A 448,635-nucleotide genomic window follows, 5' to 3' on the forward strand; every position below is an offset into this window, starting at 1 on the left:
ATGGCCACCACGGCGGCCCGCTCGTCCATGTCGGCCTTCTTCGTCGCCGCGATGATCGCCTTCACATTCGCGGTCTGCTCGTCGTCCAGGTCGATGCGGGACTGCTTGCCCTGCACACCGTGCGGGATCAGCGTGCCCTTGTCCGCCTTGTCGGCCAGCACCGTGGCGGCGACCGGCCTCGACTCCACCACGGGGGCGGCGTGAGCGGTGGCGGGGCCGGCGAACACACCGGTGGCGAACGCCAGACCAGCAACACCCAGAACGCTCTTACGCAGCATCGTGTTCATGACCAAGCTCCATTCGGGGGAAGACGCCACCCACCCGCAAAGGGGGGACAAGGGGTGTGGTGACCGTCCGGCGCTCACAGACATTCAGGGGATGACCACCAGACCCCAAGGGGGGCGGGCAGGTGGTGATCGAAAGACCGGCGAACCGGGGCCGGGGGCCCTCGTGGTGCCGGGACCAGATGTAACGACCAGGCGGCCGCCATCATTCCGGGGCCGCTCACCCTGCCATCAAGGCGGGCGCTGCTCGATCGTCCAGGTGATGTAACGACCCCGCCCCCGCCACCATTCCACCCCCACGACGCCGCCCATCACACCCCCGAAACCCGACATTCAGCGTAGGAAGGCGCCATCGCCACCAGTTCGCCCTTGACGTACTGACGAAATGTGCAAGGATTGTCAGCATGTCGAGCGACCGGCTGGAGACGATCCTCGCGGCGGCGTACGAGTGCTTCACCCGACACGGGGTGCGTCGGACGACGATGGACGACATCGCGGCCGCTGCCGGGATGTCGCGTCCGGCCGTCTACCAGTACGTCCGCAACAAGGACGACGCGTACCGACGGCTTGCCGAGCGGCTGTTCGCCGACTCGCTCGCCGAGGCGCGCCGGGCGGCCGCCGACCCCACGGCGTCCACGGCCGAGCGGTTGGTCACCGTGCTCGGGGCGAAGCTGGACCTCACCCTGACCCTGCACCGGGAGAGCCGGCACGCCGCCGAGTTGCTCGACGAGAGCACCAAGCTGACCGGGGACCTCGTCGAGGCGTACACCCGGGAGCTGACCGACGTGGTGGCCGCAGCGCTCGCCGACCGTGCCGGGCCCCGCGCCCGCGCGGTGGCCGACGTGCTGGTCGCGCTCACCCGCGGCCTGGAGGCCGACCTCACCGACCCCGACCTGCCCCGGCGGCGACTGCGCGACGGGGTCGCGTTGATCGTCGCCGGCCTGGACACCCCTGGAGACCTCGCATGACCACCGTCCTCGTCACCGGCACCTCGTCCGGCATCGGCCGGGCCACCGTCGCGCGGCTGGCCCGGCACCCCGGGCTGACTGTCTACGCCACCGCCCGCAAGGTCGAGGCGATCGCCGACCTGGCGGGGGCCGGCGCCCGGCTGCTTCCCCTCGACGTCACCGACGAGGCGTCGATGACCGCCGCCGTCGCCGCGATCGAGGCCGAGCACGGCCAGGTCGACGTCCTGGTGAACAACGCCGGATACGGAGAGTACGGCCCGGTCGAGGAGACCCCGATGGATCGGGTGCGGGCGCAGTTCGAGACGAACGTGTTCGGGCTGAGCCGGCTCACCCAGCTGGTGCTGCCCGGCATGCGTCGGGCCGGCCGGGGCCGGATCGTCAACGTCAGCTCGATGGGCGGCCGGATCGTGTTCCCCGGCGGGGGCTACTACCACGCGAGCAAGTACGCGGTGGAGGCCATCTCCGACGCGCTGCGCCAGGAGGTGCGACCGTTCGGCGTCGACGTGGCGATCGTCGAGCCGGGCCTGATCCGTACCGGCTTCGGCGCCGTCGCGGCCGGGTCGCTCGGCGCGGGAGCGGACCCGGCCGGGCCGTACCGGAGGATGGTGGCGGCGGTGGACGAGACGATGGCGCGGTCGTACGAGAACCGCCTGCTCGCGGCCGCGCCCGACGCGGTGGCCCGGGTGATCGAGCGGGCGGTGACCGCCCGTCGCCCGCGCACCCGCTACCTGGTCACGGCGGCGGCGTGGGCGATGGTGCACACGCGGCGGCTCTTCGGCGCCCGCGTCTTCGACGCGATCAACCGCCTCCAGTTCCGCTGAGCCGCGCCACCCGGTGACGGCGTCCGCCGCCGGGCCCCGGGCGCGAAGACCGCCGGGGCGCGGCGGCGGGCAGCACAGGCGGTACGCCGATCCCGCCCCGCCGCCGTACCGCCCGGACTAGCCTCGGGACGGGGGCCGGGTGCGACGCCTGCGGAGGTGATGCCGGATGACCGCAGTCACCGAGACGCCGGTGCTGGCCGGTGTCGGCTCGGAGCGGAGCCTGTCGCTGGTCCGGCTGGCCGCGCGCGAGGCCGTCGGGCACGGGCGGTCGCTGCACCTGGTGCACGCCTTCGACTGGGGAGCGGCCCTGGCGGCGCCGTCGGTCGCCGGGCCGCACGACGCGGCGGAGGAGCTTCTCGCCCGCGCCACCGAGGTCGCCAAGGACGTCGACGGGAGCCTCCCGGTCAGCGGTGAGATCTCCGAGGAACCCACCGTGGACACGCTGGTCCGCCGGTCGGAGACGGCGTTCCTGGTCGCCGTGGGCGACAGCGGCATGAGCAGCGCTCCGGGACGGGTATGCGTCGACGCACCGGCGGTGCAGGTCGCCGCCCGGGCCGGGTGTCCGGTGCTGGTCGGACGCCGGGATCCTCCGCCGGAGGGCCCGGTGCTGGTCGGCGTGGACGGCTCACCCGACTCCCGGAAGGCGCTGGCGTGGGCGTTCGACTGCGCCGCGCGTCGCGAGGCCCGGCTGGTGGCCGTCCGGGTGGCGGAGCCGGGGTGCGCCGACGACGACCCGGAGGTGCTCACCGGCACCGTCGCCCGGGTCGGCGAACGGTGGCCCGCCGTACCCGTCGAGTGTCACACCATCCGCGGCGACCCGCGTTCCGTCCTCGTCGAGCAGACGCGGTCGGCCCAGCTCGCGGTGGTGGCTGCGCGGGCGGACCAGCCCGGCCGGGGCATGCTCGGGTCCGTGAGCCAGACGCTGCTCTACCACTCCCCGGTGCCGGTGATCGTGGTACGCGGATTCGCCGCGACGGACGGCCCGGACGCACAGGACCAACGACCCTGATCCACCGCAGCCGATCCGGCGAGGCTGATGACGGAACCCTTCCTTCCGGATGCGCCACTCCCCGACCCGCGAGAGGCTCAGGCAGTATGGACACCGCAACCGACCTGCACGGCCCCCTGACCGAAGACGAGCTGCGCCGGCTGGACGCGTACTGGCGGGCGGCGAACTACCTCACGGTCGGGCAGATCTACCTGCTCGACAATCCGCTGCTCCGGGAGCCGCTCGCAGCCGAGCACGTGAAGCCGCGGCTGCTCGGTCACTGGGGCACGAGCCCCGGCCTGAACCTGATCTACGCCCACCTCAACCGCGTCGTCGTCGCCCGTGACCTCTCCGCCATCTTCATCACCGGCCCGGGCCATGGCGGCCCGGCCCTGGTCGCGAACACCTGGCTGGAGGGCACGTGGAGCGAGCGCTACCACGGCACCGGCCGCGACGAGGCCGGCATGGCCCGGCTGTTCCGCCAGTTCTCCTTCCCGGGCGGCGTCCCGAGCCACGTCGCGTCCGAGGTGCCGGGTTCGATCCACGAGGGCGGCGAGCTGGGGTACGCGCTCAGCCACGCCTACGGCGCCGCGTTCGACAACCCGGACCTGCTGGTCGCCTGCGTCATCGGTGACGGCGAGGCCGAGACCGGCCCGCTCGCCGGCAGTTGGCTGTCCAACGTGTTCCTCAACCCGGCCCGGGACGGCGCGGTGCTGCCCATCCTGCACCTCAACGGGTACAAGATCGCCAACCCGACGGTGCTCGACCGCATCCCGGAGTCCGACCTGCTGGACATGATGCGCGGGAACGGCTACCAGCCGTACGTGGTCGCCGGCGACGACCCGGCGACCGTGCACCAGGCGCTCGCCGCGACCCTGGACCGGGCGCTGGACGAGATCGCCGCGATCCAGCGGAAGGCCCGGTCGGGTGGCGCGGTCGAGCGTCCGCGCTGGCCGATGGTCATCCTCCGGACGCCGAAGGGCTGGACCGGCCCCCGCGAGGTCGACGGCAAGCACGTGGAGGGCACGTACCGGTCGCACCAGGTGCCGCTGTCGGAGGTGCGCACCAACCCGGCGCACCTGGCCGAGCTGGAGCGGTGGCTGCGCAGCTACCGGCCGGAGGATCTGTTCGACGCGACCGGCGCCCCGGTGGCCGACCTGGCGGCGCTGCCTCCGGCTGGGGACCGCCGGATGAGCGCCAACCCGGTCACGAACGGCGGGCTGGTGTTGCGGGACCTGAATCTGCCGGACTTCCGCGACTACGCGGTGGAGGTGGCGAGTCCCGGCGCGACGATCGGCGGTGCCACCGGGGCGTTGGGGCCGTGGGTCCGGGACGTGATCGCGGCGAATCCGCAGACGTTCCGGCTGTTCGGCCCGGACGAGGTCGAGTCCAACCGGCTCGGTGCCGCGCTCGAGGTCACCGGCCGGGCCTGGGTGGCGGCGACGGTGCCCGACGACGACCACCTGTCCCCCGACGGCCGGGTCATGGAGGTGCTGTCGGAGACCCTGTGCCAGGGCTGGCTGGAGGGGTACCTGCTGACCGGCCGGCACGGGATCTTCACCAGCTACGAGGCGTTCATCCACATCGTCGACTCGATGGTCAACCAGCACGCGAAGTGGCTGAAGGTGACCCGGGCCATCCCCTGGCGGCAGCCGCTGGCCTCGCTGAACTACCTGCTCTCCAGTCACGTGTGGCGGCAGGACCACAACGGCTTCTCGCACCAGGACCCGGGCTTCATCGACCATGTCATGAACAAGAAGGCGGAGGTGGTCCGGGTCTACCTGCCGCCGGACGCCAACACCCTGCTCTCCACCATGGACCACTGCCTGCGCAGCCGGCACTACATCAACGTGGTGGTCTCCGGGAAGCAGCCGGCGCCGAACTGGCTGTCGATGGACGACGCGATCATGCACTGCCGCCGTGGCCTTGGCATCTGGGACTGGGCCAGCAGCGACGGCGGTGAGGAGCCGGACGTGGTGCTCGCCTGCGCCGGCGATGTGCCGACCCTGGAGACCCTCGCCGCGGCCGACCTGCTGCGCCGGCACCTGCCCGACCTGAAGGTGCGGGTGGTCAACGTGGTCGACCTGATGCGCCTCCAGCCGCCCACGGAACACCCGCACGGGCTGTCGGACAAGGAGTTCGACACGATCTTCACCGCGGACAAGCCGGTCATCTTCGCGTACCACGGCTACCCGTGGCTGATCCACCGGCTGACGTACCGTCGGACCAACCACGAGAACCTGCACGTACGCGGCTACAAGGAGGAGGGCACCACCACCACGCCGTTCGACATGGTGATGCTCAACGACCTGGACCGCTTCCACCTGGTCATCGACGTGATCGACCGGGTGCCCGGGCTGGCCGCCCGGGCGGCCCACCTGCGGCAGGAGATGGTCGACGCCCGCCAGTCGTGCCGCGACTACACCCGCCGGCACGGCGAGGACGACCCGCGGGTGTCCGAGTGGCGGTGGATCCGGGAGAGCGACCCCAAGGTCAAAGGTGACCAGTGAGCGCGAGGAGTGCGCCGGCGAGCCCCGCAGCCGCGGACGGAAGGCGGGCTCCGTGAGCGGCGACGAGATCCTGGTCGGCTACGACGGCTCGCCGGACGCCGCGCTGGCCCTGGAGTGGGCCTTGGACGAGGCCGGACGGAGCGGGCGGCCGGTGCGGCTCGCGTACGTCTTCGAATGGCTCACCGTCGCCGGGTGGATCGGCCCCGGTGTGGCACCGGGCGTCTGGCCCGACGAGGCGGCCCGGCGGCAGGTGGAGGAGTTGGTCCAGCGGGCTGCGGCCGACGCCGCCCGCCCGGGGCTCACGGTCACCGGCGAGGTGTACGACGGGCCGCCCGCCCTGGTGCTCCAGGAGCGGTCGGCGCGGGCCGGTCTGCTGGTGCTCGGCACCCGGGGGCACGGCGGGTTCGGCGGTCTGCTCGCCGGCTCCACGGCGGTGTCGGTCACCGCGCACGCACACTGCCCGGTCGTCGTGGTCCGCGGCAACACCGGCGGGCGCACCCGGCACGTCTCCGTCGGCGTGGACGGGTCGGAGCACTCGCTGCTGGCGCTGGGCTTCGCGTTCGAGCAGGCCGCCGTCCGGAACGTGGCGCTACGCGTGCTCCGCGCCTGGCACGTGCCACCGGGTCAGCGCCCGCCGTCGGATCCGGAGAACCGGGAGGCGGTCCGCGCCGACCGCGCCGAGCTGGACGAGCCGCTGCGCCGCTGCGAGCGGGCGTTCCCGGACGTCGACGTGACGCTGCACGTGGCGGAGGGCAGCGGCGCCGCCCTGCTGGTGGCGGCGAGCCGGGACGCGCAGCTCGTCGTGGTCGGCACCCGGGGCCGGGGTGGTCTGGCGGGGATGCTCCTCGGCTCGGTCAGCCAGCAGCTCCTGCACCACGCGCACTGCCCGGTCGCGGTCGTCCGGGAACGCTGACCACCCGGCCGGCCCGACGGCCGGTCGGTGCCCCGTCCGGCCCGCAGCCGACGGCGATGGGGCGGGCCGAAGGACCCGGCCGGTGGGGACCTGCGCACCCTGCGCCGGTCCGCGGGGTGTCGCAGGATGGAGCCGCAACCCCGCCCGGGGCGCCGTCGGGGTGGGAGACGATGTGCTCGAGACGGAAAGGTCGTGAGGATGAGCCAGGACACGCCGGCGACGGACGGCCCGCTGACCATCGCGCTCGCGGAGGCCGCCGCGACCGCCGGTCACGCCCCCTCGGTGCACAACACGCAGCCGTGGCGTTGGCGGGTGCTGCCGGACGCGCTGGAGCTGCACACCGTCCGGGACCGCCAGCTCGCGGCCACCGACCCGGAGGGCCGGCTGTCGACGCTGAGCTGCGGCGCGGCGCTGCACCACGCGCGGGTCGCGCTGACCGCCGAGGGCTGGCGGGCCGCCGTGGAGCGGATGCCCGACCCCGCCGACCCGGACCTGCTGGCCCGCCTGACCGGGCTGACCCGGGTCGGGGCCGACCCGGACGCGATGCGCCTCGTGCAGTGCATGCAGGTCCGCCACACCGACCGGCGGCCGGTCAGCGCGGAGCCCGTGCCGACCGCCGCGCTCGGCGACATCACCAAGGCCGTCGTGGCCGAGGGCGTCCAGCTCCAACTGCTCGACCGCGACCAGGTCCTGGAACTGGCGGCCGCGGCCTCGCACGCCGCCACCGTCGAGGCGGAGGACCCGCAGCTGCACGAGGAGCTCGCGTACTGGACGAGCCGCGCCGGCGGCGCCGGTCTGCCGCCCGAGGTGCTGCCGGAGGCGGCCCCGGAGACGACGGTGCCGGCCCGCGACTTCGGCCGCCCGGGCACCCTGCCGGTCGGCCTCGGCCACGACCGTGCGGCCGGGTACGGGCTGCTCTACGGCGACGAGGACGAGCCGATCGACTGGCTGCGCGCCGGCGAGGCGCTCTCGGCCGGTTGGCTGACCGCGACCCGGCTCGGTGTCTCGGTCGTGCCGCTGAGCGGTGTGGTGGAGGTGCCCGGCACCCGTCAGACGCTGCGCGGACTGCTGGCCGGCATGGGTCACCCGTACCTGGTGCTGCGCCTGGGGATCGCGGACCCGGCGCACGCCGGCCCGCCGCACACCCCGCGGCTCGCCGTCGAGCAGGTGGTCGACACCTCCGCCGTCCGGGGCGCCTGACAGGGCTGTCCCGGCACGACCGGCCGGCGATAGCATCGGGCGGTGGCCAGCGCACCGACTCCCCGGAGCGGACCACCCGCGACCCCCTCGCTCGGGCTGACCCCGCTGTCGCGGGTACGCCTCGACGAGCTGCTCCAGGAGATGCTGGACCGGGTCGGCGAGGTGGTCACCAGCCGGGAGCGGCTGCGCGCGCTGCTCGACGCGGTGGTCGGCATCGGCACCGACCTCGACCTGCGCAGCACCCTCCAGCGCATCGTGGAGTCGGCCTGCGGGCTGGCCGGCGCCCGTTACGGCGCGCTCGGCATCGTCGGCCGCGACCGGATGCTGCACGACTTCATCACCCACGGCATCGACGCCGAGCTGCACGCGAAGATCGGGGACCTGCCGCACGGCCGGGGGGTGCTCGGCCTGCTCATCGACGACCCGCGTCCGGTCCGGATGCCCGACATCACCCGGCACCCGAAGTCGTACGGCTTCCCGCCGAACCACCCGCCGATGCACAGCTTCCTCGGCGTGCCGGTACGCATCCGCGACCACGTCTTCGGCAACCTCTACCTGGCCGAGAAGCAGGGTGCCGCCGAGTTCACCGAGGACGACGAGGAGATCGTGGTGGCGTTGGCCGCCGCGGCCGGCGTCGCGATCGAGAACGCCCGCCTCTACGCGCTGGCCCACCGGCGGGAGCGCTGGCTCGCGGCCACCGCCGAGATCACCTCGCTGCTGCTCGGCGAGGTCCGCCGCACCGACGCGCTGAGCCTGGTGGCGCGGCGCGCCCGGGAGGTCGCCGAGGCGGAGCTGGCGCTGGTGCTGCTGTACGACCCCGACGCCGACCGGTTCACCGTCGAGGTGGTCGACGGTGCCGGCGAGCAGGCCGGCGCGCTGGTCGGCACGGTCGTGCCCGCCGCCGAGACCAGCTTCGCCGCCGCCGTCGCCGAGGGCCGGCACGACCAGGTGGGCGACCTGGCGCACGCCGCGCCGTGGCCGGCGCTGCTGCACACCGGGCCGGCCGTGGTGTCCCCGCTGGCCACCGCCGACACCCTGCACGGCGTACTGGTGGTGGCGCACCATCCGGATCACGGCGGCACCAGCGACGACGACCTGGCCCTGCTCGGCAGCTTCGCCGGGCAGGCGGCGCTGGCCATGGAACGGGCGCGGGGGCAGGAGGAGCGCGAGCTGCTGGTCGTCCTGGAGGACCGCGAGCGCATCGCCCGCGACCTGCACGACGTGGTGATCCAGCGGTTGTTCGCGACCGGCCTCCAGTTGCAGAGCGCGGTACCGATGAGCGCGCGCCCGGAGGTCGCCAAGCGGATCAACGCGGCGGTCGACGACCTGGATGCCACCATCAAGGACATCCGCCGCACCATCTTCGAGCTGCGTACGCCGATGAGCGCGGCGCTGCGCACCGAGATCCGGGAGGCGGTCGACGTGGCGGCGGAGTCGCTCGGTTTCCGGCCTGCCCTGGACCTGGCCGGCCCGATCGACAGCGCCGTCCCCGACGACGTCCGCCCCGACCTCACGGCCGTGCTGCGGGAGGCGTTGTCCAACGCGGTACGCCACGCGCAGGCCCACCACGTCACCGTCGCCGTCCGCGTGGACGCCGGCCAGGTCACGGTGACCGTCACCGACGACGGGGTCGGCTGCGACCCGGCCGCCGCGCGGAGCGGCCTCGTCAACCTGCGTGAACGCGCCGAGCGGCACGGCGGCACCTTCGAGGTGCAACCGGTCGCCCCGCACGGCACCCGCCTACACTGGTGCGTGCCGTTGCACGGCTGACGCCCCGCCGGTCAGGGGTGCCGCCGGGTGGTCAGGGGGTCTTGCCGAGGAGGCGGGTGGCCAGCACGGCGGCCTGGGTCCGCCGCTCCAAACCTAGCTTGGCCAGCACGCTGGAGACGTAGTTCTTCACCGTCTTCTCGGCGAGGAACATCCTGCCGGCGATCTCCCGGTTGGTGAGGCCCTCGGCCACGTACTCCAGGATCCGCCGCTCCTGCTCGGTCAGCGACTTCAGCTCGCGGGGCTGCTCGACGCCGCTGCGGATCCGCTCCAGCACGCGGGTGGTGATCGCCGGGTCGAGCAGCGACTGCCCCGCCGCCACCCGCCGGACCGCGTCGACCAGGTCGGTGCCGCGGATCTGCTTGAGCACGTACCCGGCGGCGCCGGCCATGATCGCCGCGAACAAGGCCTCGTCGTCCTCGTACGAGGTGAGGATCAGGCCCTTGATCGACGAGTCCACGGCCCGGATGTCACGGCACACGTCGATGCCGCTGCCGTCCGGGAGCCGTGCGTCGAGGATCGCCACGTCGGGGCGCAGCGCCGGAATCCATCGCGCCGCCTCCTGGGCCAGGCCGGACTCGCCGACCACCTCGATGTCACCACTGCTGGTGAGCAGGTCGGCCAGGCCACGACGGACGACCTCGTGGTCGTCGAGCAGGAACACGCGGATCATCTCTCGTTTCTACCCGCCGCAGCCGTGACCCGCACGGGCCGAAGGTCCCGACCCGTGACCGGCCCGAACGGCACGCTCCGGGGCGTGACCTGCGGTGCGGGGGGCGGTGGGTCCTGGCGGGACGGGACGTCCGACCCTGCTCGGGCGGCCCCGGCGTGACGCACCGTGGGGAGGAACCCACCGAGGGCGGCACCAGCCGCCACGGAAGGAGCGACACCATGGACGCCGGCTACACCGTCGAGCAGCTACGCGCCGCCGCGACCGACGCCGTGCGGGCGCCCTCCCTGCACAACACCCAGCCGTGGCGGTTCCGCCTGCGCGACGGCGGGATCGAGATCCTGGTCGACCCGTCCCGGCGCCTGCCGGCCACCGACCCGAGCGGGTGGGGTGTCCGCGTCGCCTGCGGGGCGGCGCTGTTCAACCTGCGGCTCGCCCTGACGGTGGCCGGTACGCCGGCGGCGGTGCGGCTGCGCCCGTACCCGGCCGAGCCCGACGTGGTCGCCCGACTGGTGCCGGACGTGCCGCGCCGCCCCACCCCCGCCGAGCAGGCCCTGTACGCGGCCCTTGCCCGCCGGTTCAGCAACCGCGCCCCGTTCTGGCCCGACCCGGTCCCGGCGGACGCGCGGTGGCGCCTCACCGAGGCGGCCCGGGCCGAAGGGTGCTGGCTGGAGCTGCTGGTCGGGGTGAGCGCGGTGAACGCGTTCGCCGAGATCGCCCGCGGCGCGCACCGGGTGCTGGAGCGGGATCCGGCCTACCGGGCCGAGCGGGAGGAGTGGGTCCGTGCCGAGCCCGCCCCCGACGGCGTGCCGACGTCGGCCGGCGGCCCGCAGGCCGAGCCGCAGGACCTGCTGCCGTCGCGCGGCTTCGGCGGACGGAACCGCGCCCCCGGGCGCGACTTCGAGCCGGAGCCCCTCGTCGCGGTGCTCGGCTCGACCGGCAACACCGCCGTCGACCAGGTGGTGGCCGGGCAGGCGTTGCAGCGGGTGCTGCTCACCGCCACCGACGCGGGGCTGGCGGCGTCGCTGCTGTCCCAGCCGATCGAGGTGCCGACCGCCCGCGAGCAGCTGCGGCTGTCGCTGGGGCGGTTCGGCACCCCGCAGATGGTGCTGCGCATCGGCTACGGCCAGCCCGGCTGGCCGACTCCCCGCCGGCCGGTCGACGAGGTGCTCGACCTGCCGGTGCCGCGGGCCTGATCCACCACCAGGGCGCGCTACCGGATCCAGCCGACGGCCGCGCAGCACCCGGCCGCCCGGGCGGAGCGCCGCGGCCCGGTCAGTGCGCGGCGGCGAGGACGGCCTCCTCCCGGGCCGGGTCGAGGCCGACCGGGGCGCGCTGCGGGCGGCCGGCCCGGGGCGGCACGGTGCCGACCGACCGCAGCCAGGCCCACGTGTCGGCGACGGTCTCGGCGATCGGGCGGCAGGTCAGCCCGGCCGCGTACGCGCGGCTGACGTCGCGCTCCTGCAACCAGCGGTACGGGTGCCCCGGCGGGATCCAGATCGGCAGGTCGTTCCACGGTTCCACGCCGGCGGCCAGGATCGCCTCCGGATCGGTCCAGCGCAGCCGCGCACCGGCCCCGGTCACCGCGACGGCGGCGTCCAGCAGGGCGCCCATCGTGGTGTGCCCGGTGCGGCTGATCACGTTGTACGTCCCGCCGGGCACGACCGGGTCGAGCAGGAAGGCGGCGAGGTCGCGGGCGTCGACGTACTGCAGGGGCAGGTCGGCCGGGCCGGGCGCCAGCACATCCCCGCCCCGGGCGACGCGACCGAGCCACCATGGCAGCCGCCCGATGTCCTCGCCGGGGCCGAGGATCAGGCCGGCACGGGCGATCAGCGCGTTCTGCCCGTACACCGCCCGCACGGCACGTTCGGCACCGGCCTTGTTGGACGGGTAGTCGGCGTCGTCCGCGTCCGGCGCGGCGTCCACGACGGGGGCGTCCTCGGCCGATCCGGGCGTCACCGGCTCGGCGTAGACGGAGCCGCTGGAGACGTAGACGTAGCGCCCGACGCGCCCGGCCAGGGCGCGGGCCGACGCCCCGGCGGCCCGTGGCGCCCCGTCCCAGGTGTCGACCGCCACGTCCCACTCGCCGGCGGCGAGGGCGGCCAGGCCGCCGGGCGCGGTCCGGTCGCCGGTCAACCGTTCCACGCCGGACGGAACGGTCCCGTGCCGGCCGCGGTTGAACACCGTCACGGACCAGCCACCGCGTACCGCCTCGGTGACCGTCGCTCCGCCCACGAATCCCGTACCACCCAGCACCAGCAGTCTCATGCGTTCCACTCTGCCGGCCGGCGGGCCCCGTCCGGCACCGCGTTCACCGTCAGCGGATCTGCCGACGGCAGAACACCACGCCGCGGCCTCCGTCGCCGGGTCGGGACGGACGGTGACGGCGTCGGCAGGAATAATGACGCGAGCCCGTCCCGGGGGAACGGTCGCTCATGGAGCCTCCCCCGGCCCGACCGACCCGAGCGAGGATCTGCCATGACCGAGGGCCACCCCTCCGTCCCGAGCCCGCCCGCCCCGCCCTGGGCCCAGCCACCCGCCCCGCCGCCGAGGAAGTCGGGGCGCGGCCTGTGGGTCGCGTTGGGCGCGATCGCGGTGGCCCTGCTGGTGCTGCTGGTCGGCTCGGTGGTCGCCGTCTCGGTCTACCTGGACCGTTCCTCCTCCACCACGGCGGAGGGCTCGGACGAGATCGACAGGCTGCTGGCGGAGCACACCCGGGCGCTCAGGGAGCGGGACCTCGCGGCGTACCTGGCCCCGTTCGACGCGGGCGACAAGGACCTGGTCGCCCGGCAGACCGCGCTGTTCCACAACCTCACCAGGCTGCCGCTGGCCGAGGCACGGTACGAGGAGTTCGGCGCGAGCACGGCCACCGAGGGCACCTTCGACGTCCGGGTGTCGTTCGTGCACCGGTTCGACGGCATGGACCCGACCCCGGTCGAGGAACTGTACAAGTGGACGGTCACCCGCACCGACGCGGACGCCCCGCTGAAGGTCACCGCCGTCGGTGGCGCCCTGGTCGACGGCCCGGCCCGGGACATGACCACCTACTACCCGGCACCGTGGGACACCGGCCGCCCCATCCACGTCGAGAGGACCCCGCACACGGTGCTCGTCGTCGACGAGTCACTCAAGGCCGAGGCGCAGCGGTACGCGCCGGTCGCCGAGCGCGCGGCGACCGAGAACGCGGCCGCGTGGAAGGCCGGCGGCGTCCCGGCCACGGTGCCGCAGGGCTTCGTCATCTCCCTGGTCAAGGGCAAGAAGGAGTTGGGTTCGCTCTACCGGACGACGAAGGAGACGCCCACCGAGTCCGGCGTGGCGATCCCGGTGCCGCCGGCCGGGGCGATCGACGGCGCGGACGCGTCCGCGCCCGAGGTGGGCACCAGCCGCGTGGTGATCGACGTGACGGACGAGTACCACTTCACCAAGGGCGACCGGGAGCTGGAGATCTTCCGACACGAGCTGGCCCACGCCATCGTCAACGTGCTGCTGAAGCGTGGCCGGGGGGCGACCGCGCTCGACGGGCCGGAGAACTGGGTCGTCGAGGGGTTCGCCGAGTACCTGGCCCATGGCGGGAAGGCGTTCACCACCAGCGACCGCACCGCCGATTCGACGAGGATCCTCCGCTCGTACGGCTACCGCCAGGACCTGCCCGGCAACGCGGCCTGGGAGATGGAGGGACGGTTGAGCTACCACTACTGGCTGGGTCACTCGGCGATGAGCTACATCGCGGAGCGCCACGGCGAGCAGAAGGTCTTCCAGCTCGTCACCGAGCACTACCGGGGCACCCCGATCGGTGACGTGACGCGGAGCGTGCTCGGCATGTCGTACGCGGACTTCGAGGCCGGCTGGGCGGAGCACCTGCGGTCGGCGGTGCGCTGACCGCACCTCACCGGTCGGGTAGGCTGCCGAGCAGTAGCGCGCGGGAGGTACGGCGGGTCAACTCCTCCGCCACGCTGCCGAGCAGCCGGTCCCGCATGCCATGGCCGTGCCGGCCGACCACCAGCAGATCGACATCATGCGCCTCGGCGGCAGCCAGCAGCGCGTCCACCGGGTGACCGCGAACGATCTCGGTGGTCGGCGGCGGCAACCCGTCGGGAATGGTTCTGGCGCGCTCGTCAAGCATGCGTCGGGCGGCCCGCTGCGCGATCGAGACGTCTTCCCCCACCAGGTCCGGGTTCGTCACCGTGACCAGCACCAGCACGCTCGCGGTACGGCTGAGGATCCGGGCGGTCGACCGCAGGGCCAGGTCGGACTCGGGTGATCCGTCGACACCGATCGCCACTCTGAGGCCCGTCCCCTGCCTGGCCGGCGGCCGGTGCGCCACGTCCGTCACCGTCGGGTCGGCGCGCCCCCGTTCCACAGCGATCGGAATGAACAGCGGACCGAGTAGTGCGCCCACGAGATACCAGGACAGGTGACGGTGGCCGGCCCGGATCACGAACCAGGCCGCGGTGAGCAGACCGATGGTCAGCCAGACCACGGCCACGAGGAGCACCCACCACCCGGATGTCACCATCGGCTCCGGGTGACGGTTCGCGGCGACGGAAACATGCCGGTTATTACCCGAACTGTCGACCGGTAACCCGGCCGCCGGGGTACGTCCCGAGGGCACCGCTCGTCGATCATGACAACCACAGCCTCGCGACGCCGATGGCGAAGACGCGGAGCCGCGCCCTGCATCGTCATGATCCAGATGGGTCGTCAGTCCCGGTGGGGGGCGGTGGTTTCCGGGTGAGCGATTCCTGGACCTCGCTCTCTCCGCTGAGGAGGTGTGCCCGCTCCTCGATGATCACGAGGACCGCCGGGGCGGCGGTGGGCAGCGCACGCACCGAGATGAGGTCGTGGCTGCAGTGGATGCGGAGCCAGTGCCCGCGATAGCGCACGTCGAAGTCGAGGTGGGTGAGGGTGTGCGGGAGTTGCGGATGGAGGCGGAGCGCGTCCCCGCGGACTTCCAGCCCGGTGTAGCACCGTTGCAGGATGTCCGCGGTACTCGCCATCGCGCCGAGATGGATTCCCTGACGGGTGGTACCGGCCTGGGTGTCGGCGAGGTCGGCGGCGAGCGCGTCGCGCAGCAGGTACCAGGACTGGGAGCGGCGGGTGCGGGCGAGCACCCAGGAGTGCACGACGCGGCTCAGGGTCGATCCGTGGGTGGTCCGGATCAGGTAGTGGTGGACCGTGGCCGGGATGGTCGCGGGGTCGAAGTCGTAGCCGAGCCGGTTCAGCAGCGCGGTCACCTCCTCGGCACTGAACAGGTAGAACAGCATCAGGACGTCAGCCTGTTTCGAGGTCTGGTAGCGGCTCGGGTGGTCGCCCTCCGCCTCGAGGATGAGGTCGAGCCGGCCGATGTCGCCGTACCGTTCGCGGTACGGCCGGAGGTCGAGTTCAGCGAGGTCGGCGAAACCCTCGAACTGGCTGAGCAGCCCGTTCGGCAGGAAAGGGACATGCAGTCGGCGGCTGATCCGGTCCCAGCGGGCGAACTCCTGCTCGTCGACCGCGAGACGCCGCCACAGGTCGTCGCTGTGGTACCCGCCGAGGATCCGGAAGGCGTCGATCGTCCGGGCGAGGGCCCACGCGGTCATGACGTTGACGTAGGCGTTGTCGTCGATCCCGGACCCCGGGCGGTCGGGATAGCCGTCGTGGAACTCGTCCGGACCCATCACGCCACGGATGTGGTACCGGTCCGACCGCGGGTCGTGCTCGGCGGTCCCGGCCCAGAACCTCGCGATCTCGACGAGGAGTTCGGCGCCGTACATGGCGAGGAAGTCGATGTCGTCGGTGACCTCGTAGTACTGCCAGACGTTGTAGGCCACGGCGAGGTTGACGTGGTACTGCCGGCGGGAGTTGTCCGGCATCCAGCGCTGCGAGAGCGGATTGTGGAAGAACTCCGGGGTCTCCTCGCGGCCGTCGCTGCCGCTCTGCCACGGGAACAGCGCACCGGGCAGACCCAGCGCACGGGCGAGCCGCCGAGCCTCGGCGAGGCGCCGGTACCGGTAGAGCAGCAGGGCCCGGGTCAGCTCGGGGGTACGCAGGTTGAGCAGAGGGAAGACGAACAGTTCGTCCCAGAAGACGTGTCCCCGGTAACCCTCACCGTGCAGACCGCGAGCGGGGACGCCCGCGTCGGCGTCGGCGGTGTAACCGGACAGGGTCTGCGCGACGTGGAACAGGTGCACGTTGAGTGCCAACTGCTCCCGAACCAGGTCGTGCCCGCCGAGACGGAGGTGGAAACGTCGCCAGAGGTGTTCCCACGCCAGCAGGTGCGCATCCCGGACGGCGGGGTGGTGAGGAGCGTCGCTGATCTCACCGCGGGCGGCGTCCAGCGGTTCGGAGATCGCCCGGTCCCGCGACGTGTAGGTGGCGACGGTCTTGTCGATGGTGACCGGCGTGCCCGGGGCCATGGTGAGGTGGATCTCGTGCCCGACGTAGCCGGGCCCACTGATGTGGTGGTGGGAGGCGGACCCCTCGTGCTGGTGCAGGGTGATCCGAGCGGCCTGGGCGATCCGGATCCACGACTGTGTGGTGCGTACGGTCAGCCAGCAGACGTCCCCCTGCTGTCCGGTGGTGCAGTCGACCAGGTGGTGCCGGGCGAACGCGCCGTACTCGGCGACGTTGTCGTTGGTGACCCGGGCGTCCAGGAGGCTTCGCACGTGCAGCGGTCCCGACCAGTCCACGGGCGTGATCGTCGTACGGAGGCTGGCCAGGTGCGGACGGTCCATCGAGACGATCCGTTCCTGCACGATCCGGGTACGGCGACCGTGCGGGTCACGGACCAGAAACTCCCGCCGCTCCAGGCCGTGTCGCAGGTTGAGCGCGACATGGCGGTGCGCGACGTGGAACGAGACGCGGGAGAACCAGGGCCCACCCGGGTGGCGGAACGTCAACGGCAACCAGTTGGGCAGGTTGACGATGCTCTCGTCGACCCGGCGGCGGCCGTCGACGTCGGAGACCAACCGGTTGTAGAGGCCGGCGACGTAGGTGGCCGGGTAGTGCACGCCGTCGGCGGTGGCGTAGGTCGCCGCGCCCCGCGTCATCTGGTAGCCGTTGCCCAGCGCCAGCAACGCCTCCCGCGTGGTCTCCCGCGCCGGGTCGAAGCCCTCGTAGGCCAGCAGCCACTCGTCGCGGGGCAGGTGGCACAGCCCGCACTGATCACCGTTCATCGGTTCCCGACCGATCCGCTGACGAGTCCTGGTGCTCCCCCACGTCGTGCCGGCGGGCACCGAGGACCGCCGGGCTGCGGCCGGCCGCGAGCGCACCGGCCGGGCCGGCGCTGCCGAGTCCGGTCGGGGGCGGTGCCGTCGGTGGGGTCAGACCACGGAACACGACCACAGCGGCGACGGCCAGGTAGCTCAACGATCCGGGAAACCACATCAACGCCGCGCCCAGTTGCTGGTCCTCCAGCGGCGTCAGCCCCCAGGCGCCGGCGCGGTGGCCGCCGTACCACGACCTCGCACTGAACGTCAGCAGGCCGGCGAGCACCGAGGTTGGCAGCATCGCGGCCAGCACCGACAGCAGCGCGGCCGGAAGACTGATCCGGGAACGGCGGCGGAGGATCACCGACCACAGCACCACGCCGCTGCCGAGGAACAGCACGTGCTCGGCGACGTGGGCCGCGTCCCACCGCAGGGCCAGGTCGTACGGGCCCGGAAGGTGCCACAGCCACCACGTGCCGGCGTGTACTCCGGCCGCCGCGACACCGGCCGCCGCGCCCGATCGCAGCGGACGGGGCGTCCAGCGCCGGGGATGGACGACCCGGCGGACCGACCGCGGCAGCGCCCTGCCGATCACCAGGCCGGCCCGGCCCAGGACCAGCAGCGGCGGCGCGGCCAGCGCGAGCAGCTGATGCTGCACCATGTGCACCCAGAACAGGTCCTCGGCCACCACGTCGACGGGCCCGACCAGGGCTACCGCCATCACCAGGAGCCCGGCGTGGAAGCACCGGACCCGCCAGCGCGGCAGCACGGCCGGCCCGGACCGGTAGGCCGCCAGTTCGCGGCGCCCCTGGAGATACAGCAGCATGGTGGCCACCAGGGCGAGCGCCGTCGCGGGATCACCCTGCCACCAGGAGGCGGTGGCGGTGGCCTGAGTCATCCGGCGCCGTCCAGCAGCCGGCGGACCCCCGGCGCGGCGGGATGGTCGGCGGCCACGTCCAGGAACCGACGCAGGGTCTCGCCGGCCTCGGGCTGGCCCGCCTCGCGTTGCAGCATGCCGAGCAGCAGCAGCGCCTCGGCGTGCTGCCCGTCGCGCGTGAGGACCTCCTGCAGCAGCGGGCGGGCTCGTTCCGCCTGACCGGAACGGGCGTAGGCGAAGGCGAGGCGGAACAGCGCGGCCGTGTCCTCCGGGTCGAGCCGGACCGTCCGTTCGTACGCCGCGGCGGCCTCCGCCAGCCTTCCACGGTGCTCCAACGCCCGGCCCAGGGAGAACCAGGTACTCCCGTCGTCGGGGGTGGACCGGGCGGCCGCGGTCAGGACCTCCAGTTCCCCGTCGCCGGCCGGCGCCGCGCGAGGACCGGCCGGCTGGTCACCGGTGCCCTGCCCGGCCGCGGCGAGCCCGACGGCGAGGGCGACGGCGACGGCCGCGGCCAGCACCAGCGCACTCAGGCCGGACCGGCCCGGGGGGACCACCTCCGCCTCCGCGGTGCAGCCGGTTCGCCGCACCGCCGAACCGGCTTTCCGCCGTCGGGCCCAACGGACCACGGCCAGTCCGGCGAGCGCGGACGGCACGAACGCCACCGGCAGCCACCACAACAGCAGCCCCAGCCCTCGGGCCGGTGGTTCGAGGAGGATGCCCGGCCCGTACCGGTCGACGAACCACCGCTGGATCTCGTCCGGCTCCCGCCCGGCCCGTACCTGCTCGCGGATCGTCTCGCGGATCCCCCGGGCCATCGGCGCCTGCGAGTCGGCCGCCGACTCCCCGACGCACTCGGGGCACCGGACGGTGGCGGCGATCGCCCGCACGCGCGCGTCCTCGCCGGAGGGGGCCGAGGCGGCCCGGGACGCCCGGTACAGTCCGGCGGCGAACAGCAGCAACGCGGCGACCGCCAGCAGTCCCAGGCCGAACCGCCTCAGCCCAGGAGGGGTCCGACGGAGGCTTCCAGCCACGCCCACGTCACCTCTCCCTGATGCCGGGCGGCGAGCCGGCCGCCGCGGTCGACGACGACGGTTTCGGGGATGCCCCGTACGGCCCAGGCGACCGCCTGCCGGCCGTCGGGGTCGGACACCACGGGCAACGCCTCGGCAGCCGCCTCGCGCAGGAACCGACGCGCGCTCTCCGGCCGGTCGGCGGTGTTGAGGCCGACCACGCGCAGCCCCGCCGGGTACCACCGCGACCGGGCGGCCAGCAGCACCGGGAATTCCCGGCGGCAGGGCTCGCACCAGGACGCCCAGACGGTGACGACCACGATGTGGCCGCGCAGCGTGGCGAGGTCGAAGAAGGTCCCGTCCGGCCCGTTGCCGGCCAGGGGGGCGGCCAGTCCGCCGGGGGACGCGGCCGGCACACCGGGAGCTACCCGCAGACCGTGGGCGAGCGGGACGGTGACGGCCAGCCCGGCGCCGGCGGCCGCCGCGACGAGTACGGCTCGACGGGTGATCGGGCGACGGCGTCCGGTCACCGGCCCACCTCCTCGGCCGTGCGGGGTGCCCGTGCAGGGGCGCGTCGTCGGGACGCCAACGCGGCTCGCTGGGGCCAGGCGGCCAGGGCGATGCCGATCAGCAGCAGCCCGGCCGCACCCCACAGCACCCCCATGAAGCTGTTCACGGAGACCCGGAGCAGCGCGGTCTTCGTCTCGGCATCGGCGGACAGGAGGGTGACGTACAGGTCCCGTGTCAGCCCCGGGTCGATGGCCGGGGTGGCGACGACCATGCCGTGGTCGGGAAAGAGCGCCAGTGTGGGCGACATGCGGCGTTCGTCGCCGTTCCCCGGGCGGACCACCAGCCGCGCGGTGGCCCGCTCCTGCCCGTCCGTCACCGTCGAGTCGAGCCCGATCAGCCGGATCGTCACCCCGCGCGACGTGACCGTGCCGTCGAGGGCGACCGCCCGCTGCTCGGCGGGCGGGTCGGCGCCGGACACCACGATCGCCATCGCCGCGATCGCGAGGGCCAGGTGTGCGAGCTGCGCGCCGAGGGCGCGCCGGTGGCGGCGCAAGGCCCGCCGGGCGCCCGCCGCGCCACCGCCGGCCAGCCGTGCGGCCATCGCGCTGACCAGGGTCGAGGCGACGAACGCGGCCAGCCCGCACACCACCACCACGCTCGGCCGCTGGCTCCCGCTCAGTCCGACGAGGCCGGCGACCACGCCGGCGGTGATCGCGGGTGTCGCGGCACGACGGGCCAACCGCGCCGGCGGGTCCCCGCGCCAGGCCAGCAACGGGCCGATCGCCATCAGGGCCAGCACGGCCAGCGCCAGCGGGGCCAGTGCCTGGTTGTAGTACCCGGGACCGACGGTCAGCCGGGTACCGGAGAGCATCTCCTGCACGGTGGGGAACAGCGTGCCGACCAGGACGGTGGCCGCGACCGCGGCGAGGAGCAGGTTGTTGCCGACCAGGGCGCTCCGCAGGGACAGCAGGCGCACGCGCCCGGCGCCCGCATCACGGGTCCGGTTCGGCTCCGACCCGGCCAACCGGTCGCCCCGGAGGGCGAGCAGCGCCAGCCAGGCGACCGTCGTGGCGGCGAGGAAGACCAGCAACGGGGGTCCGATGCCGGACTGCGTGAAGGTGTGCACGCTGCCGACCACGCCGGACCGGGTGAGGAACGTACCGAGGATCACCAGGGTGAACGTCAGGGCGGCCAGGCAGACCACCCACCCGGTGCGGCCCCCGCCGCGCCGTTCGGCCAGCAGTGCGTGCAGCAGGGCCGTGGCGGTCAGCCAGGGCAGCAGCGAGGCGTTCTCCACCGGATCCCACGCCCAGTAGCCGCCCCAGCCGAGGACGGCGTACGACCACCAGGCACCGACCGCGATGCCGGCGGTGAGGGCCGCCCAGCCGAGCAGCGTCCACCCGCGCACGGCGCGCGCCCACCCCGCGCCGGCCCGGCCGGTCACCAGGGCCGCGATCGCGTACGCGAACGGCACCGCCAGGCCGACGTAGCCGGCGTAGAGCAGCGGCGGGTGCACGCCCATCGCGGGGTGGCTGCGCAGCAGCGGGTTCGGCCCGGGCCCGTCCGCTGGTGCCGCCGGCACCGCTTCGAAGGGGTTGCCGGCCAGCAGCGCGAGGCCGAAGAAGAACGCGGCCGTCGCGGTGAGTACCGCCATGGCGGGCGGGTGCAGACGCGGTTCGGCCGCCGGCGGACGGCGCAACGCCAGCACCACCACGGTGCCCAGGGCCAGCAGCCAGAGCAGCAGGGAGCCCTCCAACGCGCTCCACAGGCTCGTGACCGTGTAGTACGGGGGCACGTCCCGGCCGCCGTGTTCGGCGACGTACCGCACGCTGAAGTCCCTGCTCAGCAGGGCCCACTCCAGGAGCAGGAAGGCAGCCAGGGCCGCGCCGGCGAGCGCGTACGTGGCGGAGTGTGGCGGCTTCCGTCGCCCGTCGCGGGTGCGGGCCACCCAACCGGCGGTGGCCACCAGCGCGGCGACCGTCCCGAGGCCGAGACAGGCGGTGCCGAGCAGCGACACGGTCATGCCGGGTCGGTGGCGGGCCGGTACTCGTTGTCGTGGCTGGCGATGACCCGCTGGGCGTGCAGGACGCGGTCGCTGTCCAGGAGCCCCTCGACGACCGCGTCGCGTCCCTCGCCGAACATGTCGGGCAGCGCGCCCTCGTGGACGACCTCGACGTCGGCGGAGCCGTCGGTCAGCCGCAGTCGCGTCGCCGTCCCGGCGCGGTGGACGGACCCGGGCACCACGGTGCCCCCGATCCGCAGATCCTGGTTGACCGCGACCTGGCCGGCGACGACCTCGGACGGCGTCCGGTAGTACACCAGACTCTCGTCGAGGCCCTTGCCGGCGAGCACGGCCAGACCGGCGGCCACGGCGCCGGCCACCAGCAGGGCCGGCACGCTGACCCGGTTCATGTCCGCTCCCGGCCGCGACCCGACCACCAGACGAGACCGGCCCACACCGCGGCCGTCAGGCCGTACCCCAGGCCGATGGCCAGCCCGGCGGTCATGCCGGCACCTGCGTACGCTGGTCGGCGCTCGGAGCGTCGGGCCCGCTCGTGGCCGCCGGCGTCGCGGCGACCGCTGCCGGCCGGGGAGCCGTTGGCGTCGTGCCGGCGGCGGTCGTGGTGAGGCGGGAGACGCGGCGGGTGACGACCCAGGCACCGGCGAGGGTGAAGGCGAGCGTCGCACCGGCCAGGGCGAACGCCATCGACGCGGCGATCGGGGGCGTCGGATCGGGCCCGAGCAGCGTCGGTGGTTGGTGCAGGGTGCGCCACCAGATCACGGAGAAGTGCACCAGCGGCAGCATGACGAAGGCGAGTACGCCGAGCACGGCGGCGCGACGGGCGCGGCGATCCCGGTCGACGCCCAGCTCGCGGACGGCGAGGTAGCCGATGTAGACGAGCAGGAGCGCCGCCGCTGACACGAGCCGGGCGTCCCAGGTCCACCAGACGCCCCAGGTTACCCGGCCCCAGATGCTGCCCAGCGCAACAGCCAGCGCCATCATGCCGACGCCGAGTTCGGCGCAGGACGCGGCCCAGTGGTCCCACCGCCGCCGCCCGGTCCGCAGGTACGCCACGCTCGTCACCAGCAGGCCGGTGAAGGCGAGGTACGCCGTCCAGGCCGCCGGAACGTGGACGTACATCAACCTCTGCGACTCGCCCTGCACCACGTCCGCCGGGGCGACGGCCACCAGGACGGCGGCGGTCACCGCCGCGCCGACCGCGCCAAGGCCGAGAGCGCGGTGCAGGTCAACCATGGCTACCCTCTCCCCCAGTGGACGCATCCGGTCCAGGATGGCTTAACAGAAGCCACAAAGGAGGCATTTCGTCAAACCTCACCCGTGGGCACCACGGGGTGTCGCCGCCGCCGACCGCACCGCACCGGCACGCCGGGCTCAGCCGCAGTTCCAGAAGACCAGCGGGTTGACCGCGAGCAGGACCAGACCCAACAGGAAGATCGCCGCGAGGCCCAGGCCCACGGCCCCGGCGAACCGGGCCAGCTCCGCGCCGGCGACGCCGCGCCGGCCGCGCCGGCCGCCTCGCCAGAGCCGCACCGCCACCCACCCCGCGACCAGGGGCACCACGGCCAGCACGGCGTTGAGAGCGAGGATCGTGACGGGAACGGCGGCGCTCACCCCCCGCCCGCCGTTGCGCAGGTAGCAGCTGACATCCGCCACGGCGTAGCTCGCCGCCAGCGCGACCAGCCAGGCCACGGCCGGCCCGAGCAGGACGAAGGCGATGGCCCACGCGTCGCGCCGGTCCTGCCGCACGGCACCTCCTAACCGACCAGTGCGATGGACAGGGATCCGGCAGCCAGCGCCCACCATGCCGCGGTGAGCGACCAGTAGCCGGCCGCCACCTGCAGGAGCAACCGGAGGCGCCCGGGAGGCCCACCCGCCACCGCCCGCAGGTACGCGAGCCCGGTCGCCACCAGCGCGACCAGCACCAGCGCCGCCTGGAACACCAGCACGAGGAGCACCATCGAGTCGTAGGCGTGCCGGGAGGGCTCGGGTGGCGCGGCGGCGTACACCGCGACAGTCAACGCCCCGGCCACCACACCGACCACCGTCACGCCCGCGAGCCCGGCCAGCGTCGCCCGCCGGTGTATCCGGGCGCGCGTGCTCAGCCAGAGAGCACCACCGGCGGCCAGGACGAGGGCCGCGAGCAGGACGACCGGCAGCACCGCGGCCGGCCGCTGGGTCGGCGCCGGCGGCCAGGTGGCGGCGTTGACCTGGAGGAAGTGGTACGAGGCCAGGATGGTGCCACCGGCGGTGGCCAGCACGGCGATCGTGGCCATCGCCCCCCACCAGCCGATCGCCTGAACGCCGTGCACGTCCACGGCCAGGCCGCCGACGCGTACCCCCGCCCGTTCCGGCCACCGATCGGCCTCGTTGCGGCGCAACCAGCCGGCGACGCCGATGGCGACGACCACCAGAGCTGCCACCGCGAGCGGGTACGCCTGGGCGATCAGGGCGGCGGCGGTCGCCGCCAGTCCCAGCGCCGGGACGAGGGGCCAGCGGGTGGGGCTCGGCAGGTGTACGACGGCCTCCGGCTCGGCCAGCAGAACGCTGGTCGTCGGGCTGGCCCGGAACTCCGCCGGCGCCCGGTCGAAGGCGCGGATCCGGTCGTCCCGGTCGGGTCGGTCGCGCTCCCTCTGCCAGAGCGGGTAGCGGCTGCCGACCACCGGGATCCGGGGGAAGTTCTCCGACGGCGGCGGCGACGGGACGGACCACTCCAGGCCGTCGCCCGCCCAGGTGTCGCTGCCCGCGGGGTCCCCGCGACGCCAGGCGACGGCGAGGTCGACGACGAACACCAGCACGCCGGCCGCCAACAGGAACGCGCCCACGGTGGACAGCAGGTTGAGACCTCCGATGCCCAGGTCCGGCTCGTAGGTGTAGACCCGCCTGACCATGCCCCACATGCCGGACATGTGCATCGGGAAGAACGTCAGATGGAAGCCGACGAACACCAGCGCGAACACGACCACGCCCGGCCGGTGGTGCAGTTGCCGGCCGGTCATCTTCGGCAGCCAGTGGTACAGGGCCGCGAAGAGCGGAAACAGCACGCCACCGATGAGTACGTAGTGGAAGTGGGCCACGACGAAGTAGGTGTCGTGCACCTGCTGGTCGAACGGCACCGACGCGACCATCACACCGGTGATGCCGCCGGCGACGAAGGTCACGATGAACCCGACGACGAACATCATCGCCACCGTGAACCGCGGCCGGCCCAGCCAGATCGTCGCCACCCAGGCCAGGACCTGGATTCCGCTGGCGATCGCGATCGTCATGCTCGCGGCGGTGAAGAAGCTCATGGTCAGCGGTGGCAGCCCGGTGGTGAACATGTGGTGGACCCACAGGCCGAGACTGATGACCGCCGTCAGCACGAAGGCGAGCACCACGAACGGGTAGCCGACCAGCCGCTGGCGGGCGTGCACCTGCACCACCTGTGACACCAGTCCGGCCGCGGGCAGGAACATGATGTAGACCTCCGGATGACCGAAGATCCAGAACAGGTGCTGCCACAGCAGCGGGCTGCCGTCCTTCTCGGCCACGAAGATCGTGGCACCGAGCAGCCGGTCCATCTCCAGCATCCCCGTCGCGACCAGCAGCGGCGTGAACGCGAGGACGATCAGCGCGGACGCCGTCAGCATCGCCCAGGCGAACACCGGCATCCGGGCCAGCGACATGCCGGGTGCCCGCATCCGCAGCGTCAGCACCAGGATCTCCACCGCGGCACCGATGCCGGACACCTCGACGAGCGCCAGCCCCCACAACCAGAAGTCCATCGCCGGACCCGGCGAGTAGGGGTCGCTGCTCAGCGGCACGTAGGCGAACCATCCCGTATCCGGTACGGCCGCGGCGGCGAAGCTGCTGTACAGCAGCACACCGCCGAACAGGTAGCACCAGTAGTTGAACGCGTTGAACCGGGGAAACGGCTGGTCGCGGGCACCGAGCTGGACCGGTAGCAGGTAGTTGGCCAGGCCCTCGATGAACGGCACCACGAACAGGAACATCATCGTGGTGCCGTGCATGGTGAACAGGTCGTTGTAGGTCTCGGCGTCGAGGAAGTCGTTCTCGGGCCGGGCGAGCTGGACGCGCATCAGCAGCGCCTCGACGCCGCCGACGAGGAAGAACACCCCCGCCGTGACCATGAACCGGCTGCCCACCGGTTTGTGGCTGACCACCGCCAGGCCGCCCCAGATGCCGCGTGGGTTACGCCACCGGTCGACGAAGTCGGGCCGGCCGCCGGTGGCGGCGCCCGGGACGCCGTGGGTGAGGGACACGTCGGCTCCTACTCGAGAGACCCGAGGTAGGCGAGCAGCGCCTGGAGGTCGTCGGGCGGCAGGTAGTTGTTCGGCATCCGCGCTCCCGGCTTGACCTGTTGCGGGTCGACGATCCAACCGCCCAGGTGCCCCTTCGTGTTCGGGATGATGCCGGCGGCCAAGGTGTCCCGGCTGGCCAGGTGGGTCAGGTCGGGTCCGATCGCGCTGACCGTGGCGGTCCCCCGGATGGTGTGGCAGTAGACGCAGGACGCGGACAGGAACACCTGCCGGCCCCGAGCGGCCAGCGCGTCGGCCGGCTCGGCGGCCGACTCGCCCTGCGCGGCGAGCCACTCCTGGAATCTCGGCTCGTCGTCCACCACGACCCGGAACCGCATCTTGGCGTGCTGCAGGCCGCAGAACTCGGCGCACTGGCCCTCGTAGACGCCCGGCCGGTCCGTGTTGATCCACACTGTGTTCGACCGGCCCGGGATCAGGTCGATCTTTCCGGCGAGCGCCGGCACCCAGAAGCTGTGGATGACGTCGGCGGTGCGGAGTTCCAGCCGTACCGGCCGGCCGGCCGGCACGTGCACCTCGTTGGCCGTGACCACGTTGCGCTCCGGGTACCGCACCTCCCACCACCACTGGTGTCCGATCACCTGCACGACCGTGGCCTCGGCCGCCGCAGGGGGATCGGCGTGCCGCATCGCGTCGACGGTCGCTCCGGTGAGAACGACGAGCACGATGCTGGGCAGCACGATCCCGCCCCAGATCAGGGGGGTGTTCTCCCAGCGCCGTCCGGCCAGCGGGTCGTGCCGGCCCGGCTGGCGGCGGTAGAGCGCGTACAGCGTCGCGGCGGTCACGACGACCCAGATGCCAGCGCCGAGCCAGAACATCAACCACCACAGCCCGGCGGCGCGACCGGCGTCGGCGCCCACCGGAGACAGCATCGACTGGTCGGGGCCGCACGCCGTGAGCGCGAGGGCCGCCACCGCGAGCACCGCGCCGAGCCGGAACAGCGGTCGGCTGCCCGTCGGGATCTCAGTCAATCCGGACCTCCTCCCGTTCGTCCCGGTGGCGCCGCCGGCGCCCGATCACGAACAGAGCGACCAGCCCGACGGTCCCCACCAGACCGTCCAGCAGGCCTCGGCGCTGCGAAGCCGCCCCGACAGCCGGGGGCGCGGACACCTCTTCGACGCTCACCCCCGGGTACGCGGTGGTGGCGGCGGTGACGGCGGACTGTCGGTCGGGGAAGGAGTCGGTACTGATCAGGCTGACGGCGCCCCGCTGCTCGACGTATCGCCACCGCCACCCTTCCTCGGCCCGCTGCCACAGCTCCACGTGGGCGTCATCGGGCACAACGGGACCCGCACCGGGTGGCATGCGACGGCCGAACCGGGACGCCACGTGCGCCGACGACCGCACCTCGGCCCAGCTCAGCGAGCCGAGTTTCTCGCCCGGCCGGTCCCGCAACCCCCTGGCGATCCAGTACGCCGCCGCGCCGGTCACCCACGGCAGGGTCAGCAGCAGAATCCGCAGGACCGACGTGACTGTCGTGACGGGCGCGTCCAGCATGTACGCGATGACGTCGTTGTTCCCGGCCGCCGTCAACACGCCGACGGCGGTCAGCGCGGCCACACCGACGCCGACGCGCACCGGGTGGTCGCGCGGTCGGTCGAGCAGGTGGTGCGGCGCACGGTCACGGGTCAGCCGTGCGTCCAGCAGCGGCCACGCGTACAGCCCGACAAGCGCCACCGCGAGGGCGAGGCCCGGCGGGAACTGCGACGGCACCAGGTGCCCGAAGATCCGGAACTCCATCGGCGGTGACAGGCGGAGGAACCCGTCGGCCCACGCGAGGTACCAGTCGGCCGCGGCCGGGGTGGTGGCCTGGGCCGGGTCGTACGGGCCGTAGATCCAGATCGGGTTGATCTGCACCAGCCCACCCAGGATGACGGCGGTGCCGGCCACGTAGCCGAACAGGGCGACCGTCCGGGCGGCGTAGCCGGGCCACAGACGGGAGCCGACCGTGTTGCGCTCGGTGTGGCCGGGGCCCGGGAACTGGGTGTGGCGCTGCCGCACCAGGATCGCCATGTGCAGGGAGATGAGACCGACCAGCGCCGCCGGTATCAGCAGCACGTGCGCGATGAAGAAGCGCGGCACCAGGAGATCACTGGGGTACTCGCCGCCGAACAGCAGGAAGGCCAGCCACCCGCCGACCACCGGGATCGACAGGACGACCGAGTAGGCGATCCGCACACCGGTGCCGGAGAGGAGGTCCTCGGACATCGAGTAGCCGATGAAGGCGGTGAGCAGAACCAGCGCGAGCAGGGTCACCCCCACGAGCCAGTTCACGTCCCGGGGACGGCGGAACGCCCCGGTGAAGAAGATGCGCAGCAGGTGCGCGACGACCGCGGCCACGAAGATCAGCGCGGCCCAGTGATGGGTCTGCCGCATGAGCAGCCCAGCCGGTATGTCAAAACTGAGCGCCACGGTGGACGCGAAGGCCGCGGGCACCCGCTCGCCGTCCAGCGGGGCGTAGTTGCCCCGGTACGTCGTCTCGGCGCTGCTGGGGACGAAGAAGAGGGTGAGGAACACACCGGTGAGCACGAGCACCGCGAACGAGTACAGCGCGATCTCGCCGAGCATGAACGACCAGTGGTCCGGGAACACCTTGGTCAGTGCCTTGCGCGCCAGGGGCCGGGCGCCGAGGCGCGAATCCACCGCGCGGACCAGTCGGGGGGCGATCACGGCCGGCTCCAGTACCCGGGGCCGGGCGGCGAGCTGAGTTCGCCGGCGGCGCTCAGGTAGCCGTCGGCGTCGACCCTGAGCGGCAACGACGGCAACGGACGGGCGGCCGGCCCGCTGACCGGACGGGCCCCGGCCCGAAGGTCGAACGCCGACTGATGGCACGGGCAGAACACCCGGCCGACGTCCGGCTCGTACTGCCCCACCGGGCAGCCGGCATGCGTGCACAACAGGGAGTAGGCCACCAGCCCGTCGATGCCGGCCGGGTCGGTGGCGGGAGCCGCCGGGTCGAGCCGGACGACGAACACCGGCGCTCCGGGCGCTTCCCGGTGGTCCTGCGGATAGGTGACGACGATGCTGTCGGGACCCACGTCGTCCGGCCGTACCGGCTCGTTTCGGGTGTCCACCAACCGGCGCCCCGCTCGCCACGGGGTGGCCCGCAGTTCCTCGACGGGGCCGCTGAAGCGTGGACCCACCAGCGAGCGGAGCGGAAACAACGCGGCGAGGCCCAGCGTGCCGACGGCGAGGAGAAGCAGGCGGCGCAGCCCGGGGTGCGACGCGGGGGACTCCTCGTGGATCACCGGAACCGGAAGGATGCGCGACCGGGTCGCCAGCTCGGGATTCGTCTCGACGTACCCGCCGGAGGGCAGGAGCCGGCGAGCCCAGACCGCCAGCCCGTGGGCCAGCGAGACGATCGCCAGGCCCAGTGTGACGCCCAGCCACTGGGTCCCGGCGTCCAGAACGTACGCCGCGGCGAAGCCGGCCGCCGCGACGGCGGCGAGCCCGAACAGGACGGCCACCGGGCCGGTACCCCGACCAGCGCTCATCGACGGCTGCCCTGGGGCGCGCGCCGGGCCAGCCAGCGGGCCAGCAACACGAAGAGCAGCGCCGCGGCGACGAGCCCGACGGCACCCTCGTACAGCGGGCCGATCCGGCCCAGAGCCAGCCCACCGGGATCGACGTCCTGCCGCTTGTTCTGCAGCACCTCCACGTAGGTGACGAGTGCGTTCAGTTCCCGATCGTCGAGCAGGGACTCGGGGTACGCCGGCATCGCACCGGGTCCCACCCGGATCGCCTCCGCGACCTGGACGGCTGTCGCCTCGAACAGAGCCGGCGCCGTGCGGCCGCCGGAGAGCGCCCCGCCCGCCCCGGTAGCCGAGTGGCAGGTGGCGCAGTTGGCCAGGTACAGCGCCTGGCCAACGGAGACGTCGCCGGGCTCGACCGCCGGGATCGGTGGTCCGTCACCGAAACCGGCGACGTAGCGAACGAGCGCGTCGATCTCCTCCGGGCCGTAGACCGGGTCTGCCCGGCGGTCCACGTCCCGTGGGGACGCCGGCGGCATCCGGCCCGTGCTGACCTGGAAGTCCACCGATGCTGCACCGGCCCCGGCGATCGCCGGCCCCTTCGGAGTGCCGCCGCCCCGCTGCCCGTGGCAGCCGGCGCAGTCCCGAAAGTACAGGGACGCGCCCCGGCCGAGGTCCGGCGGCGACGGCGCGGCGTGGGCCGCCGCCATCGATGATCCCGGTGACGGAGCCGTCGGCGCTGCGGTCGGGACCACCGGGAGCAGGTGGAGCAGGCAGGCGGCGACGGCGGCCAGTCGGCCGACCCGCGCTGCGCGCCGGAACGGAGACCTGCCCCACGCGGTGGCCGGCACCGGACCCTCCTTCCGGAGTACAGGACGGACAGAGACGTCATTCGAGCGTGAACAGGAAGGCCGTGAGGTCCAGGGCATCGGCCTCCGTCACGCCCAGGTTCGGCATCGCCGTGCCCGGGTCCACCTCCTGCGGGTTCCGAATCCATCGCTGCATGTTGATGGCGTTGTTGGTCAGCCGCCCACCGACGTAGGCGCGGGCGCCGATCCCCGTTAGCGGCGGGCCCACCCGGCCGTCGGCACCGGGGACGCCCGGCACGGCGTGACAGGTTCCGCAGCCGTAGTACTCGATCAGTCGGGCACCGCGCTCGACGTCACCCTCGACCACCTCGGGCGGCGGCGTGGGTGGCACGGTGGCGCATCCACCCGCTCCGGGGACGAGCGTCGCCGCCAGAGCCAGCGCCAGTCGTCGTTTCACCTCCACACCACCTAAGGCTGTTCCGATCCTGGTGGAACCCGGGGGCACAAGCTCGGTTCGGTCCGGACACGGCACGAGAGGGCCCGCATATGGACAAACATGAGGAAACGGATGATTGACGCCATCGTATAGGCCAGCGAATTGAGCCGGCGGGCGAACGCACCAGACTCCCCCGGGATCCTGGTGACAGCGCCGGATCGACCGGGCACCGCGACTGACGGTCCATATCGGTGCGGGACCGGTGACGCCAGCGGCTGGAGCCGAGCGTCGACCGCTGCGGCGTCCAGGACGCCTGGTGCGGATCGATCGCGATGACAACCGGGCAGATGCCCGGCTCGAGGTGGGGTCACCCCGTGCAATAACCCCGAGGCTACCTATGGTGGGCGATACTGGGTTTGAACCAGTGACCTCTTCCGTGTCAAGGAAGCGCGCTCCCACTGCGCCAATCGCCCGTGGCGCCCATCCCGACCCGGTTCAGCGGGCGGGCGGTTCGCGAGCGGACGACGGGATTCGAACCCGCGACCCTCACCTTGGCAAGGTGATGCGCTACCAGCTGCGCTACGTCCGCGTGTCGCCGGATCACCCCGGCAACGGGGTTCACTCTACCCGATGGCCAAGATCGCCCGACGGCCACCCCGCTCCGGGTGTGGTTGCGCAGGTCGCGCTCCGGGTACAGAGCACGGTCGACAGCGCACCACATCCCGAAGAAGGAGGCTGTCGTGGGTATCGGCACCAGCATCTTCCTGCTCGCGCTCGGCGCGATCCTCACCTTCGCCCTGGACGCCACGCTGGCCGGCATCGACCTCGACGTGGTCGGCTGGATCCTGATGGCCGCCGGCGTGCTCGGCCTGATCATGACGACGCTCGTGTGGGGCCGCCGCCGGCGGACGGTCGTCAGCACCAGCGAGGAGCCGGTCGAGTACCGGCGGGTGGAGGAGCGGCGCGACATCGCCCCGCCGCTCTGAGCCAGACCCCCTGCCACCCGGGCACCCGGCCACCCGCGACGGTGGCCGGGTGCCCGGGTGCCCGGGTGCCCGGGTGCGGTCAGGATGCGGTGGTCACGAGAACATCGCCGCTGGTGCTGGCCGCCTCGATCCGCAGGGCCGAGCTGCCGCTCGCGGTCTGGCTGACCGGCAGGTCGCTGCGGGTCGTACCGCTGCGGCTGGACAGGTCGACGCGGGCGGTGACGCCCGGGCGGACACCCACCCGGATGGAGCCCGGCCCGGTGCGGACCTGGATCCGGCCGGCGACCGCCTCGGCGATGGCGACGCGGTTGGCCCCGGTGGTGAGGGACAGGTCGGCCTCGACGGTTCCGATGCTCACGGTGCCGCTGCCGGTGGTGAGCCGGGCGCCGCCGCCGCTGATGTGGCCGATCTCGACATGCCCCTGCCCGATGCGGGCGTCGAGCTGGCCACCGCTCTCGGCGAGCCGCAGCGACCCGTCCCCGTTCCGGATCTTGCATTTGCCGTCGACCCGGTCGGCGGTGAGGCCGCCGCCGCTGGCCTGGAGTTCGAGCGAACCGGCCCGGCCGCTGACGGTGAACTGGGCGTCGCTGCCGGTCAGCTGGATCTTCGAGCCCGGCCGGGCCCGGACGACGACCCGTACCGGCACCGGCCGCAGGCGCCGGCGGGGCGGCTGCACGACCAGCCGGCCGCGGGTGAAGTGGACCGTCGTGCCACGCAGCACGTCGGCGATCGCGTCGGCCGGCGTGTCACCGGACGCCGGCGACACCGCGACGGTGACGGCGTCGGTGTCCATCAGCTCCACCAGGACCTCGCCGGTGCCGAGGTGGACCTGGATGTCGGCCGGCCCGGGGCAGTTGAACGATTCGATGCGGACGGTGGAGTCGATGTCGGCCATGGCGGACCCTTTCCTTCGTCTGGGCGGCGATGCGGCGCGTGGTCGGTGGGACGGTGGTCGTGCGGGTCAGCCGACGACCCAGCCGCTGATCCGGCTGCGGACGAGGCCGGAGCGGCGGCCACGCCGCTCCAGCGACTCCTGCACGGACCGGACGAGCCAGGTGTTGAGCGAGACGCCCTGCGCGCCGGCGGCCTCCTCCGCCCGGATCTTCAGCTCCTCCGGCAGCCGCAGGGTGACCCGGCTGGTCTCCCCCGACACCTCCAGCGCCGCCGGCTCGGGGGCGGACTCGTCAGGTTCCGGGAGGTCGGTGACGACGACGGCGACGTCGCGGCCGTCGAGCCGGACCTCCACGACCGGCCCCGCCAGCCGGTCGGTGACCTCGGCGGCGAGGTCGGACAGGGCGGTGAGCAGCGCCAGCCGGGCCGCGGGTTCGAGCGCGGCGGCCAGCAGTGCGGCGGTGCGGCGGGTCTCGTCGTCCCCGGCGGCCCCCGTGCGGGCGAGAGCGGCGTCGAGGTCGGCGAGGTACGGTGCGAGGTTCATGACACCATGATGACGTCATTGACGACGTCAGTCAAGGAATTCTGACGTCATAATGACGTCAGGCCGGACATCGGCGGGGCGGCCGGTGCCCACCGACCGCCCCGCCGCCCCGCCGTGCTCAGGCCCGGACGGGCACCTGCACCTCGGACGTCACCGGGGCGTCCCAGTCGATGCGGTAACGCTGCTCGGGGCCGAGGGTCTTCTCCGGGTTGAGGAAGGTCTTCAGCGCGAGCGGCATCATGATCCGCATCATGGTCTTGGCGAACGAGCCCACCGTCTTGCTGTTCGTGGTGCGCTTGCCGCGCAGGATGATCTTCTCGACCCGCTCGCGGCGCAGCTTCTCGTACGCGGCGAAGGCGCTCGGCAGGTCGTCGAAGTCCCGCAGGCAGCGGGCCACCTGGACAGCGCTCTCGGTGGCCATCGAGGCACCCTGACCGGAACTCGGCGACGGCGCGTGCACCGCGTCACCGACCAGCACCATGCGGCCCCGGTACCAGTGCGGGACCGACGGCATGCTCTCGATCGACCCGATCGAGACCAGGGCCTCCGGGCTGGTGTGCTCGACCACCTGCCGGGCCGGCACGTCGTCGGCGAAGGTGGCACGCAACTCGCGCAGCCACTGCGACGCCGCGATCTCGTTGGCCTTTGCGTACGTCATCGGGCGCTTGTCCGGCACGTTGGCGAACCAGGCCGTCCGGCCGTCGGGCTGCACCCAGTACCCGAAGAACGCCTTCTTGCCGAAGACGAAGTACATCGAGTCCGGGTCGGCGTCCGGCACCGCGTAGTCGGCGGCGGCGCCGAAGTTGAGCAGCGGCATCACCTCGGGGCGCGGCGCGTTCGGGTCGATCAGCGTACGCACCCGGGAGCGCACCCCGTCGCAGCCGACCAGCACGTCGCCGGTGGCGGTGGTGCCGTCCTCGAAGTGGGCCACGACCCCGTCCGCGGTCTCCTGGGCGTCGACCAGGCGCTTGCCGTACTCGATGCGCACGCCCTGGGCCTCCGCCCGGTCGTGCAGCACCCGGGAGAGCTCGTCCCGCCACAGACCGAGCGTGGTCGGCTGGACCGAGACGTGCGGGAACTCGCCGATGCGCACCCCGTAGCCGTCGCTGACCACCGTGCGGTTCATCGGGAGGCCGATGGACCGGACGGCGTCGTCGGCGCCGACCAGGCGCATCGCCTCCACTCCGTTGGGGGCGAGCGTCAGCGTGACACCGATGCCGTCGGCCACCGAAGGGTAGGCCTCGTAGACCGTTGCCTCGATGCCGGCCTTGCGCAGCGCCATCGCGGCCACCGGGCCGGCGACGCCGCCCCCGATGACCAGCGCCCTCTTCGCGGCTGTCATGTACGACTCCCCATGGTCTCCGGCCAGGACTTCAGGTAACCCGGCGCTTTGAACGACTGGTTCCGGTGCGTGACTTCACGATGACATCAGCAGTGACGTCAGTCAAGCAAATTTTGACGTCTGCATGACGTCAAAGAGATGTCGGGGCGGGATGCGGCCGGCACCCGCACACCCGGCGCGGCCGTCATGCCCGACCGCCCATGGCCTCCTGCCAGGACTTCACGTAGCCCGGCGCGGTGAGCGACTGGATCAACTCCGTGACGAACGCGCTCTCCGCTTCCATCAGCGCCAGTGCGTACCGCTCCTCGACCAGGAAGTACCACTCGACGCCCCGGGTGAGAGCGTCCTCGGTGGCCGCCCGGCTCTCGTCGATCTTGACGGTCAGCGCCGTTAGCCGCTTCCGCAGCACCTCGACGACGTCGTCGGGCGGGAGCAGACTCAGCAGCGACAGCGCGACGGCGAAGTGCGGGTACTCCTCCCGCGGCTGCGCCAGCAGTGCGCGCAGCCAGTCGTGGAACTCGTGACGACCCTCGTCGGTGATCTCGTAGACCGTGCGCTCCGGCCGCTGGCCGTCGCGCACCGTCTCCCGCTCGACGATGAAGCCCGCCCTGGTGAGCTGCTCGACCACCATGTAGAGCGAGCTCCGGGTGAACTTGATGTGTCGGTCCTTGCCGCTCTGCTGGAGCCGGCGCCCCAGCTCGTAGGGGTGCATCGGCTCCAGGAGCAGCCAGGCGAGAACGGCCAGCGCCAACGGGTTCGGCACGCGACGACGTCGCTCCACTGAGCACTCCTAAAGGTCGATATCGACTATCCAGGATCGACCATTCGATGTCAACCAATCGCGGTCGTCGGGATGCGGACAGTGATCGACAGTCTGGGGCCGGCCGACGGACGGCGGCTCGACCCCCGTCCGCACGACGCACGACCGCTCGACCGGTGCCCGGTCCGCGCGGACGAAACGCGAGCCCGGGTCCAGCGACGCTCGATCCGGGCGCGACACGGCTGCCCGACGCTACGGCCGGACCCGAAGTGACCGGCCCACCGCGCCGGACCTTCGACGCAGGCCCCAGGCCCCATTCGCCCGAGCCGGAGGTGACCTCCCATGGTGGACACGACCAGGTCCCCCGCCGCGGCGGCCGTCGCGCCGCCCCGCACCGACCCGACCGACCGACTGTTCACCAGCGGATGGTTCCGCAGCCTGTTCGTGGCCGAGCTGTGGGAGCGGTTCGGCTTCTACGGCATGCAGGCCGTCCTGGTGCTGTACGCGGTCGCCCCGACCGACCAGGGCGGGCTGGGCCTGAGCGCGGGCAGCGGCGCCGCCCTGTTCGGCGCCTTCATCGGCATCACGTTCATGTTCGCGCTGCCCGGTGGCTGGCTCGCCGACCGGGTGCTGGGCCAGCAGCGCGCGATGGTGGCCGGGCTCGCCCTGATCTCCCTCGGCTGCTTCACCCTCGCGCTGCCGCCGTCCCCGCTGACCCTGTTCGGCCTGCTGTTCATCTCCGCCGGCTTCGGACTGTTCAAGCCCAACCACCAGGCGCTGGTCAACATGCTCGCCGGCACCCCGGGGCGGCGCGAGGCCACGCTGGCCGCGTTCTTCGTCGGCATCCAGGCGATCGGCCTGCTGGCACCGCTGGTCGTCGGCGGGATCGGCGAGCGGGTGAGCTGGCGGCTCGCCTTCGCCACGATCGGCGTCGTCGTCGCGGTCGGCGTGCTCACCACGGCCGCCGGACGACGCGCCCTCGGCGCGGCGGGCGCCCAGCGGTCCCGCCCGCTGTCCCCGGCCGAACGCCGGACCCTGCTGCACCGCGTGCTCCCGGTCGTCGGCGTGCTCGTGCTGCTGCTGGTCGTCGGCCTGAGCGCCGGCGTGGTCCCGCCGCAGGCCGCGCTCGGGATCGTCGGCCTGCTGCTCATCGCCGCGCCGTGGGGCGCGTACCGGCGGCTGCGCCGCAACCCGGAGCTGACCGGGAACGACCGGTGGCGCCTGTCGGTGATGCTGCGGCTGATGCTGGCCGCCACCATCTTCTGGCTGCTGGCCGGGCAGGACGGCTCGGTGCTGACCCTGTTCGCCAAGGACTCCACCGACCGCACCGTCCTCGGCTTCACCTTCCCGGCGAGCTGGTTGCAGGGCGCCACCCCGCTGTTCATGCTGCTGCTCGCGCCGCTGATCGCCTGGCAGCTGACCCGGCTCGGCGCGCGGGTCGCCGTACCCGACAAGTTCGCCTTCGGTCTCCTGCTCGCCGGGGTCAGCTTCCTGGTGATGACCGCGGCGTCGGCGCTCGCGGCCGGCGGGGACCGGGTCTCGCCGCTCTGGCTGCTCTCGGTCTACCTGCTGCACGCCCTGGGCGAGATCGTGGTGGCGGCGGTCAGCATCAGCGCCATCGCCGACCTCGTCCCGCGGGCCTTCCTGGGCCAGGCGATCGGGGTCTACTGGCTCTTCGCCGCGCTGGGTGGCGGCCTGAGCGCCCAGGTGGGCGCGCTGATCGACGTGCTCTCCGGGCCGGTGTACTACCTCTCGCTCGCCGTGGTCGCGCTCGCGATCGGCGCCCTGTTCGTGGCCTTCCGCCGCCGGCTGAACGCGCCGTTCGTGGACGACGCGCCGCGCCCGGCCGCGCCGGTGCCGGCGCCGCGCGCCGCCCGCCCCGCGGGCCAGCAGTGACGGGCGGCCCCAGCGGGCCTCCACGGAGTCTCGACGTCCAGCCGCAAACCTTGGAGCCGGCCCGGACCGGGCCGGCCGGGCACGGAAGGGGTCAGTGGTGACGAAGATCAATCTCGATGACGTACGGCGTCTGCTGCGCGAGAGCGCCGGCGTCGACGAGTCGATCGACCTCGACGGCGACGTCGGGGACCTGGAGTTCCAGGACCTGGGGTACGACTCGCTCGCGGTGCTGGAGCTGACCGCCCGCATCGAGCAGGAGTACGGCGTGAAGGTCCGCGAGGACGACGTGACGGAGCTGACCACCCCGGCCCGCCTCGTCGACTACGTCAACCGGCACGTGGTGGTGCCGTGACGGTGACCGTACGGCCGGTCGGCCCCGGATCCGGTGGGTCGACGTGACACCCCTGCTGGTGGCCGTCGCCCTGGTGGCCAACGGCGTGGCGGTGGGGGTCATGGTCTCCACCGTCATCGGCCTGGCACCGATGACGCTGGCCGTGCCGTACCAGACGTACGTCGGGACCGTGCAGTTCCTCTGGAAGCGGTACGACCCGCTCATGCCGGCGCTGAACGCGGCGGCCTGCGTCCTGGACCTGGTGCTCGTCGCCACCGTCGACGACCCCACCGGCCGGGCGCTGTTCGGCACCGCCGGCGCCCTGCTGGTGGTGGTCATGGCGATCTCGGTCGTGAAGAACGTGCCGATCAACCGGTACGTCATGTCGCTCGACCCGCAACGCCCGCCCGCCGACTGGGCGCGGGCGGACCCGCGGGTCCGCTGGCGGAACTGGAACCTGCTGCGCACGGCGCTGGCCGTGCTGGCGTTCGTCGTGAACGTGAGCGCCGTGGCGGTGCTGCTCGGCGCCACGGCGAGCCCCTGAAACCCTGGGAAGGAGACACCGTGGACGTTGCCGGGAAGAAAGTGCTGGTGACCGGCGGCAGCCGGGGCATCGGGCGGGCGATCGTACTGTCCTTCGCCCGCGCCGGAGCCGACGTCGTGACCTGCTACCGGACGGAGAGCGAGGCGGTCGGCAGCCTCGTCGAGGAACTCAAGGCCACCCCCGGTACCCACCACGTGGTCCGGGCCGACGTCACCAAGGCCGAGGACGTCGCCGCGCTGATCGAGGAGGCCCGGCTGCGGTTCGGGCGCCTCGACGCGGTGGTCAACAACGCGGGCGTGATCAGCCACGTGCCGTTCGCCAAGCTCCCCCTGGACGAGTTCCGGTCGGTCGTCGACAGCAACCTGACCGCCGCCGCCCGGGTGATCCAGGCGGCGCTGCCGCTGCTCGGCGCGGGCGCGTCGGTGGTCAACGTCGGCTCCCGGGTGGCGACCGTCGGCATCCCGCTGCGCGCCCACTACACCGCCGCCAAGTCCGGCCTGATCGGGCTCACCCGCTCGCTCGCCAAGGAGTTGGGTCCCCAGGGCGTCCGGGTCAACGTGGTGGCCCCCGGCCCGGTGCAGACCGAGGCCGAGACGCCGCCGGCGGTGCTGGAGCGCTACCGGAACCTGATCCCGCTCGGCCGCCTCGGCGAGGCCGACGAGATCGCCTCCGTGGTCCGGTTCCTCGCCAGCGACAGCGCGAGCTTCGTCAACGGCGAGACCATCAACGTCGACGGGGGGATCTGATGGCCGCCGACGAGGACCGGTCGGAGGTCTTCCGCGTCATGCTGCGGATGCAGATCCACCCCGGCATGGAGCGGGAGTTCGAGCAGACCTGGCACAAGGTCGGCAGCACCATCGTCCAGCACCCGGCGAACCTCGGGCACTGGCTGTCCCGCAGCGCCGAGGAGGAATCGGTCTACTACGTGGTCAGCGACTGGGTCGACGAGCCGCGCTTCCGCGAGTTCGAGCACAGCGAGGCGCACGTGCAGCACCGCACCAAGCTGCACCCGTACCGGTCCGGAGGGTCGATGACGACCATGCGCGTCGTGTACGGGATGACCGGCGCGGCGGCGGCCCGGTGAGCCGGGCCGTCCCCACCACGGCACGACGAAGGGAGGCACCGACGTGGGTTCGCTCGCCGCGAAACGGATCCTGATCACCGGTGGTACGCGCGGCATCGGCCGCACCACCGCGCTGGCCGCCGCCCGGGCCGGCGCCCGCCTGGTGGTGTGCTACGGCCACGACCGCGAGCACGCCGAGGAGTTCGCCCGGGAGCTGGAGAAGGAGGGCGCCGGCCACCGGGTCGTCCAGGCGGACGTCACCGACGAGCAGGACGTCACCCGCCTGGTGGAGGTCTGCCGGGAGACGCTCGGCGGCCTGGACGCCGTGGTGAACAACGCCGGGGTCGACGGGCGGGCGTCCCTGGAGGAGCTGACGCCCGAGGAGTGGGCACGGGTGGTCGACATCAACCTGACCGCCGCGTTCCTGGTGACGAAGGCGGCGCTGCCGCTGATCGTCGACGGCGGTTCGGTCGTCCTCGTCGGCGCGTCGGCCGCGCTGCGCGGACGGCCGCACAGCGCCCACTACGCGGCGTCGAAGTCGGCGCTGGTCGGGCTGACCCGCTCGGTGGCCCGGGAGGTCGGCGACCGGGGCGTCCGGGTGAACACGGTGGCCCCGGGTGTGATCGTCACCGAACCCGGCGGCGGGCCACCGCCACCGGTCGCCGAGCTGATCAAGGGGATGACCGCGCTGCGCCGGCTGGGCGAACCCGACGAGGTGGCGGGGCCGGTGCTCTTCCTCGTCGGTGACCAGTCCCGCTACGTCAGCGGGAGCATCCTGCACGTGGACGGAGGAATCTGATGCCGTACGCCGCCATCACCTACCGGGTCAGGCCCGGTCACGAGGACGAGATCGCGGAGATCTTCGCGAACTTCCGGCGGGTGGACTCGCCGGTGCTGCGCGACGAGGACGGCACCGAGGTGGGCGAACTGCTCGGCACCGCGGTGTTCATCCGGGACGACCTGATGGTGCGGGTCATCCACTACCGGGGCGACTTCGCCGCCATCGGCCGGCACATGGCGAAGCAGCAGGGTGTGCACTCGCTGGAGAGCAAGCTCGCCCCGTACCTCGCCGAGCAGCGGGACACGAAGACCACCGAGGGCTTCCAGACGTACTTCCGCAACGCCACCATGCGGTGCATCTCGCAGCTCTCCCGCGAGGAGTACGTCCCGCCACAGCCGAACTGACCGCACCGACGGACGCGGCGGACCGGACGGTTCCGGGCCGCCGCGTCCGCGCGTACGACGAAGGTCCGGCCGCGTACGACGAAGGCCCCGTCCACCACGGACGGGGCCTTCGCTCTCGTCGTCAGCCGGCGAGGCGCAGCCGCTCGGCGTCCTCGACGGCCAGCTCGTCGACCAGGCCGGTGGTGTGCTTCGCGGCCCGGAAGACCGGGTTCGCCACCACCCGGCGGAGGAAGTCGCGAGTGGTGTGCACCCCGCGACCGGTCACCCGGAACTCGGCCAGCGCCCGGTCGACCCGCTCGATCGCCTGGCGCCGGTCCGGCGCCCACACGGTCACCTTGGCGAGCAGCGGGTCGTAGTCGGCGGTGACCCGGAAGCCCGGGAAGCCGTGGGTGTCCACCCGGACGAACGGCCCGCTCGGCGGCAGGAACTCGTCGAGCACCCCCGGCGTGGGCAGGAAGCCCCGCTCCGGGTCCTCGGCGTTGACCCGCACCTCGATGGCCACCCCCCGCGGCTGCACGTCCTCCTGGGTGACCGACAGCCCGTACCCGGCGGCCACCCGCAGCTGCTCGCGGACCAGGTCGATGCCGGTCACCTGCTCGGTGACCGGGTGCTCGACCTGGATCCGGCAGTTGACCTCCATGAAGACGAAGTCGCCGTCGTCGCCGACGAGGAACTCGTACGTGCCGGCGCCGGCGTAGCGCACCTCGCGGGCGGCGTGCACCGCCGCGGCGCGGATCCGGTCGGCCAGCTCGCCGGGCAGGCCCGGCGCCGGTGTCTCCTCGATCAGCTTCTGGCGGCGCCGCTGCACCGAACAGTCGCGCTCCCCGAGGTGGATGACGTCGCCGTTGCCGTCGCCCAGCACCTGCACCTCGACGTGCCGGGCGTTCTCCAGGAACTTCTCCAGGTAGAGGCGGGGGTCGTTGAAGGTCGCCTGGGCGACCGCCCGCAGCCGGGCCCAGGATCGACCGAACTCGCGCGGGTCACGGACCACGGTCATCCCCCGGCCGCCGCCGCCCGCCGTCGCCTTGATGATGACCGGGTACCCGATGAGCGCGGCGACCTCCCGCGCCTCCTCCAGCGAGGCGGGCGAACGGGAACTGCCGGGCAGCACCGGCAGGCCGGCCGCCCGGGCGATCTCACGGGCCTGCGCCTTGTCCCCGAGGCGGCGCAGCAGCGCGGCCGGCGGGCCGACGAACGTGAGCCCGTTCGCCTCGCAGATCTCCGCGAAGTCCGGGTCCTCGGAGAGGAACCCGTAGCCGGGGTGTACCGCCTCGGCACCGCTCTGGAGCGCGGCGGTGACGATGGCGGCGGGGTTCAGGTAGCTGAGCCGGGCCGCCGACGGGCCGATCCGGACGCACCTGTCGGCGTACCGGGCGATGGCCGAGTCGCGGTCGCTGTCGGAGCAGACCGCTACGGTGCGGATGCCCATCTCCCGGCAGGTCCGGGCGACCCGAAGGGCGATCTCGCCCCGGTTCGCGATCAGCACGGTGGAGAACACGTGTCCTACCTCCTGGTCCGCGTCACGGCGCATCCGCCTCCGGGGGCGGCGCCAGTACGAAGAGCACCTCGCCGTACTCGACCGGGGTGCCGTCGGCCACGCGGACCTCGACCACTCGGCCGGGCCGGTCGGCCTCCACCGGGTTCATGAGCTTCATGGCCTCGACGATCGCCACCTGCTGACCCGCCGCCACGTCCTGGCCCACCTCGACGAACGGTGGCGCCCCGGGCCCGGGGGCCCGGTAGAAGGTGCCCACCAGCGGCGCCGCGATGGTGAACGTGCCATCCGCCGGGGGCGCCTCCCCCGGGTCGCCGGCGGCGGCCGGCGCCGCCACCACGACCGGCGCGCCGGCCGGCGTGTCCGGCCACTCCAGCGCCACCAGCAGCTCGCCGGCCTGCACCCGGACGCTGCGCAACGGCGCCGGGGCGGCCCGGGCCAGCTGGGTCGCCTGCCGGCACAGCTCGTCGATGCCGTGCGCGGTCGTGTCGGTCACCTCGTTGGTCATTGCCACCTCGACTCCTCGGTGCCGAACCGCCGGAACCGTCGCCGGCGGCGGGCCACCAGATCCGTCGCCGCGACGGCGGCGATCTCCTGAAGGGACTCGATCAGCGCGGCACGCAGCGAGTCCGCCGCGGTGACCGGATCCTCGTGCGCGCCGCCGGGCGGCTCGGGCACCACCGCGTCGACGATGCCGTGACGCAGCAGGTCCCGGGAGCTGATCTGCAACGCCGCCGCGGCCCGGGGCGCGGCGGCCGGATCCTTCCAGAGGATCGCGGCGCACCCCTCCGGGCTGATCACCGAGTACATGGCCCCGGCGCAGGCGAGGACGCGGTCGGCGACCGCGAGGGCCAGCGCGCCGCCGCTGCCGCCCTCGCCGGTCACCACCGCGACGACCGGCACCGGCAGCCCCGACATCAGCCGGATCGTCTCGGCGATGGCCCACGCCTGCCCGCGCTCCTCGGCGTCCACACCGGGATGGGCGCCCGGGGTGTCCACCAGGGTGACGACCGGCAGGCCCAGCTTGGTGGCGAGCCGCATGAGGCGGGCCGCCTTGCGGTAGCCCTCCGGCAGCGCCATGCCGAAGTTGCGCTGGATGCGTTCGGCGGTGTCCCGGCCCTTCTGGCTGCCGATCACGACCACCGGCCGGCCGTCGAGCCGCCCGATCCCGCCGACGATCGCCGGGCAGTCGCCCGCACTCCGGTCGCCGCGCAGTTCCAGGAAGTCGTCGAAGACCTGGGCGATGTAGTCGAGGGTGGTGGGGCGCTGCGGGTGCCGCGCCGCGGCCACCACGTCGGCGGCCTCGCGGACGGGCAGCTCGGCGGGGTCGCGGACGAGGCGTACCCGGGTCGGGGCCGCGGCCGGCGGGGTGCCCGGCGCGGCGGCGGCCAGCAGCCGGGCGAGGGTCGGACGCAGCGCCGAGCGCGCCACCACCGCGTCGAGCAGGCCACGGGCCAGCAGGAACTCGGCGGTCTGGAAGCCCTCCGGGAGCTCGTGGCCGATCGTCTGCTCGATCACCCGCCGGCCGGCGAAGCCGATGCGGGCGCCGGGCTCGGCGATGACGACGTCGCCGAGCGTCGCGAACGACGCCGCCACGCCGCCGTACGTGGGGTCGGTGACCAGGCAGATCGTGAGGATGCCCGCCTCGTCGAGCTCGGCCATCGCCTGGCTGGTCTTGGCCATCTGCATGAGGGCGAGCGCGCCCTCCTGCATGCGCGCCCCGCCGGAGGCGGTGACCAGCAGCAGCGGGCGGCGGGTGTCGCGGGCGGTCTCGGCGGCGGCGGTGATGGCCGCGCCGACCCCGACGCCGAGGCTGCCGCCGAGGAAGCGGAAGTCCATCACGGCGGCGACCAGCGGGTGGCCCAGCAGGGTCCCGGTCACGCAGGTGACCGCCTCCGCGTGGCCGGTGGCGCGGCGCGCGGCGTGCAGCCGGTCCGGGTACGGGTGGGAGTCCACGAAGCCGAGCGGGTCCTCGCGCACCGCCGGTGGTTCCAGCGGCCGGACGGATCCCGGGTCCAGCAGCTGCTCGATGCGTTGACCGGCGGTGAGTCGGCTGTGGTGGCCACAGCCGGGACACACCCGCAGGTCCCGGTCGAAGCGCGGGCCGTAGGTCAGGCCCCGGCAGGTGCCGCAGCTGACCCACTCCGGCGCGGATGAGGGCAGTGTGGAGACGGTCACACCGGAAGCGTGACTCCGGAGCCTCAAGGCGTGTTGGACGCGGGCTGAACCGGGGCCCGGTCACCGGGGCGGACGTCCACCGGCTCTCGAGGACCGGCCGTGATCCTGCTGTGCGGACGCGGCCGCACCGGCGGCACGCGGCCACCGGAGAGGGAGGACGCGGATGCCGAGCGACCGGGCGGTGGGTCGGGAGCCCGCCGACACGTACGACGAGACGATCCCCGTCCTGGTGGTCGGGGGTGGCTACGCCGGCCTCGCGTCGGCGCTGTTCCTCGCCCACCACGGGGTGGCCTCGGTGCTGGTGGACCGGCACCCCGGCATCTCGATCCAGGGCCGCGCGCGGGGGATCAACCAGCGGACGATGGAGCTCTACCGGCCGCTCGGCGTCGAGGACCTGATCCGGCGGGCCGGCCGGCCGTTCGACGACGAGGCGGGCGTGGTCCGCTGCGAGACCCTCAGCGGGGAGTGGACCTGGCTGCTGGCCGACGACACGCGCAAGCCGCTGCCCGAGCTGACCCCGGCCGAGTTCGTGATGGCCGACCAGCGCAGCGTCGAGCCGATCCTGGTCGACGCGGCCCGCGAGCGCGGAGCGGACATCCGCTTCGGCACCCGCTGCGTGTCGGTGGACGCCGACGACGACGGCGTGACAGCGGTGATCGAGGACGTCGCGAGCGGCGACCGCCGTACCGTCCGGTCCCGCTACCTGGTGGCCGCGGACGGCTTCCGTGGGCGGACCCGGGAGGCGGTCGGGATCGACCGCGCCGGGCCGGGTGTCACGCAGCACTGGGTGACGTTCCTGGTCCGGGCCGACCTCACCGGGATCGTCCGCCAGCGGGCGATGTTCTGGATCGTGGTGAACGACGAACTCGGGCTGGGGTCGTTCCTGACCACGTCGGTCCCGGACCAGTGGGCGATGAGCGTGAGCTTCGACCCGGCTCGTACCCCGGTGGAGTCGTTCACCCCGGACCGCTGCCGGGAGCTGGCCCGGTCGTTCCTCGGGACCGACCGGCCGGTGGCGGTGCTCGACGTCGCCGCCTGGGAGGAGGCGGTCGGGGTCGCCGACCGGTTCCGGTCCGGGCGGGTGTTCCTCGTGGGCGACACCGCGCACGTCTGGCCGCCGGCCGGCGCGATGGGCGCCAACGCGGCCGTCCAGGACGCCCACAACCTGGCCTGGAAGCTCGCCGGTGTGCTCGGCGGGTGGGCCGGCGAGGGCCTGCTCGACACGTACGAGGCGGAGCGCCGACCGGTGGCCCTCGCCCTGGCCGACATCACCGTCGCGCGGCAGCGGGCCCGCTTCGGCGAGGACCCGGGGACCGAGGACGTCGACGACGTGCTCTGCACGCTCGGGCAGCGGTACCGGTCCACGGCGACGGTCGGTGCGGCGCACGACACGGTGTACGGGCGGGAGTTGGCCACGCGTGCCGAGCCGGGCCTGCGGGCGCCGCACCTGTGGCTGGACCGCGGCGGGCGGCGCATCTCGGTGCACGACCTGTGCCACGACGCGTTCGTGCTGCTGACCGGGAGCGCGGCGGTCCGCTGGGACGGGGTGGGGTCGCTGGTGGCCCGGGAGCTGTCGGTGCCGCTGCGGGCGTACCGGATCGGGTCGGCCGCGGCCGGCGCGGACCTCGTCGACGTCGAGGGCGTCTTCGCGGCCCGGTACGACGCGGCCGGGGCGACGCTGCTGCGCCCGGACGGCCACGTGGCCTGGTGCTGCGGGGACGCGGTGGTCGATCCCGCCGCCGCGCTGCGGGAGGCCCTGCGGACGGTGCTCGGCCGGGCCGGGTGACGCGGCGCGGCCCGGCGGGCCAGGCGACGATCCGGTGGGCGGTCCCGCCCGCCCACCGGATCAGTACGTGAGGGCCCGCCTCAGTAGGTGGCGGTGACCTCGTAGACGCCGAACGGCCGGGGACCGGGTACGCGCTGGTAGTCGCGCAGCGGCGCGGTGGTGTCCCGGTGGGTCGCCCCGGCCTCCCAGGAGCGGAAGGCGTCCAGGCTGGTCCACTCGCTCATCACGACGAACGCGCGGTCGTCGTCGGCGGCGCGGAGCAGCTCGTTGCGCAGCAGGCCGGGGGTTCCGGCCAGATCGCGGCTGATGCGGTGGTACGCGGCCGCCACCGCGTCCGGCTCACCCGAGGGGGCGGCGGCGTAGACCAGGACCCGAACCCGGTGCGGACCGGCCGGTGCGGCGCCCTCCGGCCCGGCCTCGTCGGACGTCGGCCGTGCCACCTGGTCGGACATGCGGGCCACCCCTCCCTCGTACGCCACGGCGTGGCGGCGCCCCCGCCCGGGGCCGCCTGCACAGGACACCCCGACCCGCTGGGGGGCGGCTGAAGCCGGGCTCGGTACGCCCGCGCCGGCGGGGCCGTCCTCGAGGCGTACTCGACAGCCGCCGGACGCCGGCAGGGGCGGAAAATGGTGGGCTCGGCGCGATTTCCGTCAGGCGGCGCAAAAGGGACAGCATCGATGACGGTTTTTGTCCAGAGTGCCGGTGGAACCACTGTTTATGTGCCACCTCATCCGGTCTCCACCGGCCTCGGTTGACAGTTAGTCGACTCTTGCACACCCGCGCGATTAGCACGGAACCTACCCGCGGGAAACGTCAGACAGTTGACCCGCGAAACCTTGACCGTGCAGGGGTCGCAACTTACAGTCTGTAGCAGTTGCGCCACGGAGCATGTCGATCATGCCGCCGATCGGCCGGACAAGATGTCTGGGGGTTGATTCACCACCACAATTGCCCAAGATGTCCCGCCTTTCGGACGAGCGTTAACGCCGCACCATTTCCTGGGGGAGCTTAATGGTGTTCCGCATTCTTGGCCCACTGTCCGTTACTCACGAGGACCGGGATATCACCCCGACCGCACCGAAGGTTCGCCAGGTCTTGGCTTTTCTTCTGGTGCGCCGTAACCAAGTCGTGCAGGTCAGCGAATTCGTTGACGAATTATGGGGGGACAATCCGCCGGACAGCGCGATGACAACCCTCCAGACGTACATCTACAAGCTGCGCAAGGACGTCCTGGACCCGTCCGGGCTGGCGCGGCTGCACACCCAGTCCTGCGGCTACCTGCTGGACGTCAACGACGACGAAATCGACGTGTGTCACTTCGAACGGCTCGCCCAGCAGGGCCGACTCGAACGGGAACGCGGCGACGCGCAACGCGCCAGCGAACTGCTCACCGAGGCCCTCGCGCTCTGGCGCGCCCCGGCCCTGCTCGGCGTCAACGCCGGCGAGATCCTCTCCGCCCACATGACCCGCCTCGAGGAGAACAAGCTGCGGGTGCTCGGCATGCGCATCGAGGCGGACATGCAGCTCGGCCGCTACGAGGAACTGATCAGCGAACTGAAGGAACTGGTCCGCAGCTATCCGCTGCACGAGCGGTTCCACGCCAACCTGATGACCGCGCTGGACCGGTCGGGCCGGCGGTACGAGGCGTTCGAGGTCTACCGGCGGCTTCGGGAACTGCTCATCGACGAGCTCGGGCTGGAACCGTCCCCGGCCGTCCAGCGGCTGCACCGGTCCCTGCTCAACGCCGAGCCGACGGAGAACCGGCCGGCGCCGCGCCCGGCGGCGTCCGCCGAGCGGGCACCCGCCCGTACGGCGGTGCCCGCGCAGCTGCCACCGGACGTCCCCGACTTCACCGGCCGGGAGGCGGTGGTACGCCAGATCACCGCCGTCCTCGCCGCCGGGCAGGAACACCGCACCGCGCCGGCCGCCGTGTCGATCTGCGGGTTGACCGGAGTCGGCAAGACGACCCTGGCGCTGCACGTCGGGCACCTTGAGAAGGCCCGGTACCCGCACGGGCAGCTCTTCGCCGACCTGCGGGGCTCGTCCCGAAACCCGACCGCGCAGCTGGACGTCCTCGCCGGGTTCCTGCGGGCCCTGGGCGTGCCGGAGCAGCAGATCCCGCCGACCGTGGAGGAGCGGAGCAGCCTCTACCGCACCTGGACCAACGGCCGGCGGCTCCTGGTGGTCCTCGACGACGCGGCCAGCGCCTCCCAGATCGCCCCGCTCGTACCGGCGACGTCGGGAAGCGCGGTCGTGGTGACCAGCCGGTGGGGCCTTCAGGTCCTGCCCGGCGTCCAGGTCACCAAGCTCGACGTGATGACCACCGGCGAGGCCGTGGCCCTGCTGCGGGCCATGGTGGGCCCGTCCCGGGTGGACGCCGAGACGGAGGAGGCCGAGCGGATCGCCGACCGGTGCGGCCACCTGCCGCTGGCGCTGCGCTGCGTCGGCGCCCGACTCGCCGCGGCGCCGACGTGGTCGCTGCGGAAGATGGCCAACCTGATCGAGTCCGGGCCGGCCGCCCTCGACCAGCTGCGGTTCGCCGAGTTCGACGTCCGCACCAACTACGACGAGACCTACTACCGGCTGGAGCCGCACGACCGCAGCGCCCTGCGCCTGCTCAGCCTGCTCCCGCCGCCGCACTTCACCGCGGCCACCGCGGCCAACCTGCTCGGCAGCGCCGCCGACGCCGTGGAGACGCAGCTCGGTCGCCTGGTCGCCTGCAACCTCCTGGAGGCGCGGGCGGACGAGGGCGTGGTCCGCTACCAGCTACACCGGCTGACCCGCCTGTACGCGCGGGAACGCCTCAACCACGAGTTCATCGAGCCACGGCTCGGCTCGAACGTCTGAGATCGCGGACGGGTGCCGGAGGTCAGGCTCCACCACCGACCGGCCGCCCCGCCGGTGTGGCACCGTCACCCGCCCGTTCCGTCGCAGCCGCCGCCCGGCCGTCCCGCCGGGCTCAGGGCCCGGCCGTCCCGCCGGGCCCGTCGCGCGCCGGGCCGTCACCTCTGATCGACTCGATGCCGCCGGCATGGCGGTGTCCGGCGCGGTTGACCGCGCTGTGCCGCCGGCACGGAGCAAATCGTCAACCCCGCCAGCCACGCGCCCTGGGCCGCCGGCACCCGGTCACCGCCCGCCGGCGGTCCGGACGATCTCGCCGTTGACGTTGCCGTTGGCCGCCGAGCCGAGGAAGACCACCAGCCGGGCGACGTCCTCCGCGGTGCTGAGGCGGCCGCTCGGGGTGTCCCGGGCGGCCTGCGCGACCAGCTCCGGGTCGACGTTGTCGAGGCTCTCGGTCAGCGTCCCGCCCGGGGCGACCACGTTCGCCAGCACGCCGTCCCGGGTCCACATCAGACCCCGGACGAAGCCGTGCAGCGCCGCCTTGGCGGCGCCGTAGACCTCCGAGCCCGGGTTGCCGTGCAGGGCGGTGACCGAGGAGAGCAGCACCACCCGGCCCCATCCGCGCCGGCGCATCCCGCCGAGCACCTCCCGCACCGTCCACAGGTGGCCCTCGACGTTCTCCCGGAACCGCCCCAGCCACTCCTCCAGCGGCAGGTCCTCGTACGCCGGCAGGTCCTCCGGGTTGATCCACACCCAGGTCTGGGCGTTGGCCACCAGCACGTCGACCCCGCCCCAGCGCTCCTCCACCCGGCGCACCGCCGCCCGTACCGAGGCGGGGTCGGCGAGGTCGTACGGCACCGCGAGCGCCCGCTCCTCCCCGCCCAACTCCTTGACCACCTGCTCGGCGGCCGCCTCGGAGGTGTGGTACGTGACAGCGACCCGGGCGCCCTCGTCGGCGAAGGCCCGGGCGGTGGCCCGGCCGATCCCCCGGGTCGCCCCGGTCACCAGCACCCGCTTGTCCGTCAGGCCGAGATCCATGGCGTACCCCTCACGACGTCGTCGACCGGCACGGCCGTGCCGGAGGTCACTCTCCGTCGCCGGGCTCGACGGCGGCTCGGGACAGCGCCACCAGGACCGGCGTCTGCTCCAGCGGGGGTCAAGCCGCCCCCGATAGCGTCCGCCGCGACCATCCCGCCTGGACTTGAGGACGGCCGATGCCGCTGCACGACGAACTGCGGGAGATCCGCGATCCGGTGCTGCGCAAGGTGCAGGACCACCCCTTCTGGTCGGGGATCCGGGACGGGTCACTGCCACCGGCGGCGCTGGCCCACTTCCTCGCGCAGGACACCGGGTACCTGCTCCCGACGTACGCCCGGGCGTTGGCCCGCTGCGCGGCGGCGGCCGACGCCGACGCGCACACGCTGCTGCTCGGCCAGTCGGTGGCCGGCACCCTCGACGCGCGCGACCGGCTGCGCGCCAACAGCGCCGCCCTGGCCGCGACCACCGGTCTGCCGGACACCCTCGGCGACCCCCCCGTCGACCCGGTGACCCGGGCGCACACCGCGTTCCTCACCGCCGCGACCGCCCACTCCTTCGCCGGCGGGGTGGGCGCGCTGCTGCCGATGGTGTGGTTCAACGCCGAGGTCTCCGACCGGCTGCTGCGCGACACCGTGGCCGACTCGCGCTACCGGCCGTGGGTGGAGGCCTACCACCCCGGCGAGTCCTACCGGTACGCCGTGCAGGCCTTCCTGGACATGGCCGACGACATCGGCAGGAACGGCACGGTCCGGCAGCGGGCCGAACTCATCGAGCAGTTCTCCATCAGCATCCGTTACGAATGGGCATTCGCCGAGTCCTGCACCGCGTCCCTTTCCGACGGCGGGGACCGGCGGCTGCCGTTCGAGGAGTCAACGAGAGAGGGCACGAGATGACTGCCCAGGCCCCGATTCCCTACCCCTTCCCGTGGACCCCGCCGATGGAGGTCCCGGAGTCGCTGCGCGGCCTGCGGGAGCAGGCCCTCGTCGAGGTCCGCCTGCCCAGCGGCGACACCGCCGTGATGGTGACCCGCTACGCCGACGTCCGCAGCCTCTTCGCCGACCCCCGGCTGAGCAAGAACGTCGCCCGCCCCGACGTGGCCCGCATCGCCGCCGACAACGAGCTGTTCGTCGACCCGAAGATCGACGGCGATCCGCCCCACCACACCCGGATGCGCGGCCTGGTCACCCGGGCGTTCACCGCCCGCCGGATCGAACTGCTCCGCCCGTACGCCCAGCAGGTCACCGACGAGCTGCTGGACGCTATGGCCGCCGGCCCGAAGCCCACCGACCTGAACGAGGCGCTCGCCTTCCCGCTGCCGATCCTGGTGATCTGCAAGCTGCTCGGCATCCCGCCGGAGGACCGCAACCGGTTCCGCTCGCTGGTCGACGGCTTCCTGTCGGTCACCAAGCTGCCGCCGGACGAGGTGGAGCGGTGCCGCAGCGAGCTGTGGCAGTACCTGGTCGAGCTGATCGAGTACAAGCGGGCCAACCCCGGCGAGGACGACCTCATCACCAGCCTGATCAAGGTTCGGGACGAGGACGACAACCGGCTGTCCGAGTACGAGCTGCACCACTGGACCCGGAGCCTGCTCATCGCCGGCTACGTGACCACGGCGAGCCAGATCGGCACCGGCACCGCCGTGCTGCTGCACCGGCAGGACCTGGTCAAGGACATCCGGGCGGACTACTCGCTGGTGCCGTCGGCGGTGGAGGAGCTGCTGCGTACGCAGATCATGGGTTCCTCGATCGGCACGCTGCGGTACGCGCTGGAGGACATCGAGCTGTCCGACGGCACGATCCTCAAGAAGGGCTCCAGCGTGCTGCTCTCCGAGGAGTCGGCCAACATGGACGAGGCGGTCTTCGCCGACCCGTTCACCCTGGACATCCGCCGCCCGGAGAACCACCACATGACCTTCGGCGCGGGCATCCACTACTGCGTCGGTGCGGCGCTGGCCCGGATGGAGCTCCAGGTCGCCACGGAGACCCTGCTGCGCCGGTTCCCCGACATCCGGCTGGCCGTGCCGGCCGCCCGGCTCCCCCGCGCCCTCGGCGGCTTCATGGAGGGCTTCAGCGAGGTCCCGGTGACCTGGTGAACCGCCACGCTCTGGTCACCGGCGCCAACCGGGGCATCGGTCGGGCGGTCGCCGCCGAACTGCACGCCCGCGGGCTGGCGCTCACGGTGACCGCCCGCGACGCCTCGGCCGCCGCCGGCACGGCGGCCGAGCTGGGTTCCGGCGTACGCGGGCAGCAGCTCGACGTGACCGACCCGGACAGCGTCGGGAAGGCCGCCGCCGAGGTCGGACCGGTCGACGTCCTGGTCTGCAACGCCGGCGTGCTGCTCGACGGCGGCACCGGCCCGCTCACCGCCCCGCTCGACCTGGTCGAGGAGACGCTGCGGGTCAACCTGCTGGGCACCTGGCGGGTGCTCCAGGCGTTCGTGCCGGGCATGGTCGAGCGGGGCTGGGGCCGGGTGGTGGTGGTCTCCAGCGGCACCACGGCGGAGTTCGGTGGCGCCCTCTTCCCGGGTGCGCCCGGCTACTCGCTGTCCAAGAGCGGCCTGAACGGCCTCACCACGCTGGTCGCCGGGCAGACCGCCGGCACGGGAGTGCTGGTCAACGCGGTCAACCCCGGGCGGGTCCGGACCCGGATGATGCCGCACACGACGACCCCGCCGGAGGTGCCGGCCCGGTTCATCGCGGACGTGGCCACCCTGCCCGCCGACGGGCCGACCGGACAGTTCCTGACCGAGCGACGCGTCCCGCACTGACGGCGGGCCGCCTGCGACCAAGCGGGACCCACGACCGAGCGGGGCCCACGACCGAGCGGGGCCCACGACCGAGCGGGGCCCACGACCGAGCGGGGCCCTTCGACCAACAGGAGACCGAGCATGCAGATCGACCTGTCCGGCAAGAAGGCGGTGGTCACCGGGGCCGGCGCCGGCATCGGGCTCGCCGTGGTGCGGGCGCTCGCCGCCGCGGGCGCCGACGTGTACGGCGGCGCGCGGACCGTCAGCCCCGAGCTGAAGGAGGCCACCCCGCACACCCTCACCGTGGACCTGGTCACCGAGGAGGGGCCGCAGCTGCTGGTGGAGCGGGCACTCACCGAGTTCGGTGGCATCGACATCCTGGTCAACAACGTCGGCGGCGGCGTCATGCTCGCCCCCGGCTTCCGGGACATCCCCGACGACGTGTGGCGGCAGACGTTCGAGCTGAACGTCATGACGACGATCCGGGCGACCCGGGCGGCGCTGCCGAGCCTCGTCGAGCGCAAGGGCACGGTCGTCAACATCGGCTCGATGAACGGCACGATGGCCGACCCGCGGCTGGCGCACTATTCGGCCGCCAAGGCCGCCGTCGCGAACATCGGCAAGGCGCTGTCGGCGGAGTTCGCCGCCCAGGGCGTACGGGTTAACACCATCTCCCCCGGTCCGGTGAAGACGCGGCTGTGGGCGAACCCGCACATCGCCGAGAAGGCGGGGATGACGCCGGACGAGTTCCTGGCGATGGTGCCGAAGATGGCCGGCCTGGCCACCGGCGAGATGATCGAGCCGGAGGAGATCGCCGCGCTGGTGGTCCTGTTCGCCTCGGGCCGGATCCGCAGCGTCACCGGGGTGGACCTGCCGATCGACGCCGGCATGGCACCCCCGTCCCGCTACCAGCGCCCCAACTGACGCCCCAGCGAACGGCCCCCGGCGCCTTCCGGCGCTCGGGGGCCGTTCGCGCGTTAACAAGGGGCCCTTCCTCTACCGCAGGCGATAAGAAGGGGCCCTTCCTTACCTCAAGGCGGTGAGGCGTTCGGCGTGGTGGATCAGGTCGGTGCCGTCGAGGACCGCCTCGGCGGGGCCGACCAGGTTGACGCGGCGGTTGAACGCGCGGCCCAGTTCGAGGTCGTGCAGCACACCGCCGGAGAGGGCCGCCGAGATGAGGTCCTGGCGGGCCATCTCCGCCCTGTCCTCGTCCGGCACCGGCTGGCCGGTGATCCGGTAGATGCGGGCGCGGTCCATCGCCGCCGACTCCCGGTAGACCGCGTCGGCCTCCCGGGCGGTCGCCGCGTCGTACGCCAGGGCCGTCGCCACCGGGTCGCCGGCGCCCACGGCCACCGCCCCGGCGGCGGCGAACGCGTACGTCAGCGCCATCGCCGAGCCCCAGCCGTACGCGGGATTGCTCGCGCAGAGCGAGTCGCCGGCCGAGAGCAGGCCGAGGACGACGGGCCGGCCGTCGACCACGTACCGCCGGCGCAGGCTGCGGTTGCCCGCCATCACCTGGACGCCCTCGAGCGGGGTGCCGTTGGCCGGGTCCACCCACGGCGCCAGCGCCGGGATCCCCCGGGCCACCGCCTCCCAGATCGAGGTGTGCCGCAGCGCGCGGGCGCTGCGGTTGTCGGGGTGACACTCGAAGGAGAAGGCGTACGTGTCGTGGTCGCCTGGGAAGCCGATGAACCACCCGTCGGCGAACTCGCCGCGCAGCGTGGCCACCGAGGTCCGGGGCAGCTCGCAGGTGTCGGTGAAGCGGAAGTAGCGGCTGTAGTAGACGGTCTCGCAGTCCTGCACCTCGGTCGGCACCCGGATCCCCTCGGCCGCCAGCCAGCGGGACACCGGGGACCGCTGGCCCAGGCAGTCCAGCACGACGTCGGCGGTGAGCACGTCGCCGTCGGCGAGGCGTACCGCGGCGACCCGGGGCCCGGCGCTGGTCCAGTCGAAGCGCAGGCCGTTCGCGACGGCCGGGCAGCGGAACTCGACGCCCGGCTCCTCCTCGGCGGTGAGCCGCAGCGCCAACTCGAAGACGGCCCGCCGCGCCCACACGTTGGTGAACGCGTCGTCGGCGGGCACCCACCGGTCCTCCGGGATGAGCCGCTTGAACAGGTTCATCTCCTCGACGCCGCTCGCCCGCAGCCGGGCCAGGACGTCGGGGGCGTGCCGCAGCAGCAGGTTACGGGCCCGGGCGGAGAAGCCGTGCGGCAGCCGGAACTGCGGCACGCCGCGCCGCGGCCAGTGCAGGAACGGGTCCGCGGTCGGGTCGGCCGGCGGCGGGTCGCGCTCCACCACGGTCACCGGGTGCCCGCGCCGGGCGAGCGCGATCGCGGCGGCCGTGCCGGCGATGCCGCCACCGAGAACGAGGACGCGCTGGCGCATCGGCCCTCCCGCCTTCGGCGTACGCGCGGTCACCGGCGCCACCGCACGACGTCGTCGAGCGGCTTGCGGCGCGCCGCGTTCGGCGGCACCGGCATCCGCTTGCTGCGGTCCTCGTGGCCGATCGTGATGATGCCGGTCAGGGACACGTCGCCCGGCAGGTCGACCACGTCGGCGAGCGCGCTCAGCTCGTCGGTGTAGACGGAGCTGACGAACCCGGTGCCGAGGCCCTCGTTGATGGCGGCGAGCTGGAGCAGCATGAACAACGCCCCGCAGTCGAACCACCAGAACGGCACCGGCCAGGGGATCTCCGACCAGCCGGGCCGGACGTCCTCGCCGCCGTACCGCTCGTGGTAGGACGCCTCGCGGGTGGCGACGTAGATGTGCACCGGGGCCGACGCGATCCAGCGGGGGAAGCCCAGCTCCACGTAGCGGGCCTCGGCGATGTCGGCGGCCTTCTGCCGCAGACCCGGGTCGGTGACGACGACCAGGCGGTACCCCTGGCTGAAGCCGGCGCTCGGCGCCCGCCGCACCGCCCCCACGATCCGGTCGAGGGCGTCGTCGGCGACGGGCCGGTCGGTGTAGCTGCGCACCATCTGGCGGCGGCGCAGCACGTCGGGAAAGTCCATGGAAACTCCCTCGGGTCAGATCGCGAGCTGCACGTCGTACCGCCGCAGCCACGCGTCGAACTGCAGCACCATCTCGATGTTCATCCGGCTCACCCACTGGTGTGCGATCTCCGAGGGCCGGTCCAGGGTGGCCCGGACCGCGGCGAGGTCGAGCAGCGGCAGCGACGGTGCGGACGGGTCGTTCACCAGTGCCGACAGCTCGTCGCGGAGCATCTCGGCGTACGCCGGATCCTGGGTGACCGGCCACGGGCTCTTGGCGCGGTCGAGCACCGAGTGGGGCACCAGGTCGCGGGCGGCCGCGCGGAGCAGGCTCTTCTCGCGGCCGTCGAAGGTCTTGAGCCGCCACGGGGTGTTGTAGAGGTACTCGACGAGGCGGTGGTCGCCGTAGGGAACCCGCAGTTCGAGCGCGTTGGCCATGGCCAGCCGGTCGTCGCGGTCGAGCAGCATCGGCAGCCACCAGGTGAGGGTGACGTGGGTGATGCCCCGCATGAGCCGCTCGGTGTCGTCCTCGTCGCCGGTGTACGGCGCCGCCGCCAGGGCCGTCCGGTACTGGTCCCGGTAGTACGTGCCCAGGTCCAGCTTGGCCATGAAGCCCGGGTCGAACAGGCCGCGGCCCTGGCCGCGTGGCGAGCCGGGCTGGAGGTACTCCTTGGCCACCCAGGGGAACATGTCGGCGGCGAGGAGCTGCTGGTCGTACATCCAGCTGTAGCCGCCGAAGATCTCGTCGGCGACCTCACCGCTCAGCGCGACCGTCGAGTGCTCCTTGATCCGGCGCGCGGTCAGGTAGTTCGACGTGTCCATGTCGCCGAGGGTGGTGGGCATGTCCTGCGCCCACAGGACGGCGTCGCGGGCGGCCCGGTCCATCAGGTCCCGGGTGCTGAGCTGGATGCGGACGTGGTCGGCCTCGAGGTGGCGGGCGACCTCGTCGGCGTACACCTCGTCGGGGGTGAAGCGGACGTCGTCGGGCTGGAACCGGGCCGCGTAGTCGTCGAACGTGGTGACGAAGGTGCGGATCCGCTCGCCGTCGAGCTTCCAGCGCCAGTACGCGGCGATCGCCGACACGGCGCTGGAGTCCATCCCGCCGGACAGGGCGGTGCACAGCGGCACCTCCGACTCCAACTCCCGCAGCACGATGTCGTGCAGCAGCTCCCGGACGTGCCCGACGGTGCCGTCCAGGTCGTCGGTGTGCGGCCGGGCCTCCAGCGCCCAGTACCGCCGCTGCGCCATTCCGGCCCGGCTGATCGTGAGCGTGGTGCCGGGCAGCACCGCGCGCAGGTCGCGGAAGACCGACATGCCGGGCCGCTTGGCGGTGGCGAACAGCTCCTGGAGGTTGTCGAGCCCCACCAGCGGCCGCACCAGCGGGTTGGCGAGCAGCGCCTTCGGCTCCGAGCCGAACAGGAGGCCCTCCGGGCGGCGGGCGTAGAAGAGCGGCTTCACGCCGAGCCGGTCCCGGACCAGCACCAGCTCCTGGCGGCGCAGGTCCCAGATCGCGAACGCGAAGATCCCCTCCAGCCGGGCGGCGCACTCCACGCCCCACTCCAGGTACGCCCGCAGGACCACCTCGGTGTCGCTGCGGGTACGGAACTCGTGCCCCCGGGCCCGCAGCTCGGTCCGCAGCTGCTTGAAGTTGTAGACCTCGCCGTTGTAGACGATCGTGGCGACCTCGCGGCCGTCCTGCTCGACGGTGAGCGGCTGCGCGCCGCCGGCCACGTCGATGATGGCGGTACGGGTGTGCCCGAGAGCGGCGTGCCCCCGGATCCAGACCCCGGAGTCGTCCACCCCACGGTTGGTCAGGGTGTCCGTCATCGCCCGCAGTGTCGCGCGCTCCCCCGTCAGGTCACGCCCGAAGTCCACCCAGCCGACGATGCCGCACATGCGCATCACCCCTCGCCTCGCGTCCGACTACGCGTGAGCCTGCCGGGCGGCGTTCCACGCCACCTCGACGGCGACTCGACGGGGGATCCCCGGCGACCGACGAGTACGCGGCGGTCCCGGCAGAGCGAGCGGCTGTGACAGAACCATGACATGACGCGGACGGTTTCCGGACCCGGCACGGCCATGCTTGCCGGGTGCATCCGCCATCGCCGTATCCGTACGCGACACCGCTCCCGTCTGCGGTGCGGCCGGAGCCCGCCGGAAGGCCGCCGACCGGCCGGCTGCTCCGTGCCACGCTCGGCTACCTGCTCGCGTTCGCGCTGACCGGCGTGGCGTTCGTGTGGACCGCCCCGGGGCAGCGCCTCGACGGCGGGTTGCTGCCCCGGGCCGAACGGGGCGGCGGGTACGAGCAGCCGACCGACCTGGTCGAGCCGGCGAAGGCGGTGCTGGCCTGGTTCGGTGACCCGCTGGTGCTGGGTCTCGGGCTCGGCACGGTGTTGCTGCTGGCTGTGCTGTCCGGTCGGGTACGGGCCGGGCTGGCGGGGGTGGCCCTGGTCGGCGTCACGGTGCTCGGCGCCGGCCTGGCCAAGCAGGTGATCATCCGGCCGGACCTCGGCGTGGTGACCTCCACGACGCACAACAGCTTTCCCAGCGGGCATGTCGCGGCGGCGATGGCCCTGCTGCTCGCGCTCCTGCTCGTGCTCCCCGCGCGGGCCCGCTGGTGGTTCGCGCTGCCGGGCGCGGCCGGGGTCTCCACCGTCGCAGCGGCGACGATGATCGCGGGCTGGCACCGCTTCAGCGACGTCGTCGGCGCTGTCCTGCTGGCGGCGGCGCTGTTCTGCCTGGCCGCCGTCACCTCGGCCCGGCCCGGTACCGGAGCCGCGGCCCGGCCCGGTACCGGAGCCGCCGCCCCGCTGGCCCAGCCCGGGAAGGACGCCGCCGCCGCGGCGGCCCGGCCCGGTACCCGAGCCGCGACCGGAACAGCCGGTCCGGCCGGTGCCGCGCTCGGGCTGCTCGGTCTGCTGGGCGGCCTGCCGCATCTCGCCCCGGCCGTCCCCGGCGGGCTGTTCATCGCGATCACGGCCGCCGGTGGGCTGGTCGTCCTGGTCGTCGCCGCCGTCCTGGTTCTGGTGGTCCCGGTGGACTTCGGCCCTGGTTGCGGGCGCCCCGGCTCGGCCGCACCGGAACCGGACGCGCGGGCCGGGGGGCGGCGACCGGCGCCGCCGAACATGATCGACAAAGCGACTTCGGCTGGAATGCCATAGTTGATGCCATGTCCCGGGTGCTGTTGATCGAGGACCACCAGACCGTGCGCGACGGCCTCCAGCTGGCGCTGACCCGCCACGGTCACACGGTGGACGCCGTGGCGACCGGCGAGCAGGGCCTGGCCCGGCTGCGTACGGGCACCGCCGACGTGGTGATCCTCGACCTCATGCTGCCCGGCATGGACGGGTTCGAGGTCTGCCGGCGGATCCGATCCGCCGGCGACCTGCCGATCATCATGCTCACCGCCCGCAACGACGACATGGACGTGGTGGCGGGTCTGGAGGCCGGCGCCGACGACTACGTGGTCAAGCCGGTCCAGCCCCGGGTGCTGGAGGCGCGGATCCGTGCGGTGCTGCGGCGGACCGGCGGCGAGCCGCGCCCCGCTGGTGCGGAGCCGGCGGTGGAGCGGCACGGCGAGTTGACCATCGACCGGGCGGCCCTGGTGGTCACCCGGAACGGGTTGCGCGTCGGCCTCGCCCCGACCGAACTGCGCCTGCTGCTCGAACTCTCCGGCACACCCGGTCGCGTGCTGAGCCGCCAGCAACTGCTGGAGGCGGTCTGGGAGCACGGCTACCTCGGCGACTCGCGCCTCGTCGACGCGTGCGTGCAGCGGCTGCGGGCGAAGATCGAGGACGATTCGGCGGCTCCGGTGTACGTGCAGACGGTGCGCGGCTTCGGCTACCGGTTCGGCCCGCTGTGACCCTCGGCAGGCGTGGCCGGTATCCGCGGGCCGACCGGCCACCGCGGGGAGACTCCCGGTGAATCGACTGTGGCGACCGGCCGGCCTGCGACTCCGGCTCCTGCTCGCCTTCGCGTCGCTCGGCCTGACCACCACGGCGGTGGTCGCCGGCGCCAGCTACGTCCAGGCCCGCGACGTCATCCTGCAACAGGCCCAGGACGCGGCCGTCGTCACGCTGACGGAACAGATCGCCCGGATCACGCCGATCCGGAGCCTGCCACCGAGCCAGGCCGACCTGGAGGCGATCGCCGCGGACCTGTCCGACCGTGACGACAGCGCGCTGGTCACGTACCAGGACAGCAGCTCCGGTGACGACCAGCTCTCCGCCGCGCTCTCGCCCGAACTGCGGGCGGAGGTGAGCGGCGGCCGGGTCGTCTGGCAGCGGCGCGCGGTCAACGGCTACCCGTACCTGGTGATCGGGACGCAGCTGATGGTGTCGCAGGGGGACGGCACCCCGCTCCCCTCCGGCCTGGAGGTCTACCGCCTGCACAGCCTGGAGGCCGAGCAGCGCAGCATCGACCGGCTCGCCACGCTGGCGTGGCTGACCGGTGGGCTGTCGCTGGTGTTCGCCGTCCTGCTGGCGCTGGTAGCGGCCCGAGGTGTGCTGCGGCCGGTCCAGGAACTCGGCCAGGCGGCCCGCCGGCTCGGCGAGGGTGACCTCACCACCCGGCTGACGGTCCGCGGCTCCGACGAGCTCGCCGGCGTCGCGCGGACCTTCAACCACACCGCGGAACGGCTGCAACGGCAGGTCGGGGAGCTGCGCCGGATGGAGGCGGACGCCCGGCGCTTCGTGGCCGACGTCTCACACGAACTGCGTACGCCCCTCGCGGCGATGACCGCGGTGACCGACGTGCTGGACGAGGAGGCGCCCCGGCTGCCCGGGGACGCCGGACGCGCCGCCCGGCTGGTCAGCCAGGAGACGCAGAACCTGACCCGGCTCGTGAACGACCTCATCGAGGTGACCCGGTTCGACTCCGGCACCGCGGCGCTCGCCCTGGACGACGTCGACGTGGCCGCGGCGGTCCGGGCGACGCTGCGCGCCCGCGGCTGGACCGACCAGGTGGTGAGCGACCTGCCGCCGGGCACGCTGGCGCGGCTCGACCCGCGCCGGCTGGACGTGATCCTGGCCAACCTGGTCGGCAACGCGCTGCGGCACGGCGCCCCGCCGGTGTCGGTCCGGCTGCGGGCCGAGCCGGACTGGGTCGTCCTGTCGGTCGGTGACCGCGGTCCGGGCCTGGATCCGCACGTGCTGCCGCACGTCTTCGACCGGTTCTACAAGGCGGACACCGCGCGGAGCCGGTCCGAGGGCAGTGGGCTCGGCCTCGCCATCGCGTGGGAGAACGCCCGGCTGCACCGGGCGGGCGCCGATCGGGGCAGCCTGGTGGCCGGCAACGATCCGGCCGGGGGTGCGGTGTTCACCCTCCGCCTGCCGCGTTGCTCGGTGGGCTCGGCACCGCCCGCAGCCCGTTCCCAAGCCGCCGGGGGACGACCGTGATCCGTCTCCGGCGGCGCGCACTCCCCGTCGCCCTTGCCGTGCTGGTTGCTCTCGGCGCCGGTTGCGGCGTACGCCCGAGCGGTGTCATCACCGGCGGTCCGGCCCCGGTGGGGCCGGCCCGGGGAACCGGCCTCTTCTTCGTGTCGGAGCAGCGCCTCACGCTGGTGCTGCGTCCGGTTCCGCCACCCGGGTCGGTCGACAAGGCTCTCGCCCTGCTTTTCGCCGGCCCGGATCCCGCCGAGCAGAAGCAGGGCTACACCAGCGAGATCCCGGCGGACGTCGGGTTGGGGTCGCTGTCGACCCCGGGCGGGGCGGGTACCACGGTGACGCTCACCGGCGGCGTGACGGCGTTGTCGGCCACGGCGGTCGACCAGATCGTGTGCACCGTGCGGTACGCCGCGCCGGAGAGCATGCCGACGGCGGTCACACTGGCCGGCCCGGACGGGAGCCGTGGGCCGTTGACCTGCGACCACCCGGTCGTCGTCCCCTTCGAGCGCTGACCGGGGGTTCACGGTACGGCGACGGTGCTGCGGGCACCGGCGATCAGGATGTCGAGCAGGTCCGGGAAGCTGATGCCGGCACGTGCCCAGATCCGCGGGAACTGCGAGGCGCTGGTGAAGCCGGGGAACGTGTTGACCTCGTTGACCACCGGCTCGCCCGGGTCGCCGTCCCAGCCCCCGCCGCCCCGACCCTCGCCGTTTCGACCCTCGCCGTCCGTGTCCTCGGCGGGTGCGGTGTCGAGGCCCGGCCGGGGCTCGGGGAGGAAGAGATCCACCCGGAGCAGCCCCCGACAACCGAGCGCGTGGAACGCCCGGACCGCGCGATCCTGCACCAGCCGGGTGGTGGCGGGATCGAGCGCGGCGGGGATCTGGAAGACGGCGCCACCGTCGTACTTGGCCGCGTAGTCGAAGAACGCGGACGTCGGCGGAACGGTGATCTCCAGGGGCGGACCCGCCTCGACCCGCCCGTCCGGGTACTGGAGGACGGCGACGTCGACCTCGCGTCCGGGTACCGCCCGTTCCACGAGGACCTTCGCGTCGGCGTCGTGGGCCAGCAGGAGCGCGGCCGGCAACTGCCACCACTCGTCGACGCGGGAGACCCCGATGCTGGAGCCGGCCCGGGCCGGTTTGACGAAGACCGGCAGCCCCAGCCTGCGCTGGTCGGCCCGGGACGGGAACTCGCCCGGCCCCAGGGTGATCCCGTCCGCCACCCGCAGGCCCTCGGCGCTGATCAGCTTCTTGGTGACCGCCTTGTCCATGCCGGCCGCGCTGGCGAAGACCCCGTTGCCGACGTACCGGACGTCCAGCCACTCCAGCATCGACTGGACGGTGCCGTCCTCGCCGTAGGGGCCGTGCAGCGCCGGGAACACCACGTCCTGTGCGGCGAGCACGCCCAGGGCCGCCGGCAGGGTGGCCGGCTCGCCGTCGACCTGCCAGCGGCCGTCCCGGCCGATGAGGATCTCGGTGACGAGGTAGGCGTCCCGGTCGAGGTGGGCGAGGATGCTCGCCGCCGACCGTCGGGACACCTCGTGCTCACTGCTGCGACCGCCGTACAGGACCGCCAGCCGGATGCTCATGCCCTTGTTCCGTTTCTCTCCGTGCCGCGTACCCCGATCGGCCCGCTGCGCTCGCTCATGGGGTTGCCATCTCCCGGTGCCGGTACCGGCGGGCCACCCGCGTCCCGACGCCGGTCAAGATCTCGTGCGGGCTGGTCCCGGCCCACGCCGCCCATTCCGGGACCGTCGGCCAGCAGCCGGCGGTCGCGTCCGCTCCCGGACCGGGGCCGAACACCACCACCCGGTCCCCGATCGCCACGGGCAGGTCGCCGACGTCGACCACGCACTGGTCCATGGCGATCCGCCCGACGATGGGCCGCCGCGCCCCGCCCAGCCACACGCGGGCGCGCCCCTGCGCCGTCCGGGGCAGACCGTCGGCGAAGCCGACCGGCAGGAGCGCCAGGGTGGTCGGGCGCCGCGTCACGTGGTCGGGACCGTAGGACACGCCGGTGCCGGCCGGTACCCGCTTCACGTTCACCACCGTCGTGCGCAGGGTCATCGCGGCCCGCAGGCGGTACGCGCCGGGTCCCGCCGCGCCGAACGGGTCCACGCCGTACAGGGCCACACCGACCCGGCAGAGGTCGTACCGGGTCGCGGGGGCCGCCAGCGCCCCCGCCGAGTTCGCCAGGTGCGCCAGATCCGGTCGCAGCCCGCCGCTCCGGGCGATCCCGAGCGCCTCCTCGAAGAGCGCCACCTGGCGGGCGACGCGCGGCCCGTCCGGCGTCTCGGCGTCGGCCAGGTGCGACCAGACCCCCCGGACGCGGACGCTTCCCTCCACCTCGTACTTGCGGGACCAGCCGACCAGATCGGGCCAGTCGTGGCCGGCGGCGCCGTTGCGGGACAGCCCGGTGTCGGCCTTGAGCTGGACGGTCGCCGGCCGGCCGGACCGGACGGCGGCCTCGGCCACCGCGTGCAGGTGCGGCACGGTCGAGACGCCCACGTCCACCGCCGCGGCGACCAGCCCGGCGAAGTCGTCGTCCGGCCGGTGCAGCCAGCTCAGGACGGGCGCGGTGATGCCGGCCGCGCGCAGGGCGAGCGCCTCGGCGGTCGAGGTCACCCCGAGCCAGCGCGCGCCGGCCGCCAGCGCGGCACGGGCCACCGGCACGGCCCCGTGCCCGAACCCGTCGGCCTTGACCACCGCCATCAGATCGGTGCCGGCGATGGCGCCGACCGTACGCACGTTGTCCGCGACGGCGGCCAGGTCGACCTCGGCCTCGGCCAGCGCGTTCACCGCTGCCGCCCCGGCGGGGAGACGCGGCGGGCGGAGACGGCGAGGAGCAGCGGCCCGCGCAGCGGCGGCAACCACCGCGCGCGGGGCGGTGGGCCGACGCTGCCGGGCCGTACCGGCAGCAGTGGCTGGGAGGTCACCCGGGTGAAACTGCCACCGCCATGTCCGTACGTGGTCCGCGGATTGTCACGAGCAGGTAATAGCCCGCGCCGAAGCTGCCCTAGAGTTCCTGAACCGGACGCGACAGCAGGCAGAACTCGTTGCCTTCGGGGTCAGCGAGCACGATCCAGCTCGCGTCGGCGGGCTGGCCGACGTCGACCCGTCGCGCACCGAGGGTGAGCAACCGGTCAAGCTCCGCCGCGGTGGACACGCCGTCGGCCCGCAGGTCGAAATGCAACCGGTTCTTGATCACCTTGCCCTCCGGCACAGCCGCCACGTCGATCATCGGCCAGGAACGGTCGGACGCCGCGATGGTGATCACCTCTGCGTCCTCGTCAACGACCTGCCAGCCGAGCACCGCGCACCAGAAGTCGGCGATCAGTCGTGGTCGGACGGCGTCGATGGCGATGACGGCAAGACGGCTCGGCATGCCGGCATTCTCACCCGCGACGACGCACAAGCCCAGCGCGGCCATCGCCGCGACACAACCACGGTGGCAGCATCCTCCAGCGGCAGGGCCGTCGTCACTTGTGGTTGAGGCGCCCTGCGCACACCTGTTGGCCACGTCCGTCGCGCAGCGGGCATCGATCCAGGGCCAAGGAGCGGTACGGTCGGTTGCGGCGACCCCCGCACAGACATCGGCGGAGGCCGCGGCCCAGACACCTACCTGGGAGCAGTGCGATGGCACCGTCGGTGGATCCCCGCTTCGGCGTAGCGCTACGCGAGCTTCGTGAACGACGCGGGTTGTCTCTGCGTTCCCTGGGCCAGCTTGCCCACCGAAGCAAGAGCCACCTGCACGAGTTGGAGGTGGGACTCAAGGCTCCCACCCTCGACACCGCTCGCCACCTGGATGAGGTGCTCGACGCGGGCGGTGCGCTGGCTCGCCTTGTCGAGGTGCCGGTCGACCACGCCGCCGAGGCCGCCGAGCTGCGTTCGCGAGTCGCCGCAAGTGATGTCAGCAAGGACGTGATAGACCGCATCGAGCAGGGCGTTGACGACCTCGCCAGCGCCTACCCGACTGCGGCACCGGCCGACCTGCTGCCGCTGGTACGACGGCACCTCGCCTACGTGGTGCGTCTGCTCGACGGGCGCGTCACGCTAGCCCAGCAGCGCCGCCTCCTGGTCGCCGGCGGCTGGCTGGCGGTGCTACGGGCCACCGTTCACATCGACCTGCAACAACGAGCAGCGGCGAGGGCACATCTCAGGGCGGCCCTCGACCTTGCCCATCACGCCGAACACGCTGAGATCCGGGGATGGTGCCTGGAGACGCGGGCTTGGGATGTGCTGACCCAGGGCGACTACCGAAAGGCGCTCGACCTCTCCCTTCAAGCCCAACAGGTCGCCCCGAAGGGCAGCTCCGCCCATATCCAGGCCACCGCGCAGGAGGCGCGCGCATGGGCGCGGACGGGTGACGTTCGTGCGACGCGGCACGCCCTGGAGCGGGTGGAGCGGCTGACCGCGAACTTGCCGGTTCCCGAGCGGGCGGAGCACCACTATCGCTACGACCCGGCAAAGGCCGCCGCCTACACGGCGACGACGTTGGCGTGGGCGGGTGATCCCGGTGCCGAGCAGGTCGCTCGGTCCGTACTCGCCGATCTGGACCCGGACGGCGACGGTGGGGCACGACCCCGCCGGTCCGCGTCGGCGCGCCTGGACCTGGGCCTTGCCCTCGTCGCCGCAGGCCAGCTCGACGAGGCGACCGCCCTGGGCGCGGAGGCTGTCGCGTCCGGGCGGGTCGTTCCCTCAAACTGGTGGCGGGCGGCCGAACTGTTGGCGAAGGTGGAACAGGCCGGCGTGCCGGAGGCGGCGGCGCTACGCGAGCTGTGCACCGAGTACGCGCCGCGTCGTCAGCCAACAGCGGACGGAACAGCCCGTTAGCGGACGGTCACGGCCTGGATCGACGCCCGAAGTGGGGTGACGCTGTCCTTCTTGGACGAGGGCGCGGAAAGCAGGATGCCATCCGTCGGCGGATCCGCGCCCTCCGAACGGAGGGAGCAGAAACCGTGAAGGCGATCATCAGGCTGCTGCGTCGGCTCGCCAGGCGGCTCTCTCCGTTCGCGTCGCTTACCTTCAGCACCGGACAGCGCATCCAGGCAGGTGAGCAGGAGGCAGCCCGACAGCGGTTGCTGAGACAGGCACGCGATACGTCGGGCCATTCCGGGGTGGACGGTGCCCCGGCCGATCGCACGCCGCCAGCACGATCCGTGGAGCGGGGCGAGTGACCACGCACGGGCCGGTGCTGCCGGTCTGGAGTTGCGATGGCTGCGGCGCTCCGTGGCCGTGCCCGACCCGGCGGCAGGAGCTGCGGGCGGAGTACGCGGACGCTCCGGTGTCCCTGGCCCTGTACCTGGGGGCACAACTCGTTCGCGCCACCGAGGACCTGACCTGGGCGCCCGCCGGCATACTGCACCGCCGCTTCCTCGGCTGGGTGCGGTGAGCATCCTGCGGCCCGGGGACGAGAAGTTCCACTACAGCGACGGCTCGCACAAGTGGATCCCGCCCGATCTGAACGCCACCCACACCGGACGCCGCGCCCGCACTTTCAGGGAAAGAGTGGCCTCCGGGCGTCCGGAGGCCGCTCTTTCCGTGAATCTGCGCGGATCTTGGGGGAGGCCCAGCGACGTGCGCGCGCTCCCCTGCGCCCCCTGGCGAAGAACCGGGTGGCCGGCTGCTGCCGTACTGTCGCACGATGACCGACGGGAATCGGGTACGGCAGCTGCGGCTGGTCGTGGAGGCCGAGGACTACGCCGAGGCGGTGGCGTTCTACCGGGACGTGTTGGGCCTGCCGGAGCAGGCGGCTTTCGAAGGCGAGGGCGACGCCCGCGTGGTGATCCTCGACGCCGGTCGAGCCACGTTGGAGATCGCCAACCCGGCGCAGAAGCGGATGATCGACGACGTGGAGGTGGGCCGCCAGATCGCGCCCCGCATCCGCGTCGCGTTCGAGGTCGACGACACCGCTGCACGTACGCGGGAGGCGACCGAAGCCGGTGCCACCGAGCTCGCCCCGCCCAGGGTCACGCCGTGGCGCTCGCTCAACGCCCGCCTGCAGGCGCCGGCCGGACTGCAGATCACCCTGTTCCAGGAGTTGGAGCCGCTGGCCGAGCGGGAAACCCGCCCCGGCTTCGGCACCGGCGCCGCACGTCACGCCGACGAGACGACCTGACGTCTCGGTCGAGGCCTCAGTCGTGGTCGGTGTGCGGTGGGGTGCCGGGGGTCTGGCCGGGCTCCATGACGACGAACTGGCCCATCATGCCCTTGTCCTCGTGCAGCAGCAGGTGGCAGTGGTACATGAACGGGACGTTGCGGTCGGCGTACTCGCTGAACCGCACCGCCAGCCGCATCGGCACCTCGGGCGTGGTGTAGACGGTGTCCTTCCAGCCGGCCAGCTCGGGCGGCGGCGCCTGCCCGTTCACCGAGAGCACCTGGAACTGGGTGCCGTGCACGTGGAAGTTGTGCGGCTTCGGGAACGGGCTGATGACCTCCCACACCTCGGTGGTGCCCCTGGTGACTCCGAAGTCGATGCGGTTCATGTCCATCGTCAGGCCGTTGATCTGGCTGGTGCCGGCCAGTTCGAAGCGGCGGGCGGCCGGCGCGGCGGCGTCCACGCCGAGGCGGGGCGGGTCGGCGAGGGTGGCGGCCGGCTCGGGTGACGGGCTGAGCTGGTCGGCCGCGCGGAGTTCGAGGACGTCGAACCGGTCGTCGCCGCCGGTGATGCGGCTGTTGATCGGGTCGAGGCCGAGCGCCGGTGGGTAGCTGCGCAGCACGATCCGCTCCCCCGCCCGTACGGTGACGACGATCTCGGCCCGCTCGCCCGGGGAGAGCTGGACCCGCTCGGTGGTGTGCGGGGCGGGCAGCAGACCGCCGTCGGTGCCGACCAGCGCGAACGGCCGGTCGTCGGAGAGCCCGAAGTTGTAGACACGGGCCGGGGAGGCGTTGACCAGGCGCAGCCGCACCCGCTCGGTCGTCACCGTGAGGTACGGCCCGACGGTGCCGTTCACCAGCAGCGTGTCACCGAGGATGCCGACGTCGGCGATCCGCGAGTAGCCCTCGTCGAGTTGGTTGTCGTCGTCGAGGTTGACGTCCTGCACGACCACCGGGACGTCGTCGACGCCGTACCGGTTGGGCAGCCGGGCAGCCGCCGCGGCCGGCTCGTCCACGATGAACAGGCCGGCCATGCCCCGGTAGACGTGGTGGGCGGTGCGGCCGTGCGGGTGCGGGTGGTACCACAGCGTCGCGGCCGGCTGGTCGATCTTCCAGGTCGGTGACCAGGTGGCGCCCGACCTGATCGGCTGGTGTGGGCCACCGTCCATCGGGGCCGGCAGGTGCATGCCGTGCCAGTGGACGGTGGTGGTCTCGGGCAGGTCGTTGCGGACGTTGACGAGCACCGTCTCCCCGCGGGTCGCCCGCAGGGTCGGGCCGAGGTGCCCGCTGTCGAAGCCCCATGTGCTGGTCGCCCGACCCGCCCGGAACTGGCGTTCACCGGCGCCGGCGGTCAGGTCGAACACCCGTCGCCCGCCCTCCTGACGGCCGGTGAGCAGCGGCGGGATGGCGAGCTCGTTGCGGAAGTCGACCTCGCCGACGGTGTCGACGTCGCTGACCGCGTACCAGATGCCGAAGCCGGCACCACCCACGGCCAGGACGGCCGGCACGCCGATCAGGCCCGCCTTCAGGATGCGGCGCCGGGTGGACCGGCGGCGGCCCGTGGTCTGGGCCGGTGGGGTCGCCTGGGCGGGGGTGTCCTGCGGGGAACTCGCCAGCAACGGTGTCTCCATCGTGAGGCGGCCGAGGGGCCGGGGACAGGGCCGGACGGGCGCGGACCGCGGCGCACCCCACCGGCTTCCCGCCGGCCGAGGCACAATGCGGCCCGTACGCAACGTGCGCCCCAGATTACTCGACGCGAATGGATCGGGTGGGACACCCGCGTACCGCGATCCGTACATCCTCGTGAAGTTCGGCGGGCGGCTCGGGGTCGAGCACCTCGACCTGGCCCTCCTCGTCCTGGTCGAAGACCTCCGGCGCCTGGTAGACGCAGAGGCTGCTCACCGCGCAGGTCTCCTTGGTCGCAAACACACGCATGATGACCACCGATCGCCGTGTCGTCGTCCGTCGCGGCGGGCGTCCGCCGGGGCCGCCGCGCGCGCCCGATCGTGCGACAGCGGACTCGAGAGCCGGTACAGCCGCGCGTCGAGCGGCGTTCCAAGGCGGGCCGGCACCATCGGGGGCGTTCTCCGTCCGCGCCCCGAAGGGAGCCGCCCGATGACGGGTACGGTCACCGCATCCCCCGCTCGCCTGCTCCGCCTCGGCAACGCCTTCTGCGAATCCCAGGCGCTGCTGACGGCGGTCGAGCTGGACCTGTTCCGTACGCTGCGGGACACCCCCGCCACCGGCGCGGAGATCCGCGACCGGCTGGGCCTGCACGGGCGCGGGTTGGACGACTTCCTGAACCTGTTGGTGGCGCTGGACCTGCTGTACGTCGAGGACGGCCGCTACCACAACGCCGACGACGTCGACCGGTTCCTCACCGGGCGCGGGCCGGGGGACGTGACCGGGTTCCTGCGCGGCGCCAAGGCCAACCTGTACCCGGTGTGGAACGGCCTGACCGAGACGCTGCGCACCGGGCGGCCACGCACGCCGGCGGCGGACTTCGCCGGCATGCTCGCCGACCCGACCGGGCTCCGGCGGTACGCGCACATGATGGACGGTGTGCTGCGCCCGCTGATCCCGCGGCTGGTGGCCGCGATCGACTGGACGGCGTACGGCTCGGTGCTCGACGTGGGCGGCTGCCGGGGCAGCCTGGTCGGCCAGCTCGTCCTGGCGCACCCGCACCTGGCCGGGCACGTGTTCGACCTGCCGCAGCTCGGCCCGGTCTGCGCCGAGCACATGGCCGAACTGGGCACCGCCGACCGGGTGCGCTTCCACGCCGGCAACTTCTTCGCCGACCCGCTGCCGCCCGCCGACGTGGTGGTGTTCGGTCACATCCTGCACAACTGGCGGCCCTGGCAGCGCGAGGAACTGGTCTGGGCCGCGTACCGGGCGGTCCGGCCGGGCGGTGTGCTGCTGGTGCACGACCGGATGCTCGACGAGGCGGCGCCCCGCGTCGACAACCTGGTGGCGAGCCTCATCATGGCGCTGGTCACCGAGGAGGGCTCCGAGTACCCCGTCGGTGAGCTGGCCGGGTACGCGAAGGCGGCCGGCTTCACGTCGGTACGTCAGCAGCCCTTGGACGACAACGAGACCCTGGTCATCTGCCACCGCGCCGCCTGACCGTCCACCCCGCACACCGCCCCGCGCCGGCAGGACCGGAGGCCGCAACGTCAGGGAAAGTGTGGCCCCGGCCGCCGTCGGAGGCCCCACTTCCCGGGACGTTGCGCGGATCTCGCAGAAGCGAACGGAGGCCGGGGTACGTCGCGAGCGGCGTACCCCGGCCCCGCGGACCGGTCAGGCGGCCTTGCGGGCCACGACCAGGGTGTCGTCGTCACCCAGCAGACGGTCCTCGATCTTGACGAAGCCGGCGGCCTCGGCGTGCTCGCGCAGCTCGCCCACCGGGTACTCGGAGCCGCCGTCGGTGACCAGCAGCATGTCGAGGCTGATCACCAGGTTCTCCACCCGGCTGGACGGGCGGTCGAGCATCCGGTCGTACACGAGCAGCACGCCACCCGGGTTGACCGCGTGGAACGCCTTCTCCACCAGGAACTTCCGCTGGTCGCGGTCCCAGTCGTGCAGGACGTGCCCCATCACCACGATGTCCGCTTGGGGCAGCGGGTTCTCGAAGAAGCTCCCCCCGTGGAAGGTCAGCCGGTCGGTGAGGCCCTTCTCGGCGGCCTGCTCGGTGAAGAACGGCTCCATCTGCGGCAGGTCGAACACGTGCCCGGCCAGGTTCGGGTGGGCGGTGACGATCTGCGCCGCCAGGCTGCCCCGGCAGCCACCGACGTCGAGCACCGAGGCGTGGTCGGACCACTCGCCGAACGCCTCGATCAGCTGCGGCCCGAGGACCCGGGTCAGCGCGTCCATGGAGTGGATGAACTGCTTGAGGATCTGCGGGTTCTCCACCACCGCCTCGAAGCTGCTGCCGGACTGCGGCTTGCCGGTGCGCAGCGCCTCACCCAGCCGGCCCCACGCCGGGTACAGGTTGCGGTTGGACCGCTCGATGAAGCCGCCGATGTACGACTCCTCGCCGCGCACCAGGAAGCGGTCGGCGCCCGAGCCGTTGCGGTAGCGGCCGTCGACCTCCTGCAGCAGCCGCAGCTCGACCAGCAGGTCGAGCCAGTCGGACAGGCCGCGGCCGTGCAGGCCGAGCTTGCCCCGGATCTCCTCGACGCTGGCCGGGCCCGCCCGCAGCGTGGTGAAGAGGCCGAGTTCCACCGCCGTCAGCAGCGCCTTGGCGTCGCAGAAGGAGTTGGCCAGCCGCAGGATGCCGGCCGGCCGGCTGGTGTCTGTCGCTGTCGTGGTCACTGAAACCGCCCGCCTTTACGCTCGAACGCCGACGTCGATCTTCTTCATGGACCACCGGGCGATCTTGAGGGACATCTCGATCGCCTCGGTGGCGTACCGCACCATCTCGGCCTGGTAACCGGCCACCGCCTCGGCCAGGGGCGCCTCACCCCGGGCGACGGCCGTCAACGCCCGGCACAACCCGCTCGCGTCGCGCAGGGCGGTGTTCGCGCCCACTCCCCCGGTCGGCGGCATCAAGTGCACCGCGTCGCCGAGGGGGATCACCGGGCCCGGCTCCCACGCCCGCACCGGCACCGTCGCCCGCAGCGCGAGCGGGTACGTCTCCGCGGGCTGCGCGTGGGCGAAGACACCGCGCAGGTCCGGGTGCCAGTCGACGGTACGGTCGAGCACCAGCCGGCACAGTTGCTCGCCGGTGAGCGCGAAGAACGCCTCGTCGGCCAGGCCGAGCAGGTCCTTGTGGACGCTGAAGACGGACATGTAGTAGTCCTCGGACCCGCCCAGGTCCAGCCCCGGCCACAGCTCCCCGGCCGCGTGCGCCGGCGGGGTCCGGAACACCATCGGCATCAGGGCGAGCCGCAGCCCGTCCGGTGCGGTCACGTTGACGAACCGGTCGCGCAGGGACTCCGGCAGGCCCGCCTCGATCGCGGCCGTCCGGGGCGTTCGGGACAGGATCGCCCGTACGCCGAGGTCCTGGGTGGTGTCGTCGGGGCGGAGCTGGGCGCGGACGGCGGAGTGCGCCCCGTCGGCCGCCACCAGCACGTCCCCGACCGCGTGGTCGCCGTCGGCGAAGTGGGCCACCACCTCGCCGTCGACGTGCTCGTAGCGGACGAACCGCTTGTCGAAGCGCACCACGTCGTCCAGGCCGGCGAGCAGCACCCGGCGCAGCGTCGCCCGGTCGACCGCGTCGATCTTGTCCGGCGCGTCGCCGCGCGGGTCGTCGAAGGTCGGCGCGGGCAGCGGGTTGAGCCGCTCGTCGAACGCGACCAGGCCGAGCTGGTGGCGGTCGTTGGCGGTGGCGGTGAGCAGGTCCTGCGCCCGCCGGGGCAGGCACTCCCGCAGGGCGGCCTCGCCCTCCGGGCTGATCCGCAGCCGGTACCCCTGCATGCGGCCCTCGGCGGAGGCGTCCCGCTCGAAGACCGTCACGTCGGCGACGTCGGCCTGGCGCAGCCCGTGCGCGAGGCAGAGCCCGCCGACGCCGCCGCCGACGACGAGGACCCGCAGCCGCCGGCCGTTCTGGCTTCCCATCGCGTCGTCAGCCCAGGACCACGGCGGCGATCCGGTCGAGGTGGTCCGGATCGGCCGTGCAGGACAGGATCAGCAGCTCGTCACAGCCGTTGGCCGCGTACCCGTCGACCACGTCGCGGAGCTTGCCCTCGTCGGTGATGGCGCCCTTCGCGAGGTGCTCGACCATCTGGCCCATGTAGGCGTAGTAGCTGTGCATGTGCTCCATGGCCAGCTGCTGGCCGTCCGGCCCGAGCGACACGTAGAGGTTGGCGCCCATCCGCGGCTCGCCCTCGCGCTTCTCCTCCGCCCACAGCTCCTTGACCTTGGTGACCAGCTCCGGGTACTTGTGCGGCGGGCCGCCCGGGGAGATCCAGCCGATGCCGTAGCGGGCCGCCCGGCGCAGACCGGCCGGTGAGTGCCCGCCGACCCAGATCGGGATGTCACCGTTGGTGGGCCGCGGCCCGACCCCGGGGACCGGCCCGGCGCCCTGCCAGACCTGGCGGAGCTCCTCCAGCATCGCGTCGAGCCGCCGGCCGCGGGTGTGGAAGTCGGTGCCGGTGGCGGCGTAGTCGTCCTCCCGCATACCGGCGGAGACGCCGAGGATCAGCCGGCCCTCGGAGAGCCGGTCGAGGCTGGCGAGCTGCTTGGCCAGCTCCACCGGGCTGGGCCGGTACGCGGCCAGCAGGATGCCGGTGACCAGCTTGATCCGCTCGGTCACCGCCGCGGCGGCGGCCAGCGAGACGATGCCGTCGTAGTTGTCGTACACGACGCGGTCGGCGACGGTCAGGCTGTGGAAGCCGAGCCGCTCGGCCCGCCGGGCGAACTCGATCAGTTGTCGTCCCTGCGCGCCGGGGATGGTCGTCGGCAGGCAGACTCCGATATCCATTGCGGACTCCCTGGGATTCACGGTCGGGTTTCCTGCCGAGCGTCCGGGCGCCCGGCGGCACCGCCCTCCTCCGAGCGGCGGTGCGGCCACTGTGGCCGGGAGCGCCGGAGGGCCGGTCGAGCGACGGTCGACCTCAGGTCGGTCACGGCGTCACCGGGGCCGGCCCCTCCCGGCTCGCCGCGGCGGTGCGGCCGCGCTCGACACCCCCTCGAGGCCGGTCGTGTCCGATGGAGGTCGCGCGCCAGCGCCGAATGTCCGTGAGCTGCGCACCGGCCGTGCCAGCCGTACCGGCGGAGGGATGCCCCCTGAAACTCGGAGCGATCATTGAATGGGCGGACGACCTCGCGGAGTTCCGGAGCGTCGTCCGACTGGCCGATGACCTCGGATACGACGTCATCGGGGTCGGCGACACGCCGGCCCGCGCCTACGAGATGTACGTGTCGCTGACCGTCGCGGCGTACGAGACGCGACGGGCGACGCTCACGCCGATGGTGACGACGCCGTTCTTCCGCCACCCGGCGGCGACCGCCACGGCGATCTCGACCCTGTACGAGGTGACCGGCGGCCGGGTGATGCTCGCGGTCGGCAACGGCGGCAGCGTCCGGCGGGTGGTCGGCCGCTCCCCGGTCGCCACCCCGCACGAGCTGCGCGACTACGTGACCGCGGTACGGGCCGTGCTGCGCGGCGACTCGGCCCGGGTCGACGGCTTCGACACCGAACCGCTGGAGCGGGTGCGCGACGTGCCGGTGCTGGTCGCCGCCGACTACCCGAAGAGTCTGCGGCTCGCCGGCGAGCTGGCCGACGGGGTGGTCACCACCGTCGGCATGTCCACCGAGCGGGTGGCCCGCAAGGTCGCCCAGGTCCGGGCGGCCGCCGAGGCGGCCGGCCGGGACCCGGACGCCGTCCAGGTGTGGGGGTTCAGCTTCGTGTCCGTCAAGGGCAGCCGGGCCGAGGCGAACGCCGAGATCGGCGCGGCGCTCGCCTCCGACGTGGCGCTGCGGTTGAAGTCGCCGCACATGCGCTCCACCGTTCCGCCCGAGCTGCTGCCCGCGGTGGAGGAGATGGAGCGGCGCTACGACGTGTGGGACCACACCGTCGGCGGCAAGAACGCGCGGCTGCTGGAGGAGTTGGGCCTGGTCGACCTGGCGCTGGAGATGACCGGGGTGACCGGCACCGTCGCCGAGGTGGGCGAGCACCTGCGCCGGCTGGAGGAGGTCGGGGTGTCGGGCGTCCTGGCGGCCCTGCCGCCGCTGGCCGACCCGAAGGGGCTGCTGCGGCGGCTGAGCCAGGCCGCTGCCACCTGACCCGGAGCGGCTGCGTCCCCCGGCCCGGACCGGCACACCGGATCGCCCCACCTCCCGCGTCGGAGGTGGGGCGATCTCCCGTCGGGCCGCCGGCTACCGGCGCCTCAGCGCGAGCCGCGGTTCGAGCGCCAGGTAGAGGCCCTCGACCGCGTTCTCCGGGTTGAACGGGGACTGCTTCATCTCGTGGACCCGGTTGAGGTTGTTCAGCGGGTTCGGGTCACCGCTGGTGTCGCCCTGCAGGTGCGACTGGACCAGCTTGTACGCGTTCTCGGCGTCGTTGAGGTCGGCGATGCCGGTGATGATCCGGTCGAACGCCGCCTGGAGGTGCAGCCGGTCCCGCTCGTCGCTGGTGAGCCGCTGCGCGTTGTAGAAGTGGTAGTCCTTGCCGCGGTAGCTCTCGTAGAACACCGAGACGAGCACGAGCAGGCGCTCGTACGCGTGCCGGTAGACGGTCTGGTAGAACCGCCCCGCCTCGTCCTCGGCGACCTCACCGCGCAGCACGCTGGAGATGCTGGCCGCCGCGAGCATCCCGCTGTAGGTGGCGAGGTGCACGCCGGTGGACAGCAACGGGTCCAGGAAGCACGCGGCGTCGCCGGACAGCAGGTAGCCGGGCCCGGCGAAGGTCTCCGACACGTACGAGTAGTCCTGCTCGACCTTCATGTCGGCGACCTGCTCGGCGCCGTCGAGCATCTCCAGCACCGTCGGGCACTGCGCCATCGCCTCGTCGTACACGGCCTGGATGCTGCCCAGCCGTCCCCGGCTGTCGTTGAACAGGTCCCGGCCGGTGACCAGGCCGACGCTGAGCGTCCCGTCGTGCAGCGGGATCGCCCAGAACCAGCCGTTGGGCACCGAGCAGACGGCGATGGCCCCGTCCGGCCCCTTGCCGAGTGGCCGCGCGCCCTTCCAGTACGACCAGGCGGCGACGTTGCGGAACACGTCGTGGAAGCGGCGGCTGTGCAGGTAGCGGGTGGCCAGCACGCCGCCGCGCCCGGACGCGTCGACCAGCTGGTCGAAGGTGATCCGGCCGCCCTGGTCGGCGTTCTTCGTCTCCTGCCAGCGGGCGGCGACCGCCCGGTCGCCGTCGAACTCGATGTCGCGGACGGTGATCCCCTCGACCACCTCGACGCCGAGGGTCCGGGCGTGGTCGAGCAGGAGCTGGTCGAACTCGCTGCGGACCACCTGGAAGGCGTTGGTGTTGTCGGCACCCTGGTCGGTGAAGCGCACCTCCCACTCCTCCGGCCCCCAGGCGAAGTACGCGCCGCCCTTCGGCTGGAACCCGTGCGCCTCGATCTTCTCCCAGACGCCCAGCTTCTCGAAGATCGGGCGACAGGACGGCAGGATCGACTCCCCGATGTGGTAGCGGGGGAAGCGGTCCCGCTCCAGCAGAGTGACCTGGAAGCCCTCCTGGGCCAGCAGGCCGGCCGTGGTGGAGCCCGCCGGGCCGCCACCGATGACAAGAATCTGGGTTGATTCACGCATACCGAGAGCATGATGATCGCCGATGGGTGGCCGGTCGATCGCGGGTCGAGGCGGCCGGTTCACGCGGCCACGTCCGGGCCGCGCAGCGGGATGCCGTGCTCCTGGGCACGCAGCCGCTCCTCGGCGGTCTGCTCGACCCGCCGCATGCTGAGCCGCAGCACCGGCGGCGCCATCATCGAGGTGGCCACCGCCACCAGCACCAGGATCGTGTACGTCTCGACGCCGAGCACCCCGAGACGCAGGCCCACCATGGCGATGATGATCTCGATGACTCCTCGCGCGTTCATGCCCGCGCCGACGGCGAGCCCCTCCCAGTGCCCGAGCCGGCTCAACCGGGCGCCGACGTACGCGCCGACGAACTTGCCGACGACCGCGACGGTCAGGACGGCCAGCGCGGAGAGCAGCACGACCGGCCGGGCCAGCACGGTGAGGTCCATCCGCAGGCCGGCGATGGCGAAGAAGATCGGGGCGAGCACGGCCATGACGACGGTCCGCAGTGGCCGCAGCCGCGACCGGTCCAGGCCGCCGGAGCTGCCGATCACGATGCCGCACACCAGCGCGCCGAACACCGCCTCCAGGTGCAGCAGGTGCGTGGTGGCGGCGGCGAGGACCACCAGGACGACCACCGTCGTCACGGTCACCGCCTCCCCCTCGTCGCCGTCGGCGCGCGCGGCCCGGCGCAACGCCCGGCGGACCAACGGGCGGGCCAGCACGGCCAGCAGGAGGATGGCGACCAGGGCCGCCACGGAGAACGCGATGCCACCGGCCCGCACGCCGGTCGTCGCCATCGCGGAGACGACGGACAGCAGCATCCAGCCGATGATGTCGTCGACGGTCACCGCGCAGAGGATCAGCTGCCCGACGTTGCGGTGCACCAGCCGCAGCTCGGTCAGCGTCTTGGCGATGACCGGGATGGCGCTGACCCCCATCGCGACGGCGAGGAAGAGGGCGAAGGTGATCTCGTCCACCCCGTCCGGAATCAGCGACCCGGGCAGGGCGAGCCCGGTGAGCACGCCGAGGGCGACCGGCAGTAGCACGCCGGCGGCGCTGATCCGGGCGGCGGTCATCCCGCGGCGGCGGACCAGGTCCAGGTCCAGGTGGATGCCGGTGAGCCCGACCAGCAGCAGGACGCCCAGCTGGCCGACCGCGTCGAGCAGGTTGATCTGGGCGGCCGACTGCGGCAGGAACCAGTCGCCGAGGCCGGGCAGGTGACCGAGCAGGCTGGGCCCGAGCAGGACGCCGGCGCAGAGCTCACCGGCGACCGCCGAGAGGCCGAGCCGCTGGGCGAGCCGGCCGAGCAGCAGCGCGGCCAGCAGGAGCAGCCCCACCTGGACGAGGAAGCGGTCGAGATCCGCCGCGGAGATCATCCCGAGCGGCGCGGTGGCCAGGGTCATGTCGTCCTCCCGTTGGTGTCACGGTCACCGCGCGCCACCGCCCATGCGGGGACAGCCCTACCGCGGGGAGCGCGGTAAGGCTGTCCACGAAGGGGTCGGTCAGAGGCAGGGCCCCTCGTACGCGCCGATGTTCGGCGTGGTGCCGGTGACCTCGTTGCCCCAGAAGTCCCGGCCACCGTTGTCCGGCACGGCCACGCCGGCGTCGACGGCCGGCGAGCCGCACCGTAGCCGGAGGCCGGCCGGGCGGTCGACGGTCGGGTTACGGAACAGCGGGTCGCCGTTCACGGCGTTGGTGGTGTTGGCCGCCATGGTGGTGACGTTGTGGTACAGGTTGTGGTCGTAGACGCCCACCGGGTCGTCGATCCGGGCACCGGTCGCCTTGCCGGAGAAGATGTTGTTGGTGAAGGCGATCGAGGTGTGCGGGAAGGCGCCGGCGAGGTTCTCGGCGTTCGGCGCGTAGATCGTGTTGTTGTAGAACTTCGAGTTGGTGATCCCGTTGTCGCAGCCCGCCGCGACGACCGGGATGATGAAACCGTCGAGGTTGACGTCCTTGTCGTTGTCGCTGACGTTGTAGCGGATGACCGCACCGTCGCCGAACGACCCCTCGGACGCGCAGAACAGGATGAACGGCCCGTTGTTGTCGTGGCTGTAGTTGTACTGGTAGAGCGGGTCCTGGCTGCCGGCGTCGACGGTGAGCGAGAACGACGGCGGGAATGCGGCGCCGCCGGTGATCTCGTTGTACTCCATCACCGGGCGGTCGGAGTTGTAGGCGAGGATCGCCGCGTGCGACTGGGCGGCCCGCAGGCCGAAGCCGTCGACCTTGTTGCGCGCGGTCCGCGAGTCGATGCCGTTCATCACCAGGATGCCGTCGCCGCCGAGGTCGGACAGGGTGTTACGGAGGAACTTCACGTTCGTCATCGGCACGAAGTGGTTGCGCCCACCGGGGAACAGGTCGCGCTTGGACCAGCTGGAGAGCGTCCCGATGCCGACGTTGTCGACGCCGCTCACGATGCTGTCGGTCACCCGGATCCGGTCGAAGCCGGTGGGCGTCGTGTCGCCGGCGGCCTCGAAGAGGATGCCGCCGCTGTTCTCCAGGTCCGGGTTCAGGCAGTCACAGCCCGGCACGTCGTGGACGTGGACGTTCTCCACCACGTAGTGCTTGCCGGTGCCGAAGTCCTCCAGCAGCACGTAGATGCCGACCCGGGCGGTCCCGTCGGCCGGGCCCGGGTTGGTCACCTCCAGGTCCCGGATCTCGTAGCCCTGCACGTTGCGCAGGAGGACCGCCGCCCGGGTGCCCGGCGCGACGATCTTCGGCCGGGCGCCGGTGCCGTACGCCGCGATGGTGATCGGCGTCGAGGGCGTGCCCGACCCCTTGGGCTCCAGCACCCCCTCGCAGGTGGTGCCGCGGCGGAGGAGGACCTTGTCGCCGGGGCCGAGCGTGGCCTGGTTGACCCGTGCCAGCGAGCGCCAGGCGGTGCTCGGCTTCGTGCCGTCGGCCGAGTCGTCGCCCGCCACGCAGTCGACGTGGTATGTCCGGGCCTGCCAGGTGGTGGCGTTGGCGGGCGAGGCGGGGGTGACCGCCGCCGCCAGGCTCGCGCTCAGGGCGACCATGAGTATCCGACCTCCGATTCGACGTACGCCGCGGAGACGTGTTCGGAAACGGCCAGGGGTATCTGTCATGACGGGACTCCAAGCGCTGTGCCCGGCCCACCGCCCCTGAGCTGCGGGGACGAGGGCCGGTGCGGACGGGCGGTAGCCCGTCCATGGTGGATTTCCCGTCTCGATCTGGGCTCGACGGTTGGGATTCCCCAACCGGCCGCTACACCGCCCAGCCCTGCCGCCGCCACGCTGCGTCCGCGAACTCCCACTCACAGCGAGCACCAGTCAAGAACCACTCGACGAGCCGGGTCCGGTTGGCGTCACCGCCCGCCTCGACGACCTCGTCGACCATCGCCAGCCAGGTGGCCACGTAGTCGGCGAACCCGTCGTACGCCAGGTACTGCTCGATCCACGGCCCGTAGCGCGACGACCGGTCGGCCCGTTGCCGCAGGTCGTCGGAGACGAGCAGGTGGAACCAGCTCATCGGCAGCAGCGCGCCGACGCCCGCCGCGAACGACGTCACCGGCGCCGCGAGCATGACCGACGTGTACGCGTGCACCGCCGGCGCGGGGCCGGCGAACGCCGGGCCGGCGGGCCGGCCGAGCGTCTCCGCCAGCCGGCCCAACTCCCGGTCCAGCCGGGGCAGCGAGCCCACCGTGGCCTGCGCCGCCCCGGCCAGCAGGCCGGCGTGCTCCAACCGGTCGGCACCCGCCGCGCACCGGGCCAGCGCCCGCGCGTACGCCGGGACGACGTACCGGGCGTCCTGCTCGGCGAACCACCACAGCGCCTCCGGCGGGAGCGTCCCGTCGCGCAGCCCGGCCCAGAACGGGTGGGCGGTGGCCCGCTCCACCAGCGGCGCCGCGAGCGCCGCCAGTTCGTCCTGGGGCCGCGCCCGGGTCGCCGGCCCGGCCGTCACGTCGCCGCCGGGGTCAGCCGCTCGGCGCCGGACACCTCGGCGAGCACGTCGGTGAGCACCTTCTCCGGCTCGCCGGAGCCCTCGACGCTGCGCCAGGCCACGAACGCGTCCGGCCGCACCAGCACGGCCCCGCGCGAGGAGACGCCGAACGCGGCCGCCCAGTCGGCGCCCGTCGTGGCGACGTCACCGCCCGGACCGACCCGCACCGACCGCAGCGGCACCGACGTCCGCGCCGCCAGGCGGACCGCCGCCTCGTGCCAGCCGTCGTCCTCCGCGCCACTGACCAGCACGAACGAGTCCCAGAACAGGTCGATCGTGGACAGCTCCCGGTCACCGGAACGCAGCCACAGGTGCGGGGCCCGGGTGCCCGGCTCACCCGCCAGGGTCAGCGGCGCGGTCAGCACCGGCGGGTGGTCGTCGGCGAGCACGGCGGCCGACCGGTACCGGTAGCCGAGCGTGATGATGATGTCGTCGACCATCTCCTTCTCCGGCCGGCCGTCGCTCTGCCCGTGCCGGATGCGGTTACGGACCATGGCCTGCTCCGCCATCGCCGAGCCCACCGCGTGCCGCTCCTGGTGGTACGTGTCCAGCAGCGCGGAGGTGCCCCACCCGTGCAGTTCGGCGGCCAGCTTCCACGCCAGGTTGTGCGCGTCGTGGATGCCGGTGTTGGCGCCGAACCCGCCGGCCGGCGGGTGCACGTGGGCCGCGTCACCGGCCAGGAAGACCCGGCCGACCCGGAACCGGTCCGCGACCAGCTGCGAGCCCTCCCACGGCACCTTGGCCACCACCTCGACCGCCATGTCGGGCCGGCCGGCGGCCTCCCGGACGATCCGCACGCACCGCTCGTCGGTGAAGTCCTCCGGCGACTCGCCCCGGTCCGGGTGGTAGACCGGCGCGGCCAGCCACGGGTCGCAGCCGTGCAGCCGGGACAGCCCGGTCATCGTCCCGCCCACCGTGGCGTAGCAGAGGATGAACGGCCGGTCGGCGAGGATCCGCTCCAGCTCGGGGGCGCGGAAGTAGATGCTCAGCGCGTGGAACACCGAACCGCGACCCGACCGGCCCACGCCCAGCAGACCCCGCACCGAACTGCCGGCCCCGTCGGCGCCGACCAGGTAGCGGGCCCGGATCGTCCGCTCGACGCCGCCCTCGTCGGTCACCGTCGCGGTCACGCCGTCCCCGTCCTGGTCGACGGCGGTCAGTCGGGCGCCGAAGCGGATCTCCGAGCCGAACTCCTTCGCCTTGGCCGCCAGCACCACCTCGTAGCGGTCCTGGCCACAGCCCATCACCCGCTCCGGGCTGATCTCCGGACCGTCCAGCGACGGCGCCTCCAGCACCTGGGCGTTCGCGATGTCGGAGTACGTGCTGACCCGCAGGATCCCGCCCTCGAAGTAACGGTGCGAGTCACCGATCTCCAGAGCCCGGATGTCCGGGCCGATGCCGGCGGCACGGAACAGCTCCATGGTGCGCGCCTGCAGACCCGGGGCGCGGGGCAGCCGGGACGTGTTGGGCCGCTTCTCCACCACCAGGGTGGGCACGCCGTGCCGGCCGAGGAAGACCGCCGTGGACAGGCCCACCGGGCCGGCGCCCACGATCAGTACCGGGACCTCTTCGTCGTACATCCTGCTCCTCCTGGGCTCGTCGGCTCAGCTCGCCCGGGCCACCGGGCCGCGCGCGGCCGCCGCGGCCTCGACCAGCCCCTTGATCCGGTTCATCTGGATCACCGTGTTGCGATTCAGGTGCGCGGTCATCGCGTCGTCGTCGACGGGCGCCTGCGGCTTCATGTGGAAGTCCTGCACCCAGCGCATCCGCACCCCGCCGTCGACCTCGGCGTACGTCCAGTGGATGTTCATGTACTCGAACGGGCCGGTCTCGATCCGGTGGGCCCGGACCTCGCGGCGCTCCCGGTCGACGGTGCGCTTCGACACCCAGCTCCACACCGTGCCGTCCTCGTCGGGGTGCATGGTGAGCCGGAAGGTGACGCTGTCGCCGTCCCGTTCGAGGATCTCCGCGGCGGCGTACTCGCTGAACAGCTGCGGCCACGACGCCACGTCGTTGGTCATGTCCCACACCACGTCCATCGGCGCGTCGATCACGATCGCGTTGTCCGTGTGTCCTGCCATGCTGCTGTCTCTCCTCACTCGACGCCGGCCCGGGTCACCGCCCGGCCGGCCGCTCCGGTCAGCCCGCCGCGGTGACGACCGCGGCGGCGTTGAAGCCGCCGTACCCGCGGGCGACGACCAGCGCCGTGCGCAGGCGCGCCTCCCGGGGCACATCCCGCACCAGGTCCAGGTCACACCCCGGGGCCAGCCGCGCCACCCCGACGGTCGGGGGGATCACCTGGTCCCGGAGGGCGAGCAGGGCGCACGCCAGGTCCAGCGCGGCGCCGCCGGCGTAGAGCCGGCCGGTCATCGTCTTCGGCGCGGTCACCGGCACCCCGGCCGGACCGAACACGGCGCTGATCGCCGCCGCCTCCGCCCGGTCGGCGTCCGGCACCCCGGCCGCGTCGGCGAACACCACGTCCACGTCGGAGGGTGCGACGCCCGCGTCGGCCAACGCCAGCTCGATCGCCCGCCGCAGGCCGGGTTCCCGGCCGGAGCCGGGCCGCGGGTCGAAGGTGGACCCCTGCCCGGCGATCACGCCGTACACCTTCGGCGCGTGGCGGGCCCGCGCGTCGGCGGCGTCCTCGACGATCAGCATGGCCCCGCCCTCACCCGGCACGTAGCCACCGGCGTCGGCGTCGAACGGCCGGTACGCCCGCTCCGGATCGTCGCCGCCGCTGAGGGTGCCCTTGCTGAGCTGTGCCGTCAGCCCGTACGGGCACAGCGACGCGTCGGTGCCGCCGGTGACGACCAGCCGGGTCCCCTGCTGGACGAGCGCCCGGGCCTGCCCGGCGGCGTCCAGCGCCCCGGCCTGCTCGCTGCACACCACACCGCACGGACCGCGCATCCCGTGCCGGATGGAGATCTGCCCGGTGGTGGCCGCGTAGAACCAGGCGATCGACTGGTACGCCCCGACCCACGACGGTCCCTTCGTCCAGAGCCGCTCGATCTCCCGCTGCCCGAACTCCGTACCGCCGGACGAGCTGGCGGTGACGACGGCCATCTCGTACTCGGGGAACCCCGCCGGGTCGGCGCCGGCGTCGTCGAGAGCCCACGCGGCGGCGGTGAGGCCCAGGTGGGTCCAGTTGTCGGTCTGCGGGATGAGCCGGCTCGGGACGTGCGCGGCGGCGTCGAAGTCGTGGACCTCGCCGGCCAGCCGCACCGGGTAGCCGGTCGGGTCGAAGCGGCTGATCCGGCCGATGCCGCTGCGGCCGGCGAGCGTCGCCGCCCAGTACGCCTCGGTGCCCAGCCCGTTCGGGGCGGTGACGCCGATCCCGGTCACCACGGCCGTCCGGTTCATCGCGGATCCTCCCCGCGGTCCTTCGTGATGACCATCGCCGTCTGGAAGCCGCCGAAGCCGCTGCCGACGCTGAGCACGCCCCGCATCCGGTGCTCCCGCGCGGTGATCGGCACGTAGTCCAGGTCGCACTCCGGGTCCGGGTTGTGCAGGTTGGCCGTCGGCGGCACCACCTGCTCCTCCAGCGCCAGCGCGCACGCCGCGACCTCGATCGAGCCGATCGCGCCGAGCGAGTGCCCGACCATCGACTTGATCGAGCTGACCGGCACCTGGTACGCGCGGTCGCCCAGCGCCCGCTTGAACGCGGCGGTCTCGTGCCGGTCGTTCTGCCGGGTGCCGGAGCCGTGCGCGTTGATGTAGTCGATGTCCGACGGGTCGAGCCGGGCCGCCGCCAGGGCCTGCCGGATCGCCTCGGCCATCTCCCGGCCGTCGGGCTTCAGCCCGGTCATGTGGTACGCGTTGCTCCGGCTGGCGTACCCGGCGATCTCGGCGTAGACGTGGGCGCCCCGGCGGCGCGCGGCCTCGCGCTCCTCGAGGATCAGCACGGCGGACCCCTCGCCGAGGACGAAGCCGCGCCGTTTCGCGTCGAACGGGCGGGACGCGTGGGCCGCGTCGTCGTTGTCCGGCGAGGTCGCCTTGATCGCGTCGAAGCAGGCGGCGGTGATCGGCGACAGCGGCGCGTCGGTCGCGCCCGCGACGACGACGTCGGCCCGCCCGGACCAGATGAGGCTCGCCCCGTTGCCGACCGCGTCCAACCCGGCCGTGCAGCCGGTGGAGATCAGCGACACCGGGCCCTCGGCGCCGACCGTCCAGGCCACCTCGGTGGCCATGGTGCTCGGCACCATGTACCCGTACAGCTGCGGCACCGTGTACGCGGGGTCGACCAGCCAGCGCCGGCCGCCGTCGCTGAGGACCAGGTACTCCTCCTCCAGTCCGGTGGTGCAGCCGACCGCGCTGCCGATGCTCACCCCGGTCCGCTCCGGCGGCACGTCGGCGTCCTCCAGCCCGCTGTCCGCCCACGCCTCGCGGGCGGAGACCACGGCGAACTGCGCCGCCCGGTCCATCCGGCGGATCTCCTGGGGGCTCAGCCCGTTCGCGGCCGGGTCGAAGTCGCACTCGGCCGCGATCCGGGACCGGAAGTGCGAGGCGTCGAAGAGGGTGATGGGACGGGTGGCGGTGCGCCCGGCGGTGAGCAGGTCCCAGTACGCCTTGGTCCCGATGCCCCCGGGCGCCACCACACCGATGCCCGTCACGACCACCCGACGGTGTCCGGTCATCGGCGCGGGCCCCCCACGTCCGGGACCGGGGCGCCACCGGAGGCGGCGGGCAGCTCCTCGGTGTCGACGTGCCCCAGCTCGGGCCGGGGGGCGAGCGGGCTGAGGTGGAACACCGCCCGCACCTCCTCGGCGCCGGCGTTCCACACCCGGTGGCGCTTGCCGATCGGCACCAGCAGGCCCTCGCCGGGGACGAGGTCGACCTCGCCGGCGTCCTCCACCCGGGCGGTCAGCCGGCCACTCACGACCAGCAGGAACTCCTCCGAGTACGGGTGGTAGTGCTCGGTCACGTACTCGCCCGGGGCGAGGGTCAGGGTCCCCATGAAGCCGGAGGTGGACCCGACCGTCTTCGGGCTGAGCACCACCCGGATGTCCCCGCCCCGCCGCCGGTTCGCCGGAACGTCGTTGGCGGAGACCCGCAGCGGGCGGGTGGGGGTCTGCGCGAGTTCACTCACCGGGGGCCTCCCAGACGTAGAACGGATCGGCCATGGCGTCCTTCGGCTCGCGCCAGTTCGGGTCGTACGGCCGGATGTGGTGGGACAGCTGCTCGTTGATCTGCCCGTAGAGGGGGTGGCTCCGCGCCTGGTACAGCCGGGGCGAGATGTCCTCGTCGGCCTCCACCAGGTGGAAGTACAGGTCGTGGAAACGGAAGAGCGTACGGCGCGTGACGCCGATCATCCGCGGCAGATCGGTGGAGTCCGAGCTGGCGAATATCTTGGCCACGTCGTCCGCTTTCTCAGGGGCCATCCGGGCAACGATCAGCGTTCGATGCACACCAATCACCTCTCACTCGTTGCGCCGATGATGCGGCATCCCCCGACAGGGACGGTCGAACGCTGCTCGACGCCTCGACGGGGCCGCCGACGCCGGCGCCGTCCGCGTACACCGGACCGCGCCGGCCTCGACAGCCGCTCGACGAGGTGATCCGCGTACCGCATGACCTGCCTGGTGAGAGCCGGTGCGGTCGCCCGCCACTAGGGATTCACACAGTGGTTGCCGGAGTCCCCGCCGCCGACAATGGGGCCGGTGTCCCCACCCATTCCGGAGGCCGCGTTGACGAGTCCCCGAGTTCTCCACGCGAACGGAAAGAATTGGAGCCATGACCCGGCCGGCCGGGTCGTCATCACCGGTTTCGGTGTCATTTCCAGCATCGGATCCGGACGGGCGGAATTCCTCGCCGGCCTGCGGGAGGGACGGTGCGGCGCGAAACCGATCAGCAAATGGGACGCCACCGGTTTCCCGCACGACCACGCCTGCGAGGTCACCGACTTCGACCCGGCGTCGGTGCTGGAACGCCTCGACCCGAAGGCCAGCGGCCAGGTGGCGGCCCTCGCCGCCGCGGCGTCCCGGATGGCCGTGCGCGACGCGGCCCTCGACCCCGCCGCCGTCCGCGACGAGGCCGGCCTGATCGCCGTCGGCACCACGTGCGGGCAGTCGCTCGACCTCGACGCGCTCGCCGAGGTCGAGCTGCGCGAACCGGACGCCGTGCCGCCCGGGGACCTCGCGCGGCTGCTCCAGCCCGGGCGCCTCGCCACCGCCGCCGCGGCCGAGCTCGACCTGCGCGACGTCGAGACCCTGACCATCCCCACCGCGTGCGCGGCCGGCAACTACGCGATCAGCTACGGCGTGGACGCGATCCGCTCCGGCGACGCCGAGTACGCGATCTGCGGCGGCGCCGACTCGGTCAACCGGATGGCGTTCGCCGGCTTCGTCCGGATGGGAGCGATGGCCCACGAGCGGTGCCGGCCCTTCGACCGGGAGCGCGACGGCACGATGTGGGGCGAGGGCGCCGCCATGCTGGTCCTGGAGAGCCTCGACCACGCCCGGCGGCGGGGCGCCCCGATCCTCGCCGAGGTGCTCGGCCTGCACCTCAACTGCGACGCCGACCACCCCACCGCCCCGGTACGGGAACGTGTCGCCGAGTGCATGGCGGGCGCCCTGGCCGACGCCGGGGTCGACGCCGCCGAGCTGGACGTGATCTTCGCCCACGCCACCGGTACCCGGGCCAGCGACCCGATGGAGGTGGGTGCCATCCGGGACGTCTTCGGCGTGCGGCCCCCGCCCCCGGTGGTCGGGGTCAAGTCGATGATCGGCCACACCATGGGCGCCGTCGGCGCCCACACCGCCATCGCCGCGCTGCTCGCGATGCAGCACCAGTTCCTGCCGCCCACGGTGAACTTCCGCGAGCCCGACCCGGACTGCCAGGTCGACTGCGTACCCAACGTGGCCCGGCCGTCCGCCGTCCGCACGGCGCTGGTGAACTCGCTGGGCTTCGGCGGCAACAACGCCACCCTGGTCCTGCGCGGCCCCGGCGAGGCCGGTCCGCGCCCCGAGGCACGTGGAGCCGACGCATGAACGTGGTTATCTCCGGCCTGGCCGTCGTCTCGCCGTACGGGCTCGGAACCGGGCCGTTCACGGCCGGGTGGCGTGCCGGCCGTCCCACCGCCGCCCCCGGCGAGGACCCGCCGGTCGCCCGGCTGCCCGAGCTGGCCGGCGACGACTTCACCCCGAACCGCCGGGTCCGGCTCAAGGAACGCTCGTCCGCTCTGGCGGTCGGCACGGTCGGGGCGCTGCTCGCCGCGTACGACCTGGGTGACGTGCCCGCCGCCCGGCGCGGCGTGGTCCTCGGCAGCGCGCTGGCCAGCCTCGACTCGTACCTGGCGGTGTCCGGTGGCTCGCTGGCCGGCGCCAAGCCGCACTTCATCGACCACAATCTGATGCCGCCGGGCATCATGAACTACACCAGCAGCCAGGCCGCCATCCGTTTCGACCTGCGTGGCCCGAACGTCACCGTGACCTCCGGCCGGGCGACCGGGCTCACCGCCCTGGGCTGTGCCCGCCGGCTGGTCGCGGCCGGCCGCGCGGACGTCGTGCTGGCCGGCGCGTTCGAGGCGCTCAGCCCGCGCCGGCTGCGGCTGGAGACAGCCGCCGACCGGGCGCCCGCCCTGACCGGCGAGGGCTGTTGCGTGTTCCTGGTGGAGACGGCGGAGTCCGCCGAGCGGGCCGGCCGGCGGGTCCTGGCCGCCCCGCTGGCCCTGACCGCCGGCTTCTTCCCCGAGCCGGACGGGGGGCGGGCGGCGCTGCACCGCGCGGTGACCCGGGCGCTGCGGCAGGCCGGCGTCACCGCCGGGGACGTCGCCACGGTCGTCCGGGGCGCCGCCGCCCCCGGCCGGTACGCCGACGACGAGACGGCGGTCCTCACCGACGTCGTGCCCGGCGTACCCGTGCTGGACCCGGCGACCCGCGTCGGCGACACCTACGGCGCGTCCGCGGCGTTCGGCGTGGCCGCGGCGATCGTCGAGGCCGGCGCGGAGCCCCCGGCCGGCGTCACCCTCGTCACCTCCATCGACCCCGACGGCCAGGTGGCCTGCGCCGTCCTGGCCCCCGGTGCCCGGGTGCCGACCCCGGTCGGCTGACCCTGCCGGTGACGGCACCCTCCACGATCGTGCCCGCAGCGCCGCAGGCGGCGTCAGTGGCGGCCGGCGGCGGCCAGGCTTGGGTCGTACCGGAGGGCCCGGACGATGGCCTCGGCCCGGCTGGACACCTCCAGCTTGCGGAAGATGCGGGTGAGGTGGAACTCCACCGTGCTGCGCGAGATGTGCAGCTGCCGGGCGATCTGGTCGTTGCCCAGACCGGCGCAGAGCGCCCGCAGCAGCTCCACCTCGCGGCCGGTCAGCCCGGCCGGGAGTCCCCGCCGCGCCGGCGTCGCCACCCGGCGGATGGTGAACTCGGTGCCGGCCAGCCGCAGCGCGGCCACCAGCTCTCCCGGTTCGACGTCACCGGCGAGGTAGACGTCGCTGTCCGCGCCCTCCGGCCACCGGCCGCCGGGGTCGACGACGGCCACCCGCGGGCGGCGCGGCTGCGCCGGCCGGGGCAGCGCGTTGGGCGGCGGTGGGCCGGCGCCGACGGCGACGAGCAGCCAGTCGACCGGGGAGCAGGGGTCGTCGACGACGGTGAGCAGCGCGCGCAGCGCCGCGGCCCGCGGGGCGGGCCAGTCCCCGGCGAGGACGACCCGGCCGGGTCCCCGGGACGGCGCGGGCGGGCCGGTCCGTACGGCGCCGCCCGCCGGCTGCCCAGGTTCAGGCGACCGCTTCCGTCTCATTGGCGTTCTCCTCGACCAGGGCCACCACCGCCGCCAGGCTCGTCATCTTGGGGATGTCGGCGTCGGGGATGCGTACCCCCAGGTCCACCTCGATCCGGGCCAGGATGTCGATGACGAGCATGGAGTCGGCGCCGTAGTCGTTGATGAAGTCGCCGTCGGGGGTGAGCTGCCCGGGTTCCAGTTCGAGGATCTCGGTCACGACAGCCGCGAGTTGCGCCGTCCGGTCGTCGTCCGCCCCGGCCGGTGCGGTGTCCGCCACCGGCGCGGCGGTGACCACGGGCGCCGGCTCGGCCGCGACCCGCGGCGACGGTACGACGGCCGTTGCGCCCCCGCCGCCCAGCGCCGTCTGGATCAGCTCCGCCGCCTGCCGGTTACCGGCGTCGGTGAGGTGCACGGTGTCGGCGAACGAGTCGCCGACGAACCGGTCCGCCGCCAGGTCCAGGAAGGACACCCCGAGCTCGGCGCAGCCGGCGGCGAGCACGTCCGCGTACGCCTTCCAGTTCTCCTCGATCGCGCTGTGCAGGATGCCGAAGACGGGCGCGTCGAAGTCGTAGCGCGCCCGCTCCTCGGGAGTGATGTCGCGGGTACGGGTGGAGGCCAGCGGCTGGAGGCAGAGCAGCACGCGGGTGCCGGCGGGCACCGCCTTGGCGAGGACCCGCAGGTCCCGCAGCCGGCGTGCCGCCGCCACGGCCATCCGTTCACGCACCTGGGCGAGGTCCCAGGCGGGCGTGGTGGTGCGGGGACGGCGCACCGCGTCCAGGTCGGGCACCGTCTTGCCGGCGGCGAGCACCGCCAGGTCGAACAGCGGCACCTGCGTCAGGTCGTCGAAGGTGCGCTCGTACGACACCGTGCCGTAGAGGTTGTCCGGGGTCAGCGAGCCGACCAGGTTCACGAAGTCCGGCCCGCCGCCGATGATGACCACGGTGGACGCCTTCTCCAGGAACGGCACGGCGGCCACCAGTTCCTGGAGCGACACCGCCGCGCAGAGGCCCAGGTTGAGCTGCCGCACCCCGGTCAGCCCGGCCAGGTACGACGCCACGGTGGTGGCGTCCGACGACGCGGCGAGCGCGAGGGCCACCGAGTTGCCGAGCAGGATCCCGCCGCCGCCGGCGGCCAGCCAGCTCGCCGAGTCCACCGTGCCGTACGGGGAGGCGGAGAGCCGGAACCCCGCGTCGTCGGTGTTCAGCATGTCCGACCGAAGGCCCGGTGCGAGCGTGAACCCGAGGAACGGGTGCGGGTAGAGGTCGATGCCGTGCCGTTCCAGCAGCATGCCACCCCGGTGCCGCCGGGCGAAGGACTCGTGCTCGAACTGGGGTGTGGAATTCATTCGGTCACTCCCGTACGTCTCGTACTCGTCGTCGCGTTCCCGGTCCGGACGCCCGCCGAGGGTCACAGGGCGGGATCCACCACCGCTCGCACCGTGGTCGACCGTCCCCGGTCAGCGGGGCGCGGCCACCACGAGCCGCTCCAGCTCCGCCACCACCTGCGCGGGCGACGGCTGGGCGGCCAACTCCCGGCGCAGCCGGTCGGCCGCCTCCCGGAACCCGGGCTCGGCCAGCACCCGCCGCAGGGCGGTGACCACCGCGGCCGGGTCGGCGTCCTTCGCCGGCACCACCAGGCCGGCCCCGGTCTCGGCGAGCCGGGCGGAGTGCCGCGTGTGGTCGGGCAGCCGGGGAACGAGCACCTGCGGCAGCCCGTACGACACGGCGGTGAGCAGCGACCCGGCGCCGCCGTGGGCGACGACGGCGGCGCAGCCGGGCAGCACCAGGTGCAGCGGCGAGCCGGCCACCACGTGCACCCCGTCGGCTACCGGCCCGAGCAGGGACCGCTGATCGGGGCTCACCGCGACCACGACCTCCACGTCGAGGTCGGCGAGCGCCCGCACCACCGTCCCGGCGAGGAAGTGGTCCGGTCCGAGGCGGCCCATCGTCGTACCCCAGGTGACGCAGACCCGGGGACGCGCGCCGGGCTCCGGCAGCGGCGGGGGGACGACGCCCGCGCCGTTGAACGGCACCTGGCCGAGCGGCAGCCGCCGCGAGCCGACCTGCGGGAGCTGAAGGCCGGCCGGGTACGGGTCGACCGTGGCCACGCCGAACGGGTCCACCCCGGTCAGCCCGTACCGGGCACCGAGCGGGTCGAGCACGGCCGGCAGGAACTGCCCGGCCCGACCGCCGAGCAGGTCGGTGCCGAACAGGTGCCGGACCGCCGGCACGCCCGCCGCGGCGGCGGCGACCGGCCCGGCGAAGGCGCTCGGCTCGAACACCAGCAGGTCCGCCCGCCAGCGCCGGGCCAGGTCGACCAGGTCGTCCAGCATCGCGTCGGCCAGCTCGGCGAAGAGTTTCAGGACACGCGGGCCGCCGCCGTTGGCGCCGGGCGGCGTGGCGACGATCTCACGGAACGCGGCCTCCGCGTCGACGTCGCGGCCGACCGGGGCGAACGGCAGGCCGGTACGCAGGGCCACGTCGGTCAGGGCGGGCTGGCTGGCCACCAGCACCTCGTGCCCGGCGGTACGGCAGGACCAGGCCAGCGGCACCATCGCGTACAGGTGCGAGGGCCATGCCCAGGTGGTGAAGAGGATCCGCATCGGCCCATGGCAGCACCGCCGGCTGGGCGGGCCCTCCACGACCGCTCGACCCCCGCCGCCCGGTGCGGGTCGCCGGTCGAGCCGGGCTCGAGCATCCGCCCCACCCCGCCCGCCGTGCCGCCAGCGAGCGACCAGCGCACTGGTGTTGGGTGCCCCTGACACGCCTGCCGCCGGACGCGAGAGGGTGACATGGAGCTAGGCATCGGGCTGCCGACGATGATCCCGGGGATCGCCGGCGCGGATCTGCTCACCTGGGCGCGCCGTGCCGAGGAGCACGGCTTCGCCTCCCTCGGGGTGCTGGACCGGCTGATGTACGACGGTTACGAACCACTGATGACGCTGGCCGCGGCGGCCGGCGCGACCAGCCGGATCCGGTTGACCACCACGATCCTCATCGCCGCGTACCGGGGTGACCGGGCGCTGCTGGCCAAGCAACTGGCGAGCCTGCACCGGCTCTCCGGCGGGCGGCTGGTGGTCGGTGCGGCGGCCGGCGGCCGGCCGGACGACTTCGAGGCGTGCGGCACCCCGTACGAGCAACGGGGCCGGCGCCTCGACGCGCTGCTGGGCGAGTTGCGGCGGTCGTGGGACGGCGGGCCGGACGCCCTGGTGCCGGGCCCCCGCTGCCCGGACGGCGGCCCGACGCTGCTGGTCGGGGGCCACTCGCCGGCGGCGATGCGGCGGGCCGCCGCGTACGGCGACGGGTGGATCGCCGGTGGCAGCTCCGCCAGCGGGTACGACGAGCTGGCCGGTCGGGCCCGGCAGGCGTGGCGGGCGGCGGGGCGGACGGACCGGCCCCGGCTGGTCGCCATCGCGTACGTGGCCCTCGGGCCCGGTGCCGCCGACCGGTCCGCCGCGTACCTGCGCGACTACTACGGCTTCCTCGGCTGGAAGGCCGACATCGCGGTGAAGAGCGTCCTCACCGACACGCAGCAGTTGCGGACGTTCGTCGCCGACTACCGCGCGGTGGGCTGCGACGAGCTGATCCTCTTCCCGTGCGTCCCGGAACCGGCGCAGGCGGACCTGATCGCCGACGCCGTCCTGGGGTGAGCGGCGTGACCGAGACGCTGCACGTCCTGGTGCTGCTCGGCAGCGGCACGGTGGCCGGGGTGCTCTTCGCCGTGGCGCTGAGCACCGTCCCGGCGCTGGCCGCGATGCCCCCCGACCGGTACGTGCAGGCACACACCCTGCTGGGCCGCAACTGGGACCCGACGATGCCGCTGATCGTCCTCGGCAGCACGCTGCTGGACCTGTGGCTCGCGTTCCGGACGACCGCGCCGGCTCCGCGGGCGCTGATCGTGGTGGCCGCCGTGTGCCTGCTCGGGGTGTCGGTGGTCTCGCACTTCCGGAACGTGCCGATCAACCGGCGCGTGCACCGCACCGACCCGGCGGCCATCCCGGCCGACTGGGCCGACCCGCGCCCGGTGTGGCGGCGCTGGCACCTGCTGCGGACCGCCCTGGCGCTCGTCGCCTTCACGGCGAACAGCCTCGCCGTGACCGCCTTCTGAAAGGACCACAGATGAGTCACGACCGAGAGTTGGCCTTCGTCGGGCTGGGCGGGATGGGCGCCGGCATGGCGCGGTGCCTGCACGCCGCCGGTTACCCCCTCGTGGTGCACAACCGGACGGCGGCGAAGGCCGCGCCCCTGGCCGAGGCCGGGGCACGTGTCGCCGCCGCCAGCGGCGAGGCCGTGGAGAACGCCCGGATCGTCGTGCTGAGCCTCAGCGACCAGAATGCGGTCGAGCAGGTGCTGTTCGGCGAGATGCTCGGCTACCTGCGACCCGGCACGCTGGTGGTGGACACGTCGACCCTGTCGCCCGCGTACTCGGCGGAGGCCAGCGAGCGCCTGGCGCGGGTGGGCGTACGGCGGATCGAGGCGTGCGTCCTCGGCAACCCGCCGATGGCCCAGGCGGGCAAGCTGCGGATCTTCACGGCCGGTGAGCGGTCGGGCGTGGAGGAGGCGCACGACGTGCTCGCCACGCTCGGCCAGGAGATCCGGTACGTCGGCCCGGTCGGCGCGGCGAGCACGCTGAAGCTGGCCTTCAACCTGATCCTCGGCAACCAGGTGGCCGCGCTGGCCGAGGCGGTGGCGTTCGTCGAGAGCAGCGGCCTGGACCGGGAGCGGTTCCTCGCCGCGCTCACCGCGAGCGGGTTCAGCTCCCCGACCCTGGCGTTCCGGGCGGAGATGGTGCGCAACCGCAGCTACGAGCCCCCGCAGTTCCGGGTGAACCTGATGGCGAAGGATCTTCGGCTGGCCGTCGACGAGGCGGACGCCCGAGGTGTCGGCCTGGCGGTGACGGCCTGCGCGGCCGACCGGTTCACCGAGGCGGTGCGGGCCGGGGACGGCGACAGGGACGCGGCCGTCGTCGCGGAGCCCCGCTCCCCCGTGGCGGAGTCTCCGCCACGGGGTTGATCTGATCAACACATGAGCTGGGCATCCCGATGTCGCGGCTGTCGCCCTGCCGCCCTGGAAGCGGGTCGCGCAGCGGGAGTCAGCGGACGACCTTGAGGTTGAACATCGGGGTGTCCAGCGCGCCCATCAGGCGCAGCCAGAGTGGCAGCAGCATCTCGGTGCCGCGAGCGGTGGTGATGTCGCCGAGGTCGACGACGTCGGTGTGACCGAAGGACTCGAGGATTTCCGTCACGGTCTTCTTGGCGTCGGCGTCGTTGCCGCTCACGAAGATCGAGTGGTCGCCGTCGGCGAGCGCCTTCGGGTTGACCATCAGCGTCGCGGTGAGCGTGTTGAGGGCCTTGACGACCCGTAGTTGCGGGAAGGCCGCCTGGATCTGCTCGCCGAGGCTGTCGGTGTCCTTGACGAACAGGGTGGGCGGGAACCCGTTGTCGAAGTCCAGCGGGTTGGCGATGTCCACGAGGATCTTGCCGGTCAGATTGTCGGTGCCGGCGGCCTGCAGCGCCGCGATCGAGACGCCGCCGGAGGTGGCGTTGACCAGCAGCTCGGCGCCGGCGGCGGCGTCGGCGAGGGTCGCCAGGCGCACCTGGGGGTGCTCGGCGGCCCACACGGCGTAGGGCGGGTTGCCCATCCCGTCCGGGGTGGTCCTGGCCAGCGTCGCGGCGACATCGCGGGTGCCTACGGTGACGTCGTGGCCCAGCTCCGCAAGGCGGCCGGCCAGCGCCTGGCCGACCATGCCGGTGCCGAGAACTGCGATCTTCATGGTGGCGCTCCCTCGTCAAGTCCCGGTGCTCACCCGCGGCAGGCGCCCCTCGGGCACACCCAAGCTACCAGACAGGTCTGTCTACTCGCAAGCTTCGAGCACGGAGGCGGGCGGCCGGGCGCCCGGCGGACGCCCCGGACAGACTTGTCTGTAGCATTGTCGTGCCTGGCCAGCGGAGGTGAACCGATGACACAGCCAGCCCAGCCGGCGCGCGCGCGAATCCTCGACACCGCGTTCCGGCTGTTCTACGCCCACGGGCCCCGCGGCGTCGGCGTCGACACCGTCATCGCCGAGTCCGGCGTGGCCAAGGCGACCCTGTACAAGCACTTCCCCCGCAAGGACGACCTCGTCCTGGCGTACCTGGACAAGGTCGACCAGACCTGGTTCGGGCAGCTACGCGCCGCGGCCCGCGCAGCCGGTGACGACCCCCGCGACCAGATGGTCGGCATGTTCGACGCCCTCGCCTCGGCGTGCCGACGCGAGGGCTACCACGGCTGCGCGTTCATCAACACCGCCGCCGAGAGCGCGGCCGGCAGCGACGTGCACGCCCGTACCGTCGAGCACAAGCGGGTGGTGCTGGTCTGGGTGACCGACCTGGCCCGGCGCGCCGGCGCCGCCGACCCGGCGCGGCTGGCCCGCCAACTGACCCTGCTGCTCGACGGCGGCCTGTCCGCCGGTGTGCTCGACGCCGATCCGGCCACCCCGGACACCGCGAAGGAAGCCGCCCGCGTGCTGGTCGCGGCCGCCTGCCCGACCCGGTGACCCAGGAACCACCGCCGGCGCCCGCACCCCGTCACCTTGCTGATCCGGCGAGAGCCGGTCCGCCAGCTCCCGCTGGCCGGAAACGACTCAGGGCCGGCCCCCGAACCGGGCCGGCCCTGAACGATGACGGTGCGGCTCGCGCACTGTCATCCAATGGTGGGCGATACTGGGTTTGAACCAGTGACCTCTTCCGTGTCAAGGAAGCGCGCTCCCACTGCGCCAATCGCCCTCGCTTCTTGCCGAGGTGGGGACGGGATTTGAACCCGCGTACACGGCTTTGCAGGCCGTTGCCTCGCCTCTCGGCCACCCCACCGAGGTTGCCCCCGTCATGCGTGGCGGCATCTCCGAGCGGACGACGGGATTCGAACCCGCGACCCTCACCTTGGCAAGGTGATGCGCTACCAGCTGCGCTACGTCCGCGTGCCCCCGGCTTTCCCGGTGACGGATGAGAACTCTAGCCGAGCCGGCGAGCGGTTGCCAACTCGGGGTGCCCCCGGCGCGTCCTCCCAGCGAGTCGGGACCGGCCGGTGGGTCGATGCCCGTCGCCACGCCGGTTCCGATCCGGACAACACACCGGGCCCGTCCGCAAAACTGTCCGGTTTCCGACCCCTTGAGCTTCGTGTCCGGATCCTTCGGTAACGGCCCGTGTCGGTATGGATGGACTACCGTTACGGCTGTGACAAGACGTGCGGCCGAGATCCGCCTGGATGCCCTGCTGCGCACGGCCTGTGACGTGATCGTGGAGCGGGGCCTGGCCAACACCCGCACCTCCGACGTGGCTCAGGCCGCGGGGGTGAGCCAGGCGCTGGTCTTCTACCACTTCGCCACCAAGGACCGACTGCTCGCCGAGGCGTTCGCGTACGCCGTCGAGCAGGATCTCGCCCGGTTGGACGCGGTGATGCGCGCCACCGCCCCGCCGCTGACGAAGCTGCGGCGGATCGTCAAGCTCTACACCCCGGCCGGCCGGCCGATCTCCTGGTCCATGTGGATCGACGGGTGGGCCGAGTCGCTGCGCACGCCGGAGCTGGAGAAGGTGTCCCGCCGGCTGGACCTGCGCTGGCGGCAGGACCTGGCCGCGGTGATCGCGGCGGGGGTCCACGACGGCACGTTCCGGTGCGCCGACCCCGAAGGGGCCGCCTGGCGGATCAGCGCCGTGATGGACGGCCTCGCCGTGCAGCTCGCGGTGCACGACCGGGTGATCTCCCGCCGGCAGTTCACCGAGTGGGTCCGCCTGGTGACCGCCCGGGAGCTGGGGATCGACCCGGCCCAGCTGGACTGAGGGCGCGCGGAAAGCGGCCTTTGCCGGCGGCCCGGGGCGGGACAATCCGGGCATGGACCTGCTCGAGACGTACCGCCGCAGCCTCGCCGTGTTCACCGACCGGGTGGCCGAGGTCGGCCCGGGGCAGTGGACGGCGCCGACGCCCTGCCCGGAGTGGGACGTCCGGACGCTGGTCAACCACGTCGTCGGCGAGGACCGGTGGAGCGTGGCGCTGATGGCCGGACGCACGATCGCGGAGGTGGGCGACCGGTACGCCGGCGACCAGCTCGACGGCGACCCGGCGGCCGCGGCCCGGGACGCGGCGGCGCAGGCGGAACTGGCCTTCACCCGCCCCTCGGCGCTGGAGCGCACCGTCGACCTCTCCTCCGGTCCGACGCCGGCCGACGAGTACCTGCACCAGCTCATCGCGGAGCACCTCGTGCACGGGTGGGACCTGGCGGCGGCGATCGGCGCCGATCGGCGTCTGGACGCCGACGCGGTGGCCGGGTGCGCCCGCTGGTTCCGCGGACGGATCGACGACTACCGGCGGGGCCGGCTCGTCCGGTCGGGCGTCGACGTGGCAGCCGACGCCGACACCCAGGACCGGCTCATCGCCGCCTTCGGCCGCGACCCGGACTGGGCGCCGTAGGACTGCCGGGATGTTAAGAAGGGGCCCTTCTACTACCGCAGGAGTTAAGAAGGGGCCCTTCCTTGCGCCTGCCGGAGGCGGGGCCGGGCCGGCGGGTGGACGTTGGCGAGGTCCGGGTCACCACCGTAGTGGGCGAGCACCCGGTGGTCCATGACCCGTCGCCACAGCGGCGGGACCAGCGCGGCGACCACCATGGTCGCGTACCCGGCCGGCAGCTGCGGCGAAGCGTCGAAGCTGCGCAGCGTCTGGTAGCGCCGCAGCGGGTTGGCGTGGTGGTCGCTGTGTCGCTGGAGCTGGAAGAGGAAGACGTTGGTGACCGCACGGTCGCTGTTCCAGCTGTGCCGGGGGTCGACCTTCTCGTACCGGCCGGCGGCGGTGCGCTGCCGGGCGAGGCCGTAGTGCTCCAGGTAGTTCACGACCTCCAGCAGGCTGAATCCGACCACGGCCTGGAGGACCAGGAAGACCAGCACACCCGGGCCGAACGTGACCACCAGCAGCGCGTAGAGCGCCACGGTCATCGCCCAGGCGTTGAGGATGTCGTTGCGCCACGTCCACGGGCTGCGGCCGCGGATGCGGAACCGCCCCGTCTCCAGCCGCCAGGCCGACCGCAGGCTGCCCCAGACGGTACGCGGCCAGAAGGCCCAGAAGCTCTCGCCCAGCCGGGAGCTGGCCGGGTCCTCCGGGGTGGCGACCCGGGTGTGGTGGCCCCGGTTGTGCTCGACGTAGAAGTGGCCGTAACCGGTGGGGGCCAGCGCCACCTTGGAGAGCCAGCGTTCCGCCGTCTCCCGCTTGTGGCCCAGCTCGTGGGCGGTGTTGATGGCGATGCCGTTGACGATCCCGACGGTCGCCACGAGACCCGCCGCCGCCAGTGGGGAGAGGCCGCCGGCGGCCCAGACGGCGCAGCAGAGCACCAGGGCCGCGTACTGGGCGGGCAGGTAGAGGTAGGTGAGCCAGCGGTAGTAGCCGTCGGCCTGGAGCCGCGGCACCGCCTCCTCCGGTGGGTTGCGCCGGTCGTCGCCGATCAGCAGGTCGACGGCGGGGATCAGCCCGAACACCACGGCCGGGGTGAGCCACCAGGCCCAGGCGCCCCCGGCGCCCCGCCAGGACAGCCAGGCGAGGAAGGGCAGCGCGGGGACGAGCAGCGCCAGCGGCCAGAGCGGCTTGCGGGTGTCCCACCAGGCGCCGGGGGTGACGGTCGCGTCGACGGCCATGGCCGATCTCCGATCTCTCGCCGGTCTCCCTCCTGACTGTGGCAGCCGTCACGTCGTTTTACAAGACCCCATGTTTTGTAAAGTCGAGTACGTTCGATGCGAGGGGACGTCCGCCGGGGGCGGCACGGCAGGTCACCACCCCCGGCGGCCCCCGATCAGCGTCCCCCCGCCCAGCCCCGCGACCTACTACTCGACGCACGCCCCCAGTCCCGGGCCGACCCGCGATCGTCGCCCACCGTCCGGGTCAGGTGGCGCATGCGCAACAGCAGCCCGAGGCCGAGGGACACCAGCAGCCCACCCAGCAGGAAGGCGGCCTGCACCGCGCCGAAGCCACCGGACTGCGCGACCGGGCGGCCCGCCCCGGCCGCCGGTGGCACCTCTGCGACGCCGTCGTCGGCGGGCACCTCCTCGCCGGTCTCCTCCACCGCCGGCTCGGTGGGCTCGGCCGGCGCCTCGGACACCTCCGCGGACCGGCTCGGCGACGCCTCGGCGTCCGGCCCCACCACCGACCGGGTCGCGGTCTGCCGCGCCAGCAGGCGCAGGTTCGCGTCGTACGCCTCCGCCTCCAGCGTGACCCGCCCGCGGCTCACGTCCTCCGCGAACGCCACCTGGTACTTGGCCGTCACCGTCCGGTCCGGGCAGAGCGTCCCGGGATCGAGCTGACGGTCGGTCAGCCGGGCCACGTCACCGTCGGTGCGCACCTCCAGCGGGAACGACCCGGTCTCCTCGATCCGGTCCATCTTCACCTGGTCGAGCCGCATCCCCGACACCCGCAGCACCATCGACCAGCGGACCTTCACGCAGCCGCCCCGGTCACGCCGCACCACCGCGGAGACCGTCGCCACCGGCTCACCGGCCCGGAACTCGTCGGGCAGGCCGCTCAGCTCCGTGCTGTTGGCCGCCGACGCCGGTGTCGGCGCGGCCAGGCACACCCCGGTCACGCAGGCCAGCACCACCCCGGCCCGCAACGCGTACCGCCACAACGTCACCTTCTCCGCCCTCCCGTCGGTCGCCTCCACGACAGACGCTAGGAGCGGGTGGAGACAGTCGGTAGACGGGCGTGTTCGCACGGACCGCCAAGGACGGAGGGTGGTTTCACCGTGCGTAGTGAACCGGTCACGACCTCCCCGCGACACGCCGGTCGCTCGCCTGCGGGAGAATCTGCCGGTGTCCGAACTCGCCACCGCCTTCGTCCGGCTGCACGCGCGCCTCGCGCCGGTCGCCTTCGTACCCGAGGTGCGGCTGCACCAGGCCGACGACGCGGTCGGGCTGTGGGAGCTGACCGAGGGCGAGTTCCGCAGCGCCCAGCCGCCGCCCTTCTGGGCCTTCGCCTGGGCCGGCGGGCAGGCGCTCGCCCGCTACGCCACCGACCACCCGGACCTGGTCACCGGCCGGCGGGTGCTCGACCTCGCCTCCGGGTCGGGCCTGGTCGCCATCGCCGCGGCCCGCGCCGGCGCGGCGGCGGTCCGCGCCGTCGAGGTCGACCCGCTCGCCGTCGCGGCCGTCGCGCTCAACGCCGAGGCCAACGGGGTACGCCTCGACGCCGAACTGGGCGACATCCTCGACGGCGACGCGGGCGGCGCCGAGGTCGTGCTCGCCGGCGACGTCTTCTACAGCGAGGTGCTGGCGAGGCGGGTGCTCCGCTTCCTGTTGACGGCCGCCCGCGCCGGCGCGACGGTGCTGGTCGGCGACCCCGGCCGGGCGTTCCTGCCCCGCGACCGCTTCGACGAGGTCGCCACGTACGACGTGCCCGTCCCGGAGACGCTGGAGAGCGTACGGGTGAAGCGCACCACGGTGTGGCGGCTGCGGCCCGGACTGCCGGGGGCGGCCCGTTAGCGTGTCCGGCGTGCTGTTCCGGAGCTGGGCGGAACCGGCCGGCGCCGCCTGGCCGGACGTGGCCCGTGTCGCCGACCACGTGGGCGTCGAGCACCTGGTGGTGACCCGGCACGCGCTGGTCCGTCAGGTGCTGACCGACCCGCTCACGTACCGCCCGGACAACGCCCTCGACGCCGTCACCCCGGTCCCGGTGGCCGCCCTGCGGGTCCTCGCCGGGCACCGCTTCCGGCTGCCGCCGACGCTCGCCAACAACGGCGGCGCGAGCCATCCGGCGATCCGGGCGGTCGTCGCCGACGCCCTGCACCCGGCGAAGGTGGCCGGCCAGCGGCCCTGGCTCACCGATCTGGTGGGCCGGCGGGTGGCCGCCATCCGGGCCGCCCTCGACGCCGGCGTGACCGCCGACCTCTACGCCGACCTGGCCGCCGACCTGCCGCTGCTGGTGCTGGCCCGCCTGGTCGAGCTGCCGGACGCCCCGGTGGGCGCGGTGAAGGAGTTCGCGCGGGCCGCCCTCGAACTCTTCTGGGCCCCGCTGGACGCCGACCGCCAGCTCGCCCTGGCCGCGGAGGTCGGGCGGTTCCACCGGGTGCTGCGGGAGTTCGCCGCCACCGGCGGCGGGCTCGCCGGGGCCCTGCGCGCCGCCGGGCACCCGCCCGACGTGGTGGTCGGGGCGCTGTTCTTCCTGCTGGTCGCCGGCCAGGAGACCACCTCGCAGTTCCTCACGCTGCTGCTGCACCGGCTGGCCGGCGAGCCGGCCGTCCGGGCCGGCCTGCGCGCCGGCACGGTGTCGGTCGCCGACGTGGTCGAGGAGGGGCTGCGACTGGAGCCGCCGATCGTGACCTGGCGGCGGGTGGCCGCCGTGGACACCACGCTGGGCGGGACGGCGGTGCCGGCGGGCACCAGCGTCGTCCTGTGGCTGGCCCGCGCCGGCCGCGACCCGGCCACGGTGGACGCGCCCGACGAGTTCCGGCCCGGGCAGAAGGGCTCGCGCCGGCATCTCGCCTTCGGGGCCGGCGCCCACCGCTGCGTCGGCGACCAGTTGGCCCGGATGGAGGCGGCGGTCGTCGTCGACCAGGTGACGCCGCTGCTCGACGGGGTGACCGTGGTCCGCCCACCCTGGTGCCCGGACAACCTGACCTTCCGGATGCCCGACGCGTTCGTCGTCCGACGGAGCTGACCGCACCGCTTCCGGCCGAAGGCGCAGCTGACCAAAGTGAGGGTCGGTCGGTGCCGTTCGGGCACGGTGCCGGCACCCGCCGCGCGCCTACCGTCGCCGCATGATCACATTACGTGGGTTGACCAAGCGTTTCGGCGAGACGACCGCCGTCGACGACCTGACCGTCGACATCGCCCCCGGCCGGGTCACCGGCTTCCTCGGCCCGAACGGTGCCGGCAAGTCCACCACCTTGCGGATGGTGCTCGGCCTCGACCGGCCCACCGCCGGCCGGGCCCTGGTCGGCGGGCGGCCGTACCGGGAGCTGCGACACCCGCTGTACGAGGTCGGCGCGCTGCTCGACGCGCGGGCCGTCCACCCCGCCCGGTCCGGCCGGGCGCACCTGTTGGCGATGGCGCGCAGCAACGGCATCCCCGCCCGCCGGGTGGACGACGTGCTGGCCACCGTGGGGCTGGACGACCGCGCCGCCGCAAAACCGGGCCGCACCCTGTCGCTCGGGATGGGACAGCGGCTCGGCATCGCCGGTGCGCTGCTCGGTGACCCGCCGGTGCTGATGTTCGACGAGCCGGTGAACGGGCTCGACCCGGACGGCGTCCGCTGGATCCGGCAGCTCGTCCGGTCACTCGCCGCTGAGGGCCGCACCGTGCTGGTGTCCAGCCACCTGATGAGCGAGATGCAGCAGACCGCCGACCGGCTGGTGGTCATCGGGCGCGGGCGGCTGCTCGCCGACGCTCCCATCGACGAGGTGATCGCCGGCGCCGGTGGCGCCGTCCGGGTCCGGGTGCCGCGCGAGCCGGACCGGCGGGCGCTGGCCGAACGACTCGTCGTGGCCGGGTACGGCGTCGATCCGGCCGGACCGGACGCGCTGAGCGTCACCGGCGCCGACGCCGGACGCATCGGCGACCTCGCGTACGAGCTGCGGATCCGGCTGCACGAGCTCAGCCCGCAGACGGCGTCGCTGGAGCGGGCGTTCATGGCGCTCACCGCGGACAGCGTCGAGTACGCCGGTGGTGGTGTGCGATGACCACGACCTCCGCGCCCACCCGCCGTCCCGGACAACCCGCCTCAGGCCGCCGGACGGGCACCCTCGCCGGCGCGGTCGCCGCTGAGTGGACCAAGCTGTGGTCGATCCGTTCCACCTGGTGGACGATGCTGGCCGGCGTGCTGCTGATGGCCGCCACCGCCGGCCAGCTCGCCATCTACGTGAGCAACGCCAACACCGACGACGACCCGGCCGACGACCCGGGGATCGTCACGGTCGGCAGCGTCCTGATCGACTCCGTCGAACTCACCCAGTACGCCGTGCTGGCGCTCGGCCTGCTCCTGGTCACCAGCGAGTTCACCAGCGGCACCATCCGGACCACGTTGCAGTGCACACCGTCGCGAGGCCGGGTGCTGCTGGCGAAGGCCGTGGTGACCGGGACGGCGACCTTCGCGCTCGGGCTGCTGCTCGGCGCGGTCGGCGCTCTGGTGGCCCGGCCGGTGCTCGGCCGCTGGGGCACCGCACCGGCCGGTGGCACGGCCGGCGACATCCTGGCGGTCGCGACCTACCTGGCGCTGATCGGCGTGCTGGCCCTCGGGCTCGGCGCGGCGCTGCGCAGCGCGGTACTCACCCTGATCGTGCTGCTCGCCACGCTGATGATCGTCCCGCTGTCACTGCAGGAGCCGGACATCGCCGTGCTCAACCGGATCGCCGACGCCTTTCCCGGCGTGGCCGGCGGGCATTTCATGGCCGGGGACGGCGACCCGTACCCGGCCTTCGTCGGGTTGCTGCTGCTCGCCGGCTGGGCCGCAGCCGCGCTCGCCCTGGGCCGGGCCGCGCTACGCCGCCGGGACGCGTGAGCCGGGGCGGGGCCCGTCTAGCCGGGTGGCTCGACGAGCCCCGCCTCGTACGCGAGGATCGCCGCCTGCACCCGGTTGCGCACGTCGAGCCGGGTGAAGATGCTGGTCAGGTAGCTCTTCACGGTGCCCTCGACGAGGTGCAGCCGGCGGCCGATCTCGGCGTTCGACAGACCGGCCCCCACCAGGCCGAGCACCTCCCGTTCCCGTTCGGTCAGCCCGGCCAGCCGGTCCCGGGCCGCCGGGCGGCGCGCCATCCGCCCGCCGCCCAGCTCGATCACCCGGCGGGCCACCCGCGGCGACAGGTACGCGCCGCCGTCCGCGACGGCGTGCACCCCGGCGACCAGCTCCCGAGGGTCCCCGGCCTTCAGCAGGAACCCGCTGGCGCGGTGCCCGAGCGCCCGGGCGACGTGGTCGTCCTCGCCGAAGGTGGTCAGCATGACCGTGGCGGTCTCCGGCACCAGCCGGCGGATCTCGGCGGCGGCGGAGAGCCCGTCCAGCTTCGGCATGCGGATGTCCAGCAGGGCCACCCGGGGACGGTGCGCCCGCACCAGCTCCACCGCCGCCCGGCCGTCACCGGCCTCGCCCACCACCTCGATGCCCGGGTCGGTGGCCAGGATCGCCCGTACCCCGGCGCGGATCATGGCCTCGTCGTCGGCGAGGACGACCCGCACCGGGGTGGCCTGCTCGGTGTTCATCCGTCGATCCGCTCCTTGCTGACCAGCCGGCCGTCGGTGAAGCACAGCCGCCAGGTCGGCTGGGCCAGGGGGAAGTTTCCGTCGGTGTAGTGCTCGCACCCGACCCGGCCGGTCCCGGCGGGCGGGTCCACCGGGCGGCGGGGTAGGCCGTCCAGGTCGGCCCGCGCGGCGCCGACCGGCAGCCGGGCAAAGGTCGCCTCGTCCAGCACGGTGCCGGCCGTGGCGACCGGGTAGTAGACCAGCGTCAGCACCGCGGCGATCGCCGCCGGAGCGCCGACGGCGGTCATCAGGCTGCGCCGCACCCGGCGGCGCGCGTCCCGTAGCCGCCGCTCGGCCTCGCCGAGGGCCGGTGTCGACGTCCCCGCGCGGCCGGGCGGCGACGCCGACACCGGCCTGCGGCCGGCGAGTGCCGGCCAGGCGGGCTCGACGTCCCCGCCGGACTCCTCGCGGTACGGTCCGTCGTGCCGGGGCAGGCGGGCCTCCACCGCGAACCCGCCGTCGCGCGGTCCGGCGGTGAGGACACCGCCGGTGAGGCGTACCCGCTCGGTGAGGGCGAGCAGGCCGGAGCCGGTCGACGGCGGGCCGGGCAGCGGGCCGGCCGGGGGCCGGGCGTTGACCACGCTCAGCCCGACCCACTCCCCCTCGGCGCGCAGGGAGACGGTCACCGGCGCGCCGGGCGCGTACCGGGCCGCGTTGGTCAGCGCCTCGCGCACCACCCGGTGCACCGCGTACGCGGTCCCCGGGGGCAGGTCCGACCCGCCGTCGGGCAGGTCCAGCCGGACCGCCATGCCCGCCTCCCGCGCACCGTCCACCAGGTCGGCCACGGTCCCCGGACCGGCGGTGTCCGGATCGCCCTTCTCGCGGAGCAGGCCGATGACGCCGTGCAGGCGTTCGGTGGCGTCCGCGACGCTGGCCCGCAGCTCACCGGCGGCGGCCCGGTGCCGGGCCGGCAGGTCGTCGGCGAGTTCCAGGGCGGCGGCGCGCACCGCGATCAGGCTGAGGTCGTGCCCGAGGGAGTCGTGCATCTCCCCGGCGATCCGGGCCCGTTCCCGCAACCGGACGCGCTCGGCCAGGCCACGCCGCTCCCGTTCCCGGGCCTCCTCGTGCCGGCGTTCCGCCTCCGCCAGGGCCTCCTGCTGACGCCGGTGCCGGCCCACCAGCCAGGGCAGGACCCCGGCGAAGAGCAGCACCGAGGCGAGCAGGAACCAGGTGGCGGCGCCGGTGCCGAGCAGCCCCAGGTTGAGCACGGTGCCCCCGGCGGCGATCACCGCGAAGGCGACGCCGGCCGGGACGGCCGTGGCCGCCCGCCGCCCCGCCAGGTAGCTGAAGACCGGGATGATGAAGGAGAAGTTGCCGTCGAGCAGCGAGCCGAGCACGGCCAGGAACAGCGCCACCACCGGGAACCGTCGGGCCACCGCGACCGCGCCGGTGAGGATCGCGAGTCCGCCGGCGAGCGACCGCAGGGACGGCGCGTCGTACGGTGGCGAGAGCCCGGCGGCGAGCAGCGGCCCCGCCGCCACGAGCCAGAGCAGCCCGTCGGCCGACCGCCGCCGCCACTGAGGGCCCGCCGGTCGGCCCCACACCCGCCGACAGCTCATCACGGCGGCCAGGCTACCCACGCTCGACCTGCCGGGTTACTGACGATGGTCAGGTGTTCAGCTGATCTCCTCAGCCCAGGCACGCCAGTCGTCCAGCACCCCGTAGAGCGCCGGGGTGAGCCAGCCGGGAGCCGAGCGGCGGAACACACCGGGATCCATCGCGCCGGCACCGGCCGGCAACGCGCCGAGCAGGTGCGGCACCAGGTCGGTGAGGTTGGCCCAGTGCACCAGCTCCGGATCGGCCGGCCAGGCGCCGATCACCACACCCGCCGGCACGGCCCGGCGCTCCAGCGCCTCCAGGGTGAGCGCGGTGTGGTTCAGCGTGCCGAGGCCGGCGCGCGCCACCACCACCGCCGGGCAGCCGAGGGAGACCGCCAGGTCGGCCACCGTCCACGGCTCACCCGACGGTCGCAGACCCATCGGTACGAGCAGCCCGCCGGCCCCCTCGACCAGGACCAGGTCGTGCTTGTCGGTCTCCTCGCGGACGGCGTCGACCGCGGTGTACAGCTCCAGGGGCGGCAGCTCGGCTATCCGGGCCGCCGCCAGCGGGGCGAGGGGCTCCGGGAAGCTCGCCAGCGTACGGCCGGTGAGTGGCGCGGCGAGGCGGGTGACCGTGTCGACGTCACCGGGGTCGCCGGTGACCGTACCCGTCTGGCCCGGCTTGACCACCGCGACGCGCAACCCGGCGGCCTGCGCCGCGGCGGTGATCGCCGCGGTGACGATCGTCTTGCCGACCTCGGTGTCGGTGCCGGTCACCAGCACGACACCGCGCCACGGCGCTCCCGTCCCGGCCGCACCGCTCACCGTGCCACCTCTGCTCGCGACTGCGGGGCTCGCAACCCCGGCTCACTCCTCGCGCTCACGGGGCACACTCCACGATGACCTCCAGGGCCCGCTCGAAGTCCGCCCGGGGCACGCCGGCGCTGAGGGTGAGGCGGAGCCGGGACCGGCTGTCCGGGGTGGAGGGGGGCCGGAAGCAGCCGACCGCCACGCCCCGGTCCCGGCAGTCGGCCGCCCACGCGGTGGCCGTTTCGGGACCGGGCGCGGTGACCGACACGACCGCGGCGTCGGGGGCCGACACGGTCAGCCCGGCGGCGCGCAGCCGGCGGACCGCGAGACCGGCCCGTTCGGCCAGCTCCGCCCGAAGGTCGTCACCGGCGCGGGCCAGCCCGACGGCCGCCCGCACGCCGGCCGCCACCGCCGGCGGCGGCGCCGTGTCGAAGATGAACGTCCGGCCCGTCTCCACCAGGTGGCGGACGAACTCCGCGGGGCCGGCGACCACCCCGCCGGCGCCGCCGAGGGCCTTGGACAGGGTGGCCGTGACGATCACGTCCGGCTCACCGGCCAGCCCGGCGGCGGCCACTCCCCCGGCGCCCTGCGGGCCGGTCACGCCGAGCGCGTGGGCGTCGTCGACGAGCAGCAGCGCGCCGTGGTCCCGGGCGACCGCGTGCAGCTCGGCGAGGGGGGCGAGGTCGCCGTCGACGGAGAACACCGACTCGGTGACCACCACCGCCGGCCGGCCGGGCGTGGCGGCGAGCGCGGCGTGTACGGCGGCGACGTCGGCGTGCGGCGTCACCACCGTCTCCGCGCCGGAGATCCGGCAGCCGTCGATCAGCGAGGCGTGGTTGTGCGCGTCGGAGACGAGCAGCGTGCGGGGCTGCACGAGCGCCCGGACCGCGCCGAGGTTGGCCAGGTAGCCGGAGGAGAAGACCAGCGCCCGGTCGGTGCCGAGCCAGTCGGCCAGGTCGTCCTCGAGGGCGTGGTGGGCGTCGGTGGAGCCGCGCACCAGCCGCGACCCGGTGGCCCCCAGCCCGTACGCCCGCACCGCCGCGACCGCCGCGGCCGTGACCTCGGGGTGCGTCGACAGGCCGAGGTAGTCGTTGCCGGCGAGATCGACCACGGCGTCGCCGGCGGAGCGCGGGCGGAGCGTGCGCGTGAGCCCCGCCTTGGCCCGCAGCTCGGCGCGGCGGTCCAGCGCCGCCAGCCAGTCCGCCACCGCCACTCCCATCCCGCGGCACCCGCCCGTCGGGCGCCTCGCGCCGGGGCGAAGGTACCACCTGGCCACGGCGGCCCCGGCGTGGCGCGGGCCCGACGCGGCGTGGCTCTCAACGGTCGCTCGTGCGGCACTCGGGGCCACCACGCGGCCGTTTCCCGCCGCCGGAGCGGCCTTGTAGGGTACGGGCCATGCCAGAGATCCTCGACCAGGCCCGTTCCCAGGTGCTGGAGAACGGCGTCGGCCTCGACGAGGCCGGTGTCCTCGCCGTGCTGAACCTGCCCGACGAGCACCTGCCCGCCGCCCTCCAGCTCGCGCACGACGTGCGGATGCGCTGGTGCGGCCCGGAGGTCGAGGTCGAGGGCATCGTCTCGCTCAAGACCGGCGGCTGCCCGGAGGACTGCCACTTCTGCTCGCAGTCGGGCCTGTTCACCTCGCCGGTGCGCTCCGTGTGGCTGGACATCCCCTCGCTGGTGGAGGCGGCGAAGCAGACCGCGAAGACCGGCGCGACGGAGTTCTGCATCGTCGCCGCCGTCCGCGGCCCGGACGCCCGGCTGATGAAGCAGATGCGCGAGGGTGTCGCCGCGATCAAGGCGGAGGTCGACATCCAGGTGGCGGCCTCGCTCGGCATGCTCACCCAGGAGCAGGTCGACGAGCTGGTCGACATGGGCGTGCACCGCTACAACCACAATCTGGAGACCTGCCGGTCCTACTTCCCGAACGTGGTCACCACCCACTCCTGGGAGGAGCGCTGGGAGACGCTGCGGATGGTCCGCGAATCCGGCATGGAGGTCTGCTGCGGCGGCATCCTGGGCCTGGGCGAGACCGTCGAGCAGCGGGCCGAGTTCGCCGCCCAGCTCGCCGAGCTGGACCCGCACGAGGTCCCGCTGAACTTCCTCAACCCCCGCCCCGGCACCCCGCTCGGCGACCGACCGGTGGTCGAGGGCAAGGACGCGCTGCGCGCCATCGCCGCCTTCCGGCTCGCCATGCCGCGCACGATCCTCCGGTACGCGGGCGGCCGCGAGATCACCCTGGGCGACCTGGGCACCCGCGACGGCCTGCTCGGCGGCATCAACGCGGTGATCGTCGGCAACTACCTGACCACGCTGGGTCGCCCGGCCACCGACGACCTGAAGCTCCTCGACGACCTGAAGATGCCGGTCAAGGCCCTCTCCGCGACCCTGTGAGCACCCGGTGACGACCAGCGACGCGACGACGACGAGCGGCGTGGCGGCCGGGGGCGCCGGTGCCGCCTGGTGCGACCGCTGCGGCGAGCCGGCCGGCGTCGGCGAGCACCTGGCCTGCCGGGCGGCCCGCGATCTGGAGCCGCCCCGGTACTGCGCGCACTGCCGCCGCCGGATGAAGGTGCAGGTGCTGCCGGTCGGCTGGTCAGCGGTCTGTGTCGCGCACGGCGAGATCCGGGGCTGACGCGGTGCTGCGGGGGCGGGTGGTGACCCTGCGGCCGGCCACGGTCGCGGACGTGCCCGCCCTCGCGGCGATCCGCGCCCACCCGGAGGTGCGGCGCTGGTGGCGCGGGGGCGACGACCTCGCCGCCGCCGTGCGCGCCGACCTCACCGACGGCGACCTGACCGTGTACGCGGTAGAGCACGACGGCCGGGTCGTCGGCGCCATCCAGTGGTACGCCGAGGACGACCCCGACTACCGCCACGCCAGCATGGACATCTTCCTCGACCCGGCGGCACGCGGCGCCGGGCTGGCCGGAGACGCCATCCGTACCCTGGCCCGGCACCTGATCGACGAGCACGGCCACCACCGCTTCACGATCGACCCGGCGGCGGCCAACTCGGCGGCGATCCGCGCGTACGCCAAGGTGGGCTTCCGCCCGGTGGGCATCCTCCGCCGTTACGAGCGCGGCGAGGACGGCCGCTGGCACGACGGCCTCCTGATGGACCTCCTCGCCAACGACCTGCCCGACTGACGACGCGCGTGGCGCCGTAACCGGCCAACATCCGCGCATCTTCGGGGAAGCTGTCGCCTCGAGCCCCGCCGAGGCAGCATTCTCCCCGAAGTTGTGGGCAAACCCGTGATCCTCGGGGGATTTCCGGCGGCCGGTCGTCGTCGTCGAGGCGCCGTCGAGGTGGAGCGGGGAAGATCACCCCGGAGGTTTGATCCGCCGGAGGAGCACGACCGTACTGACCGGTAACCCGGTCAAGGGCGCCCGGAGATTCATCACATCATCGAGAGCTATGGATGACTTGGGGACGTACGCCCAGGTCAGGCCGGTTGACGGCGGCGCATGACGCGCCAAAAGACCGGCCGGGCACGGACGCCGCGTCCTGACATACGAACGTACTGTTGCCGCCCCCGTTTTCGGCGGGCGACAGTACGCGACACCAGCGGTGCCATCGACGCCGCCGCTCCCCCGGACGACCCTGAGGAGATCGCGATGGCTCTACGACTCGCCGACGGAACCGCCTGGTCCGACGTCCTGGCCCGCGCGGTCGACGCCGCCCCCGAGGCCTTCGGGCCCCCGGTCGACGGCGTCCCGACCCTGCACAACCTGATCGAGGGTGGCTGGCAGGCGGTGGGCTCGCCCGCCGCGGTACGCACCCCGGTCGACAACACCGTCCTGGTCAACCTGCCACGGCTGGACGCGGCGACCGCCCGCGCCGCGGTCGCGCACGCCGCCACCGCCCACCGGGCGTGGGCCGCGACCCCCCTCGCCGACCGGAAGGCCCGGGTCACCGACGCCCTGGACGCCCTCACCGCGCACCGCGACCTGCTCGCCCTCCTGCTGGTCTGGGAGATCGGCAAGCCGTGGCGGCTGGCCTGCGCCGACGTCGACCGGGCGCTGGACGGCGTCCGGTGGTACGTCGGCGAGATCGACCGGATGCTCGCCGACGGCCGGGAGCCGCTGCCCGGACCGGTCAGCAACATCGCGTCGTGGAACTACCCGATGAGCGTCCTCGTCCACGCAGAGCTGGTGCAGCTGCTCGCCGGCAACGCGGTGATCGCCAAGACGCCCTCGCAGGGCGGCGCGGTCTGCCTCACCGTCGCGCACGCGCTGATGCGCCGCGCCGGGCTGCCCGCCACGCTGCTGTCCGGCAGCGGCGAGGAGCTGTCCGAGGTGCTGGTCCGGGCTCCCGAGATCGGTGCGGTCGCGTTCGTCGGCGGGCGCTCCAACGGCGGGAAGGTGGCCGCGGCGCTGCTCGACACCGACAAGCGCCACTTCATCGAGCAGGAGGGCCTCAACGCCTGGGGTATCTGGAACTTCTCCCAGTGGGACCTGCTCGCCGGGCACCTGAAGAAGGGCTTCGAGTACGGCAAGCAGCGCTGCACCGCGTACCCGCGCTTCGTCGTCCAGCGCGAGCTGGTCGACCAGTTCCTCGACATGTACCTGCCGGTGGTGCGGTCGGTCCGCTTCGGCCACCCGCTCGCCGTCGGCGACGACTGGTCGGCCGGCGACCCGCTGCCCGAGCTGGACTTCGGCCCGCTGATCAGCGCCGCCAAGGCCGAGGAGCTGCGCCGCAAGGTCGACGAGGCGGTCCGTGGTGGTGCCGTCCCGCTGTACCGGGGCCGGCTCGACGGGGCGCCGTTCCTCGACGGGCAGGACGCCTCGGCGTACGTGGCGCCGTCGGTGCTGCTCGCCCCGCCCGGGCGGTCGCGGCTGATGCACGCCGAGCCGTTCGGCCCGGTCGACACGATCGTCGTCGTCGACACCACCGACGAGTTGCTCGCCGCGATGAACGCCTCCAACGGCGCGCTGGTCGCGTCGCTCGCCTGCGACGACGAGGACGAGGCGGCCAAGCTCGCGGTCGACCTCCAGGCGTTCAAGGTGGGCATCAACAAGCCGCGTTCGCGGGGCGACCGGGAGGAGCCGTTCGGCGGCCGGGGCGCCTCGTGGAAGGGCGCCTTCGTCGGCGGTGACCTGCTGGTGCAGGCGGTCACGGTCGGCGGCGACGGCCGCCTCTACGGCAACTTCCCGGACTACAGCAGCTACCCCGCCACCTGAGGCGGGCCTCGGGACGGCGGTGGGCGGGGCTCCCGCACCGGGAGCCCCGCCGTTTCACCGTCTCCCGCACCGGGAGCCGGCCGCCCTAGACGCGGGCCCGGCCCACCGCCGTCGCCGTGAGCGGCACCGTGAGCGTGACCAGCGACCCGTCCCGGTCCACCGCCGAGGGACGGCTCAGCCGGCGGGCCGTCCGCAGCATCGGCGTGTTCTCCGCCTGCGTGTGCAGGACCAGGGCGACGTACCCGGCCCGTTCCGCGTGGCGGACGAGCCGGTTCAACAGCGCCGAGCCGAGACCCCGACGCTGCCAGTCGTCCCGCACCAGCAGCGCCACCTCGGCCATGTCCCCCTCGGCGAGGAGGTTGGCCATCGCGACCACCGGCTCCCCCGTTCCGCCGGAGCGGGTGGCCGTGGCGAGGAGGGTGACGCCCCGCGCCGGTTCGAGCAGCCGGCGCATCCGGGCCGGCGCGGGCAGGGCCGCGCCGCCCAGGTAACGGCGGTGCCGGCTGCGCGCCGAGCACCTCTCGTGCAGCTCGACCACGCCCGGCAGGTCGTCGCCGGTCGCCGGGCGGACGCCCAACTCCGAGCCGTCGGGCAGCACCAGGGTGACCTGCTCGGCGGACCGGCGCGCGACGGTCGCCGCCAACTCGACCAGGGCCTGCGCTCGCGCGTACTCGGCCGGGGTGAACCCGGGGGCCGCGCGCCGCAGGTCGTACGACCCGCCGCCCGGGTCGGCCAACAACATCTTGGTCGGGGTGATCCCCGGCTTGGGCCCGGCCGGCGACGGCCGCCAGGTGACCGAGTCGGCACCGAGCAGGGTCCGCAGCGCCTCCCCGGTCGCGTCCGGGTCCCGCACCAGGCGGGTGGCCAGCCCGAGCACCCGGGTCGGCTGGTCGGCCAGCCCGCGCGCCTCGCTGCGCGACACCCAGCAGTCGCGGCCCCGCCCCCGCTCCACGGCGGCGACGAGGTCGGCCTCGTCGATCGAGTCGGGTGCGTCGACGAGGAAGTCGTCGACCGCACCCCGCTCCGTGGTGTGCACCTGCACCGTGAGGATGTTGACCCCACGCAACGCCAGGCTCGCCGTGAGGACCGACAGGTAGCCCGGTCGGTCGTCCACGGTGGCCCGGATTCGCCACAGCGTCATGGTTCGCTCCCTTCCCCGGTACGACCCTCGCCGCTGGCTGTTGCCGGCCGGTTGCTTCGGGGTGACGGCTCGTGATCCACCGGTGCGGTGTGCGCCACAGTCGCCGTCAGCCGGCCGCGGGCGGCGCCCCGACCAGGTCGAGGCGGTCGCCGAGGATCACCGCGCTGGCGCGGACCAGTTGCGCGAGCCGGTCCACCTCGGTGGAGTGGAACGCCGCGGCGGCCAGCGGCTCGCTGTCCTCCCGCGCCACGACCAGCACCAGCCCGGCCCGCCCGAACGGTGCGACGGCGAAGTGGGCGCCGCCGGGCGCGCTCATCGCGCGGGCGCGCAGCGGCGTCACGTCCGGCAGCCGCGGGGGTACGGGAGCCCGCCAGCTGGCGTGCCCCACGGTCGCCTCGCTGCCGGCGCCGGCCCGGGCGGCCCAGTCGACCGGCACCACCGCGGCGACCGCCCAGTCGGCGGCGAGCAGCCCCGGCACGGCGTCGACCAGGGTCGCCAGCCCGTCGGCGGGGTTCCCCGCCACCTGCGCCAGCAGTTCCGCGTCCTGCCCGGTGGTGGTGGGCGCGCCGATCGCCCGCCACACGCCGTCCACGCGGACTCCGGGGATCGCCGCGAGGCCGGCCATCAGCCGCTCCACCCGGGCCGCTCCCGGCCACACCACGGTGAAGTCGTCCACCGCCCGGCCACCGAGCCGCTCCAGGACCACGACCTGCACGATGTCGGCGCCGGAGACGCCCATCGTGCGCGCGACCTGGCCGAGCGTGCCCGGACGGTCGGGAAGGGTGACCCGAACTCGCAGCAACATGTGATCCTCCGCTCGGCGGGCCGGCGCGGTCCGCCGGCAGGCACGCCCTAGCGTGCCCCGCGACCGTTTCGCCCCTGTTGCAGCGGCATGTCCCGAGAGCAAAACCAACCTTGACAACCCGGCTGAGCTGCCATCAACTGATCGGATGACCGAGCCGGCCGTTGACTCCCCCGCCCCGCACTCCTCCCCCCGGGGGCTGGATCTGGACCGGCTCTCCGCGTACCTGGCGACACACCGGCCCGAGCTGGCCGGTGGGGACCTGTCGGCCCGGCTCATCGCCGGCGGCAAGTCCAACCTGACGTACCTGCTGCGCGCCGGCGGGCACGAGGTGGTGCTGCGCCGCCCGCCGCTCGGGCACGTGCTGGCCACCGCCCACGACATGGCCCGGGAGTTCCGGGTGATCTCGGCGCTCGCCCCCACCGGCGTGCCGGTGCCGGCGGCGCTGCTGCTCTGCGCGGACCCGGACGTCATCGGAGCGCCGTTCTACCTGATGGAACGCGTGCACGGCGAGGTGTTCCGGACCCGCGCGCAGACCGACCCGCTCACCGCCGACCAGCGGCGTGAGCTGGCGATGGCGATGATGGACATCCTCGCCGCCCTGCACACCGTCGACCCGGCGGCCGTCGGGCTGGCCGACTTCGGGCGTCCGGAGGGCTACCTGGCCCGGCAGGTCCGTCGCTGGTCCGGGCAGCTCGACCGGTCGCGCAGCCGGCCGCTGTCCGGCGTCGACGAGCTGCGCGACCGGCTCGCCGCGACCGCCCCCGAGGGGGCCAACGCCGGCCGGATCGTGCACGGTGACTACCGGCTCGACAATCTGCTCGCCACCGTGGCCCCGGTCGGCGTCCGCGCCGTGCTCGACTGGGAGATGGCCACCCTCGGCGACCCCCTGGCCGACCTGGGCCTGCTGCTGACGTACTGGGACGTGCTCGGCGACAGTGACGCCGCCGAGGGCAACCCGGTCGCGGACGGGCTGGGCCCCCGTGCCGGCTTCCCCACCGGGGCGGAACTGATCGACCGGTACGCCGGCCGCAGCGACGTCGACGTCGGCCCGCTGCACTGGCACGTGGCGCTCGGGTGCTTCAAGCTCGCGGTGATCTGCGAGGGCATCCACTACCGGCACACGAAGGGCCAGACCCTCGGCGAGGGCTTCGACCGGATCGGCGATCTGGTGACCCCTCTGGTGACCCACGGCCTGACCGCGGTGGAGAAGAGGTAAGGCCGCCCACCCCGGTCAGGCGCTGGCGCGCTCGACCAGTTGGGTGTCCAGGAGGATGTGGGGGGACGAGAGGTCCTCGCCGCGGATGCGGGACACCAGCAGGCGGGCCATCTGGCGGCCCATCTCCTCGACCGGCTGGAAGACCGTGGTCAGCGGCGGGTCGGCCTGCCGGGCGATCGGGGCGTCGTCGAAACCGACCACGGCGACGTCCTCGGGCACCCGCCGGCCGGCCTCCCGGAGCGTACGCAGCGCCCCGAACGCCATCAGGTCGGAGGCGACGAAGACCGCGTCCAGGTCGGGGCACACCTCCAGCAGCCGGCGCATGGCGGCCGCCCCGCTGCCCTCGCTGAAGTCCCCGTACGCGATCAGGTCCGGGTTGACACCGCCCAGCGCGGCCGTGACGGCCTCCCGGTAGCCGGTCAGCCGGGCCAGGCCGGCCCCCATGTCCTGGGGGCCGGCGATGGTGGCGATCCGCCGCCGCCCCCGCGCGGCGAGGTGCTCGACCGCCTGCCGGGCACCGCCGACGTTGTCGACGTCGACGAACCAGGCGGGCTGCGCGCCGGGTTGCAGCATCCGCGCCGGCCGGCCGCCGAGCACGGCCGGCAGGCCCCGCTCCTCCAGCAGCGTGGGCAGCGGGTCGGCGTCGTGCAACGACAGCAGCAGGACGCCGTCGACGTGCTGGTTGGTCAGGTGGTGTTCGACCCGCTCCCGCTCGATCGGGGACTGGACCATGGCGAGCCACAGTTGCAGCGGGGTCTCCAGCAGGCCGGAGCTGACACCCCGGACGATGCCGGCGAAGAACGGCTCGGTGAAGACCCGGTCGCCGGACTCCGACACGACCAGGGCCACCGAGTCGGTGCGCTGGGTGACCAGCGCTCGCGCGGCCCGGTTCGGCACGTACCCCAGCTCGGCGATGGCCTGCTGCACCGCGGCCCGGGCCTCCGGGCTCACCTGCGGTGAGCCGTTGACGACACGGGAGACCGTGCCGCGCCCGACACCGGCGCGCGCGGCCACCGCGTCGAGGGTCGGGCGCCCGAGGGACCGGGTGCGCTGCGTTGTCATCGTCTGCTCCTCCGACGTCGGGAGGTCCCGGTGCCGCCACAGGGGTGGCACCGGGACCGCCCGGATGGCTGGCCCGAGCCTATTGTGCGGCCAGACCGTTGCGTCGGATCACCTCGGCGTACCACCTGGCGCTGGACTTGGGGATGCGGACCTGGCTGTCGTAGTCGACGTAGATCATGCCGAACCGCTTGGTGTAGCCCCAGGCCCACTCGAAATTATCCATGAGTGACCAGGCGAAGTAGCCCCGCAGCGGGACGCCCGCGCTGATCGCCTCGTGGGCGGCGCGCAGGTGGGCGTCGAAGTACGCGAGCCGGTCGACGTCGTCCACCTCCCCGTCGACCACCGCGTCGACGAACGCCGAGCCGTTCTCCGTGACGTACAGCGGCAGGTCGGTGTACTCCTCGTGCACCCGACGCAGGGTCTCCACCAGCCCGGGTGCGTCGATCTCCCAGTCCATGTCGGTGACCGGGACGTCCCGGGTGACGAACCGGACGTCCTCGCTTCCCGGCCAGCAGGACGGTGCCCGCCAGTACGCCTCCGGCGCCGCCCCCTCGACCGGCGCCGCCACGACGTGCCGGCTGTAGTAGTTGACCCCGACCAGGTCCAGCGGGGCGGCGATGGTCGCGAGGTCACCCTCGCGGACGTGCCCGAAGTCGGTGACCGGCGCGAGGTCGGCCATCAGGTCCGCCGGGTACGACCCACGCAGCAGCGGGTCGAGGAAGAACCGGTTGGCCAGCGCGTCGATCCGCCGCGCGGCGTCCGCGTCGGCGGGCGAGTCGGTGGCCGGGGTGACCGGGTACAGGTTGACCGTCACCCCGACCTCGACGTCCGGCCGGGCGGCCCGCAGCGCCCGCACCGCGAGGCCGTGGCCGAGCATCAGGTGGTGCCCGGCCCGGACGGCGTCACCCGGGTCGGAACGGCCCGGCGCGTGCACGCCGGACCCGTAGCCGAGGAACGCCGAGCACCACGGCTCGTTGAGCGTGGTCCAGTAGCGCACCCGGTCGCCGAGCGCGTCCGCGACCAGGGCGGTGTAGTCGGCGAACCGGGCGGCGGTGTCCCGCGCCGGCCAGCCGCCCGCGTCCTCCAGCGGCTGCGGCAGGTCCCAGTGGTAGAGGGTCAGCCAGGGCTCGATGCCGTTCGCCAGCAGCGCGTCCACCAGCCGCCGGTAGAAGTCGAGGCCCTCCGGGTTGGCCGGCCCGCTGCCGCCGGGCTGCACCCGGGACCAGGAGACCGAGAACCGGTACGACTTCAGCCCCAGCTCGGCCATCAGTGCGATGTCGGAGTCGAGCCGGTGGTAGTGGTCGCAGGCCACGTCGCCGGTGTGCCCGCCGACCACGCGGCCGGGGGTGTGGCTGAAGGTGTCCCAGATCGACGGCGTCCGGCCCCCCTCGGCCGCCGCGCCCTCGATCTGGTACGCCGCGGTGGCGGCGCCCCAGAGGAAGCCGGGCGGAAAGGTCAGCGGTGGGCGCTCGGCCAGGACGCCGACGGCGGGTGGGCTCGCGGGGTTGCTCACGACTTGACGGCACCTTCCATGATCCCGCCAATGATCTGGCGGCCGAACAGGACGAAGACGACCACCAGCGGAATCGTCCCGACCGCCGTGGCGGCGAAGACCTGCGAGTAGTCGGTGTAGTAGGCGTACGAGAGGAACGCCAGCGAGACCTGGAGGGTGGGGTTCTCCGGCGGCAGCACCGCGTACGGCCACAGGAACGAGTTCCAGGTCTCCATGAAGGTCAGCAGGCCGAGCACGGCCGCCGCCGGGCGCAGCGCGGGCAGCACGATGTTCCAGTAGATGCGGAACGTGCTCGCCCCGTCGACCCGGCCGGCCTCGATCAGCTCGTCGGAGACCGCCTGGGTGGCGTACTGGCGCATCATGAACACCCCGAACGCGCTGACCAGGAAGGGCACGGTCACCGCGTACAGGGTGCCGTACCAGTTCAGGTCCTGGATCATGCCCCACAGCGGGATGAGCCCGAGCTGGGTGGGGATCATCATGGTCACGATGATCGCCAGCAGCAGGGCGTTGCGTCCACGGAAGCGCAGCTTGGCGAAGGCGAAGCCGGCGAGCGAGCCGGTGATGACCACGCTGAGGGTCACCACCGACGAGACGATCACCGAGTTGAGCAGGCCGGTGAGGAAGTTCGCCGCGTCGTTGTCGAGCACCCGGCCGAAGTTGTCGCCGAACGCGCCGCCGGGCGTGAAGGGCGGGGGCACGTCGTTGATGGAGTCCAGGCTGCGGGTGGCGATGACCACCATGTAGTAGAAGGGGTAGATGGAGAGCAGGGTCGCGAGGACGAGCGCCACGTAGGTGAGCGGGCTGGTGCGCCACAGGCGCCGGGAGGCAGAGTTCATGGCCGGGGTCCTCACTTCACCGTACGCCGGACGAGCAGGAAGTTGACCAGCGACATCAGCGCGATCATCAGGAACATCGCCCAGGCGACGGCGGCGCCGTAGCCGGCGGTGTTCAGGTTCTCGATGCCCAGCTCGTACATGTACATCGCGAGGGTCTGGAACTCGCGCTGGTCGCCGCCGATGATGTTGCCGTTGGCGAAGACGAGGGGCTCGGTGAACAGTTGGAGCCCGCCGATGGTGGACAGGATGACCACGAACACGAAGGTCGGCGTCAGCATGGGCAGGGTGATGCGCCAGAACTGTCGCCACTGGCTGGCGCCGTCGAGCGCCGCCGCCTCGTAGAGCTCCCGCGGGATGGCCTGCATGCCGGCGAGGAGGATCAGGGTGTTGTAGCCGGTCCACCGCCAGTTGACCATCGACGCGATCGCGCTCCACGAGCTCCAGCGCTCGGCGTCCCAGTCGACCGGGTCGACGCCGACGAAGCCGAGCAGCCAGTTGAAGACGCCGAAGTCACGCTGGAAGAGCATGCCGAAGACGATCGCCACCGCGGCCACGGAGACCACGTTCGGCATGAAGATCGCCATGCGGAACAGCGTCCGGGCGCGCAGGAAGGTCCGGTTGAGCAGGTTCGCGAGGAAGAGCGCGAGCAGCAGTTGCGGGACCGTCGAGAGCAGGAAGATGCCGAACGTGTTGAACGTGGCGTTCCAGAAGTACTCGTCGGTGACCAGCTTCGTGTAGTTGTCGAACCCGATGAAGGTGTGGTCGCCGATGAGGTTCCAGTCGTGCAGCGACATCCAGGCCGTCCGCAGCATCGGGTAGAGCCCGAAGATGCCGAAGATCACGAAGAACGGCGCGATGTAGAGGTACGGGGAGAACCTGAGGTCCAGGCGGGTCAACGACGACGAGCGGGACCGGTGCCGCCGGGATGGCGGAGGTGTTGGCGCGGCGGGTGACGGCGGCGCCGTCGTGGCCGACAGACTCATTCTCAGTCCTTTCCCGCCCGGCGCGCGGGCCGGCGCGCCGGCGGTGGTACGGGGAACGGACGCCGCCGGTGGCGCCCGGGCGCGGGTGCCCGGACGCCACCGTCGCGACGTGCTGGGGTCAGAAGGCGCCCTGCGTCTGGGCGTCCTTCACGAACTGCTCCCAGGCCTTGTCCTTGCTGGCCTGCCCGTTCTCGTACGAGCGCAGCGCGGGCTCGAAGGCGTTCTCCTTCACCGCCTGGTGCTTCGGACCGAGGTGCAGCGGCTGGATCTTGGCGACGCTGTCACCGAAGATCTTGCCGGTGGGGGCGTTGTTGAAGTACTCGTTGGTGTAGCTCAGGAAGTCCGGGTTCTTCAGCGCCTCGAGGTTGGTCGGCAGCGGGCCCTTGAGCTTGAACGCGGCGACCTGGCTCTGCGCGTTGGTCAGGTACTCGGCGAGCTTCGCCGCCTCCTTCTGGTACTTGCTCTGCTCCGGGACGGCGAGCCACGAACCACCCCAGTTGCCGGCGCCGCCGGGCACCGGGGCGACGTCCCACTTGCCCTTGTTCTCCGCGCCGGAGTTGTCCGCGACGATGCCGAGCATCCAGGACGGGCAGAAGGTGGCCGCGAAGGTGCCCTGCTTGAAGCCGGCCGACCACTCCGGCGACCAGGTCGCCGTCTCGGCGGTGATGTTCGCGTCCGCCATGGCGATCGCGGTGTCCCAGGCGGCCTTCACGGACGCGCTCTTGTCGGCGACGATGGTGTCCTGCTTGTCGTAGAACAGGTCGCCGCCCTGCTGGAACATCACCGCACTGGCGGCGGTGGTGACCGAGTCGAGCATGCCCTTGTTGGTGGCGGTCCGGTACTTCTTGCCGGTCTCGATGAAGCCGTTCCAGTCGGGCCACAGCGCGGCGACCTGGTCGCGCTCGGTCGGCAGTCCGGCGGCCTGGAAGAGGTCCCGGCGGTAGCAGACCGCGAGGCTGCCGACGTCGGTGGGCAGGCCGATCAGCCGGCCGTCCGGCGCCTTGCCCAGCTCGTACTTCCAGGGCAGGTAGTCCTTGCTGTGGTCGGCGACCAGCGGTGCGAGGTCGACCCAGTTCGCCGGGTTGGACTTGAACTCGTTGAGGATGCCCTCTTCGAGGGCGATCACGTCGGCGGCGCCCTTGCGGGTGGCGAGGGCGCGGACGATCTTCGGCCGGTACTCGTTGAGCTGGGCGGTCTTGCGCAGCTCGACCTTGATGCCGGTGTCCTTCTCGTACTGCTTGATGATCTCGTCGTAGCCGAACTCGCCGAACGTGTCGACGACCAGCTTGTCGGGCTTCTCGCCGGCTGCCGGGGCGTCGTCGTCGGTGCCGCAGGCCGCGAGTCCGCCGACGGCGGTGATCGCGGCAAGGGCGACGGCCGCCAGGCGGGTACGCCGCGTGGTGAGGCTCATCCTGACCCCTCTTTCGGTGGTGAGGCTGTGTCGGGTGGGGCGGGGGTGCCGTGCTGTGCGCTGACCGGCGCCGATGGGGCGGCGACAGTTTCCCGGAGGCGGACGCGGGTGAGCCGGGTCACGCGGTTGGGAACGCTCCCATGAGATTGCCGGCACGTGTCGGGAGTGTCAATAGACCTATGGGAGCGTTCCCAGATCGTTACCGGCAGGATGCTTGACGGCAGTTCGACGGCGGCGACCTGCGCCGAAGCGCTTCAGCCGGCTGTCGGCGCGTGGTCACCGGCGGCCTCCGCGGGACCGACCGGGGCGGAACGGAAACGGTTCAGCAGAACCGGCGCAGGAGCGTGCCCACCCGGGCGGCGTCGAAGGCCCCGGGGTCGAACGTGTCCCCCACCCAGTCGCGCATCAGGTGGTGCTCGGTGTGCCCCGGGTCGGCCAACGCGGCGAGCAGCGCCTGGTAGCCGGCGGGGCCGCCGACGTCCTCCGGCGGGCAGGCCCGCCCGCCGTCCGGGCAGGCGGGGTAACGCTCCTCCGGATCGGCGGTGAAGACGTCCTCGACCAGCAGGTCGTGCTCCCACCAGTCGCCGAAGTCGTACGTGTAGTGGAACCGGCTGCCCTTGCCGACCACGCCGTCGAGGCGCACGTCCAACTCGTCGTGCAGGGACAGCTCCCCGTCCGGGTCGGGCTCCCCGTACTGCCGGCCGTCGATCTCGAACGAGTGCAGGTGGCAGTCCCGCCACCCCATCGCATGCTGCACCACGCGGTGCACCCGGTCGAGGGTGTACCCGCCGGGGACGAGCACCCGGCGCCAGACCGGCGGCCGGACCCCGGTCAGGGAAATCCTCAGCTGGAAGATCTGACGCGGCATGCTGTCCCATCCTCCCTCGGCATAGGCTGCGGGCATGATCTGCCGAGCGTGCCGGGCGAGGCGGCACGACGACTGTCGGGGCCGGAACTGGTGCGACTGCCAGCACCGTACCCCCCGGCCCACCCCTCCGGTCACGGGTCCGGCCAGCGAATGAGCATCGGAACGCCGATTTCCGCGCTCTGGCCGGAGCCGTCCGCGGGCCCGCTGGACGACGCCGCCATCGCCGCCCGCTACGGCCGCGCCGACCACCCCCACCTACGGGTGAACTTCGTGTCCAGCGTCGACGGCGCGGTCGCCGTCGACGGCTACTCGGCCGGCCTCTCCGGCGAGCCGGACAAGCGGGTCTTCGGCCTGCTGCGAATGCTCTGCGACGGGCTCCTGGTCGCCGCCGGCACGCTGCGCCACGAGGGGTACCGGGCGGTCCGCCTCGACGAGCGGCGGCGCGCCTGGCGCCGCGAGCACGGCCTCGCCGAGTACCCCACGCTCGTCGTCGTCTCCGGCTCACTCGACCTCGATCCGGGCCAGAAGGCCTTCGCCGACGCGCCGGTCCGCCCGATCGTGCTCACCCGCGCCGGCGCGACCGCCCCGCCCGGCCTGGCCGACGTGGCCGACCTCGTCCCGTGCGGCGACGAACGGGTGGACCTCGTCGCGGGCCTGACCGAGCTGCGGCGGCGCGGGCTCGACCAACTGCTCTGCGAGGGCGGGCCGCACCTGTTCGGCGCGCTCACCGCGGCCGACCTGGTCGACGAGGTCTGCCTGACGGTCGCGCCGCTGCTCGCCGGCCCGGGACCGGGGCGGATCACCGCGGGCGAGGCGAGCCCGGTCCGGCACCTGCCGCTGCGGCACGTGCTCGCCGCCGCCGACGGCACGCTCATGCTCCGCTACTGCCGCGCGTGACCCATCCCGCTCGCTGATGCGCCCGGTTAGGATGAGCGGGTGAGGTTTGAGCGCATCACCGTCGATTCGACCGTCATGGGCGGCGTGCCGTGCATCCGGGGCCTTCGGATCCCGGTCGCCACCGTCGTCGCAATGGTGGCCGACGGGATGACGCCGGCGGAGATCGTCTCAGATCTGCCCGACCTGACGCCCGACGACGTCGTGGAGGCGCTGCGCTTTGCGGCGGAGGCCGTCCGGGAACGAGAGCTGCCGTTGCGGCACGCCGCATGAAGTTCCTGATCGACAACAACCTCTCCCCCCGCGTGGCGTCGGGACTGGCTGCCGCAGGCCACGACGTCGTCCACGTGCGGGACCATGGAATGAGCGCAGCGCCTGACGAGAAGGTGATGGCGAAGGCTCTCGCCGAAGGCCGAGTTCTCGTATCGGCGGACACCGATTTCGGTGCCCTCCTGGCGGCATCCCACGCCACCGGGCCCTCGGTCCTGCTCGTACGCCGCATCAGCGGCCGCCGCGCGGAGCAGATCGTGGCGATCATCCTGGCCAACCTGCCGCCGGTTACCGAGGATCTCGACCGCGGCGCGGTCGTGGTTCTCGGTGAGGACTCGGTGCGGGTCCCGTCGTTGCCCATCCTCGGCGCCTGAACGCGACGCCAGGTCGTCGACATTTGACTCTCCGGCGTCGGTCACGTTCCGGGCGTGGTGTCCGCCGCGTCGCGTGGCGGCCTGTCGTACGTCTCGGGCAGGATGCAGGGCGTGCGTGCCGACCTCCAACCTCAGCCCCGCGGAGTTGCCCGATGACCGACGACGGTTCCGACGGCCCGGGCGAGGCGGTCGGCCGGGTGCTCGGCACCGCCGACGCGACGCCGCTACAGTTCTGGACGGCGGTCTCACCCACCAGCTATCTCCAGCTCGACGACGTCGTGGTGACCCGGCGCGAGCTGCCGGACCGGGAGCCGGTGACGATCGCCGGGGTGGTCACCCAGGTGCGGGCCCGGCACGAGGGCGCCCAGTTCGACTCCGACGTCTTCGCGATCGCCGACGGCACCCTGCCCGCGCAGGTGCAGGAGGCCGCCGAGATCACGACCACCCGGGTCGACCCGGAGCTGTACGTGCCGCCGTCGCCCGGCGCGGTCGTGCACCGCGCCGAGGGTGACGCCCGGGCGCGGGCACTGCACTTCGACCGGATGGAGCGCCGCATCCCGATGGGGATGGGCCGCGACGGGGTGCCGGTCTACCTCAACGCCGACTTCCTCGACGGCACGCGCGGCGCGCACGTCTCGATCTCCGGCATCTCCGGCGTCGCCACCAAGACCAGCTTCGCCACCTTCCTGCTCTACTCGGTGTTCCGCTCCGGGGTGCTCGGCGGCGACGCGGTCAACGCCAAGGCGCTCATCTTCAACGTCAAGGGCGAGGACCTGCTGTTCCTCGACCACCCCAACACCCGGCTGGACGACCCGACCCGGGCGGCGTACGCACAGCTCGGGCTGACCGCCGGCGCCTTCCCCGACGTGCGCGTGTACGCGCCGCCCCGGGTCGGCGACTCCTCCGGCACGCCGGACGTGAGCAGCCGGCTCAGCGGGGTGGACAGCTTCTACTGGACACTCACCGAGTTCTGCGCCGACCGCCTCCTGCCGTACGTGTTCGCCGACGCCGACGACGAACGCCAGCAGTACACGATGGTGGTGCACTCGGTCGCCGCCCACCTGGCCCGGTACGCGCAGCCCGCCGACGGCGGCGTGAGCATCGACGGGGTGCGCCTCGGCACGTACGCCGACCTGGTGGACCACGTCGTCGAGCAGCTCAACGACGACGAGACCCGGGGCGACTGGGCGGGCAGCGCGGTCGGCCTCGGCACCGTCAACGCGTTCGCGCGGCGGCTCATCGGCAGCAAGAAGGACCTGTCCCGGCTGATCAGGGGCGACCTCGCCACCCGGCGCCCGCACAGCATCAACACGGCGGAGTCGGCGCAGGTGACCGTCGTCGACCTGCACAACCTGCCGGACCGGGCGCAGCGGTTCGTGGTCGGCGTGACGCTCAAGAGCGAGTTCGAGCGCAAGGAGAAGGCCGGCACCGCCAAGCCGTTGCTCTTCGTCGTGCTCGACGAGCTGAACAAGTACGCCCCCCGCGAGGGATCCTCCCCGATCAAGGAGGTCCTGCTCGACATCGCCGAGCGGGGGCGGTCGCTCGGCGTGATCCTGGTCGGGGCCCAGCAGACGGCGAGCGAGGTGGAGCGCCGCATCGTCACCAACTCGGCGATCCGCGTGGTCGGCCGGCTCGACCCGGCCGAGGCGTCCCGCCCGGAGTACGGTTTCCTCCCGCCGGCCCAACGGCAGCGGGCCCTGCTCGCGAAGCCGGGCACGATGTTCGTCAACCAGCCCGACATCCCGGTGCCGCTCTGCCTGGAGTTCCCGTTCCCCGCGTGGGCGACGCGGGTCTCCGAGGCGGGCCGGGCACCCTCGCAGACACTCCGGTCGATCACCCAGTCGGCCGATCCGTTCGCGGTGGTCGGCTCGGGCGGCGGCTCCGGCGACGACGACATCCCGTTCTGAGGTGGTCCACCGGTGAAGATCCTGCACACCTCCGACTGGCACGTCGGCAAGGTCCTCAAGGGAAGGTCCCGCGCCGAGGAGCACAAGGCTGTCCTCGCCGGGGTGATCGACGTCGCCCGGCGGGAACAGCCCGACCTGGTGATCGTCGCCGGGGACCTGTACGACACCGCCGCGCCCACTCCGGAGGCGACGCGGCTGGTCACCCGCGCGCTGACCGCGCTGCGCCGCACCGGCGCCGACGTCGTCGCGATCGGCGGCAACCACGACAACGGCCCGGCGCTGGACGCGCTGCGCCCGTGGGCGGAAGCCGCCGGGATCAGCCTGCGCGGCGGCGTCCGGGAGAATCCGGACGAGCACGTCGTCGACGGGACGACCGCGGGCGGCGAGCGCTGGCGGCTGGCCGCGTTGCCGTTCCTCTCCCAGCGGTACGCGATCCGCGCCGTCGAGATGTACGAGCTGACCGCCGCGGAGGCCACCCAGACGTACGCCGACCACCTCGGCCGGATCATCGCCCGGTTGACCGAGGGCTTCACCGAGCCGGACCGGGTGCACCTGGTCACCGCCCACCTGACTGTGGTCGGGGCGGCGACCGGCGGCGGCGAGCGGGACGCGCACACCGTCATGGGGTACGCCGTTCCGGCGACGGTCTTTCCCGGCACGGCGCACTACGTGGCGCTCGGCCACCTGCACCGGTCGCAGCGGGTGCAGGGCCCGTGCCCGATCCGCTACAGCGGCAGCCCCCTCGCCGTCGACTTCGGCGAGCAGGAGAACGTCCCGTCGGTGACGGTGGTCGAGGTGACCGCGACGACGGCGGCGCAGATCCGCGAGGTGCCGATCCCGGCCGCCGCCGCCCTGCGGACGGTCCGCGGCACTCTCGCCCAGCTCGCCGAGATCGAGGCGCCGGACGCCTGGCTGCGGGTCTACGTCCGGGAGCAGCCCCGCGCCGGCCTGCGGGAGGAGGTACAGGAACTGCTTCCCCGCGCCCTGGAGATCCGGATCGACCCGGAGCTGGTGCCCGCACCGGGCAGCGGCACCCGGGTCGCCCAGCGGGCCGGCCGGTCCCCGCGGGACCTGTTCGCCGACTACCTGGACAGCCGCGGCCACGACGACGAGGGCGTCCGGGACCTCTTCGACGAACTGTTCGAGGAGGTCGAGAGCTGATGCGGCCGATGCGACTGGACCTGGCCGGGTTCACCGTCTTCCGCGACGAGACGACGATCGACTTCACCGATGCCGACTTCTTCGCCCTGGTCGGGCCGACCGGCTCGGGCAAGTCGACGGTGCTCGACGCGATCTGCTTCGCGCTGTACGGCACCGTGCCCCGGTGGGGCGGCACCCGGGGCCTGGCGAACGCGCTCGCCCCGTCGGCGACGGAGGCGCGGGTCCGGCTGGTCTTCGAGTCCGGGGGCGACCGGTACGTGGCGACCCGCGTGGTGCGCCGCGACAGCCGGGGCAACGTGAAGACCGCGGGCGCGGGGCTCCAGCTCATGCCGCCGGGCTTCGACCCGGTGAAGCTGGACATTGGCCTCAGCCCGGACGACCTCGGCGAGGTGCTGGCCGGCACCGCCGCCGAGATGGACGACGCGGTGCTGACGGCGGTCGGGCTGCCGTACGAGCAGTTCACCAGCTGCGTGGTGCTGCCGCAGGGGCAGTTCGCCGACTTCCTGCACGCGAAGCCGGCGACCCGGCAGCAGATCCTGGTCAACCTGCTGGGCCTCGGCGTCTACGAGGAGGTACGGGACAAGGCGACCGCCCGGGCCGCCCAGGCGGAGGCGAAGTTCGAGGCGGTCGACCAGGCCCTCGCGGGGCTGGCGGACGCCGACGACGCCACGCTCGCCGAGGCGTCCGCCCGGGTGGACCGGATGCGGGAGCTGACCGGTGCGGTGACGGAGGCCGTACCCGAGCGGGAGGCCGCCCGCGCCGGGGCGCGGGAGGCGGGAACGGCGCTGGCCGCCCTCGACGCCGACCTGGCCGTGCTCGACGCCGTGGCCGCACCGGACGGGATGGCCGAGCTCGCCCGGGCCGTCGCCGCCGCACGGTCGGGCGCCGACGAGGCGGCCCGGGTGGTGGCCCTCGCCGAGGAGCGGGAGGAGAAGCTCCGCGGCGAGCTGGCCGCCGCCGGTGACGAGAGCGCGCTGCGCCTGCTGCTGAAGGCGTACGCGGACCGGGACAAGCTGGCCGGCGAGGCGGACGCGGTCCGGGCGGCGGTGGCCGCCGCGCACGGCGAGCACGAGGCCGCCGCGGCCACGCTGGCGGCGGCACGGGTGGCGGCCGAGCGGGCGGAGGCCGACCTGGAGGCGGCGTTCCGGGCGCACGAGGAGGCGAAGGCGACCGACCAGGCGGTGGCCCTGCGCGCGCACCTGCGTGACGGTGCCGCCTGCCCGGTCTGCGAGCAGACGGTGGCCCGGGTGCCGGCGGTGCCGCCGGGTTCGGCGGTGGCGGCTGCGGTCGCGGCGGGCAAGGCGGCCCGCGCCGCCAGCGAGGCGGCCAGGGCCGCCGTGAAGGAGCGGGACGGCGCCGCCCGCGAGCTGGAGCGGGTGCTGGTGGCGGCGCGGACCCGGCAGGAGCAGCTCGACGCGCGACTGGCCGAGCTGGACGCCCAGCTCACCGGCGCGGCCGAGCCGGCGGCCCTCCGCCGTGAGCTGGACGAGCAGGCGCGGCTGCGCCGGGCGCTGGAGGAGTCGGCGGCGGCCGTACGCGCCGGCCGGGACGCCGCGCGCCGGGCACGGGCCGCCGTGGACGCGGCCGAGGAGCGCCTGCGGACGGCGTGGCGGGCGTTCGACGCGACGCGCGACGGGCTCGCCCGCTTCGGCCCGCCCGCCGCCGACCGGGACGACCTGGCGGCCGCCTGGGCCACCCTCACCGGCTGGGCCGGCGACGAGGCGGAGCGCCGCCGGAGCGAGCGGCCCGGCCGGGTCGCGGCGGTGGCCGAGGCCGAGTCCCGGGTGACCGCCGTCGAGGAGCGGGTCGCCGGGCTGCTCGCCGACGCCGGGGTGCCGGCGGCCGACGACCCGGTCCGGGCCGCCGCGGTCGCCCTGGAACGCGCCGAGGCGGAGCTGCGGGAGCTGACCCGCCGGCGGGAGCAGGCGGGCGAGCTGCGCGAGCAGCGGGCCGGGTACGAGCGGGAGGCTCAGGTGGCCCGCGCGCTCGCCGGGCACCTGCGGGCCAACAACTTCGAGCGGTGGCTGCTCGCCGAGGCGCTCGACCTGCTGGTCGACGGTGCTTCGCGGATCCTGCGGGAACTCTCCGGCGACCAGTACGACCTGGTGCACGACAAGGGCGAGTTCTTCGTGGTCGACCACCACGACGCCGGGCTGCGGCGGGGGGTGCGCACGCTCTCCGGCGGGGAGACGTTCCAGGCCTCGCTGGCGCTGGCGCTGGCCCTGTCCGAGCAGCTCGCCGGCATGTCCACCACGGCGGCGAGCCTCGAGTCGATCGTGTTGGACGAGGGGTTCGGCACGCTCGACGCGGCCACCCTCGACACGGTCGCCGCCACGCTGGAGAATCTCGCCGCCCGGGGCGACCGGATGGTGGGCGTGGTCACCCACGTGCCGGCGCTCGCCGAACGCATCCCGGTCCGCTTCGAGGTCCGCAAGGACGCCCGGTCGGCCCGCGTCGAGCGGACCGGCCGGTGAACGCGGTCGGCGCCGTGCGAAGGCGTCCCGCGTGAGCCGGTTCTTCGTCGACGCCTGGGATCCGGCGTACGGGGCGTCGTTCGAGGCCGCCGCTGCGGGCCCGGCCGCGCCGAGCAGCGCCCAGGTCGAGGCGGACCACGAGCTGCCCGCCGTGGACTGGCGGGCGATCGGGCCGCGGCCCGGCGTCCGCCCGCCGGACGTGGTGCTCCTGGTCGACGGGGTACGCCGGATCGACGCCAGCCTGTGGACGGCCGAGGACGACGGCGGGTCGTACCCGGGCCTGGCCGCCTCGTACGCGGCCGGGGTGGTCCGTTGCGACCTGGAGCGCGGCGCGGCGCAGCTCGCCGGCGCGAAGGTCGGGCGGGGCCTGTTCACCGCCAGCCCGTCCGCCGGGGACGTGCGGGCCGGCAGCGTCCACTACCCGGTGCACCGGGTCAGCGGCACCGGCGAGCTGGCCAAGCTGCCGGCCGCGGTGCAGGGGCCGTTGACCGCGCTGGAGGTGGAGGTCTCCGGCGCGGCCCGCGCCGACGGGGACCTGCTGGTGGTGGACGGCCCGCTGCGCAACCGGCGGCAGTTGCCCCGCACGCTCGGCTACGTGAAGACCCAGCACAGCCAGTACCTGGACGCGCGCCTGACGGCCGTGGTCACGGGGTTGGCGGCCGGCGAGCGGTCCCCGGTGTTCCGGTTGGGCACCGCCTGGGGCGGTTGGTCGTGGTATCTGCGGCTGCCGGTCGCCCACGGCGCGCCGTGGGCGGGCATCGTGCGGGTGGAGTGCTCCGCCGACCTCGACGTCGCCGAGGCGGTCGCGCTGGCCGACCTGTCCGTGGTCACCCTCCCCCGCTTCGCGTCCACCCCCTACAAGGACCCGCGCGCCCCGCAGAACCTGGTGCCGATCGCCGGGTTGGAGAAGCAGCTGCGCCGGCTGCTCGGCGACGCCCGGCTGCTGCACCGGGCGCTCACCGCCGCCGCCCGCGCCTCGACGCCCCGACCGCCCGCCGCGCCGCCTCCGGGCGGCCCGCCCGCCCCGTCCCGGCTGCCGGGACCCCGGCCGGCCGTCGCTCACGAGCCCCCGGCGGCCGGCGGACCCGACTGATGGGCCGCAAGCGGGCCACCGACCGGATCGTCGCGGACGTCGACACCGGTCGGGCCGAGCTGGTGCCCGACCCGGCCCGGGCGGGTTCGTGGACGCTGCTGCTCGACGGCGCGCCGCAGTCGCACGTGGACCTCGCGGACCCCACCCACCTGGAGTTCGAGTACGTGCGGCGGCTCGCCGCCGCGATCGACCTGCTCGCCCCGGCCGGCGCGCCGCTGCGCGTGCTGCACCTGGGCGGCGGCGCGCTCACCCTGGCCCGGTACGTGTCGACCACCCGCCCCGGCTCGACCCAGCGGGTGGTCGAGGTGGACGGCGCCCTGGTGGACCTGGTCCGCCGGGAGCTGCCCTGGCCGTCCGATCCCCGGCTCCGGGTCCGGGTCGGCGACGCCCGGGCGGTGCTCGCCGGCACCCGCGAGGCCAGCGTCGACGTGGTGGTCGCCGACGTGTTCACCGGTGCCCGCACTCCGGCCCACCTGACCTCGGTGGAGTACGCGGCCGAGGTGGCCCGGGTGCTCCGGCCGACCGGCTGGTACCTGGCCAACGTCGCCGACGGGCCGCCGCTGCGGCACGCCCGCCGTCAGGTCGCCACGGTCCGGTCGGTGCTGCCGAGCCTGGCGCTGGTCGGGGACGCGGCCGTGCTGCGGGGCCGCCGCTACGGCAACCTCGTGCTGCTCGCCGGGCGTGCCGACCCGCCGCTGCCGGAGCTGACCAGGCGGGTCGCCGGGGACTGGTTCCCCGGCCGGGTGGTGACCGGCGAGGAGCTGGACCGCTTCGCCGGCGGCGCTGCCGTCGTGCACGACGCCGACGCCACCGACTCGACGCCACCGCCGCCGGGAATTTTCTCGGTCCGCCGTTGATCCGTCCGGCCGCCGGATGCGTACCAACGGACGGCCAGCCCGTGGGGGGACGGCCGCAGTCATCTCCCGGAGGTCTGCATGCATGCGGTGGCGGCCGGCTGGCACGGTGACAGGGTGCGTCCGGGCTGGATGTCCGCGCGTTCCCAGTCCCGGCCGAGCGCGTCTGCACGCGGGGTCGACGCACGACAGGTCCCTCGCCAGAATGGGCCGGTGACGCCCCGACCCGCTCCCGGACGCCACCAGGCGGCGCCGTCCGCCGAGGCGAGCCACTCGGATCATCTGGTCCGGCTCCTCTACGCCGAGCACGCCGGCCCGTTGCTGGCCTTCGTCATGCGGCTGACCGGTGGGGACCGGCAGCGGGCGGAGGACATCGTCCAGGAGACCCTGCTGCGGGCGTGGCGCAACGCGCACCGGCTCGGCGCGCAGGGTCAGGGCTCGCTGCGCCCCTGGCTGGTGACCGTGGCCCGCCGCATCGCCATCGACGAGCACCGCAGCGAGCAGGCCCGGCCGGCCGAGACGTACGACCGGGACCTGACCGCGTTCGCCGAGGCGGACAGCACCGACCGGGTGCTGCGCACGATGACGGTGGCGGACGCGCTGCGTACGCTGAGTCAGTCGCACCGGGAGATCCTGGTCGCGACCTACTTCCGGGGCCGGACGGTCCCGGAGGCCGCCGAGGAGCTGGGCCTTCCGCTCGGCACGGCGAAATCACGGGTCTACTACGCGCTGCGCGCCCTGCGCACGGCTCTGCAGGAACGGGGGGTGACGGAATGAGCCGGGCGGACCACATGGACGTCGCCGCGTACGCGCTCGGCGTGCTGGACGAGCACGACACCGAGCGGTTCGAGGAGCACCTCGCCACCTGCTGGGCCTGCGCGGCCGAGCTGGAGACGATGGTGCCGGTGGTCGGGCTGCTCTCCGGCATCGACGGCGAGACGATGAGCGCCCTGGAGCAGACGCAGACCGATCCGGCGTTGCTGGACCGGACGCTGGTGGCGGTGCGGGCGCACCGGCGGCGGACCCGGTTCCGGCAGGTGCTCGCCACAGCCGCCGCCGTGGTGGTCTTCGGCGGGCTGACCGGGGTCGGCTTCGCCAACATCGTGGCGGACAGCGCTCCGCCGCGGGTGGACGCCCAGCCCACCACCGGCCCGACCGGCCCGGTCGTACCCCGGTCCAGCGGCCCGGACGACATCGGTATCGGTGGCGACAAGGGTCTGCCCGAGGGCAAGCGGCACGACGAGGTGGACGGCACCACCGGCGTGGAGGCGTCGTTCTTCGTCGCGAAGAAGGAGTTCGGCACCAACGTGAACTTCATCCTGGCGAAACTGCCCGGCCCCCGCACCTGCCGACTGGTGGTGGTCCGCGACAACAACACCAGTGAGGTTCTCTCCACCTGGTCCGTCCCGGGTGGCGGGTACGGCACCAACACCAACTCCAACAAGTTGACGCTGAGTGCCGCGACCGCGACCCCGGTCGCTCAGATCAAGCACTTCCAGGTGCAGTCGGTGGACGCGAACGGGGTGGCCAGCCCGCTGGTCACGATCCCGATCGACTGACCGAAGCCACACGTATCGGCGCCGGCCGCATTGGCCGGCGCCGATCAGGCGTTCCCTTGACAAAATTGCCTCTCGCGTCCACACACGAATCGTCGACCGGATCGGTTCAACCATTCTTCAGTGAAGTTGGCCACTGTTCCACATTCAACCTTGACAGCGCGCCGCCCGTATCTCCCGGTGAACTGCCAAGAATGAGGAGGGCACGTGGCACAGATGAAGCGGACCGTCATCGTCGCGAGTGCGATGGTCGCACTTACGGCCTGCGCTCCCGCGGGCTACGACGGGGCGAACTCCAGCGCCGCCGAGCCGGTCGCCGTCGCCGCGGCCGAGCCCACCGCGGCTGTCGAACCTGAGGCGACCGCGACCGCCTCCGCGGCACCGCCGGCGGACGACGTCGCCCCCCAGCAACCGCCCGCCAACGTCGATCTCACCGAGACACTCATCGCCAAGAAGGTCGCGCGGATGGGCAGCGTCGTCACCGACCAGGACGGGTGGATCCTCTACCGCTTCGACAAGGACACCAACGACCCGGCGGCCTCGAACTGCGTCGACAAGTGCGCGGAGGTGTGGCCCCCGGCGCTGACCGACGGCGAGCCGCAGCTCAACAACGTCGCCGACGACCTGGTCGGCACCATCACCCGGCAGGACGGCACCCGCCAGATCACGCTGGACGGCTGGCCGCTGTACCGCTACATCGGCGACAAGAAGCCCGGCCAGTGGAAGGGCCAGGGCGTCGGTGGCACCTGGTTCGTGGTCGCCCCGGACGGCAAGAAGAACCTGACCTGCCTGCCGACCGGCACGCCGAAGCCCGTCGCGCCGCCGTCGGACGCGGAGAAGGACGGGGGCTCCGACTACTGACCCCGGTCCACCCCGGACCCGGTGGCCGGTCGGAGGAGGGAGGGCCGGCCGGCCACCGTCGCCAGATCCGGACGCCGGGCGTACCGGCAACGCCCACGCGTCCGACCGCGGCGCCGGCCCGTTCCAGCGGGCCGGCGCCGCGCCACGACGGCCACCGGCCGTCACGCAGCCCCGGCGCGGACGTGGGCGGCGGTCGCCCCGCCGGCAGGCGGCCCGCCGCGGTCCCCCAACCCGCACCCACGGCCGGATCCCGGCCGGTCCGCCCCGGTGAGGACGACACCGTCGGCGCCCCAGGCGCCGGCGGTGTCGTCCGTCACCGGCACCACGCGTGGCAGCATGTCCGGGTGACCGGGACCGAACCCTCCGCCCGCCGGGTGCTGCGCCCACCCGCCGGGTACCGGCTGGCCGCGTCGGTCCGGTCGCTCACCTTCAGCCCGTACGATCCCTGCGCGCGCGTCGCCGCCGGGACCTTCTGGTGGGCCACCCGCACCCCGGCCGGACCGGCGACCCTCGCCCTGCGGCCGGTCGCGGGCGACCTCCTGGCCGAGGGGTACGGCCCCGGCGCCGACTGGGTCGTGGAGCGGGCCGACGCGGTCGCCGGGCTCCGGGACGATCTGAGCGGTTTCGCCGAGCTGGCCGCCTCCCACCCGGTCGTGGCCGAGCTGGCGGCTCGGCACCGCGGGCTCCGGATGCCCGCCACCGGCCAGGTGTTTCCCCGGCTGCTGCGGGCCGTCTTCGAACAGAAGGTCACCGGCAAGGAGGCCTATCGGGCGTACGCCGCGACCGTTCGCCACTTCCGGGCGGCGGCCCCCGGCCCGGTGGCGTTGCTGCTCCCGCCGGAGCCGGCGGCGGTGGCCGCCACCCCGTACTGGGTCTTCCACCCCTTCGGGGTCGAGCAGCGACGCGCGGACACGCTGCGCCGCGCCGCCGCGGTGGCCGACCGGCTGGAACGCTGCGCGGACTCCGCCGAGGCGACACGCCGACTCACCGCCGTCGCGGGGATCGGGCCGTGGACCGCCGCCGAGGTGGTACGCGTCGCGTACGGCGACCCGGACGCGGTCAGCGTCGGCGACTACCACGTGCCGAACACCGTGGCCTGGGCACTGGCCGGTGAGGCACGCGGGGACGACGCCCGGATGCTCGCCCTGCTGGAGCCGTTCCGGGGGCACCGGGGCCGCGTCTGCGTCCTGCTGGAGGCCGCCGGCATCCAGGCGCCGAAGTTCGGCCCCCGCGCACCGATCCGCTCCTTCGCGCGGTTCTAGGGCCCGCAGAGGCGGCGCAGCGTCCGGCCCAGCCACCAGGCGTACCCGTGCTGCACGCCCCGGGCCGCCGGACCGGCGGCGCGCACGAACCAGCGGTCCGGGACGCTGAACGCCACCACCTCGAACCGGACGTGGCCGGCGGCGTCCCGGCTGACCAGGAACGCCTCCTCCCCGCGCTCCGGGTGGCCCGGCCGGGTGCCGTACCCGAATCCGGCCCGCTTCGGGCCGTCCTCGGTCCACACCACCTCGCAGGGGCCCCAGATCCGCAGCGGGCCGACGCCCAGCCCGGGGGCGACCGCGACTCCCGGTGCGGCGCGCGGGGCGTCGGTGCGCATCCGCACCCCGGCCGCGCGGTGCAGCCGCCAGGTGAGGACCGCCTCGGCCGCGGTGGCGAAGGCGCCGTCCGGGAGGCGGAAGCGGTGTCGCAGGTGGTGGTAACCGTCGGGCAGCCGCCCGTCACGGGTCGCACCCACCTCGGCGTAGGTCAGGTCGGGCACGGGATCACAGTGCCACGGCACCCTCACCCCCGGTACGCGGGGCACCGCGGACCGGGCGGGCTGTGGTTGGCTGGGCCGGTGACCGCACCTCCGCTGATCGCCCCCGCGACCCCCGCCGACGCCGGGGAGATCCTGACCGTGCAGCGCGCCGCCTACCTGACCGAGGCGCAGCGTTACGCCGATCCGTTCCTGCCACCGCTCACCGAGACGCTCGACGAGGTGCGCGCGGCGGTGGCCGGGCCGCAGACCATCCTCACCGCCCGGCTCGGCAGCCGGCTGGTCGGGTCCGTCCGCATCCGCGTCGAGGGCGACATCGCGCACGTGGGCCGGCTGTCGGTCGCACCGGACCAGCAGGGCCGGGGCATCGGCGGGCGGCTGCTGCGGGCGGTCGAGGCGGTGGTGGCCGCGCGCGTCTGCCGCTTCGCCCTGTTCACCGGCGCGGACAGCGCGGACAACCTCCGGCTGTACCAGCGGCACGGCTACCGGGTCGTGGGACACGATTCGGACCCGAACGGCGTCCGGCTGGCCCTGCTGGAGAAGCCGGTCCCGCTCCGCTGCTGATCGACCGGCCCCGCCGGCCGGGCGGCTTCGCGTGCTGGCTCGCCGGTCCGGCGTCCCGGCTGGTCAGGCGGCCTCGCGCAGGTCGGCCAGTTCCAGCGGCGTGTGCCGACGCAGCAGCTCGGCCAGCTCGTCGACGGTGCCGACCTCGCCGAGCACGTTCTTGCCGCCGCCGTACCGCACCGGGTAGCGGTGCACCAGCCGGTACCGGTATCGGCCGCGGATCAGCTCGACACTCACCCGCCACCGCCCACAGCACCCGCAGACCCACTCCCGCACCCGGCGAAAGTAGCTCTGACCTGCGGATTTCCGATTGCCTCGGCAGCGCCGAAGGGGGACGGCGAGGGACAGGCCGCCCGTCGGCCGGCGGTGATCCTCCTCACGGTTGTCGGTGCCGTCTGGTTGACTGGTCGCCGTGAAGCTGCCGATCACCCCGCCGGTCGAGCCGATGCTCGCCAAGAGCGTCCCGCGGGTCCCCACCGCACCCGGGATGACGTATGAGCCGAAGTGGGACGGCTTCCGGTGCATCGTGTTCCGCGACGGCGACGAGGTCGAGCTGGCCAGCCGGGGCGGCAAGTCGATGACGCGCTACTTCCCGGAGGTGGTCGAGCAGGCCCGCCGGCAGCTCCCCGAGCGCTGCGCGGTCGACGGCGAGCTGATCGTGATCCGGCGCGACGGGCCCGGTGGTCAGCCCCGGCTCGACTTCGAGCTGCTGGCCCAGCGCATCCACCCGGCCGCGTCCCGGGTGAAGCTGCTGGCCGAGACCACCCCCGCCGACTTCGTCGCGTTCGACCTGCTCGCTCTCGACGACGAGACGTTCCTCGACCTGCCCTACCCGGAGCGCCGGGCCCGGCTCGAGGCGGCGCTGGCCGGGGTCCGGCCGCCGGTGCACGTCACCCAGATCACCACCGATCCGCAGACGGCCCACCGCTGGTTCGACCTGTTCGAGGGTGCCGGGCTCGACGGGTTGATCGCGAAGCCGGCCGACCTGCCCTACGAGCCGGGCAAGCGGCTGATGTTCAAGGTCAAGCACGCGCGCACCGCCGACGTCGTGGTGGCGGGTTTCCGCTGGCACAAGTCCGGCCCGGTGGTCGGCTCGCTCCTGCTCGGCCTCTACGACGACGAGGGCGTGCTGCACCACATCGGGGTGAGCGCGTCGTTCACCATGGCCCGGCGCGAGGAGCTGCTGACGGAGCTGGAGCCGTACCGGGACGGTGGCGCGGACCATCCGTGGGTGCACGGCGACCACGAGCGCGGGCAGCGCATCCCGGGTGGGGTCAGCCGCTGGACCGGCGGGAAGAACCTGGAGTGGGAGCCGCTGCGTCCCGAGCTCGTCGTCGAGGTGGGCTACGACGCGATGGAGGGTGACCGGTTCCGCCACACCGCCCGCTTCGTCCGGTGGCGGCCGGACCGGGACCCCCGCTCCTGCCGCTACGACCAGCTCGACCGTCCGGTCCGTTTCGACGTCGACCAGGTGCTGCGCGGTGACCCGGCGAGCGTCGGCCCCGCGTCCGGGCCGGCCTAGCCGGCCGCCCCGATCACGAAAGGCACCCTCGTGGTTCGCTCCTCCGCCCGCCGGTCCGCCCTCGCCGCCCTGGCCGCCGTCACGCTGCTGGTGTCCGGCTGCACCCTGCCGGCGTTCGCGCCACGGGTCGACACCCAAGGCGAGACGGCCGCGGCCGGCACCGCCCCGACCTGGCGGGCCTGCCCGGAGGTCGCCGAGGACCTGGTCGGGCGCACCGCGCCGACCATGCGGTACGAGTGCGCCACCATCGAGGTCCCGAGCAACTGGGGCACCGGCACCGGTGCCACCTCCGGGCCCGGCGCGAGCATGACGTTCGAGATCGCGCTTCTGCGGGCGCGATCCACGAAACAGCACGACCGGATCGGCTCACTGGTGATCAACCCGGGCGGCCCCGGCGGTTCCGGCGTGGACACCGCCGTCTACCTCTCCTTCGGCCCAGCCCTGGGCGGGCTCCCGACTGCCATCACCGACCGTTTCGACATCGTCGGCTTCGACCCGCGCGGCGTGGCCCGCTCCAGTCCGGTGAAGTGCATCCTCGACGTACACCTGGACGAGACCTTCGGTTACGACCCCGACCCAAGGAGTCAGCAGGCCTTCGACCGGTTCGTCGCGCTCAACCAGCGGATCGGCCAGGGCTGCGGCGACAAGTACCGCGACCGGCTCGTGCTGTACGGCACCGAGCAGGCCGCCCGCGACATGGACGCGGTCCGGGCCGCCGTCGGCGACGACAAGCTGACCTACCTGGGCTACTCGTACGGCACCCTGCTGGGTGCCACGTACGCCCAGCTCTACCCGCAGCGGGTCCGCGCGCTGGTGCTCGACGGCGCGGTGGACCCGCGGCTGGGTCTGGTCGCCAGCTCGGAGAACCAGGCCAAGGGCTTCGAGCGCGCCTTCGACAACTTCTCCCGCTGGTGCGCCGCCAACGCGGGCCGCTGCCCGATCGCGCCCGACGCCCGCGCGGCGGTCACCGGCGCCATCGACAAGGCGCGGGTCTCGCCCATCCGGGGCGACGGCGGCCGCGACGCGACCCCGGGATGGATCTTCTACGCCGTGGTCTCCTCCCTCTACACGGAGGAGGGCTGGCAGGAACTGGCCGAGGCGATCGACCAGTTCGAGGGAGGCGACGCGACCAAGGTGTTCGACCTCGCGGACGCGTACACGGGCCGTGACGAGAACGGCCGCTACTCCAACCTGTTCGACGCCAACCTCGCCGTGAACTGCGCCGACGAGGAGGAGAAGCCGAGCCGGGAGCAGATCCGGCAGCTCCAGACGCGGTGGCGCCAGGCGTACCCGCTGTTCGGCCCGGCGCTGGCCGTCGGCATGCTCACCTGCGCCGAGTGGCCCGGCGGGCGCGACCCGTACCCGACCGGGCGGGCGGAGGGCGCGCCGCCGATCCTGGTGGTCGGCACCACCGGTGACCCGGCGACCCCGTACGAGCAGACGCCGGCGCTCGCCGGGATGCTGGGCGTGGGCCGGGTGCTGACCTGGGAGGGCGAGGGGCACACCGCCTACCCGCAGACGTCCTGCGTCACCGCGGCGGTCGACGCTTACCTGATCTCGTTGACCGTTCCCAGGGAGGGGCTTCGCTGCCCGGCCCGCTGACCGGCTGCTCCGGCGGCAGGTCGGGCAGTTCGATGCCGTGCCGCGCGGCGATCTCCTCCAGCAGCGCCCGCATCCGGCGTACGTCCGCCTTGAGCTGCTCCTGCTCGTCGTGCTCGAACGCGTCGTCGTCCACGATGAGTCGGCTGGCGAAGTGGGCGGTGATCAGTGGGATGACCAACAGCACCATGGTGGAGATGAGCAGCGCGGCGAGGGTCCGTCCCGCCCAGGTGGTCGGTGAGATGTCGCCGTAGCCGACGGTGGAGGCGGTCACCACCGCCCACCACACCGCGTCGGCGGGGCTTCGGTTCTCCACCTCGCCGTAGATGATGCCGGCGATCACGATCATCAGCAGGTACGACGCGATCAACGTCCGGGGTGAGTTCGCGAACCAGACCAGCCCCCGGTAGATCCACCGGAACGGCAGCAGGAGGACGTCCATGGGGCACCATGCTGCCCGCTGCCCGCAACCACCGCTCACACATCCGCCGGTGTCCCTGTGCCAGGCTCGGCGGCATGATCTTCCGTGAAGCCGTCCGGGCCGACCTGCCCGCCGTCATCGCCCTGCTCGCCGACGACGTGCTCGGCCGGACACGGGACCGCACCGAAGTCGACGAGCAGTACGAGCGCGCCTTCGGCGACATCACCGCCGACCCGCGCAACCAGCTCATCGTCGCCGAGGCCGACGGCGAACTGCTCGGCTGCATGCAGCTCACCTACATCCCGGGGCTGGGCCGGCACGGCACCGAGCGGCAGCTCATCGAGGCGGTCCGCGTCCGCTCCGACCAGCGCGGGCGCGGGCTCGGCCGGCAGATGATGACCTGGGCGATCGGCCAGGCGCGGGCCCGCGGCTGCGGGCTGGTCCAGCTCACCACCGACAAGTCCCGCCACGACGCGCACCGCTTCTACCTGGGACTCGGCTTCGTGGCCAGCCACGAGGGCATGAAGCTACCGCTCTGACCCCACCCGGGGCGGTCAGCCGTCAGGCCGTCGACGCCGGCCGGTCATCCCGCGACCCGGGCCAGCGCAGGCCCGCTTCCTCGGCGGCGTCCCGGGCCCGCTCGACGAACCGCGACACGCTGCCGTCCAACTCGGCCAGCTCGGCAGGACCGAGCAGCAGCACCGGCCGGCCGTCGGTCACGGCGAGCACGCAGGGCGTACGGCCCTCGCTCGCGGCGTGGATGTCGGCGTTGCGCTCGTTGAGGTGCACAAGCTGAACCGGAACGCCCAGGGTGGGGACGACGTCCCGCCATTCCCGCTTCGGCCCGAAGCCGCGGTGGGTGATGTCGCAGAGGGCGCACTCCGTGGTGCCCCGGAGCTTGCCGACGAGGTACGCCAGCTCACCACGGAGGCCACCGTCGGCGTGGTAGACGCCGACCAGCCGTCGGATCACACCGGTCGAGGGGGTCATGCCACCCATTCTGCCGGTCAGCGCGGTGAATCGACGTCTCGCCCGGGACCGACGCCGAGCACCAGGTAGCGGCGACCTACCAGGTGTCCCGGGAAGCCCCATGGTGCGGTTCAGTCGCCGGAGAAGCCGGTGAAGTGGATCTGCGCTGGGCGGCACGCCAGTCCGCGAGGAGGTACTCGTTGATCCCGCTGCCGTCGTGGGCGGGGTCCAGTCTGGCGCGAAACTCGTCCTCAGCCAGGGCATACAGCGGGTTGGGCTCCTCGCGGTAGTACGCGCCCTCGGCATATACGTCCTGACGTAGCTGTTCAAGCGCGGTGGCCACGTCCGACTGGTAGGTAACGCTGTACGACCATCCCGAAGCGCCCACGTTCTCCCCGCTCGATGTCGATTGGCCGAGGGCCGACGCTAGTCCACCGGCACCCGGTACACCACCTCGTAGTGCGGGCCCAGGACGATATCGGCAGTCTCCACCGCCAGTGGCCCGGCGTAGTACGTCCGCTCGATGACGAGAACGTGCGACCCGCGCGCCGTCAGCTCCAGCCCCTCGATCTCCGCTGGGCTGGCCGGTCTGGTGGTGACTCTCTCCTCGAACGCGTCGATTCGAACGCCGATCGTGTCCATACGGGCCACCACGCCCACCGCCGCGCCCTCCTCGGGCCATTCAACCGGTGTCCCTCCGGTGATGGCGAGCGGTTCGTGGGACTCCGACAGCTGGATGGGATGACCGTCGGAGCGAAACCGGTAGCGGGTGCGCATCACCGGGTCTCCGGGGTCGATCCCGAGTCTGGCCGCAACGGCAGGAGTAGCGGTGGTGTGTTCGCTGCTGTGCTCCCAGTCAGGCCGCTGGCCGGCGGCGGTGGCGTCGCGGGCGAATGGTGAGGTCGGACCGGTGGCGGTGCGCAGGTCCCGGCCGTGGGCCCGCCGGGTGAGTCGACGGACCTGGCGTACGTAGTTGCCTGACCCGCGTCGACCCTCGATCAGTCCTTCGCCTTGCAGGATCGACAGGGCCGCTTTGACGACGGTCGTGGACACGCCGAACTGTTGCCGTAGCTGAGCTTCGGTGGGCAGCTTGTCGCCGGGACGAAGCGTCCCGTCACTGATCATGCCGCGCAGGGCTGTGGCGATGCGCAGATAAGCGGGGGCTGTGGGCATGACGGAAGTGCCCTCCTTTCCGGTCTGCGCGCTCAGTCGACCACATCCGATTTAGTGCGCCAAATCTTGGCCGATGCATTGCCTGACGCAATTTAGTGCACTAACTTGCGAGGTGGCTCCGTCACCGGCTGCTTCCGGTCTGCAACCAGATAGCCGGTGACCCTCACCCCGTGCATGGGAGGCTCCCGTGGGCATACACACCGCGCCTGCCGAGCGGCTGGCCCAACAGCGACGATCTCGGCAGGTCAAGCCGTGACGGTGCCTGAGGTCCTGACGAAAATTCCCTACTACGTAGAGCAGGCCGGTTACTGCATTGCCCTACACGAGAAGGCCAGCTGTCCGGCCTGTACCAACACCGGATGCCCGAGGCTGGACGAGGCTGCTGATGTCCTGGCCGTCTTCCGCGAGCAACGTCGCACGCGGTACGGGATCAAGCGGAATCCTTGAGCCACGGACATCACGATCTAAGCCGCTCCGGGAAACCTGTCCAAGAGTCGGCGTCGTGCCAGCCGGGAAGTCTGCTCAGGTAGCGGTTCCCCGAGGGCGGTCGCGGTCCTTGGAGGGCTGGACCCGCTTCGGCTCACCGGGCATCTTCGGGTGGTCCGGCGGATAGGGCATGTCGCCCTGCCCGGCGGCGGCGTCCCGCTCGGCCCACTCCAGCAGGGGCGTGATGTCCCACGGGGCGTCGTCGATGCCGGCGTGCGGGTCGCCCCGCTCAGCCAGCCGGGCCGGGACGGTGCGCAGGTCGAAGTCGTCCGGGTCGACGTCGGGCAGCTCGTCCCACGTCAGCGGGGTGGAGACGGTGGCCCGCGCGTTGGCCCGCAGCGAGTACGCGCACGCGATCGTCCGGTCCCGCGCCATCTGGTTGTAGTCGACGAAGACGCGGGTGCCGCGCTCCTCCTTCCACCAGGCGGTGGTGACCAGCTCCGGCCACCGCCGCTCCAGCTCCCGGGCCAGCGCGATCGTCGCCCGGCGCACCTCGACGAACGTCCAGCGGGGTTGGATGCGCAGGTAGACGTGGACGCCCCGGCCGCCGGACGTCTTCGGCCAGCCGGCGACCCCCAGCTCGTCGAGGATTCCCCGCAGCTCGGCCGCGGCGGTGGCGGCGTCGGCGAAATCGGTGCCGGGCTGCGGGTCGAGGTCGACGCGCAGCTCGTCGGGGCGGTCCGGGTCGGCGGCGCGGACCGGCCACGGGTGGAAGACCACCGTGCCCATCTGCGCCGCCCACGCCACGTGGGCCAGGTCGGCCGGGCAGAGCTCAGCCGCCGTCCGGCCGCTGGGGAAGCTGATCTCCGCGGTCTCGACCCACGGGGGTACGCCCCGGGTCGGCACCCGCTTCTGGAAGAACATCTCCCCCTCGATGCCCTCGGGGAAGCGTTGCAGGGTCGTGGGCCGCTCGCGGAGGGCGCGCATGATGCCGTCGCCGACCGCCAGGTAGTAGTGGAAGACGTCGGCCTTGGTGAACCCGCGCTGCGGGAACATCACCCGTTCCGGACTGCTCAGCCGGACGCGGTGCCCGGAGACCTCGATCTCCTCGGCTGCGGCCTTCGTGCCACCCATTCCGCGACCCTATGCGATGGCTCCGACATCCGACGTACCGTTGGCGGGTGAGTCTCGACGACACCGAACTGCCCCGCACCGAGGACGAGTGGCGGGTCCGGCTCAGCCCCGAGGAGTTCCGGGTGCTGCGGGAGCACGGCACCGAAGCCCCGTGGACCGGCGAGTACGTGGACACCAAGACGCCCGGCGTCTACCACTGCCGGGCCTGCGGGCTGGAACTGTTCTCCAGCGACACCAAGTTCGACTCGCACTGCGGCTGGCCGAGCTTCGACGACGCCATCCCGGGCCGGGTCAAGGAGATCGAGGACCGCAGCCTGGGCATGGTCCGCACGGAGATCCGCTGCGCCCGGTGCGACAGCCACCTCGGGCACGTGTTCCACGGTGAGGGGTTCACCCCGAAGGACACCCGGCACTGCGTGAACTCGGTCTCCATCCGGCTCGAACCGCGCGAGAGCTGACCGTCCGCCTCCGGGCTCCCGCCCCGGTCAGCCGTCTGTCAGCAGCGCCGTCTGCGCCGTACGCGACCGGGCGACCCGCTCGGCCAACTCGCGCACCGGCGCGCTGCCGCCGACGGTGAGGTGCGCGTGGGCGAGGTCCGCCGCCGCGCGCTGGTGGGCGCCGAGCACCGCGCGGAGTTCACGGTCCACGTCGGCCGGGGCCGCGGCGCGCAGGCGGGCGAGGTCGTCGGCGCCGGCGTGCCCGGCGTGGTCGTGCGCGCCCCCGCTCGTGGGCCGGCCGGCGTCCCGCAGCCAGGTACGCACCGTCCGCAGCTCGTCGGACTCGGTCGCCTCGATCGCGTCGAGCAGGGTCCGCAGCTGGGCGTCGGTCACCCGCCCCTCGACCAGGCGGACGATCTCCAGCGTCCGCTCGGTGTGCGCCACCATCGCGGTGAGGAACGGGGCGTCGACCCCGGCAAGGCTCACCGGTGTGCTCGCGGGCGTGTTCGCCGGGGGCGGGGCGGGCGCGGCGGTGCCCGGGTCGCCGGTGCAGCCGCCGGCCAGCAGCAGCACGGCGAGCAGGGCGCCGAGGTGCGGTCGGCGGGTGCGGCACGCTCTGGGTACGGGCCGCACCCGTTGGGCCCGGGTCGACACCGGCTCTAGACCTGGGTCCACAGGGCCGGGGTGTAAGGCGGCTCCCAGCCGGGCAGCGCGGTGTGCGGCTGGCGGCACCGGTACGTGGCTCCGCCGTACGTGACCTGGTCACCGACCTGGTAGGCGCGCCCCGCCGTCCACGTGCCGCCCGGGGCGGGGGTAGTGGGCGCGGCGGTCGGGGTCGGTGGCGGGGTGGTCGGCGGTGGCGTGGTCGGCGTGGGTCCGCCCCCGCCTCCGATCTGGAGGTCGACGCAGGAGTAGAAGGCGTTGGCGGTGTCGGCGATGTTCCACACCGCGAGGACCTTCTGCCGCCCGGAGTATCCACCGAGGTTGACGGTGTGCGACACCGTGGCGGGAGGCTGCTGGCCACCGCCGCTGAACACCGCGACGCGGGTGTTCCCGATGAAGTACTCCCAGTTGCTGGTGGCGTGCCGGGCGGTGTTGGTCCAGGTGAACGTGACCGTGCTGCCGACGCTGGTGGCCGGCCAGCCCCGGCTGTCGTCGTTGAGGACGGCGAAGTGGGCGATCCCGGCGTGGCAGTTGCGCAGCCCCTTGGGGCCCTCGACGCTCTGCGGCTCCCATTTGATCTGGCCGCAGTCGGGCACCCGGTTCTGCGCACAGAGCGCCTGCCGGCTGGGCGGGCCGGACACGTACCCGTGCGCCTGGGCCGGCGCGGCGACGGCCAGGGAGGACAGAACGGCGCCCGTCGCGACCAACGGGAGGGCGACTCTTCGACGCATGGCGGCATCTCCTTTGCGGACGAAGCTGCTGAGATGCCACCCAAGGTAAGTTAAACTTTGTTAACAGTAAAGACCCCTGTCGATAAAAACATCGATGGAGGTAAGTTGGATCTGCCGCGACGGGCGGGGTCAGAGCAGCAGCAGGCTGCCCTGCTCGTCGATCCGGTCGGCGGAGTCATCGTCGAGCCAGACCCCACCCGTGGCGAGGTACCGGAAGCGGTACTCGCCCGGCCCGAGCTTGACCGTGATCGTGCGCGTGCCGTCCCGGCGGGTGACCAACTCGTGCCGACCGGGCTCCCAGCCGTTGAAGCACCCGACCACGCTGACGGTCCCGGGCGGGGCGTCCCGGGGGAGGCAGAAGGTGACGCGGGTCTGGTTGCCGAAGAGCTTGTTGCGCTTGATCACGTCTTTCCTCCGGGGGTCGGGTGTTCCACCGGTTCCAACGGCCGACACGCCGAGGACGACTCGCCGTGGAACCGGATCAGGTTCGCCGGTTCCGGTTGCCGAAGCGTGTCACATGTTCGACGCTTGCGTTACGTGTCCACAATCGGGGGGTTTGTCATGGCGACCTGCGAGGTCTGCGGTAACGACTACTGGATGGCGTTCGAGGTGCATACGAGCAGCGGCGCCACGCACACCTTCGACTGCTTCGAGTGCGCGATCCACAAGATGGCGCCGATCTGCGAACACTGCCAGGTCAAGATCGTCGGCCACGGGGTGGAGGTGTCCGGTCGGTTCTTCTGCTCCGCGCACTGCGCCCGCGCCGAGGAAGGCGAGCAGGGCGCCAAGATCCGCGACGCCGTCGGCGCCCGCCCTTCCTGACGACGTAACCCTTCGGTAAGGGGTGCCGGGCGCGCAGCGGACTAAGATCCGATCATGCACTTCGGACGCTCGGCACGTCGCCCGCGCCGCCTCGCCGGCCGGGCCGTCATCACCATGACCGCCGCGGTCCTCGCCGGCTGCGGCGGGGCGGACGACCCGGCCGGGGCGCCCGGCACCCCCGCGCCGACCACCGCGACCGGCGGCGCTGCCACCACCGGCGCCCCGGCCAGCCCGACCGGTGCCGCGCCGGCCGGCGTGCCGGAGACGCTCCGGTTCACCGCACGTACGGTCGACGGGCAGACCTTCGAGGGGGCCAGCCTGGCCGGCAAGCCGGCCGCGCTCTGGTTCTGGGCCGCCTGGTGCACCCGGTGCCGCGCCGCCGCCGACGACGTCGCGGCCATCCAGCGGGACACCGCGGCCGAGGCGAACCTGGTCGGCGTGGCCGGCCTGGGCAGCGGTGAAGGGGCCATGAAGCGCTTCATCGCCGACACCGGCATCGGCGACTTCCCGAACCTCGCCGATGACAAGGGCGAGGTCTGGCGGAAGTTCGACGTGACCACCCAGGAGTACTGGGTGCTGTTGGACTCCACCGGCAAGGTCGTGCACTCCGGCCCGCTCAGCACGACCGAGGCCCGCCAGCGCATCAACGGCCTGAGCTGACGTCAATGCCAGACGCCCCGTACGGCCTGGCGCTCGGTGCCGGGCTGCTCGCCGCGATCAACCCGTGCGGCTTCGCGCTGCTGCCGGCGTACCTGTCGGTGCTGGTGCTGGGGGACGGCCCGGCGGCCGACCGCGGGCCGCTCGCCCCGGTGGCCCGGGCGCTGGCGCTCACCGGGGCGATGACCCTCGGGTTCGTCGCCGTCTTCGGGACCTTCGGCCTGCTCGCCGCACCCGCCGCCGACGCGATCGCCCGCCGGCTGCCCTGGGTGTCGGTGCTGATCGGCCTCGCGCTCGTGGTGGCGGGCGGCTGGCTGCTCGCCGGCCGGCAACTGCCCGCCTTCACCCCGAAGGTGGCCACCGGGCCGGCGGTCCGGCTGCGCTTCGTGTCCATGGTGCTCTTCGGCGCCGCGTACGCGATCGCCTCGCTCGGCTGCACCATCGGGCCGTTCCTGGCGGTGGTGGTCGCCGCGTTCCGGGCCGGCTCGACCGGCGCCGGGATCGGCCTGTTCGTCGCGTACGCCGTGGGGATGGGTCTGGTGGTCGGCGCGGCGGCCCTCGCCGTGGCGCTGGCGCGGGAATCGCTGGTGCGGCGCGCCCGCCGGGCCGGCCCGCTGCTCGGCCGGGTCGCCGGCGTGCTGCTCGTGCTGACCGGAGGCTACGTCGCGTGGTACGGCTGGTACGAGATCCGGCTGTTCGCCAACGGGGGCGGCGACGACCCGGTGATCGAGGGCGCGGGCCGGGTGCAGAGCGCGATCAGCTCGTGGGTCGGCGAACTGGGCCCGTGGGTGGTCGCGGCCGCGGTCGTCGCGCTGCTCGCGCTCGCCGCCGGCATCCAGGTGGTACGCCGTCGCGGCGCGCCGCGACGGCCACCAACCTGATCCCGCTGCCCGCCCGGAGACGCCCTACCATCTCGGGGTGCCGCACACCGAACTCCGCTCCGCCGCCTTCGCCGACCTGTCCGCCCGCACCTTCCACGACCTGCTCCGGCTGCGGATCGACGTGTTCGTGGTGGAGCAGGCGTGCCCGTACCCGGAACTGGACGGCCGCGACGTCGAGCCGGGCACCCGGCACGTCTGGCTGGAGGAGGACGGGGTGCCGCTGGCGTACCTGCGGATCCTGGCCGATCCGGGCGGTGTGGCGCGGATCGGCCGGGTCGTGGTGGCCGAGCGGGCGCGCCGCGGCGGGTACGCGGGCCGGCTGATGACGGCGGCCCTGACCGAGGTCGGCGACCGCCCCTGCGTGCTGGAGGCGCAGTCGCACCTGGTCGCCTTCTACGCGCGGCACGGCTTCACGGTCAGTGGCCCGGAGTACGTCGAGGACGGCATCCCGCACACCCCCATGCGCCGGAACGCATTGACGTAATCCGATCGATATGGGAGTCTGCCGGCGGAGCCAACCGCGCGGGTGACGCGGGTGCGGGAGGGGCAACTCCCGAGCCGTCCGGGCATCGTCGTCGATCCGACCACTCCCCCCGGGGCCCCATGTCCTTCCTTGCCCGATCGTTGAGATCACCCCGCATCCGGTGGCTGCTCGCCGTCGCGGCGACCGCCACCCTCCTGCTGACCACCGCACTGGCCAACCCGGTCTCGGCCCACGGTTCCGTGGTGGACCCGGCCTCACGCAACTACGGCTGCTGGCAACGCTGGGGCAGCGACTTCCAGAATCCCCGGATGGCCACCGAGGACCCGATGTGCTGGCAGGCCTGGCAGGCCAACCCGAACGCCATGTGGAACTGGAACGGCCTGTTCCGCGAGGGCGTCGCCGGCAACCACCAGGGCGCCATCCCGGACGGCCAGCTGTGCAGCGGCGGCCGGACCGAGGGCGGCCGGTACAACGCCCTCGACGCGGTCGGCGCCTGGAAGACCTCACCGGTCTCCAGCACCTTCCGCGTCCGCCTGTACGACCAGGCGAGCCACGGCGCCGACTACATCCGGGTGTACGTGACGAAGCAGGGCTTCAACGCGCTCACCCAGCCGCTGCGGTGGAGTGACCTGGAACTGGTCGGCCAGATCGGCAACACCCCGGCCGCGCAGTGGACGCCGGAGAGCGGTGGCGGCGTGTCGATCCAGATCCCGGCGAACGCACCGGGACGCAGCGGCCGGCACGTCGTCTACACGATCTGGCAGGCGAGCCACCTCGACCAGTCGTACTACCTGTGCAGTGACGTCGACTTCGGTGGCGGTCCGAGCAGCCCGCCCCCGACGACACCCCCGCCGACGACTCCCCCGCCGACCACGCCGCCCCCGACCACGCCGCCCCCGACCACGCCGCCGCCGACCACGCCGCCGCCGGCCGGCGCGTGCACCGCGACGTACCGGGTGACCAGCCAGTGGTCCGGGGGGTTCCAGGCAGACGTGACGGTGACCGCCGGCGGCTCGGCCGTCCGGGGTTGGAGCGTGAGCTGGACCTTCGCCAACGGCCAGCAGGTCAGCCAGGCCTGGAACGCCACGGTCACCAGGACCGGCGACACGGTCGTCGCCCGCAACGTCGACTACAACGGAAGCCTCGGCGCCGGTGCCAGCACCACGTTCGGCTTCATCGGCTCGGGCAACACGAGCCCGATACCCGTCGTGGCCTGCACGACCGCCTGAGTCCCCGGCCGGGGCCGCGCCCATCTCCCTCCGGGCGCGCCCCGGCCGGCTGCGGCTTGCGCCAGCCGACCCCGAGCGACGTAACCACCGCGAGCCGGTGCTCCCCCGCGAGCGGTTGACAGGGGGCCCTTCTTCTACCGGAGGCGTTGAGAAGGGGCCCTTCCTTTCACGGCAGGCAGGTGATGATGTCGGCGATGGAGCGGCGGCGGCCGGTGTAGAAGGGGATCTCCTCGCGGACGTGCAGGCGGGCGCGGGAGCCCCGCAGGTCACGCATCAGGTCCACGATGCGGTGCAGCTCGTCGGCCTCGAAGGCGAGCATCCACTCGTAGTCGCCCAGCGCGAAGGACGCCACCGTGTTGGCCCGCACGTCCGGGTAGCCACGCGCCATCCGGCCGTGCTCGGCCAGCAGCTCACGCCGCTCGGCGTCGGGCAGCAGGTACCACTCGTACGAGCGGACGAACGGGTACACGCACACGTACCCGCGGGCCTGCTCGTCGGCCAGGAACGCCGGGATGTGGCTCTTGTTGAACTCGGCCGGCCGGTGCAGCGCCATCTGCGACCACACCGGGGTCATCGCGCGGCCCAGCGCGGTGCGCCGGAACCGCTGGTACGCGTCCTGGAGCGCGTCGCTCGACGACGAGTGCCACCAGATCATCAGGTCGGCGTCGGCGCGCAGGCCGGAAACGTCGTACGTGCCCCGGATCGTCACGTCCTTGCCGGCCAACTCCTCGAAGAGCGCCTCGACCTCGCCGGTGACGTTCTCGCGCAGCGACGGCAGGGGGCTGGTGGCCCGGTACACCGACCACATGGTGTAGCGGATCGTGGCGTTCAGCTCCTTCAGCCGCGCCGCGTTGGTCTGCTCGGTCATGTCCGGGAACCTCCCAGTGCTGTGATGATCTCGTCGGCCGCCGTCGCGCCGGAGCGTACGCAGACCGGGATGCCGACGCCGTCGTACGCGGCGCCGGCCAGGGCCAGGGTCGGGTGGCCGGCGCGCAGCCTGGCCCGCGCGGACGCCACCCGGTCGAGGTGGCCGGGCGGGTACTGCGGCAGCGCCCCGCCCCACCGCTGCACGTGACCGGCGACCGGCGCGGGCAGCGGGGCGCCGAGCACCGCCGACAGTTCCCGGTGCACCGTGGCGGCCAGATCCTCGTCCGGGCGCTGGAGCTGCGCCTCGTCCCCGTACCGGCCGACCGACGCGCGGACCAGGGCGAGCCCGTCCGGCCGGCGCAGGTGCCCCCACTTCGTGGTGAAGAACGTCGAGGCCTTGATGAGCAGCCCCTCGGTCGCCGGCACCAGGAACCCGGACAGCGCCGGCAGCGCCGGCTGCGGCAGGGCGAGGGTGACCAGCGCGACGCTGGCGTAGTCCAGCCCGCCGACCGCCGCCGCGGCCTCCGGGGCGACAGCGTCGAGCAGCCGCGCGGCCGGGCGGGCCGGCACGGCCAGCACCACCGCGTCGACGTCCACGTGCTGCGCGTCGCGGGTCGGGCCGACGGTCAGCCGCCACCCGGCCCCGGCCGGGGTCACCTCGCGGACCGCCGCGTCCCGGCGGATCGTCGCCCCGCTGGCCGTCGCGGCGGCCTCGACCAGGGCGCCCAGGCCACCGGCCAGGGTTCCGAAGACCGGCGCGCCCGGCGCGCGGGGGGCGGCGGCCTGCGCGGCGCGTACCGCGCCGACCAGCGTGTGCTCCACCCGGGCCGCCCGGGCGAGGGCGGGCATCGTGGTGGCCAGCGACAGGTCGTCGGCCCGGCCCGCGTAGACGCCGCCGAGCATCGGGTCGACCAGCCGGTCGACCACCTCGTCGCCGAGCCGGGCGCGGACCAGCGCCCCCACCGCGACGTCGTCGTCGGGCCCGAGGAGCGGGCGGCCGGCGTCCCGGTCGGCGTCCACGGCCGGCCGCGCGACCGCCGCCACCGCGGCCAGGTCCCCGGGTACGCCGACCAGCGTCCCGCCCGGGATCGGGCGCAGCCCACCGTCGACGGCGAGCGCGGCCTGCCCCACGGTGGGGTGGACGACACGGCCGGCCAGCCCGAGCCGGCGGACCAGGGCCACGGCGGCGGACTCCCCGCCCGCCGGGTCCCGCATGAGGAACGACTCGGCGCCGAACTCCACCGCCTGGCCGGCCAGCTCGCCGGTGCGCAGCTTCCCGCCGAGCGCGCCGCTCTGCTCGTACACCGTGATCTCGGTGCCGGCGGGGGCGCGGTCGCGCAACCGGACGGCGGCGGCCAGGCCGGCGATCCCGCCGCCGACCACCGCGACCCGCCACGGCGCCGCCATGCCGGTCAGCCCTGGTCGGCCGGGCGGGCGGACAGCTCGTGGACCAGAGCCACCACCCGGGTCAGCACGTCGGGGTCGGTCTCCGGCAGCACGCCGTGGCCGAGGTTGAACACGTGACCGGGGGTGGCCCGGCCCTGCTCCAGCACGCGCCGGACCTCCGCCTCCACGACCGGCCAGGGGGCGAGCAGCACGCACGGGTCGAGGTTGCCCTGCACGGCCCGCTCGGGACCGATCCGGCGGGTGGCCTCGTCCAGGGGCGTACGCCAGTCGACGCCGACCACGTCGGCGCCGGCCTCGCCCATGGCGGTCAGCAGCTCGCCGGTGCCCACCCCGAAGTGGATACGCGGCACGCCCGCGTCGGCCAGGCCGGCGAGGACCGCCTGCGAGTGCGGCAGGACGAAGCGCCGGTAGTCGGCCTCGGACAGCGCGCCCGCCCAGGAGTCGAAGAGCTGCACCGCGGAGACGCCGGCGTCGACCTGGATCCGCAGGAAGGCCAGCGTCACCTCGGCGAGCCGGCCGGCCAGGGCGTGCCACAGCTCCGGGTCGCCGTACATGAGGGCCTTGGTCTTCGCGTGGGTACGCGAGGGACCGCCCTCGACCAGGTAGCTGGCGAGGGTGAACGGGGCGCCGGCGAAGCCGATCAGCGGTGTGCCGCCCAGCTCCTTCACCAGCATCCGCACCGCCTCGTCGACGTAGGAGACGTCGTCGCGGGTGATCGGGCGGATCCGCGCCACGTCGTCGGCGGAGCTGACCGGCTGGGCCACCACCGGCCCGGTTCCGGGGACGATGTCCAGGTCCACCCCGGCGGCGGCGACCGGCACCACGATGTCACTGAACAGGATCGCCGCGTCGACGCCGTGCCGGCGGACCGGCTGAAGGGTGATCTCGGTGACCAGGTCGGGACGCCGGCAGGACTCCAGCATCGCCACGTTGGCCCGGATCTCGCGGTACTCCGGCAGCGACCGGCCCGCCTGCCGCATGAACCAGACCGGGGTGTGCGGGCCGGGTCGGCGCCGGCACGCCCGGACGAAGGCTGAGTCGGCCGGACCGCCGGAGCGGGGGTCCTCGTCTCGGGCGGCGGTGCCCGCGGTGTCGGTGCTCATCGCGGCCATCGTGCCACGCCGCCCGCTGCCCCCCACCCCCACCGCCACCAATTGTGAGCCGCCTCCGCCCAGGTGCAAGGAAGGGCCCCTTGTTAACGGCTGCGGTAGAGGAAGGGTCCCCTTCTAACACCGGTCCGGCGGGGTGAGGGATCGTCGGGGCGCGGCCGGGGCGCACGGCGCGCCGCCGGGGCGGCGGGTCGGCGGCGGCATACGCTTTCGGGCATGGCCCCCCCGATCGCGCTCCCGGAGACCTTCGCCCGCGCGGTCGCCGGGCTCCGGTCCGCGGCGCCCCGGGCGGAGATCCTGCTCGAGGAGGTGGGGGCACCGCAGCGGCTCGCGCCGTACGCGTTCGCGCTCTCCGCCACCGTGCTGCGCGACGGTGACGAGGTGGCCACCGGCCGGCTGATCCTGCTGCACGACCCGGCGGGGCACGAGGCGTGGCAGGGCACACTGCGCCTGGTCACGTACGTGACCGCCGAGATGGAGGTCGACCTGGCCGCCGACCCGCTGCTGCCCGGGGTCGGTTGGACGTGGCTGACCGACGCCCTCGATGTGCAGGGCGCCCAACACCGGGCGATCGGCGGCACGGTCACCCAGACCATGTCGACCCGGTTCGGCGAGCTGGCAGGGCCGCCCGCGGCGGGCGACATCGAGATCCGCGCCTCCTGGACGCCGCTCGACGACGACCTGGCCCCCCACCTGTACGCCTGGTGCACCCTCCTCGCCTCGACGGCCGGCCTGCCGCCACCCGGCGTCACCGCCCTGCCGACCCCACACCGCACCTCCCCGTCCTGACCCGGGCGGCCGACGCGATCCTGCACACCCTCCCCGGGACGAACTGCCGGAGAAGGGGCGAAACGGGGGCCGAACGTGCATGATCGGCGGGGTGCAAGACGGGACGGGACACGCTACGGGGGCGGGTGCGCGCGGTAGGAGGCCGGCGGGCAATAGGGTTGTCAGGTGACCGACGAACCACCCCTGCGCCGTCGGGCCGCCGAAAGTCGTCCGGGAGACACACCGCACCACCCGCCGTCGGCCCTGCCAGTGCCGGAGGGAGCGGGGGCCCACCCGACCGCCGGCGGGCCCGTGCCGCCGACCGACTCCGCCGCCCGCCCCGAGGACGCCCCCGCCGACGGACCGGTGCCGCTGACCGCCCCACGCGACGGCACGCCCGAGCCGGTGACCACGCCGGAAGAACTCGAGGAGGTCCTGGCCCGCTTCGCCGCGGGGACCGGCCCGGTGGCCCTGGACGCCGAACGCGCCTCCGGATACCGCTACAGCCAGCGCGCCTACCTGGTGCAGCTCCGCCGCGCGGGCGCCGGCACGGCGCTCATCGACCCGCTCCCGCTGGCCGACCTGACCGCGCTCGACGAGGTCATCGGCGAGGCCGAGTGGGTGCTGCACGCGGCCAGCCAGGATTTGCCCTGCCTGGCGGAGCTGGGGCTGCGTCCCCGGCGCCTCTTCGACACCGAACTCGCCGCCCGGCTGGCCGGCTTCGAGCGGGTCGGCCTCGCCGCGCTCACCGAGCAGCTACTCGGTTTCAGCCTGGAGAAGCACCACTCGGCGGCGGACTGGTCGAGCCGGCCGCTGCCGGAGTCCTGGCTGACGTACGCCGCGCTGGACGTGGAGTTGCTGGTCGAGCTGCGGGACGCGCTCGACGCCGAGCTGTCCCGGCAGGGCAAGTCCGAGTGGGCGGCCGAGGAGTTCGCCGCGGTGATCCGCAACGGCACCCGCCCACCCCGGGTCCGCGCCGAGCCGTGGCGCCGCACGTCCGGCATCCATCGCGTACGCGGCGCCCGGGCGCAGGCCCGGGTCCGGTCCCTGTGGTACGCGCGGGACCAGATCGCCGCCCGCCGCGACGCCGCCCCGGGGCGGGTGCTGCCGGACTCGGCGATCGTCGCCGCCGCGGAGTTGGACCCGAAGGACGAGAAGACCCTGCTCACGCTCCCCGGTTTCGGCGGCCGGTCGGTGCGTCGGCTGGCCCGCACCTGGTTGGCCGCGCTCGACGACGCCCGGAAGCTGCCCGACGACGCGCTGCCGGTCGCGCCGGCGGTCGAGGGCCCGCCGCCACCGCACCGGTGGGCCGAGCGGGACCCGGTGGCCGCCGCCCGGTTGGCCCGCTGCCGGGAGGTGGTCGTCCAGGTCGCCGGCGCGCACACGCTCCCGCCGGAGAACCTGATCGCCCCCGACTCGGTGCGCCGCCTCGCCTGGGTCCCCCCGGAGGACGTCACCGACGGGACGGTGGCGGAGACCCTTCGCGGCCTCGGCGCCCGGGAGTGGCAGATCCACCTCCTCCTCCCGGCCCTGACCAAGGCGCTGATCGACCCACCGCCCGCTCCCTGACCCGGTTGATCAAGAGGTTCGCGGCCGCGACCCGCCGGCACGCGGTCGCGAACCTCTTGATCAACTCGTCGGGGACTCCGGTCGGGCGAGGTCGGCCGAGGTGTGGGGTGGGCCACACGAGGGGTGGTGTCCCCACTGGTTACTGGCGAGTAGCATCCGACTAAACGCCAGTGCCGGCTAGGAGGCTCCAAGTGCCCCGTGAAGTTCGGGATGTCGTCTTCGTCGACGGCGTCCGTACCCCGTTCGGCAAGGCGGGTGGCATGTACGCCAACACCCGCGCCGACGACCTGGTGATCCGCTGCATCCGCGAGCTGCTGCGCCGCAACCCGCAGCTGCCGCCGGAGCGGGTCGAGGAGGTCGCCATCGCCGCCACCACGCAGATCGGCGACCAGGGACTGACCATCGGCCGGACCGCCGCCCTGCTGGCCGGCCTCCCCAAGACGGTCCCCGGTTTCGCCATCGACCGCATGTGCGCTGGCGCGATGACCGCGGTCACCACGGTCGCCAGCGGCATCGCCATGGGCGCGTACGACATCGCCATCGCCGGCGGTGTCGAGCACATGGGCCGCCACCCCATGGGTGAGGGCGTCGACCCGAACCCGCGGATCATCGCCGAGAAGCTCGTCGACCCGTCCGCGCTCGTGATGGGCTCCACGGCGGAGAACCTGCACGACCGGGTCCCGCACATCACCAAGGAGCGCACCGACGCGTTCGCGCTCGCCTCGCAGCAGAAGACCGCCAAGGCGTACGCCAACGGCAAGCTCCAGGACGACCTGGTGCCGGTGGCGATCCGCGACGAGGAGAACGGCTGGGGCCTGGCCACCGTGGACGAGGCTCCCCGGGACACCTCGATGGAGAAGCTCGCCTCTCTGAAGACGCCGTTCCGCCCGCACGGCAAGGTCACCGCGGGCAACGCGGCCGGCCTCAACGACGGCGCCACCGCGAGCCTGCTCGCCGCCGAGGAGACCGCGCGCGAGCTGGGCCTGCCCGTCGCCATGCGGCTGGTGTCGTACGGCTTCGTCGGCGTCGAGCCCGAGGTCATGGGCGTCGGTCCGATCCCGTCGACCGAGAAGGCGCTGCGCATCGCCGGCCTGACCATCGACGACATCGGCCTGTTCGAGCTGAACGAGGCGTTCGCCATCCAGGTGCTCGCCTTCCTCGACCACTTCGGCATCGCCGACGACGACCCCCGGGTCAACCCGTGGGGCGGCGCGATCGCCATCGGTCACCCGCTCGCCTCCTCGGGTGTGCGGCTGATGACCCAGCTCGCCCGGCAGTTCGCCGAGCACCCCGAGGTCCGCTACGGCCTCACCGCCATGTGCATCGGCATCGGCATGGGCGGCACCGTGATCTGGGAGAACCCGCACTGGGAGGGCAACAAGTGAGCGCGCTCGCGGCACCGAACGAGGTGGTCACCAAGGCGCTGCTGCGCGCGGTGAACGTACCGGGGCTGGACCGCCCGGCCGCCCTGATCACCCTGGACAACGGCTTCGACCACACCAAGCCGAACACCTTCGGCCCGGGTGGCCTGACCAGCCTGGACGAGGCGATCACCGCCGCCCTCGCGGCGAACCCGGCGTTCATCGCGGTCACCGGCAAGCCGTACATCTTCTGCGTGGGCGCGGACATCACCGGCCTGCCGCTGCTCGCGGACCGCGAGCAGGCCCTGGAGATCGGCCGGCTCGGCCACCGGGTCTTCGCCCGGCTGAAGGGCAGCGAGATCCCGACCTTCGCGTTCGTCAACGGCGCGGCGATGGGCGGCGGTCTGGAGCTGGCCCTGCACTGCCACTACCGGACGCTGTCGGCCGGCGCGGCGGCCCTCGCGCTGCCCGAGGTCTCGCTCGGCCTCATCCCCGGCTGGGGCGGTACGCAGCTGCTGCCGAACCTCATCGGCATCCCGGCGGCGACCCAGGTGATCATCCAGAACCCCCTGATGCAGAACAAGATGCTCAAGCCGAAGCAGGCCACCGAGATGGGCATCGCCGACGTGCTGCTGGAGCCGGCGGACTTCCTGGAGCGGTCCCTGGAGTGGGCCGCCGGCGTGGTCCGCGGCGACGTCACCGTGACGCGGCCCGAGGTCGACAGGGACATGTGGGGCGGCGTGCTCTACTTCGCCCGGCAGACCCTGGACCAGCGGCTGCACGGCGCGGTCCCGGCCGCGTACAAGGCGCTGGACCTGCTGGAGACGGCGAAGGACGCGGACTTCGCCGCGGGCACCGCCGCCGAGGACGAGGCCCTCGCGGACCTGGTCTTCTCCGAGGAGCTGCGCAGCGGCCTGTACGCGTTCGACCTGGTGCAGCGGCGGGCCAAGCGGCCGGCCGGCGCGCCGGACAAGGGCCTCGCCCGTCCGGTCACCAAGGTCGGCATCGTCGGTGCCGGCCTGATGGCCAGCCAGCTCGCGCTGCTCTTCGCCCGCCGCCTCCAGGTGCCGGTCGTCCTGACCGACCTGGACCAGGCCCGGGTCGACAAGGGCGTGGCGTACGTGCACCAGCAGATCGAGAAGTCGGTCAGCAAGGGCCGGATGGACAAGGGCACCGCCGCCAAGCTGTACGGCCTGGTGAGCGGCTCGGTCGACAAGTCGGTCTTCGCCGACGCCGACTTCGTGATCGAGGCGGTCTTCGAGGACCTGAACGTCAAGAAGCAGGTCTGGGCCGAGCTGGAGAAGATCGTCAAGCCCGAGGCGGTGCTGGCCACCAACACCAGCTCGCTGTCGGTGACGGCGATGGCGGAGGACCTGGAGCACCCGGAGCGGGTGGTGGGCTTCCACTTCTTCAACCCGGTCGCGATGATGCCGCTGCTGGAGATCGTCCGCGGTGAGCAGACCGACGATGTCACCCTGGCGACCGCGTTCGCGGTCGGCAAGCAGCTGAAGAAGTCGTCGGTGCTGGTCAAGGACGCCCCGGCGTTCGTGGTCAACCGGCTGCTCACCCGGTTCCTCGGCACCGTCTTCGCCGCCGTCGACCAGGGCACCCCGCTGGACGTGGCGAACAGCGCGCTGGACCCGCTCGGCCTGCCGATGCGCCCCCTGGCGCTGCTCCAGCTCGTCGGGCCCGCCGTGGCGTACCACGTCGGCGGCACCCTGCACGCGGCGTTCCCGGACCGGTTCGGCGTCAGCGAGAACCTGAAGCGGATCGCCGACTCCGGCCAGCCGATCGTCGTGGACGACGAGATCAACGCCGACGTGGCGAAGCTGCTCGTCGTCGGCGACCAGCCGCTCACCGCGGAACAGGTCCGGCAGAACGCGCTCGACGCGCTGGCCCAGGAGATCCGGCTGATGCTCGACGAGGGCGTGGTCGCCGAGGCGCAGGACATCGACCTGTGCATGATCCTCGGGGCCGGCTGGCCGTTCCACCTGGGCGGCGTCACGCCGTACCTGGACCGGACCGGCACCTCCGAGCGGGTCACCGGCAAGCGGTTCCTGCCGCTCGGCGCGGCCAGCCTGGCCAAGTAGGACGCCCTCCGCTCCACCGCGATCGTCGTTCCACGGCGTGGTCCCGGGGCAGCGGAACCGCCCGCGGGCCCGCTACGATCACCCGTTCGCATCTTCGCGCCTGGAGCTGATGTCATGTCCTCACCGCCGGTCGACCCCTGGTCCGGGCAACCGGAGCGCGGCTCGCACCCCGGTTCCCCGCCCCCTGTTCCTCCGCCCCCGAGCCAGTGGGGGCCGCACGCCGGTGCCCACGAGCCACCGGGCCAATGGGGGTCGCGCGCCGGTGCCCACGAGCCGCAGCCGGGTGGCTGGCCGGCTCCCGGCTCGACTCCCGCGGGTGGCGCCGGGCCGGCGGGTGGCTGGCAGCCACCGCCGCCGCAGGAGGGCTGGGCCGACCCGACCCGGCCCGCAGCTCCGCCGACGACCGCCTGGCCGACGCCGCCGCAGACCCCGCCGACGCGCTCCTGGCCGGAGGCCACACCGCCGCCCACCCCGCCCGGCGGCTGGCAGCCAACGGCGGAGACGTGGCGGGCCACGGGCAGCGGGAACCCGCCGGCCCCCGCCGCGGGCGGTTGGCCCGGCCCGCAGTCGGAGTCGCGGCCGTCCGCACCCGCCGACCAGCCCACCCAGGTGTTCGCCGCGGTCCCCCCGGCCGACCAGCCGACCAGCGGCCCGGGCTACGGCCAGCCGACCTCCGGCGCGCCCGGCTACGGCCAGCCCACCCCCGGCGCGCCCGGCTACGGCCAGCCCACGCCCGGTGGCCCCTCCTACGGCCAGCCGGCGGGGAGCAGCCCGTACCCCCAACCGGGTGCGTTTCCGCCGCCGCCCGGCGGAGAGGTGCCCAGCGGTGCGCCGGGCCGGCGGTCCAAGCTTCCGCTGGTGCTGTCGCTGGGCCTGGTGGGCCTGCTGGTGCTGTGTTTCGGTGGTGGCGGCCTCGCCTACGTCGCCCTGTCCGGGAGCGACGAGGATCCCGCACCGGTTTCGTCCTCGGCACCGAGCGGGGACGCCACGCCGCGGCCCGCCGCCGAGGACGGGACCCCGGCGGCCGAGGAGGGGACCTCGTCGGCCGAGCCCAGCTCGGAGCCGCGCGTCCGGCTCGTCGCGCCGAAGACCCTCGGTGGGCGGGCGAAGAGCACCGACCCGGAGCTGCGGGCCCTGGCCGACGAGATGGTCCGGGACATGAAGGCGACGGTACGCAGCGAGAGCGGCGCGGTCGGCGCCTTCTACGGCAGCCCCGAGAAGCAGGACATGGTGATGATCGCCGGCGCCTCGGGTTTCGTCCTCGACCCCAAGCGGGAGCTGGACGACGCCGTCAAGGCGCTCTCCGCCGAGCTGAACGTCCGGCGGATGTCCACCGTGTCCCCCGGCCCGCTCGGCGGCGTGGCGAAGTGCGGCGACGGCAGCGCCTCCGACATCGACCTCGGTGTCTGCGTCTGGGCCGACCAGGGCAGCGTGGGCATGATCGTGATGTTCTTCTCGTCCGCCAGCAAGGCGAAGTCCGAGTTCACCTCGATCCGGGGGCAGGTCGAGAAGCGCTCCTGACCAGTACAGGCCGCGGCGGGGTCGGCATCTCGACGGGAACGTTGACCCGCCCGGCCCACCGGCGAATTGATCACCTTGGCGGGCGGCGGACGGTGGCGCCGGGACCACGCTCGCTAAGCTCACGCGTCGCGTTGTCGAAGACCTGGAGCTGACCATGTCCCAGCCGCCAGTCAATCCGTACCCTTCCCAGCCGGGCAGCGGCGCCCCGTACGGCTCACAGCCGGGCGCCTACCCGCCCCCGCAGCAGCCGGGCGCGTACCCGGCACCCCAGCAGCCCGGCGGATACCCGCCGCCGCAGCAGCAGCCCGGCGGCTTCCCGCCGCCCGTACCAGGCGCGCCCGGTCAGCCGTTCGGCGCGGTGCCGCCGCCGAAGAAGCGGTCGGCCGGCAAGGTCCTGCTGATCGTGCTCGCAGCCGTGCTCGTGCTCTGTCTGGGCGGGGCCGCGGTCGCCTTCTTCGCCGTCAAGGACGAGGTCAAGGAGACCGTCGACGCCACGAAGATCCGGGTCGTCGAGCCGGACACGCTCGCCGGCCGGCCGAAGGTCACCGACGCCAACCTCCAGGACATCAGCCGGCAGTTGGAGGCCGAGCTGAACAAGTCCCTTCCGGACGCCACGAGCACCGTCGGGGCCTTCTACGGTGACCCCGCGAAGCAGGACCTGGTGATGGTGGCTGCCGCCTCGGGCCTCAACACCGACCCGACGAAGACCCTCGACGAGACGATCACCGGAGCCCGGCAGAGCGATATCCAGGTCGGTGAGATGTCCTCGGTGGACCCGGGACCGCTCGGCGGGGAGGCCAAGTGCGGCGATGCCCAGGCCAAGGGCGTCCCGATCGGCGTCTGTGTCTGGAGCGACAAGGGCAGCCTCGGCATGATCATGGTCTACTTCAAGACGGGCGCGGACGTGCAGAAGGAGCTGGCCACCATGCGCGGCCAGATCGAGCAGAAGTCCTGACGTCGAACCGGACCGACCGGGCCCCGTCCACCACCTGGGCGGGGCCCGGCCCGTCAGTGCCTCAGCCCTGAGCGGCGGCGCGTTCGGCGGCGCTGCGCAGGACGCAGAACTCGTTGCCCTCCGGGTCGGCGAGCACGACCCAGCCCGAGCCGTCCGGGCGGGTGTGGTCGGCGACGTGCGTCGCGCCGATCCCGAGCAGGCGGGCGACCTCCTCGTCGCGGGTCCGGTCGGTCGGCTCCAGGTCGAGGTGCAGGCGGTTCTTGACCGTCTTGCCCTCCGGAACGGCCAGGAACAGCACCTCCGGCCCGCCCTCGGGCAGCAGCATCGCCTCCGGGTCACCGGGGAGGTCGTCCGGCTGCCGGGGGCAGTCGAAGACCTGGGCCCAGAAGCCGGCCAGGGCGTACGTGTCGCGGCAGTCGATGCCGATGTCGTGGATCCGTGCGGTCACGGGTGACTCCTCGTCGTGTCGGAGGCCCCGCGCGAGACGTCAGCGGTGCGGGCGGCGGGGCGCGGAACAGGTCCTGGTGAACATCGACGCACCCCCTTCCGTCATCGGGCTGACCGCATGATCTTCACATCGGGGCCGGACGACCGACAACCCGGTGCCGGCACGGTCACCGGTCGGCGTCACAGCGTCGCGTCGGGGTCCGGCCCGACGTCCGCCGCCGGCAGCGTCACCGTCACCTCCAGGCCGCCGCCCGGTTGCGCGATCGCGTTGACCGTGCCGCCGTGCGCGTCGCAGACGGCCCGCACGATGGAGAGCCCGAGTCCGGAGCCCCGGGCGCCGGTCCGCTCCCGACCGCCCCGCCGGAACGGCTCGAACAGCCCCGGCACGTCGGCCTGGTCCACCTCGAAACCGGTGTTGCCCACCACCAGCCAGGACCGCCGGCCGTCCGACCCGGTCCGCAGCCAGAGGCGGCCGTGCAGGTGGTTGTAGCGGACCGCGTTCTCGATGATGTTGCCGGCGAGCCGGTCGAGGAGCCCGGGGTCACCGACCACCGGCGCCGATTCCAGCGACGTCTGCACCCGCAGGCCGATGCGCTCCACCTCCCGGCGTACCGCCGACAGGGCGTTGGCGGTGGCGGCGGCCAGGTCGCACTCCGTCCGCCGGGCAAGGCGGCGGCCGGCCTGCGCTTCGCTGCGGGCCAGCACCAGCAGCGCGTCGACCAGCCCGTTGGCGCGTTCGGAGGCGTCCCGGACCACGGTGGCCATCCGGCGGTACTCGGCCGGGTCCGCCTCGTCGTCGCTGAGCGTCACGTCGATTTCGGTACGCATCACGGCGAGCGGGGTTCGCAGCTCGTGCGAGGCGTTGGCGACGAACCGCTTCTGCGCCTCGAAGGCGGCGGTGATCCGGTCGAGCATCGCGTCGAAGGTCTGCGCCAGCTCGGCGACCTCGTCGTCCGCCCCCGAGTATCCGATGCGCTGGTCGAGGGTGGTCTCGCCGAGCCGCCGGGCGGTGGCGGTCACCTGGTGCAGCGGCCGCAGCGCCCGCCCGGCGACCGCGTACGCGCCGGCCACGCCGACGACGCCGATCGCCAGCAGCGCGGCGAGGCCCTTCGCCAGCAGCTCCCGGCTCGCCGCGTCGACCAGTTGCCGCTGCCACTGCGCGGCGTCCAGGGACCGGCCGTCGGCCAGCACCACCGTGGTGCCGGGGAGCAGCTCGTCGGTGGGGCGCAGCGCGTCGCGGACCAGCAGCCACGCGAGCAGCACCAGGATGGCGCCGGCGCCCACCAGCAGGACGCCGTTGAGCAGCGTGAGCCGCAGTCGCAGGGTGGGCCGCAGCCGGCGACCGCGCGTCATGACGCCGCCTCGGCGACGCGGTAGCCCGCCCCGACCACGGTCTCGATCAGCGGCGGATCACCGAGCTTCTTCCGCAGCGTCATCACGGTGACGCGGACGATGGTGGTGAACGGGTCGGTGTTCGCGTCCCAGACCCGTTCCAGCAGCTCCTCGCTGGAGACGACGGCGCCGCGCGCCTTGAGCAGTTCGCAGAGCACGCCGAACTCCTTGTTGGTCAGGTCGACCGGCACGCCGCCCCGGGTGGCCACCCGGCGGGCCGGGTCGAGCACCAGGTCGGCCACCTCCAGCACCGGCGGGGCGGCCGGGGTGGCGCGCCGGCCGAGCGCCTGCACCCGGGCGACCAGTTCGTCGAACGCGAACGGCTTGGGCAGGTAGTCGTCGGCGCCCAACTGCAACCCCTCGACGCGGTCCGCGACCGTCCCGCTCGCGGTCAGCATCAGCACCCGGGTCAGCGCACCCGAGGCGGCCAGCTCGGCGCAGATCTGGTCACCGTGCACGCCGGGCAGGTCCCGGTCGAGCACCACCACGTCGTACCGGGTGACGAAGGCCATCTCGTGGCCGCTGTCGCCGTCGTACGCGACGTCCACCGCCATGCCGCGCTTGCGTAACCCCCGCGCGATCGCGTCGGCGAGGTTGCGTTCGTCCTCGACCACCAGTACCCGCATCCCGGCCTCCTCGCGCCCGACCACCCGACAACCTAGTGCCGCCCGCCAAGCCCGGGTCCGCGCCGGTACCGGTTGCAGAAAACCTTCGGCGTACGCGATGCTGCCGGCAACGAGTAACGGAACGGTGGTGCCATGACCGACACGGCGGGACGGGACGTCGCCTACCGGAGCTTCCGGTTCCCGGCCGACCTGCACCTCGGCACCGCCACCGGGCTGCGCGGCACGGACCGGGGCCTGGTGCTCGACGGCGGGGCCGACCGCGGGTCGCACCGCCGCCCGGACGGCCGGGTCCGGCGGTACGCCGCCGGGAGCTGGACCTCACCGCCGGTGCCGACCGGCTTCGGGGTCCGCGAGGTGGTGCCCTCGTGGACGGCGGACACCCCGGGCGACGGCTGGCTCCGGGTCGAGCTGCGCGGCTGGCACGACGGCGCGCCGGCCACGAGGTGGTACGTGCTGGCCGAGTGGGCCGCCGACGACCACGCCGTCCGCCGCACCTCGATCCCCGGGCAGCGGGACGCGCCTGCCACGGTGGACACCGACACCCTGGTGCTGTCCACCACGGCGACGGGCTGGCAGCTCCGGGTGACCCTGCTCCGACCCGACGACGCGGTGGCCGGGCCGGTCCTGCGTACCGTCGGCGCGGTCGCGACCGGCCCGGCGTCCCGGCCGGACGACGGTGGCCCGGCGCCGGGCGGGGCGGACACCCCGGGCCCGGCCTGGGGCACCGTGCTCGACGTCCCCCGCTACTCCCAGCGCGTCCACGCCGACACCCACCCCCAGTGGGCCGGCGGCGGCGACTCCTGGTGCAGCCCGACCTGCACGTCGATGGTCCTCGCGTACTGGGGCGCGGAACCGGCGCCGGAGCGCTACGCGTGGGTGACGCCGCCCGGCCCCCGGCCGGTGGTGGTGCACGCCGCCCGGCACTGCTTCGACCACGCGTACGCGGGCACCGGGAACTGGCCGTTCAACACCGCGTACGCCGGAGTGCACGGAATGGACGCGTTCGTCACGCGGCTCCGGTCACTGACCGAGGCGGAGGCGTTCGTCGCCGCCGGTGTCCCGCTGATCGTCTCGGCCTCGTTCCGCGCCGGGGAGGTCCCCGGGCTGGACTACGACACCGCCGGGCACCTGGTGGTGCTCGTCGGGTTCACCGCCGGCGGCGACCCGGTGCTCAACGACCCGTACGCCCCGGACGACGAGGGCGTACGCCGCATCGTGGGCCGCGACGCGTTCGCCTGGGCCTGGCAGTCGGGCAGCGGTGGAGTCGCGTACGTCGTCCGCCCGCCCGAGGTGCCGCTGCCGGTGCCGCCGGCCCAGGCCAACTGGTGAGTCAGCGGCGCAGCCGCCACAGCCCGATGGAGCTGTCGGGCCGCCGGCACAACACACCGCCGACAATCGCGTGGCAGTCGCCGGACGCCTCGGGTAGCACGTCGAGCACCCGGACGGTGGCCGCCGCCGCGTCGATCTCGGCGACGAGCAGCCCGCCGGCCGGGTGCGGACGGACCGCGAGCAGCCGACCGTGACCGGGCTCCTGCTGGGCGAACTCCCACCTGCCCAGCTCTGCCCGGACCCGGCCGGTGACCGGGTCGAGCACCGCCAGGTCCGCCGGCCCGGTGCCCGTACCGGGGGCCCGGACGACGACCAGCCGCCCGGGAGCCGCCCACATCGTGTCCCAGCCCGGCCGGGTCCACAGCGGACGGCCGGTCGCCGGGTCCACCGCCCACAGCGTCCCGGACCGCGTCTGGCCGCAGATCACGCCACCGCAGTCCAGCACGAGCGACGCGTCCGGCACCGTCGCCCGCCACCGGCGGTCCAACCGGTCGACCCCGTACGCGGTCATCAGCGGAGGCGTACCCCCGATGGTCACCAGCAGGTCCCCCACCATCTGCGTGGAACGGTACGGCCGCTCGGCGGTGGACCACAGGTCGGCCGCGACGAGGACCGCGCCGGTGACGGCGTCCCGCACCTCGACCCGTCCCCGGGGATCGCTGAAAACCACCCGGTCCAGTCCGGCGGGGGTGAACCGGTACCCGACCTCTCCCGCCGGCACGTCGACCGTCCACCGCGGCGTACCGCAGCAGGGGTCGACGGCCCGGAGGGTGCCCCGGCCCTCCCGGCTGAAGTCCTCCAGCAGCAGGCCGCCGCCGCTCACCCCCAGCGCCGCGCCGGGCTGCTGCCAGCGGTACGCCCCGGTCGCCGCGTCCAGCGCGACGGTGACCGTGCCCCGGCCCTCGGGCGGCACCTCGTACCCGCTGATCAGCAGCAGGTCCTCCGCCCGGGCGGACACACCCCAGAACCGGCCGTCCACCGGCAGCGGCGCCCGCCACGCCGGTTCACCGCCGGGCAGCCGGTACGCCGCCATCGACCGCGGCGTCCGCTCCCGGCTGGGCGGGTCCACCACGAGCAGCAGGTTCCCGGCGACGAGCCGGTCGACCCCGAGCCGGGCCGGCACGACGACGGCGACCCGGCCGGGCGGTGGGGTGGCGGCGGCAAGCGTGAGCAGGGCGAGCAGCAGCACCGCGAGGAAACCCGGCAGCCGGTTGGCGGCCGGCCGGGGCCGGCGGGCGGGCGGTTCGGGTCGCTCGGCGTCGCGCAGATCACCCAGGTCGATCAGGGTCATCCGACACCCCCTCCCGGCGGCCGTCCGCGCCGGATCCCGGCTCCGGCTCAGCCGGCGATGGAAGCGTATGCGCAACCGGTCCGTCCAGTCCGTCCGGTCCCGGCCCGTCGCACCGGCCCGCCCACGTCACGCGGCGGCGCGGCACGAATCACCGTCCGGCAATCCGGCCAGGCGCGTACGGGGACGGCAATTCCGGCGGATCCCACCTGTACGATGGCGCGTCGTGGCTGTGCCGGTGGTTCACCCCTCGTTGAAGACCGTTACCGAGCCCGCCGCGGCGCCGTCGTCGCGCGGGGCCCGGTGGCGGCCCGCCCGCGCCGACGTGCTGGCCGTCGGCGTCTACGTCGCGCTCGGCGTGCTGGTCTGCCTCAACTACTGGGTGGACGTGCAAAACCGCGTCTCCTCCCACCTGCCGACCGACCACAGTTGGTTCGAGTGGCTGTTCTCGCACGGGGCGTACTCGGTGCGGCACCTGGAGAACCCGCTCTTCACCAGCCGCCAGAACGCCCCGGACGGGGTCAACATGATGGCGAACACCTCGCTGCTCGGGGTGACCCTGCCGCTGGCGCCGCTGACCATGCTGGTCGGCCCGCAGGTGATGTACGCGCTCTACCTCGGCGCCGCGCTCTCGGCCACCGCCGCCACGGCGTACTGGGTGCTGTCGCGCCACCTGGTGCGGTCGCGGGCGGCGGCGTTCGTCGGCGGAGCGTTCCTCGGCTTCGCGCCCGGGATCGTGCACCACGCCAACGGCCAACCCAACTTCGTCTCCAACTTCCTGCTCCCGCTGATCGTGCTGCGGGTGATGCGGTTGGGCGAGCCGGGCCGGTGGCGGCGCAACGGCGTCGTGCTCGGCCTGCTGGTCGCGTACCAGATCTTCGTCAACGAGGAGATGCTGCTGCTGACCGCGCTGGCCTGCCTGGTCGTCGTCGTGGCGTACGCGGCGATGCGGCCCCGGGCCGCGTGGCGGCAGGCGGGCACCTTCGCCGCCGCGCTCGGCACCGGCGGCGGTCTGGCGTTGCTGCTCACCGCGTACCCGATCTGGTTCCAGTTCAACGGTCCACAGTCCTACCGTGGTCTGCAGGGCGGGGTCTTCCACAACTGGGGCGAGGACCTGAAGGCGTTCGTCACCTTCCCCCGCGACACGATCGCCGGCGACGAGGCCGTGGAACGGACGATCGGGCTGACCGAGCAGAACACCTGGTTCGGCTGGCCGCTGGTCGTGCTGGCGGCGGTGGCCCTGGTGCTGCTGGCCGCCCGGTCCGTGACCGTCCGCATCCTGGCCGTGCTGACGGTGCTGTTCACGGTGGCGTCGCTCGGCCCGAAGATCCGCTTCGACGGCGTGGAGACCGGGACCGACGGCCCGTGGGCGTACATCCCCGACGACGTGCCGCTGGTCGAGATGATGATGCCGACCCGGCTGAGCCTGGTGGTGGTGGCCGCCGTCGGCGTCCTGCTCGCCGTGGCCTGGGAAGCGGTGTCCGGCGCCGGCCGTCCGCCGGTGCCCGCCCCCCGCACCGGCGAGGGCGGCCGGGCGACGCGACGGCGCTGGCTGCGCCCGATCGGGTACGCGGCCATCGCGCTCGCCGTCCTGCCGCTGTTCCCGCGTCCGCTGCCCGCCCAGCCGGTCGAGCCGCCGCCGCACTTCATCACCGCGGGCGGCTGGCGCCCGTACGTTCCGGAGGGCCGGACGCTGGTGCCGGTGCCGATCCCGAGCAACGTGCACGGCCTGCCCACGCTGCGCTGGAGCGCGCTGACCCGGCAGGCCTTCCCGATCCCGGGCGGTTACTTCATCGGCCCCAACGAGAAGGGCGAGGGCGTCTTCGGCGCGCCGAACCGCCCGACGAGCACGCTCGTCTACACGACGATGGACCGCAACGCCACGCCGAACGTCACCGACGAGCACCGCCGGCAGGCGGTCGAGGACCTGCGGTTCTGGCGGGCCTCGGTGGTGGTCCTCGGCGCCCACCCCCGGGAGGCGGTGCTGCGCGACCTGATGACCGCCCTGCTCGGCCCGCCGCAGCGCGTCGACGACGTCTGGCTCTGGGACGTCCGCCCCCTGGTGCGGTGAAAGGAAGGGCCCCCTGTTAACGCCTGCGGTAGTGAAAGGGTCCCTTCCTAACGGCGCCGCGCCGCGTCAGCCGATTAGCGGCCGAACGTCCCACACCCACGCGCCGCCGACCTCGCGGCCCGGCCCGAGCAGCGCGTCGAGCGTGTGCTTGACCGGGTAACCCAGGTGCAGTCCACCCTGGACGACCACGGCGGCGCGCCAGTGCCGCAGGTCCTCGACCGCCTGCCGGCGCTCGAGGTCGGTCACGGCCGGCATTTCGCCCGTCTCCGCGACCCGGCGCAGCAGCACCGACGTGGGACGGTCCGGGGCGCCCCAGCGGGCGGTCGGGTCCTCCGCCGCGGTCGGGCCGATGAAGAACCCGCCGGGCGCGTCGAAGGCCAGCTTGGTGCGCGCCGACCAGAGCATTCCCGGGCTCGCCCCGGCGCCGGTCACCGGCGGCACGGGCACGACGGTCCGGCCGGGCGGGACGTACGCCCGCCAGCCGCCGTCGGCGACGAAGGCCGGCACCGGCCAGACCGGCACGGTCCGGATCGGCGTGGGCGCCAGCGGAAGCAACGCGGCCGCGACCGCGCCGCCCCAGAGCAGCCGCACCGGCACGGCGGGCCGGGCGTGGGCCACCAACCCGGAGTTGGAGCCCCGACCGCCGGCCGGCTCCGGACCGCCGCCGGCCGCTCCCGCAGGGGCGTCGGACGGATCCGCGCCGCCGCCGGCCGGCCCCGGGGCGCCGGCGGTGGCGGCGCGGACCCGATCCGTCGCGAGGGCGAGCAGGATGCCGAGCACCGGCACGCAGACCAGGGCCAGGCGGGCGGGCACCGCGAGGTCGAGCAGGGGTACGCCGACGAGCAGCCGGTACGGCCCGGGAAGCCCGGTCGACTCGCCGTCGAGGCGTACCTCGGTACCGAGTGACAGCAGCGCGAACAGCACGCCGCAGGCGGCGAGTGCCCGGACCAGCGGCCGACGCCGGAGCCAGACGACGGCGACCACGGCGAGGACCAGCAGGCCCGGCCCGAAGAAGGAGTTCTCCTCGGTGGGGTTGGGGGCGAGCAGCCCGGGCAGGTACTCGTCGCCGAGGACGGTCTGCCGCGCCGAGGCGGTGTAGGAGGCCAGGTCCAACTGGAACGTGTCGGCGTGGAACGGCATCCCCTGGTAGCTGCCCGGGCCGGCGAACTGGAACCACAGCGGGTACGCCAGCAGCGGCGCCGCCACCGCCGTGCCCACACCGAGCCGGCCGAGCAGTGCGGGCGCCGCCGCCCGGGCCGCGCGCCGGTCCGCGGCGGCGTACGCCAGCACGAACACCCCGGCGGCGAGCGCGAGGAAGAGCAGCACCTCCTCGCCGAGGAACGCCTGGTACGCCACGAGGAGACCGAGCCACACCCCGGGCCGGACGACGCGGCGGCCGTCGGCGGGGAACACCGCCGCCAGGATCGCGGGCACCAGGAACTGGGCCGCCATGTGCAGGTGCGCGCCCGCGTGGGCGACCATGCCGGGGGCGAAACCGCAGACGAGACCGCCCAGCGCCGCGGCCACCCGGGAGTCGACGAACCGGCGCCGCAGCAGCACGTACCAGGCGGTCGCGGTGCCGGCGAGGCAGGCCGCCACGGCCACCAGGAACGCCACCTGCGACCCGAGGAACAGGGTCACCGGGGTGAGTGGCACCCCCAGCCCCAGCACCGAGGTGTTGGCCATCAGGTTGACGCCGTCCGGGGCGTTGAGCGCCGTGCCGTACAACGGGTTCTCCCCGTCGACCACGGCCCGCGCCGCACGAGCGAGCATCCACTCGAACAGGATCTGGTCGCCGGCCTGGTGGAACAGCCGGTCCGGCCGGCCCCACTGCCGCGCGGTGAGCAGCGCCGCGAGGGCGACGTAACCGGCGACCACCAGGGCGTCCGGCATCCACGAGGGCAGCCGCGAGCGCCCGTCCGGTCCGGTGCGGGCGGGGGTCCACACCGGCAGCCGGGGACGTCCGCCCGGTCGGGTGTCGGCCGTGGTGCGGACCGACATCAGGCCGTCGCGTCGGTCAACGTGCGGACGTCCCAGATCCAGACGTCCAGCTCCCGGCGGCCCGGGCCGACCAACTGCTCGACGGTCTGGCGCAGTGGCTCGGCATGGTGCTGGTCCAGCGGGAGCACCAGGATCGCCGCCCGCCAGTACCGCAGGTCGTCTAGCGAGCGCCGGCGCTGCCGGTCGTCCAGCTTCGGCGTACGCCCGGTGGTGGCGACCTCCTCCAGCAGCTGCCCGATGCCGCTCGGCCGGCCGCCGAAGCGACCCGGGTCGCCGGTGTTGCCGTTGCGCGGGGCCAGGAAGTAGCCACCGGGGATCTTGAAGTCGAGGTTCGTCGCGGCGGCCCAGCGCATGCCGTGGGTGTTGCCCATGTTCGGCACCGGGATCGGCACCAGCGTCTGGTCCGGGCCGACGTAGCCGCGCCACCGGTCGGCGGTGATGAAGTCGGGCACCGCCGGTCGCGACGTCACCTGCAGGGGCATCGGCGCGATCGGCAGCAGTGCGAGGACCAGCCCGGCGGCGGTGAGTGTCCGCAGGGTACGTCGTTCCACCGGCAGCGTGCGGGAGCGCTCGACGGCGAGCGCGAGCAGCAGGCCGACGACCACGGAGGTGATGAGCCCGAACCGGGTCGGCACGACCGCGTCGAGCAGTGGCAGCCGGACCAGCCACTCCCAGGGCCCGACGGCGATCTCCCGGTCCCACCACGAGACCCGCTCCCCGAGCGACAGCACCGCGAAGAACACCCCGGTCACCGCGAGCGCCCGGACCACGACCTCGTTCCGCAGCCAGAGCACGATGCCGACGGCGATGAGGGCGAGGCTCCACCCGAAGAAGGCGTTCTCCTCGGAGTAGTTCGGGGCGAGGTTGACGTTGGCCCGCTGGTGGCCGCCGAGGGTCGGCGACCCCTGGGCGACGAAGGCGGCGATGTCGTTGCCGTAGTCGCGTACCGCGTCACTCAGGCCGTGGTACGCCATCGGCCCGGCGAACTGGACGTACAGCGGGTACGCCAGCAGCGACCCCGCCACGGCGGTGCAGGTCGCGAGCGCCTTCAGCAGGGGACGCCAGGCCGCCGACCACAGCGCCGGACGCTGGGCCACCACCGCGAGCAGGAACACCCCGCAGGCCAGGGCGGTGAAGAGCAGGATCTCCTCGTTGATGAACGCCTGGACGGTCACCAGCAGGGCCAGCAGCGCCCCGTCGCGGTACGGGCGGCGCGAGCGGGTGATGACCAGCACCCGCCACACGATGAACGGCAGCAGGAACTGGCTGATGATGTTGGGGTGCCAGTTGGCGTGCGACAGCATCGCCGGCGAGAACCCGCAGAACCAGCCGCCGACGGCCGCGCCCAGCCGACTGTGGACGACGTGCCGGGAGAGCACGACGTACCAGGCGGTGGCGGTGCCGGCGAGGGCGAGCGTCACCAGCAGCACGAACGTCACCGCCGGGCCGAAGAGGAGGGTCACCGGCACCATCGGGATGCCGAGCGCGAGGATGGCCGTGTTGGCCATCAGGTTGACCCCGTCCGGGTAGTTGAACTGCTCGGTGAAGAACGGGAACTCGCCGTGCAGCACCACGCGTACCGAGTGGGCCAGGAAGAACTGCACCTGGGCCGGGTCGCTGCTGTAGAGCGCGGCCACCCGGCCGGCCGGGTCGGCCCAGATCCGGCTGGTCACCCACAGCGCGGCGAGCAGGAACGCACCGACCACCGCGAGGTGCTGCCGGCGGGGCGTCCACCGCGGCAGCCGGCGGAGCAGGGGGAGAACGGGGGCGGGCGTCGGCGCCGGTGCGGTCACCGAGGGCGTACGTCCGTTCACCGTGGCGCCGTCGGCGCCGGCCGCGCCGTCCACGTCGGGGGCGAGTGGATCGGGGCCGGCCGGAGCGGCGGTTTCCCGGTCGGGCTCGGCGCGGGTGTCGGCAGGCGTCACAGTCGGCGGAGTCTACCCGAGCGGGTAAATTCACACCAAAGTCACCGGAGGGTCCCATGTGGGCGGTGAACGGGCCGGGCGTGGCATCTCGTACTATGGCGCTTCGCAGACGATGGTCGAGGCGGACGAGGGGGCGGACAGGTGGCTCCAGCTCGCCGGCCCGGCAGGACGGTCGCCGCCCTGCTGGCCCTGCTGACGACCGTGACCGCCTGCGGGCCGGTCGCCGACCGGCAGCCGGGCGACCTGCGGGCGGGCTACGACAGCCGGGACGGCTCGCTCACCGTCTGGCCGGCGCGGGGCGCCCTCGCCGGGAACGCGGAGATGACGGCGGCCGTGACCGCCGCGGTCCGCGACTGGCGGTCACCCGTCGACGACCGGGTGCACCTGCCCTCCTCCGGTGTCCTCTGGGCCGGTGAGGTCGACGGCGCGCCGCTGGCCCTGGTCGCCGCGAGCGTGCCGGGCGAGAGCGCCTCGTGGCTGCTCCAGGTCACGGCGCGGGACGGGCGGTACGCGGTCACCCACGCCACCGAGTACACCGATCCCGGCTACCTGGTCTACTCGGACGTGCTGCCGGTGCGCACCGCCGAGGGGCGGCGCTACCTGGTGTCCGCCCGGGTCCAGCGGGTGCTCGGCCCGGACGGCCGTGCTCTCGCGGTCACCGACGGCCTGAGCGGGCCGGTCGGCGTGCCGGCCTGCGCCGCGGTGCCGGTGACGGCCACCCTGCGCGCCACCGAGTCCCTGCCCCGGGGCCGGGCCACCGACCGGTTGCTCGACCTCGGCACCGGCACGGAGGCACCGCGGTACCCCCTGGTACGCGACGAGGCCGGCTCCGGCCGGCGCGCCCTGGCCGGTCTGGACACCTGTTCGCTGGCCGGCGAGGACGGCCCGTTCGGCAGTGTCCGGCGGCGGGTCGGCGACCGGGAATCCCGGGACTCGGTGCCGGCGTCCTGGCCGATGGCGAAGCTGGCCGTCCGCACCGTGGGCGAACTCGCGGTCGGCGGCGGCCAGCCCGGCGAGGTGCAGCAGCTCACCTGGGAGACGGCCGACGGCACGATGACGGCCGTGGTGTACCGGCCGGCCGGCGGCACGCCGGTGGCGTCACCCGCCGACCGGGCGGCGCCGTTGCAGGCGTACGTGCTGCCGCTGCCCGGACGGCCGCTGGCCGTGCTGACCTGGCGGTCGAACCGCGAGACCTCGCTGTCGATCCCGCCCGGCACGCCACGCCTGGTCGACCGCCCCGGCCTGGCGGTCCTTCCCCTCGGCGCGGACCGCCTGACGGTCAGCCTGGCCACCGCCGACAAGACCCACTACCGCTCCCTGACCGCCCCCGGTTAGCGGCGACGGCGGGCGGCCCCGGGTGGGGCGCCCGCCGTCGGGAGAGCCAGGATCAGTTCGGTGCCGCGGCGTCGTCCGTGGCGACGACCGGCTCGACGGGCTCGACGTCGAGGCGGGAGATCCAGCCGGTGACGTCACGGGCCACGTCCTGGGCGGTCAGGCCGAGGTCGGCGAGGATCTGCGCGCGGGTGCCGTGCGGGTGCCACGCGGCCGGCACACCCAGGTCCTTCAACGGCACCTGGACGTCGGCGTCCCGCAGCGCCTGGGCGAGCGCGTCCCCGACGCCGCCGACCCGGACGCCGTCCTCGACGGTGACCACGAGGCGGTGCGCGGCGGCCAGCTCGACCAGTTCGGCCGGGACCGGCCGGACCCAACGCGGGTCGACCACGGTGACGCCGTAGCCCTGCTCGGCGACCCGGGTGGCCACCTCCATGCCGAGCTGGCCAAAGGAGCCGACCGCGACGAGCAGCACGTCGGTGCGCGGCGACTCGGCGAGCACGTCGACCGGCCCGACCCGGCGCAGCGCCGGCAGGTCGGCGGCGACGGCGCCGGTCGGGAAGCGGACGATGGTCGGCCCGTCGTCGACGGCGACCGCCTCGCGCAGCTCCTCGCGGAGCGTGGCGGCGTCCCGGGGGGCGGCGATGCGCAGGCCCGGCACGACGCCGAAGACGGACATGTCCCAGATGCCGTAGTGGCTCGGCCCGTCGGGGCCGGTGATCCCGGCGCGGTCGAGCACGAAGGTCACCGGCAGCCGGTGCATCGCCACGTCCAGCAGGACCTGGTCGAACGCCCGGTTCAGGAAGGTCGCGTAGACGGCCACCACGGGGTGCAGGCCGCCCATCGCGAGGCCGGCGGCCGAGGTGGCGGCGTGCTGCTCCGCGATGCCCACGTCGTACACCCGCTCCGGGTGCTTGCGGGCGAGCTTGGCGATGCCGGTCGGTTCGGCCATGGCGGCGGTGATGCCCACCACGTCGGGCCGCTCGTCGGCGATCGCGACCAGCTCCTCGCCGAAGACGTGCGTCCACTTCACCGACGGCGCGGCGACCAGTTGACCCGTCTCGACGTCGAAGGCGCCACCGGGGCCGTGCAGGCAGTCCGCCTCGTCCTCCTCGGCCGGGCGGTAGCCGTACCCCTTGCGGGTGACCGCGTGCACGATCACCGGGCCGCCGAAGTTCTTCGCGGCGCGCAGCGCGCCCTCGACGGCGGCGACGTCGTGCCCGTCGACCGGGCCCACGTACTTGATGCCGAGGTCCTCGAACATGGCCTGCGGGGCGACCGCGTCCTTGATGCCCTTCTTGACCGCGTGCAGCACCTCGTACATCGGCTTGCCGACCAGCGGGGTCGAGCCGAGGGCCTCCTTGACGGTGTCGAGCACCTTCTCGTAGCCGGGGTTGAGCCGCAGCGAGGAGAGGTGGTCGGCGAGGCCGCCGATGGTCGGCGAGTACGACCGGCCGTTGTCGTTGACCACGATCACGAGGGGGTTGCCGGCGGTGGCGATGTTGTTCAACGCCTCCCAGCACATGCCACCGGTGAGCGCGCCGTCGCCGACCACGGCGACCACCGCGCGCGACTCGCCGCGCAGGGCGTACGCCTTGGCGAGGCCGTCGGCGTACGACAGGGCGGTGGAGGCGTGCGAGTTCTCGATCAGGTCGTGCTCGCTCTCGGCCTGGTTCGGGTAGCCGGAGAGCCCGCCGCGCTGGCGCAGCTTGTCGAAGCCGACCTGCCGGCCGGTGAGGATCTTGTGCACGTACGCCTGGTGGCCGGTGTCGAACAGGAGCCGGTCCCGGGGGGAGTCGAAGACCCGGTGCAGGGCGAGGGTCAGCTCCACGACGCCCAGGTTGGGGCCGATGTGACCGCCGGTGCGGGAAACCTTGGCGACCAGGAAGTCACGGATCTCGGCGGCGAGGATGCCCAGCTGCTCGGCGGACATCCGCTTGACGTCCTGCGGACCGCGCACGGCGGCCAGCAGCCCGGCGTGGTGGGCCGTGTCCTGTTCAACACTCATGACCGGAGAGTCTATCGGCCTCGCGACACTTCGCAGCTCCGCCGGGATCCTCGCAGGTCGGCGCGGGGCGCGGCGACGCCCGCGCGGTCGTCGCCCTGAGCGCCGGGTCAGGTGCGCACCCGCAACGCGCGCGGTGGCCGGGCGGGTTCTGCGCCGTACGCGGGGCCGGCGGGCGTCCAGGAGCCCAGCACGGCGGCCCGGGTGGCGCCGGTCACCGACGGCAGGGCGCCGGGCAGCCCGTGCCAGGAGAGCCAGCCCAGGAGGGCGAACGCGTACGCCTCCTTCGCCTGCGCCGGGACGCCCAGCTCGTCGGCGGTCCGCAGCCGCCACCGGCCCGCCCCGAGCGCGGCCAGGCGGGCGGTCAGTGTGGGATTGCGCACTCCCCCGCCGGCCGCGACCACCTCGACGACACCGTGCCGGTCGCACTCGGCGGCGACCACCCGTGCGGTCAGCTCGGTGAGCGTCGCGAGCAGGTCGTCGACCGGCACCGGTTCGCCGAGGGCGGCGAGCCGGTCGTCCAGGTAGCCGGCGTGGAACAGCTCCTTGCCGGTCGACTTCGGCGGCGGTGCCGCGTAGTACGGCTCGGCGAGCAGCAGGTCCAGCAGGCCGGTGTGCACGCGACCGGCCGCCGCCACGGCGCCGTCGAGGTCGCACGGCCGGCCGAGGAAGCGGCGAGCGGCCGCGTCGAGCAGCGCGTTGGCGGGCCCCACGTCGTACCCGAGGACGGGCGCGCCCGGCGCGACCACCGTGAGGTTCGCTATGCCACCCAGGTTGAGGGCCGCGCGCGCGGTCTGCGCCGGGTCCGGTGTCCCGGCGTCGCCGGGCCGTGCCGCCGGCGCCGGCGCGAGCAGCAGGGCGTCGAAGGCCGGCACCAGCGGCGCGCCCTGACCACCGGCCGCGACGTCCGCCGAGCGCAGGTCGCTGAGCACGGGTACGCCCACCCGGGCCGCCACCCGCGCCGGCGCGCCCAGCTGGAGGGTGCCCCGGACCACGCCACGCTCGACCCAGTGGAAGACCGTCTGCCCCGGCGACACGACCGCGTCGACGGCGCCGCCGGCCAGCTCCACGCCGACCGCCGCCGCCTCGGCGAAGACCTCGCCGAGCCGGTTGTCCAGCCGGCAGGCCGCCTCGACGGTGGTGGCCGCGGGCGGCAGCAACGCCCCGATCTCGGCCCGCAGCCCGTCGTCGTAGTCGATGCCCCGGTGCCCGAGCGGTGTCAACCAGAGCGTGTCCCCGTCGAGCGTGAACTCGGCCGCAACCACATCCACCCCGTCATACGACGTCCCCGACATCAACCCGACGATGCGCAAGGAAGGGTCCCTTCTTAACGTCTGCGGTAGAGGAAGGGTCCCTTCCTAACATTCAGCCGGACGGCAGCAGCAGCCCGACCAGCTCCACGTGCTGCGTCATCGGGAACAGGTCGAAGCCACGCAGGTCGGCCAGCCGCCAGCCCAGCCCGGCGAAGGTGCGCACGTCCCGCGCGAAGGCGGCCGGATCGCAGGCCACGTACGCCACGGCTCGCGGGCCGGCGGCGGCCACCGCCCGCACCACCCGGGCCCCGGCCCCGGAGCGGGGTGGGTCGAGCACCACCACGTCCACCGGGCCGGTGACCCGCCGGCGGGCCAGCACAGCCTCGACCCGGCCCGGCACGATCCCGACCTGGGGCAGGTCCCGCAGGTTCTCCCGGGCCGCGGTGACGCCCGCCCCGGCCGCCTCGACCAGCGTGACCCGCCCGTCCTCGCCGACCCGGCCGGCCAGCGCCGCGGCGAACAGGCCGGCGCCGCCGTACAGGTCCCAGGCCGTCTCGCCCGGCAGCGGCGCGAGCTGGGCCAGCACCGCCTCCACCAGGGTGTCGGCCGCCGCCGGGTGGACCTGCCAGAACGACGACGCGGGCAACGTCCACCGGCGGCCGGCAGCCTGCTCGCGGACCCGCTCCGGCCCGCTCACCGGCCGGGGCACCCCGTTGCTGAGGGCGGTCACCGCCAGGTCCCCGCCGGTCGAGGCGACCGTCTCGACGGCGTCCGCGTCCGGCCACCGGGCGCCGCTGGGCGTGAGCACCGGCAGGGTCTGGATCGCCGGGTGGGCGATCAGGCACCGGTCGATCGGCACCACCTCGTGCGAGCGGTGCTTGAGCAGGCCGGCGCGGCCGGCGGCGTCGACCGCGTACCGGACCCGGGAGCGCCAGCCCAGCGGACCGCCCGGGAGCGGTGTGACCCGGACGGCGAGCGTGTCCAGCTCCGCGTCGGTCAACCCGCCGAGGCGGCTGAGCTGCTCGCGAACCACCGCCGCCTTCCAGTCGAGCTGGGCCTCCGGCGCCACGTGCTGGAGATCGCAGCCGCCGCAGCGGCCGGGTTTCGCGTACCGGCAGGGCGGCTCGACCCGCTCCGGGGCCGGCGCCAGCACCGTCACCGCGTCGGCCCGGACGAACCCCCGGTGCACCTCGGTGACCTCGGCCACCACGCGTTCCCCGGGCAGCGCGTGCCGGACGAACACCACCTGGCCGTCGACGCGGGCGACGCAGTGCCCGCCGGGTGCGACCGCCCCGACGGTCAGCTCGACCCGCTCGGCCTCCTCCAGCCCGCGGCCGCCGCCCGTCACCGGCTGCCCCCGCCGGCCGGCGCGTCGCCGCCGCCCGAGCGGCCGGAGCTCTCCCCGGGCGGGGCGGAGACCACCGGCGGGACGGTCGGCGGCAGGGTGCCGCGGGGCGCCACCCGGGGCCCGCGGGCCGGGGTACGGCTGAGCGTGGCGTCGAGGCGGTCCAGGTTCTTGTTCGCGGTCGAGGCGAGCTGCCACGGCACGCTGGTCACCATCACCCCGGGCTCGAAGAGCAGGCGCCCCTTGAGCCGCAGCGCGCTCTGGTTGTGCAGCAGGTTCTCCCACCACCGACCGACGACGTACTCCGGGATGAAGACGGTGACGACGTCGCGGGGCGACTGCCGGCGGACGTCGGCCACATAGTTGATGATCGGCCGGGTGATCTCCCGGTACGGCGAGTCGATCACCGTCAGCGGCACCGGCACGTTCCGCCGTTCCCACTCGGCCTGCAACTGCCGGGTGTCCTTGTCGTCGACGTTGACCGTGACGGCGGTCAGGCTGTCCGGCCGGGTGGCCTGCGCGTAGGCGATCGCCCGCAGCGTGGGCTGGTGCACCTTGCTGACCAGCACGACCGCGTGGTTGCGGGCGGGCAGCACCGGCCGCCCCTCGTCCGGGACCAGCTCGACCGCGACGCGGTCGTAGTGCCGCCGGATGGCCAGCATCAGCCCGTAGATGACCGCCATCGCCGCGATGGCGATCCACGCGCCCAGCAGGAACTTGGTGACCAGCACGATCACCAGGACGGTGCCGGTCATCGCCATGCCGAAGCTGTTGATCGCCCGGGACCGGACCATCCGCCGGCGTGCCTCGGGGTCCCGTTCGGTCTTCAGGTGCCGGTTCCAGTGCCGGATCATGCCGGCCTGGGACAACGTGAACGACACGAAGACGCCGACGATGTAGAGCTGGATCAGCCTGGTCACCTCGGCCTGGAAGCCGACGATCAGCACGATCGCGAAGACGGCCAGGAAGAGGATGCCGTTGGAGAAGGCGAGCCGGTCACCGCGGGTGTGCAACTGCCGGGGCAGGTAGCGGTCCTGGGCGAGGATCGACCCGAGCACCGGGAAGCCGTTGAACGCGGTGTTCGCGGCCAGGAAGAGGATCAGTGCGGTGGCCCCGGCCACCACGAACAGCAGCACCGACCCGGAGCCGAAGACCGTCTCGCCGAGCTGCGTGGTCACCGTCTTCTGCACGTACCCCTCGGGGCCGGACACGATCTGCAGCACCGGGTCCTCGACGAACTGGAGGCCGGTCAGCCGGGACAGCCAGATGATCCCGACCAGCATGCTGACCGCGGTGGCGCCGAGCAGCAGCAGCGTGGTCGCCGCGTTGCGGCTCTTCGGCGCCTTGAACGCGGGCACCCCGTTGGAGATGGCCTCCACGCCGGTGAGCGCGGCGCAGCCGGACGAGAACGTGCGCAGCAGGAGGAACACCAGCGCGAAGCCGGTCACGCTGTGCTCGGCCTGGATGACCAGGTCGGCGCTCGGCGCGCGCAGGTCGTGGCCCAGCACGAAGATCCGGATCAGGCCGGTCAGGAGCATCGCGCCGATCACGATCACGAAGCCGTACGTCGGGATCGCGAAGGCCTTGCCCGACTCCCGGAGACCGCGCAGGTTCATCGCGCTCAGCAGTACCACCGCCGTGACCGCGACGCCCACCTTGTGGGTCGCCACGAACGGCACCACCGAGCCGAGGTTGGCCACGCCGGAGGAGACCGACACCGCGACGGTCAGGACGTAGTCGACCAGCAGCGCGCTGGCCACCCCGACGCCGGCGCGCGGCCCGAGGTTCACGGTGGCCACCTCGTAGTCGCCCCCGCCGGACGGGTAGGCGTGCACGTTCTGGCGGTAGCTCGCCACCACGGTCAACATGACCACGACGACCGCGAGGGCGACCCACGGCGAGAAGAGGTACGCCGACGCGCCCGCGATGGAGAGCGTCAGCAGGATCTCGTCGGGCGCGTACGCGACGCTGGAGAGGGCGTCGGAGGCGAAGACGGGCAGGGCGATGCGCTTGGGCAGGAGGGTGTGCTGGAGGCGGTCGGACCGGAACGGTCGACCGAGGAGCAGCCGCTTCAGCAGCGAGGTGGGTCTGGCCACAACCGCCAAGCGTACGACCACCCGGATCGGACCCGCAGGGGTAGCCGATCACGGAAGTGTGTACCAGCGGAGTACCGTCGGTCCGCGCCCGCCCCGGGAACGTGGCAGGCTCGCAGACGACCGCTCACCGGTCGGAGCGGGTGCGGACCCTGAGGAGGAACGCGGTGCATGTGGTGATCATGGGCTGTGGGCGGGTCGGCTCGACCCTCGCGCACAGCCTGGAGGTCCGCGGGCACTCGGTGGCGGTGATCGACCAGGACGCCGACGCCTTCCGTCGGCTCGGCCCGGACTTCGCCGGGATCACCGTGACCGGCGCCGGCTTCGACGGCGACGTGCTCCGGCAGGCCGGCATCGAGCGGGCGGACGCGTTCGCGGCCGTCTCGAGCGGCGACAACTCCAACATCATCTCGGCGCGGCTGGCCCGGGAGACGTTCGGTGTCACCCGGGTGGCCGCCCGCATCTACGACCAGCGCCGGGCGCAGGTCTACGAACGCCTCGGCATCCCGACCGTGGCCACGGTGCGCTGGACGGCCGACCGGATGCTGCGGCACCTGGTGCCCGAGGGCACCGTGGAGATCTTCCGCGACGCGACGAGCACCGTGTCGATCGTCGAGGTGCCGCTCCACAAGGACTGGATCGGCCGGCCCGTGCGCGGGCTGGAGGAGGCGACGGGCGCCCGGGTGGCGTACCTCATCCGGTTCGGCATCGGCACGCTGCCCACGCCGTCCACCGTCGTGCAGGAGGGTGACCAGGTCTTCATGCTGGTCACCGACGACATCGTGAACACCGTCACCGCGGTGGCGGCGCGTCCGCCGGAAGGGGGGCAGTGACCATGCGGGTCGCCATCGCGGGCGCCGGCAACGTGGGTCGTTCCATCGCCCAGGAGCTGATCGACAACGGCCACCAGGTCATGCTGATCGAACGCCAGCCCAAGATGCTCCGCCCGGACCGGGTTCCGGACGCGGAGTGGGTGCTGGCCGACGCGTGCGAGCTCGCCAGCCTGGAGGAGGCCGACGTCGCCGGCTGCGACGTCGTCGTCGCCGCCACCGGCGACGACAAGGTCAACCTGGTGGTCTCGCTGCTGGCCAAGACCGAGTTCGCGGTCCCCCGGGTGGTCGCCCGGATCAACCGGGCCGAGAACGAGTGGCTCTTCACCGAGCAGTGGGGCGTGGACGTCGCGGTCAGCAAGCCGCGCGTGATGGCCGCCCTGGTCGAGGAGGCGGTCACGGTGGGCGACCTGGTCCGCCTGATGACCTTCCGGCAGGGCGAGGCGAACCTCGTCGAGATCACCTTGCCGCCGACCGCCCCGTACGTCGGCCAGCCGCTGCGGGACGTGCCGCTGCCGCGCGACTCCGCGCTGGTGGCGATCCTGCGGGGTAAGCGCGTGCTGGTGCCCAGCCCGGACGACCCCATCGAGGCGGGCGACGAGCTGATCTTCGTGTGCACCGCCGAGGTGGAGGACGCCGTCCGCGCGGTGGTGCTGGGTCCGGACAGCGTCGAGCGGACCCGCGAGTCCCGCTGACCGCCGGGGCCGCCCGGCCGTTCCGTCAGGGCACGGTCGGGCCGACCGTCAGGGCACGCCGGGCCGACCGTCAGGCCGTCGGCGCCGGCGACGACTCGTGGGTCACCCGCCGCACCGTCCAGACGGTGATCAGCAACAGCAGCACGTACGGCGGGTAGCCCAGCACCAGCCGGGCCACGCCCAGCGCGGTGTCCTGCTGGGCGAGGTAGAGGCCGGCCTGGACGCCGACCTTCGCCAGCCAGACCACGCCCCACAGCACGGTGAGCCCGGTGAACGTGCGCACCAGGCGGGGGTCCTGCCGCCAGTCGGAGCGGCCCTTGGCCACCAGCACCGACCAGATCCAGCCCACCAGGGGCTGCCGGATCGCCGCCGAGATCAGCAGCGCCACGCCGTAGCCGATGCCGTAGAGGATGCCGGGAAGGTAGAAGTCCCGTTCGTCGCCGGTCCGCCAGGCGATCGCGGCGCCGATGGCGATGCCGAACAGCCCGTTGACCGCGTGCCGGATCGGCCGCCGCTGCGCCAGCCGTAGGGCGGCGATCGCGACCGCCACCGCCACCGCGGCGATCACCGCCGGACGCAGGTCGCCGACGATGTTGGCCGCCACGAAGACCACCACCGGGATGCTGGACTCCAGCAGGCCCCGCCAGCCGCCCAACTGGTCGGCCATCTGCTCGGCGATGGTCGGCAGCGGCTCCTCTTCGTCCGGCCCGGTGCCCGGCTGGGTCGCCCGGTGCTGTCCCGTCGTCATCGCGTGCCTTCCGTCCGGGTCACTTCGGCGGTTCCAACTCGTAGTACGGGTTGTAGATGACCTTGCGGTCGTCCCGCACGGCCACCCGGCCGCGCGCGGTCAGGTGCCGTCCGGGCTCGATGCCGGAGATGTGCCGCCGTCCCAGCCACACCAGGGTCACCACGTCGCTGCCGTCGTAGAGGTCCGCCTCCAACGTGGGCAGGTTCGTCCGGGGGGTGTAGACCACCGTGCGGAGCCGGCCGGACACCGAGACCACCTCGCCCCGGCTGCACTGCCGGGCCGGCACACCGCCGTGCTCGGCGCTCTCCCGGCGCAGCTCCTGCGCCTCGATTTCCGCCTCGCTCGCGGTGAGCCGTCGCAGCATGCGCCGCAATGAACCCCGCCGCTCGTCGGTCGACATGACCTCCGCGTCACCCTTCCCACGCTGGCCCGGCCCGGGGCCGGTAGTGGACCGGCCCCGACGACGCCGGGACCGCTCCGCCAGCGTACGCCGACACGGCCGGCACCGGCGCGGGCGGTGGACGTCCGGCCGGGCCCGCGTCGCCGTCCCGGCGCGGCCGGCTGGGACCCGGGCCCGGGCGGCTGTCGCCTGGCCGGACCGTCGCCTGGACCTCGCCTCGGTTCGACGAGATCGGCCGGGCGGACCCTAGGCTTCCCGGGCCTCGCCGGCGGCGGCCGTGGCGGCGTCGCCCGGGCCGGCCTGCTCGGCGACCTCCCGGGGCAGCCGCAGCGGCAGTGGCTCGCGGACCGGCTTCGCCTCGTGGCCCCGGTCGACCACCAGGCCCTCCAGGCAGGTGGCCAGCGGGCCGGCCGCGGCCGGGTTGGTCGCCGCGTCGCCCTGGAAGACGCCGCGCACCATCCAGCGCGGCCCGTCGACGCCGACGAAGCGCAGGTCGGTGATGCCGTCCTGGGTGCGGACCCGGGCCTGCAACTCGGTGCCGTACTCGCCCTCGATCTCCTGGGCGGCGGCGCCGTCGTTGAAGAGGGACTGGCGGATCTCCTCACGCACCTCGTCCCAGATGCCCTCGCTGCGCGGGGCGGCGAAGACGCCGAGCTGGAGAGCGTTCTGCCCGTGGACGAGCACGACCTGCTGGATCACCCCCTGCTGGTCGGCCTGCACCCGCACCTCGACGTCGGGCACCGCGGGGATCTGCAGGCTGCCCAGGTCGAGTCGCTGCACTCCGGACGGGGCCTCGCTGGCGTCGTACGGGCCACGCGCCGGAGCCTCCGGGATCACCGGTGCCTCCAGCTCGTTGGCGTCGCGGACCTCGGTCCGCTCGTCATGCGTGTGCCGCCCGGCACCGGCCCGCTTTCGGGAGAAGATCACTGCGCACACCCTCCGCTGTTCGCACTCACCCTGCCACCTCTTCCGTCCGTCCGCCCGCCCGTTGGTGGACCGGCCGCCGGTCGTACCGCGTCACGGCGCCCCGGCCGCCGGCCGCCGGCCGTCCGTTCCCGGTGCGGCGGGCGCCGGCACCAGGTTGGCGTGGCCACCGGTGGAGCCGTGCCCGCCGCTCCCCCGCCGGGACGCGGGCAGCTCCGCCACCGGCTGGAACTCCGCCCGCGCCACGCGCTGCACGACGAGCTGCGCGATGCGGTCGCCGCGGACGATCCGGGCCGGCGTCTCCCGATCATGGTTGATCAGGTTGACGAGGATCTCACCCCGGTAGCCGGCGTCGACCGTACCGGGCGCGTTGAGCACGGTTACGCCGAGCCTGGCCGCCAGCCCCGAGCGGGGGTGGACCAGGCCCACGTACCCCTCCGGCAGCGCGATGGCCACGCCGGTCGGCACCAGGGCGCGGCCGCCCGGTGGCAGCTCGACGTCCGCGGCGGCCACCAGGTCCGCACCGGCGTCGCCGGGATGGGCGTACGCCGGGAGCGGCAGCCCGGGGTCGAGCTGGCGTACGGGCACGGGTACGACGTCGGTCACGGTTCCCCTCTTCCGTCCGGTTCCTGGGGTGACCCTGCCATCCTGCCCGGTCGCCACCCCGTCGTGCGCCGTACCCTTCACCACGTGAGCGTGTCCCCGTCCCCGTCGTACGCCGAACGGCTGAGCCTGCCCTGGTGGCTCTGGGTGGGTGGGCTGGCCGTGGCCGCCCTGTTCGCCGCCGAGATCTGGATGGGTGCGCCCGGCGTCCGGGCGTGGCTGCCGTTCGTGGTGCTGCTGCCCGCCGCCGTGGCCGGCATGGCGTGGCTGGGCCGGATCCGGCTGGCCGTCCAGGAGGGCGAGCTGCGGGTGGACGACGCCCGCCTGCCGGCGCGCTTCGTCGCCGACGTCGTGCCGCTGGACGCCGCCGGCCGACGCGAGGTGCTCGGCGTGGGCGCCGACCCGCTGGCGTTCGTGGTGCAGCGGCCGTGGATCGCCGGTGCGGTGCAGGTCGTGCTGGACGACCCGGCCGATCCCACCCCGTTCTGGGTGGTGAGCACGCGCCGGCCGGTCGAGCTGGCGGAGGCGCTCCTCGCGGCCCGGGACGCCGCGGGGACCAGCCCCGCGGGGCGCTGAGCCGGCTCAGGGCGCCTCGGGCAGCGCCGGCGGCGGGCCGGGCAGGCTGCCGGCGCGGCGCCGGAGGTCGGTGCGGAGTTCGTCGGCCATCGTCCGGGTCGCCCGCCGGTTGAGGTAGCTCGCCACCGCGGCGCCGGTGAGGAACGGGCCGAGCGTGGTGAGGTTGCGGCCGAAGCGCCGGAGCAGGGTGTCGCGCAGCTCACGACGGGCCGCGGTGCCCAGTACGGCGCTCACGCCGACGCCCGGCATCATCGGGTTGATCCCCCGCTTCGTGGCCCACGCCTGCACGAGCGCCACCGACCGCTGGGCCCGGCCCGGCGGCAGCGGCACGCCGTAGACCTCGTGCAGCTCGCCGGTCAACTTGAGCTCGATCGCCACCACGGCGACCGTCTCGGCGGCCAGCAGGACCGGCGCCGACAGCAGGGTCGGGGTGATGGCCCACTCGACGGTCGCGACACCGCCCCCGGCCGCGCCGACGCCCGCGGTCGCCCGGGCGGCGTTGCGGATGAGGCGTTCGGCCAGTGCCTCGTCGTCCAGGTCCGGGAAGTGCCGGCGCAGGGTGGCCCGGTCCCGGACCGGCACGTGCGGGGCGATCTCGGCGACCGTGTCGACCATCCAACGCACGGCCGCCTTCGGCTTGAACAGGTCACCGAGGTTGCGCGCGCGGGCCTGCCCGACCAGCCGGCCGAGCAGTTGGCGGCGACGCGCCGGCCCGATGTCGTCGGCCGTCAGCGCGGCGACGGTGGCCCCCAACTCGTCGCCGCCACCCGCCGATTCGCCTCCGGCCGCTGATCCGTCGGCGGCGCGCTCCGGGGCCGCGCCGGACGCGACGTCCCGCTCCTTCCGCTCGGTCATGGCACCGAACCTCCCCGGTGGACGCGCCGCCGACCTGGCGGCCGTTCCTCACGAGTCAAGCAGCTCCACCGGACCGCTGCACGGCAACCGGAACGAGCGGCGGCCCCGGATGGGAGCCGCCGCCGGTGATGCCGCGTGCGGTCAGACGCACTCGCGGCAGATCAGTTCGCCGTTGCGCTCGACCGCCAGTTGGCTGCGGTGGTGCACGAGGAAGCAGCGAGCGCAGCGGAACTCGTCCTGCTGCATCGGCAGCACCTTGACCGTGAGCTCCTCGTCGGCCAGGTCGGCGCCGGGCAGCTCGAAGCTCTCCGCCACCTCGGCCTCGTCGACGTCCACGGCGCCCGACTGTGAGTCGACGCGCCGGGCCTTCAGCTCTTCCAGGCTGTCCTCGCCGAGGTCGACCTCGTCGCGACGCGGGGCGTCGTAGTCGGTGGCCATCGGTTTCACTCTCCCATGTCGATGTTGTCGCTTCCGGTTGTAACGCCGGACGACGTTGTTTCGGTTCCGCTGGCCGGCCACCACTTGTGTCGGTCACCCGACCCGACGTACCGGGCCGGTGCCGCCAGAGAAACTTCCCCGGCGAGCGCGGTACCTTACCCCCCCTTTGGGCGTGGCATGTATACCGCCCTCGTGGCAGAGATGTACGCCCCCGCACGGCAAGTTGTTCCCAATGTGACTCAGGCGACACGAAGATAGGGGTAGTACTACCCGGTTCCCGGTCGGCGCGCCGGCATGTCCGCCTGTTTCCACGCGACGGCCGGACAACCGTTAACCTCAGCGGCGTACTCGACGGCCGGCCCGGTGGCCCGACCCGCCGCCGGCCGCCACCACCCACTGCCCGGGAGCGCCCTGATGAGCTTTGCGCGAGTGCGAGCACTCGTAGTGGTCGGCCTGCTGGGGGTGCTGGCGCTGGTCTTCGTGGTCGTCGCACTGGTACGTGACACGCAGAGTGGGGCGGGCATCGGCGGCGGCTGCCCGGAGGGCTGGCCGCGCGCGGACGTGACCCTGCGAGAGCGCAAGGACGTGAAGATCAACGTCCTCAACGGCACGGATCAGCCCGGCCTCGCCAACAAGGTCGCCGACGAGTTCCGCAACCGGCAGTTCCAGGTCAAGAAGACCGGCACCGGGAAGCAGATCGAGGACATCGCGGTCCTGCGGTACGGCCCGAAGGGCGTCGGTTCGGCGCACCTGCTGCGCGCGTACTTCCTGGACAACGCCGAGTCCGAGTACGACCCGAAGCGTACGGACGACACCGTCGACGTGGTGCTCGGCAGCGCCTTCCAGCAGCTGGCCACCACCACCGAGGTCAACCAGTCCCTGGGCGACCTCGGCTCGCCGGTGGCGCCGCCGGGTTCCTGCCCGATGCAGCAGAAGTGAGCTCCGGCACCGGCCGGCCGAGGCCGGCCGGTCGGCGTCAGGGGCCGCCGGCGGCGTCGAGGTCGGCCAGCCGGTCGTGCAGGGGCCCGAAGAGGGCCGGTGGCGCGGCGACGACCATGTCCGGCCCGGCCGCCGCGCCGCCCAGCCCGGCGACCCGCAGCCCCGCCTCGGTGGCCACCAGACCGCCGGCCGCGAGGTCCCAGGCGGCAAGCCCCTTCTCGTAGTACGCGTCGACCCGCCCCTCGGCGGCGAAGCAGAGGTCGATGGCGGCCGCACCGAGGCGGCGGATGTCGCGGACGTGCGGGATCAGCTCCGCCACCACCCGGGCCTGGTGGGCGCGGCGCTTCGGGTCGTAGCCGAAGCCGGTGGCGACCAGGGTCTGGCCGAGTTCGGTCTCGGCGGAGCAGCGCAGCCGCCGGCCGTCGCGCCAGGCGCCGCCGCCGACCGTCGCCGTCCACTCCTCGCCGGTGCTGATGTTGCGCACCACCCCGGCGACCACCGTGCCGTTCACCTCGGCGGCCAGCGACACGGCGCTGTGCCGGAGCCCGTACAGGTAGTTGACGGTGCCGTCGATCGGGTCGATGATCCACCGCACCCCACTGCCTCCCTCGGCGGCCGCGCCTTCCCCGTACTCCTCGCCGAGCACCTGGTCCTGCGGACGGAGCGTGGCCAGCGCATCGAGGACCTGTCGCTCGACCGCCCGGTCGGCAGCGGTGACGACGTCGGTGGCGGTGGTCTTGGTCGCGGCGACCGACACCCCCTCGGCGCGCATTCGGGACGCGGTGTCCGCCGCATTCCGCGCCACGTCGACGGCGATCGTGAGCAGTTCCTTCGGTGTCGGCACTGAACTAGTCAAACTTCCCCCTGCCCGCACACACGGGTGCGCGCGAATTGATGAGGACCAGCACGGAATCGTCTCCGCCGTCTCAGCGTCGCTCATCCTACGGTGCGGCCGAAGACTGGTCCGGCGAGAGCCGGACGACGCCAACGGGACCGGGGGCGCGCGTGCCTGTCAGCGGCGGCGCCAACGCGGACCGGCCACGGCCGATCCTCCACGGCCCCTGAAATGAACGGGTACGGCAACCAGACGAAAGCCCTGCGGCGAGGTGTGGTTCAACAGCGGCACCTGCTGCATCCCGCAGCGCAACGACTTCACCGTCAAGGACCGGTACAGCGACGACACTCGGATCAAGGTTTACTGGAGCGGCGCGAGGTATGGCAGTTACACCTTGCCGGACGGCGCGGGACGCGAGACGACCTTCAGCATCGAGCCCAACAACGTCACGCGCGCCGTTATTCACTGGAAGGCCCGCACTCTGGTCAGCGGTGGCGTTGAATGGTGCAACCCCCTCATGAACGATTACATCGACTGAGGCTCGGTAATCTGTCTGCTCGACCGCAATTTCAAACAAACTGACGCATTGACTCGGCGCGGCCGCTCCCCGAACGGCGGTAGTGGCCGCGCCGACGGGTCGTACCAATAAGGGCGTGGTCGACGCGGCGCGATCGCCTCGTCTACGGGCCGGCCGTGACGGCCGGGCTGTGCCGTTGGTCGCGCCTACCGTCCCGGCGAATGGGCCGATCCGGGACCGGGCAGCAAGGCACGACCGCACACACCGGGCGGAGCCCGCGTCGCCTCGCTGATCCACCTCAGCGGCGGCGTGGGCCGCGCGGTCGACAGGTCGTCGCCGGGTGCGGGGTCCCTGGCACGGCGCCTCGCCTCGGGGTGGATTTCCGCTTTATGTGCGGATCGCATCCTTACCCGGGCGCTGTCTGCACCGAATCGGCCACTTTCGCGGCCGGTACACCGTGCGCCGCCGGATGATCGCCGTGGACGGCGTTACAATTCACCCTGCCCACGCGCCACGGACCGCCAGCGACCGGCCGGCCCGGGACACGGGGGTCCCTCAACGACATCGCCCGGCACAAGCGCTCCGCCTCGCGCCGGACGACCCGGCCGTGCTCGCTCTTCGCCTCCGGAAGGTCATTCGTGACAGAACCCCGCCAGACCGGCGCCGACGTTCGCTCGCTCACCGACACCCTGATCGCGCACGCGCAGAGCGCCGGCGGTCAGCTCACGTCGGCCCAGCTCGCGCGCACCGTCGAGTCCGCCGAGGTGACTCCGGCCCAGGCCAAGAAGATCCTGCGGGCGCTCTCCGAGGCGGGAGTGACCGTCGTGGTCGACGGCTCGGCCACCACCGCACCCCGCCGCCGGGTGGCGGCCGCACGTTCGGCCACCCCGGCGTCCCGGGCGACGACCGCCAAGACCACGAAGAAGGCCGCCGCTCCCGCGCCGAAGCAGGCGCCCGCCGCCGACGAGGCCCCGGCCCCGGCACCGCGGAAGGCCACCGCCCGCAAGGCCACCGGCACCACCGCCGAGGTGGCCGCCAAGGCGGCGGCGCCGGCCAGGAAGGCCACCCGGGCCACCAAGGCGACGGTGGCCGAGGCCGGCCCGGCGAAGGCCGCCAAGGCCGCCACCAAGGCCAAGGGCGAGGCCGAGGGCGAGATCGATCCGGAGGAACTGGCCGCCGAGATCGAGGACGTCGTCGTCGACGAGCCGGCCGAGCTGACCCAGGCCGCCGAGACCGACGCGGCCAACTCCGCCAACGACAACGACTTCGAATGGGACGACGAGGAGTCCGAGGCGCTCAAGCAGGCGCGCCGCGACGCCGAGCTGACGGCGTCCGCCGACTCCGTCCGGGCGTACCTGAAGCAGATCGGCAAGGTCCCGCTGCTCAACGCGGAGCAGGAGGTCGAGCTCGCCAAGCGGATCGAGGCCGGCCTCTACGCGGCCGAGCGGCTGCGCGCCGCCGACGAGGGCGAGGAGAAGCTCAACCGCGAGATGCAGCGCGACCTGCTGTGGATCTCGCGGGACGGTGAGCGCGCGAAGAACCACCTCCTCGAGGCCAACCTGCGCCTGGTGGTGTCGCTCGCGAAGCGGTACACGGGCCGCGGCATGGCCTTCCTCGACCTGATCCAGGAGGGCAACCTCGGCCTGATCCGCGCGGTCGAGAAGTTCGACTACACCAAGGGCTACAAGTTCTCCACCTACGCCACCTGGTGGATCCGCCAGGCCATCACCCGCGCCATGGCCGACCAGGCCCGCACCATCCGCATCCCGGTGCACATGGTCGAGGTGATCAACAAGCTGGGCCGGATCCAGCGCGAGCTTCTCCAGGACCTGGGCCGCGAGCCCACTCCGGAGGAGCTGGCGAAGGAGATGGACATCACACCGGAGAAGGTGCTGGAGATCCAGCAGTACGCCCGGGAGCCCATCTCGCTGGACCAGACGATCGGCGACGAGGGCGACAGCCAGCTCGGCGACTTCATCGAGGACTCGGAGGCCGTGGTCGCGGTCGACGCCGTCTCGTTCTCGCTCCTGCAGGATCAGCTCCAGCAGGTGCTGCAGACGTTGTCCGAGCGTGAGGCGGGCGTGGTGCGCCTGCGCTTCGGCCTGACCGACGGCCAGCCGCGGACGCTGGACGAGATCGGTCAGGTCTACGGGGTGACCCGGGAGCGCATCCGGCAGATCGAGTCCAAGACGATGTCCAAGCTGCGCCACCCGTCGCGTTCGCAGGTCCTCCGGGATTACCTGGACTGACCGGAGCCGTCAACTGAACGTGTCGTTTTGAACACTTGGCGTGCAACGCCGCATGGTGATCGTTTGGTTGCACGAATGTGATCGTTGACGTGGCACCCTTGGTGCATGGCACGCTGTCGGAGCCATGTGTGACCTCGGTCCCCCGCGGGCACACAGGGAAGGCGAGGCCCGACAAGGGTGTTGCACGATAGGTGAGCAACGACCGAAGAGAGTGTTCATCGGTGACGACCAGAGGAGGAAGGCGATGACCCCGACCCTCACGCCGCCGCCCGAGACGGTGAGCCCCCCGGCCGCCGATGAACGGTGCGACCGCTGCAATGCTGCCGGCAAGCTCCGCGTCACTCTGGCTGGTGGGAGCGAGTTGGTGTTCTGTGGGCACCACGCGAACAAGTACGCCGAGGATCTCGTGAAGATCACCGTGCGGTACGCGACGGACCCGGAGTTCAGCTGGCGTGGCGCCGATCTGATGGCGAACTGAGTCCGTAGTTCCGACATAAGACCGGCCGGGCCCCTGGAGGGGCCCGGCCGGTCTTTCGTGTCCTGCGGCCCGCGTCAACCGGACAGCCGGCGCATGGCGGGCGGGGGGACGCGGCTGCGCCCGAACCGGGTCAGAGGGTCTGCACCGCCGCGATGCGTTCCTCGAGCTGCTCGATCGTCGCCTGGGCGCTGGGCGGGCCGCCGCAGATGCGGCGCAGCTCGGCATGGATCTTGCCGTGCGGCTGTCCGGTGCGGTGGTGTCGGGCCGCCACGAGGGCGTTCAGCTGCCGCCGCAGGGCCACGCGCCGCTGCGCCGCGCTCATCGGTGCCGGCGGGGCGGCGGTGGCCGCAGCGGACGTTTCAGCGGGCCGTTCGGCGGCTCGGCGTCGCTGCGCGGCGAGTTGCTCGGCCTGCCGCTTGGTCAGCAGCATGGCCACCTGGTCGGCGGTGAGCAGGCCCGGCAGGCCCAGGTACTCCTCCTCCTCCGGGGTACCGGCCTGGGCCGCGGTGCCGAACGACGCCCCGTCGAAGATCACCTGGTCGAGTTCGGCGGTCGCGGACAGCGCCGCGAACCGCTTTTCGAGCTCGCCGCTGGCCTGGTCGTCGCGCTGGGCACGCTCCAGCAGGTCGTCGTCGAAACCCTCCCGGTCCTTCGGCTTGCCGAGCACGTGGTCCCGTTCGGCCTCCATCTCGCTGGCGAGCCCGAGCAGGTGCGGCACGCTGGGCAGGAACACCGACGCGGTCTCCCCGGACCGGCGGGCCCGGACGAACCGGCCGACGGCCTGGGCGAAGTAGAGCGGCGTGCTGGCGCTGGTCGCGTACACGCCGACCGCGAGGCGGGGGATGTCGACGCCCTCGGAGACCATCCGGACCGCCACCAGCCACCGCTGGTCGGACGCCGCGAACGTCGCGATCCGGGCCGAGGCGCCCACGTCGTCGGAGAGCACCACGGCGGCCTTCTCACCGGTCACCTGATCGAGGAGCTTGGCGTACGACCGGGCGGCCTGCTGGTCGCTGGCGATGACCAGGCCGCCCGCGTCCGGCATGCCGGCGTTGCGCAGCACGGTCAGCCGGGCGTCGGCGGCCCGCAGCACCTGGGGCATCCAGTCACCGGCCGGGTCGAGCGCGGTCCGCCAGGCCTGCGCGATCAGGTCCTGCGTCATCGGCTCGCCGAGCCGGGCGGCCAGTTCCTCGCCGGCGTTCGTGCGCCAGCGGGTCTCACCGGAGTAGGCCAGGAAGAGCACCGGCCGCACGACGCCGTCGCGCAGCGCGTCGGCGTAGCCGTACACCGCGTCGGCGCGGGAGCGCAGCAGGCCGTCCCCGCCCCGCTCGTAGCTGACGAACGGGATCGGGTTGTCGTCGGAGCGGAACGGGGTGCCGGTCAGCATCAGCCGGCGCTCGGCCCCTTCGAAGGCGGCCTTCACGCCGTCGCCCCAGGTGCGCGAGTCCCCGGCGTGGTGGATCTCGTCGAGGACGACCAGGGTGCGGCGCGTCATCGTGCGCCGCCGGTGCACCTGCGGAGCCATGCCGACCTGGGCGTACGTGACCACGGCACCGTGGAAGTCGGCGGACGAGTGCAGGTCGGCGTTGCGGAAGGCGGCGTCGAGTTGGACGCCGACCCGGGCCGCCGCCTGCGCCCACTGGGTCTTGAGGTGCTCGGTGGGGGCGACCACGGTGACCGCCTCGACGGTGCCGTCGGCGAGCAGCTCGGCGGCGATCCGCAGGGCGAAGGTGGTCTTCCCGGCGCCCGGGGTGGCGACCGCCGTGAAGTCGGGGTCACGGCGGCGCAGGTACTCCACGAGAGCCTTGCGCTGCCACGCGCGCAGGGCCGGGAACGTCTCGAGCGCCGGCGTCCGGGCTGCCACGCGAGCTCCTCTCCGACCGCCTGAGGCGGGCACCGGCCGAGGGCCACGGGTGCCGCCGCCCATGAAAACGCCTCCGCGCAGAAGGTGCCGCGAAGGCCGACTCAGCATAACCGCGGGAGCCCCGGGACCCCACTCGACACAGCACGGGTCACACCGGCCCCGCCGGCCCCCACGGCGGGGCGGGTCAGCCTGGGGCTCCCGTCCGGGGTGGGCGGAGCGTGGCGATCGGGGCGGACCAGCGACGGCGCAGGGAGACCAGGCGGATCAGGAAGACCAGGACCGCGGCCACGGTGAGCCCGATCGTGTCGGCGTGGCCGAGCCAGTGCAGCAGGACGACGAGGACGGCGCCGACGAGCGCGGCGACCGCGTAGATCTCGCGGCGCAGCACCACGGGGATCTCGGCGGTCAGCAGGTCCCGGCCGAGGCCGCCGCCGATCGCGGTGACCATGCCGATGACGCAGGCGCCCACCGCGGGCACCTGCGCGTCGAGCGCCTTCAGGGTGCCGGTGACGGTGAACAGCCCCAGGCCGGCCGCGTCCAGCACCAGGACGGTGGTGCGCAGCTTGGCGAGCTGGGGGTGCAGCCAGAAGACACCGACGGCGGTGACCGCGGCGGTGGCCGCGTACCGCCAGTCGGCGAAGGCCAGGGGCGGAACCTCGTCGATCACCAGGTCCCGGAAGATCCCGCCGCCGAGCGCGGCCACGAAGCCGACGAAGACGACACCGAAGAGGTCCAGCCGCTTGGCGACCGCCGCCGAGGCACCGGAGGCCGCGAACACCGCGACCCCGGTGAGGTCGGCCAGCAGGAGGGCCGTGGAGGTGGTCACGGCCGCAGGTTACGCGGGCGGCACCGCCGCCCGCCCCGGTTCACTGGGCGAACGAGTCGTAGATCTCCTTGCACTTCGGGCACACCGGCGAGCCGGGTTTGGCCGCCTTGGTGACCGGGAACGTCTCGCCGCAGAGCGCCACGACGAAGGTGCCCATCACGGCACTCTCGGCGATCTTCTCCTTGCGCACGTAGTGGAACATCTCGGGACCGGTGTCGGCGTCCTTCACCTCGGGACGCTCGAGAACCTGTGTGCTCACTTCCACACCTCCAACCGCCAAGTCTGGCAGGTCACCCCGGGCCCGGTCCACTTCATGCCGTACCGGCCGAGGTCGTACGGTGGAACGTCGTGACCGACTTTCACATCCGACACGGTGCCGAGGTCGCCGACGCCCTGCGCGCCGGCCGCCCGGTGGTGGCCCTGGAGAGCACGATCGTCTCGCACGGCCTGCCCCGGCCCGACAACCTGCGGGTGGCCCGCGAGATCGAGCAGGCCGTCCGGGACGCCGGGGCGGTGCCGGCCACCATCGGCATGGTCGGCGGCCAACTCGTCGTGGGCCTCGACGACGGGGAGCTGACCCGGCTCGCCACCGTCGACGGCGTGGCGAAGCTCTCCGTACGCGATCTCGCCGTGGCGGCCGCGACCGGCGCGGACGGCGCCACGACCGTGGCCGCCACCAGCGCGGTGGCCGCGGCGGCCGGCATCCGGGTCTTCGCCACCGGCGGCCTCGGCGGGGTGCACCGGGAGGCCGCGCAGACGTTCGACGAGTCCGCCGACCTGACCACCCTCGCCCGGACGCCGATCGCCGTCGTCTGCGCGGGGGTGAAGTCGATCCTCGACGTGGGCGCCACCCTGGAGCGCCTGGAGACCCTGGGCGTGGGTGTGGTCGGCTACCGCACCCGCCGATTCCCCGGCTTCTACCTGACCGACGGCGGGTTCGACCTCGACTGGTCGGTGGACTCCCCCGAGCAGGTGGCGGCCGTGCTCGCCGCGCGTGACCAGCACGGCCTGCGCACCGGCGGGTTGATCGTGGCCAACCCGCTGCCCGCCGACGAGCAGTTGGACCCGGCGCTGCACGACCGGACCCTCGCCGACGGGCTGACGTTGCTGGAGCGTGCGGGCGTGACCGGGAAGGCGGTGACGCCCTTCCTGCTGGCGCACTTCCACTCGGCCACCGAGGGCGCGAGCCTCGCGGTCAACGTCCGCATCATCCTGCGCAACGCCGACCTCGCCGCCCGGATCGCGGTCGCGGCGTCCCGCCCGGCATGACGACACCCCGCATCATCGTCGTCGGCGACCTGATCACCGACGTGGTGGCGGTGCTGTCCGGGCCACCGGTGGCCGGGTCGGACACCTCGGCGGCGATCCGGTTCACCGGCGGCGGCCAGGCGGCGAACACGGCCGCCTGGCTGGGGGCACTGGGCGTACCGGTGACGCTGGTGGGCGCGGTCGGCGACGACGGGCCGGGCCGGGACCGGGTGGCCGAACTGGAACGCGGCGGCGTCGACTGCGCGGTCTCGCGCGTGCCGGACGCCCCCACCGGGACGGTCATCGTGCTCGCCACGGCGGACGACCGCACCATGGTCACCGAGCGGGGGGCGAACCTGCGGCTGACCCCGGAAGCGGTGGAGGCGGCGCTGGACGCGGCGCCGGACGCCGCCCACCTGCACCTGTCCGGCTACACCCTCCTCGACGCGGGGTCGCGGCCGGCCGGGCTGCGCGCGTTCGCCGCGGCCCGCGAGCGGGGCCTCACGGTCAGCGTCGACGCGGCCTCCGCGGCCCCGCTGCGGCGGGTGGGCGCGGCGGCCTTCCTGACCTGGGTACGCGGGGTCGACCTGCTGCTGGTCAACGCCGAGGAGGCGACCGTGCTGGCCGGTGGCCTGGACCCGGCGGCGCAGGGGCGGGTGCTGTCCGCGTCGGCGCGTCGGGTGGTGGTGAAGCGTGGCGCGGCTGGTGCGGTGTGGGTGGATCGGGACGCCGCGATCGCGGTGGCGCCGGCCCGCCGGATGGCGGTGGTCGACCCGACGGGGGCGGGTGACGCCTTCGCCGCCGGCCTGCTGTCGGCCTGGCTGGCCGGAGCATCGCCGGAGGCGGCGCTGCACCGGGCCGGGGACCTGGGCGCGTCGGCGGTCGGCCAGGTGGGCGCCCGACCGCCGCGCTGACCGCCGCCGGCCGCTCCGGCGGACCCCGGGCGTTGCCGGACTGTCCGACCGGTGCGGCCGTCGTCCCGACGACCGATCAGTGGCTGGCGGAGCGGGGTTCGAGCCGGGCGGATCAGGGCTCGGCGTCGATGACCTTGTGGGGCTGCTCCTCGGTGGTCAGGCTCATCGGCGGGGTCTCGTCCCGCTGCCGCGGCTGGAAGCGGCCGGCCAGGCGGTGCTGTTCCTTGGGCGGCCGGTCGTTGGCGAGCAGCACGGCGAGCCAGGGGATGAGGATCATGCCCAGGGCGACCAGCGGCAGCCAGAGCCAGAGCAGTGGGGCCTGCGCGCCGACCAGGATCGCGCCGACGATCACGCACGCGACCCGGACGCCCATCATCAGCACGTACCGCTTCTGCCGGCTGTTGAGCTGGTCGTCCTGACTGCGCGAGGCGTCGGTGATCAGGATCGGCTGGTACGCCTGATGCTTCACCGCGGACCTCCTCGAGGGGTTACGCCCCATCCTGTCACTCCGCAGGCGTGATCAGCGAGATTCGACGCAGACCAGGTCGTGTTACGACCGTGGTACGCTCGCGCCGTGGGCAGCAGGTTCAGCTTCACCGACGAGGCGCTGGCAAACCTGAGGGTCTACGACGTCACGCCGGGGGAAGTCTGGGAGGCGCTGCACAGCGGTCGGCGGGTCATCCGCCACCTGGGCGACGACGTGATGGTCGTCTACGCCTCCGCCCGTCGGGGGCGCCGGCTGGCCGTGCTGCTCGCCGAGGCCGACGGCACCGACAACGACTGGGACATCCTCTCCGCCCGCGAGCTGACCGACGTGGAGGCCAAGCGTTACGACGAGGCCGTGCGGAGAGAGCGCCGATGAGGAGGCGGTCAGCATGAACCGTGACGAGGCGGTCAAGCGGTTCCACGGCGGCGACGCTCTTGCCGACCTGATCGACGAGAGCCAGCCCGCGGAGCTGCCCACCCCGGACACCGACGGCCCGATGGTGAGCCGGTCGGTCCGGCTGCCCCTGGAGACGTACGAGCGGGTTCGCGCCGCCGCGGACGCGCGGGGCATCGGGGTGACCACGCTCATGCGGCAGTGGATCGAGGCCGGCCTGGCCGACCTGGACGACTCGGCGACGGTCTCCCTCGCCGACGTCCGGCGCGCGCTCGCCGCCCTCTCCCGCCCGACGGCCGCCTGATCCCGTCCCGCCCCTCGTCAGGCGGGGAAGGTGCCACCGCGGGAGGTCCGGCGCCCCAGTGGGGAGGCGGGCCGCTCGGGCGGCCGCCGCCGGCCGCGCAGCACGTCGGCGACCGCGACCCCGGAGAGCACCACCACGACCAGCGCCAGCGCCGCCATCGGGGGCGCCTGGGTGAGCGGCGGGACGGCCAGCGCCAGGACCACCACCGCCACGACCCGGGGCCGGGAGACGCGGCCGAAGATCTCGTACTCGAAGCGGGCCCGGGCGATCAGGAAGAGCACCGGGCCGCCGACCACGAAGAGCAGCCACACCGGCTCCAGCGGATCGAACGGGTGGTCGATCACCAGCTCGTAGCCGACGCCCGTGGCCAGCACCGCCGCGACGATGAACAGGTGGGTCTGGGTGGCGGAGGTGCCCAGCGGACCCGGCTCGCGGGCCGCGCGCAGGGCTTCGGCGAACAGGTGGCCGGCCCGGTGGAAGTAGATCCGCCAGAGCAGCGCCGTGGTGATGAACGCGAGCGCGAAGGCGAGGGCCCGATCGTCGTCGAAGTCGGGCCCGCTGTACGTCATGCCGATCACCAGGATCGTCTCGCCGAGGGCGATGAGAAACATCTGCTGGTAGCGCTCCGCGAGGTGCTCGCCCTCGATCCGCCAGCCGGACGGGCGGGCGGCGCCCAGCCGCGGGAGCGGCCAGCCCAGCGTCAGGCCCAGATAGTCGATCGTCAGGGCGAGTAGCCACAGCGGCATCCGCAGCTCGTCCGGGCCGAGCGCGCCGGCGAGCCAGGGCACCCCGCCCACCGCCGCCCAGCCGGCGAGCCGCAGCGGCACCTGCCGGCGCGGATGCCCGCGCAGCGCGGCGGCGATGACCAGCGGCCGGCCGATCATGACCGCCAGGTACGCGGCCACGAACGGCACCGCCCGCTCCTCGAAGGCCCGGGGCAGCGCCACGGCCATGACCAGGCTGCCGAACATGGTGCCGACCACGACCGCCTGGATGGCCGTCCGCTCCGGCTCGTAGCGGCTGGTCACCCAGGTGGTGAGGTTCCAGACCAGCCAGACCGCCAGGAAGAGCAGCAGCGTCTCCAGGAGGCCGTCACCCGGCTGCCGACCGGTGACGTCGTCGACGAGCCGCTGCGACACCCGGGTCAGCGCGAAGACGAGAGCCAGGTCGAAGAAGAGCTCCAGGAAGGTGGCCCGGGGTGAGCTGACCGCCGGCCGGAGCAACGCCGCGCCGCGTTCCGCCCTCGCCCCGTCCACCTGGGCTTCAACGAGCCGGGCCGGAGCCCCGTTGCGTCGTCCCGACCGCGTCACACCGACGGAGCCAGCTGCCCCCGCGCGGTGCAGGTCGGTGGCGTCAGGCCTTCGCCGCCTTCGCGGCCGCCTTCATCTGCTGCTTGTACTCCCGGACCCGGCGCAGCGACTCCGCGTCGGTGACGTCGGCGACGGACCGGTACGCGTCGGTGTCCCCGTAGCCGCCGGCCGCCTCGCGCCAGCCCTCCGGCGTGACCCCGAACCGCTTGCCGAGCAGGGCGACGAAGATCTGCGCCTTCTGCTTGCCGAACCCCGGCAGGTCGGCGACGCGGCGCAGCAGCTCACGGCCGTCGGCGACCCCGTTCCACAGCCGGGCGGCGTCGCCGTCGTACCGGTCGACGAGGACCTGGCACACCTCCTGCACCCGGGCCGCCATCGCCTTGGGGAAGCGGTGCAGCGCCGGTGGGGTCGCGAAGAGGGCGACCAGGGCCTCGGGGTCGTACCCGGCCAGCTCGGCGGCGTCCGGCTCGTGCCCGAGGCGCTGGGCGAGCACGTACGGCGAGGAGAACGCCTTCTCCATCGAGACTTGTTGGTCGAGCACCATGCCGACGAGCAGCGCCAGCGGGCTGCGCCGCAGCAGCGCGTTGGCCTCCGGTTCGATGGGCAGCGCGAGCGTCATGCTCTCCATCCTGCCCCTCGACCGGGCCCTCGGGCATCCCGACCACCGGCCGGTACGGCGATGCGTGATCCAACCGGCACTCCGATTCACGATGAGGTTAGCCTGTGCTAACTTCACCCCGGTCGCGCCTGCCGTCGTCCGTCGACTCCCTGGAGGGTCCGCATCGTGTCCCCAACGTTCCGCCGGTCCACCACGACGCTCGTCGCGGCCGGGCTGCTCGCCGTCGGCCTGGTCGCCTGCGGGTCCGGTGAGGACGACGCCGCCGACCCCGGCAAGCCGAACGACAAGGTCATCACGGTCTACAGCGGCCGCAACGAGCAGCTGATCAAGCCGCTGCTGGACAAGTTCAGCCAGCAGACCGGCATCAAGGTCCAGACCCGGTACGCCACCACCGCCCAGCTCGCGGCGCAGCTCGTCGAGGAGGGCGACAAGTCCCCCGCCGACGTGTTCCTGGCGCAGGACGCCGGCGCGCTCGGCACGGTGGCCAAGAAGGGCATGTTCGCCACGCTGCCGGAGGCGGCCACCGGCAAGGTCGCCGAGGCGTACCGGGCGCGCAGCGGCCAGTGGGTCGGCGTGAGCGCCCGCTCCCGCGTGCTCGTCTACAACGCCGACCAGGTCACGACCGACCAGCTCCCGACGTCCGTCTTCGACCTGACCGGCCCGACGTGGAAGGGCAAGGTCGCGATCGCTCCGACCAACGCCTCGTTCCAGGCCTTCGTCACCGCGATCCGGGTGCAGCACGGCGACCAGAAGGCGAAGGACTTCCTGGCCGGCCTCAAGGCCAACGAACCGCAGATCCGGGACAACAACATCAAGATCGTCGAAGAGGTCAACGACGGCAAGGTGGCGGTCGGCCTGGTCAACCACTACTACCTGGGCGAGATCGCCAAGGAGCAGGGCACCACCCCGGAGGCGATGAAGGCCAAGCTGCACTTCTTCCCCGGCGGCGACACCGGCGCGCTGGTAAACGTGGCCGGCGTCGGGGTGCTCAAGCGCTCCACCGAGGACGCCGACGCCAAAGCGTTCGTCGACTACCTGCTCGGCGCGGAGGCCCAGCAGCACTTCGCCGAGGAGACCTTCGAGTACCCGGTGGTGACCGGCGTCCCGGGCCCGGCGTACGTGCCGCCGCTGGCCGAGCTGAAGGTACCGGCCATCGACCTGAACGACCTCGACACGCTCGAGGCCACCGTCGCCATGATCACCGAATCGGGGCTGGTGCCCTGACCAGTCCGACGACCACCGCAGGGCCGGTCCTCGACGGGCCGGCCCTGTCCCGCGTACGCGGGAAGGCACGCCGGCTGGCCCCGCGCCCGGCGCTGCTCGCGGCCTCGACCGCGGCGGTGGCCGTGGCCCTGCTTCCCCTGGTATACCTCGCGGTCCGCACCGCCGAGGCGGGGCTCGACCGGCTCGCCGCCGAGCTGTGGACCGAACGGGTCGCGCTGCTCGCCCTCCGCAGCCTCGGCCTGGCGGCCGTGGTCACCGCCGCCTGCGTGGTACTCGGCGTCGGCGCCGCCTTCCTGGTCACCCGCACCGACCTGCCCGGCCGGCGGACCTTCGCCGTGCTGGCCGCGCTGCCGCTGGCCGTCCCCACCTACATCGCGGCGTTCGCCTGGGTCTCCACGGTCGACGGGCTGGAGGGCTTCTGGCCGGCGGCGCTGGTGCTGACGCTCTGCTCGTACCCGTACGTCTTCCTGCCGGTCGCGGCCGCGCTGCGCGGCGCGGACCCGGCGCAGGAGGAGGTGTCGCGGTCGCTGGGCCGATCCGGCTGGCAGACGTTCACCGCCGTGACCCTGCGGCAGATCCGCCCGGCCACCGCCGCCGGCGGGCTGCTGGTGGCCCTGTACGTGCTCTCCGACTTCGGCGCCGTGTCGATCCTGCGGGCGGACACCTTCACCCGAGCCATCTTCATCGCGTTCGACCTGGGCTTCGACCGCACCGGCGCCCTGGTGCTCTCCAGCGTGCTCGTGGCCCTGACCGTGCTCCTGCTCGCCGCCGAGACGGCGACCCGCCGCCGGGGCGCCCGGTACGCGCGCCTCGGCGGCGCCCGCCGCCCACCGGCCCGCCTGCGGCTCGGCGCGGTCCGCTGGCCGGCCCTGGCGGCGTTGCTCGGCGTGGCCGCACTCGCCCTCGGCGTGCCCGCGGTCAGTCTGGCGCAGCGCCTGGTCACCGGGGTGTCCCGCCCGGGCGCCCTCACCGAGGTCGCGGTCGCCGCCGGCAACTCGCTCACCGTCTCCCTCGCGGGCGCGGCGCTCATCATGCTGCTGGCCCTGCCGCTGGGGCTGCTCGTCGCCCGGGCGCCCGGCGTGCTGACCACCGTCCTCGACCGGCTCGCGTACCTCGCCCACGCCCTGCCCGGCGTGGTGATCGGGCTGTCGCTGATCTTCCTCGGCATCGCCGTCGCGTACCCGCTGTACCAGACCCGGTGGCTGCTGGCGCTGGCGTACGCGACGCTCTTCCTGCCCCTCGCGGTCGGCGCGGTCGCCGCAGCCGCCGCCCAGTCCCCGCCCGGGCTGGAGGAGGTCGCCCGCTCCCTCGGCCGGGGCCCGCTGACCGTGCTGCGGACGGTCACCCTGCCGCTGACCCTGCCCGGCATCGGGGCGGGCGCGGCGCTGGTCTTCCTGACCGGCATGAAGGAGCTTCCCGCCACCCTGCTGCTGCGCCCGACCGGGACGGACACGCTCGCCACCGAACTGTGGACCGCGACGTCCGTCGGGGCGTACGCGGCCGCGGCCCCGTACGCGGCGCTGCTGGTGGCGATCTCGGCGCTACCCACGTGGCTGCTGGTCGCCCGCAGCGGCCTGCTGGACAAGGAGGACCACGGATGAGCGAGGTCGTGCTGGCCGGTGTGGTCAAGCGGTACGGCGCGGTCACCGCGCTGGCCGGAGTGGACCTCACCGTGCCGTCCGGGCTGCTCACCGCCGTGCTGGGGCCGTCCGGCTGCGGCAAGACGACGCTGCTGCGCTGCCTCGCCGGGTTCGAGCGGCTGGACGGCGGCGAGATCCGCATCGACGGCACCCCGGTCGCCGGGGCCGGCCGGCACGTCCCCGCGCACCGCCGCCGCATCGCCGTCGTACCGCAGGAGGGCGCTCTCTTCCCGCACCTCAGCGTCGCCGACAACGTGGCGTACGGGCTGGACCGCGCGGCCCGCCGGGGCGACCGGGTCGAGGAGGTGCTGGCTCTGGTGGGTCTCGCCGGCTACGGCGACCGGATGCCGCACCAACTCTCCGGCGGGCAGCAGCAGCGGGTCGCGGTGGCCCGGGCGCTCGCGCCCCGCCCCTCCGTGGTGCTGCTGGACGAGCCGTTCAGCGCCCTCGACGCCGGGCTACGGGCCGGGCTGCGCCACGACGTGCGGGAGGCGCTGCGCGCCGACGGCGCGACCGGGGTGCTGGTCACCCACGACCAGGGCGAGGCCCTGTCGGTGGCCGACCGGGTGGTGGTGCTGCGCACCGGTCGGGTGGTGCAGGCCGGGACGCCGACAACCGTGTACCGGGAACCCGCCGACGAGTGGGTGGCGGGCTTCGTCGGCGACGCCGTCCTGCTGCCGGCGGTCGTCGAGGACGGCAGCGCCCGTACGCCCCTGGGTGTGGTGCCCGTCGCCGGCGCCGCACCGGCCGGCCCGGTGACCGTTCTGGTCCGCCCCGAGCAGGTGCGCGTCACCAGCCGCCCCGGCCCGGTCACCGCGACCGTGCTGCGGCACGACTTCCACGGGCACGACGCGCTGGTCGGCCTGCGGCTCGCCGACGGCACCCGGGTCACCGCCCGGATCCTGGACGGCGGCCCGGCGGTCCCGATCGGCGCCGAGGTCGGGGTGACCGTGGAGGGCACCGCCCGCGCCTTCCCGTCCCGAACCCCGTCGCCCCGCACCCTGACCGCGGCCTGACCGCGGCGCGGCGACGACGCGGCGTGGCGTGGCGCACACCGGGCGGGCCGCAGGCGGCCCACCCGGTGTGCCGGCGGGTCAGTTCACCACGAAGCGGGTCAGTTCACCACGAAGAGGAGGCGGTTCGGCGAGCCCGAACCCGGGCTGGTGACCTTGCCGGTGGTGGCGTTGCTGGTCAGGTAGCTGCCGACCTGCGACGGGCTCCACGACGGGTTGGCCGAGAGCACGAGGGCGGCGGCGCCGGCCACGTGCGGTGCGGCCATCGAGGTGCCGCTCAGCGTGGCGGTCGCGGTGTCGCTGGTCCGGTACGCGGACAGGATGCTCGACCCGGGCGCGAAGATGTCCAGGCAGGATCCGTAGTTGGAGAACGACGAACGGGCGTCGCTGCTGGTGGTGGACCCGACGGTGAGCGCCGACCGGGTACGGGCCGGCGAGTAGTTGCAGGCGTTCGCGCTGGAGTTGCCGGCGGCCACCGCGTACGTGATGCCGGAGGCGACGGAGTTGGCCACCGCGTTGTCGAGGGCGCTGCTGGCACCGCCGCCGAGGCTCATGTTGGCCACCGCGGGCTTCACGGCGTTGGCGGTCACCCAGTTGACCCCGTTGACGACGCCGGTGATGGTGCCGCTGCCGGAGCAGTTCAGCACCTTCACCGCGACGAGCCGGACCTGCTTGGCGACGCCGTACGTCGAGCCGCCGACCGTACCGGCGACGTGGGTGCCGTGCCCGTTGCAGTCGGTGTTGTTGCTGTCGACCGTGTTGGTGCCCCAGGTGGCCCGGCCGCCGAACTGCGTGTGCGTGGTGCGGATGCCGGTGTCGATGATGTACGCCCGGACGTTGGAGGCGGTGTTCGGGTAGGTGAAGCTGCGGCTCAGCGGCAGGTTGCGCTGGTCGATGCGGTCCAGGCCCCAGGGCGGGTTGGACTGCGTCGCGGTGGCGGTGAGCACCTTGTCCTGCTCGACGTACGCGACGGCCGGGTCGGCGGCCAGCCGGCGCGCCTGGCCGGCGGTCATCGTCGCGCTGAAGCCGGTCAGCGCCGCGCTGTACACGTCGCGGACGCTGCCTCCGTACCGTTTCACCAGCGTCGCGGCCCGGTCCGGCACGGCCGTGCGGGCGGTGGCGGACCCGGCGGTGCCCACCGTGTCCCCCTCGAGGACGACCAGGTAGCTCCCGCTGATGGCGGTCGGGGCGCCCGCGCCCCGGATCTCGCCGGTCGGCGCCGCCTGCGCCGGGGTGGTGACGGCCGCCGCGACGGCCACGGCGGTGGCGGTGACGGCGAACGCCCGGGTGAGGCGCCGTGGAACGAACCCTGCTGGCATCGTCTGCCTCCCTGCTCGGCACGCCGGGCTCGTGGCCGGGGCGGCGTGCCATCGACGGTCAGTGCTGGTCATGCTAGCCATTACATAGATGTACGTCACTCGCATGTTCATCAATTGAAGGCGGGTCCGGCGGGTGGCGCGGTCCCGGCCCGACGCGCGAGGCAGGATGACGACGTGGACGAACACGACATGCTGCTCTCCCCCAGCGGAGTGGCGGCGCTGCGGACCGCGCTCACCCGGGCCACCTTCACGTCGAACGGCATCGCCGCCCGACTCGGCGCGCAGGCCACCGGCGGGGTGGCCCGCAACGACTTCCGCGCCGCGCTGCGCGCCACCGAGGACGGCGACCCGCTCGCCACCCTGATCCGGGTCTTCATCTGCGAGCAGACCGAGCCGGAGGCCGCCGTCGCCGCCGCGCTCGCGCCCCTGCCGATCGAGGAGGCGCTCGCCGGCGGCCTGGTCGAACGGTACGGTGACGGGCTACGGATGGGCCTGGACCTGGAACCGTACGGGGACGACTGGTGGGTGCTCGCCGACGTCCCGGCGAGCGCCCGGCCCGGCCGCCCCCTGCACGCCGAGCACGTGCTCGGCATCGGCGGCGCCACCCAGACGCTGATCGGCGCGACCGTCCGGCGGCCGGTGGAGACCGCGCTGGATCTGGGGACCGGCTCCGGCGTCCAGGCCCTGCACCTGTCGACCCACGCCGGGAGGGTCACCGCCACCGACGTCTCCGAGCGAGCCCTGCGTTTCGCCGCCACCACCGCCGCCCTCAACGGCCAGGACTGGGAGCTGCTGCGCGGCGACATGGTGGCCCCGGTCGCCGGCCGCCGCTTCGACCTGGTGGTCAGCAACCCGCCGTTCGTCGTCGGCCCCGGCACCACCACGCACGTCTACCGCGACTCCGGCCGGGTCGGGGACGCGATCGGCGCCGAACTGGCCGCCGCCGCGCCGGGCCTGCTCACCGAGGGCGGCACCATGCAGTACCTGGCCAACTGGGTGCACGTGGCCGGCGAGGACTGGGCCGAGCGGGTCACCGGATGGTTCGCCGGCACCGGGCTGGACGCCTGGGTGATCCAGCGTGAGGTCGCCGACCCGATGGCGTACGTCAACCTCTGGCTCACCGACGTCGGCGAGGCGGCCGACCCGCGGCGGATGGCCGAGTGGCTGGACTGGTTCGACGCGCACAAGGTCGAGGCGATCGGCTTCGGCATCGTGTCACTGCGCCACGCCGGCCACGACGCCCCGGTCGTCCGTGTCGAGAACCTGCGCCAGCGGGTGGAGGCACCGCTCGGCGACCGCGTGGCGACGTGGTTCGACCGCCAGGACTGGCTCCGCGTACGCGGGACCGACGAGCTGCTCGCGTCGCGCTACCGGGCCGCCGACGGCCTCCAGCTGCGGCAGGAGGCGACCATGGGCGACGAGGGCTGGGCCGTCGACCGGCAGGTGCTCGCGATGCCGCACGGCCTGCGCTGGACCGAGGAGATCGACCCCCTCGTCCTGGCCCTGGTCGGCGGGGCGGACGGGCGGCTGCCGCTGCGCGACCAGCTGGCCCTGCTCGCCGCCGCGCACGACGTGGCTCCCGAGGAGCTGGCCGAGGCGGCCGGCCCGATCGTGGCCCACCTGGTCGAGCGGGGCTTCATCGAGCCGGTGGACGCCTGATGCCGGCCGCGGCAGGGCCGACCGGGCGCCGCCGGGTCGCGGGAGGGCCGGCCGGGGCCGGGAGGGCCGGCTGATGCGGGCGGTGGTGCAGACGGTCGGCCGGGCCAGCGTGACGGTCGACGGCGAGGTGGTCGGCGCGATCGACGAGGGGCTGCTGGTGCTGCTGGGCGTCACCCACGCCGACACTCCGCAGATCGCGCAGACCATGGCCCGGAAGGTGCACGAGCTGCGCATCCTGGACGACGAGCGGTCCGCCGCCGACACCGGCGCGCCGATCCTGGTGGTCAGCCAGTTCACCCTCTACGGCGACGCCCGCAAGGGCCGGCGACCGAGCTGGACGGCGGCCGCCCCGGCGGAGGTCGCGGAACCCCTGGTCACGGAGGTCGTCGAGGCGCTGCGGGCCCGCGGCGCCAAGGTGGAGACCGGCCGCTTCCGCACCCACATGCTGGTCGAGAGCGTCAACGTCGGCCCCCGCACCGTCCTCCTGGATCTCTGACCACCCCGCCCAACATCCGTTGATCATGAAGTTAGCGGGGATCTTGCCCCTTGTGGAACCCGCTAACTTCATGATCGACGAGGACTGGGCTCAGAAGAACAGGCCGCGGCGCTGAAGGGACTGACGGAGCCAGGCGTCGAGCTGGGCGGTCCAGTCGGTGCGGTCGGCCGTCGCGTGGTCGATCGTGAAGCGGCCGAAGGTGTCCCGCCCCTCGGTGAACAGGCCACCCCGCTTGTCGAGTTCCAGGACCACCTGGATCTGCTGCGGGTCGGTCACGAAGGTGACCTCCAACTGCTTGATGGCGTTCGAGTACTGGGGCGCCGGGTAGAACTCAATCTCCTGGTAGAACGGCAGCGTCTGCCGTACGCCGTAGATGTGGCCGCGCTCGACGTCGGCGCGGGCGAAGCGGAAGCCCAGCCGGAGGAAGGCGTCCAGGATCCGCTCCTGCGACGGGAGCGGGTGCACGGCCACCGCGTCCAGGTCGCCCTTGTCGACCGCGCGGGCCACCTCCAGCTCCGTACGCAGGCCCATCGTCATGCCGTGCAGGTGCTGGCCGTACAGCTCGGTCAGCGGGGTCTCCCAGGGCACGTCGAAGCGGAACGGAATGTCGTACCGCTGCCCGGCCTCCAGCCGGAACGCGCCGGTGGCGTGCTGGCGGTGGAACTCCTGCGTGGTCTCGTAGTCGTTGTCACCGCTCTCCACCTCGACGCGGGTGACCAGGCCCAACGCCACGTACGTGACGTCGACCGGGTGGTCGCCGCCCGCGACGTGGACGGTGCCCTCCAGTTGGCCGCCGGGGCGGCAGTTCGGGTTCGCCAGGACGGTTTCCACCGAGGGACCACCGACACCCATCGCCTGCATGAGCCGCTTGAAGACCACGACGCCCTCCATCACCTGTGCCGAGGTTCGCCGGCGGTCGCCCCTACTGGCCCGGTGCCGGCAGCCGGCCGCTCCGGCCGGTCGCTGGCACGGTAACCGGGCCCGGCAAGGGTCACCCGTCGACGACACGCCCGGTGGGATTCCTGTCGGGTCCCCGATCGCCTCACTCCCGTTTTACGCCCCGCCCGCCAAGCTGTTTGTCAACCGGCACCACCGGGCCGGATCACACGGCACAGACGTGGACACGGGGAGAGACGAAAGATGGCCCTGCAGATGATGGAGCACCGGATGCGCCCGGCCGGCACGATCGAGACCGACCATGGCACCGAGACCCTGACCGACCTGGACGCCACCGACGAGCGTGGCGTCTCCACGGACCTGGTCCGGGCATACCTCAACGGCATCGGCAAGACCAAGCTGCTGACCGCCGCCCAGGAGGTCGAGCTGGCCCGTCGCATCGAGGCCGGGCTCTTCGCCGAGGAGAAGCTCGCCACGTGCACGCCCGTCTCGGCCGGGCTGCGGGCCGACCTGGAGCTCGTCGCCGCCGAGGGGCGGGCCGCCAAGGACCACCTCCTGGAGGCGAACCTGCGCCTCGTCGTGAGCATCGCCAAGCGGTACACGGGCCGCGGCATGGCCTTCCTCGACCTGATCCAGGAGGGCAACCTCGGCCTGATCCGCGCGGTCGAGAAGTTCGACTACACCAAGGGCTACAAGTTCTCCACCTACGCCACCTGGTGGATCCGCCAGGCCATCACCCGCGCCATGGCCGACCAGGCCCGCACCATCCGCATCCCGGTGCACATGGTCGAGCAGGTCAACCGGATGGTGCGGGCCCGCCGAGAGCTGGCCGTCGCGCTGGGCCGGGAGCCCACCGTGGCCGAGGTGGCGCGGGCGCTGGACGTGCCCGAGTTCCAGGTGATCGAGCTGATCTCGTACGACCGCGAGCCGGTGAGCCTCGACCAGGCGGTCGGCGAGGACGGCGAGAGCGCACTCGGTGACTTCGTCGCGGCGGTGGACCCGGCGGCCGGCCCGGACGAGGCGGCCGCACACGGCGAGCTGCGCCAGGAGGTGAGCATCGTGCTCGCCACCCTCTCGCAGCGTGAGCAGGCGGTGATCCGGCTCCGGTTCGGGCTGGACGACGGCCGGCAGCGCACCCTGGACGAGGTCGGGAAGGAGTTCGGCCTGTCCCGCGAGCGGATCCGGCAGATCGAGAAGGTGACGCTGCTCAAGCTGCGCGCCCCGGAGCGGGCGCAGCGGCTGGAGGCGTACGCCTGCTGACGTGCGTCCCGACGACGGCCCCGGCGGTTCGCCGGGGCCGTTCGTCGTACCCGGTGCTTGACCCGTCCGCCCGGGCCAGATATAAACCACCTGGTTATAGAACCAGGAGGTTATGCATGCCGGGGACGGACCTGGATTCGACGTTCGCCGCGTTGGCGGACCCGACGAGACGTGCCATCCTCGCCCGGCTGGCCGCCGGCGAGGCCACCGTCACCGAACTCGCCGCGCCCTTCGCGATGAGCCAGCCGGCGGTCTCCAAGCACCTCCGCGTTCTCGAACGGGCCGGGCTGGTCAGCCGCGGGCGGGACGGGCAGCGGCGGCCGTGCCGGCTGGAGGCCCGGCCGCTGCGGGACGCCACCGCCTGGCTCGCCGACTACCGGGACTACTGGGCCGAGAGCTACCAGCGCCTCGACGCCCTGCTCGACGAGTTGCGCGCCGCCGGGGACGCGGGTGGTTCCCGATGAGTACGGCCGACGATCCGCTGGTGGTGTCCGCTCCCGGCGACCGGGAGATCGTGCTCAGCCGGCTGTTCGAGGCACCGGTGCACCTGGTCTTCGCCGCGTTCACCCGCCCCGAGCTGCTCCGCCAGTGGTACGGCGCTCAGGGCTGGCGGCTGGTCGAATGCGAGGTGGACCTGCGGGTCGGTGGCCGCTGGCGGTTCGTGTCGCAGGGGCCGGACGGCGAGCGGATGGGCCAGGGTGGGGTGTACCGCGCCGTCGACCCGCCGCGCCTGCTGGTCGGCACCGAGCTCTTCGACGACCAGTCCTACCCCGGCGAGACGCTGGTGCGGCACGAGTTCACCGAGCTGGCCGGCCGTACGACCGTCACCACCACCCTCCGCTACGCGACCCCGGAGGGTCGCGATCGGGTGCTGCGGTACCCGATGGCCGGCGGCGTCACCGAGAGCTTCACGCGGCTCGCCGAGCTGCTCGCAACGACGACATCAGGAGAGAGCATGAACTGGACCCTGGAAGTGGTGGTCGTCCCGGTCTCCGACATCGACCGGGCCAAGGCGTTCTACGCCGACCAGCTCGGCTTCAACGTCGACCACGACACCGTGGTCGACGAGGACGTCCGCATCGTGCAGCTGACCCCGCCCGGCTCCGGCTGCTCCATCGTGATCGGCAAGGGCGCGGTGCCGGACATGCTGCCCGGTTCGCTCAAGGGGCTCCAGCTGGTGGTGCCGGACCTGCACAAGGCCCGCGCGCAACTGGTGGAGCGCGGCGTCGACGTCAGCGAGATCCAGGTGCTGGGCAGGAACCCGCGCCCGGTGCCGGACCCGCTGGACAACGTCGGCTTCGTCTTCTTCAGCGACCCGGACGGCAACTCCTGGGGCGTCCAGCAGATCAGCAGCCGCGCCTGAGGCGGGTTAGGAAGGGACCCTTGTACAACACCAGGCGTTAATAGGGGGCCCTTCCTTTCACAGGCGGCGGGGGCCGGTGTCGGGGCGGGCGGCCGCCGAGCCGATCCGGACGGTCGCGTGCAGCACCGACAGGCCGTCCGGGCGGGCCAGCACCGGGTTCAGCGTCAGCGCGCGGACCCGGGGCTGCTCGTCGGCGAGCTGCCCGACCCGAAGCAGCAGCTCCGCCAGCGCGGCCCGGTCCACCGGCGCCGCGCCCCGGTGGCCGTGCAGCAGCGGGGCCGCGCGCGGCTCGTCGACCAGCTCGGCCGCGTCGAGGTCGGTCAGCGGCGCCGCCCGCCACGCCCGGTCGCCGAGCAGCTCGGTGGCGACGCCCCCCAGGCCGAAGCCGACGACCGGCCCGAACGCCGGATCCTCCACCAGCTCGACCACGCAGGCCACGCCGGGCGGGACCATCGGCTGGACCAGGACGTCCGCGCCGAACAGCGCCGACATCTCCGCGTACGCGCGCCGCACGGCCGCCTCGTCGGCCAGGTCGAGGCGGACCGCGCCGAGGTCCAGCCGGTGCCGCAGCCCGGGGGCGGAGGCCTTCAACGCCACCGGGAACCCCAGCTCGACCGCGGCCTCGGCGGCCTCGTCCTCGGCCGCGGCCGGCACCGACTCGACCACGTCGATGCCGTACGCGGCGAGCAGCCCGCCCGGATCGAGGGACTCGGGCCGCAGCGTCGCCTGCGCCCGGTCCCGGTCGACGTCGGGCAGCTCGGGCAGCGTCCCCGGTGGGCGGCGCAGCCAGTCGGCGTACGCGGTGACCCGGCCCAGGGCGCGGACCGCCTCCTCCACGCTCGGGTACGCGGGCACCCCGGCCGGCGCGCGCCCCACCAGGAACGTCGCCACGGTCGGCTTGCCGGCGGCGAGTGCCGCGGGCAGGGCGGCGATGAAGTTCGCCTCGGTGTCCGGCAGTTGGCCGGGCAGCGGGGGCGCGAACACCGCCACCAGGGCGTCCACCGCGTCGTCGGCCGTCGCGGCGGCGAGGGCGGCGGCGAACTCGGCCGCCCCGGCGCGCGGGCCCACGTCGCGGGGGTACCCGTCGGCGAGGGTGAGCCCCTGCGCCGCGCAGGCGGTGGCGGCGAGCCCGGTCAGCGCCGAGGAGTTGCCCACCACACCCACCCGGTCGCCGGCGGGCAGCGGCTGGTTGGCCAGCAGCACCCCCACGTCGAGCAGCTCGCTGACGGTGTCCACCCGGATCACGCCGGACTGGGTGAACAACGCGCCGACCGCCACCTCGTCCGGCCCGGCGCGCTCGCCGACGCCGGCCGGGCGGGCCGGTGACGCCAGCGCGACGATCGGCTTGTCCCGGCCGATCCGCCGGGCCAGCCGGGCGAACTTGCGCGGGTTGCCGAAGGTCTCCAGGTACAACATGATCACATCGGTGCCCGGGTCGTCCTGCCAGTACTGGAGCAGGTCGTTGCCGGAGACGTCGGCCCGGTTGCCGGCCGAGACGAAGCTCGACAGGCCCAGCCCCCGCCGGTCCGCCTCGGCCAGCAGCGCCACACCGAACGCGCCGGACTGGCTGAACAGCCCGACCCGGCCGGGCACCGGCAGCCGCGGGGCGAGCGTGGCGTTCAGGCGTACGTCGGGGGCGGTGTTCGCCACCCCCAGACAGTTCGGGCCGACGACGCGCATGCCCGCGGCGTGGGCCGCGCGGACCAACCGGCGTTGCGCCGCGGCACCCTCGCGGCCGGCCTCGGCGAAGCCCGCGCTGATGACGACCAGGCCGTGCGCCCCGGCGGCGGCCGCGTCGGCGACCACCGCCTCCGCCGCCTCCGGCGGCACCGCCACCACGGCCAGGTCGACCGGCAGCCCGGAGTCGGCCGCCGAGGGGTACGCGGGCAGCCCGGCCACCGTCGCCGCGGTCGGATGCACGGGCACGACCGCGCCGGTGAAACCGTAGTCCCGCAGGTGCCCGAGGACCGCCGCACCGACGCCCTGCCCGGTGGCACTGGCACCGTAGACGGCGACGCCGCGCGGGGCGAGCAGCCGGGCCACGGACCGCGCCTCGGTGCGGTGCTCCCGGCCCCGCTGCACCTCGAGGGTGGCCTCGGTCGGGGCGATCGGAAAGGTCAGGTGGACCACGCCGTCCGCGAACTGGCGCTGCACCTGGTACCCGAAGTCGGCGAAGACCCGCAGCATCGCGCCGTTGGCGGGCAGCACCTCGGCGACGAAGCTCATGATGCCGGTCCGGCGTGCCGCGTCGGCCAGGTGCTCCAGCAGCACCGAGCCGATGCCCCGACCCTGGTAGGCGTCCTCCACCACGAACGCCACCTCGGCCTCCGGGGACTCCGGCCCGAGCCGCTCGTACCGGCCCACCGCGACGATCTGGTCGCCGGCGAGGACGACGAACGCCTCCCGGTCCCGGTGGTCGACGTTGACGAAGCGCCGGAGGTCGCGCTCCGGGATCCGGGGGTACGGCGAGAAGTAGCGCAGGTAGCGGGTGCGCTCGGAGAAACGCGAGTGCATGGCGACGATGCCCGGTGCGTCCGACGGCTGGATCGGCCGCAACTGGACGGTCGTGCCGTCGCTGAGCAGCACGTCCACCGGCTGGTCCACTGTGGTCACGGCAGGCGGCCCTCCACCGGCGTCAGTCGCGCGGGTCGTGCGGGTCGAGCCCCAGCAGCGGGAACACCGTCCGACGGGTGGCGGCGATGGCGCGGTCCACCGAGTTCGGCTCGCCCGAGGGCTGCCACGGCCCGTACGACGGGTCGGCGTCGTCGGTCATCCGCAGTGGGACCTCGCGACCAGGACAGCGGGCGGCGGCAAGCTCCCGCCACGCGGGCGGCGTCAGCGTGGCCGGGTCGAGCGGGTCACCGGTGGCCACCGCGAGCAGGTGTGTCCACGCCCGGGGCACGGCCTCGACCAGCGCGTACCCGCCGCCGCCGGTGGCCACCCACCGGCCCTCGCAGAGCTCGTCGGCCAGCGCCCGCAGGGCGATGTACGTGGCGCGCTGCCCGTCGACGGACAGGTGCAGGTCGGCGAGCGGGTCGAGCCGGTGCGCGTCGGCGCCGCACTGGGTGACCAGGATCTCCGGCTGGAACGCGCGCAGCACCGACGGCACGATCGCGTGGAAGGCCCGCTGCCAGCCCGCGTCGTCGACGCCCGGCGGCAGTGGCATGTTGACGGCGGTGCCCTGCGCCTCCGGGCCGCCGGTCTCGTCGGGGAACCCGGTGCCCGGGAAGAGCGCCAGCGGGGTCTCGTGCAGGCTCACGGTGAGCACGCGCGGGTCATCCCAGAAGGTCTTCTGCACCCCGTCGCCGTGGTGGACGTCCACATCGACATACGCGACCCGGCGCGCGCCCAGGTCGAGCAGGCGGGCGATCGCCACCGCCGGGTCGTTGTAGACGCAGAAGCCGGCCGCCCGCGCGGGCATCGCGTGGTGCAGCCCGCCGGCCACGTTGACCGCCCGGCGTGCCTCGCCGCGCCACACCGCCTCGGCCGCGGTCACCGACGCGCCCGCGATCAGCGCGCTGGCCTCGTGCATGCCGTCGAAGACCGGGTTGTCCGAGGTGCCCAGCCCGAACCCGGCGAAGAGCGGGTCACGCGGGGCGCTACGGACGGCCTCCACGTAGCGGGGATCGTGCACCCGGGTGAGCACGTCGTCGTCGGCCGGCTCCGGCTTGACCAGGCGCACGCCCGGCCGCTCCAGCACGCCCAACTCCCGGGCCAGCGCGACGGTCAGCTCCACCCGGACCGGGTCGAGGGGATGGTCACCCATGTCGTAGGCGAGCATCGACTCGTCCCACACCACCACTGTGTCGTCCGACATGCGCTCATCGTCGCACGAGGACCGGCGGTGGCCGGCGCACGCGCTGGTCGCCTGGCTGGTGTCGGTCCGGGCCACGTACGGCTCCGGCGTCACCCCGCGGCTCACGCCGACGGGGCGGACCCCGCCGGCTGCTCCCCCGTCGCCACCGGCCGCGCCGGGTCGGCGACCCAGTTGCTCCACGACCCGACGTACAGCGCCGCGTCCGGCCGGCCGGCCAGGTGCAGGGCGAGCACGGCCTGCGCGGCGGTGACGCCCGACCCGCAGTACGCGCCGACCGGCCGGCCGTCGACCACCCCGGCGGCGGCGAACCGCTGCCGCAGCACGTCGGCCGCCGGGAACCGTCCCTCGGCGACGTAGTCCGGCGCGGGCAGGTTCACCGCGCCCGGCACGTGCCCGGCGACCGGGTCGATCGGCTCGGTCTCGCCCCGGTAGCGCGCCGCCGCCCGCACGTCCACCAGGGCGCCGTCGTCGGCCGCGGCGAGCCGGGCGGCCTCGGCCGCGTCGAGCACCGGCAGGGCGCCGGGGCGCACCTCGACGTCGCCGGTCGGCGGGGTGGGCGCCTCGGTGGAGGTGGGCAGACCCGCGGTCACCCAGGCGGGCCAGCCGCCGTGCAGCAGGCGTACGGCGGTGTGCCCCGCCCAGCGCAGCGTCCACCAGGCACGGGCGGCGGACATGCCGTCGCCGCCGTCGTACACGACGACGGGGTGCCCGGCGCGGACGCCGGCGGCCCGCAGTGCCGCCTGGAGCGCGGCGGGGTCGGGCAGCGGGTGGCGCCCGGCGGCCCCCGGCGGGCCGCACAGGTCGGTGTCCAGGTCGACGAAGACCGCGCCGGGCAGGTGGCCGGTCGTGTAGTCGTCGCGACCGGGCGGGCCGGTCAGCCGCCAGCGGACGTCGAGCAGGGTGGGCGGGTCGGCGCTGTCGAGCTCGGCGGCGAGCCGGTCGGCCTCGACCAGCAGATCCTCGGTACCGGACATGGCGTCCAGTCAACACCATCCCGGCACCGCCGGCGGTTCGGCGGCGGCCGTTCGGGGGTTACGCAAGGTAGCATCGATCACCGGAGGGCCTGACGTGAAGCATGATTTGGTCGACACGACCGAGATGTACCTGCGCACCATCCTCGAACTCGAGGAGGAGGGGGTGCCGCCGCTGCGCGCCCGCATCGCCGAGCGGCTGCGGCAGAGCGGCCCCACCGTCAGCCAGACCGTCGCCCGGATGGAGCGCGACGGGCTGCTCACCGTCGAGGGCGACCGGCACCTGGCGCTCACCCCGGCGGGCCGCAGCACGGCGGTCTCCGTGATGCGCAAGCACCGGCTGGCCGAACTGCTGCTGGTCAACGTGATCGGGATGCCCTACGAGGAGGCCCACGAGGAGGCCTGCCGGTGGGAGCACGTGATGAGCGACGCGGTGGAGAAGCGGGTGTACGACCTGCTCAACCGCCCGACCCGTTCCCCGTACGGCAACCCGATCCCGGGCCTGGAGGAGCTGGGCTCGCCGGAGCCGGCCGAGTCGGAGCCGGCGGAGGGTGAGCGCAACCTGGCGTTCCCCGGCCTGTCCGGCCCGGTCGTGGTCCGGCGGATCTGCGAGAGCGTGCAGACCAACGCGGACGTGCTCCGGCAGCTGCACGCCGCCGGTGTCGACCCGGGCGCGACGGTGACCGTGGCCCAGGAGCGGGACGGCGTGTCGATCGACCGCTCCGGCGACCGGGTCCGTCTCCCCCGCGAGGTCGCCAGCCGCGTCTTCGTAGCGGCAAGCTGACCCGGGCCGCCGCCCCCGGCTCTCGCCCTTCTGTCTGGGCACACCCGGAGTAAGCGGGCATAACGGGGCCGAACGTGCAGGATGGGCGCTTGCCGTGCGGTGCGGTCAGTCGTCGACGTACGGGCAGTGGCGGCAGCCGCGGCCACAGCAGGTGCCGCGGCGCGCCAGGAAGCCGGCCGTCAGGACGAAGAGGCCGGTGGCCGGGTCGAGGTAGCCCGCCTCCCCGTCGCGCAGAGCCGCCGCGTGGGCGGCGAGGATGCGCGCCCGGTCGGGGTGGTCGGGTGCGAACCGGGACGGGTGCGGCTCGGTCAGGGCCCGTGGGGCCAAGGGCCGGCGCTCTCCGCTCACCCCGGCAGTCTAGGAACGCGGGTCAGGGGCAGGCTCGACGGCACCACGCCGGGTGACCGACCGCCGATGGCGGCGACATGGAGTGGATCTTCACCGCCGCGGGCGCGGCGGCCGGCGAATGTCGGTGGAGTCGAGCATGCTGGGGGCCATGCGGAAGATCGTCGTGCAGATGAGCGTGTCGCTGGACGGGTTCTTCGAGGGGCCGGACGGTGACCTGAGTTGGCACCTGGTCGACGACGAGTTGCACCGGCACTTCAACGCCGAGTTGCGCGAGATGAGCGCCTTCCTCAACGGCCGGCGCAACTACGACCTGATGGCCGCCTTCTGGCCGACCGCCGACCGGGACCCGGCGAGCCCGGAACCGGTGCGGGAGTTCGCCGGCATCTGGCGGGACATGCCGAAGATCGTCTACTCGCGGACGCTGGAGAAGGCCGACTGGGGCACGGAGATCGTGCGGGAGGTCGACCCCGACGAGGTACGCCGGCTCAAGGCGCAGCCCGGCGGCGACATGGCCCTCGGCGGGGCGGACATCGCCGCCACCTTCGCCCGGCACGACCTGATCGACGAGTACCGGCTCTACGTCCACCCGGTGATCGTCGGCGCCGGCCGACCGCTCTTTCCCGACGACGGCGTACGGCGTCAGCTGCGGCTGGCGGGTACCCGCACCTTCGGCAACGGGGTCGTCCTCCTCTGCCACGAACGCCTCGCCGGCTGACCCACGAGCGCCTCGCCAAGCTGATCGGCGAAAGGCCATTGGCTTCCCCGTCGCCCCGGCCTATGGTGTCCGGATGCGTCCGTCGGGCCGGCAGCCAGGCGCCGCCGTCGTGGTGACGGCGGCGTCCACCGCTGCCTGCCGGCCGACGCCGGCCTCGACCCCCAACGGCCGACAGGCGGCGCGCACCGCGATCGGGGTGGTGCTTACCGCCGCGCCGTCCCCCATCGGCTCGGCCGCCTCGCTGCTGCCGAGCCCCACCGGGCGTGGCCCTCCGTGGACCGGTAGCACCCAAGCACCGGCCACCCAGGGCGAAGCGATACCCGCTTCGGCCCTTTCTTTTTTGGAGGAGTCATGACCACCCAGGTCCAACCCGACGAGCGGAACTGGCTCGACGAACTGCGTACGGCACTGACCCACGACTTCGAGGTGCAGAGCGCCAGGTTGACCCAACTCACCGCGGACACCGGCGACCCGGGCGAGGCCCACACGCAGGACGCGCTGATCGCCGCCACCCGGCAGAGCCTCAACCAGATCAGCGACGCGCTACGCCGCATCGCCGAGGGCCGGTACGGCACCTGCGAGCGGTGCGCCGCGCCGATTCCACGCGAGCGCCTGGAGGTGCTGCCGCACGCCCGCTTCTGCGTGCCCTGCCAGCAGAAGCACGCCGGCTGACGCGACCGCCAACGGCTGCCGCGCCGACGCCGGAACGGCAGCCGCCCCGGCGTCCGCAGTGATCGGATACGGCTCAGCGGCACGACACGCCGGGTGTTGTGCCGCTGGGGCGTATCCGATCATGCGGCGCTCAGCCGGCCGCCCCGCGGTGGCGCGGCTACGGCTTCCGTCGTCGGGAAATCTCGTCGAGGTGCTGCTGCTTGTGCTGCCGGACCATCTCGTCCCAGACCTCCTGGTCATAGTCCGGGTCCGGCGGGATCCACTTGTGCGAACCGTCGCTGTAGTGGAACCGCTCGTCACCGGGCCGGATCAGGCTCACCGGATCCAGCCGAGGAACCGCCGGTGCAGCAGCCCCGCCGGCACCCAGGTCAGGTCCTCGGCTGCGGACACCAGGTAGGACCCCATGTACAGAGCCAGCGAGACCGGCGCGCCGTCGAACTCCGCTCGCAGTTCCTTGCGCCGGGTCGCGCAGGGCCACGGCCCGTTGCAACCGCCGCAGGTCCACACCGGAAGGACCGGCCCATGGGTGGTCACGAGCGGCCTCCCAGAAAGCGCCAGGTGGTGGCGCGGGCATGCCAGCGGCACGCCCATTCCGCCTGATAGCAGGGGTACGGGGACAGCCGCGCCCACCACCGCCGGCACCCGACACACAGCCCGTCGGCACCGGACAGGTGAACCGCGAGGATCTGGCTGACCTGATGCTCGGTCACGTCTGCTCCTCCCCTGGCCAGTGGCCACGACAGATCGGGATGCGGTGCCGGGCGTGGCAGGGCAACTCAGCACCGCACCGGCAGACCCGCCGCCACAGGGACCAGGACCAGACCGGACGGTGCCGTCGGGCCAGGGTCAGCGCGACCGCCAGCAGGTAGCCGTTGTACGAGACCGAACGCCTCATTCGTCACCGCCACTTGGACTCCTGTTTTGGAAGTCCACACAGACTAGTTTTTGGACTCCTATTTTGGGAACCTCGCTCCGGCGTGTCGTGGGATCACAGTGCGGAGCGGGCCATAATCGGCCGATGGTCAACCCGACGATCCAGCGGCGACGCCTCGGACTGGCGCTGAAGCGCGCACGCGAAGAGGCTGGCAAGACTCAGGACGACGCTGCCGCCGTCATCGATGCCGCCGCCAGCAAGGTCAGTCGGCTCGAACTGGGCCAGTCAGGGATCAAGCTGACCGACCTCAACGTGTTGCTCGACCTTTACGGCGTAGTCGGCGAGGAAGCGGAGACACTCCGCGAACTCGCGCGAGCCGGCAGACAACGCGGGCGCTGGAGCACGTACCGCAACGCGGTCCCGGACTGGTTCCGGCAGTACCTGGACCTTGAGGGAGACGCTTCCGAAATCCGTTGGTACCAGCCGGAGGTGGTCCCCGGCATCCTCCAGATCGAGCCATACATCCGCGCCATGAACGCGACCGCCCATCCACGCCCAACGGCCGAGGACGCCGACCGGCAGGTCGCTGTTCGCCTGGAGCGGCAGGCGATCCTTCGGGAGCAGGACGGGCCCGATCTGAGCTTCATCCTCAGCGAGTCGGCACTCCGCCGAAGCATCGGCGACGGGGCAACCATGCAAAGCCAGCTGCTGCACCTGGCCGACGTCGGCGAGCAGCCAAACGTCTCGCTCCAGGTCTTCCCGTTCGACGCTCAGACCTACGAGACGGCGTCATTCAACTTCATCATCCTGAGGTTCGGCGACGACGCCGCGTCCGACGTGATCTACGTGGAGACCTTCACCGACGCCGACTACCTTGACCGACCCGACGCGGTGCGCGCCTACACTCGGCTATGGGACCGACTCCGGGCCGCCGCTCTCGGGCCGGTAGAGTCGCGCAAGCTCATCCTCCGGATGGTGGACGACATAGAGCGGCAGCAGATCTGAGAGAGCTGACCATGGACACCCCCGATCGCACGGTCTGGCGCAAGTCGAGCTACAGCGACAACAACGGCGGCGCCTGCGTCGAGGTCGCAGCAACGGATCGCAGCATCCTGGTCCGCGACAGCAAGGACCCTTCTGGCCCGGCGCTTTGCTTCGACCGTCGGTCGTGGTCCGCGTTCATGGCCCGCTTGAACCGATAGAGCATGACGCGACCGCTGACAACCACCGTCAACGAAATGAGTTGAGGCCCTGCCCGTACCTGCCGGGACAGAGCCTCAACTACTACACCGAGATCCACTCGCATGACTTCGAGGGGCAGCCGGACGCAAGGCGCTGGCGGCCTCCTAGGTCACTTGCTCTTGGTCTCCTTGACGGTCGTCTTCGGGTGCGACTTGGGAAAAGCGGCGATCCGTTCCTGCAACAGATTGGTCGGAACTTCTCCCGGCTCACGAGCCCCGGGCGCGTCAACGCCCAGGGCTCGTTGCTACGTCAGCTGCAGCCGCTGGTGCTGCCGCAGCCCTCGCAGACGTAGCAGCTACCGGCCGGGCGCATCTTCGTACCGCAGGTGAAGCAGAGCGGCGCGTCGGCGGCCTTGCCGATGACGGCCTCCAGCAGTTCGGTGCTGGAACCCACCGACGGCGCCGGCTTGGCGGCGGCGACGTCCGCGACCTCCTGCGCCGGCTGGGCGACCGGGCCGGTCTTCGGCTCCTCCGGCCTGATCTCGACCGGGGCGGAGGCGGCCATCGCGGTGAGGTCCGCACCGCTCGCCTCCGCCTCCGCCTCGGCCGCGAGCTGGGCGGCCCGCTCCTTCGCGGTGAAGATGCCCAGCTCCGCGCGGCGCTCGTACGGCAGGAAGTCCAGCGCCAGGCGACGGAAGATGTAGTCCATCACCGAGGCCGCCATGCGCACGTCCGGGTCGTCGGTCATGCCGGCCGGCTCGAAGCGCATGTTGGTGAACTTGCTGACGTACGTCTCCAGCGGGACGCCGTACTGGAGACCGATGGAGATGGCCACCGAGAAGGCGTCCATCACGCCGGCCAGGGTCGAGCCCTGCTTCGACATCTTGAGGAAGACCTCGCCGAGGCCGTCGTCCGGGTACGACGACGCGGTGAGGTAGCCCTCGGCGCCGCCGACCGAGAAGGAGATCGTCTCGGACGGGCGCTTCTTCGGCAGCCGCTTGCGCACCGGCCGGTACTCGACGACCTTCTCGACGACCGGCTGCACGGCCGCCGGGGTCTCCGGCTCGGCCGCCTTCTTCTTCGCCGCCGACAGCGGCTGGCCGACCTTGCAGTTGTCCCGGTAGATGGCCAGGGCCTTGAGGCCGAGCTTCCAGCCCTCGAAGTAGATCTTCTCGACGTCCTCGACGGTGGCCTGCTCCGGCATGTTGACCGTCTTGGAGATGGCGCCGGAGATGAACGGCTGGACGGCCGCCATCATCCGCACGTGGCCCATCGGGGCGATGGACCGCTCGCCCATCGCGCAGTCGAAGACCGGGTAGTGCTCCGGCTTGAGGCCGGGGGCGTCCACCACGTGGCCGTGGTCGGCGATGTGCTCGACGATCGCCTCGACCTGCTCCTCGGGGTAGCCGAGGCTGCGCAGGGCGCGCGGGACGGTCTGGTTGACGATCTGCATCGAGCCGCCGCCGACCAGCTTCTTGAACTTGACCAGCGCCAGGTCCGGCTCGACGCCGGTGGTGTCGCAGTCCATCATCAGGCCGATGGTGCCGGTGGGCGCCAGCACGCTGGCCTGCGAGTTCCGCCAGCCGTTCTTGTCGCCGACCTTGTTGCCGAGGGTCCACTGCCGGGTGGCCTCGCGCTGGATGGCGGTGGCCACGGTGCCAGACGGCTTGATCTCGTCGTTGGCGGCGGCGTGCTTGCGCATGACCCGCTTGTGCGGCTCGGCGTTGCGGGCGTAGCCGTCGTACGCGCCGACGACACCGGCCAGCTCGGCGGAGCGGCGGTACGCGGTGCCGGTCATCAGCGAGGTGATCGCCGCGGCGACCGAGCGGCCCTGCTCCGAGTCGTACGGCAGGCCGGAGGCCATGAGCAGCGCGCCGAGGTTCGCGTACCCGATGCCGAGCTGCCGGTACGCGCGGGTGGTCTCGCCGATCTTCTCGGTCGGGAAGTCGGCGAAGCAGATCGAGATGTCCATCGCGGTGATGACCAGCTCGACCGACTTGACGAACTTCTCCACCTGGAAGCCGCCGTCGGCGCGGAGGAACTTCATCAGGTTGAGCGAGGCCAGGTTGCACGAGGAGTTGTCCAGGTGCAGGTACTCCGAGCACGGGTTCGACGCGGTGATCCGCCCGGTCTCCGGGCAGGTGTGCCAGTCGTTGATGGTGTCGTCGTACTGGAGGCCCGGGTCGGCGCACTCCCACGCGGCCTGGGAGATCGTGCGGAACAGGTTCCGGGCGTCGATGGTGTCGATCACCGCGCCGTCGAGGCGGCCGCGCAGGTCGAAGGTGCCGCCGTTCTCGACCGCCGCCATGAACTCGTCGGACACCCGGACCGAGTTGTTGGCGTTCTGGTACTGCACGCTGACGATGTCGGCGCCGCCCAGGTCCATGTCGAAGCCGGCGTCGCGCAGCGCGCGGATCTTGTCCTCCTCGCGCGCCTTGGTGACCACGAACTCCTCGATGTCCGGGTGGTCCACGTCGAGGATGACCATCTTGGCCGCGCGCCGGGTGGCACCACCGGACTTGATGGTGCCGGCGGAGGCGTCGGCGCCGCGCATGAAGCTGACCGGGCCGGAGGCGGTACCGCCGGAGGAGAGCAGCTCCCTCGACGAGCGGATCCGGGACAGGTTGACGCCGGAGCCGGAGCCGCCCTTGAAGATCAGCCCCTCCTCCTTGTACCAGTCCAGGATGGAGTCCATCGAGTCGTCGACGGCGAGGATGAAGCAGTTGTGGACCCGGAGGTTACCGGCCAGGAATTCGCCGCTCTCCGTCTGGATGTCGTAGACCTCCATCGTCCCAAGGGACTCGACGCGGTCGATCTCCAGCCGCTTCACGTCGTTGGCGGGACGGCCCGGCTTTGCGAAGCTCTGGTCGAGCTTGGCCATCTTCTCGGCGCCGACGAACCCGATGTGGGTGGCGAAGAGGTCCCGGTCGCCGTCGTTCTGGATCCGGACCGACCAGCAACCCTTACGGTCCGGGCGCGGGTCCGCCTTGTAGGCGACGCGGGAGAAGATCCCGAACCGCAGCAGGAGGCTCTGCACGCCGCGGATCAGCTTCTCCGAGATCATGTCCACCGCGACGAGCGTGGACTGCTCACGCGCCGAGACGTAACCCTCGGCCTGGAAGATGCTGCGCAGGTACGCCGCAACGACCGGCAGCGGTGCGGTGAAGAGGCGCTCCGGCACCTCCATCTCGACGCCGCGGGTCAGCAGGTCCCACTTCTCCACGAACGGACGCAGATGCTCGCCGTAGAGGCGGGTACGCCGGCAGTCCAGCTCCTCGCTCTGCGTCGTCACCGTGCGCTCCTTGCGGTGCGCGCCGGGGAAGACCTCGTCGAGGGTGCCCGTCACCCACTCCAACTCGTCGTCGTTGACGGTCATCGCCTCGATCGTCAACGACCGGTTGCTGCCCTGGTCGTACTGGCCGACGAACCCGTCGGACTGAAGCCATCCGGCGAGCGCGGCCTCACGGATCTCCCGCAGGTCGAGCTCGCTCTCGCCGTAGGCGTACGTGCGGTGCCATTCGAGCTTGTCACCGGGCTTCAGGGTGCCGGCCTCGACCCACTGACCCGTGCCGTCGCCCGTGCTCTTCCACACCACGTGGTCCGGCGTGACGTCGAGCAGGTAGCCCGCCTTGGTGTGCAGCCGGATGACCTCACGGACACCGTTGGCCTTGACGGCCACGATCCGGGTCAGCCCGTTCCCGTCGTACACCTTGGCCCCGACGGCGCCGTCCTCGACCAGCTTGCCGATCGGCACCAGCCCGTCTGGGGTGCTGACCAGCGAGTCGTACGGTAGGCACGCGCTGACCTGCTGCGGCGAGGGCGTGCCCACGTTGAACCACACCGGCGAGTTGAAGCTGAACACCTGGTGCAGCAGCATCCAGGTCAGCTCGTGGGCGAAGACCTCGGCGTCGGCGGGGCTGGCGAAGTAGCCGTACTCCTCACCGGCGGTGCGGTAGGTGGTGACGACCCGGTCGATCAGCTGCTTGAGCGACCACTCCCGCTCCGGAGTGCCCACCGCGCCCCGGAAGTACTTGGTGGTCACGATGTTGGCCGCGTTGACGCTCCACGCCTCCGGGAACTCCACGCCGCGCTGCTCGAAGTTGATCGAGCCGTCCCGCCAGTTCGTCATCACGACGTCCCGGCGCTCCCAGGTGACCTCGTCGTACGGGTGGACCCCCTCCGTCGTCCAGACCCGCTCGACCTTCAGTCCGGTGCCCGCCTTGCTTCGTGAACGGCTCGTTGTCACGCCGTCGCCCCCCTCGTCTGCGCGGTCACCCACCGCGCGTCCCAATCTCTCGAAAACTGTGAAGAATCAGCTGGTGCGGCCGGCGGCCTCGACCGCGTCGGCCCCGCCGCTCTCCCGGGCGCGGGCCGCGGCCCGCAACGTCTCGATCTCGCGTTCGAAGTCGGCGAGCGAGTCGAAGGACCGGTAGACGCTGGCGAACCGGAGGTAGGCGATTTCGTCCAGGTCCCGCAGCGGGCCCAGGATGGCCAGCCCCACCTCGTGGCTGGGGATCTCGGCGGCCCCCTTGGCCCGGACGGTCTCCTCGACCCGCTGCGCCAGCAGCGCGAGCGAGTCGTCGTCGACCGGGCGGCCCTGGCACGCCTTGCGCACCCCGCCGATGATCTTCGTACGACTGAACGGCTCGGTCACCCCGCTGCGCTTGACCACCGCGAGGACGGCCTCCTCGACCGTGGTGAACCGTTTGCCGCACTCCGGGCAGGATCGCCGCCGGCGGATCAACTGGCCGTCGTCGGCCTCCCGCGAGTCGACCACCCGGGAGTCGGGGTGCCGGCAGTACGGACACCGCATCGCCCGACCTCCTTCGTCGACCACGGGCCGCACCGCTCGACCTCCGGACACGCGTCGCCACGGCGGAGCCGTCCTCCGACGGTCTTCGCCGTGCTGGCGCTGGGAAGTGCGTTCGGTAGTCGAACCCAACCTGTAGGCGACTTACGCCCTTGTGACTACTACATCTAGGGGTCGACCGTATGCCGCCGACGATCCGAGGTCAAGTTGCCGGCGTGTCCGGCGCGTCACCCACGTCCGGGACCGCTCCCCGCTTCCCCGTCGCCCGGAAACCCAACCGCGCGAAGGGCGCTCCGGTTATCGGCCGCCCGGTGGACCGACGCCGACGATCCGCCGAATTAGAACAGCCGTTCGACGCGACGTACCATTTATCAGAACACGAGTACGACCCGCGCGGATTTCCACCCCGACACGCCGAGCAACGTCGTACAGATGTTTGAAAATGACTGATCTCACCTATACGGTCATGAACGACGGACGCACGGCGGTTCTCCGCCATCGTCACCGCACCACCGCACGCACCACGAGCCGACGAGGCACCACAGCGCCGACCAGGGAGGACGGACGTGACCGAGGACCGGGCCAGCCGGCCGAAGAGCCCGCAGCAGATCACCGACGCGGGTGCGGCGGCCACGCGTCGCCGGGGCGCCGCGCGGAGCCGCACCGGCGCGCCCGCCGTACGCCCGGTCACCCCGGTGGTGAGCGCCTTCCCCGACCCCGCGACGGTCGACCTGACCGCCCGCCAGCGGCGGATCCTGGAGTTCATCCGCACCTGGGTCGAGCGGCACGGCTACCCGCCGAGCGTGCGGGAGATCGGCGAGGCGGTCGGCCTGGTGTCGCCGTCCAGCGTCGCCTACCAGCTCAAGGAGCTGGAGAAGAAGGGCTTCCTGCGCCGCGACCCCAACCGGCCGCGCGCGGTCGACGTCCGGGCCCCCAGCGACGTGATCGACGACGAGCTGGCCCGCTCGCAGCGCCCGACGCCGGCGTACGTGCCGATGCTCGGCCGGATCGCCGCCGGTGGCCCGATCCTCGCCGAGCAGGCCGTCGAGGACATCTTCCCGCTCCCCCGCGAGCTGGTGGGTGAGGGCGAGGTCTTCATGCTCCAGGTCAAGGGCGACTCGATGCTCGACGCCGCCATCTGCGACGGCGACTGGGTGGTGGTCCGGCAGCAGCCCACGGCCGACTCCGGTGACATCGTCGCGGCCATGCTCGACGGCGAGGCGACCGTGAAGACCTACCGGCGCCGCGACGGGCACGTCTGGCTGATGCCGCAGAACCCGGCCTTCGACCCGATCCCGGGCGACGACGCCACCATCATGGGCCGGGTCGTCGCCGTCCTGCGCCGCATCTGACGTCGGTCCCCCACGGTTCGCCCGACGGTCGGGGCCGTCGGGCGACCGGCGGGGGACGCCGGGCCGGCGGCGGAGGACGCCGTCGCGGTGGTAGCTGTGGCCTAGTAGCGGTCGCCGTGGTAGCCGCGCCCGCCGCCGGGCACCTGCCCGTACGGGCCGTCCCAGCCCTCGTCGGGGCCGTCCTCGCGACGCCGTCCGGCGCGCGGGTCAGGCCCGCCGCCACGCCGCGGAGGCTCGGCCGGGCCGCCGCCATAGACTTCTCCGCCAGGCCGGCGATCCGGCCCGCCGCCGTAGACACCGCCGCGGCCACCGCCGGCCGGGCGACCACCGCTGGGGGGCGGGCTGGCGGGCGGGCGACCGCCGCTGGCCCCGGGGCGCGGGTTGCCACCGCCGCCGTAGACACCCCCACCGGACGGTCGACCGCCGTAGACGGCCCCGGCGGAGCGACCCCCGCCGTACACGCCGCTGGCGGCCGGGGCGACACCCGGTCGACCCGGCTCCCGGCCGCGCCCCGCCCCGTCGGCCGCGCCGTACACACTCCCGCCGGCGGCGCCGCCGTAGACCCCGCCCCGCGACCGGTCGTCCGCGGCCGGGAAACCGTCGGCCGGGCCGCCGTCGTCGGTGCGCTCGTCGTCGTCCGGGCCCGCGACGGGGTTGCGGCGGGCGCGCAGGATGCCGAACACTCCGGCGCCGACCATCGCCACACCGATCAGGCCCACCGCGCCGACCAGGTACATGATGTCCTGCAACGACAGGCTGTCGAACCACGACGCCTCGGCCGCCTTCTTCGGCTCGGCCGCGGCCGCGACCGGCTTGGCGCCCTGGGTCGACGGCTTGTACGCGAGGATGTCGACGGTCTCGCCCTCCTCCAGCTGCCCGCCCTCGGAGACGGTGAGAAAGGACTTGCCGTCGGGGCTGTACGAGATGGCCTCGCCGAACGGGTCGGCGAGCGGTGTCACCCGGGGCTCGGTGGTGGTGAGCGCCTTGACCACGTCACCGCCGGCGACGTCGTACTCGAAGGCGTCCGCGTACGTGCGCAGCACCACCCGGGAGCCGTCCGGGGAGCGGGCCGCGCCGGTGATCGCCGTCCGGCCGAGCACCCCGAGCCGGTTGTCGGTCTCCGTCTTGGGCAGCTCGACGTCGCCGACCTTCTTCATCGGCACCGGCGCGGTGTCGCCGCTGCGCAGCTCCCCGTCCGGGGTGAAGATCTCGGCCTTACCGGAGGTGACCTTGGTGATGATCAGCGGGTTGCCGTCGTCGCCGATGACCAGCGCCTCGGCGTCACGCGGCTTGCCGTCCGGGTACGCCAGGCGGTGCAGCGTCGCCGGCTTGCCGCCGCCGACGGGCAGGGTCCACACCGCCACGCGCTCGCGGCGCTGCCGGCTGGTCACGTTGTCGCCGGTGTCGGCGACCCAGAGCGTCCGGCCGTCCGGCGAGAGCGCCAGGTCCTCCGGGTCCGCCGGGCCGCCGCCCGAGTAGCGGACCGGATCCTTGGCGATCCTGCACTTGGTGTCCAGGAAGAAGATCCGCTTGCGGCTGTCCACCTCGGTGCCATCGTTGATCACGACGTAGCCGGTCTTGATGGCGACCAGACCGGAGAGCTCGACGAGCCGTTGGTCGGTCACGGTGCAGCGCTTCTGGCCCGCCGCCTCGGCCGGTGCCGGGGCGGCGGCCAGGACGGCACCGGTGACTGCCACGGTCGCCCCCAACAGGCTGAGGGCACCCGTGACCGAGGTGAGAACGCGGCGCATCCTCACAGTGTCGCACGCCGACGACACGACTCCGTGCGCCTGGACGGGCCAGGGCCCGTCCAGCCGATCATCCGTCGGCCGGCGGCAGGTCCGGCCGACGCCCGGCGGCGTCCGGACCTCGCCTCGGCTCGACAAGATCGGCAGGCCGGACCCTAGGAGCGCGGGCCGACGGGCTCCGCCGCCTCGAAGGGAGCCAGCTCGGCGGCGAGTGCCTCGCCGACCCGGACGTGCAGCAGGGTGCCCTCGGGCAGGTGCGCGGTGCTCAGCACCTCGCCCTGCCGGTGTACCCGGGCCACCAGGTCCCCCCGGTCGTACGGCAGGACCGCGCGGACCTCGACGGCCGGGCGGGGCAGCCGACCCTCGACCGCGGTACGCAGATCTTCGACACCGCGACCGGTGTGCGCGGAAACGAAGATCGCCTCCGGCCACAGCCGCTTGAGCCGCAGCAGGGTCTCCTCGTCGGCCGCGTCCGCCTTGTTGACCACGAGCAGCTCGGGCAGCCGGTCGGCGCCCACCTCGGCGAGCACCTCGCGGACCGCGCGGACCTGCTCCTCCGGGTCCGGGTGGGTGCCGTCCACCACGTGCACGACCAGGTCGGACTCGGCGACCTCCTCCAGCGTCGAGCGGAACGCCTCGACGATCTGGTGCGGCAGGTGCCGGACGAAACCGACCGTGTCGGACAGGGTGTAGACGCGCCCGTCGGACGTGGTGGCCTTGCGGGTGGTCGGGTCCAGCGTGGCGAAGAGCGCGTTCTCCACCAGCACGCCGGCCCCGGTCAGCCGGTTGAGCAGGCTGGACTTGCCGGCGTTCGTGTAGCCGGCGATGGCCACGGCCGGCACGGCGTTGCGGGCCCGACGGGCGCGCTTGGTCTGGCGTACCGTCTTCATGCCCTTGATCTCCCGGCGCAACCGGGAGATCCGGGTACGAATCCGGCGCCGATCGGTCTCCAGCTTCGTCTCACCGGGACCGCGCAGACCCACGCCGCCGGCACCGCCGGCACGAGCGCTACCACCGCTCTGGCGGGACAGCGTCTCACCCCAACCGCGCAGCCGCGGGAGCAGGTACTCCAACTGGGCCAGCTCGACCTGCGCCTTACCTTCCTTGCTCTTCGCGTGCTGGGCGAAGATGTCCAGGATCAGCGCCGTCCGGTCGACCACCTTGACCTTGGTGCGCTGCTCCAGGTTGCGCAGCTGGGACGGGGAGAGCTCACCGTCGCAGATCACCGTGTCGGCGCCGGTCGACAGCACGACCGCGCCCAGGTCGTTGACCTTGCCCCGGCCGACGTAGGTGGCCGGGTCGGGGCGGTTGCGCCGCTGGATCAGCCCCTCGAGCACCTGCGAGCCGGCCGTCTCGGCCAGCGCCGCCAGCTCGGTCAGCGAGTTCTCCGCGTCGTCCTGCGTGCCCTCCGTCCAGACCCCCACCAGGACGACCCGCTCCAGCCGCAGCTGGCGGTACTCGACCTCGGTGACGTCGGTGAGCTCGGTGGAGAGGCCGGGGACCCGCCGCAGCGCCTGCCGCTCCGACAGCTCGAACTCGCCGGTGGTGGCGTCGAGCTCGTCATCCTCGAACGGCTCGAAGGTCTCCTGGTCTCGCAAGCTCACTACTCCTGTCCGTTTGGTCACGTAGGAAGCAATCCTGACATGTGCCAACGCCGGACGCACCCGCTATATGCCCGAGGCCGTACCCGCCGGTAGCGGGGCCGCGTGCCGGCCGACCTGCCCCGGAGAGTAGAAATGCGGGCAGCCGTACAGCGTCGACGGAGGGATCTGCGTGGCCATCACCCGACTGCCGAGTGCCGGATTCTCGATCACGATCCGGATCGCGGTCCCGGCGGACGCCTCGTCCATCGGACGACTGACCACGTCCGTCGGGGAGGCCGGGGCGATCGTCACCGCGCTCGACGTGGTCGACTCCGACCCCACCCACGTGATCGTCGACCTGACCTGCGACACCGCCGACGCCAGCCACGCCGACCAGGTGGTCGACGCGCTCACCGCGATGGACGACGTCGACGTCCGCAAGGTCTCCGACCGGACGTTCCTGCTGCACCTCGGCGGCAAGATCGAGGTCAGCTCGAAGGTCGCGCTGCGCACCCGCGACGAGCTGTCCCGCGCGTACACCCCCGGGGTGGCCCGGGTCTGCCAGGCGATCGCGGAGAACCCGGCGGACGCCCGGCGGCTCACGATCAAGCGCAACACGGTCGCCGTGGTCAGCGACGGCTCCGCCGTGCTCGGCCTGGGCAACCTGGGGCCGGCCGCGTCGCTGCCCGTGATGGAGGGCAAGGCGGCGCTGTTCAAGCGCTTCGGCGGGGTGGACGCCTGGCCGGTGGTGCTCGACACGCAGGACACCGACGAGATCGTGTCGATCGTCAAGGCGATCGCGCCCGCGTACGGCGGCATCAACCTGGAGGACATCGCGGCGCCGCGCTGCTTCGAGATCGAGGCGCGGCTGCGGGAGGCGCTGGACATCCCGGTCTTCCACGACGACCAGCACGGCACCGCGATCTGCGTCCTGGCGGCGCTGACCAACGCGCTGCGCGTCGTGGGCAAGCAGCTCGCGGACGTCCGGGTCGTGGTCTCCGGCGCCGGCGCGGCCGGCACCGCGATCATGAAGCTGCTGCTGCGGCAGGGCGTGGGCGACATCATCGCGTACGACCGGCAGGGCGCCCTGCACCGCGGGATGCCGAACCTCAACCCGGCCTGGGAGTGGCTGGCCGACCACACCAACAAGGAGAACTACTCCGGTGACCTGCCGGGGGCGATCCGCGGGGCGGACGTGTTCATCGGTGTGAGCGCGCCGAACCTGCTGACCGGCGATGACATCGCCGCCATGGCGAAGGACGCGATCGTGTTCGCGCTCGCCAACCCGGACCCGGAGGTGGACCCGCGGGAGGCCCGCAAGCACGCCGCCGTGGTCGCCACCGGCCGCTCGGACCAGCCGAACCAGATCAACAACGTGCTGGCCTTCCCCGGCGTCTTCCGGGGCATGCTGGACGCGCACGCGGAGGAGTTCACCGAGGAGATGGCGATCGCCGCCGCCCGGGCGATCGCCGACGTCGTCGGCGAGGACAAGATCAACCCGACGGTCATCGTGCCCAGCGTCTTCGACAGCCGGGTCGCTCCCGCGGTCGCGGCGGCGGTCCGCGCCGCCGCCCAGAACCCGTCGGCAACCCCACCCCCGGCAGCCGACCCGGGCCCGGCCGACCTCCCGGAGATCGCCGCCAACGCCAGCGCCACCCCGTAACCCGAAACCCTGGCCCCCGATCTGCGCCTTCCGGACCATCGAGGCACAAAGTGCACGATCGCGGGGACGAGGGTCGGGACCGGTGGGATCAGGTCAGGGCCGCAGGGGTCACCTCGCCCGTCGCGACCAGGACCGCCGGGCCCGCGAGCCAGCAGGTGTCGTCGGTGATCGTGACCGCCAGGCGGCCGCCCGGGACGTCCACCGCCACCACGCCGGTGTTGCGGCCCGCGTCGCGCAGGGCGACCGCGGCCACGGCGCAGGCGCCGGTGCCGCACGAGAGGGTCTCGGCGCTGCCACGTTCGTACACCCGCATGAGGACGTGGCCGTCCGTGCCGTCGACCGGGTCGCCCGGCGCGGTGAACTCGACGTTCACCCCGGCCGGGAAGACCGCCGGGTCGACCTGCGGCGCCTGGGTGAGGTCGAGCGCGGTCAGGTCCAGGCCGGCCGGCAGCGCGCAGACCAGGTGCGGGTTGCCGACGTCGACGGCCGTGCCCGGCAGCGTCAGCCCGCCGAGGGCGGCGGTCGCCGTGTCGTACAGCCGGGGACGGCCCATCTCGACCGCCACCCCCGCCCCCTCGACGCGCGCCCGCACGAGACCGGCCCGGGTGGCCACCGGCAGCACCGCGCCGTCGGGTGCGGCCAGCCCGGTCTCCAACAGGTAGCGGACGAACACCCGGGCGCCGTTGCCGCACATCTCGGCGAACGAGCCGTCGGAGTTCCAGTAGTCCATGAACCACTCGGCCTCGTCGGCCAACGCGGCACCCTCGGGGTGCTTCGCCGCCCGGACCACGCGCAGCACGCCGTCACCGCCGATGCCACGCCGCCGGTCGCAGAGCCCGGCCACCAGGCCGGGCGTGAGATCCAGCGCGCCGTCCGGGTCGGGCAGGATCACGAAGTCGTTGCCGGTGCCGTGCCCCTTGGTGAACTCCACATCCCCATCATCGCGCAGCGCCGGCGACCACCCGCAGGGCATCCGCCACCAGCCCGGGCGACGCCGAGTCGAGCCACCGGACCCGCGGGTCACGCCGGAACCACGACCGCTGCCGGCGGACGAACCGCCGGGTGGCCCGGATCGTCTCCTCGTACGCCTCGGTCTCGGTCAGCTCGCCGGCCAGGAACCGCAGGACCTGCTGGTAGCCGAGCGCCCGGCTGGCCGTACGCCCCTCGGGCAGGCCGCGACCGACCAGCTCGCGGGTCTCGGCGACCAGGCCGTCGGCCCACATCCGGTCGACCCGCAGCGCGATCCGCTCGTCGAGCGGCGCGGTGTCCAGGTCGACGCCGACCTGCACCGACGGGTAGTACGGCGTGGGCTCGGGCAGCGACGCGGTGAACGGCGCGCCGGTCAGCTCGATCACCTCCAGCGCGCGGACGATCCGCCGTCCGTTGCCGGGCAGGATGCTCGCCGCCGCCTCCGCGTCGGCCTCGCGCAGCCGCGCGTACAGCGGAGCCGGCCCGACCTGCGCCAGCTCCGCCTCCAGCCGCTCCCGGACCGCCGGGTCGGTGCCCGGGAACTCGAACTGCTCCAGCACCGCCCGCACGTACAGGCCGGAGCCACCGACCAGCAGCGGCACCCGTCCCCGGGCGAGGATGTCGTCGACGGCCGCCCGCGCCAGCCGCTGGTACTCCGCGACACTCGCCGGCTCCGTCACGTCCCAGATGTCCAGCAGGTGGTGCGGCACCCCCTCCCGTTCGGCGACGGTGAGCTTGGCGGTGCCGATGTCCATGCCCCGGTAGAGCTGCATCGAGTCGGCGTTGACCACCTCCCCGTCGAGCGCGTGGGCGAGAGCGATGCTCAGCGCCGACTTGCCGGCCGCGGTGGGCCCGACCACCGCGACCACCGCGCCGACCGGCGGACGGCTGCCACCGGCCCCGACCGGCCCGGTCACGCCGGCTCCCAGGAGGCGACGAGGTAGGCCACGCCGTAGGGCGCCGCGTCGTAGGTCACCTCGCCCCGCCAGTCGCCGCCGGCCGCGCGGACCGCGCCGGCCAGCACCTGCCAGGGCGCGCGGCCGGCGACCCTCAGCTCGGCCGACAGCACCGGGTCGAGGTCGAGCAGGGCGTCGGCGTCCGCGGCGGCCAGGGCCCGGGCGACCCCCTCGTCGTACGGCTCGGCGCGCGGGTCGTCGTAACCCGGGGACTTCTCGCCCCGGCAGGCCGAACCGTCCCCCATGACCAGCAGCGCGGTGCGGTGGTCGCCCCGGCGGAGCAGCTCCGAACCGAGGTCCACGCAGCCGGACACGGACTCGTCGACCGCGACCGCCTCGGCGGACCGGGGCAACGCGGTGCCGGAGCGGCCGACCAGCCACGCCCCCAGGGTCAGGCTCAGCGGGAGGCGCTCGGCGCCGGCACCGTCGGTCCGCCCCAGCGGGACGCTCCGGTCCACCCCGTAGCCCCGCAGCGACCCGCGGTCGGAGGCGCCGAACGGCGTCGTCGCGGGCCCGCCGCCCACGAGGACGATCTCGTCGGGCCCGGCGGCGAGGAGCCGGGCCACGGCGGCGTCGCAGGCCGTACGGAGGTCGTCCAGCTCGGGCGCGGCGGCCCCGGCCACCTCGGGAACGAGCAGGGGCGGGTGCGGGCAGACGGCGGCGGCGACCAGAGGCACCTGGTCACCGTAGCGGGGCCACGGCGGGCGCGACCGGGTGCCCGCCGATCGGTCGGACGGGCCTCGCCCCGGGCGACGATCCCCCTCTGCGCACCCCGAGCGGCCACCTCCGGGCGTCCCGCAACCGTCGTCGGGGCCGATCGACGGGTCTGGACCGTACGGATGATTCCGACACTCACCCTCCGACGGGAGCGCGCGGGCGGTAGGACACCGTATGGTCACGGTCGGCGATAGGCGCTCGACGGGAACGGGGGCGCACCTGTGACAATGCCGGGGAGAAACTTGGCTGCGCCGTGGCGGTGCTCGCGGGACTGACCCGCGACGCCGGGAGAACGAGGATGGGCACATGAGCGACTGGACTGCCTTCGGACGGGTGGACGCGGACGGCACCGTGTACGTCAAGACCGCCGAGGGCGAGCGGGTGGTCGGTTCCTGGCAAGCAGGAGCACCGGAGGAAGGGCTGGCCCACTTCGCCCGTCGCTTCGCCGACCTGGTGACCGAGGTGGATCTGACCGAGGCTCGGCTCAACTCGGGCGCCGCGGACGCGGCTCACTCGCTCAGCACGATCCGCCGGCTGCGCACCTCGCTGGCCGAGGCGCACGTCGTCGGCGACATCGACGGGCTGGCCGCCCGGCTGGACCGGCTCGCCGGCGTCGCCGAGGAGAAGGCCGGCGAGGCCCGGGCGGCCCGGGACGCCGCCCGCGCCGAGGCGCTCGCCCGCAAGACGGCCCTGGTCGAGGAGGCCGAGAAGCTGGCCGCCGAGTCGACCGGCTGGAAGACCGCCGGGGATCGGCTCAAGGAGATCCTCGACGAGTGGAAGACCATCCGCGGGGTCGACAAGAAGACCGACGGCGAGCTGTGGAAGCGGTTCGCGGCGGCCCGGGACGGCTTCACCCGCCGGCGTGGCGCTCACTTCGCCTCCCTCGACGCGCAGCGCAAGCAGGCCCAGGCGGTCAAGGAGGAACTGGTCGCCGAGGCCGAGAAGCTCCAGGACTCCACCGACTGGGCGGCCACCGCGGGCCAGCTCAAGGACCTGATGAACCAGTGGCGGGCGGCACCGCGCGCCTCGAAGGAGGCCGAGCAGCGGCTCTGGGAGAGGTTCCGGGCCGCGCAGGACGCGTTCTTCTCCCGGCGCAGCGAGGTCTTCTCCGCCCGGGACAACGAGCAGCGCGCCAACCTGGAGCGCAAGCAGGCGCTGCTGGCCGAGGCCGAGGCGCTGGACGTCAACGGCGACCCGAAGGGTGCCCAGGCCAAGCTGCGGGAGATCCAGGCGCAGTGGCACGAGGCCGGGCGGGTGCCCCGGGAGGCGGCGGCGGGCCTGGAGCGGCGGCTGCGTGCCGTCGACGAGAAGGTCCGCGAGGTGATGGACTCGGCGTGGCGGCGCACCAGCCCGCAGGACAACCCGCTGCTGGCCCAGATGCGGGCGCAGGTCGCGGAGGCCGAGGAGCGGCTGGGCCGGGCCCAGGCCGCCGGTGACGCCCGCCGGATCCGGGAGGCCGAGCAGGCGCTGGCCTCGAAGCGGCAGTTCCTCCAACTGGCCGAGCAGGCCGGCTGACGTGATCGAGCCGGAAGCCCCGGTCCCGTGACGGGACCGGGGCTTCCGCCGCTCCGGCTCTTGGGGTCAGCCAGGTCGCGCGCCGCGGCGCGGCGCCGGCCCGCTCGGTCAGTGGGCGGCGCAGCCGCCGGTCGCGGCGGGTGCCGGCGCCGGCGCGCCGATCGTGGGCAGGCCGAGCAGGACCCCGGGGGTACGCGGCGCACGCCCCGCCTCGGCGGCGTCCCCGGCCCGGGTGCGCCGGTGCGCGAGCGGCTCGCCGTCGGCGTTCAGGTGGTGCGGGGCGGCGTACGTCACGACGGTGTGCACGATGTCGCCGGGGCGGATCCGCCCGGCGAGCGACCCGACGTCGAAGTGCACCAGGCGGCCGTCCCGGGCGCGCCCGGACATCCGGCCGGTGCGCTCGTCCTTGCGCCCCTCGCCGACCGCGACCAGCACCTCGACGGTCTCCCCGACCAGCTTCCTGTTCTCCGCCCAGGTGATCTCCTCCACCGTGGCGATCAGCCGCTCGTACCGCTCCTGCACGACCTGCTTGGGCAGCTGCCCGTCCATGGTCGCGGCGGGGGTGCCGGGACGCTTCGAGTACTGGAAGGTGAACGCCGAGGCGAACCGGGCCTCGCGCACCACGTCGAGGGTGCGCTCGAAGTCGGCCTCGGTCTCGCCGGGGAATCCGACGATGATGTCGGTAGTGATCGCCGCGTCCGGCATCGCCGCCCGGACCTTCTCGATGATGCCCAGGTACTTCTCCGAGCGGTACGAGCGGCGCATCGCCCGCAGCACGTCGTCGGAGCCGGACTGCAGCGGCATGTGCAGCGAGTGGCACACGTTCGGCGTCTCGGCCATCGCGGCGATCACGTCGTCCGTGAAGTCCTTCGGGTGCGGGCTGGTGAACCGGACCCGCTCCAGCCCGTCGATGTCACCGCAGGCGCGCAGCAGCTTGCCGAACGCGTACCGGTCGCCGAACTCGACGCCGTACGAGTTGACGTTCTGCCCGAGCAGGGTCACCTCCAGCACGCCCTCGTCGACCAGGGCGCGGACCTCGGCGAGGATGTCGCCGGGGCGGCGGTCCTTCTCCTTGCCGCGCAGCGAGGGCACGATGCAGAACGTGCAGGTGTTGTTGCAGCCGACCGAGATCGACACCCAGCCGGCGTACGTCGACTCGCGGCGGGTGGGCAGGGTGCTCGGGAAGACGTCGAGCGATTCGAGGATCTCCACCTCGGCGGCGGTGTTGTGCCGGGCCCGCTCCAGCAGCACCGGCAGCGACCCGATGTTGTGCGTGCCGAAGACGACGTCGACCCAGGGCGCCTTGCGGACGATCTCGCCGCGGTCCTTCTGGGCGAGGCAGCCGCCGACCGCGATCTGCATCCCGGGGTGCCGGTCCTTGACGGGGCGCAGATGACCGAGGTTGCCGTAGAGCCGGTTGTCGGCGTTCTCCCGCACGGCGCAGGTGTTGAAGACGACCACGTCGGGGGTGTCGTCGGCGTCGGCCGCGCGCACGTAACCGGCCTGCTCCAGCAGGCCGGAAATGCGCTCGGAGTCGTGCACGTTCATCTGGCAGCCGTACGTGCGCACCTGGTAGGTGCGCGGGCTGCTCGCCGCTGCGGTAGTCATGACGTGGACAGCGTATCCGGACAGCCCGGATGGGCCGGAATCGAGGAGGAGCCGTGTGCCGGAGCATCAAGACCCTGCGTGAGCCGTTCACCCCGGCGGTGACCGACGCGGACATCCAGGCCGCAGCGTTGCAGTACGTCCGGAAGATCTCCGGGTTCCGCGCGCCGGCCGCCCACAACGCCGCGGCGTTCGACGCCGCGGTAGCCGCGGTCGCGACGGCCACCGCGACCCTGCTGGACCAGTTGGAGGTACGGAACCGACGCACCCCCACACCCAACTGAGCTTGCTTGCGCCTCAGGCGGCGGCGAGCGCGGGGAGCACCGAGTCGGGGGCCCAGCGCGAGCGGTGGCAGCGGGACCAGCCGCGACAGCCCGGGTTGGCCTCGGTGCAGAGCCGCTGGTTGCTGAGGACCTCGCCGTCGTCCGTCTCGCGGACGTCGAAGTGCACCGGGCGGATCGTGCCGTCGGGGGCGACGAGCAGGTGCCGGGTCTCGTCGAGTGTGTCGTCGCGCAGCACGCAGTTGCGGTTGAGCAGGCGGGCCAGGGCCGCGACGCTGGGCAGCTCGGCCAGGGTGTCGGGCACCCCGTAGCAGTCGACGATCGTGGCGAACTCCCCCGGCGCCTGCCAGATGTCGCAGACCACCGCGTACCGGGGCAGCCGCATCGGGTCGGCCACCGCCAGGGGCATCACCACCCGGCCGAGCGCCTCGGCCAGCGCCGGCCAGACCTCCGCCGGCCGCACCTGGTCGATTCTCCAGTTCCACAGCTCGGTCATGCCGCCTCCTCGCTGTGCTCGTCCCACCGGCCTCCGGATCGGGCCTTACTGACGATGGTGGGGTGCATTTGACCTCAGCCGGGGGCAAGTTACCGGTCTGTGACCATTCCGGGCAAAATTTCCTCGGGCCCCATTGCTCCGAGTAGCGGGAAGGTGACAGTTTATCGGGTATGGTGCCGCGCCAGGCACTCGACACGGGGTCAGCGGAGGACGAGCAGGTGCTCGCTCCGGGGAAGCAGTTCGCCGATCACCGTGGCACCGGGCAGCTCGCCCGCGACGAGCAGGCCGCCCGAGGTCTGCGCGTCGGCCAGCAGCAGACGGTCCGCCTCTCCGGTCGCGCCGAAGTCGGTCCACGGCGTGACCCAGTCGAGGTTGCGGCGGCTGCCCCCGCTGACGTGGCCGTCCCGGACCGCCTCCCGGGCACCCGCCAGGTACGGCACCCGGGTGGTGTCGATCGCCACCGTCAGCCCGCTGGCCCGGGCGAGCTTCGACGCGTGGCCGAGCAGCCCGAAGCCGGTGACGTCGGTGCCGCACCGGACACCGGCCGCCACCGCCGCCCGCGCGGCGTCCCGGTTCAGCGTGGTCATCGTCGCGACCGCCTCCGGGAAGCTCTCCCCGGTGGCCTTGTGCCGGGTGTTGAGCACACCGACGCCGAGCGGCTTGGTCAACGACAGCGGCAGCCCGGCCCGACCGGCGTCCAGCGTGATCAGATCGTCCGGCCGGACGGTCCCGGTCACCGCGAGGCCGTACTTGGGGCCCTCGTCGTCGACGCTGTGGCCGCCCGCGAGGTGGCAGCCGGCGTCGCGGGCGACGTCCCGCCCACCGCGCAGCACCTCCCGGGCCAGCTCCAGCGGGAGCACCTCCCGTGGCCAGCAGAGCAGGTTCAGCGCGACGAGCGGGGTGCCGCCCATCGCGTACACGTCGGAGAGGGCGTTGGTGGCGGCGATGCGCCCCCAGTCGTACGCGTCGTCGACGACCGGGGTGAAGAAGTCGGCGGTGCTGACCACGCCCGTACGCTCGTCGAGTCGGACCACGGCGGCGTCGTCACCGTGGTCGAGACCGACCAGCAGATCGGCCGTGCCCGGGGCCGGGCCGAGGCCCGCCACCATCGCCTCCAGCTCGCCCGGCGGGATCTTGCAGGCGCAGCCGCCGCCGCGGGCGTACCGGGTCAGCCGGACCGGTTCGGTCATCCCCACATGATCTCCGTCGCGGCCGGTGGACGCCAGCCGAGCGGTCAGAAACGGACTCCCGGCACGTCCCGCCAACGGTGTTACCGCTCCGTGACCAACTGAGTTGCATTCCGCCACATCACCCCGCCTACAGTGGCCCAACCGGGGCCATCCGACCTCGGCCGCGCGACGACAGGGACGGTGGACGACGTGACGACGGGCGAACCGCTCATCGTGCTGGACTCGGTCAACAAGTGGTTCGGGCCGCTGCACGTGCTGGACGACGTCTCACTGTCGGTCGGGCGCGGCGAGGTGGTCGTGGTGATCGGCCCGTCCGGCTCGGGCAAGTCCACGCTCTGCCGGACGATCAACCGGCTGGAACCGATCAACTCCGGGACCATCACCTTCGACGGGCAGGCGCTGCCTGCCGAGGGCAAGGCGCTGGCCAAGCTGCGCAGCGAGGTCGGGATGGTCTTCCAGTCGTTCAACCTCTTCGCGCACAAGACCATCCTGGAGAACGTCACCCTGGGGCCGCTGAAGGTCCGCAAGGAGAAGCCGTCGGTCGCCCGGGAGCGCGGCCTGGCCCTGCTGGACCGGGTCGGCATCGCCAACCAGGCCGACAAGTTCCCGGCTCAGCTCTCCGGCGGCCAGCAGCAGCGGGCGGCGATCGCCCGCGCGCTGGCCATGCAGCCCAAGGCGATGCTCTTCGACGAGCCGACCAGCGCGCTCGACCCGGAGATGGTCGGCGAGGTGCTGGACGTGATGACGTCCCTGGCCCGCGACGGCATGACGATGGTCGTCGTCACCCACGAGATGGGCTTCGCCCGCCACGCGGCGAACCGGGTCATCTTCATGGCCGACGGCAAGCTGGTCGAGGACGCTCCGCCCACGGAGTTCTTCGCCAACCCCCGCAGCGAGCGGGCCAAGGACTTCCTCTCCAAGATCCTCACGCACTAGGCGTCCGTATGTGGAGCAACGCCGTCCCCCGGTGGGCTCCGTTCAAGAAGGAGAAGAGTATGCGTATCAAGCGCGTGGCGGCGGTCGCCGCGGTCGCCGCCCTCTCGTTCGCGATGACCGCCTGCGGCGGCGACAGCGAGACGGGCTCCGGCGGTTCGGGCGCCAGTGGCATCGTGGGCAAGGCCGAGGGCCAGAAGAAGCTCGTGATCGGCGTCAAGGCGGACCAGCCCGGCCTGGGCCTGCAGACCGGCAGCCAGTACGAGGGCTTCGACGTCGAGATCGCGAAGATCATCGCCAAGGGCCTGGGCGTCGAAGAGGGCAACATCGAGTGGAAGACCACGGTGTCGGCCAACCGCGAGCCGTTCATCCAGCAGGGCACGGTGGACCTGGTCGTGGCCACGTACACGATCAACGATGAGCGGAAGAAGAAGGTCAACTTCGCCGGGCCGTACTTCATCGCCGGCCAGGACCTGCTGGTGAAGGCCGACTCGACCATCACCGGCCCGGAGCAGCTCGACGGCAAGACCGTCTGCTCGGTGTCCGGCTCCACCCCGGCCAAGCGGATTCAGACCGACTACCCGAAGGCCAAGCTGCAGCAGTTCGACTCGTACTCGAAGTGCCTGCCGGGGCTGGAGAACGGCCAGGTCGACGCGGTGACCACCGACGACATCATCCTCGCCGGCTACGCCGCCCAGGATCAGTACGCCGGCAAGTTCAAGGTGGTCGGCAAGACCTTCTCCGATGAGCCGTACGGCATTGGCCTCAAGAAGGAGGACAAGACCGGCTGCGAGAAGGTCAACGAGATCCTGAAGGCCGCGGCGGCCGACGGCAGCTACAAGGCCGCGTGGGACAAGACCCTGGGTAAGAGCGGCAAGGCCGCGCCCGAGCTGGACACCACCAAGCTGACCAACTGCGGCAGCGTCTGACCGGTTCCGGGGCCGGCATCCCACGGGGATGCCGGCCCCGGCCTGTCACCCCCGCCTCGACGCCACAGGAGCCGAAGCATGCACGTATTCGCTGATCCGACGAACTTCGACGCTTACCTGTCGGGCTTTCTCTGGATTTTGAAGCTGACCGGCGCGTCGGCGGTCTTCGCCCTGGTGATCGGCGTGCTGCTGGCCGCGATGCGGGTGTCCCCCGTGCCGGTGCTGCGGGGCTTCGGGGCGGCCTGGGTCAACATCTTCCGCAACACCCCGCTCACGCTCGTCGTGTTCTTCTGCTACTTCGGTCTCTTCTCGACGCTGGGCCTGAGCCTCGCCGAAGACCTCAACCTGAACAATTACTGGCTCGGCGTGATCGGTCTCTCCGTCTACACCGCCGCGTTCGTCTGCGAGGCCGTGCGCTCCGGCGTCAACACCGTACCGACGGGCCAGGCCGAGGCGGCCCGCGCGATCGGGCTGACCTTCGCCCAGACGCTGCGGATCGTGGTGTTGCCCCAGGCGACCCGCTCGGTTATCGCGCCGTTCGGCAGCATCCTCATCGCCCTGTGCAAGAACGCCACGATCGTCGGCACCATCGGCCTGATGGAGTCCTCCAACGTGATGAAGGACCTCATCAACAGCAACGGCGACGCGGTCATCCCGATCTTCCTGGTCTTCGCGGGGACCTTCGCCGCGATCCTCATCCCCACCGGCTACTTCTTCGGCTGGCTGGCCAACCGTCTGGCGGTGAAGCGCTGATGAGCACCAGCTCCGTCCTCTACGACCACCCGGGGCCCCGCGCCCGCGTCCGCAACCGGGTGCTCAGCGTCGTCTTCGGCATCGGCGTGGCCGTGCTGCTCTGGTGGATCTACTCGAAGTTCGACGAGGCCGGCCAGTGGGAGGCCGCGCTCTGGAAGCCGTTCACCGAGCCGGCGACCTGGACCCAGTTCATCCTGCCGGGCCTGTGGGCCACGCTGAAGGCGGCGGCGGTCGGCATGGTGCTCTCCCTCGCCTTCGGCATCATCTTCGCCGTCGGCCGCCTCTCCGACCACTGGTGGATCAGCGTCCCCGCCGGTGCGGTCGTGGAGTTCTTCCGGGCCGTCCCGCTGCTGCTGATGATCTTCTTCGTCTTCTACGGCGTGCCGTTCCTGATCCAGGGGCCGGTGAGCGCCTTCTGGGCGGTGGTCATCGGGCTGACCCTCTACAACGGGTCGGTGCTCGCCGAGGCGTTCCGCGCCGGCATCCGGTCCGTGCCCGGCGGTCAGTCCGAGGCCGCGTACGCGATCGGCATGCGCAAGAGCCAGGTCATGCAGCTCATCCTGATCCCGCAGGCCGCCCGGGCCATGCTCCCGATCATCGTCAGCCAGCTCGTGGTGCTGCTCAAGGACACCGCCCTCGGCTACATCGTGGCCTACCCGGAGCTGCTCCAGCGCGGCGTCAACGACCTCGCGGCCAACAAGGGCAACATCGTGGCGGCGGCGATGGTGGCGGCTGTCATCTACATCGTGATCAACTCGCTGCTCACCGCCCTCGCCGGCTGGCTCGACCGGCGAAGCCGCGCCCGCGGCTTCCGGATGCCGAGACAGACCCGCCGTGACCTGGCTCCGGACTCGGCACCCGGGGGCGGGTCCACCGTCACCGAGCCGCAGGGCTGAGGACGCCCGCCCGGGCTGCCCCTACCGGTGGGGCAGCCCGGAGACGTCGTCCGGACCGCGTGCCGATGGCCGCTGCGATCGCCCCGCCGCGATAAGCCGGCCGCCGGTAGCAGCGACGAGCGGGTGAACCGGCTCAGCGGGCGATCTCGGTGACGCGGGACTCGCGGACCACGGTGACCCGGATCTGACCGGGGTAGGTCAGCTCCTCCTCGATCTGCTTGGCCACGTCCCGGGCCAGCACGGCGGCGCCGATGTCGTCGACGTCCTCCGGCTTCACCATCACCCGGATCTCCCGGCCGGCCTGCATGGCGAAGACCTTCTCCACGCCGAGCTTGCCGGCCGCGATCTCCTCGATCCGCTCCAGGCGCTTGACGTACGCCTCGAGGCTCTCCCGCCGGGCACCCGGGCGGCCGCCGGAGCACGCGTCGGACGCCTGCGTGAGCACCGCCTCGATGGTCTGCGGCGGCACCTCGTTGTGGTGCGCCTCGATGGCGTGGACCACGTCCTCGCTCTCGCCGTACTTGCGGGCGACGTCGGCGCCGATGATCGCGTGACTGCCCTCCACCTCGTGGGTGAGCGCCTTGCCGATGTCGTGCAGGAACGCGCAGCGCTTGATCGTCGGCACGTCCAGCCGCAGCTCCGCCGCCATGGTGCCGGCGATGTGGGCGGTCTCGACGAGGTGCTTGAGGACGTTCTGCCCGTACGACGTGCGGTAGCGCAGCCGACCGAGCAGGGTGACCAGCTCCGGGTGGATCTCGGTGATGCCGACCTCGACCAGGGCGTCCTCGGCCGCCCGCTGGCAGAGCTGCTCCACCTCGTGCCGGGCCAGGTCGTAGACCTCCTCGATGCGGTGCGGGTGGATCCGGCCGTCCAGCACCAGCTTCTCCAGCGTGAGCCGGCCGACCTCGCGACGCACCGGGTCGAAGCAGGAGAGCAGCACCGCCTCCGGGGTGTCGTCGATGATCAGGTTGACGCCGGTGACCGATTCGAAGGCCCGGATGTTGCGCCCCTCGCGGCCGATGATCCGGCCTTTCATCTCGTCGCCGGGCAGGTGCAGCACGCTGACCACGCTCTCCGCGGTCTGTTCGCTGGCGACCCGCTGGATGGCGTCCACGACGATGTGGCGGGCACGGTCCTCGGCGGTGCTGCGGGCGTCGGACTCGATGTCCCGGACCAGCAGCGCGGCCTCCCGCTTGGCCTGCACCTCGATCGCCTCGATCAGCTCCGCGCGGGCGGCGTCCGCGGTCAGCCCGGCTACCCGCTCCAACTCCCGGCGACGGTGCTCCTCCGCCAGCGTCAGCTCCGCCTCCCGCTGGGTGAGGGCGGACTCGCGGGCCGCGAGAGCGGCGCTGGCGGCGCTGAGCTGCCGCTCCCGTTCGGCGAGCCGCTCCACCTCCTCGGTGTGCAGCCGCTCCCGCTCGTCCATCCGGGCGGCCCGGCGCTCCACCTCGGCGGCCTGTTCCCGGGTCGTCGCGGCGAGGACCGCGACCTCCCGCTCACCGCTGCGCCGCGCGGTGGTTCGCAGCTGCTCGGCGTCGGCCTCGGCCTGCTTGTGGGCCCGCTCCAGGATGGTGTCCGCCTCGGCCCGAGCGTCGTCGAGCACCCGGCGCGCTTCCGCCCGCGCGGCTTTCGCCTCCGCCTTGGCGGCCGCCGCCTCGGCCCGTGCCGCCGCGGCGGCCGACTTCGCCACGTCGATCGTGCTGTTCGCCTCGTCCGCCGCCGAGCGGAGCGCGGCGAGGGACTGCTCCTGGCGGTCCTTCTCGGCGATGAAGGCCGGGTCCTCCGGGGCCGGCGCCGTCCCGAGCCGCCGTACCACGCGGACACCGAGCAGCACCGCCCCGAGCACGACCAGCGTCAGCACCAGGACGGCCACGAGGAGGACGACGTCGAAAGGGCTCATGCCACACCCCCGCCGGCCCGCGCGCTCATGCCGGTCTCCCTGGTGACACCTGCCGCCTAGCCATGGCGCGCCTCCCCTGAACGTCGCGCCGCAGGCACGTGCCGGTGGGCACGCTCCTGCGGCTCTGGACGCCCGACCGGAGCGGCTGGCCATGGGTAGCGCTCCCCGCCGGCGGTGCCCGGGCGGCATCGTCGGCGGTCACGTGCAGTTGTCACGTCGGCTCCGGACCGGCTTGTCCGGAGCTGACAGCAGGACCGACTGGGTCGGCCAAAGTGATGCTGTTCTGTTACGCGATCTATGTTGTGCGCTTAGCCTGCGCTGGTCGGGCAATGTGAGCCTGTATGGCGAGGCTAGGTCTCCGGGGGCGGTCTGGTCAAGAACTCATGATCAAACCCCCCGAACGGAGAGAATCTGCGAGGCGACTCTCCGCTGATCAGAGGCAGGACAGCGGCGGACAAACGCGGACACGCCGCCGGGCCATTCCGGCCGGTCGAGGCGGGTTGGTGACAGCCGGCGCCGCCAGCCGTCGGTTGCGGGCGGGGCCGCTGGCGTACGCCGGTCAGTCGAGTGAGCGGCTCTCCCGGTCAAGATCGCCCTCGGCGTCGGCGAGGGCGTCCTCGTCGATATGGTCGGCGAACTCGGCCGCCTCGGCGCTCTGCGCCGCGAGGGCGTCCTTCACCGCGCGGATCGCCACCCCCGGCGAGTAGCCCTTGCGGGCCAGCATGCCGACCAACCGGCGGAACACCACGTCCGGCTCACCCCGTGCGGTGCGAAGCTTCCGCTCCGCCAGGGCGCGGGCGGTCTCGGCCTCGGTCTCGTCGTCCAACTCGCCGAGCGCCGCCTTGGCGGCGTCCCCGTCGACGCCACGCTGGCGCAGCTCGGTGGCGAGCGCCCGGCGGGCGAGACCCCGGCCGGCGTGGCGGCTGGAGACCCAGGCACGGGCGAAGGCGGCGTCGTCGATGATGCCGACCTCGTCGTACCGGTCGAGGACCGCCGAGGCGACCTCCTCGGAGATGCCCCGCTTCGCCAGCGCGCCGGCGAGCTCGGCACGGGTGCGCGGGCGTACGGCGAGCTGACGCAGGCAGATCTCCCGGGCCACCTCGGCCTCGTCACGGGGCGGAGTGACCTCGGCATCGGTCTCGGTGGCCCGGCCACGGCGACCCCGGCGCGGTGCGGGGGTCGTGGCGTCCCCCGTGCGGGGCGGGCCGGCGTCCCAGCCTCGCCCCGTACGGGCGCGTCGTGATGCCACAGGTCAGGATCAGAAGTCGACCGGCGGCAGCTCCGGGCCACCGGCGGCGTCGCCCGCACCGATCCCGACGCCGAGCTTCTCCAGGATCTTCTTCTCGATCTCGGCGGCCACGTCCGGGTTCTCCCGGAGGAACTCGCGGGCCTTCTCCTTGCCCTGGCCGAGCTGGTCCCCGTCGTACGTGTACCACGCGCCGGACTTGCGGATGATCGCCTGCTCGACGCCGACGTCGATCAGCGAGCCCTCGCGGGAGATGCCCTTGCCGTACATGATGTCGAACTCGGCCTGCTTGAACGGCGCGGCGACCTTGTTCTTCACGACCTTGACCCGGGTGCGGTTGCCGACCACGTCGGTGCCGTCCTTGAGGCTCTCGATGCGACGCACGTCGAGCCGGACCGAGGCGTAGAACTTGAGCGCCCGACCACCGGTGGTGGTCTCGGGACTTCCAAACATGACGCCGATCTTCTCGCGGAGCTGGTTGATGAAGATCGCCGTCGTGCCGGTGTTGTTGAGCACACCGGTCATCTTGCGCAGCGCCTGGCTCATCAGCCGGGCCTGGAGACCCACGTGGCTGTCGCCCATCTCGCCCTCGATCTCGGCGCGCGGCACCAGCGCGGCGACCGAGTCGATGACGATGATGTCGAGCGCGCCGGAGCGGACCAGCATGTCCGCGATCTCCAGCGCCTGCTCGCCGGTGTCCGGCTGGGAGACCAGCAGGGCGTCGGTGTCGACGCCGAGGGCCTTCGCGTACTCCGGGTCGAGCGCGTGCTCGGCGTCGACGAAGGCCGCGATGCCGCCGGCCCGCTGGGCGTTCGCCACCGCGTGGAGGGCGACGGTGGTGTTGTGTGAGAGCACCCCATTGGCGAGGAAGCTGTGGGTTCCCGGCAACATGACGTCGAAGGTCGGCTGAGCGCCAGCGTCGACGACCTCGACCACCTCCTCGTAGGTGTACCTGGAGGTCGCGAGATGCCGAAGGTGCGCCACGATGGCTCTCCCTGACGCCGACAGGCGCGCCTGCCGCCGTTCCCCCCACTCGACGATTTTCATCAGCCGGGTGCGGGAGCAGGCCAGACCGAAGTCCGTACGGAAGAGGTCGCCTGCGATTCGGTCGAACTCCCGATCACCCCCACAGTCGTCACGAAGATCCTGGATGAGTCCCTTGAGATGCGGGGCGTTCTCGAACTGGGCATCGCGCTTACTGACTTGGAAGCAGCGCTCAACCTGCGCGCGGCGCCGCGCGGAGCGGAACCCGACCTCCGCGAGGAACCGGTGCGCAACGGACGGGTTGACCGTGACGGTCCAGTAGTCGCGCTGGTACTTCTCGTTCCACTTGGCGGAGACGGTGTTCGGGATGTTGAGCCCGTAGAGCAGCAACTGAACCTCGCGGGCCAGTTGCTCGGAAGCGGTGCCGAGCCCGATCGTGGAACTCTCGTCGATCCACCCGTCGCCCTCGAACAGCGCCGACAAGAACGCGCGCTGCATCTTGTGGCCAGCGGTGCGCACCCGGTAAGGGACGCTCTTGCCGTGTGCCGTCACGTAGTCGAGGCCGTACTCCTCCGCAAGGCGCTTGCGGAACTCCCCGCCCGAGACGACGAACTCCTTGTTGTCGTAGTTGCGGACCTCGACACCGAACGTCTGCTCCATGAGGCGGCAGTACTCACCGCTCACCTCGGGATCCCAATTGGTGAACCGGACGCTGTGCTCGTAGCCGAGTGAGCCCTCGGCGACGAGATAGCCCAGGATCACGGCCTCGTCCTCGGAGAGGCCATCGCCGAGGGCCGCCTCCGAGGCACCGAAGGTGGCCGACACCAGGAAGTCGCCAGGACGGATGCTGCCGACGGTGCGCCAGGCGATGAATCCCCGCTCGGTGATCACCCGCAGCGGGTGGTTCTTTGTCGCGGTCACGGTGCGCCCGGAACGCAGCCCGAGCTTGATCACCCGCTTGCGGTTGTTGTGGGTCAGTGCCGCTACCGGTTCGAGCTCACCCCGCTCGTTGACCATCCGCACACCGAGGTCGCGGATGTCGGTGACCCGACTCGTGCAACTCACCGGCTGGCCACAGCGCGCGAAGAGTTCCTCGACGGTCTCGAGTCCGCGGTCCGTCCAGAGGTGCGTATCAGCGGTGAGGCACTTACCGCTGGACTCCGGGCCGTAGATCTCGACGACCCGGCCGCGGGGCAGGCCGCCCACGCCGAGCGCCACGTCGAGCGCGATGGAGCCGGTCGGGACCACCGCGGTCTGGATGACCGGGCGCTCGCCCAGCCGCATCACCGAGCCCTTGCCGAACTGCTTGTCGATCTGAGCGAGAGCAAGGTCGAGTGCCTTCTCCCGGTCTGGCGCTGCCGCCATCGTTGCCACCCCTGCCTTCGCCGGCGTCTTTGCTGAGCTTCGCGTCACGCGGACACGCTAGGCGCTGGGTCCGACAGAAAACCAGCGACGAGGCCGCGAGCTGTGGACGAGCACCCCGCTGTGGACAATAGCCGAACAGGTGTACGACCGGGCAAGCGACACGCGGACGCGGAGAAACGGCTGCTCAGCGTAGTCGGGCCGGCACCCGGTCGGGGTACGCGGCGACGACGGCCCGCCACACGACGTGCGTCTCCTCGCCCGCGGCGAGGGCCTGCTCGATCGTCCGCCCACCGAGTTGGGACAGCACCTGGTCGCTGGCGATGCTGGCCGCGTACCCCGGGCCGAACGCCTCCTCCAGTCGCGCCCAGAAGTCGGTCAGCCGCACGTGTCAATCCTCCTTGTCGGGTGCCCCCACGGACACCGGACGCAACGCTAGCGCCACCAGAGGCACCACCGCGATCGCCGCCAGCAGGGTGAGCACCGGATAACCCGCCGCCCGCATGACAAACCCGCTGACCGCGGCGGCCCCGGCGCCGGACAGCCCCATGACCAGGTCGGAGAACCCCTGCACGCTCGGGCGGACCGCCGCCGGCACCGACTCCGACAGCAGCGTGGAGCCGGCCACCATGGTGCCGGACCAGCCCAGCCCCAGCAGGACGAGGCCGACCGAGAGCCGGGGCGTGTGGTGCCCGGCGGTGCCGGCGACCGCGCACGCGGCGAGCAGCAGCCCGACGCCACCGAGGATGACCGCCCGTCGCCCGAGCCGATCGGTGAGCCAGCCCACCAGCGGGGACAGTGCGTACATGCCGGCGATGTGCAGGCTCAGCACGATGCCGACCACCCGGAGGACGTCGGCGTCCCCGTGCGACTCGCCGAGCCGTACCGGGGTCATCGACATCACCGCCACCATCACCACGTGACCGACCGCCACCGCGGCGATGCCGAGCCGGGCCGCCGGGAGCCCGCGTACCACCTGCCAGGCCGCCCGCATCCCGGCGCCGCGCCGGGCGGCCGGGGCCCCGACGGTGGCCGTGGCCGGCGGAGCGACCGGCGCGTCGGTGGCCGCGGGCGGCAGGGCGGCGGGGGCCTCGAGCGTGGCCGCGGGCGGCGAGGCGGCGGGGGCCTCGACGGCGCCGGGCGGCGGAGCGACCGGCGCGTCGGCCGCCGCCAGCCGGCGCGCGGTGAGCAGCGGGTCGGGCCGCAGCAGTGCGAGGAGTACGCCGGCGGCGAGCACGAACGCGGCGGCGCTGAAGGCGAACGGACCGGCCAGCGGCGGCAGCCCCCACCCGCTGGTGACCTCGTCGGCGAGCGCGGCGAAGTTCGGTGCGGACACGGCGCCGATCGTGGTGGCCCAGACGACGATCGAGAGCTGGCGACCCCGGCGGGCCGGGTCGGCCAGGTCCACGGCGGTGTACCGGGCCTGGAGGTTCGCGGCGGTGCCCCCGCCGAAGAACAGCATGCCGAGGAAGAGCAGCGGCACGGAGCGGGTGACCGTGGCGGCCACGACGAGCACCGCGCCGACCGCGCCGACCAGGTAGGCGACGACCAGCCCCGGCCGGCGGCCGTACCCGTTCATGATCCGCGTGACCGGGACCGCCAGCAGCGCACCGCCCACCACGGCGGCGCTCTGTGCCAGGCCGGCGACCGCGGTGCCGGCTACCCGGGCGGCGAGCAGCGCCCCGACCGCGATGCCGATGGTCACGCCGATGCCGCCGATGACCTGGGTGCCGAAGAGCAGGCGCAGGGTCCGCCGCTGGATCGGCGCGACGTCGGGCCGGACCGGCGCCGGCGCGGTCAGGTCGGTGGCCATCGGCGACTCCCGGAGACGTAAGGGGTAGACGGCGTGCCTATCCTTGCGCATCCGCCCCGGCCGACGGCATCAGGTCTGCGACTTCGACACCCGCCCTAAAGGCCGAGGCCGCGACCGATGATCTCCTTCATGATCTCGGTGGTGCCGCCGTAGATGGTCTGCACCCGGCCGTCCAGCCAGGCCTTCGCCACCGGGTACTCCAGCATGAAGCCGTACCCGCCGTGCAACTGGACGCAACGGTCGGCGACCTTGTTCTGCAGCTCGGTGGTCCACCACTTGGCCTTGGCCGCGTCGGTCACCGAGAGGCGCCCGGCGTTGAACTCGGTGACGCAGTGGTTGACGAACGTCCGCGCGATCGCCACCTCGGTGTCGAGCTCGGCCAGCAGGAAGCGGTTGTGCTGGAACTTCCCGATCGGCCGGCCGAACGCCTCCCGGCTGCGGGCGTAGTCCAGGGTGACGGCGAGCAGCTTCTCCGCGGCGGCCACGGCGACGACCGCGATGCTGAGGCGCTCCCGGGGCAGGTTCGCCATCAGGTGGTAGAAGCCGTGGTTCTCGGTGCCGATCAGGTTCTCCGCCGGCACCCGGCAGTCGTCGAAGAACAGCTCCGCCGTGTCGTTGGCCTTGAGGCCGACCTTGGCCAGCCGCCGCCCCCGGCTGAAGCCGGGCGTGCCGGTCTCCACGGCGATCAGGCTCACCCCGTGCGCGCCCTGGTCGGCGGTCCGGGCGACGACCAGCACCAGGTCGGCCATCTCACCGTTCGTGATGAACGTCTTCTGTCCGTTGAGGACCCAGCTGTCACCGTCGCGGACCGCGCTGGTGCGGACGCCGGCCAGGTCGGAACCGGCGCCGGGCTCGCTCATCGCGATCGCGGTGACGAGGTCGCCGGAGCAGAAGCCGGGCAGCCACCGCTTGCGCTGGTCGTCGGTGGTCAGCTCGGTGAGGTACGGCGCCACGACGTCGTTGTGCAGGCCGAACCCGAGCCCGGAACAGCCCGCGGCGACGATCTCCTCGACCAGCACCGCGTTGAACCGGAAGTCCTGCTGACCGCCACCGCCGTACTCCGGGTCGACGTCCATGCCGAGCAGCCCGGCCGACCCGGCCTTGCGCCACACCTCCCGGTCGACGATCCCCGCCGCCTCCCAGCGCTCGTGGTGCGGCACGGCCTCGCGGGTCAGGAACTCCCGGCACAGGTCGCGGAACTCGTCGTGGTCCCGCTCGTACAGATGCTGCTCCATGGCGGCAAGTGTGGCACCGCTCACCCGTCCTGCCCAGCGGGCCCCGGCACCGCCCGGGGATCAGGCGGCGAGGGCGCGGGCGGCGACGGTCAGGTCGGCGACCAGGCCCTCGTAGGCGACGTCCCGGTTGTCCGCGCGAAGCACCGCGGACGGGTGGATGGTGGCCAGGAGGCTGGCCCGCGGGGCGTCGGCCACCGTGCCGGCGCTGTCCACCGGCACCCGTCTGAAGTGCTCCGGGTACTGCGCGGCGTCCGGCCAGGGCAGCAGCTCCCCGCGCTGCTTCGTGACCCGGAACGCCGGACCGAGCAGCGCCTTGGCGGCGGTCGCCCCGAGGACCACCACGACGTCCGGGCTCAGCTTGGCGAACTCGGCGACCAGCCAGGGGCGGCAGGCGACGATGTGCACGCGGTCCGGGGTCTGGTGGATGCGCCGCTTGCCCCGTAGCTCGAACCGGAAGTGCTTGACGGCGTTCGTCAGGTAGATGTGCCCCGGGTCGAGCCCGGCGTCGTCGACCGCCTGTCGGAGCAGCCGACCGGCCGGGCCGACGAACGGCAGCCCCTTCTGGTCCTCCATGTCACCGGGCTGCTCGCCGACGAGGACGACCCGGGCACTCTCGTCGCCGCGACCGAAGACGGTCTGCGAGGCGTCCTGGTGGAGCTCGCAGCCCCGGCAGCCGGCGGCGGCGACCCGCAGGGCGTCGAGCGTGTCGGCCCTCGGCGGGATGAACAGCTGGGCACCGGGCGCGGTCTCGGTCTCGGTCTCGGCCATGACGACCGTTCTACCCCGTGTGGCCCCACTCACGCGGGCCCCGTCGGCCCGGCGCGTCGGGCGGGGTTTCCGACTCCATGCCGGCGGCATCGGGTCGATCACGCGGTGTAGACGCTCGGGGTGCCGGGGCGCAGGGCGCGGGCGACCGCGTCGGCGAGCGGCGCGAGGTCCGCCTCGTCGAGCGTGCTGACGGTCAGCCGGACGGCGGGGTCGGCACCGATCCGGTAGAGCGCACCGGGGGCCACCGCCCAGCCCGCGTCCCGCAGGGCGGTCACGGTGCTCGTCTCGTCGGCCACCGGCAGCCACACGTTGATCCCGGTGCGTCCCCGGGCCGCCACCCCGCGCGCCGCCAGCTCGGCGATCAGGCCGGCGCGGCGCCGCTCGTAGCTCTCGCCGGCGCGGGCCACCAGCGCGTCCACCGACGCGTCGGACCACAGGTCGAGGACCAGCCGTTGCAGGACGGTGGACACCCAGCCGGCGCCGGCGCGCATCCGCCCGGCGACCCGGGCCACCGTCGCCTCGTCGCCGGCCAGCACCGCGAGCCGCAGGTCCGGCCCGTACGGCTTGCTGACCGAACGGACGAAGGCCCAGCTCGGGGTCGCGCCGGCGAGCGGGTGCAGCGGGACGGGGGCCAGCTCGGCGGCGTGGTCGTCCTCGATCAGCAACAGGTCGGACCGGCCGGCGAGCAGCGCCCGCAGCCGCCCGGCCCGTTCGGCGGAGACCGCGGCGCCGGTCGGGTTCTGCGCGCGGCTCGTGACGACCAGCGCCCGGGCGCCGAGGGTCAGTGCGGCGGCGACGCCCGCCTCGGTGGGCCCGTCGTCGTCGACCGGCACGCCGATCGGCCGCAGCCCCAGCGCGGCGACCAAATCGAGCAGGTTGGCCCAGCCAGGGTCCTCCACCGCCACCGCGTCGCCGGGGCGGAGGTGGGCACCGAGCAGGCGCTCGATCCCGTCCAGCGCACCGCCGGTGACGGTGATCTCGGTGACCGGCACGCCGTCCGCTGCGAGCCGCTCCCGGGCCGCGTCGGCGAGCGCGGGCAGCACCGCGCTGCTCGCGTACCCGGAGGGTGGGCCCAGGTGCGTGGCGAGCGCGGCCAGGTGCGGGCCGAGCGGCGGCAGCAGCCGGGGGTCGGGCTGGCCGAGCGCGAGGTCGCGGACCCCGGGCGCGGGCGGCGGCAGCAGGGTCGAGCGGCCACCGGCCACCGGCGGGCGGGGCCGGACGCGCGTGCCGTGCCGGCCGGCGGTGACGATCAGGCCCCGCTGGCGGAGCTCCTGGTAGGCCCGCGCGACGGTGGCCGGGCTGACCGCCAGCTCGGCGGCGAGCGCCCGGACGGCGGGCAGGGCGGCCCCGGCGGCGAGGACTCCGGAACGGATGCCGGATTCGACGCTGGCCGAAATCGCGGCCGACGTCTTCCCGGCGATCTGGTAACGTGCTGACACAGTCCAGGAATTGTACTAGCACGAAGGCTGGATGTCACATGTACGCTGCCACCCCCCGCAGCACCGCGACCCGCTCCCGGGACCTGATGAGCTACGACCCGGAGGCCGCCCACGCCGTGCTGGACGAGGCGTACGACTGCGCGCTCGCGTTCACCGTCGACGGGGAGCCGCGGGTGCTGCCGACTCTCCACGTCCGCGTCGGAGACACGCTCTACCTGCACGGTTCGACCGGCAGCCGGCCGCTGCTCGCGGCGCGGGGCGAGGGCCTCCCGGTGTGTGTGGCGGTGACGCTGCTCGACGGGCTGGTCTACGGCCGCTCCCAGTTCCACCACAGCGCCAACTACCGGTCGGTGGTCGCGCACGGCACCGCCCACCTGGTCACCGACGCCGACGAGAAGGCCCGCGTGCTGACCGCGCTGGTCGAGAAGGTGGGGCGGGGCCGCAGCACCGAGAGCCGTCCACCGACCCGGCGCGAGCTTGCCGAAACCGCCGTCCTGGCGCTGCCGCTGCGCGAGGTGTCGGTCCGGTCCCGCACCGGCGGGGTCCGTGACGAGCCGGCCGACCTCGACCTGCCGCACTGGGCCGGGGTGGTGCCGCTGCGGCTGACCGCCGGGGTTCCCGAGCCGGACGCCGGGGTGACCGCACCCGTGCCGGCGTACCTGCGGGCCGCCCGCTCGCCCTGGCACGAGCCGGTGTCGATGCGGGGGCAGCACGTGGTGCTGGAGCCCCTCGACCTCATCCACGCCGGGGAGTTGTTCGCCGCGACCGCCGACCCGGAGGTCTGGCGGCATCTCGGCGGGTACCAACCGGCCGACGCCGGTGAGATGGCGGCCGTCGTCCGGGCCTACCTCGCCGCACGGCAGCACGGCGAGCGGGTGCCGTGGGTGCAGCGCTGCGCGGCCACGGGTGCGGTGATCGGCACCACGTCCTACTACGAGGTCGACCCGGAGCGGCGATCGGTCGCCATCGGGTACACCTGGCTCGGCCGACCGTGGTGGCGCACCGGCGTCAACACCGAGGCGAAGCTGCTGCTGCTGACCCGCGCCTTCGAGGACCTGGGCGCCGTCCGGGTGGTGTGGCACACCGACATCCGCAACGAGCGTTCGCAGCGGGCCATCGAGCGTCTCGGCGCGACGCGGGAGGCCGTGCTGCGGATGCACAAGCAGCGTGCCGACGGCTCCTGGCGGGACACGGTGCAGTACGCGATGACCGTCGATCAGTGGCCAACCGCACAGGTCAGGCTGCGGGAAAGGCTTCGCCCGGCGGTGCCCGCGGCGTCATGATGTCCGGCGTGCTGGGGATCACCGACATCTGGACGTACGTGCTGGGCACCGTGGCGATCGTTCTGCTGCCCGGCCCCAACTCGCTCTTCGTGCTCTCCACCGCGGCGCGGCGGGGCGTGGGGGCGGGTTACCGGGCGGCGACCGGTGTCTTCGTGGGTGACGGGGTGCTGATGTTCCTCTCCGCCGCCGGCGTGGCGTCGCTGCTGAAGGCGTACCCGCCGCTCTTTTTGGTGATCAAGTACGCGGGCGCGGCCTACCTGGGCTACGTCGGGTTGACGATGCTGCGCGGGGCCTGGCGGCGCTGGCGTACGCGCAACGACCCGCACGCCCCACGGCTCATCGACGCGGCCGACCCGGCGGCGATGCGCAGCCCGTTCCGCAAGGCTCTCGTGATCAGCCTGCTCAACCCGAAGGCGATCCTGTTCTTCGTCTCGTTCTTCATCCAGTTCGTCGACCCGGCGTACGCGTGGCCGGCGTTGTCGTTCCTGCTGCTCGGGTTGATCGCGCAGGTCACCAGCGCGCTCTACCTCACCGCGCTGATCTTCGCGGGCACGTTCCTGGCCGTCCAGTTCCGTCGCCGGCGCCGCCTCGCCGCGGGTGCGACCACCGGCGTCGGCGCCCTCTTCCTGGGTTTCAGCGTCAAGCTCGCCACCGCCAGCGGCTGACCCACCCGGGCGGTCACGTGCCGTCGCCGCCCCCGCCGCCGATGCCGCCGCCGCCGGCCGTGCCGCCGAGACCGAAACCGGGATGGATGGGCTCGTCGGGCGGGCGGCTGACGTGGGCGGATTCGGTGATGTTCGCGGACCAGTCGGCGTGCGCCGCCACGGCGGCATGCCGGTTGATCGCCACGCGCAGCCACCCGTCAACGGTCGACACCCAGTCGCGCTGGTCGGCGCCGGCGTGCCAGATCCGGAAGCGGCTGATGCTCTGGTGGGTGATCCCGGCCAGGGCCAGCCTCCGGTCGCACCAGAGCAGCACCTCCAGGCCGGCCGAGTTCGTCACGAAGATCACCTCCAGTTCGGTGATCGGTCCGGCGTACAGCGGTGCGACCCAGTAGCCCAGCCGCTGGTGCAGCGGGAGGGCCTGCTCGACGCCGGGGAGCCGGCTGTCGACCAGCCCGGCCTGGCGCATCCGGAACCCGAGCGTGTCCAGGGCCCCCAGGATGTGCGCCTGCGCGGGCAGCGGGTGCACGAAGACCGGCACCATCGCGCCCTGGTCGAGTTGCGGCTCGATCGCCACCTCGGTCCGCAGACCCATCCGCATGCTGAGGATCGGCACCCCGCCGAAGATCGTCACCGGGGTTTCCCACGGCATCGGGAACGCGAAGGGGATGCTCCGGGCCCGCCCGGCGCGCAGCGCGAAGGCGTCGGCCACCTGCGCCTGGTGGAACTGCACGAGGCGGCGGGGGCCCTCCGGGTCCTCCGGCTCGGCGGTGGCGACCAGGCCGAGCCGGACGTGCAGCACCGGCACGTCGGTGGAGCCGGCGCTGACGAGCACCCGCCCCGGCAGTGGCAGCCCGGGTCGGGTGCTCGGGTTGGCCAGCGCGGTCCGGACGGTCAGCCCCGTCCAGCCCGACTCCGGCGACACCCCCGTCAGCCGCAACGCCACTCCCCCGATCCCGGCGTCGACGTGCCGGGCGGACACCCGGCACCCGCGGCCGGGTCCGGAAGCGGCCGCGGGGCCGGCGGCGCGGACGCCGGCCGACCCCGCTTACCCCTCCGGGCCGGTTTCACAAGTGTCGGCCAGCGCCTGCGGAACCGGCCCCGGGTCTCACCGCAACCGTCGTCCGCGCGGCACCGGGTCGGTCTCGTCGTCGAACTCGCCGATGACCTCCTCGAGCAGGTCCTCCAGCGCGACGAAGCCGATCGGGCGGGCCGGCCCGCCGCCGTTGCGGACGAGCGCCAGCTGCGACTGCCGTGCCCGCATCGCCGCCACCGCCTCGGTCACCGAAGCGGACGCGGGCAGGGTGAAGGCGGCGGTCATCAACTGACCGGCGGTGGCCTCCGGGCGGGCCGCCGTGGCGCGTACCGCCTCGCGGACGTGCACCAGGCCGCAGACGTCCCCGGCCTCGTCCAGCACGGCCAGGCGCGAGCGGCCGCTGTCCCGGCTGACCTGCTCGATCCGGTTGGCGTCGTCGCCGCGGCGGACGGTGACCATCCGGTCGAACGGCTCCATGATCTGGGCCACCGTGGTGCCCTGCAGCTCCAGCATGCTGGTCAGCAGCTCGTGTTGCTCGGCGCCGAGGAGGCCGTGCTCACGGGACTGCTCGAGCAGGATGCGCAGCTCGTCCGGGCCGTGCACCTGGGCGAGCTGATCCTGCGGGTTGACCTTGACCAGCCGGAGGATGCCGTTGGCGACGGCGTTCAGGGCCGACAGCACCGGCCGGGCGACCCAGGCGAAGGCCCGGAACGGCAGCGCCAGGAGCGTCGCCGACCGCTCGGCGTCGGTGATGGCCCATGACTTCGGCGCCATCTCGCCGACCACCAGGTGCAGGAACGTCACCAGGCTGAGCGCGAAGATCAACGCGATGGCGTGGCTGGCCGCGTCGGGCAGGCCCACGGCGTGCAGCAGCGGGCTGAGCAGGTGTTCGATCGCCGGTTCGGCGAGCGCACCGAGGCCCAGGGTGCACAGGGTGATGCCCAGCTGCGCGCCGGCGAGCATGAGCGACAGCTCCCGTACACCGTCGAGGGCGGCCCTCGCGGCGCGGCTGCCGCCGACGGCGGCCTGCTCCAGGCGGTACCGCTTGCTCGCCACCAGGGCGAACTCGGCGGCCACGAAGAACCCGTTCAGCGCGAGCAGGACCACCGAGGTGAAGAGGGCGACGCCGGGGCTCATGCGGTCACCTCCTGGCGGCCGCCCGGCTCCAGCAGGCGGAGCCGGACCGAGTCGGCGACGTGCCGGTCGACGGCGAGCACCTCGACCAGGGCCCGCGTGCCGACGGCGGTTTCGTCGCCGTCCATGGGCAGGGTGACCTCCAGTCGGTCGCCGACCTCGGGCACCCGGCCCAACTCGCGCATGACCAGGCCGGAGAGGGTGTCGTACTCGGGGGCCTCGGGCAGCGAGATGCCGGTGCTGTCGGCGACCTCGTCGATGCGCCAGCGGGCGGGGACCACCCACGAGCCGTCGTCCTGCCGGGTCGGCGTCCGCTCCGGCGGGTCGTCCTCGTCGCGGATCGGGCCGACCAGTTCCTCGGCGATGTCCTCCAGCGTGATCACGCCGGCGAAGCCGCCGTACTCGTCGACCACGCAGGCGAGCTGCCGGTGCCCGGACCGGAGCCGGTCCAGCACCGTCGGCAGCGGCAGGGTCTCCGGCACCAGCAGCGGGGGTACGGCCACCGCGCTCACCGGGGTGGTGGCGCGGCGCTCCAGCGGTACGCCGAGCACGTCGGCGATGCCGATGACGCCGACCACGTCGTCGACGCCCTCGGCGCCCCGGACGGGGAACCGGGAGCGGCCGGTGTCCAGCAGCTCCACGACCCGGCTGACCGGCTCGTGGGCGCGGACGGTGTGCACGTCGACCCGGGGCACCATGGCCTCGCCCGCGGTGAGCTGCCGGAAGTCCAGCCCGCGGTCGAGCAGGGTGGACATCTCGGCGGTCAGGCGCCCCTCCTCGCGGGACTCGGCGATGATCTGTTCCAGGTCCTCCGGGGTTGCGCCGCTGGGCAGCTCCTCGATGGGCTCGATGCCGACCCGGCGGAGCAGCCGCACGGCGGAGCGGTCGAAGAGCTTGATCAACGGCCCGGCGATCTTCATGTACATGAGGGTGGAGCCGGCGAGCGCCCGCGCGAGCGGCTCGGCACGGGCGATGGCGAGGTTCTTCGGGGCCAGCTCGCCGAGCACCATCTGCACGACGGTGGCGATGAGCAGGGCCAGCGCCACGGACAGCGGCAGGCTCACCGCCTCCGAGACCCCGGCCACGCCGAGCAGGTCGGCCAGGCCCGCGCCCAGGTACGGCTCGGCGACGTAACCGACCAGCAGCGCGGTGACGGTGATGCCCAGCTGGGCGCCGGAGAGCATGAAGGAGAGCCGGCCGGTCACCTCGAGGGCCCGGGCGGCGGCCTTGTCGCCGCTGTCGGCACGCTGCTTGAGCCTGCCGCGGTCCACGGCGACGTAACCGAACTCCTGCGCCACGAAATAGCCCGTGGCCGCGGTGAGGACGATGATGAGGAGAAGACCGACGACGATCAGCACGGGTGGCTCAGGGCTCCCGTACGGGTCGGGGTCAGGGAATGCCGGGCGCGACCCGGCTGGCTACTGCTGCCCTCCTGGGCAGAAGAGTCGATCATGCCATCCATTTTATCGGCAATCCGCTGTGCGTTCGCTGACAGTGCGGTGGAAGGCTCCCCACCCCGCGCGCGGACCCTTCCACCGACGCGGTCAGCTCTAGGTGATCTTCACGTCGTCGACGGCCGCTTCGACGAGGCTGGCGCCGCTGGCGTCCGCCGCGTCGATGACGATGCGCACCGTCTGTCCCTGGAGGGCCGAGATGTCCGCGCTGCCGGTATGCCCCGGCGGCCGCCGGGGACCGTACGGCCGGCAAGACGCAAGCCGTCGGATTCGCCACCCAGCCGCAATTGCGACGCGCCGGACGACGGCGTCAGTGCGGGGCCCGTCCGTCCTGGTCGTCGCTCTCGACCCGACCCCGGTCCAGGCGGCGGGTGCGGTAGGCCGCCCGGCCGATCATCTGGGCCGCCACCGGGGCGGTGGCGAGCTGGAAGAGCCCGACCAGCGCGATCATCCCCAGGTCGGACGGGGACCGCAGGCGCAACGCCACCCCGGTGAGGAGAAGCAGCACCCCGAGCGTCTGCGGCTTGGTGGCGGCGTGCATCCGGTCCAGCACGTCGGGGAAGCGCAGCACCCCGATCCCGGCGGCCAGGCTGAGCAGGGCGCCGGCCACCAGCAGAACGGCGGCGAGCCAGTCGGCGACGGTCCCCACCATCAGCGATCCTCCCGGACGGCGAAGCGGACCAGCGACACCGAGCCGACGAAGCCCAGCAGCGACAGCACCACCAGCACCGGCAGCGTCATGGCGTGCCGGTTCACCGCCGCCTCGGCGCCGACCGCGCCGACCATCGTCGCCAGCAGCATGTCCACCGCCACCACCCGGTCCAGCAGGGACGGTCCCCGGTAGAGCCGGACCAGCGCCAGCAGCGCGGTGACCGAGAACAGGACGGTCAGGACGACGGCGAGGACGACGATCATCGGGTACCCCTCTCGACGGGACGGTCCAGCCGGCGCACCTCGGCGGCGGAGCCGAGGGCCCGCACGATCCGCCGCTCGACGACGCGCACGCGCTCCTTGTTCTCGGCGAGTTCCCGCCGACCGTGGGTGTCCAGCACGTGGACGTGGAGCACACCGGCCTCCCGGTCCACGTCGAGGACCAGGGTGCCGGGCACCAGCGACACCACCTCCGCGGTCAGGGCCAGGTTCAGGTCGCTCGGCACACGCAGCCGTACCGTGACGATGGCGCTGTGCGGGCGGTGGCCGGGCAGCACCGCCAGCGCGCCCACCCGGAGACTGGCGGTCACCAGGTCACCCAACGTCCGGAGCACCAGCGCCAGCAGCGGGCCGGGGCGGACCCGCCCGCCGAACGTGACCGGCGGCAACGGGAAGAACACCAGCACCACGCCGGCCACCAGCAGCCCACCGAGCAGGTTGCCCCAGGAGAAGTCGCCCCACAGCAGGTTCCAGACCAGCACCAGCCAGCCGTACGCGATCAACTGGTCCCGCCACCGCTTCGCGCGACCGCGCGGCGGGTCCGGCGTACCGTGCCGGGCGGTCACGGCGGGCCCTCCGGGAACACGGCCCGCACGTACGGCGTGCGCGCGAGCAGGTCGGTGGCGGCGTCCACGGTGACCGCGAAGAGCGGGCCGGCGCCCACGGTCAGCGTCAGACCGAGCGCGACGAGGGCGACGGTCGCCCCGAGCATCAGCGCCGGCAGGCGCCCCGGCGGCTCGGCGGTAGCCAGCCGCGGCGCCCGCCAGAAGGCGATGTTCCACACCCGCGACGCCACGTAGAGGGTCAGCAGGCTGGTCACCGCCCCGGCGGCGACCAGCGCGCCGGGTAGGACACGGCCGGTCGCCACTCCCGCCTGGAAGAGTCCGAGCTTGCCCAGGAACCCGGAGAACGGCGGAATGCCGGCCAGGTTCATCGCGGAGACGAAGAAGAGCACCGCGACCAGCGGCGCGACCCGCGACAGCCCACCGATCCGGCGCAGGTCGGTGCTGCCGGCCCGCACCTCGACGAGCCCTGCGACGAGGAACAGGGTGGTCTGGATGGTGATGTGGTGCACCACGTAGAAGATCGCGCCGGAGAGCCCGGCGACGGTACTCAGCGCCACTCCGAAGATCATGAAGCCGATGTGGCTGACCAGGGTGAACGAGAAGAGCCGCTTCATGTCGGACTGGGCGACCGCGCCGAGGATGCCGACCAGCATCGTCGCCCCGGCCACCAGCATCAGCAGGACGGCCACCCGACCGCCGGGGAAGAGCAGCGTCTCGGTCCGGATGATCGCGTACACGCCGACCTTGGTGAGCAGGCCGGCGAAGACGGCGGTGACCGGGGCCGGGGCGGTCGGGTAGCTGTCCGGCAGCCAGGCCGACAGCGGGAAGACCGCCGCCTTGACGCCGAACGCCAGCAGCAACAGCAGCTGGAGGCTCAGCCGTACGCCGTCGGGCAGCGCGTCCAGGCGCGACGCGAGCTGGGCCATGTTGACCGTGCCGGTGGCCGCGTACACGAGGCCGAGGGCGGTCAGGAAGATCAACGACGTCAAGATGTTGACCACCACGTACGTGGAGCCGGTGCGGATCCGCGTCTCCGTGCCGCCGAGCGTGATCAGCACGAAGCTCGCGGCGAGGAGGATCTCGAAGCCGACGAAGAGGTTGAACAGGTCACCGGCGAGGAACGCGTTGGTCACGCCGGCCGTCAGCACCAGGTAGGTCGGGTGGAAGATGGCGACCGGCGCCTTCTCGCCGGCCTCCCCCTGGCCCTGCCCGATCGAGTAGAGCAGCACGCACAGCGTCACCGCGGCGGAGACCACCAGCATCAGCGCGGCCAACTGGTCGGCGATCAGCACGATCCCCACCGGGGCCGGCCACCCGCCGACCTGCACCACCGACGGCCCCTCCCGGTACGCGTGCACGAGCAGCACCAGCGCCACCGCCAGCGTGGCGGCGAGGCAGGTGACGCTGACCGCCCGCTGCACGCGGGGCCAACCGGCCACCAGCAGGGCCAGCGCGGCGCCGAGCAGCGGCACCACCACCGGCAGCGCCACCAGGCGGCTCACCGCACCCTCCCGGCGTACCCGGTCATCGGTGGCCGTCCGCGTCGCCGGCCCGCCGGCGGTGTGCCGGCCCCGGGTCCACCTGCTCCGGGTCCGAGTCCGGGCCCTCGCCGCCCAGGTCGGCGGTGGCCGCCTCGTTGCGCTCGGCCTGCCGCACGATCTGCCGGTCCTCGATGTCGTCGGGAACCTCGTCGTCCCCGGTGAGGTACCAGCTGCGGTAGCTGACGGCCAGCAGGAACGCGGTCAGGCCGAAGGTGATGACGATGGCGGTCAGCACCATGGCCTGCGGCAGCGCGTCGCTCATCGCGCCGGTCGGTGCGGTGCCGACCAGGGGCGCGGCCCCGGGCCGGCCGCCGAGCAGGATGAGCAGGTTGACGCCGTTGCCGAGCAGGATGACCCCGAGCAGGATCCGGGTCAGGCTGCGTTCCAGCAGCAGCGTCACCCCGCAGGCGACGAGCACGCCGACGGCGAGGACGAGCGCCAGCGGGGGCCCCGCGTCGGCCGGTGTCACGTCCTCTCCCCGGTGCGGTCCACGGCCAGGCCACCGTCGGCGCGTCCGGCCGCCTCGATGTGCCGGTCCACCTCCGCACCGAAACTGCGCAGGATGTCCAGCGCCAGCCCCACCACCACGAGGTAGACGCCGACGTCGAAGAAGATCGAGGTGACCACGTAAAGATCGCCGACTAGTGGCAGCGACAGGTCGATCTTCGTGCTGGTCAGCACCGGCGCGCCGGTGAGCAGGGCGACCACGCCGGTGCCCACCGAGACGGCGAGCCCGACGCCGAGCACCGTGCCGGCACCGACCGGCGCGGCCTCGGCCAGCTCGTACCGCCCGCCCGCGAGATAACGCACCACGAGGGCCAGGCCCGCCACCAGACCGCCGGCGAAGCCGCCGCCCGGCGCGTTGTGCCCGGAGACGAGCAGGAACAGCGAGAAGAGCACCACGGTGTGGAAGAGCAGCCGGGTGACCACCTCCAGCACGATCACGCGACGCCGCTCGGTGAGGGTGGGTCCACCGCGCAGCCACACCGGCCGTTCCGGCCGTCCGGGGCGCCTCGCCGCCTCCGGGCGCCGGGGCCGGGGGCCGGTGCGGGATCGCTGGAAGACCAGGCTGGCCACTCCGGTCGCGGCCACGACCAGCACCGCGAGTTCGCCCATCGTGTCCCAGGCGCGGATGTCCACCAGGGTCACGTTGACCACGTTCCGCCCGTAGCCCTCGGCCACCGCCAGGCCGGGGAAGGCGTCGGAGATGGTGGGGGCGGTCCGGGCACCTCCGGCGGCCAGGGCGAGACCGGCCGCCACCAGGCCGACGGCCAGGCCGATCGCGCGGCGTACCCAGCGGCTCCGCCGCAGCGGCCGGGCCGAGAACCGTTGCGGCAGCCGGCGCAGCACCAGCACGAAGATCGCGATGGTGGCGGTCTCGACGAGGAACTGGGTCAGCGCCAGGTCCGGTGCCCCGTACAGCACGAAGAGCAGTGCGCTGCCGTAGCCGGTCACGCCCACCAGCAGCATCGCGGTGAGCCGCCGCCGCGCGCCCACCGCGAGCACCGCCGCGACGGCGATCACCGTCACCACGACCACCTGCAGCGGGTTGTCCCACCAGGTGATCGGTTCCTGCCACGGGCGGGCCGTCAGCAGCGCCCCGCCCGGTACGAGGACGAGCGCGACCAGGATGGTGCCGAGGTACTGCGGCAGCGACCCGCGCTGGGTGACGGCCGTGACCTCGACCGCGAGCCGGTCGAACCGGCGGGTGATCCACTCGTACCCCTGGTTGCCGCTGACCGGCACGTGCAGCCGCGCCAGCACCGGGGCGAGGGGACCGCGCAACGCGAACAGCGCCGCGCCGCCGGCCACGGCGACCGCGGAGAGACCCAGTGCCGGGCTGAGGCCGTGCCACAGCGCCAGGTCCTTGGCCACCGGGCCGAACATCCCCGCGTACGGGCGCAGCACGTGGTCGAGCACGCCGGCGGCGGGACCGGCGACCAACCCCGCCCCGGCGAGCAGGGCGGGCGGGGCGAGCAGTGGCACGCCGATCCGGCCGATGTCGGTGGGCGCGACCCCGGGCCGGCCGCCGAAGGCGCCCCACACGAACCGGGCGCTGTACGCGACGGTCAGCGCGGTGCCGGCGACCAGCGCGGCGAGCACCACCGGGCGGTCGAGGAACGCGGCGAGCACCGCCTCCTTCGCCACGAACCCGACCAGCGGCGGCAGGCCGGCCATCGACGCCGCGGCGAGCACCGCGACGGCGGTCAGCAACGGTTCCCGGCGTCCGAGGCCGGACAGTTCACGCAGGTCCCGGGTGCCGGCGCCGTGGTCGACGATGCCCACCACGAGGAAGAGCGCCGCCTTGAACAGGGCGTGCGCGAGCAGCATCGCCGTGCCGGCCAGCGCGGCGTCCGGCGTGCCCGCGCCGACCACCACGACGAGCAGGCCGAGCTGGCTCACCGTCCCGTACGCCAGCAGCAGCTTCAGGTCGGTCTGCCGCAGCGCCGCCCAGCCGCCGACGACCATGGTGGCCAGGCCGGCGAGCGTGACCACCGGGCGCCACGGCCCGGCCGTGGCCAGCACCGGCGCGAGCAGCCCGATCAGGTAGACGCCCGCCTTCACCATCGCGGCGGCGTGCAGGTACGCGCTGACCGGCGTCGGCGCGGCCATCGCCACCGGCAGCCAGGACGTGAAGGGCAGCACGGCCGACTTGGCCAGCGCCCCGACCAGGACCAGCGACACCGCCGTCGCCAGGTACGCCCCGCCCGGCAGCGCCGCGGTGGCCAGCTCCGACCAGCGGTAGGTCCCGGTGCGGGTGCCGAGCATGACGAACCCCACCAGCATGGCCAGGCCGCCGAGCGTGGTGACGGTCAGCGCCTGGGCTGCCGCCCAGCGGCTGGAGCGGCGCTCGGTGCTGTGCCCGATCAGCAGGTACGAGAAGATCGTCGTCAGTTCCCAGCAGACGTAGAGCAGCAGCAGGTCGTCGGCGAGGACCAGGCCGAGCATCGCGCCGGCGAAGGCCACCAGGACGGCCACGAAGCGGGCCAGCCCGAGTGCGCCCGGTGCGAAGTACCGGCCGCTGTAGACCAGCACCAACGCCCCGACGCCGCCGACGAGCAGGGTCATCAGCCAGGACAGGGTGGTCACCCGCAGCGCCACCTCGATCCCGAGCTGGCGGATCCACGGGTACGTCTCGACGACCGCTGCCCCGTCGGCGACCGCCGGCGTACGGGCCAGCGCCCAGCCGAAGGCGGCTGCCGGAGCGAGGGCGAGGAGGTAGCACGCGCGCGGCCCCCACCACCGGACGAGCGGCGCCGCGGCGAGCGCCGCCACGAGGTGGAGGATCAGCAGTACGAGCACCCGCACTCCCCGTCGAGGTGGCGGCGGCACGCCGGGCCGCACCGCGCGGGCCGCCCGGGTCGGGCGGCGTCAGACCCGGGGGCGTGGAGCGTGCCCGCCGGCCGCCGCCATCGACCGCCACGATCCGTGCCCCAGGTGCGATCAGACGCCAGATCACGGGTGGCCGGGGTTGTTTTGCGGGAATTCGCAGGATCTCGGTGCCGGCGCTCGTCAGCGGGCGGCGACCTCGGCGGCGGCGAGGTCGGCGGCGAGGTCGGCGGGGACCGGTGCGGGCTCGCGGGCCGGGCGGTCGCGGCGGGCCTCGACGAGCAGGTCGGGGCGGCCGAGCTGGACCACGACCCGGTTGACCACCCGCTGGGCGGCGGCGAGCGAGCGCACCGACAGCAGCCGCCCCCTGCTCTCCCGGCGGAGGACGAAGAAGTGCACGGCGGCGCGGACCCGGCCCCGGTCGGCGGCGCTGGCGCGGGCGGTGGACACGACCAGCTCGCGCAGTGCGTGCGCGAGCCGCTCGGCGAGCTCCAGCTCGGCGCCGGTCAGGCCGGCGCGGACGACCGCGAGATGACTGTCGACCTTGCGGATGAGCACGTCGGTGCCGGGCTCGCCATTCCGCTCCTCGACAGCCATCCGGCCCCTCCCACCCCGCGCCCGCGTCGCGAGTGAAGTTACTTTATGTTGTGGGTCACAAGCAAGCAGTTAAGTAAGACTTAACGCATTCATCGTCATATCCATCGCTTTTGCCGATGAGCCGGACAGAAGGCTCGACCGCCGGGCGGGGTTGTCACACCGCCGAGGCAGGATGGAAGGCGTGGCGGAGGTGACGGGAGACGCGGCCGGGTCGGCGACGGGCGACGCGCTCGCCGCGTTCGGCACGGCCACCCGGGAATGGTTCACGGCCGCGTTCGCCGCGCCGACCGGGGCGCAGACGGGCGCCTGGCGGTCCATCGGCGCCGGGCGCAACACCCTGGTCGTGGCTCCCACCGGCTCCGGCAAGACACTCGCCGCGTTCCTCTGGTCGCTGGACCGGCTGGCCCGCGAGCCCGCCCCGGCCGATCCCCGGCGGCGCTGCCGGGTGCTCTACGTCAGCCCGCTCAAGGCGCTCGCGGTCGACGTCGAGCGCAACCTGCGCACCCCGCTCGCCGGCATCCGCCAGGCCGCCACCCGGCTCGGCCTCACCCCACCCGAGATCACCGTCGGGATGCGCACCGGGGACACTCCCGCCGACGAGCGCCGCGCCTTCGCCCGCACCCCGCCCGACATCCTCATCACCACACCGGAGTCGCTGTTCCTGCTGCTCACGTCAGCGGCGCGGGACTCGTTGCGGGGCGTCGAGACGGTGATCGTCGACGAGGTGCACGCGGTCGCCGGCACCAAGCGAGGGGCCCACCTCGCGCTGTCGTTGGAGCGCCTCGACGAGCTGCTGCCCGCCCCGGCCCAGCGGATCGGCCTGTCCGCGACCGTCCGGCCGGTCGACACCTGCGCCCGTTTCCTCGGCGGGGCCCGGCCGGTCGACGTCGTCGCCCCGCCCACCGCCAAGACGATCGAGGTCGGTGTGCAGGTCCCGGTGGAGGACATGACGCGCCTCGACGAGCAGGAGCCGCCCGAGGACGACCTCGGCGGCTTCGGCCCGCGCCGGGCGTCGATCTGGCCGGCGGTGGAGGAGCGGGTGTTCGCCCTGATCCGGGCCCACCGCTCGACCATCGTCTTCACCAACTCGCGCCGCTCGGCCGAGCGGCTCTGCGCCCGGCTCAACGAGCTGGCGGCCGACGAGATCGCCGGCACCGGCCCGGCGGGCGGAGCCGACGCCGGGGCGGGCGACGGCGCCTGGGGCGGTCCGGTGGGCCCGGTGCGGGCCAACCGGCCGCCGGCCGAGCTGATGGCGCAGGCCGGCGCGGTGGCCGGCGCGCCCCCGGTCATCGCGCGGGCACACCACGGCAGCGTCTCCCGGGAGGAGCGCAAGCACATCGAGGAGGCGCTCAAGTCCGGGCAGCTTCCCGCGGTCGTGGCCACCTCCAGCCTGGAGCTGGGCATCGACATGGGCGCGGTCGACCTGGTGGTGCAGATCGAGGCCCCGCCGAGCGTGGCCGCCGGCCTGCAACGGGTCGGCCGCGCCGGGCACCAGGTCGGGGCGGTGTCCCGGGGCGTGGTGTTCCCCAAGCACCGCGGGGACCTGCTCTCCTGCGCCGTGGTGGCCGAGCGGATGACCGAGGGTGCGATCGAGGAGCTGCACTACCCGCGCAACCCCCTCGACGTGCTGGCCCAACAGGTCGTCGCGATGGTGTCCCTCGACCCGTGGCGGGTCGGGGACCTGGCCGTGGTGGTGCGCCGGGCCGCGCCCTTCGCCGAGCTGCCCGACTCGGCCCTGCACGCCGTGCTGGACATGCTCTCCGGGCGGTACCCGTCGACCGCGTTCGCCGAGCTGCGTCCCCGCCTGGTCTGGGATCGGGCGACCGACGTGCTGACCGGCCGGCCCGGCGCCCAGCGGCTGGCGGTGACCAGCGGCGGCACGATTCCCGACCGGGGCCTGTTCGGGGTCTTCCTGGCCGGGGCGGAGCGGGCCGCGCGGGTCGGCGAGCTGGACGAGGAGATGGTCTACGAGTCCCGCGTCGGCGACGTCTTCCTGCTCGGCTCGTCGTCCTGGCGCATCGAGGACATCACCCCCGACCGGGTGCTCGTCTCCCCCGCGCCCGGCCAGGCGGCCAAGATGCCCTTCTGGAAGGGCGACCAGCCGGGCCGCCCGGTGGAGCTGGGCCGGGCCATCGGCGCCCGGGTCCGCACCCTGCTGCGCCAGGGCGACGACGACGCCGCCACCGCGCTGCGCGCCGGCGGGCTGGACGACTGGGCCGCCGGCAACCTGATGGCGTACCTGCGCGAGCAGCAGGCGGCGACCCGGGCGCTGCCGGACGACCGCACGGTGGTGGTGGAGCGGTTCCGTGACGAGCTGGGCGACTGGCGGCTCGCCGTCCACAGCGTGCTCGGCGCCCGCGTCAACGCGCCGTGGGCGCTCGCGATCGGCCGCCGGCTCACCGAGCGGTACGGGGTGGACGCCCAGGTGATGCCCTCCGACGACGGCATCGTCGTCCGCCTGCCCGACACCGCGGAGGAGCCGCCCGGCGCCGACGTGGTCGTCTTCGAGCCCGACGAGATCGCCCAGCTGGTCGAGGAGTCGGTCGGCACGTCGGCGCTGTTCGCCGCCCGCTTCCGGGAGTGCGCCGCCCGGTCGCTGCTGCTGCCCCGCCGGGATCCGCGCCGCCGTCAGCCGCTGTGGCAGCAGCGGCAGCGCGCGGCGCAACTGCTCGACGTCGCCCGGGAGTACGCGGACTTCCCGGTCACCCTGGAGGCCGCACGCGAATGCCTCCAGGATGTCTTCGACCAGCCGTCCCTCGCCGCGCTGATGCGGGAGCTGGCCGCCCGGAAGGTGCGCCTGGTCGAGGTGGAGACCCCGCAGCCGTCGCCGTTCGCGCGGTCCCTGCTCTTCGGCTACGTCGGAGCCTTCCTCTACGAGGGCGACGCCCCCCTCGCCGAGCGGCGCGCCGCCGCCCTCGCGCTGGACTCGGCGCTGCTCGGGGAACTGCTCGGCCGGGTCGACCTGCGGGAGCTGCTCGACCCGGCGGTGCTCGCCGAGACCGCACGCCAGCTGCGCTGGCTGACCGAGCAGCGCCGCCCGCGCGACGCGGAGGACGTGGTCGAGCTGCTGCGGGTCCTCGGTGACCTCACCGCCGAGGAGCTGGCGACGCGTGGGGTGCCGGCGGAGTGGCTGACCGGGCTGGCGGCCGCGCGGCGGGTGCTGTCGGTCCGCATCGCCGGGGAGGAACGCTGGGTCGTCGTGGAGGACGCGGCCCGCCTGCGCGACGCGCTCGGTGTGGCGCTGCCGGTCGGCGTGGCCGAGGCGTACCTGGTGCCGGTGGCCGACCCGCTCGGCGACCTCGTCGCCCGGTACGCACGCACCCACGGCCCGTTCGCCGCCGCCACCTGCGCGGCCCGGTTCGGGCTCGGCGTGTTCGTGGTCGAGCAGGCGCTGCGCCGGCTCGCGGCGGCGGGCCGGGTGGTGTCCGGGGAGTTCGCGCCCGACACGGCCGGCTCCCAGTGGTGCGACGCCGAGGTGCTGCGGATACTGCGCCGTCGGTCCCTCGCGGCGCTGCGCCGGGAGATCGAGCCGGTGCCGCCGCGGGCGCTGGCCACGTTCCTGCCTCGCTGGCAGCAGGTCGGCTCCTCGGCGCGCGGGGTGGAGGCGGTCGCCGCGGCCGTCGAGCAGTTGCAGGGCGTGGCGGTGCCCGCGTCCGCACTGGAACGGCTGGTGCTGCCGGCGCGGGTCGCCGACTACTCCCCCGCCCAGCTCGACGAGCTGTGCGCCAGCGGTGAGGTGGTGTGGGCCGGTTCCGGCGCGATCTCCGGCGGCGACGGCTGGGTCACCCTCGCGTACGCGGACACCGCCCCGCTGCTGCTAGCCCCGCCGGACGACTCGCTCAGCCGCACCCCGCTGCACGACGCGGTGCTCGACGCCCTCGGCGACGGGCAGGCGCTGTTCTTCCGGTCCCTGTCCGACCGCGTCGGCTCCACCGACGACGCCGCCCTGACCGCCGCCGTGTGGGACCTGGTGTGGGCCGGCCACCTCACCAACGACACGCTCGCCCCGCTGCGGGCGGTGCTCGGTGGCGGTGGGGCGCACCGGTCCCGCCCGGCCACGCCACGCACCCGGTACCGGCGCCCGGGGCGGGTCGCGCTGCCCACCCGCGGCGGCCCGCCCACGGTCGCCGGGCGGTGGTCGCGGCTCCCGGAACGGGACACCGATCCGACCCGCCGCGCGGCGGCCCTCGCCGACGTGCTGCTCGAACGGCACGGGGTGGTGACCCGGGGCGCGGTCGTCGCCGAGCAGGTCAGTGGTGGCTTCGCCGCCGTCTACCCGGTGCTGTCCGCGCTGGAGGAGCGGGGGGCGGCCCGCCGCGGCTACTTCGTCGAAGGGCTCGGTGCCGCCCAGTTCGCGGTGCCCGGCGCGGTCGACCGGCTGCGCGCTCTCGCCGACCCCGCCGACGGGGGGCGGGGCCGCGGCGGGCCGGCCCTGGTCCTCGCCGCGACCGACCCGGCCAACCCGTACGGCGCGGCACTGCCCTGGCCGGAGCGGGTGGTCGACTCGGGCGACGGCGCGGCGCCGGCAACCGGGCACCGGGCCGGCCGCAAGGCCGGCGCCCTGGTGGTGCTGGTCGCCGGTGACCTCGTGCTCTACGTCGAGCGGGGTGGCCGGACGCTGCTCTCCTTCACCGACGACGCCGACACGCTGGCCGCCGCCGGCAAGGCGCTCGCCGACGTGGTCCACTCCGGAGCGCTCGGGGCGATCTCGGTGGAGCGGGCCGACGGCGAGGCGGTGCACTCGTCGCCCCTGCGCGACGCGCTGACCGCCGCCGGCTTCCGGGCCACCCCCCGCGGGCTCCGGCTACGCGGCTGACGGCTGCCGGGCCACGCCTCGCCGGATGCGGGCGACGGCCTGCGGCCACCCGGCTGACGGCTCAGGGCGTCGCACCGGTCAGCGCAGGTCGGTGAGCACCTTCTCGTACTTCGGACGGTCGGCGGCCGGCGTCTTCGCCTCCAGGTAGTTGAGCACCACGGCACCCCGCTGGAACGACTGTCCGCTCCAGGTCTCGGCGATCTCCTTGGCGCTGACCTCGTCGGGGAACACGTACACCGTCACGCCGTCGGTGGCGATCAGCTCCGAGCAGCCCAGACCGAGCCCGTCCGGTCCGCAGTCGACGGACCGGTCCTTCGCGTCGGTGACCTTGAGCCCGGCCGCCTTGAACGCGGCGACGACCTCCCGCGCCCCGGGTGCGGCGCGCATGCGGGACGGCAGCACGGCCTTCGGCGCGCTCGACGGCCGGCGCTCGGTGGTGCCGGTCGCACCCGGCGCCGCCGGGTCGCCCGGCGCCGACGCGTCACCGGAGGGCGCGGAGGCGGCGGCGGCGGCCGACGGGCGCGAGCCGTCCCCCCAGGCTCCTCCCGCGGCCTTGTCGTTGTCGTCGCCGCAGGCGGCGGTCAGAGCGGTGGCGATGGCGAGCACCGCGACGGCGGGCAGGGTCCGGTTGGTCACCCTGGCAGTCTGCCAATCCCGGCCGCCGGTGGCATGGGCCGGTCGGCCAGTGGACTGTCCGACATCCGCCGAGCCGGGCCCGCCGCACGCCACTCGACCTGCGGGTACGATCCGCCGCGGCACAGCGTCGACCCGGGAGGCGGGACATGGACGCGATCATCATCCGGCCGGCGGGGGCCGGTGACCGGTCGGCGGTGGACGCACTGCACGAGCGCGAGTGGGGCGGCCCGTACGTCGTCGCCCACGACACCCGCTACGACCTGCGTACCCTGCCGACCCTGGTCGCGGTGGACGGCGCCGGCACGGTCGTCGGAGCGCTCGCCCACCACGGCGACGGCGACGGGCTGGAGGTGGTGAGCGTGGTCGCCGCGATGCCGGGTGGCGGCGTGGGCACCGCCCTGGTCGCCGCCGCGACGGAGGTCGCGCGGGCCGAGGGGCGAGCCCGGCTGTGGCTCGTCACCACCAACGACAACCTGCGGGCGCTGCGCTTCTACCAGCGGCGCGGGCTGCGCCTGGTGCGCGTCGACGCGGGTGCGGTCGACCGCGCCCGCCGACTCAAGCCCACCATCCCCAAGGTCGGGGAGGACGGCATCCCGCTGCACGACGAGCTGGTTCTCGAACTGCGGCTCACCGAGCGGGACTAGCCTTTCGTCCCATGGCGCCGACGCCCTGGATCTCCTTCACCACCGACTACGGCCTCACCGACGGTTTCGTGGCGGCCTGCCATGGGGTGATCGCCCGGCTGGCGCCGGCGGCCCGGGTCATCGACGTGACCCATCTGGTGCCCCCGGGCGACGTGCGGCGGGGCGCGGCGGTGCTCGCGCAGACCGTGCCGCACCTGCCGGCGGGCGTCCACGTCGCGGTCGTCGACCCGGGTGTGGGCACCGCGCGGCGCGGGATCGCCGTGGCCGCCGGCGACGGCCTGCTGGTCGGGCCGGACAACGGGCTGCTGCTGGACGCCGCGGTGGCGCTCGGCGGCGTCCGGGTGGCGGTGGAGCTGACGAACCCGGAGTGGCTCGGGCCGCGGGTGTCGGCCACGTTCCACGGCCGGGACGTGTTCGCGCCGGTGGCGGCCCGGCTGGCGCTCGGCGCGCCGCTGGCGGACGCCGGCCCGGCGGTCGAGCCGGGCACCCTGGTGACGCTGCCGGCACCGCTGGTGCGCCCGGAGGCGGACGGTTTCACCGCCGAGGTACTGACCGTGGACCACTTCGGCAACGTGCAGCTCGCCGCACCGGCCGCGCTGCTGGAGCCGCTGCCCGCCGCCGTCCAGGTCGGGCACCAGCCCGCGGTGCACGGCCGGACCTTCGGTGACGCGCCGCCCGGTGAACTGGTCGTCCATGGCGACTCGGCCGGCCTGGTCGCGGTGTCGGTGAACGGCGGCCGGGCCGCCGACCTGCTGGCGGTCGGGCCGGGCGACCGGCTGCACGTGACCGCCGCCTGACGACGCGCGCTCGCGGGAGGGAGGATGGAGAGGTGCCCGAAGGCGACACCGTCTGGAACACCGCCCGCGTCCTCCAGCGGGCGCTCGCCGATACCCGGCTGACCGGGAGCGACTTCCGGGTCCCCCAGCTCGCCGGCACCGACCTCACCGGCTGGACGGTGCGCGAGTCGGCCAGCCGCGGCAAGCACCTGCTGCTGCGCCTCGAATCCCCGCCGGGCGCGTCGGCTCCCGGGCACCCGTCCGCCGCCGACGGTTCGCCGGCCGAGCCGGACACCGGCACCCGGTGGACGCTGCACTCGCACCTGCGGATGGACGGCGCCTGGCGGGCGTACGCGCCGGGCGAGCGCTGGGCCGCGCGCCCGGCGCACCTGATCCGGGTGGTGCTGCGCAGCCCGCACGCGGTGGCCGTCGGCTACCACCTGCACGACCTGGCGCTGGTCCCGACCGCGGCGGAGGGCCACCTCGTCGGTCACCTCGGCCCCGACCTGCTCGGCCCGGACTGGGACCCGGCGGAGGCGGTTCGGCGACTCGCCGCCCACCCGGACACCACCATCGGCGAGGCCCTGCTCGACCAGCGCAACCTCGCCGGCATCGGCAACCTCTACAAGTGCGAGGTGCTGTTCCTGCGCGGGGTGTCGCCGTGGACGCCGGTCGGCGCCGTCCCCGACCTCGCCGGCACGGTCACCCTGGCGCAGAGGCTGCTCGCCGCGAACCGGGGACGGTGGACGCAGAGCACCACCGGGGCACTGCACCGGGGGCAGACCAGTTACGTGTACGGCCGGCGGGCCCAGCCCTGCCGCCGCTGCGGCACCGCGATCCGCAAGGACGAGCTGGGCGAGCGTGTCACCTACTGGTGCCCGGTCTGCCAACCACCCAGCCAGTAGCGGTGCTGCGCGCAGTCACAACCGACGACCGATCCTGGCGAGATTGAGCAAGCGCCGAACCTGGTGGCACAAGACGCGGGCCTGCCCAAGAGACAGCACGATCTCCTGTCCCCGGTCGTGAACGGCGGTTACCGACAGCGTTGGCTGCGTCGCGCCACCGAGCGAGTGCGTAAGGGCCACATCCACGATCACCGGGTCGGGATGGCCGCTGTTGACGGGTAGCCGTATCGAACGATGGCGGCCGCTCTGGTCGCAGCCGTGACGGTCGCACCAGTGCGGGTGCGCGATGCCGGCGGGGGCGGCGAGCGCGCCGGTTTGATAGACGTACACGTAACCGCAGGGCCGCCAGACATCGGGTGCCAGCGGTACTCGGCGGGCGGTGAGACCGGCCAGCTCGAAGGCCGACATCATGGGGATGCCGTGCTGGCCGCAGGTGTACGCCGACGCGTCGAGCGAGCCGCACCGCTCGCCACCGCTGGCTGAGTAGATCTCCAGACGGAGGGTGGCACTCTCCCCGCATCGAGGGAGCGCAACCGGTAGGGCGCACATAGGTCGACCTCCTTGATCCATGGTCAGCGTCTGCATCGCTTCGCCGGACGGCCGAATTCTTGAGCCGGCCTTCCCCACCGTGCCATACCCTTACATGGTAGTCCATGGCCTGCCTTGCAAAGACGCGGCGAGGCATGGTCACATACGGTCTTCTCATGATCGACCACGAGGGCCCCGTGCCGGTCTATCGGCAGCTCGCGGAGATCCTGCGCGAGCAGATCCTGCGTGGCGATCTACCGCCAAACCGGCCAATCCCGTCGATCGTGCGGCTACAGCAGGAGTACGGGTTGGCGCGCGGGACCGTCATCAAGGCCGTCCAGGTGCTGGTCGACGAAGGCCGGGTGTACGGCGTTCCTGGTCGCGGCATGTACGTCAGGGCCGGCGCAGCCGAGCCTGAGTAGGTGTCGCTACCAGACGGCGGCCCAGGAGTCGCGGCTCACCTCGAAGAGAAAATTCTCCCGGCCGCTGCCGTCGCGACGGGTGCCGGCCGGAACCGCGCCGATCTTTGTCAACGCGCGCTGCGATCGGAGGTTGCCCGGCCCGACCAGGAAGACCACGCGTGGCACAAAGCGGAACGCGTGGGCCAGCATGAGCGCTTTCAGCTCGCCGTTGACCACCCCGCCCCAGTACGCGCGGGACAGGAACGTCCAGCCGATCTCGACCTCACCGCGCTGCTCGTCCAAGCCGTGGTAGCGCGACGAGCCGATGACGTCGCCCGACGGAGTGGTGACGGCGAGCGCCCCGCCGGAGGCGAGCGACTCGGTGAAGAAGGCCGCGAAGACGTCCCGGTGGTGCCGGTCGGAGACCGGATGCTGTGCCCAGATGAGCGGATCTCTCGCCACCGCATAGAGCAGGTCGGCGTCGTCGGCCCGTAGCGGCCGGACGGCGACCAGCGCACCGGTCAGGACCGGCTGAAGATCGAAGGGCACGCCGAAGCCTAGCGCCGGGACGGCGTGTCGGGCGGGACACTCCGGGGACGGCGGCAGGAATCGGCGCGCCGACCCAGATAGGGACGATTGGGTACTTCCTAACCACCGTCCCGGGTCGCATGCTGCGGTTGAGTGCTCACACACCGTCAGCTCAGCGCGCCGCGCCGCCACGCCGAGGTAGCGGCCCCGCGCCCGACGCCGGGAGAGCCATGGACCTGTTCCGCAGACTCCGGATCCCGTGGGCGGACCGACCGGCCGCCGACCGTCCCGACGGAACCGGTGATCCCGGCCGCGCCGACGCCGGCCCGACGGTCCCGGCGGCCCGGAGCGCGGACGACGCCACGCCGGCACCCGCGAGCCTCGACCCGGCCGCGCTCCCCCGCTGCTTCGGGCCGGTGCCCAACCACGCGCACAGCCCGCTGCCGGTCCTCGACGCCGACGGCCAGGTGGTGCCCGGCACCGGGATCCGGAAGTTCGTCGACCCGCTGCCCACCCTGCGCGCCGCCGGCTCGACCGTGACCGCCGATGCCACCGGGGCGTCGCCGACCGGCGGCGGGCCCGTCGACGGCCTGCCGATCGCGGCCCCCGACACCATCACCTATCCCGGTTGCGACTACTACGAGATCGGGCTCCGCGAGTACGCGCAACGACTGCACCGCGACCTCCCGGCGACCCGGCTGCGCGGCTACCGGCAGCTCAACCTCGGCACCGACCCGACCGGGCACAACACGCTCGCTCCGCCGGAGCGCCCCGTCCACCTCGGCCCGGTGATCGTCGCCCGGCGGGGCCGGCCGGTACGGGTGAAGTTCATCAACCAGCTCCCCACCGGGCGGGCCGGCGAGCTGTTCCTCCCCGTCGACCCGACGATCGAGGGAGCGGGCACCGGGCCGCTCGACGGGCCGGCGCCGTACCCGCAGAACCGGGCCGTGCTGCACCTGGCGGGGGCGCAGACCGGCTGGATCAGCGCGGGCAACCCGTGGCAGTGGATCACCCCGGCCGGGGAGATCACCCCCTACCCGACCGGGGTGGGGCTGACCCACGTGCCCGACATGCCCCACCCCGGCGCCGGGGCCACCACGCTCTACTACCCGAACGACCAGAGCGGACGGCTACTCACGTTCCAGGACAACACCGTCGGCCTGGCCCGGCTGACCGTCTACTCCGGGCAGCTCGCGCTCTACCTGCTCACCGACCCGGCCGAGGAGCGGCTGGTCGCCGACGGGGTGCTCCCCGCCGACCAGATCCCGCTGGTGTTCGAGGACAGGACCTTCGTGCCCGACGACACCCAGCTGGCCGGTGAGGACCCGACCTGGGACCGGGACCGGTGGGGCGCCCGCGGCAGCCTCTGGCATCCGCACGTCTACCAGCCCCGGCAGAACCCGTACCGCAGCGGCGGCGGAAACCCGACCGGGCGCTGGGACTACGGGCCGTGGTCGCGTACCGCCGAGGAGACCGGCCCGGACGGCGAGTCGTGGCCGAACGGCGCGGCACCGGCCACCGGCCCCGGCCCGGTGCCGAACCCCCACCACGACCCGGTCACCGCGCCGGACGAGCCGCCGGTGACGCCGGGCGTTCCGCACCCGTCGGCGGTGCCGGCCGCGTACGGCGACACGGTGCTGGTCAACGGCGTGGCGTACCCGTGGCTCGCGGTCGAGCCGCGCGCCTACCGCTTCCGCATCGTCAACGCGTGCCCGGACCGCAGCCTGAACCTCCAGCTCTACCGTGCCCGCGCCGCCGGTCCGTTGTGGGATCCGGACGGCGCGCTCGCCGACCCGGGGGCCGGCGAGGTGCCGATGGTCGAGGCGGTCCGGACGCCGGACCGCCCGGCCGGCTGGCCGGCGGACGGGCGTGAGGGCGGGGTGCCGGACCCCCGCGCCGCCGGTCCGGAGCTGGTGCAGATCGGCAACGAGGGTGGCCTGCTGCCGGCCCCGGTGGTCATCCCGAACCAGCCGGTGACCTACCGGTACGACCGGCGCGACCCCACGGTGCTCAACGTCGACGGGCACGCCCTGCTGCTCGCCCCCGGGGAGCAGGCCGACGTGCTGGTCGACTTCTCCACGGTCGCCCCGGGCGGCACGCTGATCCTCTACAACGACGCCCCGGCGCCGCTGCCCGGCTTCGACCCCCGGTACGACCACCACACCGACGCGCCGGACCTCCGTGCGGAGGGCGGGACGCCACCGAGCCGCCCCGGGTACGGCCCGAACACGCGGACGCTGCTCCAGTTCCGGGTGAGCGGCACGCCGGCACCGCAATACGACCTGGCCCGGCTGCGCGAGCGGCTGCCTCGCGCGTACGCGGCCAGCCAGCGCCCGCCGATCGTGCCGCAGCCCGCGTACGACGCGGCGCTCGGCACCCGCACCGCCCGCGAGACCGTGGTGCCCGTCCACGCCAGCACGGTGAGCTTCACCCCGATCGGTGGCGGCTCGCCGGTGCTGCTGCCGCTCGCCGTGAAGGCGGTCCAGCAGGTCTTCGAGCCCGGTCACGGCCGGCTCGCCGGGCGGCTCGGCGTCGGGCACCCGCACGGCGGCCCGCTGGGGCCCGCCGTGCTGCCGCTCGGCCCGACCGATCCGGCCACCGAGGTGGTGCAGGTCAGCGACCCGGCGGCGCCGGTCGGCGCACCAGGCGACGGCACGCAGCTCTGGCGGATCCGCGGGTCCAGCCGGCAGACCCAGCCGGTCCGGCTGGACGGTGTCGACCTGCAACTGGTCAACCGGGCGGGGTGGGACGGCACGCTGCGACCGCCCGACGAAAACGAGCTGGGCTGGAAGCAGGTGGTCCGGGTGAACCCCCGGGAGGACATCATCGTCGCGCTGCGCCCGGTCGCGCCATCCCTACCGTTCAAGATCGGCGACAGCGTACGGCTGCTGGACCCCGGCCGGCCCGCCGGCGCGCGTACCGGCTCCACACCGGTGAGCCCGGTGGACGGCCGGCCGGCGCTGGTGGTCAACCAGTTGGTGAACCTGGGCTGGGAGTACCGCTGGCACAGCCAGCTCGCCGGCCATCGGGACCAGGGCATGAGCCGGCCCCTCGTGCTGCGGGTCGCCCCGAAGGCGCCCACCGGCCTGACCGCGACTCCGGCACCGGGGTCGGCCACCGCGTTACCGGCGATCACGCTCGCCTGGACCGGCAACGGCAGCCGGCCGGCGGCCGCGAGCCACCTGCTCCAGCGGGCCACCGATCCGACCTTCACCGAGGGGCTCACCGGGATCACGGTGGCCGCCACCGCCACCCGGTACACCGACGCCACGGTCACCCCCGGCGTCACCTACCACTACCGGATCCGGGCGGAGAACTCGGTGAGCTGCTCGGCCTGGTCGAACAGCGTGCCCGCGTCGGTCCAGCTCGCGGCGCCGGCCGGGCTCGCCGCGGCGGTGCCGCCGGCGGCTCCGCTGCGGGTGGCGCTGCGATGGCGCAACCGGTCCTTCGCCACCGGCATCGACGTGCAGCGGGCCACCAACCCGACGTTCACCAGCGGACCGGGCACCACCGCGATCGGCGTCGGCGACACCCACCTGGACACCGCCGTGGCACCGGACACCATCTACTACTACCGGGTGCGCACCACGTACCTCGGCGCGGCCTCACCGTGGTCCACGGTCGCGCAGGTGACCACCCCGCCGCGGCCGGGTGTGCCGACCTCGGTCAGCGTCACCGCCACGGCGCCGGCCCCGGACACGGCGTCGGTGATCCTGGGCTGGACGGCCAGCACCCCGGCGGGGCAGGGCGCCGGGTTCACCGTGCAGCGGGCCCTGGATGCCGCGTTCACCCGGGAGGTGGCCACCTTCACGGTGAGCGGGCGGGGCTTCACCAACACGGGCCTGGTCCGCGGCGTCACGTACCACTACCGCATCCGCTCGTTCAACGTCGTGGGCACGTCCGCGTTCAGCACGCCCGTGGCGGTGACGACCCCCGGCTGATCAGGGGGTACGCAGCGGGGTGCCGACGCCGCGCAGCTCGGCGAGGGCCGAGGCGACCCCGTGCAGCAGGTCGGTCGCCTCGGTCAGCCGGGCCGCCGCCGGGTGTTCGGTGCCCGGTCGCGCGTTCTCCGCCACGTAGCCGGCGGCGGCCACGACCAGCCGCTCGTACGCCGCGACGCCGCTCTCCAGTTGCGCGCTGAGCGCCGCGTGGGCCTCGGCCAGCGGCGCCCGGGCGTCGGGCGGCGCGAGCCGCAGCGCGCGTTCGACGCTGGCGACCCGGGCGGCGAGGTCCCGCAGCGACCGGTCGGCCGCGGCGGCCTCGGAAACGGCCGGCTCCGCCAGCCCGGTCAGGCGCGTCGTCATGCCGGCGAAGGTGAGGGCGGCCCGGTCCAGCCGGGCGAACGGCTCGGCGGCGCTGGTGCCGCGCAGCGCCACCCGCGACCGCATCCGGCGGACCTCGGCGAGCACGCCCGGCCCGACGGGGAGCCGCTCTACGGCGGCGACCAGCCGGGCCCGGGAGCGGGCCGCCGCCTCGGCCGGGTCGAGTGGGGGCGGGGCCGGCCGGGCGGCCAGCGCCCGCAGGTCGATCCACCGCCACGCCGCCAACGCCACCGCACCGCCCGCGCCGGCGGCCCACGCCGCGTCCGGCAGGCCCAGACCGGCGTACGGCGTGAGCACGGCGGCGGCGCCGCCGAGGCCACCGGCCAGCACGCTCCACCGGCGGGCGGACCGCCGCAACCGGCCGAGCCGCCGGAAGTACCGCGTACGCTCGTCTGCCACGTCGCCTCCTCGACCCGCCCGCTCAGCCGGCGGCTGTCGTGTCCCCGCTGCCGCGTTCGCGGCTCATGCTGGCCCGGATCTCGTCGAGCCGGGCGGCGGCCGCCGGGTCGGCGGCCGGTGCCGCCGGGGCGGCCTGCTCGGGCCGGGCCACGGCCGGCCGCTCGGCGGCACCGCCGAGCTTCTCCCCCGCCATGCTGGCGCGGATCTGTTCCAGTCGGGCGGAACCGGCCGAATCGAGGGTCGCCTTCTGGATCTCCAGCATGCGTCCCTCGACCGAGTTGCCGGCCAGCTCGGCGCGGCCCATCGCGGTGGCGTACCGCCGCTCGATCCGGTCGCGGACCTCGTCCAGGGTGGGGGTGGTGCCGGGCGCGGTGATCGCGGACATCGACTCCAGCGAGGCGGCGACGCTCTCCTGCATCTTCGCCTGCTCCAGCTGGCTGAGGAGCTTCGCCCGCTCGGCGAGCTTCTGCTGGAGGATCATCGAGTTGTTCTCGACGGCCTTGCGGGCCTGCGCCGCCGCACCGAGCGCCTGGTCGTGCAGGGTCTTCAGGTCCTCGGTGGCCTGCTCGGCCGAGACCAGCTGGGTGGCGAGCGTCTGGGCGGACTGCTCGTAGCGCGACGCCTCGGCCTCGTCGCCCTTCGCGCGGGCCTGGTCGGTCAGCACCAGGGCCTGGCGGGCGTTCGCCTGCAACCGCTCGACCTCGGACATCTGACGGGACAGCTTCATCTCCAGCTGCCGCTGGTTGCCGATCACCGCGGCGGCCTGCTGGACGAGCGCCTGGTGCTGGCGCTGGGCCTCCTCGATCGCCTGCTGGATCTGCACCTTCGGATCGGCGTGTTCGTCGATCTTGGCGCCGAAGAGCGCCATCAGATACTTCCAACCCTTGACGAACGGGTTCGCCATCTCCGCGGTATCCCCTCAGTAGCGTCGCGCCGCCCGTGGCCGTCCGACCGCGGTGCGGCAGTGGCTCCATCGTCCCAGGCGGACGCCAGTGCGGCATCCCTACGTGACGAGCGGGGTCGCCACCGTCGCGATCAACCCTACGCGGCATACGGGTGACCGGCCATGACGAGAGCCGGGAAACCAGGGTCGAGCCAGGGTCGCCCGCAGGTGGTCAGGCGGCGCAGACCACGTCGCGGTCGGCGGGGCGCACCCGGGTGCTGCGCAGGGTGGCCTTGAGCGGCGAATCCTGCCGGACCTGGACGGAGACCGTGCCGTCGGAGGAGACCTGACGGACACCGCGCCCGGCGGCCTTGCGCACGGCCGGCGGCGGCACCGGGGTGGACTGCTCGACCGGCTCGTCCTGGACGGGAACCAGCACGCCCGGCATCTGCTCGGCGAGGGCGACCGTGTCGCTCACCTCGCGCAGCAGCTCGGACAGGCGCGCGCCCAGCGCGTCGCAGATGGCGGCCAACAGCTCGCTCGACGGCTCCTTCTGGCCGCGCTCGATCTCGGAGAGGTAGCCGAGGCTGACGTTGGCGGCGGAGGAGACCTCGCGCAGGGTGCGGTGCTGCCCCTGCCGGCGTGCCCGCAGCGCGTCACCGATCACCCGGCGTAGCAGGACCATCGCACCTCCCCTGGGGAACACCACTCCCGCCCCGACGGCCCGGACCCTCCGGCCCCGGGCCACCAGAGCCTTCCCGCAACCGTACCCGTTGCGCGCCCGGCCGACATCCCGCCCCGCCCGTCGGAATCGGACGATCCCTCACCGCGGGGCGGCACCGGCCGGGTCCCGCCCGGCGGAAGCGGAGTCGACCGGGCTGCCACCGTCGGCGTCGTGGAGCCGGTCGGCCAGCAGCCGCAGCGCCGCCACGACGGCGGCCGATCGGATGTGGTCGCGGCCACCGTCCAGGTCCAGCTCGCGCACCGCGCTGCCGGACGGGCCCGCCACGGCCACGTACACCAGCCCGACGGGCTTGCCGTCCTGCGGTTCCGGCCCGGCCACCCCGGTCGTGGCGAGGGCCCAGTCGGCCCCGCACCGCCGCCGCCCGCCCTCCGCGAGCGCCACCGCGACGTCCGGGTCGACCGGCCCGCGCTCGGCCAGCAGGTCCTCCGGTACGCCGGCCAGCCCCGACTTCAACTCGGTGGCGTAGACCACGAGACCGCCGCGGTAGACGCTGCTGACACCGGCGATCTCCACGATCGCCCCGGCGAGCAGGCCGCCGGTCAGCGACTCGACGGTGGCGAGGGTCTGCTGCCGCTCGGCGAGGCTGTGCACCGCGCCGGCCGCGGGGCTGCCGACCGGCCGATCGCCGTGGGCGTCCGTCTCGATCTCCATGCCGACCTTCCTTCCCCCGGCCCGGCCGCGGTACTCGTCGGGCCGGGCGGCGACCGCTCAGCCGGTGCGACGGCGCAGGCGCACGGCCTGGGCGACGTAGTCGAAGCCGGTGACGACCGTCACCGCCACGGCGGCGCCCATGATCCAGGGGCCGACCGCGGCCAGGGCGGCGGGCATCGGCCACAGGTACCAGGCGATCGCCAGGATCTGGAGGGCGGTCTTGATCTTGCCGCCCCGGCTGGCGGCGATCACGCCGCGGCGGATCACCCAGAACCGCAGCGCCGTGATGCCCAGCTCCCGCGCGAGGATCACGACCGTCACCCACCAGGGCAGCCGGTCGTACCAGGAGAGCAGCAGCAGAGCGGCGCCGGTGAGCGCCTTGTCCGCGATCGGGTCGGCCACCTTGCCGACCGACGTGACCATGCCGAACCGGCGGGCGATCCACCCGTCCACCAGGTCGGTGACCGAGGCCACCGCGAAGATCGTGCAGGCGGCGATCCGCCAGCCCGGGTGGCTCATCGCGGAGACGACCACGGACGCCGCGAACACCGGCACCAGCACCAGCCGCAGCAGCGTCAGCCCGTTGGCCGCGTTCAGCACGGACACCCGGGCGACCACCGGGGCCGAGGCCGGCTCCGCCGCCCCGGTCACCGCGGCACCCCGCTCCGACCGCCGTGGCCGACCTGGCACCTCACCACGTGGCTCCCTCGCTCCGTCCGGGCCCGCCGTCACCGTTCCGCGCCGGGCGCCGCCGAGATCATCTCATCCGGTACGGCGACCAGGTCGACTCCCTCGGTCGCGGTGACCGTCGCGCGGACCAGGTCACCGGGGCGCAACGCGGTCAGATCAACCCCGCCGCCGGGCGGCGCGACCAGGGTGGTCGAGCCGTCGACCTCGGGCGCCTGGTGCGCGGCGCGCCCCTCGACCACGCCCTCGTCGACCGAGTCGACCAGGACCTCGACCGTCGAACCGAGCCGCTCCTCGGCCCGCTGGGCGCACAGCTCGTCGGCCAGGGCGCTGAGCTTGTCGTACCGCCGCTTGACGGTGGCGGCCGACACCTTGCCCGGGAGGCCGGCGGCCTCGGTGCCGTCCTCGTCGCTGTAGTCGAACACGCCGATCGCGTCCAGGCGCGCCTCGCTCAGGAAGCGGACCAGCTCGGCCACGTCGGCCCGGGTCTCCCCGGGGAAGCCGACGATGAAGTTGCTACGGGCGCCGGCCTCCGCAGCCAGGGCGCGGGCGCTGCCCAGCAGCTCCAGGAAGCGGTCGGTGGAACCGAAACGGCGCATCCGGCGCAGGACCGGCTCGCTCGAATGCTGGAAGGACAGGTCGAAGTACGCGGCGACGCCCGGCGTCGTGGCGATCACCTCGACCAGGCCGGGCCGGGTCTCGGCGGGCTGGAGGTAGCTCGCCCGCACCCGGACGATGCCGTCGATGGCGGCGAGCTGCGGCAGCAGCTTCTCCAGCGCCCGCGGGTCGCCGAGGTCCTTGCCGTACGAGGTGGAGTTCTCGCTGACCAGCACCAGCTCGCGCACCCCGGTCTTGGCCAGCCACTCGGCCTCGGCGAGCAGTTCATCCGGCGTACGGGAGACGAACGCGCCGCGGAAGGCGGGGATGGCGCAGAACGCGCAGCGCCGGTCGCAACCGCTGGCCAGCTTGAGGGAGGCGACCGGGCCGGTGTCGAGCCGGCGCCGCAGCACCGGCCGCAGGTGCGCCGGGGTGTGCTCGTCGGTCTCGACGGCGGCGCGGGTGCCGTGCCCGGGCAGCGACACCGCCGCCTCCCGGCGCTTGACCGGGGTGAGCGGCAGCAGCTCGCGGCGGTCGCGCGGAGTGTGCGCGTCGACCGCGTCACCGGCGAGCACCGAACCCAGCCGCGCGGAGATGTCGGGGTAGTCGTCGAAGCTCAGCACCGCCTGCGCCTCGGGCAGGCTGTCGGCCAGTTCCCGCCCGTACCGCTCGGCCATGCACCCGGCCGCCACCACCTTGGCGCCGGTGTCGGCGGCGGCGAGGAGGGTCTGGATCGAGTCCTGCTTGGCCTTCTCGACGAACCCGCAGGTGTTCACGACGACCACGTCGGCGCCCTCACCGTCGGTCGTGACCTGCCACCCGTCGGCGTGCAGGCGGGCAGCCAACTCCTCCGAGTCGACCTCGTTGCGGGCGCAGCCCAGGGTCAGCAGGGCGACGCGACGGCCGTCGGCGGGCGAAGGGGAGGTGGCAGACACCATCCGAGGGTACCGGGCCGGCGGGCGGTCGCCGTGACGGCGGGCCGCCGGCATCGGCCAGCTCACCCGCCCGTCCGTACCCGGTCGGCGCGCGACGTGCGGCAGGTCGCGGGATCCGACCGTCCGGAGGGCGCGAGATGCCGCATCGCGCGGCGGGGCGACCGCCGGCGGCGCCGGTCAGGCCGGGATCGCCACCCGGACCAGGCGGTCGAGCAGGAAGACCTCGGTGCCGGCCAGCCCGGTCGAGCAGAAGACCGACACCTGGTCCGCGGCGGTCCGGCCGGGGACGGCCCCCGCCAGCACCGCGCCCAGATCCCGCAACCGACCGGCGTACGAGGGCAGCGCGGCGAGCATCGGCGGGGCGTACGCGGTCGCCTGCGCGGGCGAGTCGGTGACCAGCACGTCCGCCCGGTCGAGCAGGTCGGCGCCGAACTCGTGGCGGTCGACCTGCTTGAAACCCACGGCGTTGACGTGCGCGCCCGGGGCGAGGTCGGCGGCGTCGAGCACCGGCGTGGTACTCGTCGTGGCGAGCACCACGACGTCGCGGCCGGCCACGGCGGCCCCGGCCGATCCGACCGCGCGGGCGGGAACGCCCAACTCGGCGCGGACGCGGGCGGCGAACGCCTCCCGCCGGGCGGCGGAGCGGCTGTGCACGGTCACCTCCCGCAGCGGCCGCACGGCGGCGGCGGCCCACACCTGGGTCCACGCCTGCCGGCCGGAGCCGACCACGCCGAGGGTCGCCGCATCGGGGCGGGCCAGCGCGTCGACGGCGACCCCACCGAGTCCCCCGGTACGCCGGGACCCCAGCTCCTCCCCGACCGCGACCGCCCGGACGGCGCCGGTCCGCCCGTCGTGCAGCACCACGACCTGCTCGCTCTCCGGATGCCCGAAGGTGTCGTAGGAGCGGTACCCGTACCACTCGCCCACGAGATGCCCGGCGGTGAGCACCATCCGCCCCCCGTCGAGCGCGGCGGCGGTCCGGGGCGGGGCGACCAGCCGACCCTCGTGCGCGGCCCGGAGCGCGTCCCGCATCGCCGCGACGGTCGTCGGTGCGTCGAGCGCGGCGCTGACCTCGGGGTCGGCGAAGAGCAGTGGCATACCGGTCATACTGCAAGTTGAAGTCAGGTTGAGGTCCACTCGTGGTGGTCGGGATCACCGCACTGCGGTTCGCGGCTCGCTGCTCGGCCCGGGCTCCCGTGCCCACCGCCGGTGCTACCGTCGTCGACGGCGGCTCCGGCCGCCCCGGACGAGTGGTGGGCGTACCCGGTCAGGCCAAGACGCCCCGCGTGACCCGCAGAATCGACTCGTCCCGGCCCCCGGCGGTTCGGGCGGCCCGCACAGAGGTGACCCGATGGCCTGGATCGTTCTGGTGATCTCCGGACTCCTGGAGACGGCGTGGGCGATCGCCCTCGACCGCAGCGCGGGCTTCAGCCGGCCCGTCCCGTCGGCGGTCTTCGCCGTCACCCTCGTGCTCAGCATGGCCGGCCTCGCGTACGCGTTGCGCGACATTCCCGTCGGGACCGGGTACGCGGTCTGGGTCGGCATCGGCGCGGTCGGCACCGCCGTCGTCGGCATGGTCGCGCTCAACGAGTCGGCCAGCCTCCCCCGGATCATCTGCCTGCTGCTGGTGGTCGCCGGTGTGGTCGGGTTGAAGATCTACCACTGACGCCGCCAGGCGTAGCGGATGACCACAGTGGGTAGAGATCGGCCAGCACCGAGGACATCTCACCCACCACGGAGGACACCATGGCCGACATCCACAGCACCGCGCGCCCCCGCAGCGGCGCGGCCCGCGTCTGCACCATCCTGAGCTTCGTCTTCGCTGTCATCGCGATCCTGTTCCTGCCGCCGCTGTTCGGCCTGGCGGGCATCGCCCTGGGCGTCGTGGGCGCGGTCCTCGGCGACAAGCCACTCGGCTGGTACGCGGCCGGCGCCAGCCTGGCCGGCATGATCATCGGCATGCTGATCGGCGCGGCGCTCTACAACTGACCCACTCCGCTCCCCCGACGCCACGGGCCCGCCGTACCGGCAGGCCCGTGGGCGTCGTCCGGTAGGCGACCCGGAGCCGTCGTCACTCGTCGCCGCCCCGCAGGCCGGCCAGGACCTCCTCCAGCTCGTCCGGCTTGACGAGCACGTCGCGGGCCTTGGAGCCCTCGGAGGGACCCACGACGCCGCGCGTCTCCATCAGGTCCATCAGCCGGCCCGCCTTGGCGAAGCCCACCCGCAGCTTGCGCTGGAGCATCGACGTCGAGCCGAACTGGGAGGTCACCACCAGCTCGACCGCCTGCACCAGCAGGTCCAGGTCCTCGCCGATGTCCTCGTCGATCTTCTTCTTGCTCTCCTGCGCGACGGTCAGCACGTCCGGCCGGAACTCCGGCTCGCGCTGGTCCTTGCAGAACTTCACCACGTCGGTGATCTCGCGCTCGGTCACCCAGGCGCCCTGGATGCGGATCGGCTTCGACGCGCCCATCGGCAGGAAGAGGCCGTCACCGCGGCCGAGCAGCTTCTCCGCGCCGGGCTGGTCGAGGATGACCCGGGAGTCCGCGAGGGAGGAGGTCGCGAAGGCCAGCCGGGACGGGACGTTGGCCTTGATCAGGCCGGTGACGACGTCGACCGACGGCCGCTGGGTGGCGAGCACCAGGTGGATGCCGGCGGCCCGGGCGAGCTGGGTGATCCGGACGATCGAGTCCTCCACGTCGCGGGGGGCGACCATCATCAGGTCGGCCAACTCGTCGACGATCACCAGCAGGTATGGGTACGGCCGCAGCTCCCGCTCACTGCCCGGCGGCGCCTTGATCTCGCCGTTGCGGACCTTACGGTTGAAGTCGTCGATGTGCCGGACCCCGTTGGCGGCGAGGTCGTCGTACCGCATGTCCATCTCGCGGACCACCCACTCCAGCGAGTCGGCGGCCTTCTTGGCGTTGGTCACGATCGGCGTGACCAGGTGCGGGATCCCCTCGTAGCCGGTCATCTCGACCCGTTTCGGGTCGATGAGCAGCAGCCGAACCTCGTCAGGAGTTGCGCGGGTCAAAATGGACACAAGCAATGAATTCAGGCAACTCGACTTGCCGGCACCGGTGGCCCCCGCGATGAGGATGTGCGGCATCTTCGCGAGGTTGGCCACCACGTAACCGCCCTCGATGTCCTTGCCGAGCGCGACGACCATCGGATGGTGGTCGCTGGTGGCCGTCCGGGAGCGCAGCACGTCGCCGAGCGCCACGTTCTCCGGATCGGTGTTCGGGATCTCCACGCCGACCGCGCTCTTGCCCGGGATCGGGCTGAGGATCCGGACGTCCGGCGACTTCACCGCGTACGCGATGTTGCGGGAGAGCTGGGTGATCCGCTCGACCTTCACACCCGGGCCGAGCTCCACCTCGTACCGGGTGACCGTCGGGCCCCGGGTGAAGCCGGTGACCGCGGCGTCCACGTCGAACTGGTCGAAGACGCCGGTCAGCGCGGCGATCACCTCGTCGTTGGCCTTGCTCCGGGTCTTCGGGGCGGCACCGCTGCCCAACAGGTTCGCCGGCGGCAGCGTGTAGTCGCCGGCCAGGCCGGTCAGGGCGAGCTGCTCGGCCCGCGTGGGCAGCGGCGAGTGCTCGGGCGGCTCGGCCGGCTTGCGGCTGGCCGGCACCTTGGCCGGCGGCTTGCGGGGCAGCACGAGGGTCTCCTGGAGGTCGGCGCCCTCCAGGTCGTCGTCGAAGTCCTCCGGATCCAGCGGGGGCGGCATCCGCTTCGCCGGGCGACGGCGGGCCGGCTTGTCGGCCGCCTCGTCCGTCTCCTCGGCCGGCGGCGTGCCGACCACCGCGCCGGCCAGCAGGCCCAGCCGCTCGGGGATCTTGTTGATCGGCGTGGCGGTGACCACCAGCAGCCCGAAGACCAGCAGCAGGACGAGCAGCGGAACCGCCACCCAGGCGGTCACGGCCCGCTCCAGCAGGCTGCCGACACCCGCGCCGACCAGGCCGCCGGCGAAGTCCCGCTGGACCGGGCCCACCGGGGCCTGCCCGATGTGCAGCATCGCGGCGGTGGCGACCAGCATGGACCCCCAGCCCACCAGGCCACGACCGCGGTGCTCGGGGTCGGCGGGCTGCCGCATCAGCCGCCAGGCGCCGATCATCAGCAGCACCGGCACCACGATGGCGATGGCGCCCAGGAAGAGCCGGACGCTGTCGGCCAGCCGCTGCCCCACCGGCCCCGCCCCGGAGAACCAGATGCCGACGGCGCTGAGCAGGGCGAGGCCGAGCACCAGCAGCCCGGCCCCGTCGCGCCGGTGCTCCGGGTCGAGATCACGGGCCGAGGCGGCCTGCCGGCCCACCGCGCGGACCCCCCAGCCCACGCCGTGCGCCAGGCCCATCCACAGCGCACCGAGAGCGCGGCCGAGATAGACGGCGGGGCCCGGACGGGTGGCCGTGGTGCGGCGCCGGGCCGGCGTACGGGTCTTCTTCGCCGGCTGACGGGCACGACTGTTCGTGGTGCCACGCGGCGACGCGCCGCGCCGCCGGCTCGCCTGAGAGGTACGGCCCGCCATAGCATCAACTTAACGGCGGCACCCGGCAGATCGCCGCTTTTCCGGGTCGTGTCCGCGCGTCGTCGCGCGAATCCGCCGCCGGTCGTGATATCCGCCTCAGAAGGGATGCCCCATGGCGTCGCCGATCGCGGACGGTGCGGACCGCCCCCAGGCCGGGTACCCGGGTGCGCTGCGCCCGCTGACCGGCGAGCTGATCGCCACCGTGCTCGCCGGTCGCGGGTACGCGGTCGAGACCGACCCGGCCGGCGACCTGGTCGGCCGGTGGGCCGACAGCCTGATCTGGTTCCTCCGCCCGGGCACCGCCGGGGAGCTGCTCCAGGTACGCACGGTGTCGGCGCCGACGTTCGCCATCGAGTACGTCCCGGCTCTGCACGCCTTCTGCAACGCGTGGAACCACGACCGGCTCTGGCCGAAGGCGTTCGTGCACGTCGAGGACGACGGGCGCGCCCGCGTCTGCGGCGAGGTCATCACCGACCTGGAGCACGGCGTGACCCCGCACCAGCTCGACCGGCTCCTCCACTGCGGCATCTCCGCCGGCTGCCAGCTCGCCGCCGAGGTCGCCCGCCTGCCCGGCGGGATGCTGCCGTGACCGGGCAGCCCGGCGGCCGGGGGCTGGAGGAGTTCGGCTGGCCGGGCTGGCTGCCCGGACGCCGCCGGCCGGAACGGGACCACCGCGCCCTCGCCGAAGAGCTGGCCGACGTCCGGGACTCCCCCGACGGTGAGACGCGCGGCGCCGAGCTGGAACGGATCGCGGCGCGCGCCGACGCAACCGGTGACGACCGGTCGGCGCTGGACGCCCGGCTCGCCCTGATCGAGTCGTACCTGCTGCACGGTCAGCGGTGGCGGCTGGTCGAGCCGGTCCGCCGCTGCCTCGCCGCCGCCGATCGCCGACCGGACCTGCTGCCAGCCGGGGGCCGGGAGCTGCTGTCGCGCTACCAGCGGTACGCCGTGGAGGCCCTGCTGGGCAGCCCCCGCGTCGGGCTGGACCAGGCCCGTGCCCTCCTCGACGACCTCGCCGCCGCCGACGCCCCGGTGGTCGCCGAACTCCGCTGCCGGATCGCCGACCACCTCGGCGACGAGCCGGCCGCCCGGTCCTGGTACGACCGCTGGGTGGCCGCCGCCCCCGACCCGACGGACGGCTGCGCCGAGTGCGCCCGGGTACGACGGGCGGACCTGCTCGCCGGGTGGAGCGACTGGCGGGCGGCGCTGGACGAGCTCGCCGGCGCCGGCCGGTCGGACTGCACCGAGGCGCCCGAGCGGGCGCTCGCCGCCGGCATGCTGCCGTGGCTGCGGGCCGGCGAGCCGGAGCGGGCCGCGGCGGCGCACGTCCAGGCGTACCGGCGGCACCGGCGCGAGCGGGCCGCCTTCCCGTACCTCGCGGCCCACCTGCGCCTCTGCGCCCTCGCCGGGCATCCCGGCCGCGGGCTGGACATCCTCGCCGAGCAGCTGACGAGGCTCGACCACGCCGACGACGAGCTGTCCGCGATGGAGTTCGCGGCGGCCGGTGCTCTGGTGTGTGCCGTCGCGACGGACGCGGGACTGGGCGGGCGGACGGTGCACCGGCCGGCGTCCGGGTCGCGGCCCGCCGCCGACCTGGACGTCGAGGCGCTCGGCGCCGCCCTGCTGGACCTGGCCACCGGCCTGGCCGGCAGCTTCGACGCCCGCAACGGCACCGGTCACCAGTCCGGTCGGATCGCGTCCTGGTTGGCCGAGCGGGCGCGGGCCGGGCAGGCGCTGGTCGCTCCCGTGGCGTGGCCTCCCGACTGGGTCGGGGACGACGATCCGCCGGACGACGGCCCGGCCGACGACCCGCCGGACGACGCGCCGGTCCCGCTCAGCCTGGCGCTCGTCACCGCCGCCCTGGAGCGGCGCGGCGACAGGTACGTCGTGGACGCCGCCGACACCGTCGTGGGGCGCTGGGGCGAGGCGCTCATCCAGGTGCGACGGGCCGGCGAACGTGGCGAGATCCTGCACGTCCGCACCGTGGCCAGCCGCCGGCTCCCGGCGTCGCGGCGGGCCGAGGCGTACGCGTTCTGCAACTCCTGGAACCAGGACCGGCTGCTGCCGACCGCGTACGTGCACGACTCCGGGGACGAGCTGGTGCTGGCCGGGGACGTCAGCACGGACCTGTCGCACGGGGTGGCCCCGGTCCAACTGGACGTGCTGCTGGAGGCGGCGGTACGCACCGGCTCGGCGTACGCCGACGCGGTGGCCGCCCTGCCCTGACCCCGCCCTGCCCTGACCCCGCCCTGCCCTGACCCCGCCCTGCCCTGACCCCGCCCTGCCCTGACCCCGCCGGGCCCGGTGGTCCCGGACCCGGCGGGGTCGGCGACCACTACCGGGTGTTGCCCGTGGTCACCAGGGTCAGCCCGTTGACGTCGAGGATCTCGCGCAGCGGTTGGAAGAACGTGGTGCCGCCCACGGTGCAGTCGCCGGAGCCGCCGGAGGTGACGCCCTGCGCCTGGTCGCCGGAGATCCAGGAGCCACCCGAGTCGCCCGGCTCGGCGCACACGTTCGTCCGGACCAGCCCGGTCACCGTCCCCTCCGGGTAGCGGACGGTGGCGTTGCGGGCCTGGACGACGCCGCAGCGGGCGCCGGTGGTGGAGCCGGATCGGCAGATCGACGCCCCGACCGGCACCTCCTGCGCGCCGGCCACCGGAACCGTCCCGCCGTTGAAGTCGTTGACCACCGGCTGCGGCGTCCACGCGTTGTTGACCTCGACGACCGCCCAGTCGTCACCGGGGAACGACGAGGCCCGGAACACGCCCTGACCGACGCCGTTCGCCCCGTCGGTCCGGGAGCCCACCCGGCCGCAGTGCCCGGCGGTCACGAATCCGCCCACCACGGAGAAGCCCACCGAGCAGCGGCCCGCGCCGTCGATCGTGAAGGGGTCGCCGCCGCGGACGTCGAAGAGCAGCCGGGGCTCCTCGGCGGACGCGTCCACCCGAACCGCCTGCCGGGGTACGCGGGTGCGGTCGACCAGCCGCCAGGCCGCCTCCTCCGAACCGGGGCGGGCGAGCACGACCAGCGAGTTGTCGGCGACGTCGACGTACCAGCCGGACACCGCGTCGGACGCCGATCCGCCGGCCCGGTCCAGCCGGGTCTTGAACGTGTCGAGCTGCCCGACGCCCCGGGCCACCACCTTCGGCACCGCCCCGGCGGCGCGGACCCGCTCGGCCTGCGCCCGGTCGGCGACCGCGACGTTGAGGGTCCGACCGTCCGCGCCGAGCCAACTGCCGCCGTAGTCGGCGCCGAGATCGTTCCGCAGTTCGCTGACCACCCCGGTCGCCCAGCGCTCGGTGGCGAGCCGCTCCGTGACCTGGCCCGGGCTGAGCGACAGGTCCCGCCGCATCGCGTCGACCACCTCCGGCGCGACGTCACCGGCCGCCGGGGCGGCCGTACCGCCGCGGGGGGTGGGCTCCTCCCCCGCGAAGGACGGCAGTGTCACCGCCGCCGCCGCACCCACCGTCGCCACCATCACGCCGATGGCTGTCAATCGTCTGCGGTCCATCCGTCACGCTCCTCCCGGCCGGCGCGGTCACGCCCGCCACGACGGAGTACGGGAGCGGCGCCGGGACGGTTGAAGGATCGACGGAAAACGATGCTGCGAATACGGCGACGCCCGCCGGGAGTGACCGGCGGGCGTCGGAGCGTAGGAGAATCAGACCTCGACGACGGTCGGCACGATCATGGGCCGGCGCCGGTACGCGTCGTTCACCCACCGCCCCACGGTGCGCCGGACGATCTGCTGGAGCTGGTGCGGGTCGGTGATGCCGTCCGAGGCCGCCCGGTTGAGGGCCTCGGTGACCAGCGGCACCACCGGGTTGAACGCCTCCGGGTCCTCCGAGAAGCCCTTGGCGGAGACGGTGGGCCCGCCGACGACCTTCCCGGTCACCGAGTCGACCACCACCGTCGCGGCGATGAAGCCGCCGTCCCCCAGGATCCGGCGCTCGGTCAGCAGCGACTCGCTCACGTCGCCGACGGCCAGGCCGTCCACGTAGACGTACCGGCTCTTGACGTGCCCGACCAGGCTGGCGCGGCCCTCGACCAGGTCGACCACGTCGCCGTCCTCGCAGAGCACCACCCGGTCCGGCGCGACGCCGGACTCGATGCCGAGCCGGGCGTGGGCACGCAGGTGCCGCCACTCGCCGTGCACCGGCATCAGGTTGCTCGGCCGGACCACGTTGAGCAGGTAGAGCAGCTCGCCGGCCGGGGCGTGACCGGAGACGTGCACCTTCGCCACGTCCTTGTGCACGACCACGGCACCGGCCCGGGCCAGCCGGTTGATCACCCGGTAGACCGAGGTCTCGTTGCCGGGCACCAGCGAGGACGCGAGCACCACGGTGTCGCCGGGGGCGATCGTGATGTGCCGGTGGTCGCCGCTGGCCATCCGGCCGAGGGCACTCATCGGCTCGCCCTGGCTGCCCGTCGACATCAGCACGATCCGCTCGGGCGGCATGGTGGTGGCCTCTTCGATGCCGACGACCAGGCCCGGCGGGATGTTCAGCAGGCCCAGGTCCCGGGCGATGCCCATGTTGCGGACCATCGAACGGCCGATCAGGGCGACCTTGCGGCCGTGCTCGACGGCGGAGTCGAAGACCTGCTGCACCCGGTGCACGTGCGAGGCGAACGAGGCCACGATGATCCGGCCCCGGGCCTTCTGGAAGATGGAATCGAGCACCGGCCCGATCTCCCGCTCCGGCGTGACGAAGCCGGGGATCTCGGCGTTGGTGGAGTCGGACAGCAGCAGGTCCACGCCCTCGGCGCCGAGCCGCGCGAAGCCGGCCAGGTCGGTGATCCGCCCGTCCAGCGGGAGCTGGTCCATCTTGAAGTCGCCGGTGTGCAGCACCAGACCGGCCGGGGTGCGGATGGCGACCGCGAGCGCGTCCGGGATCGAGTGGTTGACCGCGAAGAACTCGCACTCGAACGGGCCGAGCCGCTCCCGGCCGCCCTCCCGCACGGTCAGCGTGTACGGCTGGATCCGCCGCTCCGCGAGCTTCGCCTCGACCAGGGCGAGGGTGAACTGCGAGCCGACCAGCGGGATGTCCGGCTTGTGGGCCAGCAGGTACGGCACCGCCCCGATGTGGTCCTCGTGACCGTGGGTGAGCACGATCGCCTGCACGTCGCCGAGCCGGTCCAGGATCGGGCCGAAGTCGGGCAGGATCAGGTCGACGCCGGGCTGCTCCACGTCGGGGAAGAGCACCCCGCAGTCGACGATCAGCAGCTTGCCGTCGTACTCGAAGACGGTCATGTTCCGACCGATGGCGCCGAGCCCGCCGAGCGGGATGATCCGCAGTCCACCCTCCGGCAGCGGCGGCGGAAATTCAGCCTCGAAGTGCGCCTCGGTCACGCGTTCACCTCATTCTGCGGCGCCGTCACCCGGCGCCCGTCGATTCGTTCGATCATCAGGGAAGGTCCAGCCCGGCCGCCGCGCAGTCGGCGCGGAGCTGGGCGAGTTGCTCGGCCGTCGCGTCGACCAGCGGTGGGCGCACCGGACCGGCCGGCAGCCCCTTGGCCGCGAGCCCCGCCTTGACCAGGATCGTGCCCTGGGTGCGGAAGATGCCCGTGTACAGCGGCAGCAGCCGCCGGTGCAGGGCGAGCGCCGCGGCGGTGTCGCCCGCGTCGTACGCCTGGATCATCTGCTGGGTCTGCACCCCGGTGAAGTGGGTCGAGGTGCCGACCACGCCGACCGCGCCCACGGCCAGCGCGGGCAGGGTGAGGGAGTCCTCGCCGCTGTAGAAGGCGAGACCGGTCCGGCTGGTGACCCAACTGGTGGCGGTCAGGTCGCCCTTGGCGTCCTTCACCGCGACGATCCGCCCGTGGTCGGCGAGTCGCACCAGCGTCTCGGTCTCGATCGGCACACCGGCGCGGTGCGGGATGTCGTACAGCATCACCGGCAGCCCGCTCGCGTCCGCCACGGCGGTGAAGTGCCGCAGCAGGCCCGCCTGCGGCGGCTTGTTGTAGTACGGGGTCACCACCAGCAGGCCGTGGGCGCCGGCCTTCTCGGCGGCGGCGGCCAACTCGATGGTGTGCCGGGTGTCGTTGGTGCCGACCCCGGCCACCACCTTCGCGCGGTCGCCGACGGCCTCCACGACGACCCGGATCAGGCGCTCCTTCTCCGCGTCGGTGGTGGTCGGCGACTCACCGGTGGTGCCGTTGACCACCAGCGCGTCGTTGCCCTGCTCGTCCACCAGGTGGTTGGCCAGCCGGGCCGCCCCGTCGAGGTCGAGCGACCCGTCGGCGTGCAGCGGCGTCACCATGGCCGTGAGCACACGCCCGAACGGCCGAGATACGGCCGGGGCGACGGTGTCAGGGTGGTCGTGCGTCATGGGTCCAACCTAGCGGACGACCGCCGAGCCGCTGCCGGGGAAGGGCTCAGGACACCTCGGCGTGCGGGCTGGCCGCCACCTCGGTGCCGTCGGGCAGCGTCGAGATCACGAAGTCGTTGAACACGTTCGGCGCGACCCCCTGGAGCTGGCGCAGGCACTCCACGGCCAGCTCCCGGATCTCCACGTCGGCGTGCTCGGTCGCGCGCATCGCGACGAAGTGCCGCCACGCCCGGTAGTTGCCGGTGACCACGATCCGGGTCTCGGTGGCGTTGGGCAGCACCGCACGGGCCGCCTGCCGGGCCCGCTTGCGCCGCAGCGTGGGGTTGGGCTCGTCGGTGAAGCGCTGCTCCAGCCCCTCCAGCAGCTCGGTGTACGCACGGACGCTCGCCTCGGCCGCCGCCACGAACTTCTTGTGCAGCTCCGGGTCCTCGGCGATCACCGTCGGCTCGACCATCGCCGCGTCCCGCTCCGGGACGTACCGCTGGGACAGCTGGGAGTACGAGAAGTGCCGGTGCCGGATCAGCTCGTGCGTGAACGACCGGGACACACCGGTGAAGTAGAAACTCACCGAGCCGTGCTCCAGCACGCTCAGGTGGCCCACCTCGAGGATGTGCGCCAGGTAGCCGGCGTTGGTCGCGGTGGCCGGGTTCGGCTTCTTCCAGCTCTGGTAGCAGGCCCGACCGGCGAACTCGGCGAGCGCCTGGCCGCCGTCGGCGTCGGTCGACCACGGCACGTCGTCCGGGGCCGCGAAGTGGGTCCACGCGATGAGCTTGACCTGGGGCTGCACCATGTCCGGCATCCCTGGGACTGTAGTGGCCGCTCAGGCCTGCGGGAAAGTTGGGCTCGCGGGCAGTTGGCCGGCTCACGCTCCGCGCGGCACCCCGGCGGGCACGTCGCGCCGAAGCCGGACCGGATCAGACGTACAGGGAGGTGAACGGCGCCCAGGGCAGGTTGCGCAGCACCGAGAAGGCGAACCACGCGGCCAGGAAGACGCCGATCACCCGGGTGTCGATCCGCAGCTCGGGGAGCCGCCAGCCGAACGCCTGCTTCCCCGCCCACGCCACGAAGAAGTACGCCAGGAAGGGCAGGGCGAACACGAAGAGGAAATGGTGGCGGGCGGCGGCCGGCAGGTCGCCGTGCAGCACGTACCAGAGTGCGCGGGTGCCGCCGCAGCCCGGGCAGTCCAGCCCGGTGGTGAGCTTGAGCAGGCAGGTCGGCGCCGCGTCGGGCGCGGACCGGGTCGGGTCGCTGATCAGCGTGTAGCCGATGCCGGCGGCGACGCAGCCGAGCGCGGCCAGTGGCACCGCCCAGCGCGGCGAGCGCTCGTAGAGCCGGACCACGAAGCGGGTCAGCCGGTCCGGCTCGGACACCGGGTAGGGCGGGACCTGCCCGGCGGGCCACCCCCCGTGGGGATCGACCCGGGTGCCCGGCACGGCCGGGTCCGGCGGGGCCGGAGACGTCGCCACCGGGTGCGGCGGGACCGGGTGCGGCGCGGCGTCGCCCCGGGGCCCCTCAACGCTCGTCACGCCGATCACGGTACACCGGCCAGGCTCGTCAGCGCGGCGGCCAGCGGACCCGCCAGGTCGCCCGCCGCCGGGGGCGCCACGGCGTCCAGGCCCAGCCAGCCGGCGAGCCGCTGCAGCTCGGCGGCGAGCGCGAGCGCGGTCTCGCCCGGGTCGGCGCCGGGCTCGAGCCAGGCCGCGGGCACCAGGAGCACGCCCGCCCTGCGGTCGGCCTTCAGGTCGACCCGGGCGGTGAACCGTTCCCCCTGGAGGAACGGCAGCACGTAGTAGCCGTGCACCCGCTGCGGCGCCGGCACGTAGATCTCGATGCGGTAGCTGAAGTCGAACAGCCGCTCGGTGCGGCCTCGCTCCCACACCAGCGGGTCGAACGGGCTGACCAGCGTGTTGCCGCGCACCCAGCGGGGCAGCCGTGCCTGCGCGTGCAGCCAGGCCCGCTGCCGCCAGCCCTGCACCGTCACCGGCAGCAGCTCCCCCGCCTCCGCCAGCTCGGCGATCGCCGTCCGGGCCCCGGCCAGCGGCAGCCGGAAGTAGTCCCGCAGCTCCGGCTCGGCGGCCACCCCGAGCGACCGGGCCGCCACGGCGACCAGGGTCCGGTACGCCTCGGCGTCGGTCGGGGTCGGCGCGGCCAGCACGACGGCCGGCAGGACCCGCTCGGGGAGGTCGTAGCGGCGGGCGAACGAGGTGGTGCGGTCGGCCGCGGTCACCTCACCGGCCCAGAACAGGAACTCCAGCGCCCGTTTCACCGCCGACCAGTTCCACCCCCAGTTGCCGGTCTCCCGAGGGGCGTCGTGCTCGATCTCGGCAGCGGTCAGCGGGCCGCCGGCGGCCACCTCGTCGCGGACCCACGCCACCAGGCCGGGCTGCTCCTCGGCGATGCGGCGCATGCCACCCCAGGCCTCGGCCCGCGCGCGGGCCATCCGCCAGCGCAGCGCAGCGTGCAGATCGACCGGCACCAGCGACGCCTCGTGCCCCCAGTACTCGAAGAGGTCGCGGGGACGGCGGTAGGCCGCCGTGTCGAGCAGCGCGATCGGGTAGGGCCCGAGCCGGCTGTAGAGCGGCAGGTAGTGCGCCCGCTGGAGCACGTTGACCGAATCCATCTGGATCAGCCCGACCCGGTCGAGCACGCGACGCAGGTGCCGCCGCGTCGGCACGCCGGTGGGCGCCGGGTCGGCGAAGCCCTGGGCGGCGAGCGCGATCCGCCGGGCCTGGGCGAGCGAGAGCGATTCCGGTGCGACCATCGCGGGCACCCTAGTTCAGCGGTACGACACCGCTGTGCGCCCGCCCGTCGACGTCACCCGGGCGCGACGCGGCGCCCCTACCGGCCGGTGCCCGCACCGACGGCGGCCGGACCGGCAGGAAGGCGAGCAGCGCCAGGCTGATCCAGACGTAGGTGTTGCTGCCGAGGAAACCGCCGATGCCGGTGAAGTCCCGCTCCCACACCCAGACGATCCGGCTGATCAGGAAGGCGTACGCGACGGCCGCGGCGACCAGCAGCGCGCGGCGCCGGCGGCTGCCCGCGGGGGCGGCCATCCCGCTGTCCACCAGGAGGATCAGCGCCGGCAGCAGCCAGACCAGGTGGTGCACCCAGGTGACCGGGCTGACCAGGCACATCACCGCGCCGGTCAGCGCCAGCCCGGTCGCCTCGTCACCGGCGGCGGCGGCCCTCCGGGACCGCCACACCCACAGCGCCAGCGTCGCCACCACCAGCGCCAGCCAGGCCACGGTGCTCGGCTCCTGCGGGTCCAGCCGGGCCACCACCCCCCGCAGCGACTGGTTGGAGACGAACGCCAGCTCGCCCACCCGGTTGGTGTTCCAGAGCGCCTCGGTCCAGAACTCGCGGGACGCGTCCGGGAACAGCGCGCCGGCGAACACGGTGGCGGCGGCCGCGGTGCCCATCGCGGTCACCGCCGCCCGCCAGCGGCCGGTCACCAGCAGGTACACGAGGAAGATGCCGGGGGTCAGCTTGATCGCGGTCGCGAGGCCGATGCCCACCCCCGCCCAACGGCTGCCGCCCGGCAGCAACCGGAGCAGGTCGACCGCCACCAGGAACAGCAGCAGCATGTTGACCTGGCCGAAGTTGACCGTCTCGCGCATCGGCTCGTACGCGGCGGCCAGGCAGAGCGCCACCGCTAGAGCGAACCAGCGGGTCCACCCGGCCCGCCGGGAGATCGGGTCGACCAACCAGTGGAACAGGACCACGGTGACCACCACGCTGGCGGCCACGCTCACCACGATCGCCGCCGTCCAGGGCAGGTACGCCATCGGCAGCATGACCAGCGCGGCGAAGGGCGGGTACGTGAAGCCGTACTGGGTGAACGGGCGCAGGTAGTCGTAGATCTCCCCGCCGTCGTGCACCCAGTGGCGCAGCGCGCCGTAGTACACCTGGAGGTCGAAGAAGCCGTGCCGCACGGCGGCCACCGACAGGAAGAGAGCCACCGCGACGGCGAGGCCGGCCACGCCGACGACCTGCCCGACCGTCCGCCCGGCACCCTGCGCCACCGTCGCCTCCCTCGCCCTGCGTAGGCTTCCGTGCCATGGCCCTCGGATACGTCCGCCCGGCGCGTCCGGAAGACGCCGGCGAGATCGCCCGCGTCCAGCTCGCGACCTGGCGGGTCGCGTACCGCCGCATCCTGCCCCGGCACGTGCTCGACAACCTGGACGAGGCGTGGCTGGCCCGGCGGTGGAGCGCGGCGGTGCAGGAGCCGCCCTCCGGCTCGCACCGGGTGCTGGTCGCCGTCGAACAGGCCGAGCAATCGTATCTGGTGGGGTTCGCCGCCTCCGGTCCGGCCGACGCCGAGGCCCTGGCCCCCGGCGAGCCGGCCGAGGCGCTCGGGCCGGACGTCGTCGCGGTGACCGACCTGCTGGTGGAGCCACGGTGGGGCCGGCGGGGGCACGGCAGCCGGCTGCTCGCGGCGAGCGTGGACCACTGGCGCGAGGACGGGTTCGGCCGGGCGGTGGCCTGGGCGTTCGACGGCGACGCGGCGACCCGGGGGTTCCTCACCGGCACCGGCTGGGAGCCGGACGGGGCGGCCCGCGCGCTGGACGTGGAGGACATGCTGGTCCCGCAGGTACGCCTGCACGTAGCCGTCCCGCCTCCGCCGCACGGCGCGGAGGGGTAGCCGGCGGGTCGTTCGGGACTGTCGGAGGCCCCGCCTACGGTGACGCCATGACGGTGGCGCACGCGCAGGTCCCGGCCGGCGAGGATCGCGGCCACCCGTTTACCGGCGAGCCCTGGCCGACGGTCTCCGCGGCCCACCGCGCCGAGCTGACCGGCTACTGCTACCGAATGCTCGGGTCGATCTTCGACGCCGAGGACGCGGTGCAGGAGACGCTGCTGCGGACGTGGCGGGCGCGGGACGACTTCGCCGGCCGGGCCTCCGTGCGCACCTGGCTCTTCCGGATCGCCACCAACGTCTGCCTGGATCTGCTGCGCGGTCGTGCGCGGCGGGCTCTCCCGGTGGATCTCGGTGAGCCCTCCCCGCCGGTCCTCGCGCTGCTCGGCGCACCCGAGCCGGGCTGGGTCGAGCCGGCGCCCGACGCGGCGGTGCTGCCGGCGACGGACGACCCGGCGGAGGTCGCCGTCGCGCGCGAGTCGGTGCGGCTGGCGTTCGTGGCCGCGCTGCAACACCTGCCGCCCCGGCAGCGCGCCGTGCTGATCCTGCGCGACGTGCTGCGCTGGCGGGCCGACGAGGTGGCCGGCCTGCTCGACGCCACGGTCGCCTCGGTCAACAGCGCCCTGCAACGGGCCCGGGCCACGATGGCCGGCCGCGCCGGCACGGCGCCCGCCGCGGAGCTGGACGCGGCCCACCGCGAGCTCCTCGACCGCTACGTCGACCTGTTCGAACGGTACGACGTCGACGCGCTGGTCGCCCTGCTGCAGGCGGACGCGGTGCACAGCATGCCGCCGTACGCGCTGTGGCTACGGGGGCCGCGGGACATCGGGCGGTGGATGCTCGGCCCGGGCGCCGAGTGCCGGGGGTCGCGGCTGCTGCCCGTCGCGGCCAACGGCGGGTCCGGCTTCGGGCAGTACCGGCCCGACCCGGCCGGCGGGCACCGGCCGTTCTCGGTTCAGCTCGTGTCGACCGACGGGGCCGGGATCACCGCGATCACCCACTTCCTGGAGCCCCGGCTCTTCCCGCTGTTCGGGCTGCCCGACCGGCTGCCCTGACTGCCGGCGACCGACGAACGGGGTGGTTCCCGCGATCCCGCGGCCCGGGAACCATTCCGCGTCAGCCCTTCTCCGCGCCCTCGGCGGCGTCCCGGACGAAGTAGCGCTGGAAGATCACGAAGATGACCGCCACCGGGATGGTGGCGAGCAGCGCGGCGCCGAGCTTGAGCGGATACTGCGTGCCCTTGCCGAGCGAGCCGCTGACCAGGTCGGCCAGGCCGCGCGGCAGGGTGAACAGGTCCGGGTCCTGCACCGACACCAGGCTGTGCGGGAACTCGTTCCACGAGCCCTGGAAGGACAGGATGGTCAGCGTGATGAGCGCGGGCTTCGCCATCGGCAGGACCACCGACCAGAAGGTGCGGAAGACGCCGGCCCCGTCGATCCGGGCGGCCTCCTCCACGCTGACCGGGACGGACTCGAAGAACTGTTTCATGATGAAGATGCCGGCCGCGTCGGCGAGCAGCGGCACGACCAGCCCCGGGTAGCTGTTGTAGATGCCCAACTGGTTGAGTACCAGGAACTTCGGGATCAGCAGCACGACGGGGGGTACCGCCATCACGGCGACGACCGCGGCGAAGAGCCACCGCCGCCCGTGGAAGCGGAGCCGGGCCAGGGCGTACCCGGCGAGGGAGTCGAAGAACACCCGCCCGAGCGTGACCAGCACGGTCACCAGCAGCGAGTTGCCGAGCCAGAGCGGGAAGTTGGTGCCGGCGAAGATCCGCTCGAAGCCGTCCAGCACCAGCGGGTCGGGGATCGGCGAGAGCGGGTTGGCCGCCGCGTCCGGCTCGGTCTTGAGCGAGTTGCCGATCTGGATGACGAACGGGTAGAGGAACACCAGCCCGAAGAAGATCAGGACGGCGTACCCCAGGATGCGGCTGGCCAGCGCGCGGCCGTCGCGGGCGCGACGGCGGCTGACGGGCGCGGGCGCCGCCGGCGCGGATCGCTCGGTCAGGGTGGTCACGACCGGCCTCCCCGGCGTACGGTCCGGCGCCACGAGCGGCGCCCGGCGGAGTCCCGGTCAGCCATGATCCGGCGCTGGAGCAGGGTCAGCACGATGATGATCAGGAACAGCACGAACGAGATCGCCGCGCCGGAGCCGTAGTCGAAGTCCCGGAAGGCGGTGCGGTACGACAGGTACGCCGGCGTGAGCGTGGTCTTGGCTGGGTCGCCCTGGCTCATGACGTACACCTGGTCGAAGACCTGCCAGGACCCGATCAGGCCGAGGGTGAGCACCAGGAACGTGGTCGGTTTGATCAGCGGCAGGGTGACGTGCCGGAACCGCTGCCAGCGCGAGGCGCCGTCGATCGTGCTCGCTTCGTCCAGGACGACCGGGACCTGCTGCAGCGCGGCCAGGAACATCAGCATGAAGGTGCCGGAGGTGGTCCACACGACCAGCGTGATGATCGACATCATCGCGACGCTCGGCCCGGAGAGCCAGTCCCACCAGCTGAGCCCGAACGGACCGCCCTCGGCCAGGGCGGCGGGCGGGCTGTCCACACCGACCGCACCCAACAGCAGGTGCAGGACACCCCGTGGGTCGGCGAACCACTGTGGCCCGTCGATCCCGAAGAGCCGGAGCAGGCCGTTGACGGCTCCGGAGTTGGCGAAGAGGAAGAGGAAGACGACGCTGATCGCGACCGAGCTGGTGACCGACGGGAAGTAGAAGGCGCTGCGGAAGAAGCTCTTCCCCCTGAGCAGCCGGTTGTTGACGATCAGCGCGAGGCCGAGCGCCAGTACGGTCTGCGCCGGCACGACGAGCGCCACGTAGTAGATGTTGTTCCGGATGCTGGTCATGAAGTCGCGACGGTCCAGCCCGTCCTCGGTGAAGAGCCGGGTGTAGTTCTCGGCGCCGACGACCGGCACCTCCGAGGTGAACGGGCTGCCCTGCCCGTTCCAGTCGGTGAGGCTCACCCAGAACGCCATCAGGATCGGCAGCAGCATGAACAGCCCGAGGATGACGATGATCGGCGCGACGAAGAGCCAGCCGGCGACGTTCTCGTTTCCCCGCACGCCCCCGCCCCCGCCGCCGCGCCGCGGCGGTCGGGCGGTCGCGGTGGCCGGGGCGGCCACGGCGTCGATCGCCATGTCCTCTCCTTCCTCCGGTCGGAGGTGGAAGGAAGGGCCCCGGTCGACGAACCAGGGGCCCTTCCTCGCACCTCAGCCGCCCAGGGCCGCCTTGGCGTTCTTGTCGAAGTTCGCCAGGATGGTCTTCGGGTCGCCGCCCGCCAGGCCCTGCAGGCTCGCTTCCAGGTCCTGCAGGACGCTGTCCATCTTCGGCGCGTTCACCGGGCCCTGCGCGTACGCGGCGCCGTCGATGAACGGCTTGTCCGCCGGGAAGGCGCCGGTGTACTGGTCGCGGACCGACTGACGGGACGGCATCACGCCGAACGCCGTCGCGAAGGCCATCTGCTGCTCACCCGAGGTCATCGCCTCGACGAACTTGATCGCCTGGTCCTTGTACGTCGACTTCGCCGCGATCCCCCAGCACTGGGTGAAGGAGAGGGTGCCCTTGCCCTTCGGGCCGGCGGGCAGCTCGACGACCTTGTACTTCACGGTCGGGAAGTCGTTCTTGAGGGCACCCTTGATCCAGTTGCCCTCGATGGTCATCACGGCCGCGCCCTTGCCGAACGCCTCGCCGGACCAGCCCGCGTCGAGTTGCTTGGGGAAGCGGGCCAGGCCCTCGGTGACCAGCGACTTGACGTACGTCAGGGCGGCGACGTTCTCCGCGGTGTCGGCCGTGGGCTGCTTGCCGTCCTCGCTGAGCAGCCAGCCGCCGTTCTGCACCAGGAACGCGCCGATGCGGTCGCGGGTGTCACCGAGCGCGAGCGGCACCATCCCCTTGGCCTTGATCTTGCGGGAGGTGGCGGTGAGCTGGTCCCAGGTGGTCGGGACGTCGGCGTCGGTCAGCCCGGCCTTCGCCCACAGGTCGGTGTTGATCTGGAGGGCCAGGGTGGAGAAGTCCTTCGGGGCGCAGTAGAGCTTGCCGTCGTAGGTGAACGTGGTGCGCAGGCTCTCGTAGAAGTCCCCGGTGTTGCTGATCTTGTCACCGTACGGTTCGAGGGCGCCGACGCTGGCGTAGTCGGCGAACCGCGCCGCGTCGACGTAGAACACGTCGGGCGGGGTGCCGCCGGCGAGGGCCTGCCCGAGTTGCTGGGTGAGGTCCTGGGCCGGGGTGACCGTCGCCTGGTTGCCGGAGGACGACGCCCACTTGGCGGCGGCGTCCTGGACGGCCTTGGTCTCGGCGTCGCCGGAGGAGCCGATCAGGATCTGGAGGTTGGCGGGTCCGCTGGACTGGGCGGCGTCGCCGGAGCTGTCGTCGAAACCGCTGCCGCAGCCGGCGGAACCGAGAAGGGCGGCGGCGGTGAGGCCGGCCAGCGCCGCCCGGGCGAGGGAGCGAGGTGCCATCGGATTCTCCTGTGGGGGACGGGGGATCATGCGGTGTGGCGCCGCACCAGCGAGGGCTGGAGCAGCACCTGGTCGGTGGTGCGGTGAGGACCGTCGAGAACGGCGGTGAGCAGGTCGACGCAGCGGGCGGCCGCCTCGCCGAGGGGTTGGCTGACGCTGGTGAGGCCCACCGCGGCGGCGACCGGGGTGTCGTCGAAGCCGATCACCGCCACGTCCGGGGCGTCGGCGCGGACGGCCTGGAGGGCCCCCAGGGCGAGCGAGTCGCTGGCGCACAGCAGCGCGGTCGGCGCCGCCTCGGCGAGCAGGCCGCGCGCGTGGCGTTCGCCCTCGGCGATGCCGTCCACCGTCTCGCGGTCCAGCCCCGCCGGGTCCACGCCGGCGGCGGCGAGGGTGCGCCGCCAGCCGGCGCGCCGGTCGTCGCCGACGCCGGAGCCGGCCGGCCAGCCGAGGAAGCCGATCCGGCGGTGGCCGGCCGCGAGCAGGTGGGTGGTGGCCTCGGCCGTGCCGGACGCACCGTCGACGTCGACCCAGGGGTGCGCGTCGGGCGCGTCCCACGGCCGGCCGAAGGTCACGAACGGCACCCCGCGCCGCGCCAGCCACTCCGTCCGCGGGTCACCGTGGTCGGTGCCGGTGAGCACGAAGGCGTCGAGGTCGTACGCCCCGAGCAGGTCGTCGTACGTCGCGATCTCGCGGTCGGTGTCGATGGCGGTGTAGAGCATGACGCGGTATCCGGCCGCTTCGGCGGCCTCGGTGAGGCCGTGCAGGAACCGGTCGAGCACCGAGCCGTTGATTCCGTCCCGGGTGGGCTCGATGCGGGCCGCGATGAGCCGGGACCGGCCGGTCCGCATCTGGCGGGCGGCCTGGTTGGCCCGGTAGCCCAGCGCGTCGATGGCCTCCTGCACGCGGAGCCGGGTCTCCTCGCGCACGATGTGCGGCGCGTTGAGCACGTTGGACACCGTCTGCCGGCTGACCCGGGCGTGCCGCGCCACCGTCGCGATGGTCACCTTTTCGGCCACTTGATTCCTCTCGCGGTCTTGAACGATCCAATTTGGATACGGCAGGATTGGATCGTTCAAGTTGCTGGAATGTTTCGCACTCTGCACCGCCCGGGGACGGTCTGTCAAGACATCCGCGCCCCGCCGAGAAGGATCTGGAGCCGCATCGTGACCGAACGCCACCTGCAACCCCTGCTGCATGATCTGGTGGGGGTCGCGCTCGCCCCGACCAGCGCGCTGGGGGACGCGGCCGGGCAGATCCGCCCGACCGGGGTCCAGGGCGTGTTCCACGCCGACGCCCGCGTGCTCAGCCGCGCCGAACTGCGCGTCGACGGCCGCGAGCCGGAGGCGCTGGCGCGCGGGGCGGCGGGCCCGCACGGCGCGCGGTTCGTCGGCCTCGCCCGCTGGCTGGGCGATCCGGGTCCCGACCCGACGGTACGCGTGGAGCGCACCCGCCACCTGCACCCCGGCGGCCTGACCGAGGAGGTGCGGCTCGTCTCCAGCGCGTCGGTGCCGGTGCGGGCCACGGTCGACGTCGACCTGGCGTGCGACCTGGCACCGATCGAACTGGTCAAGTCCGGCGGCGCCACCACGCCGGTCGCGGCGGAGGTCGGCGCCACCGGCGGCCTCACCTGGTCCGGCGAGGGCGTCACGGTCCACCTCACCGCCGAGGGCGCCGAGGTGCGCGCCGACCGGGCCGACGCGCCGGCCCTGCGCTGGCCGGTGGAGCTGCCGTCCCGCGGCGCCGTCACCCTGCGCTGGCGGCTCACCGTCACCGACCCACGCGCGGTCGTGGCCACCCCGGCGGTCGAGACGTCCTGGGCCGAGCCGCGCGTCCACGCCGACGACCGCCGGCTGACCCGGCTGCTCGACCGGTCCCTCGCCGACCTGCGTGGGCTGCGCCTCGCCGACCCGGACGCGCCACAGGACGTCTTCCTCGGCGCCGGGGTGCCCTGGTTCCTCACCCTTTTCGGCCGCGACAGCCTCTGGGCCGCGCGGATGATGCTGCCGCTCGGCACCGACCTCGCCGCCGGGACGCTGCGGGTGCTGGCCCGCCGCCAGGGCACCCGCCTCGACCCCGCCACCGGTGAGGCTCCCGGCAAGATCCTGCACGAGCTGCGGCGACTCGAGTTCACGCTGGCCGACGGGGGGCTGCGGCTGCCGCCGGCGTACTACGGCACGGTCGACGCGACCATGCTCTGGGTGTGCCTGCTGCACGACGCGTGGCGTTGGGGACTGCCCGCCGACCAGGTCGCGCCCCTGCTGCCGCACCTGGAGGCGGCGCTGGGCTGGCTCGCCGACCACGCCGACGCCGACGGCGACGGCCTCATCGAGTACGTCGACACCACCGGGCACGGCCTGTCGAACCAGGGCTGGAAGGACTCCGGGGACGCGGTCCGCTTCCGCGACGGCCGGCTCGCGACCGCGCCGATCGTGCTCGCCGAGGTGCAGGGGTACGCGTACGAGGCGGCCGTCGCGGGAGCGGCCCTGCTCGACGCGTTCGGCCGTCCCGGCGCCGACCGCTGGCGCGCGTACGCCGACCGGCTCGCCGAGCGGTTCCGTGCCACGTTCTGGGTGGACGGCCCGTACGGGCCGCAGCCGGCCCTCGCGCTGGACCGGGACAAGCGCCCGGTGGACTCGCTGACCAGCAACATCGGTCACCTGCTCGGCACCGGCCTGCTCACCGCCGGCGAGGAGGCTCAGGTGGCCCGGCTCCTCACCACCGACGCGATGACCGGCGGGTTCGGGCTGCGGACCATGTCCACCGGCGATGCCGGGTTCAGCCCGCTGTCGTACCACTGTGGCTCGATCTGGACCCACGACACGGCGATCGTGCTCGCCGGGCTGGCCCGGGCCGGCTTCCGGCAGGCCGCGCTCGGCCTCGCCGACGGCCTGCTCGCGGCCGCCGAGGCCTTCGACTACCGGCTCCCCGAGCTGTACGGCGGCGACGACCGCGACCTGCTCGGGCGTGCCGTGCCCTACCCGGCGGCCTGCCACCCGCAGGCCTGGTCGGCGGCGGCGGCCGTGCTGCTGCTCCAGGCGGCCACCGGCGTCTACCCCGACGTGCCGGCCGGAAGCGTGCACCTCGCCCCGCTGGCCGGCGCCGACCTGGGCGCGGTGTCCGCCGCCGGCCTACGCGTCGGCGGCAGCCCGGTCACCGTCGCGGTCGACCGGACGGGCGCGGCCTCGGTCACCGGCCTGCCGGCGGACTTCCAGCTGACCGGACCGGCCGCCTCCGCGCCGGTCCCCGCTCCCCGCCCGGCGGCCGAGGAGGCCACCTCGGACGTCGGCTGAACCCGACGACCGGCAGCCGAACCCGACGGCGCGGCCGGGCCCGACGGGGTCGGAGCCCACCGCGGCCCGGCCCGCGCGGCCCACCGGCCGGACCGTGCGCGGCCGGCCGGTGCCCGGCGCAGCGGGTTGTCAGGCGGGGTCGACCAGTTCGACGACGATCTCGTCGTCCTCCGTCGCACCGGTCGGGGCGAAACCAAGGCTGCTGTAGAGGCGGGCGGCGACGGTGTTGTCCGGGTGGTACGACAGCCGCACCGGGTTTCCGCCGTCCTCCCGGGCCAGCCACTCCGCCAGGGTCACCACCGCGGCACGGCCGACGCCGTGGTCCTGTTCGGCCGCGTCGACCAGCATGCCGCCGATCCACCGCGACCCGTCGTCGTCCACACCCCACATCACGTGGCCGACGACGGTCTCGTCGGCGTACACCGCGAGTGAGGTCCACACGTCGGACCGGTCGGTCAGCAGCAGGTAGCGGGCGGCGAGAGCGGGCACCCAGAGGCGTTGGTCATCGCGCGGGGCGACGTCCGCCACCGCACGCCAGTTGTCGTCGCCCACCGGGCGCAGGGTGACCCGGCGGCCGAGCCGGTCGTGGACGTGGGAGTCGATCACCCGGGCAGCCTAGAGCGGCCGGGGTGGGCTGACGACCGCTTTCAGTCGAGCAGGGCGTCCAGGCCGACCGTGAGGCCCGGTCGGTTGCGCACCTCGCGGACGGCCAGCAGCACGCCCGGCATGAAGGACGCCCGGTCGTACGAGTCGTGCCGGATGGTCAGCGTCTCGCCCGTGGTGCCGAAGAGCACCTCCTGGTGGGCGACCAGGCCGGTGGCGCGGACCGCGTGCACGCGTACGCCGTCGATGTCGGCGCCACGCGCGCCGGCCACCTCGTCCTTGGTGGCGTCCGGCACGGGGCCCAGCCCGGCCGCGGCGCGGGCCTCGGCGATCAGGCGGGCGGTGTGCGTGGCGGTGCCGCTCGGGGCGTCGAGCTTGCGCGGGTGGTGCTGCTCGATGATCTCCACCGACTCGAAGTGCCGGGCCGCCCGGGCGGCGAACTGCATCATCAGGACCGCGCCGACGCCGAAGTTGGGGGCGACCACCACGCCCACGCCGGGCTTGCGGGCGAGCCAGCCGCGTACCCGCTCCAGCCGCGCCTCGGTGAAGCCCGTCGTGCCGACCACGGCGCTGATGCCCTGGTCGATGCACCAGTGCAGGTTGTCCATGACGACGTCGGGGGTGGTGAAGTCGACGACCACCTCGGCCCCGGCGTCGGAGGCGTTGAACAGCCAGTCGCCCTGGTCGATCATGGCCACCAGCTCCATGTCGGGCGCCGCGTCCACCGCGCGGCAGACCTCGAGACCCATCCGGCCCCGAGCGCCCAGCACGCCGACCCGGATCGGCTCGTCCGCGCTCTTGTCCTGCTCGTCAGTCACGGGGCACAACCTATCCCAATCGGGACGCGGGCACCGCCGGGGTGGGGTGGTCGCTCACGCGGTGAAGTCGGACTCGCCGAACGGGCCGACCACGGCCAGGGACATCGGCCGCCCGAGCAGCTCGGCGGCGAGGTCGTTGACGTCGTCGACGGTGACCGCGTCGACCCGGGCGAGCAGCTCGTCGACGGGCATCAGGTCGCCGTAGAGCAGCTCGCCCTTGGCGAGGCGGCTCATCCGGGAGCCGGTGTCCTCCAGGCCCAGCACGAACGAGCCCTTGCTCATGCCCTTACCACGGGCCACCTCGGCCTCGGTCAGCCCGTCGGCGGCCACCCGCGCCAGCTCGGTGCGGGTCAGGTCCAGCACCTCGTCCACCTTGCCCGGAGCGCAGCCGGCGTAGACGGCGAACAGGCCACTGTCGGCGTACTGGCTGGCGTACGAGTAGACCGAGTACGCGAGGCCGCGCTGCTCGCGGATCTCCTGGAACAGCCGGCTCGACATGCCGCCGCCGAGGACGTTGTTGAGGACGCCGAGGGCGAAGCGGCGGTCGTCCAGCCGGTCGATGCCGGGGCAGCCGAGCACGACGTGCGCCTGCTCGGTCTCCTTCGGCTCCACGAGGGTCGTGACGGGCTTCGTGCGTACCGCCGGGGTGGCGGCCCGGAACGGCGCCGGCGTCGCCGGGTCGGTGTCCAGCGGAGTGCCGCGCAGCGCCTGGCGGACCAGCTTGACCACCGCGGCGTGGTCGAGGTTGCCGGCGGCGGCGATGACGATCCGGGGGGCGGTGTAGTGCCGCCGGTAGAAGCTCTGGATCTGCCGGCGGGTCATCGGGGTGACCGTCTCCTCGGTGCCGGAGATCAGCCGGCCGAGCGGGTGGTCACCGTAGACGGCCCGGGTGAAGAGGTCGTGGACCTCGTCGCCGGGCTCGTCGTCGTGCATGGCGATCTCCTCGAGGATCACGCCCCGCTCGGTCTCCACGTCGGCCGGGGTGAGCACCGAGTCGGCGACGAGGTCGCACATCACGTCGATGGCGAGCGGCAGGTCCTCGTCGAGCACCCGCGCGTAGTAGCAGGTGTACTCCTTCGTCGTGAAGGCGTTGGTCTCGCCGCCGACCGCCTCGATCGCCGAGGAGATGTCCAGGGCGTTCCGCTTGTGGGTGCCCTTGAACAGCAGGTGCTCCAGGAAGTGGGCGGCACCGGCCTGCGGGCCGTTCTCGTCCCGCGACCCCACGGACACCCAGATGCCGAACGAGACGCTGCGCATCGTGGGGATCGCCTCGGTGAGCACGCGCAGGCCGCTGGGCAGAACCGTCCGACGGACGGTCCCGCCCAGCGGGTCGTCGCTGAGCGTCCGGGTCACCGCACGGGCGCCGCCGGCGCGGCCCCCGGTCGTGCCCCGGAACGCCGCCACCCCCCGTCGATCCGGCGGAAACGGCGCGCTGGCGGCCCGACTCACGTGGTGCTCCCGGTTCGACGAGGGGTGGGTGGTGCGGTGGTTACCGGTCAGGTGTGCCGGGTGCGACGGCGCGGACGCGAATCGCCGCCGCCCTCGCCGCCCTCGCCACGGTCACCGCGGTCCGGGCCACGGCTGCCGCGCTCACCGCCGCGGTCGCGGTCACCGCGGTCGCGCGGCCCCCGGTCGCCCCGGTCACGGCCGGCCGGCCGCTCGGCGCCCGCCTCGGCCTCGGCCGGGGCCTCGGCGCCCTCCGGGCGGACCTTGTCCAGGTAGATCTTGCCGCGCTGGTCGATGTCGGCGATCTCCACCTCGACCTTGTCGCCGACGTTGAGGAAGTCCTCGACCTTCTCGACCCGCTTGCCGTCGCCCACCTTCGAGATGTGCAGCAGGCCGTCGCGGCCCGGGAGCAGCGAGATGAAGGCGCCGAACGCGGCCGTCTTCACCACGGTCCCGAGGAACCGGTCGCCGACCTTGGGCAGCGTCGGGTTGGCGATGGCGTTGATCCGCTCCACCGCCGCCTGGGCCGACGGGCCGTTGGTGGCGCCGACGTAGATCGTGCCGTCGTCCTCGATGGAGATCTCGGCGCCGGTCTCGTCCTGGATGGCGTTGATCGTCTGACCCTTGGGGCCGATCACCATGCCGATCTTGTCGACCGGGATCTTGACGGTGGTGACCCGCGGCGCGTAGTCCGACATCGGGGCCGGGGCCTCGATCGCCCGCTGCATCACGTCGAGGATCGTCTGCCGGGCCTCGTGCGCCTGCTGGAGCGCGGCGGCCAGCACGTCCGACGGGATGCCGTCGAGCTTGGTGTCGAGCTGGAGCGCGGTCACGAAGTCCCGGGTGCCGGCGACCTTGAAGTCCATGTCACCGAACGCGTCCTCGGCGCCGAGGATGTCGGTCAGCGTCACGTACTGCGTCTTGCCGTCGACCTCGTCGGAGATGAGGCCCATGGCGATGCCGGCGACCGGCGCCTTGAGCGGCACACCGGCGCTGAGCAGGCCGAGCGTCGACGCGCAGACCGAGCCCATCGACGTGGAGCCGTTCGAGCCGAGGGCCTCGGAGACCTGCCGGATGGCGTACGGGAACTCCTCGCGCGACGGCAGCACCGGGATCAGCGCCCGCTCGGCGAGCGCGCCGTGGCCGATCTCGCGCCGCTTCGGCGAGCCGACCCGGCCGGTCTCACCGGTGGAATACGGCGGGAAGTTGTAGTTGTGCATGTAGCGCTTGGACTTCTCCGGGGAGAGCGTGTCCAGCGCCTGCTCCATGCGCAGCATGTTCAGCGTGGTGACGCCCAGGATCTGGGTCTCGCCACGCTCGAACAGCGCCGAGCCGTGCACCCGGGGCAGCACGCCGACCTCGGCGTTCAGCGGGCGGATGTCCCGCGGGCCGCGGCCGTCGATGCGGACCTGCTCGCGCAGCACCCGGCTGCGGACCTCGGACTTGGTCAGCGACCGCAGGGCGGCGGAGAGCTCCTTCTCGCGACCCTCGAAGCGGGGGGCGAGCTCGTCCAGCATCCGGGCCTTGATCGCGTCCAGGGCCTCCTCACGCACCGCCTTGCCGGCGATCTGGAGGGCCTCGGCGACGTCGGCGCGGGCGAACTCCGCGACCGCCTCGTACGCGTCGTCCTGGTAGTCGAGGAACACCGGGTACTCGAGGACCGGCTTGGCGGCGACCTCGGCCAGCTCGCTCTGCGCGCGGCACAGCTCGCGGATGGTCGGCTTGGCGGCCTCCAGACCGCTCGCCACGACCTCCTCGGTCGGGGCCGGGGCGCCGTCGGCGACCAGCTTCACGGTGTGCTCGGTGGCCTCCGCCTCGACCATCATGATCGCGACGTCGCCGTCCGGCAGGGCACGGCCGGCGACCACCATGTCGAAGGTGGCCCGGGCCAGCTCCTCGTGGGTCGGGAAGGCGACCCACTGACCGTCGACGTGCGCCATCCGGGTGGCGCCGATCGGCCCGGAGAACGGCAGGCCGGAGAGCTTGGTCGACATCGAGGCGGCGTTGATCGCCACGACGTCGTACGGGTGCTGCGGGTCGAGCGCGAGGACGGTCTCGACGACCTGGACCTCGTTGCGCAGGCCCTTGACGAACGACGGGCGCAGCGGCCGGTCGATCAGGCGGCAGGTGAGGATCGCGTCCTCGCTGGGCCGCCCCTCACGACGGAAGAACGAGCCGGGGATCCGCCCGGCGGCGTACATCCGCTCCTCGACGTCGACGGTCAGCGGGAAGAAGTCGAACTGCTCCTTCGGCTGCTTGCCGGCGGTGGTGGCGGAGAGGACGACCGTCTCGCCCAGCTGGGCGACGACGGAGCCGGCGGCCTGACGGGCCAGCCGACCGGTGGAGAAGGTGACCTCACGGGTGCCGAAGGCCCCGTTGTCGATCACGGCGGTGCGGGACTCGGTGCCGAGGTTACTGCTCTCGGTCATCTGCGGTTGTGCTCCTTCGCGTGAACGGACCCGCGACGCAGAGCTGTTCAGACGGCCGGTCTTCGATCGAAGCGCCCGGGCGGTCGGCGTCGTGCCGTTTGCCCGGGGGCCACTACCGGAGACCGGTACGCTGACCGGCTCCCTGGGTGTCGGGTGGTCGCGCGGTCCTGGTTGTTCGGTGTTCCCGGTGGTGAACCGAAGCGGGGGAGCGGCCTGGTCGGCCACTCCCCCGTCACGTCACCGGCGCAGACCGAGCCGCTCGATGAGCGACCGGTAGCGGTTGATGTCCTTCTTCTGGACGTAGTTGAGCAGCCGACGGCGACGGCCGACCAGCAGCAGCAGCCCGCGGCGGCTGTGGTGGTCGTGCTTGTGCACCTTCAGGTGCTCGGTCAGGTCCGCGATCCGCTTGGTGAGGACCGCGACCTGCACCTCGGGCGAACCGGTGTCGCCCTCGACGGTCGCGTACTCCGCGCGGATCTGGGCCTTGGCTTCCTGGTCGAGCGCCATGTTCTCCCTGTTTCGATGGGTTGTTCGGCGATGTCCGTCGTGTCGGGTCGCGCCGAACGGAAACGGACGGTCCTCGCACCCGCGGCGTCGTGCAGGCACGCGAGGCCCCACGTCGGTCAGCCGACGTCCCCGTCAGCCTACCAGCAACCGGTCGGGCGAGCCGGTCAAGGGCCGCGGGGCGGCTCGGCGGCGTCGACCGGCCGCCGGAGCCCACCGCCGGTGGACGGCCCGCACCTCCCGTCGCCCGGGGCCCGCGCGGGCGGCCTCAGGCCAGCGCCCGCCGGGTCCGCTCGACGTCCTCGGTGATCTGGGCCACCAGCGGCTCGACCGAGTCGTACCGGACCTGCCCCCGCAGGTGAGCCACGAAGTCCAGGGCCAGCCGCTCGCCGTACAGGTCGCCGTCGAAGTCGAGCACGTACGCCTCGACCCGCCGCTCCCGCCCGGAGAAGGTCGGATTGGTGCCGACCGACACGGCGGCCATCAGCGGCTCCCGGTGCCCCCGCCGCACCAGGCGGGCGGCGTACACGCCGTCGGCGGGGACCGCGGCGTACCGGTGACAGAGCAGGTTGGCCGTGGGGAAGCCGAGCTCACGGCCGCGCTGGTCGCCGCGCACCACCACCCCTTCGAGGCGGTGCGGCCGGCCCAGCGCGGCAGCGGCGGTGACCACGTCCCCGGCGTCGACGCACGAGCGGATGTACGTGGAGGAGAAGACGGTGCCCGCCTCCGACACCAGCGGCGCCCCCTCGACGGCGAAGCCGAAGGTCCGCCCGAGCCGTTCCAGCAGCGCCACGTCACCGGCGGCCCGGTGCCCGAACCGGAAGTTGGCACCCACCACGACCCGGGTGGCGTGCAGGTGCTCGACGAGCACGTCGTGGACGAACGCCTCGGCCGGCAGCCGGGAGAACTCCGGTGTGAACGGCACCACGCAGAGGACGTCCACGCCGAGCGCCTCGATCAGCTCGGCCTTGCGGGCCGGCTCGGTGAGCACCGCCGGGTGCGAGCCCGGCCGCACCACCTCCGCCGGGTGCGGGTCGAAGGTGACCACCACCGACTTGACGCCCAGCTCCCGGGCCCGCGCCACGGCGTGACCGATGGTCGCCTGGTGCCCCTTGTGCACGCCGTCGAAGACGCCGATCGTGACGACCGACCGCCCCCAGCCACCGGGCGCCGCGTCGTACCCCCGCCACCGCTGCATACCGCTCCTCCCCTGCCGCTGGCCGACCGCCGCCTGTCAGGCCGGGGCCAGCACGATCTCCGCGCGGGCCCGACCGTCCCGCTCGCTGACGATAGCGATCAACCCCCCGGCCGGGCCGAAGACCGCGTACGGGCCGGTGATCCCGACCGGCTGCAGCGGGCCGCCGTGCGACAGCACCCGCTGCTCGTCGGCGGTGGCGTCCCGACGCGGGAAGAACCGGTCGGCCGCGGCGGCGAGCGGCAGGTTGACCACGTCGGGGGCGCGCTGCTCCAGCTCGTCGAGGGTGGCCGCCTCGGCCAGGGTGAAACCACCGACGGCGGTACGCCGCAGCGCGGTCAGGTGCCCGCCGACCCCGAGCGCCAGCCCCACGTCCCGGGCGATCGCCCGGATGTACGTGCCGGACGAACAGGTGACGTCGACGTCCACGTCCACCACGTCGGGCTGGTCCCGGCGGACCGCGAGGACGTCCAGCCGGGAGATGGTGACCCGGCGGGCCGGAAGCTCGACGCTCTCCCCCTCTCGTACCCGCTTGTACGCCCGCTGTCCGTCGATCTTGATGGCGCTGACCGCGCTGGGCACCTGGTCGATCTCACCGGTGAGCGCCGCGAGGGCGGCCCGGACCGCGTCGTCGGTCACCCGCCCGGCCGGGGTGGTCGCGATCACGTCGCCCTCGGCGTCGTCGGTGACCGTCGCCTGGCCGAGGCGGATCGTGGCGGTGTAGCTCTTGCCGGCCCCGATCACGTACGTCAGCAGCCGGGTGGCCCGACCGACGCCGATCACCAGCACGCCGGTGGCCATCGGGTCGAGGGTGCCGCCGTGCCCGACGCGTCGCGTCCGGGCCAGTCGCCGCACGCGCGCCACCACGTCGTGCGACGTCATGCCACCGGGCTTGTCGACCACGATCAGTCCGTCTGCGCTCACGACCGCCAAGCCTGCCAGATGGGCCGGTGCGCCCCGGCGACGGGACGCCGGGCCGAAAACAGGAATGTGTTGTTCGCCTCTTCCTGCCACGATGTCCGGTGGTGACGCCGGCCGGCAGTCCGGCGTCCGGACCACGGGGAGATTCGATGGGCACTCCGAACGACAGCCGGACCGGTCCCGCCGCCGACGACCGGCGCCTGCTCCGCACCCCGCAGCAGCCCTCCTCCTTGCCGGAGTGGATGCTCAACCCGCCGCCTCCGCGCCGCACCGTCGGTGACCGGTTGGCCGGCGCCGCCCTCGCACTGCCGGGCGCCGCCGTGCTCCGCCGGCAGTGGTGGGCGTGGCAGGGCCGGCGCCGGCTACACGAGCGCTACCCGAACGCGGTCAAGGTGGCCGCGTTCTTCCTCTGCTTCGCGGCGGCGCTGGCTCTGGTGCTGGCCGCCAACGCCCTCTTCGGGATGGTGTGACGCACAGCCGATCGGGATGCGCGGCGCGGGCCGGCGGGTGTGCCCCGGTCAGGCCCGGACCGCGCCGACCACCGCCCAGCCGCCGGAGCGCAGCCGGAGCAGCAGGGCGACCAGCCGGAGCACCACGAAGAGGGTGAGCCCGGCCCAGATGCCACCGAGCCCGAGGTCGAGCCCGTACGCCAGCCAGATCGCCGGCAGGAAGCCGCCGAGCGCCGCCACGATCGTCAGGTTGCGCAGGTAACGGACGTCCCCGGCGCCGATCAGCACCCCGTCGAGGGCGAAGACGACGCCGGCGAGCGGCTGCATCGCCACGAACCACGGCCAGGCCACCATCGCCTGGTCGCGTACCTGCGGATCGGAGCTGAACCACCCGGGAACCACGCCGGCGCCGGCGGCGATGAGCACGGCGAACGCCACGCCGCAGACCCCGCCGAGCAGAGCGATCCGGCGGGCCAGGCCGCGCGCCCCGGCGGCGTCGCCGGCGCCCAGCGCCGCGCCGACCAGCGCCTGGGCGGCGATGGCGAGCGCGTCGAGCACCAGCGCCGTGAGGAACCACAGTTGCAGGGCGATCTGGTGGGCCCCGACGGCGGCCGCGCCGAAGCGGGCAGCCACCGCGGTCGCGGACAGGAAGCTCGCCTGGAAGGCGAGACCGCGGATCAGCAGGTCACGGCTGAGCACGAGTTGCTGGGCGATCATCCGTGGGCGCGGGCTCAGAGACACCCGTTCGGCGACCAGCGCGCCGACGAAGAGCGCACCGGAGATCGTCTGCGCGATCACGTTGGCCACCGCCGAGCCGACCAGGCCGAGCCCGGCCGGGTAGACCAGCAGCGGGCAGAGCACCGCGGAGAGCAGGTTCGGTCCGAGCACGAACCACAGCGGACGGCGGGTGTCCTGGATGCCGCGCAGCCAGCCGTTGCCGGCGGCGGCGAGCAGCAGGCCTGGAGCGCCGAGCGCCGCGACGCGCAGCCACTGGGCCGCGGCGTCGGCCACGTCGCCGTCGGCCCCGGCGAGGGTACGCGTGAGCGCTCCGCCGCCCAACTGCATGCCGACCGCGACCGCGACGCCCACCCCGAGGGCGAGCCAGGACGCCTGGACGCCCTCCGCCACGGCGGCGCCCCGGTCACCGGCACCGAACCGGCGGGCGGACCGGCCGGTGGTGCCGTACGCGACGACCGTGCCGAGCCAGGCGATGAGGGTGAGGACGGTGCCGCCGACGGCCAGCGCGGCGAGCGGGACCCGGCCCAGGTGCCCCACGACGGCGGTGTCGACCAGGACGTAGAGGGGCTCGGCGGCCAGCACGACGAGTGCGGGCAGGGCGAGCGCCGCGATCCGTCGGGGCGACGCCGTCTCGGGGGCGGTGGCGACCGGCTGGCTCATCGCCGCCGATCCTGACACGTGCGAGGTAAGGGCCGCAACCTCGCTCGTCACTTACCGGGCGGTCCTCCCGTCCCGGCTGGTCGATGCCCGGCACACCGGCGTGGGACGCCGCCGGGCATCAACCGATCCGCGCCGGCGTCACTGACGGGTGTCCATCGAGGTCTGCAGGGCGCGGCGCATCTGCTCGCGGGCCTCGTCCGTGGTCTCGGGCTTGGGCTTGTTCGGCATGAGTGGTGATCCCTTCCAGGGCGCGAGCCACCGGCACGACGGTGGAACTCACGGGCGGTCTGTGCGCCCTCAGCACATCCGGGGTCACCGGAGCGGCTGCTGGGGCAGCGAGCCCGGGTCGATCGGACCCTGGAGGGAGGCGGCGCCGGGTGCGGCACCACCGCCCACGACCAGCGCCGTCGCACGGCCCCGGTCATTTCCCAAGCTATCGTTCAGGTCCACATGCTGCGCGGTGTTCCCGGAATCTGGACAACGGTGACGGTACGCCGACCGCCCCCTCAGCGGGCCAGGAAGTGCCAGCCGAGCCACCACCAGAAGCCGAAGACGCCGATCCGGCCGACCGGCACCGACCCCACCTCGTAGCGCATCACGTACGCGCAGAGCTCGCCGAGGGTGGGGATCCGGGACCCCTCGCGCCGGGCCGCCCACTCGACGACGGCGAAGAGGGCCAACGAGACCAGGAAACCGCCGATGGCCAGCGCCCGCATCATCGCCGCACCAGCCCCCAGAACGCCGACAGCCAGGCCAGCCAGGTCGCGGAGCGGACCAGCCGGTCCTCCAGCAGCGGATCGGCCAGGCGGGAGAAGGTGGGGAAGTCGTCGCCGGCGGCGGCCACGAAGGTCGCCCCCTCGAACACCACGAACACCACGACCGGCAGCGTCCACCACACCGCACCCGAATCCAGCCGGTGCGGCGCGGGCCGCCGGGGCACCCGGTTGCTCAGGCCGAGCCAGATCAGCACCCCACCGGTGCCGAGCGTCCAGAGGTTGGCCTCGACCGAGAAGGACGGGAACCGGCCACCGACGAGCGACAGGCAGACGAGCACCGGCACGGCGACGGCGGGACGGTCCCAGGCGCGGGGCGCCTCGACGGTGAGGTCGTGGGGCTGCTCCATCCCGCAATTCTGCCCACCGTCACCGACGGCGGAAAGACGGACACTCCCCGGAGCCGACCCTGATCTTTCGGGTCGAGCCCCGCACCGGCGTCGGGCCGGCGGTCCCGGCGACCCAAATTCAGCGGCGGACGTCGATCAGCGCCGCGTCCAGTTGGTCGCGGATGGCGTCGACCACCTGCTCGGCGTCGCCCCGCCCGGTGAAGCCGGCCGCGAAGCGGTGCCCGCCACCACCCAGCGCCACCGCCACCCGGCTGACGTCCACCGCACCTTTGCTACGCAGCGACACCGCCCACTCCCCGGGCGCGATCTGCTTCACCACGCAGCTCACGTCGGCCTCCGCGGTGCACCGTACGGAGTCGATGAGCGCCTCCAGCACGTACGGCCGCTGTCCGTGCCGCGCCAGGTCGTCCAGGGTCGCGTACGTCCAGACCAGACCCCGGCCGCCCGCCGCCGCGGGCTCCAGTCGCGCCCGGCCCAGCACCTCGCCGAAGAGCCGGACCGCGCCGAACGGCCGGGTGTCGAAGATCCGGCGGGAGATGTCGCCCGGCCGGATGCCGGTGGCGAGCAGCCGGGCCGCGAGTCGGTGCACCGCCGGGGTGGTGGCCTCGAACCGGAACGAGCCGGTGTCGGTGGTCAGCGCCACGTACAGGCACTCCGCGATCCCCGCGTCGAGCGGCACCCCGAGACGGGTCAGCAGCTCGTCGACGACCACCGAGGTCGCCGCCGCGCCCGGCTCCACCAGGTTGACCCCGCCGAACCGGGTGTTGGACGCGTGGTGGTCGAGCACCAGGGCGGTGCCGGCGGTGGCCAGCCGGTCGACGAGGTCGCCCAGGCGGGATTCGCTCGCCGCGTCGAAGCAGACCACCAGGTCCGGATCCGGGTACGCCTCCGCCGCCGGCACCAGCAGCTCCTCGCCCGGCAACCCGCGAAGCGTCTCGGGCACCTCGAACGGGCCGGGAAAGGTGGCCTGCATCCGCCCGACGCCGAGCCGCCGCAGGGCGAGGCCGAAGCCGAGCATGCTGCCGAGCGCGTCGCCGTCGGGGTTGACGTGGCAGATCAGCAGCACCCGCCCGTCCGCCGGCACGGCACGTACGGCGGCGACGGCGGCCGCCCACTCGGCCTCGACCGGCCCGGCCGCCGCCGGGGCGGCCTCGGTGGACGTCTCGACGGCGCCGTCGGGCACCACGTCGGTCAGCGCGCCGCCGGACGGATCGGTCACCGCCGGTCCCCGCTCCGCGGCTCGTCAGCTTCCTCGGTCTCCTCGGTGTCCTCGTCCGCCTCGTCCTCCAGCCGGTACGGCTGGGCCTCGCCCGCGTACTCGGCCCTGGCGGCGAGGCGCTGCACCTCGGCGTCCGCGTGGCGCGCCTGGGCGAGCAGGTCGTCGATGTGCTTGACCTGGTCCTGCACGTCGTCGAGGACGAAGGTCAGCGTCGGCGAGTGGCGGAGCCCGAGGGCCTTGCCCACCGTGCTGCGAAGCATGCCCTTGGCGCTCTCCAGCGCCGCCGCCGTGCCCGACTGGGCCGCCGCGTCGCCGAGCACCGTGTAGAAGACCGTGGCGTCCCGCAGGTCGGCGGTGATCCGGGCGTCGGTGATGGTGATCATGCCGAGCCGCGGGTCCTTGATCTGGCTGCGTACCACCGACGCGACCAGTTCACGCACCCGCTCCGCGTGCCGGCGTACCTTGGCCGGATCCGACATCTCGCCACCTCCACGGCGTCCCGCTCCCGGCCGCCGCCGGGGGACGCGGAACGTCACCCGGGCCGGCCGGCCAACACCTCGAACACTACCCGCGCCACCACCGCGGCCGTGCGCCGCCGCCGGTGGTACCGGACACCCGGTGACGGACGGTCTCAGTCGTCCTCACCGTGCAGCCGTCGGCGCACGGACAGCAGCTCGGCCTCCGGCCGGGCGGCCACCAGGCGCTCGCACGAATCCAGCACCTCGCGCACGTGGGCCGGCTCGGCCGCCACCACGGCCACCCCGATCAGCGCCCGACCGTGCAGGTCGAGCGCTCCCACCTCGGCGGCCGACACCTCGAAGCGGCGCAGCGCCGCCACGATCGGCCGTACGTAGGACCTCTTGGCCTTGAGCGACCGGGAGTCGCCCGGCAGCAGCAGGTCGAAGACCGCGGTTCCGGTGAACATCGCCTCGGACGATACCCGGACACACCCACACATGATCAAGGGGTTTACGCCTTTCGGCGTAAACCCCTTGATCAGTGTCTCAGCGGATCAGGCGCGTACCTTCTCCCGCATCTCGAAGGTCTCGATCACGTCGCCGACCTGGACGTTGTTGTACCCGGCCAGGGTCAGACCGCACTCGAAGCCCTCGCGCACCTCGGTCGCGTCGTCCTTGAACCGCTTGAGCGAGCTGATGGTGAGGTTGTCCGCCACCACCGTGCCGTCGCGCAGGAGACGGGCCTTGGCGTTGCGCCGGATGAGGCCCGACCGGACGATACAACCGGAGATGTTGCCGATCTTGGACGAGCGGAAGACCTCGCGGACCTCCGCGGTGCCGAGCTCGACCTCCTCGTACTCCGGCTTGAGCAGGCCCTTGAGCGCCGCCTCGATCTCCTCGATGGCCTGGTAGATGACGGTGTAGTACCGGATCTCCACGCCCTCGCGGTCAACCATCTCACGGACCTTGTTGGCAGCCCGCACGTTGAAGCCGATGATCGTGACCGCCTCGGACGAGGCGCTCGCCAGCATGACGTCGCTCTCGGTGATCGCACCGACGCCCCGGTGGATGATCCTGAGCTGGACCTCCTCGGGGATGTCGAGGGCGAACAGGGCGTCCTCGAGGGCCTCCACCGAACCGGAGACGTCGCCCTTGAGCACCAGGTTGAGCGAGGTCTTCTCGCCCTCCTTGAGCTGCTCCATGAGCGTCTCGAGGGTGGCCCGGCCACGGGAGTTGGCGAAGGCCGCCGCCCGCCGCCGCGCCTGGCGCTGCTCGGCGATCTGCCGCACGGTGCGGTCGTCCTCGGCGGCCAGGAACGTGTCGCCCGCCCCCGGCACCGCAGTCAGACCCAGCACCAGCACCGGACGGGACGGACCCGCCTCGGAGACCTGGTTGCCGTTCTCGTCGAGCATCGCACGGACCCGGCCGTGCGCCCCGCCGGCGACGATCGAGTCGCCCGCCCGCAGGGTGCCCTTCTGCACCAGCACCGTCGCCACCGCACCGCGGCCCTTGTCCAGGTGCGCCTCGATCGCCACACCCTGCGCCGGCCCGTCGATCGGAGCGGTCAGCTCCAGCGACGCGTCGGCGGTCAGCAGGACGGCCTCGAGCAGGTCCTCGATGCCGATGCCCGGCTTGGCGGCCACGTTGACGAACATGGTGTCGCCGCCGTACTCCTCGGCGACCAGGCCGTACTCGGTCAGCTGCTGGCGGACCTTGTCCGGGTTGGCCTCCGGCTTGTCGACCTTGTTGACCGCGACCACGATCGGCACGTCCGCCGCCTTGGCGTGGTTCAACGCCTCGATGGTCTGCGGCATGACGCCGTCGTCGGCCGCCACCACCAGCACCACGATGTCCGTGACCTGGGCACCACGGGCACGCATGGCGGTGAACGCCTCGTGACCCGGGGTGTCGATGAAGGTCACCGCCCGGTCCTCGCCCTCGTGCGGGACGTGGACCTGGTACGCGCCGATGTGCTGGGTGATGCCACCCGCCTCGCCGGCCACCACGTTCGCCTTGCGGATCGCGTCGAGCAGCTTGGTCTTACCGTGGTCGACGTGACCCATGACGGTCACCACCGGCGCACGGCTGACTAGGCGGTCCTCCGCCACCTCGGCGTCGAGGTCGATGTTGAACTGCGCGAGCAGCTCGCGATCCTCGTCCTCCGGGCTGACGATCTGCACGTTGAAGCCGAGGTGCTCACCCAGCAGCAGCAGGGTGTCGTCGGAGCAGGACTGGGTCGCCGTGACCATTTCGCCCAGGTTGAACATCTCCTGGACCAGCGAACCCGGGTTGGCGTTGATCTTGTCGGCGAAGTCCGACAGCGAGGCGCCACGGGACAGCCGGACGACCTGACCCTGGCCCCGGGGAGCACCCGAGCTCATGGTCGGGGCCGACAGGTTGTCGAACTCCTGTCTGCGCTGCTTCTTGGACTTGCGACCACGGGTCGGCTTGCCACCCGGACGCCCGAAGGCACCCGCGGCGCCGCCGCCGCGACCGCGACCGCCACCACCGGGACGACCGGCGCCACCAGCCGGGGCACCCGGGCGGAAACCGCCGCCGGCACCGCCACCGCCACCACCACCGGGACCGCCACGGTAGCCACCGCCACCGCCGCCGCCACCGGGACCGCCACGGTAGCCACCGCCACCGCCGCCGCCACCGGGACCGCCGCGGAAGCCACCGCCACCGCCGCCGGGACGACCTGCGCCGCCACCGGGGCCGCCACGACCGCCACCGGGACCGCCGGGGCGACCGGTCGCGGGACGCTGGCTCGGCATCGACGCCGGGCTGGGCCGCGGCGGCATCGACGCCGGGCTCGGCCGCGGCGGCATCGACGCCGGGCTCGGGCGGGGACCGCCCGCACCGGCGGCCGGCGGGCGCTGCTGCTGACCGCCCTGGATGCCGAACGGGTTGTTACCGGCGCCACGCGCCGGCGGGCGGCCACCCGGCCGACCACCGGGGCCCGGGGTGGGCCCACCGGGACGACCGGCGGCCGGGGTGCCCGGCCGGGCCGGCATGCCGCCCGGACCCGGACGCGGGCCGGGACGCGGGCCACCCTCCGTCGGCGGTTCCCGACGGACGTTCTCCCGCTGCTGCTGCCGGGCAGCCTGCGCGGCCTTGACCGCGGCCTCCTGCTCGGCCTTCAGTGCGGCGGCACGCGCCTCGGCGGCCGCCACCTCGATGTCGTGGGCGCTCGCCGGCTTCGCAACCGGCGCCGCCGGCTGCGGCGGGCCCGGAACCGGCCCCTTGGGCTTCGGCCCGGGGGTCGGCGCACCCGGCCGCCGGGGCGGCATCGGCTTGGCCGAGACGCGGGGCGCGCCCGGGGCCGGCGACGGGGTCGGGGTCGACGCCGGAGCCGTCGGAGCGGCCGCCTGCGGGGCGGCCGGCGCCGGGGCACCGCCGTTGTTGACGAATGCGCCACGCAGCCGTCGGGCGACGGGCGCCTCGACGGTGCTGGACGCGGACTTCACGAACTCGCCCATCTCCTTGAGCTTGGCGAGAACGGTCTTGCTTTCGACCCCGAGCTCCTTGGCAAGCTCGTGTACGCGGGCCTTTCCTGCCACTGCACTCCTCACTCCGAGGTCGTGCGGGCAGCACCCGCAGCGACCTCACTCGTGCACTTGAAGCCTGGTCATTTCTGCGACTTCATCGTGTGCTCATGTCGGTCGTCCTACCTTGCTAGCGACCCGCGCCCGGTCGGGTTGACCGGACGTCGTGGTTGGCGCATCGAGGTGCGCCGCGAGCTCACCGTGGTCGAGGACCCCGGTGACGCGCAGCGCCCGCCCGAAGGCGCGACGCCGCACCGCCTGCGCGAAGCAGGCCGGATCCGGGTGCAAGTGCGCCCCCCGACCCGGCAATCTGCGGGCCGGATCGGGCCGAAGGCTGTGTCCAGCCCCGTCACCGATCGCGACGATCCGCAGCAGTTCACCGGCCGGCGCACGTCGCCGGCAACCCACACAGGTGCGCTCCGGCTGCGCGCGTCGTGCCACCGGGGAAAGTCTACCCCTAGCTTCCGGAGATCGCGCCGCCCGGCTCCGGGACGTGATCGGCACCCCCGCCCCCGGCCGGGCCGGTCGGCTCGGCGTCGGACCGGATGTCGATCCGCCAACCGGTCAACCGGGCCGCAAGCCGGGCATTCTGCCCCTCCCGGCCGATGGCGAGCGACAACTGGAAGTCCGGCACGGTCACCCGGGCCGTGCGGGTGGCCAGGTCCACCACGTCCACCCGCAGCGCCTTGGCCGGCGACAACGCGTTGCCGACGAAGGTCGCCGGGTCGTCCGACCAGTCGATGATGTCGATCTTCTCACCGTGCAGTTCGCTCATGACGGCCCGCACCCGCTGCCCCATCGGCCCGATGCACGCCCCCTTGGCGTTCACACCGGGCGCGGTGGAGCGGACGGCGATCTTCGTACGGTGACCTGCCTCACGGGCGATCGCGCTGATCTCGACCGTCCCGTCGGCGATCTCCGGCACCTCCAGGGCGAAGAGCTTCTTCACCAGCGCCGGGTGCGACCGGGACAACGTGATCTGCGGGCCGCGCATTCCCTTGGCCACGTGCACCACCACGCAGCGGATCCGCTCGCCGTGCGCGTACCGCTCGCCGGGCACCTGCTCCGACTGGGGCAGGACGCCCTCCAGCTTGCCCAGGTCGACGGTGACGATGCCCTTCTCGGCGCGCGCCTCGTGCGCCTGGACGACACCGGTGACCAGGTCGCCGTCGCGGCCCACGTACTCGCCGAAGTGGGCCTCGTCGGTGGCCTCCCGCAGCCGCTGGAGAATCACCTGCTTGGCCGTCATGGCCGCGATCCGGCCGAAGTCGTGCGGGGTGTCGTCCCACTCCCGCACCACGCTGCCCTCGGAGTCCATTTCCTGGGCGTACACCAGGGCCGCGCCGGTCTTGCGGTCGATCTCCACCCGCGCGTGCGGCTCCGCACCCTCGGTGTGCCGGTACGCCGTCAGCAGCGCGGTCTCGATCGCCGCGAGGATCGTGTCGAACGGGATCTCCCGCTCGCGCTCCAGTGCGCGCAGCGCCGCGAGGTCGATGTTCACCTCTCCTCGTCCTCCACATCGTCGTCGTCGAAGTCGTCGGTGTCGCCGGCTCCGCCGGCCTGGTCCGTGCCGTCGAACTCGTCCGCTTCGTCGATCTCGTCGAGGCGGGTGAACTCGACCTGCACCCGCCCGGGGCCCAGGTCGGCGTACGTCCATTCGGCGCGACCGGCGTCGGTCTCCAGGACCACCCGCTCGTCGTCAACCTCGACCACCCGCCCGGTGACCTGGCGGTCGCCGGCGGTCTCGCCGCCGCGCACGGTCACCTTGACGAGCCGGCCGGTGTTGCGCCGCCAGTGCCGGGGAAGGGTGAGCGGCCGGTCCACGCCGGGCGAGCTGACCTCCAGCTGGTACTCCCCGGCCACGATGTCCCCGCCCGCCTCCTCGGCGGCGTCCAGCGCGGCGGAGACGGCCCGCGAGACGTCCGCGACGGCGTCCAGGTTGATCCCACCGTCGGCGTCCACGATCACCCGCACCACGTGCCGCCGGCCGGCCCGGGACACCGACAGGTCCTCCAGGTCGTACCCGGCGTCGGTGACGACCGGCTCGATGACCTCGCGCAGGCGTGCGCGCCGCGCGGCGAGGTCGCCGCCGCGGGCCACGCGGTCGGTGCCCCGCGTGCCGGCCGGGTGCCGCGGTCGCCCCGTCGGCCCGGTCGGCCGGGTGGCACGGCCACGCTGCGTCATCTGCGCCCCTTCTGCTGGTCGCGGTGCCCGGTCCGGTCGCCACGACGGTACGCCACCGGGGCGGACGCGCCGGTGGTTGCGCAGAGCGTAACGCGCCGTCCGCGTACCGGCCCGGCCGGCGCACCGAGGCCGATGGCCACCGGGCCGGTAAGGATGGTGTTGACTTGTCCGGTGGCGACGGGCAGAACGACAGAGCGCGACGGGACAACCCGGCATTCCCGGCGAAACGTGATACGGGCGGGCGCCCTCCTGGCGCTCGGTGCTGCCGTGGCACCGCTCACCGGCTGTGATCCATTCGACCGCGACGCGGAACCGGCCCCGGGGCCCGACCCGCTCGCACCGCTCGTCAACGAGGCACTCGCACTCGCCGCGGCGTACCGGGAGGCGGCCGCCGCACACCCCACGCTGGCCGGGCGGCTGACGCCGATCGCCGAGGCGCACGCCGCCCACGCGGCGGAGCTGGCCCGGGTCGCCCGGATAGCCCTGCCGTCGGCCACCGCCACCGCGCCTCCCGGCGCCCCGGCGGCCGACCCCGACACCGCGCTCGCCGCGCTGCGCGAACGCGAGACGACAGCCCGGCAGACGGCGACCCGCGCGTGTGCGGAGGCACCGGCCGAACGGGCCGCGCTGCTCGCGTCCGTCACCGCCGCCCGCGCCACGCATCTGGAGGTACTCCGGTGACCGCACCGACCCCCACCGCCGGGCCCTCCGCCGCGCTCGGTGCCGCGCTCACCGCCGAGTACGCCGCCATCTGGGCCTACGGCCCGATCGGGGTACGCCTCACCGGCGCCGCCCGGAAGGCGGCACGGGACGCGGAGGCGGCGCACCGGCGGCGCCGCGACGACCTCGTGCTCAAGCTCAGCACCGGCGGCGGCACCGTCCCGCCCGACCGGGCCGGCTACGCCCTGCCGTTCCCGGTGACCGACGCGGCGAGTGCGCTCCGGCTCGCCGTGGAGGTGGAGGAACGGACCGGGGCGTTCTGGCGGGCGGCGGTGGCCGCCACCACCGGCGCCGACCGGGACCACGCCCTCGCCGCGCTGGTCGACTGCGCCGTACGGGCCACCCGCTGGCGCCGGACCGCCGGGATCACACCGCTGACCGTGCCGTTTCCGGGCCGTCCCGCCTGACAGGTCCGCCACAGGTGGTGGCCACGGCCGGCGCTCCGGTTGCCGCTGACATACCAGGTATGCATACTCCGGAACCATGTCCATCCGTCACGGGCTGCTCGCCCTGCTCGAACGCGGTCAGATGTACGGCTACCAGCTGCGCTCGGCGTTCGAGGAGTCGACCGGGTCCACCTGGCCGCTGAACATCGGACAGGTCTACACCACGCTCTCCCGGTTGGAACGGGACGGGCTGGTGCGGTCGCTGCCGGAGAGCGAGGCCGGGCAGCGCCCGTACGAGATCACCGACGCGGGACGGGCGGACCTGGCGCTCTGGTTCGCCACCCCGATCAGCCGGGCCGACCGGCCCCGCGACGAGCTCGCCATCAAGCTCGCCCTCGCGCTCACCACGCCCGGCGTCGACGTGCGGTCGGTGGTGCAGACCCAGCGCGCCGCCACCATACGGACCCTCCAGGAACTGACCCGGCTCAAGTACGCGAGCGACCGGCCGGAGGACCTGCCCTGGCGTCTGGTGCTGGACGCGATGGTCTTCCAGGCCGAGGCCGAGGTCCGCTGGCTGGACCACTGCGAGAGCAGTCTGGTGCGGCACCGGCCGGCGGCACCGGCGGCCGGGCACGACCCCGCCGCCGAGGCGGTGGAGCGGACCGACGAGAGGGCCCGGCGGTGAGCCCGGCGGGGGACGAGGCGCGCGTCCCCGTGCTCGACGTCCGCGACGTGCACCGCACCCACGGCAGCGGCCCGGCCGCCGTCCACGCTCTGCGGGGGGTGAGCCTCACCGTCCACGCCGGGGAACTCGTCGCGGTGATGGGGCCGTCCGGGTCGGGCAAGTCCACGCTGCTCGCCCTCGCCGGTGGGCTGGACGGCCCGACCGCCGGGGACGTCCACGTCGAGGGTCAGCGGCTCGGCGGGCTTGATCGGCGGCGCCTGGCCCAGCTGCGGCGGCGCCGCATCGGCTACATCTTCCAGGACCTCAACCTGCTCGGCAGCCTGACCGCCGTCGAGAACGTCGCGCTCCCCCTGGAACTCGACGGCGCCGGCGTGCGACGGGCCCGCCGGCTCGCGCTGGACGCGCTCGCCGAGGTGGGCCTGCCGGAGCTGGGCGACCGCTTCCCGGACCAGCTCTCCGGCGGGCAGCAGCAGCGGGTGGCCATCGCCCGGGCGCTCGTCGGCGAACGACGGCTCGTCCTGGCCGACGAGCCGACCGGCGCGCTGGACTCGCAGACCGGCGAGGCGGTGCTGCACCTGCTGCGCCGCCGGGTCGACGCGGGAGCGGCGGGGGTGCTGGTCACCCACGAGGCGCGGCACGCCGCCTGGGCGGACCGGGTGGTGTTCCTGCGCGACGGGGTGATGGTCGACTCGACGGCGCCGCTGGGTGACGTCGAGCAGCTGCTGACCGGCAGCGGCCGGTGAGCCGCGGTCGGCGCGGCGCGCGGCTCGTCGCGGCGGCCGGCTCGTGGTGGGTCGCGCTACGGATCGCCCGGCGGGAGGCGCGCCGCGCCCGGGGCCGGACCGCGCTGGTGCTCGCGATGATCGCGCTGCCCGTGCTGGTCCTCTCCTTCGCGGCGACGACCTGGGACATGTCCAATTTGACCCGGCCCGAACGCGCCGCGCGCCAGCTCGGCGCCGCGGACGCCGAGCTGCTACCGGTGGCCCGTAACCCGGTCACGCAGGCTCCGTGGGGCGACGGGTGGGGGCAGCGTGGCGACGACCTCGTCCCACCCGGTCGGGTCACCGCGGAGCAGGTCACCGGCCTGCTCCCACCCGGTGCGCGCGTCCTGCCCATCCTGCGGTGGGCGTTCTTCGAGGCCCGGGTGGGGGACCGCGTCGAGGACGGCGTCTCCGGCCGGGTCGTCGACCTCACCGATCCGCTCGGGCGCGGCCTGGCCCGCGTCCACGCCGGCCGCGCGCCGGCCGTCCCCGGCGAGATCGCGGCCAACCCGGCCGCCCTCCGGCGGCTCGACACCCGCCTCGGCGGGACGGTCACCTCCGCGGACGGCCGTCGCACCTGGACGGTGGTCGGCGTGGTCGAGTTCCCCGACCAGCTGAGCCCCCTGGTCGTACTGCCCCCCGGTCCGCAGGTCGACGAGGAGGCCACCTGGCTGGTGGACCTGCCGGGCGCCGTCGGCGAGGACCTGATCCGCCGGCTGAACGAGCACGGGTACGTGGTACAGGCCCGCGTTCCCGGGCCACCGACGGAGGACGGCCGCACCCCGGGCGGGATCTCCCGGATCGCGTCGGTGGACGTGGCGGACGCGAGCGGGATCGTGCTGGTCGGCGGGCTCGCCCTGCTCGAGGTCGTACTCCTGGTCGGGCCCGCCTTCGCGGTCGGCGTCCGGCGGCGTCGGCGGGACCTTGCGCTGGTCGCGGTGGCCGGCGGTGACGACGCACACCTGCGCCGCATCGTCCTCGCGGACGGGATCGTGCTCGGAGCCGTCGGGGCCGGCGGCGGCCTGGCCCTCGGCGTCGCCGCGGCCGTCGCCGCCCGACCGCTGGTGGAGGAGTACGTCTTCGGGGAACGCTTCGGCGGTTACCGCACCCCACCCGCGCTGCTGCTGGCCATCGCCGCGGTCGCCGTGCTGGCCGGGGTGCTCGCCGCGCTGGTGCCGGCCTGGACGGCCGCCCGGCAGGACGTGGTGGCCGGGCTCGCCGGCCGGCGTACGCCACCGGCGTACCGGCGCCGGTGGCTGATCGCGGGGGTGACGCTCACCGCCGCCGGGGCGGTGCTCGCCGCCACCGGAGCGGTCGTGTGGACTCACCCGACCGTGATCCTCGCCGGTCTGGTCCTCGGCGAGCTGGGGCTGGTCCTCGCCACGCCGACGCTGGTCGGGCTGCTCGCCCGCGTCGGCCGCGTCCTGCCGCTGGCACCGCGGATCGCCCTGCGGGACGCCAGCCGCAACCGGTCGTCGGCCGCCCCGGCGATCTCGGCGGTGATGGCGGCGGTCGCCGGCAGCGTCGCCCTCGGCGTGTACCTGGCGAGCGACGAGGCCCGCAGCAACCAGTCCTGGCGCCCGGCCCTGCCGGCCGGGACCCTGCTGGTCACCAGAGTCGAATCGCCGGAGCAGGCCGCCACCCGGGTCACCGGCCCGGACGGGGCGGTCGGCCCGCTCGAGAGCGCGGTCGCCGCCGCGGCCCGGACCCACCTCAATGGCCGGCAACTGGCGCCGTTGGTGGAGGTCGGGTGCGCGGCAGCGGCCGACCCGTGCCAGGTCGCCCCGGTGCTGCCACCCGACCGGGCCTGCCCGTGGCCGGCGGGCGGCGGTCTCACCGAGGCGGACCAGCGGCGGGCCCGGGCCGACGAGCGCTGCCGGCGCGGACCGGAGGACCCCTGGGGCCCGCACGTCGTCGTCACCGTCGACGACGGCCGCACGCTGCCGCTGCTCACCGACGCCACCGCGGCCGAAGCCGCGGAGGCCGCGGCGGTGCTGCGCGCCGGCGGCGCGGTGGTGACCGACCCGCGCTACCTGGTGGACGGACGGCTGGAGATCGTCGTGCGCGACGGCGCCGACGCCGCCGTCTCCACCCGCGCGACCGTGCCCGGTTACGCACTACGCACCCACCGACTGGCGATGGACCGGCTGCTGCTCTCTCCCGGCGCGACCACCCACCTCGGCGTGACCGCCCAGCCGGTCGGCTGGGCGTTCGCCACGGAACACGCGGCCGACCGGGACCGTCGGGACCGGTTCGTCGCCGCGCTGCGACCGCACGGGACGGTGTCGGTCGGCTACGAGGAGGGTCCGCCCGCGAGCGACACCCGTCCCCTCCTGCTGCTGCTCGCCGCGGCCTCGGGCGTGATCACCCTCGGTGCCGCCGGGGTGGCGACCGGGCTCGCCGCCGCCGAGGGGCGCGCCGACCTGTCCACGCTGGCCGCCGTGGGCGCGCCACCGGCGGTACGCCGGATTCTCTCCCTGTGCCAGGCCGGGGTGATCGCCGTCCTCGGTTCGGCCCTCGGCATCGTCGCCGGCCTCGGATCCGCCCTCATGATCCTGATCGCCACCAACCGGCGGTACACCGACAGTTGGCCGGTCGGCGAGCCGTACCCCCTGGTCGTGCCCGGCACCACCCTCGCCGTGCTGGTGGTGGTGCCGCTGGTGGCGATGCTCGGGGCGGGCCTGTTCACCCGCTCCCGGCTACCGGTCGAACGCCGTCTCGACTGAGCGGTGACCGCGCCACCTCACGGCGGCCCCCGCCACCCACCGGGCAGCGGGGGCCGGCGGTCCCGGGGGTGCCCTCCCGGCCGCCGAACCGGCACACTGTTCCCGTGTCCGTACTGGGAACCCTCACCCGCCGCGTCGGTCACCACCGCTGGTTCGGCGCCGCCGCCCGCCTGCTCGTCCCCGCCGACCGCGTCGTCGGACGCCTCACCCGGGGGCGCGTCGTCGCCCTGGGGCTCATCCCCTCGCTGGTCATCACCACCACCGGCCGCCGCTCGGGCAAACCCCGCAGCAACCCCCTGCTGTACGTGCCGGACGGCGACGGGTACGTGGTGATCGGGTCGAACTGGGGGCAGACCCATCAGCCCGGCTGGGCGTTGAACCTGCTCGCCGACCCGATTGCCGAGGTGGACGTCAAGGGCCGCCGAATCCCGGTACGCGCCGACGTCGCGGAGGGCGCCGAACGGGAACGGCTCTGGCAGCTCCTGGTGACCGAGTGGCCGGCGTACCGCACGTACGTGCGGCGGGCCGGCGGCCGCGAGATCCGCATCTTCCGGCTCGTGCCCACCGGGCCGGGCGGACCGTCCGGCGCGAACGGGAGCGCGTAGGGCCGGTGCCGACGTCCCTGGCCGAGCCTGCGGCGGGCCCCGGCGACGACGGTCGGCGCGTCCCGCGCCGGCAGGTCGGGACACGGCCTAGGGTGGTGCCCGTCCGGCGGTGGCCGAGGTCCGGCGGGACGTGAGGTGAGCGGCGTGCACTCCGAGGACGGCGAGGCGTACCGGGACGATCCACGGTGGGCCGTCGCCGAGCGGGTGGCGGAGGCGGTGCGCCGGCGGTTCCCGGCGGACGTCCTCGCGGTGGCGGTGCACGGCCCCCTGGCCCACGGCGACGACGACGGTGGCGGGGACAGCGAGGTCGGCCTGCTGGTCGTCACGTACCGTCCCGGCGGCCCGCCCGCGGCGACCCGGCGGGTGGACGGCGTGCTCGTCGACCTGACCGTCGCCGCCGCCGACGACTACCTCCACCGGGCTCGGGCGATCAGCCCGCTCTGGCCGCTCACCGCCGACCGGTACGTGACCACGCGCGCCCTGCACGATCCGACCGGCTGGTTGCGCAGGCTGCGCGACGAGCACCTCGGGTGCCTGGCCCGGGCCCGGCCGGCCGAGTTCAGTACCGCGGCCCGGCAGGCCTGGTACCGGGGCAGCGCGGCACACGCGCGGGCCCTCCGGCTGGCCGAGTGGTACGAGACCGACCAGGCTCTGCTCATGCTCGGCGAGGCGCGGCTCGCGGCGGCGACGGTGAGCGGCCTGCTCAGCCGCACCTACTTCCGTGACCCTGGCGACGCGGTGCGCCGGACCGGGCTCGCCGGTGCCGACATGACCGAGGTGGGCGCCGTGCTCGCCAAGCAGGCCGAGGAGCTGGCCGCGCGCGGTCGCCCCGTGGACGGCACGGTGGACGACCTCCTCGACGGCTGACACCACGGTGTGCCGGCGCGACGGCTGACACCGGGGTGCCGGCCGGCCCGGCCGGCGCGCGCCGGCCTACAGCCCGCCCTGGACGCCGATCAGCGTGCCGATGGCGTACGTCGCGGCGGCGGCCAGCCCGCCGAGCAGCAACTGACGCAGTCCGCTGGACCACCAGGGCCGGTTGGTGAACGTGGCGACGACCGCCCCGGCCAGGAAGAGCCCGAGGCCACCGACGCCCAGCGCCAGCCACAGACTGGTGAGCCCGAGCAGGTACGGCAGCAGCGGCACCAACGCACCGGCCGAGAAGAACAGGAACGACGAGACCGCCGCCGCCCACGGGCTGGGCTGGTCGTCCGGGTCGACGCCCAACTCCTCCCGGACGTGCACCCGCAGGGCCTCCTCCGGGTTGCGGCGTACGGCCTCGGCGACCTGCACCGCGAGATCCCGGGGCAGACCCCGGGCGACCCACGCGTCGGCCAGTTCCCGCGCCTCGGCCTCGGGGTGCCGTTCCAGCTCCCGGCGCTCCTTGGCGACCTCGGCGGCCACCTGCTCGTTGGCGGAGCGGACGCTCGTGTACTCGCCCAGCCCCATGGAGATGGCGCCGGCCACCAGGCCGGCGGTGCCGGTGAGCACGACGGTCCGCGGCGACACGCCGCCGCCGCCCACGCCCGCGATCAGGGCGATGTTCGTCACCAGGCCGTCCATCGCGCCGAACACCGCCGGCCGCAGCCAGCCGCCGGACACGTCCGCGTGGTGCGCCTCGCGCAGCGCCGCAGGGGTGTCGGTCACGGCAACGTCAGGATCTCGTGACCGTCCTCGGTCACCACGATGGTGTGCTCGAACTGGGCGGTCCACTTCCGGTCCTTCGTCACGACCGTCCAGCCGTCGTCCCACATGTCGTACTGGTAGGTGCCGAGGGTGATCATCGGCTCGATGGTGAACGTCATGCCCGGCTCCATCACGTCGGTGGGGCGGGGGCTGTCGTAGTGCGGCACGTAGAGCCCGCTGTGGAAGGACTCCCCGATGCCGTGGCCGGTGAAGTCACGGACGACGCCGTAGCCGAAGCGCTTCGCGTACGACTCGATCACCCGGCCGATCACGTTGATCTGGCGGCCCGGGGCGACCGCGCGGATGCCCCGCATCATCGCCTCGTGGGTGCGCTCGACCAGAAGCCGGGCCTCCTCGCTCACCTCGCCGACGCAGAAGGTGGCGTCCGTGTCGCCGTGCACCCCGTTGAGGTACGCCGTCACGTCGACGTTGACGATGTCGCCGTCCTGCAGCACGGTGGAGTCGGGGATGCCGTGGCAGATCACCTCGTTGAGGCTGGTGCAGCAGGACTTCGGGAAGCCCTTGTAGCCCAGTGTCGACGGGTAGGCGCCGTGGTCGCAGAGGAACTCGTGCACCACCTTGTCGATCTCGTCGGTGGTCACGCCCGGCTTGCAGTGCTCGCCCGCGAGCTGGGTGGCCTGCGCCGCGAGGCGCCCGGCGATCCGCATCTTCTCGATGGTCTCCGGGGTCTGCACGTGCGAGCCACGCCACTCCTGGGGACGCTTCTTCCCCACGTACTCGGGCCGGGGGATGTGGGCGGGCACCTGCCGCCACGGAGAGAGCGTGCCTGGGGTCAGCGGCGCACGGGCGGTCATTCCGCAAGCCTATCGCCGCGCTGTCGGGCAGCCCCCGCCCCCGCCGGTCACGGCCGGTTGTTGCCCCGCCTGGTCGGCTGTGCCATGGTGTCTGCGTGGATCAAGGGGGCGCGCCGCCCGTCTTCTCCGCGAGCGCGGAGCTCGACGGTGATCACCTCCACGTGGTCGTGACCGGCGAGGTCGACATGGCCACGGCCGACACGATGCTCCAGACCGCCCTGCGGGAGCCGGCCCGGCGGGTGACGCTCGACCTGCGGGCCGTCACGTTCTTCGACTCGGCGGCGATCCACGCGGTGGTCCGCCTCGCCCAGAAGTTCCCGGAGGCGCTCACCGTGCTGCCGTCCCGGCAGGTCGCCCGGGTGCTGGAGATCTCCGGCCTGGGCGGGCAGGCCTGGTACCGCTCCCCCTGACCCGGCGCCCCGGCCAGGGACCGTGACGCGGGTCCCACACCGTGTCCCGACGTGGCCGGGGCTGAAACGGGGCCCTAGCTCTGCAGCCGCCGGCGCAGCGTCACTTCCGTCCCCTCGTCGGTACGGCGGACCGACAGCTCCCCCAGTGCCCGGATCAGCGACAGCCCACGACCCCGGAAGCCCGAGCCGCTCGACTCCCGCCACCGGCCGCTGTCGCGGACCGTGGCGACGACCGTACGGTCCTCGATGGTGACCTCGACGCCGATCGTCCGCTCCGCCGGCTCGACGGGGTGCTCGATGGCGTTGGCCGCGGCCTCGGAGACGGCCACCGTCAGGTCGAACAGGTCGGTCTCACCGACGGAGTGGGCGACGAGGAAGTCCTCCAGCCGCTTGCGGAGCACGCTCAGCCGGGTCGGGTCGGCCGGGAGCCGCAGGGCGAACCGGTTGAGTTCGGCGGCCTCCAGCGCGAGGACCGCGACGTCGTCGCGGCGGGGCCGCTCCGCGACCCGCTCGACGACCGCGTCGACGAGGTCGGCGACGTGCTCGCGGGGCGTCGCCACGTCCCGCCGCAGCAGCGCCAGCGCCGCGTCGATGCCGTGGTGCCGGTCCTCGATGAGGCCGTCGGTGTACAGCAGCAGCCGGCTGCCCGGGGCCAGCTCACCGTCGACGGTCCGGTACGCCGTGTCCGGGATCGCTCCGACCGGCGGCCCCAGGGCCCGGTCGTGCAGGAACGCCACGTCGTCTCCCCGGATCAGCAGGGGGGACGGGTGGCCGGCGCTGGCGTACCGGAGCCGGCCGGTGCGGGGGCTGAACGACAGGCACACCACGGTCGCGAAGGAGCGGCTCTCGGCGGAGCCCACCAGCCGGTTCAGCCGGGTCAGGGAGGCGCCGGGGTCGAACCCCTCCAGCACGTACGCCCGCAGCGCGTTGCGGAGCTGGCCCATGACGGCGGCCGCCCGGACGCCCTTGCCGACGACGTCGCCGATGACGAGCACGAGCGTGTCGTCGCCGAGCGGGACCACGTCGTACCAGTCGCCGCCGACCTCGACGTCGGCGGTGCCCGGCAGGTAGCGGCTGGCGACGACGGCGCCCGGCAGCTGCGGCAGCGAGTGGGGCAGCAGGCTGTGCTGGAGGGTGGTGGCGATGCGGTGTTCGGCCTCGTAGAGCTGGGCGTTCTCCAACCGGACGCCGACCAGGCGGGCGAGCTGGGTGAGCGCCGCCTCGTCGGTCTCCCCGCCGTCGCCGTCCGACCGCCAGACCCGCAGGTCGCCGAGCTGGTCACCGGCGGTGTCGGTCAGCGGCAGGACGAACGACGGGTCGAGGGCGGTCACGCCGCCGGCGTCGGCCTCGTACCGGGCGTCGGGCGTGCTGACCACGACCCGGGCGGCCTCGGCGAGGCTGAGCGCGTGCCGGGCGGCGACCTGGAGCACGTCCCTGGTGGAGCGGGCGGTGTTGACCGCCACCGCGGCGTCGGCCAGCGCTCGGAGCCGGCGGATGAGCTGGCCGCGCAGCTGGCCCAGGTCGACGTTCGCCCGGACGCGGGCGATCAGCTCCTGCCCGGAGAAGGGCTTGGTCAGGTAGTCGTCGGCGCCGACGGACAGGCCGGCTACCGCCTCGGCGGAGCCGGCCCGGGCGGACAGCAGCACGATCGGCACGTGCCGGGTACGCGGGTCCGCGCGGAGTGCCGCGACCAGCCCGAAGCCGTCCAGGCGGGGCATCATCACATCGGTGAGCACCAGGTCGAACGGGCTCTCGACGGCCGTCCGCAGCGCCTCCACGCCGTCGGCGGCCGTGACCACCTCCCACGAGGGGGCGAGCAGCCGGGTGACGTGTTCCCGCAGGTCGGGGTTGTCGTCGGCCACCAGGATCCGCCCGGCGGCGGCCCCGCCGGCACGCGCCCCGGGAGCGGCGGCGCCGATTCCCTCGGCGGGCGCGCCGGCCCAGAGCGCGGTCTCGGCCACGTGCAGCTCGGCCTGCGCCAGCTCACTCGGGAAGGCGTCCTCGGCCTCGGCGATCCGCTCGGCGGGCAGGTGCGCCGAGCCGAACGGCACCGTCACGGTGAACGTGCTCCCCTCGTCCACCGCGCTGCGCACCTCGACCCGCCCGCCGTGCATCTCGACCAGCTCCCGGACCAGGGCCAGGCCGATTCCGGTGCCCTCGTGCGTCCGGGAGCGGACCCCGGGCACCCGGTGGAACCGTTCGAAGACGTGCGGCAGCTCCTCCGGCACGATCCCCACGCCGGTGTCGGCGACCTCCAGTTGGGCCGCGCCGTCGACCGGCCGGACCCGGACCCGGATCTCGCCGTCGAAGGTGAACTTGACGGCGTTGGACACGAGGTTGAGGACGATCTTCTCCCACATGTCCCGGTCGACGTGCACCGGCGCGGGCAGCGGCGGGCAGTCCACCGTCAGCCGCAGGCCGGCCCGCTCGGTGGCGGAGCGGAAGGTGCTGGCCAACCGGGACGTGTACCCGGCCAGGTCGGTCGGCTGGTAGCGGGCGGCCATCCGGCCGGACTCCAGCCGGGAGAAGTCGAGGACCGTGTTGACGAGCTTGAGCAACCGGAGCGCGTTGCGGTGCATCATCGTCAGCCGGTCGGTGTACGCCTCCGGCAGCGCCCGGTCGGCGAGCAGATCCTCCAACGGGCCGAGCACCAGCGTCAGCGGCGTACGGAACTCGTGGCTGATGTTGGCGAAGAAGTTGGTCTTCGCGCGGTCCAGGGCGGCCAGTTCGGCGGCGCGGGCGCGTTCCTGCTCGTACGCCCGCTGCTTGTCGACCGCCCGCGAGATCTGCCCGGCCAGCAGGTCGAAGAAGTTGCGGTACTCGTCGGTGAACTGGAGTCGGGGCGAGATGCCGACGACCAGCGTGCCGACGATCTCGTTGGTGGCGGTGATCGGCAGCACCAGCGCCCGGTCGGCGACGGTGACGCCGTCGAGCAGGTCCGCCACCGGGACGCCGTCGCGGGGGTTCGCGGCGGCGAGCTCGGTGAGCAGGACCGGGGACGGTGGGGTGACCGACGCCGGGTCGACGCCGCTGCACCCGGACAGCTCGAGTCGGCCGGCGTCGTCCCGGAGGTGGATCAGGGCGAATGGGATGTCCGCCCGGTGCCGGTCGAGCACCCGCGCGGCGCTGCGGCCCAGCTCGGCCGTGCTGGTGACCTCGGTCAGCTCACCGCCGAGTTCGGCGAGGGCCCGCAGGCGCCGCTCGCCCAGCACCCGACCGGTCGTCTCGGACACGATGCAGAAGACCCCGGCCACGCGCCCGCCGGCGTCGCGGACCGGGTCGTAGGAGACGTCGAAGTAGACCGTCTCCAGGAATCCGTGCCGGTCGATGACGAAGGGGTGGTCCTGGCCGTAGTACGGCTCCCCGGTCGTGCGGACGTCCGCCAGCACGGGGCCCAGGACGTCCCACGTCTCCGCCCAGTGCTCGCGGGCCGGCTGCCCGATCGCGTCCGGGTGCTTGGCGCCGATGGTCGGCCGGTAGGCGTCGTTGTAGAAGGCGCGGTTCTCCTCCCCCCAGAAGATGACCAGCTGCGACCGGGACGCGAGCGTGGTGCTGATGGCATGGCTGAACGCGGACGGCCAGGTGTCGGGTGTGCCGAGCGGGCTGGTGGACCAGTCGAAGCGGCGCAGCCGCTCACCCATCTCGCCACCCGCCGCGAAGGCCGCCTCGAGCAGCGGGGACAGAGTCCCGTCCATGGGACCCTCGGAGGAGTGTCCCCGCTTCCCGCCCTCCTGGGCCGAGCTCATGCAGCCTCCCGATCCGGCCGTTGCCCGCCTCGGCCCGATGATCCATCGGGCGTGCCCGCCTTGGTACCCCGACGGACCAGCAACGTAACGCACCGGGCGCGTCGGACGCTGATGGGCCGGCCGCCCGGGGACGGCGTGCAGGACTAACCGGGGCCGGCCGTGACGCGGGACCCCGCCGCCGCCCGCACCAGCGCGGTGATCGGCCGGGGGTCGGGCTCCTCCTCCGGATGCCACTGCACCCCGAGCAGGAAGGAGCGGCGGCGGTCCTCCACCGCCTCCACGACGCCGTCGTCCGACCACCCGGTCACCGTCAGGCCGCCCGGGTCGGCGACCCCCTGGTGGTGGTAGGAGTTCACCCGGTCGACCCCGGCCATCACGGTCGCCGCCAGGCTGCCGGGCGCGAACCGCACGGGATGCGCCCCGTACACCCCGGGCGCGGGGCGGTGGCGCTCGTGGCCCACGACGTCGGGTAGGTGCTGGTGCAGCGCGCCACCGGCGGCGACCACCAGCAGCTGCATCCCCCGGCAGACGCCCAGCACCGGCAGGTCGACGGCGAGCGCACCGGTGAGCAGGGTCAGCTCCCCGGCGTCCCGTGCCGGCCGGGGATCGGTGCGCGGTGCGGGAACCTGGCCGTACCGGGTGGGGTCGACGTCCGGCCCGCCGGCCAGGACCAGCCCGTCCAGCACGCCCAGCACGTCCGCGTCGAGGTCGTCCGGGGGCAGCAGCACCGCCCGGCCGCCGGCCGCGGTCACCGCCCGCACGTACGCCTCCGGCACCAGCACCGCCGGCACGTCCCGCCACGTCGCCCAGCTCGCCGGCTCGACGTACGCGGTGACGCCGATCAGCGGCCGGGTCACAGCGGCGTCACGTACGCGCCGGTGATACCGCCGTCCACGACGAACTGCGCCGCGGTCATGAACGAGGCGTCGTCGCTGGCCAGGAAGGCGACCGCGGCGGCGATCTCCTCCGGTTTCCCGAACCGCCCCATCGGCACGTGCACCAGCCTCCGCGCCGCCCGCTCCGGATCCTTGGCGAAGAGCTCCAGCAGCAGCGGGGTGGCGATCGGCCCCGGGCAGAGCGCGTTGACCCGGATCCCCTCCCGGGCGAACTGCACGCCCAGCTCCCGGGTCATCGCCAGCACGCCGCCCTTGCTCGCCGTGTACGCGATCTGCGAGGTGGCCGCCCCCATCAGCGCGACGAACGAGGCGGTGTTGATGATCGACCCCTTGCCCTGCCGCCGCATGTGCGGGATCACGTACCTGCAGCACAGGTAGACGCTCGTCGTGTTGACCCGCAGCACCCGCTCCCAGGCGTCCAGGCCGGTCTCCAGGATGGAGTCGTCGTCCGGTGGGGAGATGCCGGCGTTGTTGAACGCCACGTCCACCCGCCCGTGCCGGGCGACCACGCCGTCGAAGAGCTCCCGGACGGCCGTCTCGTCGGCGACGTCGGCCGCGACGAACTCACCGCCGACCTCGTCCGCGGCCCGCTTGCCCGCCTCGGGGTCGATGTCCACGCAGACGACCCGGGCGCCCTCGGCGGCGAACCGCCGCACGGTGGCCAGCCCGATCCCGCTGCCCGCCCCGGTGACCACGGCCACCCGGTCCGTCAACCGTCCCTGCACGGCGTCACTCTCCCGTCGCGATGAACACGTTCTTGACGTCGGTGAAGGAGTGCAGCGCGTCCGGGCCCAGCTCGCGGCCCAGGCCGGAGCGCTTCATCCCGCCGAACGGGGTCCAGTACCGCACCGAGGAGTGCGAGTTGACGCTGAGGTTGCCCGACTCCACCGCCCGCGCCACCCGGATCGCCCGGCCCACGTCCCGGGTCCAGATCGAGCCCGACAGGCCGTACTCGGTGTCGTTGGCCAGCCGGACCGCCTCGGCCTCGTCGTCGAACGGCAGCACCGACACCACCGGGCCGAAGATCTCCTCCCGCCAGTGCCGGTCCGTTGGTGAGTCGGCGAGCAGCACCGTCGGGGCGTACCAGAAGCCCGGGCCGTCCGGTCGGGAGCCGGTGAAGGCCACCTTCGCGCCGTCGACGTACCCGGCGACCCGGTCGCGCTGGCCGGCGGAGATGAGCGGGCCCATCTCGGCGGTGTCGGCGGCCGGGTCCGCCACCCGCAGTGCCCGCACGGCTGGTTCGAGCAGTTCCAGGAACCGGTCGTACACCGGGCGCTGGACCAGGATCCGCGACCGGGCGCAGCAGTCCTGGCCCGCGTTGTCGAAGACGGCGTACGGTGCCGTCGCCGCCGCCTTCTTTAGGTCGGCGTCGGCGAAGACCAGGTTGGCGGACTTCCCGCCCAGCTCGAGCGTCAGCCGCTTCACCTGGGCGGCGCAGCCGGCCATGATCCGGGTGCCGACCTCGGTGGAGCCGGTGAAGCAGATCTTGCGGACGGCGGGATGGGTGACGAACCGCTCCCCGACCACCGAGCCGGCGCCCGGCAGGACGGTGAACACGCCCTCCGGCAGGCCCGCCTCGCGGCCCAGCTCGGCGAGGCGCAGCGCGGTGAGCGGGGTCAGCTCGGCCGGCTTGAGCACGACGGTGTTACCGGCGGCGAGGGCGGGTGCGAAGCCCCAGGCGGCGATCGGCATGGGGAAGTTCCATGGCACGATCACCCCGACCACGCCCAGCGGCTCGTGGAAGGTCACGTCGAGCCCACCGGGGACCGGGATCTGGCGCCCGGTCAACCGCTCCGGTGCGCCCGCGTAGTAGTCGAGCACGTCACGGACGTTGCCCGCCTCCCAGCGCGCGTTGCCGATCGTGTGCCCGGCGTTGCGCACCTCCAGCCGCGCCAACTCCTCCACGTGCTCGTCGACGAGCGCCGCGAACCGCCGCAGCACCCGCGCCCGATCCCCGGGCGCGACGTTCCGCCACGCCTCGTACGCGGCCGCGGCCCGCCCGATCGCCGCGTCGACCTCGTCCAGGGTCGCCCCGGGAACAGTGGCGATCCGCTCCCCGGTTGCCGGGTTCACCACGTCCGTCACGCGCCCCGCCCCTCCGCACCTCGTCGATCTTGCGGTTCCCGCCCCGACGGGGGCCGCGCATCGTCACGAACCGGGGGCCGACAGTGCGAGATCACGGAGGGCCGTGGGCGGCTACAGACGTTCGAAGCCACGGAACAGCTCCCAGTCCGTCACGGCGGCGTCGTACGCCGCCAGTTCCACCCGGGCCTGGTTGGCGTAGTGGGCGACGACCTCGTCGCCGAAGGCGTCCCTCGCCAGGCTGGAGGTGCGCCACAGGTCGTGGGCCTCCCGGAGGGTGCCGGGAACCCGCTCGGCCCGGATGTCGTCGTACGCGTTGCCGGTGCACTCCGGACCCAGCTCCAGCTTCTGGTCCAGGCCGTGCACCGCGCCTGCGACCAGCGCGGCGATCGCCAGGTACGGGTTGACGTCGGCGCCGGGCACCCGGTTCTCCACCCGCATCCCCGCGCCGTGGCCGACCAGGCGCAGCGCGCAGGTGCGGTTGTCGGTGCCCCAGCGCAGCGCGGTCGGGGCGAACGACCCCGGCTGGTAGCGCTTGTACGAGTTGACGTTCGGGGCGAAGAGGAGACTGAACTCCCGCATCGTGGCCAGCAGCCCGGCGAGCACCCGCTGCCCGGTCGGTGACAGGTGGGCCGGCCCGTCGCCGAGCATCGCGGACCGTCCGTCGGGGTCCCGCAGCGAGAAGTGGATGTGGCAGGAGTTGCCCTCGCGGGCGTTCGGCTTGGCCATGAAGGTGATCGACATGCCCTCCTGGGCGGCGATCTCCTTGGCGCCGTTCTTGTAGATGACGTGGTGGTCGGCGCAGGCCACCGCCTCGTCGTACCGGAAGGCGATCTCGTGCTGGCCGAGGTTGCACTCGCCCTTGGCGCTCTCCGGCGTCAGCCCGGCCCCGGCCATCTGGGTGCGGATGCGCCGCAGCAGCGGCTCCACCCGGGCGGTGCCGAGCAGCGAGTAGTCCACGTTGTACTGGTTGGCCGGGGTGAGGTCCCGGTACCCGCGCCGCCAGGCCTCCTCGTACGAGTCCCGGTACAGCACGAACTCCAGCTCCGTGCCCGCGTACGCGGTCAGCCCGTACGCGGCCAGCCGGTCGAGCTGCCGGCGGAGGATCTGTCGGGGTGAGGCGACGACCGGGCCGGAGCCGTCCAGCCACTCCAGGTCGGCCAGGACCATCGCCGTGCCCGGCTGCCACGGCACCCGGCGCAGGGTCGCCAGGTCGGGCACCATCGCGAAGTCGCCGTAACCCCGTTCCCAGCTGGACATGGCGTACCCGTCGACGGTGTTCATGTCGACGTCGACGGCGAGCAGGTAGTTGCAGCCCTCGCTGCCGTGCGCGACCACCTGGTCCAGGAAGTACGGCGCGTGGAACCGCTTGCCCTGCAGCCGCCCCTGCATGTCGACCAGGGCCAGCACGACGGTGTCGATCTCCCGGTCGGCGACGGCGACCCGCAGCTGTTCGAGAGTGAGCGGAGCCTTCCTCATCTGCGAGCCTCCATAGGAAAGGTCTACTACCGAACCTTTGCATTCGTCAATGGCCGGGCCGTCTCAGGTGAGCAGCGCGCGCAGCAGCTCGGCGGTGCCGTCGCAGTGCTCCTCCATCACCTCCCGGGCGCCGCCCGCGTCACCGGCCAGGATGGCGTCGACGATCCGGGCGTGCTGGGCGTCGGAATGGTCGAGGTTCCTGGTGATCACCGGGATCGCGGCGAGGAGCCGGTCGAGGGTCAACTGCACGTCGGCGACGGCCGCAGCCAACGACGGCGAGCCGCTGGCCGCGGCGATGACCAGGTGCAGCCGGGAGTCCGACACCCGGCGGGTGGCCGGATCGCGGTCCCGGGAGGCGGCCAGGGCACCGACGAGGTGCTGCCGCTCGGTGGCCGCCAGGCTGCGGTTGGCGGCCAGGGCCGCCGCGCCCGACTCCACCACCCGCCGGAAGTCCAGCGCGTCGTGCAGCCGGTCGCCCATCTCGCGGGCCAGCTCGCCCGCGTCCGGCCGGCCGCCGGCCTCGGGTGCGGGCTGCGTCGAGCGGACGAACGTTCCGCCGGTCCGCCCCCGGCGGGACTCCAGGTATCCGGCGTCCCGCAGGGCCGCTATCGCCTCCCGCAGGGTCACCCGGCTGACCTGGAGCCGCTCCGCCAGTTCGCGTTCGGCGGGCAGCCGCTCGCCGACCCGTACCATGCCCAGCTTGATCGCCTGGACCAGCCGGGCGACCGTGATCTCGAAGGCGTTGCCGCCGCGTACCGGCCGCCACACCGGCAGCGCCGGCTCGGGCTCCGCCCTCGCCTCCCGCGCCCACGCCGCACCGACGCCCGGCTCGGCGGCGCCGGCACGGATCGCCCTCAACCGTCCCTCCACGTGTCCAGGGTGGCGGGTCCCCCGGAGCACCCGCCACCCGGGCGGCACCGGCCCTACTCGGTCGGCTCGGTGACGGGCTCCGCGCCGGCCGCCGGCCTGGGGATCGCCGGGTCCGGCACGTTGTGGCGGGGACCGGTGAACCAGTGCCGCGCGCTGAGCACCCACCACAGCCCGGCGCCGCCGAGTACGACGCCGACCGCGACGATCGTGTAGTTGAAGGTGGTGGCGGTGACGGGGCTGCTGGTCGGAAGCACGAACAGCACGCAGATGATCGCGACCCAGACGATCGCGATCCACCCGACCGCCGCGCTCCACCGGCCCAGGTTCCACGGGCCGACCGCGAAGTCCGGCGTGCGCCGGCGCAGGAAGACCGGTGCCACGTACGCGATGTACAGGCCGATCACCGCGATGGACGTGGCCGCGAGATACGCCGTGGTGTTCCAGAGCGACGGCAGGACCAGCAGTGACGAGCAGGCGACACAGAGCCAGATCGAGTTCGTCGGCGTGCCGGTGCGCCGGTTGACGCGCTTCCAGATCCGGGAACCGGGCAGCGCGCCGTCGCGGCTGAACGCGTACGCCATCCGCGAGTTCGCCGTGACCGACGCCATGCCGCAGAAGAACTGGGCGACCACGCAGATGAAGAGCAGGAACGTGCCGAGGTCGTCCCCGGCGGCGTCGATGAAGATCTGCGCCGGGGGCAGACCCAGGTCGGTGGTCCGCTGCGCCTCGTAGTCCTGGATCGACCAGGTGATGGCGAACAGGAGCACGAAACCGGCGATGACCGAGACCACCACCGACATCACGATGCCGCGGGGCGCGGACCGTGCCGCGTCGTGCGTCTCCTCCGCCACGTGGGCGCTGGCGTCGTAGCCGGTGTACGTGTACTGGGCCATCAGCAGACCGATGAGCACCGCGTAACCGGCCGCGCCGGCGAAGGTGAAGCCGGTCTCGTTGCGCACCTCGAGGAAGACCTCGGAGATCGGCTTGTGCTGGTCGGGCACGATCGCGAGCACGGCGACGATGACCGCCACGCCGACCAGGTGCCACCAGGCGCTGATGTCCGACAGGACCCGGACGAGGTTGACGCCGAAGGTGTTGAGCAGGCCGTGGGCGACGATGATGACCAGGAAGATCAGGAAGGTCCGTTCGGCCGTCACCTCCATGTCGAACGTGAGGCTCAGAAACGCCGACGTGGTGATCGCCGCCCCGAAGTCGATCGCGGCGGTCACCGCCACCTCGCCCAGGAAGTTGAACCACCCGACGAACCAGGCCCACGCGGCCTTGTTCCGTTTGGCCAGCGCGGCGGCCCACCAGTACAGCGCTCCGGCCGTCGGGTAGACCGAGCAGATCTCGGCCATGGCCAGCGCCACGAAAATCACCATGACGCCGACGAAGAGCCAGCCCAGCGTGATCGCCAGCGGGCCGCCGGCCGTCATGGCGATGCCGTACGAGGTGATCGCGCCGGCCAGGATGGAGATGATCGAGAACGAGACCGCGAAGTTGGAGAAGCCGGACAGCTTCCGGCGCAGTTCCTGCTGGTAGCCCAGTTGGGCGAGCCGTTCCTCGTCGGTGAGCGGGGCTGGTCGGGGCACGCCGTCCTGGATCGTTGAGCTCATCGATGCCTCCTTGGACCGCCGGAATGAAGGCTGTGACGTACGCCACTTCTGACCGGATGATGGGCCCACGCCCTGAAGCAGGTCAATGGAGATCGACCAAAAATCGTTCAGGACCAGACCATTAACCGATGCCGGCCACCCTGCCCCGCCGCCAAATTACGTTGCCGATCCGGCTGCCGCGACCGCATGCTTGACCACGTGACCAGGCCCGATCACAACGGGCCACCACCGGGCGCTCGGCAACGCCCGGTCCGCGGCGGCGCGGGGCACCCACCATCTCTCTCTCACGCACGGCGCTACGCCGTGCCCGACGGGTCCCCGCGCCGCCGCCCTCCCGGCCGCGGCCCGCCGCTCAGGCGAACAGCAGGCCGGCCACCCAGAGACCGGCCACGGTCAACCCGGCGAGGAACTCCACCAGCATCGAGAGCCCGGCCGCCTTGAGCGCCTGCACCGTGGCCGGCCAAGCGAGCGCGTTGCTGCCCAGCCGCAGCCGCTCGGCGCCCCACACCCCGGCGACGAAACCGAGCAGCAGCCCCACCACCGGGATCACGAAGAAGCCCACCACCCCCAACAGGCCGCCCGCCAGCAGCGACGACGTGGGCACGCCGCTCTGCTTGAGGTTGCGCCCCGGCCAGGCGTACTTGACCACCGCCCCGCCGGCCGTCACGACCGAGGCGAGGGCGAGCACCACCCACCGCCCCGGCCCGGCACCGCCGAAGACGGCCCAGACCAGCACCCCGCCCCAGCACAGCGGCAGCGCCGGAAGGCCGGGCACCACCACCCCCGCCAGGCCGGCCAGGATCGCCAGCCCGGCGACCAGCGTGACCACCGCCTGCGTGTCCGTCAGCCCCACGCCGCCACTCTCCCGCACGCCGGGCGGGCCGCCGCGCCCGGCACCCGGCCACCGCGCCCCGCCAGGCCCCGCGCCGAGGCGCCGGCCACCCGGCCACCACGCCCACCCGGGCGTACGCCCGTCACGTCCCCTCCCCGCGGAGCCGGGCGGTGATCTCGGCCGCGGGCGCCGGCGGACCGAACCAGCGCCCCTGCCCGGTGTCGCAGCGCAGCGCCCGCAGCCGTTCGGCCTGCACCTCGGTCTCCACCGCCTCGGCCGTCACCCACAGCTCCAAGGCGTGCGCCAACCGGACCAGGGCGTCCACGATCCGCTCGTCCCGGTGGCCGGCCACCGCCTCCGGACCGTCGCCACGGATGCCCTCCACGAACGGACCGGCGAGCTTCAGGCAGTGGATCGGCAGCCGGCGCAGGTACGCCAGGTTCGAGTACCCGGTCCCGAAGTCGTCGATCGCCAGCCGTACGCCCAACCCGGCCAGGCGGTGCAGCGACCGCAGCGGCTCCCCGGCGGTCCCCATCACGGCGCTCTCGGTCAGCTCCAGCTGCAACAGCCCGGCGGGGAGACCGCTGCACGCTAGCGCGTCGGCGACCGTGTCCACGATGGCCGGGTCCTCCGCCTGCCGGGCCGCGAGGTTGACACTCACCACCAGATGGGCCTCGGGGAACGCGCTCCGCCACGCCTCCGCGTCCCGGCACGCCCGCCGCAGCACCCACTCGCCGAGCTGGACGATCAGGCCGGTCTCCTCGGCCAGGCCGATGAACCGGTCCGGGCCGACCAGGCCCAGCTCGGGATGCTGCCAGCGGACGAGCGCCTCGACGGCCACCATCGAGCCCTCCAGCAGGGACACGATCGGCTGGTAGTGCAGCACGAACTCGCCCCGGTCCAGGGCCGCCGGCAGCCCGGCGACGAGCGCGGAACGGGCGATGTCCCGAGCGCTGCGCTCCGGATCCCACACCGCCCACCGGCTCCGCCCCTCGGCCTTGGCCCAGTACAGCGTGGTGTCGGCGGCCTTCATCAGCTCCGAAGCGCTGGTCGCACCGACCGGGCACTCGACGATGCCGACACTCGCCGAGACCGCGAGCTGGTGGTCACCGATGCGGACCGGGGCGGCGACAGCGGCCAGGGCGGCCTCGGCCACCGCCACCACGTCGTCGATCTCCTCCGCGTCGTCGACCAGGATGACGAACTCGTCACCGCCCATCCGGGCGACCAGATGGCCGCGACCGGCGACGCAGTCGGCCAGCCGGCGGGCGATCGCCATCAGCAACTGGTCGCCGAGGTCGTGGCCCAGGCTGTCGTTGACCGCCTTGAAGCCGTCCAGGTCGAGGAAGCAGAGGCCGACGCGGCGCTCGGCGTCGGTGGTGTCGAGGACCAGGCCGAGGGTCTCGAAGAAGAGGGTGCGGTTGGGCAGGCCGGTGAGCGGGTCGTGCAACGCCTGGAAGCGGAGCCGCTGCTGGAGCTCGTACCGCTCGGTGATGTCCTCGACCATCGCCACCGTGAACCGGGGGCGGCCGTCGTCGTACCGGATCAGCGAGACGGCCAGGTCCGTCCAGACGACGCTGCCGTCCTTGCGGTAGTAGCGCTTCTCGACCCGGGCGGAGTCGTGCTTGCCCTCGATCAGCTCCTGGTACAGCTCCCACATGCCGGCCGCGTCGTCGGGATGGAACAGCGACGCCACGTTGATCTGCCGCAGCTCGTCGATGGAGTAGCCGAGCATGTCGGCGAAGGCCTGGTTGACGTCGATGATCCGACCGTCGACGCCGGCGATGCCGATGCCCATGGCCGCGCCGGTGAACACCGCACGGAAGCGGGCCTCGCTGTCCCGCAGCGCCTGCTCCACCTCGTCCCGGGCCTGCCAGGCGGAGCGGGCGATCCGCTCCTGCTGGGCGAAGGTGCGGTCGCGCAGCGCGCGGGCGAACCCGGCCGCCAGCGCGCCCTGCATCGCGGCGACGCGGTCGGCCGTCCCGGCCGTGGGCGCCCGGTCGGGCAGCACCTGGGCGACGAAGCGGTCGCCGAGGGCCCGCACGGACCAGTCGAGCACACCCGGCTCGGTCAGGTGCGCCTCGACCAGCGCCCGACCGACGTCGGCGGCCGGGCGGGTCGAGAACGGCTCGGCGAGCAGCGCCCGCGCCAGCCGGACGGTGTGCAGGTGCAGCAGCCGCTCCGTCTCACCGGCGCTCAGCGGCACGAAGCCGAGCCGGCGCACGGCACGGGCCCACTCGGCCGCGTACCCCCGGGCGCCGGCCCGGCTGACGTCGTGCCCGCCCGGCTCCGGGACGGCGGCCACCTCGATCAGCCGGCGGGCCGGTCGTACCGGGCCACACCGCCGAACGCGCCGAACTGCTCCGGCTTGTCGTCCACGTCGGACGGCGAGTCGGGCCGCCACAGCGGCATGTGGACGACGCCCGGCTCGAGGATCGTCCAGTCCCCGAAGAAGCCGGTGATCTCGGCGCGGGAGCGCAGCGTGATCTCGGTGTCGGTCCGCGCCGACAGCCGCTGGGCGTCGAGCATCTCCTGCGGCTGGTCCTCGTACGTGGAGTGGGAGATCACGAGGTGGCTGCCCGGTGCGGCGGCGGCCCGCAGCGTGGCCAGGATGTCGCCCGGCCGGTCGGTGTCCGGGATGAAGTGCACCACCCCGGCGAGCAGGATGCCGAGCGGCCGGTTGAAGTCGAGCAGGCCGGACTCGCGGGACTCGGCGAGGATGCGCTCCGGCTCCCGCAGGTCGGCGTGGACCACCCCGGTCAGGTCGTTCCCGACCAGCAGCTCCCGGCTGTGCGCCACGGCCACCGGGTCGATGTCCACGTACACCACCCGGGCCTTCGGGTTCGTGGACTGGGCCACCTCGTGCACGTTGCCGACGGTCGGGATGCCGGAGCCGATGTCGAGGAACTGGTCGATACCGGCGTCCAGCAGCACCCGTACGGCGCGGCGGAGGAACTCCCGGCCCGCGCGCATCGTGCCCGCCAGGTTCGGCGTCATACTGGCGATCTGCTCGGCGAGCTGCCGGTCGATCTCAAAGTTGTGGGCACCGCCCAGGAAGTAGTCGTACACCCGGGCCGCGCTGGGCCGGGAGAGGTCGATCTCGGCGGGAAGTCCGTCCGGCATCTGCACTGTGCTGCACCCCAAGTCGTCGCCGCGGTGCGGGAGGGAACCGGTGTCGGGGCGCGTGCGGACACACGGAGGCCCACCGGCCGACCCGCGGGTCGTGTGGTGCCCACCACTCTAGGCCCGCCCCACCCGGTACGGGAGATCCAAGCCGGACGACGTCGCCCGCCGGCCCCCGCCGTCACCCAGCGGAACCGACCGACCACAGTGGCCGGTGGGGTCACCGTACCGCGTCCCCCGGTGCCCGGCGGACGCGGTACGGCCGGCTCAGCCGGCGGCCTCCAGCAACAGCGAGATGCCCTGGCCCACGCCGACGCACATCGTGGCCAGCGCGCGCCGGCCGCCGCGGCGACGCAGCTCCAACGCGGCGGTCAGGGCCAGCCGGGCGCCACTCGCGCCGAGCGGGTGCCCGAGCGCGATCGCGCCGCCGTTCGGGTTGACGTGCTCGGCGTCCTCGGGCAGGCCCAGCTCGCGCAGCACGGCCACCGCCTGCGCGGCGAACGCCTCGTTCAGCTCGACCACGTCCACGTCGCCCAGCGCCAGGCCGCGCCGGTCGAGCAGCTTACGGGTGGCCGGCACCGGACCCACCCCCATGATCCGCGGGGGTACGCCGGCCGCGGCGGCGCCCGCCACCCGGGCCAGCGGGGTGAGCCCGTACCGGGCGACCGCGGCCTCCGACGCGACCAGCAGCGCCACCGCGCCGTCGTTGACGCCCGAGGAGTTGCCGGCGGTCACCGTGCCGCCCTCGCGGAACGGCGTGGGCAGCGCCGCGAGCTTCTCCAGCGACGTCTCCCGAGGGTGCTCGTCGACCTCGACCAGCTTCATCTCCCGCCGGCCGGCGGGGGCGGTGACCGGCACGATCTCCTCGGCGAACCGGCCGTCGGCCTGCGCCTTCGCGGCCCGCTGCTGGGACCGGTACGCGAACCCGTCCTGGGCGGCACGGTCGACGCCGTACTCGGCGGCCACGTTCTCCGCCGTCTCCGGCATCGAGTCGATGCCCCAGCCCCGCTTCATCAGCGGGTTGACCAGCCGCCAGCCGATGGTGGTGTCGTACACCTCGGCGGTGCGGGCGAACGCGGTCTCCGCCTTGGGCAGCACGAACGGCGCCCGGCTCATGCTCTCCACGCCACCCGCCACCACGAGGTCGGCCTCGCCGGCGACGATCGAGCGGGCGGCGGACGCGAGGGCGTCCAGGCCGGAGCCGCAGAGCCGGTTGACGGTGCTGCCGGGCACCTCCTCGGGCAGGCCGCCGAGCAGCGCCGCCATCCGCGCGACGTTGCGGTTGTCCTCGCCGGCCTGGTTCGCGCAACCGAGGACGACGTCGTCGGTGCGGGCCCAGTCCACCGACGGGTGGCGGGCGACCAGCTCGCGGATCACGTGTGCGGCCAGGTCGTCGGGGCGGACGCCGGCGAGCGCGCCGGCGTACCGGCCGATCGGGGTGCGGACACCGGCCACCAGGTATGCCACGGTCATCGCGAGTCCTCTGGGGGTGGGAAGGGTGGGGTCGGAGCGCCCGCCGGGTCGCGGCCGGCGTTCCGGGGGCCAGGATATCCGCGCGCGGACGGGATAGGTTGACGGCATGGCCCGGGCCCAGTTCAGCGCAGAGACCAGTCGCGGTGGCGAGTTCGTACGCCAGCCCAACCGGTTCACCGGTCGGGTCACCCCGCATTCCACCTCGGTACCGGGTGGTGGGCCGGACGACCAGGACCGCTGGCCGGTGGAGCCGGGCCGCTACCGGCTGATCTGGTGCCGCGCCTGTCCCTGGGCGCACCGGGCCCGGATCGTCCGCAGCCTGCTCGGGCTGGACGACGTGATCTCCCTCGGCACCGTGGACCCGATCCGGGACGAGCGGGGTTGGCGGTTCACCCTCGACCCGGACGCGTTCGACCCGGTGCTCGGGATCGGCTACCTCTCCGAGGCGTACCTGGCGAGCGACCCCGACTACACCGGCCGGGTCACCGTTCCGGCGCTGGTCGACACGCTCACCGCTCGGGTGGTCACCAACGACTACCCGCAGCTCACGCTCGACTTCTCCACCGAGTGGCGACGTTTCCACAAGCCGGGGGCGCCGGACCTGTACCCGGTGGAGCTGCGACCGGAGATGGACGCGCTGATGGCGGAGATCCACCGGGACGTCAACAACGGCGTCTACCGGTGCGGGTTCGCCACCTCCCAGTCGGCGTACGACGAGGCGTTCCGGGCGCTCTTCGCCCGGCTGGACGCGCTGTCGGAGCGGCTGGCCGGCCGGCGCTACCTGATGGGCGACTCGATCACCGAGGCCGACGTCCGCCTGTTCACCACGCTGGTGCGCTTCGACGTGGCGTACCACGGGCACTTCAAGTGCAACCGGCAGAAGCTGACCGAGATGCCGGTGCTGTGGGCGTACGCCCGGGACCTGTTCCAGACGCCGGGCTTCGGCGAGACGGTGGACTTCGACCACATCAAGCGGCACTACTACGCCACCCACAAGATGATCAACCCCACCGGGATCGTGCCGCTGGGTCCGGACCTCGCCGGCTGGACGACGCCCCACGGACGTGGCTGACCGGCGCCGGGGCACCGCGACCGCCCGCCGGCCCCCGGCCGGGTCCGCCGCCGTGGGCACTCGCCGGGCGGCTGCCGCGGCGGTCGCGGCCGGCAGCACCGTCGCCGGGGTCGCCGCGGTGACCGTCGCCGTGGTCGCCGGTCCCGGCCCCGGTCTGACCGGGTACGTCAGCGAGGCCGGCGTGGCCGGCAGCGCGTACGCCCCGGCGTACCGGATCGGGGTCTTCGCCCTCGCCACGGCGTTGCTGCTGCTCGCGGCGGCGCTTCCGGCGGCGCTGCGGCCGGCGGCGGCGCTGCTCGCCGCCGGTGGTCTCTGCACCCTGCTCTCCGGCGCGGTCACGTGCAGCGCCGGCTGCCCGTTGCCGCCGTTCGAGCGGGCCACGGTGGCCGACCTGGTGCACGGCGGGGCCAGCATCGCCGCGACGGCGGCGGTGGTGTTCGCGATGCTGGCGGTGCTGCTCTCCCCCGCCGCGCACCGGCCGCTGCGCCGGATCGCCGGCGTGGGCGTCGCCCTGGCGCTGCCGCTGTCCGGGGCGATCGGCCTGGCGATGCTGACGGTCGGCCGGAGCGGCCTGGTCGGGGTGCTGGAGCGGCTGCTGCTGGCGGTGGCCGCCGGCTGGGGTCTGGCCACCGCCGCCGCGCTCGGCGCGGCCCGGCGGTGAGGAGACCCGGGCTGTAAGGAGCGTCACCCAAGTCGGTCCTTCCAGCCGTGCGTGCGCCGCGAGTAGCGTCGGCCAACGATGACCAACGTCTGGAACCTCACCGTGCGCCTGTACGTCGACCTCCGACTGCAGGCCAGCGGCGTCTGTCCGGCGCGGCTTCTCCCCTGACGCCGCCCTGACCGACCCCCTCCAGACTTGGACCTTCCGTGCGCAGAGTTCCCTTTTCCATGCAGATCCTGCTCGGGCTCGTTCTCGGCGTGGCGCTCGGCTTCCTGGCCCGCGCCAACGACCTGACCTGGCTCGCCAGCACCCTCGACACCGTCGGCGGCCTGTTCGTCCAGCTGCTCAAGCTGGCCGTGCCGCCGCTGGTCTTCACCGCGATCGTGGTCAGCGTGGTCAGCCTGCGGGGCGTGACGAACGCCGCCCGGCTGGCGCTGAAGACCCTGCTCTGGTTCGGCGTGACCGCGCTGGTCGCGGTGGGCGTCGGCATCGGCCTCGGCGTCCTCACCGACCCCGGCCGCGGCGTCACCCTGGACACCGCCGCCGCCACCGCCCCGAAGAAGACCGGCTCGTGGACCGACTTCCTCACCGGCATCGTGCCGACCAACCCGGTCGGCGCGTTCGTCGAGGGCAACGTGCTCCAGATCGTCTTCCTCGCCCTCGTCGTCGGCGCCGCCGCACTGCTCGTCGGCCCGGCCGCCGAGCCGTTCGTCGCGCTCAACCGCGCGCTGCTGGAGATCGTCCAGAAGGCGCTGTGGTGGGTGATCCGGCTCGCCCCGATCGGCACCCTGGGCCTGATCGGCAACGCCGTCGCCTCGTACGGCTGGGACCTGCTGGCCCCGCTCGCGCGCTTCACCACCGCCGTGTACGTGGGCTGCGCGATCGTGCTGTTCGTCGTCTACCCGCTGCTGCTTCTCGGCGCCGGCCGGCTCAACCCGCTGCGCTTCTTCGCCGGCGCCTGGCCGGCGATCGAGCTGGCGTTCGTCTCCCGCTCCTCGGTGGGCACCATGCCGGTGACCCAGCGCTCGGTCGAGCGCCTCGGCGTCCCCCGCGAGTACGCCTCCTTCGCGGTGCCCTTCGGGGCCACCACGAAGATGGACGGCTGCGCGGCGATCTACCCGGCCCTGGCCGCGATCTTCGTGGCACAGGTCTTCGGGGTGGACCTGGGCGTCACCGACTACCTGCTGATCGCATTCGTCTCCGTGGTCGGCTCGGCGGCGACCGCCGGCCTGACCGGTGCGATCGTCATGCTGACCCTGACCCTGAGCACGCTCGGCCTGCCGCTGGCCGGCGCGGGCCTGCTACTGGCCATCGACCCGATCCTCGACATGATCCGGACCGCCACCAACGTGGCCGGTCAGGCGCTCGTGCCGACGATCGTCGCCGCCCGGGAGGGCACCCTCGACCGGACCGCGTACGACTCGGCCGGCCGGCGCGCCGCCGTCGAGCGCGAACCCCGCCCGGCCCGGGACGAGGACCTGGCGCCGGTCCCGGCCTGACCATCCCGTCCGCGACGGAGGGCACCGCACCGGTGTCCTCCGTCGCGCAGTCGAGAGGATGACGAGATGAGCACCCTGTTCACCCCCCTCGCCCTGCGCGCGGTGACGCTGCCCAACCGGGTGGCCCTCGCGCCGATGTGCCAGTACACCGCCGGCCCGGACGGCCTGCCGACCGGCTGGCACCTCGTGCACCTCGGCACCCGGGCCGTCGGCGGCGCCGGCCTGGTCCTGACCGAGGCCACCGCGGTGCTGCCCGACGGGCGGATCAGCCCCCAGGACACCGGCCTCTGGTCCGGCGCGCACGTCGACGCGTGGCGGCCGGTCACCGCGTTCGTCGCCGCGCAGGGCGCGGTGCCGGCGGTGCAGTTGGCGCACGCCGGATTCAAGGCCTCCACGTACCGGCCGTGGGAGCCGCGACGGGGTGGCGTTCCGGACACCGAGGGTGGCTGGACCCCCGTCGGCCCGGGCAACGAACCCTTCGTTCCCGACTACCGGCGTCCGACCGCGCTGGACGAGTCCGGCATCGCCGCAGTGGTCGAGGCGTTCGCGGCGGCGGCCGGTCGCGCCGTCGACGCCGGCTTCCAGGCGGTCGAGATCCACGCCGCGCACGGCTACCTGTTGCACGAGTTCCTGTCGCCGCTGACGAACCACCGCACCGACGGGTGGGGCGGCGACCGCGCGGGCCGGATGCGCCTCACCCTGGCCGTGGCGCGGGCGGTCCGCGCCGCCGTCGGCGAGGACCTGCCGGTGCTGGCCCGGATCTCCGCCACCGACTGGGTTGACGGCGGCTGGTCGGTCGACGACAGCGTCGTCCTCGCCGGCGAACTGGCCGCCGCCGGCGTCGACCTCGTCGACTGCTCCTCCGGCGGGGCGTCCCCCGACGCGACGGTGCCCGTCGGCCCGGGCTACCAGGTGCCCCTGGCCGCCCGCATCCGGCGGGAGGCCGGCGTGGCCACCGGCGCGGTGGGGCTCATCGTCGAGCCGGAGCAGGCCGAGCAGATCGTGGCGACCGGAGAGGCCGACCTGGTGCTGCTCGGCCGGGAACTGCTCCGCGACCCGTACTGGCCGCACCGCGCCGCCGCCAAGCTCGGCACCACCCCCACCTGGCCCGCCCAGTACCTCCGCGCCACCTGACCCGCCCACCCCGCTGACCCACCCACTCGGGTTGATCATGAAGTTAGCGGGTGGTTCTGCCCGATTTGACCCCGCTAACTTCATGATCGACGCACGGTCGGGCGCGGGGGTGGGGCGCGCGGGCCGAAGGGGCGCGCGGGGTGGGGGGTGGTAACGGGCGGCGTCAGCCGGCCAGGTGGGACCAGGTTGGTTCCAGGTCGCGCCAGGGGCCCTGGGCGGCGACCCGGCCGTTCTCCAGCACCACGACGTGGTCGGCGCGGACCAGCGCCGCCCGCTTCGACGTCGAGCCGACCACCGTCACGCCGTGCCGGCGCAGCGCCTCCCAGAGCGCCAGCTCGGTGGTGACGTCCAGCGCGGACGACACGTCGTCGGCCACTAGCAGCTCGGTACGCGGTGCGAGCGCCCGGGCCAGCGCGAGGCGCTGGAGCTGCCCGCCGGAGAGCCGGGTGCCCTTGTGCCCGATCATCAGCCCCAGCCCGGCCCCGGACGCCGCGAGGTCGTGGTCGAGCTGGGCGGTCGACACGGCCGCGGCGGCGTCGACCGGATGGCCGAGGGTGATGTTGTCGGCGACCGTCCCGGACAGCACCCGGGGCAGCTGGCCGACGTAACCCACCTGGTGCGGGCGCAGGAACAGCTCCGGTTCGGTGACCGGCTCACCGTTCCAGGTCAGGCGACCCGTGTGCGGCGCGATCCCGGCCAGGGCCCGCAGCAGTGACGACTTGCCCGAGCCGACCGGCCCGACCACCAGCACGAGTTGGCCGCGCTCCACGGTCAGGTCGACCTCCCGCACGGCCGTCGTGCCGTCGGTGTGCCGGACGCCGAAGCCGGACAGCTCCAGCCGGCGCAGCGGGTGCCGCGGCGGCACGGCCGGCGCCGGTGCCTCCCCGGTGGCCAGGTCCACGTCGGGCAGGGAAGCCGAGTACGCGGCCACGCCGGCCATCGCCATCGTCCGGCGGGTCCACACCCGCGCGGACGGCACCTGCGAGATCAGCGACGCCGTGGTCCACGCGAACCAGCGCGCCGCGGCGAGCGTGGCCACGGCGACCAGGGTCGCCCCCGCCGACAGCGTGCCGGTCAGGAACAGCGCCCAGGCGCCGATCGGCAGCAGCCCGCTGACCAGCGACGGCGTCGACCGGGACCACACCTGCACGGAGATCTCCCGCCGCTGCCGCTCGCTGCGCGTCACGTCCAGGTCGGCGAGGTGGGTGAGCACCGGCCGGGTCGCGCCGGCCAGCTTCACCGTACGGGCGGCGGACAGCGAGGAGACCAGCGCGGTCGCGAACGCCGCCCGCGCCGCCACCGTCTCCCGCGCGGTGCGCTCCAGGCGAGGGCCGAACAGCGTCGCCGCCAGCCCGGACACCAGCATCGTCCCGGCGAAGAACAGCCCGGGTACGACGCTGCCGGAGATCGCCGTCATCGCCACCAGCAGCACGAGTGCGGCCGCCTGATCCAGCAGGTTGTCGGCCAGTTGCACGACCCGTTCGGTGTCACCGCCCTGGGCCACCACCTCGGCCGGGGTGTGCGTGCTGACCCGCCGGGGCCCGGTCTGCCCGTGCACGAGGCGCAGGCTGATCCGCAGCATCTGCCGGACCCACCAGCCCGGGAACCAGATGCTCGTGTACCAGGGGACGGGCAGCGTCACCAGCAGCCCGGCGGCGATGCCGAGCGCCGGCAGCCACGGGTCGCCGACGCCGTCGACCACGTCCGCCCAGAGCCACGGCAGCAACGGGCCGTCCAGGCCGATCAGCACCAGCACCATGAACAGCGCCAGCGCCGCCAGCCCGTACCGCGGGTCGTTGAAGACCAGCCGCACGATCTCCCGCAGCGTGCCCGCGAACGTCGCGGTCGGCGGTGGCGTGCGGTCCTCGGGCGCGGCCCCCGCCGGTGGTGTGCGGTCGGCGGGCTCGGCGGACGGAGCTTGGTCCCCCGGCGCGTCCGGCTCCGGGCCCTCCAGCAGGTCGAGCCCGCCGCCGCGGCTGCGCGTGCCACCCCGGGCGTACGCGGCGGTGTGGCTGGTGGCGAGCAGTTCGGCGAAGCGCTCCGACTCCCGCAGCGGTCCCGCCTCGACCACCGCGCCGTCGGCCAGCACGACCACCTCGTCGCAGTGCCGCACCGAGGAGAGCCGGTGGGCGATGACGATGCCGATCCGGTCGCGCAGCAGCCGCTCGGTGGCGCGTTGCACGCGCGCCTCGGTGACCGGGTCGAGCCGGGCGGTGGCCTCGTCCAGGATCACCACGTGCGGGTCCCGCACCAGGATCCGGGCGAACGCGACCAGTTGCTCCTGCCCGGCGGAAAGCACGTGCCCGCCCTCGCCGAGCCGGGTGTGCAGCCCGTCGGGCAGCTCGGCGATCCAGGTGGCGAGACCCAGCTCGTGCAGCGCGCGGGCCGCGTCGTCGAGCAGGCCGGGATCGAAGAGCGCGACGTTCTCGGCGAGCGTCCCGGCCAGGATCTCGGTGCGCTGCGGCACCACGGCGATCCACCGGCGGAGCTGCTCGACGTCGAGGTCGCGCAGGTCGCGGCCGCCGAGGAAGACCGTCCCCGCCGGCACGTCGACGGCCCGGGTGAGCACCTTGGCCAGGGTCGACTTGCCGGAGCCGGTGCGGCCGACCAGCGCGTACGAGCGGCCGCGGGTGAAGGTCAGGTGGACGTCGCGCAGGGCGGGCCCCCGGGTGCCGTCGGCCACCGGGTAGCGGAAGGTGAGCCCCCGGACCGAGAGGTCACCGTCGAGCGGGGCCTGCCCGCCGGTGGGTTCCTGCGGCGAGTCCTCCAGCAGCTGCACGCGGCCCCAGGCGCCGAGCGCGTACTGCAGCTCGGGCACCATCCGGCTGACGTGCTCGACGGTGGCGCCGAACGCGATGGCGAGCAGCCACACCGCGGTGAGTCGGGCGCCGTCCATCCGGCCGGTGGCCAGTGCCCACGCCCCGGCGAGCACCACCGCCGCGATCCCCGCACGGGTGACCCCGGCCGCCACGGTCGTCACCTTCGCCGACATCCGCCAGACCCGCAGGCCGCGGGAGAGCACGGCCGCCGCCCGCGTGGCGTAGAGCCGGAGCACGTACGGCTGGGCGAGGCTGGTGCGGACGTCGTCCTGGCCGTGGATGGCCTCCTCCATCACCGCCGCCAGGTCGGACCAGGCCTCCTCCTCCGCCATCCGGGCCGGCACGATCCGGGCGGTGGGCCGGCGCAGGCCGACGACGAGCGCACCGGCCAGCACCAGCATGGTGACGCCGGCCGGCCACCACACGCCGATCGCGACGGCGGTGGAGAGCACACCGACCGCCAGCATCTGCGCGATGCGTACGCCCTGGGCCCGCACGGCGGCGGCGACCTGGTAGACGTCGCCGTCGATGCGGTCGAGCAGCTCACCGACCGGCGTCGTCTCCAGAGTGGGCAGGTCCTGCCCGAACGCGACCCGGCACAGCCGGCGCCGGACGGCGGCGGACCAGTCCGCGGTCACGCCCGCCATCAGCAGGCTGACGACGAGGTCGCTGACGACGGCGGCGACCAGCGCGGCGGCGAGGACGGTGAAGTATCCGGTGGACCGGTGCAGCAGGACCGGCCCGGCCAGGGCCGCGGCGGCCGCCTGGCCGCCGGCGCCGAGCACGACCAGGACGGTCACGATCGCCATGCGGCGGGGCGACGTGGCCCACATGTCGCGGAGCAGACGCACGGCGAGACCCCTTACGGCAGACGGTGGCGGTAGGACCAGCGTCGCCCGAGTCGACCCGGGCGATCAACGCATTTACCCGTCGATGCGTCGCCGCCTGGTGACGCGCGGTGGCGCGTCACCAGGGGGCCCCTCCTCTACCGCAGGCGTTAACAAGGGGCCCTTCCTTACGCCTCGGCGACCCGTCGCACGATGATGAGGAGGGCGTCCTGCACGTCCTCGAGGGGGCGGTCGGGCTGGAAGACGAGCCAGTCCACGGCGACCACCAGGCCGACGCCGAACAGCGCCGACGAGGCGGTCCGCACGTCCAGGTCCGCCGGCAGGTCCCCGCTGGCCACGCCGGCCCGTACGGTCTCGGCGATCACCTCGATCGCCTCGCCGCGCAGCAGCCGCAGGGTCTGCTGCCACTCCCGGTTGGTGCGCCACATCTCCGACAGCAGCAACTGGGCGAAGGCCCGGTAGCGGCGGATGTACTCCAGTTCGGCGCGCACCAGGGCGGCCAGCGCCTCGCGGGGCGGCAACCCGGCCACGGCGGCGCGGAACTCGGCGGTCAGCAGACCGATGCCGTGCCGCAGCAACTCCTCGAAGAGGACCGTCTTGGACTGGAAGTTGTAGTAGACGGTGCCCTTGGCGACGCCGGCGCGGGCGGCGATGTCGTCCACGGTGGTGGCGGAGTAGCCCTGCTCGGCGATGAGTTCCACGGCCGCCTCGAAGAGGCGCTGACGGGTGTCCTCCCGCCGCCGGCTCCGTCCGTCCGCCACTCGCTCTCCCCCGTGCACTCCGCGCCGCCCCCAGCATCCTCACATGGCCAGCTCCGGGTGGAGGGTGGCCGGGGTCAGCCGGCGCGCCCGCCGCGCGGCGAGGCCGGTGAGCACGAGCGCGCCCGCCCCGAACGCGACCAGCACGAGCGCGCCGGTCACCACCGGCCCGACCGCCCCGCCGTTGATGGTGTGGCGCAGCGCCGTGACCAGGTAGCTCATCGGCAGCCACGGGTGGATCACCTGGAAGAAGCCGGGCGATGTCTCCACCGGGTAGGTGCCGCCGGACGAGGTGAGCTGCAGCATGAGCAGCGCCAGGGCGGCCAACCGCCCGGCCGGGCCGAGCTGCGCGCCGAGCCACTGCACGATCGCGGTGAAGACGAGCGAGGCCAGCGCCAGCACCCCGAGGGTCGCGGCGGGCCGCGCCGGGTCCAGCCCGAGCGCCAGCGTCACCACCGCGAAGAGCACCCCGGCCTGGGCCAGGCCGATCGCCGCGGCGGGCAGCCAGCCCGCGAGCGCGACCCGCCAGGCCGCCGCACCGGACATCACGTGCCGCCGGTTGAGCGGGCGCAGCAGCAGGTACGTGATCATCGCGCCGACCCAGAGAGCCAGGCCGAGGAAGTACGGGGCGAAGCCCACGCCGTACGAGCCGGCGGCGTTGTGCGCGGTGCGGTCCAGCGCCACCGGATCCCCGAGGATGTCGGCGCGGGCGTCCGCGTCGTCGTACCCGGGGATCTTCCCGGCCCCGGCGGTGAGCCCGTCGGCGAGGTCGCCGGCGCCCGTGCCGAGCCGCGTCAGCCCGTCGGCGAGGTCCCCGGCGCCGCCCTCCAGCCGGACGAGTCCGTCGGCGAGCCGTTCACTGCCGGCGCCCAGCCGCTGGAGGCCGCCGTCCAGTTCCCGGGCGCCGCTGGCAAGGCGGAACAGCCCGCCGTGCAGCTCGTCCGCGCCGGTGGCGGCCGTGTCCAGGCCGTCCCGCAGCCGGGCACTGCCCTCGGCGAGGGTGGTCAGGCCGCTCGCCAGTTCGTCCACCTTCGCGCGGGCGGCGGCGACGTCGTCGGCGAGGTGCGGGGCGGCCGCCGCGATCTCGCGCGCGGTCGCCGCCACCGCCGTCATCCGCTCCCGCAGGGCGGCGAGGTCGGTCCGTTCCAGCCCGGCCACCACCGCCTCGGCCGCGGCGACCGCCTGGTCGGCGGCCCGGCGGGCGGCCACCACGGCCGGGTCGTCGGCCAGCTCGGGGTGGGCCGCGACCAGCGCGTCGAGCCGGTCGCGGACCGCCCGGGCGGCGTTCACCGCCTCCTCGGCCCGGGTGGGCAGCACGTCCAGCCCGGCAGCGAGGGCCTCGGCGCCCTCGGCCACGGCGGTCGCGGACGTCTCGATCAGCTCGGCGTTCTCCCGCAGCACCGGCTCGACCCGGCCGGCCGCGTGGTCGACCCGGTCGGCGACGGCGCGGGTGGCGGAGGCCGCCCGTGCCGTCCCGTCGGCGAGCTGCACCGCGCCGGTCCGCAACTGCCCGAGCCCGTCGGCCAGGTCACCGGCGCCGTCGGCACTCCGGTCCAGGCCGCCGGAGAGCTGGCCCGCGCCGGCCGTGGACGCGTCCAGGCCGTCGGCGAGCCGGCCGGCACCGCCCACGCTCCGGTCCAGTCCGCCGGCCAGCGTCCCGGCGCCGTCCGTGGCGCCGCCGAGGCCGTCGGCGACCTTCCCCGCGCCGTCGGCGGCGCGGGCCGTCTCCGACTTGAGGTCCGTGAAGCCGACCAGCATCTTCGCGAAGTAGCCCGCGGCGGTGCTCTCCCCGGCGGCCGCCCGGATCTCGGCGAAGGCCGACCGGGCGAGCAGCCCGGAGAGGTAGTTGGTGGAGTCGTCGCTGACCAGCTTCAGCCGCCCCTGCCGGGCCGGCCGCGCGGGGTCCGGGCCCGCGGCGAGGGTGGCGGAGAAGTCAGCCGGGATGGTGAACGCGAGGTGGTACCGGCCGCTGCGCAGTCCGGCGGCGGCGTCCTCGGCGTCGGTGACGTGCCAGCCGAACACCCGCCGGTCGAGCAGTTCGTCGGTGAGGTCCTGCCCGGCGTGCACGGCGCTTCCGTCGCTCGCGGTGGCCGGGCGGTCGGCGTTGACCAGCGCCACCGGGATGCGGTCGAGCTTGGTGTACGGGTCCCAGAAGGCGTACAGGTAGAGGGCGCCGTAGAGCAGCGGGATGACGGTGAGCACGGCCAGCGCGGCCCGGGGCAGCCGGCCCCGCGTCATCCGGCGCAGCTCGGAACGGGCCAGTCGGAACACGCTCACGGGGTCACCTCGACGGTCTCGACGTCGGTCACGGAGGGGTCGCCGTCGCGGGGCGCGGGTTCGGCGGCCGGCGCGGCTGTGGTCGGCGGCTCGGGCCGGAGCGGGGAGCGGGTGTCGCGGGTGAGGGCGGTGGCGAGCGAGGGCACCGGCGGTGGGTCGCCGAGGCGGTGCACGATCGCCGGGCTGTCCGGTTCGACGGCGCGGGCGGTGGCGATGACGGCGTACCCCCGGTCGGCCAGGTGGCTGAGCGCCGTCCAGAGCCAGCCGCGCTCGGCGGCGTCCGACCCGGCGTCCACGTCGTCGGCGACGATCAGCGCCGGGCCGCTCAACGTGGCCAGGACGAGCCCCAGCACCTGGCGCTGCAGCGGCGTCAGGTTCCGGCCCCGGGTGGCCGGGTCGAACGGCACGTCGTCGGTCAGCCCCGCGCCGGCGATCGCGGTGGCGAAGGCGTCCCGCCGGTACGCGCGCCGGGCCCGCAGGGCCGCCACCGGCACCAGTTGGCGACGCCGGTGCGGGACCGGCCCGAGGAGCAGCAGCCGCTCCCGGACGTGCTCGGCGACGGTCAGCGCGGGATCCGGCTCGTGCACGTCGGGAACGTGGCCGAGGGCGGAGGTGCCGTGTCGCAGCAACCGCCCGTGCGTGGTGGGGAAGCGCCCGGCGAGGGCGAGCAGCAGCGATGTCCGGCCGCTGCCCGGCGGCCCGACGACGGCGTGCAGGTCGCCGCGAGCGGCGGTCAGGTCGACGTCCCGGAACACCCAACCGCGCCGGGTACGCAGGCCGAGTTGGTGCGCCTCGATGACCGCATCCCCCACGCGCACTCCTTGGACTGACCAGTCAGTACAAAAACATGCCCAGCATAGTCCCGGCCGTCCGATCCGGAACTCATCGGCCGACGTGATCCGGGCCATGCGGGCCGGCGCGGCGGGCGGCGGGCGGCGGGCGGCGGGCGTCAGAACAGCACGGTGGCCAGGGTGCCCACCGGGCGGAAGCCGCAGCGCTCGTACACCCGCCGGGCGGGCACGTTGAAATCGTTGACGTACAGGCTCACGGTCGGCGCGACGCGACGCAGCGCGTCCCGGACGACGGCCGCCATGGCGGCCGTGGCGATCCCCCGGCCCCGCCACTCCGGGGCGACCCAGACCCCCTGGACCTGCGCGGTCCGCCGGGTGACCACCGCCAGCTCGGCCTTGAACACGACGGCGCCGTCGACGAACCGCGCGTACGCCCGGCCGGCCCGGACCAGGTCCTCCACCCGGCGGCGGTAACTACGTCCGCCGTCCTCGGCCAACGGCGAGACACCCACCTCCTCGGTGTACATCGCCACCGCCGCCGGGAAGAGCCGGTCCACCTCGCCCCGGCGTACCCGGCGCACGTGCGGGTCGACCGGCACGCCGGGCACCTCGTCGGTGGCGAGCAGCGGCTGGTTGGGGCGGACGTCCCGGGCCGGACCCCAGGTCGAGGAGAGACGGTCCCACAGCCCGAGCACCGCATCGGCCCGCCCGACGATCGAGGAGCAGAGCCGCTCCTCACCGGCGAGCAGGTCGGCGAACGCGGCGACGGCCGGCTCCGAGGCGAGCACCGGCGTGAGGTTGCCGCCCAGCCAGCAGAGCGACTCCAGCTGGCGGCGGTTGCCGTACCCGAGGACCCGCCCCTCCGCGCGCCACCAGGCGAGGCCCCGCGCGGCGACCCGCTCGGCGACCTGCGCACCCGCGTACGGGTCGAGGTCGAGCAGGCGCTCGACCGCGCGGCGCTCCGATTCCCCGAGTTGCCGTACCGGCGCCGTCAGCACGGCTACCAGCCTGCCAGATCGGCGGGGACCGCGTAGGGCGACCGGCTCAGCGGGCCGAACCGGGGACCGGCACCGACGATCAGCGGGAGCGGGCCGCCCAGGTGCTCGACGAGACCCGCCGCAAGCTCCACGCCATCCTCGCCGAAACCGAGTGACCGGCGTACGGCGGAGGGGGCGTCCCGCGTGGGACGCCCCCTCCGTAGAACGGGTACGGCTGGCTCAGTGCACCGTCACGGTGGCGCCGCCGGTCAGGCCGCGCAGCTCCTCGGGCAGCTCGGCACCCATCTCCTCGGCCAGCCGGAGCGCCTCCTCGATGAGCGTCTCCACGATCTGCCCCTCGGGGACGGTCTTGATGACCTGGCCCTTGACGAAGATCTGGCCCTTGCCGTTGCCGGAGGCGACCCCCAGGTCGGCCTCGCGGGCCTCGCCGGGGCCGTTCACCACGCAGCCCATGACGGCCACCCGAAGCGGCACCGGCAGCCCCTCCAGGCCGGCGGTGACCTCCTCGGCGAGCTTGTAGACGTCGACCTGGGCGCGCCCGCAGGACGGGCAGGACACGATCTCCAGGCCACGCTCGCGCAGGCCGAGCGACTCGAGGATCGCCGCACCCACCTTGATCTCCTCGACCGGCGGGGCGGACAGCGACACCCGGATGGTGTCGCCGATGCCCTCCGCGAGCAGCGCCCCGAAGGCCACCGCGGACTTGATGGTGCCCTGGAAGGCCGGCCCGGCCTCGGTGACACCGAGGTGCAGCGGGTAGTCGCACTTCTCGGCCAGCTGCCGGTACGCCCGGATCATCACCACCGGATCGTTGTGCTTCACGGAGATCTTGATGTCCCGGAAGCCGTGCTCCTCGAACAGCGAGCACTCCCACAACGCCGACTCGACCAGCGCCTCCGCGGTGGCCTTGCCGTACTTCGCCAGCAGCCGCTTGTCCAGCGAACCGGCGTTGACGCCGATCCGGATCGGGACGCCGGCGTCACCCGCGGCCTTGGCGATCTCCTTGACCTTGTCGTCGAACTGCCGGATGTTGCCCGGGTTCACCCGGACGGCCGCGCAGCCCGCGTCGATCGCGGCGAAGACGTACCTCGGCTGGAAGTGGATGTCGGCGATGACGGGGATCTGCGACTTGCGCGCGATCGCCGGCAGCGCCTCCACGTCGTCCTGGCTGGGCACCGCCACCCGGACGATCTGGCAGCCGGACGCGGTCAGCTCGGCGATCTGCTGCAGCGTCGCGTTGACGTCGGCGGTGAGGGTGGTGGTCATCGACTGCACGGACACCGGCGCACCGCCGCCGACCGGCACCGAGCCGACCATGATCTGGCGGCTCGCCCGGCGCGGCGCGAGCGGCGGGGGCGGTACGGCGGGGATACCGAGGCTGACAGCGGTCACTTCAGGCACTCACCTTGAGAAGAGCGTGATCGGGTTGACGACGTCCGCGGTGATGGTCAGCAGCGTGAACGCACCACCGATCAGGATCACCGCGTACGTGAAGGGCATGAGCTTGAGGTAGTCGACCCGGCCCGGGTCGGGGCGGCGCAGCCGCGCGTACACCCAGGAGCGGGCCCGCTCGAACCAGGCGATGGCGATGTGACCGCCGTCCAGCGGGAGCAGCGGCAGCAGGTTGAACACGCCGATGAAGAAGTTCAGCGAGACGAAGAGCATGAAGAACAGCAGCCACGCGTTGTTCTCCACCGCCTCGCCGCCCAGCCGGCTGGCGCCGACCACGCTGATCGGGGTGTCCACGTCCCGCTCCCCGCCGGTGATCGCGGTCCACAGCGCCGGAACCTTCTGCGGGATCCGCTTCATCGCCTCGAAGGTGTTCACCGCCATGGTCCCGGTGAAGTCGGCGGTCGCGCCGAACGCGGCCACCGGGCCGTACTCGATGCGGGTGGGCGTGCTGGGGACGAGGCCGACGCCGAGCGCGGCGACCGGCCCGGCGGCGCCCTTCGGGTCGTCCAGCGGCGGGCGCTGGGTCTGTGCGAGCGTCGCCGTCGCGGTGCCGGGCTGGCCGTCGCGGACGTACGCGATCTGCGCCGTCCCGCCCGGCTTGAGCCCCCGCAGGGTGGTGAGCAGGTCACCGTAGCTGGCGACCGGCGTGCCGTTGACCGCGGTGATCCGGTCGCCGTCGCGCAGCTGGGCCTGCGCGGCGGGGCTGGCCGGGTCGGCGGCGGTGCAGGCGCGGTTGGCGTTCTCCGGCACGACGCAGTCGGTGAGCTGGATGACGGCCGGCTCCTGCCGGACCTGCGCCTCGGTGGTCGGGAACTTCGGGTTGGGCAGACCGGCCGTGACCGCGATGATCCAGAGGGCGACCAGGGCGAGGGCGAAGTGGGTGACCGACCCCGCGGACATCACGATCGTCCGCTTCCACACCGGGAACCGCCACATGGCCCGCGGCTCGTCGACCGGGTCCACGTCGTCGTCCTGCGGCGTCATCCCGACGATCTTGCAGAAGCCGCCGAGCGGGATGCCCTTGATCCCGTACTCCGTCTCGCCGCGCCGGAACGACCAGAGGGTCGGGCCGAAGCCGACGAAGTACTTGGTCACCTTCATCCCGAAGGCCTTGGCGGTGAGCAGGTGCCCCGCCTCGTGCAGGCTCACCGAGATCAGGATGGCGAGGGCGAAGAGCGTCACCCCGAGCAGGTAGGCCATCAAGCTCCTTCCACCGATCCACCGATGATCGCCTGCGTGTGTTCACGGGCCCACGACTCGGCCGCGAGCACGTCCTCGACGGTACCTGGTTCGGCGAAGTCCGGAGCGTCCGCCAGCACCCGCTCCAGGGTGTCGACGATGCCGAGGAACGGCAGCCGCCCGGCGACGAACGCGGCGACGCACTCCTCGTTGGCCGCGTTGTAGATCGCCGGCCGGCAGCGGCCCGCCGCACCGGCCGCCTTGGCGAGCGCGACCGCCGGGAACGCCTCGTCGTCCAGCGGCTGGAACTCCCAGGTGTGGCTCTTTGTCCAGTCGACCGGAGCGGCGGCGTCCGGCACCCGGTCGGGCCAGCCGAGGCCGAGGGCGATCGGCAGCCGCATGTCGGGCGGGCTGGCCTGGGCGAGCGTCGAGCCGTCGGTGAACTCCACCATCGAGTGGATCACCGACTGCGGGTGGACCATGACGGTGATGTCGGCGTACGGCACGTCGAACAGTTCGTGCGCCTCGATCACCTCCAGCGCCTTGTTGACCATCGTCGCGGAGTTGATCGTGACGACCGGCCCCATGTTCCAGGTCGGGTGGGCGAGCGCCTGCTCGGGGGTGACCTGCGTCAACTCGTCACGTCGCCGGCCCCGGAACGGGCCGCCGCTGGCGGTGACGACCAGCCGCCGCACCTCGCCCCGGGTGCCGCCGCGCAGGCACTGGGCCAACGCCGAGTGCTCCGAGTCCACCGGGACGATCTGCCCCGGCCGCGTCACCGCGGCCTTCACCAGGGGGCCGCCGGCGACGAGGGACTCCTTGTTGGCCAGGGCGAGCGTACGGCCCGCGCGCAGCGCGGCGAGGGTCGGCGCGAGCCCGAGCGAACCGACGACCCCGTTGAGGACGACGTCGCAGGGCCACTGCGCCAGCTCGGTCATCGCGTCCGGCCCGGCGACGATCTTCGGCAGCTTGAAGTCCCCGCTGGCCCAGCCGCGCCGGCTCGCCTCGGCGTAGAAGGCGAGCTGGAGGTCCTGCGCGGCGGACGCCTTCGCCACGCCGACCGCCTCCACACCGAGTTCGAGGGCCTGGGCGGCGAGCAGCTCGACGTTGCCGCCACCGGCACCGAGCGCGACCACCCGGAACAGGGCCGGGTTGCGCCGCACGATGTCGATGGCCTGCGTCCCGATCGAGCCGGTGGAGCCGAGCAGGACGAGGTCCCGGGGAGAAGTCACGCCGCCATTCTTCCCCAGGCCCCCTGGACACCCGCTGGGAGCCTCAGCCCTCGCCGCCGGCCGGCTCCTCCGGCGGTGCCTCCTCGCCCAACAGGTCCGCAGGGTCGATGGTGAACTCGAAGGGTTCCCGCATGACGAATGTCGTGCCCGCGGCCGCCGCCGACACCGGCCGGTAGTCGCCCTCGAACAGTTCGTACAGCGCGATCGTCGGGACCCGGTTCCGCAGATCGACACGGAGGAAGTAGGGCACACCCACCCTGGCGTACTCGCGCGGCCGGTCGATGATGTCTTTCCGCCGATTCCGCGGAGACACGATCTCCCCGAGTAGCACGGCATGCGAGATGTCCATCGTCGTCCGGCCGCCACCGGGGACCTTCAGCACGACGATGTCGGGGATGAAGAGGTCGTCACCAGAGATGACATTCGTCTCGATGTAGAGCCAGAGCTTGGCACGGCGGGCCGCCTGCTTCAGCAGGTAGGCCAGGTCCAACTCGGCATCCTGATGGTCGTATCCGGCGTGTGGGGTCACGATCACGCTTCCGCTCAGGACCTCGACCTTGGGGCCGTTGGTCTCCGGCAAGAGGTCGAGGGCGAGCTGGGCCGTCCACGGCTCGTCGTGCCACCGCAGCACGTCGAACGACGGCTCGGTGGGCTCCGGCGCCGGCTCGGCCTGGGCCATCGCAGGCTCACCCCCTCAGCGGACCATCCTGCTCGGCTCAGCCTAACCGCGCCGCCCCGGAAACCGGCACGTCGCACGCGGCGTCCGTCGATGCGGTACCGGCCGGGCACCGGACCGCCCGGTGGGCTGACGTGGCGGCCGGATCAGGCGGGCGGGGCGTCCAGGACGAAGGTCTCCACCTCGGTGCCGCCGTACCAGTCGGTGCGCCGGCCGACGTGGGTCATGCCGAGGCGCCGGCACACCGCCACCGACCGGTCGTTGCCCGGCGTCACCACCGCGTAGATCTCCCGGGTGCCGGTGGCGAACTCACGGGCGACCATCGCCCGGGCCGCTTCGGTGGCGTAGCCGTGACCCCACGAGTCCGGGTGCAGGTGCCAGCCGACCTCGATGTCGTCGGTGGGCGTGGTGCCGTCGGCGCCCGGCAGGGGCTTGACCAGTACGCTGCCGGCCACCTGGCCGCTGTCGCGTACGTCGATCGCCCAGATTCCGTACCGGCCCCCGGACGACGCGGACCGCTCCCGCCAGGCCCGTACCCGCTCGGCGGCCTGGTTCGGGTCGGTGAGGGTCCCCGCCCCGCCGCCGAGCCAGCGCATCACCTCGTCCCGGGAGTAGATGTCGTAGACCCTGGCCAGGTCGGTCGGCGAATCGGTCCACTCGCGGATCACGAGGCGGTCCGTGGTGACAACGGTCATGGCGGCCGAGTCTAGGACTGACGGGGTGGCCGGCGGGGAACAGGAACCCGATGGACGGCGGATGGCAGCGGACGAAGCGGATCGTCGCTGCCGCCTTCCGGCCGGTACGCGGGCGGGACCTGTCGCTGCACGCCGCCGCGATCACCTTCTACGGGGCGATCGCCGTGGTGCCGGTGGCGCTGCTGGCGATCTGGCTGACCGCGCTGGTGGCGGGGGCCGACCGGGTGCGCCGGCTCACGTCGTACGCGGTGGAGACCCTGCCGGACGAGATCGGCGCGCCCCGGGCGGTGGCCGCGCTGGTCGAGGCCGGGGTGAACCTCACGCCGTGGCTGGCGCTGGCCTCGCTGCTGCCGGCGTCGCTGTACGGCGAGGGCCTGCGCCGGGCGTTCGTCTCGGTCGCCCAGCTGCGCAACGGCGAGTCGCTGGTCGGCTGGCGGGGGCGGCTGCTGCTGCTCCCGCTGCTGGCGCCCGCCCCGGCTCTGCTGTTGTCGATCCTGCTCGCGCTGCCGACCACCACCGGGCTGGTCCGCGAGGGCGGCTGGGTGGGCGCGCTGGGGGTGGTGCTGTCGTTCCTGGCGACCTGGCTGGTGCTGACCCCGGTGCTGATGTGGGTGTTCCGGGTGGTCGGCCAGGCGTCGCCGGACTGGCTCTCCACCCTCGCCGTCGGGTCGTTCACGGCGGCGAACCTGTCCGGCTTCCTGCACGGCTTCGTGCTGTTCGCGTCGCTGCCGATCGACCTGGGCGTGCCGTTCGGCGGCTTCGACCCGGTCGGCGCCGGCGTGGCCGTCCTGCTGTGGCTCTACCTGTTCCACGTGATCGTGCTGGCCGGCTACTCGGCCACCCTGGCCCTCTCCCGCTGGCGCATCCGCCGCGGCGACCGCGGCGACCGCGGCGACCGCGCCGACCGCGCCGACCGCGCCGACCGCGTTGATCATGAAGTTAGCGGGCCGGAAAGCGCTCCCCCAACCCGCTAACCTCATGATCAACCAGGACTCGGGCGCGCGGGCGGGAGTCAGTGGCGGAAGGGGCCGCGGACCTCGTAGGTCACCCCGCCGCTGCCCGTCCGGTCGCCGCTGGTGCCGCGCTGTGAGGAGAAGTAGAGGCGGGTGCCGTCCGGGGCGAACGCCGGGCCGGTGATCTCGGAACCGCCCTGGTTCAGGATGCGCAGGAAGGGGGCGACCACGCCGGTCGGGGTGATCACGCAGATCTCCATGTTGCCGCCGTCCTCGGCCACGTACAGGTCCCCGCCCGGGGTGCCGGTGATGTTGTCCACCCCGGTCAGCGGCGCCGCGCCGGCGGGGACCAGCGAGTCGTCGTACGCGAGGTCGATGCGCTGGTTGACCGCGTCGTACGCCCAGACCCGGTTGTCGCCCTTGGTGGTGAACCAGCAGGTGCCCCGGTCGTACCAGCAGCCCTCGCCGCCGTCGAAGTGCTTGGCCGCGCCGACCTGCCAGCGGGTGAAGATCGGGAAGCCGTCCCGGTCCGGAATGTCCCGCCAGGTCACCGGCCCGGCGGTCTGGTCCGCCGGCGCGCAGAGCACCTGGAGCCGGCCGGTGCGCAGGTCGCCCCACGTGTCCGGGACGAACCGGTAGAAGCAGCCGTCACCCTCGTCCTCGGTCAGGTAGACCACCCGCCGGTCCGGGTCGCACGCGGCGGCCTCGTGGGTGAACCGCCCCATCCGGGTACGCTCCTCGGCCGACCGGCTGCCGTCCGGCCACGTCTCGAAGACCCGCCCGAGTGGCACCTCCTCGCAGGAGAGCCAGGTGCCCCACGGGGTGGCGCCGCCGGCGCAGTTGACGTTCGTCCCGCCGAGGATCCGGTACGCCGCGGCGATCGAGCCGTCCGCCCGGAACCGCACCGCCGACGCGCCCCCGACCAGCGGGATCTCCGAGTTGGACACGTAGATCCAGCCGTCGCCGGCCGGGAAGCAGGCCCCACCGTCGGGCGCGAAGTGCCACAGGTACGCGGTGCCGGGGACGAACTGGCCGGAGCGGGCGATCACCCGGCTGGTGAAGCCGGCGGGGAGCTGGATGCCGTTGGCGTCGGGGGCGAGCAAATCCCCGTACGGGCCGGGGCCGGGCTGGGCGGGGGCGGCCAGGGCAGCACCGGCCCAGAGACTGCCGGCGAAGGCGGCGCCGCCGGCGACGGTGGCGCGCAGGACGGTACGACGGTCCATCGGAGAACCTCCCGGGCTTCACAATCGATGCCCCGTCGACGTTAGAGCCGACGGGGCATCGACGGAAGGCTATCCGGTGAACGCGAAATGACGCCTGCTCGGCGCCCGACCGCGCCCCGCCCCCCGCCCTTCCTTTCGTTGATCATGAGGTGAGCGGGTGGGTTGATCTCCCCGGCACCCGCCAACTCCATGATCGACGGGGTGTCGGCGCGGCTGAGCGCCGGTTAAGGTGCCGGGTATGGGTGGTGAGCAGGGGAACGGGGTTCCGCAGCGGGCCGACGTCGTCGTCGTCGGAGCGGGGCACAACGGGTTGGTGTCGGCGATCCTGCTGGCGCGAGCGGGGCTGGACGTGCTGGTGCTGGAGGCGGCCGACGTCATCGGTGGGGCGACCCGCACCGAGACGCCGTTCCCCAAGGTCCCGGGGCTGCGGCACTCCACCGGGTCGTACCTGCTCGGGCTGATGCCACCGGAGCTGCTCGCCACGCTCGACGTGCGCATCCCCGTGCTGCGCCGCGACCCGCACTACTTCCTGCCCACTCCGGGCGGGTCCGGCTCGCCGTACCTGCTCTTCGGCAGCGACACCGCCGCGACGCGCAAACAGCTCGCCGAGTTCTTCTCCCCCGCCGACGTCGCCGCCGACGACGCTCTCCAGGCCGAACTCGCCGCGCTGCGCGCGGACCTGGCACCGGCCTGGCTGGCCGAGCCGCTACCGGTCGAGGAGACCGCCGAGCGGTACGTGCGGCCGGCGCTGCGGCAGGTCTTCGTCGACCTGGTCCGCGGGTCGGTCGCCGACCACCTGGCCCGCTTCGAGTTCCGCTCCGAGCTGCTGGTCAGCATGTACGCGGTGACCGACGGCCTGTCCGGCCTCAACGCCGGCCCCGACGACCCCGGCACCGGGCACAACTTCCTGGTGCACAACATGTGCCGACTGCCCGGCTCGGACGGCACGTGGATGATCGCCGAGGGCGGCATGGGCACCGTCTCCCGGACCTTCGCCGAGGCCGCCCGGGCGGCCGGCGCGACGATCCTCGCCGGAACGCCGGTCAGCGGGATCACCCTCGACGGGGGTGCCGCGTCCGGCGTGGTGCTCGCCGACGGGCGGGAGGTCCGCGCGTCGGTGGTGCTGGGGGCGTGCGACCCGTACCGGCTGATGGACCTGCTGCCCGACGGCGCGCTCCCGGCGCCGCTCACCGACCGGATGGCGGCGGTCCGCCGCCCCGGCACCACGCTGAAGCTCAACCTGGCGCTGACCGGGCTGCCGCGCTTCTCCTGCCTGCCGGCCGACGCGCCGAGCCCGTTCGGGTCGACCATCCACCTGCTCCCCGGCTCGGCCTCGCTGTGCGGCAAGGGCGGCGAGGCGCCGATGGCGGCGCTGCGGGCGATGTGGGCCGACGTCCAGGCCGGGCGCCTGCCGGAGGAGCCGACGATCGAGTGGTACCTGCACACCACCGTCGACCCGTCGCTGTCCGACGCGGCCGGGCACCACTCGTCGGCGCTGTTCGTGCAGTCGGTGCCGTACGAGCTGGCCGGCACCAGCTGGGACGAGGCCCTCCCCGGGTACGTGGAGAAGCTGGTCGCGATCTGCGAGCGGTACGCCCCGGGCACCGGTGACCTGATCGCCGACGCGGTGCCCCTGCCCCCGCCCGGCATCGAGGCGCACTTCGGCATCACCGGCGGGCACATCCACCACGTCGACAACACCGTCTCGTTCACCGACCGGATGCCGTACGCGACCGGGGTCGACGGCGTGTACGCGGGCAGCGCCGGCTGCCACCCGGCCGGCAGCGTCATCGGCGCCGCCGGCCACAACGCCGCCCGGCGCGTCCTCGCGGATCTAGGCCGCTGACCCCTTCTCCGGCTGGGTGGCGGCCCGCGGGTCGTCACCCGGGTCCTTCGCGAGGAAGAAGCCGGCGATCACGAGGTAGAGGAGAAGGCTGAGGATCGGGTCGACGAAGACGACCGCGAAGGCGAACACGAAGAGCAGCGGACGCAGCCGCATCCGCCGCGCGAGCGTCCGGGCCAGCCGGGGATCCAGGTCCTCGTGGAGCAGCCGCCGGCTGCTGGCCCACCACCAGCTCAGGTTGAAGAAGAGCGCCTCACCGAGCAGGGTGCCCAGGTAGAGGGCGGCGGTCAGCCGCTGCTCGGCCACGTCGCCGCGCAGGTGATCCGAGAGCAGGTCGGCGGTGAACGGGATCGCGGCCACGAAGAGCAGCAGGAGCAGGTTGAACACCAGCAGCGTGTGGTCGACCCGCACCACGTACCGCCACATGTTGTGGTGGGCGAGCCAGATCTGGCCGGAGACCACGAAGGTGATCACGTACGCCAGGTAGGTCGGCCAGGCCTGGAAGAGCGCCTCGGACAGCCTGCCCCCGTCCGCCCGGGCCGGGCCGTTCTGGAGCAACTCCACGGCCATCACCGTCAGGACGACCGCGAAGACCCCGTCGCTGAACGACTCCACCCGGGAGCGGTCCCGCGCCATCTCGCCAGGCCGCAGGGTCCCTTCGATTCCGGACCGCTTCCAAGGCACCACACCTGCATGGTCGCCCACCGGGGCGGACCAGGTGGGTCAGCTGAGGGATTCGCCGGCCGGGGCGGGCGACTGCTCGTCGACGCGGTGGGCGCGGATCTTGTGGCCCACGCTGGTCAGGCAACGGCCGCTGGACAGGTCGAAGCGCCACCCGTGCAGCTGGCAGGTGAGCTGATCACCCTCGACGACGCCGAAGCGGCTCAGGTCGGCCTTCAGGTGCGGGCAGCGGCGCTGCACCACCCAGTCACCGATGGTGATGTCCTCCGCGTCGACGGCCCGCTCGTGCTCGTCGTACCAGCCCTCGGAGTACTGCAGCCGCTCCTCGGACAGGCACTTGAAGAACGAGTAGACGAACTCGTTGTACTGGCCGATTCGCGCCGCCGAGAACCGGCACGACAGGAAGAGCGAGTTGACCCAGTCCACCTCGCCGATGTGCAGCAGGTGCTCGATCAGCGCCCGCTCGGTGCGGAACCGGTAGCGCACCTTCTCGTCCGCGTACGGCCGCACCTGCTTGCCCGGGAAGTCCACCACGATCGACTCGACGCTCTCGCCGTCGTAGCCGACCAGGTCGAAGCGGACCGGCCCGCCGACCCCCTTGGCGATGTAGATCGACTCGTCCAGCAGCGGCTCGATGCGGCGCTGCATCTCCTTGAGGACGTCGATCTCCGGGTGCCGCCAGGACGCCTTCTCCGCCTCGATGATCGGGCGCTTGCGCTCCCGCATCTCCTCCAGGTGGGCGACCTTGTCCGCGAAGAACTCCGCCACCGGCACCGGGTGGGTGGTCTCGCACGTCCCGGTGGTGATCTCGGCGACGCTGCCGGGCAGCAGGACGACGCCGTTGGTCCCGCCGACCTTCGCGTACTCGGCGAGGAAGACCGACTGGTCGGGGAAGATGTTGCCCTCGTCGCCGTGGATGTCGTTGAACTGCCACAGCGCGTCGTCGAGGAAGCACGGCGGGCCGGCGATCGGGAAGACGTGGTCGGCCTTCAGGTCGTCGATGTACCGCCAGGTGCGGTCGAACTGGCGGTCCCGCTTCTGCTTGCCGAACGCGGTCTTGGCGGCCTGCGGCAGCTCGTAGACCATCGGGTACCAGATCGCCCCCGAGAACTGGAGCATGTGCGCGTGCACGTGGCCCAGCTCGGCGAAGAGACTGAGGTCGGTCGGGCGGGCGTCGTTCTGGTTGAGCAGCCGGACCCCGTCGTACTCCACCCACAGCGACGAGTCGCCGATCGGGCCGTCGGTCGGGCTGGTCAGCGCCTGGATCATCACCTTGAGGCCGCCGTCCAGCTCGACGACCTCCTCGTTCGGCGCCTTCAGGAACTTCGTGAAGCCCAGCTCCCGCAGCTCGTCCTCCATTTCCGAGGTGGGGAAGGCGGGCAGCAGGACGGTGGCCTTCTTCGACACGTACCGCCTGAGGTGGGCGGCGTCGAAGTGGTCCCGGTGCAGGTGCGAGACGTACAGGTAGTCGACGTCACCCAGGGTGTCCCAGTCGAGTCGGGAGTTGTCGGGGAACGGGAACCACGAGGCGAAGTACGCCGGGTTGACCCACGGGTCGCACAGGATGCTGCCCGCGGGGGTGTCGATCCGCATGCTCGCGTGCCCGGTACCGGTCACTCGCACCGCAGGTCCCCCTAAGAACGACGAAAAGGTGTACGCGGAAACGCTACCGGAGCCGCTCCGACCGCCGCCCGCCGACGCCGGGAGTACGGCGACGAGGCACCTCGCGGCAGCTCAGGCGCCGGTCGGCTGCGCCCAGGAGCGCCGGTCGGGCGCGGCCGCACGCCAGCCGTCGAGCAGCCCGGGGATCTCGTCCGGCGGCGCGGCGAGGCTCACCCACTGCTCCCCGTGCTCCGCGTGGTTCGGGTCGGCGGCGACGCTGCCCTCGCTGCAGCACGCGCAGATCGCCCGTACGCCGCTCGCCGGCTCGGCTCCGTAGTCACGCTCGGCGAAGACCGCCACCAGGGCGTGCACGTCGTCGACCGTGGCAGCCACGATGCGGACGGTGCTGGTGGGCAGCGGCGACTCCCGCCACAGCAGCAGCTCGCCGAAGACGGGAAAGGTTCAGGTGGCGGTCCTCGGCGTCCGGCATGGCCTGGTCCTCAGGTGGTCGGGCCCAGCGCCGGGCGTGGCACGGGGCGTGCCAGACTAACCGGAGATCCGATCGCGAGGGAAGGACCGACAGTGGCAGGAAGCGAGCCGGTAACGTCGCCGGACCAGCACAAGCCGGGGCACCGCAAGTCCGGGCGGATCGGCGCGGTGGTCGTCGCGCTGGCGCTGCTGGCGATGCTCTGCGGCAACCACGAGGGCAGGGTCGAGGACATCTGGCTGATCGGCCTCGCCGTCCTGCTGCTGGCCATCGTCATCGGCGACACCGTGCTGCGGCGCAACGGGCTGCGGTCGTAGACCCGGCGCCCGCGCCGGCGGGACACGCGCGAAGGGCCCGCTCCCGACCGGGAGCGGGCCCTTTCGTCGTACGCGGTCAGCGACCGAGCAGGATGTCCTGCACGTCCTTGAGGGCGGCGTCGACCTCCGCCTCGAAGTATCCGCCCTGCACCAGACCGAAGCGCAGGGTGTCCAGGTCGCGGGGGTTCACCGGCATCGCGTTCCGCCCCTGCATCCCGCCGAGCAGGCTCTCGAAGAACCGGTCCACCTGGTCCGGGTCGTACCCGCTGCCGAAGCGGCGCACCTGGAAGCTGCGGCGGATCTGGTCGACCCGGTACAGGTCACTGCCGGGCGGGCCGGCCATCGGTGGGCCGGCCATCGCGGGCGGGCCGGGAACCGCCGGCGGACCACCGAAGCCCGGCTGCGGCTGCGCGGGCGGGCCGCCCATGCCGCGGCCCCGGTCCGGCATGCGGATCTCGGCGGTCATGTCGGTGCGTCCGTGCCGGCCGGCCTCGAAGCCGTCGAAACGCTCGTCCGGGCCGTAGCCACCCGGACCGGAGTCCGGGCCGTAGCCGCCCGGACCGGAGTCCGGGCCGTAGCCACCCGACCCCGGGGGCAGACCGCGGGGCGGCGCGCCGTGACCCATCTGGGCGCCCGGGCCACCACGGGGCGGCTCGTAGCCGCCGCGGGGCGCGTCGTAGCCGCCGGCGAAGGCACCGGTGGGCTCGTCGTACCGGCCGTAGCGGTCGGGCGGGCCGGGCTGCGCCGGCATGACGCGGGGGGGCATCGGCTGCGCCACCGGGGACATGCCGCGCTCGTCGCGCATCGGCGGGCCCATCCGCTCCGGCGGGCCGAGCCGGTCCGGCAGGCGGGAGTCACCGCCACGGCCGCCCAGGCCGCCGCGCTCCTCCAGGTCGGCGAGCTGCCGCTCGACCCGGTCGAGGTGCAGGTCGACCTGCCACTCGTCGTAGCCGTTGAACCGGACCCGGAAGACGACGTCGTGGACCTCCTGCGAGGACACGGGCGCGCCGACCGGCTGCCCGGCCAGCGTGGCCTCGACGCGGTCGAGGAAGGCGTCCACCTCGTCGACCTTGTATCCCCGGCGCAGCGCCTTGCGCCGGAAACGCTGACCCTGACTCGCCACTATGTCTCCTGGTCTCGTTCGCTACGCCCGGTCACGGTGTCTCCCCGGTCCCAACGGTCTCACTGCCCTCCGCGGCGGCGAGCTGACCACACGCCCCGTCGATCTCGCGACCTCGGGTGTCCCGCACCGTCGTGGACACTCCGGCGTCGCGCAACCGCCGGACGAACTCCCGCTCCACCGGCTTCGGGCTCGCATCCCAGCGGCTGCCCGGAGTGGGGTTGAGCGGGATCAGGTTCACGTGGGCCAACTTGCCGGCCAGCAGCCGCCCGAGCAGATCGGCTCTCCACGGCTGGTCGTTCACGTCCTTGATCATCGCGTATTCGATCGACACACGACGTCCCGTGCGGGCCGCGTACTCCCAGGCCGCCTCCAGCACCTCGGACACCTTCCAGCGCTGGTTCACGGGCACGAGTTCGTCGCGCAGCTCATCATCGGGGGCGTGCAGCGACAAAGCAAGGGTCACTGAGAGGTCTTCGCTGGCCAGTCGGCGGATGGCCGGCACCAGCCCGACCGTGGAAACGGTGATGTGCCGCTGGGAGAGCCCCAGCCCCTCGGGGGCCGGTGCGACCAGGCGCCGGATCGCGGCCACGACCCGGTTGTAGTTGGCCAGCGGCTCACCCATTCCCATGAACACGACGTGCGACAGCCTCGGCGGGGACCCGGCCACCGCACCGGAGGCGGCCATGCCCGCCAGGTAGACCGCCTGGTCCACGATCTCGGCGGTGGAGAGGTTGCGGGTCAACCCGGCCTGGCCGGTCGCGCAGAACGGGCACGCCATCCCGCAGCCGGCCTGGCTGGAGATGCAGACCGTGACCCGGTCCGGGTAGCCCATGAGCACGCTCTCGACGAGCGAGCCGTCGTGCAGCCGCCAGAGTGCCTTGCGGGTCGCCCCGTCGTCGCACGCCAGCTCCCGCACCGGCGTCAGCAGCGTGGGCAGCAGCCGTTCGGCCAGCTTGTCACGGGTCGCGGCCGGCAGGTCGGTCATCTGCCGGGGGTCGCGCACCAGGCGCCCAAAGTAGTGGGTGGAGACCTGCCGGGCCCGGAACCGGGGCTCCCCCAGCTCGGCGACCAGTGCCTGGCGGCCGGCGAGGTCGAGGTCGGCGAGGTGCTGCGGGGGCATCGCCGCCCGGCGTGCGGGGGCGTCGAGGTTGACCGGGGTCAGGGGCAGGCTCGTCATGTCGCGTCCAGTCTGTCACGGCCGGCGCGGGACGCACCCGTCCGGAGGTGCCGAATCGAGCCGGACCGCACGGACGGAAGCACCTGCGGAGGGTGATTCACGACTCAACCAGCCATCGGAACGAGGACCGCCAGCAGCAGGTACGCCGTCGGGACGGCGAACAGGATCGAGTCGAGCCGGTCCATCAGGCCGCCGTGCCCCGGCAACAGGTTGCTCATGTCCTTCACGCCGAGGTCACGTTTGACCATGGACTCGGCCAGGTCGCCGAGCACGGCCGCGGCGGAGACCGCCACCCCGAACAGGGCGCCCCACCAGGGGCGGACGTCGAAGAGCAGCCAGAGCAGCACCGCGCTGCCGAGCGCCGCCGCGCCGACCGACCCGGCCAGGCCCTCCCAGGACTTCTTCGGGCTGATCGTGGGGGCCATCGGGTGCTTGCCGAAGTTGGCGCCGGCCGCGTACCCGCCCGTGTCGGAGAGCACCACGGCGACCAGGGTCGCCAGCACCCGCAGCGAGCCGTCGTCCGGCACCGCGGCCAGCAGCGCCGCGAAACCGCCGAGGAACGGCACGTAGACCGCGATGAGCGTGGCGGCGGTGACGTCCCGCCGGAACCCGGCCGGCCCGTCCCCGAGGCGCCACACGACCGAGCCCAGTACGGTGACGGCCAGACCGAGGGTCAGCGCGTCGGGGCCGGCGAACCAGGCCAGCCCCACGGTGAGCACGGCGCCGGCGATCAGCGGGACCAGCGGCGGGCGGGCGTCGGCCCGCCCGGCCGCCCGGGCCATCTCCCAGCTGCCGATCGCCACCGCGCCGGCGACGACCAGCAGGAACGCCGGCGGGTAGAGGAACAGTGGCACGAGGATGAGCGCGCCGAGGGCGACGCCCACCCCGATGGCCGCGGGCAGGTTGCGGCCGGCCTTGCCCGACGACGCCGCCGGGGCCCCGGACCCGCCCGCCCGGCGCCGACCCGGCTGGCGCCGACCCGGCGGCTCCGAACCGGCCGGGGCCGGCTCGTCCCGGACCGGGGCGAGCTGCGTGGTGGGGTACTCCGACACCGGGGGCGCCTCGTCCCGGACGGGTTCCAGCTGCGCGGTCGGGTACTCCGGATCGTCACCGGCGGGGCCGTGGCGCCCGTTTCGGCCGTTCACCGGGCCGGGCCGGCCCCCGTACGCCGGGTCACCCGCGCCGGAAGGCCCGTGGAAGGGCCGGGCAGGGTCGCGGTCGTCGTACCCGGGATACGTCCCGGCGGGATCGGTCGAGGGCCGGGTGCGCGGGTCGGCGTGGAGGTCGGGAGCGACAGCGGGCCGCCGCGCCCAGGGGCCGGGCTCGACGTCGTGGTCGGGCCAGGGCAGGTTGGGCCGGTCCGGCCGGTCCCAGCCGCGAGGGTCGGCGCTGCCGTAGGGGTCGACGTGGGACATCACGCACCGCGCGGACGTGGTGCGAGACCGACGACCAGACGCACAACCACAACCATCCCCTACCCGAGTGACTTTCCCGTCGGTTGACCAGCACGTCGGCCGGCCGATCCCCGCAGTTCACCGCGCGGTGGCCCGGGAATCGTGCCGAGCCTACTGCACCCGTCGCCGGGCCACTCGGGACCGCTGCCGGCGGACGGCACGGGCAGATGGCGCGGGCGGACGGTGCTCCACTGCCGCCGGACGGGCAGCGCGCGGTGCCCAAACGGTCGTGGCACCGGCATACCGCCGCCCACGAGGGCGTGCGCCGGTGCCACGTCGCCGTTCGGGCGGCCGGGGTCAGACCTCCAGCAGCTCGGCTTCCTTGTGCTTGACCAGCTCGTCAACGGTGGCGACGAAGCGATGGGTCAGGTCGTCCAGCTCCTTCTCGGCGCGACGTCCCTCGTCCTCGCCGACCTCGCCGTCCTTGACCAGCCGGTCCAGCTCCTCCTTGGCCTTGCGGCGGATGTTGCGGACGGCGACCTTGGCCTCCTCACCCTTGTGCCGGGCCACCTTGATCATCTCGCGGCGGCGCTCCTCGGTCATCTGCGGGAGCAGGATGCGCAGCTGGTTGCCCTCGTTGTTCGGGTTGACGCCGAGGTCGGAGTCGCGGATCGCCTTCTCCATGGCGTTGATCTGCGTGTTGTCGTACGGCTTGATGATGACCATCCGCGGCTCGGGCACGCCGATGGACGCCATCTGCGGCAGCGGGGTCGGGCTGCCGTAGTAGTCGATAATGATCTTGGAGAACATGGCGGCGTTGGCGCGGCCGGTACGGATGGCGCCGAACTCCTCCTTGGCGTGCTCGATGGCACGCTCCATCTTCTCCTCGGCCTCGAGGAGGGTGTCGTCGATCACCGGTCTCCTCGCCTCCTTCTGTGCTCGTCGTGGCTGGTCGTGTCGGAGGACCGTTGAGGTCGGCTGCTCAGGTGGTGATCAGGGTGCCGATCTTGTCGCCACCCACGGCCCGGATGATGGTGTCGTCGCCCTGGGCGCCGAAGACCAGCATCGGCAGGCCGTTCTCCATGCAGAGGCTGAAGGCGGCGGCGTCGGCCACCCGCAGGTTGCGGCGGAGCACCTCGGAGAAGGTGATCGAGTCGAACTTGCTGGCGGTCGGGTCGATGCGCGGGTCGGCCGTGTAGACGCCGTCCACGCCGTTCTTGCTCATCAGCACCACGTCGGCCCGGATCTCCAGGGCACGCTGGGCGGCGACGGTGTCGGTGGAGAAGTACGGCATGCCGGCGCCGGCACCGAAGATCACCACGCGGCCCTTCTCGAGGTGCCGGATGGCGCGCAGCGGAATGTACGGCTCGGCGACCTGGGCCATCGTGATGGCGCTCTGCACCCGCGTCTCGATGCCCTCCTTCTCCAGGAAGTCCTGGAGGGCGAGGCAGTTCATCACCGTGCCGAGCATGCCCATGTAGTCGGCCCGCGCCCGGTCCATGCCGCGCTTCTGCAACTCCGCGCCGCGGAAGAAGTTGCCACCACCGACCACGACGGAGACCTGCACCCCGCGCCGGACCACTGTGGCGATCTGCCGGGCGATGGCCTGGACGACGTCCGGGTCGACACCGATCGCCCCTCCGCCGAACACCTCACCGGAGAGCTTCAGCACCACCCGGCGGGCCCGACCGGGAGGTGGCGCCGTCGGATCCTCCGCCGCCAGGCTCCGGTCACTAACAACCTGCGTCATCCGCCCCGCCCTTCCCCATGCGGCGCCCCGCGCCGCGTACCGCGAAACTGCCGTGACCGACCCTAGGGCCCACGTCGAGGTCGCAGCCCGGCCGCGCCGGGACCTCGCCACAGACCCTATGTGACGAGGAGGCCGCGGTGCCTGACACGTACACCGGCGACCTCCTCGTCCACGTTCCCTTCCGCGGGCGTCTTCACGCGCCCACGGAGCGGCTCAGGCCTGGCCGACCTCGAACCGGACGAACCGGGTGATCTCGATGCCGGCCTCGGCCAGCACCTGCCGCACCGTCTTCTTGTTGTCCGTGACCGACGCCTGCTCCAGCAGGACGAAGTCCTTGAAGAAGGAGTTGACCCGGCCCTCGACGATCTTCGGCAGCGCCGCCTCGGGCTTGTTCTCCTCACGGGCGGTCTGCTCGGCGATGCGCCGCTCGGACTCGACGACCTCGGCCGGCACCTCGTCACGCGTGAGGTACTGCGGCCGCATGGCGGCGATCTGCATGGCCGCGCCGCGCGCGTCGGCGTCGCCCGCCTCGTCGGTCTTGCCGGCGTACTGCACCAGCACGCCGACCGCCGGCGGCAGGTCCTGCGCCTTGCGGTGCAGGTAGACCGCAACGGTGCCGTCCAGCTTGGCGAACCGGTTGAGCACCAGCTTCTCGCCGATCTTGGCGGACCGCTCCTGGACCAGGTCGGCGACGGTCTTCCCGTCGATCTCGGAGGCCAGCAGCTCCGCGGCGTTGCTCACGCCGCTGCGCTCGCCGTGCTCGACCAGCTGCTGGGCCAGCGCGATGAAGCTGTCGTTCTTGGCGACGAAGTCGGTCTCGCAGTTGAGCTCCAGCAGGGCCTTGCCGGAGTGCGCGACGAGGCCGTTCGCGGCGGTCCGGCCGGCCCGCTTGCCGACGTCCTTCGCGCCCTTGACGCGCAGGATCTCGACGGCCTTGTCGAAGTCGCCCTCGGCCTCGGTCAGCGCCTTCTTGCTGTCCATCATGCCGGCGCCGGTCAGGTCGCGGAGCTTCTTGACGTCCGCGGCGGTGAAGTTGGACATGGCTCTCTCTTCGGTGTTGAGACTGCGGGTGGGATGGTCTGAGGTGGCGGTTTACCCGGATCCGGGCGGATTCTGCCCGGACTGCCCGCCGCTCCCCGCCGTCCGGAAGGACCGGACGACGGGACAGCGGCGTACGGTCACTCCGCGGCGGCGGCCGCCGGCTGCTCGTCGGCCTTCTTCGGCTCCTCGAGCAGCTCGCGCTCCCACTCGGCCAGCGGCTCGTCCGAGGCGACACCCGCCTCCGGCTTCTCATCGGTGCCCCGACGACGGCCGGAACGGGCGATCAGGCCGTCGGCGACGGCGGCGGCCACGACCTTGGTCAGCAGCTCGGCCGACCGGATCGCGTCGTCGTTGCCCGGGATCGGGTAGTCGACCTCGTCCGGGTCGCAGTTGGTGTCGAGCACCGCGATGACCGGAATGCCCAGCTTGCGGGCCTCGTCGACGGCGATGTGCTCCTTCTTGGTGTCGACCACCCAGATCGCGGCCGGGAGCTTCTGCATGTCCCGCAGACCGCCGAGGGTGCGGGACAGCTTCTCCTTCTCGCGGGAGAGCTGCAGGGTCTCCTTCTTGGTGTAACCGGCGGCGGTGCCGCTCAGGTCACCCAGGGCCTCCAGCTCCTTCATCCGCTGGAGCCGCTTGTACACCGTCTGGAAGTTGGTCAGCATGCCACCGAGCCAGCGGTGGTTGACGTACGGCTGGCCGACCCGCGTCGCCTGCTCGGCGATCGCCTCCTGGGCCTGCTTCTTGGTGCCGACGAAGAGGATCGAGCCGCCCTCGGCGACCGTCCCGCGCACGAAGTCGTACGCCTTCTCGATGTAGTCGAGGGTCTGGCGCAGGTCGATGATGTAGATACCGTTGCGCTCGGTGAAGATGAAGCGCTTCATCTTCGGGTTCCAGCGCCGGGTCTGGTGCCCGAAGTGGACACCGCTCTCCAGCAGCTGACGCATGGTCACGACGGCCATGGTTGGGTACTCCTTGCGTCCCTGGTTGTCACGCCCGGCCGGCGGCCGGGCGTCCTGGCGCCCGGTCGCCGGCCAGGGTGGGCCCGACCAAGATCGGGACCAGGGAGGCCGCCGCCCCACGACGAACCGTGGAGAGGGCGCGCGAGGTCGACCGCGCAAGGCGGTCGCCAGTCGACCAGTGTACGCCCCTCCCCCACCACCCCGTCCCCGGGAGTAAGGAAGGGCCCCTTCTTAACGCCTGACGTTGTGGAAGGGTCCCCTGTCAACAGCCGGGGTCAGCCGACCGCGAGCGCCGCCGCGACGAAGAGCACCAGGCCGACGGTCAGGTAGGCGGTCGGCGGGCGCAGCCAGCCCCGGCTCCCGTCAGCCAGCGAGAGCCCACCGGTCCGCAGCCCGTACAGGCCCATCGCGAAGATCGGCAGGCCGCAGACCAGGAACGTCCCGGCCACCACGTTCGCCCCCGAGACCGGGTCGCCGGTCACCCCGGTGAGCAGCACCCGCAGCGCCGGCACCTCGAAGACCAGTACCAGCACCGCGAAGAGGGCCGCCAGCGCCGGGCGGCGGGTCCGGTAGACCCCGTCGCCGGCCGCGGGGGCGATCACCGTACCGGGCGCGAGGTCGTTCCGCGGTCCGACCGGCGGCATCGGCCCCGTCGGCATCTCCAGCGGGTGCGGCGCCTCGGCCGCGGGGCGGCCGGGCTCCGTGACCGGGCGGCCGGGCTCGACGACCGGGTACCCGCTCAGTCCCGCCGGCCGGGCGGTGTCGGCGACCGGGCCGGCACCGGCCAGCGCATCGGCGCTGGAGGACGTCAACGGATCACGCCCCTCCCGCGACCGCCGGCCGGTGGGCAGCTCACCGGAGACCTCCGGGTCGCTGTCGGCCCGCCGCGACCGACTCGACCGGTATCCCTCGGTCTCCGCCGGCCTGTCCCCGTACGCGCTTACGGCACCGAAACGCCCCGAGTCGTCCTCGCCGATCCGGAACGCCCCGGAGTCCTCCGGGTTGGGGAAGCCTCCCCGGCCGGCCCCTGCCCCCTCCCCGTAGCGGGCATCCGCGCCGCCCTGCTCGGGGACGCGGAGGTCCTCCTCGCGGTAGCGGCTCTCGCCCGCGCCACGCCAGGTCGGCTCCCCGTACCCCCGCTCCCGGTCACCGGGGTACCAACGCGACTCCTGATCTTCGGAATAGCTCCGTCGTCCATCCACGTCGGCACCGTATGCGACCGGCTGCTCGGGCGCCATTTCGCCGGCCCCCACCTCACCAGGGCACGGTGGCGAAGCGTGCGGCTACACCCGTCGTGGCCGAGTGGTAGCCGGTCCAACTCCGCCGCGCGGTCCGCCCGTAGATCGTCGTGCCGGGCCTACCGTGGCGCGGTCGACGGCCCTTCGCCCGCTGACGTCTGACCTGCGGCGACCGGCGTCGCCATAGCACGCCGAGGGCATGATCGTCCGGTCGTCCACAGGGGATCTCGTTGTCCACAGATCGGCGGGCCGGGGCGGCGGCGGGTACCGGGTCCCGGGCACCGTGCCGGGCATGAGCAGACGGAACCAGGCGGTCGGCGCGTACGGGGAGCGCTGTGCCGTACGGCATCTGATCGGGGCGGGCCTGCGGCCCGTGGCCCGCAACTGGCGCTGCCCCCGCGGCGAGATCGACATCATCGCCTGGGACGGGCCGGTGCTGGCGTTCTGCGAGGTGAAGACGCGGCGTACCGACGACTTCGGTACGCCGGCCGAAGCCGTCGTCCCGGCCAAGGCGCGCCGGCTGCGCGGCCTCGCGGCCCGCTGGCTCGCCGAGACCGGCACGACCGCCCAGGAGGTGCGGTTCGACGTGGTCGCGGTCCGCCTCTCCGGCGGCCCGCCCCACGTCGAGCACGTGAAGGGGGCGTTCTGAGATGGGGGTACGCCGGTGAGCTACGCCCGGGTGCTGTGCGTGGGTCTGGTCGGTGTCACCGGGCACGTGGTGCAGGTCGAGGCGGATCTCGCGCCCGGCCTGCCCACGGTGGCGATCACCGGCCTGCCGGACACCGCCCTGCACGAGGCACGGGACCGCGTGCGCGCCGCCGTGGTCAACTCGGGCCGTACGTGGCCGAACCGTCGGATCACCATCAACCTGCTTCCGGCGACCCTGCCCAAGTACGGGTCCTCCTTCGACCTGGCCATCGCGGCGGCGGTCCTCGGCAGTGCCGGGGAGTTGCCGCTGCTGCCCCTGGAGCGGGTGGTGGTCCTCGGCGAGCTGGGTCTGGACGGCACCGTCCGCCCGGTCCGCGGAGTCCTGCCGATGGTCGCCGCCGCGGCCCGCGCCGGCCACGACCGGGTGATCGTGCCGGTCGACAACGCGGCCGAGGCGGCGGTGATCCCCGGGGTCCGGGTCCGTGCCGTCGACACGCTGCACCGGTTGGTCACCTTCGTCACCGAGGGGAGCCCGTTGCTGGAGCCGCCGCAGGGCGGCCCGGCCGAGGCGCCGTCCGTACCCGATCTGGCCGATGTGGCCGGTCAGGCCCTGGGGCGTCGCGCCCTGGAGGTGGCCGCCGCCGGTGGGCACCACCTGGCACTGCTGGGGCCGCCGGGTGCGGGCAAGACGATGCTCGCCGAACGGCTCCCGTCGGTGCTCCCCGATTGGACGACGAGGCGGCGATGGAGGTGACCGCACTGCATTCGATCGCGGGCCTGATGCCACCCGGTGGGCAGCTGATCCGTCGGCCTCCCTTCCAGGCTCCGCACCACACCGCGACCGTCCCGGCTCTGGTCGGTGGTGGCTCCGGTCTCGCCCGTCCGGGCGCGGTCTCGCTGGCCCACCGCGGCGTTCTCTTTCTGGACGAAGCTCCCGAGTTCGCCAAGGGCGCGCTGGACGCGCTGCGGCAGCCGCTCGAACACGGCCGGGTCAGGTTGGCGCGATCCCGGGGCTCCGCCGAGTACCCGGCCCACGTCCAGCTCGTCCTGGCCGCCAACCCGTGCCCCTGCGCGAAACCCTCCGGGGACGTCACCTGCGAGTGCTCGCCCCTGACCCGTCGGCGCTACCTGGGCCGGCTCTCCGGCCCGTTGCTCGACCGGATCGACGTGCAGGTCACCGTGCAACCCATCCGCGCTGCCGAACTGACGGAGGTCGCCGGCCCCGGTGAGTCCTCGGCGGCCGTGGCCGCCCGGGTGGCTGCGGCCCGGGCGGCGGCGGCCGCACGCTGGTCGGGCCTCGGCCGTCGAATCAACGCGGAACTGCCCGGCCCGGTGCTGCGTCGCCCGCCGTGGTGCCTACCGGCCCGGGACACGCGGGAGCTGCGTGCCCGGCTCGACGCCGGCTCGCTCTCGGCCCGGGGTTTCGACCGGGTGCTCCGGCTCGCCTGGACCGTCGCCGACCTGGACGGCCGGGACCGCCCGGACGCCGACGACGTCCGCGAGGCGATCGGGCTACGCACCGGGGAGGCGCTGTGAGCACCGGTGCACGCCGTGAGATCCCACCGCGGTTGCGGTCGTCCGGACTCTGCGTCGCCCCCCAGCCGGTCCCCGCCGAGGGACCTGCAGGCAGCAGCTCCGCCAGCCGGCCGTGCCCGACGGCGACCGGACCGGGCCGTTACACGAGGACGGGAGAGGTGACATGACCATCCACCCCGCACCACCCGGCGTACCCCCGTCGGCTGCCGGCCGGGAGGCGGACCAGCTCGCCCGGGTGGCGCTGACCTGGCTCACCGAGCCGGGCACCCGGTCGGTGTTCCACCTGGTCGAGCAGCAGGGCGCGGTCGCCGCGCTCGCCCTGCTGCTGGACGGGGGCGCGCCGGAGCAGGCGCTGCGGGAGGCGGTGACAGCCCGCCTCGCGGCCGGCGACCCTCTGGCGGTGGCCAACGAGGCGCTCGGTCGGGCGGAACGGCTCGGCGCCCGCCTGGTGACGCCGGCCGACCCGGAGTGGCCGGCACCGGTCGGCGACCTGCGCCACCTCGTGCTGGCGGGAGCGACCCGCAAGGTCGACCGGGAGACCGCACCGCCGCTCTGCTTCTGGGTCCGGGGCGCCTGGCCGCTGGGTGAGGCGCTGGACCGGTCGGTCGCGGTGGTGGGGGCGCGCGCCGCCACCGGGTACGGCGTCCACGTGGGCACCGAGCTGGCGTACGGGCTGGCCGAGCGGGGCTGGACGGTGGTCTCCGGCGGGGCGTTCGGCATCGACGCCGCGGCACACCGGGGTGCCCTGAACGCCGGTGGGCTGACCGTCGCAGTGCTGGCATGCGGCCTGGACCGGCCATACCCGGTGGGCAACACCGCCCTCTTCGACCGCATCGCTGAAACCGGGCTGCTGATCAGCGAATGGCCCCCGGGGGCGGAGCCGCTGCGGCCCCGGTTCCTGATCCGTAACCGGGTCATCGCCGCCGCGACGCGCGGCAGTGTCCTCGTGGAGGCGTCGGCGCGCAGCGGCGCCCGGCAGACCGCGCGCCGGGCGTTGGCGCTCGGCCGGCGGACCATGGTCGTACCGGGCCCGGTGACCTCCGTCATGTCGGTCGGGGCGCACGAGCTGCTGCGGGAGGAACCGTACGCGCGGTTGGTCGCAGGCGTGGCGCACGTGCTCGAGGAGGTGGGCCGCATCGGCGGCGACCTCGCACCGCCGGCCCGGGGGCCCGAGCGGCCGACGGACCAGCTCGACGACGACGCGACGGCCGTGCTGGAGTCGATGCCCCGGCGGGGCGTGACCGGTGTCGACGCGGTGGTCGCGAGGTCGGGCGTGGCGGTGCGCACGGCGTTGCGCAAACTGGCCCTGCTGGAGGAACTGGGCCTGGTCGTCGGGCGGGACGGCGGGTACGTGGTCGTCGCGCCACCGCCGCGGCGTTCCGCGTCCGCGCAGGAGGCCGGCGGCGATGCCGGCGGGCCGTGACTGCCGGCGGGCCGTGACTGGCGGCGGGCCCTGACCGTCGGCGTGGTTGCACGTCCCGAAGACGACCGGCGGTGCCGGCGGCCCGTTACTGTCGGCGCGGTCAGTCGCCCTCGAAGCGGATCTCGGTGCCGGGCTCACGCAGGCAGCGCCGGGCCAGCGCGACGACACTGCGGACACGGGCCGCCTCGGCCTCGGATCCCGCCACGTCCGCCAGGCACCGCAGCTCTTCGAGGAGGGTCGGCACCGACCGCGCGTCGAAGGCCCGGTCGCCGACCGGGTCCAGCCCGTCCAGCAGCGGTGTCCGGCCGGCGCCGCGAATCCGTCGAGCAGTCCCAGCAGCGTGTCGTCGTTGTCCGGCACGACACGCACCGGGACGTACGACACACGTCGGCCCGCGGGCAGGGCCCGGTAGAGAACGACATCCAGCCCCACCCCGGTGCCTCCGTCCGTCGCGTCCGAAGCCCTGGCGGACCGCGGGCACGCCGTGCCCGCGGTCCCCGGTGGACACACACCTGTCACTTGACGTGCGTCCATCGGCGACCGCCGGCACCGTCGGCGGCGGATGCACCGACCGTAAGCTGAACGGGTGCGCGCCGACAAGCAGCCCGGAGCCCGACCGGCCGCGGCGGCGACCGACGCGGTCAACCGGGGTGAGGCCGGCCCGGCCACGGTGGGTCCCATCGGGGCTGGCACGTGAGCCGGCGGGACGGCCGGGCGACGCGTGCCCTGCACGCGGCGCTGCCGCCGGCGATGCGCGAGGCGGTGGACGAGTTCGCCAGCCACCTGGCGCAGGTTCGCAACCGCTCGGCCCACACCGTCCGGGCGTACGTCACGGACCTGGTCTCGCTGCTCGACCACGCCGTACGAAGCGGTGGCAGCAGTCCGGCCGATCTCGACCTCGCCGTCGTCCGCAGCTGGCTGGCGAGACAGCGGACGATGGGGGCCGCCCGGTCGACGCTCGCCCGGCGCGCGGCGGCGGCCCGGACCTTCAGTACCTGGGCGCACCGCCGCGGGCTACTGCCGATCGATGTGGCCGCACCCCTGGCCAGCCCTCGGGCGCACCGGGAGCTGCCCACCGTGCTCCGCGCCGACCAGGCCGCCGCCCTCGTCGAGGCCGCCGCGACGGACGCAGGACCGACGGACGCAGGACCGACGAACGCCCACCCGGTGGAGGTGGAGCCGACGGGCGGCGCGGGGCTTGCGACGGCTCACCCGTCCGGCCCTTCCCAGGCCGCCGGTCCCGCGGCCGCCGAGGCCGATCCGGTCCGGCTGCGCGATCTGCTGCTGCTGGAACTGCTCTACGCCACCGGCGTCCGGGTGAGCGAGGTGTGCGGGTTGGACGTAGCGGACGTCGATTCCGGCCGGCGCGTCATCCGCGTGCTGGGCAAGGGCAGCCGGGAGCGCACCGTGCCGTACGGGGTCCCGGCGCAGCGAGCACTCGACGGGTGGCTGCGCCACGGCCGTCCGAGGCTGGTGGGGCCGCACTCGCGGAACGCTCTGCTGCTCGGCGCCCGGGGTGGCCGGCTCAACGCGACGACCGCGCGCCGGATCGTGAGCGGGTACGCGGAGGCCGCCGGGCTGCCCCGGATCAGTCCGCACGGGCTGCGGCACTCCGCCGCCACCCACCTGCTCGAGGGCGGCGCGGACCTGCGGGCGGTGCAGGAACTGCTCGGTCACTCCTCGCTGGCCAGTACACAGATCTACACCCATGTGTCGGTCGAGCGGCTACGCGCCGCCTACCGCCAGGCCCATCCCCGCGCCTGAACAAGCCGCCGCCCACCCGTCGACCCGGCCACCACAGCACTGCTGAGAGCGCCCGCCGGAGAGCGGGCCGCGGACACCACCAGCGGAGAGCGGACCGGCGGACACCACCAGCGGAGAGCGGGCCGTCAGAAACCAACCGGCGGACACCGGCCGGCGGGAAGCCCTCGGCGGAGACCGGCAGCCGGAGATCCACCGACGGTTACGATCATCGGGTGAGCGTTGTGCAGCCGCCCGAGCCGATCCCGGGAGCGCGCATGCTCTTCTCCCTGGACCCGGCGGTGAGCCATCTCAACCACGGCTCGTTCGGTGCCGTGCCGATCGGTGTGCAGCGGGCGCAGCAGCGGCTGCGCGACGAGATGGAGGCGAATCCCCTGCGGTTCTTCACCGCCGGGCTCGTCGACCGCATCACCCACACCCGCCGTCACCTGGCTGCCTTCCTCGGCGCCGACCCGGACGGCACCGCGCTGGTGCCGAACGCCACGACCGGCGTGGCGGTGGTGTTCCAGTCGCTCGGACTGCAACCCGGCGACGAGGTGCTCACCACGGACCACGGGTACGGCGCGGTCGCGCTGTCGATCGCCCGGGAGTGCCGCCGGAACGGGGCGGTCACGCGGGCGTTGCGGGTGCCGCTGGCGGCCACCGACGAGGAGATCCTCCAGATCGTCCGCAGCGGACTGCGTCCCGGACGGACCCGGCTGCTCGTGGTGGACCAGCTCACCTCCCCCACCGCACGGCTGCTCCCGGTCGCCGCCATCGCGGGGGTCGCCCGCGAGCAGGGCGTGCCGATCGTGGTCGACGCCGCCCACGCGCCCGGAATGCTGCCCGCCACCGTGCAGGGCATCGGGGCGGACTTCTGGGTGGGCAACCTGCACAAGTGGGCGTACGCGCCGCGCGGCACAGCCGTACTGGTGGTGGCCCCGCCGTGGCGGGAGCGCATCGAGCCGCTGGTCGTCTCCTGGGAGCAGGAGTCCGGCTTTCCGAGCCGCGTGGAGTGGCAGGCGACGATGGACTACACCCCGTGGCTGGCCGCGCCCGTGGGCGTGTTCACGCTGCGCAGTCTGGGCCTCGACCGGGTTCGCGGGCACAACGCCGCGCTGGCCGCGTACGGGCAGCGGGTGCTGGGGGACGCGCTCGGGGTGCGCCCCGCCGACCTGCCGGACCCCGGCGGGCCGGGGGTCGCCATGCGGATCGTCCCGCTGCCGCCGGGCGTCGCCACCACCCTGGACGCCGCGCGGGCCCTGCGCGCCCGGATCGCCGACCGGTTGGCCGTCGAGGTGGCCGTCAACGCCTGGGACGGGCGGGGCTGGCTGCGGGTGTGCGGGCAGGTGTACAACGCGGCGGTGGAGTACGAGCGGCTCGCCGTGTCGCTTCCACCGCTGCTCGCTCAGCGCTGAGCCCTCCGGCGGCACGTGAAAGCTCAGCCATCCGGCGGCACGTGAAAGCTCAGCCATCCGCGGCACGTGAGGTCCGGGCACGGCAGGTGCGGACGATCACGGCGGCCCGGGGTCCAGCGGCAGGAGCCGGACCGGTCCGCGGCCGACCAGGGCCAGCGGATCGAGGTACACGTCGCCCCGGCGCAGGCCCCAGTGCAGGCACGACGCGGCCGGGCAACCCGGGTGCCCGGCCAGCAGGTGACCGACCGGTCCGCCGGCCGGCACCGGAGCGCCGACCTCGACGGCCGGCCGCACCGGCTCGTACGTGGTCCGCAGGCCGTCGGTGTGCGTCACGGTGACGACCGGTCGGCCGGCGACCATCCCGGCGAAGGTGACCGTGCCGGCACCGGCGGCCCGCACGAGGGTGCCGGGGGCGGCGGCCAGGTCCACGCCCCGGTGGCCGGACAGCCACGGCTGCGGCGGCGGGTCGAAGTGCCGCATCACGCGGGGAGTCCCGGGCAGCGGCCAGCGGAAGGACCCGACCGCCGGCGCCGCGACGTCCTCCACCGGCGTCGAGCCGCGTGCCGACGTGGCGGACGGTACGACCACCAGCAGGACGACCCAGAGCAGGTTGAGGTGCAGCAGGGCGACGAGCCGCCACGGAGGTCTCATGGGAGCAACCCTCCCCGAGCGGCCCGCCGGGTCGCCACCCCACCGCCGGGTCACCTGTGGACGGTGCTACCACTGTGGACAGACCCCGTGCCGGGAGTCGATCTGCTATGCGCCACCGAGCCACCGAGCCACCGAGCCACCCTAGGCTGGGCCGATGACCAAGAACTGGTACGCGTGGCATGACGACTACGGCGATCCCGACTCGCCCCTGTCCCGCCGGCTCGCCGAGGTGCGCCGGCGGGTCGCGGACGCGCTCGACCAGGCCCCGCCCGGCCCGCTGCGTGCGATCAGCCTCTGCGCCGGCCAGGGCCGGGACCTCATCCCCGTGCTGGCGGAACATCCCCGTGGGTCGGACGTGACCGCCCGGCTGGTGGAGCTGGACGCGCGTAACACCGAGGTCGCCCGGTCGGCCGTCGCGTCGGCCGGGCTACCGACGGTCGAGGTGGTCCTCGGCGACGCGGCGCGCACCGACGCGTACGCCGATCTGGCGCCGGCCGATCTGGTCCTGGTCTGCGGCGTCTTCGGCAACATCCCGGAGGCCGACATCCGGGCGACGGTCGGTCACTGCGCCGCACTCTGCGTGACCGGCGGCACCGTCGTGTGGACCCGGCACCGCCGCGACCCGGACCTGGTGCCGACGATCTGCGACTGGTTCGCGGCGGCCGGCTTCGAGCAGGTGGCGGTGAGCGAACCGGCGGACGGCACCGGCGTGGGCGTGCACCGGCTGCGCACGGCACCGCGCCCGCTGCCGGCCGGGGTGACGATGTTCGCGTTCGACCGGTGACACCTGTGCGGCCCGACCGGCGCCGCCGGTCACGGCCGAGGGCCGGTCCGGCCGACAGATGATCGGCCGGGGCCGGCCCCGCTTCCTGTGCCAGAGTCGCTGGCCGGCCTGCGGCCCGGGCGACGACGCGACCGGAAACTTCGGCACAGGACATAGGCTTGTCCCGCGTCACGGCGGTACCGCCGCCGTCCGGGCCGAGGAGAGCAGATGACCACTGTGGACGATGTCAGCCGGCCCTCGCGGCTGGCCGGGCCGGACGAGGCGATCAGCGTCGAGGAGCTCCAGCTCGCCGCCCGTAACCACGGCATCCCGCTCGAGGCGCTGCGTTACGACGTCACCCCGGCCGGGCTGCACTACCTGCTGATCCACTACGACATCCCGGACGTCGACCCGGCCACCCACGTCCTGACCGTCGACGGCGCGGTCGACCGGCCCTTCGCGGTGGGCCTGGCCGAGCTGCGGGAGCGGCCCCGGGTCACCCACCGGGTGACGCTGGAGTGCGCGGGTAACGGGCGTGCGCTGCTGCACCCGCGTCCGGTGAGCCAGCCCTGGCTGGTCGAGGCCGTCGGCAACGCGGAGTGGACGGGCACACCGCTCGCGCCGCTGCTGCGGGAGGCCGGGGTCGCCGCCGACGCGGTCGACGTGGTCTTCACCGGCGCCGATCACGGGGTGGAGCGCGGCGTCGAGCAGGACTACCAGCGGGCTCTGCCGGTCGCGGAGGCGCTGCGCGAGGAGGTGTTGCTGGCGTACGAGATGAACGGTGCTCCCCTGCTGCCGCAGCATGGTGCGCCGCTCCGCCTGATCGTGCCCGGCTGGTACGGGATGGCGCACGTGAAGTGGCTGCGCCGGATCGACGTGCGGACCACCCCGTTCGACGGCTACCAGAACGCGGTCGCCTACCGGCTGCGGCAGGACGCCGCCGATCCGGGGGTGCCGGTGACCCGGATCGAACCGCGCGCCCTGGTCCGCCCTCCGGGCTTTCCGGACTTCATGTCCCGCACCCGCGTGCTCCGCCCGGGGCCGTGCACGCTGGACGGTCGGGCCTGGTCGGGTCACGCCCCGGTGATGTCCGTCGAGGTGACCACCGACGGGGGTGCCACCTGGACGCCCGCGAAGCTGGACGAGCACACGGGCGGGCCGTACGCCTGGCGGCGCTGGCACCACGAGTGGGCGGCGACTCCGGGACGGTACGTGCTGAGCGCCCGCGCCACGGACGCCTCGGGCCGGACCCAGCCGGTGGAGCAGCCGTGGAACCGGGGCGGCTTCGCGAACAACCTCGTTCAGCGGGTCGAGGTCGTGGTGCTGGCGGGATGACGGGCACGGCGGTGGGGGGCCGTGGTGTGTCGGCCGGCGGGAGGGCCGCCGGGACCGGGGAGGGTCAGCCGCCGAAGCCGGAGTCGGCGGGCAGGGAGATGTCGGGCTTCTCCAGCTCCTCCACGTTGACGTCCTTGAACGTCATCACCCGGACATTCTTGACGAACCGGGCAGGACGGTACATGTCCCACACCCAGGCGTCGTGCATCTCGACCTCGAAGTACACCTCGCCGTCCGAGTTGCGCACGTGGAGGTCGACCTGGTTCGCCAGGTAGAAGCGGCGTTCGGTCTCCACCACGTAGGAGAACTGGCGGACAATGTCGCGGTACTCCCGGTAGAGCTGCAGCTCCATCTCTGTCTCGTACTTTTCGAGATCTTCCGCGCTCATCCCTCTCCGCCTTCCATGACCACATCTTCCCCCACCGGCGCCGAGGGCCGAGGCCGCTCGCCCAACGCCACGCCGACGGTACCCCCTGGCGCGCCCAAGCGCTCCATCGGCTCGTCCGGCCTTGCGCCCAATGGTCGACGTGCCCGGGGCGGGGCGTCGTGCCGGCCCGACACCGCCGCGACATTCACGTACGAGAACCGGTGCTCCGCGCAGGGGCCGCGCTCGCGCAGCGCCGCCGAGTGCTCGGGGGTGATGTAACCCTTGTGCTCGGCGAAGCCGTAACCGGGAAACGTCCCGTCCAGCTCGACCATCATCCGGTCCCGGGTGACCTTGGCCAGCACGCTCGCCGCCGCCACGCAGGCCGCCACCCGGTCACCCTTCCACACCGCCAGGCCCGGCACGTCCAGGCCGTCCACGCCGAAGCCGTCGGTGAGCACGTACTCCGGCGGGGTGGTGAGCGAGGCGAGCGCCCGGCGCATCGCGGCGAGGTTGCACACGTGCAGCCCGCGGGCGTCCACCTCCGCCGCCGGGATCACCACCACGGAGTACGCCAGGGCGCGGGCGACCACCTCCTCGTACACCCGCTCCCGGCTGGCCGGGGTGAGCAGCTTGGAGTCGGCGAGGCCCTCGATCTCGCCGCGCCGCCCCTCGGGCAGGATCGCGGCGGCCGCCACCAGTGGGCCGGCGCAGGCGCCGCGGCCGGCCTCGTCGGCGCCGGCGACGTGCCGGAAGCCGCGCCGCTGGAGAGCGCGCTCCAGCGCGTACAGGCCGCCCTCCCGGCGGACGACGGTGCGCGGCGGCGTCAGCACGGCCCACCGCCCGGGACGCCAGCGGCACCGGACGCGGTGGACAGCGCCCGCGTCAGCACGGCCGGCAGGTCCGGCGGGTAGTAGCGCTCACCACTGGCCGCCAGATCCCGCGGGAACCACCAGCGGTGCCCGACGACGCTGGCCCGCTCGACGGCGTCGAAACCTCCCGTGTCGACCTCCCAGGCGGCCACCCGGACCAGGAAGAACTCCTGCTCCTGCCGGTACCAGACGCCGTCGAACGGGAACTCGACCGTCTCCGACCAGACCGGCTCGCCCAACTCGCCGGGCGTGAGCCGCAGGCCCGTCTCCTCGGCCAGCTCGCGGGCGGCGCCGGCCGCGGGGCTCTCCCCGGGGTCGAGCCCTCCCCCGGGCGTGAACCAGTACCGGTGCCCGGGCCGGGCCGGGTCGCTGCCATGGAACAGCAGGAGACGCCCGGCCCCGTCCACGAGCAGCACCCGGGCCGCGCGACGAGGGGTGTAGACGGTCACCGCCCCAGCCTGCCAGACGCCGCCGACAACGCCCACGCCCCCACGGTCGCCGGCCAGGTCAGGAACTGGGGATGACGTCGAACTGCTCCGGCACGCTCAGCCAGCCGGCCCGGTCGAGCGGCCAGAACACCGTGAAGGCACGGCCCACGACCTCGTCCTCGGGAATGGTCGCCTCGTTGATGTCCTGCCCGGACTGCTGCCAGTGCTGCAACGAGTCCCCCGACGCGGACCGGTGGTCACCCATGACCCAGAGCCGCCCCTCCGGGACGGTGACGTCGAACTCCTGGTCGGCGGGCTTGTCCCGCTCGCCGTCCGAGGCGAACAGGTACGGCTCGTCCAGCGGAATGCCGTTGATCGTGATCCGACCCTGCTCGTCACAGCAGACCACCCGGTCCCCGCCGACGCCGATGACGCGCTTGATGAAGTCCTCGCCGTCCGGGTTGCCGCTCCACGCCGTGGGCGCCTTGAAGACGATCACCTCGCCCCGGTGCGGCGACCGGAAGTCGTACACCAGCTTGTTGACCAGCACCCGATCGTCGATCTGCAGGGTGTTCTCCATCGACGGCGAGGGGATGAAGAAGGTCTGCAGCACGAAGGCTCGCACCAGCACCGCGACCAGGATCGCCACGCCGAGGAGAATCGGCAGCTCCTTCCAGAAGGAGCTGCGGGGCTTGTCGGTCTGCTCGTCAATCACGCAAGGAGCCTACGTTGCCCGGCTGAACGGCACCGTCCGGAACGCGCGAGAACGGAGCAGAGCCGCCGAGAGCGGGAGCAGCAGCACCACACCGCCGTCCGGGGTGGGTCGTACGGGCGCCCGGCCGGTCGACACGCTGGCCGGACCCGGGACGTTCGCGAAGGTCCCGGGAACGGAGAGCGAACTCCACCGCGACGACGGCCACACCACGCCGAAGGCCCGGCCGACCACGTTGTCGATCGGCACCGGCCCCTGGCATCGGGCGTCCTGGGACACCAACCGGTGGTCGCCCATGACGAAGATCTGCCCGGGCGGGACCACGATCTCCTCGAAGCGGCGGGAGCGGCACTCGCGCGGGTTCGGCGGGACGTCCAGCGGCGAGTCACGGACGACGTACGGCTCGTCCAGCGGCGTGCCGTTGACCAGCACCCGGCCCTGCGCGTCACAGCAGCTCACCCGGTCACCGGGCAGGCCGATGACGCGCTTGATGAAGTCCTTCTCGCCGGGCCGGGTCACCCCCACCAGGTCGCCGACGGTGGCGCCGAGCTTGCCCACGAAGCCGGGCTCGGGCTGCCCGTCGACCTGCGGAGCCCAGCGGTCGGTGCCCCGGAAGACGACGACCTCGCCGCGCACCGGGTCCCGTACGTCGTAGACGACCTTGTTGACCAGCACCCGGTCACCGACGAGGAGCGTGTCCTCCATCGAGCCGGACGGGATGAAGAAGGCCTGGAGCAGGAACGTGCGGATCAGCACCGCGAGGCAGAAGGCGACGATCAGCAGCAGCGGCAACTCCTGCCAGAGCGGCATCTGCCGGCGCGTGCGGCGGGTCCGTCGACGCCACGGATCGACCGCGCCGTCCTCGTTGACCGTCTGCACCACGCCACTCTCCGGTCCGCAGAAATGACACTACCGCCCGGGAACCTCGTCGAGGTTCCCCGGGCGGCAGTGGACGTCCACCCCACCGCGGGGTGGGGGCCGCCCTGCTGCGCCCGTACGACCAGGGTAGTGCCGTCTGGTCGGTACGACATACGCGCAGCTCGGGCGGCGTGGCGCAGCGCGACGTCAGCTGCTGGGCTGCTTCTCGCGCAGCTCCTTGATCTTGGCCTTCTTACCGCGCAGCTCGCGCAGGTAGTAGAGCTTGGCGCGCCGGACGTCGCCGCGGGTCACGACCTCGATGCGGTCGATGGCCGGGCTGTTGACCGGGTAGGTGCGCTCGACGCCCACGCCGAAGCTGACCTTGCGGACCGAGAAGGTCTCCCGCAGGCCGTCACCCTGGCGGCGGATGACGACGCCCTGGAAGATCTGGACCCGGGACCGGTTGCCCTCGACGACCCGCGCGTGCACCTTGACGGTGTCACCGGCGCGGAAGTCGGGGAGGTCGACCCGCTTGGACTGGGCGTCAAGGGCGTCCAGGATGTTCATCGCTGCGTCCTCGTGAGGCTCACGGCGCACCGTCAGTCGGTGCGCGAATGGGTGATTCTGATCCCCGGGTGGTGGCCGGTGGCGCCGACCCCGGTCGAGGATCCTCGCAGCCGCCCGCGGCGCGGCCGGCTGCGGCAACCCCTCTACTTTGCCACATCCCCCGGCGGGGGCTGAAATCCGGCCCGGTCCAACGCGGCGAGGTCCCGCTTGTCGAGGGTCGCCGGGTCGAGGGCGGCCAGCATGTCGGGGCGCCGGTCGGCGGTACGGGTCAACGCCGTGTCGCGCCGCCAGCGGGCGATCCGCCCGTGGTCACCGGAGCGGAGCACCTCCGGCACGTCCAGGCCCCGCCAGGTCGCCGGCTTGGTGTACATCGGGGCCTCCAGCAGCCCGTGGGCGTGCGACTCCTCGTCCAGCGAGCTCACGTTGCCGAGCACACCGGGCAGCAGCCGGGTGACCGCCTCCATGATCACCAGCACCGCGACCTCGCCGCCGAAGAGCACGTAGTCGCCGAGGGAGACCTCGGTCACCGGCATCCGGGTGGCGGCGTGGTCGAGCACCCGCTGGTCGATGCCCTCGTACCGGCCGCAGGCGAAGAGCAGGTGCGGCTCGGCGGCCAACTCGTGGGCCATCGCCTGGGTGAACGGCGCGCCGGTCGGCGCGGGCACCACCAGCCGGGGCGGCTGGACCTCCGGCGGCGCGAGGGCGTCCAGCGCCTCACCCCACGGCTCCGGGCGCATGACCATGCCGGGCCCGCCGCCGTAGGGCGTGTCGTCGACCGTGCGGTGCACGTCGTGGGTCCAGGTCCGCAGATCGTGTACGGCCAACCGCAGCGCCCCGTTGGCACGGGCCTTGCCGATCAGCGACAGGTCCAGCGGAGCGAAGTAATCCGGGAAGATCGACACGATGTCGACGCGCATTCGGGATGCTCCAACAGCTTCCGGGCCGGACGGGCCACGCGGCGGGGCCGGCGGCCCCTCCTCAGAGGTCGAGCAGGCCGCCGGGCGGGTCGACGACGACGCGACCGCCGGCGAGGTCCACCTCGGGGACGATCGCCTTGACGAACGGGATCAGCGCGTCCCGCCCCTCCGGGCGGCGCAACACCAGCAGGTCGGACGCGGGCGCGTGGTCGATCCGCGCGACCTCGCCCAGCCGCTCACCGGCCGGGGTGACCACGGCCAGGCCGACCAGTTGGTGGTCGTGGAACTCCTCCGGGTCCTCCGGAGGGGCGACGTCGGAGCTGTCCACCCCGACCAGGGTCCCGCGGAGCACCTCGGCGACGTTACGGTCCAGCACGCCCTCGAACGCGACCAGCAGCCGCCCCTGGTGCCAGCGGGCGGCCTCGACGGTCAGTTCCTCGGGCACCCGGTAGGCACCGGGCTCGGTGGGCGCGTTCGCGCCCGGGTCGGTACGTAACACCGACCCGGGCGCGAACCGTGCCTCGGGCTCGTCGGTCCGCACCTCCACGGTGACCTCACCGCGGATCCCGTGCGGTTTGCCGATCCTGCCGACGATGAGCAGCATCAGTACGAGTCGACGATGTCGACACGTACGCCGCGGCCGCCGATGGAGCCGATCACCTGGCGCAGCGCCTTGGCGGTCCGGCCGGACCGCCCGATCACCGTGCCGAGGTCCTCCGGGTGCACGCGGACCTCGAGCCGCTTGCCCCGGCGGGAGTCGACGAGCCGGACCCGGACGTCGTCGGGGTGATCGACGATGCCCTTGACCAGGTGCTCCAGCGCCGGACGCAGGGCCACGTCAGGCCTGCTCGCCGGAGTCCGCACCGGCCTGCTCCTCGGTCTTCGGCGCCTCCTCGGCAGCCGCCTCGGGCTTGGCGGCCTTCTTGGCCGGCTTGGCCGGCGTCTCCGCCACACCGGCGGCGGCCTTCGCCTCGGCCTCGTACGCCGCCTTGCGGTCGGCCCGCTCGGGGGCGACCTTCAGCGGCTCGGGGGCCGGCAGGCCCTTGAACTTCTGCCAGTCACCGGTCTTCTCCAGCAGGCGCTGCACCGCCTCGCTCGGCTGCGCGCCCACGGAGAGCCAGTACTGCACCCGGTCCGACTTGACCTCGATCACCGAAGGGTCCTCCTTCGGCTGGTAGATCCCGACGAACTCGATCGCCCGGCCGTCGCGCTTGGTGCGCGAGTCGGCGACGACGATGCGGTACTGCGGGTTGCGGATCTTGCCCATCCGCAGGAGCCGGATCTTTACGGCCACAGTTCTTTCGCTCCTGTTGCGATCTCACCGGCCCGAACGGGCGGTGCACGGGTGAGCGCCGACCGGCACAGTGGGGTTTGGGCCGGAGACTGCTCGGTGGACTGGCGCGGTGCCCGGGGTAGAGGGCGCCGGACACACGCCGGATACCAGCGAGCCATTCTGCCAGATCGGGTCGGGAACTCTCGCACCGGACCGGCCCGGGTCACCCACCGCCACCCGAAAGTGACGGGAAACACAGGTCGCCTCAGCGTGCCGGGGGGCGGTCCCAGCCGGCCGGCAGCTCCGGCGGGGGCGCCCAGTCCGCCGGGGGCACGAAGTCGCACCAGGTGCCGTCGAACGGAAACTTTCCCGCCTCGGCCTGCGCGATCACCCGTTCGCCCTCGGCGCGCACCGCGTCCGGGTCGGGCACCCAGTAGTGCTCCGGGAAGTCCAGCCGCTCGGTGAACTCGTCCTCGTCCTTCCACTCCCAGCGGCGGTCCGGACGGACGACCACGTCCAGGTCCTGGTCGACCACATCGACCCCGGCCAGGTCACCGTCGTCCCAGCGCACGCCGGGCTCCTCCAGGTTGACGTACCAGTTGGCGAAGCGGCCCTGCGCGTCCCGGAACCACCAGACGGAGTGCGCCGCCCCGGTGGGCAGGAACTTCAGCAGGGGCGGCCCCTGCCACCGGCCGGTCGCCAGCCGGTACGACGAGACGATCCACTCCGCGAACGGAATCGCCCGCATGCCGAGCCCGGCCTCGGTGACCTCACTCGCCACCGCCGAGCCCCGGGCGATCCACAGCAGCAGTCCGCGGTCGTCGTCGCTGACCACCCGCGCGGGGCGGACCCAGCCGATCCGGCCCCGGCGGACGTTGCGGTGCACGATCAACCGTCCCGGCGCGAACCTCACGTCACCCACCAGCGCTGTTAACAGGGGACCCTTCCTCTACCGCAGGCGTTAAGAGGGGGCCCTTCCTTACACCTCAGTAGGCGCGGGCCAGGATGGCGACCAGGTCCGGCTCGTCCTCCGAGTCCGGCACCGAGCCGTCCGCGCGGACCAGGCAGCGCACGGTGACGCCCTGGGCGTTCGCCTCGGCCTCGCCCTGCGCGCCGACCGCCGACCACGGCACCCGGGCCCACCCGGTGGCGGCCGCCTCGATCGCCTCGGCGAGGGTCGACACCTCGCGGGTGCGGGTCTCCCGGTTGGCGAGCGCCTGGTCGTGGAGCACCTTCTGGTCGGCGTCGAGGGCCGCGAGCACCGCGCCGACCACGTCCGCCACCGGCACCGGGGACTTCGAGCCGTCCGTACGCCGCACCAGGACCGCGTTGCCGGCGGCCAGGTCGCGGGGGCCGACCTCGACGCGTACCGGATAGCCGCGCAGCTCGGCGTCGACGGCCCGGCGGCCGAACGGGGTGTCGGTGCGGTCGTCGAGCGCGACCCGGACACCGGCGTCGCGGAGGGCGTCGCGCAGCTTGGCCGCCGCCTCGCCGACCCCCTCACCGTCCTTGACGATCATGACGTACGCCTGCACCGGCGCGAGCTTCGGCGGCACCCGCAGGCCGTTGTCGTCGCCGTGGCACATGATCAGGCCACCGAGCATCCGGGTCGACGTGCCCCACGAGGTGGTCCAGGCGTGCTCCCGGCCGCCCTCGGCCGACGAGTAGCTGATGTCGAACGCCCTGGCGAAGTTCTGGCCCAGCTCGTGGCTGGTGCCCAGCTGGAGCGCCTTGCCGTCGCCCATCATGCCTTCGAGGGTGTACGTGGCGGTGGCGCCGGCGAACCGCTCCCGCGCGGTCTTCAGGCCCACCTGCACCGGGATGGCGAGGACGTTGACCATCAGGTCCTCGTACGCCTCGTGCAGGATCCGCCGGGCGTACGCCCGGGCGTCCTCGCGGGTCTCGTGCGCCGTGTGGCCCTCCTGCCAGAGGAACTCGCTGGTCCGCAGGAAGACCCGCGGGCGCAGCTCCCAGCGGACCACGTTCGCCCACTGGTTGAGCAGCAGCGGCAGGTCCCGGTACGAGTCGATCCACTTGGCCATGAACTCGCCGATGACCGTCTCGCTGGTGGGACGCACCACGACCGGCTCGGCGAGCTGCTTGCCGCCACCGTGGGTGACCACCGCCAGCTCGGGCGAGAAGCCCTCGACGTGCTCGGCCTCCCGCTTGAGGTAGCTCTCCGGGATGAAGAGCGGGAAGTACGCGTTCTCCGCGCCGGCCACCTTGATGCGGGCGTCCATCTCGGCCTGCATCCGCTCCCAGATGGCGTAGCCGGCCGGTCGGATCACCATGGTGCCCCGGACCGGGCCGTTGTCGGCCAGCTTCGCCTTGGCGATCAGGTCCTGGTACCAGCGGGGGAAGTCCTCCGCACGGGGAGTGAGCACGCGTGCCATGACCGCACATCCTATGCGCCGTCGGGCCGGTGGACGCCATCGGGCGGCCCGCGCCCCTCGCGGGTCGCCGCCGACCCGGCGGAAAGCCCTAGACTTCGACCATCATGGTTGACGTGCGGGAGGCCCGGTTGCGCGACGGCATCGTCGACGCGGCGCGGGCGCTGACGATCGCGACCGGCTGGGACGGCGTGCGGATGGGCGCCGTCGCCGCCACCGCGGGCGTGAGCCGGCAGACGGTCTACAACGAGTTCGGCACCAAGGCGGGGCTCGCCGAGGCGCTGGCCCGGCGCGAGGTGGACCGGTTCGTCTCCGAGGTCCGCGCGGCGCTGACCGCGCACGGCGACGACCTGCGTGCCGCCACGTACGCGGCCATCCGGCACACCCTCGCCTCGGCGGCGGACAACCCGCTGGTCAAGGCGATCCTCACCAGCTCGCGGGGCGGCTCCGAGGAGCTGCTGCCGTACCTCACCACCCGGAGTGACCTGGTGCTGGCCGAGGCGTCCGCGGCACTGATCGAGTGGGCCGAGCGGCACCTGACCGGCGCCGACCCGGCGGCCCTGGCCTTCGCCGCCGATTCCGTCGTGCGGCTGGTGATCAGTCACATCGTGCTGCCCCAGGCGCCGGTGGACGACACCGCCGAGGCGCTCACCCGCCTCGCCGTCCGACTGTTCGGCGCCGCCGTCGCACCGTCGTCCTGACGGGAGCGGTCAGCGCACCACGTGGCCGCGGAGGACGATCCGGGCGGGGGTACGGACGACGCGCAGGTCGCGGCGCGGGTCCTCGGAGTAGACGACCAGGTCCGCCAGGCCCCCCTCGACCAGACCGGGGAACCCGAGCCACTCGCGGGCGCCCCACGAGGCGGCGGCGAGGACGTCCACCGCGGACATGCCGGCCCGTTCGTGCAGCAGCAGCATCTCCTCGGCGGCGAGGCCGTGGTCGATGCCGCCGCCGGCGTCCGTGCCCACGTAGATCGGCACGCCCGCCTCGTACGCTGCGCGCACCACCTCGGGGAAGCGGTCCCGCAGGGCGAGCATGTGGTCGGCGTACCCGGGGAACTTGGCGCGGGCCTGGTCGGCGATCCCGCCGAAGGTCTGAATGTTGATCATCGTCGGCACGAGCGCGGTGCCCTGCCGGGCCATCAGGTCGATCAGGTCCAGGCTGAGGCCCGTGCCGTGCTCCACCGAGTCCACCCCGGCGCGCACCATGATCTCGACGGCCGACTCGGAGAAGGTGTGCACCGCGGCGCGTACCCCGGCGGCGTGCGCGGCCTCGACCGCCGCGGTCATGGTGTCCGCGTCCCAGGCCGGCGCCAGGTCACCCACCCCGCGGTCGATCCAGTCGCCGACCAGCTTGACCCAGCCGTTCCCGGCCCGCGCCTGCTCGGCGACCGTCGCGGCCACCTCCGCCGCGCCGACCTCCACGCCGATGTCGCGCAGGTACCGCTTCGGCGGCGCGATGTGCCGGCCCGCCCGCGCCAGTCGCGGCAGGTCCGGCTCGTCCTCCAGCTCGGGGTACGGGTACGGGGACCCGGCGTCGCGGATGGCGAGCACCCCGGCGTCCCGGTCGGTGCGGGCCAGCTCGCGGGCGTGGTCGAGCGAGGTGATCGGGGCGCCGCCGCGGGCGATGCCGATGTGGCAGTGCGCGTCGGTCAGGCCGGGCAGCACGTAGCCGCCGTCGACGACCGTCTCCGCCCCGGGCACGGGGTCGAAGGTGACCCGGTCACCGACCAGCCAGAGATCCCGAACCTCGTCGTCGGGGAGGAGCACACCGCGTACGTGCAGAGCCATACGCTAGTCCTACCCGATCACTCCCCGTCGGGGGCGAGCAGGGCGTCGCGGCGGGCGGTGAGGGCCGGCAGGTCGACCGATACCTTCCACGGCCGCTCGGTGACGAACAAATCCTCGGTGTGGGCGACCTGCTCGTACTCCCGGGTCACGCCGAGCGCGTACTCGGTCAGCGTGACGCGCTCCTGGAGCGGGTCGACCACCCAGTACGACCGGATGCCGGCGTGGGCGTAGACCTTCGCCTTGTCGTACATGTCCCGGAAGGTGCTGGTCGGGAAGACCACCTCGACGGCGAGCAGCGCGTCCTCGACCGGGACGGGCGACCGGTTGGCGTGTTCCCGGCGGATGGCCACGACGTCGGGCCGGGGCTCGTTGCGCCGGTCGACCCGCATCGACAGGTCGATGCTGACCAGGTATTCCGGCGGGCAGTTGGTTCGGAGGGCGAGCAGCAGCTCAACACACACAGCTCCTGGTGCACGGCGGTGGGCGACGGCACGATCAACCTTCCGTTGATCAGTTCGTACGGAAGGTCCTTCGGCAGGTCACCGAGGTCGTCGACCGTCCACTCGTGCCGCTCGGGCAGGATCGGGGCCGCGGTCATGACTCCTCCTCCCAAGGGGCGACGGTCACCCTAAGCGCTGATCACGTCGCCCGCCGTCACCGACACGCTCAGCCGGGGCGCTTGTCCCCCTTGCCGAGCTTGTTGAAGTCGATCTTCGGAAGCTTGAAGCCCGGCGGCAGGCCCTGTCCGGCCAGGTCGTCCGGGCCCATGCCCGGGGGAAGCTGCGGCATGCCACCCGGGAAGCCGCCCGGCATCCCCGCGCCGGTACGCGGCCGGCCGCCACCGCCCTTCGTGCCCTTGCGCTTGTTCTTCGGCGACTTGGTCGCCTTCCGGCGACCACCCGGCAGGCCCATCATGCCGCCCATCTGCTTCATCATCTTCTGCGCGTCGGCGAAGCGGTTGAGCAGCTGGTTGACGTCCATCACGGTGACGCCGGAGCCGTTGGCGATCCGGGCCCGCCGCGAGCCGTTGATGATCTTCGGGTTGGTGCGCTCGGCCGGGGTCATCGACCGGATGATCGCGGTCACCCGGTCGAAGTGCTTGTCGTCCAGCTCGGCGAGCTGGTCCTTCATCTGCCCCATGCCGGGCATCATCGCCAGCACGTTGGCGATCGGCCCCATCCGCCGGACGGCGATGAGCTGGTCGAGGAAGTCCTCCAGGGTGAACTGTTCGCCGCCCATCAGCTTGGCGGTCATCTTCTCCTTCTGATCGGTGTCGAAGGCCTGTTCGGCCTGCTCGATCAGAGTGAGGACGTCGCCCATGCCGAGGATCCGGCTGGCCATCCGGTCGGGGTGGAAGACGTCGAAGTCCTCCAGCTTCTCGCCGGTGGAGGCGAAGAGGATCGGCTGCCCGGTGACCTCCCGGACCGACAGCGCGGCACCACCACGGGCGTCGCCGTCGAGCTTGGAGAGGACCACACCGGTGATGCCCACGCCGTCGCGGAACGCCTCGGCGGTGCGCACGGCGTCCTGACCGACCATCGCGTCGATGACGAAGATGACCTCGTCCGGGTCGACCGCGTCGCGGATGTCGGCGGCCTGCTGCATCATCTCGGCGTCGATACCGAGCCGGCCGGCCGTGTCGACGACGACGATGTCGCGGGCGGCCCGCTTCGCGTGCTCGATCGAGGCCCGCGCCACCTGCACCGGGTCGCCGACGCCGTTGCCGGGCTCGGGGGCGTACACCTCGACGCCGGCGCGGCCACCGAGCACCTGGAGCTGCCCGACGGCGTTGGGGCGCTGCAGGTCGGCGGCGACCAGCAGCGGCTGGTGACCCTGGGCCTTGAGCCAGCGGGCGAGCTTGCCGGCGAGGGTGGTCTTACCGGAACCCTGGAGGCCGGCGAGCATGATCACGGTCGGCGGCTGCTTGGCGAACTGGAGCCGCCGCCCCTCGCCACCGAGGACGGTGATCAGCTCCTCGTTGACGATCTTGATGATCTGCTGGGCCGGGTTGAGCGCCTGGGAGACCTCCGCGCCGCGGGCCCGCTCCTTGACGTTCGCGATGAAGCCCTTGACCACCGGCAGCGCGACGTCGGCCTCCAGCAGCGCGAGGCGGATCTCGCGCGCGGTGGCGTCGATGTCGGCGTCGGTGAGCCGACCCTTGCCGCGGAGCTTGGTGAAGATCCCGGACAGGCGGTCACTCAAGGTGTCAAACACGCGAACATCCCGTTTGTCAGTGTTCCGGCGGGCACAAACCTGGCCGGGCGAGCCGTCCGGCCACCGCTAGGGTATCCGCCCCGCCGGCCCCCTGCTCCGCCCGCGCCCCGCCCCGGCCGCCACCGCGCCCCTCGCGCCCCTCGCGCGCCGCGCCGACGCCGAGCTCCGGGCAACGTCCCGGAAGATGCTGCCTCGACCCGGCGGGAGGCGGCACCTTCCCCGACGTTGCGCGGATCATGACGGCCCTCCGGCTCACACCGCCGCCAGGACGGCCGCTTCCACCTCGGCTCGGGTGGCGGCGTCGGGCCAGCCGCCGACCAGGTAGAAGGCGTCCACGACGTCCGCGCCCAGGGTGGAGATCCGGGCCGCCCGCACCTGGGCGCCGGTCTCGTCCAGCGCGCCGGTGACCCGGTAGAGCAGGCCGGCGGCGTCGGCCGCCCGCAGCTCCAGCACCACCGCGTCGGTGGCCGCCTCGCGGTGCCACACGACCCGCGGTGCGGCCCCCTCGCTCCGGGCGGCGAGCGCCCGCCCCCGCAGCCGCTGGGTGACCGACACGTCCCCGGCGACCGCCCGCCGCAGGTCGGCGGCGAGCGCGATCGGGTCCGGCGCGAGGCCGTAGCGGGGCTGGACCCGGAACTCGACCAGCGCGCGCCCGTCGACCGTCGAGGCGTCCGCGGAGATCACGTCGAGGCGGTGCAGGGCCAGGCAGCCGGCCACCGTCGCGAGCAGGCCCCGCCGGTCCGCCGCGGCCACCGCCACCCGGTCCCCGGTCAGGTGTACGACCGGCAGCGGGCCCGCCACCAGCGCCGGGTCCGGGGCGGGCGGCTCCGGCAGCACGCCGGTGTCCAGCGTGGTGCGGACCCGGGCGACCAGTTCGGCGATGAGCCGCCCCTTCCAGTCCGACCAGGCGGCCGGCCCGGTGGCCACCGCGTCGGCCCGCACCAGCGCGTGCAGCAGGTCGAGGGTGGTCGTGTCGCCGACCTTCGCCGCGACACCGGCGATGGTCTTCGGGTCCGCGAGGTCCCGCCGGGTGGCCACGTCGGGCAGGAGCAGGTGCAGCCGGACCAGCGAGCCGATCAGCGCCACCTCGTGCTCGGGCAGGCCGATCCGGGCGGCGACCGCCTCGGCGACCGGCGCGCCGACCACACTGTGATCCCCCGACAGGCCCTTGCCGACGTCGTGCAGCAGCGCGCCGAGCAGCAGCAGGTCCGGCCGGTCGACCTCGCGGGTGTGCCGGCTCGCCTCGTACGCGGTCTGCACCAGGTGCCGGTCGAGGGTGAACCGGTGCACGGGGTTGTGCTGCGGCCGGCTCCGCAACCGGGTCCACTCCGGGAGCCAGCCGTCGACCAGTCCGTACCGGTCGCAGGTCTCCCACGCCGTCACCAGGCCGGGGCCGGCCCCGAGCAGCGTGATCAGGGCGGCGCGCGCCTCGGCGGGCCACGGGGTCGGCAGCGGCGGGCAGTACGCGGCGAGCCACTCACAGGTGGCCCGGGCGATCGGCAGCCGGGTGGCGGCCGCGGCGGCGGCGACCCGCAGCGACAGGCTCGGGTCCGGGCGTGCCCCGATCGCGGCGCGAGCCAGCACCAGCTCGCCGTCGTGCTCCACCACGTCCCGGGCGACCGGCCGGCGGACCGGGCGGCCGTCGGCGCCGCGGCGGCGACCGGCGTGCAGCCGGTCGGCGGCCCGGAAGGCGTCGTCGAGGGCGTGGCGGACCGTGCGGGCGTCGCCGGCGACCCGGCGCAACAGGGCGTCACCGTCGCCGATCACGGCTTCCCCGCCCGGCTCGGCGTCGGACCCGCCGCCCTCGCCCGGTCGCCCGACGACTCGCGGTCGCTGCGCGGCGTCCGACGCATCGGGCTGCGGCTGGCGCAGCCCCAGCAGGGCGGCGACCCCGTCGCGTTCCTGGGCGACGAGCCGGTCGACGCGGCGGCCGACCTGCGTGTGAAGGGCGTCGCGGGTGTCGAGCAGGCGCAGGTGGGCGGCGCGGACCGCGGGGCGCAGCGCGTCGGTGATGCCGGCGATCGCGACCGCCCGGAGGATGCCCACGTCCCGCAGCCCGCCGGCGGCCTCCTTCAGATCTCCCTCGAGGAGGAACGCGAGCTCCCCGTGGGTCTCCCAGCGGGCGCCGGTGATCTCCCGCAGCCCGGGCAGCTGCCGGACGGCGGTGCGCCGCCAGTGGTCGGTGGCGGTGCGGGTGAGCTGCGCGGCGAGTGCCTCGTCGCCCGCGACGAAGCGGGCGTCGAGCAGCCCGAGGGCCACCTTGACGTCGTCCTGGGCCACCGAGAGCGCCTCGGCGACCGTCCGCACCGAGTGGTCGAGCCGCAGCCCGGCGTCCCAGACCGGGTACCAGATGCCGGCGGCCAGGTCGTCCACGCCGGGCACCCCGGCGTGGAGCAGCAGCAGGTCGAGGTCCCCGTACGGGGCGCACTGCCGCCGCCCGAGCCCGCCGACGGCGACGAGGGCGACGCCGTCCCGGGCCGGCAGCAGTCCCCGCAGCCAGGCGTCGTACGCGTCGGCGCGGGCGGCCCGGGCGGTGGCTCCGATCCCGGCGGGAACGCCGACGACCTCGTCGACCACACCGCGCGCGTCGCCGTTGCCGGGGTGTCCCGACGCGGTGGTGGTGGTCGACGAGGTCATCGAGCGGTGTCTCCTACAGGGCGTCGAGGCCGCGCTCGCCGGTGCGGACCCGGACGACCTCCTCGACCGCGGTGACCCACACCTTGCCGTCGCCGATCTTGCCGGTCCGGGCGGCGGCCACGATCGCGTCGACGATCTTCTCGACGTCGATCTCGTCGGTGAGCACCTCGACCTTGATCTTCGGCAGGAACTCGACCGTGTACTCGGCACCCCGGTAGACCTCGGTGTGCCCCTTCTGCCGGCCGTAGCCCTGGACCTCGCTGACGGTCAGGCCGGCCACGCCCAGGGCGTGCAGGGCCTCCTTCACCGCGTCCAGCTGGTACGGCTTGATGACCGCGGTCACCAGCTTCATGTCCAACCCCTCCATCCCAGGAACGTTAACCGGCGACCTTCTCGTTGACCGGCTCGGTGGCCGGCTCGGTGCTGGGCGCGGCGGTCTCCGCCGCCGGCTTCCCGCCGGACAGGCCGGCCATCGCGAACGCGCCTCCGCTGCCGCCACCGGCGGGCGACAGGTCGTAGCCGCTCTCCGCGTGCTCGGTGATGTCCACGCCCTGGACCTCGGCCTCGGCGCCGACCCGGAAGCCCATGGTCTTCTCGATCGCGAAGGCGAGCACCCAGGCCACGGCGAACGACCAGGCGGTGACGATCAGGCCCGCCAGGGCCTGCCGGCCGAGCTGGGTCACCCCGCCGCCGTAGAAGAGGCCGTCGGAGGCGCCCACCACGTCGGTGATCGCGGCGTTGACCGAGTTGGTGGCGAAGAGGCCGAGCCAGAGCGAGCCGATCCAGCCACCGACGAAGTGCACACCCACCACGTCGAGCGAGTCGTCGTAGCCGAGCTTGTACTTGAGGCTGACCGCCAGGGCGCAGACCGCGCCGGCCACGAGGCCGAGCAGGACCGCCGCCCAGGGGGCGATGAAGCCACAGGCCGGGGTGATCGCGACCAGACCGGCGATCGCGCCGGAGGAGGCGCCGACCATGGTCGGCTTCCTGTCCTTGATCCACTCGACCACGATCCAGCCGAGGACCGCGGCCGCGGTGGCGAGCTGGGTGTTGATGAAGGCGAGGCCGGCCACCGAGTCGACGGTCAACTCGGAGCCCGCGTTGAACCCGAACCAGCCGAACCAGAGCAGGCCGGCGCCGAGCGCGACCAGCGGGATGTTGTGCGGCTTCATGCCCTCGCGCGGCCAGCCCAGCCGCTTGCCGAGGACCAGCGCGACGGCCAGCGCGGCGGCGCCGGCGTTGATGTGCACGGCGGTGCCGCCGGCGAAGTCCAGCGCGTGGATGTCACCGCCGATGATGCCGCCGCCCCACACCCAGTGGGCCACCGGGAAGTAGACCAGCGTCGCCCAGCCGAACGCGAACAGCAGCCAGCCGCCGAACTTGGCCCGGTCGGAGATGGCGCCGCTGATGAGCGCCACGGTGATCACCGCGAAGACCATCTGGAACGCCATGAAGACGTACAGCGGCACGCCGATGCCGCTGGGGTTCTCCGCCGTCGCGCCCCAGAGGTCGGTCTCGGCGAGGAACGTCTTGGTGCCGAGGTACGCGGTCGGGTCGCCCCAGAACCCGTTGACATCGCTACCGAAGGCGATGCTGAAACCGTAGAACCACCACAGAACGGAGATGAGCCCGATCGCGGAGAAGCTCATCATCATCATGTTCAAAACGCCCTTGGCCCGGTTGAGGCCGCCGTAGAACAGCGCCAGGCCGGGAGTCATGAGCAGCACGAGCGCCGTCGAAACCAGCAGCCACGTGGTGTTGGCGCCATCGATCGTCGGTGCTTCAGGCACGCTGGCCTCCTAAAGGTGAAGTTCCCTCCTTCACGGCGTGCGGGGCAGCGTCGCCCGTCCACCGGTTGCGCGGAAGCCTTGCCGCTCCCTGTTTCCTTCAGCGTCACCCGCCGATTTCCGGACGGTGACGGCTTGTTTCGGACGTGTGAAGAAACGCGCACAACCCCCGGCCCGGGTCGGGGGGCGAGATGCTTGCGGGTCCGGACCCGGGTGACCGCACGCCCGGACCGGAACGGTGCCCACGAGCGCCGGGCCCGCGAGCGGGTCCGGCTACCGCCCGGAATGCCCGGTTTCCTAGTGCAGGGCCGCCTCCAGGGCCTGCCGCTCGTAGTCGAGCAGCCGCAGGTCCCGCATCGGCCGGCGCAGGTGCCCCTTGTGCACGATCCGCACGAACGCCGGCTCCCCGGCGGCCGCCATCCGCCGGATCCCCTCCACGTGGTCGACGATCCGCTTCCGGATGGTGCGGATCAGCCGGTGCCGGTCACGCGGGATGAGCCCGTACGCGTCGGCGAAGAGCCGCAGGCGGCGCGGCCGGTCGGGGCGCCGCCACCCGAGGGTGATCGAGTCGCGGTCGGAGAAGATCGGCACCCAGGTCCACGCCGCGTACGCCACGTCGTAGATGCGCGCGCCGGGCGAGGCGAGGTCGAAGTCGATCAGCCCGAGGGTGCCGTCCGGACGCCAGATGACGTTGTGCGGGGCGGCGTCGTGGTGGCAGATCACCTCGGTGTCCGGCGGCGGGGGCCCGAACGAACGCCACACCGCCCCCTGCGGGGGCACGAAGCCGTACTGCGCGTCGTGGAACATGCGCAGCATCGTCGCCACCGTCACCAGCGCCTCGTCGGTGACCCAGTGCGGGGCCAGCGGGTACTCCCCGCACTCCCCCTCCAGGTACGACAGCACCTCCCGGTTGCGCTCGTCCATGCCGAGCGCGCGGGGGGCACCGGTGAAGCCCACGTACTCCAGGTGCCGCAGCAGAGCGTGCACCGAGGGGGTCCACGGGCCGGCGTTGCGCCGCACCGTGTCCCCGACCCGGACCACGGTGCTGACGTTCCCGCCGTGCAGCGGGATCTCCTGCGAAGTCACGTACGGTCTCCCGAGGCGGGGCGCCGGGTGGTCGGGGTCGCGCCACCCGACGTAGGCGCGATCGTCGGTCGTCACTGCGAGATTACGCGTCCCGTCCGGGGGCCTCGGTGCCCAGCAACGCGTCGACGAACTGCACGGCGTCGAACGGCGCCAGGTCGTCCTTGCCCTCGCCCAGCCCGACCAGCTTCACCGGGATGCCCAGCTTGCGCTGCACGGCGATCACGATGCCGCCCTTGGCGGTGCCGTCGAGCTTGGTCAGCGCGACACCCGTCACGTTGACCGCCTCGGTGAAGACCCGCGCCTGCTCCAGCCCGTTCTGCCCGGTGGTGGCGTCGAGGATCAGCAACGTCTCGTCGATCGGGCCGTGCTTCTCCACCACCCGCTTGACCTTGCCCAGCTCGTCCATCAGGCCGACCTTGTTCTGCAGGCGGCCGGCGGTGTCGATCAGCACGGTGTCCACGCCGGTCTCGATGCCGCGCTTGACCGCGTCGAAGGCCACGCTGGCCGGGTCGGCCCCCTCCGGGCCGCGGACCGTCTCGGCGCCCACCCGCCCGGCCCAGGTCTCCAGCTGGTCGGCGGCGGCGGCGCGGAACGTGTCCGCCGCGCCGAGGATCACGCTGCGACCGTCCGCCACCAGGACCCGGGCGATCTTGCCGCAGGTGGTGGTCTTGCCGGCGCCGTTGACGCCGACGACCAGCAACACGGCGGGCACCCCGTCCTTCGGCGCGGTGTTCAGGGACCGGTCCAGGCCCGGGTCCAGGGCGTTCACCAGCTCGGCGGCGAGCAACGCCCGCAGCTCGCCGGCGGACCGGGTGCCGAGGACCCGGGTGCGCTCCCGCAGCCGGTCGACGATGTCCCGGGTGGCGTCGATGCCGACGTCCGCGGTGATCAGGCTGTCCTCGATCTCCTCCCAGGTGTCCTCGTCGAGGCGGTCGCGGCTGAGCAGGCCGAGCAGCCCCTTGCCGAAGACGTTCTGCGAGCGGGACAGCCGGGACCGCAGCCGGACCAGCCGGCCGGCGGTCGGCTCGGGCACCTCCAGCGGGGGCGCCTCGATCACCGGCGGCTCGACCAGGATGCCGGTGGACACCTCCGCCTCCGGCGCCATGACGGGCGGCCCGGCGAGATCCTCCTCGGCGCGGGTCTCGACCTCTCTCGGCAGCGGCGGCTCGGGGCGCCGGCGCAGCTTCGGCACCACCAGCCCGAGGGCACCGAGGATCAGCACGCCGAGCAGAGCGAGTGCGATGAGGACGTATTCCGTCATGCCGAAATCCTGTCAGACGACGGCCACGGCGTCTTCACCACCGCACCCTCCGGCGCGCTCGGATCCGGCGGTACGCTCGGTGGCAGCCAGCAGTGGTGCGACCGCCGGCCGGGTAGTAAAGGATGAAGCTCGCTCACCTCGGAGGTCCGCCATGCCCGCCGCACATCTGCTCGTCGGTCCGCTGCTGCGGCGGGTCGTCGACACGCGGGCCACGATCTGGGTGGAGACCAGCGGGCCCGCGGTGGTCACCGTCCGCACGGCCGACGGCGCCACCGGCACGGCACCCACCTTCTCGGCGTACGACCACCACTACGCGCTCGTCGTGGTGTCCGGTCTCACGCCGGCCGCCGCGACCACCTACGAGGTGCTGATCGACGGCGAGGTCGCCTGGCCGGAGCCGCGCGGCCAGTTCCCGCCCAGCGTGATCCGCACCCGCCCCGCCGACGACCACGACCAGCCGGTCCGCCTGCTCTTCGGCTCCTGCCGGGAGACCACGCAGCACGCCACCGCGCGGCGGCTGCCACCGGACGCGCTCGACGCGTACGCCCGCCGGCTGGCGGCCGACTTCGACCCGGCGGCCCTGCCGGACCTGCTGGTGCTTCTCGGCGACCAGGTGTACGCGGACGAGACCTCGCCGACGGTGAAGCGGCTGCTCAAGCGGCGCCGCCGGCGGCCGAAGGGCGCGCCGGCCGACCAGGTGGTGAGCTTCGACGAGTACACGAAGCTCTACCTGGAGTCGTGGCGCGACCCGGAGATCCGCTGGCTCCTCTCGACCGTGCCCAGCGTGATGGTCTTCGACGACCACGAGATCATCGACGACTGGAACACGTCGGCCGCCTGGCGGGCCGACGCCCGCGCCCAGCCGTGGTGGGCGGAGCGGATCGGCAGCGGGCTGGCGTCGTACTGGGTCTATCAGCACCTCGGCAACCTGTCCCCGGACGAGATCGCCGCCGACCCGGTGTACGCGAAGGTGACCGCCGCCGAGGACGCCACCGGCGTGCTGCGCGAGTTCGGTCACCGGGTCGACCAGGAGTCCGATCTCGCACACGACACCGAGCGGTGGCGGGCCGCGCAGTACCAGTGGAGCTACGCGCTGGACCTGGGGCGGACGCGGCTGGTCATGCTCGACAACCGGTGCAGCCGGGTGCTGGACCGGGGCCAGCGGGCGATGCTGCCGCCGGGCGAGTGGTCGTGGTTCGTCGACCAGGCCCACGGCACGTACGACCACCTGGTGGTGGGGGCCTCGCTGCCCTGGCTGCTCCCCCCGGGCATCCACCACGTGGAGGCGTGGAACGAGAAGCTCGCCGACTCCCGCCGAGGCTGGGTCGCGGCCTTCGCCGAGAAGCTGCGCCGCGGCCTCGACCTGGAGCACTGGGCGGCGTTCCGCCGGTCGTTCGAGGCGCTCGGCGCGCTGTTCGCCCGGATCGGCAGCGGCACGCCGGCCGAGCCCGGTGCCCGGGTGGGCGCCGGGCCCGCGTACGCGCCGCCGGCCTCGATCAGCGTGCTCGGCGGGGACGTGCACCACTCGTACGTGGCCCGGGCCCGCTTCGACGACCCGGACGTGGTCACCCCGGTCCACCAGCTCACCTGCTCCCCCATCCACAACCAGGTGCCGGCGGGGTTGCGCCCGCTGATGCGGCTCGGCTGGTCGCCGGGCCCGTCCGGGGCCACCCGGGCCCTGGCCCGGACCGCCGGGGTGCGCCGCCCGTCGGTGCGCTGGAAGAAGCTGGCCGGCCCGTACTTCGGCAACGCGGTGGCCACCCTCGAGCACGACGGCCGCACGGCCCAGGTGACCATCGAGGGCACCACCAGCGACGGCCACCTGCGCCCGGTGATGCACCACCGCCTGACCGGTGACCGGTGAGGCGACCGCCGTACGCTCTATCTCCGTGGACGAGCACCCCCCGGAGACCGTACGGGCGGTCGAGCACGAGCTGACCGCGTTCCTGCGCCGCAGCCGCGGGGTGTCCTGGGACATCGCCCGGGAGGTGCACCCCAACCTGGAGCCGAACGCGTACGGGCTGCTGCTGTGGCTGCGCCGGTCCGGCTCGATCCGGCTCACCGACCTGGCGGGGCGGCTCGGGATCGGCAAGGGCACCCTCAGCCGGCAGATCAACGGGCTGGAGACCATCGGGCTGGTCCGGCGCGACCCGGACCCGACCGACCGGCGCGCTTCCCAGCTCAGCCTCACCGAGGAGGGGCAGCGGCGCTTCGACACGGCCTCGGCGGCCCGGCTGGAACGGTTCCGCGAGACGCTGAGCACCTGGTCCGGGCAGGACGTGGAGACCTTCGCCCGCCTGCTCCACCGCTTCAACGAGACGTACTTCTGATCCGCCCGTGACCGGAACGTCGGGCCGCCGACCCCGGTGTCGCCGCACCCGCCTGGTACGGCCGGCCGCGGGCCGGTCGTCGTGGGGACCGCGCGGCGGTAATCGGGTCGCCGCGTGTCGCACCCGGACGCGAGGATGGCCGGCATGACCTGGAGAGCACCCGAGATCGACCGCCGGCACGAGCCCTACCTCGGTGACGAACGCACCATGCTGGAGGGCTGGCTCAACTACCACCGCGACACGCTGCTGCACAAGTGCGCCGGGCTGACCGCCGAGCAGCTCCGGACGGCGAGCGTCGAGCCGTCCACCCTGACCCTGATCGGCCTGGTCCGCCACATGACCGTCGTGGAGCGGGCGTGGTTCCGGCAACGCTTCGCCGGGGAGGACCTGCCCGAGTTGTACGACTGGGCGGCCGACCCGGACGCCGAGTTCACCACGGTCGGCACCGCCGACCCGGAGGCCGACCTCGCCGCGTTCCGGGCCGAGACCGAGGCCGCCGACGCGGCAGCCGCCGGGCACGACCTCGACGAGACGTTCACGCTGCGTCGCCGCGACGGCAGCTCGCCCGAGGTCAGCCTGCGCTGGGTCTACGTCCACATGATCGAGGAGTACGCCCGGCACAACGGCCACGCCGACCTGATCCGGGAACGCGTCGACGGCGCCACCGGCGACTGACCTGCGCCACCTCCCCCGGCCGTCGGCGCTGCCCGGCGAACGGATCGATCACGTGCGCCGAGTCGCCGCTTTCGCGACCGGGAGCAACCCCTTGATCATCCTCTCCGTCATATGACTGGACGGGGCGTGGCCGATCCCGTTCACGCCGACCGACGCCTGCGGGCGCGGCGGGGGACACGGGGGCCGCCACGGCGGGAGCTGACGATGGTCGACGGTGGACGCGCGACGCCTACCCGGAGAAGGACGCTGGGACTGATCGGTGCGGTGGGCGCGTCGGGCGCCGCCGCCCTGTGGGGAATCGGATGGCGGCCGGGCGGTCGCCGGGCGTCGGCGGGTCTCGCCGACCCGCACTATTCGGGTGATCCGGTCGCGGCCGGGAGCGGTCCGGACGTGTCGCCCCGGCCGCTCGGCCGGTCCCCGGTGGCCATCGAGAACACCCGGCCGGGCGCCGCCGGGTTCAGCCTGTCCGGTCACCGGTTCGCCACCGACCGGTCCGGCGAGATCGCCGGGTACGCCTCTGCGACGAGCGTCGCCCCGGGCGAGGAGTTGGTCCTCCGGGTCTCCGTGGCCCCGGCCCAGCGGTACCGCGCGACGGTCTTCCGCATCGGGCACTACGGCGGTGCGGGGGCCCGGATGGTCGTCCAGGGGCCCTGGCTGGACGGGACGACCCAGCCCGCCCCCGCGGTGTCACCGGAGACCGGAGCGGTTTCCTGTGCCTGGTCACCGAGATGGCGGCTGCGGATCGGGGCGGACTGGACGAGCGGGCTGTACCTCGCCCTGCTGAGCACCGCCGACGGTCACCACCACTGGGTTCCGTTCGTGGTGCGTGATCCGTCCCGCACCGCCGCCGGCCTGGTGGTCATCCCGACCAGCACCTACCAGGCGTACAACCAGTGGCCCATGGACGGGCGTACCGGCGCGAGTCTCTACTACGGCTTCGACGACGCGGGCAAACGCGCGGTGGCAGGTCGGTCCCGGGCGGTCAGCCACGACCGGCCGTACGCCGGGAGCGGCCTGCCCAACCTGGTCGCCGACGACATCGGCTTCGTCCAGTGGGCCGAGGCGCAGGGACTCGACCTGGCGTACGCCACCAGCGAGGACCTGCACACCGGCCGGATCGAGCCGGGACGCCACCGGGCGGTGATCTTCCCCGGGCACGACGAGTACTGGTCGACCCGGATGCGGTCGGCGGTCGTCACCGCCCGCAACGGCGGCACCAGCCTGGTCTTCCTCGGCGCCAACAACTGCTACTGGCGGATCCGCTTCGGCGGCGGCGACCGTGACGAGCGACAGGTCTGGTGCGACAAGGTGGACACGCCGCGCAAGGGCGTCGTCCCGGTGACCCCCAAGTGGCGGGCCACCACCAGCCCCGAGCAGCAGCTGATCGGCAGCCAGTACGTCAGCGTCGTGGACGGCCGCGCGCCGCTGGTCGTGGGCGCCAGCGGGCACTGGTTCTGGGCCGGCACCGGCGTACGCGACGGCGACCGCATCCCCGGCGTGGTCTGGGGGGAGGCCGACCAGTGGATGTCCGACACGGCCGGCCCGCAGCTGGTCGAGGAGGTCCAGCTCGCGGATTCTCCGTTCACCCGTAAGGGGAAGACCGTGCGGCAGCACACCCGGCTGTACCGGGCGCCCTCGGGCGCCTGGGTGTTCGCGGCCGGCTCCCTCGGCTGGACCCGGACGCTGCACGACCCGGCGCTCGCCGACCCCCGGATGGACCGGGCGACCCGCAACCTGCTCCGCCAGGTGCTCGGTGGGGACCCCGCCGGAGCGGATCAGCCGGTCGTGGCCAGGGCCGCGCGCAGGTAGCGCAGGTCGCCGGGGCCGCTCCAGCGGTGCGCCGACAGCCCGGCGACCCGGGCACCGGCGACCGCCCGGACCTCGTCGTCGACGAACAGCACCCGGGACGGCGGGGTCTCCAGGGCGTCGCAGGCCACCTGGAAGAACTCCTTCGCCGGCTTGTGCACCCCGGCGACCGACGAGTTGACCACCACGTCCAGCTCGTCGGTGAGCCCGAGGGCGGCGAGGTCGGCGTCGAGCACGTCGGTGGCGTTGGTGCCGAGCCCGACCCGTACGCCGGCCGCCCGGACCTCCCGGACGAACGCCAGCACGTCCGGGTCGACCTCGCCCCGGTAGCGCTGCCAGTCGTCGACGGCCGCGCGCGCCCGCTCCGCGCCCACCGAGGGGGTCAGCGCGTCGGCCACGCTGGCCATCCAGTCGGCGTGGCCGACCTTGCCGGTCAGCACCGGCTGGAGCAGACCCCACGACATGGCGATCTCGCCGAGCACACCTTCGGTGAGCCCGTACTCGCGCTCGACGCCGGCGGCCACCGCCGGGTCCCAGCGGCGCAGCACGCCGTCGAAGTCCACCAGGAGCGCCGTGGCGCGTTCCCGACTCACTCGTTGTTCTCCTGCCCGTCGTCGGCCCGGTTGAGCCGTTGGCTGATCACCTGGGTGACCCCGTTGCGCATGGTCACGCCGTAGAGGGCGTCGGCGACCTCCATCGTCCGCTTCTGGTGCGTGATGACGATCAGCTGGCTCTTCTCCCGCAGCTGCGCCAGCAGCGTGATCAGCCGCCCCAGGTTCACATCGTCGAGCGCCGCCTCCACCTCGTCCATGATGTAGAACGGGCTGGGCCGGGCGCGGAAGATCGCCACCAGCATCGCCACGGCCGTCAGCGACCGCTCGCCACCGGAGAGCAGGGACAACCGCTTGATCTTCTTGCCCGGCGGCCGGGCCTCCACCTCGACGCCGGTGGTGAGCAGGTCGTCCGGGTCGGTGAGCACGAGCCGCCCCTCGCCGCCGGGGAACAGCACGCCGAAGACCTGCTCGAACTCCCGGGCGGTGTCGGCGAACGCGCTCGCGAAGACCTCCAGGATCCGGTCGTCCACGTCCTTGACCACGGTGAGCAGATCACGCCGGGTGGCCTTCAGGTCCTCCAGCTGCTCGGAGAGGAACTTGTACCGCTCCTCCAGGGCCGCGAACTCCTCCAGCGCGAGCGGGTTGACCTTGCCGAGCAGGGCCAGCTCCCGTTCCGCCTTGGCGGCCCGCTTCTCCTGCACCGCCCGCTCGTACGGGACCGGCTCGGGAACCGGCACGCCGTCGCGTTCGGCCGCCGCCACGTCGGCGTCGGTCGGCGGGACCGGCTGGTTCGGGCCGTACTCGGCGACCAGCGTCGCCACGTCCAGCCCGAAGTCCTCGGCGGCCTTCGCCTCCAACTGCTCGATGCGCAGCCGCTGCTCGGCACGGGCGACCTCGTCCCGGTGCACCTGGCTGGTGAGCCGCTCCAGCTCCGCGGCGAGGCGCTTGGCGGCCCCGCGTACCTCGGACAGCTCGGCCTCCCGCGCGGCGCGTTCGCGCGCCACGGCGTCGCGGTGCTCCTCGGCCTGCGCGATCGAGGTGGTGAGCCGGGTCAGCGCCTCCCGGGCGCCGCCGGCCACGGCCCGGGCGATCGCGGCGCCGCGGGTCCGCGCCGCCCGCCGTGCCGCCGCGCGCTCCCGCGCGGCACGCTCGGCCGTCGCCTGCCGGCGCAGCGAGTCGGCCCGGCCGGCGATCGAGGAGACCCGCTCCTCGGCGGTACGCACGGCGAGGCGCACCTCCATCTCGTTCTGCCGGGCCCGGGGCACCATGGCGGCGAGCTGGTCACGCTCCTCGGTCGAGGGTTCGGCGTCGATCGGCGTGGCCTCGGCCAGCTGTAGCCGTTCCTCCAGCTCGGCGAGGGCGGCGAGGTCCCGTTCGCGGGCCGCCTCGGCCCGGGCCCGGGACTCGCCGAGGCGCTCGGTCTCGGCCTTGGCCGACCGCGCGGCGGCGCCCAGCTCGGCGAGCCTGCGGGCGGCGGCGTTGCGGTGGCTCTCCGCCTCCCGCTTCGCGGCGGCGGCGTGCTGCACGGCCTCCTTGGCGGCCGCCACCTCGGCGCGCGCCTCGACCAGCTGCTCCCGCAGGTCGGCGGCGGTGCGCTCGGCGGCGGCGCGGTTGGTCCGGGCCTCCTCGACGGCGGCCTGCACCTCGATGAAGCTGGGCGCCTTGGCCGACCCGCCGGCGGCCGCGTACGCCCCGAGCACGTCGCCCTCCGGCGTGACCGCCCGCAGCTCCGGGTTGCCGACGACGACCTCCGCGGCGGCGGCGAGGTCGTCGACGAGGACGACGTCGCGCAGGGCCCGGTGCACGGCCGGCCGGATCTCGGCCGCGCACTCCACCAGGTCGGGCGCCCACCGGGCCCCGTCCGGCAGCTTCGGGCGCAGCGAGTCGGCGGAACCGGCCATGCCCGGCCCGGCGGCGCTGCCGACCAGCAGGCCGGCCCGGCCGGCGTCGGCGATCTTGAGCATCCGCATCGCCTCGACGGCCTCGTCGACGCCGCTGACCGCGACCGCGTCGGCGAGGCCGCCCAGGGCCGCGGCGAGCGCGGCCTCGTGGCCGGGCGCGACGGTGAGCAGCCCGGAGAGGCTGCCGAGCAGTCCCGGCACCTCGTCCGCGCGGGCCAGCAGCGCGCCGGCACCGTCCTTGCGGCGCAGGCCGAGGGCCAGCGCCTCCTCGCGCGCCTTCCAGGTGGCGGCGTCCTTCTCGGCGGCCCGCTCGGCGTCGCTCAGCGACCGGACCGTCGCCTGCGCCTTCTCCTGGACGGCGACCGCCTCCGCGTGCCGGGCGTCCAGGTCGGCGTTGTCCCGGTCCGCCTCGGTGGACTGTTCGGCGACGGCGTCCAGCTCGGCCTGCGCCCGCTCGGCCCGCCCGAGCGCGTCGGTGTGCGCGGCGGCGAGCCGTTCGATCTCCTCCCCGGCGGTGGCGGTCCGCGCCCGGGCGGAGTTCACCTGCCCGGTCAACCGGGCCAGCCCTTCCCGGCGGTCGGCGATGGCCTTGGCCGCGGCGACCAACTCCCGCTCGGCGGCGGCCAACTGGCGTTCCAGCTCCTGGCGGTGCTCCACCGCCTCGGCCAGCCGGATCTGGTCGTCGGTGAGCGCGGCGCGCAGCTCCTCCTCCTGCTCGCGGACGCGCTCCGCCTCGGCCTCCAGCTGGTCCGGGTCGCGGCCGGGTCGCTCGTCGTCCGGCGTGGCGCTGAGGTGGCGTAGCCGCTCACGGGCGAGCTGCTCGATCGAGCGGAACCGCTCCTGGAGGGCGGACAGCTTGTACCAGGTGTCCTGGGCGGCGGCGAGCAGCGGCGCGTCCTCGGCGAGGGCGGCCTCCAGCTCACCGAGGCGGGCCTGCACCTCGGTGTGCTCGGCCTCGACCTGCTCGCGCCGCTCGCGCAGCGCGGTCTCGTCGGCGATCTCCTTGTCGAGGGTCGCGCGCAGCGTGGCGAGGTCGTCGGCGAGCAGCCGGAGGCGCGCGTCCCGCAGGTTGGCCTGGATCACCGCGGCGCGGCGGGCCACCTCGGCCTGGCGGCCGAGCGGCTTGAGCTGGCGGCGCAGCTCGGCGGTGAGGTCGGTGAGCCGGTTCAGGTTGGTCTGCATCGCGTCGAGCTTCCGCAGCGCCTTCTCCTTGCGCTTGCGGTGCTTGAGGACGCCCGCGGCCTCCTCGATGAACGCGCGCCGGTCCTCCGGCTTGGCGTGCAGCATGCCGTCGAGGCGGCCCTGCCCGACGATGATGTGCATCTCCCGGCCGATGCCGGAGTCGCTCAGTAGTTCCTGGATGTCGAGCAGGCGGCAGGAGTCGCCGTTGATCTCGTACTCGCTCTCGCCGGAGCGGAACATCCGGCGGGTGATCGACACCTCGGTGTACTCGATCGGGAGCGCGCCGTCGGTGTTGTCGATGGTCAGGGTCACCTCGGCGCGGCCGAGCGGCGCCCGGCCGGCCGTGCCGGCGAAGATGACGTCCTCCATCTTGCCGCCGCGCAGCGCCTTCGCGCCCTGCTCACCGAGGACCCAGGCGATGGCGTCGACGACGTTGGACTTGCCGGACCCGTTCGGGCCCACCACACAGGTGATGCCCGGTTCCAGCTTCAGCGTCGTCGCGGAGGCGAAGGACTTGAAGCCCTTGACCGTCAGGCTCTTGAGATGCACCTTCTCGATCCTCGTCCGGTGGCCGCCGTACCGTCGCCGGCTGCGCGGACCTGGTGAACCCGCAGACTAACCCGCCACCGGTGACCATCCCGCACTCGACCCGCCTGGAGCCGCACCGGCCGGCCGCGCCCGGTTCACGTTCCGGATGCGCAACCGACGATTTTCCGCCGTACGAGGTGCGGTGCCGGCCGGAACGGTCGGGGTACGGCGTCCGCGGTCACCGGTTCGACCGGCGGGACGAGAATGGTGCGCACAGAGCTGCGCGCCGGCACATTCGTGTCGGCGCGCCTTTTCGCGTGGTGCTATTCAGTTCTTGCGTACCCGGTGGTCAGGTCAGCGCGGGCTCGGCGATACGGAGCAGGTCGTCCGCCTCGGCCGCGGCCGCCGCGAGACGATCGTTCTCGGCACGCAGCCGCGTGATCTCGAACTCCAGTGCCTGAACCGTGGCACGCAGTCGGGTGACCTCGTCGAGCAGGCGCCGGTCGGGCGCCGCACCTACGTGGCCGTACAGGGCCTTCGCCATGTTGACTCCTTGATATGCGCTGCCGGAATGGCCGGCCAACGCGCGCCCATTCGTACGCGGCTGTCAACCCAGGCGATTCTGGGCATGAGCGGGCGCGACTGGCGACACCTATATATTGAGCCGAAACCCCCTCCTTCGTCAAGTTCCCGCAGGCCGTAGATCATCTCTACGTCGACCTGTCCACTTGTCGGGGGGCTGCCACACGGCGCGGACACTCTCTGTCCGGACACCTTTACTGTACGCCTCGGATCTCCGGAAGTCCCTACCCCGGCGTCCCCGTTCCCCTTAACTCTTTCTTAGCCACGTTGCCGCAGGTCGTGGCCAACACGTAGCGTCACCCCGGCCCGCAACCGACCCGTGGAGGCTACCGGCGTGTACGGCTGGAACGACCCGATCGACCCGGACGGCGCCCGGCGACCCGAGCCGGCGCCCGACGAACCGGCCTGGCTGACCGAGCGGCCCGAGCCACGCTCGGCCTACCTGTTCGGCGACGACCCGGACCGACCGGCGGACGAGTGGCAGCGCGAGCAGCCGACGGCCCACTGGCAGCCCGAGCCGGCCCGCCACGACGCGCAGCCCTGGCAGCCGGCCGACCCCGCGTACCGGGACGAGCCCGCGCAGCGCTGGGAACCGACCCCGACGTGGCAGCGCGAGGAGCCCACGGGTGGCTGGCGGCAGGACGACCCCGCGACGTGGCGGAGCGAGCCCACCGCGACCTGGCGGCGCGACGAGCCGTCGGGCGGCTGGCAGGGCGAGGAGCCCGCCGCGGGCTGGCACCGCGAGGAAACCACCGCGGGCTGGCAGCCGCACGGGGCCACGGCCGGCTGGCACGGCGCCGGGACCGACGGTGGCTGGCAGCACGAGGAGCCGACCGGCGGTCGGCCGGCCACCCCGTCCGGGGCGTACGCCGGTGAACAGGCGACCGGCCCGCTGCCGGCGGTCGCAGCCGACGGGTCCCCGGCCGACGGCGGGCACCGTCGCCTGCGGCGTCCACTGCTGATCGGCGGCGCCGCCGCCGCGGCCACGCTGGTGGTCAGCCTGGGCGCCGGTGCGGTCGCGCTCTCCGGCGGAGACGACGCCACCCCCACCTCGGTGGCGGACGACACCGTCGCGGCGGCCCCGGCCCTGCCCGAGACCGCCGAGACGCCCGCCGACGCACTGGCCCCCACCGGCAGCCCGAGCGCGTCGCCGACCACCGCGAAGCCCTCCCCCTCGGTCACGCCGAGCCGCAAGCCGAAGCCCGTGCCGTCGCGGACCACCGCGCCGTCGCGCCGGAGCCCCGAGCGCAGCACGGCCCCGAGCAGCAGCGGCGGGACGTCCACCGGCACCGGCGTCAGCGCCCAGGCCCGTGAGGTCGTGGACCTGGCCAACGCCGAGCGCGCGAAGGCGGGCTGCGGCGCGTTGAGCATCGACGACAAGCTCATGACGGCCGCCCAGCGGCACAGCCAGGACCAGGCCGACCACCAGAACATGTCGCACACCGGCAGCGACGGCAGCGACCCGGGTGACCGGATCGACCGGGTCGGCTACGAGTGGCGCACGTACGGCGAGAACGTCGCCTGGAACCAGAAGACGCCGGCCGCCGTGATGGACGCCTGGATGAACAGCCCCGGCCACCGGGCCAACATCCTGAACTGCGCCTTCACCGAGATCGGCGTCGGCATCGCGAGCAGCAACGGTCCCTACTGGACCCAGGTCTTCGCCGCTCCGCGCTGAGTCGTACGGTCGACGTCCCGGTGCGAACCGCCGGGGCGTCGACGCGCGCCGGATCGCGAGTCGTCGTCGGGCTGTCCTCGTTTGACCGGGTGAGGTGCGCCGCGGTGGTGCACCCGCCCGGGCGGCGACCGGCCGCCCGCGACCTGCGGAGCTGCCGATGCGGATCCGGCCGCCGACGCGCGCCGTCCGGCGCGGCCTGCGCCGGGCGCTGCCGGCAACGGTCGCGTTGCTGCTCCTGACCCCGGTGTACGCGTGCCACGTGGAGCTGGCCCGGCCGGACGCGGCGACCACCTGGCCGTCGGACGCGGCTCGCCGGTGGCAGTGGCAGTGGCAGCTCAGCGGGGCGCTGGACCCGGACGTGCCCGCGGACGTCTTCCTGCTCGACCCGGTCGCCACGACCACGGCGCAGACCGCGGAGCTGCGCACCCGCGACCGGCGGCTGATCTGCCAGGTGCACGTCGGCTCGGTCCGGCCCACCGACCCGGACGCGACCCGGTTCCCGGCGAGCGTGCAGGGCGCGCCCGGACGCCGTGCCCGGAGCCGCTGGCTGGACGTCCGGCAGTGGGACATCCTGCGGCCGGTGCTGGCCGACCGGTTTCGGCTCTGCCGGGGCAAGGGCTTCGGGGCGGTCGCGATCGTCGACGCGGACGCGTACGCGCAGCGCTCCGGCTTTCCGCTCGGCTTCGACGACCAGCTGCACTTCAACCGCCGGCTGGCCGAGCTGGCCCGCTCGCTCGACCTGTCCCCCGGCCTGGTCAACGCCGTGCCGCAGGTGGCGGCCCTGGCGCCGGACTTCGACTTCGCGGTCAACGAGGAGTGTGTCCGGCTCGGGGTGTGCGGCAAGCTGCTGCCGTTCGTGGAGGCCGGCAAGCCGGTCTTCCACGTCGAGTACACCGGCTCGGCCGAGGACTTCTGCGTCACGACGGTGGGCTACGGGTTCACCTCCATCCGCAAGGACCGGACGCTCGACGCCTGGCGTGAGCCCTGCCCGGCCCGCTGACGCCCCGGGGCCGGGCCGCCTGCGGCGGCCCGGCCCCGACGATCGGTCAGCGTGCGCCGACCAGCTCCGGCGCGGGCGCCGGCGGGTCGATCGGAGCCGGAACCGACCGGGCCCGCATGAAGCGCGGGGCCCACCAGTTCCGGTCGCCGAGCATGGTCATCAACGCCGGCAGCACGACCGCGCGGATGATCGTGGCGTCCAGCAGGATCGCCGCGGCCAGACCGATGCCGAGCTGCTTGAAGTCGATCGTGCTGAGCGTGGCGAAGATCGAGAACACCCCGACCATCACGATCGCCGCGCTGCTCACCACGCCCGCCGAGGAGGTGATGCCGTGCGCCACCGCCTCCCGGTTCGACATGCCCGCCCGGATGCCCTCACGGATCCGGCTGACCACGAAGACGTGGTAGTCCATCGAGAGCCCGAAGAGGACCACGAAGAGGAACAGCGGCAGCCAGGTGACGATCGCGCCCATCGAGGTGAAGCCGAGCAGGTCCTCGGCCCACGTGCCCTGGAAGACCACCACCAGCAACCCGTACGCGGCACCGGCCGACAGCAGGTTGAGCAGGATCGAGCTCAGCGCGACCACCACCGAGCGGAACGTCCAGGCCATCACGAGGAAGGTGAGCGCCAGCACGAAGCCGATGACCAGCGGCAGCTTCTCCCAGACGTGCTGCTCGTAGTCCTCGCTGGCGGCGACGTCGCCGCCGACCGCGTACTCGACGCCGGTGAGCCCGCCGAGGGCGGCCGGCGCCAGGTCCGCACGAAGCTTCTCCAGCGACTGCGCCGACCGCTCGTCACGGTTGGCGTACGGGGTCGCGATCTGCAGCACGGACACCCGCCCGTCGGCCGACACCCGGATCTTCGGGCCGTCCGCCTCGGTCGGCGCGAAGAGCGGGTCGGCGGACGCGCGCCCGGCCAGGTCGGTCAGCGCCGCGCGCACCCGGTCGGCCTCGGCCGCCGTCGCCCGGACCGCGACGGTGTGGCTGGTGCCGTTGCTCGGGAAGGCCGCGGTGAGCCGGTCGTACGCCTGCATCGCCGGCGTGCTGCGGGGCAGGTCCTCCATGCCGGGGAACTGCAGCTTCATGCCGAGCGCGGGGGCGGCGAGGGCGAGCAGCAGCCCGACGGAGACGGCCAGCGTCGCCACCGGCGCCCGCAGCGCCGGCTTCAGCACGGCCGGCCAGAACCGCGGCGCCGAGGGCGCGCCGTGCCGTCCGGTACGCGGCGCGGTCAGCCGCCACAGCAGCGGCACCCGGGGGCGGTCCACCCAGCGGCCCAGCTTGGCCAGCAGCGCCGGCAGCACGGTCAGCGAACCGATCACCGCGACCGCGACCACCAGGATCGAGCCGACCGCGAGCGACGAGAAGACGGCGTCGTTCACCAGCAGCAGGCCGGCCATCGAGATGATCACGGCGAAGCCGGACACCACCATCGCGTGCCCGGAGGTCTCCGCGGCGATCTCGACGCCGTCCAGCCCGGAACTGCCCTTCGCGCGTTCCTCACGCTCCCGCCGCACGTAGAACAGCGAGTAGTCCACGCCGACCGCCATGCCGACCAGCAGGATGACGCTCGCCGTCGTGTCGGTGGCCGGCACGAGGTGGGACGCCAGGGTCGAGAGTCCCAGCGCGGCGGCCACCGAGGACAGGGCCAGCAGCACCGGCACGCCGGCGGCGATCAGCGCCCCGAACGCGACGATCAGGATGGCCAGCGTGACCGGCAGGCTGAGCAGTTCCGCCCGCTTGAAGTCCGCGCCGAGGGTGTCGTCCAGCGCCTTGTTGATCGACGGTCCCCCGACCTGCTCGATCCGCAGCCCCGGATGCGCCTCCTGCACGCCGGCGGTGGCGTCGCGCAGCGGCTGCACCCGGTCGGACGCCGTCTCCGGGTCGCCGGACATGGTGATCGGCAGCAGCAGCGCCGAGCCGTCGCGGGCCGGGACGGGCTCACCGATCGAGGCGACCCCCTGCACCGCCCGCAGCCGGGCCGCCGCGTCGTCGGCCGCCGCCTCGGCCGCCGTCATGTCCAGCGTGCCGCCGCGCGCCGTGATCAGGACGTTCTCGGTCGCCGGCTCGTCGAAGTCCCCGGCGGAGACGATGACGACCGCCCGGCCCGACTCGCCGACCGCCTGGTCGGACTCCTTGGCCTCGTTGAGGCCCGCTGCGTTTCCCCCGACGAAGCACACCGCCACGAACACCACCCACAGCGCGATCGCGCGCCACGGATGTTCGGCACTCCACCGTGCCAACCGCACCGTCACCGGTCTCGCCCCCATGCCGGATTCCCCCTGTCACTCAAACCCCTGTCAACCGTGTCGACGCTAGGGATGGGACGGGGTGCAGGCATCGGGGAACGGCCCCGGTCCGCCCCGGAACCGACACAGCGGCACCGGCGGCGCGCCGGGACGTCCCGGCCGGCGGTTCCCCGGGTCCATCCCGGACGGGCCGGCTCGGCACGCCGGGGCGGGCCCCGAGACACTCAGGGTCAGACCCGGACCGCTCCCCGGGGGCGGGGCTGGCAGCGCGGGCAACTGAACGACGACCGGTTCATGAACGACTCGCGGCGGATGGGCGCGCCGCACCGCCGGCACGGCAACCCCTCCCGCCCGTAGACGTTCAGCGAACGGTCGAAGTAGCCGCTCTCGCCGTTGACGTTGACGTACAGGGCGTCGAAGCTCGTCCCGCCCTCCTTGATCGCCTCGGCGAGCACGTCACGGACATGCCCGAGCAGACGCAGCGCGGCCGGGCCGGTCAGGGCGTCGGTGGGCCGGGCACCGTGCAGCTTCGCCCGCCACAGCGCCTCGTCGGCGTAGATGTTGCCCACGCCGGAGAGCAGCGTCTGGTCCAGCAGTGCACGCTTGACCTCGGTGCGACGGCGGCGCAGCGCGGCGACGAACGCCGCGTCGGAGAACTCGGCGTCCATCGGGTCGCGGCCGATGTGGGCGATCTCCGCCGGCAGCTCCGCGCCACCCTCGCTGACCGACAGCCCGCCGAACGTCCGCTGGTCGACGAAGCGCAGCTCGGGGCCGCTGTCGGCGAAGCGGAACCGGACCCGCAGGTGCGTCTCGTCGGGCGCGTCGGCCGGTTGCAGGAGCAGCTGACCCGACATGCCCAGGTGCCCGATCACCGCGTCGCCGCTGTCCAGCGGGAGCCACAGGTACTTGCCCCGTCGCCGCACGTCCAGGATCGTCGTGCCGGCCAGCACGTCGGCGAAGTGGGCGCCGCCGGCCGTGTGCCGGCGTACCGCCCGGGGGTGGAGCACCTCGACGGCGGCGATCCGCCGCCCGACGACCCACTGGGCCAGCCCCTGCCGGACGGTCTCGACCTCGGGCAGCTCAGGCACGACCCGGGTCTCCGGCCAGGCCCGCCTCGACCGTCCCGCGACCGCCGCCCCCGACCGGTTCCGCGCCGTCCCCGCCGCCCCCGACCGGTTCCGCGCCGTCCCCGCCGGCGCCGGCCTGCTCGCGCTCCGCCTGCGCGGACAGCGTCCGCCAGGCCGACTCGGCGGCCCGCTGCTCCGCCTCCTTCTTGCTCCGCCCCTCGGCGCCCCCGTAGCGGGTGCCGGCGACCACCACCCAGGCGGTGAAGGTCTTCAGGTGGTCCGGCCCGGTGCCCTCGATGCGGTACTCCGGGACACCCAGGCCCTGCGCGGCGGTCAACTCCTGGAGGCTGGTCTTCCAGTCCAGCGCCGCGCCACGCCCGGCCGACTCGGCCATCAGCGGGTCGAAGAGGCGGTGGATGACGATGGCCGCGGTGTCCAGGCCGTACTGGAGGTAGATCGCGCCGAGCAGCGCCTCCAGGGTGTCGGCGAGGATGCTCGCCTTGTCCCGGCCGCCGGTCGTCTCCTCCCCCTTGCCGAGCAGCAGGTACTGGCCGAGGCCGTCCGGGCCCAGCCCGCGCGCCACGTCGGCGAGGGCACGCATGTTGACCACGCTGGCCCGCAGCTTGGCCAGCTGGCCCTCGGGCAGGTCGGGGTGGTTGTGGAACAGCGCGGTGGTGATCACCACGCCGAGCACGGAGTCGCCCAGGAACTCCAGGCGCTCGTTGGTGGGCAGGCCACCGTTCTCGTACGCGTACGAGCGGTGGGTCAGGGCACGCTCCAGCAGCTCCGGCTCCATCGCCACGCCGAACGCCGCCTCCAGGTGGCCGACGGGCGGCCGTCGGCGCTTGTCGTTGCTCATGATGTGCGTACCTCGGTGTCGGTCGTACGGTCAGTGCGGTCCGCGCGGTCACCCGCGTCGGTGCTGTCCAGCAGCGCGCGGACCTGGTCGGCGGCGCGACGCCGCCACAGGTGGGCGGCCAGCGCGATGCCGGAGGCGAGATCATCGCCCCGGGCGGCGCCGTGGCACACCACCACCGTGCCGGCGACGCCGAGCAGGGCGGCCGCCCGGGGGGCGCCACCGCCGGCCGGGGGGCCGCCGGCCATCGCGTACGCGCCCTCGATCGCCTTGAGCAGCACGTTACCGGTGAACCCGTCGGTGACCACCACATCCGCGCGCGTGCCGAGCGAGACGTCGTACCCCTCGACGAGGCCCACGTAGCGGCCGCCGGACGGCAGCGCCGTGGCGGCGAGCGCGGGATCGGCGAGGCGGCGGGCGCGGTCGCCCTTTCCGGCCTCGGTGCCCACGGAGAGCAGGCCGACGCGGGGAGCCCCGACGCCGTGCGCCACGGCGGCGTAGGCGGCGCCGAGAGCGGCGTGGCGGGCGAGGGTGGCCGGGCGGGGCTCCAGCGAGCCGCCGACGTCCAGCAGGACCACCGGGCCGTCGACGGCGGGGAGCGAGGCGATCAGAGCCGGGCGGCGGACGTCCGGCCAGCGGCCGAGCCCCAGCGCGACGGCGGTGACGGTGGCGCCGGTCGAGCCGGCGGAGACCAGCGCGTCCGCTGAACCCTCGCGGATGGCGTGCACGGCGGCGCGGACGGTGCTGTCGGCGCGGGCCGCGGCGGGGTGGTCGCCCATGCCGACGGCGGCGTCGACCGGACGGACGGCGACCCGGGCGCGCTGCTCCGGGTCGAGGGCAGCGATCAGCTCGCCGGCCGCCTCGGTCGGGCCGACGAGCAGCAGATGCAGGTCGGGATCGGCGCGCATGGCCCGCAGAGCGCCGTCAACCACGACGGCGGGAGCGTCGTCCCCGCCGAGGAGGTCAACGGCGATCCGCGCGGTGCCCGGCTCCATCGGAACGCCGGCCGGGGCGGGCCGGCCGGCGTCGGAGGGAGCCGGGGCACCGGGCGTTCGCCAGGGTGCGCGCGCCGCCCGACCGGAGGTCGGGGGCGTCACTCGGCGTCCAGGTCAGACCTCGAGGACCTGGCGGCCGTTGTAGGTGCCGCAGACGGAGCAGGCGGCGTGCGGCAGCTTCGGGGACTTGCACTGCGGGCAGGCCACGGTCGCGACGGCCGCGGTCTTCCACTGCGCCCGACGGGCCCGGGTGTTGCTGCGCGACATCTTGCGCTTGGGGACGGCCACGGTTCTTACTCCTCTTTACGGGTCAGTTGCGACAGGGCCGCCCAACGCGGGTCGACCTGCTGGTGGCTGTGATCGGCCGGCAGCTCGTCCCAGGCCACCCCGCAGTCGGGGCACAGGCCCGGGCAGTCCTCCCGGCAGAGCGGGTTGGTCGGCAGCGTGAGCACCACCGCGTCCCGCAGTGCCGGCTCCAGGTCGATCAGATCGCCCTGCATCCGGCCCACCTCGTCCTCGTCGGCCGTCATGTCCGTGGTGCTGTTCTCGTACGCGTACAGCTCCTGGATCGGGACGGCCACGGTGTCGTCGATCTCGCGCAGGCAGCGGCTGCACTCGCCCTTGATGGGACCGCTGACGGTCCCGGAGACGAGCACCCCCTCGGACACCGACTCCAACCTCAGGTCGAGGTCGAGGTCCGCGCCCTCCGGCACGCCGATCAACTCCACGCCGAGGTCCGCCGGTGCCGGTACCACCCGCTTGACCGTACGCAACGCACCAGGCCGGCGCGGCAGCTCCCTCGTGTCGAGGACCAGCGGCGACCTGGGGTCGAGTGGTGAAGGCGTGTGTTTGGGCATAGTCAGACTCCGGCCGTGAGGGCCGACAAACGAGGTTACCTGGGCGATCGCCGCAGCGTCGAATCGGGGGCGGCGTCCTGCCCGGGGTGAGGTGTCGGCCTGGTGCCCGTGTCGACGTCCTCGGCCCGGCCCAGGACTTCGACACCGGCCCTAGAAGGGTAGCGGGCGTTCGGCCTCGTCCCCGGCGAACGTGCCGATCTCCCGCAGGGCGTGCATCTTGTCCCGGCCACGCTCGATCGAGGCGAGTGCCCGGGTGAGGAACTGCTCGAAGTTCGCGAGCGCGGTGTCGACGTAGTCGTCGACCTCCTCGCGCAGCCGCTGGGCCTCGGCCCGGGCCTCCGCGACGATCCGGGCACCCTCGTGCTCGGCGGACACCGTGATCTCGTTCACCGACACGAGCCGGGCGTGTTCCGCCTCACCCTCGCTGATGATCCGGTCGGCCTCGCGCTTGCCGGCCTCCATGATCTTGTCGCGCTCATCGAGCAGCGCGGCGGCCCGGCGCAGGTCGGCGGGGAGCTCAGCGCGCAGCTCGTCGAGGGCGGCGATCATCTCGCCCCGGTCGACCATGCAGTTGTTGCGCGACATCGGGACGGAGCGGGCCTGCTCCACCATGGCGATCAGTTCGTCGATGCGATCGAGCGGGTCCACCGGCACCTCACTCCTGTCGTTCGTCGGCCGACCTCAATGATGCGGGCTGAACCCGGATTCGGCGCTCCACACATGATGAGGTGTGCCGACCACGTCCACACCATCCACCCCACCCCGGCGCGTCGCCCCGCCCGCGACTCCACTCCGCCGAACGGGCACATTCTGCCTCGACGAGAGGCGCGAACCCGGGCGAAAGGGGACAGGAACCGCACGGTCGCGGGGGTACGGGTTCGGGTCAGGTGCGCGCGGTCGGGGGATGCAGGCGGGTCACCAGGGCTTCCCGGACGACGTCGGGGACGTGGGCGGAGATGTCGCCACCCCACTTCGCCACATCCTTGACCAGGCTGGAGGAGAGGAAGGAGTAGAGCGGGTTGGTCGGCATGAAGAGCGTCTCGACGCCGGCCAGACCGATGTTCATCTGGGCCATCTGCAACTCGTAGTCGAAGTCGCTGACCGCCCGCAGGCCCTTGATCAGCACGCTCGCCTGCTGCGCCCGGCAGAAGTCCACCAGCAGACCCCGGAAGGACTCCACCCGCACGTTGTCGTACGACTTGGTCACCTCGCGGAGCATGTCGATGCGCTCCTCGACGGTGAACAGGCCGGTCTTCGACTGGTTGACCAGCACGCCGACGATCACCTCGTCGAACAGCCGGCTCGCCCGGCCGATGATGTCGAGGTGACCGTTGGTGACCGGATCGAACGAGCCGGGACACACCGCACGTCTCATGATCGGCGACCGTACCAAAGGGTGGTCTCGCCGTAGCGGCGACTGCGCTCGCCGGTGACGCCCTGCACCCAGTCGACCGCCCCGGTGCGGCTCGACCGCTCCACCACCACGAGCGCGTCCGGGGCGAGCCAGCCCTGATCCACGAGTGCGCGGAGCATCGCGGAGACCTCCTCGTCGGGCACCGAGTACGGCGGATCGGCGAAGACCACGTGGTACGGGTCGCCGTCCGGGCCCGCGCCGAGCACGGTCCCGACCTTGCCGGTGACCAGCCGTACGGCCGACCCGGCCCGCAAGGCGGCCACGTTCTCCCGGATCACCCGGACGGCGCGCGGGTCGGACTCGACCAGCAGCACGTGCTCCGCCCCCCGGGAGAGCGCCTCCAACCCGACCGCCCCGGACCCGGCGTACAGGTCGGCGAACCGGGCGCCGTCGAGGTCCACCTCCGCCTGCACCGCGCTGAACAACGCCTCGCGGACGCGGTCGGACGTCGGCCGGGTGCCGGCGCCGGGCGGGGCGGCGATCCGCCGCCCGCCCAGGGTGCCGGCCACGATCCGGGTCACCGCCTGCTCCTCATGGGGATGACGCTACGTCACCCGCCCCCGGGCGACGCCGACCCCACCGGTAATCCGATCACCCACCCTCCGGACGGACGGCGGCAGCCTCAGGCGATCGTGCAGCGGAAGCCGATTCACACCGGATGGTCATCGAGCGATGACCACCGGTGCATCAATGATCACAAATTTACAACATCGCATGGACGTTCTCATCCGGACCCCCGCGATTCATGACCGATCAGTACAGTCACCCATCGCGTCCGCCCGCAACGGGCGCACCGCGTGCCGGGCGAGCGTCGATGAGCCGGCGGGCCATCACTGGCCGCTGCTGTCTCCCGCCCGCCCAGCCACACGTCCACACCCCCCTCATCAGGAGCAGACGTGAACCGTCTCCAGCCCTTGTTCCGGCGCGTCATGGCTGTCGCCGCCGGAACGCTGCTCGGCCTCAGCGGCGTCGCGATCCTCGCCGCCCCCGCCAGCGCCCACCACAGCGAGGTCAAGGTCCAGGCCAAGTGCGACACCGCCACCGGCGAGTGGGTGGTCGACTGGACGATCAGGAATTATGCGCCCAGGAACGTGAAGAAGTACAAGTTCGACGAGGTCTCGGCCAAGACGTTCGTCGGGGAGACGGCCACCGACGTGACCATCCCCGGGATCGCCGTCACCGAGGGCGACAACTACCCGCACGCCACCGACCAGCCGCTGACCGCGACTCAGCGACTGGACGGAAAGATCAGCAAGGCGTCGCTGTCCGTCCAGGCGGCTTGGGACAACGGCTTCAAGGAGCACAAACCGGTCTCGGCTGCGATCGAGCTCGGCGGCACCTGCGTCAAGGACCAGCCGCCGGCGCCGAAGACCCCCAAGCCGACGGCCAGCGTCACCGCCGACTGCGAGGGCGTTGTCGTGGTCAAGCTCGAGAACGCCGAGGACGCCACCGCCCCGGCGGGATTCATCGTCACCGGTACGGACGGTTTCACCGAGACGGCCACCGTCGAGCCCGGCAAGAACGCGTCCGTCACGGTGCCGGCCAAGAACGCCGGCAGCATCAAGGTGGTCGTGGAGGGCGTCGAGGAACCGCTCTTCGAGGGCAAGCCCGCTCCGGCCGAGAACTGTGTCGAGCCGGGCGAGCCGGCCGGCGCCTACCAGTCCACCTGCGACGAGCTGATCTTCGAGATCAGCAACCCTGAGGACGGCGAGACCGTCACGGTGACCTTCACGCCGAACAAGGGCGAGCCGAAGACGCTGACCGTGAAGCCGGGCGAGAGCGGCACCGTGTCGTTCCCGGCCGAGGAGGGCCTGACCGTCACGCCGAGCGCCGAGGGCCTGGAGGACACCGAGCCGATCGCCTGGGAGAAGCCGGCCGACTGCGCTCCCGGTGGCGGCGGCGGGGACGAGGACGAGCCGACCCTGCCCCTGACGGGCGCCGCCACGGGCGGCATCATCGCCGGCGCGGCCGTGCTGCTCGCGGGCGGCGCGGTGCTGTTCGTGCTCGCGCGCCGCCGGAAGCTCCGCTTCACCGCCTGAGCGGAATCCACCTGAGCGGGGAGGGCGCGCCGACCACCGGGTCGGCGCGCCCTCCGTCGTTCGGCGCCGCTCCGACCAGCCGCCGTCCGTCAGCCCTTCTCCAGGTACTCCGCGCGGTCGGCGTCGACCAGGGCGGCCACCGAGGCGGCCAGCGCCGGATGACGGGTGAGCTCGGGATCCTCCTCGACCAGGGCGATCGCCTCGGCGCGGGCGTCGCGGATCAGGTCCGCGTCGCGCAGCAACGACAGCAGCCGCAGGTGCGAGCGGCGGCCGGACTGGGTCGCGCCGAGCACATCGCCCTCCCGGCGCTGCTCCAGGTCGAGCTCGGCGAGCTTGAAACCGTCCGTCGTGGACGCCACGGCGTCCAGCCGCTCGCGGGCGGGACCGCCCTCGGTCGCCTCGCTGACCAGCAGGCAGAGGCCCGGCGCGGCACCCCGGCCGACCCGGCCCCGCAGCTGGTGCAGCTGGGACACGCCGAACCGGTCGGCGTCCAGCACGATCATCACGGTGGCGTTGGGCACGTCCACCCCGACCTCGACGACCGTGGTGGCCACGAGCACGTCGAGGTCACCGCCGGCGAAGGAACGCATCACCGCGTCCTTCTCGTCGGCGGGCAGCCGGCCGTGCAGCACGCCGATGCGCAGCCCGTGCAGGGGCCCCTCGGCGAGCAGCGGCGCCACCTCGGTCACGGCGAGGGGTGGTCGGCGCCCGGTGTCGTCCTCGCGCGGCGCCTCCTCCTCGGCCTGCGCGCCGTCGCCGATCCGCGGGCACACCACGTACGCCTGGTGGCCGGCCGCCACCTCCTCGCGTAGCCGGCGCCAGGCCCGGTCCAGGAAGGCCGGCTTCTCCGCCGCCGGTACGACGTGCGACGCGATCGGGGATCGGCCCCGGGGCAACTGGGAGAGTGTGGACACCTCCAGGTCGCCGTAGACGGTCATGGCGACCGTGCGCGGGATCGGCGTGGCCGTCATCACCAGCACGTGCGGCGGCTGGTCGGCCTTGGCCCGCAACGCGTCCCGCTGCTCGACGCCGAAGCGGTGCTGCTCGTCGACCACCACCAGGCCGAGGTCGGCGAAGTCGACACCCTCGTACAGCAGCGCGTGCGTGCCCAGGACGATGCCGGCGGCCCCGCTGCGCACCTCCCCGAGCGCGCGGCGGCGGGCCGCCGCGCCGAGCGAACCGGTGACCAGCTCCACCCGCGTGGCGTGCTCGGCCGCGTCCAGCTCACCGGCCCGGCCGAGCGGCCCGAGCAGGTCGAGGATGCCCCGGTGGTGCTGGGCGGCGAGCACCTCGGTCGGGGCGAGCAGGGCGGCCTGGCCGCCCGCGTCGACCACCTGGAGCATCGCGCGCAGCGCGACCACCGTCTTGCCGGAGCCGACCTCACCCTGGAGCAGCCGGTGCATCGGGTGGGCGGTGGCCAGGTCCGCGGCGATCTCCGCGCCGACGTCGCGCTGGCCGCCGGTCAGCTCGTACGGCAGGCGGGCGTCGAACGCGTCGAGCAGGCCACCCGGCGCCGCGGGGCGGGGCCGGGCCGGACGGGCGGCGGACCGGTGCTTGCGCTGCACCAGCGTGAGCTGCACGGCGAACGCCTCGTCCCACTTGAGCCGGCGCCGGGCCCGGTAGAGCGCCTCCTTGCTGGACGGGCGGTGGATCTCCCGCAGCGCGGTGTCGAGCCCCACCAGGTTGCGGGTGGCCCGCACGGTGGCCGGCAGCGGATCGTCCGGCGGGGTGACCGTGTCCAGCACGACCCGGACGCAGCGGGCGATCACCCACGTCGGCACGGCGGCCGCGGCCGGGTAGACCGGGATCAGCGCGCCCGCGAACTCCTCGACCTCCTCGCTCGCCGCCGCCTCGCCCTCACCGCCGGAGCCGAGCAGCACGTACTCCGGGCCGTTGAGCTGCCGCTTGCCCCGGAACTCGGTGACCTTGCCGGCGAACAGCCCCCACCGGCCGGGGCGCAGGTCCCGCTCGCGCCAGGCCTGGTTGCCGAAGAACGTCAGGGTGAGGGTGCCCCCGGAGCCATCGCCGACCGTCACCTCCAGCAGGTTGCCCCTTCGCTGCCGCATCGGCCGCACGGCGGTGCGCTGCACCTGGGCCAGCACCGTGACCTGCTCGCCGACGTCGAGCGAGCGGATGTCGGTGTGCTCGCCGCGCTCGTCGTACCGCCGGGGGACGTGGTAGAGCAGGTCGCCCGCGGTGTGCAGGTCGAGGTGGCCGGCGAGAGCCTTCGCCGTCTTCTCGCCGACCAGCTTCTTGAGCGGGGTGTCGACCGTGGCCTGCTCGGACGTCATTCGACCCCCACCAGGAGCGGGTAGTACGGCTGGCCACCCGGGTACGCGTGCACCTCGACGAACGGCCAGGCCCGGGTGACGTGGTCGCGCACGGCGTCGGTGAGGCCGGCCGGGGCGTCCGCCCCGGACAGCAGCGTGACCAGCTCGCCGCCGCCACCGAGCATCCGGTCGACCACGGCGGTGCAGGTGTCCAGCAGGTCCGACCCGATCAGGTGCACCTCCCCGTCGACGAGGGCGAGCACGTCACCCGGACGGCAGGGGCCGGCGACGGTCAGCGCCTCCCGGCTGGCGTGACAGACCTCCGCGTACCGGCAGGCGCCGGCGGCCTCGGCCATCGCGATCACGTCGTCCTCGAAGCGCCGGCCGGGGTCGCGGACGGCGAGGGCGGCCAGGGCCTGCACCGGCGACCGGGTCGGCACCACGCTGACCTTGACGCCGAGCCGGTGCGCCTCCTTGGCCGCGTTGCTCGCCACCGCCTGCGTGTTCGGTTCGTTGGGCAGCACTACCACCCACGCGGCGCCGGTCGCGCGGATCGCGTCGAGCAGCTCGCCGGTGGACGGGTTGCCGGGCACCACGGTCGCCCCCTCGCCAGCGAACAGCTCGGCGATGCCGGCCCCGGCGGCCACCACCACGGCGGCCCGGCCGGCCGGGACCGTCGGCGCCTCGTCCGGTGGGCCGGCCGGACCCGGCCCGACCTGGTCGGCGAAGCGGGTCACGGTGATCCGGTGCGGGCGGCCGGCGACGACCCCCGCCTCGATCGCCGCGCCGACGTCGTTGACGTGCACGTGCACGTTCCACGTGCCGGCGGAGGCGACGCCGTCGCCCACCACCACCAGCGAGTCGCCCAGGCCGGCCAGTTCCTCCCGCAGCCGCTGCACCGCCGCCGGCTCGGCGTCGAGCAGGTACTGCACCTCGTACGCGTACGCCTCGGAGCCGGTCTCCCGGACGGCGGTGGCCGGCGGGCCCACCGGGCGCGGCGGCGCCGCCGCCGGATGCTCCGGGCGCTCGCCGGTGATGACCTCGACCAGGGCGTCGAGCAGCAGGCAGAGGCCTCGGCCACCGGCGTCGACCACGCCGGCCCGGGCCAGCGCGGGAAGTTGCTCGGGGGTGCGGTTCAGCGCATGGCCCGCCTCGTGCGCCGCGGCGCGGGCCACGGCGCGCAGGTCGTCGCTGTCGGCCCGCTCGGCCGCCCCGGCGGCGGCGGCCACGACCGTGAGCAGCGTCCCCTCCACCGGGGTGGCGACGGCCGCGTACGCGGCGGTGGTCGCGTGGCGCAGCGCGGCGGCCAGCTCGCGCCCTCGCACGGCGGGAGCGGCGGCCACCGCGTCGGCGAAGCCGCGCAGGATCTGCGACAGGATCACCCCGGAGTTGCCCCGGGCGCCGAGCAGGGCGCCCCGGGCCATCAGCCGCAGCGCGTGCCCGTGCGGGGTCGGCGCGTCACCGGGGAGCGTCTCCAGGTCCATCGCCAGCGCCTGCTGCGCGGAGGTGAGGGTGAGCACCAGGTTGGTGCCGGTGTCGCCGTCGGGCACCGGGTAGACGTTGAGATCGTCGATCTCGCTCTGGTGCCGCTTCAGCGCGGCCAGCCCGCCCGCGCACCAGCGGCGGACCGCGGCGGCGTCGAGGGTGTCCAGCACGGCGAGTAGCCTACTGGCGCGCACCGACACGTGCCGGGGGTCGGCGGGCGGCGCCCGGCGTGTCCGGCCGCGCCGGGGGCGATTGGTCGCCGGGCCGGGGTATCGGGTAACCTGGCCAGGTTGCCCGGGCAGCGCCTGGCGGCGACCTCATGAACGTTTCAAACCCAGGAGTATCCCGTGGCTAGCGTGTGCGACGTCTGTGGCAAGGGGCCGGGCTTCGGCCACAACGTGTCCCACTCGCACCGGCGGACCAACCGCCGCTGGAACCCGAACATCCAGTCGGTGCGGACCCCGGCCGGTGGTGGCAACACCAAGAAGATGCAGGTCTGCACCTCCTGCATCAAGGCCGGCAAGGTCACCCGCGCCTGACGCGGTAACAGCTCGGCAAAGCCGGCGGACCCCTTCGGGGCTCGCCGGCTTTGGCGTGTCCGGGTACTGGTGAGTGGTGTTAGGAAGGGACCCTTTTAGTGCACCAGGCGTTAGGAAGGGGCCCTTCCTTTCAAAGGGTGCGGGAAAAGGAGATGCAGCCTGGGGCGTCCTTGTAGAAGCCGAAGTTGGGGATGCGCTCGTAGCCGGCCGAGGAGTAGAGGGCGATCGCCTCGGGCTGCTTGTCGCCGCACTCCAGGACGATCCGCTTGCGGCCCTGCTCGCGCGCCGACCGCTCCACCGCCGCCAGCACCGCCCGGGCCACGCCCCGGCCCCGCGCCTCGGGGGCCACGTACATGCGCTTCAGCTCGGCGACGTCCCCCTCCGCTCCGTGGCTGCGCCAGCCGCCGCAGCCGACCGGCCGGCCGTCGAGCAGGGCGATCAGGAACGTGCCGGCCGGCGGCTCGAACTCGGCCGCGTCCACCGGGGTCTCGTCGCCGCTGCCGCCGTACCGCTGGCCGAGGTCGGCGAGGGCCGCCCGGATCAGCGCCTGCGACTCGGGCGCGTCGAAGCGGGCGGCGTGGATCTCCAGGTTCTGCACACGCAAAGGGTACGACCGACCTGGGCCCTTACCGGAAGTGGTCCCAGCCGGCGGGGCCCTCCCACGGCCGCCCGTCCACCGTCACGCCGGAGCCGGCCGTGACCGCGCCGACCGGCCGCCACCCCTCGGGCAGCGGCGCCGTCGGGGGGAAGGTCGCCGCGAGGGCGTGGTCCTCGCCACCGGCCAGCAGCCAGGTGTACGGGTCGACGCCGAGCGCCTGGGCGGCGTCGCGCATCTGCCGGGGCACCTCGAACGCGTCCCGGCGCACGTCCACGGCCACCCCGCTCGCCCGGGCGATGTGCCCGACGTCGGCCAGCAGCCCGTCCGACACATCGATCATGGCGGTCGCGCCGGCCTCGGCCGCCTGCGGACCGGCCGCGTACGGCACCTCGGGCCGCCGGTACGCCTCGACCAGCAGCCGGGGGGTCCGGAAGCCCCGGGACAGCACGGTGAGCCCGGCCGCCGCGTACCCGGTCCGGCCGGCGAGGGCCACCACGTCCCCGGGCCGGGCCCCCGCCCGGGTCACCGGCGCCCGGCCATTGAGATCACCGAGCGCGGTCACCGCGATGGTCAGTGTCGGACTCGACGACATGTCCCCGCCCACCACGCTGGCGCCCACCGTGGCCGCCTCGGCGGCCAGCCCGTCCGCCAGTTCCTCGGCCCAGGCGGTCGCCAGGTCCGCCGGCATGCAGAGGGCGACCAGCAGGGCGGTCGGCCGCGCGCCCATGGCCGCCACGTCGGCCAGGTTCGCCGCGGCCGCCCGGTGGCCGATGTCACGCGCGCCGGACCAGTCCCGCCGGAAGTGCCGCCCCTCCACCAGTACGTCGGTCGAGGCGACGACGCGGGCGTCGGGTGCCGCCACCACCGCCGCGTCGTCCCCGGGACCGAGCAGAACGGTCGATCCGTACGACAACCGGGCGGTCACCCGGTCGATGAGACCGAACTCCCCCACCCCCACGACGCTCGTGCCGTGCTCGCTCACCGCTTCTCCTTGACCACCGATCGGATTCAGACCTGGTCCGTAAGGTACTTTCTCCCTTCGGGCCGCTCACGCAGCGGCGACGGACGGAGGTCTAGTCGTGGTTCAGGCGTACATCCTCATCCAGACTGAGGTCGGCCGGGCGCGTGACGTGGCCGGTGAGATCGCGGACATCCCCGGCGTGGTACGCGTCGACGCCGTCACCGGGCCCTACGACGTGGTCGTGCTCACCGAGGCGAACACCGTCGACGAGCTCGGCAAACTCATCGTCAGCAAGGTGCAGATGGTGCCCGGCATCACCCGCACCCTCACGTGTTCGGTGGTGCGCCTGTAAGTGGACAAGATGACCGACTCCTCCGTGACCGACGACACCCGCGACGAGACGAGCGAGCCCGCCGCGGCACCGGGCCGCGACCGGCCCACCCGCGGCGCCGCCCTGATCGCGACGGCGGTCGCGCTGCCGGTGACCGTGCTGGTGGGCGCGCTGGCGTTCGCCCAGCTCAAGCCGGACGAGCCGGCGGCGGGGCCGACCCCGTCGGCGTCGGCTCCCCGGGCGCAGTCCACCGCCCCGGTCGAGATGGCCGCCCCGCCCCTGGCCGAGCGGCCCGCCACGGTCTGCCGCGCCCTGCTCTCCCAGCTGCCACCGACCATCCGAGAGCTGTCGCAGCGTCCGGTCACCGCGGGCGCCGAGCAGAACGCCGCGTACGGCGACCCGGCGCTCACCGTCGCCTGCGGCGGCGCGGAGCCGACCGTGGGCGCCACCGACGACGTCTGGCTGGTCAACAAGGTCTGCTGGCACGGACGGCAGGAGAGCGACGCCACTGTGCTGACCACGCTGGACCGCGAGACCGCGGTGGTGGTCCGGGTGCCGCGGGCGTACGAGCAGCCGTTGCAGTGGGTCTCCCCCATCTCCGACACGATCGTCGCGTCGGTCCCGTCGGCCGGCCCCGCGCCCTCGGGCTGCCGGGGCTGACCCGTACGCACCGCACGCCGCCGCGCCCGCTGCGAAGCGCGTCTCCGTGCAGGAGTGGCCTCCCGCGCCTCGCGGAGGCCACTCCTTCCGTGGCGGGCGCGGATCCACCGCGGGGTGGTGGGCGGCCTCAGTGCAGGCCGACGCCCCGGTGGAGGGCGGTGCGGATGAGGCGGTTGACGAGTTTCGGGTACTCCAGCCCGGAGGCCGCCCACATGCGCGGGAACATCGACGACGGCGTGAAGCCCGGCATCGTGTTGATCTCGTTGAGGTAGACGTCGAGCTCCGGGGTGACGAAGAAGTCCACCCGGGCCAGGCCGGCACAGTCGATCGCGGTGAACGCGCGGACCGCGTACTCCTGGATCTGGCGGGTCACCCGCTCCGGCAGGCCGGCCGGGATGTCGTACTCGCAGGCGACGTCGGCGTCGATGTACTTCGCCTCGAAGTCGTAGAAGTCGTAGTCGCCGACCACCCGGACCTCGGCGAGCACGGACGCCTCGGGCGCGCCGCCGGCCTCGCCCTCCAGCACCCCGCACTCGATCTCCCGGCCGGCGATCGCCCCCTCGACGAGCACCTTCGGGTCGATCTGGCGGGCTACGGCGACCGCGTCGTCCAGCTCCGCCCAGTCGCTGACCTTCGTGATGCCGAAGGACGAACCGGCCCGGGAGGGCTTGACGAAGACCGGCAGGCCGAGGCGGCGCTTGTCCTCCTCGCTCAGCGTCATGCCGTTGCGGAGCACCACGTACGGGCCGACGGGGATGCCCTCGGCCGCGCAGAGCTTCTTGGTGAACTCCTTGTCCATCGCCGCGGCGGAGGCGAACACGTTCGCCCCGACGTACGGGATGCCGGCCATCTCCAGCATCCCCTGAATGGTGCCGTCCTCGCCGTACGCGCCGTGCAGCACCGGGAAGACCACGTCCACGTCGGCGAGCGCCCGGGGACCCTCGGTCGGGTCGAGCACCATCAGTCCGTTGCCGGTCGGGTCGGCGCGCAGCACGATGTCGGTGCCGGACTCCGCGGTGATCTCCGGCAGCCGCCGGGCGCTGATCGCGAGGTGCCCGGGGTCGCCGCTGGTCAGGACCCACTGGCCGGCACGGGTGATGCCGACCGGCACGACCTCGTACTCGTCGGGGTCGAGTGCCGCGAGCACACTGCCGGCGCTGACGCAGGAGATGCCGTGCTCCGGGCTGCGGCCGCCGAAGACGATCGCCACGCGGGTCCTGCCTGGGGTGGTCATCGGCCCTCACCTCTTCGTACCCGACTCGCGCTCACCCGGTTGACCTTACTGTGCGTGGCGAGGGTCGGCGGGCCATACCCGGGCAGACGTCGGCGTGGTCAGCAACCGGTCGATCGGTGCTACACGGTGCGTAACCGGACCGTCAGGTCCACCGGGGCCTGCTCCCGCCCGTTACGCTGCTCGTCCTATGAGCTCCGACGCCCTCATCGACTCGCTCTCGGCGGCCCTGGACGGCCGACCGGACGACCTGCCGCTCCGCCTGCACCTCGCCGCGCTGCTGCTGGACGCCGGCCGGAGTGGTGAGGCGATCGCCCAGATCGGCCAGGCGCTCGCCCGCGATCCGGGCAGCGACGAGGCGCAGGCGCTCATGCAGCGGGCGCTGACGGGTCGCGTACCCCCGCCGCCGGCACCGACCCCGGCGGTCCCGCAGCCGCCGGCGCAGCCGGCCGGAGACGCGGCCGGCGCGACGGCGGATCCGCTCGCCGCCTACGAGCAGGAGCTGGCGGACGTGGTGCCGCCGCGCTTCGCCCGGGCGGGCGACGAGCCGGAGCCGGTGGCCGGGGACGCGGACCGGTTCTTCGACGTGGAGGTCTCCGCGATCCGGCTGGCCGACGTCGGCGGCATGGCGGCGGTCAAGGAACGGCTGGAGCTGGCCTTCCTCGGCCCGTTGCGCAATCCGCAGCTGCGGAAGATGTACGGCAAGAGCCTGCGCGGCGGCCTGATGCTCTACGGGCCGCCCGGCTGCGGGAAGACGTTCCTCGCCCGGGCGGTCGCCGGGGAGATGGGCGCCAGGTTCATCTCGCTGTCCATCGTGGACGTGCTCGACATGTGGATGGGCAACTCGGAGCGCAACCTGCACGAGCTGTTCGAGGCGGCCCGCCGCAACGCCCCCTGTGTGCTCTTCCTCGACGAGGTGGACGCGCTCGGCCACAAGCGCTCCCAGGTCAGCTCCAGCTCGATGCGGACGCTGGGCAACCAACTCCTGGCGGAGCTGGACGGCATGGAGGGCAGCAACGAGGGCGTCTTCGTGCTGGCGGCCACCAACACTCCCTGGGATGTGGACCCGGCGCTGCGCCGTCCGGGGCGGCTGGACCGGGTGGTGCTGGTGCTGCCGCCGGACGCCGAGGCCCGACGGTCCATCCTGGAGTACCACCTGCGGGAGCGCCCGATCGCCGGCATCGATCTGCCCAGGGTGGTCGCCGCCACGGAGGACTTCTCCGGCGCCGACCTCGCCCACCTGTGCGAGACGGCCGCCGAGTTCGCGATGGCCGACTCGGTGCGGACCGGCGAGGTGCGGATGATCGAGCAGCGCGACCTGGACCGGGCGCTCAAGGAGGTCCGGCCGTCGACGCGGCCGTGGATGGCGACCGCCCGCAACGTGGCGATGTTCGCCAACGAGGGCGGCGTCTACGACGACCTGGTCGGGTACCTGAAGAAGCGCCGGATGCTCTGAGCGACGCGGTGGGGACGGCCCGGCGGGTTCCGGCAACCCGCCGGGCCGTCGTCTATCCGCGGCCGTGCCGCCGGCCGATGGCGATCACCTTGACCCGCTGCCGGCCCGCCCGCACCATGCCCAGCGCCATGAACGCCCCCGCGATCCGGTCGGCGGCCTCGCGACTGCTCGCGCTCACCACCTGACGCCGCCGCTCCGGGCTGCTGCGCTCGTCGCGGTCGCCGTCGTCGGAACGCACGTCGGTGAGCACCACCAGGAACCGGGTCAGCGCCGAGCCGTTGGCGCGCTCGGGTCGGGGCTGCTGGGCGTTACGCACGTCGAGTCCCTTCGGCTGGCCGGCCACCGGGCGTGGCACGCGGCGATCGGGTACGGGGGAGAAACCCGATCGCCGCGCGCCCCATCCCCTCCGGTCACTCACCGCCGCCGTCGCCACGACAACCGCCGGTGAGGACTTGATGACAGATTGGCATCACGACGGCCATGAATGCAACTCTCACCCGCGTTCTCTCATGTACAGGTTCCCGGAGATGTGCGACGATCGATACATGGCTCCGAAGACCGCCCGCGCCCGCCGGTTGGGCATCGCCCTGCGCACGCACCGCGAGGCCGCCGGGCTCACCCTGGAGGCCGCGGCGGACGAGATCAACAGCACCCGCAGCACCCTGTCCCGCTACGAGAACGCGCAGACGCTGGTCAGCCCGGCCACCGTCCGCGCCCTGCTCACGCTCTACGGAGTGGCGCCGGACGAGGTGTCCGCGGCCGTGCAGCTCGCCAAGGACGCGCGCAAGCCCGGTTGGTGGGTGTCCTACTCGTACCTGCTCGACCGGCGCACCATCGACTTCATCGCCCTGGAGGCCGAGGCCACCGGCATCGCCAACTTCGAACCCTCGGTGGTGCCCGGCCTGCTCCAGACCGCCGACTACATCCGGGGGGTCATGCGGGGCGGGCCGCACACCCTCGGGGACGAGCAGGTCGAGCAGCGGGTGCAGCTCCGGCTCGACCGGCAGCAGCGGCTCGTCGCCGACGCCCCGCCGATCTTCGACGCGATCATCGACGAGGGCGCGCTGCTACGGCCGGTGGGCGACCGCACCGTCATGGAGGCCCAGCTCCAGCACCTGCTGAAGATGGGCGAGCTGCCCAACGTCACCATCCAGGTCATCCCGCTGGCCGCCGGCTACCACCGGGGCACCCGCGGCTCGCTGCACATCCTCGAGTTCGCCGACCCGGAGGACCCGATCATCGCCTCGGTGGAGACCGTCGCCGGACAGATGGTCCTGGACCGGCCGGGCGACCTGCGTACCTGCACCAAGATCATGGAACACCTGCGGAGTGTGGCCCTGAGCCCGGCAGCCAGCCGCGACCAGCTCCGGCAACTCATGAAGGGACGGTAGGACGATGACCCCGACGACAAACGCGGAGCTGGCCCGGGCCGGGTGGCGCAAGAGCAGCCACAGCGGCGACGAGGGGGCGTGCGTCGAGATCGCGACGCTGCCCCGCGTGGTGGGCGTCCGCGACTCCAAGGACCCGGCCGGCCCGGTGCTCCTCTTCCCGCCGCACGCCTGGGCGAGCTTCGCCGGGGCACCGCCCCACCGCTGACCCCCGCCGGCGCGGGCGGTGACGGTCCCTCCACCGCCCGCGTCGCCGGGCCCCGGCCACAGCTGCGTCGACGTCGGGCCCCGGGCGGGGCCGAACCCGTCGCCAGGCCCGGCCGGGTGCCGGCTACCCGCCGACCAGCGGCTGCGGGGCCGGTTCGGCCCGCAGCGCCTCCAGCGCCGCGATGGCCACTCCGCGCGCACCGGCCATGTCCCGGTCCGGCACCAGGGCGAAGGTGGCCACGGCGGCCTGTTCCGCCCGCAGCACGGTGTGCTCCCGCACCGTCGCCAGGAACCAGTCCCGGAACTCCGGCGCCGCCTCCACCACCCCACCCCCCACGAAGTACGCGTCGGGATCGGTGAAGTTGGCGGCGAGGGTGAAGAGCCGGCCGATCGCCATGGCCTGCTGGGTGAAGATCTCCCGGGCCAGCGGGTCACCCCGCTCGCCGAGCCCGCGAACCAGCTTCGCGGCCCGCTGCGGCGGCTCGGCGGCCAGCGGATGCCCGGGAAAGCGGGTCAGCCAGTACGGCAGCAGGTTGCGCGCGATCCCGGTCAGGGAAGCGACGCTCTCCGCGTCCCCGGTGAAGCCGCAGGCGCAGGTGGGCTGCGCCTGGCCGGGCCCGAGCAGCCCGTCCATCGGCAGGTGCACGTGCCCCAGCTCGCCCGCCATGCCGGCCGCCCCGGCGATCACCCGGCCGCCCTCGACCACACCACCGCCCAGCCCGGTGCCGACGATGGCCGACACCGACGAGCGGCGCATCGCGTCGGCGCCGAAGTACGTGTGGTGCGCGTAGAGGGCGGCGGCGTTGCCGTCGTTGAGGTACGCCACCGGCAGGCCCAACCGCCGTTCCAGCGCGCCCCGCACGTCGTAGCCCCGCCACGCGGGCTGGGAGAAGTTCGTCGAGCCACGGGAGGAGATGACCCCGGTCGCGCTCGCCGGCCCCGGCGTGTCCAGGCCCACCGCGCGGACGAGCCCCCGGGGCACGCCGGTCGCGGCCAGCGCCCCGTCGAATGCCCGGGCGAGGGCCTCGATCGCCGACTCCGGGCCGGCCTGCACCTGGCTCGGCGTCTCCATCAGCCCGTCGACGAGGAACCGCCCGTCCACGGTGAGAACCGTGGCGTTGTTGCTGGTGCCGCCGTTGTCCAGGCCGACGACCACCGGCACCCCTGCGCTGCCCACGAAACTCCGCCCTCCCGCCCTCGTGACCTGACGTGAGGCTAGTTCCCGTCCCGACGCCCCGCCACGCCCCGCCCCGCCCCTTCCCACCCCGCCAGGACATGCCGCCGCCGCGGGTGGAACGTTAAGAAGGGGCCCTTCCTCTACCGCAGGCGTTAATAGGGGGCCCTTCCTTACCGAGGGCGCTGGGCGGTGAGGGCTGTGCCGTTGAGGTCGTCGTTCGAGATTGCCGTCGGCGTCAGGCCGAGGTCCGCCAGGAACGCCGCCAGGGTGGCCACCTGGTTCGCACCGGCCTCCACGACCAGGTGCCCGCCGGGCGCCAGCCACCGCGCCGCGCCGGCCGCGACGCGGCGCAGCACCGCCAGGCCGTCCGGGCCGCCGTCGAGCGCCACCCGCGCCTCGTGCAGCCGGGCCTCGGGCGGCATCAGCGCCATCGCCTCCGTCGGCACGTACGGGGCGTTCGCGACCACGAGGTCCAACCGGCCACGCCACTGCGGCGGCAGCGGGTCGAACAGGTCGCCGGTGTACACCGGTACGCCGTACCCGGCCAGGTTGCGCCGGGCGCACGCCACCGCCGCCGGGTCGACGTCCACCGCGGCGTGGAAGCGGGGCGCGAGCCGCCCCGCGAGCAGCACGCTCAACGCACCGGAGCCGCAGCACAGCTCCACCACGGCCGGCGCCGGGCCGGTCAGCGCAACCGCGGCGGACACCAGCAGCAGGCTGCGGGCACGCGGCACGAAAACGCCGGGGTCGACGGCGACCCGGATCCCGCCGAGGTCGGCCCAGCCGAGGAGGTGCTCCAGCGGCTGCCCGGCCACCCGGCGCGCCACCAGGTCGGCCAGCGCGTCGGGAGTGGCCGCGGCGGCGACCAGCAGCTCCGCCTCGTCCTCGGCGTAGACGCAGCCGGCGGCGCGCAGCCGCGCCACCAGGTCCGGTGCGGCGGCGCCGGCGGCGGGTGACGTCGGAACGGGCCCCGGGGCGCTCCGGTCGCCCGCCCCGGTCACCGGCCCGCCGTGTCCAGCGCGGCGGTCACGTCGGCGACCAGGTCGACGATGTCCTCCACGCCGCAGGAGAGGCGGACGAATCCGGGCGCGGTGTCGTCGCCCCACTGCGCCCGGCGGTCGGCGGTGGTGTGCAGGCCGCCGAACGACGTGGCCGCCGTGACCAGCCGGGACGCGTCCAGGAACCGCGCGACCCGGTCGGCGTCGCCCAGGTCGAACGAGAGCACCCCCGGCATCCGTCGCATCTGGACCGAGGCCACCGGGTACGCCGGATCGTCCGGCAGGCCCGGCCAGCGCAGCCCGGTCACGTCGGGGCGGGCCGCCAGCAGGCGGGCGAGGGCCCCGGCGTTCGCGGTCTGCCGCGCCAGGCGCAGGTCGAGGGTGGCCAGCGAGCGGTGCGCCAGCCAGGCGTCGAACGGCCCGGGGACCGCCCCGGTGATCGTCCGCCATCCCGTCACGGCCTCCAGCAGGTCGGCCGACCGGGTGGCGACGTACCCCAGCAGCAGGTCGGAGTGCCCGGTCAGGGCCTTGGTGCCGGAGGCCACCACCAGGTCCGCGCCGAGGTCCAGCGGCCGCTGCCCGAGCGGGGTCGCTGTGGTGTTGTCCACCGCGACCAGGGCGCCGGCGGCGTGCGCCCGGGTCACCAGCGCGGGCACGTCGACGACGTCCAGGCCCGGGTTGGCCGGGGTCTCCACGAGCACCAGGCGTACGCCGGCGAGGTCCGGGTACGGCCCGGCGGTCGGGGCGAAGACCACCCGTACGCCGATGCCGGTCAGGGTGTCCGTGGCGAACGCCCGCACCGGAAAGTAGCCGTCGGACGGGAGCACCACGGTGTCCCCCGGCCGCAGCACGGTCAGCAGCAGCCCGGTGATCGCCGCCTGGCCGGTGGCGAAGACCCGGCAGTCGCCGCCCTCCAGCTCACCGATCGCCGCCTCCAGCAGCCGTCGGGTGGGGTTGTCCGGGCGGCCGTAGCCGTTGGGTGCCGCCGCCGGCCCCGCCCACGGGTCCAGGTGGTACGGCGCGGCGAACACCGGGCCGGGCAGGAACGGCTCCCCCGGCGCGGGCTCGGGCAGCCCGGCGCGGACGCAGCGGGTGCCGTCGTGGTCGTCCGCCATGCCCCTCACTCCGGTTTGGTCGTGCGGCTCATCAACGCCTCGACCGCCCGCCGGGGGTCGACCCCCTCGTGGCAGACCAGTTCGACCTGCTCGGTGATCGGCATCTCCACCCCGTGCGCCCGGGCCAGGTCGCGGATCGCCAGGGCGCTCTTGACCCCCTCGGCGGTCTGCCGGGTGGCGATCCGCGCCTCCTCCAGGGTCGCCCCCCGGCCCAGGTGCTCGCCGAAGGTGCGGTTACGGGCCGACGGGGAGGAGCAGGAGGCGACCAGGTCGCCCATCCCGGCCAGGCCGGCGAAGGTGAGCGGGTCGGCGCCGAGCGCGACGCCCAGCCGGGCGGTCTCGGCCAGCCCCCGGGTCACCAGCATGGCCCGGGTGTTGTGGCCGAAGCCCATCGCGGTGGCGATCCCGTACGCGAGGGCGATCACGTTCTTGACCGCGCCGCCCAGCTCGCAGCCGATCACGTCGTCGTTGGTGTACGGGCGGAAGTACGGCGTGGTGATGGCCCGCTGCACCAGCGTGGCCCGGTCGACGTCGGTGCAGGCGACGACGGTGGCGGCCGGCTGTTCGGCGGCGATCTCGGGGGCGAGGTTGGGACCGGAGACCACCACCACCCGCTCCGCCGCCACCCCGGCGGTCTCCACGATGACCTCGCTCATCCGCTTGGTGGTGCCCAGTTCGATGCCCTTCATCAGGGACACCAGCGTGGCGTCGGGGTGCAGGTGCGGCGCCCACTCGGCGAGGTTCCCGCGCAGCGTCTGCGACGGCACCGCGAGCACGACCAGTTCCGCACCCTTGATCGCCTCCAGGGCGTCGCCGGTGGCCGTGACCCGGTCGGGCAGCACGAGACCCGGGAGGTACTCCGGGTTGCGCCGTTCGGCGCGGATCACGTCGGCGACCTGCGGCCGCCGGGCCCAGATGGTGACGTCCCGGCCGGCGTCGGCGAGGATCTTGGCGAAGGCCGTCCCCCACGAGCCGGCCCCCAGCACCGCCACGTGCCCGCTGGTTCGTTCGACAAGCTCGCTCATTGGTGCACCCTTGTCTCACTCGAGCTGATGTTGGTTCGAGTGCACCGGTGACCGTCGGGCCATCGCCCAGCTCGCTCGATCTTTGAGGT

General features: G+C 73.6%; 420 protein-coding genes, 5 tRNA genes, 8 pseudogenes and 1 riboswitch. Of the genes and pseudogenes, 168 read left to right on the forward strand and 265 right to left on the reverse strand.

The genetic code is table 11. The features are described from left to right. Positions 1–287: pseudogene (locus tag AB0873_RS00005) on the reverse strand (hypothetical protein); the annotation flags it as partial. 401 nt (positions 288–688) lie between these two features. Here AB0873_RS00005 and AB0873_RS00010 point away from each other — a divergent pair. From AB0873_RS00010 to AB0873_RS00040, 7 genes are all read left to right on the forward strand, one after another. Further along, complete coding sequence (locus AB0873_RS00010; protein WP_366597676.1) at positions 689–1,252, forward strand: helix-turn-helix domain-containing protein; 564 nt, start codon at positions 689–691, stop codon at positions 1,250–1,252. Next, positions 1,249–2,073 carry an oxidoreductase gene (locus tag AB0873_RS00015; protein ID WP_366597677.1) on the forward strand — a complete coding sequence of 275 codons (825 nt, stop codon included), beginning with the start codon at positions 1,249–1,251 and terminating at the stop codon, positions 2,071–2,073. The genes AB0873_RS00010 and AB0873_RS00015 overlap by 4 nt, the downstream gene beginning before the upstream one ends. Before the next feature lie 166 nt (positions 2,074–2,239). Continuing rightward, on the forward strand, positions 2,240–3,082 hold the full coding sequence (locus AB0873_RS00020; RefSeq protein ID WP_366597679.1) for a universal stress protein: 843 nt from the start codon (positions 2,240–2,242) through the stop codon (positions 3,080–3,082). Between the two features lie 86 nt (positions 3,083–3,168). Further along, positions 3,169–5,571 (forward strand): phosphoketolase family protein, encoded by a 2,403-nt coding sequence (locus tag AB0873_RS00025; RefSeq protein WP_366597680.1) that lies wholly within the window; start codon positions 3,169–3,171, stop codon positions 5,569–5,571. A gap of 52 nt (positions 5,572–5,623) precedes the next feature. Further along, positions 5,624–6,484 (forward strand): universal stress protein, encoded by an 861-nt coding sequence (locus AB0873_RS00030; RefSeq protein ID WP_366598038.1) that lies wholly within the window; start codon positions 5,624–5,626, stop codon positions 6,482–6,484. A 126-nt stretch (positions 6,485–6,610) separates the two neighbouring features. Continuing rightward, positions 6,611–7,684, forward strand: a complete 1,074-nt coding sequence (locus AB0873_RS00035) for a nitroreductase (protein ID WP_366597681.1) — start codon at positions 6,611–6,613, stop codon at positions 7,682–7,684. Positions 7,685–7,780: 96 nt separating this feature from the next. Next, positions 7,781–9,454 (forward strand): GAF domain-containing protein, encoded by a 1,674-nt coding sequence (locus AB0873_RS00040; protein ID WP_366598039.1) that lies wholly within the window; start codon positions 7,781–7,783, stop codon positions 9,452–9,454. Between the two features lie 31 nt (positions 9,455–9,485). Here AB0873_RS00040 and AB0873_RS00045 read toward each other — a convergent pair whose 3' ends face one another. Then, on the reverse strand, positions 9,486–10,124 hold the full coding sequence (locus AB0873_RS00045; protein WP_366597682.1) for a response regulator transcription factor: 639 nt from the start codon (positions 10,122–10,124) through the stop codon (positions 9,486–9,488). Positions 10,125–10,342: 218 nt separating this feature from the next. Between AB0873_RS00045 and AB0873_RS00050 the strand changes: the two genes are divergently transcribed. Next, positions 10,343–11,317, forward strand: a complete 975-nt coding sequence (locus tag AB0873_RS00050) for a nitroreductase (RefSeq protein WP_366597683.1) — start codon at positions 10,343–10,345, stop codon at positions 11,315–11,317. A 79-nt stretch (positions 11,318–11,396) separates the two neighbouring features. Here AB0873_RS00050 and AB0873_RS00055 read toward each other — a convergent pair whose 3' ends face one another. After that, on the reverse strand, positions 11,397–12,389 hold the full coding sequence (locus AB0873_RS00055) for an NAD-dependent epimerase/dehydratase family protein (protein ID WP_366597684.1): 993 nt from the start codon (positions 12,387–12,389) through the stop codon (positions 11,397–11,399). 210 nt (positions 12,390–12,599) lie between these two features. Here AB0873_RS00055 and AB0873_RS00060 point away from each other — a divergent pair, with 210 nt between their 5' ends. Continuing rightward, on the forward strand, positions 12,600–14,000 hold the full coding sequence (locus AB0873_RS00060) for a hypothetical protein (protein WP_366597686.1): 1,401 nt from the start codon (positions 12,600–12,602) through the stop codon (positions 13,998–14,000). Positions 14,001–14,007: 7 nt separating this feature from the next. Here the strand turns inward: AB0873_RS00060 and AB0873_RS00065 are convergent, their stop codons facing one another. From AB0873_RS00065 to AB0873_RS00145, 17 genes are all read right to left on the reverse strand, one after another. After that, positions 14,008–14,637 carry a universal stress protein gene (locus AB0873_RS00065; RefSeq protein ID WP_366597688.1) on the reverse strand — a complete coding sequence of 210 codons (630 nt, stop codon included), beginning with the start codon at positions 14,635–14,637 and terminating at the stop codon, positions 14,008–14,010. A 166-nt stretch (positions 14,638–14,803) separates the two neighbouring features. Then, the gene (locus tag AB0873_RS00070) at positions 14,804–17,275 is read right to left on the reverse strand and encodes a glycosyl hydrolase family 65 protein (protein WP_366597690.1); all 2,472 of its coding nucleotides are present in this window, start codon (positions 17,273–17,275) and stop codon (positions 14,804–14,806) included. Further along, on the reverse strand, positions 17,265–18,206 hold the full coding sequence (locus AB0873_RS00075; protein WP_366597691.1) for a cytochrome c oxidase assembly protein: 942 nt from the start codon (positions 18,204–18,206) through the stop codon (positions 17,265–17,267). The genes AB0873_RS00070 and AB0873_RS00075 overlap by 11 nt, the downstream gene beginning before the upstream one ends. Further along, the gene (locus AB0873_RS00080; RefSeq protein ID WP_366597693.1) at positions 18,203–19,216 is read right to left on the reverse strand and encodes a cytochrome c-type biogenesis protein CcmH; all 1,014 of its coding nucleotides are present in this window, start codon (positions 19,214–19,216) and stop codon (positions 18,203–18,205) included. The genes AB0873_RS00075 and AB0873_RS00080 overlap by 4 nt, the downstream gene beginning before the upstream one ends. Further along, entirely contained in the window at positions 19,180–19,725 is a 546-nt protein-coding gene (locus AB0873_RS00085) for a TlpA disulfide reductase family protein (RefSeq protein WP_366597695.1), read from the reverse strand. The genes AB0873_RS00080 and AB0873_RS00085 overlap by 37 nt, the downstream gene beginning before the upstream one ends. Next, positions 19,722–21,728 carry a cytochrome c-type biogenesis CcmF C-terminal domain-containing protein gene (locus AB0873_RS00090; protein ID WP_366597697.1) on the reverse strand — a complete coding sequence of 669 codons (2,007 nt, stop codon included), beginning with the start codon at positions 21,726–21,728 and terminating at the stop codon, positions 19,722–19,724. Before AB0873_RS00090 ends, AB0873_RS00085 begins: the two co-directional genes overlap by 4 nt. Beyond that, the gene (locus AB0873_RS00095; RefSeq protein ID WP_366597699.1) at positions 21,725–22,117 is read right to left on the reverse strand and encodes a cytochrome c maturation protein CcmE; all 393 of its coding nucleotides are present in this window, start codon (positions 22,115–22,117) and stop codon (positions 21,725–21,727) included. The genes AB0873_RS00090 and AB0873_RS00095 overlap by 4 nt, the downstream gene beginning before the upstream one ends. Positions 22,118–22,208: 91 nt before the next feature. After that, positions 22,209–22,961 carry a cytochrome c biogenesis protein CcsA gene (gene ccsA / locus AB0873_RS00100; protein ID WP_366597700.1) on the reverse strand — a complete coding sequence of 251 codons (753 nt, stop codon included), beginning with the start codon at positions 22,959–22,961 and terminating at the stop codon, positions 22,209–22,211. Positions 22,962–23,099: 138 nt separating this feature from the next. Then, the gene (locus AB0873_RS00105) at positions 23,100–23,474 is read right to left on the reverse strand and encodes a hypothetical protein (protein ID WP_366597702.1); all 375 of its coding nucleotides are present in this window, start codon (positions 23,472–23,474) and stop codon (positions 23,100–23,102) included. 8 nt (positions 23,475–23,482) lie between these two features. Beyond that, the gene (locus AB0873_RS00110) at positions 23,483–25,990 is read right to left on the reverse strand and encodes a cbb3-type cytochrome c oxidase subunit I (protein WP_366597704.1); all 2,508 of its coding nucleotides are present in this window, start codon (positions 25,988–25,990) and stop codon (positions 23,483–23,485) included. A gap of 8 nt (positions 25,991–25,998) precedes the next feature. Then, complete coding sequence (gene coxB / locus AB0873_RS00115; RefSeq protein WP_366597706.1) at positions 25,999–27,015, reverse strand: cytochrome c oxidase subunit II; 1,017 nt, start codon at positions 27,013–27,015, stop codon at positions 25,999–26,001. Continuing rightward, entirely contained in the window at positions 27,008–28,714 is a 1,707-nt protein-coding gene (locus tag AB0873_RS00120) for a ubiquinol-cytochrome c reductase cytochrome b subunit (RefSeq protein ID WP_366597708.1), read from the reverse strand. The genes coxB and AB0873_RS00120 overlap by 8 nt, the downstream gene beginning before the upstream one ends. After that, positions 28,711–29,538: a Rieske (2Fe-2S) protein gene (locus tag AB0873_RS00125; RefSeq protein ID WP_366597710.1), complete on the reverse strand. Its 828-nt coding sequence runs from the start codon at positions 29,536–29,538 to the stop codon at positions 28,711–28,713. The genes AB0873_RS00120 and AB0873_RS00125 overlap by 4 nt, the downstream gene beginning before the upstream one ends. Continuing rightward, positions 29,535–30,365, reverse strand: coding sequence for a c-type cytochrome (locus AB0873_RS00130; protein WP_366597712.1), 831 nt, complete (start codon positions 30,363–30,365; stop codon positions 29,535–29,537). The genes AB0873_RS00125 and AB0873_RS00130 overlap by 4 nt, the downstream gene beginning before the upstream one ends. A 37-nt stretch (positions 30,366–30,402) precedes the next feature. Next, positions 30,403–30,780, reverse strand: coding sequence for a c-type cytochrome (locus AB0873_RS00135; RefSeq protein WP_196255737.1), 378 nt, complete (start codon positions 30,778–30,780; stop codon positions 30,403–30,405). Positions 30,781–31,157: 377 nt separating this feature from the next. Beyond that, positions 31,158–31,232: transfer RNA gene (locus tag AB0873_RS00140), tRNA-Val, on the reverse strand. 43 nt (positions 31,233–31,275) lie between these two features. Beyond that, positions 31,276–31,348: transfer RNA gene (locus AB0873_RS00145), tRNA-Gly, on the reverse strand. 151 nt (positions 31,349–31,499) lie between these two features. On the opposite strand from AB0873_RS00145, the gene AB0873_RS00150 reads away from it, so the two are divergent. Beyond that, complete coding sequence (locus AB0873_RS00150; protein WP_155333292.1) at positions 31,500–31,745, forward strand: DUF6458 family protein; 246 nt, start codon at positions 31,500–31,502, stop codon at positions 31,743–31,745. A 79-nt stretch (positions 31,746–31,824) separates the two neighbouring features. Here the strand turns inward: AB0873_RS00150 and AB0873_RS00155 are convergent, their stop codons facing one another. The 4 genes from AB0873_RS00155 to AB0873_RS00170 form a co-directional block, all read right to left on the reverse strand. Beyond that, positions 31,825–32,640: a DUF4097 family beta strand repeat-containing protein gene (locus tag AB0873_RS00155; protein ID WP_366597714.1), complete on the reverse strand. Its 816-nt coding sequence runs from the start codon at positions 32,638–32,640 to the stop codon at positions 31,825–31,827. Between the two features lie 66 nt (positions 32,641–32,706). Beyond that, positions 32,707–33,180 (reverse strand): toxin-antitoxin system HicB family antitoxin, encoded by a 474-nt coding sequence (locus AB0873_RS00160; protein ID WP_366597716.1) that lies wholly within the window; start codon positions 33,178–33,180, stop codon positions 32,707–32,709. Between the two features lie 118 nt (positions 33,181–33,298). Beyond that, positions 33,299–34,522: an FAD-dependent monooxygenase gene (locus AB0873_RS00165; RefSeq protein ID WP_155333295.1), complete on the reverse strand. Its 1,224-nt coding sequence runs from the start codon at positions 34,520–34,522 to the stop codon at positions 33,299–33,301. Between the two features lie 184 nt (positions 34,523–34,706). After that, the gene (locus AB0873_RS00170; protein WP_366597718.1) at positions 34,707–35,303 is read right to left on the reverse strand and encodes a PadR family transcriptional regulator; all 597 of its coding nucleotides are present in this window, start codon (positions 35,301–35,303) and stop codon (positions 34,707–34,709) included. 321 nt (positions 35,304–35,624) lie between these two features. On the opposite strand from AB0873_RS00170, the gene AB0873_RS00175 reads away from it, so the two are divergent. The 7 genes from AB0873_RS00175 to AB0873_RS00205 all read left to right on the forward strand — a co-directional run bounded on the left by AB0873_RS00175 (position 35,625) and on the right by AB0873_RS00205 (position 40,301). After that, positions 35,625–37,178: a peptide MFS transporter gene (locus AB0873_RS00175; RefSeq protein ID WP_366597720.1), complete on the forward strand. Its 1,554-nt coding sequence runs from the start codon at positions 35,625–35,627 to the stop codon at positions 37,176–37,178. Positions 37,179–37,275: 97 nt separating this feature from the next. Beyond that, complete coding sequence (locus tag AB0873_RS00180) at positions 37,276–37,530, forward strand: acyl carrier protein (protein ID WP_155333298.1); 255 nt, start codon at positions 37,276–37,278, stop codon at positions 37,528–37,530. Positions 37,531–37,573: 43 nt separating this feature from the next. Next, entirely contained in the window at positions 37,574–38,053 is a 480-nt protein-coding gene (locus AB0873_RS00185) for a DUF1772 domain-containing protein (protein WP_366597722.1), read from the forward strand. Positions 38,054–38,073: 20 nt separating this feature from the next. After that, a complete protein-coding gene (locus AB0873_RS00190; RefSeq protein ID WP_366597724.1) occupies positions 38,074–38,799 on the forward strand; it encodes a 3-oxoacyl-ACP reductase family protein in 726 nt (241 codons plus the stop codon). After that, a complete protein-coding gene (locus tag AB0873_RS00195) occupies positions 38,799–39,137 on the forward strand; it encodes an antibiotic biosynthesis monooxygenase family protein (protein WP_366597726.1) in 339 nt (112 codons plus the stop codon). The genes AB0873_RS00190 and AB0873_RS00195 overlap by 1 nt, the downstream gene beginning before the upstream one ends. Positions 39,138–39,180: 43 nt before the next feature. Continuing rightward, positions 39,181–39,915, forward strand: coding sequence for a 3-oxoacyl-ACP reductase FabG (fabG, locus tag AB0873_RS00200; RefSeq protein WP_366597727.1), 735 nt, complete (start codon positions 39,181–39,183; stop codon positions 39,913–39,915). Next, positions 39,915–40,301 carry a SchA/CurD-like domain-containing protein gene (locus tag AB0873_RS00205; protein WP_366597729.1) on the forward strand — a complete coding sequence of 129 codons (387 nt, stop codon included), beginning with the start codon at positions 39,915–39,917 and terminating at the stop codon, positions 40,299–40,301. Before fabG ends, AB0873_RS00205 begins: the two co-directional genes overlap by 1 nt. Before the next feature lie 121 nt (positions 40,302–40,422). Here AB0873_RS00205 and AB0873_RS00210 read toward each other — a convergent pair whose 3' ends face one another. From AB0873_RS00210 to AB0873_RS00220, 3 genes are read right to left on the reverse strand one after another with little or no spacing between them, the layout of a single operon-like run. After that, entirely contained in the window at positions 40,423–41,799 is a 1,377-nt protein-coding gene (locus AB0873_RS00210; protein ID WP_155333302.1) for a biotin carboxylase N-terminal domain-containing protein, read from the reverse strand. 22 nt (positions 41,800–41,821) lie between these two features. Then, positions 41,822–42,304, reverse strand: coding sequence for an acetyl-CoA carboxylase biotin carboxyl carrier protein (gene accB, locus AB0873_RS00215; RefSeq protein ID WP_366598040.1), 483 nt, complete (start codon positions 42,302–42,304; stop codon positions 41,822–41,824). Beyond that, positions 42,301–43,974: an acetyl-CoA carboxylase carboxyltransferase subunit alpha gene (locus tag AB0873_RS00220; RefSeq protein ID WP_366597731.1), complete on the reverse strand. Its 1,674-nt coding sequence runs from the start codon at positions 43,972–43,974 to the stop codon at positions 42,301–42,303. Before AB0873_RS00220 ends, accB begins: the two co-directional genes overlap by 4 nt. Before the next feature lie 163 nt (positions 43,975–44,137). On the opposite strand from AB0873_RS00220, the gene AB0873_RS00225 reads away from it, so the two are divergent. Then, the gene (locus tag AB0873_RS00225; protein ID WP_366597733.1) at positions 44,138–45,760 is read left to right on the forward strand and encodes an FAD-dependent monooxygenase; all 1,623 of its coding nucleotides are present in this window, start codon (positions 44,138–44,140) and stop codon (positions 45,758–45,760) included. 80 nt (positions 45,761–45,840) lie between these two features. Here AB0873_RS00225 and AB0873_RS00230 read toward each other — a convergent pair whose 3' ends face one another. Beyond that, positions 45,841–46,212 carry an antibiotic biosynthesis monooxygenase family protein gene (locus AB0873_RS00230; RefSeq protein ID WP_155333304.1) on the reverse strand — a complete coding sequence of 124 codons (372 nt, stop codon included), beginning with the start codon at positions 46,210–46,212 and terminating at the stop codon, positions 45,841–45,843. Positions 46,213–46,771: 559 nt separating this feature from the next. On the opposite strand from AB0873_RS00230, the gene AB0873_RS00235 reads away from it, so the two are divergent. Next, on the forward strand, positions 46,772–48,607 hold the full coding sequence (locus AB0873_RS00235; protein ID WP_366597735.1) for a BTAD domain-containing putative transcriptional regulator: 1,836 nt from the start codon (positions 46,772–46,774) through the stop codon (positions 48,605–48,607). A gap of 279 nt (positions 48,608–48,886) precedes the next feature. Here AB0873_RS00235 and AB0873_RS00240 read toward each other — a convergent pair whose 3' ends face one another. Continuing rightward, positions 48,887–49,639: an SDR family oxidoreductase gene (locus AB0873_RS00240; RefSeq protein ID WP_366597737.1), complete on the reverse strand. Its 753-nt coding sequence runs from the start codon at positions 49,637–49,639 to the stop codon at positions 48,887–48,889. Positions 49,640–49,815: 176 nt separating this feature from the next. On the opposite strand from AB0873_RS00240, the gene AB0873_RS00245 reads away from it, so the two are divergent. The 4 genes from AB0873_RS00245 to AB0873_RS00260 all read left to right on the forward strand — a co-directional run bounded on the left by AB0873_RS00245 (position 49,816) and on the right by AB0873_RS00260 (position 53,308). Next, entirely contained in the window at positions 49,816–50,532 is a 717-nt protein-coding gene (locus AB0873_RS00245; RefSeq protein ID WP_366597738.1) for a hypothetical protein, read from the forward strand. Beyond that, positions 50,529–51,731, forward strand: coding sequence for a cytochrome P450 (locus tag AB0873_RS00250; RefSeq protein ID WP_366597739.1), 1,203 nt, complete (start codon positions 50,529–50,531; stop codon positions 51,729–51,731). Before AB0873_RS00245 ends, AB0873_RS00250 begins: the two co-directional genes overlap by 4 nt. Continuing rightward, the gene (locus AB0873_RS00255; protein ID WP_366597740.1) at positions 51,728–52,405 is read left to right on the forward strand and encodes an SDR family NAD(P)-dependent oxidoreductase; all 678 of its coding nucleotides are present in this window, start codon (positions 51,728–51,730) and stop codon (positions 52,403–52,405) included. Before AB0873_RS00250 ends, AB0873_RS00255 begins: the two co-directional genes overlap by 4 nt. Positions 52,406–52,525: 120 nt before the next feature. Beyond that, positions 52,526–53,308 carry an SDR family NAD(P)-dependent oxidoreductase gene (locus AB0873_RS00260; protein ID WP_366597742.1) on the forward strand — a complete coding sequence of 261 codons (783 nt, stop codon included), beginning with the start codon at positions 52,526–52,528 and terminating at the stop codon, positions 53,306–53,308. A gap of 102 nt (positions 53,309–53,410) precedes the next feature. On the opposite strand, the gene AB0873_RS00265 is transcribed toward AB0873_RS00260, so the two are convergent. From AB0873_RS00265 to asnB, 3 genes are read right to left on the reverse strand one after another with little or no spacing between them, the layout of a single operon-like run. Next, complete coding sequence (locus tag AB0873_RS00265; protein ID WP_366597743.1) at positions 53,411–54,769, reverse strand: FAD-dependent oxidoreductase; 1,359 nt, start codon at positions 54,767–54,769, stop codon at positions 53,411–53,413. Between the two features lie 29 nt (positions 54,770–54,798). Continuing rightward, entirely contained in the window at positions 54,799–55,395 is a 597-nt protein-coding gene (locus AB0873_RS00270) for a nitroreductase family protein (RefSeq protein WP_366597744.1), read from the reverse strand. 15 nt (positions 55,396–55,410) lie between these two features. After that, positions 55,411–57,270 (reverse strand): asparagine synthase (glutamine-hydrolyzing), encoded by a 1,860-nt coding sequence (gene asnB / locus AB0873_RS00275; protein ID WP_366597746.1) that lies wholly within the window; start codon positions 57,268–57,270, stop codon positions 55,411–55,413. A gap of 242 nt (positions 57,271–57,512) precedes the next feature. Here asnB and AB0873_RS00280 point away from each other — a divergent pair, with 242 nt between their 5' ends. From AB0873_RS00280 to AB0873_RS00295, 4 genes are read left to right on the forward strand one after another with little or no spacing between them, the layout of a single operon-like run. Then, on the forward strand, positions 57,513–58,535 hold the full coding sequence (locus AB0873_RS00280) for a phosphatase PAP2 family protein (RefSeq protein WP_366597747.1): 1,023 nt from the start codon (positions 57,513–57,515) through the stop codon (positions 58,533–58,535). Positions 58,536–58,543: 8 nt separating this feature from the next. Beyond that, positions 58,544–59,236, forward strand: a complete 693-nt coding sequence (locus tag AB0873_RS00285) for a response regulator transcription factor (RefSeq protein WP_366597749.1) — start codon at positions 58,544–58,546, stop codon at positions 59,234–59,236. A gap of 58 nt (positions 59,237–59,294) precedes the next feature. Beyond that, positions 59,295–60,770: a HAMP domain-containing sensor histidine kinase gene (locus AB0873_RS00290; RefSeq protein WP_366597750.1), complete on the forward strand. Its 1,476-nt coding sequence runs from the start codon at positions 59,295–59,297 to the stop codon at positions 60,768–60,770. After that, complete coding sequence (locus tag AB0873_RS00295) at positions 60,767–61,270, forward strand: hypothetical protein (RefSeq protein ID WP_366597751.1); 504 nt, start codon at positions 60,767–60,769, stop codon at positions 61,268–61,270. The genes AB0873_RS00290 and AB0873_RS00295 overlap by 4 nt, the downstream gene beginning before the upstream one ends. An 8-nt stretch (positions 61,271–61,278) precedes the next feature. On the opposite strand, the gene AB0873_RS00300 is transcribed toward AB0873_RS00295, so the two are convergent. From AB0873_RS00300 to AB0873_RS00315, 4 genes are all read right to left on the reverse strand, one after another. Continuing rightward, positions 61,279–62,346 (reverse strand): D-alanine--D-alanine ligase family protein, encoded by a 1,068-nt coding sequence (locus AB0873_RS00300; RefSeq protein WP_366597752.1) that lies wholly within the window; start codon positions 62,344–62,346, stop codon positions 61,279–61,281. A gap of 55 nt (positions 62,347–62,401) precedes the next feature. Beyond that, positions 62,402–63,556, reverse strand: coding sequence for an alanine racemase (gene alr, locus AB0873_RS00305; protein ID WP_366597754.1), 1,155 nt, complete (start codon positions 63,554–63,556; stop codon positions 62,402–62,404). Continuing rightward, positions 63,553–63,693: a hypothetical protein gene (locus AB0873_RS00310; protein ID WP_366597756.1), complete on the reverse strand. Its 141-nt coding sequence runs from the start codon at positions 63,691–63,693 to the stop codon at positions 63,553–63,555. Before AB0873_RS00310 ends, alr begins: the two co-directional genes overlap by 4 nt. 80 nt (positions 63,694–63,773) lie before the next feature. After that, entirely contained in the window at positions 63,774–64,187 is a 414-nt protein-coding gene (locus tag AB0873_RS00315; RefSeq protein ID WP_366597758.1) for a VOC family protein, read from the reverse strand. Between the two features lie 206 nt (positions 64,188–64,393). Between AB0873_RS00315 and AB0873_RS00320 the strand changes: the two genes are divergently transcribed. From AB0873_RS00320 to AB0873_RS00335, 4 genes are all read left to right on the forward strand, one after another. After that, on the forward strand, positions 64,394–65,590 hold the full coding sequence (locus tag AB0873_RS00320; protein WP_366597759.1) for a helix-turn-helix transcriptional regulator: 1,197 nt from the start codon (positions 64,394–64,396) through the stop codon (positions 65,588–65,590). Positions 65,591–65,715: 125 nt separating this feature from the next. Continuing rightward, the gene (locus tag AB0873_RS00325) at positions 65,716–65,934 is read left to right on the forward strand and encodes a hypothetical protein (RefSeq protein ID WP_366597761.1); all 219 of its coding nucleotides are present in this window, start codon (positions 65,716–65,718) and stop codon (positions 65,932–65,934) included. After that, positions 65,931–66,149 (forward strand): hypothetical protein, encoded by a 219-nt coding sequence (locus tag AB0873_RS00330; protein ID WP_366597762.1) that lies wholly within the window; start codon positions 65,931–65,933, stop codon positions 66,147–66,149. The genes AB0873_RS00325 and AB0873_RS00330 overlap by 4 nt, the downstream gene beginning before the upstream one ends. A gap of 252 nt (positions 66,150–66,401) precedes the next feature. Further along, positions 66,402–66,875 (forward strand): VOC family protein, encoded by a 474-nt coding sequence (locus AB0873_RS00335; RefSeq protein WP_155333322.1) that lies wholly within the window; start codon positions 66,402–66,404, stop codon positions 66,873–66,875. 16 nt (positions 66,876–66,891) lie between these two features. On the opposite strand, the gene AB0873_RS00340 is transcribed toward AB0873_RS00335, so the two are convergent. Then, positions 66,892–68,472, reverse strand: a complete 1,581-nt coding sequence (locus tag AB0873_RS00340; protein ID WP_366597764.1) for a multicopper oxidase domain-containing protein — start codon at positions 68,470–68,472, stop codon at positions 66,892–66,894. Positions 68,473–68,599: 127 nt separating this feature from the next. After that, positions 68,600–68,788 carry a ferredoxin gene (locus tag AB0873_RS00345; protein ID WP_155333323.1) on the reverse strand — a complete coding sequence of 63 codons (189 nt, stop codon included), beginning with the start codon at positions 68,786–68,788 and terminating at the stop codon, positions 68,600–68,602. Positions 68,789–68,968: 180 nt separating this feature from the next. Here AB0873_RS00345 and AB0873_RS00350 point away from each other — a divergent pair, with 180 nt between their 5' ends. Beyond that, on the forward strand, positions 68,969–69,976 hold the full coding sequence (locus AB0873_RS00350) for a methyltransferase (RefSeq protein WP_366597765.1): 1,008 nt from the start codon (positions 68,969–68,971) through the stop codon (positions 69,974–69,976). Positions 69,977–70,150: 174 nt separating this feature from the next. Here AB0873_RS00350 and AB0873_RS00355 read toward each other — a convergent pair whose 3' ends face one another. Genes AB0873_RS00355 through AB0873_RS00365 form a run of 3 tightly spaced genes read right to left on the reverse strand, consistent with a single transcriptional unit; the run spans position 70,151 to position 73,274 of the window. Beyond that, on the reverse strand, positions 70,151–71,164 hold the full coding sequence (locus tag AB0873_RS00355) for a methyltransferase (protein WP_366597767.1): 1,014 nt from the start codon (positions 71,162–71,164) through the stop codon (positions 70,151–70,153). Between the two features lie 15 nt (positions 71,165–71,179). Then, complete coding sequence (locus AB0873_RS00360) at positions 71,180–72,409, reverse strand: FAD-dependent monooxygenase (protein WP_366597769.1); 1,230 nt, start codon at positions 72,407–72,409, stop codon at positions 71,180–71,182. Between the two features lie 7 nt (positions 72,410–72,416). Then, positions 72,417–73,274 carry an LLM class flavin-dependent oxidoreductase gene (locus AB0873_RS00365; protein ID WP_366597771.1) on the reverse strand — a complete coding sequence of 286 codons (858 nt, stop codon included), beginning with the start codon at positions 73,272–73,274 and terminating at the stop codon, positions 72,417–72,419. 275 nt (positions 73,275–73,549) lie between these two features. On the opposite strand from AB0873_RS00365, the gene AB0873_RS00370 reads away from it, so the two are divergent. Next, a complete protein-coding gene (locus tag AB0873_RS00370) occupies positions 73,550–74,578 on the forward strand; it encodes an LLM class flavin-dependent oxidoreductase (protein WP_366597773.1) in 1,029 nt (342 codons plus the stop codon). 93 nt (positions 74,579–74,671) lie between these two features. On the opposite strand, the gene AB0873_RS00375 is transcribed toward AB0873_RS00370, so the two are convergent. The 10 genes and pseudogenes from AB0873_RS00375 to AB0873_RS00420 form a co-directional block, all read right to left on the reverse strand. Continuing rightward, entirely contained in the window at positions 74,672–76,057 is a 1,386-nt protein-coding gene (locus AB0873_RS00375; RefSeq protein WP_366597775.1) for an NAD(P)/FAD-dependent oxidoreductase, read from the reverse strand. A gap of 59 nt (positions 76,058–76,116) precedes the next feature. Then, positions 76,117–77,451 (reverse strand): cation:proton antiporter, encoded by a 1,335-nt coding sequence (locus AB0873_RS00380; RefSeq protein ID WP_366597777.1) that lies wholly within the window; start codon positions 77,449–77,451, stop codon positions 76,117–76,119. A gap of 99 nt (positions 77,452–77,550) precedes the next feature. Further along, positions 77,551–79,062: a hypothetical protein gene (locus AB0873_RS00385; protein ID WP_366597779.1), complete on the reverse strand. Its 1,512-nt coding sequence runs from the start codon at positions 79,060–79,062 to the stop codon at positions 77,551–77,553. 208 nt (positions 79,063–79,270) lie between these two features. After that, entirely contained in the window at positions 79,271–79,966 is a 696-nt protein-coding gene (locus AB0873_RS00390) for a hypothetical protein (protein WP_366597780.1), read from the reverse strand. Then, a complete protein-coding gene (locus tag AB0873_RS00395; protein WP_366597781.1) occupies positions 79,963–81,585 on the reverse strand; it encodes an FAD-dependent monooxygenase in 1,623 nt (540 codons plus the stop codon). The genes AB0873_RS00390 and AB0873_RS00395 overlap by 4 nt, the downstream gene beginning before the upstream one ends. 24 nt (positions 81,586–81,609) lie before the next feature. Then, positions 81,610–82,083: pseudogene (locus tag AB0873_RS00400) on the reverse strand (SRPBCC family protein); the annotation flags it as partial. A gap of 61 nt (positions 82,084–82,144) precedes the next feature. Further along, positions 82,145–83,365, reverse strand: coding sequence for a ketosynthase chain-length factor (locus AB0873_RS00405; protein WP_366597783.1), 1,221 nt, complete (start codon positions 83,363–83,365; stop codon positions 82,145–82,147). Continuing rightward, positions 83,362–84,639: a beta-ketoacyl-[acyl-carrier-protein] synthase family protein gene (locus AB0873_RS00410; protein WP_366597784.1), complete on the reverse strand. Its 1,278-nt coding sequence runs from the start codon at positions 84,637–84,639 to the stop codon at positions 83,362–83,364. The genes AB0873_RS00405 and AB0873_RS00410 overlap by 4 nt, the downstream gene beginning before the upstream one ends. Then, the gene (locus tag AB0873_RS00415) at positions 84,636–85,091 is read right to left on the reverse strand and encodes a cupin domain-containing protein (protein ID WP_155333337.1); all 456 of its coding nucleotides are present in this window, start codon (positions 85,089–85,091) and stop codon (positions 84,636–84,638) included. The genes AB0873_RS00410 and AB0873_RS00415 overlap by 4 nt, the downstream gene beginning before the upstream one ends. Next, positions 85,084–85,419: a TcmI family type II polyketide cyclase gene (locus tag AB0873_RS00420; protein ID WP_366597785.1), complete on the reverse strand. Its 336-nt coding sequence runs from the start codon at positions 85,417–85,419 to the stop codon at positions 85,084–85,086. The genes AB0873_RS00415 and AB0873_RS00420 overlap by 8 nt, the downstream gene beginning before the upstream one ends. Before the next feature lie 243 nt (positions 85,420–85,662). Between AB0873_RS00420 and AB0873_RS00425 the strand changes: the two genes are divergently transcribed. Beyond that, a complete protein-coding gene (locus AB0873_RS00425) occupies positions 85,663–86,991 on the forward strand; it encodes a beta-ketoacyl-[acyl-carrier-protein] synthase family protein (RefSeq protein WP_366597787.1) in 1,329 nt (442 codons plus the stop codon). Beyond that, complete coding sequence (locus AB0873_RS00430; protein WP_366597788.1) at positions 86,988–88,052, forward strand: beta-ketoacyl synthase N-terminal-like domain-containing protein; 1,065 nt, start codon at positions 86,988–86,990, stop codon at positions 88,050–88,052. Before AB0873_RS00425 ends, AB0873_RS00430 begins: the two co-directional genes overlap by 4 nt. A gap of 53 nt (positions 88,053–88,105) precedes the next feature. On the opposite strand, the gene AB0873_RS00435 is transcribed toward AB0873_RS00430, so the two are convergent. From AB0873_RS00435 to AB0873_RS00445, 3 genes are all read right to left on the reverse strand, one after another. Next, the gene (locus AB0873_RS00435) at positions 88,106–88,738 is read right to left on the reverse strand and encodes a response regulator transcription factor (RefSeq protein ID WP_155333340.1); all 633 of its coding nucleotides are present in this window, start codon (positions 88,736–88,738) and stop codon (positions 88,106–88,108) included. Continuing rightward, entirely contained in the window at positions 88,716–90,065 is a 1,350-nt protein-coding gene (locus tag AB0873_RS00440) for an acyl carrier protein (protein WP_366597790.1), read from the reverse strand. The genes AB0873_RS00435 and AB0873_RS00440 overlap by 23 nt, the downstream gene beginning before the upstream one ends. Before the next feature lie 111 nt (positions 90,066–90,176). Continuing rightward, entirely contained in the window at positions 90,177–91,322 is a 1,146-nt protein-coding gene (locus AB0873_RS00445; protein WP_366597792.1) for a nucleotide disphospho-sugar-binding domain-containing protein, read from the reverse strand. A gap of 189 nt (positions 91,323–91,511) precedes the next feature. Between AB0873_RS00445 and AB0873_RS00450 the strand changes: the two genes are divergently transcribed. From AB0873_RS00450 to AB0873_RS00460, 3 genes are read left to right on the forward strand one after another with little or no spacing between them, the layout of a single operon-like run. Further along, the gene (locus AB0873_RS00450) at positions 91,512–92,369 is read left to right on the forward strand and encodes an LLM class flavin-dependent oxidoreductase (RefSeq protein WP_366597794.1); all 858 of its coding nucleotides are present in this window, start codon (positions 91,512–91,514) and stop codon (positions 92,367–92,369) included. 5 nt (positions 92,370–92,374) lie between these two features. Next, positions 92,375–92,827: a DUF1772 domain-containing protein gene (locus tag AB0873_RS00455; protein WP_155333343.1), complete on the forward strand. Its 453-nt coding sequence runs from the start codon at positions 92,375–92,377 to the stop codon at positions 92,825–92,827. Positions 92,828–92,838: 11 nt separating this feature from the next. After that, complete coding sequence (locus AB0873_RS00460) at positions 92,839–93,732, forward strand: NAD(P)-dependent oxidoreductase (protein ID WP_366597795.1); 894 nt, start codon at positions 92,839–92,841, stop codon at positions 93,730–93,732. Positions 93,733–93,811: 79 nt separating this feature from the next. On the opposite strand, the gene AB0873_RS00465 is transcribed toward AB0873_RS00460, so the two are convergent. Next, positions 93,812–94,492 (reverse strand): NAD(P)-binding domain-containing protein, encoded by a 681-nt coding sequence (locus tag AB0873_RS00465; RefSeq protein WP_366597797.1) that lies wholly within the window; start codon positions 94,490–94,492, stop codon positions 93,812–93,814. Between the two features lie 186 nt (positions 94,493–94,678). On the opposite strand from AB0873_RS00465, the gene AB0873_RS00470 reads away from it, so the two are divergent. Next, positions 94,679–95,254 carry a TetR/AcrR family transcriptional regulator gene (locus AB0873_RS00470; protein ID WP_366597799.1) on the forward strand — a complete coding sequence of 192 codons (576 nt, stop codon included), beginning with the start codon at positions 94,679–94,681 and terminating at the stop codon, positions 95,252–95,254. Positions 95,255–95,408: 154 nt separating this feature from the next. Here the strand turns inward: AB0873_RS00470 and AB0873_RS00475 are convergent. The 3 genes from AB0873_RS00475 to AB0873_RS00485 form a co-directional block, all read right to left on the reverse strand. Next, positions 95,409–95,483, reverse strand: a tRNA-Val gene (locus AB0873_RS00475). Positions 95,484–95,496: 13 nt separating this feature from the next. Beyond that, positions 95,497–95,567 (reverse strand) — tRNA-Cys (locus AB0873_RS00480). Positions 95,568–95,601: 34 nt separating this feature from the next. Then, a tRNA-Gly gene (locus AB0873_RS00485) sits at positions 95,602–95,674 on the reverse strand. A 256-nt stretch (positions 95,675–95,930) separates the two neighbouring features. Between AB0873_RS00485 and AB0873_RS00490 the strand changes: the two genes are divergently transcribed. Continuing rightward, complete coding sequence (locus tag AB0873_RS00490) at positions 95,931–96,533, forward strand: TetR/AcrR family transcriptional regulator (RefSeq protein ID WP_366597801.1); 603 nt, start codon at positions 95,931–95,933, stop codon at positions 96,531–96,533. 52 nt (positions 96,534–96,585) lie between these two features. After that, positions 96,586–97,161 carry a TIGR03086 family metal-binding protein gene (locus AB0873_RS00495; RefSeq protein ID WP_366597803.1) on the forward strand — a complete coding sequence of 192 codons (576 nt, stop codon included), beginning with the start codon at positions 96,586–96,588 and terminating at the stop codon, positions 97,159–97,161. Between the two features lie 44 nt (positions 97,162–97,205). Here the strand turns inward: AB0873_RS00495 and AB0873_RS00500 are convergent, their stop codons facing one another. Further along, complete coding sequence (locus AB0873_RS00500; protein ID WP_366597804.1) at positions 97,206–98,372, reverse strand: alkane 1-monooxygenase; 1,167 nt, start codon at positions 98,370–98,372, stop codon at positions 97,206–97,208. 155 nt (positions 98,373–98,527) lie between these two features. Continuing rightward, complete coding sequence (locus tag AB0873_RS00505) at positions 98,528–99,391, reverse strand: hypothetical protein (protein WP_366597806.1); 864 nt, start codon at positions 99,389–99,391, stop codon at positions 98,528–98,530. Positions 99,392–99,539: 148 nt separating this feature from the next. Here AB0873_RS00505 and AB0873_RS00510 point away from each other — a divergent pair, with 148 nt between their 5' ends. The 4 genes from AB0873_RS00510 to AB0873_RS00525 all read left to right on the forward strand — a co-directional run bounded on the left by AB0873_RS00510 (position 99,540) and on the right by AB0873_RS00525 (position 103,221). Further along, complete coding sequence (locus AB0873_RS00510; RefSeq protein ID WP_366597808.1) at positions 99,540–100,208, forward strand: 50S ribosomal protein L11 methyltransferase; 669 nt, start codon at positions 99,540–99,542, stop codon at positions 100,206–100,208. A gap of 1 nt (position 100,209) precedes the next feature. After that, entirely contained in the window at positions 100,210–101,382 is a 1,173-nt protein-coding gene (locus tag AB0873_RS00515; RefSeq protein ID WP_366597810.1) for a cytochrome P450, read from the forward strand. Positions 101,383–101,482: 100 nt separating this feature from the next. Continuing rightward, on the forward strand, positions 101,483–102,403 hold the full coding sequence (locus AB0873_RS00520) for an ATP-binding cassette domain-containing protein (protein ID WP_366597812.1): 921 nt from the start codon (positions 101,483–101,485) through the stop codon (positions 102,401–102,403). Next, positions 102,400–103,221 (forward strand): ABC transporter permease, encoded by an 822-nt coding sequence (locus AB0873_RS00525; protein WP_366597813.1) that lies wholly within the window; start codon positions 102,400–102,402, stop codon positions 103,219–103,221. Before AB0873_RS00520 ends, AB0873_RS00525 begins: the two co-directional genes overlap by 4 nt. A 17-nt stretch (positions 103,222–103,238) precedes the next feature. On the opposite strand, the gene AB0873_RS00530 is transcribed toward AB0873_RS00525, so the two are convergent. From AB0873_RS00530 to AB0873_RS00545, 4 genes are all read right to left on the reverse strand, one after another. After that, a complete protein-coding gene (locus AB0873_RS00530) occupies positions 103,239–103,916 on the reverse strand; it encodes a response regulator transcription factor (protein ID WP_366597814.1) in 678 nt (225 codons plus the stop codon). Beyond that, positions 103,913–105,514 (reverse strand): histidine kinase, encoded by a 1,602-nt coding sequence (locus AB0873_RS00535; RefSeq protein WP_366597816.1) that lies wholly within the window; start codon positions 105,512–105,514, stop codon positions 103,913–103,915. The genes AB0873_RS00530 and AB0873_RS00535 overlap by 4 nt, the downstream gene beginning before the upstream one ends. Before the next feature lie 57 nt (positions 105,515–105,571). Further along, on the reverse strand, positions 105,572–106,276 hold the full coding sequence (gene bioD, locus AB0873_RS00540) for a dethiobiotin synthase (RefSeq protein WP_366598041.1): 705 nt from the start codon (positions 106,274–106,276) through the stop codon (positions 105,572–105,574). A 97-nt stretch (positions 106,277–106,373) separates the two neighbouring features. Continuing rightward, positions 106,374–107,510 carry an 8-amino-7-oxononanoate synthase gene (locus AB0873_RS00545; RefSeq protein WP_366597818.1) on the reverse strand — a complete coding sequence of 379 codons (1,137 nt, stop codon included), beginning with the start codon at positions 107,508–107,510 and terminating at the stop codon, positions 106,374–106,376. 188 nt (positions 107,511–107,698) lie between these two features. Between AB0873_RS00545 and bioB the strand changes: the two genes are divergently transcribed. The 4 genes from bioB to AB0873_RS00565 all read left to right on the forward strand — a co-directional run bounded on the left by bioB (position 107,699) and on the right by AB0873_RS00565 (position 111,480). Continuing rightward, entirely contained in the window at positions 107,699–108,694 is a 996-nt protein-coding gene (gene bioB / locus AB0873_RS00550; RefSeq protein ID WP_155333357.1) for a biotin synthase BioB, read from the forward strand. A 7-nt stretch (positions 108,695–108,701) separates the two neighbouring features. Beyond that, entirely contained in the window at positions 108,702–108,935 is a 234-nt protein-coding gene (locus AB0873_RS00555) for a hypothetical protein (protein WP_366597820.1), read from the forward strand. Positions 108,936–108,939: 4 nt separating this feature from the next. Beyond that, on the forward strand, positions 108,940–109,446 hold the full coding sequence (locus AB0873_RS00560) for a GNAT family protein (RefSeq protein WP_366597822.1): 507 nt from the start codon (positions 108,940–108,942) through the stop codon (positions 109,444–109,446). A 468-nt stretch (positions 109,447–109,914) separates the two neighbouring features. Beyond that, positions 109,915–111,480, forward strand: a complete 1,566-nt coding sequence (locus AB0873_RS00565; protein WP_366597824.1) for an aldehyde dehydrogenase family protein — start codon at positions 109,915–109,917, stop codon at positions 111,478–111,480. A gap of 85 nt (positions 111,481–111,565) precedes the next feature. On the opposite strand, the gene AB0873_RS00570 is transcribed toward AB0873_RS00565, so the two are convergent. Together AB0873_RS00570 and AB0873_RS00575 are read right to left on the reverse strand one after the other, a co-directional pair. Next, positions 111,566–112,621 carry a GNAT family N-acetyltransferase gene (locus AB0873_RS00570; protein WP_366597826.1) on the reverse strand — a complete coding sequence of 352 codons (1,056 nt, stop codon included), beginning with the start codon at positions 112,619–112,621 and terminating at the stop codon, positions 111,566–111,568. Positions 112,622–112,727: 106 nt separating this feature from the next. Further along, positions 112,728–113,426, reverse strand: coding sequence for an amino acid-binding protein (locus AB0873_RS00575; protein ID WP_155333363.1), 699 nt, complete (start codon positions 113,424–113,426; stop codon positions 112,728–112,730). Positions 113,427–113,571: 145 nt separating this feature from the next. Here AB0873_RS00575 and AB0873_RS00580 point away from each other — a divergent pair, with 145 nt between their 5' ends. Next, positions 113,572–114,642 (forward strand): phosphotransferase family protein, encoded by a 1,071-nt coding sequence (locus AB0873_RS00580; RefSeq protein WP_366597827.1) that lies wholly within the window; start codon positions 113,572–113,574, stop codon positions 114,640–114,642. A 15-nt stretch (positions 114,643–114,657) separates the two neighbouring features. On the opposite strand, the gene AB0873_RS00585 is transcribed toward AB0873_RS00580, so the two are convergent. From AB0873_RS00585 to AB0873_RS00610, 6 genes are all read right to left on the reverse strand, one after another. Further along, a complete protein-coding gene (locus tag AB0873_RS00585) occupies positions 114,658–115,704 on the reverse strand; it encodes a LacI family DNA-binding transcriptional regulator (RefSeq protein WP_155333365.1) in 1,047 nt (348 codons plus the stop codon). Positions 115,705–115,783: 79 nt separating this feature from the next. Further along, on the reverse strand, positions 115,784–117,217 hold the full coding sequence (locus AB0873_RS00590) for a GH1 family beta-glucosidase (protein WP_366597830.1): 1,434 nt from the start codon (positions 117,215–117,217) through the stop codon (positions 115,784–115,786). After that, entirely contained in the window at positions 117,214–118,056 is an 843-nt protein-coding gene (locus tag AB0873_RS00595; protein ID WP_155333367.1) for a carbohydrate ABC transporter permease, read from the reverse strand. The genes AB0873_RS00590 and AB0873_RS00595 overlap by 4 nt, the downstream gene beginning before the upstream one ends. Positions 118,057–118,067: 11 nt before the next feature. After that, positions 118,068–119,039: a sugar ABC transporter permease gene (locus AB0873_RS00600; protein WP_155333368.1), complete on the reverse strand. Its 972-nt coding sequence runs from the start codon at positions 119,037–119,039 to the stop codon at positions 118,068–118,070. Positions 119,040–119,157: 118 nt separating this feature from the next. Then, positions 119,158–120,450 (reverse strand): extracellular solute-binding protein, encoded by a 1,293-nt coding sequence (locus AB0873_RS00605; RefSeq protein WP_155333369.1) that lies wholly within the window; start codon positions 120,448–120,450, stop codon positions 119,158–119,160. Positions 120,451–120,772: 322 nt separating this feature from the next. Continuing rightward, positions 120,773–121,318, reverse strand: a complete 546-nt coding sequence (locus AB0873_RS00610; RefSeq protein WP_366597833.1) for a plasmid pRiA4b ORF-3 family protein — start codon at positions 121,316–121,318, stop codon at positions 120,773–120,775. A 150-nt stretch (positions 121,319–121,468) separates the two neighbouring features. On the opposite strand from AB0873_RS00610, the gene AB0873_RS00615 reads away from it, so the two are divergent. The 12 genes and pseudogenes from AB0873_RS00615 to AB0873_RS00670 all read left to right on the forward strand — a co-directional run bounded on the left by AB0873_RS00615 (position 121,469) and on the right by AB0873_RS00670 (position 134,024). Next, positions 121,469–122,215, forward strand: a complete 747-nt coding sequence (locus tag AB0873_RS00615; RefSeq protein WP_366597834.1) for a pyrimidine reductase family protein — start codon at positions 121,469–121,471, stop codon at positions 122,213–122,215. Positions 122,216–122,254: 39 nt separating this feature from the next. After that, the gene (locus tag AB0873_RS00620) at positions 122,255–122,485 is read left to right on the forward strand and encodes a DUF433 domain-containing protein (protein ID WP_366597835.1); all 231 of its coding nucleotides are present in this window, start codon (positions 122,255–122,257) and stop codon (positions 122,483–122,485) included. Beyond that, complete coding sequence (locus tag AB0873_RS00625; protein ID WP_366597836.1) at positions 122,482–122,856, forward strand: DUF5615 family PIN-like protein; 375 nt, start codon at positions 122,482–122,484, stop codon at positions 122,854–122,856. The genes AB0873_RS00620 and AB0873_RS00625 overlap by 4 nt, the downstream gene beginning before the upstream one ends. Before the next feature lie 152 nt (positions 122,857–123,008). Beyond that, on the forward strand, positions 123,009–124,763 hold the full coding sequence (locus AB0873_RS00630) for an ATP-binding protein (protein ID WP_155333375.1): 1,755 nt from the start codon (positions 123,009–123,011) through the stop codon (positions 124,761–124,763). Between the two features lie 12 nt (positions 124,764–124,775). Beyond that, positions 124,776–125,924, forward strand: coding sequence for an exonuclease SbcCD subunit D (locus AB0873_RS00635; protein WP_155333376.1), 1,149 nt, complete (start codon positions 124,776–124,778; stop codon positions 125,922–125,924). Then, on the forward strand, positions 125,924–128,398 hold the full coding sequence (locus AB0873_RS00640; RefSeq protein WP_366597839.1) for an SMC family ATPase: 2,475 nt from the start codon (positions 125,924–125,926) through the stop codon (positions 128,396–128,398). Before AB0873_RS00635 ends, AB0873_RS00640 begins: the two co-directional genes overlap by 1 nt. Before the next feature lie 31 nt (positions 128,399–128,429). Beyond that, positions 128,430–129,413, forward strand: a pseudogene (locus tag AB0873_RS00645) (hypothetical protein); the annotation flags it as partial. A 77-nt stretch (positions 129,414–129,490) separates the two neighbouring features. Then, the gene (locus AB0873_RS00650) at positions 129,491–130,348 is read left to right on the forward strand and encodes a fused MFS/spermidine synthase (protein WP_366597841.1); all 858 of its coding nucleotides are present in this window, start codon (positions 129,491–129,493) and stop codon (positions 130,346–130,348) included. 78 nt (positions 130,349–130,426) lie between these two features. After that, positions 130,427–131,122, forward strand: coding sequence for a sigma-70 family RNA polymerase sigma factor (locus AB0873_RS00655; protein WP_155333379.1), 696 nt, complete (start codon positions 130,427–130,429; stop codon positions 131,120–131,122). Beyond that, positions 131,119–131,904 (forward strand): anti-sigma factor, encoded by a 786-nt coding sequence (locus tag AB0873_RS00660; RefSeq protein WP_155333380.1) that lies wholly within the window; start codon positions 131,119–131,121, stop codon positions 131,902–131,904. The genes AB0873_RS00655 and AB0873_RS00660 overlap by 4 nt, the downstream gene beginning before the upstream one ends. A gap of 204 nt (positions 131,905–132,108) precedes the next feature. Next, positions 132,109–132,762, forward strand: coding sequence for a hypothetical protein (locus AB0873_RS00665; RefSeq protein ID WP_155333381.1), 654 nt, complete (start codon positions 132,109–132,111; stop codon positions 132,760–132,762). Positions 132,763–133,106: 344 nt separating this feature from the next. Then, positions 133,107–134,024: a DNA-3-methyladenine glycosylase 2 family protein gene (locus AB0873_RS00670; RefSeq protein WP_366597843.1), complete on the forward strand. Its 918-nt coding sequence runs from the start codon at positions 133,107–133,109 to the stop codon at positions 134,022–134,024. Here AB0873_RS00670 and AB0873_RS00675 read toward each other — a convergent pair. Beyond that, positions 134,021–134,521 (reverse strand): DUF1990 domain-containing protein, encoded by a 501-nt coding sequence (locus tag AB0873_RS00675; RefSeq protein WP_366597844.1) that lies wholly within the window; start codon positions 134,519–134,521, stop codon positions 134,021–134,023. The two genes, AB0873_RS00670 and AB0873_RS00675, sit on opposite strands and share 4 nt — an antisense overlap. A 78-nt stretch (positions 134,522–134,599) precedes the next feature. Here AB0873_RS00675 and AB0873_RS00680 point away from each other — a divergent pair, with 78 nt between their 5' ends. Next, positions 134,600–135,082 (forward strand): GNAT family N-acetyltransferase, encoded by a 483-nt coding sequence (locus AB0873_RS00680; RefSeq protein ID WP_366597846.1) that lies wholly within the window; start codon positions 134,600–134,602, stop codon positions 135,080–135,082. 63 nt (positions 135,083–135,145) lie between these two features. Here AB0873_RS00680 and AB0873_RS00685 read toward each other — a convergent pair whose 3' ends face one another. Beyond that, on the reverse strand, positions 135,146–135,358 hold the full coding sequence (locus AB0873_RS00685) for a hypothetical protein (protein WP_155333385.1): 213 nt from the start codon (positions 135,356–135,358) through the stop codon (positions 135,146–135,148). A gap of 136 nt (positions 135,359–135,494) precedes the next feature. Here AB0873_RS00685 and AB0873_RS00690 point away from each other — a divergent pair, with 136 nt between their 5' ends. Together AB0873_RS00690 and AB0873_RS00695 are read left to right on the forward strand one after the other, a co-directional pair. Beyond that, the gene (locus tag AB0873_RS00690; protein ID WP_366597847.1) at positions 135,495–136,604 is read left to right on the forward strand and encodes an ATP-dependent DNA ligase; all 1,110 of its coding nucleotides are present in this window, start codon (positions 135,495–135,497) and stop codon (positions 136,602–136,604) included. Between the two features lie 30 nt (positions 136,605–136,634). Next, on the forward strand, positions 136,635–138,206 hold the full coding sequence (locus AB0873_RS00695; protein WP_366597848.1) for an alpha/beta hydrolase: 1,572 nt from the start codon (positions 136,635–136,637) through the stop codon (positions 138,204–138,206). Here the strand turns inward: AB0873_RS00695 and AB0873_RS00700 are convergent. Further along, positions 138,133–138,645 carry a potassium channel family protein gene (locus AB0873_RS00700; RefSeq protein WP_155333388.1) on the reverse strand — a complete coding sequence of 171 codons (513 nt, stop codon included), beginning with the start codon at positions 138,643–138,645 and terminating at the stop codon, positions 138,133–138,135. The genes AB0873_RS00695 and AB0873_RS00700 overlap by 74 nt on opposite strands. Positions 138,646–138,719: 74 nt before the next feature. Between AB0873_RS00700 and AB0873_RS00705 the strand changes: the two genes are divergently transcribed. After that, complete coding sequence (locus AB0873_RS00705; protein WP_366597850.1) at positions 138,720–139,163, forward strand: GNAT family N-acetyltransferase; 444 nt, start codon at positions 138,720–138,722, stop codon at positions 139,161–139,163. A gap of 22 nt (positions 139,164–139,185) precedes the next feature. Here the strand turns inward: AB0873_RS00705 and AB0873_RS00710 are convergent, their stop codons facing one another. The 4 genes from AB0873_RS00710 to ligD form a co-directional block, all read right to left on the reverse strand. Then, positions 139,186–139,614 (reverse strand): hypothetical protein, encoded by a 429-nt coding sequence (locus AB0873_RS00710; RefSeq protein WP_366597851.1) that lies wholly within the window; start codon positions 139,612–139,614, stop codon positions 139,186–139,188. Between the two features lie 76 nt (positions 139,615–139,690). Continuing rightward, positions 139,691–139,936: a hypothetical protein gene (locus AB0873_RS00715; RefSeq protein WP_366597853.1), complete on the reverse strand. Its 246-nt coding sequence runs from the start codon at positions 139,934–139,936 to the stop codon at positions 139,691–139,693. Between the two features lie 83 nt (positions 139,937–140,019). Further along, entirely contained in the window at positions 140,020–140,766 is a 747-nt protein-coding gene (locus AB0873_RS00720) for a GntR family transcriptional regulator (RefSeq protein ID WP_366597854.1), read from the reverse strand. A gap of 522 nt (positions 140,767–141,288) precedes the next feature. Then, on the reverse strand, positions 141,289–142,326 hold the full coding sequence (gene ligD, locus AB0873_RS00725) for a non-homologous end-joining DNA ligase (protein ID WP_366597855.1): 1,038 nt from the start codon (positions 142,324–142,326) through the stop codon (positions 141,289–141,291). A 47-nt stretch (positions 142,327–142,373) separates the two neighbouring features. Between ligD and msrB the strand changes: the two genes are divergently transcribed. Next, entirely contained in the window at positions 142,374–142,784 is a 411-nt protein-coding gene (gene msrB / locus AB0873_RS00730) for a peptide-methionine (R)-S-oxide reductase MsrB (RefSeq protein ID WP_366597856.1), read from the forward strand. A gap of 27 nt (positions 142,785–142,811) precedes the next feature. On the opposite strand, the gene AB0873_RS00735 is transcribed toward msrB, so the two are convergent. The 3 genes from AB0873_RS00735 to AB0873_RS00745 form a co-directional block, all read right to left on the reverse strand. Continuing rightward, positions 142,812–143,396: a DUF305 domain-containing protein gene (locus AB0873_RS00735; protein WP_366598042.1), complete on the reverse strand. Its 585-nt coding sequence runs from the start codon at positions 143,394–143,396 to the stop codon at positions 142,812–142,814. A gap of 26 nt (positions 143,397–143,422) precedes the next feature. Continuing rightward, positions 143,423–144,157 carry a lytic polysaccharide monooxygenase gene (locus tag AB0873_RS00740; protein ID WP_366597857.1) on the reverse strand — a complete coding sequence of 245 codons (735 nt, stop codon included), beginning with the start codon at positions 144,155–144,157 and terminating at the stop codon, positions 143,423–143,425. Between the two features lie 129 nt (positions 144,158–144,286). Further along, entirely contained in the window at positions 144,287–144,562 is a 276-nt protein-coding gene (locus tag AB0873_RS00745; protein ID WP_155333396.1) for an isoamylase early set domain-containing protein, read from the reverse strand. A gap of 156 nt (positions 144,563–144,718) precedes the next feature. On the opposite strand from AB0873_RS00745, the gene AB0873_RS00750 reads away from it, so the two are divergent. The 5 genes from AB0873_RS00750 to AB0873_RS00770 all read left to right on the forward strand — a co-directional run bounded on the left by AB0873_RS00750 (position 144,719) and on the right by AB0873_RS00770 (position 148,230). Further along, a complete protein-coding gene (locus AB0873_RS00750) occupies positions 144,719–144,979 on the forward strand; it encodes a Prokaryotic metallothionein (RefSeq protein WP_155333397.1) in 261 nt (86 codons plus the stop codon). Positions 144,980–145,093: 114 nt separating this feature from the next. Beyond that, positions 145,094–145,639: a redoxin domain-containing protein gene (locus AB0873_RS00755; RefSeq protein ID WP_366598043.1), complete on the forward strand. Its 546-nt coding sequence runs from the start codon at positions 145,094–145,096 to the stop codon at positions 145,637–145,639. 5 nt (positions 145,640–145,644) lie between these two features. Continuing rightward, positions 145,645–146,517, forward strand: coding sequence for a cytochrome c biogenesis protein CcdA (locus AB0873_RS00760; protein WP_366597859.1), 873 nt, complete (start codon positions 145,645–145,647; stop codon positions 146,515–146,517). Between the two features lie 37 nt (positions 146,518–146,554). Then, entirely contained in the window at positions 146,555–147,001 is a 447-nt protein-coding gene (locus AB0873_RS00765) for a GNAT family N-acetyltransferase (RefSeq protein ID WP_366597860.1), read from the forward strand. 119 nt (positions 147,002–147,120) lie between these two features. Beyond that, a complete protein-coding gene (locus tag AB0873_RS00770; protein WP_366597861.1) occupies positions 147,121–148,230 on the forward strand; it encodes a lytic polysaccharide monooxygenase in 1,110 nt (369 codons plus the stop codon). A 166-nt stretch (positions 148,231–148,396) separates the two neighbouring features. Here AB0873_RS00770 and hemQ read toward each other — a convergent pair whose 3' ends face one another. Genes hemQ through hemE form a run of 3 tightly spaced genes read right to left on the reverse strand, consistent with a single transcriptional unit; the run spans position 148,397 to position 151,607 of the window. Further along, positions 148,397–149,098 carry a hydrogen peroxide-dependent heme synthase gene (hemQ, locus tag AB0873_RS00775; RefSeq protein ID WP_366597862.1) on the reverse strand — a complete coding sequence of 234 codons (702 nt, stop codon included), beginning with the start codon at positions 149,096–149,098 and terminating at the stop codon, positions 148,397–148,399. After that, positions 149,095–150,504, reverse strand: a complete 1,410-nt coding sequence (hemG, locus tag AB0873_RS00780) for a protoporphyrinogen oxidase (protein WP_366597863.1) — start codon at positions 150,502–150,504, stop codon at positions 149,095–149,097. Before hemG ends, hemQ begins: the two co-directional genes overlap by 4 nt. A gap of 5 nt (positions 150,505–150,509) precedes the next feature. After that, entirely contained in the window at positions 150,510–151,607 is a 1,098-nt protein-coding gene (gene hemE / locus AB0873_RS00785) for a uroporphyrinogen decarboxylase (RefSeq protein ID WP_366597864.1), read from the reverse strand. Between the two features lie 222 nt (positions 151,608–151,829). Here hemE and AB0873_RS00790 point away from each other — a divergent pair, with 222 nt between their 5' ends. From AB0873_RS00790 to AB0873_RS00815, 6 genes and pseudogenes are all read left to right on the forward strand, one after another. Then, the gene (locus AB0873_RS00790) at positions 151,830–152,402 is read left to right on the forward strand and encodes a DUF3000 domain-containing protein (protein ID WP_155333404.1); all 573 of its coding nucleotides are present in this window, start codon (positions 151,830–151,832) and stop codon (positions 152,400–152,402) included. Positions 152,403–152,567: 165 nt separating this feature from the next. Continuing rightward, positions 152,568–153,950, forward strand: a complete 1,383-nt coding sequence (locus AB0873_RS00795; protein WP_366597865.1) for a ribonuclease D — start codon at positions 152,568–152,570, stop codon at positions 153,948–153,950. Between the two features lie 191 nt (positions 153,951–154,141). Continuing rightward, entirely contained in the window at positions 154,142–155,335 is a 1,194-nt protein-coding gene (locus AB0873_RS00800; protein ID WP_366597866.1) for a thiolase family protein, read from the forward strand. Beyond that, positions 155,332–157,401, forward strand: a complete 2,070-nt coding sequence (locus AB0873_RS00805) for a 3-hydroxyacyl-CoA dehydrogenase NAD-binding domain-containing protein (RefSeq protein WP_366597867.1) — start codon at positions 155,332–155,334, stop codon at positions 157,399–157,401. Before AB0873_RS00800 ends, AB0873_RS00805 begins: the two co-directional genes overlap by 4 nt. 831 nt (positions 157,402–158,232) lie before the next feature. Continuing rightward, positions 158,233–158,922 (forward strand): annotated as a pseudogene (locus tag AB0873_RS00810) (hypothetical protein); the annotation flags it as partial. A gap of 154 nt (positions 158,923–159,076) precedes the next feature. Beyond that, positions 159,077–159,877 (forward strand): hypothetical protein, encoded by an 801-nt coding sequence (locus tag AB0873_RS00815; protein ID WP_366597868.1) that lies wholly within the window; start codon positions 159,077–159,079, stop codon positions 159,875–159,877. 61 nt (positions 159,878–159,938) lie between these two features. Here the strand turns inward: AB0873_RS00815 and AB0873_RS00820 are convergent, their stop codons facing one another. From AB0873_RS00820 to AB0873_RS00830, 3 genes are all read right to left on the reverse strand, one after another. Beyond that, positions 159,939–160,325 carry a VOC family protein gene (locus AB0873_RS00820; RefSeq protein WP_366597869.1) on the reverse strand — a complete coding sequence of 129 codons (387 nt, stop codon included), beginning with the start codon at positions 160,323–160,325 and terminating at the stop codon, positions 159,939–159,941. A 179-nt stretch (positions 160,326–160,504) separates the two neighbouring features. Beyond that, positions 160,505–161,677 carry a HAMP domain-containing sensor histidine kinase gene (locus AB0873_RS00825; protein ID WP_366597870.1) on the reverse strand — a complete coding sequence of 391 codons (1,173 nt, stop codon included), beginning with the start codon at positions 161,675–161,677 and terminating at the stop codon, positions 160,505–160,507. Beyond that, a complete protein-coding gene (locus AB0873_RS00830) occupies positions 161,674–162,342 on the reverse strand; it encodes a response regulator transcription factor (RefSeq protein WP_155333417.1) in 669 nt (222 codons plus the stop codon). Before AB0873_RS00830 ends, AB0873_RS00825 begins: the two co-directional genes overlap by 4 nt. 132 nt (positions 162,343–162,474) lie before the next feature. On the opposite strand from AB0873_RS00830, the gene AB0873_RS00835 reads away from it, so the two are divergent. Further along, complete coding sequence (locus AB0873_RS00835; protein WP_366597871.1) at positions 162,475–163,671, forward strand: peptidase C39 family protein; 1,197 nt, start codon at positions 162,475–162,477, stop codon at positions 163,669–163,671. Between the two features lies 1 nt (position 163,672). Here the strand turns inward: AB0873_RS00835 and AB0873_RS00840 are convergent, their stop codons facing one another. Beyond that, positions 163,673–164,962, reverse strand: coding sequence for a PQQ-binding-like beta-propeller repeat protein (locus AB0873_RS00840; RefSeq protein ID WP_366597872.1), 1,290 nt, complete (start codon positions 164,960–164,962; stop codon positions 163,673–163,675). 235 nt (positions 164,963–165,197) lie between these two features. Here AB0873_RS00840 and AB0873_RS00845 point away from each other — a divergent pair, with 235 nt between their 5' ends. Continuing rightward, positions 165,198–167,030: a hypothetical protein gene (locus AB0873_RS00845; protein ID WP_366598044.1), complete on the forward strand. Its 1,833-nt coding sequence runs from the start codon at positions 165,198–165,200 to the stop codon at positions 167,028–167,030. Between the two features lie 66 nt (positions 167,031–167,096). Here AB0873_RS00845 and AB0873_RS00850 read toward each other — a convergent pair whose 3' ends face one another. Both AB0873_RS00850 and AB0873_RS00855 read right to left on the reverse strand, forming a co-directional pair. Then, a complete protein-coding gene (locus AB0873_RS00850) occupies positions 167,097–168,923 on the reverse strand; it encodes a hypothetical protein (RefSeq protein WP_366598045.1) in 1,827 nt (608 codons plus the stop codon). 107 nt (positions 168,924–169,030) lie between these two features. Next, positions 169,031–170,956, reverse strand: coding sequence for a hypothetical protein (locus AB0873_RS00855; protein WP_366597873.1), 1,926 nt, complete (start codon positions 170,954–170,956; stop codon positions 169,031–169,033). 141 nt (positions 170,957–171,097) lie between these two features. On the opposite strand from AB0873_RS00855, the gene AB0873_RS00860 reads away from it, so the two are divergent. Further along, a complete protein-coding gene (locus AB0873_RS00860; protein ID WP_366597874.1) occupies positions 171,098–172,291 on the forward strand; it encodes a hypothetical protein in 1,194 nt (397 codons plus the stop codon). A gap of 52 nt (positions 172,292–172,343) precedes the next feature. On the opposite strand, the gene dxs is transcribed toward AB0873_RS00860, so the two are convergent. The 4 genes from dxs to AB0873_RS00880 all read right to left on the reverse strand — a co-directional run bounded on the left by dxs (position 172,344) and on the right by AB0873_RS00880 (position 178,987). After that, on the reverse strand, positions 172,344–174,296 hold the full coding sequence (gene dxs / locus AB0873_RS00865) for a 1-deoxy-D-xylulose-5-phosphate synthase (protein WP_155333422.1): 1,953 nt from the start codon (positions 174,294–174,296) through the stop codon (positions 172,344–172,346). Between the two features lie 107 nt (positions 174,297–174,403). Continuing rightward, positions 174,404–175,606 (reverse strand): anhydro-N-acetylmuramic acid kinase, encoded by a 1,203-nt coding sequence (locus tag AB0873_RS00870; protein WP_366597875.1) that lies wholly within the window; start codon positions 175,604–175,606, stop codon positions 174,404–174,406. Positions 175,607–175,658: 52 nt separating this feature from the next. Beyond that, positions 175,659–176,894, reverse strand: a complete 1,236-nt coding sequence (locus AB0873_RS00875) for a TRAM domain-containing protein (RefSeq protein WP_366597876.1) — start codon at positions 176,892–176,894, stop codon at positions 175,659–175,661. Beyond that, the gene (locus AB0873_RS00880; RefSeq protein WP_155333425.1) at positions 176,891–178,987 is read right to left on the reverse strand and encodes an APC family permease; all 2,097 of its coding nucleotides are present in this window, start codon (positions 178,985–178,987) and stop codon (positions 176,891–176,893) included. The genes AB0873_RS00875 and AB0873_RS00880 overlap by 4 nt, the downstream gene beginning before the upstream one ends. 164 nt (positions 178,988–179,151) lie before the next feature. On the opposite strand from AB0873_RS00880, the gene AB0873_RS00885 reads away from it, so the two are divergent. Both AB0873_RS00885 and AB0873_RS00890 read left to right on the forward strand, forming a co-directional pair. After that, the gene (locus AB0873_RS00885; RefSeq protein WP_155333426.1) at positions 179,152–179,817 is read left to right on the forward strand and encodes a TrkA family potassium uptake protein; all 666 of its coding nucleotides are present in this window, start codon (positions 179,152–179,154) and stop codon (positions 179,815–179,817) included. Between the two features lie 2 nt (positions 179,818–179,819). Next, complete coding sequence (locus AB0873_RS00890; protein ID WP_196255954.1) at positions 179,820–180,509, forward strand: TrkA family potassium uptake protein; 690 nt, start codon at positions 179,820–179,822, stop codon at positions 180,507–180,509. A gap of 70 nt (positions 180,510–180,579) precedes the next feature. Here the strand turns inward: AB0873_RS00890 and AB0873_RS00895 are convergent, their stop codons facing one another. From AB0873_RS00895 to dut, 4 genes are all read right to left on the reverse strand, one after another. Then, positions 180,580–181,257, reverse strand: a complete 678-nt coding sequence (locus tag AB0873_RS00895) for a DUF3159 domain-containing protein (protein ID WP_366597877.1) — start codon at positions 181,255–181,257, stop codon at positions 180,580–180,582. Positions 181,258–181,276: 19 nt separating this feature from the next. Next, entirely contained in the window at positions 181,277–181,657 is a 381-nt protein-coding gene (locus tag AB0873_RS00900) for an OB-fold nucleic acid binding domain-containing protein (RefSeq protein WP_155333429.1), read from the reverse strand. A gap of 246 nt (positions 181,658–181,903) precedes the next feature. Continuing rightward, on the reverse strand, positions 181,904–182,584 hold the full coding sequence (locus AB0873_RS00905; RefSeq protein WP_366597878.1) for a DUF3710 domain-containing protein: 681 nt from the start codon (positions 182,582–182,584) through the stop codon (positions 181,904–181,906). A 90-nt stretch (positions 182,585–182,674) separates the two neighbouring features. Further along, on the reverse strand, positions 182,675–183,187 hold the full coding sequence (gene dut, locus AB0873_RS00910; protein ID WP_366597879.1) for a dUTP diphosphatase: 513 nt from the start codon (positions 183,185–183,187) through the stop codon (positions 182,675–182,677). Between the two features lie 84 nt (positions 183,188–183,271). On the opposite strand from dut, the gene AB0873_RS00915 reads away from it, so the two are divergent. Next, positions 183,272–183,760, forward strand: coding sequence for a DUF3093 domain-containing protein (locus AB0873_RS00915; protein WP_155333432.1), 489 nt, complete (start codon positions 183,272–183,274; stop codon positions 183,758–183,760). A 6-nt stretch (positions 183,761–183,766) separates the two neighbouring features. Here AB0873_RS00915 and AB0873_RS00920 read toward each other — a convergent pair whose 3' ends face one another. Further along, positions 183,767–184,615, reverse strand: a complete 849-nt coding sequence (locus tag AB0873_RS00920) for a hypothetical protein (protein ID WP_366597880.1) — start codon at positions 184,613–184,615, stop codon at positions 183,767–183,769. A 141-nt stretch (positions 184,616–184,756) separates the two neighbouring features. Continuing rightward, positions 184,757–185,053 (reverse strand): DUF4193 domain-containing protein, encoded by a 297-nt coding sequence (locus tag AB0873_RS00925; protein ID WP_007075406.1) that lies wholly within the window; start codon positions 185,051–185,053, stop codon positions 184,757–184,759. Between the two features lie 429 nt (positions 185,054–185,482). On the opposite strand from AB0873_RS00925, the gene AB0873_RS00930 reads away from it, so the two are divergent. Then, on the forward strand, positions 185,483–185,992 hold the full coding sequence (locus AB0873_RS00930; RefSeq protein WP_366598046.1) for a LytR C-terminal domain-containing protein: 510 nt from the start codon (positions 185,483–185,485) through the stop codon (positions 185,990–185,992). A 37-nt stretch (positions 185,993–186,029) separates the two neighbouring features. On the opposite strand, the gene AB0873_RS00935 is transcribed toward AB0873_RS00930, so the two are convergent. Continuing rightward, complete coding sequence (locus tag AB0873_RS00935; protein WP_155333434.1) at positions 186,030–186,848, reverse strand: inositol monophosphatase family protein; 819 nt, start codon at positions 186,846–186,848, stop codon at positions 186,030–186,032. Between the two features lie 250 nt (positions 186,849–187,098). Here AB0873_RS00935 and AB0873_RS00940 point away from each other — a divergent pair, with 250 nt between their 5' ends. The 3 genes from AB0873_RS00940 (at position 187,099) to AB0873_RS00950 (ending at position 190,071) form a co-directional block, all read left to right on the forward strand. Next, positions 187,099–187,365, forward strand: coding sequence for a hypothetical protein (locus AB0873_RS00940; protein WP_366597881.1), 267 nt, complete (start codon positions 187,099–187,101; stop codon positions 187,363–187,365). 617 nt (positions 187,366–187,982) lie between these two features. Next, a complete protein-coding gene (locus AB0873_RS00945) occupies positions 187,983–189,593 on the forward strand; it encodes an RNA polymerase sigma factor (RefSeq protein ID WP_366597882.1) in 1,611 nt (536 codons plus the stop codon). Positions 189,594–189,837: 244 nt separating this feature from the next. Further along, positions 189,838–190,071, forward strand: coding sequence for a hypothetical protein (locus AB0873_RS00950; RefSeq protein ID WP_155333437.1), 234 nt, complete (start codon positions 189,838–189,840; stop codon positions 190,069–190,071). A gap of 130 nt (positions 190,072–190,201) precedes the next feature. Here the strand turns inward: AB0873_RS00950 and AB0873_RS00955 are convergent, their stop codons facing one another. The 3 genes from AB0873_RS00955 to AB0873_RS00965 all read right to left on the reverse strand — a co-directional run bounded on the left by AB0873_RS00955 (position 190,202) and on the right by AB0873_RS00965 (position 193,026). Next, positions 190,202–191,935 (reverse strand): DEAD/DEAH box helicase, encoded by a 1,734-nt coding sequence (locus AB0873_RS00955; RefSeq protein ID WP_366597883.1) that lies wholly within the window; start codon positions 191,933–191,935, stop codon positions 190,202–190,204. Positions 191,936–192,119: 184 nt separating this feature from the next. Next, a complete protein-coding gene (locus AB0873_RS00960) occupies positions 192,120–192,761 on the reverse strand; it encodes a TRIC cation channel family protein (RefSeq protein ID WP_366597884.1) in 642 nt (213 codons plus the stop codon). 40 nt (positions 192,762–192,801) lie between these two features. After that, a complete protein-coding gene (locus AB0873_RS00965) occupies positions 192,802–193,026 on the reverse strand; it encodes a DUF3039 domain-containing protein (protein WP_196255745.1) in 225 nt (74 codons plus the stop codon). A gap of 83 nt (positions 193,027–193,109) precedes the next feature. Here AB0873_RS00965 and AB0873_RS00970 point away from each other — a divergent pair, with 83 nt between their 5' ends. Continuing rightward, on the forward strand, positions 193,110–194,030 hold the full coding sequence (locus tag AB0873_RS00970) for a pseudouridine-5'-phosphate glycosidase (RefSeq protein ID WP_366597885.1): 921 nt from the start codon (positions 193,110–193,112) through the stop codon (positions 194,028–194,030). Then, a complete protein-coding gene (locus AB0873_RS00975) occupies positions 194,027–194,923 on the forward strand; it encodes a sugar kinase (protein WP_366597886.1) in 897 nt (298 codons plus the stop codon). Before AB0873_RS00970 ends, AB0873_RS00975 begins: the two co-directional genes overlap by 4 nt. Positions 194,924–195,035: 112 nt before the next feature. Here AB0873_RS00975 and AB0873_RS00980 read toward each other — a convergent pair whose 3' ends face one another. After that, positions 195,036–195,392: a DUF3099 domain-containing protein gene (locus tag AB0873_RS00980; protein ID WP_155333442.1), complete on the reverse strand. Its 357-nt coding sequence runs from the start codon at positions 195,390–195,392 to the stop codon at positions 195,036–195,038. 105 nt (positions 195,393–195,497) lie between these two features. Here AB0873_RS00980 and AB0873_RS00985 point away from each other — a divergent pair, with 105 nt between their 5' ends. Both AB0873_RS00985 and AB0873_RS00990 read left to right on the forward strand, forming a co-directional pair. After that, complete coding sequence (locus tag AB0873_RS00985; protein ID WP_230688834.1) at positions 195,498–195,785, forward strand: hypothetical protein; 288 nt, start codon at positions 195,498–195,500, stop codon at positions 195,783–195,785. A gap of 13 nt (positions 195,786–195,798) precedes the next feature. Continuing rightward, positions 195,799–196,107, forward strand: coding sequence for a hypothetical protein (locus AB0873_RS00990; RefSeq protein ID WP_155333444.1), 309 nt, complete (start codon positions 195,799–195,801; stop codon positions 196,105–196,107). Between the two features lie 17 nt (positions 196,108–196,124). On the opposite strand, the gene AB0873_RS00995 is transcribed toward AB0873_RS00990, so the two are convergent. Together AB0873_RS00995 and AB0873_RS01000 are read right to left on the reverse strand one after the other, a co-directional pair. Continuing rightward, positions 196,125–197,363 carry a low temperature requirement protein A gene (locus AB0873_RS00995; RefSeq protein WP_366597887.1) on the reverse strand — a complete coding sequence of 413 codons (1,239 nt, stop codon included), beginning with the start codon at positions 197,361–197,363 and terminating at the stop codon, positions 196,125–196,127. Between the two features lie 97 nt (positions 197,364–197,460). Then, on the reverse strand, positions 197,461–198,036 hold the full coding sequence (locus AB0873_RS01000; RefSeq protein WP_366597888.1) for an HhH-GPD-type base excision DNA repair protein: 576 nt from the start codon (positions 198,034–198,036) through the stop codon (positions 197,461–197,463). A gap of 162 nt (positions 198,037–198,198) precedes the next feature. On the opposite strand from AB0873_RS01000, the gene AB0873_RS01005 reads away from it, so the two are divergent. The 3 genes from AB0873_RS01005 to AB0873_RS01015 are packed head-to-tail and all read left to right on the forward strand — an operon-like array spanning position 198,199 to position 201,916. After that, positions 198,199–199,260, forward strand: a complete 1,062-nt coding sequence (locus tag AB0873_RS01005; RefSeq protein WP_366598047.1) for an iron ABC transporter substrate-binding protein — start codon at positions 198,199–198,201, stop codon at positions 199,258–199,260. 44 nt (positions 199,261–199,304) lie between these two features. Continuing rightward, the gene (locus AB0873_RS01010) at positions 199,305–200,861 is read left to right on the forward strand and encodes an iron ABC transporter permease (protein WP_366598048.1); all 1,557 of its coding nucleotides are present in this window, start codon (positions 199,305–199,307) and stop codon (positions 200,859–200,861) included. Next, positions 200,858–201,916, forward strand: a complete 1,059-nt coding sequence (locus AB0873_RS01015; protein ID WP_155333449.1) for an ABC transporter ATP-binding protein — start codon at positions 200,858–200,860, stop codon at positions 201,914–201,916. Before AB0873_RS01010 ends, AB0873_RS01015 begins: the two co-directional genes overlap by 4 nt. Positions 201,917–202,014: 98 nt before the next feature. On the opposite strand, the gene AB0873_RS01020 is transcribed toward AB0873_RS01015, so the two are convergent. Beyond that, a complete protein-coding gene (locus AB0873_RS01020) occupies positions 202,015–203,232 on the reverse strand; it encodes a S8 family serine peptidase (protein WP_366597889.1) in 1,218 nt (405 codons plus the stop codon). A gap of 174 nt (positions 203,233–203,406) precedes the next feature. Between AB0873_RS01020 and AB0873_RS01025 the strand changes: the two genes are divergently transcribed. Beyond that, a complete protein-coding gene (locus AB0873_RS01025) occupies positions 203,407–204,891 on the forward strand; it encodes a methyltransferase (protein WP_366597890.1) in 1,485 nt (494 codons plus the stop codon). A gap of 73 nt (positions 204,892–204,964) precedes the next feature. Then, positions 204,965–205,387, forward strand: a complete 423-nt coding sequence (dtd, locus tag AB0873_RS01030) for a D-aminoacyl-tRNA deacylase (RefSeq protein ID WP_366597891.1) — start codon at positions 204,965–204,967, stop codon at positions 205,385–205,387. 90 nt (positions 205,388–205,477) lie between these two features. On the opposite strand, the gene AB0873_RS01035 is transcribed toward dtd, so the two are convergent. Next, positions 205,478–206,266 carry a sporulation protein gene (locus AB0873_RS01035; RefSeq protein ID WP_366597892.1) on the reverse strand — a complete coding sequence of 263 codons (789 nt, stop codon included), beginning with the start codon at positions 206,264–206,266 and terminating at the stop codon, positions 205,478–205,480. A gap of 273 nt (positions 206,267–206,539) precedes the next feature. Here AB0873_RS01035 and sigB point away from each other — a divergent pair, with 273 nt between their 5' ends. The 4 genes and pseudogenes from sigB to AB0873_RS01055 all read left to right on the forward strand — a co-directional run bounded on the left by sigB (position 206,540) and on the right by AB0873_RS01055 (position 208,907). After that, entirely contained in the window at positions 206,540–207,544 is a 1,005-nt protein-coding gene (gene sigB / locus AB0873_RS01040) for an RNA polymerase sigma factor SigB (RefSeq protein WP_155334362.1), read from the forward strand. 116 nt (positions 207,545–207,660) lie between these two features. Then, entirely contained in the window at positions 207,661–208,008 is a 348-nt protein-coding gene (locus tag AB0873_RS01045; RefSeq protein ID WP_366597893.1) for a metalloregulator ArsR/SmtB family transcription factor, read from the forward strand. Beyond that, positions 208,005–208,481: pseudogene (locus AB0873_RS01050) on the forward strand (SRPBCC family protein); the annotation flags it as partial. The gene AB0873_RS01045 and the pseudogene AB0873_RS01050, both read left to right, overlap by 4 nt. Positions 208,482–208,499: 18 nt before the next feature. Then, positions 208,500–208,907 carry a VOC family protein gene (locus tag AB0873_RS01055; RefSeq protein WP_366598049.1) on the forward strand — a complete coding sequence of 136 codons (408 nt, stop codon included), beginning with the start codon at positions 208,500–208,502 and terminating at the stop codon, positions 208,905–208,907. A 57-nt stretch (positions 208,908–208,964) separates the two neighbouring features. Here the strand turns inward: AB0873_RS01055 and AB0873_RS01060 are convergent, their stop codons facing one another. The 3 genes from AB0873_RS01060 to AB0873_RS01070 all read right to left on the reverse strand — a co-directional run bounded on the left by AB0873_RS01060 (position 208,965) and on the right by AB0873_RS01070 (position 213,698). Then, positions 208,965–211,520: a GNAT family N-acetyltransferase gene (locus tag AB0873_RS01060; protein WP_366597894.1), complete on the reverse strand. Its 2,556-nt coding sequence runs from the start codon at positions 211,518–211,520 to the stop codon at positions 208,965–208,967. Between the two features lie 22 nt (positions 211,521–211,542). Next, positions 211,543–212,724 carry an acetoin utilization protein AcuC gene (locus AB0873_RS01065; RefSeq protein ID WP_366597895.1) on the reverse strand — a complete coding sequence of 394 codons (1,182 nt, stop codon included), beginning with the start codon at positions 212,722–212,724 and terminating at the stop codon, positions 211,543–211,545. Positions 212,725–212,825: 101 nt separating this feature from the next. Continuing rightward, a complete protein-coding gene (locus AB0873_RS01070; protein ID WP_366597896.1) occupies positions 212,826–213,698 on the reverse strand; it encodes a sulfurtransferase in 873 nt (290 codons plus the stop codon). Positions 213,699–213,792: 94 nt separating this feature from the next. Here AB0873_RS01070 and AB0873_RS01075 point away from each other — a divergent pair, with 94 nt between their 5' ends. Then, positions 213,793–214,479: a metal-dependent transcriptional regulator gene (locus AB0873_RS01075; RefSeq protein WP_366597897.1), complete on the forward strand. Its 687-nt coding sequence runs from the start codon at positions 213,793–213,795 to the stop codon at positions 214,477–214,479. Positions 214,480–214,584: 105 nt separating this feature from the next. On the opposite strand, the gene AB0873_RS01080 is transcribed toward AB0873_RS01075, so the two are convergent. Next, a complete protein-coding gene (locus tag AB0873_RS01080; protein WP_366597898.1) occupies positions 214,585–214,827 on the reverse strand; it encodes a DUF5522 domain-containing protein in 243 nt (80 codons plus the stop codon). 136 nt (positions 214,828–214,963) lie between these two features. Between AB0873_RS01080 and AB0873_RS01085 the strand changes: the two genes are divergently transcribed. Together AB0873_RS01085 and AB0873_RS01090 are read left to right on the forward strand one after the other, a co-directional pair. Then, entirely contained in the window at positions 214,964–215,542 is a 579-nt protein-coding gene (locus AB0873_RS01085) for a dihydrofolate reductase family protein (RefSeq protein WP_366597899.1), read from the forward strand. A gap of 351 nt (positions 215,543–215,893) precedes the next feature. After that, positions 215,894–216,214, forward strand: coding sequence for a TraR/DksA family transcriptional regulator (locus AB0873_RS01090; protein WP_155333462.1), 321 nt, complete (start codon positions 215,894–215,896; stop codon positions 216,212–216,214). Positions 216,215–216,371: 157 nt separating this feature from the next. On the opposite strand, the gene AB0873_RS01095 is transcribed toward AB0873_RS01090, so the two are convergent. From AB0873_RS01095 to AB0873_RS01110, 4 genes are read right to left on the reverse strand one after another with little or no spacing between them, the layout of a single operon-like run. Further along, complete coding sequence (locus AB0873_RS01095) at positions 216,372–216,533, reverse strand: hypothetical protein (RefSeq protein ID WP_196255746.1); 162 nt, start codon at positions 216,531–216,533, stop codon at positions 216,372–216,374. Then, on the reverse strand, positions 216,530–216,748 hold the full coding sequence (locus AB0873_RS01100) for a hypothetical protein (protein ID WP_155333463.1): 219 nt from the start codon (positions 216,746–216,748) through the stop codon (positions 216,530–216,532). Before AB0873_RS01100 ends, AB0873_RS01095 begins: the two co-directional genes overlap by 4 nt. After that, entirely contained in the window at positions 216,745–216,924 is a 180-nt protein-coding gene (locus AB0873_RS01105) for a hypothetical protein (protein ID WP_366597900.1), read from the reverse strand. The genes AB0873_RS01100 and AB0873_RS01105 overlap by 4 nt, the downstream gene beginning before the upstream one ends. Then, positions 216,921–217,109, reverse strand: coding sequence for a hypothetical protein (locus AB0873_RS01110; RefSeq protein ID WP_366597901.1), 189 nt, complete (start codon positions 217,107–217,109; stop codon positions 216,921–216,923). Before AB0873_RS01110 ends, AB0873_RS01105 begins: the two co-directional genes overlap by 4 nt. Before the next feature lie 123 nt (positions 217,110–217,232). On the opposite strand from AB0873_RS01110, the gene AB0873_RS01115 reads away from it, so the two are divergent. Together AB0873_RS01115 and AB0873_RS01120 are read left to right on the forward strand one after the other, a co-directional pair. Continuing rightward, positions 217,233–218,093: a helix-turn-helix transcriptional regulator gene (locus AB0873_RS01115; protein ID WP_366597902.1), complete on the forward strand. Its 861-nt coding sequence runs from the start codon at positions 217,233–217,235 to the stop codon at positions 218,091–218,093. An 11-nt stretch (positions 218,094–218,104) separates the two neighbouring features. Then, positions 218,105–218,290, forward strand: a complete 186-nt coding sequence (locus AB0873_RS01120; RefSeq protein ID WP_155333467.1) for a DUF397 domain-containing protein — start codon at positions 218,105–218,107, stop codon at positions 218,288–218,290. Between the two features lie 289 nt (positions 218,291–218,579). Here the strand turns inward: AB0873_RS01120 and AB0873_RS01125 are convergent, their stop codons facing one another. Together AB0873_RS01125 and nrdR are read right to left on the reverse strand one after the other, a co-directional pair. After that, on the reverse strand, positions 218,580–222,515 hold the full coding sequence (locus AB0873_RS01125) for a vitamin B12-dependent ribonucleotide reductase (protein WP_366597903.1): 3,936 nt from the start codon (positions 222,513–222,515) through the stop codon (positions 218,580–218,582). A 66-nt stretch (positions 222,516–222,581) separates the two neighbouring features. Next, complete coding sequence (gene nrdR / locus AB0873_RS01130; protein WP_155333470.1) at positions 222,582–223,082, reverse strand: transcriptional regulator NrdR; 501 nt, start codon at positions 223,080–223,082, stop codon at positions 222,582–222,584. 563 nt (positions 223,083–223,645) lie between these two features. Here nrdR and lexA point away from each other — a divergent pair. Next, positions 223,646–224,431 carry a transcriptional repressor LexA gene (gene lexA / locus AB0873_RS01135; protein ID WP_155333471.1) on the forward strand — a complete coding sequence of 262 codons (786 nt, stop codon included), beginning with the start codon at positions 223,646–223,648 and terminating at the stop codon, positions 224,429–224,431. 101 nt (positions 224,432–224,532) lie between these two features. On the opposite strand, the gene AB0873_RS01140 is transcribed toward lexA, so the two are convergent. Both AB0873_RS01140 and hflX read right to left on the reverse strand, forming a co-directional pair. After that, positions 224,533–226,182 carry a hypothetical protein gene (locus AB0873_RS01140; RefSeq protein WP_366597904.1) on the reverse strand — a complete coding sequence of 550 codons (1,650 nt, stop codon included), beginning with the start codon at positions 226,180–226,182 and terminating at the stop codon, positions 224,533–224,535. A gap of 152 nt (positions 226,183–226,334) precedes the next feature. Beyond that, a complete protein-coding gene (hflX, locus tag AB0873_RS01145) occupies positions 226,335–227,777 on the reverse strand; it encodes a GTPase HflX (RefSeq protein WP_366598050.1) in 1,443 nt (480 codons plus the stop codon). A 175-nt stretch (positions 227,778–227,952) separates the two neighbouring features. Between hflX and AB0873_RS01150 the strand changes: the two genes are divergently transcribed. After that, positions 227,953–229,425, forward strand: a complete 1,473-nt coding sequence (locus AB0873_RS01150) for an NAD-dependent malic enzyme (protein ID WP_155333473.1) — start codon at positions 227,953–227,955, stop codon at positions 229,423–229,425. An 88-nt stretch (positions 229,426–229,513) separates the two neighbouring features. Here the strand turns inward: AB0873_RS01150 and dapF are convergent, their stop codons facing one another. The 3 genes from dapF to AB0873_RS01165 are packed head-to-tail and all read right to left on the reverse strand — an operon-like array spanning position 229,514 to position 232,027. Beyond that, positions 229,514–230,356: a diaminopimelate epimerase gene (gene dapF, locus AB0873_RS01155; protein WP_366597905.1), complete on the reverse strand. Its 843-nt coding sequence runs from the start codon at positions 230,354–230,356 to the stop codon at positions 229,514–229,516. A gap of 7 nt (positions 230,357–230,363) precedes the next feature. Then, entirely contained in the window at positions 230,364–231,323 is a 960-nt protein-coding gene (gene miaA, locus AB0873_RS01160; RefSeq protein ID WP_230689121.1) for a tRNA (adenosine(37)-N6)-dimethylallyltransferase MiaA, read from the reverse strand. Then, the gene (locus AB0873_RS01165; RefSeq protein WP_366597906.1) at positions 231,308–232,027 is read right to left on the reverse strand and encodes a class III extradiol dioxygenase subunit B-like domain-containing protein; all 720 of its coding nucleotides are present in this window, start codon (positions 232,025–232,027) and stop codon (positions 231,308–231,310) included. Before AB0873_RS01165 ends, miaA begins: the two co-directional genes overlap by 16 nt. A gap of 346 nt (positions 232,028–232,373) precedes the next feature. Between AB0873_RS01165 and AB0873_RS01170 the strand changes: the two genes are divergently transcribed. Then, entirely contained in the window at positions 232,374–233,582 is a 1,209-nt protein-coding gene (locus tag AB0873_RS01170; RefSeq protein WP_366597907.1) for a DUF349 domain-containing protein, read from the forward strand. A gap of 108 nt (positions 233,583–233,690) precedes the next feature. Here the strand turns inward: AB0873_RS01170 and miaB are convergent, their stop codons facing one another. Next, positions 233,691–235,190 (reverse strand): tRNA (N6-isopentenyl adenosine(37)-C2)-methylthiotransferase MiaB, encoded by a 1,500-nt coding sequence (gene miaB, locus AB0873_RS01175; RefSeq protein WP_366597908.1) that lies wholly within the window; start codon positions 235,188–235,190, stop codon positions 233,691–233,693. Positions 235,191–235,243: 53 nt separating this feature from the next. Between miaB and AB0873_RS01180 the strand changes: the two genes are divergently transcribed. Then, positions 235,244–235,471, forward strand: coding sequence for a DUF2277 family protein (locus tag AB0873_RS01180; RefSeq protein WP_155333478.1), 228 nt, complete (start codon positions 235,244–235,246; stop codon positions 235,469–235,471). 13 nt (positions 235,472–235,484) lie between these two features. Here the strand turns inward: AB0873_RS01180 and AB0873_RS01185 are convergent, their stop codons facing one another. Both AB0873_RS01185 and selD read right to left on the reverse strand, forming a co-directional pair. Next, a complete protein-coding gene (locus AB0873_RS01185; protein ID WP_155333479.1) occupies positions 235,485–235,964 on the reverse strand; it encodes a hypothetical protein in 480 nt (159 codons plus the stop codon). Between the two features lie 200 nt (positions 235,965–236,164). Next, a complete protein-coding gene (selD, locus tag AB0873_RS01190; RefSeq protein ID WP_366597909.1) occupies positions 236,165–237,154 on the reverse strand; it encodes a selenide, water dikinase SelD in 990 nt (329 codons plus the stop codon). A gap of 180 nt (positions 237,155–237,334) precedes the next feature. Between selD and AB0873_RS01195 the strand changes: the two genes are divergently transcribed. From AB0873_RS01195 to AB0873_RS01210, 4 genes are all read left to right on the forward strand, one after another. Next, positions 237,335–238,090, forward strand: coding sequence for an amino acid ABC transporter ATP-binding protein (locus AB0873_RS01195; protein WP_155333481.1), 756 nt, complete (start codon positions 237,335–237,337; stop codon positions 238,088–238,090). 59 nt (positions 238,091–238,149) lie between these two features. Beyond that, positions 238,150–239,016, forward strand: coding sequence for a glutamate ABC transporter substrate-binding protein (locus tag AB0873_RS01200; protein ID WP_155333482.1), 867 nt, complete (start codon positions 238,150–238,152; stop codon positions 239,014–239,016). 78 nt (positions 239,017–239,094) lie between these two features. Beyond that, complete coding sequence (locus AB0873_RS01205; protein ID WP_155333483.1) at positions 239,095–239,769, forward strand: amino acid ABC transporter permease; 675 nt, start codon at positions 239,095–239,097, stop codon at positions 239,767–239,769. Continuing rightward, positions 239,769–240,665 (forward strand): amino acid ABC transporter permease, encoded by an 897-nt coding sequence (locus AB0873_RS01210; RefSeq protein WP_366597910.1) that lies wholly within the window; start codon positions 239,769–239,771, stop codon positions 240,663–240,665. The genes AB0873_RS01205 and AB0873_RS01210 overlap by 1 nt, the downstream gene beginning before the upstream one ends. A 133-nt stretch (positions 240,666–240,798) precedes the next feature. Here the strand turns inward: AB0873_RS01210 and rny are convergent, their stop codons facing one another. From rny to AB0873_RS01255, 9 genes and pseudogenes are all read right to left on the reverse strand, one after another. Then, entirely contained in the window at positions 240,799–242,565 is a 1,767-nt protein-coding gene (rny, locus tag AB0873_RS01215) for a ribonuclease Y (RefSeq protein WP_366597911.1), read from the reverse strand. 559 nt (positions 242,566–243,124) lie between these two features. Next, the gene (locus AB0873_RS01220; protein WP_366597912.1) at positions 243,125–243,814 is read right to left on the reverse strand and encodes a regulatory protein RecX; all 690 of its coding nucleotides are present in this window, start codon (positions 243,812–243,814) and stop codon (positions 243,125–243,127) included. A 9-nt stretch (positions 243,815–243,823) separates the two neighbouring features. Next, entirely contained in the window at positions 243,824–245,968 is a 2,145-nt protein-coding gene (gene recA / locus AB0873_RS01225; protein WP_230689122.1) for a recombinase RecA, read from the reverse strand. Continuing rightward, positions 245,942–246,160, reverse strand: a pseudogene (locus tag AB0873_RS01230) (hypothetical protein); the annotation flags it as partial. The gene recA and the pseudogene AB0873_RS01230, both read right to left, overlap by 27 nt. Positions 246,161–246,344: 184 nt before the next feature. Next, entirely contained in the window at positions 246,345–246,545 is a 201-nt protein-coding gene (locus tag AB0873_RS01235; protein ID WP_073832642.1) for a DUF3046 domain-containing protein, read from the reverse strand. A gap of 3 nt (positions 246,546–246,548) precedes the next feature. Beyond that, the gene (locus tag AB0873_RS01240; RefSeq protein ID WP_366597913.1) at positions 246,549–247,970 is read right to left on the reverse strand and encodes an MFS transporter; all 1,422 of its coding nucleotides are present in this window, start codon (positions 247,968–247,970) and stop codon (positions 246,549–246,551) included. Between the two features lie 95 nt (positions 247,971–248,065). Next, the gene (locus tag AB0873_RS01245; RefSeq protein WP_366597914.1) at positions 248,066–249,205 is read right to left on the reverse strand and encodes an acyl-CoA dehydrogenase family protein; all 1,140 of its coding nucleotides are present in this window, start codon (positions 249,203–249,205) and stop codon (positions 248,066–248,068) included. A gap of 60 nt (positions 249,206–249,265) precedes the next feature. After that, entirely contained in the window at positions 249,266–249,973 is a 708-nt protein-coding gene (locus AB0873_RS01250) for a UdgX family uracil-DNA binding protein (RefSeq protein ID WP_366597915.1), read from the reverse strand. Between the two features lie 98 nt (positions 249,974–250,071). Further along, on the reverse strand, positions 250,072–251,412 hold the full coding sequence (locus tag AB0873_RS01255) for an aminotransferase class I/II-fold pyridoxal phosphate-dependent enzyme (protein WP_366597916.1): 1,341 nt from the start codon (positions 251,410–251,412) through the stop codon (positions 250,072–250,074). A gap of 38 nt (positions 251,413–251,450) precedes the next feature. On the opposite strand from AB0873_RS01255, the gene AB0873_RS01260 reads away from it, so the two are divergent. After that, a complete protein-coding gene (locus AB0873_RS01260) occupies positions 251,451–252,695 on the forward strand; it encodes a bifunctional pyridoxamine 5'-phosphate oxidase family protein/GNAT family N-acetyltransferase (RefSeq protein WP_366597917.1) in 1,245 nt (414 codons plus the stop codon). After that, the gene (leuE, locus tag AB0873_RS01265; RefSeq protein WP_366597918.1) at positions 252,692–253,360 is read left to right on the forward strand and encodes a leucine efflux protein LeuE; all 669 of its coding nucleotides are present in this window, start codon (positions 252,692–252,694) and stop codon (positions 253,358–253,360) included. Before AB0873_RS01260 ends, leuE begins: the two co-directional genes overlap by 4 nt. Positions 253,361–253,373: 13 nt before the next feature. Here leuE and AB0873_RS01270 read toward each other — a convergent pair whose 3' ends face one another. The 10 genes from AB0873_RS01270 to AB0873_RS01315 all read right to left on the reverse strand — a co-directional run bounded on the left by AB0873_RS01270 (position 253,374) and on the right by AB0873_RS01315 (position 263,945). Next, positions 253,374–254,297, reverse strand: a complete 924-nt coding sequence (locus AB0873_RS01270) for a sporulation protein (RefSeq protein WP_366598051.1) — start codon at positions 254,295–254,297, stop codon at positions 253,374–253,376. 168 nt (positions 254,298–254,465) lie between these two features. Next, positions 254,466–255,530, reverse strand: a complete 1,065-nt coding sequence (locus AB0873_RS01275; RefSeq protein WP_366597919.1) for a hemolysin family protein — start codon at positions 255,528–255,530, stop codon at positions 254,466–254,468. After that, complete coding sequence (locus AB0873_RS01280; RefSeq protein WP_155333494.1) at positions 255,527–256,885, reverse strand: hemolysin family protein; 1,359 nt, start codon at positions 256,883–256,885, stop codon at positions 255,527–255,529. Before AB0873_RS01280 ends, AB0873_RS01275 begins: the two co-directional genes overlap by 4 nt. A 406-nt stretch (positions 256,886–257,291) precedes the next feature. Further along, positions 257,292–257,633, reverse strand: a complete 342-nt coding sequence (gene mnhG, locus AB0873_RS01285; protein ID WP_366597920.1) for a monovalent cation/H(+) antiporter subunit G — start codon at positions 257,631–257,633, stop codon at positions 257,292–257,294. Beyond that, on the reverse strand, positions 257,633–257,896 hold the full coding sequence (locus tag AB0873_RS01290) for a monovalent cation/H+ antiporter complex subunit F (protein WP_366597921.1): 264 nt from the start codon (positions 257,894–257,896) through the stop codon (positions 257,633–257,635). Before AB0873_RS01290 ends, mnhG begins: the two co-directional genes overlap by 1 nt. Further along, a complete protein-coding gene (locus AB0873_RS01295) occupies positions 257,893–258,477 on the reverse strand; it encodes a Na+/H+ antiporter subunit E (RefSeq protein ID WP_155333497.1) in 585 nt (194 codons plus the stop codon). Before AB0873_RS01295 ends, AB0873_RS01290 begins: the two co-directional genes overlap by 4 nt. After that, on the reverse strand, positions 258,474–259,979 hold the full coding sequence (locus tag AB0873_RS01300) for a Na+/H+ antiporter subunit D (RefSeq protein WP_366597922.1): 1,506 nt from the start codon (positions 259,977–259,979) through the stop codon (positions 258,474–258,476). The genes AB0873_RS01295 and AB0873_RS01300 overlap by 4 nt, the downstream gene beginning before the upstream one ends. 22 nt (positions 259,980–260,001) lie before the next feature. Next, positions 260,002–260,487, reverse strand: a complete 486-nt coding sequence (locus AB0873_RS01305) for a Na(+)/H(+) antiporter subunit C (RefSeq protein ID WP_366597923.1) — start codon at positions 260,485–260,487, stop codon at positions 260,002–260,004. Beyond that, entirely contained in the window at positions 260,484–263,321 is a 2,838-nt protein-coding gene (locus AB0873_RS01310; RefSeq protein WP_366597924.1) for a Na+/H+ antiporter subunit A, read from the reverse strand. The genes AB0873_RS01305 and AB0873_RS01310 overlap by 4 nt, the downstream gene beginning before the upstream one ends. Positions 263,322–263,531: 210 nt before the next feature. Then, a complete protein-coding gene (locus AB0873_RS01315) occupies positions 263,532–263,945 on the reverse strand; it encodes a hypothetical protein (protein WP_366597925.1) in 414 nt (137 codons plus the stop codon). A 181-nt stretch (positions 263,946–264,126) separates the two neighbouring features. Here AB0873_RS01315 and AB0873_RS01320 point away from each other — a divergent pair, with 181 nt between their 5' ends. Beyond that, positions 264,127–268,761, forward strand: coding sequence for an ATP-dependent helicase (locus AB0873_RS01320; protein ID WP_366597926.1), 4,635 nt, complete (start codon positions 264,127–264,129; stop codon positions 268,759–268,761). A 78-nt stretch (positions 268,762–268,839) separates the two neighbouring features. On the opposite strand, the gene AB0873_RS01325 is transcribed toward AB0873_RS01320, so the two are convergent. Then, entirely contained in the window at positions 268,840–269,397 is a 558-nt protein-coding gene (locus AB0873_RS01325) for a hypothetical protein (RefSeq protein ID WP_366597927.1), read from the reverse strand. A 146-nt stretch (positions 269,398–269,543) separates the two neighbouring features. Between AB0873_RS01325 and AB0873_RS01330 the strand changes: the two genes are divergently transcribed. The 3 genes from AB0873_RS01330 to AB0873_RS01340 are packed head-to-tail and all read left to right on the forward strand — an operon-like array spanning position 269,544 to position 271,722. Then, positions 269,544–270,041: a GNAT family N-acetyltransferase gene (locus AB0873_RS01330; protein WP_366597928.1), complete on the forward strand. Its 498-nt coding sequence runs from the start codon at positions 269,544–269,546 to the stop codon at positions 270,039–270,041. Positions 270,042–270,052: 11 nt separating this feature from the next. Continuing rightward, the gene (locus tag AB0873_RS01335) at positions 270,053–270,838 is read left to right on the forward strand and encodes an S-adenosyl-L-methionine hydrolase (protein ID WP_366597929.1); all 786 of its coding nucleotides are present in this window, start codon (positions 270,053–270,055) and stop codon (positions 270,836–270,838) included. 32 nt (positions 270,839–270,870) lie between these two features. After that, positions 270,871–271,722 (forward strand): zinc finger domain-containing protein, encoded by an 852-nt coding sequence (locus tag AB0873_RS01340; RefSeq protein ID WP_366597930.1) that lies wholly within the window; start codon positions 270,871–270,873, stop codon positions 271,720–271,722. Between the two features lie 15 nt (positions 271,723–271,737). On the opposite strand, the gene AB0873_RS01345 is transcribed toward AB0873_RS01340, so the two are convergent. After that, on the reverse strand, positions 271,738–272,307 hold the full coding sequence (locus tag AB0873_RS01345; RefSeq protein WP_155333505.1) for a hypothetical protein: 570 nt from the start codon (positions 272,305–272,307) through the stop codon (positions 271,738–271,740). Between the two features lie 119 nt (positions 272,308–272,426). Between AB0873_RS01345 and AB0873_RS01350 the strand changes: the two genes are divergently transcribed. Continuing rightward, on the forward strand, positions 272,427–272,672 hold the full coding sequence (locus tag AB0873_RS01350; RefSeq protein WP_155333506.1) for a GntR family transcriptional regulator: 246 nt from the start codon (positions 272,427–272,429) through the stop codon (positions 272,670–272,672). Positions 272,673–272,678: 6 nt separating this feature from the next. On the opposite strand, the gene AB0873_RS01355 is transcribed toward AB0873_RS01350, so the two are convergent. Continuing rightward, the gene (locus tag AB0873_RS01355; protein WP_155333507.1) at positions 272,679–273,200 is read right to left on the reverse strand and encodes a GNAT family N-acetyltransferase; all 522 of its coding nucleotides are present in this window, start codon (positions 273,198–273,200) and stop codon (positions 272,679–272,681) included. A gap of 209 nt (positions 273,201–273,409) precedes the next feature. Here AB0873_RS01355 and AB0873_RS01360 point away from each other — a divergent pair, with 209 nt between their 5' ends. Then, positions 273,410–277,120: a hypothetical protein gene (locus AB0873_RS01360; protein WP_366597931.1), complete on the forward strand. Its 3,711-nt coding sequence runs from the start codon at positions 273,410–273,412 to the stop codon at positions 277,118–277,120. Here the strand turns inward: AB0873_RS01360 and AB0873_RS01365 are convergent, their stop codons facing one another. The 7 genes from AB0873_RS01365 to AB0873_RS01395 all read right to left on the reverse strand — a co-directional run bounded on the left by AB0873_RS01365 (position 277,121) and on the right by AB0873_RS01395 (position 283,496). After that, entirely contained in the window at positions 277,121–277,900 is a 780-nt protein-coding gene (locus AB0873_RS01365) for a hypothetical protein (protein ID WP_366597932.1), read from the reverse strand. A gap of 22 nt (positions 277,901–277,922) precedes the next feature. Beyond that, complete coding sequence (locus AB0873_RS01370) at positions 277,923–278,804, reverse strand: PspA/IM30 family protein (RefSeq protein WP_366597933.1); 882 nt, start codon at positions 278,802–278,804, stop codon at positions 277,923–277,925. A 211-nt stretch (positions 278,805–279,015) separates the two neighbouring features. Then, the gene (locus AB0873_RS01375; protein WP_155333512.1) at positions 279,016–279,468 is read right to left on the reverse strand and encodes a helix-turn-helix transcriptional regulator; all 453 of its coding nucleotides are present in this window, start codon (positions 279,466–279,468) and stop codon (positions 279,016–279,018) included. Between the two features lie 138 nt (positions 279,469–279,606). Further along, positions 279,607–280,179, reverse strand: a complete 573-nt coding sequence (locus AB0873_RS01380) for a CinA family protein (protein WP_366597934.1) — start codon at positions 280,177–280,179, stop codon at positions 279,607–279,609. Between the two features lie 57 nt (positions 280,180–280,236). Next, a complete protein-coding gene (gene pgsA, locus AB0873_RS01385; protein WP_366597935.1) occupies positions 280,237–280,830 on the reverse strand; it encodes a CDP-diacylglycerol--glycerol-3-phosphate 3-phosphatidyltransferase in 594 nt (197 codons plus the stop codon). 77 nt (positions 280,831–280,907) lie between these two features. Continuing rightward, a complete protein-coding gene (gene rimO / locus AB0873_RS01390; protein WP_366597936.1) occupies positions 280,908–282,401 on the reverse strand; it encodes a 30S ribosomal protein S12 methylthiotransferase RimO in 1,494 nt (497 codons plus the stop codon). A 174-nt stretch (positions 282,402–282,575) separates the two neighbouring features. Further along, a complete protein-coding gene (locus AB0873_RS01395) occupies positions 282,576–283,496 on the reverse strand; it encodes an ornithine cyclodeaminase family protein (protein WP_366598052.1) in 921 nt (306 codons plus the stop codon). 125 nt (positions 283,497–283,621) lie between these two features. Beyond that, a riboswitch (guanidine-III (ykkC-III) riboswitch) is annotated at positions 283,622–283,684 on the forward strand. A 65-nt stretch (positions 283,685–283,749) separates the two neighbouring features. On the opposite strand from AB0873_RS01395, the gene AB0873_RS01400 reads away from it, so the two are divergent. Both AB0873_RS01400 and AB0873_RS01405 read left to right on the forward strand, forming a co-directional pair. Continuing rightward, the gene (locus tag AB0873_RS01400) at positions 283,750–284,064 is read left to right on the forward strand and encodes an SMR family transporter (protein ID WP_155333516.1); all 315 of its coding nucleotides are present in this window, start codon (positions 283,750–283,752) and stop codon (positions 284,062–284,064) included. 80 nt (positions 284,065–284,144) lie between these two features. Beyond that, positions 284,145–284,387 (forward strand): hypothetical protein, encoded by a 243-nt coding sequence (locus AB0873_RS01405; RefSeq protein WP_366597937.1) that lies wholly within the window; start codon positions 284,145–284,147, stop codon positions 284,385–284,387. 82 nt (positions 284,388–284,469) lie between these two features. Here AB0873_RS01405 and AB0873_RS01410 read toward each other — a convergent pair whose 3' ends face one another. After that, on the reverse strand, positions 284,470–286,923 hold the full coding sequence (locus AB0873_RS01410) for a DNA translocase FtsK (RefSeq protein ID WP_366597938.1): 2,454 nt from the start codon (positions 286,921–286,923) through the stop codon (positions 284,470–284,472). A gap of 112 nt (positions 286,924–287,035) precedes the next feature. Here AB0873_RS01410 and AB0873_RS01415 point away from each other — a divergent pair, with 112 nt between their 5' ends. Together AB0873_RS01415 and AB0873_RS01420 are read left to right on the forward strand one after the other, a co-directional pair. Next, positions 287,036–287,512: a YbjN domain-containing protein gene (locus tag AB0873_RS01415; RefSeq protein WP_155333519.1), complete on the forward strand. Its 477-nt coding sequence runs from the start codon at positions 287,036–287,038 to the stop codon at positions 287,510–287,512. Beyond that, the gene (locus AB0873_RS01420) at positions 287,509–289,149 is read left to right on the forward strand and encodes a YbjN domain-containing protein (RefSeq protein ID WP_366597939.1); all 1,641 of its coding nucleotides are present in this window, start codon (positions 287,509–287,511) and stop codon (positions 289,147–289,149) included. Before AB0873_RS01415 ends, AB0873_RS01420 begins: the two co-directional genes overlap by 4 nt. A gap of 109 nt (positions 289,150–289,258) precedes the next feature. Here AB0873_RS01420 and AB0873_RS01425 read toward each other — a convergent pair whose 3' ends face one another. From AB0873_RS01425 to AB0873_RS01455, 7 genes are all read right to left on the reverse strand, one after another. Next, complete coding sequence (locus AB0873_RS01425) at positions 289,259–290,434, reverse strand: S1 family peptidase (RefSeq protein WP_155333521.1); 1,176 nt, start codon at positions 290,432–290,434, stop codon at positions 289,259–289,261. Between the two features lie 150 nt (positions 290,435–290,584). Continuing rightward, positions 290,585–292,273, reverse strand: a complete 1,689-nt coding sequence (locus AB0873_RS01430) for a ribonuclease J (RefSeq protein ID WP_366597940.1) — start codon at positions 292,271–292,273, stop codon at positions 290,585–290,587. A 55-nt stretch (positions 292,274–292,328) separates the two neighbouring features. Further along, positions 292,329–293,252, reverse strand: a complete 924-nt coding sequence (gene dapA, locus AB0873_RS01435) for a 4-hydroxy-tetrahydrodipicolinate synthase (protein WP_366597941.1) — start codon at positions 293,250–293,252, stop codon at positions 292,329–292,331. A 46-nt stretch (positions 293,253–293,298) separates the two neighbouring features. Next, a complete protein-coding gene (gene thyX / locus AB0873_RS01440) occupies positions 293,299–294,042 on the reverse strand; it encodes an FAD-dependent thymidylate synthase (RefSeq protein WP_366598053.1) in 744 nt (247 codons plus the stop codon). A gap of 124 nt (positions 294,043–294,166) precedes the next feature. Next, positions 294,167–294,787 carry a DUF2752 domain-containing protein gene (locus AB0873_RS01445; RefSeq protein ID WP_366597942.1) on the reverse strand — a complete coding sequence of 207 codons (621 nt, stop codon included), beginning with the start codon at positions 294,785–294,787 and terminating at the stop codon, positions 294,167–294,169. Beyond that, positions 294,784–296,013 carry a crosslink repair DNA glycosylase YcaQ family protein gene (locus AB0873_RS01450; protein WP_366597943.1) on the reverse strand — a complete coding sequence of 410 codons (1,230 nt, stop codon included), beginning with the start codon at positions 296,011–296,013 and terminating at the stop codon, positions 294,784–294,786. The genes AB0873_RS01445 and AB0873_RS01450 overlap by 4 nt, the downstream gene beginning before the upstream one ends. A gap of 10 nt (positions 296,014–296,023) precedes the next feature. Then, positions 296,024–297,274 carry a glycosyltransferase 87 family protein gene (locus AB0873_RS01455; RefSeq protein ID WP_366597944.1) on the reverse strand — a complete coding sequence of 417 codons (1,251 nt, stop codon included), beginning with the start codon at positions 297,272–297,274 and terminating at the stop codon, positions 296,024–296,026. A 35-nt stretch (positions 297,275–297,309) separates the two neighbouring features. Between AB0873_RS01455 and AB0873_RS01460 the strand changes: the two genes are divergently transcribed. Together AB0873_RS01460 and AB0873_RS01465 are read left to right on the forward strand one after the other, a co-directional pair. Further along, entirely contained in the window at positions 297,310–297,894 is a 585-nt protein-coding gene (locus AB0873_RS01460) for a GNAT family N-acetyltransferase (protein WP_366597945.1), read from the forward strand. A 47-nt stretch (positions 297,895–297,941) separates the two neighbouring features. Further along, positions 297,942–298,943, forward strand: coding sequence for a sigma-70 family RNA polymerase sigma factor (locus tag AB0873_RS01465; protein WP_366597946.1), 1,002 nt, complete (start codon positions 297,942–297,944; stop codon positions 298,941–298,943). 61 nt (positions 298,944–299,004) lie between these two features. Here AB0873_RS01465 and AB0873_RS01470 read toward each other — a convergent pair whose 3' ends face one another. From AB0873_RS01470 to AB0873_RS01485, 4 genes are all read right to left on the reverse strand, one after another. Beyond that, positions 299,005–299,904 (reverse strand): carbohydrate ABC transporter permease, encoded by a 900-nt coding sequence (locus tag AB0873_RS01470; RefSeq protein ID WP_155333529.1) that lies wholly within the window; start codon positions 299,902–299,904, stop codon positions 299,005–299,007. Further along, a complete protein-coding gene (locus AB0873_RS01475; protein ID WP_366597947.1) occupies positions 299,901–301,028 on the reverse strand; it encodes a sugar ABC transporter permease in 1,128 nt (375 codons plus the stop codon). Before AB0873_RS01475 ends, AB0873_RS01470 begins: the two co-directional genes overlap by 4 nt. A 72-nt stretch (positions 301,029–301,100) precedes the next feature. Further along, positions 301,101–302,348 carry an extracellular solute-binding protein gene (locus tag AB0873_RS01480; protein ID WP_366597948.1) on the reverse strand — a complete coding sequence of 416 codons (1,248 nt, stop codon included), beginning with the start codon at positions 302,346–302,348 and terminating at the stop codon, positions 301,101–301,103. 26 nt (positions 302,349–302,374) lie between these two features. Further along, a complete protein-coding gene (locus tag AB0873_RS01485) occupies positions 302,375–303,364 on the reverse strand; it encodes a substrate-binding domain-containing protein (protein WP_366597949.1) in 990 nt (329 codons plus the stop codon). Between the two features lie 147 nt (positions 303,365–303,511). Between AB0873_RS01485 and AB0873_RS01490 the strand changes: the two genes are divergently transcribed. Continuing rightward, positions 303,512–305,638, forward strand: a complete 2,127-nt coding sequence (locus tag AB0873_RS01490) for a glycogen debranching N-terminal domain-containing protein (protein ID WP_366597950.1) — start codon at positions 303,512–303,514, stop codon at positions 305,636–305,638. A 129-nt stretch (positions 305,639–305,767) separates the two neighbouring features. Here the strand turns inward: AB0873_RS01490 and AB0873_RS01495 are convergent, their stop codons facing one another. From AB0873_RS01495 to truB, 7 genes are all read right to left on the reverse strand, one after another. Beyond that, on the reverse strand, positions 305,768–306,244 hold the full coding sequence (locus AB0873_RS01495; RefSeq protein WP_366597951.1) for a GNAT family N-acetyltransferase: 477 nt from the start codon (positions 306,242–306,244) through the stop codon (positions 305,768–305,770). Positions 306,245–306,285: 41 nt separating this feature from the next. After that, positions 306,286–307,059 carry a 4-hydroxy-tetrahydrodipicolinate reductase gene (dapB, locus tag AB0873_RS01500; RefSeq protein WP_366597952.1) on the reverse strand — a complete coding sequence of 258 codons (774 nt, stop codon included), beginning with the start codon at positions 307,057–307,059 and terminating at the stop codon, positions 306,286–306,288. A gap of 54 nt (positions 307,060–307,113) precedes the next feature. Then, positions 307,114–308,508: a pitrilysin family protein gene (locus AB0873_RS01505; RefSeq protein WP_366597953.1), complete on the reverse strand. Its 1,395-nt coding sequence runs from the start codon at positions 308,506–308,508 to the stop codon at positions 307,114–307,116. 47 nt (positions 308,509–308,555) lie between these two features. Continuing rightward, complete coding sequence (locus AB0873_RS01510; RefSeq protein WP_366597954.1) at positions 308,556–310,934, reverse strand: polyribonucleotide nucleotidyltransferase; 2,379 nt, start codon at positions 310,932–310,934, stop codon at positions 308,556–308,558. A 237-nt stretch (positions 310,935–311,171) separates the two neighbouring features. After that, positions 311,172–311,441, reverse strand: a complete 270-nt coding sequence (gene rpsO, locus AB0873_RS01515; protein WP_155333538.1) for a 30S ribosomal protein S15 — start codon at positions 311,439–311,441, stop codon at positions 311,172–311,174. Positions 311,442–311,706: 265 nt separating this feature from the next. Further along, positions 311,707–312,636, reverse strand: a complete 930-nt coding sequence (locus tag AB0873_RS01520; protein ID WP_366597955.1) for a bifunctional riboflavin kinase/FAD synthetase — start codon at positions 312,634–312,636, stop codon at positions 311,707–311,709. 36 nt (positions 312,637–312,672) lie between these two features. Further along, the gene (truB, locus tag AB0873_RS01525) at positions 312,673–313,557 is read right to left on the reverse strand and encodes a tRNA pseudouridine(55) synthase TruB (protein WP_366597956.1); all 885 of its coding nucleotides are present in this window, start codon (positions 313,555–313,557) and stop codon (positions 312,673–312,675) included. Positions 313,558–313,703: 146 nt separating this feature from the next. On the opposite strand from truB, the gene AB0873_RS01530 reads away from it, so the two are divergent. After that, entirely contained in the window at positions 313,704–314,024 is a 321-nt protein-coding gene (locus AB0873_RS01530; RefSeq protein ID WP_366597957.1) for a hypothetical protein, read from the forward strand. A 48-nt stretch (positions 314,025–314,072) separates the two neighbouring features. Here AB0873_RS01530 and AB0873_RS01535 read toward each other — a convergent pair whose 3' ends face one another. The 10 genes from AB0873_RS01535 to rimP form a co-directional block, all read right to left on the reverse strand. Next, positions 314,073–315,401 (reverse strand): MATE family efflux transporter, encoded by a 1,329-nt coding sequence (locus AB0873_RS01535; protein ID WP_366597958.1) that lies wholly within the window; start codon positions 315,399–315,401, stop codon positions 314,073–314,075. 506 nt (positions 315,402–315,907) lie between these two features. Next, complete coding sequence (locus AB0873_RS01540; RefSeq protein WP_196255955.1) at positions 315,908–316,117, reverse strand: DUF6186 family protein; 210 nt, start codon at positions 316,115–316,117, stop codon at positions 315,908–315,910. After that, positions 316,117–316,524 carry a hypothetical protein gene (locus AB0873_RS01545; protein ID WP_155333543.1) on the reverse strand — a complete coding sequence of 136 codons (408 nt, stop codon included), beginning with the start codon at positions 316,522–316,524 and terminating at the stop codon, positions 316,117–316,119. The genes AB0873_RS01540 and AB0873_RS01545 overlap by 1 nt, the downstream gene beginning before the upstream one ends. Positions 316,525–316,642: 118 nt before the next feature. Further along, positions 316,643–317,707, reverse strand: a complete 1,065-nt coding sequence (locus AB0873_RS01550; RefSeq protein WP_366598054.1) for a bifunctional oligoribonuclease/PAP phosphatase NrnA — start codon at positions 317,705–317,707, stop codon at positions 316,643–316,645. A 32-nt stretch (positions 317,708–317,739) separates the two neighbouring features. Then, a complete protein-coding gene (rbfA, locus tag AB0873_RS01555; RefSeq protein ID WP_366597959.1) occupies positions 317,740–318,222 on the reverse strand; it encodes a 30S ribosome-binding factor RbfA in 483 nt (160 codons plus the stop codon). 152 nt (positions 318,223–318,374) lie between these two features. Continuing rightward, the gene (locus AB0873_RS01560; RefSeq protein ID WP_155333545.1) at positions 318,375–318,668 is read right to left on the reverse strand and encodes a DUF503 domain-containing protein; all 294 of its coding nucleotides are present in this window, start codon (positions 318,666–318,668) and stop codon (positions 318,375–318,377) included. A gap of 87 nt (positions 318,669–318,755) precedes the next feature. Then, the gene (gene infB, locus AB0873_RS01565) at positions 318,756–321,764 is read right to left on the reverse strand and encodes a translation initiation factor IF-2 (RefSeq protein WP_366597960.1); all 3,009 of its coding nucleotides are present in this window, start codon (positions 321,762–321,764) and stop codon (positions 318,756–318,758) included. A 93-nt stretch (positions 321,765–321,857) separates the two neighbouring features. Then, a complete protein-coding gene (locus tag AB0873_RS01570) occupies positions 321,858–322,190 on the reverse strand; it encodes a YlxR family protein (protein WP_155333547.1) in 333 nt (110 codons plus the stop codon). A 16-nt stretch (positions 322,191–322,206) separates the two neighbouring features. Next, positions 322,207–323,250 carry a transcription termination factor NusA gene (nusA, locus tag AB0873_RS01575; RefSeq protein WP_366597961.1) on the reverse strand — a complete coding sequence of 348 codons (1,044 nt, stop codon included), beginning with the start codon at positions 323,248–323,250 and terminating at the stop codon, positions 322,207–322,209. Further along, complete coding sequence (gene rimP, locus AB0873_RS01580; RefSeq protein ID WP_366597962.1) at positions 323,247–323,933, reverse strand: ribosome maturation factor RimP; 687 nt, start codon at positions 323,931–323,933, stop codon at positions 323,247–323,249. Before rimP ends, nusA begins: the two co-directional genes overlap by 4 nt. A gap of 267 nt (positions 323,934–324,200) precedes the next feature. Between rimP and AB0873_RS01585 the strand changes: the two genes are divergently transcribed. From AB0873_RS01585 to AB0873_RS01615, 7 genes are all read left to right on the forward strand, one after another. Further along, complete coding sequence (locus tag AB0873_RS01585; protein ID WP_366597963.1) at positions 324,201–324,614, forward strand: hypothetical protein; 414 nt, start codon at positions 324,201–324,203, stop codon at positions 324,612–324,614. Beyond that, a complete protein-coding gene (locus tag AB0873_RS01590) occupies positions 324,611–325,060 on the forward strand; it encodes a ferritin-like domain-containing protein (RefSeq protein WP_366597964.1) in 450 nt (149 codons plus the stop codon). Before AB0873_RS01585 ends, AB0873_RS01590 begins: the two co-directional genes overlap by 4 nt. A gap of 76 nt (positions 325,061–325,136) precedes the next feature. Next, positions 325,137–325,724, forward strand: coding sequence for a PadR family transcriptional regulator (locus tag AB0873_RS01595; RefSeq protein ID WP_155333552.1), 588 nt, complete (start codon positions 325,137–325,139; stop codon positions 325,722–325,724). Further along, positions 325,721–326,467 (forward strand): ABC transporter ATP-binding protein, encoded by a 747-nt coding sequence (locus tag AB0873_RS01600; protein ID WP_196255750.1) that lies wholly within the window; start codon positions 325,721–325,723, stop codon positions 326,465–326,467. The genes AB0873_RS01595 and AB0873_RS01600 overlap by 4 nt, the downstream gene beginning before the upstream one ends. After that, positions 326,464–329,211, forward strand: coding sequence for an FtsX-like permease family protein (locus tag AB0873_RS01605; RefSeq protein ID WP_155333553.1), 2,748 nt, complete (start codon positions 326,464–326,466; stop codon positions 329,209–329,211). The genes AB0873_RS01600 and AB0873_RS01605 overlap by 4 nt, the downstream gene beginning before the upstream one ends. Positions 329,212–329,315: 104 nt before the next feature. Further along, positions 329,316–329,816, forward strand: coding sequence for a nitroreductase family deazaflavin-dependent oxidoreductase (locus AB0873_RS01610; RefSeq protein ID WP_155333554.1), 501 nt, complete (start codon positions 329,316–329,318; stop codon positions 329,814–329,816). Positions 329,817–329,960: 144 nt separating this feature from the next. Continuing rightward, positions 329,961–330,683, forward strand: a complete 723-nt coding sequence (locus tag AB0873_RS01615; protein WP_366597965.1) for a nucleotidyltransferase domain-containing protein — start codon at positions 329,961–329,963, stop codon at positions 330,681–330,683. Between the two features lie 66 nt (positions 330,684–330,749). Here AB0873_RS01615 and AB0873_RS01620 read toward each other — a convergent pair whose 3' ends face one another. Together AB0873_RS01620 and map are read right to left on the reverse strand one after the other, a co-directional pair. Next, positions 330,750–331,463, reverse strand: a complete 714-nt coding sequence (locus tag AB0873_RS01620; protein WP_155333556.1) for a VIT1/CCC1 transporter family protein — start codon at positions 331,461–331,463, stop codon at positions 330,750–330,752. Further along, positions 331,460–332,317: a type I methionyl aminopeptidase gene (gene map / locus AB0873_RS01625; protein ID WP_366597966.1), complete on the reverse strand. Its 858-nt coding sequence runs from the start codon at positions 332,315–332,317 to the stop codon at positions 331,460–331,462. Before map ends, AB0873_RS01620 begins: the two co-directional genes overlap by 4 nt. 95 nt (positions 332,318–332,412) lie before the next feature. On the opposite strand from map, the gene AB0873_RS01630 reads away from it, so the two are divergent. Continuing rightward, entirely contained in the window at positions 332,413–332,727 is a 315-nt protein-coding gene (locus tag AB0873_RS01630; RefSeq protein ID WP_366597967.1) for an STAS domain-containing protein, read from the forward strand. Between the two features lie 74 nt (positions 332,728–332,801). Here AB0873_RS01630 and AB0873_RS01635 read toward each other — a convergent pair whose 3' ends face one another. The 11 genes from AB0873_RS01635 to pcaF all read right to left on the reverse strand — a co-directional run bounded on the left by AB0873_RS01635 (position 332,802) and on the right by pcaF (position 348,844). Beyond that, positions 332,802–336,473 (reverse strand): SpoIIE family protein phosphatase, encoded by a 3,672-nt coding sequence (locus tag AB0873_RS01635; protein ID WP_366597968.1) that lies wholly within the window; start codon positions 336,471–336,473, stop codon positions 332,802–332,804. Positions 336,474–336,616: 143 nt separating this feature from the next. After that, on the reverse strand, positions 336,617–337,330 hold the full coding sequence (locus AB0873_RS01640) for a gamma-glutamyl-gamma-aminobutyrate hydrolase family protein (protein ID WP_366597969.1): 714 nt from the start codon (positions 337,328–337,330) through the stop codon (positions 336,617–336,619). Next, positions 337,327–338,094, reverse strand: coding sequence for a 3-oxoacyl-ACP reductase (locus AB0873_RS01645; RefSeq protein WP_155333561.1), 768 nt, complete (start codon positions 338,092–338,094; stop codon positions 337,327–337,329). Before AB0873_RS01645 ends, AB0873_RS01640 begins: the two co-directional genes overlap by 4 nt. 4 nt (positions 338,095–338,098) lie before the next feature. Then, positions 338,099–339,454, reverse strand: a complete 1,356-nt coding sequence (locus tag AB0873_RS01650) for an aldehyde dehydrogenase family protein (RefSeq protein ID WP_366597970.1) — start codon at positions 339,452–339,454, stop codon at positions 338,099–338,101. 111 nt (positions 339,455–339,565) lie between these two features. Next, positions 339,566–340,930 (reverse strand): glutamine synthetase family protein, encoded by a 1,365-nt coding sequence (locus tag AB0873_RS01655; protein WP_366597971.1) that lies wholly within the window; start codon positions 340,928–340,930, stop codon positions 339,566–339,568. A 63-nt stretch (positions 340,931–340,993) separates the two neighbouring features. Continuing rightward, positions 340,994–341,800 carry an FCD domain-containing protein gene (locus AB0873_RS01660; protein WP_366597972.1) on the reverse strand — a complete coding sequence of 269 codons (807 nt, stop codon included), beginning with the start codon at positions 341,798–341,800 and terminating at the stop codon, positions 340,994–340,996. Between the two features lie 53 nt (positions 341,801–341,853). Then, entirely contained in the window at positions 341,854–343,416 is a 1,563-nt protein-coding gene (locus AB0873_RS01665; protein WP_366597973.1) for an amino acid permease, read from the reverse strand. Between the two features lie 352 nt (positions 343,417–343,768). Beyond that, positions 343,769–344,269 (reverse strand): DUF456 domain-containing protein, encoded by a 501-nt coding sequence (locus AB0873_RS01670; RefSeq protein WP_155333565.1) that lies wholly within the window; start codon positions 344,267–344,269, stop codon positions 343,769–343,771. Between the two features lie 121 nt (positions 344,270–344,390). Further along, on the reverse strand, positions 344,391–346,553 hold the full coding sequence (locus AB0873_RS01675) for an EAL domain-containing protein (RefSeq protein ID WP_366597974.1): 2,163 nt from the start codon (positions 346,551–346,553) through the stop codon (positions 344,391–344,393). A gap of 5 nt (positions 346,554–346,558) precedes the next feature. Further along, the gene (locus AB0873_RS01680; RefSeq protein WP_366597975.1) at positions 346,559–347,377 is read right to left on the reverse strand and encodes an SAM-dependent methyltransferase; all 819 of its coding nucleotides are present in this window, start codon (positions 347,375–347,377) and stop codon (positions 346,559–346,561) included. 261 nt (positions 347,378–347,638) lie between these two features. Beyond that, positions 347,639–348,844 carry a 3-oxoadipyl-CoA thiolase gene (gene pcaF / locus AB0873_RS01685; protein ID WP_366597976.1) on the reverse strand — a complete coding sequence of 402 codons (1,206 nt, stop codon included), beginning with the start codon at positions 348,842–348,844 and terminating at the stop codon, positions 347,639–347,641. Between the two features lie 106 nt (positions 348,845–348,950). Between pcaF and AB0873_RS01690 the strand changes: the two genes are divergently transcribed. The 4 genes from AB0873_RS01690 (at position 348,951) to AB0873_RS01705 (ending at position 353,210) form a co-directional block, all read left to right on the forward strand. Next, positions 348,951–349,916, forward strand: a complete 966-nt coding sequence (locus AB0873_RS01690) for a glutathione S-transferase C-terminal domain-containing protein (protein ID WP_366597977.1) — start codon at positions 348,951–348,953, stop codon at positions 349,914–349,916. Next, positions 349,909–350,577, forward strand: a complete 669-nt coding sequence (locus tag AB0873_RS01695; protein ID WP_366597978.1) for a DUF998 domain-containing protein — start codon at positions 349,909–349,911, stop codon at positions 350,575–350,577. Before AB0873_RS01690 ends, AB0873_RS01695 begins: the two co-directional genes overlap by 8 nt. A 206-nt stretch (positions 350,578–350,783) precedes the next feature. After that, positions 350,784–352,076 carry a dicarboxylate/amino acid:cation symporter gene (locus AB0873_RS01700; protein WP_155333570.1) on the forward strand — a complete coding sequence of 431 codons (1,293 nt, stop codon included), beginning with the start codon at positions 350,784–350,786 and terminating at the stop codon, positions 352,074–352,076. 66 nt (positions 352,077–352,142) lie between these two features. Next, a complete protein-coding gene (locus AB0873_RS01705; protein WP_366597979.1) occupies positions 352,143–353,210 on the forward strand; it encodes an NADH:flavin oxidoreductase/NADH oxidase in 1,068 nt (355 codons plus the stop codon). A 163-nt stretch (positions 353,211–353,373) separates the two neighbouring features. On the opposite strand, the gene AB0873_RS01710 is transcribed toward AB0873_RS01705, so the two are convergent. The 5 genes from AB0873_RS01710 to AB0873_RS01730 form a co-directional block, all read right to left on the reverse strand. Next, entirely contained in the window at positions 353,374–356,880 is a 3,507-nt protein-coding gene (locus AB0873_RS01710; protein WP_366597980.1) for an ABC transporter ATP-binding protein, read from the reverse strand. 164 nt (positions 356,881–357,044) lie between these two features. Then, the gene (locus AB0873_RS01715) at positions 357,045–357,638 is read right to left on the reverse strand and encodes a TetR family transcriptional regulator (protein WP_366597981.1); all 594 of its coding nucleotides are present in this window, start codon (positions 357,636–357,638) and stop codon (positions 357,045–357,047) included. Positions 357,639–357,677: 39 nt separating this feature from the next. Further along, complete coding sequence (locus AB0873_RS01720; protein WP_366597982.1) at positions 357,678–359,912, reverse strand: YhgE/Pip domain-containing protein; 2,235 nt, start codon at positions 359,910–359,912, stop codon at positions 357,678–357,680. Beyond that, positions 359,909–360,724 carry an ATP-binding cassette domain-containing protein gene (locus AB0873_RS01725; RefSeq protein ID WP_366597983.1) on the reverse strand — a complete coding sequence of 272 codons (816 nt, stop codon included), beginning with the start codon at positions 360,722–360,724 and terminating at the stop codon, positions 359,909–359,911. Before AB0873_RS01725 ends, AB0873_RS01720 begins: the two co-directional genes overlap by 4 nt. Positions 360,725–360,861: 137 nt before the next feature. Then, positions 360,862–361,701: a DUF4081 domain-containing GNAT family N-acetyltransferase gene (locus AB0873_RS01730; protein WP_155333575.1), complete on the reverse strand. Its 840-nt coding sequence runs from the start codon at positions 361,699–361,701 to the stop codon at positions 360,862–360,864. A gap of 65 nt (positions 361,702–361,766) precedes the next feature. On the opposite strand from AB0873_RS01730, the pseudogene AB0873_RS01735 reads away from it, so the two are divergent. Next, positions 361,767–361,856: pseudogene (locus AB0873_RS01735) on the forward strand (PadR family transcriptional regulator); the annotation flags it as partial. A gap of 64 nt (positions 361,857–361,920) precedes the next feature. Here the strand turns inward: AB0873_RS01735 and ispG are convergent. From ispG to AB0873_RS01760, 5 genes are all read right to left on the reverse strand, one after another. After that, entirely contained in the window at positions 361,921–363,093 is a 1,173-nt protein-coding gene (ispG, locus tag AB0873_RS01740) for a flavodoxin-dependent (E)-4-hydroxy-3-methylbut-2-enyl-diphosphate synthase (protein WP_155333576.1), read from the reverse strand. 9 nt (positions 363,094–363,102) lie between these two features. After that, the gene (locus AB0873_RS01745) at positions 363,103–364,353 is read right to left on the reverse strand and encodes a site-2 protease family protein (protein WP_366597984.1); all 1,251 of its coding nucleotides are present in this window, start codon (positions 364,351–364,353) and stop codon (positions 363,103–363,105) included. Continuing rightward, a complete protein-coding gene (gene dxr, locus AB0873_RS01750) occupies positions 364,353–365,564 on the reverse strand; it encodes a 1-deoxy-D-xylulose-5-phosphate reductoisomerase (protein WP_366597985.1) in 1,212 nt (403 codons plus the stop codon). Before dxr ends, AB0873_RS01745 begins: the two co-directional genes overlap by 1 nt. Before the next feature lie 43 nt (positions 365,565–365,607). Continuing rightward, complete coding sequence (locus AB0873_RS01755) at positions 365,608–366,243, reverse strand: Uma2 family endonuclease (protein WP_366597986.1); 636 nt, start codon at positions 366,241–366,243, stop codon at positions 365,608–365,610. 143 nt (positions 366,244–366,386) lie between these two features. Then, on the reverse strand, positions 366,387–366,935 hold the full coding sequence (locus tag AB0873_RS01760) for a GNAT family N-acetyltransferase (RefSeq protein ID WP_366597987.1): 549 nt from the start codon (positions 366,933–366,935) through the stop codon (positions 366,387–366,389). Positions 366,936–366,985: 50 nt separating this feature from the next. Here AB0873_RS01760 and AB0873_RS01765 point away from each other — a divergent pair, with 50 nt between their 5' ends. Continuing rightward, positions 366,986–367,909 (forward strand): YhjD/YihY/BrkB family envelope integrity protein, encoded by a 924-nt coding sequence (locus AB0873_RS01765; protein WP_366597988.1) that lies wholly within the window; start codon positions 366,986–366,988, stop codon positions 367,907–367,909. Between the two features lie 38 nt (positions 367,910–367,947). Here AB0873_RS01765 and AB0873_RS01770 read toward each other — a convergent pair whose 3' ends face one another. Continuing rightward, complete coding sequence (locus tag AB0873_RS01770; protein WP_366597989.1) at positions 367,948–369,111, reverse strand: alkaline phosphatase PhoX; 1,164 nt, start codon at positions 369,109–369,111, stop codon at positions 367,948–367,950. 238 nt (positions 369,112–369,349) lie between these two features. Here AB0873_RS01770 and AB0873_RS01775 point away from each other — a divergent pair, with 238 nt between their 5' ends. Then, complete coding sequence (locus AB0873_RS01775) at positions 369,350–370,957, forward strand: NAD(P)/FAD-dependent oxidoreductase (RefSeq protein WP_366597990.1); 1,608 nt, start codon at positions 369,350–369,352, stop codon at positions 370,955–370,957. Here AB0873_RS01775 and AB0873_RS01780 read toward each other — a convergent pair. The 3 genes from AB0873_RS01780 to AB0873_RS01790 form a co-directional block, all read right to left on the reverse strand. Continuing rightward, positions 370,946–371,590 (reverse strand): TMEM175 family protein, encoded by a 645-nt coding sequence (locus AB0873_RS01780; RefSeq protein ID WP_366597991.1) that lies wholly within the window; start codon positions 371,588–371,590, stop codon positions 370,946–370,948. The two genes, AB0873_RS01775 and AB0873_RS01780, sit on opposite strands and share 12 nt — an antisense overlap. Positions 371,591–371,677: 87 nt before the next feature. Continuing rightward, on the reverse strand, positions 371,678–373,258 hold the full coding sequence (locus AB0873_RS01785; protein ID WP_366597992.1) for a Rieske 2Fe-2S domain-containing protein: 1,581 nt from the start codon (positions 373,256–373,258) through the stop codon (positions 371,678–371,680). Positions 373,259–373,369: 111 nt separating this feature from the next. Beyond that, complete coding sequence (locus AB0873_RS01790) at positions 373,370–373,630, reverse strand: hypothetical protein (protein WP_366597993.1); 261 nt, start codon at positions 373,628–373,630, stop codon at positions 373,370–373,372. A gap of 189 nt (positions 373,631–373,819) precedes the next feature. Here AB0873_RS01790 and AB0873_RS01795 point away from each other — a divergent pair, with 189 nt between their 5' ends. Further along, complete coding sequence (locus AB0873_RS01795) at positions 373,820–374,041, forward strand: DUF2631 domain-containing protein (protein WP_155333587.1); 222 nt, start codon at positions 373,820–373,822, stop codon at positions 374,039–374,041. A gap of 76 nt (positions 374,042–374,117) precedes the next feature. Here AB0873_RS01795 and AB0873_RS01800 read toward each other — a convergent pair whose 3' ends face one another. The 8 genes from AB0873_RS01800 to AB0873_RS01835 all read right to left on the reverse strand — a co-directional run bounded on the left by AB0873_RS01800 (position 374,118) and on the right by AB0873_RS01835 (position 382,726). Beyond that, positions 374,118–375,164 carry a DivIVA domain-containing protein gene (locus AB0873_RS01800; protein WP_366597994.1) on the reverse strand — a complete coding sequence of 349 codons (1,047 nt, stop codon included), beginning with the start codon at positions 375,162–375,164 and terminating at the stop codon, positions 374,118–374,120. A 31-nt stretch (positions 375,165–375,195) separates the two neighbouring features. Then, positions 375,196–376,341: a 23S rRNA (adenine(2503)-C(2))-methyltransferase RlmN gene (gene rlmN, locus AB0873_RS01805; RefSeq protein ID WP_366597995.1), complete on the reverse strand. Its 1,146-nt coding sequence runs from the start codon at positions 376,339–376,341 to the stop codon at positions 375,196–375,198. Between the two features lie 104 nt (positions 376,342–376,445). Then, complete coding sequence (locus AB0873_RS01810; RefSeq protein WP_366597996.1) at positions 376,446–377,756, reverse strand: phosphatidate cytidylyltransferase; 1,311 nt, start codon at positions 377,754–377,756, stop codon at positions 376,446–376,448. Between the two features lie 336 nt (positions 377,757–378,092). Then, positions 378,093–378,650 (reverse strand): ribosome recycling factor, encoded by a 558-nt coding sequence (gene frr, locus AB0873_RS01815; protein WP_366597997.1) that lies wholly within the window; start codon positions 378,648–378,650, stop codon positions 378,093–378,095. 67 nt (positions 378,651–378,717) lie between these two features. Then, positions 378,718–379,485 carry a UMP kinase gene (gene pyrH, locus AB0873_RS01820; RefSeq protein WP_155333592.1) on the reverse strand — a complete coding sequence of 256 codons (768 nt, stop codon included), beginning with the start codon at positions 379,483–379,485 and terminating at the stop codon, positions 378,718–378,720. A 213-nt stretch (positions 379,486–379,698) separates the two neighbouring features. Then, positions 379,699–380,526 carry a translation elongation factor Ts gene (gene tsf, locus AB0873_RS01825; protein ID WP_366597998.1) on the reverse strand — a complete coding sequence of 276 codons (828 nt, stop codon included), beginning with the start codon at positions 380,524–380,526 and terminating at the stop codon, positions 379,699–379,701. Positions 380,527–380,663: 137 nt separating this feature from the next. Further along, the gene (rpsB, locus tag AB0873_RS01830) at positions 380,664–381,488 is read right to left on the reverse strand and encodes a 30S ribosomal protein S2 (RefSeq protein ID WP_155333594.1); all 825 of its coding nucleotides are present in this window, start codon (positions 381,486–381,488) and stop codon (positions 380,664–380,666) included. Between the two features lie 275 nt (positions 381,489–381,763). Continuing rightward, positions 381,764–382,726 (reverse strand): hypothetical protein, encoded by a 963-nt coding sequence (locus tag AB0873_RS01835; RefSeq protein ID WP_366598055.1) that lies wholly within the window; start codon positions 382,724–382,726, stop codon positions 381,764–381,766. Positions 382,727–383,018: 292 nt separating this feature from the next. On the opposite strand from AB0873_RS01835, the gene AB0873_RS01840 reads away from it, so the two are divergent. The 4 genes and pseudogenes from AB0873_RS01840 (at position 383,019) to AB0873_RS01855 (ending at position 386,333) form a co-directional block, all read left to right on the forward strand. Then, positions 383,019–383,375: a YraN family protein gene (locus AB0873_RS01840; RefSeq protein WP_366597999.1), complete on the forward strand. Its 357-nt coding sequence runs from the start codon at positions 383,019–383,021 to the stop codon at positions 383,373–383,375. Positions 383,376–383,483: 108 nt separating this feature from the next. Next, a pseudogene (locus AB0873_RS01845) lies at positions 383,484–384,517 on the forward strand (ATP-binding protein); the annotation flags it as partial. Positions 384,518–384,628: 111 nt separating this feature from the next. Then, complete coding sequence (locus tag AB0873_RS01850; RefSeq protein WP_366598056.1) at positions 384,629–384,910, forward strand: hypothetical protein; 282 nt, start codon at positions 384,629–384,631, stop codon at positions 384,908–384,910. Positions 384,911–385,073: 163 nt separating this feature from the next. Continuing rightward, entirely contained in the window at positions 385,074–386,333 is a 1,260-nt protein-coding gene (locus tag AB0873_RS01855) for a DNA-processing protein DprA (RefSeq protein ID WP_366598000.1), read from the forward strand. A 100-nt stretch (positions 386,334–386,433) separates the two neighbouring features. Here AB0873_RS01855 and AB0873_RS01860 read toward each other — a convergent pair whose 3' ends face one another. Next, entirely contained in the window at positions 386,434–386,577 is a 144-nt protein-coding gene (locus AB0873_RS01860; protein WP_366598001.1) for a hypothetical protein, read from the reverse strand. Between the two features lie 506 nt (positions 386,578–387,083). Between AB0873_RS01860 and AB0873_RS01865 the strand changes: the two genes are divergently transcribed. Continuing rightward, the gene (locus AB0873_RS01865) at positions 387,084–388,097 is read left to right on the forward strand and encodes a tyrosine-type recombinase/integrase (RefSeq protein WP_366598057.1); all 1,014 of its coding nucleotides are present in this window, start codon (positions 387,084–387,086) and stop codon (positions 388,095–388,097) included. A 212-nt stretch (positions 388,098–388,309) separates the two neighbouring features. Further along, on the forward strand, positions 388,310–389,491 hold the full coding sequence (locus AB0873_RS01870; protein ID WP_366598002.1) for an aminotransferase class V-fold PLP-dependent enzyme: 1,182 nt from the start codon (positions 388,310–388,312) through the stop codon (positions 389,489–389,491). A gap of 96 nt (positions 389,492–389,587) precedes the next feature. On the opposite strand, the gene AB0873_RS01875 is transcribed toward AB0873_RS01870, so the two are convergent. Further along, the gene (locus AB0873_RS01875) at positions 389,588–390,142 is read right to left on the reverse strand and encodes a M23 family metallopeptidase (protein ID WP_366598003.1); all 555 of its coding nucleotides are present in this window, start codon (positions 390,140–390,142) and stop codon (positions 389,588–389,590) included. Positions 390,143–390,296: 154 nt separating this feature from the next. Here AB0873_RS01875 and AB0873_RS01880 point away from each other — a divergent pair, with 154 nt between their 5' ends. Together AB0873_RS01880 and AB0873_RS01885 are read left to right on the forward strand one after the other, a co-directional pair. Next, on the forward strand, positions 390,297–390,926 hold the full coding sequence (locus AB0873_RS01880; RefSeq protein ID WP_366598004.1) for a class I SAM-dependent methyltransferase: 630 nt from the start codon (positions 390,297–390,299) through the stop codon (positions 390,924–390,926). A 207-nt stretch (positions 390,927–391,133) separates the two neighbouring features. Continuing rightward, positions 391,134–392,240, forward strand: a complete 1,107-nt coding sequence (locus tag AB0873_RS01885) for a sulfite oxidase (RefSeq protein ID WP_366598005.1) — start codon at positions 391,134–391,136, stop codon at positions 392,238–392,240. Between the two features lie 64 nt (positions 392,241–392,304). On the opposite strand, the gene AB0873_RS01890 is transcribed toward AB0873_RS01885, so the two are convergent. The 12 genes from AB0873_RS01890 to proS all read right to left on the reverse strand — a co-directional run bounded on the left by AB0873_RS01890 (position 392,305) and on the right by proS (position 400,624). Then, entirely contained in the window at positions 392,305–392,628 is a 324-nt protein-coding gene (locus AB0873_RS01890) for a DUF2469 domain-containing protein (protein WP_007075222.1), read from the reverse strand. Continuing rightward, positions 392,625–393,437, reverse strand: coding sequence for a ribonuclease HII (locus AB0873_RS01895; RefSeq protein ID WP_366598006.1), 813 nt, complete (start codon positions 393,435–393,437; stop codon positions 392,625–392,627). The genes AB0873_RS01890 and AB0873_RS01895 overlap by 4 nt, the downstream gene beginning before the upstream one ends. Then, positions 393,431–393,925 carry an NUDIX domain-containing protein gene (locus tag AB0873_RS01900; RefSeq protein ID WP_155334377.1) on the reverse strand — a complete coding sequence of 165 codons (495 nt, stop codon included), beginning with the start codon at positions 393,923–393,925 and terminating at the stop codon, positions 393,431–393,433. Before AB0873_RS01900 ends, AB0873_RS01895 begins: the two co-directional genes overlap by 7 nt. 58 nt (positions 393,926–393,983) lie before the next feature. After that, a complete protein-coding gene (gene lepB, locus AB0873_RS01905) occupies positions 393,984–394,619 on the reverse strand; it encodes a signal peptidase I (protein ID WP_155333612.1) in 636 nt (211 codons plus the stop codon). Between the two features lie 9 nt (positions 394,620–394,628). Then, a complete protein-coding gene (gene lepB, locus AB0873_RS01910; RefSeq protein WP_366598007.1) occupies positions 394,629–395,498 on the reverse strand; it encodes a signal peptidase I in 870 nt (289 codons plus the stop codon). A 183-nt stretch (positions 395,499–395,681) separates the two neighbouring features. Next, positions 395,682–396,041: a 50S ribosomal protein L19 gene (gene rplS / locus AB0873_RS01915; protein ID WP_155333614.1), complete on the reverse strand. Its 360-nt coding sequence runs from the start codon at positions 396,039–396,041 to the stop codon at positions 395,682–395,684. A 143-nt stretch (positions 396,042–396,184) separates the two neighbouring features. After that, on the reverse strand, positions 396,185–396,958 hold the full coding sequence (trmD, locus tag AB0873_RS01920; protein WP_366598008.1) for a tRNA (guanosine(37)-N1)-methyltransferase TrmD: 774 nt from the start codon (positions 396,956–396,958) through the stop codon (positions 396,185–396,187). 61 nt (positions 396,959–397,019) lie between these two features. Then, positions 397,020–397,559, reverse strand: coding sequence for a ribosome maturation factor RimM (gene rimM, locus AB0873_RS01925; protein WP_366598058.1), 540 nt, complete (start codon positions 397,557–397,559; stop codon positions 397,020–397,022). A 2-nt stretch (positions 397,560–397,561) separates the two neighbouring features. Beyond that, a complete protein-coding gene (locus AB0873_RS01930; RefSeq protein WP_174242547.1) occupies positions 397,562–397,822 on the reverse strand; it encodes an RNA-binding protein in 261 nt (86 codons plus the stop codon). Beyond that, complete coding sequence (gene rpsP / locus AB0873_RS01935) at positions 397,797–398,252, reverse strand: 30S ribosomal protein S16 (protein ID WP_155333616.1); 456 nt, start codon at positions 398,250–398,252, stop codon at positions 397,797–397,799. Before rpsP ends, AB0873_RS01930 begins: the two co-directional genes overlap by 26 nt. A gap of 244 nt (positions 398,253–398,496) precedes the next feature. Further along, positions 398,497–399,144 carry a DUF402 domain-containing protein gene (locus AB0873_RS01940; protein WP_366598009.1) on the reverse strand — a complete coding sequence of 216 codons (648 nt, stop codon included), beginning with the start codon at positions 399,142–399,144 and terminating at the stop codon, positions 398,497–398,499. Between the two features lie 73 nt (positions 399,145–399,217). Further along, positions 399,218–400,624 carry a proline--tRNA ligase gene (gene proS / locus AB0873_RS01945; protein WP_366598010.1) on the reverse strand — a complete coding sequence of 469 codons (1,407 nt, stop codon included), beginning with the start codon at positions 400,622–400,624 and terminating at the stop codon, positions 399,218–399,220. A gap of 104 nt (positions 400,625–400,728) precedes the next feature. Between proS and AB0873_RS01950 the strand changes: the two genes are divergently transcribed. Further along, positions 400,729–401,322 (forward strand): TetR family transcriptional regulator, encoded by a 594-nt coding sequence (locus AB0873_RS01950; protein WP_366598011.1) that lies wholly within the window; start codon positions 400,729–400,731, stop codon positions 401,320–401,322. Between the two features lie 9 nt (positions 401,323–401,331). Here the strand turns inward: AB0873_RS01950 and AB0873_RS01955 are convergent, their stop codons facing one another. From AB0873_RS01955 to ftsY, 8 genes are all read right to left on the reverse strand, one after another. Further along, complete coding sequence (locus tag AB0873_RS01955) at positions 401,332–402,411, reverse strand: amidohydrolase family protein (protein ID WP_366598012.1); 1,080 nt, start codon at positions 402,409–402,411, stop codon at positions 401,332–401,334. A 17-nt stretch (positions 402,412–402,428) separates the two neighbouring features. Then, positions 402,429–402,872, reverse strand: coding sequence for a Uma2 family endonuclease (locus AB0873_RS01960; protein WP_366598013.1), 444 nt, complete (start codon positions 402,870–402,872; stop codon positions 402,429–402,431). A 205-nt stretch (positions 402,873–403,077) separates the two neighbouring features. Then, positions 403,078–404,625 (reverse strand): signal recognition particle protein, encoded by a 1,548-nt coding sequence (gene ffh / locus AB0873_RS01965; protein WP_155333622.1) that lies wholly within the window; start codon positions 404,623–404,625, stop codon positions 403,078–403,080. 252 nt (positions 404,626–404,877) lie between these two features. Next, positions 404,878–407,262, reverse strand: a complete 2,385-nt coding sequence (locus tag AB0873_RS01970) for a [protein-PII] uridylyltransferase (RefSeq protein WP_366598014.1) — start codon at positions 407,260–407,262, stop codon at positions 404,878–404,880. A gap of 13 nt (positions 407,263–407,275) precedes the next feature. Then, complete coding sequence (locus AB0873_RS01975) at positions 407,276–407,614, reverse strand: P-II family nitrogen regulator (RefSeq protein ID WP_196255956.1); 339 nt, start codon at positions 407,612–407,614, stop codon at positions 407,276–407,278. Between the two features lie 25 nt (positions 407,615–407,639). After that, complete coding sequence (locus AB0873_RS01980; RefSeq protein WP_366598015.1) at positions 407,640–409,052, reverse strand: ammonium transporter; 1,413 nt, start codon at positions 409,050–409,052, stop codon at positions 407,640–407,642. A gap of 294 nt (positions 409,053–409,346) precedes the next feature. Then, the gene (locus AB0873_RS01985; RefSeq protein WP_196255752.1) at positions 409,347–410,210 is read right to left on the reverse strand and encodes an aminoglycoside phosphotransferase family protein; all 864 of its coding nucleotides are present in this window, start codon (positions 410,208–410,210) and stop codon (positions 409,347–409,349) included. A gap of 7 nt (positions 410,211–410,217) precedes the next feature. Further along, positions 410,218–411,396, reverse strand: a complete 1,179-nt coding sequence (gene ftsY / locus AB0873_RS01990) for a signal recognition particle-docking protein FtsY (RefSeq protein WP_155333627.1) — start codon at positions 411,394–411,396, stop codon at positions 410,218–410,220. Positions 411,397–411,547: 151 nt separating this feature from the next. Between ftsY and AB0873_RS01995 the strand changes: the two genes are divergently transcribed. The 4 genes from AB0873_RS01995 to AB0873_RS02010 all read left to right on the forward strand — a co-directional run bounded on the left by AB0873_RS01995 (position 411,548) and on the right by AB0873_RS02010 (position 416,210). Further along, entirely contained in the window at positions 411,548–413,260 is a 1,713-nt protein-coding gene (locus tag AB0873_RS01995) for an alkaline phosphatase D family protein (RefSeq protein WP_366598016.1), read from the forward strand. A gap of 25 nt (positions 413,261–413,285) precedes the next feature. Further along, positions 413,286–413,726, forward strand: coding sequence for a MarR family transcriptional regulator (locus tag AB0873_RS02000; protein WP_155333631.1), 441 nt, complete (start codon positions 413,286–413,288; stop codon positions 413,724–413,726). 144 nt (positions 413,727–413,870) lie between these two features. Next, positions 413,871–414,401, forward strand: a complete 531-nt coding sequence (locus AB0873_RS02005; protein ID WP_155333632.1) for a DinB family protein — start codon at positions 413,871–413,873, stop codon at positions 414,399–414,401. Positions 414,402–414,605: 204 nt separating this feature from the next. Continuing rightward, positions 414,606–416,210, forward strand: coding sequence for a N,N-dimethylformamidase beta subunit family domain-containing protein (locus AB0873_RS02010; RefSeq protein WP_366598017.1), 1,605 nt, complete (start codon positions 414,606–414,608; stop codon positions 416,208–416,210). Here AB0873_RS02010 and AB0873_RS02015 read toward each other — a convergent pair. The 3 genes from AB0873_RS02015 to AB0873_RS02025 form a co-directional block, all read right to left on the reverse strand. Further along, positions 416,177–416,800 (reverse strand): HAD-IA family hydrolase, encoded by a 624-nt coding sequence (locus tag AB0873_RS02015; protein ID WP_366598018.1) that lies wholly within the window; start codon positions 416,798–416,800, stop codon positions 416,177–416,179. The two genes, AB0873_RS02010 and AB0873_RS02015, sit on opposite strands and share 34 nt — an antisense overlap. After that, positions 416,797–420,393 (reverse strand): chromosome segregation protein SMC, encoded by a 3,597-nt coding sequence (gene smc / locus AB0873_RS02020; protein ID WP_366598019.1) that lies wholly within the window; start codon positions 420,391–420,393, stop codon positions 416,797–416,799. Before smc ends, AB0873_RS02015 begins: the two co-directional genes overlap by 4 nt. Positions 420,394–420,721: 328 nt before the next feature. Further along, on the reverse strand, positions 420,722–420,916 hold the full coding sequence (locus AB0873_RS02025; RefSeq protein WP_130322629.1) for a hypothetical protein: 195 nt from the start codon (positions 420,914–420,916) through the stop codon (positions 420,722–420,724). A 372-nt stretch (positions 420,917–421,288) separates the two neighbouring features. Here AB0873_RS02025 and AB0873_RS02030 point away from each other — a divergent pair, with 372 nt between their 5' ends. Both AB0873_RS02030 and AB0873_RS02035 read left to right on the forward strand, forming a co-directional pair. After that, positions 421,289–422,632: a CAP domain-containing protein gene (locus AB0873_RS02030; protein WP_366598020.1), complete on the forward strand. Its 1,344-nt coding sequence runs from the start codon at positions 421,289–421,291 to the stop codon at positions 422,630–422,632. A gap of 157 nt (positions 422,633–422,789) precedes the next feature. Then, positions 422,790–423,632 carry an endo alpha-1,4 polygalactosaminidase gene (locus AB0873_RS02035; protein ID WP_366598021.1) on the forward strand — a complete coding sequence of 281 codons (843 nt, stop codon included), beginning with the start codon at positions 422,790–422,792 and terminating at the stop codon, positions 423,630–423,632. Positions 423,633–423,678: 46 nt separating this feature from the next. On the opposite strand, the gene AB0873_RS02040 is transcribed toward AB0873_RS02035, so the two are convergent. The 9 genes from AB0873_RS02040 to rsmD all read right to left on the reverse strand — a co-directional run bounded on the left by AB0873_RS02040 (position 423,679) and on the right by rsmD (position 431,587). Then, positions 423,679–425,898, reverse strand: a complete 2,220-nt coding sequence (locus AB0873_RS02040; RefSeq protein WP_366598022.1) for an MMPL family transporter — start codon at positions 425,896–425,898, stop codon at positions 423,679–423,681. A gap of 209 nt (positions 425,899–426,107) precedes the next feature. Beyond that, entirely contained in the window at positions 426,108–426,965 is an 858-nt protein-coding gene (gene mutM / locus AB0873_RS02045; protein WP_366598023.1) for a bifunctional DNA-formamidopyrimidine glycosylase/DNA-(apurinic or apyrimidinic site) lyase, read from the reverse strand. Further along, a complete protein-coding gene (gene rnc, locus AB0873_RS02050; RefSeq protein ID WP_366598024.1) occupies positions 426,958–427,803 on the reverse strand; it encodes a ribonuclease III in 846 nt (281 codons plus the stop codon). Before rnc ends, mutM begins: the two co-directional genes overlap by 8 nt. Then, on the reverse strand, positions 427,800–428,795 hold the full coding sequence (locus AB0873_RS02055; protein ID WP_155333641.1) for a phosphate acyltransferase PlsX: 996 nt from the start codon (positions 428,793–428,795) through the stop codon (positions 427,800–427,802). The genes rnc and AB0873_RS02055 overlap by 4 nt, the downstream gene beginning before the upstream one ends. Positions 428,796–428,909: 114 nt before the next feature. After that, positions 428,910–429,083 carry a 50S ribosomal protein L32 gene (gene rpmF, locus AB0873_RS02060; protein ID WP_155333642.1) on the reverse strand — a complete coding sequence of 58 codons (174 nt, stop codon included), beginning with the start codon at positions 429,081–429,083 and terminating at the stop codon, positions 428,910–428,912. A gap of 5 nt (positions 429,084–429,088) precedes the next feature. Next, positions 429,089–429,652, reverse strand: coding sequence for a YceD family protein (locus AB0873_RS02065; RefSeq protein ID WP_366598025.1), 564 nt, complete (start codon positions 429,650–429,652; stop codon positions 429,089–429,091). A 150-nt stretch (positions 429,653–429,802) separates the two neighbouring features. Then, entirely contained in the window at positions 429,803–430,300 is a 498-nt protein-coding gene (locus AB0873_RS02070) for a hypothetical protein (protein ID WP_366598026.1), read from the reverse strand. A gap of 235 nt (positions 430,301–430,535) precedes the next feature. After that, positions 430,536–431,027 (reverse strand): pantetheine-phosphate adenylyltransferase, encoded by a 492-nt coding sequence (coaD, locus tag AB0873_RS02075; RefSeq protein ID WP_155333645.1) that lies wholly within the window; start codon positions 431,025–431,027, stop codon positions 430,536–430,538. Further along, positions 431,024–431,587 carry a 16S rRNA (guanine(966)-N(2))-methyltransferase RsmD gene (gene rsmD, locus AB0873_RS02080; protein ID WP_366598027.1) on the reverse strand — a complete coding sequence of 188 codons (564 nt, stop codon included), beginning with the start codon at positions 431,585–431,587 and terminating at the stop codon, positions 431,024–431,026. The genes coaD and rsmD overlap by 4 nt, the downstream gene beginning before the upstream one ends. 375 nt (positions 431,588–431,962) lie before the next feature. Here rsmD and AB0873_RS02085 point away from each other — a divergent pair, with 375 nt between their 5' ends. Further along, positions 431,963–433,105 (forward strand): LPXTG cell wall anchor domain-containing protein, encoded by a 1,143-nt coding sequence (locus AB0873_RS02085; protein WP_366598028.1) that lies wholly within the window; start codon positions 431,963–431,965, stop codon positions 433,103–433,105. A gap of 89 nt (positions 433,106–433,194) precedes the next feature. Here AB0873_RS02085 and recG read toward each other — a convergent pair whose 3' ends face one another. Continuing rightward, a complete protein-coding gene (gene recG / locus AB0873_RS02090) occupies positions 433,195–435,396 on the reverse strand; it encodes an ATP-dependent DNA helicase RecG (protein WP_366598029.1) in 2,202 nt (733 codons plus the stop codon). Beyond that, positions 435,393–437,030 (reverse strand): DAK2 domain-containing protein, encoded by a 1,638-nt coding sequence (locus AB0873_RS02095; RefSeq protein ID WP_366598030.1) that lies wholly within the window; start codon positions 437,028–437,030, stop codon positions 435,393–435,395. Before AB0873_RS02095 ends, recG begins: the two co-directional genes overlap by 4 nt. Before the next feature lie 177 nt (positions 437,031–437,207). Between AB0873_RS02095 and rpmB the strand changes: the two genes are divergently transcribed. Then, positions 437,208–437,399 carry a 50S ribosomal protein L28 gene (gene rpmB / locus AB0873_RS02100; RefSeq protein ID WP_088963534.1) on the forward strand — a complete coding sequence of 64 codons (192 nt, stop codon included), beginning with the start codon at positions 437,208–437,210 and terminating at the stop codon, positions 437,397–437,399. A 130-nt stretch (positions 437,400–437,529) separates the two neighbouring features. Here the strand turns inward: rpmB and AB0873_RS02105 are convergent, their stop codons facing one another. Together AB0873_RS02105 and AB0873_RS02110 are read right to left on the reverse strand one after the other, a co-directional pair. After that, complete coding sequence (locus tag AB0873_RS02105) at positions 437,530–437,997, reverse strand: GNAT family N-acetyltransferase (RefSeq protein WP_366598031.1); 468 nt, start codon at positions 437,995–437,997, stop codon at positions 437,530–437,532. Between the two features lie 28 nt (positions 437,998–438,025). After that, the gene (locus AB0873_RS02110) at positions 438,026–438,979 is read right to left on the reverse strand and encodes a thiamine-phosphate kinase (RefSeq protein WP_366598032.1); all 954 of its coding nucleotides are present in this window, start codon (positions 438,977–438,979) and stop codon (positions 438,026–438,028) included. Positions 438,980–439,076: 97 nt separating this feature from the next. Between AB0873_RS02110 and AB0873_RS02115 the strand changes: the two genes are divergently transcribed. Both AB0873_RS02115 and AB0873_RS02120 read left to right on the forward strand, forming a co-directional pair. Next, positions 439,077–439,310 (forward strand): Lrp/AsnC ligand binding domain-containing protein, encoded by a 234-nt coding sequence (locus tag AB0873_RS02115; RefSeq protein WP_155333652.1) that lies wholly within the window; start codon positions 439,077–439,079, stop codon positions 439,308–439,310. Between the two features lie 9 nt (positions 439,311–439,319). Then, complete coding sequence (locus tag AB0873_RS02120; RefSeq protein ID WP_366598033.1) at positions 439,320–439,949, forward strand: DUF3515 family protein; 630 nt, start codon at positions 439,320–439,322, stop codon at positions 439,947–439,949. A 127-nt stretch (positions 439,950–440,076) separates the two neighbouring features. Here AB0873_RS02120 and AB0873_RS02125 read toward each other — a convergent pair whose 3' ends face one another. After that, on the reverse strand, positions 440,077–441,183 hold the full coding sequence (locus AB0873_RS02125; RefSeq protein ID WP_155333654.1) for a D-alanine--D-alanine ligase family protein: 1,107 nt from the start codon (positions 441,181–441,183) through the stop codon (positions 440,077–440,079). A 187-nt stretch (positions 441,184–441,370) separates the two neighbouring features. Here AB0873_RS02125 and AB0873_RS02130 point away from each other — a divergent pair, with 187 nt between their 5' ends. Next, positions 441,371–442,636 carry an ATP-binding protein gene (locus tag AB0873_RS02130; RefSeq protein WP_366598034.1) on the forward strand — a complete coding sequence of 422 codons (1,266 nt, stop codon included), beginning with the start codon at positions 441,371–441,373 and terminating at the stop codon, positions 442,634–442,636. A 52-nt stretch (positions 442,637–442,688) separates the two neighbouring features. On the opposite strand, the gene AB0873_RS02135 is transcribed toward AB0873_RS02130, so the two are convergent. Further along, positions 442,689–442,952 (reverse strand): hypothetical protein, encoded by a 264-nt coding sequence (locus tag AB0873_RS02135; protein WP_155334379.1) that lies wholly within the window; start codon positions 442,950–442,952, stop codon positions 442,689–442,691. A 229-nt stretch (positions 442,953–443,181) separates the two neighbouring features. Here AB0873_RS02135 and AB0873_RS02140 point away from each other — a divergent pair, with 229 nt between their 5' ends. Together AB0873_RS02140 and AB0873_RS02145 are read left to right on the forward strand one after the other, a co-directional pair. Then, positions 443,182–444,027 (forward strand): helix-turn-helix transcriptional regulator, encoded by an 846-nt coding sequence (locus AB0873_RS02140; protein WP_155333656.1) that lies wholly within the window; start codon positions 443,182–443,184, stop codon positions 444,025–444,027. A 4-nt stretch (positions 444,028–444,031) separates the two neighbouring features. Next, a complete protein-coding gene (locus AB0873_RS02145) occupies positions 444,032–444,232 on the forward strand; it encodes a DUF397 domain-containing protein (protein ID WP_155333657.1) in 201 nt (66 codons plus the stop codon). Positions 444,233–444,355: 123 nt separating this feature from the next. On the opposite strand, the gene AB0873_RS02150 is transcribed toward AB0873_RS02145, so the two are convergent. From AB0873_RS02150 to AB0873_RS02165, 4 genes are all read right to left on the reverse strand, one after another. Next, complete coding sequence (locus tag AB0873_RS02150; RefSeq protein ID WP_366598035.1) at positions 444,356–445,408, reverse strand: ROK family protein; 1,053 nt, start codon at positions 445,406–445,408, stop codon at positions 444,356–444,358. 170 nt (positions 445,409–445,578) lie between these two features. Continuing rightward, entirely contained in the window at positions 445,579–446,334 is a 756-nt protein-coding gene (locus AB0873_RS02155; RefSeq protein ID WP_366598059.1) for a putative protein N(5)-glutamine methyltransferase, read from the reverse strand. A 71-nt stretch (positions 446,335–446,405) separates the two neighbouring features. Beyond that, entirely contained in the window at positions 446,406–447,521 is a 1,116-nt protein-coding gene (locus AB0873_RS02160) for a cystathionine gamma-lyase (RefSeq protein WP_366598036.1), read from the reverse strand. A gap of 5 nt (positions 447,522–447,526) precedes the next feature. Continuing rightward, complete coding sequence (locus AB0873_RS02165) at positions 447,527–448,546, reverse strand: NAD(P)H-dependent glycerol-3-phosphate dehydrogenase (RefSeq protein ID WP_366598037.1); 1,020 nt, start codon at positions 448,544–448,546, stop codon at positions 447,527–447,529. Positions 448,547–448,635: the final 89 nt, after the last annotated feature.

The sequence above is a fragment of the Micromonospora sp. NPDC047707 genome (genome assembly GCF_040704235.1).
In the GTDB taxonomy this organism is placed as follows: Bacteria; Actinomycetota; Actinomycetes; order Mycobacteriales; family Micromonosporaceae; genus Micromonospora.

Bases quoted from the DNA above. Each gene is read 5' to 3' on its own strand.
- AB0873_RS00010 (WP_366597676.1), top strand. From the start codon at position 689: ATGTCGAGCGACCGGCTGGAGACGATCCTCGCGGCGGCGTACGAGTGC.
- AB0873_RS00015 (WP_366597677.1), top strand. From the start codon at position 1,249: ATGACCACCGTCCTCGTCACCGGCACCTCGTCCGGCATCGGCCGGGCC.
- AB0873_RS00020 (WP_366597679.1), top strand. From the start codon at position 2,240: ATGACCGCAGTCACCGAGACGCCGGTGCTGGCCGGTGTCGGCTCGGAG.
- AB0873_RS00025 (WP_366597680.1), top strand. From the start codon at position 3,169: ATGGACACCGCAACCGACCTGCACGGCCCCCTGACCGAAGACGAGCTG.
- AB0873_RS00035 (WP_366597681.1), top strand. From the start codon at position 6,611: ATGGAGCCGCAACCCCGCCCGGGGCGCCGTCGGGGTGGGAGACGATGT.
- AB0873_RS00045 (WP_366597682.1), bottom strand. From the start codon at position 10,124: ATGATCCGCGTGTTCCTGCTCGACGACCACGAGGTCGTCCGTCGTGGC.
- AB0873_RS00050 (WP_366597683.1), top strand. From the start codon at position 10,343: ATGGACGCCGGCTACACCGTCGAGCAGCTACGCGCCGCCGCGACCGAC.
- AB0873_RS00055 (WP_366597684.1), bottom strand. From the start codon at position 12,389: ATGAGACTGCTGGTGCTGGGTGGTACGGGATTCGTGGGCGGAGCGACG.
- AB0873_RS00060 (WP_366597686.1), top strand. From the start codon at position 12,600: ATGACCGAGGGCCACCCCTCCGTCCCGAGCCCGCCCGCCCCGCCCTGG.
- AB0873_RS00065 (WP_366597688.1), bottom strand. From the start codon at position 14,637: ATGGTGACATCCGGGTGGTGGGTGCTCCTCGTGGCCGTGGTCTGGCTG.
- AB0873_RS00070 (WP_366597690.1), bottom strand. From the start codon at position 17,275: ATGAACGGTGATCAGTGCGGGCTGTGCCACCTGCCCCGCGACGAGTGG.
- AB0873_RS00075 (WP_366597691.1), bottom strand. From the start codon at position 18,206: ATGACTCAGGCCACCGCCACCGCCTCCTGGTGGCAGGGTGATCCCGCG.
- AB0873_RS00090 (WP_366597697.1), bottom strand. From the start codon at position 21,728: ATGACCGTGTCGCTGCTCGGCACCGCCTGTCTCGGCCTCGGGACGGTC.
- AB0873_RS00095 (WP_366597699.1), bottom strand. From the start codon at position 22,117: ATGAACCGGGTCAGCGTGCCGGCCCTGCTGGTGGCCGGCGCCGTGGCC.
- ccsA (WP_366597700.1), bottom strand. From the start codon at position 22,961: ATGGTTGACCTGCACCGCGCTCTCGGCCTTGGCGCGGTCGGCGCGGCG.
- AB0873_RS00125 (WP_366597710.1), bottom strand. From the start codon at position 29,538: ATGAGCGCTGGTCGGGGTACCGGCCCGGTGGCCGTCCTGTTCGGGCTC.
- AB0873_RS00155 (WP_366597714.1), bottom strand. From the start codon at position 32,640: ATGGCCGACATCGACTCCACCGTCCGCATCGAATCGTTCAACTGCCCC.
- AB0873_RS00160 (WP_366597716.1), bottom strand. From the start codon at position 33,180: ATGAACCTCGCACCGTACCTCGCCGACCTCGACGCCGCTCTCGCCCGC.
- AB0873_RS00165 (WP_155333295.1), bottom strand. From the start codon at position 34,522: ATGACAGCCGCGAAGAGGGCGCTGGTCATCGGGGGCGGCGTCGCCGGC.
- AB0873_RS00175 (WP_366597720.1), top strand. From the start codon at position 35,625: ATGGTGGACACGACCAGGTCCCCCGCCGCGGCGGCCGTCGCGCCGCCC.
- AB0873_RS00195 (WP_366597726.1), top strand. From the start codon at position 38,799: ATGGCCGCCGACGAGGACCGGTCGGAGGTCTTCCGCGTCATGCTGCGG.
- AB0873_RS00205 (WP_366597729.1), top strand. From the start codon at position 39,915: ATGCCGTACGCCGCCATCACCTACCGGGTCAGGCCCGGTCACGAGGAC.
- accB (WP_366598040.1), bottom strand. From the start codon at position 42,304: ATGACCAACGAGGTGACCGACACGACCGCGCACGGCATCGACGAGCTG.
- AB0873_RS00225 (WP_366597733.1), top strand. From the start codon at position 44,138: ATGCCGAGCGACCGGGCGGTGGGTCGGGAGCCCGCCGACACGTACGAC.
- AB0873_RS00230 (WP_155333304.1), bottom strand. From the start codon at position 46,212: ATGTCCGACCAGGTGGCACGGCCGACGTCCGACGAGGCCGGGCCGGAG.
- AB0873_RS00235 (WP_366597735.1), top strand. From the start codon at position 46,772: ATGGTGTTCCGCATTCTTGGCCCACTGTCCGTTACTCACGAGGACCGG.
- AB0873_RS00240 (WP_366597737.1), bottom strand. From the start codon at position 49,639: ATGGATCTCGGCCTGACGGACAAGCGGGTGCTGGTGACCGGGGCGACC.
- AB0873_RS00245 (WP_366597738.1), top strand. From the start codon at position 49,816: ATGCCGCTGCACGACGAACTGCGGGAGATCCGCGATCCGGTGCTGCGC.
- AB0873_RS00250 (WP_366597739.1), top strand. From the start codon at position 50,529: ATGACTGCCCAGGCCCCGATTCCCTACCCCTTCCCGTGGACCCCGCCG.
- AB0873_RS00260 (WP_366597742.1), top strand. From the start codon at position 52,526: ATGCAGATCGACCTGTCCGGCAAGAAGGCGGTGGTCACCGGGGCCGGC.
- AB0873_RS00265 (WP_366597743.1), bottom strand. From the start codon at position 54,769: ATGCGCCAGCGCGTCCTCGTTCTCGGTGGCGGCATCGCCGGCACGGCC.
- AB0873_RS00270 (WP_366597744.1), bottom strand. From the start codon at position 55,395: ATGGACTTTCCCGACGTGCTGCGCCGCCGCCAGATGGTGCGCAGCTAC.
- asnB (WP_366597746.1), bottom strand. From the start codon at position 57,270: ATGTGCGGCATCGTCGGCTGGGTGGACTTCGGGCGTGACCTGACGGGG.
- AB0873_RS00285 (WP_366597749.1), top strand. From the start codon at position 58,544: ATGTCCCGGGTGCTGTTGATCGAGGACCACCAGACCGTGCGCGACGGC.
- AB0873_RS00300 (WP_366597752.1), bottom strand. From the start codon at position 62,346: ATGAGCATCCGGCTGGCGGTCCTGTACGGCGGTCGCAGCAGTGAGCAC.
- AB0873_RS00315 (WP_366597758.1), bottom strand. From the start codon at position 64,187: ATGGCCGCGCTGGGCTTGTGCGTCGTCGCGGGTGAGAATGCCGGCATG.
- AB0873_RS00320 (WP_366597759.1), top strand. From the start codon at position 64,394: ATGGCACCGTCGGTGGATCCCCGCTTCGGCGTAGCGCTACGCGAGCTT.
- AB0873_RS00335 (WP_155333322.1), top strand. From the start codon at position 66,402: ATGACCGACGGGAATCGGGTACGGCAGCTGCGGCTGGTCGTGGAGGCC.
- AB0873_RS00345 (WP_155333323.1), bottom strand. From the start codon at position 68,788: ATGCGTGTGTTTGCGACCAAGGAGACCTGCGCGGTGAGCAGCCTCTGC.
- AB0873_RS00350 (WP_366597765.1), top strand. From the start codon at position 68,969: ATGACGGGTACGGTCACCGCATCCCCCGCTCGCCTGCTCCGCCTCGGC.
- AB0873_RS00360 (WP_366597769.1), bottom strand. From the start codon at position 72,409: ATGGGAAGCCAGAACGGCCGGCGGCTGCGGGTCCTCGTCGTCGGCGGC.
- AB0873_RS00365 (WP_366597771.1), bottom strand. From the start codon at position 73,274: ATGGATATCGGAGTCTGCCTGCCGACGACCATCCCCGGCGCGCAGGGA.
- AB0873_RS00375 (WP_366597775.1), bottom strand. From the start codon at position 76,057: ATGCGTGAATCAACCCAGATTCTTGTCATCGGTGGCGGCCCGGCGGGC.
- AB0873_RS00380 (WP_366597777.1), bottom strand. From the start codon at position 77,451: ATGACCCTGGCCACCGCGCCGCTCGGGATGATCTCCGCGGCGGATCTC.
- AB0873_RS00385 (WP_366597779.1), bottom strand. From the start codon at position 79,062: ATGGTCGCCCTGAGCGCGAGCCTGGCGGCGGCGGTCACCCCCGCCTCG.
- AB0873_RS00395 (WP_366597781.1), bottom strand. From the start codon at position 81,585: ATGTACGACGAAGAGGTCCCGGTACTGATCGTGGGCGCCGGCCCGGTG.
- AB0873_RS00405 (WP_366597783.1), bottom strand. From the start codon at position 83,365: ATGAACCGGACGGCCGTGGTGACCGGGATCGGCGTCACCGCCCCGAAC.
- AB0873_RS00410 (WP_366597784.1), bottom strand. From the start codon at position 84,639: ATGACCGGACACCGTCGGGTGGTCGTGACGGGCATCGGTGTGGTGGCG.
- AB0873_RS00430 (WP_366597788.1), top strand. From the start codon at position 86,988: ATGAACGTGGTTATCTCCGGCCTGGCCGTCGTCTCGCCGTACGGGCTC.
- AB0873_RS00435 (WP_155333340.1), bottom strand. From the start codon at position 88,738: ATGAGACGGAAGCGGTCGCCTGAACCTGGGCAGCCGGCGGGCGGCGCC.
- AB0873_RS00440 (WP_366597790.1), bottom strand. From the start codon at position 90,065: ATGAATTCCACACCCCAGTTCGAGCACGAGTCCTTCGCCCGGCGGCAC.
- AB0873_RS00445 (WP_366597792.1), bottom strand. From the start codon at position 91,322: ATGCGGATCCTCTTCACCACCTGGGCATGGCCCTCGCACCTGTACGCG.
- AB0873_RS00450 (WP_366597794.1), top strand. From the start codon at position 91,512: ATGGAGCTAGGCATCGGGCTGCCGACGATGATCCCGGGGATCGCCGGC.
- AB0873_RS00460 (WP_366597795.1), top strand. From the start codon at position 92,839: ATGAGTCACGACCGAGAGTTGGCCTTCGTCGGGCTGGGCGGGATGGGC.
- AB0873_RS00465 (WP_366597797.1), bottom strand. From the start codon at position 94,492: ATGAAGATCGCAGTTCTCGGCACCGGCATGGTCGGCCAGGCGCTGGCC.
- AB0873_RS00470 (WP_366597799.1), top strand. From the start codon at position 94,679: ATGACACAGCCAGCCCAGCCGGCGCGCGCGCGAATCCTCGACACCGCG.
- AB0873_RS00495 (WP_366597803.1), top strand. From the start codon at position 96,586: ATGGACCTGCTCGAGACGTACCGCCGCAGCCTCGCCGTGTTCACCGAC.
- AB0873_RS00500 (WP_366597804.1), bottom strand. From the start codon at position 98,372: ATGGCCGTCGACGCGACCGTCACCCCCGGCGCCTGGTGGGACACCCGC.
- AB0873_RS00520 (WP_366597812.1), top strand. From the start codon at position 101,483: ATGATCACATTACGTGGGTTGACCAAGCGTTTCGGCGAGACGACCGCC.
- AB0873_RS00525 (WP_366597813.1), top strand. From the start codon at position 102,400: ATGACCACGACCTCCGCGCCCACCCGCCGTCCCGGACAACCCGCCTCA.
- AB0873_RS00530 (WP_366597814.1), bottom strand. From the start codon at position 103,916: ATGAACACCGAGCAGGCCACCCCGGTGCGGGTCGTCCTCGCCGACGAC.
- AB0873_RS00535 (WP_366597816.1), bottom strand. From the start codon at position 105,514: ATGAGCTGTCGGCGGGTGTGGGGCCGACCGGCGGGCCCTCAGTGGCGG.
- bioB (WP_155333357.1), top strand. From the start codon at position 107,699: ATGCCAGAGATCCTCGACCAGGCCCGTTCCCAGGTGCTGGAGAACGGC.
- AB0873_RS00565 (WP_366597824.1), top strand. From the start codon at position 109,915: ATGGCTCTACGACTCGCCGACGGAACCGCCTGGTCCGACGTCCTGGCC.
- AB0873_RS00570 (WP_366597826.1), bottom strand. From the start codon at position 112,621: ATGACGCTGTGGCGAATCCGGGCCACCGTGGACGACCGACCGGGCTAC.
- AB0873_RS00575 (WP_155333363.1), bottom strand. From the start codon at position 113,426: ATGTTGCTGCGAGTTCGGGTCACCCTTCCCGACCGTCCGGGCACGCTC.
- AB0873_RS00580 (WP_366597827.1), top strand. From the start codon at position 113,572: ATGACCGAGCCGGCCGTTGACTCCCCCGCCCCGCACTCCTCCCCCCGG.
- AB0873_RS00585 (WP_155333365.1), bottom strand. From the start codon at position 115,704: ATGACAACGCAGCGCACCCGGTCCCTCGGGCGCCCGACCCTCGACGCG.
- AB0873_RS00595 (WP_155333367.1), bottom strand. From the start codon at position 118,056: ATGAACTCTGCCTCCCGGCGCCTGTGGCGCACCAGCCCGCTCACCTAC.
- AB0873_RS00600 (WP_155333368.1), bottom strand. From the start codon at position 119,039: ATGAGTCTGTCGGCCACGACGGCGCCGCCGTCACCCGCCGCGCCAACA.
- AB0873_RS00605 (WP_155333369.1), bottom strand. From the start codon at position 120,450: ATGAGCCTCACCACGCGGCGTACCCGCCTGGCGGCCGTCGCCCTTGCC.
- AB0873_RS00610 (WP_366597833.1), bottom strand. From the start codon at position 121,318: ATGCCGCGTCAGATCTTCCAGCTGAGGATTTCCCTGACCGGGGTCCGG.
- AB0873_RS00615 (WP_366597834.1), top strand. From the start codon at position 121,469: ATGAGCATCGGAACGCCGATTTCCGCGCTCTGGCCGGAGCCGTCCGCG.
- AB0873_RS00625 (WP_366597836.1), top strand. From the start codon at position 122,482: ATGAAGTTCCTGATCGACAACAACCTCTCCCCCCGCGTGGCGTCGGGA.
- AB0873_RS00630 (WP_155333375.1), top strand. From the start codon at position 123,009: ATGACCGACGACGGTTCCGACGGCCCGGGCGAGGCGGTCGGCCGGGTG.
- AB0873_RS00640 (WP_366597839.1), top strand. From the start codon at position 125,924: ATGCGGCCGATGCGACTGGACCTGGCCGGGTTCACCGTCTTCCGCGAC.
- AB0873_RS00650 (WP_366597841.1), top strand. From the start codon at position 129,491: ATGGGCCGCAAGCGGGCCACCGACCGGATCGTCGCGGACGTCGACACC.
- AB0873_RS00655 (WP_155333379.1), top strand. From the start codon at position 130,427: ATGCATGCGGTGGCGGCCGGCTGGCACGGTGACAGGGTGCGTCCGGGC.
- AB0873_RS00660 (WP_155333380.1), top strand. From the start codon at position 131,119: ATGAGCCGGGCGGACCACATGGACGTCGCCGCGTACGCGCTCGGCGTG.
- AB0873_RS00700 (WP_155333388.1), bottom strand. From the start codon at position 138,645: ATGGACGTCCTCCTGCTGCCGTTCCGGTGGATCTACCGGGGGCTGGTC.
- AB0873_RS00705 (WP_366597850.1), top strand. From the start codon at position 138,720: ATGATCTTCCGTGAAGCCGTCCGGGCCGACCTGCCCGCCGTCATCGCC.
- AB0873_RS00710 (WP_366597851.1), bottom strand. From the start codon at position 139,614: ATGACCCCCTCGACCGGTGTGATCCGACGGCTGGTCGGCGTCTACCAC.
- AB0873_RS00720 (WP_366597854.1), bottom strand. From the start codon at position 140,766: ATGCCCACAGCCCCCGCTTATCTGCGCATCGCCACAGCCCTGCGCGGC.
- ligD (WP_366597855.1), bottom strand. From the start codon at position 142,326: ATGGGTGGCACGAAGGCCGCAGCCGAGGAGATCGAGGTCTCCGGGCAC.
- AB0873_RS00740 (WP_366597857.1), bottom strand. From the start codon at position 144,157: ATGCGTCGAAGAGTCGCCCTCCCGTTGGTCGCGACGGGCGCCGTTCTG.
- AB0873_RS00750 (WP_155333397.1), top strand. From the start codon at position 144,719: ATGGCGACCTGCGAGGTCTGCGGTAACGACTACTGGATGGCGTTCGAG.
- AB0873_RS00755 (WP_366598043.1), top strand. From the start codon at position 145,094: ATGACCGCCGCGGTCCTCGCCGGCTGCGGCGGGGCGGACGACCCGGCC.
- AB0873_RS00760 (WP_366597859.1), top strand. From the start codon at position 145,645: ATGCCAGACGCCCCGTACGGCCTGGCGCTCGGTGCCGGGCTGCTCGCC.
- AB0873_RS00770 (WP_366597861.1), top strand. From the start codon at position 147,121: ATGTCCTTCCTTGCCCGATCGTTGAGATCACCCCGCATCCGGTGGCTG.
- hemQ (WP_366597862.1), bottom strand. From the start codon at position 149,098: ATGACCGAGCAGACCAACGCGGCGCGGCTGAAGGAGCTGAACGCCACG.
- hemG (WP_366597863.1), bottom strand. From the start codon at position 150,504: ATGGCGGCGCCGTGGCGGGTCGCGGTGGTCGGCGGCGGGATCGCCGGC.
- hemE (WP_366597864.1), bottom strand. From the start codon at position 151,607: ATGAGCACCGACACCGCGGGCACCGCCGCCCGAGACGAGGACCCCCGC.
- AB0873_RS00790 (WP_155333404.1), top strand. From the start codon at position 151,830: ATGGCCCCCCCGATCGCGCTCCCGGAGACCTTCGCCCGCGCGGTCGCC.
- AB0873_RS00815 (WP_366597868.1), top strand. From the start codon at position 159,077: ATGTCCCAGCCGCCAGTCAATCCGTACCCTTCCCAGCCGGGCAGCGGC.
- AB0873_RS00825 (WP_366597870.1), bottom strand. From the start codon at position 161,677: ATGACGCGCGGTCGCCGGCTGCGGCCCACCCTGCGACTGCGGCTCACG.
- AB0873_RS00830 (WP_155333417.1), bottom strand. From the start codon at position 162,342: ATGCGGGTACTGGTGGTCGAGGACGAACGCAACCTCGCCGACGCGATC.
- AB0873_RS00835 (WP_366597871.1), top strand. From the start codon at position 162,475: ATGACCGACACGGCGGGACGGGACGTCGCCTACCGGAGCTTCCGGTTC.
- AB0873_RS00840 (WP_366597872.1), bottom strand. From the start codon at position 164,962: ATGACCCTGATCGACCTGGGTGATCTGCGCGACGCCGAGCGACCCGAA.
- AB0873_RS00850 (WP_366598045.1), bottom strand. From the start codon at position 168,923: ATGCCGGACGCCCTGGTGGTCGCCGGTTACGTCGCCCTCGCGGCGCTG.
- dxs (WP_155333422.1), bottom strand. From the start codon at position 174,296: ATGAGTGTTGAACAGGACACGGCCCACCACGCCGGGCTGCTGGCCGCC.
- AB0873_RS00890 (WP_196255954.1), top strand. From the start codon at position 179,820: ATGCGGGTCGCCATCGCGGGCGCCGGCAACGTGGGTCGTTCCATCGCC.
- AB0873_RS00895 (WP_366597877.1), bottom strand. From the start codon at position 181,257: ATGACGACGGGACAGCACCGGGCGACCCAGCCGGGCACCGGGCCGGAC.
- AB0873_RS00900 (WP_155333429.1), bottom strand. From the start codon at position 181,657: ATGTCGACCGACGAGCGGCGGGGTTCATTGCGGCGCATGCTGCGACGG.
- AB0873_RS00920 (WP_366597880.1), bottom strand. From the start codon at position 184,615: ATGACCGAGCGGAAGGAGCGGGACGTCGCGTCCGGCGCGGCCCCGGAG.
- AB0873_RS00925 (WP_007075406.1), bottom strand. From the start codon at position 185,053: ATGGCCACCGACTACGACGCCCCGCGTCGCGACGAGGTCGACCTCGGC.
- AB0873_RS00950 (WP_155333437.1), top strand. From the start codon at position 189,838: ATGACCCCGACCCTCACGCCGCCGCCCGAGACGGTGAGCCCCCCGGCC.
- AB0873_RS00975 (WP_366597886.1), top strand. From the start codon at position 194,027: ATGACGACACCCCGCATCATCGTCGTCGGCGACCTGATCACCGACGTG.
- AB0873_RS00990 (WP_155333444.1), top strand. From the start codon at position 195,799: ATGAACCGTGACGAGGCGGTCAAGCGGTTCCACGGCGGCGACGCTCTT.
- AB0873_RS01000 (WP_366597888.1), bottom strand. From the start codon at position 198,036: ATGACGCTCGCGCTGCCCATCGAACCGGAGGCCAACGCGCTGCTGCGG.
- AB0873_RS01015 (WP_155333449.1), top strand. From the start codon at position 200,858: ATGAGCGAGGTCGTGCTGGCCGGTGTGGTCAAGCGGTACGGCGCGGTC.
- AB0873_RS01020 (WP_366597889.1), bottom strand. From the start codon at position 203,232: ATGCCAGCAGGGTTCGTTCCACGGCGCCTCACCCGGGCGTTCGCCGTC.
- dtd (WP_366597891.1), top strand. From the start codon at position 204,965: ATGCGGGCGGTGGTGCAGACGGTCGGCCGGGCCAGCGTGACGGTCGAC.
- sigB (WP_155334362.1), top strand. From the start codon at position 206,540: ATGATGGAGCACCGGATGCGCCCGGCCGGCACGATCGAGACCGACCAT.
- AB0873_RS01045 (WP_366597893.1), top strand. From the start codon at position 207,661: ATGCCGGGGACGGACCTGGATTCGACGTTCGCCGCGTTGGCGGACCCG.
- AB0873_RS01055 (WP_366598049.1), top strand. From the start codon at position 208,500: ATGAACTGGACCCTGGAAGTGGTGGTCGTCCCGGTCTCCGACATCGAC.
- AB0873_RS01065 (WP_366597895.1), bottom strand. From the start codon at position 212,724: ATGTCGGACGACACAGTGGTGGTGTGGGACGAGTCGATGCTCGCCTAC.
- AB0873_RS01070 (WP_366597896.1), bottom strand. From the start codon at position 213,698: ATGTCCGGTACCGAGGATCTGCTGGTCGAGGCCGACCGGCTCGCCGCC.
- AB0873_RS01085 (WP_366597899.1), top strand. From the start codon at position 214,964: ATGCTGGGGGCCATGCGGAAGATCGTCGTGCAGATGAGCGTGTCGCTG.
- AB0873_RS01090 (WP_155333462.1), top strand. From the start codon at position 215,894: ATGACCACCCAGGTCCAACCCGACGAGCGGAACTGGCTCGACGAACTG.
- AB0873_RS01110 (WP_366597901.1), bottom strand. From the start codon at position 217,109: ATGAGGCGTTCGGTCTCGTACAACGGCTACCTGCTGGCGGTCGCGCTG.
- AB0873_RS01115 (WP_366597902.1), top strand. From the start codon at position 217,233: ATGGTCAACCCGACGATCCAGCGGCGACGCCTCGGACTGGCGCTGAAG.
- AB0873_RS01120 (WP_155333467.1), top strand. From the start codon at position 218,105: ATGGACACCCCCGATCGCACGGTCTGGCGCAAGTCGAGCTACAGCGAC.
- nrdR (WP_155333470.1), bottom strand. From the start codon at position 223,082: ATGCGGTGTCCGTACTGCCGGCACCCCGACTCCCGGGTGGTCGACTCG.
- AB0873_RS01140 (WP_366597904.1), bottom strand. From the start codon at position 226,182: ATGCGCCGCGTTCTCACCTCGGTCACGGGTGCCCTCAGCCTGTTGGGG.
- AB0873_RS01170 (WP_366597907.1), top strand. From the start codon at position 232,374: ATGAGCGACTGGACTGCCTTCGGACGGGTGGACGCGGACGGCACCGTG.
- miaB (WP_366597908.1), bottom strand. From the start codon at position 235,190: ATGACTACCGCAGCGGCGAGCAGCCCGCGCACCTACCAGGTGCGCACG.
- AB0873_RS01185 (WP_155333479.1), bottom strand. From the start codon at position 235,964: ATGACCGAGCTGTGGAACTGGAGAATCGACCAGGTGCGGCCGGCGGAG.
- selD (WP_366597909.1), bottom strand. From the start codon at position 237,154: ATGACCGAACCGGTCCGGCTGACCCGGTACGCCCGCGGCGGCGGCTGC.
- AB0873_RS01200 (WP_155333482.1), top strand. From the start codon at position 238,150: ATGCGTATCAAGCGCGTGGCGGCGGTCGCCGCGGTCGCCGCCCTCTCG.
- AB0873_RS01205 (WP_155333483.1), top strand. From the start codon at position 239,095: ATGCACGTATTCGCTGATCCGACGAACTTCGACGCTTACCTGTCGGGC.
- AB0873_RS01210 (WP_366597910.1), top strand. From the start codon at position 239,769: ATGAGCACCAGCTCCGTCCTCTACGACCACCCGGGGCCCCGCGCCCGC.
- rny (WP_366597911.1), bottom strand. From the start codon at position 242,565: ATGAGCCCTTTCGACGTCGTCCTCCTCGTGGCCGTCCTGGTGCTGACG.
- AB0873_RS01240 (WP_366597913.1), bottom strand. From the start codon at position 247,970: ATGGCCACCGACCTGACCGCGCCGGCGCCGGTCCGGCCCGACGTCGCG.
- AB0873_RS01245 (WP_366597914.1), bottom strand. From the start codon at position 249,205: ATGGAGCAGCATCTGTACGAGCGGGACCACGACGAGTTCCGCGACCTG.
- AB0873_RS01250 (WP_366597915.1), bottom strand. From the start codon at position 249,973: ATGGCCGAGACCGAGACCGAGACCGCGCCCGGTGCCCAGCTGTTCATC.
- AB0873_RS01260 (WP_366597917.1), top strand. From the start codon at position 251,451: ATGTACGCTGCCACCCCCCGCAGCACCGCGACCCGCTCCCGGGACCTG.
- leuE (WP_366597918.1), top strand. From the start codon at position 252,692: ATGATGTCCGGCGTGCTGGGGATCACCGACATCTGGACGTACGTGCTG.
- AB0873_RS01275 (WP_366597919.1), bottom strand. From the start codon at position 255,530: ATGAGCCCCGGCGTCGCCCTCTTCACCTCGGTGGTCCTGCTCGCGCTG.
- mnhG (WP_366597920.1), bottom strand. From the start codon at position 257,633: ATGGTGGGGACCGTCGCCGACTGGCTCGCCGCCGTTCTGCTGGTGGCC.
- AB0873_RS01290 (WP_366597921.1), bottom strand. From the start codon at position 257,896: ATGATCGTCGTCCTCGCCGTCGTCCTGACCGTCCTGTTCTCGGTCACC.
- AB0873_RS01315 (WP_366597925.1), bottom strand. From the start codon at position 263,945: ATGGCTGTCGAGGAGCGGAATGGCGAGCCCGGCACCGACGTGCTCATC.
- AB0873_RS01330 (WP_366597928.1), top strand. From the start codon at position 269,544: ATGGACGCGATCATCATCCGGCCGGCGGGGGCCGGTGACCGGTCGGCG.
- AB0873_RS01335 (WP_366597929.1), top strand. From the start codon at position 270,053: ATGGCGCCGACGCCCTGGATCTCCTTCACCACCGACTACGGCCTCACC.
- AB0873_RS01345 (WP_155333505.1), bottom strand. From the start codon at position 272,307: ATGCAGACGCTGACCATGGATCAAGGAGGTCGACCTATGTGCGCCCTA.
- AB0873_RS01350 (WP_155333506.1), top strand. From the start codon at position 272,427: ATGATCGACCACGAGGGCCCCGTGCCGGTCTATCGGCAGCTCGCGGAG.
- AB0873_RS01360 (WP_366597931.1), top strand. From the start codon at position 273,410: ATGGACCTGTTCCGCAGACTCCGGATCCCGTGGGCGGACCGACCGGCC.
- AB0873_RS01370 (WP_366597933.1), bottom strand. From the start codon at position 278,804: ATGGCGAACCCGTTCGTCAAGGGTTGGAAGTATCTGATGGCGCTCTTC.
- AB0873_RS01375 (WP_155333512.1), bottom strand. From the start codon at position 279,468: ATGGTCCTGCTACGCCGGGTGATCGGTGACGCGCTGCGGGCACGCCGG.
- AB0873_RS01380 (WP_366597934.1), bottom strand. From the start codon at position 280,179: ATGGAGATCGAGACGGACGCCCACGGCGATCGGCCGGTCGGCAGCCCC.
- rimO (WP_366597936.1), bottom strand. From the start codon at position 282,401: ATGGTGTCTGCCACCTCCCCTTCGCCCGCCGACGGCCGTCGCGTCGCC.
- AB0873_RS01395 (WP_366598052.1), bottom strand. From the start codon at position 283,496: ATGCCACTGCTCTTCGCCGACCCCGAGGTCAGCGCCGCGCTCGACGCA.
- AB0873_RS01400 (WP_155333516.1), top strand. From the start codon at position 283,750: ATGGCCTGGATCGTTCTGGTGATCTCCGGACTCCTGGAGACGGCGTGG.
- AB0873_RS01405 (WP_366597937.1), top strand. From the start codon at position 284,145: ATGGCCGACATCCACAGCACCGCGCGCCCCCGCAGCGGCGCGGCCCGC.
- AB0873_RS01410 (WP_366597938.1), bottom strand. From the start codon at position 286,923: ATGGCGGGCCGTACCTCTCAGGCGAGCCGGCGGCGCGGCGCGTCGCCG.
- AB0873_RS01415 (WP_155333519.1), top strand. From the start codon at position 287,036: ATGGCGTCGCCGATCGCGGACGGTGCGGACCGCCCCCAGGCCGGGTAC.
- AB0873_RS01425 (WP_155333521.1), bottom strand. From the start codon at position 290,434: ATGGACCGCAGACGATTGACAGCCATCGGCGTGATGGTGGCGACGGTG.
- dapA (WP_366597941.1), bottom strand. From the start codon at position 293,252: ATGACGCACGACCACCCTGACACCGTCGCCCCGGCCGTATCTCGGCCG.
- thyX (WP_366598053.1), bottom strand. From the start codon at position 294,042: ATGGTGCAGCCCCAGGTCAAGCTCATCGCGTGGACCCACTTCGCGGCC.
- AB0873_RS01450 (WP_366597943.1), bottom strand. From the start codon at position 296,013: ATGGTCGCACCGGAATCGCTCTCGCTCGCCCAGGCCCGGCGGATCGCG.
- AB0873_RS01460 (WP_366597945.1), top strand. From the start codon at position 297,310: ATGGCCCTCGGATACGTCCGCCCGGCGCGTCCGGAAGACGCCGGCGAG.
- AB0873_RS01465 (WP_366597946.1), top strand. From the start codon at position 297,942: ATGACGGTGGCGCACGCGCAGGTCCCGGCCGGCGAGGATCGCGGCCAC.
- AB0873_RS01475 (WP_366597947.1), bottom strand. From the start codon at position 301,028: ATGGCGATCGACGCCGTGGCCGCCCCGGCCACCGCGACCGCCCGACCG.
- AB0873_RS01480 (WP_366597948.1), bottom strand. From the start codon at position 302,348: ATGGCACCTCGCTCCCTCGCCCGGGCGGCGCTGGCCGGCCTCACCGCC.
- AB0873_RS01510 (WP_366597954.1), bottom strand. From the start codon at position 310,934: ATGACCGAGAGCAGTAACCTCGGCACCGAGTCCCGCACCGCCGTGATC.
- rpsO (WP_155333538.1), bottom strand. From the start codon at position 311,441: ATGGCGCTCGACCAGGAAGCCAAGGCCCAGATCCGCGCGGAGTACGCG.
- AB0873_RS01520 (WP_366597955.1), bottom strand. From the start codon at position 312,636: ATGCAGCGGTGGCGGGGGTACGACGCGGCGCCCGGTGGCTGGGGGCGG.
- AB0873_RS01530 (WP_366597957.1), top strand. From the start codon at position 313,704: ATGGGCACTCCGAACGACAGCCGGACCGGTCCCGCCGCCGACGACCGG.
- AB0873_RS01535 (WP_366597958.1), bottom strand. From the start codon at position 315,401: ATGAGCCAGCCGGTCGCCACCGCCCCCGAGACGGCGTCGCCCCGACGG.
- AB0873_RS01540 (WP_196255955.1), bottom strand. From the start codon at position 316,117: ATGCGGGCGCTGGCCATCGGCGGTTTCCTGGTCTCGTTGGCCCTCTTC.
- AB0873_RS01545 (WP_155333543.1), bottom strand. From the start codon at position 316,524: ATGGAGCAGCCCCACGACCTCACCGTCGAGGCGCCCCGCGCCTGGGAC.
- rbfA (WP_366597959.1), bottom strand. From the start codon at position 318,222: ATGTCGGATCCGGCCAAGGTACGCCGGCACGCGGAGCGGGTGCGTGAA.
- AB0873_RS01560 (WP_155333545.1), bottom strand. From the start codon at position 318,668: ATGTTCACCGGAACCGCGGTCTTCGACCTGCTGCTGCCGGGCGACTCC.
- rimP (WP_366597962.1), bottom strand. From the start codon at position 323,933: ATGACGCAGCGTGGCCGTGCCACCCGGCCGACCGGGCCGACGGGGCGA.
- AB0873_RS01595 (WP_155333552.1), top strand. From the start codon at position 325,137: ATGTCCATCCGTCACGGGCTGCTCGCCCTGCTCGAACGCGGTCAGATG.
- map (WP_366597966.1), bottom strand. From the start codon at position 332,317: ATGACCGCCCGTGCGCCGCTGACCCCAGGCACGCTCTCTCCGTGGCGG.
- AB0873_RS01635 (WP_366597968.1), bottom strand. From the start codon at position 336,473: ATGAGCTCGGCCCAGGAGGGCGGGAAGCGGGGACACTCCTCCGAGGGT.
- AB0873_RS01655 (WP_366597971.1), bottom strand. From the start codon at position 340,930: ATGAGGAAGGCTCCGCTCACTCTCGAACAGCTGCGGGTCGCCGTCGCC.
- AB0873_RS01665 (WP_366597973.1), bottom strand. From the start codon at position 343,416: ATGAGCTCAACGATCCAGGACGGCGTGCCCCGACCAGCCCCGCTCACC.
- pcaF (WP_366597976.1), bottom strand. From the start codon at position 348,844: ATGACCGTGGCATACCTGGTGGCCGGTGTCCGCACCCCGATCGGCCGG.
- AB0873_RS01690 (WP_366597977.1), top strand. From the start codon at position 348,951: ATGGCCCGGGCCCAGTTCAGCGCAGAGACCAGTCGCGGTGGCGAGTTC.
- AB0873_RS01705 (WP_366597979.1), top strand. From the start codon at position 352,143: ATGAGCACCCTGTTCACCCCCCTCGCCCTGCGCGCGGTGACGCTGCCC.
- AB0873_RS01745 (WP_366597984.1), bottom strand. From the start codon at position 364,353: ATGGCCTACCTGCTCGGGGTGACGCTCTTCGCCCTCGCCATCCTGATC.
- AB0873_RS01755 (WP_366597986.1), bottom strand. From the start codon at position 366,243: ATGGCCCAGGCCGAGCCGGCGCCGGAGCCCACCGAGCCGTCGTTCGAC.
- AB0873_RS01760 (WP_366597987.1), bottom strand. From the start codon at position 366,935: ATGACCGTTGTCACCACGGACCGCCTCGTGATCCGCGAGTGGACCGAT.
- AB0873_RS01765 (WP_366597988.1), top strand. From the start codon at position 366,986: ATGGACGGCGGATGGCAGCGGACGAAGCGGATCGTCGCTGCCGCCTTC.
- AB0873_RS01770 (WP_366597989.1), bottom strand. From the start codon at position 369,111: ATGGACCGTCGTACCGTCCTGCGCGCCACCGTCGCCGGCGGCGCCGCC.
- AB0873_RS01775 (WP_366597990.1), top strand. From the start codon at position 369,350: ATGGGTGGTGAGCAGGGGAACGGGGTTCCGCAGCGGGCCGACGTCGTC.
- AB0873_RS01780 (WP_366597991.1), bottom strand. From the start codon at position 371,590: ATGGCGCGGGACCGCTCCCGGGTGGAGTCGTTCAGCGACGGGGTCTTC.
- rlmN (WP_366597995.1), bottom strand. From the start codon at position 376,341: ATGACGAGCCTGCCCCTGACCCCGGTCAACCTCGACGCCCCCGCACGC.
- AB0873_RS01810 (WP_366597996.1), bottom strand. From the start codon at position 377,756: ATGTCCCACGTCGACCCCTACGGCAGCGCCGACCCTCGCGGCTGGGAC.
- pyrH (WP_155333592.1), bottom strand. From the start codon at position 379,485: ATGACGCAGGTTGTTAGTGACCGGAGCCTGGCGGCGGAGGATCCGACG.
- tsf (WP_366597998.1), bottom strand. From the start codon at position 380,526: ATGTCCAACTTCACCGCCGCGGACGTCAAGAAGCTCCGCGACCTGACC.
- rpsB (WP_155333594.1), bottom strand. From the start codon at position 381,488: ATGGCCGTCGTGACCATGCGTCAGCTGCTGGAGAGCGGTGTCCACTTC.
- AB0873_RS01835 (WP_366598055.1), bottom strand. From the start codon at position 382,726: ATGGCGCCCGAGCAGCCGGTCGCATACGGTGCCGACGTGGATGGACGA.
- AB0873_RS01840 (WP_366597999.1), top strand. From the start codon at position 383,019: ATGAGCAGACGGAACCAGGCGGTCGGCGCGTACGGGGAGCGCTGTGCC.
- AB0873_RS01855 (WP_366598000.1), top strand. From the start codon at position 385,074: ATGACCATCCACCCCGCACCACCCGGCGTACCCCCGTCGGCTGCCGGC.
- AB0873_RS01865 (WP_366598057.1), top strand. From the start codon at position 387,084: ATGCGCGAGGCGGTGGACGAGTTCGCCAGCCACCTGGCGCAGGTTCGC.
- AB0873_RS01875 (WP_366598003.1), bottom strand. From the start codon at position 390,142: ATGAGACCTCCGTGGCGGCTCGTCGCCCTGCTGCACCTCAACCTGCTC.
- AB0873_RS01880 (WP_366598004.1), top strand. From the start codon at position 390,297: ATGACCAAGAACTGGTACGCGTGGCATGACGACTACGGCGATCCCGAC.
- AB0873_RS01885 (WP_366598005.1), top strand. From the start codon at position 391,134: ATGACCACTGTGGACGATGTCAGCCGGCCCTCGCGGCTGGCCGGGCCG.
- AB0873_RS01890 (WP_007075222.1), bottom strand. From the start codon at position 392,628: ATGAGCGCGGAAGATCTCGAAAAGTACGAGACAGAGATGGAGCTGCAG.
- rplS (WP_155333614.1), bottom strand. From the start codon at position 396,041: ATGAACATCCTGGACGCCCTTGACGCCCAGTCCAAGCGGGTCGACCTC.
- trmD (WP_366598008.1), bottom strand. From the start codon at position 396,958: ATGCGCGTCGACATCGTGTCGATCTTCCCGGATTACTTCGCTCCGCTG.
- proS (WP_366598010.1), bottom strand. From the start codon at position 400,624: ATGGCACGCGTGCTCACTCCCCGTGCGGAGGACTTCCCCCGCTGGTAC.
- AB0873_RS01950 (WP_366598011.1), top strand. From the start codon at position 400,729: ATGGTTGACGTGCGGGAGGCCCGGTTGCGCGACGGCATCGTCGACGCG.
- AB0873_RS01955 (WP_366598012.1), bottom strand. From the start codon at position 402,411: ATGGCTCTGCACGTACGCGGTGTGCTCCTCCCCGACGACGAGGTTCGG.
- AB0873_RS01970 (WP_366598014.1), bottom strand. From the start codon at position 407,262: ATGACCTCGTCGACCACCACCACCGCGTCGGGACACCCCGGCAACGGC.
- AB0873_RS01975 (WP_196255956.1), bottom strand. From the start codon at position 407,614: ATGAAGCTGGTGACCGCGGTCATCAAGCCGTACCAGCTGGACGCGGTG.
- ftsY (WP_155333627.1), bottom strand. From the start codon at position 411,396: ATGACGGAATACGTCCTCATCGCACTCGCTCTGCTCGGCGTGCTGATC.
- AB0873_RS01995 (WP_366598016.1), top strand. From the start codon at position 411,548: ATGCCCGCCGCACATCTGCTCGTCGGTCCGCTGCTGCGGCGGGTCGTC.
- AB0873_RS02005 (WP_155333632.1), top strand. From the start codon at position 413,871: ATGACCTGGAGAGCACCCGAGATCGACCGCCGGCACGAGCCCTACCTC.
- AB0873_RS02010 (WP_366598017.1), top strand. From the start codon at position 414,606: ATGGTCGACGGTGGACGCGCGACGCCTACCCGGAGAAGGACGCTGGGA.
- AB0873_RS02025 (WP_130322629.1), bottom strand. From the start codon at position 420,916: ATGGCGAAGGCCCTGTACGGCCACGTAGGTGCGGCGCCCGACCGGCGC.
- AB0873_RS02035 (WP_366598021.1), top strand. From the start codon at position 422,790: ATGCGGATCCGGCCGCCGACGCGCGCCGTCCGGCGCGGCCTGCGCCGG.
- AB0873_RS02040 (WP_366598022.1), bottom strand. From the start codon at position 425,898: ATGGGGGCGAGACCGGTGACGGTGCGGTTGGCACGGTGGAGTGCCGAA.
- rnc (WP_366598024.1), bottom strand. From the start codon at position 427,803: ATGAGCAACGACAAGCGCCGACGGCCGCCCGTCGGCCACCTGGAGGCG.
- AB0873_RS02055 (WP_155333641.1), bottom strand. From the start codon at position 428,795: ATGGAGCCGGGCACCGCGCGGATCGCCGTTGACCTCCTCGGCGGGGAC.
- AB0873_RS02065 (WP_366598025.1), bottom strand. From the start codon at position 429,652: ATGCCCAAACACACGCCTTCACCACTCGACCCCAGGTCGCCGCTGGTC.
- coaD (WP_155333645.1), bottom strand. From the start codon at position 431,027: ATGAGACGTGCGGTGTGTCCCGGCTCGTTCGATCCGGTCACCAACGGT.
- recG (WP_366598029.1), bottom strand. From the start codon at position 435,396: ATGACGTCCGAGCAGGCCACGGTCGACACCCCGCTCAAGAAGCTGGTC.
- AB0873_RS02120 (WP_366598033.1), top strand. From the start codon at position 439,320: ATGACCGACTCCTCCGTGACCGACGACACCCGCGACGAGACGAGCGAG.
- AB0873_RS02125 (WP_155333654.1), bottom strand. From the start codon at position 441,183: ATGACCACCCCAGGCAGGACCCGCGTGGCGATCGTCTTCGGCGGCCGC.
- AB0873_RS02130 (WP_366598034.1), top strand. From the start codon at position 441,371: ATGAGCTCCGACGCCCTCATCGACTCGCTCTCGGCGGCCCTGGACGGC.
- AB0873_RS02140 (WP_155333656.1), top strand. From the start codon at position 443,182: ATGGCTCCGAAGACCGCCCGCGCCCGCCGGTTGGGCATCGCCCTGCGC.
- AB0873_RS02145 (WP_155333657.1), top strand. From the start codon at position 444,032: ATGACCCCGACGACAAACGCGGAGCTGGCCCGGGCCGGGTGGCGCAAG.
- AB0873_RS02160 (WP_366598036.1), bottom strand. From the start codon at position 447,521: ATGGCGGACGACCACGACGGCACCCGCTGCGTCCGCGCCGGGCTGCCC.
- AB0873_RS02165 (WP_366598037.1), bottom strand. From the start codon at position 448,546: ATGAGCGAGCTTGTCGAACGAACCAGCGGGCACGTGGCGGTGCTGGGG.